The 461,373-nt window shown below is 49.9% G+C and carries 400 protein-coding genes, 6 tRNA genes, 4 rRNA genes, 1 pseudogene and 2 riboswitches (1 of these 413 cut by a window edge); of the genes and pseudogenes, 309 read left to right on the top strand and 102 right to left on the bottom strand.

The annotated features are described in order from the left end of the window. Nucleotides 1-38 precede the first annotated feature (38 nt). Nucleotides 39-1,526, top strand: coding sequence for a hypothetical protein (locus B2M23_RS02335; protein ID WP_038353187.1), 1,488 nt, complete (start codon nt 39-41; stop codon nt 1,524-1,526). A gap of 220 nt (nt 1,527-1,746) precedes the next feature. On the opposite strand, the gene B2M23_RS02330 is transcribed toward B2M23_RS02335, so the two are convergent. Both B2M23_RS02330 and B2M23_RS02325 read right to left on the bottom strand, forming a co-directional pair. Then, nucleotides 1,747-3,321 (bottom strand): putative ABC exporter domain-containing protein, encoded by a 1,575-nt coding sequence (locus B2M23_RS02330; protein WP_038353186.1) that lies wholly within the window; start codon nt 3,319-3,321, stop codon nt 1,747-1,749. A gap of 1 nt (nt 3,322) precedes the next feature. Further along, a complete protein-coding gene (locus B2M23_RS02325; protein ID WP_038353185.1) occupies nt 3,323-4,024 on the bottom strand; it encodes an ABC transporter ATP-binding protein in 702 nt (233 codons plus the stop codon). Nucleotides 4,025-4,182: 158 nt separating this feature from the next. On the opposite strand from B2M23_RS02325, the gene B2M23_RS02320 reads away from it, so the two are divergent. The 5 genes from B2M23_RS02320 (at nt 4,183) to eno (ending at nt 10,434) form a co-directional block, all read left to right on the top strand. Beyond that, complete coding sequence (locus tag B2M23_RS02320) at nt 4,183-4,923, top strand: alpha/beta hydrolase (protein ID WP_038353184.1); 741 nt, start codon at nt 4,183-4,185, stop codon at nt 4,921-4,923. Nucleotides 4,924-4,946: 23 nt separating this feature from the next. After that, nucleotides 4,947-7,100 carry an ATP-dependent helicase gene (locus tag B2M23_RS02315; protein ID WP_242945865.1) on the top strand — a complete coding sequence of 718 codons (2,154 nt, stop codon included), beginning with the start codon at nt 4,947-4,949 and terminating at the stop codon, nt 7,098-7,100. A gap of 328 nt (nt 7,101-7,428) precedes the next feature. After that, complete coding sequence (locus B2M23_RS02310; protein WP_038353182.1) at nt 7,429-8,664, top strand: phenylacetate--CoA ligase family protein; 1,236 nt, start codon at nt 7,429-7,431, stop codon at nt 8,662-8,664. A 126-nt stretch (nt 8,665-8,790) separates the two neighbouring features. Continuing rightward, the gene (locus tag B2M23_RS02305; protein WP_013382635.1) at nt 8,791-8,985 is read left to right on the top strand and encodes a DUF6440 family protein; all 195 of its coding nucleotides are present in this window, start codon (nt 8,791-8,793) and stop codon (nt 8,983-8,985) included. A gap of 153 nt (nt 8,986-9,138) precedes the next feature. Next, complete coding sequence (eno, locus tag B2M23_RS02300) at nt 9,139-10,434, top strand: phosphopyruvate hydratase (RefSeq protein WP_038353181.1); 1,296 nt, start codon at nt 9,139-9,141, stop codon at nt 10,432-10,434. 232 nt (nt 10,435-10,666) lie between these two features. Here the strand turns inward: eno and B2M23_RS02295 are convergent, their stop codons facing one another. After that, nucleotides 10,667-11,668, bottom strand: a complete 1,002-nt coding sequence (locus tag B2M23_RS02295; protein ID WP_038353180.1) for a zinc dependent phospholipase C family protein — start codon at nt 11,666-11,668, stop codon at nt 10,667-10,669. A gap of 166 nt (nt 11,669-11,834) precedes the next feature. Between B2M23_RS02295 and amrA the strand changes: the two genes are divergently transcribed. From amrA to B2M23_RS02255, 8 genes are all read left to right on the top strand, one after another. Then, entirely contained in the window at nt 11,835-13,301 is a 1,467-nt protein-coding gene (amrA, locus tag B2M23_RS02290; protein ID WP_038353179.1) for an AmmeMemoRadiSam system protein A, read from the top strand. Between the two features lie 18 nt (nt 13,302-13,319). Beyond that, nucleotides 13,320-14,831 (top strand): sensor histidine kinase, encoded by a 1,512-nt coding sequence (locus B2M23_RS02285; RefSeq protein ID WP_052237354.1) that lies wholly within the window; start codon nt 13,320-13,322, stop codon nt 14,829-14,831. A gap of 1 nt (nt 14,832) precedes the next feature. Continuing rightward, entirely contained in the window at nt 14,833-15,525 is a 693-nt protein-coding gene (locus B2M23_RS02280; RefSeq protein ID WP_038353178.1) for a response regulator transcription factor, read from the top strand. Between the two features lie 61 nt (nt 15,526-15,586). Beyond that, nucleotides 15,587-15,703: ribosomal RNA gene (gene rrf / locus B2M23_RS02275) — 5S ribosomal RNA — on the top strand. 423 nt (nt 15,704-16,126) lie between these two features. Further along, nucleotides 16,127-17,649: ribosomal RNA gene (locus B2M23_RS02270) — 16S ribosomal RNA — on the top strand. A 211-nt stretch (nt 17,650-17,860) separates the two neighbouring features. Beyond that, nucleotides 17,861-20,724, top strand: a 23S ribosomal RNA gene (locus B2M23_RS02265). 75 nt (nt 20,725-20,799) lie between these two features. After that, nucleotides 20,800-20,916 (top strand): 5S ribosomal RNA (gene rrf, locus B2M23_RS02260). The 16S, 23S and 5S rRNA genes sit together here, the layout of an rRNA operon. Nucleotides 20,917-21,021: 105 nt before the next feature. Continuing rightward, nucleotides 21,022-21,690, top strand: coding sequence for an MgtC/SapB family protein (locus B2M23_RS02255; protein WP_227209035.1), 669 nt, complete (start codon nt 21,022-21,024; stop codon nt 21,688-21,690). Between the two features lie 17 nt (nt 21,691-21,707). On the opposite strand, the gene B2M23_RS02250 is transcribed toward B2M23_RS02255, so the two are convergent. Continuing rightward, nucleotides 21,708-23,144 (bottom strand): sigma-54 interaction domain-containing protein, encoded by a 1,437-nt coding sequence (locus B2M23_RS02250; protein ID WP_038351122.1) that lies wholly within the window; start codon nt 23,142-23,144, stop codon nt 21,708-21,710. A 244-nt stretch (nt 23,145-23,388) separates the two neighbouring features. Between B2M23_RS02250 and B2M23_RS02245 the strand changes: the two genes are divergently transcribed. The 3 genes from B2M23_RS02245 to B2M23_RS02235 all read left to right on the top strand — a co-directional run bounded on the left by B2M23_RS02245 (nt 23,389) and on the right by B2M23_RS02235 (nt 27,036). Then, on the top strand, nt 23,389-24,843 hold the full coding sequence (locus B2M23_RS02245; protein ID WP_013382626.1) for a trimethylamine methyltransferase family protein: 1,455 nt from the start codon (nt 23,389-23,391) through the stop codon (nt 24,841-24,843). Nucleotides 24,844-25,032: 189 nt separating this feature from the next. Continuing rightward, complete coding sequence (locus tag B2M23_RS02240; protein ID WP_038351121.1) at nt 25,033-26,325, top strand: MFS transporter; 1,293 nt, start codon at nt 25,033-25,035, stop codon at nt 26,323-26,325. A gap of 297 nt (nt 26,326-26,622) precedes the next feature. Beyond that, nucleotides 26,623-27,036: a hypothetical protein gene (locus tag B2M23_RS02235; RefSeq protein WP_038351120.1), complete on the top strand. Its 414-nt coding sequence runs from the start codon at nt 26,623-26,625 to the stop codon at nt 27,034-27,036. Nucleotides 27,037-27,094: 58 nt separating this feature from the next. On the opposite strand, the gene B2M23_RS02230 is transcribed toward B2M23_RS02235, so the two are convergent. Together B2M23_RS02230 and B2M23_RS02225 are read right to left on the bottom strand one after the other, a co-directional pair. Beyond that, nucleotides 27,095-30,124, bottom strand: coding sequence for a heavy metal translocating P-type ATPase (locus B2M23_RS02230; RefSeq protein WP_038351119.1), 3,030 nt, complete (start codon nt 30,122-30,124; stop codon nt 27,095-27,097). Between the two features lie 112 nt (nt 30,125-30,236). Next, on the bottom strand, nt 30,237-31,211 hold the full coding sequence (locus B2M23_RS02225) for a M14 family metallopeptidase (RefSeq protein ID WP_038351118.1): 975 nt from the start codon (nt 31,209-31,211) through the stop codon (nt 30,237-30,239). 60 nt (nt 31,212-31,271) lie between these two features. On the opposite strand from B2M23_RS02225, the gene B2M23_RS21650 reads away from it, so the two are divergent. The 12 genes from B2M23_RS21650 (at nt 31,272) to B2M23_RS02175 (ending at nt 42,624) form a co-directional block, all read left to right on the top strand. Further along, on the top strand, nt 31,272-31,397 hold the full coding sequence (locus B2M23_RS21650) for a hypothetical protein (protein WP_013382621.1): 126 nt from the start codon (nt 31,272-31,274) through the stop codon (nt 31,395-31,397). A gap of 48 nt (nt 31,398-31,445) precedes the next feature. Next, nucleotides 31,446-31,625, top strand: a riboswitch (cobalamin riboswitch). 106 nt (nt 31,626-31,731) lie between these two features. Then, on the top strand, nt 31,732-32,700 hold the full coding sequence (nikB, locus tag B2M23_RS20870) for a nickel ABC transporter permease (protein WP_013382618.1): 969 nt from the start codon (nt 31,732-31,734) through the stop codon (nt 32,698-32,700). After that, complete coding sequence (gene nikC, locus B2M23_RS20865) at nt 32,701-33,519, top strand: nickel transporter permease (protein WP_013382617.1); 819 nt, start codon at nt 32,701-32,703, stop codon at nt 33,517-33,519. It begins immediately after the preceding gene. Nucleotides 33,520-33,841: 322 nt separating this feature from the next. Then, on the top strand, nt 33,842-35,410 hold the full coding sequence (locus B2M23_RS02215) for an ABC transporter substrate-binding protein (protein WP_038351117.1): 1,569 nt from the start codon (nt 33,842-33,844) through the stop codon (nt 35,408-35,410). Nucleotides 35,411-35,438: 28 nt separating this feature from the next. Beyond that, nucleotides 35,439-36,224, top strand: a complete 786-nt coding sequence (locus B2M23_RS02210; RefSeq protein WP_038351116.1) for an ABC transporter ATP-binding protein — start codon at nt 35,439-35,441, stop codon at nt 36,222-36,224. Beyond that, entirely contained in the window at nt 36,217-37,173 is a 957-nt protein-coding gene (locus tag B2M23_RS02205; RefSeq protein WP_038351115.1) for an ABC transporter ATP-binding protein, read from the top strand. Before B2M23_RS02210 ends, B2M23_RS02205 begins: the two co-directional genes overlap by 8 nt. A 14-nt stretch (nt 37,174-37,187) precedes the next feature. Next, on the top strand, nt 37,188-38,579 hold the full coding sequence (locus B2M23_RS02200) for an MATE family efflux transporter (protein ID WP_038351114.1): 1,392 nt from the start codon (nt 37,188-37,190) through the stop codon (nt 38,577-38,579). A 35-nt stretch (nt 38,580-38,614) separates the two neighbouring features. After that, nucleotides 38,615-38,776: riboswitch (cobalamin riboswitch) on the top strand. Nucleotides 38,777-39,181: 405 nt separating this feature from the next. Beyond that, the gene (locus B2M23_RS02195; RefSeq protein ID WP_038351113.1) at nt 39,182-39,901 is read left to right on the top strand and encodes a LytR/AlgR family response regulator transcription factor; all 720 of its coding nucleotides are present in this window, start codon (nt 39,182-39,184) and stop codon (nt 39,899-39,901) included. 35 nt (nt 39,902-39,936) lie between these two features. Continuing rightward, a complete protein-coding gene (locus B2M23_RS02190; RefSeq protein ID WP_038351112.1) occupies nt 39,937-41,229 on the top strand; it encodes a sensor histidine kinase in 1,293 nt (430 codons plus the stop codon). A 159-nt stretch (nt 41,230-41,388) separates the two neighbouring features. Next, the gene (locus B2M23_RS02185) at nt 41,389-41,538 is read left to right on the top strand and encodes a cyclic lactone autoinducer peptide (RefSeq protein WP_081571072.1); all 150 of its coding nucleotides are present in this window, start codon (nt 41,389-41,391) and stop codon (nt 41,536-41,538) included. Next, nucleotides 41,538-42,113 carry an accessory gene regulator ArgB-like protein gene (locus B2M23_RS02180; protein WP_038351111.1) on the top strand — a complete coding sequence of 192 codons (576 nt, stop codon included), beginning with the start codon at nt 41,538-41,540 and terminating at the stop codon, nt 42,111-42,113. The genes B2M23_RS02185 and B2M23_RS02180 overlap by 1 nt, the downstream gene beginning before the upstream one ends. Next, the gene (locus B2M23_RS02175) at nt 42,103-42,624 is read left to right on the top strand and encodes a hypothetical protein (RefSeq protein ID WP_038351110.1); all 522 of its coding nucleotides are present in this window, start codon (nt 42,103-42,105) and stop codon (nt 42,622-42,624) included. The genes B2M23_RS02180 and B2M23_RS02175 overlap by 11 nt, the downstream gene beginning before the upstream one ends. 36 nt (nt 42,625-42,660) lie before the next feature. Here the strand turns inward: B2M23_RS02175 and B2M23_RS02170 are convergent, their stop codons facing one another. Then, nucleotides 42,661-42,999 (bottom strand): helix-turn-helix domain-containing protein, encoded by a 339-nt coding sequence (locus B2M23_RS02170; protein ID WP_013382606.1) that lies wholly within the window; start codon nt 42,997-42,999, stop codon nt 42,661-42,663. Between the two features lie 378 nt (nt 43,000-43,377). On the opposite strand from B2M23_RS02170, the gene B2M23_RS02165 reads away from it, so the two are divergent. From B2M23_RS02165 to B2M23_RS02145, 5 genes are all read left to right on the top strand, one after another. Beyond that, the gene (locus tag B2M23_RS02165; protein ID WP_038351109.1) at nt 43,378-44,262 is read left to right on the top strand and encodes a LysR family transcriptional regulator; all 885 of its coding nucleotides are present in this window, start codon (nt 43,378-43,380) and stop codon (nt 44,260-44,262) included. A gap of 97 nt (nt 44,263-44,359) precedes the next feature. After that, nucleotides 44,360-45,328 (top strand): DMT family transporter, encoded by a 969-nt coding sequence (locus B2M23_RS02160; RefSeq protein ID WP_038351108.1) that lies wholly within the window; start codon nt 44,360-44,362, stop codon nt 45,326-45,328. Between the two features lie 189 nt (nt 45,329-45,517). Next, nucleotides 45,518-46,084, top strand: a complete 567-nt coding sequence (ahpC, locus tag B2M23_RS02155) for an alkyl hydroperoxide reductase subunit C (RefSeq protein ID WP_013382603.1) — start codon at nt 45,518-45,520, stop codon at nt 46,082-46,084. Nucleotides 46,085-46,100: 16 nt separating this feature from the next. After that, a complete protein-coding gene (locus tag B2M23_RS02150) occupies nt 46,101-47,762 on the top strand; it encodes an FAD-dependent oxidoreductase (RefSeq protein ID WP_038351107.1) in 1,662 nt (553 codons plus the stop codon). 329 nt (nt 47,763-48,091) lie between these two features. After that, on the top strand, nt 48,092-60,991 hold the full coding sequence (locus B2M23_RS02145) for a SpaA isopeptide-forming pilin-related protein (RefSeq protein WP_146209141.1): 12,900 nt from the start codon (nt 48,092-48,094) through the stop codon (nt 60,989-60,991). Between the two features lie 180 nt (nt 60,992-61,171). Here the strand turns inward: B2M23_RS02145 and B2M23_RS02140 are convergent, their stop codons facing one another. The 3 genes from B2M23_RS02140 to B2M23_RS02130 form a co-directional block, all read right to left on the bottom strand. Beyond that, nucleotides 61,172-61,546 (bottom strand): YegP family protein, encoded by a 375-nt coding sequence (locus B2M23_RS02140; RefSeq protein ID WP_038351105.1) that lies wholly within the window; start codon nt 61,544-61,546, stop codon nt 61,172-61,174. Between the two features lie 156 nt (nt 61,547-61,702). Continuing rightward, a complete protein-coding gene (locus tag B2M23_RS02135; protein ID WP_038351104.1) occupies nt 61,703-62,572 on the bottom strand; it encodes a DegV family protein in 870 nt (289 codons plus the stop codon). Between the two features lie 284 nt (nt 62,573-62,856). Then, the gene (locus B2M23_RS02130; RefSeq protein WP_038351103.1) at nt 62,857-64,845 is read right to left on the bottom strand and encodes a fructose-bisphosphatase class III; all 1,989 of its coding nucleotides are present in this window, start codon (nt 64,843-64,845) and stop codon (nt 62,857-62,859) included. A 249-nt stretch (nt 64,846-65,094) separates the two neighbouring features. Here B2M23_RS02130 and B2M23_RS02125 point away from each other — a divergent pair, with 249 nt between their 5' ends. The 15 genes from B2M23_RS02125 to B2M23_RS02050 all read left to right on the top strand — a co-directional run bounded on the left by B2M23_RS02125 (nt 65,095) and on the right by B2M23_RS02050 (nt 80,757). Continuing rightward, nucleotides 65,095-65,727: a cobalamin B12-binding domain-containing protein gene (locus B2M23_RS02125; protein ID WP_038351102.1), complete on the top strand. Its 633-nt coding sequence runs from the start codon at nt 65,095-65,097 to the stop codon at nt 65,725-65,727. A gap of 6 nt (nt 65,728-65,733) precedes the next feature. Beyond that, complete coding sequence (locus tag B2M23_RS02120) at nt 65,734-66,438, top strand: GntR family transcriptional regulator (RefSeq protein ID WP_038351101.1); 705 nt, start codon at nt 65,734-65,736, stop codon at nt 66,436-66,438. Nucleotides 66,439-66,458: 20 nt separating this feature from the next. Beyond that, a complete protein-coding gene (locus B2M23_RS02115) occupies nt 66,459-68,381 on the top strand; it encodes an EAL domain-containing protein (protein WP_038351100.1) in 1,923 nt (640 codons plus the stop codon). A 1-nt stretch (nt 68,382) separates the two neighbouring features. Next, complete coding sequence (locus B2M23_RS02110) at nt 68,383-69,882, top strand: sensor histidine kinase (protein ID WP_052237087.1); 1,500 nt, start codon at nt 68,383-68,385, stop codon at nt 69,880-69,882. Nucleotides 69,883-69,891: 9 nt separating this feature from the next. Further along, nucleotides 69,892-70,713 (top strand): response regulator, encoded by an 822-nt coding sequence (locus B2M23_RS02105; protein ID WP_038351099.1) that lies wholly within the window; start codon nt 69,892-69,894, stop codon nt 70,711-70,713. A gap of 386 nt (nt 70,714-71,099) precedes the next feature. Further along, complete coding sequence (locus B2M23_RS02100) at nt 71,100-71,663, top strand: hypothetical protein (RefSeq protein ID WP_038351098.1); 564 nt, start codon at nt 71,100-71,102, stop codon at nt 71,661-71,663. Between the two features lie 226 nt (nt 71,664-71,889). Then, nucleotides 71,890-72,498, top strand: coding sequence for a S24/S26 family peptidase (locus tag B2M23_RS02095; protein ID WP_146209140.1), 609 nt, complete (start codon nt 71,890-71,892; stop codon nt 72,496-72,498). 55 nt (nt 72,499-72,553) lie between these two features. Continuing rightward, the gene (locus B2M23_RS02090) at nt 72,554-73,036 is read left to right on the top strand and encodes a hypothetical protein (RefSeq protein WP_146209139.1); all 483 of its coding nucleotides are present in this window, start codon (nt 72,554-72,556) and stop codon (nt 73,034-73,036) included. A gap of 56 nt (nt 73,037-73,092) precedes the next feature. Further along, nucleotides 73,093-73,168 (top strand) — tRNA-Val (locus tag B2M23_RS02085). Between the two features lie 1,029 nt (nt 73,169-74,197). Further along, nucleotides 74,198-75,469, top strand: a complete 1,272-nt coding sequence (locus B2M23_RS02075) for a redoxin family protein (protein ID WP_038351095.1) — start codon at nt 74,198-74,200, stop codon at nt 75,467-75,469. Nucleotides 75,470-75,623: 154 nt separating this feature from the next. Continuing rightward, nucleotides 75,624-77,066, top strand: coding sequence for an alpha-amylase (locus tag B2M23_RS02070; protein ID WP_038351094.1), 1,443 nt, complete (start codon nt 75,624-75,626; stop codon nt 77,064-77,066). A 179-nt stretch (nt 77,067-77,245) separates the two neighbouring features. Further along, on the top strand, nt 77,246-78,055 hold the full coding sequence (locus tag B2M23_RS02065; RefSeq protein ID WP_038351093.1) for a ZIP family metal transporter: 810 nt from the start codon (nt 77,246-77,248) through the stop codon (nt 78,053-78,055). A 16-nt stretch (nt 78,056-78,071) separates the two neighbouring features. Beyond that, on the top strand, nt 78,072-78,899 hold the full coding sequence (locus B2M23_RS02060; RefSeq protein ID WP_038351092.1) for a deoxyribonuclease IV: 828 nt from the start codon (nt 78,072-78,074) through the stop codon (nt 78,897-78,899). 154 nt (nt 78,900-79,053) lie between these two features. After that, complete coding sequence (locus B2M23_RS02055; protein ID WP_013382571.1) at nt 79,054-80,004, top strand: cation diffusion facilitator family transporter; 951 nt, start codon at nt 79,054-79,056, stop codon at nt 80,002-80,004. A gap of 93 nt (nt 80,005-80,097) precedes the next feature. Then, the gene (locus B2M23_RS02050) at nt 80,098-80,757 is read left to right on the top strand and encodes an alpha/beta fold hydrolase (protein WP_013382570.1); all 660 of its coding nucleotides are present in this window, start codon (nt 80,098-80,100) and stop codon (nt 80,755-80,757) included. A gap of 25 nt (nt 80,758-80,782) precedes the next feature. Here the strand turns inward: B2M23_RS02050 and B2M23_RS02045 are convergent, their stop codons facing one another. Next, a complete protein-coding gene (locus B2M23_RS02045) occupies nt 80,783-81,295 on the bottom strand; it encodes an ECF transporter S component (RefSeq protein ID WP_038351091.1) in 513 nt (170 codons plus the stop codon). A 140-nt stretch (nt 81,296-81,435) separates the two neighbouring features. Between B2M23_RS02045 and B2M23_RS02040 the strand changes: the two genes are divergently transcribed. Beyond that, the gene (locus B2M23_RS02040) at nt 81,436-82,383 is read left to right on the top strand and encodes an ROK family protein (RefSeq protein WP_038351090.1); all 948 of its coding nucleotides are present in this window, start codon (nt 81,436-81,438) and stop codon (nt 82,381-82,383) included. Nucleotides 82,384-82,541: 158 nt separating this feature from the next. Then, nucleotides 82,542-82,706 carry a rubredoxin gene (gene rd / locus B2M23_RS02035; protein WP_013382567.1) on the top strand — a complete coding sequence of 55 codons (165 nt, stop codon included), beginning with the start codon at nt 82,542-82,544 and terminating at the stop codon, nt 82,704-82,706. 79 nt (nt 82,707-82,785) lie between these two features. Here the strand turns inward: rd and B2M23_RS02030 are convergent, their stop codons facing one another. Then, entirely contained in the window at nt 82,786-83,244 is a 459-nt protein-coding gene (locus B2M23_RS02030; protein WP_050814086.1) for a MerR family transcriptional regulator, read from the bottom strand. Between the two features lie 1,204 nt (nt 83,245-84,448). After that, on the bottom strand, nt 84,449-85,153 hold the full coding sequence (locus tag B2M23_RS02025; RefSeq protein ID WP_013382562.1) for a DUF554 domain-containing protein: 705 nt from the start codon (nt 85,151-85,153) through the stop codon (nt 84,449-84,451). A 150-nt stretch (nt 85,154-85,303) separates the two neighbouring features. On the opposite strand from B2M23_RS02025, the gene B2M23_RS02020 reads away from it, so the two are divergent. Genes B2M23_RS02020 through B2M23_RS02010 form a run of 4 tightly spaced genes read left to right on the top strand, consistent with a single transcriptional unit; the run spans nt 85,304 to nt 90,672 of the window. Then, complete coding sequence (locus B2M23_RS02020) at nt 85,304-86,851, top strand: Ppx/GppA phosphatase family protein (RefSeq protein WP_242945863.1); 1,548 nt, start codon at nt 85,304-85,306, stop codon at nt 86,849-86,851. Then, nucleotides 86,848-88,974 carry an RNA degradosome polyphosphate kinase gene (locus B2M23_RS02015; protein ID WP_038351088.1) on the top strand — a complete coding sequence of 709 codons (2,127 nt, stop codon included), beginning with the start codon at nt 86,848-86,850 and terminating at the stop codon, nt 88,972-88,974. Before B2M23_RS02020 ends, B2M23_RS02015 begins: the two co-directional genes overlap by 4 nt. Before the next feature lie 41 nt (nt 88,975-89,015). Further along, nucleotides 89,016-89,150, top strand: coding sequence for a hypothetical protein (locus B2M23_RS21645; RefSeq protein ID WP_278286444.1), 135 nt, complete (start codon nt 89,016-89,018; stop codon nt 89,148-89,150). Further along, nucleotides 89,143-90,672: a Ppx/GppA phosphatase family protein gene (locus tag B2M23_RS02010; protein WP_038351087.1), complete on the top strand. Its 1,530-nt coding sequence runs from the start codon at nt 89,143-89,145 to the stop codon at nt 90,670-90,672. The genes B2M23_RS21645 and B2M23_RS02010 overlap by 8 nt, the downstream gene beginning before the upstream one ends. Nucleotides 90,673-90,748: 76 nt before the next feature. Here the strand turns inward: B2M23_RS02010 and B2M23_RS02005 are convergent, their stop codons facing one another. From B2M23_RS02005 to B2M23_RS01995, 3 genes are all read right to left on the bottom strand, one after another. Further along, the gene (locus B2M23_RS02005; protein ID WP_038351086.1) at nt 90,749-91,066 is read right to left on the bottom strand and encodes a type II toxin-antitoxin system RelE/ParE family toxin; all 318 of its coding nucleotides are present in this window, start codon (nt 91,064-91,066) and stop codon (nt 90,749-90,751) included. Beyond that, entirely contained in the window at nt 91,056-91,322 is a 267-nt protein-coding gene (locus B2M23_RS02000; protein ID WP_038351085.1) for a type II toxin-antitoxin system Phd/YefM family antitoxin, read from the bottom strand. The genes B2M23_RS02005 and B2M23_RS02000 overlap by 11 nt, the downstream gene beginning before the upstream one ends. A 102-nt stretch (nt 91,323-91,424) precedes the next feature. Beyond that, on the bottom strand, nt 91,425-92,375 hold the full coding sequence (locus B2M23_RS01995; protein WP_038351084.1) for an alpha/beta fold hydrolase: 951 nt from the start codon (nt 92,373-92,375) through the stop codon (nt 91,425-91,427). Nucleotides 92,376-92,507: 132 nt separating this feature from the next. Here B2M23_RS01995 and B2M23_RS01990 point away from each other — a divergent pair, with 132 nt between their 5' ends. The 4 genes from B2M23_RS01990 to B2M23_RS01975 all read left to right on the top strand — a co-directional run bounded on the left by B2M23_RS01990 (nt 92,508) and on the right by B2M23_RS01975 (nt 96,131). Next, nucleotides 92,508-92,987: a YbhB/YbcL family Raf kinase inhibitor-like protein gene (locus B2M23_RS01990; protein ID WP_038351083.1), complete on the top strand. Its 480-nt coding sequence runs from the start codon at nt 92,508-92,510 to the stop codon at nt 92,985-92,987. Nucleotides 92,988-93,425: 438 nt separating this feature from the next. Continuing rightward, nucleotides 93,426-93,830 (top strand): hypothetical protein, encoded by a 405-nt coding sequence (locus B2M23_RS01985; RefSeq protein WP_038351082.1) that lies wholly within the window; start codon nt 93,426-93,428, stop codon nt 93,828-93,830. Nucleotides 93,831-93,959: 129 nt separating this feature from the next. Beyond that, nucleotides 93,960-94,907 (top strand): glycosyltransferase family 2 protein, encoded by a 948-nt coding sequence (locus B2M23_RS01980; RefSeq protein WP_038351081.1) that lies wholly within the window; start codon nt 93,960-93,962, stop codon nt 94,905-94,907. Between the two features lie 417 nt (nt 94,908-95,324). Then, nucleotides 95,325-96,131 (top strand): metallophosphoesterase, encoded by an 807-nt coding sequence (locus B2M23_RS01975; RefSeq protein WP_038351080.1) that lies wholly within the window; start codon nt 95,325-95,327, stop codon nt 96,129-96,131. A 48-nt stretch (nt 96,132-96,179) separates the two neighbouring features. On the opposite strand, the gene B2M23_RS21065 is transcribed toward B2M23_RS01975, so the two are convergent. Together B2M23_RS21065 and B2M23_RS01970 are read right to left on the bottom strand one after the other, a co-directional pair. Beyond that, nucleotides 96,180-96,341: a hypothetical protein gene (locus B2M23_RS21065; RefSeq protein ID WP_167617729.1), complete on the bottom strand. Its 162-nt coding sequence runs from the start codon at nt 96,339-96,341 to the stop codon at nt 96,180-96,182. 3 nt (nt 96,342-96,344) lie between these two features. Next, nucleotides 96,345-96,878, bottom strand: coding sequence for a ferredoxin domain-containing protein (locus B2M23_RS01970; RefSeq protein ID WP_038351079.1), 534 nt, complete (start codon nt 96,876-96,878; stop codon nt 96,345-96,347). Between the two features lie 145 nt (nt 96,879-97,023). On the opposite strand from B2M23_RS01970, the gene B2M23_RS01965 reads away from it, so the two are divergent. Then, nucleotides 97,024-97,635: a GyrI-like domain-containing protein gene (locus tag B2M23_RS01965; RefSeq protein WP_038351078.1), complete on the top strand. Its 612-nt coding sequence runs from the start codon at nt 97,024-97,026 to the stop codon at nt 97,633-97,635. 58 nt (nt 97,636-97,693) lie between these two features. On the opposite strand, the gene B2M23_RS01960 is transcribed toward B2M23_RS01965, so the two are convergent. The 4 genes from B2M23_RS01960 to B2M23_RS01945 all read right to left on the bottom strand — a co-directional run bounded on the left by B2M23_RS01960 (nt 97,694) and on the right by B2M23_RS01945 (nt 100,662). Beyond that, nucleotides 97,694-98,758, bottom strand: a complete 1,065-nt coding sequence (locus tag B2M23_RS01960) for a YkvI family membrane protein (RefSeq protein ID WP_038351077.1) — start codon at nt 98,756-98,758, stop codon at nt 97,694-97,696. 98 nt (nt 98,759-98,856) lie between these two features. Then, nucleotides 98,857-99,267: a DUF302 domain-containing protein gene (locus B2M23_RS01955; protein WP_038351076.1), complete on the bottom strand. Its 411-nt coding sequence runs from the start codon at nt 99,265-99,267 to the stop codon at nt 98,857-98,859. Nucleotides 99,268-99,425: 158 nt separating this feature from the next. Then, a complete protein-coding gene (locus B2M23_RS01950) occupies nt 99,426-100,190 on the bottom strand; it encodes a triose-phosphate isomerase (protein ID WP_227208995.1) in 765 nt (254 codons plus the stop codon). A gap of 22 nt (nt 100,191-100,212) precedes the next feature. Further along, nucleotides 100,213-100,662 (bottom strand): RpiB/LacA/LacB family sugar-phosphate isomerase, encoded by a 450-nt coding sequence (locus B2M23_RS01945; RefSeq protein WP_013382542.1) that lies wholly within the window; start codon nt 100,660-100,662, stop codon nt 100,213-100,215. 199 nt (nt 100,663-100,861) lie between these two features. On the opposite strand from B2M23_RS01945, the gene B2M23_RS01940 reads away from it, so the two are divergent. The 8 genes from B2M23_RS01940 (at nt 100,862) to B2M23_RS01905 (ending at nt 108,302) form a co-directional block, all read left to right on the top strand. Beyond that, nucleotides 100,862-102,877, top strand: a complete 2,016-nt coding sequence (locus tag B2M23_RS01940) for a sigma 54-interacting transcriptional regulator (RefSeq protein WP_038351074.1) — start codon at nt 100,862-100,864, stop codon at nt 102,875-102,877. A 126-nt stretch (nt 102,878-103,003) separates the two neighbouring features. Beyond that, nucleotides 103,004-103,402 carry a dihydroxyacetone kinase phosphoryl donor subunit DhaM gene (dhaM, locus tag B2M23_RS01935; protein ID WP_013382540.1) on the top strand — a complete coding sequence of 133 codons (399 nt, stop codon included), beginning with the start codon at nt 103,004-103,006 and terminating at the stop codon, nt 103,400-103,402. A gap of 54 nt (nt 103,403-103,456) precedes the next feature. Next, the gene (locus B2M23_RS01930) at nt 103,457-104,464 is read left to right on the top strand and encodes a dihydroxyacetone kinase subunit DhaK (protein ID WP_038351188.1); all 1,008 of its coding nucleotides are present in this window, start codon (nt 103,457-103,459) and stop codon (nt 104,462-104,464) included. Between the two features lie 161 nt (nt 104,465-104,625). Further along, the gene (gene dhaL, locus B2M23_RS01925; protein WP_038351073.1) at nt 104,626-105,273 is read left to right on the top strand and encodes a dihydroxyacetone kinase subunit DhaL; all 648 of its coding nucleotides are present in this window, start codon (nt 104,626-104,628) and stop codon (nt 105,271-105,273) included. 150 nt (nt 105,274-105,423) lie between these two features. After that, the gene (locus B2M23_RS01920) at nt 105,424-105,861 is read left to right on the top strand and encodes a hypothetical protein (RefSeq protein ID WP_038351072.1); all 438 of its coding nucleotides are present in this window, start codon (nt 105,424-105,426) and stop codon (nt 105,859-105,861) included. Between the two features lie 148 nt (nt 105,862-106,009). Beyond that, nucleotides 106,010-106,825, top strand: a complete 816-nt coding sequence (locus B2M23_RS01915; RefSeq protein WP_038351071.1) for an amino acid ABC transporter substrate-binding protein — start codon at nt 106,010-106,012, stop codon at nt 106,823-106,825. A 58-nt stretch (nt 106,826-106,883) separates the two neighbouring features. Then, entirely contained in the window at nt 106,884-107,540 is a 657-nt protein-coding gene (locus B2M23_RS01910; RefSeq protein ID WP_038351070.1) for an amino acid ABC transporter permease, read from the top strand. A 9-nt stretch (nt 107,541-107,549) separates the two neighbouring features. Beyond that, the gene (locus B2M23_RS01905) at nt 107,550-108,302 is read left to right on the top strand and encodes an amino acid ABC transporter ATP-binding protein (protein WP_038351069.1); all 753 of its coding nucleotides are present in this window, start codon (nt 107,550-107,552) and stop codon (nt 108,300-108,302) included. Between the two features lie 83 nt (nt 108,303-108,385). Here the strand turns inward: B2M23_RS01905 and B2M23_RS01900 are convergent, their stop codons facing one another. Beyond that, nucleotides 108,386-109,036 (bottom strand): TetR/AcrR family transcriptional regulator, encoded by a 651-nt coding sequence (locus B2M23_RS01900; protein ID WP_013382532.1) that lies wholly within the window; start codon nt 109,034-109,036, stop codon nt 108,386-108,388. A gap of 123 nt (nt 109,037-109,159) precedes the next feature. Continuing rightward, complete coding sequence (locus tag B2M23_RS01895) at nt 109,160-109,822, bottom strand: TetR/AcrR family transcriptional regulator (protein WP_052237085.1); 663 nt, start codon at nt 109,820-109,822, stop codon at nt 109,160-109,162. A 259-nt stretch (nt 109,823-110,081) separates the two neighbouring features. On the opposite strand from B2M23_RS01895, the gene B2M23_RS01890 reads away from it, so the two are divergent. From B2M23_RS01890 to B2M23_RS01870, 7 genes are all read left to right on the top strand, one after another. Continuing rightward, nucleotides 110,082-111,221: a uroporphyrinogen decarboxylase family protein gene (locus B2M23_RS01890; protein ID WP_038351068.1), complete on the top strand. Its 1,140-nt coding sequence runs from the start codon at nt 110,082-110,084 to the stop codon at nt 111,219-111,221. Between the two features lie 10 nt (nt 111,222-111,231). Beyond that, a complete protein-coding gene (locus B2M23_RS21060) occupies nt 111,232-111,381 on the top strand; it encodes a hypothetical protein (RefSeq protein ID WP_167617727.1) in 150 nt (49 codons plus the stop codon). Between the two features lie 256 nt (nt 111,382-111,637). Continuing rightward, on the top strand, nt 111,638-112,792 hold the full coding sequence (locus B2M23_RS01885; protein WP_038351067.1) for a uroporphyrinogen decarboxylase family protein: 1,155 nt from the start codon (nt 111,638-111,640) through the stop codon (nt 112,790-112,792). A gap of 21 nt (nt 112,793-112,813) precedes the next feature. Then, nucleotides 112,814-112,948, top strand: coding sequence for a hypothetical protein (locus B2M23_RS21640; RefSeq protein ID WP_013382527.1), 135 nt, complete (start codon nt 112,814-112,816; stop codon nt 112,946-112,948). A 76-nt stretch (nt 112,949-113,024) separates the two neighbouring features. Beyond that, nucleotides 113,025-114,446 carry an MFS transporter gene (locus B2M23_RS01880; RefSeq protein ID WP_038351066.1) on the top strand — a complete coding sequence of 474 codons (1,422 nt, stop codon included), beginning with the start codon at nt 113,025-113,027 and terminating at the stop codon, nt 114,444-114,446. Between the two features lie 84 nt (nt 114,447-114,530). Then, nucleotides 114,531-115,922 carry an SLC13 family permease gene (locus B2M23_RS01875; protein WP_038351065.1) on the top strand — a complete coding sequence of 464 codons (1,392 nt, stop codon included), beginning with the start codon at nt 114,531-114,533 and terminating at the stop codon, nt 115,920-115,922. A 324-nt stretch (nt 115,923-116,246) separates the two neighbouring features. Next, nucleotides 116,247-117,449, top strand: a complete 1,203-nt coding sequence (locus tag B2M23_RS01870) for an MFS transporter (protein WP_038351064.1) — start codon at nt 116,247-116,249, stop codon at nt 117,447-117,449. A gap of 38 nt (nt 117,450-117,487) precedes the next feature. Here the strand turns inward: B2M23_RS01870 and B2M23_RS01865 are convergent, their stop codons facing one another. After that, on the bottom strand, nt 117,488-118,135 hold the full coding sequence (locus B2M23_RS01865; protein ID WP_038351063.1) for a TetR/AcrR family transcriptional regulator: 648 nt from the start codon (nt 118,133-118,135) through the stop codon (nt 117,488-117,490). A 141-nt stretch (nt 118,136-118,276) separates the two neighbouring features. Between B2M23_RS01865 and B2M23_RS01860 the strand changes: the two genes are divergently transcribed. Then, a complete protein-coding gene (locus B2M23_RS01860; RefSeq protein ID WP_038351062.1) occupies nt 118,277-119,422 on the top strand; it encodes a uroporphyrinogen decarboxylase family protein in 1,146 nt (381 codons plus the stop codon). A 10-nt stretch (nt 119,423-119,432) separates the two neighbouring features. Further along, nucleotides 119,433-119,579: a hypothetical protein gene (locus B2M23_RS21055; protein WP_013382520.1), complete on the top strand. Its 147-nt coding sequence runs from the start codon at nt 119,433-119,435 to the stop codon at nt 119,577-119,579. 81 nt (nt 119,580-119,660) lie between these two features. On the opposite strand, the gene B2M23_RS01855 is transcribed toward B2M23_RS21055, so the two are convergent. Together B2M23_RS01855 and B2M23_RS01850 are read right to left on the bottom strand one after the other, a co-directional pair. After that, the gene (locus B2M23_RS01855) at nt 119,661-121,130 is read right to left on the bottom strand and encodes an NAD(P)/FAD-dependent oxidoreductase (RefSeq protein ID WP_038351061.1); all 1,470 of its coding nucleotides are present in this window, start codon (nt 121,128-121,130) and stop codon (nt 119,661-119,663) included. A gap of 103 nt (nt 121,131-121,233) precedes the next feature. Continuing rightward, nucleotides 121,234-122,271, bottom strand: coding sequence for an asparaginase (locus B2M23_RS01850; RefSeq protein ID WP_052237084.1), 1,038 nt, complete (start codon nt 122,269-122,271; stop codon nt 121,234-121,236). A gap of 178 nt (nt 122,272-122,449) precedes the next feature. Here B2M23_RS01850 and B2M23_RS01845 point away from each other — a divergent pair, with 178 nt between their 5' ends. From B2M23_RS01845 to B2M23_RS01820, 6 genes are all read left to right on the top strand, one after another. After that, nucleotides 122,450-124,069 carry a hydantoinase/oxoprolinase family protein gene (locus B2M23_RS01845; protein ID WP_038351060.1) on the top strand — a complete coding sequence of 540 codons (1,620 nt, stop codon included), beginning with the start codon at nt 122,450-122,452 and terminating at the stop codon, nt 124,067-124,069. Nucleotides 124,070-124,190: 121 nt separating this feature from the next. Then, nucleotides 124,191-124,267: transfer RNA gene (locus B2M23_RS01840), tRNA-Arg, on the top strand. A 141-nt stretch (nt 124,268-124,408) separates the two neighbouring features. Further along, nucleotides 124,409-125,341 carry a LysR family transcriptional regulator gene (locus tag B2M23_RS01835; RefSeq protein ID WP_038351059.1) on the top strand — a complete coding sequence of 311 codons (933 nt, stop codon included), beginning with the start codon at nt 124,409-124,411 and terminating at the stop codon, nt 125,339-125,341. 418 nt (nt 125,342-125,759) lie between these two features. Next, nucleotides 125,760-127,175 carry an MFS transporter gene (locus tag B2M23_RS01830; RefSeq protein WP_038351058.1) on the top strand — a complete coding sequence of 472 codons (1,416 nt, stop codon included), beginning with the start codon at nt 125,760-125,762 and terminating at the stop codon, nt 127,173-127,175. A gap of 32 nt (nt 127,176-127,207) precedes the next feature. After that, on the top strand, nt 127,208-128,608 hold the full coding sequence (locus B2M23_RS01825; protein WP_146209137.1) for a uroporphyrinogen decarboxylase/cobalamine-independent methonine synthase family protein: 1,401 nt from the start codon (nt 127,208-127,210) through the stop codon (nt 128,606-128,608). Nucleotides 128,609-128,728: 120 nt separating this feature from the next. After that, nucleotides 128,729-130,027 carry an MFS transporter gene (locus B2M23_RS01820; protein WP_038351057.1) on the top strand — a complete coding sequence of 433 codons (1,299 nt, stop codon included), beginning with the start codon at nt 128,729-128,731 and terminating at the stop codon, nt 130,025-130,027. 57 nt (nt 130,028-130,084) lie between these two features. Here B2M23_RS01820 and B2M23_RS01815 read toward each other — a convergent pair whose 3' ends face one another. The 5 genes from B2M23_RS01815 to B2M23_RS01800 all read right to left on the bottom strand — a co-directional run bounded on the left by B2M23_RS01815 (nt 130,085) and on the right by B2M23_RS01800 (nt 134,868). Continuing rightward, nucleotides 130,085-130,729, bottom strand: a complete 645-nt coding sequence (locus B2M23_RS01815) for a DUF3786 domain-containing protein (protein WP_038351056.1) — start codon at nt 130,727-130,729, stop codon at nt 130,085-130,087. A gap of 239 nt (nt 130,730-130,968) precedes the next feature. Further along, nucleotides 130,969-132,300: an APC family permease gene (locus B2M23_RS01810; protein ID WP_038351055.1), complete on the bottom strand. Its 1,332-nt coding sequence runs from the start codon at nt 132,298-132,300 to the stop codon at nt 130,969-130,971. 21 nt (nt 132,301-132,321) lie between these two features. Beyond that, nucleotides 132,322-133,494 (bottom strand): MFS transporter, encoded by a 1,173-nt coding sequence (locus B2M23_RS01805; protein ID WP_038351054.1) that lies wholly within the window; start codon nt 133,492-133,494, stop codon nt 132,322-132,324. Nucleotides 133,495-133,554: 60 nt separating this feature from the next. Then, nucleotides 133,555-133,698 (bottom strand): hypothetical protein, encoded by a 144-nt coding sequence (locus B2M23_RS21050; RefSeq protein WP_167617725.1) that lies wholly within the window; start codon nt 133,696-133,698, stop codon nt 133,555-133,557. A 12-nt stretch (nt 133,699-133,710) separates the two neighbouring features. After that, on the bottom strand, nt 133,711-134,868 hold the full coding sequence (locus B2M23_RS01800) for a uroporphyrinogen decarboxylase family protein (RefSeq protein WP_038351053.1): 1,158 nt from the start codon (nt 134,866-134,868) through the stop codon (nt 133,711-133,713). Nucleotides 134,869-135,078: 210 nt separating this feature from the next. Here B2M23_RS01800 and B2M23_RS01795 point away from each other — a divergent pair, with 210 nt between their 5' ends. The 18 genes from B2M23_RS01795 (at nt 135,079) to B2M23_RS01710 (ending at nt 149,554) form a co-directional block, all read left to right on the top strand. Then, on the top strand, nt 135,079-135,726 hold the full coding sequence (locus B2M23_RS01795) for a TetR/AcrR family transcriptional regulator (protein ID WP_052237082.1): 648 nt from the start codon (nt 135,079-135,081) through the stop codon (nt 135,724-135,726). A 205-nt stretch (nt 135,727-135,931) separates the two neighbouring features. Next, on the top strand, nt 135,932-136,813 hold the full coding sequence (locus B2M23_RS01790; RefSeq protein ID WP_146209136.1) for a class I SAM-dependent methyltransferase: 882 nt from the start codon (nt 135,932-135,934) through the stop codon (nt 136,811-136,813). Then, a complete protein-coding gene (locus B2M23_RS01785; protein ID WP_038351051.1) occupies nt 136,810-137,802 on the top strand; it encodes an ABC transporter permease in 993 nt (330 codons plus the stop codon). The genes B2M23_RS01790 and B2M23_RS01785 overlap by 4 nt, the downstream gene beginning before the upstream one ends. Next, complete coding sequence (locus tag B2M23_RS01780) at nt 137,792-138,643, top strand: ABC transporter permease (protein ID WP_038351050.1); 852 nt, start codon at nt 137,792-137,794, stop codon at nt 138,641-138,643. The genes B2M23_RS01785 and B2M23_RS01780 overlap by 11 nt, the downstream gene beginning before the upstream one ends. Beyond that, the gene (locus B2M23_RS01775; RefSeq protein ID WP_038351049.1) at nt 138,640-139,551 is read left to right on the top strand and encodes an ABC transporter ATP-binding protein; all 912 of its coding nucleotides are present in this window, start codon (nt 138,640-138,642) and stop codon (nt 139,549-139,551) included. Before B2M23_RS01780 ends, B2M23_RS01775 begins: the two co-directional genes overlap by 4 nt. After that, nucleotides 139,541-140,227, top strand: a complete 687-nt coding sequence (locus B2M23_RS01770) for an ABC transporter ATP-binding protein (protein WP_038351048.1) — start codon at nt 139,541-139,543, stop codon at nt 140,225-140,227. The genes B2M23_RS01775 and B2M23_RS01770 overlap by 11 nt, the downstream gene beginning before the upstream one ends. A 30-nt stretch (nt 140,228-140,257) precedes the next feature. Further along, nucleotides 140,258-141,901 (top strand): ABC transporter substrate-binding protein, encoded by a 1,644-nt coding sequence (locus tag B2M23_RS01765; protein WP_052237081.1) that lies wholly within the window; start codon nt 140,258-140,260, stop codon nt 141,899-141,901. Between the two features lie 449 nt (nt 141,902-142,350). After that, on the top strand, nt 142,351-142,689 hold the full coding sequence (locus tag B2M23_RS01760) for a helix-turn-helix domain-containing protein (protein WP_038351047.1): 339 nt from the start codon (nt 142,351-142,353) through the stop codon (nt 142,687-142,689). 607 nt (nt 142,690-143,296) lie between these two features. Then, a complete protein-coding gene (locus B2M23_RS01755; RefSeq protein ID WP_038351046.1) occupies nt 143,297-143,851 on the top strand; it encodes a hypothetical protein in 555 nt (184 codons plus the stop codon). Nucleotides 143,852-143,975: 124 nt separating this feature from the next. Beyond that, complete coding sequence (locus tag B2M23_RS01750; RefSeq protein ID WP_038351045.1) at nt 143,976-144,506, top strand: hypothetical protein; 531 nt, start codon at nt 143,976-143,978, stop codon at nt 144,504-144,506. Then, the gene (locus B2M23_RS01745; RefSeq protein WP_038351044.1) at nt 144,503-144,928 is read left to right on the top strand and encodes a hypothetical protein; all 426 of its coding nucleotides are present in this window, start codon (nt 144,503-144,505) and stop codon (nt 144,926-144,928) included. Before B2M23_RS01750 ends, B2M23_RS01745 begins: the two co-directional genes overlap by 4 nt. Beyond that, nucleotides 144,925-145,539, top strand: coding sequence for a hypothetical protein (locus tag B2M23_RS01740; RefSeq protein ID WP_038351043.1), 615 nt, complete (start codon nt 144,925-144,927; stop codon nt 145,537-145,539). Before B2M23_RS01745 ends, B2M23_RS01740 begins: the two co-directional genes overlap by 4 nt. After that, complete coding sequence (locus B2M23_RS01735) at nt 145,536-145,736, top strand: hypothetical protein (protein ID WP_038351042.1); 201 nt, start codon at nt 145,536-145,538, stop codon at nt 145,734-145,736. The genes B2M23_RS01740 and B2M23_RS01735 overlap by 4 nt, the downstream gene beginning before the upstream one ends. Nucleotides 145,737-145,744: 8 nt before the next feature. Further along, nucleotides 145,745-146,332, top strand: coding sequence for an RNA polymerase sigma factor (locus tag B2M23_RS01730; protein WP_038351041.1), 588 nt, complete (start codon nt 145,745-145,747; stop codon nt 146,330-146,332). 141 nt (nt 146,333-146,473) lie between these two features. Continuing rightward, complete coding sequence (locus B2M23_RS01725) at nt 146,474-146,698, top strand: DUF1659 domain-containing protein (protein WP_013379565.1); 225 nt, start codon at nt 146,474-146,476, stop codon at nt 146,696-146,698. Between the two features lie 49 nt (nt 146,699-146,747). Further along, nucleotides 146,748-146,978, top strand: coding sequence for a DUF2922 domain-containing protein (locus tag B2M23_RS01720; protein WP_038351040.1), 231 nt, complete (start codon nt 146,748-146,750; stop codon nt 146,976-146,978). Nucleotides 146,979-147,050: 72 nt separating this feature from the next. Continuing rightward, nucleotides 147,051-147,662, top strand: coding sequence for a YcbK family protein (locus B2M23_RS01715; protein ID WP_052237080.1), 612 nt, complete (start codon nt 147,051-147,053; stop codon nt 147,660-147,662). Nucleotides 147,663-147,769: 107 nt separating this feature from the next. Next, the gene (locus B2M23_RS01710; protein ID WP_110060260.1) at nt 147,770-149,554 is read left to right on the top strand and encodes a diguanylate cyclase domain-containing protein; all 1,785 of its coding nucleotides are present in this window, start codon (nt 147,770-147,772) and stop codon (nt 149,552-149,554) included. 112 nt (nt 149,555-149,666) lie between these two features. Here B2M23_RS01710 and B2M23_RS01705 read toward each other — a convergent pair whose 3' ends face one another. The 3 genes from B2M23_RS01705 to B2M23_RS01695 form a co-directional block, all read right to left on the bottom strand. Next, complete coding sequence (locus B2M23_RS01705) at nt 149,667-150,143, bottom strand: flavodoxin (RefSeq protein ID WP_013378765.1); 477 nt, start codon at nt 150,141-150,143, stop codon at nt 149,667-149,669. A 169-nt stretch (nt 150,144-150,312) separates the two neighbouring features. Continuing rightward, entirely contained in the window at nt 150,313-152,184 is a 1,872-nt protein-coding gene (locus B2M23_RS01700) for a PTS mannitol transporter subunit IICBA (protein WP_038351038.1), read from the bottom strand. A 74-nt stretch (nt 152,185-152,258) separates the two neighbouring features. Continuing rightward, the gene (locus B2M23_RS01695; RefSeq protein WP_038351037.1) at nt 152,259-153,530 is read right to left on the bottom strand and encodes a zinc-binding dehydrogenase; all 1,272 of its coding nucleotides are present in this window, start codon (nt 153,528-153,530) and stop codon (nt 152,259-152,261) included. A 188-nt stretch (nt 153,531-153,718) separates the two neighbouring features. Here B2M23_RS01695 and B2M23_RS01690 point away from each other — a divergent pair, with 188 nt between their 5' ends. Together B2M23_RS01690 and B2M23_RS01685 are read left to right on the top strand one after the other, a co-directional pair. Continuing rightward, complete coding sequence (locus B2M23_RS01690) at nt 153,719-154,486, top strand: DeoR/GlpR family DNA-binding transcription regulator (RefSeq protein WP_038351036.1); 768 nt, start codon at nt 153,719-153,721, stop codon at nt 154,484-154,486. A gap of 66 nt (nt 154,487-154,552) precedes the next feature. Next, complete coding sequence (locus B2M23_RS01685) at nt 154,553-154,915, top strand: hypothetical protein (protein ID WP_038351035.1); 363 nt, start codon at nt 154,553-154,555, stop codon at nt 154,913-154,915. Between the two features lie 141 nt (nt 154,916-155,056). Here the strand turns inward: B2M23_RS01685 and B2M23_RS21770 are convergent, their stop codons facing one another. From B2M23_RS21770 to B2M23_RS01675, 3 genes are all read right to left on the bottom strand, one after another. Then, nucleotides 155,057-155,419, bottom strand: coding sequence for a DUF2798 domain-containing protein (locus tag B2M23_RS21770; protein ID WP_227209221.1), 363 nt, complete (start codon nt 155,417-155,419; stop codon nt 155,057-155,059). Between the two features lie 135 nt (nt 155,420-155,554). Further along, complete coding sequence (locus tag B2M23_RS21635) at nt 155,555-155,677, bottom strand: hypothetical protein (protein ID WP_264474239.1); 123 nt, start codon at nt 155,675-155,677, stop codon at nt 155,555-155,557. 9 nt (nt 155,678-155,686) lie between these two features. Further along, nucleotides 155,687-156,853 (bottom strand): uroporphyrinogen decarboxylase family protein, encoded by a 1,167-nt coding sequence (locus tag B2M23_RS01675; protein ID WP_052237079.1) that lies wholly within the window; start codon nt 156,851-156,853, stop codon nt 155,687-155,689. 176 nt (nt 156,854-157,029) lie between these two features. Here B2M23_RS01675 and B2M23_RS01670 point away from each other — a divergent pair, with 176 nt between their 5' ends. The 18 genes from B2M23_RS01670 to B2M23_RS01585 all read left to right on the top strand — a co-directional run bounded on the left by B2M23_RS01670 (nt 157,030) and on the right by B2M23_RS01585 (nt 174,266). Continuing rightward, nucleotides 157,030-157,713, top strand: coding sequence for a TetR/AcrR family transcriptional regulator (locus B2M23_RS01670; protein WP_038351033.1), 684 nt, complete (start codon nt 157,030-157,032; stop codon nt 157,711-157,713). Between the two features lie 102 nt (nt 157,714-157,815). Next, nucleotides 157,816-158,601 carry an HAD-IIB family hydrolase gene (locus B2M23_RS01665; protein WP_038351032.1) on the top strand — a complete coding sequence of 262 codons (786 nt, stop codon included), beginning with the start codon at nt 157,816-157,818 and terminating at the stop codon, nt 158,599-158,601. 864 nt (nt 158,602-159,465) lie between these two features. Continuing rightward, complete coding sequence (locus tag B2M23_RS01660) at nt 159,466-160,395, top strand: transglutaminase-like domain-containing protein (protein ID WP_038351031.1); 930 nt, start codon at nt 159,466-159,468, stop codon at nt 160,393-160,395. Nucleotides 160,396-160,406: 11 nt separating this feature from the next. After that, nucleotides 160,407-161,459 carry a type II secretion system F family protein gene (locus tag B2M23_RS01655; protein ID WP_038351030.1) on the top strand — a complete coding sequence of 351 codons (1,053 nt, stop codon included), beginning with the start codon at nt 160,407-160,409 and terminating at the stop codon, nt 161,457-161,459. Between the two features lie 30 nt (nt 161,460-161,489). After that, nucleotides 161,490-161,795 carry a hypothetical protein gene (locus B2M23_RS01650; protein ID WP_038351029.1) on the top strand — a complete coding sequence of 102 codons (306 nt, stop codon included), beginning with the start codon at nt 161,490-161,492 and terminating at the stop codon, nt 161,793-161,795. A 14-nt stretch (nt 161,796-161,809) separates the two neighbouring features. Next, the gene (locus tag B2M23_RS01645; RefSeq protein ID WP_038351028.1) at nt 161,810-162,325 is read left to right on the top strand and encodes a DUF4860 domain-containing protein; all 516 of its coding nucleotides are present in this window, start codon (nt 161,810-161,812) and stop codon (nt 162,323-162,325) included. After that, nucleotides 162,322-162,759 carry a hypothetical protein gene (locus tag B2M23_RS01640; RefSeq protein WP_038351027.1) on the top strand — a complete coding sequence of 146 codons (438 nt, stop codon included), beginning with the start codon at nt 162,322-162,324 and terminating at the stop codon, nt 162,757-162,759. The genes B2M23_RS01645 and B2M23_RS01640 overlap by 4 nt, the downstream gene beginning before the upstream one ends. After that, entirely contained in the window at nt 162,759-163,202 is a 444-nt protein-coding gene (locus tag B2M23_RS01635) for a hypothetical protein (RefSeq protein WP_052237078.1), read from the top strand. The genes B2M23_RS01640 and B2M23_RS01635 overlap by 1 nt, the downstream gene beginning before the upstream one ends. Beyond that, nucleotides 163,203-164,270: a type IV pilus twitching motility protein PilT gene (locus tag B2M23_RS01630; protein ID WP_038351026.1), complete on the top strand. Its 1,068-nt coding sequence runs from the start codon at nt 163,203-163,205 to the stop codon at nt 164,268-164,270. A gap of 70 nt (nt 164,271-164,340) precedes the next feature. Continuing rightward, nucleotides 164,341-164,703, top strand: coding sequence for an ArsR/SmtB family transcription factor (locus B2M23_RS01625; RefSeq protein ID WP_038351025.1), 363 nt, complete (start codon nt 164,341-164,343; stop codon nt 164,701-164,703). Nucleotides 164,704-164,881: 178 nt separating this feature from the next. After that, a tRNA-Gln gene (locus B2M23_RS01620) sits at nt 164,882-164,956 on the top strand. Between the two features lie 290 nt (nt 164,957-165,246). Continuing rightward, nucleotides 165,247-166,062, top strand: coding sequence for an ATP-dependent sacrificial sulfur transferase LarE (larE, locus tag B2M23_RS01615; RefSeq protein WP_038351023.1), 816 nt, complete (start codon nt 165,247-165,249; stop codon nt 166,060-166,062). After that, a complete protein-coding gene (larB, locus tag B2M23_RS01610) occupies nt 166,059-166,811 on the top strand; it encodes a nickel pincer cofactor biosynthesis protein LarB (protein WP_038351022.1) in 753 nt (250 codons plus the stop codon). Before larE ends, larB begins: the two co-directional genes overlap by 4 nt. Before the next feature lie 8 nt (nt 166,812-166,819). Next, nucleotides 166,820-167,974: a nickel pincer cofactor biosynthesis protein LarC gene (gene larC / locus B2M23_RS01605; protein ID WP_038351021.1), complete on the top strand. Its 1,155-nt coding sequence runs from the start codon at nt 166,820-166,822 to the stop codon at nt 167,972-167,974. 145 nt (nt 167,975-168,119) lie between these two features. Beyond that, nucleotides 168,120-168,467: a phasin family protein gene (locus B2M23_RS01600; RefSeq protein ID WP_038351020.1), complete on the top strand. Its 348-nt coding sequence runs from the start codon at nt 168,120-168,122 to the stop codon at nt 168,465-168,467. Next, on the top strand, nt 168,433-170,094 hold the full coding sequence (locus B2M23_RS01595; protein ID WP_038351019.1) for an ABC1 kinase family protein: 1,662 nt from the start codon (nt 168,433-168,435) through the stop codon (nt 170,092-170,094). Before B2M23_RS01600 ends, B2M23_RS01595 begins: the two co-directional genes overlap by 35 nt. A gap of 154 nt (nt 170,095-170,248) precedes the next feature. Further along, nucleotides 170,249-171,259 (top strand): DUF3089 domain-containing protein, encoded by a 1,011-nt coding sequence (locus tag B2M23_RS01590; protein WP_038351018.1) that lies wholly within the window; start codon nt 170,249-170,251, stop codon nt 171,257-171,259. A gap of 247 nt (nt 171,260-171,506) precedes the next feature. Then, nucleotides 171,507-174,266: a DEAD/DEAH box helicase gene (locus B2M23_RS01585; RefSeq protein ID WP_038351017.1), complete on the top strand. Its 2,760-nt coding sequence runs from the start codon at nt 171,507-171,509 to the stop codon at nt 174,264-174,266. Nucleotides 174,267-174,326: 60 nt separating this feature from the next. Here B2M23_RS01585 and B2M23_RS01580 read toward each other — a convergent pair whose 3' ends face one another. Then, a complete protein-coding gene (locus B2M23_RS01580) occupies nt 174,327-174,809 on the bottom strand; it encodes a TspO/MBR family protein (RefSeq protein ID WP_038351016.1) in 483 nt (160 codons plus the stop codon). Nucleotides 174,810-174,993: 184 nt separating this feature from the next. Between B2M23_RS01580 and B2M23_RS01575 the strand changes: the two genes are divergently transcribed. The 23 genes from B2M23_RS01575 to B2M23_RS01470 all read left to right on the top strand — a co-directional run bounded on the left by B2M23_RS01575 (nt 174,994) and on the right by B2M23_RS01470 (nt 197,859). Continuing rightward, a complete protein-coding gene (locus B2M23_RS01575) occupies nt 174,994-175,464 on the top strand; it encodes an effector binding domain-containing protein (RefSeq protein WP_038351015.1) in 471 nt (156 codons plus the stop codon). A gap of 116 nt (nt 175,465-175,580) precedes the next feature. Further along, on the top strand, nt 175,581-176,681 hold the full coding sequence (locus B2M23_RS01570) for a hypothetical protein (RefSeq protein WP_038351014.1): 1,101 nt from the start codon (nt 175,581-175,583) through the stop codon (nt 176,679-176,681). Nucleotides 176,682-176,683: 2 nt separating this feature from the next. Further along, nucleotides 176,684-177,355 (top strand): hypothetical protein, encoded by a 672-nt coding sequence (locus B2M23_RS01565; RefSeq protein ID WP_038351013.1) that lies wholly within the window; start codon nt 176,684-176,686, stop codon nt 177,353-177,355. 27 nt (nt 177,356-177,382) lie between these two features. Then, nucleotides 177,383-177,967: a sugar O-acetyltransferase gene (locus B2M23_RS01560; protein ID WP_038351012.1), complete on the top strand. Its 585-nt coding sequence runs from the start codon at nt 177,383-177,385 to the stop codon at nt 177,965-177,967. Between the two features lie 114 nt (nt 177,968-178,081). Continuing rightward, the gene (locus tag B2M23_RS01555; RefSeq protein WP_038351011.1) at nt 178,082-178,294 is read left to right on the top strand and encodes a hypothetical protein; all 213 of its coding nucleotides are present in this window, start codon (nt 178,082-178,084) and stop codon (nt 178,292-178,294) included. Nucleotides 178,295-178,535: 241 nt separating this feature from the next. Continuing rightward, nucleotides 178,536-179,165 carry a recombinase family protein gene (locus tag B2M23_RS01550; protein WP_038351010.1) on the top strand — a complete coding sequence of 210 codons (630 nt, stop codon included), beginning with the start codon at nt 178,536-178,538 and terminating at the stop codon, nt 179,163-179,165. Nucleotides 179,166-179,353: 188 nt separating this feature from the next. After that, nucleotides 179,354-181,807: a helix-turn-helix transcriptional regulator gene (locus B2M23_RS01545; RefSeq protein WP_167617723.1), complete on the top strand. Its 2,454-nt coding sequence runs from the start codon at nt 179,354-179,356 to the stop codon at nt 181,805-181,807. A 95-nt stretch (nt 181,808-181,902) separates the two neighbouring features. Then, entirely contained in the window at nt 181,903-182,526 is a 624-nt protein-coding gene (locus tag B2M23_RS01540) for an HD-GYP domain-containing protein (RefSeq protein WP_052237077.1), read from the top strand. Nucleotides 182,527-182,637: 111 nt separating this feature from the next. Further along, entirely contained in the window at nt 182,638-183,402 is a 765-nt protein-coding gene (locus tag B2M23_RS01535; RefSeq protein ID WP_038351008.1) for a hypothetical protein, read from the top strand. A 30-nt stretch (nt 183,403-183,432) separates the two neighbouring features. Then, complete coding sequence (locus tag B2M23_RS01530) at nt 183,433-188,559, top strand: hypothetical protein (protein ID WP_038351007.1); 5,127 nt, start codon at nt 183,433-183,435, stop codon at nt 188,557-188,559. Between the two features lie 94 nt (nt 188,560-188,653). Continuing rightward, nucleotides 188,654-189,340 carry a hypothetical protein gene (locus B2M23_RS01525; protein WP_038351006.1) on the top strand — a complete coding sequence of 229 codons (687 nt, stop codon included), beginning with the start codon at nt 188,654-188,656 and terminating at the stop codon, nt 189,338-189,340. 44 nt (nt 189,341-189,384) lie between these two features. Continuing rightward, nucleotides 189,385-190,005 carry a hypothetical protein gene (locus tag B2M23_RS01520; RefSeq protein ID WP_038351005.1) on the top strand — a complete coding sequence of 207 codons (621 nt, stop codon included), beginning with the start codon at nt 189,385-189,387 and terminating at the stop codon, nt 190,003-190,005. A 31-nt stretch (nt 190,006-190,036) separates the two neighbouring features. Next, entirely contained in the window at nt 190,037-190,672 is a 636-nt protein-coding gene (locus B2M23_RS01515) for a hypothetical protein (RefSeq protein ID WP_038351004.1), read from the top strand. 30 nt (nt 190,673-190,702) lie between these two features. Next, nucleotides 190,703-191,371 (top strand): hypothetical protein, encoded by a 669-nt coding sequence (locus tag B2M23_RS01510; RefSeq protein WP_038351003.1) that lies wholly within the window; start codon nt 190,703-190,705, stop codon nt 191,369-191,371. Between the two features lie 39 nt (nt 191,372-191,410). Then, nucleotides 191,411-191,869 (top strand): hypothetical protein, encoded by a 459-nt coding sequence (locus B2M23_RS01505; protein ID WP_038351002.1) that lies wholly within the window; start codon nt 191,411-191,413, stop codon nt 191,867-191,869. Next, nucleotides 191,866-193,116, top strand: coding sequence for a dockerin type I domain-containing protein (locus tag B2M23_RS01500; protein ID WP_038351001.1), 1,251 nt, complete (start codon nt 191,866-191,868; stop codon nt 193,114-193,116). Before B2M23_RS01505 ends, B2M23_RS01500 begins: the two co-directional genes overlap by 4 nt. A gap of 19 nt (nt 193,117-193,135) precedes the next feature. After that, nucleotides 193,136-194,845, top strand: a complete 1,710-nt coding sequence (locus B2M23_RS01495; RefSeq protein WP_081571063.1) for an MBG domain-containing protein — start codon at nt 193,136-193,138, stop codon at nt 194,843-194,845. A 248-nt stretch (nt 194,846-195,093) separates the two neighbouring features. Further along, entirely contained in the window at nt 195,094-195,477 is a 384-nt protein-coding gene (locus B2M23_RS01490; protein WP_038351000.1) for a hypothetical protein, read from the top strand. Between the two features lie 41 nt (nt 195,478-195,518). Further along, a complete protein-coding gene (locus B2M23_RS21630; protein ID WP_278286443.1) occupies nt 195,519-195,653 on the top strand; it encodes a hypothetical protein in 135 nt (44 codons plus the stop codon). Nucleotides 195,654-195,839: 186 nt separating this feature from the next. Then, nucleotides 195,840-196,580: a phage antirepressor KilAC domain-containing protein gene (locus B2M23_RS01485; protein ID WP_052237076.1), complete on the top strand. Its 741-nt coding sequence runs from the start codon at nt 195,840-195,842 to the stop codon at nt 196,578-196,580. Beyond that, nucleotides 196,567-197,028 (top strand): hypothetical protein, encoded by a 462-nt coding sequence (locus B2M23_RS01480; RefSeq protein WP_038350999.1) that lies wholly within the window; start codon nt 196,567-196,569, stop codon nt 197,026-197,028. Before B2M23_RS01485 ends, B2M23_RS01480 begins: the two co-directional genes overlap by 14 nt. Nucleotides 197,029-197,086: 58 nt before the next feature. Next, nucleotides 197,087-197,284, top strand: a complete 198-nt coding sequence (locus B2M23_RS01475) for a hypothetical protein (protein ID WP_038350998.1) — start codon at nt 197,087-197,089, stop codon at nt 197,282-197,284. Further along, nucleotides 197,281-197,859, top strand: coding sequence for an RNA polymerase sigma factor (locus tag B2M23_RS01470; protein WP_038350997.1), 579 nt, complete (start codon nt 197,281-197,283; stop codon nt 197,857-197,859). Before B2M23_RS01475 ends, B2M23_RS01470 begins: the two co-directional genes overlap by 4 nt. 15 nt (nt 197,860-197,874) lie before the next feature. On the opposite strand, the gene B2M23_RS01465 is transcribed toward B2M23_RS01470, so the two are convergent. Beyond that, entirely contained in the window at nt 197,875-200,118 is a 2,244-nt protein-coding gene (locus B2M23_RS01465) for an ATP-binding cassette domain-containing protein (protein ID WP_038350996.1), read from the bottom strand. Between the two features lie 144 nt (nt 200,119-200,262). On the opposite strand from B2M23_RS01465, the gene B2M23_RS01460 reads away from it, so the two are divergent. From B2M23_RS01460 to B2M23_RS01430, 7 genes are all read left to right on the top strand, one after another. Beyond that, nucleotides 200,263-201,153 carry an AraC family transcriptional regulator gene (locus B2M23_RS01460; RefSeq protein WP_038351176.1) on the top strand — a complete coding sequence of 297 codons (891 nt, stop codon included), beginning with the start codon at nt 200,263-200,265 and terminating at the stop codon, nt 201,151-201,153. Nucleotides 201,154-201,273: 120 nt separating this feature from the next. Continuing rightward, entirely contained in the window at nt 201,274-201,501 is a 228-nt protein-coding gene (locus B2M23_RS01455; protein WP_038350995.1) for a DUF1659 domain-containing protein, read from the top strand. An 18-nt stretch (nt 201,502-201,519) separates the two neighbouring features. After that, nucleotides 201,520-201,750 (top strand): DUF2922 domain-containing protein, encoded by a 231-nt coding sequence (locus B2M23_RS01450; RefSeq protein WP_038350994.1) that lies wholly within the window; start codon nt 201,520-201,522, stop codon nt 201,748-201,750. A gap of 50 nt (nt 201,751-201,800) precedes the next feature. Further along, nucleotides 201,801-202,358, top strand: coding sequence for a YcbK family protein (locus B2M23_RS01445; RefSeq protein ID WP_052237074.1), 558 nt, complete (start codon nt 201,801-201,803; stop codon nt 202,356-202,358). A gap of 126 nt (nt 202,359-202,484) precedes the next feature. Beyond that, nucleotides 202,485-202,853 (top strand): GntR family transcriptional regulator, encoded by a 369-nt coding sequence (locus B2M23_RS01440; RefSeq protein WP_013378808.1) that lies wholly within the window; start codon nt 202,485-202,487, stop codon nt 202,851-202,853. After that, nucleotides 202,853-203,551, top strand: coding sequence for an ABC transporter ATP-binding protein (locus B2M23_RS01435; protein WP_038350993.1), 699 nt, complete (start codon nt 202,853-202,855; stop codon nt 203,549-203,551). The genes B2M23_RS01440 and B2M23_RS01435 overlap by 1 nt, the downstream gene beginning before the upstream one ends. Then, nucleotides 203,545-204,351, top strand: coding sequence for a hypothetical protein (locus tag B2M23_RS01430; protein WP_038350992.1), 807 nt, complete (start codon nt 203,545-203,547; stop codon nt 204,349-204,351). Before B2M23_RS01435 ends, B2M23_RS01430 begins: the two co-directional genes overlap by 7 nt. Nucleotides 204,352-204,419: 68 nt before the next feature. On the opposite strand, the gene B2M23_RS01425 is transcribed toward B2M23_RS01430, so the two are convergent. Then, the gene (locus B2M23_RS01425; RefSeq protein ID WP_081571062.1) at nt 204,420-206,012 is read right to left on the bottom strand and encodes a carboxylesterase/lipase family protein; all 1,593 of its coding nucleotides are present in this window, start codon (nt 206,010-206,012) and stop codon (nt 204,420-204,422) included. Between the two features lie 296 nt (nt 206,013-206,308). On the opposite strand from B2M23_RS01425, the gene B2M23_RS01420 reads away from it, so the two are divergent. Next, nucleotides 206,309-206,848, top strand: coding sequence for a DUF2284 domain-containing protein (locus B2M23_RS01420; protein ID WP_038350991.1), 540 nt, complete (start codon nt 206,309-206,311; stop codon nt 206,846-206,848). Nucleotides 206,849-207,219: 371 nt separating this feature from the next. Beyond that, a complete protein-coding gene (gene glmS / locus B2M23_RS01415) occupies nt 207,220-209,046 on the top strand; it encodes a glutamine--fructose-6-phosphate transaminase (isomerizing) (protein WP_038350990.1) in 1,827 nt (608 codons plus the stop codon). A gap of 74 nt (nt 209,047-209,120) precedes the next feature. On the opposite strand, the gene B2M23_RS01410 is transcribed toward glmS, so the two are convergent. Both B2M23_RS01410 and B2M23_RS01405 read right to left on the bottom strand, forming a co-directional pair. Continuing rightward, on the bottom strand, nt 209,121-210,512 hold the full coding sequence (locus tag B2M23_RS01410) for a hypothetical protein (protein WP_038350989.1): 1,392 nt from the start codon (nt 210,510-210,512) through the stop codon (nt 209,121-209,123). Nucleotides 210,513-210,606: 94 nt separating this feature from the next. Further along, the gene (locus B2M23_RS01405; protein ID WP_038350988.1) at nt 210,607-211,062 is read right to left on the bottom strand and encodes a DUF2798 domain-containing protein; all 456 of its coding nucleotides are present in this window, start codon (nt 211,060-211,062) and stop codon (nt 210,607-210,609) included. Between the two features lie 264 nt (nt 211,063-211,326). On the opposite strand from B2M23_RS01405, the gene B2M23_RS01400 reads away from it, so the two are divergent. From B2M23_RS01400 to B2M23_RS01390, 3 genes are all read left to right on the top strand, one after another. Continuing rightward, entirely contained in the window at nt 211,327-211,983 is a 657-nt protein-coding gene (locus B2M23_RS01400; protein WP_038350987.1) for an HAD family hydrolase, read from the top strand. Between the two features lie 179 nt (nt 211,984-212,162). Then, entirely contained in the window at nt 212,163-213,554 is a 1,392-nt protein-coding gene (locus B2M23_RS01395; protein WP_038350986.1) for a collagen binding domain-containing protein, read from the top strand. Then, nucleotides 213,452-217,030: a SpaA isopeptide-forming pilin-related protein gene (locus tag B2M23_RS01390; RefSeq protein WP_081571060.1), complete on the top strand. Its 3,579-nt coding sequence runs from the start codon at nt 213,452-213,454 to the stop codon at nt 217,028-217,030. Before B2M23_RS01395 ends, B2M23_RS01390 begins: the two co-directional genes overlap by 103 nt. A 35-nt stretch (nt 217,031-217,065) precedes the next feature. Here B2M23_RS01390 and B2M23_RS01385 read toward each other — a convergent pair whose 3' ends face one another. Further along, complete coding sequence (locus B2M23_RS01385) at nt 217,066-217,740, bottom strand: histidine phosphatase family protein (RefSeq protein ID WP_038350984.1); 675 nt, start codon at nt 217,738-217,740, stop codon at nt 217,066-217,068. A gap of 206 nt (nt 217,741-217,946) precedes the next feature. On the opposite strand from B2M23_RS01385, the gene B2M23_RS01380 reads away from it, so the two are divergent. After that, nucleotides 217,947-219,428, top strand: coding sequence for a UDP-N-acetylmuramoyl-L-alanyl-D-glutamate--2,6-diaminopimelate ligase (locus B2M23_RS01380; RefSeq protein ID WP_038351173.1), 1,482 nt, complete (start codon nt 217,947-217,949; stop codon nt 219,426-219,428). A 98-nt stretch (nt 219,429-219,526) separates the two neighbouring features. Then, complete coding sequence (locus B2M23_RS01375) at nt 219,527-220,330, top strand: hypothetical protein (RefSeq protein ID WP_038350983.1); 804 nt, start codon at nt 219,527-219,529, stop codon at nt 220,328-220,330. 32 nt (nt 220,331-220,362) lie between these two features. Here the strand turns inward: B2M23_RS01375 and B2M23_RS01370 are convergent, their stop codons facing one another. The 3 genes from B2M23_RS01370 to B2M23_RS01360 form a co-directional block, all read right to left on the bottom strand. Then, nucleotides 220,363-222,015 (bottom strand): GGDEF domain-containing protein, encoded by a 1,653-nt coding sequence (locus tag B2M23_RS01370; protein ID WP_038350982.1) that lies wholly within the window; start codon nt 222,013-222,015, stop codon nt 220,363-220,365. A 102-nt stretch (nt 222,016-222,117) separates the two neighbouring features. Continuing rightward, on the bottom strand, nt 222,118-224,547 hold the full coding sequence (locus tag B2M23_RS01365) for an HAD-IC family P-type ATPase (protein ID WP_038350981.1): 2,430 nt from the start codon (nt 224,545-224,547) through the stop codon (nt 222,118-222,120). Between the two features lie 339 nt (nt 224,548-224,886). Next, nucleotides 224,887-225,333, bottom strand: coding sequence for an RrF2 family transcriptional regulator (locus tag B2M23_RS01360; RefSeq protein ID WP_038350980.1), 447 nt, complete (start codon nt 225,331-225,333; stop codon nt 224,887-224,889). 148 nt (nt 225,334-225,481) lie between these two features. On the opposite strand from B2M23_RS01360, the gene B2M23_RS01355 reads away from it, so the two are divergent. The 3 genes from B2M23_RS01355 to B2M23_RS01345 all read left to right on the top strand — a co-directional run bounded on the left by B2M23_RS01355 (nt 225,482) and on the right by B2M23_RS01345 (nt 230,012). Continuing rightward, the gene (locus B2M23_RS01355; protein ID WP_038350979.1) at nt 225,482-228,802 is read left to right on the top strand and encodes an ABC transporter permease; all 3,321 of its coding nucleotides are present in this window, start codon (nt 225,482-225,484) and stop codon (nt 228,800-228,802) included. 78 nt (nt 228,803-228,880) lie between these two features. Then, nucleotides 228,881-229,327: a GNAT family N-acetyltransferase gene (locus B2M23_RS01350; protein WP_038350978.1), complete on the top strand. Its 447-nt coding sequence runs from the start codon at nt 228,881-228,883 to the stop codon at nt 229,325-229,327. 100 nt (nt 229,328-229,427) lie between these two features. Then, the gene (locus B2M23_RS01345) at nt 229,428-230,012 is read left to right on the top strand and encodes a GrpB family protein (protein ID WP_167617721.1); all 585 of its coding nucleotides are present in this window, start codon (nt 229,428-229,430) and stop codon (nt 230,010-230,012) included. Nucleotides 230,013-230,119: 107 nt separating this feature from the next. Here the strand turns inward: B2M23_RS01345 and B2M23_RS01340 are convergent, their stop codons facing one another. Then, nucleotides 230,120-230,560, bottom strand: coding sequence for a DUF2178 domain-containing protein (locus B2M23_RS01340; protein ID WP_038350976.1), 441 nt, complete (start codon nt 230,558-230,560; stop codon nt 230,120-230,122). Further along, the gene (locus B2M23_RS01335) at nt 230,547-230,774 is read right to left on the bottom strand and encodes a helix-turn-helix transcriptional regulator (RefSeq protein WP_038350975.1); all 228 of its coding nucleotides are present in this window, start codon (nt 230,772-230,774) and stop codon (nt 230,547-230,549) included. Before B2M23_RS01335 ends, B2M23_RS01340 begins: the two co-directional genes overlap by 14 nt. A gap of 133 nt (nt 230,775-230,907) precedes the next feature. Between B2M23_RS01335 and B2M23_RS01330 the strand changes: the two genes are divergently transcribed. Beyond that, nucleotides 230,908-231,660: an ABC transporter ATP-binding protein gene (locus tag B2M23_RS01330; protein WP_038350974.1), complete on the top strand. Its 753-nt coding sequence runs from the start codon at nt 230,908-230,910 to the stop codon at nt 231,658-231,660. Next, nucleotides 231,647-233,035 (top strand): ABC transporter permease family protein, encoded by a 1,389-nt coding sequence (locus B2M23_RS01325; protein ID WP_038350973.1) that lies wholly within the window; start codon nt 231,647-231,649, stop codon nt 233,033-233,035. Before B2M23_RS01330 ends, B2M23_RS01325 begins: the two co-directional genes overlap by 14 nt. A gap of 70 nt (nt 233,036-233,105) precedes the next feature. On the opposite strand, the gene B2M23_RS01320 is transcribed toward B2M23_RS01325, so the two are convergent. Continuing rightward, a complete protein-coding gene (locus B2M23_RS01320) occupies nt 233,106-233,378 on the bottom strand; it encodes a TfoX/Sxy family DNA transformation protein (RefSeq protein WP_052237072.1) in 273 nt (90 codons plus the stop codon). Nucleotides 233,379-233,455: 77 nt separating this feature from the next. Beyond that, nucleotides 233,456-234,346, bottom strand: a complete 891-nt coding sequence (locus B2M23_RS01315) for a DegV family protein (RefSeq protein ID WP_038350972.1) — start codon at nt 234,344-234,346, stop codon at nt 233,456-233,458. A 173-nt stretch (nt 234,347-234,519) separates the two neighbouring features. Between B2M23_RS01315 and B2M23_RS01310 the strand changes: the two genes are divergently transcribed. From B2M23_RS01310 to B2M23_RS01290, 5 genes are all read left to right on the top strand, one after another. Then, nucleotides 234,520-236,670 carry a Tex family protein gene (locus B2M23_RS01310; protein WP_038350971.1) on the top strand — a complete coding sequence of 717 codons (2,151 nt, stop codon included), beginning with the start codon at nt 234,520-234,522 and terminating at the stop codon, nt 236,668-236,670. 176 nt (nt 236,671-236,846) lie between these two features. Then, nucleotides 236,847-238,187, top strand: coding sequence for an MATE family efflux transporter (locus B2M23_RS01305; RefSeq protein WP_038350970.1), 1,341 nt, complete (start codon nt 236,847-236,849; stop codon nt 238,185-238,187). A gap of 86 nt (nt 238,188-238,273) precedes the next feature. Continuing rightward, nucleotides 238,274-238,747, top strand: a complete 474-nt coding sequence (locus tag B2M23_RS01300; RefSeq protein WP_038350969.1) for a CarD family transcriptional regulator — start codon at nt 238,274-238,276, stop codon at nt 238,745-238,747. A gap of 148 nt (nt 238,748-238,895) precedes the next feature. Next, nucleotides 238,896-240,002, top strand: a complete 1,107-nt coding sequence (locus tag B2M23_RS01295; protein WP_038350968.1) for a PIN/TRAM domain-containing protein — start codon at nt 238,896-238,898, stop codon at nt 240,000-240,002. A 173-nt stretch (nt 240,003-240,175) separates the two neighbouring features. Then, nucleotides 240,176-241,564 (top strand): RsmF rRNA methyltransferase first C-terminal domain-containing protein, encoded by a 1,389-nt coding sequence (locus tag B2M23_RS01290; RefSeq protein ID WP_038350967.1) that lies wholly within the window; start codon nt 240,176-240,178, stop codon nt 241,562-241,564. A 455-nt stretch (nt 241,565-242,019) separates the two neighbouring features. Here the strand turns inward: B2M23_RS01290 and B2M23_RS01285 are convergent, their stop codons facing one another. Further along, complete coding sequence (locus B2M23_RS01285; RefSeq protein ID WP_038350966.1) at nt 242,020-243,282, bottom strand: MFS transporter; 1,263 nt, start codon at nt 243,280-243,282, stop codon at nt 242,020-242,022. A gap of 248 nt (nt 243,283-243,530) precedes the next feature. Here B2M23_RS01285 and B2M23_RS01280 point away from each other — a divergent pair, with 248 nt between their 5' ends. Both B2M23_RS01280 and B2M23_RS01275 read left to right on the top strand, forming a co-directional pair. After that, the gene (locus tag B2M23_RS01280) at nt 243,531-243,824 is read left to right on the top strand and encodes an ArsR/SmtB family transcription factor (protein WP_013378860.1); all 294 of its coding nucleotides are present in this window, start codon (nt 243,531-243,533) and stop codon (nt 243,822-243,824) included. Further along, a complete protein-coding gene (locus B2M23_RS01275; protein WP_038350965.1) occupies nt 243,821-246,310 on the top strand; it encodes an FAD-dependent oxidoreductase in 2,490 nt (829 codons plus the stop codon). The genes B2M23_RS01280 and B2M23_RS01275 overlap by 4 nt, the downstream gene beginning before the upstream one ends. 72 nt (nt 246,311-246,382) lie before the next feature. On the opposite strand, the gene B2M23_RS01270 is transcribed toward B2M23_RS01275, so the two are convergent. The 6 genes from B2M23_RS01270 to B2M23_RS01245 form a co-directional block, all read right to left on the bottom strand. Then, nucleotides 246,383-246,832, bottom strand: coding sequence for a hypothetical protein (locus B2M23_RS01270; protein ID WP_052237071.1), 450 nt, complete (start codon nt 246,830-246,832; stop codon nt 246,383-246,385). After that, nucleotides 246,822-247,493 carry an ABC transporter ATP-binding protein gene (locus tag B2M23_RS01265; protein WP_052237070.1) on the bottom strand — a complete coding sequence of 224 codons (672 nt, stop codon included), beginning with the start codon at nt 247,491-247,493 and terminating at the stop codon, nt 246,822-246,824. Before B2M23_RS01265 ends, B2M23_RS01270 begins: the two co-directional genes overlap by 11 nt. 15 nt (nt 247,494-247,508) lie before the next feature. Next, nucleotides 247,509-248,978: an ABC transporter permease gene (locus B2M23_RS01260; protein WP_038350964.1), complete on the bottom strand. Its 1,470-nt coding sequence runs from the start codon at nt 248,976-248,978 to the stop codon at nt 247,509-247,511. A gap of 126 nt (nt 248,979-249,104) precedes the next feature. Then, a complete protein-coding gene (locus tag B2M23_RS21475; RefSeq protein ID WP_242945857.1) occupies nt 249,105-250,583 on the bottom strand; it encodes a sensor histidine kinase in 1,479 nt (492 codons plus the stop codon). Further along, nucleotides 250,580-251,239, bottom strand: coding sequence for a response regulator transcription factor (locus tag B2M23_RS01250; RefSeq protein WP_038350963.1), 660 nt, complete (start codon nt 251,237-251,239; stop codon nt 250,580-250,582). The genes B2M23_RS21475 and B2M23_RS01250 overlap by 4 nt, the downstream gene beginning before the upstream one ends. Before the next feature lie 344 nt (nt 251,240-251,583). Then, nucleotides 251,584-252,348: an exodeoxyribonuclease III gene (locus B2M23_RS01245; RefSeq protein ID WP_038350962.1), complete on the bottom strand. Its 765-nt coding sequence runs from the start codon at nt 252,346-252,348 to the stop codon at nt 251,584-251,586. 105 nt (nt 252,349-252,453) lie between these two features. On the opposite strand from B2M23_RS01245, the gene B2M23_RS01240 reads away from it, so the two are divergent. The 7 genes from B2M23_RS01240 to B2M23_RS01210 all read left to right on the top strand — a co-directional run bounded on the left by B2M23_RS01240 (nt 252,454) and on the right by B2M23_RS01210 (nt 260,196). Continuing rightward, complete coding sequence (locus B2M23_RS01240; RefSeq protein WP_038350961.1) at nt 252,454-253,953, top strand: FGGY-family carbohydrate kinase; 1,500 nt, start codon at nt 252,454-252,456, stop codon at nt 253,951-253,953. Between the two features lie 289 nt (nt 253,954-254,242). Then, complete coding sequence (locus B2M23_RS01235) at nt 254,243-255,184, top strand: sugar-binding transcriptional regulator (protein ID WP_038350960.1); 942 nt, start codon at nt 254,243-254,245, stop codon at nt 255,182-255,184. 108 nt (nt 255,185-255,292) lie between these two features. Then, nucleotides 255,293-256,825 (top strand): FGGY-family carbohydrate kinase, encoded by a 1,533-nt coding sequence (locus tag B2M23_RS01230; RefSeq protein WP_038350959.1) that lies wholly within the window; start codon nt 255,293-255,295, stop codon nt 256,823-256,825. 22 nt (nt 256,826-256,847) lie between these two features. After that, nucleotides 256,848-257,882 (top strand): 2-hydroxyacid dehydrogenase, encoded by a 1,035-nt coding sequence (locus tag B2M23_RS01225; protein ID WP_013378867.1) that lies wholly within the window; start codon nt 256,848-256,850, stop codon nt 257,880-257,882. A gap of 50 nt (nt 257,883-257,932) precedes the next feature. Next, the gene (locus B2M23_RS01220; RefSeq protein ID WP_038350958.1) at nt 257,933-258,595 is read left to right on the top strand and encodes an L-fuculose-phosphate aldolase; all 663 of its coding nucleotides are present in this window, start codon (nt 257,933-257,935) and stop codon (nt 258,593-258,595) included. Nucleotides 258,596-258,708: 113 nt separating this feature from the next. Then, nucleotides 258,709-259,362, top strand: a complete 654-nt coding sequence (locus B2M23_RS01215; RefSeq protein ID WP_038351168.1) for a class II aldolase/adducin family protein — start codon at nt 258,709-258,711, stop codon at nt 259,360-259,362. A 171-nt stretch (nt 259,363-259,533) separates the two neighbouring features. Beyond that, entirely contained in the window at nt 259,534-260,196 is a 663-nt protein-coding gene (locus B2M23_RS01210) for a class II aldolase/adducin family protein (protein ID WP_038350957.1), read from the top strand. Nucleotides 260,197-260,233: 37 nt separating this feature from the next. Here the strand turns inward: B2M23_RS01210 and B2M23_RS01205 are convergent, their stop codons facing one another. Beyond that, nucleotides 260,234-260,920 carry a CatB-related O-acetyltransferase gene (locus B2M23_RS01205; protein ID WP_038350956.1) on the bottom strand — a complete coding sequence of 229 codons (687 nt, stop codon included), beginning with the start codon at nt 260,918-260,920 and terminating at the stop codon, nt 260,234-260,236. 280 nt (nt 260,921-261,200) lie between these two features. Between B2M23_RS01205 and B2M23_RS01200 the strand changes: the two genes are divergently transcribed. Next, entirely contained in the window at nt 261,201-262,391 is a 1,191-nt protein-coding gene (locus B2M23_RS01200) for an MSCRAMM family protein (RefSeq protein WP_038350955.1), read from the top strand. Nucleotides 262,392-262,506: 115 nt separating this feature from the next. Here the strand turns inward: B2M23_RS01200 and B2M23_RS01195 are convergent, their stop codons facing one another. Beyond that, a complete protein-coding gene (locus B2M23_RS01195; RefSeq protein WP_038350954.1) occupies nt 262,507-264,405 on the bottom strand; it encodes an ABC-F family ATP-binding cassette domain-containing protein in 1,899 nt (632 codons plus the stop codon). Nucleotides 264,406-264,782: 377 nt separating this feature from the next. Here B2M23_RS01195 and B2M23_RS01190 point away from each other — a divergent pair, with 377 nt between their 5' ends. The 7 genes from B2M23_RS01190 (at nt 264,783) to B2M23_RS01160 (ending at nt 271,448) form a co-directional block, all read left to right on the top strand. Then, entirely contained in the window at nt 264,783-265,964 is a 1,182-nt protein-coding gene (locus tag B2M23_RS01190) for an acetyl-CoA C-acetyltransferase (RefSeq protein WP_038350953.1), read from the top strand. A gap of 27 nt (nt 265,965-265,991) precedes the next feature. Then, entirely contained in the window at nt 265,992-266,768 is a 777-nt protein-coding gene (locus tag B2M23_RS01185) for an enoyl-CoA hydratase-related protein (protein WP_038350952.1), read from the top strand. Nucleotides 266,769-266,895: 127 nt separating this feature from the next. Continuing rightward, complete coding sequence (locus B2M23_RS01180; protein ID WP_013378877.1) at nt 266,896-267,735, top strand: 3-hydroxyacyl-CoA dehydrogenase family protein; 840 nt, start codon at nt 266,896-266,898, stop codon at nt 267,733-267,735. Between the two features lie 33 nt (nt 267,736-267,768). Next, on the top strand, nt 267,769-268,908 hold the full coding sequence (locus tag B2M23_RS01175; RefSeq protein WP_013378878.1) for an acyl-CoA dehydrogenase: 1,140 nt from the start codon (nt 267,769-267,771) through the stop codon (nt 268,906-268,908). 24 nt (nt 268,909-268,932) lie between these two features. Next, nucleotides 268,933-269,715: an electron transfer flavoprotein subunit beta/FixA family protein gene (locus B2M23_RS01170; RefSeq protein WP_038350951.1), complete on the top strand. Its 783-nt coding sequence runs from the start codon at nt 268,933-268,935 to the stop codon at nt 269,713-269,715. A gap of 19 nt (nt 269,716-269,734) precedes the next feature. Then, nucleotides 269,735-270,745, top strand: a complete 1,011-nt coding sequence (locus B2M23_RS01165) for an electron transfer flavoprotein subunit alpha/FixB family protein (RefSeq protein ID WP_013378880.1) — start codon at nt 269,735-269,737, stop codon at nt 270,743-270,745. A 178-nt stretch (nt 270,746-270,923) separates the two neighbouring features. Further along, a complete protein-coding gene (locus tag B2M23_RS01160; protein ID WP_038350950.1) occupies nt 270,924-271,448 on the top strand; it encodes a gamma carbonic anhydrase family protein in 525 nt (174 codons plus the stop codon). Nucleotides 271,449-271,501: 53 nt separating this feature from the next. Here B2M23_RS01160 and B2M23_RS01155 read toward each other — a convergent pair whose 3' ends face one another. The 5 genes from B2M23_RS01155 to B2M23_RS01135 all read right to left on the bottom strand — a co-directional run bounded on the left by B2M23_RS01155 (nt 271,502) and on the right by B2M23_RS01135 (nt 274,704). Then, on the bottom strand, nt 271,502-271,813 hold the full coding sequence (locus B2M23_RS01155; protein WP_013378882.1) for a YbjQ family protein: 312 nt from the start codon (nt 271,811-271,813) through the stop codon (nt 271,502-271,504). Next, complete coding sequence (locus tag B2M23_RS01150) at nt 271,794-272,015, bottom strand: hypothetical protein (protein ID WP_038350949.1); 222 nt, start codon at nt 272,013-272,015, stop codon at nt 271,794-271,796. The genes B2M23_RS01155 and B2M23_RS01150 overlap by 20 nt, the downstream gene beginning before the upstream one ends. A gap of 63 nt (nt 272,016-272,078) precedes the next feature. Next, entirely contained in the window at nt 272,079-273,410 is a 1,332-nt protein-coding gene (locus B2M23_RS01145) for a hypothetical protein (RefSeq protein WP_038350948.1), read from the bottom strand. A 92-nt stretch (nt 273,411-273,502) separates the two neighbouring features. Continuing rightward, a complete protein-coding gene (locus tag B2M23_RS01140) occupies nt 273,503-273,991 on the bottom strand; it encodes an ECF transporter S component (RefSeq protein WP_038350947.1) in 489 nt (162 codons plus the stop codon). Nucleotides 273,992-274,104: 113 nt separating this feature from the next. Next, the gene (locus tag B2M23_RS01135; RefSeq protein WP_038350946.1) at nt 274,105-274,704 is read right to left on the bottom strand and encodes a hypothetical protein; all 600 of its coding nucleotides are present in this window, start codon (nt 274,702-274,704) and stop codon (nt 274,105-274,107) included. Between the two features lie 165 nt (nt 274,705-274,869). On the opposite strand from B2M23_RS01135, the gene B2M23_RS01130 reads away from it, so the two are divergent. The 14 genes from B2M23_RS01130 (at nt 274,870) to B2M23_RS01070 (ending at nt 288,304) form a co-directional block, all read left to right on the top strand. After that, nucleotides 274,870-275,067 carry a hypothetical protein gene (locus B2M23_RS01130; protein WP_038350945.1) on the top strand — a complete coding sequence of 66 codons (198 nt, stop codon included), beginning with the start codon at nt 274,870-274,872 and terminating at the stop codon, nt 275,065-275,067. Beyond that, a complete protein-coding gene (locus B2M23_RS01125; protein ID WP_038350944.1) occupies nt 275,064-275,315 on the top strand; it encodes a hypothetical protein in 252 nt (83 codons plus the stop codon). Before B2M23_RS01130 ends, B2M23_RS01125 begins: the two co-directional genes overlap by 4 nt. A gap of 250 nt (nt 275,316-275,565) precedes the next feature. After that, nucleotides 275,566-275,727: a hypothetical protein gene (locus tag B2M23_RS21045; RefSeq protein WP_167617719.1), complete on the top strand. Its 162-nt coding sequence runs from the start codon at nt 275,566-275,568 to the stop codon at nt 275,725-275,727. 16 nt (nt 275,728-275,743) lie between these two features. Then, nucleotides 275,744-275,926, top strand: a complete 183-nt coding sequence (locus B2M23_RS01120) for a hypothetical protein (RefSeq protein WP_038350943.1) — start codon at nt 275,744-275,746, stop codon at nt 275,924-275,926. A gap of 70 nt (nt 275,927-275,996) precedes the next feature. Beyond that, nucleotides 275,997-276,080, top strand: a tRNA-OTHER gene (locus tag B2M23_RS01115). Between the two features lie 277 nt (nt 276,081-276,357). Next, nucleotides 276,358-277,833, top strand: coding sequence for a hypothetical protein (locus tag B2M23_RS01105; protein ID WP_038350941.1), 1,476 nt, complete (start codon nt 276,358-276,360; stop codon nt 277,831-277,833). A 10-nt stretch (nt 277,834-277,843) separates the two neighbouring features. Beyond that, a complete protein-coding gene (locus B2M23_RS01100) occupies nt 277,844-278,101 on the top strand; it encodes a hypothetical protein (RefSeq protein WP_038350940.1) in 258 nt (85 codons plus the stop codon). Further along, a complete protein-coding gene (locus B2M23_RS01095) occupies nt 278,101-278,895 on the top strand; it encodes a zonular occludens toxin domain-containing protein (RefSeq protein WP_052237068.1) in 795 nt (264 codons plus the stop codon). Before B2M23_RS01100 ends, B2M23_RS01095 begins: the two co-directional genes overlap by 1 nt. A 173-nt stretch (nt 278,896-279,068) precedes the next feature. After that, entirely contained in the window at nt 279,069-279,362 is a 294-nt protein-coding gene (locus B2M23_RS20860; protein ID WP_146209103.1) for a hypothetical protein, read from the top strand. Nucleotides 279,363-279,523: 161 nt separating this feature from the next. After that, entirely contained in the window at nt 279,524-280,471 is a 948-nt protein-coding gene (locus tag B2M23_RS01090; RefSeq protein ID WP_038350939.1) for a replication protein, read from the top strand. Nucleotides 280,472-280,575: 104 nt separating this feature from the next. Next, complete coding sequence (locus B2M23_RS01085) at nt 280,576-281,613, top strand: IS30 family transposase (protein WP_052237067.1); 1,038 nt, start codon at nt 280,576-280,578, stop codon at nt 281,611-281,613. 410 nt (nt 281,614-282,023) lie between these two features. Beyond that, on the top strand, nt 282,024-285,143 hold the full coding sequence (gene ileS, locus B2M23_RS01080; protein ID WP_038350938.1) for an isoleucine--tRNA ligase: 3,120 nt from the start codon (nt 282,024-282,026) through the stop codon (nt 285,141-285,143). 267 nt (nt 285,144-285,410) lie between these two features. Continuing rightward, nucleotides 285,411-286,997, top strand: coding sequence for a helix-turn-helix transcriptional regulator (locus B2M23_RS01075; protein ID WP_038350937.1), 1,587 nt, complete (start codon nt 285,411-285,413; stop codon nt 286,995-286,997). Between the two features lie 14 nt (nt 286,998-287,011). After that, entirely contained in the window at nt 287,012-288,304 is a 1,293-nt protein-coding gene (locus B2M23_RS01070; RefSeq protein WP_038350936.1) for a DMT family transporter, read from the top strand. 42 nt (nt 288,305-288,346) lie between these two features. Here B2M23_RS01070 and B2M23_RS01065 read toward each other — a convergent pair whose 3' ends face one another. After that, nucleotides 288,347-289,615 (bottom strand): phosphotransferase, encoded by a 1,269-nt coding sequence (locus tag B2M23_RS01065; protein ID WP_052237066.1) that lies wholly within the window; start codon nt 289,613-289,615, stop codon nt 288,347-288,349. A 346-nt stretch (nt 289,616-289,961) separates the two neighbouring features. On the opposite strand from B2M23_RS01065, the pseudogene B2M23_RS01060 reads away from it, so the two are divergent. From B2M23_RS01060 to B2M23_RS00995, 14 genes and pseudogenes are all read left to right on the top strand, one after another. Then, nucleotides 289,962-291,401, top strand: a pseudogene (locus B2M23_RS01060) (trimethylamine methyltransferase family protein); the annotation flags it as partial. A gap of 25 nt (nt 291,402-291,426) precedes the next feature. Beyond that, nucleotides 291,427-292,431: a DMT family transporter gene (locus tag B2M23_RS01055; protein WP_038350934.1), complete on the top strand. Its 1,005-nt coding sequence runs from the start codon at nt 291,427-291,429 to the stop codon at nt 292,429-292,431. Between the two features lie 26 nt (nt 292,432-292,457). Beyond that, nucleotides 292,458-293,252: a methyltetrahydrofolate cobalamin methyltransferase gene (locus tag B2M23_RS01050; RefSeq protein ID WP_038350933.1), complete on the top strand. Its 795-nt coding sequence runs from the start codon at nt 292,458-292,460 to the stop codon at nt 293,250-293,252. Between the two features lie 53 nt (nt 293,253-293,305). After that, the gene (locus B2M23_RS01045; protein ID WP_038350932.1) at nt 293,306-293,944 is read left to right on the top strand and encodes a cobalamin B12-binding domain-containing protein; all 639 of its coding nucleotides are present in this window, start codon (nt 293,306-293,308) and stop codon (nt 293,942-293,944) included. Nucleotides 293,945-294,095: 151 nt separating this feature from the next. After that, nucleotides 294,096-295,058 (top strand): DMT family transporter, encoded by a 963-nt coding sequence (locus B2M23_RS01040; RefSeq protein ID WP_052237065.1) that lies wholly within the window; start codon nt 294,096-294,098, stop codon nt 295,056-295,058. Continuing rightward, nucleotides 295,059-295,511 (top strand): GNAT family N-acetyltransferase, encoded by a 453-nt coding sequence (locus B2M23_RS01035; RefSeq protein ID WP_038350931.1) that lies wholly within the window; start codon nt 295,059-295,061, stop codon nt 295,509-295,511. Between the two features lie 113 nt (nt 295,512-295,624). Then, on the top strand, nt 295,625-295,930 hold the full coding sequence (locus tag B2M23_RS01030) for a hypothetical protein (protein ID WP_038350930.1): 306 nt from the start codon (nt 295,625-295,627) through the stop codon (nt 295,928-295,930). An 87-nt stretch (nt 295,931-296,017) separates the two neighbouring features. After that, complete coding sequence (locus B2M23_RS01025) at nt 296,018-297,004, top strand: metal ABC transporter substrate-binding protein (protein WP_038350929.1); 987 nt, start codon at nt 296,018-296,020, stop codon at nt 297,002-297,004. A 1-nt stretch (nt 297,005) separates the two neighbouring features. Further along, a complete protein-coding gene (locus tag B2M23_RS01020; RefSeq protein WP_038350928.1) occupies nt 297,006-297,716 on the top strand; it encodes a metal ABC transporter ATP-binding protein in 711 nt (236 codons plus the stop codon). Next, entirely contained in the window at nt 297,709-298,536 is an 828-nt protein-coding gene (locus B2M23_RS01015) for a metal ABC transporter permease (protein WP_038350927.1), read from the top strand. The genes B2M23_RS01020 and B2M23_RS01015 overlap by 8 nt, the downstream gene beginning before the upstream one ends. Continuing rightward, on the top strand, nt 298,533-299,036 hold the full coding sequence (locus tag B2M23_RS01010) for a TIGR03943 family putative permease subunit (RefSeq protein WP_052237064.1): 504 nt from the start codon (nt 298,533-298,535) through the stop codon (nt 299,034-299,036). The genes B2M23_RS01015 and B2M23_RS01010 overlap by 4 nt, the downstream gene beginning before the upstream one ends. A gap of 259 nt (nt 299,037-299,295) precedes the next feature. Further along, complete coding sequence (gene amaP, locus B2M23_RS01005) at nt 299,296-299,850, top strand: alkaline shock response membrane anchor protein AmaP (protein WP_013378907.1); 555 nt, start codon at nt 299,296-299,298, stop codon at nt 299,848-299,850. A 15-nt stretch (nt 299,851-299,865) separates the two neighbouring features. After that, the gene (locus tag B2M23_RS21625; RefSeq protein WP_320055103.1) at nt 299,866-300,174 is read left to right on the top strand and encodes a DUF2273 domain-containing protein; all 309 of its coding nucleotides are present in this window, start codon (nt 299,866-299,868) and stop codon (nt 300,172-300,174) included. An 86-nt stretch (nt 300,175-300,260) separates the two neighbouring features. Continuing rightward, the gene (locus B2M23_RS00995) at nt 300,261-300,782 is read left to right on the top strand and encodes an Asp23/Gls24 family envelope stress response protein (protein WP_038350926.1); all 522 of its coding nucleotides are present in this window, start codon (nt 300,261-300,263) and stop codon (nt 300,780-300,782) included. A gap of 286 nt (nt 300,783-301,068) precedes the next feature. Here B2M23_RS00995 and B2M23_RS00990 read toward each other — a convergent pair whose 3' ends face one another. The 5 genes from B2M23_RS00990 to B2M23_RS00970 form a co-directional block, all read right to left on the bottom strand. After that, nucleotides 301,069-302,898: a putative bifunctional diguanylate cyclase/phosphodiesterase gene (locus B2M23_RS00990; protein ID WP_038350925.1), complete on the bottom strand. Its 1,830-nt coding sequence runs from the start codon at nt 302,896-302,898 to the stop codon at nt 301,069-301,071. Nucleotides 302,899-303,114: 216 nt separating this feature from the next. Beyond that, nucleotides 303,115-306,033: an EAL domain-containing protein gene (locus B2M23_RS00985; protein WP_052237063.1), complete on the bottom strand. Its 2,919-nt coding sequence runs from the start codon at nt 306,031-306,033 to the stop codon at nt 303,115-303,117. Nucleotides 306,034-306,153: 120 nt separating this feature from the next. Further along, complete coding sequence (pheA, locus tag B2M23_RS00980) at nt 306,154-307,056, bottom strand: prephenate dehydratase (RefSeq protein WP_038350924.1); 903 nt, start codon at nt 307,054-307,056, stop codon at nt 306,154-306,156. 13 nt (nt 307,057-307,069) lie between these two features. Next, nucleotides 307,070-307,978, bottom strand: coding sequence for a 3-deoxy-7-phosphoheptulonate synthase (aroF, locus tag B2M23_RS00975; protein ID WP_278286451.1), 909 nt, complete (start codon nt 307,976-307,978; stop codon nt 307,070-307,072). Between the two features lie 271 nt (nt 307,979-308,249). Further along, nucleotides 308,250-308,885, bottom strand: a complete 636-nt coding sequence (locus B2M23_RS00970; protein ID WP_038350923.1) for a lactate utilization protein — start codon at nt 308,883-308,885, stop codon at nt 308,250-308,252. A 198-nt stretch (nt 308,886-309,083) separates the two neighbouring features. Here B2M23_RS00970 and B2M23_RS00965 point away from each other — a divergent pair, with 198 nt between their 5' ends. The 8 genes from B2M23_RS00965 to B2M23_RS00930 all read left to right on the top strand — a co-directional run bounded on the left by B2M23_RS00965 (nt 309,084) and on the right by B2M23_RS00930 (nt 317,136). Then, nucleotides 309,084-310,406 (top strand): diguanylate cyclase domain-containing protein, encoded by a 1,323-nt coding sequence (locus B2M23_RS00965; protein ID WP_038350922.1) that lies wholly within the window; start codon nt 309,084-309,086, stop codon nt 310,404-310,406. A 111-nt stretch (nt 310,407-310,517) separates the two neighbouring features. After that, a complete protein-coding gene (locus B2M23_RS00960; protein WP_052237062.1) occupies nt 310,518-311,264 on the top strand; it encodes an HAD family hydrolase in 747 nt (248 codons plus the stop codon). A gap of 536 nt (nt 311,265-311,800) precedes the next feature. Then, a complete protein-coding gene (locus tag B2M23_RS00955) occupies nt 311,801-312,697 on the top strand; it encodes a dihydrodipicolinate synthase family protein (protein WP_038350921.1) in 897 nt (298 codons plus the stop codon). Between the two features lie 33 nt (nt 312,698-312,730). After that, nucleotides 312,731-313,390 (top strand): deoxyribose-phosphate aldolase, encoded by a 660-nt coding sequence (deoC, locus tag B2M23_RS00950; protein ID WP_038350920.1) that lies wholly within the window; start codon nt 312,731-312,733, stop codon nt 313,388-313,390. Nucleotides 313,391-313,423: 33 nt separating this feature from the next. Beyond that, nucleotides 313,424-314,230, top strand: a complete 807-nt coding sequence (locus B2M23_RS00945) for an SDR family NAD(P)-dependent oxidoreductase (protein ID WP_081571056.1) — start codon at nt 313,424-313,426, stop codon at nt 314,228-314,230. A 42-nt stretch (nt 314,231-314,272) separates the two neighbouring features. Then, a complete protein-coding gene (locus B2M23_RS00940; protein ID WP_038350919.1) occupies nt 314,273-315,817 on the top strand; it encodes an FGGY-family carbohydrate kinase in 1,545 nt (514 codons plus the stop codon). An 82-nt stretch (nt 315,818-315,899) separates the two neighbouring features. Beyond that, nucleotides 315,900-316,835, top strand: a complete 936-nt coding sequence (locus B2M23_RS00935; protein WP_052237060.1) for a damage-control phosphatase ARMT1 family protein — start codon at nt 315,900-315,902, stop codon at nt 316,833-316,835. Beyond that, nucleotides 316,795-317,136: a phenylpyruvate tautomerase MIF-related protein gene (locus B2M23_RS00930; RefSeq protein WP_038350918.1), complete on the top strand. Its 342-nt coding sequence runs from the start codon at nt 316,795-316,797 to the stop codon at nt 317,134-317,136. Before B2M23_RS00935 ends, B2M23_RS00930 begins: the two co-directional genes overlap by 41 nt. Before the next feature lie 573 nt (nt 317,137-317,709). On the opposite strand, the gene B2M23_RS00925 is transcribed toward B2M23_RS00930, so the two are convergent. Then, nucleotides 317,710-318,672 carry a sugar-binding transcriptional regulator gene (locus B2M23_RS00925; RefSeq protein ID WP_038350917.1) on the bottom strand — a complete coding sequence of 321 codons (963 nt, stop codon included), beginning with the start codon at nt 318,670-318,672 and terminating at the stop codon, nt 317,710-317,712. A gap of 454 nt (nt 318,673-319,126) precedes the next feature. Between B2M23_RS00925 and B2M23_RS00920 the strand changes: the two genes are divergently transcribed. Together B2M23_RS00920 and B2M23_RS00915 are read left to right on the top strand one after the other, a co-directional pair. Then, on the top strand, nt 319,127-319,399 hold the full coding sequence (locus B2M23_RS00920) for a Veg family protein (RefSeq protein WP_052237059.1): 273 nt from the start codon (nt 319,127-319,129) through the stop codon (nt 319,397-319,399). Nucleotides 319,400-319,630: 231 nt separating this feature from the next. Continuing rightward, nucleotides 319,631-320,866: an arginine deiminase gene (locus B2M23_RS00915; protein WP_038350916.1), complete on the top strand. Its 1,236-nt coding sequence runs from the start codon at nt 319,631-319,633 to the stop codon at nt 320,864-320,866. 16 nt (nt 320,867-320,882) lie between these two features. Here B2M23_RS00915 and B2M23_RS00910 read toward each other — a convergent pair whose 3' ends face one another. Then, the gene (locus B2M23_RS00910) at nt 320,883-321,392 is read right to left on the bottom strand and encodes a Uma2 family endonuclease (protein WP_038350915.1); all 510 of its coding nucleotides are present in this window, start codon (nt 321,390-321,392) and stop codon (nt 320,883-320,885) included. A 282-nt stretch (nt 321,393-321,674) separates the two neighbouring features. Here B2M23_RS00910 and B2M23_RS20855 point away from each other — a divergent pair, with 282 nt between their 5' ends. Further along, on the top strand, nt 321,675-323,147 hold the full coding sequence (locus tag B2M23_RS20855; protein ID WP_038350914.1) for an SH3 domain-containing protein: 1,473 nt from the start codon (nt 321,675-321,677) through the stop codon (nt 323,145-323,147). Nucleotides 323,148-323,349: 202 nt separating this feature from the next. Next, nucleotides 323,350-325,998 (top strand): hypothetical protein, encoded by a 2,649-nt coding sequence (locus tag B2M23_RS00900; protein ID WP_038350913.1) that lies wholly within the window; start codon nt 323,350-323,352, stop codon nt 325,996-325,998. Nucleotides 325,999-326,069: 71 nt separating this feature from the next. On the opposite strand, the gene B2M23_RS00895 is transcribed toward B2M23_RS00900, so the two are convergent. Continuing rightward, nucleotides 326,070-326,486 (bottom strand): hypothetical protein, encoded by a 417-nt coding sequence (locus tag B2M23_RS00895; RefSeq protein WP_038350912.1) that lies wholly within the window; start codon nt 326,484-326,486, stop codon nt 326,070-326,072. A gap of 226 nt (nt 326,487-326,712) precedes the next feature. On the opposite strand from B2M23_RS00895, the gene argF reads away from it, so the two are divergent. Further along, nucleotides 326,713-327,738: an ornithine carbamoyltransferase gene (argF, locus tag B2M23_RS00890; RefSeq protein ID WP_038350911.1), complete on the top strand. Its 1,026-nt coding sequence runs from the start codon at nt 326,713-326,715 to the stop codon at nt 327,736-327,738. Nucleotides 327,739-327,906: 168 nt separating this feature from the next. Beyond that, nucleotides 327,907-329,391 (top strand): phosphohexomutase domain-containing protein, encoded by a 1,485-nt coding sequence (locus B2M23_RS00885; protein ID WP_038350910.1) that lies wholly within the window; start codon nt 327,907-327,909, stop codon nt 329,389-329,391. 38 nt (nt 329,392-329,429) lie between these two features. On the opposite strand, the gene B2M23_RS00880 is transcribed toward B2M23_RS00885, so the two are convergent. From B2M23_RS00880 to B2M23_RS00855, 6 genes are all read right to left on the bottom strand, one after another. Beyond that, nucleotides 329,430-331,334 carry a sensor domain-containing diguanylate cyclase gene (locus tag B2M23_RS00880; RefSeq protein ID WP_038350909.1) on the bottom strand — a complete coding sequence of 635 codons (1,905 nt, stop codon included), beginning with the start codon at nt 331,332-331,334 and terminating at the stop codon, nt 329,430-329,432. Between the two features lie 56 nt (nt 331,335-331,390). Next, nucleotides 331,391-333,433, bottom strand: a complete 2,043-nt coding sequence (locus B2M23_RS00875) for a sensor domain-containing diguanylate cyclase (RefSeq protein WP_038350908.1) — start codon at nt 333,431-333,433, stop codon at nt 331,391-331,393. Between the two features lie 159 nt (nt 333,434-333,592). Beyond that, on the bottom strand, nt 333,593-335,983 hold the full coding sequence (locus tag B2M23_RS00870) for a response regulator (protein WP_038350907.1): 2,391 nt from the start codon (nt 335,981-335,983) through the stop codon (nt 333,593-333,595). After that, on the bottom strand, nt 335,964-337,205 hold the full coding sequence (locus tag B2M23_RS00865; protein ID WP_038350906.1) for a GGDEF domain-containing protein: 1,242 nt from the start codon (nt 337,203-337,205) through the stop codon (nt 335,964-335,966). Before B2M23_RS00865 ends, B2M23_RS00870 begins: the two co-directional genes overlap by 20 nt. Nucleotides 337,206-337,207: 2 nt before the next feature. Next, the gene (locus B2M23_RS00860) at nt 337,208-338,425 is read right to left on the bottom strand and encodes a GGDEF domain-containing protein (RefSeq protein WP_081571055.1); all 1,218 of its coding nucleotides are present in this window, start codon (nt 338,423-338,425) and stop codon (nt 337,208-337,210) included. A gap of 38 nt (nt 338,426-338,463) precedes the next feature. Then, nucleotides 338,464-340,236 carry a sensor domain-containing protein gene (locus B2M23_RS00855; RefSeq protein WP_052237057.1) on the bottom strand — a complete coding sequence of 591 codons (1,773 nt, stop codon included), beginning with the start codon at nt 340,234-340,236 and terminating at the stop codon, nt 338,464-338,466. A 196-nt stretch (nt 340,237-340,432) separates the two neighbouring features. Here B2M23_RS00855 and B2M23_RS00850 point away from each other — a divergent pair, with 196 nt between their 5' ends. The 10 genes from B2M23_RS00850 to B2M23_RS00810 all read left to right on the top strand — a co-directional run bounded on the left by B2M23_RS00850 (nt 340,433) and on the right by B2M23_RS00810 (nt 348,532). Beyond that, nucleotides 340,433-341,209 carry a hypothetical protein gene (locus tag B2M23_RS00850; RefSeq protein WP_038350904.1) on the top strand — a complete coding sequence of 259 codons (777 nt, stop codon included), beginning with the start codon at nt 340,433-340,435 and terminating at the stop codon, nt 341,207-341,209. A 105-nt stretch (nt 341,210-341,314) separates the two neighbouring features. Beyond that, nucleotides 341,315-341,788, top strand: coding sequence for a phage antirepressor KilAC domain-containing protein (locus B2M23_RS00845; protein WP_052237056.1), 474 nt, complete (start codon nt 341,315-341,317; stop codon nt 341,786-341,788). After that, on the top strand, nt 341,785-342,441 hold the full coding sequence (locus B2M23_RS00840) for a hypothetical protein (RefSeq protein WP_038350903.1): 657 nt from the start codon (nt 341,785-341,787) through the stop codon (nt 342,439-342,441). Before B2M23_RS00845 ends, B2M23_RS00840 begins: the two co-directional genes overlap by 4 nt. Further along, complete coding sequence (locus B2M23_RS21040; RefSeq protein WP_167617717.1) at nt 342,438-342,614, top strand: hypothetical protein; 177 nt, start codon at nt 342,438-342,440, stop codon at nt 342,612-342,614. Before B2M23_RS00840 ends, B2M23_RS21040 begins: the two co-directional genes overlap by 4 nt. 1 nt (nt 342,615) lies before the next feature. After that, nucleotides 342,616-342,876, top strand: a complete 261-nt coding sequence (locus B2M23_RS21035; RefSeq protein WP_038350902.1) for a helix-turn-helix transcriptional regulator — start codon at nt 342,616-342,618, stop codon at nt 342,874-342,876. Nucleotides 342,877-342,913: 37 nt separating this feature from the next. Then, nucleotides 342,914-343,150, top strand: a complete 237-nt coding sequence (locus B2M23_RS00830) for a DUF1659 domain-containing protein (protein WP_038350901.1) — start codon at nt 342,914-342,916, stop codon at nt 343,148-343,150. A 38-nt stretch (nt 343,151-343,188) separates the two neighbouring features. After that, complete coding sequence (locus tag B2M23_RS00825; RefSeq protein ID WP_038350900.1) at nt 343,189-343,410, top strand: DUF2922 domain-containing protein; 222 nt, start codon at nt 343,189-343,191, stop codon at nt 343,408-343,410. 23 nt (nt 343,411-343,433) lie between these two features. Beyond that, nucleotides 343,434-344,006, top strand: coding sequence for a YcbK family protein (locus tag B2M23_RS00820; RefSeq protein WP_052237055.1), 573 nt, complete (start codon nt 343,434-343,436; stop codon nt 344,004-344,006). 238 nt (nt 344,007-344,244) lie between these two features. Next, nucleotides 344,245-347,157, top strand: a complete 2,913-nt coding sequence (locus B2M23_RS00815; RefSeq protein WP_052237054.1) for an EAL domain-containing protein — start codon at nt 344,245-344,247, stop codon at nt 347,155-347,157. Next, nucleotides 347,150-348,532, top strand: coding sequence for a sensor domain-containing diguanylate cyclase (locus tag B2M23_RS00810; RefSeq protein WP_038350899.1), 1,383 nt, complete (start codon nt 347,150-347,152; stop codon nt 348,530-348,532). Before B2M23_RS00815 ends, B2M23_RS00810 begins: the two co-directional genes overlap by 8 nt. A 73-nt stretch (nt 348,533-348,605) precedes the next feature. On the opposite strand, the gene B2M23_RS00805 is transcribed toward B2M23_RS00810, so the two are convergent. Beyond that, on the bottom strand, nt 348,606-350,744 hold the full coding sequence (locus B2M23_RS00805) for a putative bifunctional diguanylate cyclase/phosphodiesterase (protein WP_038350898.1): 2,139 nt from the start codon (nt 350,742-350,744) through the stop codon (nt 348,606-348,608). A gap of 150 nt (nt 350,745-350,894) precedes the next feature. Between B2M23_RS00805 and B2M23_RS00800 the strand changes: the two genes are divergently transcribed. From B2M23_RS00800 to B2M23_RS00730, 15 genes are all read left to right on the top strand, one after another. Continuing rightward, complete coding sequence (locus B2M23_RS00800) at nt 350,895-352,478, top strand: sensor domain-containing diguanylate cyclase (protein WP_081571054.1); 1,584 nt, start codon at nt 350,895-350,897, stop codon at nt 352,476-352,478. Between the two features lie 71 nt (nt 352,479-352,549). Then, nucleotides 352,550-352,855, top strand: a complete 306-nt coding sequence (locus B2M23_RS00795) for a hypothetical protein (RefSeq protein WP_038350897.1) — start codon at nt 352,550-352,552, stop codon at nt 352,853-352,855. A 186-nt stretch (nt 352,856-353,041) separates the two neighbouring features. Continuing rightward, complete coding sequence (locus B2M23_RS00790) at nt 353,042-355,261, top strand: SpaA isopeptide-forming pilin-related protein (protein ID WP_038350896.1); 2,220 nt, start codon at nt 353,042-353,044, stop codon at nt 355,259-355,261. 256 nt (nt 355,262-355,517) lie between these two features. Then, nucleotides 355,518-356,183 carry a hypothetical protein gene (locus B2M23_RS00785; RefSeq protein ID WP_038350895.1) on the top strand — a complete coding sequence of 222 codons (666 nt, stop codon included), beginning with the start codon at nt 355,518-355,520 and terminating at the stop codon, nt 356,181-356,183. An 11-nt stretch (nt 356,184-356,194) separates the two neighbouring features. Continuing rightward, nucleotides 356,195-356,923, top strand: coding sequence for a hypothetical protein (locus B2M23_RS00780; RefSeq protein ID WP_038350894.1), 729 nt, complete (start codon nt 356,195-356,197; stop codon nt 356,921-356,923). Between the two features lie 2 nt (nt 356,924-356,925). After that, entirely contained in the window at nt 356,926-357,801 is an 876-nt protein-coding gene (locus B2M23_RS00775) for a MucBP domain-containing protein (RefSeq protein ID WP_038350893.1), read from the top strand. 214 nt (nt 357,802-358,015) lie between these two features. Then, nucleotides 358,016-359,212 carry an AfsR/SARP family transcriptional regulator gene (locus tag B2M23_RS00770; protein ID WP_038350892.1) on the top strand — a complete coding sequence of 399 codons (1,197 nt, stop codon included), beginning with the start codon at nt 358,016-358,018 and terminating at the stop codon, nt 359,210-359,212. A gap of 22 nt (nt 359,213-359,234) precedes the next feature. Then, nucleotides 359,235-359,657 (top strand): hypothetical protein, encoded by a 423-nt coding sequence (locus B2M23_RS00765; RefSeq protein WP_038350891.1) that lies wholly within the window; start codon nt 359,235-359,237, stop codon nt 359,655-359,657. Nucleotides 359,658-359,834: 177 nt separating this feature from the next. Beyond that, nucleotides 359,835-363,344, top strand: a complete 3,510-nt coding sequence (locus tag B2M23_RS00760) for a DUF7601 domain-containing protein (RefSeq protein WP_038350890.1) — start codon at nt 359,835-359,837, stop codon at nt 363,342-363,344. 14 nt (nt 363,345-363,358) lie between these two features. Then, entirely contained in the window at nt 363,359-363,973 is a 615-nt protein-coding gene (locus B2M23_RS00755) for a hypothetical protein (protein WP_038350889.1), read from the top strand. Between the two features lie 139 nt (nt 363,974-364,112). Next, nucleotides 364,113-364,685: a signal peptidase I gene (locus B2M23_RS00750; RefSeq protein ID WP_052237052.1), complete on the top strand. Its 573-nt coding sequence runs from the start codon at nt 364,113-364,115 to the stop codon at nt 364,683-364,685. Between the two features lie 142 nt (nt 364,686-364,827). Beyond that, nucleotides 364,828-365,529 carry a hypothetical protein gene (locus tag B2M23_RS00745; RefSeq protein ID WP_038350888.1) on the top strand — a complete coding sequence of 234 codons (702 nt, stop codon included), beginning with the start codon at nt 364,828-364,830 and terminating at the stop codon, nt 365,527-365,529. A gap of 125 nt (nt 365,530-365,654) precedes the next feature. Continuing rightward, complete coding sequence (locus tag B2M23_RS00740) at nt 365,655-366,467, top strand: hypothetical protein (RefSeq protein WP_038350887.1); 813 nt, start codon at nt 365,655-365,657, stop codon at nt 366,465-366,467. 45 nt (nt 366,468-366,512) lie between these two features. Beyond that, complete coding sequence (locus tag B2M23_RS00735; RefSeq protein ID WP_038350886.1) at nt 366,513-367,169, top strand: SipW-dependent-type signal peptide-containing protein; 657 nt, start codon at nt 366,513-366,515, stop codon at nt 367,167-367,169. Nucleotides 367,170-367,307: 138 nt separating this feature from the next. Then, the gene (locus tag B2M23_RS00730) at nt 367,308-367,511 is read left to right on the top strand and encodes a hypothetical protein (RefSeq protein WP_038350885.1); all 204 of its coding nucleotides are present in this window, start codon (nt 367,308-367,310) and stop codon (nt 367,509-367,511) included. Nucleotides 367,512-367,581: 70 nt separating this feature from the next. On the opposite strand, the gene B2M23_RS00725 is transcribed toward B2M23_RS00730, so the two are convergent. The 9 genes from B2M23_RS00725 to B2M23_RS00690 all read right to left on the bottom strand — a co-directional run bounded on the left by B2M23_RS00725 (nt 367,582) and on the right by B2M23_RS00690 (nt 374,561). After that, entirely contained in the window at nt 367,582-368,418 is an 837-nt protein-coding gene (locus B2M23_RS00725) for a DegV family protein (protein WP_038350884.1), read from the bottom strand. Nucleotides 368,419-368,504: 86 nt separating this feature from the next. Next, nucleotides 368,505-369,392 (bottom strand): DMT family transporter, encoded by an 888-nt coding sequence (locus tag B2M23_RS00720; protein WP_038350883.1) that lies wholly within the window; start codon nt 369,390-369,392, stop codon nt 368,505-368,507. Nucleotides 369,393-369,419: 27 nt separating this feature from the next. Then, the gene (locus B2M23_RS00715; RefSeq protein WP_038351149.1) at nt 369,420-370,340 is read right to left on the bottom strand and encodes a SufB/SufD family protein; all 921 of its coding nucleotides are present in this window, start codon (nt 370,338-370,340) and stop codon (nt 369,420-369,422) included. A gap of 16 nt (nt 370,341-370,356) precedes the next feature. Then, complete coding sequence (locus B2M23_RS00710) at nt 370,357-371,079, bottom strand: ABC transporter ATP-binding protein (protein ID WP_038350882.1); 723 nt, start codon at nt 371,077-371,079, stop codon at nt 370,357-370,359. Between the two features lie 3 nt (nt 371,080-371,082). Next, a complete protein-coding gene (locus tag B2M23_RS00705) occupies nt 371,083-371,778 on the bottom strand; it encodes an HAD family hydrolase (RefSeq protein ID WP_038350881.1) in 696 nt (231 codons plus the stop codon). Between the two features lie 67 nt (nt 371,779-371,845). Further along, on the bottom strand, nt 371,846-373,147 hold the full coding sequence (locus B2M23_RS00700; RefSeq protein ID WP_242945854.1) for a glutamate-5-semialdehyde dehydrogenase: 1,302 nt from the start codon (nt 373,145-373,147) through the stop codon (nt 371,846-371,848). A 174-nt stretch (nt 373,148-373,321) separates the two neighbouring features. Beyond that, the gene (gene rlmH, locus B2M23_RS00695; protein WP_038350880.1) at nt 373,322-373,801 is read right to left on the bottom strand and encodes a 23S rRNA (pseudouridine(1915)-N(3))-methyltransferase RlmH; all 480 of its coding nucleotides are present in this window, start codon (nt 373,799-373,801) and stop codon (nt 373,322-373,324) included. A gap of 18 nt (nt 373,802-373,819) precedes the next feature. Then, nucleotides 373,820-373,972, bottom strand: a complete 153-nt coding sequence (locus B2M23_RS21030) for a hypothetical protein (RefSeq protein WP_167617715.1) — start codon at nt 373,970-373,972, stop codon at nt 373,820-373,822. Then, the gene (locus tag B2M23_RS00690) at nt 373,962-374,561 is read right to left on the bottom strand and encodes a secondary thiamine-phosphate synthase enzyme YjbQ (RefSeq protein ID WP_052237051.1); all 600 of its coding nucleotides are present in this window, start codon (nt 374,559-374,561) and stop codon (nt 373,962-373,964) included. Before B2M23_RS00690 ends, B2M23_RS21030 begins: the two co-directional genes overlap by 11 nt. Nucleotides 374,562-374,668: 107 nt before the next feature. Between B2M23_RS00690 and B2M23_RS00685 the strand changes: the two genes are divergently transcribed. Further along, nucleotides 374,669-374,745 (top strand) — tRNA-Pro (locus B2M23_RS00685). Nucleotides 374,746-374,833: 88 nt separating this feature from the next. On the opposite strand, the gene B2M23_RS00680 is transcribed toward B2M23_RS00685, so the two are convergent. Further along, nucleotides 374,834-375,202: a tyrosine-type recombinase/integrase gene (locus tag B2M23_RS00680; RefSeq protein ID WP_052237050.1), complete on the bottom strand. Its 369-nt coding sequence runs from the start codon at nt 375,200-375,202 to the stop codon at nt 374,834-374,836. A gap of 440 nt (nt 375,203-375,642) precedes the next feature. On the opposite strand from B2M23_RS00680, the gene B2M23_RS00675 reads away from it, so the two are divergent. The 5 genes from B2M23_RS00675 (at nt 375,643) to B2M23_RS00655 (ending at nt 384,963) form a co-directional block, all read left to right on the top strand. Then, nucleotides 375,643-376,050 carry a hypothetical protein gene (locus B2M23_RS00675; RefSeq protein ID WP_038350879.1) on the top strand — a complete coding sequence of 136 codons (408 nt, stop codon included), beginning with the start codon at nt 375,643-375,645 and terminating at the stop codon, nt 376,048-376,050. Nucleotides 376,051-376,228: 178 nt separating this feature from the next. Next, nucleotides 376,229-376,480 carry a phage holin gene (locus B2M23_RS00670; RefSeq protein ID WP_038350878.1) on the top strand — a complete coding sequence of 84 codons (252 nt, stop codon included), beginning with the start codon at nt 376,229-376,231 and terminating at the stop codon, nt 376,478-376,480. After that, on the top strand, nt 376,480-377,214 hold the full coding sequence (locus B2M23_RS00665) for a peptidoglycan-binding protein (RefSeq protein WP_052237049.1): 735 nt from the start codon (nt 376,480-376,482) through the stop codon (nt 377,212-377,214). Before B2M23_RS00670 ends, B2M23_RS00665 begins: the two co-directional genes overlap by 1 nt. A gap of 168 nt (nt 377,215-377,382) precedes the next feature. Next, the gene (locus tag B2M23_RS00660; RefSeq protein WP_038350877.1) at nt 377,383-384,483 is read left to right on the top strand and encodes an RICIN domain-containing protein; all 7,101 of its coding nucleotides are present in this window, start codon (nt 377,383-377,385) and stop codon (nt 384,481-384,483) included. A 132-nt stretch (nt 384,484-384,615) separates the two neighbouring features. Then, nucleotides 384,616-384,963, top strand: a complete 348-nt coding sequence (locus B2M23_RS00655; protein WP_038350876.1) for a hypothetical protein — start codon at nt 384,616-384,618, stop codon at nt 384,961-384,963. A 27-nt stretch (nt 384,964-384,990) separates the two neighbouring features. Here B2M23_RS00655 and B2M23_RS00650 read toward each other — a convergent pair whose 3' ends face one another. The 3 genes from B2M23_RS00650 to trxB (B2M23_RS00640) form a co-directional block, all read right to left on the bottom strand. Further along, on the bottom strand, nt 384,991-385,410 hold the full coding sequence (locus B2M23_RS00650; protein ID WP_038350875.1) for a hypothetical protein: 420 nt from the start codon (nt 385,408-385,410) through the stop codon (nt 384,991-384,993). 1,144 nt (nt 385,411-386,554) lie between these two features. Further along, a complete protein-coding gene (locus B2M23_RS00645) occupies nt 386,555-387,241 on the bottom strand; it encodes an FGGY-family carbohydrate kinase (RefSeq protein WP_242945852.1) in 687 nt (228 codons plus the stop codon). A 1,027-nt stretch (nt 387,242-388,268) separates the two neighbouring features. Then, nucleotides 388,269-389,483 (bottom strand): thioredoxin-disulfide reductase, encoded by a 1,215-nt coding sequence (trxB, locus tag B2M23_RS00640; RefSeq protein ID WP_038350874.1) that lies wholly within the window; start codon nt 389,481-389,483, stop codon nt 388,269-388,271. A gap of 236 nt (nt 389,484-389,719) precedes the next feature. Here trxB (B2M23_RS00640) and trxB (B2M23_RS00635) point away from each other — a divergent pair, with 236 nt between their 5' ends. The 39 genes from trxB (B2M23_RS00635) to B2M23_RS00445 all read left to right on the top strand — a co-directional run bounded on the left by trxB (B2M23_RS00635) (nt 389,720) and on the right by B2M23_RS00445 (nt 434,932). Next, a complete protein-coding gene (gene trxB, locus B2M23_RS00635; protein WP_038350873.1) occupies nt 389,720-390,655 on the top strand; it encodes a thioredoxin-disulfide reductase in 936 nt (311 codons plus the stop codon). A 91-nt stretch (nt 390,656-390,746) separates the two neighbouring features. Further along, nucleotides 390,747-391,028: a GNAT family N-acetyltransferase gene (locus B2M23_RS00630; protein ID WP_201261611.1), complete on the top strand. Its 282-nt coding sequence runs from the start codon at nt 390,747-390,749 to the stop codon at nt 391,026-391,028. Nucleotides 391,029-391,191: 163 nt separating this feature from the next. Then, nucleotides 391,192-393,507 carry a bifunctional glutamate--cysteine ligase GshA/glutathione synthetase GshB gene (gene gshAB, locus B2M23_RS00625; protein WP_038350872.1) on the top strand — a complete coding sequence of 772 codons (2,316 nt, stop codon included), beginning with the start codon at nt 391,192-391,194 and terminating at the stop codon, nt 393,505-393,507. 41 nt (nt 393,508-393,548) lie between these two features. Next, nucleotides 393,549-394,289 (top strand): acyl-[acyl-carrier-protein] thioesterase, encoded by a 741-nt coding sequence (locus B2M23_RS00620; protein ID WP_038350871.1) that lies wholly within the window; start codon nt 393,549-393,551, stop codon nt 394,287-394,289. 2 nt (nt 394,290-394,291) lie between these two features. Then, a complete protein-coding gene (locus tag B2M23_RS00615) occupies nt 394,292-395,143 on the top strand; it encodes a patatin-like phospholipase family protein (RefSeq protein WP_038350870.1) in 852 nt (283 codons plus the stop codon). Between the two features lie 143 nt (nt 395,144-395,286). Then, complete coding sequence (gene glgB / locus B2M23_RS00610; RefSeq protein ID WP_038350869.1) at nt 395,287-397,164, top strand: 1,4-alpha-glucan branching protein GlgB; 1,878 nt, start codon at nt 395,287-395,289, stop codon at nt 397,162-397,164. A 174-nt stretch (nt 397,165-397,338) separates the two neighbouring features. After that, nucleotides 397,339-398,580, top strand: coding sequence for a GspE/PulE family protein (locus B2M23_RS00605; RefSeq protein WP_013378986.1), 1,242 nt, complete (start codon nt 397,339-397,341; stop codon nt 398,578-398,580). Next, on the top strand, nt 398,558-399,640 hold the full coding sequence (locus tag B2M23_RS00600; protein WP_167617713.1) for a type II secretion system F family protein: 1,083 nt from the start codon (nt 398,558-398,560) through the stop codon (nt 399,638-399,640). The genes B2M23_RS00605 and B2M23_RS00600 overlap by 23 nt, the downstream gene beginning before the upstream one ends. Before the next feature lie 14 nt (nt 399,641-399,654). After that, nucleotides 399,655-400,041: a competence type IV pilus major pilin ComGC gene (locus B2M23_RS21620; RefSeq protein WP_013378988.1), complete on the top strand. Its 387-nt coding sequence runs from the start codon at nt 399,655-399,657 to the stop codon at nt 400,039-400,041. Between the two features lie 8 nt (nt 400,042-400,049). Continuing rightward, on the top strand, nt 400,050-400,514 hold the full coding sequence (locus B2M23_RS00590) for a pilus assembly FimT family protein (RefSeq protein WP_038350867.1): 465 nt from the start codon (nt 400,050-400,052) through the stop codon (nt 400,512-400,514). Then, nucleotides 400,507-400,872 carry a PulJ/GspJ family protein gene (locus B2M23_RS00585; protein ID WP_038350866.1) on the top strand — a complete coding sequence of 122 codons (366 nt, stop codon included), beginning with the start codon at nt 400,507-400,509 and terminating at the stop codon, nt 400,870-400,872. The genes B2M23_RS00590 and B2M23_RS00585 overlap by 8 nt, the downstream gene beginning before the upstream one ends. Beyond that, complete coding sequence (locus tag B2M23_RS00580; protein WP_038350865.1) at nt 400,850-401,347, top strand: PulJ/GspJ family protein; 498 nt, start codon at nt 400,850-400,852, stop codon at nt 401,345-401,347. Before B2M23_RS00585 ends, B2M23_RS00580 begins: the two co-directional genes overlap by 23 nt. Beyond that, nucleotides 401,344-401,736 (top strand): hypothetical protein, encoded by a 393-nt coding sequence (locus B2M23_RS00575; protein WP_038350864.1) that lies wholly within the window; start codon nt 401,344-401,346, stop codon nt 401,734-401,736. Before B2M23_RS00580 ends, B2M23_RS00575 begins: the two co-directional genes overlap by 4 nt. Nucleotides 401,737-401,816: 80 nt before the next feature. Further along, the gene (gene aroD / locus B2M23_RS00570) at nt 401,817-402,533 is read left to right on the top strand and encodes a type I 3-dehydroquinate dehydratase (protein ID WP_038350863.1); all 717 of its coding nucleotides are present in this window, start codon (nt 401,817-401,819) and stop codon (nt 402,531-402,533) included. After that, nucleotides 402,523-403,047, top strand: a complete 525-nt coding sequence (locus B2M23_RS00565; RefSeq protein WP_146209102.1) for a shikimate kinase — start codon at nt 402,523-402,525, stop codon at nt 403,045-403,047. The genes aroD and B2M23_RS00565 overlap by 11 nt, the downstream gene beginning before the upstream one ends. Nucleotides 403,048-403,264: 217 nt before the next feature. Then, a tRNA-Leu gene (locus B2M23_RS00560) sits at nt 403,265-403,351 on the top strand. 155 nt (nt 403,352-403,506) lie between these two features. Then, entirely contained in the window at nt 403,507-404,919 is a 1,413-nt protein-coding gene (rpoN, locus tag B2M23_RS00555) for an RNA polymerase factor sigma-54 (RefSeq protein ID WP_038350861.1), read from the top strand. A 183-nt stretch (nt 404,920-405,102) separates the two neighbouring features. Next, nucleotides 405,103-406,191, top strand: a complete 1,089-nt coding sequence (locus B2M23_RS00550) for a sugar-binding transcriptional regulator (RefSeq protein WP_052237048.1) — start codon at nt 405,103-405,105, stop codon at nt 406,189-406,191. A gap of 28 nt (nt 406,192-406,219) precedes the next feature. Continuing rightward, complete coding sequence (gap, locus tag B2M23_RS00545) at nt 406,220-407,233, top strand: type I glyceraldehyde-3-phosphate dehydrogenase (RefSeq protein WP_038350860.1); 1,014 nt, start codon at nt 406,220-406,222, stop codon at nt 407,231-407,233. A gap of 106 nt (nt 407,234-407,339) precedes the next feature. Next, nucleotides 407,340-408,545, top strand: coding sequence for a phosphoglycerate kinase (locus B2M23_RS00540; RefSeq protein WP_201261610.1), 1,206 nt, complete (start codon nt 407,340-407,342; stop codon nt 408,543-408,545). Nucleotides 408,546-408,759: 214 nt separating this feature from the next. Further along, entirely contained in the window at nt 408,760-409,500 is a 741-nt protein-coding gene (gene tpiA / locus B2M23_RS00535; protein ID WP_038350858.1) for a triose-phosphate isomerase, read from the top strand. Between the two features lie 121 nt (nt 409,501-409,621). Further along, a complete protein-coding gene (gpmI, locus tag B2M23_RS00530) occupies nt 409,622-411,154 on the top strand; it encodes a 2,3-bisphosphoglycerate-independent phosphoglycerate mutase (protein WP_038350857.1) in 1,533 nt (510 codons plus the stop codon). A gap of 132 nt (nt 411,155-411,286) precedes the next feature. Beyond that, on the top strand, nt 411,287-411,517 hold the full coding sequence (secG, locus tag B2M23_RS00525; RefSeq protein ID WP_013379001.1) for a preprotein translocase subunit SecG: 231 nt from the start codon (nt 411,287-411,289) through the stop codon (nt 411,515-411,517). Between the two features lie 40 nt (nt 411,518-411,557). After that, nucleotides 411,558-413,528 (top strand): sodium-translocating pyrophosphatase, encoded by a 1,971-nt coding sequence (locus B2M23_RS00520; RefSeq protein WP_038350856.1) that lies wholly within the window; start codon nt 411,558-411,560, stop codon nt 413,526-413,528. 126 nt (nt 413,529-413,654) lie between these two features. Continuing rightward, nucleotides 413,655-415,049 carry a serine hydrolase domain-containing protein gene (locus B2M23_RS00515; RefSeq protein ID WP_038350855.1) on the top strand — a complete coding sequence of 465 codons (1,395 nt, stop codon included), beginning with the start codon at nt 413,655-413,657 and terminating at the stop codon, nt 415,047-415,049. Between the two features lie 396 nt (nt 415,050-415,445). Next, nucleotides 415,446-416,141 (top strand): response regulator transcription factor, encoded by a 696-nt coding sequence (locus tag B2M23_RS00510; protein ID WP_013379005.1) that lies wholly within the window; start codon nt 415,446-415,448, stop codon nt 416,139-416,141. Beyond that, the gene (locus B2M23_RS00505) at nt 416,107-418,410 is read left to right on the top strand and encodes an MFS domain-containing histidine kinase (protein WP_038350854.1); all 2,304 of its coding nucleotides are present in this window, start codon (nt 416,107-416,109) and stop codon (nt 418,408-418,410) included. The genes B2M23_RS00510 and B2M23_RS00505 overlap by 35 nt, the downstream gene beginning before the upstream one ends. A 149-nt stretch (nt 418,411-418,559) precedes the next feature. After that, nucleotides 418,560-419,882, top strand: a complete 1,323-nt coding sequence (locus B2M23_RS00500; RefSeq protein ID WP_038350853.1) for a D-serine ammonia-lyase — start codon at nt 418,560-418,562, stop codon at nt 419,880-419,882. 220 nt (nt 419,883-420,102) lie between these two features. Further along, entirely contained in the window at nt 420,103-421,359 is a 1,257-nt protein-coding gene (locus tag B2M23_RS00495; RefSeq protein WP_038350852.1) for a serine hydroxymethyltransferase, read from the top strand. Between the two features lie 113 nt (nt 421,360-421,472). Beyond that, nucleotides 421,473-422,942 carry an alanine/glycine:cation symporter family protein gene (locus B2M23_RS00490; RefSeq protein WP_052237047.1) on the top strand — a complete coding sequence of 490 codons (1,470 nt, stop codon included), beginning with the start codon at nt 421,473-421,475 and terminating at the stop codon, nt 422,940-422,942. A 72-nt stretch (nt 422,943-423,014) separates the two neighbouring features. Next, nucleotides 423,015-424,511, top strand: a complete 1,497-nt coding sequence (locus tag B2M23_RS00485; protein ID WP_038350851.1) for a histidine kinase — start codon at nt 423,015-423,017, stop codon at nt 424,509-424,511. Continuing rightward, the gene (locus B2M23_RS00480; protein WP_038350850.1) at nt 424,504-425,190 is read left to right on the top strand and encodes a response regulator transcription factor; all 687 of its coding nucleotides are present in this window, start codon (nt 424,504-424,506) and stop codon (nt 425,188-425,190) included. Before B2M23_RS00485 ends, B2M23_RS00480 begins: the two co-directional genes overlap by 8 nt. A gap of 145 nt (nt 425,191-425,335) precedes the next feature. Next, the gene (locus B2M23_RS00475; RefSeq protein ID WP_038350849.1) at nt 425,336-426,142 is read left to right on the top strand and encodes an alpha/beta hydrolase; all 807 of its coding nucleotides are present in this window, start codon (nt 425,336-425,338) and stop codon (nt 426,140-426,142) included. Between the two features lie 162 nt (nt 426,143-426,304). Further along, a complete protein-coding gene (locus B2M23_RS00470; RefSeq protein WP_052237046.1) occupies nt 426,305-429,457 on the top strand; it encodes an Ig-like domain-containing protein in 3,153 nt (1,050 codons plus the stop codon). A gap of 199 nt (nt 429,458-429,656) precedes the next feature. Next, nucleotides 429,657-430,940 carry a hypothetical protein gene (locus B2M23_RS00465; RefSeq protein ID WP_038350848.1) on the top strand — a complete coding sequence of 428 codons (1,284 nt, stop codon included), beginning with the start codon at nt 429,657-429,659 and terminating at the stop codon, nt 430,938-430,940. Between the two features lie 13 nt (nt 430,941-430,953). Next, nucleotides 430,954-431,451, top strand: a complete 498-nt coding sequence (locus tag B2M23_RS00460) for a hypothetical protein (RefSeq protein ID WP_038350847.1) — start codon at nt 430,954-430,956, stop codon at nt 431,449-431,451. Nucleotides 431,452-431,504: 53 nt separating this feature from the next. Then, nucleotides 431,505-432,434, top strand: a complete 930-nt coding sequence (locus B2M23_RS00455) for a polysaccharide deacetylase family protein (RefSeq protein ID WP_038350846.1) — start codon at nt 431,505-431,507, stop codon at nt 432,432-432,434. Nucleotides 432,435-432,452: 18 nt separating this feature from the next. Continuing rightward, nucleotides 432,453-434,327, top strand: coding sequence for a glycerophosphodiester phosphodiesterase (locus B2M23_RS00450; protein ID WP_052237045.1), 1,875 nt, complete (start codon nt 432,453-432,455; stop codon nt 434,325-434,327). 29 nt (nt 434,328-434,356) lie between these two features. After that, nucleotides 434,357-434,932 carry a hypothetical protein gene (locus B2M23_RS00445; RefSeq protein ID WP_146209101.1) on the top strand — a complete coding sequence of 192 codons (576 nt, stop codon included), beginning with the start codon at nt 434,357-434,359 and terminating at the stop codon, nt 434,930-434,932. Nucleotides 434,933-434,972: 40 nt separating this feature from the next. Here the strand turns inward: B2M23_RS00445 and B2M23_RS00440 are convergent, their stop codons facing one another. Next, complete coding sequence (locus B2M23_RS00440) at nt 434,973-435,809, bottom strand: response regulator (protein ID WP_038350844.1); 837 nt, start codon at nt 435,807-435,809, stop codon at nt 434,973-434,975. A gap of 867 nt (nt 435,810-436,676) precedes the next feature. Here B2M23_RS00440 and B2M23_RS00435 point away from each other — a divergent pair. Beyond that, nucleotides 436,677-437,921, top strand: a complete 1,245-nt coding sequence (locus tag B2M23_RS00435) for a bifunctional diguanylate cyclase/phosphodiesterase (RefSeq protein ID WP_052237044.1) — start codon at nt 436,677-436,679, stop codon at nt 437,919-437,921. A 122-nt stretch (nt 437,922-438,043) separates the two neighbouring features. After that, the gene (locus B2M23_RS00430) at nt 438,044-438,427 is read left to right on the top strand and encodes a PepSY domain-containing protein (protein WP_038350843.1); all 384 of its coding nucleotides are present in this window, start codon (nt 438,044-438,046) and stop codon (nt 438,425-438,427) included. Between the two features lie 105 nt (nt 438,428-438,532). On the opposite strand, the gene B2M23_RS00425 is transcribed toward B2M23_RS00430, so the two are convergent. Then, nucleotides 438,533-439,381, bottom strand: a complete 849-nt coding sequence (locus B2M23_RS00425; protein ID WP_278286442.1) for a LytR/AlgR family response regulator transcription factor — start codon at nt 439,379-439,381, stop codon at nt 438,533-438,535. 242 nt (nt 439,382-439,623) lie between these two features. Here B2M23_RS00425 and B2M23_RS00420 point away from each other — a divergent pair, with 242 nt between their 5' ends. The 3 genes from B2M23_RS00420 to B2M23_RS00410 all read left to right on the top strand — a co-directional run bounded on the left by B2M23_RS00420 (nt 439,624) and on the right by B2M23_RS00410 (nt 444,939). After that, nucleotides 439,624-441,366, top strand: coding sequence for a leucine-rich repeat domain-containing protein (locus B2M23_RS00420; RefSeq protein WP_038350842.1), 1,743 nt, complete (start codon nt 439,624-439,626; stop codon nt 441,364-441,366). A 347-nt stretch (nt 441,367-441,713) separates the two neighbouring features. Next, a complete protein-coding gene (locus B2M23_RS00415; protein WP_038350841.1) occupies nt 441,714-443,810 on the top strand; it encodes a hypothetical protein in 2,097 nt (698 codons plus the stop codon). A gap of 88 nt (nt 443,811-443,898) precedes the next feature. Then, a complete protein-coding gene (locus B2M23_RS00410) occupies nt 443,899-444,939 on the top strand; it encodes a DUF2804 domain-containing protein (RefSeq protein ID WP_038350840.1) in 1,041 nt (346 codons plus the stop codon). Nucleotides 444,940-444,985: 46 nt separating this feature from the next. Here the strand turns inward: B2M23_RS00410 and B2M23_RS00405 are convergent, their stop codons facing one another. The 4 genes from B2M23_RS00405 to B2M23_RS00390 form a co-directional block, all read right to left on the bottom strand. Further along, complete coding sequence (locus tag B2M23_RS00405) at nt 444,986-446,896, bottom strand: bifunctional metallophosphatase/5'-nucleotidase (RefSeq protein WP_038350839.1); 1,911 nt, start codon at nt 446,894-446,896, stop codon at nt 444,986-444,988. Nucleotides 446,897-447,076: 180 nt separating this feature from the next. Continuing rightward, complete coding sequence (locus B2M23_RS00400) at nt 447,077-448,981, bottom strand: DUF2207 domain-containing protein (RefSeq protein ID WP_038350838.1); 1,905 nt, start codon at nt 448,979-448,981, stop codon at nt 447,077-447,079. 96 nt (nt 448,982-449,077) lie between these two features. Continuing rightward, the gene (locus B2M23_RS00395; protein WP_038350837.1) at nt 449,078-449,632 is read right to left on the bottom strand and encodes a LemA family protein; all 555 of its coding nucleotides are present in this window, start codon (nt 449,630-449,632) and stop codon (nt 449,078-449,080) included. A gap of 72 nt (nt 449,633-449,704) precedes the next feature. Beyond that, on the bottom strand, nt 449,705-450,607 hold the full coding sequence (locus tag B2M23_RS00390; protein ID WP_172610821.1) for a PLP-dependent cysteine synthase family protein: 903 nt from the start codon (nt 450,605-450,607) through the stop codon (nt 449,705-449,707). A gap of 256 nt (nt 450,608-450,863) precedes the next feature. Between B2M23_RS00390 and B2M23_RS00385 the strand changes: the two genes are divergently transcribed. The 4 genes from B2M23_RS00385 to B2M23_RS00370 all read left to right on the top strand — a co-directional run bounded on the left by B2M23_RS00385 (nt 450,864) and on the right by B2M23_RS00370 (nt 455,475). Then, a complete protein-coding gene (locus B2M23_RS00385) occupies nt 450,864-451,526 on the top strand; it encodes an HAD family hydrolase (RefSeq protein WP_052237042.1) in 663 nt (220 codons plus the stop codon). A gap of 17 nt (nt 451,527-451,543) precedes the next feature. Next, a complete protein-coding gene (locus tag B2M23_RS00380) occupies nt 451,544-453,313 on the top strand; it encodes a hypothetical protein (RefSeq protein WP_052237041.1) in 1,770 nt (589 codons plus the stop codon). 104 nt (nt 453,314-453,417) lie between these two features. Further along, nucleotides 453,418-454,011 (top strand): rubrerythrin, encoded by a 594-nt coding sequence (gene rbr / locus B2M23_RS00375; protein ID WP_013379042.1) that lies wholly within the window; start codon nt 453,418-453,420, stop codon nt 454,009-454,011. Nucleotides 454,012-454,122: 111 nt separating this feature from the next. Beyond that, nucleotides 454,123-455,475 carry an HdeD family acid-resistance protein gene (locus B2M23_RS00370; RefSeq protein WP_038350836.1) on the top strand — a complete coding sequence of 451 codons (1,353 nt, stop codon included), beginning with the start codon at nt 454,123-454,125 and terminating at the stop codon, nt 455,473-455,475. Nucleotides 455,476-455,529: 54 nt separating this feature from the next. Here the strand turns inward: B2M23_RS00370 and B2M23_RS00365 are convergent, their stop codons facing one another. Continuing rightward, nucleotides 455,530-455,982: a hypothetical protein gene (locus B2M23_RS00365; RefSeq protein ID WP_052237040.1), complete on the bottom strand. Its 453-nt coding sequence runs from the start codon at nt 455,980-455,982 to the stop codon at nt 455,530-455,532. A 102-nt stretch (nt 455,983-456,084) separates the two neighbouring features. Beyond that, on the bottom strand, nt 456,085-457,521 hold the full coding sequence (locus B2M23_RS00360) for a hypothetical protein (RefSeq protein WP_038350835.1): 1,437 nt from the start codon (nt 457,519-457,521) through the stop codon (nt 456,085-456,087). 259 nt (nt 457,522-457,780) lie between these two features. Between B2M23_RS00360 and B2M23_RS00355 the strand changes: the two genes are divergently transcribed. The 3 genes in view from B2M23_RS00355 to B2M23_RS00345 are tightly spaced (at most 22 nt apart) and all read left to right on the top strand, a layout consistent with a single transcriptional unit that may run on beyond the window. Further along, nucleotides 457,781-459,118: a uroporphyrinogen decarboxylase/cobalamine-independent methonine synthase family protein gene (locus B2M23_RS00355; protein WP_038350834.1), complete on the top strand. Its 1,338-nt coding sequence runs from the start codon at nt 457,781-457,783 to the stop codon at nt 459,116-459,118. Between the two features lie 22 nt (nt 459,119-459,140). Then, nucleotides 459,141-460,517, top strand: coding sequence for an SLC13 family permease (locus B2M23_RS00350; RefSeq protein WP_038350833.1), 1,377 nt, complete (start codon nt 459,141-459,143; stop codon nt 460,515-460,517). 19 nt (nt 460,518-460,536) lie between these two features. After that, nucleotides 460,537-461,373, top strand: partial view of a uroporphyrinogen decarboxylase family protein gene (locus tag B2M23_RS00345; RefSeq protein WP_038350832.1) — the 5' portion only. It continues 489 nt past the right edge of the window; 837 of the gene's 1,326 nt are visible here — the first part of the coding sequence; it begins with the start codon at nt 460,537-460,539; the stop codon falls past the right edge of the window.

The raw sequence follows: 461,373 nt of genomic DNA, 5'->3' as shown, positions 1-461,373 counted from the left end.
ATAAGTAGATTATAATAATTATAAAAGGAGGAAGGGAAATGGCAAAGAAACCCGCCACGCCGCTGGCTTACTTGATGGATATGCTTTATATTCAGGGTTCGCAGCTGGCAAGAACTGTCCATGTTGACCGCACGATTATCAGCCGGTGGAAAAATGGACGCGTTGAGCTGGGGCCTAAATCACCTTATTTTGAAGAAATTATTCGTGCCATCGTAAAGGCCAATAAAGAACAAGGCTTGAATACGTTGGAACGGTTCTTTTCCTCGCTGGAACCGGAGATCGCTGTAGATACAGAACAGGATCTGGAAAGCTGCGTATCCCGGTGGCTGGTCGATAAAGAATTTGAAGCAAAGTACACAGATAAGGAAAGCGGAAACAGCCTGTACACCGCAACCTATAAAATTTATAAAGGCATCACGGGTAAAATGGACGCACTGGATGATATGTTTGACACACTAGCGTCACTGCCGAAGGGTGAAACCTTCTGGGGCTATGATGCAGACTCACGTATCTTTAAACAAAACAATAATGATACTCGGAAAATACAAAAGCGCTTTCTGGAGGCGGAAAAAAACAAGACAAAACTCATTACCATGATCTATTTAAATCGCTCACAGGAAGAAATTTATAATATGCTTGAGTACTGGCTGCCCATACTGCTTTCCACAAGTGCTAAAGCTTACTATACCTACGATGTAGAGCGCCCCTTCTATGACTATATTTTCAGTATTAAGGGTAAGCAGACACTTGTAGGAATAAACGGTACAAACGGCGAAACCTATTCCGCCATTTACACCGACCCCATGAGCCAGCGCCAGTTCGATAATTTTCTGGAAAGGCATCTGGATCGTTTTCAGCCGCTGACTAAGAGTCTGGGCAGCCGCGTGGTCTGTAATGACTTCACGCGGGAAAACATGGAAGGCTTTAATCGTAACGACACAGACCAATATGTTATCGCCACCTCCATGTCTTTCCTCTCCTCGGGAAAAAATATTATCGAAGGAATTTTAATGGACCTGTGTCTGAGCAGCGAGGAAGAGCACCGTCTCATCGACTATTATGATAATTGCCGGGTAGGACTCGGTCAGTTTTTATCAAAGGAAAAATATACCCGGATTATTTTAAGTCTCGATTATATTAAAAGCCTGGGACAGCGCCCGGTGATTGAAGTGCCTGTTTTTTCAGCATTGCTGAAACGTAAGGTAGAGGTCGCAGGGAAGCACGTTATTAAAGAGCTGGTCTCTTTTCTGAAATTTGTGAAAAGTGATCCCAAGGTAGAGATAGCCCTGAGGCCGCCAGCATCACCCGAGTTAATTGAAAACCTGAATATCTGGGTAAAGGATGGCGCAGCCGCCTACTTTCATTTTGATAATGATCTGTCCACCCGTATCGTGACAGAGGAATTCGCAGCGGTCAATACATTCTATGCGATGGTGGATAAATACTGGGAGCAGCTCCCCTATGACAGCAAAGATAAGGAATGGGTTTATGACCAGATCGGTAAAATCAGCGGGGAAAAACTTTGAGTGTCACATATGTGTCAACTTAGCAGTGTGAATATTTTGTCGGTGGGTTTAAAAACCAGAGCCACAGCGCTATAATAAAGAAGCCGAATGTATCAATGAGCTCTCCAAAGAACTACACAAATCAGGTAGTAGCACTGGATACCGAGCGCCACGGTGCCAGTGGCAATGTTCTCATTAATGCAAAAAAAGATGTGCTGAAAAGCACATCTTTTTTTGTGTTTTATTGAATATTCATTTCCATGGTGTGCAGCAGATTGCGGCAGAGAGCCAGGATGATCAGAGCGATCACCACATTGATTGCGCAGTCTGCAAACAGTCCGGCGGCCAGGTTTCCGGCAACGAGGCCGACAGCCACACCGGCGATGGCGCCTGGAATCAGCAGGACAACGAGGATCAGGTAATAGAGCATTACGACCAGCACCTTGCTCTGCATATTGCCGAGAATGCGCTCGATTAAAATATTGCCAGCAGACAAAAGGGCTGCCAGCCCCACACGGGCAGCGATGACCGCGATGATCTCGGCGGCGGGCGCGCCGAGAATCAATCCGCAGGGAATAAAGATAATCAAACCACTGACAAAGCTGTCCACCACAGATTCCAGGCTGGCAAAAACCAGTTTTTTAAACGGATTCTGGGGAATCATATAAATGTAAGGCAAAGTCAGCTCTTTGACCCAGCGTCCCATCGCCCCAGTCAGCACCTGAAGATAGCACAGCATGCCAAAGATCAACATCAGACTGACATGCTCCTTTGCCAGCAGGCTGGCGAGAATGGCTACCACGGTGCAGATGAGGGTGAATTGGTTTAAAAACAAATAACCCGAGCGGCGGTTTTCCAGCAGATGCTTGAAAAAGAAAACAGAAGCACCCTTTCCGCGGCCGATGCCGGTTTTTTTACGGCTGATTTTGGATGCATCCTTGGTGTCGCTGATGCGCCCATCTTTGGCGGCAGTTTTAGTGGTGTAGGTTTTTTCAGCCGACTGAAGCACATCTTCGTAATAGTCCGATTCGCTCCGGTAGATATACAGGATGATCAGGCCGATCAAAGCGATGAGCAGTACCAGAAAGACAAGGGCCTTCAGGAAGTTTCCGGCAATCAGACCCATGGTGAAGGCTTTTGTCCAGCCAAGGACAGGAATGTACTCCATCAGGCTGGAATCCGCTGCGCTGAGCAGAGCTTCATAGAAATTCTGGGTTTTAAAAAGTGTGGTCAAAAATAAGGCGGCCATCAGGAAGCCGAAACAATAGAGCACTGCCCTTACAACGCGGCGGCGGTTGTCATCACCCCGGGTATAGGAATAAATGGCAAGAGCCAGGATTTCACCGACTACCAGAAACAGGCAGTAGCCAACAAACAGGGCGATGAGCCCGGAGGTGCCGACGCCAAAGATCGTCCGAAGAGTAGCTCCCTGAAACAGGATAAAGAACCCCAGCAGCAGGGACATACCTACCTGCTTAGCCAGGCCGTAGGCCAGGATCTTTCTTGGAGAAACCGGCGCCAGAAAGAGCAGGTTGACATCTGCCATGCTGAAGAAGCTGCCCCCGGAGGAAAGTCCCTTTTGTATCTGTGTGACCAGCAGGAACAGAAACAGGCCGATAAGGATTGCACCCAGCAACGGGAGATTCTGGTTTTGCGCGAGAGGAATATCCCCTCCGGGTGTAAAGACGGTAGACACAAGGGCAAAGCCAAAAAACAGAACCACAAGAATGGTCACGACCAGATGGCTGGGATGGTTCTTCAGGTCAAGAAGCCGGTTTTTAAAGGTTGTTTTCCAAAGGTAAAAAATACTGGACATCCTAGGCCTCCCCTTCGGTAATGCTGAAGAAAAGCGCCTCCAGGGATTCGTCGGCTTCGGTGAGCTCCTCTGCCCTTCGGGTTGCTCGTATCTCTCCGTTCATCATGATATGGGCCACATCCCAATAATCCTCCACCGAGTCGATCATATGTGTGCTGATGAGAAGTGAAACACCCTGATTTCTGAGCTCAGAAAAAATCAGCTTCAGCTCTTTGATGGCATGGGGGTCAAGGCCCACCATGGGTTCGTCAAAGATGATGACCTTCGGTTCAAACAGCAGAGCACAGCAGATGCTGACCTTTTGCTGCATTCCCTTAGACAGCTCCTTGCCGAGCTTTTTGCGCTTATCGTCTAGCTCGAAGCGTTCGATAAGCGCGTCGGCTTTTGCTTTCCAGTCAGTGAGGCCATAGGCCCGGGCGATAAACTCCAGATGCTCCTCGATCGTCAGCATATCGTAAAGAGCGGGAAGCTCAGGAATATAGCCCAGCTGGCGCTTGGCGTCAAGAGAGCGGCAGGGCGCACCGTTAATTTCAATGGTACCCTCAAACCGGAGCAGCCCGCAGATGCATTTGATAATGGTTGATTTACCAGCGCCGTTTGGTCCCAGAAGTATAGCGATCTCACCATCTTTGACGGTAAAATTGAGGTCATTGTTGGCTTTGGTTTTTCCGTACTTTTTTGTAACGTTGTTTACTGTGATCATGGTTGTTTCCTTTCGGTTCCGGTTTGTCAGCGATTTGGATATCGGGTATAATAGAGAAACCAGAGAATTGATTTGACAAGAATTCTTGTCAAAAAGTATATCATTGACAAGAAAAGTTGTCAAGTTAAGAAATTTTAAAGTTGTAAGAAGGAAAGTATATGAAGCATAAAAAGTTAAAACAGACTCTTGTCGGCATCGCGGCAGCGCTGCTGTTTTTATTGCCGGCGGTCGGGATCGCGGTCAATGGCATGTCCTATCAGCCAGAAGCGGCAGCACAGCAGGCCTTGAGAGGAAACAGCCGTGTCGCGGTAAAAGAAGCCGGAACCATTGCCTTTGAACCAGAAAACCGAAAAGGAGAGACGGGCGTCATTTTTTATCCCGGTGCTTTTGTAGAGCCAGAGGCCTACGCGCCTTTGGCTCTGGAAATTGCGGAGCAGGGCTATCCGGTTTATATTGTCAGAATGCCCATGAATCTGGCAGTGCTCTCGCCTGAACGGGGAAGTGAGGTCATGGCACTGCATCCGGAAATTGAAAACTGGATAGTCGGCGGACATTCTCTGGGTGGTGCCATGGCGCCGAAGCTGGCCGAGGCGCAAACTGAAGTAAAGGGAATCTTTTTTCTGGCGGCCTACCCAGCAGATGATGGTATTAGGGATACAGAAGTCCAGGTGGTTTCGCTCTGGGGAAGTGATGACGGTGTCGCTGATTTGGATAAGGTGAAGGCAGCGGAAGCCGTTTATCCGGGAGCAGCGGTCATGACAGAGATCGAGGGCGGAAATCACGCGGGTTTTGGTGATTACGGCGCGCAGAAGGGAGATAACCCTGCGGACATTTCAAATACTGAGCAGATGCATCAGGCGGCAGAGGGGATTCTCGGATTGCTTGAGAAGATCAGTTAGCGATGGGAAGTTTGGATGTTTTTATGCAAAAGTACCGATTGCAGCTAAACGTCCAGCAGCGTGAGGCTGTTGGCAGGATTTCCGGAGCTACGCTGCTTCTGGCTGTGCCGGGAAGCGGGAAAACTACAGTGGTCATTTGCCGCATTGCTTATATGATCCGAGTGAAAGAGATACCTCCGGAATCCATTTTAACACTGACTTTCAGTAAAGCCGGAGCCCGTGATCTTAGCCGGCGTTATCTGAAAATTTTTGGGGAAAAGGGCGCTGAAGGCCTGCGGTTCAGTACCATACACAGCTTTACTCTGTCGGTTATCCGCAATTATGAACGGCTGTATCACCGCCGGGCCTTTCAGATCATCGAGAATACAGGAAGCATTATCAAGGAGCTTTTTCAGGAGCTCTTTAAGAGTTATCCGGCAGAAAATGATATTGCGGACATTGTATCGGCCATTACCTACTGTAAAAATATGCTGCTCTCTGAGGAAGAAATCGGGGAAATGAAAGTGGGCGATGTGGATTTTCCAAAGTTGTTTAAGGCCTATGAAGCGTATAAACGCAGGCATCACCTGATGGATTTTGATGATATGCTCAAATACGCCTGGCTTCTTTTAAAGAAAAACCCTGAGCTGCTGAAGGTTTTTACCGGCCAGTACAAGTACATCAATATCGATGAAGCCCAGGACACCTCGAAGATTCAGTATGAAATTATCCGGCTTCTTTCGGGAGAGGACGGCAATATCTTTATGGTGGGCGACGAGGACCAGAGTATCTATGGTTTTCGCGGGGCTTATCCTGACGGGCTGCTGAGCTTCAAGGAGACTTACCCTCACGGTGAGGTGCTGCTCATGGAAACGAACCACCGCAGCACTCAGGAGATCGTGAGTGCTGCCAACCGTTTTATAGGGCTTAACAAGGAACGCTATGTTAAAAATATGCGGACAGATAATGAAAAGGGTGTACCGGCAGTCCATGAATATGTCAAATCTGTGGAAGATCAGTACTGGTTTATTCTTAAATCGGTCAAAAACGAGGGTAAGGAAACCGCTGTGCTTTACCGAAATAACGAGTCGGTCATCCCGCTGGTAGATCTTTTTGAGCGGGAGGGAGTGCCCTATGCAGTCAAAGAGCATAATCCTCTTTTTTTCACACATTTTATCGTGCAGGACATCAGAAGTTTTGTAGCTCTCGCGGAAGATCCATCAGATTTTGAAACCTTTGAAAAAATATATTATAAAATGAACTGCAATATTTCAAGAAAAAACGTATTGGAAGCGAGGAAACTAAGAGAGCCCGGACAGGATGTTTTTGAGGCCTTGCTATCCCTTGGTGAAATTCCTGAATGGCTTGTGGAAAAGGTAAATCATATCCGGGCGGCATTTAAGCGGCTGGCCTCCATGAGCGCTCAGGAGGGGCTGGACTTTATCATCTGGAATATGGGCTACCGGGAACATCTGGATTACCGGGTTTCCTGCGGCTACCGGGAGGAGCAGTTGAACCAGAAGCTGGATATTCTAAAAACGCTGGCGGGCAGGGAGAGTACCATGGACGCCTTTTTGAAACGTCTGGACACACTGCAGGAGGCTCTGCGGGGCTCAGTTTTGCATCAAAAAGCAGATGTGACCTTTTCGACGATCCACTCCAGTAAGGGACTGGAATTTGAAAAGGTCTTTATCATTGACGCGGTGGAGGGCGAATTTCCATCGATGGCGGCCCTTGATGACAGCGAGGAGGGCCGCCGGCTTTTCTGCGAAGAGGTGCGCCTTTTTTATGTCGGCGTGACCCGCGCCAAGCGTGAGCTGGAGTTTATTTCGGTGGGGAAAAAGAACAGCCGTCATAACAGACGCCCGGTATCACAGTTTGTCCGCATTTTTCTGGGGGAAAAAGCCCCGGAGGCAGCGCGCAAAAAAATCACAGGCGGTGTGATCGGAGAAGGCTCCAAAGCCCAGGGGAAAGGCTTTGGCATTTTTGATGTGTCCATTGTCAGAAAGGCGGAGTTGAAGGAAGTGGACTGCTCTGCGTATGTCCCCGGTGTAGCAGTGACACATCAGGGCTTCGGCCAGGGCATTATTCTGGAGATTAAAAAGGATATGGCGACCATTGATTTTGAAAGGTGTGGCCGTAAAAAGCTAAATATAAAGGTCTGTGTCACCAATAAAATTATCCGATTGCAGGATTAAACTTGACAAGAAACAGGCCGAACGGTATACTGTAAACAAATGTAAAACCGTTGAAGATGGAGTAAAGCGTGTGACGTGTTAACAGAGAGCCGGGGGGCTGGAAGCCGGTAATAAACGAGCATGGCATAATGGGCATCTGAGGGTGTGATGAAAGAGTGATCGAGTATTTCACAACGTTTCGAGGGCGTTAACCGGAGAAGGTGTGTTGGCATCTTAGACAAAGTGCGCAGTTATGCGAAAAAAGGTGGTACCGTGGGTTATAACAGACTCATCCTTTATAAGATAAGGATGGGTCTTTTTTATTTGTAGAACGAGCAAGGAGATAAAGATGATCAGAGAACCGTTAGAAGAATTAAAAAGCTTAGTCGGCCGGCTGGAAGCCTCCAGCCCCTTTTACCAGAAAAAGTTTAAAGAATGCGGCGTAGAGGCAGGAGATATCAAAACCATGGAGGATTTCAGGAAGCTGCCCTTCAGTGACAAAGATGAGCTTAGAAAGGCGTATCCTCTGGGAATTCAGGCTGTGCCGGACGAAGAAGTGGTGCGTATTCATTCGTCCTCTGGCACCACCGGGCAGCCGGTCATTATTCCTTATACCAGAAAGGATGTAGAGGACTGGGCCATTATGTTTGAGCGCTGCTACCGTTACGCGGGCATGGACAATAAAGACCGTATCCAGATTACGCCGGGCTATGGCCTTTGGACGGCGGGGATTGGTTTTCAGGCAGGGGCAGAGCGGCTTGGGGCAATGGCCATTCCCATGGGGCCCGGGAATACCCAAAAGCAGCTGAAAATGCTGGTGGATATGCAGAGCACTGTGCTGGCCAGCACCTCATCATATGCTCTGGTGCTGGCAGAAGAGGTGGCTAAACAGGGCCTGCAGGATAAAATTAACCTGAAGCGGGGAATTATCGGCTCAGAACGCTGGGGCGATAAAATGCGTAAGCGCATTGTGGATGAGCTGGGGATTGAAATCTTTGATATTTACGGTCTGACCGAAATCTACGGACCGGGTATTTCCATCGACTGTCATCATCACTGCGGCATGCATTATTGGGATGATTACTTATTTATGGAAATCATCGACCCCGACACACTTGAACCGGTGGAGGAAGGCGCTTATGGGGAAATGGTGCTCACAACCCTGCATAAAGAAGGCGGGCCGCTGCTGCGCTACCGCACCCACGATATCACCCGTTTTATTCCAGGGCCATGCCCGTGCGGCTCAGAACACCCGAGACATGACCGCATTGTGGGAAGAACCGATGACATGGTAAAAGTAAAGGCCGTCAATATTTATCCAGGACAGATCGACGAGCTGCTAAAGGAAATCGACGGTGTCAGCTCAGAATATCAGGCCATCGTGGCAAATGAAAACGGCAAGGATGTCGTGCATCTGCGGTTTGAGGTGGAGCATGGTGTTGACAAGGAGGAGATCCAGAAGGAAGTCAATTATCAGTTCAAATCCAAAATCGGTATTACAGTAATCCCTGAAGCAGGATTCATCGGTTCACTGCCGCGTTCCGAAAAGAAATCCGTCAGAATCATTGATAATCGGTTTGAATAGGGTTTTCAGGTTTAAGTTTCGCTTAAACACCGGTTAATAACCAGTAAAATTTCAGAAAAATCTCGAAAAAGCAGAGAGACTCTGATATAATATTAAAAAATGTAAGGAGTGTGCAAAAAACTCAAGATGAAAAATAAAAAGAATAAGTCAAACCGTTTTAAGGTTATTTTACATGAAGTATCCGACGATGGCGCGGGAACGAAGATCATAGAAGATACAGAGACTGGTATTACTTATCTTTACTGTTATGGTGAAGGCGGCGCCGGATTAACCGTTCTGCTGGATGAAGAGGGCGAGCCGGCTGTGGCCCCTGAGAGATAACAGGACTATTTTAAATAGACAATCCTCCTGAATGGGCAGGAGGATTTTTTTATGCAAAAAGTTAGCTTTAAGTAACAAAATTAATGATAATCAAAGAAAAAGTGGGTATAATTAAAGATAGCGAAATAGGAAACCAATACAGGAGGAAAAAGAATGAGTACATATATTGAAGATATCATGGCACGCGAGGTGCTGGATTCAAGAGGAAATCCGACCATTGAGGTCGATGTTTATTTGGAAGACGGGTCCATGGGCAGAAGCATGGTGCCTTCCGGCGCATCGACTGGTGCCTTTGAAGCAGTAGAACTGCGGGATGGTGATGACAGCCGTTACATGGGAAAGGGTGTCTTGAAAGCAGTCGAAAATGTTAATTATATGGCGGAACACCTGGTAGGCATGGATGCTTTAGACCAGGTTGCGTTGGATGAAGCCATGATCGCCATTGACGGTACCCCTAATAAAGGAAAAATGGGTGCAAACGCCATTTTAGGAATCTCCATGGCTAACGCATATGCCGCGGCAGAATCTCTTGGACTGCCATTGTTCAGATATTTAGGCGGCATCAATGGTAAGACACTGCCAACCCCAATGATGAATATTTTAAACGGCGGTGAACACGCCGACAACAATGTGGATATTCAGGAATTTATGATTATGCCCGTAGGTGCAAAGAGCTTTTCCGAAGCGCTGCGCATGGGTTCGGAAATCTTCCATAATCTGAAAAAGGTGCTCCAGAAAAAGGGACTGGTAACCAGTGTCGGCGATGAAGGCGGATTTGCACCAAATCTTGAATCCAACGAGGAAGCCCTTGAAGCCATCATTGAAGGCATTCAGGCCGCCGGTTACTGTCCGGGCGATGATGTGCGTCTTGCAATGGACGTCGCGGCCTCAGAAATGTACAATAAGGAAAGCGGAAAATACATGCTTAAGGGTGAAGGCAAAGAGCTGACGACAGAAGAAATGATAGACTTCTATGAACGCCTGATCACAAAATATCCCATCATTTCCATCGAAGACGGTCTGGACGAAGAAGACTGGGAAGGCTGGAAGATCATGACGGAGCGCCTTGGTAAAAAAATACAGTTGGTTGGCGATGACCTCTTTGTCACAAACACAGAACGCCTGAAGAAAGGGATTGACCTTGGTGTTGCCAACTCTATTCTCATTAAGGTTAACCAGATTGGAACCTTGACCGAGACTCTGGACGCCATTGAGATGGCAAAACGTGCTGGCTATACCGCCATCGTTTCACACCGTTCCGGTGAAACCGAAGATGTTACTATTGCCGATCTGGTGGTCGCCATGAATGCAGGCCAGATTAAAACGGGTGCGCCGTCCCGTACAGACCGTGTGGCAAAATATAACCAGCTGCTCCGGATTGAAGAATATTTGGGACAGACAGCCATTTACGGCGGGATCAATTCCTTCTATAATTTGAAAAATGTTTAAGTTAGAATTAAGGGCAGGGGCGTATCATTAGCATTGTAAGAGAATCCCCCTCTCTTTTACAAGAACAATCGAATAGCGACAGAACAAGGCCGGGAATTACAGCAGTGTAATTCCCGGCCTTTTGTGGTCTTGCAGTAATTTACCCACATATTATCCACAATTTCCGCTGTGTTTGTGGATAATATGTGCACTGTTTCTTTTTTGATTATGCACAGATTGTGAATAACTTGAGCTAAAGCTGTGGGTGCTTTTCAAAAATAATATCAAAATATGTCATTTCCAAATCAGATCCGCAAGGGATAGCCCGGTCATAGCATTTATTTCCGTACATTTCGTGAACCTCAGAGACTGTGACATTATCATTGTCAAGAAAGTTATCCATCATGTTGATTTTATGCACGGTGTCGCTGACGGCCTGTTTGAAAAGCTGTGGATAACTATCCGTACAGGTTTCCCCAGTGCATGGGTGCTGCCAGGGCTCTTCTGGCACGTTTAGCACCAGGTATTCATTCGTATACAGCGGATAGAAAACGCGGGTCACCAGCCGCTCTTCCTGGATTAGCCTTTCAATAGGCTGAAGGAAATGCCTTTTCCGGTTGTTGGGGTCAGAGAAAAGTCTGGCTAGTTGGACGGTGTCTGCCAGGGCGTCTTTTATGCAGTCCCGTGGCGTGGTTTCACCGTAAATATATTTCATAATAAAGGTAAAAAACTGTTCCAGTGCGTTGAGGGTTCTTGGGCTGGGTGTAAAAAGCTTTTCGAGAGGAAAGAAGCATCCAAGCTTTTGGTATTCATATTGGTAATGGGCAACATCCAGAAGAACCTCGAAGTATTTGTGGTAATAAGAATAAATTCGGCTTCCGGGAGTAGTGCTGTCACAGTGGCCGGTTTTATAAAAAATATAAGGATGTGTGGCCACGTCCAGAGAATGATGACAGCTGAAACCGGCAAGGTAGCTCAGAATAATATCCCGGTCCCGCTCATTGGTAAAGGCGTACTTGAAACCATAGTAGAAAAAAGCATCGACTCTTTTCTTGTGGATAAGATTACCATAGCGGTGTAAAGGCCTGGCGCCCTTCCATGGCATGGGATGGTGGTAATAAAAGAAATCCGGGCCCTGAGTACCCAGACGATATGCGTCGTAATGGTTAAGGATAATAGTGTTCATGGTACTGTGCTCTGGAAGCGCATCCAGTGCCTCGCGTCCGCAGCAGTAATGGTTCAACATGTCTGACATAAAAGGTTTAACCTCCTTGTTGGTCATTTTAATAAAGTTATTTTACCATAAACAGCATTAAAATTCCTTGATAAAAATAAAGAGTTGTAGGGAAGTGGCGGGTTGGTTATAATGTTTTTATAAATAAAGAAAATTCACAGAATAACTATAGAAGGAGAACCATCATATGTATCTAAAAGGAATCGGAATCGCATCGCATCCGCCGTTGATTATACCTGAGGTTGGATGCGGCAGAGAACTGATGGCTGAAAAGAGCGTTCGGGGTATGCGTGATCTGGCGTTAAGGGTAGCAGAGATCAAACCAAAAGTGATCGTTTGTATTACCCCTCACGGAAATGTCTTCCAGGATGGCGTCAGTGTCATTTATGAAACCAGGCTTAAAGGGGATATGTCAGAGTACGGTGCGCCGGAAATCCGTCTGGAAAAGCGCTGTGATATGGGACTGCTGGAAGAAATGAACCGCCGTTTTGCTCAGTCAGACTGCCAAAGTATTTTTTTAAACCAGAAAACAGCCGAGGAATTCGATATCGAGCGGAAACTGGATCATGGGTGTATGGTTCCGCTTTATTATATCGAAAAGTATTATCAGGATTATAAGCTGGTTCACATTACCATTGGAGAGCTTAGTCTCATTGAGCTTTTTAGAACAGGGCGTGTTCTGCGTGAAGCTATCGAAGCCTATGGGAAAGATACCTTGATCTTGGCCAGCGCCGACTTGTCCCATTGTCTTAAAGATGAAGGACCTTACCAGTTCAATGCTATGGGGCCGGTATTTGATGAAAAGGTCATCCGGGGCATAGAGCGTAGAGATTATTATTCCATTTTAACCTTATCGCCTAAAATTTACGAGCCTGCCGGCCAATGTGGACTCCGCCCGATCGTTATGGCCCTTGGGGCAACCGACAGCATAAAAACCCATTCCAGTCTCTTTTCTTATGAAGGGCCTTTTGGCGTTGGTTATCTGAGCGCCTTCATTGATTTCGCACTCGAGGAAAAAGACCCGATTAACGAAAGCCTTATTACCCGGTACGAGCAGGACATGGTCAGGCAGCATGAGGAAAGGCTGAAGGCGGAAGATACTTATCTGGCGCTGGCACGTCTGACCATTGATACCTGGGTAGAGGAAGGACGCAAGTTTAGCTGGAAACAATATCTGGATGAGGCTAAAGATCAAAAAGCAAAATCGGTCCTGAAAAACCAGCAGGCCGGTGTCTTCGTTTCGATCTATAAAGCCGGTGAGTTGCGGGGATGTATGGGAACCTCCCAGGCAGTAACGGAAAATATCGCAGAAGAAATTGTGCGCAATGCCATCGAAGCCTGCGCCTATGATCCCCGTTTCCTGCCAGTCGAGCCCCAGGAGCTTTATCAACTGGAGATCTCCGTGGATATTTTAGGGAGGCCGGAATATATTGAGGATTTAAGTGAGCTGAATCCGTATCGGTACGGTATTATTGTGGAAAAGGGCGTAAACCGCGCTCTGCTGCTGCCGGCTTTGCCAGGCATTGACACAGCCGAGCAGCAGGTGGAGGTCGCCAAAGAAAAAGCAGGTATTATTGATACGGAAGATGATTTCGAACGGGTGGTAATTGAGCGGTTTGAAGTGGAACGCCACCAAACCGACATTGCATTCTAAAAATAAAGGAGGCAGAGCATGGGACTGAAAGACTGGTCCATACGAAAAAAGCTGATTCTTTCAAATATGATGATGATCGTCATTCCGGTTGTCTTAATTCTGGCCATTGTCGGCGGTACAGTGTTTGGCATTCTAATGATTATGCTTCCGGAAAACCAGGCCAATATGCTGTTCAAAGTAGACGGAACCGTTTCGACCTATCAGCTGCAGCTGGCTTTTGATTCCATGTGCGAGAAAATTTCCGGAAAGGATAAAGAAGACAAGAATGATCTGACCGCTCTGGCGAATGCGCTGGAAAAGCTCGGGGCGTCAATCGCTGTAACCGGGGGAGAGCTGTCTTATCTCACCGATGGTGTTACCGTCGATGAAATCGAGAAGGAGGCCAGGGAAATCGCAGGGACTGCAAATCTTGAAGATCAGCCGTTGTTTCTTCGGAATGATCGGGGACTCGTGTACCTTATGCCTGTTACCAATCAGACTGGCGAGAGAATACTTCTGCTTATTGTCAGCGGTGAGATGGATTTTGGAGAGAGCTCCTACGCGATCTGGGATAACTGGGATAATATCAAGCTTGCCATTAAGATCAGCGCGGCAGTGGTTGCTGGTATCGCGGTGGTCATTGTAGTGGTAACTGGACTGGTGTTGGCTGGGAAACTTTACAAAACGATGATTTATCCTATTAAGAGTATCCGAAAGGGTGCCCGGGAGATTCGGGACGGGGTGTTGGATCATCCTGTAGAAGTCTATAGTAAAGATGAGCTTGGCGAAGTGTGCGGCGATTTTGAAGAAATGCGGGTTCGGCTCAAAGAGTCTGTTGAGATGCAGCAGCGTTATGAAAGCTCCAGAAAAGAACTGATCGCTGGAATATCCCATGACCTGTCAACACCACTCACCTCCATTAAGGGATATGCCAGCGGCCTGCTTGATGGCGTAGCCAACACTCCAGAAAAACAAAAGCATTACCTGCGCACCATTTACGACACTGCCTGTGATATGGAAGGTTTGGTAGACAACCTGTTTCTGTTTTCCAAGCTGGATATGGGAAAAATGGATTTTCAGATGGAAAGTATCTCGGTGAAAGCATATCTTAAAGATTTTTGTGAGGAAGCGCGTTTAAAGGTACAGGGTTGTGCAGTGGAAATCCAGTTGGATAATCGACTGAAGGATGAAAGGTTTGTGATCATTGACCGGACACAGTTTGGGCGGGTACTCTGGAATTTGCTTGAAAACAGCCTTAAATACGCCGGAGAACAAAATGTACAAATGAAAATAATCTTGTCTGAAGAGGAGCAAAAAGTAGTGCTGCGCTTTGAAGATAACGGACCCGGCGTCGAGCAAGGAGCACTTGAAAAGATTTTTGATAGCTTTTACCGGACCGATCCTGCCAGAAGCAGTTTGAAAAAAGGCAGTGGATTAGGACTTTCTGTTGCCCGTGAGATTATCGAGAGCTTCGGCGGCGGCATCTATGCAGAAGCCTCGAAAATGGGGGGGCTGGCAGTAGTTATCGTACTGTCGATAGCGGAGGACTAAGATGAAAAAGATTCTGATTATAGAGGATGACCGTAAAATTGCAGAGTTAGAAAGAGACTACCTGGAAATCAATGATTTCCAGGTAACGCTTGCGGCCGATGGAGATACAGGACTCTCATTTGCAGTGAACGATAGCTTTGATCTGATTGTGCTGGATTTAATGCTGCCAGGTGTAGATGGCTTTACGATTTGCAGGAGAATCCGTGAAAAAAAGGAAACTCCGATTATAATGGTATCGGCCAAAAGAGATGATGTCGATAAAATACGAGGCCTTGGTTTAGGCGCAGATGACTATATGGTCAAGCCTTTCAGTCCTGCGGAACTGGTAGCACGTGTCAAGGCGCATATTGCCAGGTTTGAACGGCTGACCAGCCAGGAAAAAAGGGAACAGCACTATATAATAGAGATAAATGGGCTGCAAATTGATAAGGACGCCAGAAGGGTTTATCTCGGAGGAACGGAAATAGCCCTGGCTAATAAGGAATTTGACCTTCTTCTATTTATGGCAGAAAATCCTAATATTGTATTTAATAAAGAAACCCTGTTTGAAAGAGTATGGGGTCTGGATGCAGTGGGAGATACCACAACAGTTACTGTCCACGTAAACCGCCTTCGCGAAAAAATCGAAACTGACAATCGTGAACCGCGCTATATCGAGACCGTTTGGGGAGCAGGTTATCGGTTTAAAATATAAATTTAAAAAAGATTAAAAAAGTGCTTGACAAAACAGTGTCATAAAACTATAATAATAAAAGTCTCGTGATGATGGCAAAGGGGAAACACCTGTTTACATACCGAACACAGAAGTAAAGCCCTTTAGCGCTGAAAGTACTTGGTGGGCAACTGCCTGGGAGGATAGGACATCGCGGGGCTTTTTTATGCCTTTGATTTTCGCTGAAAATAAAAGATATAAAAAAGTTTAAAAAGTGCTTGACAGCAAGGACGGCGAGCGCTATAATAATTAAGCTGTCTTGAGAGAGCAGCAGCCACAACGCTTTTAAAGTTTCAGCAAAATGAAGTTTAAAAATAAATTTCAAAAAAAGCTTGACAGACAAAAACGTTTGATGGTATACTATAAAAGTTCTCTCGCGAGAAAAGTACTTGCGGGAAAACATATAATTCTCCAAAACAAAACATGTTTCGGAGAAGGGTCATAGAAAAGAGAATAGTACCATAAAACCTGAAATTCCGGCTGATGAGAATCAGCAAAGGATAAAAACGCAAGTGCGATGAACACTTCAAAAAATCATCAAATGAACCAGATCAAGAAGCCGAAAGGCTAAACGATAAAACTATTTATTGAGAGTTTGATCCTGGCTCAGGACGAACGCTGGCGGTATGCTTAACACATGCAAGTCGAACGAGAAAGTTTTGGTGGATCCTTCGGGTGACATTAGAACTGGAAAGTGGCGAACGGGTGAGTAACGCGTGGGTAACCTGCCCTATGGAAAGGAATAGCCTCGGGAAACTGGGAGTAAAGCCTTATATTATGGTTTTGTCGCATGGCAAGATCATGAAAACTCCGGTGCCATAGGATGGACCCGCGTCCCATTAGCTAGTTGGTGAGATAACAGCCCACCAAGGCGACGATGGGTAACCGGTCTGAGAGGGCGAACGGTCACACTGGAACTGAGACACGGTCCAGACTCCTACGGGAGGCAGCAGTGGGGAATATTGCGCAATGGGGGCAACCCTGACGCAGCAATACCGCGTGAGTGAAGAAGGTTTTCGGATCGTAAAGCTCTGTTATTGGGGAAGAAGAATGACGGTACCCAATGAGGAAGTCCCGGCTAACTACGTGCCAGCAGCCGCGGTAATACGTAGGGGACAAGCGTTGTCCGGAATGACTGGGCGTAAAGGGCGCGTAGGCGGTCTATTAAGTCTGATGTGAAAGGTACCGGCTCAACCGGTGAAGTGCATTGGAAACTGGTAGACTTGAGTATTGGAGAGGCAAGTGGAATTCCTAGTGTAGCGGTGAAATGCGTAGATATTAGGAGGAACACCAGTGGCGAAGGCGGCTTGCTGGACAAATACTGACGCTGAGGTGCGAAAGCGTGGGGAGCGAACAGGATTAGATACCCTGGTAGTCCACGCCGTAAACGATGAATGCTAGGTGTTGGGGAAACTCAGTGCCGCAGTTAACACAATAAGCATTCCGCCTGGGGAGTACGACCGCAAGGTTGAAACTCAAAGGAATTGACGGGGACCCGCACAAGCAGCGGAGCATGTGGTTTAATTCGAAGCAACGCGAAGAACCTTACCAGGTCTTGACATCCTCTGACGAGCCTAGAGATAGGAAGTTTCCTTCGGGAACAGAGAGACAGGTGGTGCATGGTTGTCGTCAGCTCGTGTCGTGAGATGTTGGGTTAAGTCCCGCAACGAGCGCAACCCCTGCCTTTAGTTGCCAGCATTAAGTTGGGCACTCTAGAGGGACTGCCGTAGACAATACGGAGGAAGGTGGGGACGACGTCAAATCATCATGCCCCTTATGACCTGGGCTACACACGTGCTACAATGGTCTGAACAGAGGGCCGCGAAGCCGCGAGGTGAAGCAAATCCCTTAAAACAGATCCCAGTTCGGATTGCAGGCTGCAACTCGCCTGCATGAAGTTGGAGTTGCTAGTAATCGCGGATCAGAATGCCGCGGTGAATGCGTTCCCGGGTCTTGTACACACCGCCCGTCACACCACGAGAGTTGGCAACACCCGAAGCCTGTGAGAGAACCGCAAGGACTCAGCAGTCGAAGGTGGGGCTAGTAATTGGGGTGAAGTCGTAACAAGGTAGCCGTATCGGAAGGTGCGGCTGGATCACCTCCTTTCTAGGGAACAGGAAGTCATGGTACTATTTTCTTTTGTATGACCCAAAGTCATACATTGGTCATTGAAAACAACATAAAGAAAAAAGAGTAAAGAGCAAATATTAAACAAAGTAAAAAACTTCTTAATAAATGCAATTTCAAAAACAACATTCTTTTGAGCTCAGAAAGAGAACAAAAGAAAAACAAAACGAAATGCGAAAGCATTCGTGGAGATCAAGAAACAAAGAGCACAGGGTGAATGCCTTGGCACTGGGAGCCGAAGAAGGACGCGACAAGCTGCGAAAAGCCACGTTTAGGAGCACATATCCGTTGAGACGTGGGTGTCCGAATGGGGAAACCCGGCGGTCAGAAGGGCCGTCACCGTTAAGTGAATCCATAGCTTAACGGAGGGAACCCGGGGAACTGAAACATCTTAGTACCCGGAGGAAAAGAAAGAAACATCGATTCCTTAAGTAGCGGCGAGCGAACGAGGAAGAGCCCAGAATCCATCAATCATTTCCGTTTAGCAGAAGGGCATGGGAAGGCCCCGCAAAGAGCGTAAGACGCGCGTATGCGAAAAGCCGAGATGAGGAGATTCGAGGAGTACCACGGGACACGTGAAACCCTGTGGGAAGATGGGGGGCCCACCCCCCAAGGCTAAATACTACCCAGTGACCGATAGCGGAAAGTACCGTGAGGGAAAGGTGAAAAGAACCCCGGGAGGGGAGTGAAATAGAAACTGAAACCCTGTGCTTACAAGCAGCTGGAGCGCAAGTGACAGTGTGCTTTTTGTAGAACGGGCCAACGAGTTACGGTATGTAGCGAGGTTAAGCACTTCAGGTGCGGAGCCGAAGCGAAAGCGAGTCTGAATAGGGCGCCTTAGTTGCATGCTGTAGACCCGAAACCGTGTGATCTATCCATGACCAGGGTGAAGCTTGGGTAAAACCAAGTGGAGGCCCGAACCAGTGTCTGTTGAAAAAGGCTTGGATGAGTTGTGGATAGGGGTGAAATTCCAATCGAACACGGAGATAGCTGGTTCTCCCCGAAATAGCTTTAGGGCTAGCGTTCTGTGATGAATGACGGAGGTAGAGCACTGAATTGGGTAGGGGGCGTCAAGCTTACCGAACCATATCAAACTCCGAATGCCGTGCATTTTAACAGGGCAGTCAGACAGTGGGAGATAAGTTTCATTGTCAAAAGGGAAACAGCCCAGACCATCCGCTAAGGTCCCCAAGTACTGATTAAGTGGGAAAGGATGTGTCACTGCACAAACAACCAGGATGTTGGCTTAGAAGCAGCCATACATTTAAAGAGTGCGTAATAGCTCACTGGTCGAGTGGTGGTGCGCCGAAAATGAACGGGGCTAAAATCAGGCACCGAAGCGATGGATTGTACCATAAGGTACAGTGGTAGGGGAGCAATCTCTTAGGGGCGAAGCCATTTCGTAAGGGATGGTGGACTTAAGAGAAGAGAGAATGTTGGCATGAGTAGCGAAAGTGAAGTGAGAATCTTCACCATCGAAAGCCCAAGGTTTCCTGAGGAAGGCTCGTCCGCTCAGGGTTAGTCGGGGCCTAAGCCGAGGTCAAAAGACGTAGGCGATGGACAACTGGTTGAAATTCCAGTACTACCTCAATGCGTTTGAGAAATGGAGTGACACAGAAGGATAAGCGAACCCGGCCGTTGGAAGAGCCGGGGCAAGCAGTGAGACTGCAGCGGGAGGCAAATCCCCCATTGCATAAGGTCAAGCTGTGATGCGGAACGAAAAATAAGTAGGGAAGTCGCCGATTTCACGCTGTCAAGAAAAGCTTCTATCGAGCAAAGAGGTACCCGTACCGTAAACCGACACAGGTAGGCGAGGAGAGAATCCTAAGATGAGCGGGAGAAGTGTTGTTAAGGAACTCGGCAAAATGACTCCGTAACTTCGGGAGAAGGAGTGCCCCTTCGGGGGCCGCAGAGAAGAGGCTCAAGCGACTGTTTAGCAAAAACACAGGTCTCTGCTAAATCGAAAGATGACGTATAGGGGCTGACGCCTGCCCGGTGCTGGAAGGTTAAGGGGAGTGCTTAGCGTAAGCGAAGGTGCGAACTTAAGCCCCAGTAAACGGCGGCCGTAACTATAACGGTCCTAAGGTAGCGAAATTCCTTGTCAGGTAAGTTCTGACCCGCACGAAAGGCGTAACGATTTGAGCGCTGTCTCGACAACACACCCGGTGAAATTGTAGTACTCGTGAAGATGCGAGTTACCCGCGACAGGACGGAAAGACCCCGTAGAGCTTTACTGTAGTCTGGCATTGAGTTTTGATATAACATGTACAGGATAGGTGGGAGGCAGAGAAGCATGCACGCCAGTGTGTGCCGAGCCATTGTTGGGATACCACTCTTGTTATATTGGAATTCTAACGCGTTGCCGTAATCCGGCAAGCGGACAGTGTCAGATGGGCAGTTTGACTGGGGCGGTCGCCTCCTAAAAAGTATCGGAGGCGCCCAAAGTTACCCTCAGGATGGTTGGAAACCATCTGTAAGAGTGCAAAGGCAGAAGGGTGATTGACTGCGAGAGAGACATCTCGAGCAGAGACGAAAGTCGGGCTTAGTGATCCGGTGGTTCCGAGTGGAAGGGCCATCGCTCAACGGATAAAAGCTACCTCGGGGATAACAGGCTTATCTCCCCCAAGAGTCCACATCGACGGGGAGGTTTGGCACCTCGATGTCGGCTCGTCTCATCCTGGGGCTGAAGCAGGTCCCAAGGGTTGGGCTGTTCGCCCATTAAAGAGGCACGCGAGCTGGGTTCAGAACGTCGTGAGACAGTTCGGTCCCTATCCGTCGTGGGCGTAAGATATTTGAAAGGAGCTGTTCCTAGTACGAGAGGACCGGAATGGACAAACCGCTGGTGCACCAGTTGTTCCGCCAGGAGCATCGCTGGGTAGCTAAGTTTGGAAGGGATAAGTGCTGAAGGCATCTAAGCACGAAGCCCCCCTTAAGATAAGATATCTCATTCGAAAGAAGTAAGGCCTCTGGAAGACGACCAGGTAGATAGGCTGGAGGTGGAAGTGCAGCAATGTATGGAGCTGACCAGTACTAATCGGCCGAGGTCTTGATCCCATCAAGACATTTTGAAAACTCTTTTCCTTTATGTTGTTTTGAGTGACCAAAAACTGAATAAAAACGCAAGATTGATCTCGTGATGATGGCGAAGGGGAAACACCTGTTTACATACCGAACACAGAAGTAAAGTCCTTCAGCGCTGAAAGTACTTGGTGGGCAACTGCCTGGGAGGATAGGACATCGCGGGGTCTTTTTTTTATTTCTGGCTTTCCAGACAAAAAAGTTCTATAATGTAACCAGACAAACTATTTTTTAGCAATACAATTGATCAAATACCATAAAAAGGAGATGATCATGATGCTGATATGGGAACTTGAATTATTTGCCCGGGTGGTTGTCGCGGGGATTTGCGGGGCGGCTATTGGTTATGAACGGCAAAACCGCCTGAAAGAGGCGGGGATAAGAACACATCTGATTGTAGCCCTGGGGGCAGCGTTGATGATGGTTGTTTCAAAATATGGTTTTTCGGATATTATCGGGCAGGATGGTATTGCGCTGGACCCTTCGCGAATTGCGGCTCAGATTGTCACTGGTGTTGGATTTTTGGGCGCGGGGATTATTTTTGTCCATAAACAGTCTGTCAGCGGGTTGACGACAGCAGCTGGAATTTGGGCGACCGCAGGCGTTGGCATGGCCATTGGCGCGGGGCTTTACCTTATCGGAGTGGCGTCGGCTTTACTGATCATTATTCTTCAGATTATCCTGCACAAGAATTTCCGCTGGCTCAATGTTTATGTGGGAGAGATGATCCATGTGCATCTGGTACCGAGTGAAGCGGCGCTGGAGCGTTTTAAGGAAAAAATCACTCAGGAATGTGTGGAGATTATCAATTTTAAAATCAAACGAAATGCGGAGGACTGTATTTCCATGGAGCTGTATGTAAAGCTGCCTGAAAATTATCCGGCGGCGCATCTGCTGGCTTTGTTTAAGGACGATCCGGATATTATTAGTATTGAATTATAGAAGAAAAAAGCAAAGAATCATTCTTTTGATTCTTTGCTTTTTTCTTTTTTGCTGCCTTTGTCCACATATTTGCTGACCAGGCGGTAGGCGGTTGCCTGGCTGAGACCCAAGGCTGAGGCCATCTCATTGACGTTGGAATAGCTTTTGTAATAGCTCTGGATAATTTCGCGCTTGTATTCCTCAACCATATCGTCAAAAATGACAGTCTTCTTTTTCGTCTGGTTTTTCTTGAGAAAATCAAGAATTTGCTCGGGCAGTTTATCGGTGCTGACAATATTTCCAATGCTCATAACAGCCATGTACTCCACGGCATTTTTGAGCTGGCGGACATTGCCGGGCCAGTCATATTGGATGAGGGCTTCGATGACCGGGCTTGCGAACATCTTGTCCTTGTCGTATTTTTTATTGTGCTTATCCAGATAATACTGGGCAATGGGCAGAATATCGCTGCGGCGGTCCCGGAGGGATGGGATGGTCTGGGTGATGCCGTTGATACGCCAGAACAGATCCTCACGGAATTTGTTTTTCTGGACGAGTTTCTGGAGATTTTTATTGGTAGCGGTAATGATACGGGTATCCACGGTTTTGATTTCCAGGCCGCCAACGGATGTAAACCGCTGGTTTTCGAGAAAGTCCAGGAGCTTTACCTGGATATTCGGCTGGAGCTCGCCGATTTCATCGAGAAACAGGGTACCGCCGTCTGCCAACTCCACCAAGCCTTTTTTACCCTTGGGGCTGGCGCCGGTAAAGGCGTAGGGGACATAACCGAAGAGCTCGCTCTCGATGAGATTATCCGGGATGGAGGCGCAGTTGATGGAGACAAAAGGTTTGTCGCTGCGCAGACTGGAATCGTGGATATATTTGGCAAAGAGGCTTTTTCCGACCCCGCTCTCACCGAGGAGGAGAACGGGAATATCCGATTTTGCGCCTTTTCGCAGCTTGTTGAGGGTGGCGTAAAGATTGTAGCTGCGGCCAACGATGTTGTTGCTTTCCTTGGTTTCCTCACTGCTGCTGTATTTTGCTTTTTCATTGGATTCGTTTTTTTCGCAGTCGAGGTCAAAGGAACTGATGGGTTTTTCCTTGAAGGAAGTAAAGACGACCATGACCAGGTTTTCGTTTTTATCATATATAGGGGTGGTGATGGTGATATGTGTCTCGTTGGTCATCAGATACCGCTGCCTGGCAAATACAGTCCGTTTATTTTCGATGGCGTAATCCACAGACGGCGGGGTCCATAGGCCGTTGAAGGAAGTAAAAAAATTAAGCTTACACATATCCTCCGATGACATGCCGTGGTACTGCAGGCTGGCCGGATTGGCGTAGATCACATAGCCTTCAGCATCAGTAACGGTAATTTCGGCAAAGCAGTGTTCTAAAATATCAATGTAGGTATCTTTTGACAGGGATCTCAGATATTCCTGAAAATATTCACTGTAGCGGTCAATTGAACTCATGGTGATTCCTCCTCAAGGAAATTTCTCCCCTTATTATAGCGAATCTTAGATAAAATTGCAAAATTATTAAATATAAGAAAAATAACGGGGTTTTCTCAAAATTGACAAAGAAAAGCTGGATAGAAATCGTAAATAATGGCGGAATTATGCTGAAAATGGAAAATTAAAAAGTTGGCACGGGTCTTGCATTAGTATAATGGCATAAGCTAGCTAAGAAAAAATTAAAAAAGTGAGGAGAAGGGTTATGTTAAAAGGCAATTTATTTACGACATTTTATTCAAAGGATGATATCGAACTGATTCACGAAAGTGTGCTGAGAGTATTCAACGAAGTAGGCGTTAAGTTTGAATATGAGGAAGCACTGGAACTTTTCAAAAAACACGGCGCACGGGTTGAAGGGGACCTGGTATTCATTCCGGAAGAATTACTCAATAAAGCACTGAGCACCATTCCAGAATCATTTGAAATCGTTGGACCAGAAAGCAAACTGGAAATCGGGATTGGCAAGGGTTTGGTGGTTGCACCGACCAACGGCTGCCCAAATTTGGAAGACTGGGACGGAAACTATCGCCAGACCAACGCAGACGACCTGGAAAACTTCTACAAAATCATTAACACCAGTGATGTTTACGGCATTTCCAGCCAGGTTGCCGCGGATATTCCAGGCTTTGAAAACTGCCCGACCGAATCTGCGCTGGCGCAGATGGCCATGATGGCGAAATACTCCAGAAAGCCCATGTACAATATCTTAGGGATCACCCCTCACAACTACAAACGCGGCAATGCCCGAGAAGGCGCCCGTGAATGTGTCCAGCTGATCAAGAAATACATGGATAACTTCGATGATTATGTCTGCTACTCCGGTATGTGCGTGCTGCCGCCGTTGACAGTAGGGACAGATGCGCTGGAACATTACTTCGCTTTCGCCGAAGAAAAACAGCCGATCACCATTACCACCTGCTCCATGACCAATATGACCGCGCCACCGTCACTGATGGGCTCCATCGTTGCCGACTTCGCCAACATGCTGGCCGTTGCGGTCATGATCCAGCTGATCGAACCGGGTTTACCGGTGATCTTAAGCCCGTTCTCATCCGTTTCCGATATGCGTGAAGTCCGTCTGATGACCGGCGCACCGGAATTCCTGATGATCATGTCCGGCCACATCGCCATGGGCGATTTCTACCGGATTCCGGTACGCTGCTCCGGCGCTCTGGCCGATGGCTTCACCTATGACTACCAGGCCGGCGTTGAAAGTACCCTGGGCGCATTGGCCGTCTCCCTGTCCAATGCCTGTATCCTGCCCCATGCTTCCGGCGACTTATCAAACTTTAACCTGTTAAGTTTCCCGAAATTCATGATGGACGAAGAAATGCTGCGCTACATGAAGCGTCTCCACGATGGTGTTGCCATTTCCGAAAAGAAAGCCAATGTTGAGCTGATCAAGAAGGTTGGGCCACGCGGCGTTTACCTGAAGGGCAGAACACCAAAGGACTACCGCGAAGAAACCTACCTCACCAGCCCAGTTTTCAACAGAGGCACCTGCAACGAAGAAGGCCGCGCAGCAACACCACCGATCCAGGAACGCGCTTACAAGGTATACAAAGAAAGAATCGAAAGCTTCGAATTACCGGATATGACCCAGGCTCAGAAGGACCTGCTGAACGAACACCTTCCGGAAAAATTCAAGATCAAATAAAACGGCATATCAAAGGATTCAGCGGATTGGCAAAGCAGGGGCTCTGCCAGTCCGTTTCTAAATCTATGGAATTGTAACCTGATGTAAAATCCGGCGGTTTTTGTGAAATAAACTAAGCCGGATTTGGTTTTATATGATTTTTATTCTGTAAAGGGGGCAGGCCCGGCCCTTTGGCCGTGTCAAGCAAAGATGAAAAAACAAGAGATTACCTACCAACAATTGTCCAAATTCAGGCGCGCGCTGCTCATCTTTTTATCCGGCGCCGGCAGCGGGATTATTTATGTTCCGATCTATTTGAAAAATGTATTCTACGAACCACTTTTGATGGGGCTTGACATCACCAACGCCCAGCTCGGCTTTTTGTCTGGGATGTATGGGATCATGGCGACGATTCTCTATATTCCCTGCGGCATTATCGCGGATAAGCTGAGGCTGAGAACCATGGCCGCCGGTGGTTTTATCAGCACGGCGGCAGTGGTCTACTGGTATGCGACGCTGCCGTCTTATCCGGTGTTGGTCTTAATTTTTGCCGTGCTGGCTGTGACCACCATCCTTATTTTCTGGGGATGCCGTTATAAATTACTGCGCTTTGCCGCGGCCGAAGCCGATTATCCGGCGGTTGTCGGTGTGAGCTACGCGCTGTACGGTCTTGGCGGCCTGGCCATCAACGCTGTGACCCTGGCTTTATTTAACGCAATGCCTGACTACCGCGTTGGTGTCAGCGCTTCGCTGATCTTTTTGGCAAGCGTTATCCTGGTTCTGGGGATCATCTCACTGTTTGCGATTCCGCATTTCAAAGGTGAGGTCACCAATGACCCCGACAAAAAGTTCAATATCAATGAATTCATTGAGGCACTCAAGCATCCGGGCGTCTGGCTGGCCAGCGGCACGCTGTTCTTTGTCATGATCGTCTATATGGGGATGAACTACACCACCCCGTACCTCACAGACGCCTTTTTAGCTCCGCTGACCTTAGTCAGCATTGTCGGGATGATCCGTTACTATGGGATTGCCATTATCTCTGCCCCGCTGCTGGGCGGGATTGCCAAAAAGGTTAATTCTCCCTCCAAAACCATTTTGGTGGTTATGGCAGCCAGCGCGGTCTGCTGCTTTGCTTACCTGATTTTACCCCAGACGGCAAGCTTTATGATGGTCGCCATTGTCATTACCCTGGTGCTGGGCTTCCTGGCCAACGGCGCTTACGGTGTTGCGTCCTCTGTCTTAACGGAAACCCATGTGCCAGCCCATATCTTTGGCGCGGCCTCCGGCCTTTTGTCCGTCATCGGATTCTTGCCAGAAAGCTTTATGCACCAGCTGTTCGGGAGCTTTATCGACAATTATGAGCTCAAGGGATACACCTATATTTTCATTTGTCTGACCGTCAGCGCGGTTATTGCCATCGGCGGCTGTGTCGCGACTCAGATTTACATGAAGAAAAAATACCCGAAGGAAGAAACACCTGCACCTGCCGTAGAAGAATAAACCCATCACGGGACCCGGTTTACCCATAAATCCGGCCTCCGTAAAGGCTCTTTGAAAGATAAGGGCCTTTAATATCTATTGACTGTAAAAGATACCCTTTATCTCTGAGAGGGTATCTTTTATTAATTTTAAAGGAATGATGAAGATAAGGAAGCTTTAACAATAATTAAGATTTTTAAAGGCGCTTGTAACAACAAAAATAAAGTGGTAAAATACTAAAAACAAGAAAATAGATAAATTGATAGATAAAATGAATCAAATGAAGCATCGGAGTATCTATTGGGAGGTGTAAAGCGAATGAGAGGCGCAAAAAACGATTTGGAGGAAGGCTTTTCCACGCGGGCAAAAACCTATTTCAGAAAAGGCGGCCTGTTTTCCAAGGATAAAACCTTTGACGGCGAGCTTAAATCTCTCAGACGGGTGGTCCGCAAAAATGCGGAGAACTCGGAGAGCAAAAAACATTATTCTTACCACACCTTTGTCATAAAAAAGGGCGGCAAGGAGATGACCTATGTTTTTAAGGGCCATCCGGAGATGGACTTTACCCAGTATTTTAAAAAAGGCGAGCTGGTACGTCACCATGCCGGCTATGAAATACCTGAAAAGTATGACAAAACAGAGGATGACGAGATCCTGTGTATTATCTGCGGCGAATTTTCACCGGTGGATAAAAACCAGTGCCCCTACTGCGGCGGTGTTTTGCTCAAATAAAAAGACAATAAAAATCCCGGTTTTCGGAGGACGAAAGCCGGGATTTTTTTAATGCTTTTTATTTTTTATATAAAATACGGATGGAATTGAGCACACAGAGAATGGCAACGCCGGTATCGGCAAAGACAGCCATCCACATATTGGCAAAGCCCAGCAGGCCCAGAACCATGACCAGCGCCTTGATGATCAGGGCAAAGACCACGTTCTGCCAGGCGATACGGCTGGTTTTGCGGCCGATCTCGATGGCCTGGGGAATGGCCTCGACGCTGGAATTCATGAACACAACGTCTGCCGCCTCGATGGCTGCGTCGGCCCCGCTGCCCATGGCCGCGCCGACATCCGCCCCGGCCAGTACCGGCGCGTCGTTGATGCCATCGCCGACAAACATGACGCCGCCCTGGGCTTTACGGATGGCCTGGAGCTCGCTCAGCTTGTCTTCGGGCAATAGTTTGGCGTGAACCTCATCGATGCCTGTGGCCTTTGCGACCGCTTCGGCGCTTTCCTGGGCGTCACCGGTCAGCATGGCGGTGCGGATGCCAAGACGCTTGATCTTGGCGATGGCGTCCACCGCGTCGGCCTTGATGGTGTCTGAGATGACCAGATAGCCGATGAATTTGCCGTCAAGGGCCAGGAGCACCTCGGTGCCGTAATGGTCGTTCTTATAGCCGTCCAGGTCAACATTCTGGGATTCCAGCAGTGAGCGGTTGCCGCAGAGCACCGTGCCATCCTTCAGCATGGCTTCGACGCCCTTGCCGGCAATTTCTCTGGCGGAGACGGGCCGTTCCACAGACAACCCCTGTTTCTCGGCGGCAGTTACAATGCTGTTGCCAATGGGGTGGGTAGAGGTGAGCTCACAGCTGGCCGCCAGGGCCAGAAGCCTGGCCTCATCCACGCCGTTTGTCGGGATCGCCTGCTGTACCACGAAGTTTCCTTCGGTGATGGTGCCGGTTTTATCCATAACCACAGCCGCGATGTTTTTGATCCCTTCGATGGAAACGCCGCCTTTAAACAGGATGCCCCGTTTGGAGCCGGCGCCAATGCCTGAGAAAAAGGCCAGGGGTACGCTGAGCACCAGTGCGCAGGGGCAGCTGATGACCAGGAAGGTGATGGCCGTGTAAATCCAGTAATACCAGTCGCCGGTCACAAGGGACGGCACCACGGCGGTCAGGATGGCCAGGCCGACCACAAAGGGGGTATAAATCCGTGAGAAACGGGTGATGAACCGGTCGATTTTTGGCTTGCTGGCCGCTGCGTTTTCCACAGAATCCAGAATACGGGTGACCATGGATTCTTCCAGAACCTTTTCGACCCGCATTTTCAAGAGGCCGGAGGTGTTGACACAGCCTGAGACTACCTCGTCGCCGTAGCCGGCCTTGACCGGGACCGGCTCGCCGGTCACTGGGGAGGTGTCGATCCGGCTCTCGCCCTCGACAATGACGCCGTCCAGGGGAATACGGTCGCCGGGGCGTACCAGCAGGATGTCGCCGATGGCCGCGTCCCCTGCGTCGATGACCCGCACCTCGTCGCCGACCAGCAGGTTGACGACTTCGGGACGCATGTCCACCGCATCCATGATCTGATTACGGCTCTTTTCAACCGCGCGATCTTCAAAGTATTCGCCGACACGGTAGAACAGCATGACGCCTACGGCTTCCGGGTAGTCCTGAATGGCGAAGGCCGCCAGTGTGGCCACACTCATCAGGAAGTTTTCGTCAAAAATCTGGCCTTTCATCAGGTTTTTGGCCGCTGTGAGGACAATACGGCCGCCGAGAACGATGTAGGCCAGCACGAAAACCGGAATATTGTAAACCGGCGGCAGGGTACGCTCCATGATCTCACCGATGACAAACAGCGCCGCGCCGATGATAATACCGATAAGGGTTTTGGTCTCCGCCGACATTTTTTTCTTGACAGCTTTCCCGGCAGCGGCCGGAGCCTTTGGAATCGCGGCTTTGGGACCGGTTTCCTTAGGGATAACCTGCACGTCCGATTCAATGGACTGGCAGATGTCACGGAACTGGGGGAGCAGGCTGTCCGGGTCTTTCCCAGTAACCTTCAGCTGCTTGGTGGCATAGGTGATGGTGGCGCTGGAGACACCGTCCAGGGCGTTGATTTTGGCCTCCATTTTGGCTGCGCAGTTGGCGCAGCCCAGGTTTTCAAGGGTATAAACCTTTGTGGCGCCTTTACCCACTGTCTTTTTGCGGGGAATGACCCTGACGTCTGGCTCGATGGCGGCGCAGATCTGCTGAATGTCTGGCAGCAGGGCTGCGGCGTTGTCCGCAGACAGGCGCAGCTGCTTAGTGGCGTAGGTGATGGTGGCATACTCGACGCCAGGCAGCTCTTTGATTTTGTGCTCCATCTTGGCCGCGCAGTTGGCACAGCCCAGATTCTCAAGAATGAAAACAGATTTTTCCACGTCCGCGTCCGGCATTTTGCAGGTGCAGTTGGCCAAGCTCTCGCCGCAGATATGGCAGTATTCCTCGCCGTGGCGGCAGAGCTCGCATTGGCAGTCCGCCGGATGGCCGGGAACGTGATAATGCGCATAGTGATCATGATGGTCATGGCCGCAGCCGCAATCTGCGCTGTGAAAGTGTTCCGCGTGATCATGATGATCGTGCCCGCAGCCGCAATCTGCGTCGTGGCGGTGTTCCGCGTGATCATGATGGTCATGGCCGCAGCCGCAATCTGCGCTGTGAGAGTGTTTCGCGTGATCATGATGGTCGTGCCCGCAGCCGCAATCTGCGTTGTGGTGGTGTTCCCCGTGATCATGATGGTCATGGCCGCAGCCGCAGTCTGCGCTGTGACGGTGTTCCGCGTGATCGTGAGGAGCATGCCCGGCGGCCGCGGGTGCTTTTTTCAGGGAACGGCGCTTCCGCTCGGTAATGAGAATATCGGGCTCGTAGGAAACCGCGATTTTCTGCATTTCCGGCAAAAGCCCGTCTGGATCTTCGGCAGTGAGGCGGAGCTGTTTGGTCGCGTAGACGATGTTGGCCTCGCTGACACCGGGCAGGGACGCGATTTTGCGCTCGATTTTTGAAGCGCAGTTGGCGCACCCCAGGTGCTCGAGTATATAAGTTTTTGTTGCCATGATGGCCTCCTCGGAAAGTTAGATTAAAATATGATGAATAAAACATATGAATCATTGTTCATATGTTAATATTAACTGTCCTGAGGCGGTTTGTCAAGGGGTAAAACAAAAATTAACGCACCATTCCTGCTGTTTCCGCAAATTTACCGTAGGTGATGAGCTCGCAAAAATCATCGGTCCAGAGGGTGGCGGACTGGTACAGGACAACGCCGTCGTATTCGGCGCAGTAGGTGTCGAGAACATGGCCGAAATAATCCTTGACCACGCCGAGGCGCTGACCTCTGGCGATAAGGTCGCCGGCTTTCACCTCAGGATACCAGAGGCCATGGCGTGCGGGCATGAGGTAGACCAGGTCGGTCAGGTCGACCGGGCGGTGACGCAGCTCGGGGGCGCCCTGCAGCAGACCCAGGTGTTTCAGGATATTAAGGACATCTTTTTTATCCGCGTCCACCTCTGCCTGGGTAAAACGGCCTGCGCAGCCGCGTTCCAGCAAAATGCTGGGAATGCCGAGCACGCCGGCGTAATTGTAGGCTCCGGTGGTGGCAGTGGATTTGACCATATAGGGCACATCGACGTGAAGGGCGGCCTGGCGCGCGGCCTCGGACACAGCGTTGTCCGCTGCGCCCACGTAATACACGTAGGGGGTCAGGTCTTCAAAAATTTCGCCGCAGTGCAGGTCGATGTAGAAATCAATCTGGGAATAGAGGCTGTACTCAAAAAAATGGGCGACGCGGTCGGCCAGGGTTCCTTCCCGGGTGCCGGGAAAAACGCGGTTGAGGTTTTTATTGTCCTGGGGAATGAGCGTGGGGTAGCGGGACTCAAAGCCCGGGACATTGACGGGGTGTATGAGAATAAGGCTTCCACTCAGGCTCGCGGGGTCCAGCTCGCCGGCCAGCTGGATGGCGGCCTCGATGCCGACGTATTCGCAGCTGTGGATGCCGCTGGTGACGAGGACGGTTTTTCCGCCGCCCGCGCCGTTGATCAGGGTGACGGGCACCTCAATTTCGGTATGGGGGATGGGCAGCATGCCCTGGACCTTCTCGCCGGGGGCGGCGGCCAGTGTACCGATTGACAGGTTTTTTTCCATTGCGGACTCCTTTCGTTTTTGAAATGATTTGATTTAAGCCGATTGCCTTGAGTATAAGGCATGATGAAAACCAATGTCAAGCAGAAAAAAATAAAAGTAAAAAACATACCGGGTGGGGGTATGCGTTTAAAATTATTGCTGAAATTTTTAAAAAAGACTGGACAAGTGCGTAAAAGTCCAGTATAATTTAAGCAATTTCACAGTTTACCACAGTGAAATCTTTGTTTAAAAAATTTAATCATGCCAGATACAAGTTCCCGATCGGGGATTAAAAGAGAAACCGGTGCGAATCCGGTACGATCCCGTCACTGTAATAGGGAGTTGTCCGCAAAATGTCACTGAGGCGCAGCCTTGGGAAGGCGTGGACATACAAAGAACTTAAGTCAGGAGACCTGCTTGTATTTTTGTTTTAAGTATTCTTACGGTAGATAGGAGGGCTTTATTTTCATGTCCTTTTCCTTTCATTCTCCGTTTCGGTTTTTTACCCGTATTGCCATTTTGACAGAGGAGGATTTTTTTCTTGAACACGAAACAGCTTGTTAACCGTTTGCTGCAAATCGTACTGGTGCTTTTTGGCATCAGCTTTCTGACCTTTTGCCTGACCTATTTATCGCCCGGCGACCCGGCGGAGCTGATGCTGGTGGAGGGCGGCACGGTGCCGTCTGAGGAGCTGCTGGCAGAAACCCGGGAGCAGATGGGCCTTAATGATCCATTTCTGGTGCAGTATGGAAATTGGCTTAAGGGGTTTGTGACCGGGGATATGGGAACATCCTATTCTTCAAAGGCTCCGGTGAGCGCGGTGCTGCTCGACTGCCTTGGCCCGACCCTGGAGCTGGCGGCCGCGTCGCTGATCCTCATGCTTGTGATCTCCATCCCCCTTGGAATTCTGGCAGCGGTTTATCAGAATAAATTTCCGGATTACCTGGTGCGGGGGCTTTCCTTTGCCGGTGTGTCCTTCCCGGGGTTCTGGATCGGTCTGGTGCTGCTGTACGTGTTTGGCCTTAAACTGAACTGGTTTCCCATTGCCACCTCGGGCACAGGCTTTATGAAGCTGGTGCTGCCGGCAGTCACACTGGCCATTGCCATGTCGGCCAAATATACAAGGCAGGTGCGCACCGCGGTGCTGGAGGAGCTCCGGCAGGACTACGTGGCCGGCGCCCGGGCCCGGGGCCTTAAGGAGTCGGCCATCCTGTGGCGGGAGGTGCTGCCAAACGCCATGCTGCCCCTGGTCACGCTGCTGGGCCTGTCGTTGGGCTCGCTGCTCGGCGGCACAGCGGTGGTGGAGATTATTTTTTCCTGGCCCGGCCTGGGCAAGATGGCAGTCAACGCCATTGCCACTCGGGATTACCCTCTGGTTCAGGGCTATGTAATCTGGATTGCTCTGATTTACATGGTCATTAACCTGCTGGTGGATTTCTCCTACGGCTATCTGGACCCCAGACTGCGGGAGCGGCACCGCGAGGCTAAAAGAAAGGTGGTGAAGGCGTAGATGAAGGCTTTTTTCAGGCAGAACAGGCTTTTTGCCATCTGCGGCATTCTGGCAGCGGCCATTGTGCTGACCGCAGTGTTTGCGCCGTGGATCGCGCCCCATGACCCCTATGAGGCTGTGATGCAGAACGCCCTCCGGGCACCGTCAGCCGAGTACCCCTGCGGAACAGACCAGCTGGGCCGCTGCGAGCTGTCCAGAATTATCTACGGGACACGGGCGTCTCTGGAAATGACGGTGACGCTGGTGGTCATTGTCTTTGCGGCCGGGACCCTTCTCGGTATGATCGCCGGTTATTTCGGCGGCGCGGCGGACGCGGTGATCATGCGGCTTTCGGATATGATGATCGCCTTCCCGGGCATGGTTTTAGCCATTGCCATTGCCGGGATGCTGGGCCCGAGCCTGTTTAACACGGTCATTGCCCTGGCTGTGGTGAGCTGGACAAAATACGCCAGGCTCAGCCGGAGCCTGGTGCTCAAGATCAAAAACAGCACGTATATCTCTGCGGCGGTGGTCACAGGGGCGAGGACTGGCCATATTCTGGGCGGTTATGTGGTGCCAAACATTATTCCGACAATGATCGTGACCGCGGCACTGGACGTGGGCACCATGATGCTTGAGCTGGCAGCGCTCTCTTTTCTAGGGCTGGGGGCACAGCCGCCCACGCCGGAATGGGGCTTGATGCTCAACGAGGGGAGGCAGTATTTGCAGACCGCGCCCTGGCTCATGCTGTTTCCGGGCATCGCCATCTTTATTGTGGTTTCAGTGTTTAACCTGATGGGCGACGGGCTTCGGGATATTCTGGATCCGCGGCAGGATTAGAGGGCGTAAAATATTCAACGTGTCAAAAAAACTTATCAGCAAGCGACAAAGCGTTAAAAAGAGGCCAGTTAAGGGAGAATGTAGAATTGAGAATGGAAAATTACAGGAACAAAATGCTGCGCATTTTGAGTAGAATAGCGGCCGCAGGCCGCTGTACGAATCGCTTTTTCGTTAGAAAAAGAGTTCATTCATTCTCCATTTTCCATTCTCAATTTTCCATTGAAAGAGCTTCTTACTTTAACTCTGCCGTTGCCTTTTAACTTTTTTGACAGTCTGATGTTGTTGTTAATTAAATTTTCATATGAATATGAAAGGAGATAAAATGAGTAAGTTTAAAAAATTAGTATTGACAGTGGCGATTCTGGCCATGACGGCCACGGGTTTATCCGGCTGCGGCGGCAGCGGGGGCGCTTCGGGGTCTTCGGAGCAGCTGAATATTGGAGTGACGAGCTTTGCGGATACGCTTGAGCCCACGGAGCAGTATTTCAGCTGGGTGGTCATGCGCTACGGCGTTGGCGAAACCTTGGTTAAATTCAACGATGAGATGGGCGCAGAGCCCTGGCTGGCGGAGAGCTGGGAGCTGGGCAGCGACAACCTGACCTGGACCTTCAAAATCCGTGACGGCGTCAAATTTTCAAACGGCACAGCCCTGACCGCTGACCTGGTCAAGGCGTCGCTGGAGAGAACCTTTGAGATGAGCAAGCGCGCCAGCTCGGACTTTTTCCAGTATGACGCCATGACCGCGGAGGGCTCAAACCTCATAATCAAGACCAAGAGCCCCACGCCGGGGCTGCCGGGCTGCCTGGCCGACCCGCTGTTTTTGATCGTGGACACCACCGTAGACACCAGCACCTTTGCCACCGACGGGCCAATCTGTACCGGGCCTTACGCGGTTAAGTCCTTTGACAAGGAAAAATGCGTGGTGGTAAAAAATGAAAATTACTGGGACGGCGAGGTGCCTTACAATGAAGTGAATATCCAGGTTATCGACGACGCCAACACCCGCGCCATGGCGCTGCAGTCTGGTGAGGTGGATATGGCAGTCAATATCAGCAGCAGTGACTTAGCTTTGTTTGAGGGCAGCGAGTCCTTTGACATCAACAGCATTGCGTCGCTGCGGACAGTGCTTTCCTTTATGAACCAGCGCGGGCCGCTGGCAGACGTGAAGGTGCGCCAGGCGGTCATCCGTGCGCTGGACCGCCAGACCTATGCGGATAACCTGCTCCACGGCACCTTTGAGGCCGGGAAGGCCCCGATCCCGCCGTCTCTGGATTACGGCTTTGACACCCTGAAGGACGAGAACGCCTACAATCTGGAAAGCGCTAAACAGCTGCTGGCTGAGGCAGGCTACGCGGACACCAACGGCGACGGCATTGTGGAAAAGGACGGCCAGAACCTGACCCTCCAGTATGTCATTTACGACAGCCGCGCCGAGCTGCCCATTCTGGCTACTGCCACCCAGGCGAACCTGAAGGAGATCGGCATTGACGTGAAGGTTGAAACCTATGAGTATACCACCCTGCTGGACATGCAGGAAAACGGCGAGTACGACCTGCTGATCTGGAATGTCATCACAGCCAACACCGGCGACCCGGAAAACTACCTGAAGGAATACTGGAAAACCCATACCGATGAAAACAAAAACGCCAACACAGCCGGCTACAGCAACCCTGAGGTCGACGCGGTCTTAGACCAGCTGTCCACTGAGTTTGACACCGCCAAACGGCGTGAGCTGGTCATCCGTGCCCAGCAGCTTATCATGAACGACGCGGCCAGCGTCTTCTACGCTTATCCGGAAACCAACATTATTTCCAGCAAGAAGATTACCGGCGTCGAGATGCTGCCAGCCGATTATTACTGGCTGACCAAGGAAATCAAGCCGGCGCAGTAGGCAGGCGCGCTAATGAGAGGAGAAAAAGATGCTGAAAATCCGGGATATGAGCGTACAGTACGGTGAAAAACCGCCGGCGGTGGCGCACTTTGACCTGCACATGAAAAAGCATGAGATCATCAGTGTTGTGGGGGAGAGCGGCAGCGGAAAAACCACGGTAATCCGCTCCATTCTCGGCCTGCTGCCGGGAAATGGGCGGGTCACCGGCGGCGAGATTCTTTTTGATGAGGAGCCCCTGCTCCAGAAAACGCCGGAGGACTGGCGGGACCTGCGGGGCAGCCGCATCGCCATGATTTTTCAGGACAGCGGAAGCACGCTCAACCCCATTCGCAAAATCGGCCGGCAATTTGTGAACTATATCCAGACCCACAAGGCTGTGACAAGGGACAGCGCCCGGGACCGCGCCGTGGAGATGCTGACACGCATGCGCCTGCCCGACGCGGGAAACATCATGGACAGCTACCCCTTTCAGCTGAGCGGCGGCATGCGGCAGCGGGTGGGCATTGCCATGGCCATGGCTTTTGAGCCCGATCTGCTGCTGGCCGATGAGCCCACCAGCGCTCTTGATGTGACCACCCAGGCCCAGATTGTGCGCCAGATGATGGCCCTCCGCCAGAACTTTGGCACAGGGATCATGATCGTCACACATAACCTGGGCGTGGCCGCGTATATGGCAGACCGGATCATTGTCATGCGGGCCGGCGAGATTGTGGAGAGCGGCACCCGGGAAGAGGTGATCCTTCATCCCAGACAGGAATACACAAAAGAACTGGTGGCAGCAGTGCCCGAGCTTGGAGGTGCGCGCTTTGTCTGAAAATCATGAAATCATCCTGGAAACCAGAGGGCTGACCAAACGCTTTCATACCTCAGACGGCCGGCCCCTTACAGCCTGCGACAGCATCAGCCTGGCGGCGCGGCGCGGGGAGACCCTTGGCATTGTGGGAGAAAGCGGCTGCGGAAAAAGTACCTTTGTAAAAATGCTGGTGCAGCTTGAAAAGCCCACTGCCGGTGCGATATACTTTAGAGGAAAAGATATTGCCGGGCTCTCGGGCGAGGAGGCCCGGCGGAAAAGACAGCATATCCAGATGGTCTTCCAGGACCCCGCTGCCTCCTTCAGCCCAAAAATGCGAGTGGGCGACATTATTACCGAGCCGCTTGTCAATTTTGGCCGGCTCCTCCGGAAACAGCGGTCGGAAAAGGCCAGGGAACTGCTTGAGATGGTAGAACTGGACGCTGATTTTATGCAGCGCTACCCCCACAGCATGAGCGGCGGACAGCTCCAGCGCGTGGGCATCGCCAGAGCGCTGGCCCTGAACCCCGAGGTGCTGGTCTGCGACGAGGCCACCTCGGCCCTGGACGTTTCCATCCAGAAGAAAATCGTGGCGCTGCTGACCCGGCTTCAGAAGGAAAAAAACATTGCCATGATCTTTATCTGCCACGACATGGCCCTGGTCCAGAGCCTGAGCCACCGGCTGGCTGTCATGTACCTGGGCAATATCGTGGAGACCGTGGGCGGCGGAGAGCTGTGTGAAACAGCCATGCACCCCTACACCCAGGCGCTTTTGGGGTCGGTGTTCTCGCTGCATATGGACTGCTGCAAGAAAATCGAAACCATCCCCGGCGATCCGCCGAGCCCGCTGGAGCTGCCTCCGGGCTGCCCCTTTGCCGGGCGGTGTGAGAAACGCATGCCCGTCTGCAAAGCCGAAAAGCCACGCCTGAAGGACGTGGCGCCAGGCCACCAGGTGGCCTGTCATCTCTATTAGTTAAGGAAAGCATTATGGAAGAAACCCGTGAAATCCCGTTAAAAGGCCAGATGACCGAGGGGAAGATTGGTCGGCAGCTGCTGCTGTTCGCCCTGCCCCTCATGTTCTCAAACCTCTGCCAGCAGCTGTACAACACCGTGGACGCTGTGATCGTCGGCCGTTTTGTGGGCGCAAATGCCCTGGCCGCCGTGGGCGCGAGCAGCCTGCTCATCACCTTTATGATCTATTTTTTCATCGGCCTGTCCATCGGGGCCAGCGTGCTGATTTCACAGTTTTTCGGCAGCCGGAAATACGACAAGGTGCAGGAGGCTGTGCACACCGCCGTGGCCCTGAGCCTGGCGGCCGGCCTTGCGCTCACTGTCCTGGGCCTGGCCTTTGCGCCGGCCATGCTGCGGATGATGAACATCCCCGAGGCCGGGCTTGCATACGCCGTGCCCTATATCCGCATCTATTTTCTGGGCATGATCCCCATGACTTTGTACAACATTGGCAGCGGGATTCTGCGTGCGGTTGGCGATTCCAAAACCCCGCTGGCCTGCCTGGTGGTCACCGTTGTGCTGAACATCGGCCTTGACCTGCTCTTTGTGGGGCCCCTTGGCATGGGCGTGGCCGGCGCTGCACTGGCCACGGTGTTTTCACAGATGGCCGCCGCTGTGCTGATTGTCATTATTCTGCTGAGGGCTGATCCCATCTACCGGCTCCGGCTGGCCAAAATCCGGTTTCACGCACAGGTGTTCAGGGATATCGTGCGTATTGGCCTGCCCGCCGGACTGCAGTCTGTGCTGGTCTGCTTCTCCAACGTAGTGGTCCAGTCCCAGATCAATACCTTTGGGCTGGAGGTCATGGCCGGGTTTACCGCCTATATGAAAATTGACGGATTTCTTTTTATGCCCATTGACGCCTTCTGCCTGGCAATTTCCAGCTTTGTAGGGCAGAACATGGGCGCTGGGCGCTGGGAGAGGGTGGTAAAGGGCAAAAACGTCTGCCTGCTTTTGTGCGTGGGCGTAACCATCGGCCTGGGCGCAGCCATTATCCTGAACGCCCGTCTGATTCTGGGCATGTTTACCTCGGACGAAACAGTGGTTTTAAACGGCATGCGCCAGCTTTACACCGTGGTGCCCCTTTATGGTATTTACGCCGCGGATCAGGTATTTGTGGGCGTGCTGCGGGGGGCCGGGGCCACGGTAATCCCTATGATCATCACGCTTTTGTGCATGTGCGGCCTGCGGCTGGGCTGGATTTTTACCACCCTGCGGTTTGTCCACGACGCGCGCATGATCTACATCAGCTATCCGCTGACCTGGATTGTGACAGGGGCGGTACTGGTGCTCTATTATTATAAAGGCAGCTGGCGGCCAGAGAAGGCAGGCTTTAATAATCGTAAATATTTAAAAAGAAGTTGTTGACAAAGCCGCTCAAAGGGCGTATGATGAAGTTAATTAAATATTGAATGATCCTATGTAGTGGGAAAAGGGTGAGAATCCCTTGCTGTAATCGCAGCTGTAATGCAAAATGCTTTCTGAAAAGCCACTGTCAACGATGATGGGAAGGCGGAAAGATGATATTGCTGAGCCAGAAGACCGACATAGTGATTGGTTCTTAAAAGACTCCGATTTAGAGTGCTTAAGAAACGAAACAAAAACCCTTACCATCCAGATTATACTGTGTTCGTTCATCCCTCTCTGAATCCGAGAGGGATTTTTTTATGGAATTTAAGGACGGTCACCTTATCATTCGTATTTAATTAAATCTCATAATGCCTGTTCCATCAGACAGGCGTCATTAAATCCTCTTTTCAGTCAGCGAGGCTGAAAAACCCCTCCCTTTTTTGAGAAGCTCCAAACGCCGGGGCTTCTTTTTTTGAAAAAAATCTTGAAATCTTCGTTTTTATAGAGTATTTTTATGGTATAAAATTATTAAGGGGAAATAATCTTCACGATGGCTTTGTATAGGGTGCGGGAAGAAAATATGGTATAATGAAAGAAATACTGGAAAGGCAGTGGATGGGATGATTAGAATTGGGATTTGTGACGACAATGCTTTGATTGCAGAAAAGCTGGAGGCGCTCATTATCAGATATGGTGAGGAACACAATATTGATGTGGAGACATACGTCTATCACGACGGCAGTGAAGTGCTTGAAGACCGTATCCAGTTTGATATCCTTTTTCTTGACGTGGAGATGCCGGAAACCGATGGGATTGATACGGCCAAGCAGATCCGCAAGTGGGACGCCCGGGTCAAGATTATCTTTATCACCAGCTACACTCACTACATGCGCAACGCCTTTGCTGTGCACGCGTTTGAATACCTGGTCAAGCCCTTTAACACGGCTAAGGTAAACATGGTGCTGACCGAGGTGTTTGATTTTATTGAAAAGGAAAACAAGAGCCATGACATCTCTCTGGTGATGGGCGGCGAGCTGAAGGTTTTTGCCAGCAATGACATTTATTATTTTGAGCGTGTGCGGCGGAAGATTAAAATGAGCACCACCCAGGGCGATTTTGAATTTAGCGGCGTTCTGAGTGAGATCATGGAAAAGGTTAAGGACTTTGACTTTGAATACTGCCACAAGAGCGTGATCGTGAACCTGTTTCACTGTAAGCGTATTGCGGGCGCCGACCTGTATCTGGACAATGGCGAAACCCTGCCCATCGCCCAGAAACGGGCCGTGGAATTTAAGGCGCGGCTGTTTGATTATATTGAGGAGAATTTTAAGCTGTTGTAGAGGATTGGCTAGGAGGATAAGTTTAGGGGAAGAGTATGGATAAGTGGATTTATATATTGGATATGGCTTTATCATATGGGATTACAGGATATATTATGTTTCGTTTTATGTCCGAAGTATATGATAGAAAATATAAAGAAAAATTTAATTATTTTATAAGCTTTTTATTATTTGTTATTATTGCAATAGGATTGAATATCTTAGGAATTCCTATACTTAAAATAACTTTTTTATTGTTATCATTATGCTTAGTTAGTTACTCACTTTTTATATTTGATAAGAAATGGATGCTAATATATGATTTTGTCTTTGCGCTTTATATAATCTTTTCAGATGTTATATCAGTCGTAATTGTTTCTTTAATAATGGATACTACGATAGAAGGTGTTGAGGAAAGTTTTAATTTTTTATTTCTTTCTGGAATCTGCAATCAAATAATTTTGTTATGTGGATTTTATATTTTTGTATCTATATTTAAAAAGAATGAATTAAATACACTTAAAATTGTACAAAATATCTTTTTAATGTTATTGGCAGTTTTTGAAATAAGTGTGCTATATTATTTTTATATAACAATACAACAAAGTTCATCTGGAATTGCTTTAGCATATATTTGTTTTGGATTTATTGGATTAGATATATATTTGGTATACCTATTCGAAGCCATATCAAAACGCTATCAATTGGAAAGAGATATGGACTTGAAAGAACAGCAGGTAATGATGCAAAATACTTATTATAAAAGTATTGAAGCACAATATGATTATTCGAGACGATTGATACATGATATGAAAAATCATATGCAAACTTTTGAAGAACTTTATGCTAATGACAATGGTGATATGGCTCATAGTTATGCTAGAACAATATATAGAAAGATGGATGAGTTGGGAAGCCGTTTTAAATGTAGTAATCGCTTTTTAACAATAATCATCAATAATAAATTAATAAAGTGTGATGAAAATAGTATAGATGTCATGTTAGAAGTTGAAGACATAGACATTGGATTTATGGATTTTTTTGACGTGACTACGATTTTTTCTAATTTATTGGATAACGCAATTGATGCATGTCTTGAACTTCCAATAGATAAACGACATATAAGCCTTAGAATATTCAAATTTAATGATTTTATAACAGTTGTTATTTGTAATAGCTATAATGGCAAAGTGAATAATAAAAATAATGAATTGAAAAGTACAAAACAGGGAGAACATATGGGTGTTGGTTTGAAAAATGTAAAGACAGCAATTGAAAAGTATAATGGAACTATTCAATATAAAATAGAAGAAGAGTTTAAGGTTAAAATTTTAATATCTGCGTCGTAAAAAGAGCGTGGAAATTCTTACTTGGGACATATTTAAAATATAAAAGACCATAGATTTATTTCTTGATACAATAAAGATGGTGATTTGGTTGCTTTGTACATATAATAGCATCTATCAGCTGATAAACTACATAATATAGAATGTTATGAGGTGTACTAAATGAAAAAAGATAGTTTCAAAAATAAAATCCTGAAAAATGTAGCGAAAGTCGCTCATCATGAAGCAGTCAAAGATGCTAACACAGCATGTTGGATGATCCATCATCAAGAAAAGGCTCCCGTAAATATTAAAAAACTCCGTAAATTCTAATGTTTGAAAAAGCTTCTGACGCATTAATCTATCAATTAAAAAGAAGAGAAATTGTGGTCGATGAAGATGTTGAAATATATCAGTTTGGAATCAGAGTTTTAATGCTCAAGGCAGTTCACTACGCTTCCATGCTTTTGGTGGGCCTGCTTCTCGGCATGCTGCCGGAGACCATAGTCTTTTTAATTGTTTATGCGGCCATCCGCGCCTATGCCGGCGGTTACCACGCCGATACACGCGGGGTCTGCTATCTGCTGTCATGGATCACAATACTTTCTGTTTTACTCATTGCCCGGTTCTGCCCGGCGGGGACGGTTGCGGTGGTTACCGCGGCGCTTACGCTGTCCGCTTTTCCGGTGATCTACAAATGGGCGCCGGTCGAAAACAGCGCAAAACCGCTGGACGACGCGGAGTGCACCCACTACCGGAAACGGGCGAGGAGAATACTGGTGGTTATCAGTGCCTGCGCGCTGCTTGCCGGACTGGCCTTTAACAGCCGGTTTGGTCTGGTCGCCGCGGAATGCCTGGGCCTTGAGGCGCTGATGATGCTGCTGGGGTTGTGGAAAAATGGGCGTTAAGCCAAGGTATACAAGAGAACAGCAGAATGTGATTCAGGAAGCGATGGAATGTGGTTTCGATGTGTCGCCGTATATTACGGAGGCCTTTACACCAGAGCAGATACGGGAAATTTTCTGGGGATTGATGACCGGTGTGGATGTGACCTTTTATAACGATCCTGAGTATTCAAACTGCCAGATGTGGCAAATACGGGAAGGGCTTACAGGAAAGGTAGATGTATCGATCTATGCGGACAAAAATCTGGATTGGAAAAAGATGTACCTGATCCGGATGGGTTTAGAGGAAGGGCTTGACGTATCGGAGTATGTGCGGCAGGGCATGGGGCCGGAGCAGATCCGGGCGATTTTGCAGGGATACCGTACCGATATTGATTATACGCTTTATGCGAAGCCCTGGTACACAGCTGGCGAAATGCGGGAAATCGGCTCAAAACTGATCCGGGAAGCGGTTCGGAGCAGAGCGGAGGAGACGCCGGGCGCTGGCAGTATGTTTAAGAGTGTAAAAAAATAACAGGTGCCCAACTGCAATTTGGACACCCGCATTTTTTTATTCTACTGGGTCATGGCTGAGTAAAAACAGAGTCAGAATTTCTTCTGCGTATTTTCCTTTTTCTGCTGGACAGCGTTCCAAAAGCTCCAGCAGTGCTGCGTACTTCGTCCCCATGTATTCTTTGGGGCCGTAGAGAATTGCGTCGGCGGACATTTTCAAAACGTCACAGAAACGATTCAGGCTTTTTAGAGAAAAGCCCTTAGTCCCCAGTTCTATATCGGCAAGGAAGGTTGGTGTGATACCGATTTTTCTTGCCAATTCATCACGGGACATGTTCAGAAATGTTCTTTGTTTACGAATACGAAGGCCAATCGCCTTATGATCTAGCTCTTGCATACAATTCCCCCTAAAAATAGTATTTACGCTTTTAGCTGTTGACTCTATACCATTGTGATATAAGCCGGCGGTTTATTTAAAAACCAGACACTTTTGCGCATTTTTTATAGGACCACAGTAGACTTCTTAATTATATCCGCTTTTACAGGTAATTTCAAGTCTCTGTAAGAAAACTGAAAGGAACCGGAAAAAAGTCCGGCATTCTCTCCCAAAGACAGGCGCAGGGGGATTTTTTTGTTTGTCTAAAATATTTTAAGTTGAAAAATTCTCGTACTTTTAGGCAAATTAATCGTGACAGAAAGTCGAAGAATGGGCAGGTTGCATAAAATTCAAAATGTGATATAATGAAACGGATTAACGGAAAAAGGACGTATTTTTATGAATGTAAATTTTGAACATTACAAGGTCTTTTATTACGTAGCGCGCCACGGCACCATTACACAGGCGGCCCAGGCGCTGTACATCTCGCAGCCGGCGGTGAGCAAATCGATCCACCTGCTGGAAAAGGAGCTGTCGTGCGAGCTTTTTCACCGGAATCAGAAGGGAATGACCCTGACGCCGGAGGGGGAAATGCTGTACGGCCATGTGGCAAAGGCCTATGAGCAGCTGGCCCTAGGCGAAAAGAAGCTCTGGGAAATGCTGAATCTGAATAATGGGGTGGTGCGCCTGGGCACTAGTGACATGATCGCCCGCTTTTTCCTGCTGCCTTATCTTGAAAAATTTCACAGCCTGTATCCGGATATCCGCATCAATATGCAGAGCGGCACCACGCCGGGCACACGCGTTGCCCTGAAAGAGGAGCGCATTGAGGTGGGAGTGGTATCCTCGCCAGTGGCGGCCTCAGACGATATTGAGATTCACCCGATCCGGGAGATCCAGGATGTTTTTGTGGCGGGGCTGGATTACGCGCCGCTTGCCGAAAAGGTGCTGAGCTTTGAGGAGATCATGGCGCACCCCATTATCTGTACGGAGCGCAACACGGCCAGCCGGCACTATTTGGACTCGTTTTTCCTCAAGCATAAGATACGGCTGGAGCCGGCCTTTGAACTGGGCACCATGGAGCTGATCATGCCTTACGCAGAAAGAAACCTGGGTATAGGCATCGCGGTGCGCGATGTAGCACAGGAGCGCCTGGAGCAGGGGAGCCTGATCGAGATCCGGGCTAAGATTGAGATGCCGAAGCGGCAGATCTGTGTGATCAAGCGGAAAAAAGGCGGTATCTCCAAGGCGGCAGAGGCTTTTCTGGATATTATTTTGCCATAACCAACGGTTATAAAGCACATAAGAATATTTCATTTTACTTATGGTAATGAGAGAGGTAAAATCGTTACTGTACGAAAAATGAAAGGAAGATTTGATTTTGAAAAAAGGCTATTTATATATTGTCATTGCGACGCTGTTTTTCAGTTCGATGGAGATCGCCCTCAAAAGTGTTTCAGGTCAGTTTAACGCTGTACAGATGAACCTGACCCGTTTTTTGATCGGCGGTCTTGTTTTAATTCCCTTTGCGCTCAGGACGCTTAAGAAGAAAAAGGAACATCTGGATAAAAAAAGCCTGCTGCATTTCGCGGGCCTGGGCTTTCTGGGGGTTGTGGTCAGCATGACCTTTTACCAGCTGGCGGTAGAAAACGCCAACGCCTCGGTGGTGGCGGTGCTGTTTTCCAGTAATCCGGTGTTTGTGCTGTTTTTCTCGGGCATTATCCTGCACGAGGTGATCAAGAAAAACCATGTGGCGGCCATTGTGCTTGAAATCATCGGAATCCTGGTAATTGTCAACCCTCTGCACACCGCCCTCAACATCGCAGGGGTGGTCATGGCGATTCTGGCCGCGGTGGCTTTTGCCCTGTACTCAGTTTTTTCCAAGAAGCAGTGTAACCGCTACGGCGGCGTGGTGGTGACCTGCGGGAGCTTTCTGTTCGCCAGCCTGGAAATGCTGCTGCTCATCGGCCTCAGCCATGTGGGCCCGGTGGCGGATATGCTGAGCGGCAGCGGTCTTGCCTTATTTGCCAATATTCCGCTGTTTACGGGTTATACGGCGTCTAATGTCCTCACGATGCTTTATATCTGTATCGGCGTGACTGGCGGTGGTTATGCCTTTTATTTCATGGCGATTGAGGAGACCTCGGCCAGTACGGCGTCGCTGGTGTTCTTCTTTAAACCGGTGCTGTCGCCCATCCTTGCAGTGCTGATCCTGCACGAAGCAGTGCCGATCAACATGGTGATCGGTGTGCTGCTGATTCTGGCGGGCTCTATCGCGAACCTGCTGCCGGCGTTTATACACAGGGAAGAAAAGCCTGTGTCCCTGAGTGCGGAGCAGGGCCGTTCTTAGCCTGTTTTATAAAATTTGATTGTTGAAGCCACAGAGAATCCCTTAAAATCTCTGTGGCTTTTTTTGTTAAAAATCTGCTTTTTAATTTAGAATTATTCTTGACAAGTCCATTTTATCGTGTTAAGATACACTCATCAAACAGTTAGAAATAACTAACAAAAATAAATATTATCGAAAAGAGGTATCAACATGAAAAATTTAATTGGCAAAGAATTGATCGATTTTGAAGTACAGGCATATCACGAAGGTGATTTTAAAACCGTCACAAAGGAAGATGTCCTGGGCAAATGGGGTGTGTTCTTCTTTTACCCGGCAGATTTTACCTTTGTGTGCCCGACAGAGTTGGCGGACGTAGCGGACAATTATGAGGAGTTCAAAAAAATCGGCTGTGAAATCTATTCGGTTTCAGAAGATACCCATTTTGTACATAAAGCCTGGGCGGACACCACCGACACCATCAAGGGCCTTCCGTACCCGATGTTAGGCGACCCGGCGGGCGTGCTGGCAAAATTCTTCGGTGTGCTGGTCAAGGAAGAAGGCCAGGCGCTGCGCGGTACCTTTGTGGTGGACCCGGACGGCGTTATCAAGGTTTACGAAATTCATGACATGGGCATCGGCCGTAACGCTGAGGAGCTTCTGCGCAAGGTACAGGCCGCTCAGTTTGTAAGAGAACACGGCGATCAGGTCTGCCCTGCGAAATGGAAACCAGGCGAAGACACACTGACACCAAGCTTAGACTTAGTCGGCAAGCTGTAAGAAGCAGGAGGGCGCCATGGATAAGATTTATGACTTGATTATTATCGGCGGCGGTTCCGCCGGACTCTCGGCTGGTATCTATGCTGCCCGGGCCATGCTCGATACGCTGATCATTGAGAAAAACCAGCCGGGCGGCCAGGCTGTGAATACCGCGGAGGTAGTTAACTATCCCGGTATCCGCCACACCACCGGCCCTAAGCTCATGGATGAAATGCACAAGCACGCCATGGATTTCGGCGCGGAATTTACTGTAGCTGAGATCGAGGGGGTGGACCTTGACGGGGAAGTAAAGGCACTGCATACCAGCCGCGGCACTTACAGAAGCCGCGCGGTCATCATCGCCACAGGCGCCTCCCCGCGCAAGATCGGCTTTGCCGGTGAGCAGGAATATACCGGACGCGGCATTGCCTACTGCGCGACCTGTGACGGCGAGTTTTTCAGCGGCCTTGACATCTTTGTGCTGGGCGGCGGCTTTGCCGCAGCCGAGGAGGCTGTGTTCCTGACCCGCTACGGCAGAAGCGTGACCATTGTGGTGCGCGAGGATGATTTTACCTGCGCCCAGATGGTGGCGGACAAGGTCCGGGAACATCCGGGCATTGAGGTGTGGTACAACACAGAGGTGAAAGAAGTTTCCGGCGACGATTTTCTGAAAAAGGTAGAATTTTTCAATAATAAGACCGGCGCTGCCTTTACCTATGAGAGCAAGGACGGCAAGCCTTTTGGCATGTTTGTGTTCGCGGGCTATGAGCCGGCCACCCAGATTTTTAAGGGCCGGGTGGACATCGACGCTGAGGGCTATATCCTCACAAATGACCGCATGGAAACCAATGTCCCCGGCGTTTACGCCGCGGGTGACCTGAGGCCAAAGGAGCTGCGCCAGATTGTCACGGCAGTGGCCGACGGCGCCATCGCGGCCACCGCGGCGGAAAAATACGTGGCGGCTGAGCGGGAACGCCTGGGCCTGGCAGCGCCTGAGCCGAAGGCAGCCAAAACTCCGGCAGAGCCGGAGACGGAAGCGCCACAGGGCGGCGAAGACGGCTTTATCCCGGCGGCCATGAAGGGCCAGCTCAAGGAAATCTTCAGCAAGCTCGAACGCACTGCGCGGGTGGTGACCATCATCGACCCGGCTGTGCCAAAGACCTTGGAAATGCAGGGTTTCTTAGAGGAAGTGGCAGCGCTTAACGACCATATCCAGGTGGAGGCCTATAGAAAAGGCGAGAAGCCTGAGCTGGAAGCCGCCATGCACCTCGACAACCTGCCGGTGGTAGCCCTGTTTGATCCAGAGGGACAGTATTCCGGCGTCAAATTTACCGGTATCCCCGGCGGCCATGAAATGAATTCCTTTGTTCTGGCGGTTTATAACTTCGCCGGACCGGGCCAGGCAGTGGACGAGGCCCTTGCCAAGCGGATTGCGGCCATCGACCATCCAGTTAATGCCCAGATCTGTATCTCCCTGTCCTGTCATTTCTGCCCCGATGTGGTGGCGGCCTGCCAACGCATCGCTCTACTGAACCCGAACATTCAGGCGGAAATGATCGACACGGCCCTTTTCCCAGAGCTGAAGGAAGAATACAAGCTCATGAGCGTACCTGCCATGATCCTCAATAAACGGGATGTGGTCTTCGGCGCAAAGAAAATGAGCGAGATTGTCGAAATTTTTGAAAAACTAAATCATTAAATCCTCCGTAAAAGGCGGCCTTCGGGCCGTCTTTTTTTATTGTAAAAAATTTTTGGCTCGACGGTTTTACACTGTTTGCCGCTGCCAGAAACCGGGGCTTGAGTGAAGCCACAGTGCACGAGCACATCCGTTGTATTTTGAGACAGTATGGTGGTGAATGGGAAAGCTGAAAGTATCTGAATTTTAAACGCGCAACTTCAGTAATAAAACAACAGAAATGGTAAAAAAAGTGAAAAGGAATTTCGAGTTTGATAGACTTATTATAAAGGTAATCAATAGTGGCGAATTGGCGCTTGCCACAAATATAAAGAAATAAAAAGGTAGGAAAAATGAGAGAGAAGAGTAAAAAAACCGTAAGGAGAAGACTTCTGTCCCTCCTTCTGGTTTTCTGCATGACATTCCAGATGATTTCGTACAGTCCGGGGAACGTGGTGCGGGCTGAAGGGGAGGAAGAACCCGTGGCCGCATCCGAAGGACCAAGCACAATAAAAGCGGCCCTGTTCAGCGGCGGCGTATCTGCCAACGCGGACAAGACAACCGGCAGTACCGATGCCGCCTTTAAATCGGCCATCATGCGGTTTATAGCAAAAGACTACGCGAAAGAAGAACCTGTCAGCTTTGCGTTCGATTTGAGGCTGGAGGACAGTTTTTTAGGCGATTGCTGGGGACAGCTTAAAGATCAAGATCTAATAGACGCTGAAGAAAAGCTTGAAACGGCCCAGTCCGCCAGTGGCGATGACGCTAAAAAGGAAGCGTATGCTGCTCTTAATGCTTTTTTGAAAGGTAATGGTGGCAGCGCAAAAGTCAACAGCGCTATTTTTTCCTATAACTTTGGAAATCAGTTTAAAGAAAACGGTGAAGTGTTTGGTGTCACGCATGAGGTTACAGGAACCGTCGCAGGTCTTGAAAACATGCCCATTGGCAGCTATGTCCTCACACGGGACGCAGACACAGGCGAAGTGAAGGTCACCTTCACCTTCGAGCCCTACCTTTGCGGGATGTCTAATGTAAAGGGTGGCTTTAATCTTGAGCTCAACCTGGCAGACAGCCTTTTTGACAATAGTGATACCGCACACGTAGGCTGGGATGGCGAAAAAAATGAGCTGGTCATTAAAGGGAATCTGGATAAAACAGAAACACCTGCCAGAGATAACCAAATCACAATGACCAAAATGGCCGTCAAAGCAGATGGTAGTGAAATTTCTAATACAGATGACCTGTACATTGATTATAAAATAAATATTGACGTAACAGGCGGTGAACCTATCAACGGGCTGACGCTGGAAGATCGTCTGCCCAAGGGATTGACTGTGGAAAGCGTCAAGTTGGATGGGAAAGCTTTGGCCCTTGCAGCCGATGGTGGATCAGGGGACTACACCGTCACCCCGGACGAAGCCACAGGACTCAACGTCCTGCACTATACCTTTCCGGAAACCCCTGCGAATGTTCGCAAGGCTGAGTTTGCGATCCGGGCCGCACTCACCAACGACTATTATGCCCAGTATCTGAATGACAACAAGATCAATACGACTTTTGCGAATAAAGCCAGCCTGAGAGGCCGCGATAATGCACTCCAGAAAGAATCTGGTGAAACTAACACCACCATGAATACCAGCTTTTTTACAAAAGAGGGAAAACAAAACGAGCTGAACGGGAATCTTTTTGATTGGATTATTACCGTTAACACCCATTTTTCCGAGTTTGTGGATGCCTGGATCGTGGATAAAATCGATAATACAGCACATAATTATATTGCAAGCGGAGACAACTGCGGCCTGATCTTTGAAGTCACGCGTGACGGAATAACAACAACAGAAACAATGGACATTAAGCAGGTAACGGATGATTCTGTCTTGAAAAACTATTCCTACGCCGATCTGACCAACGAGGCCCTGCGCAATGTGGACCAGGTGCTCAACAACCGTCTCAAGCAGCTTTCCGATAACAATACAAAGGCCATTTTATACACGAAAGACGGGGAAGATATCCTTATTTTCCCATTTGAAAAATTTACCAACGCTAAGGTGAAAATCTTTTATACAACACAGTTAAAAAACAACGCGAATGCCGATCTCAGCAACGAGGTTAAATTTCTGTTCAGACGATTGACCTACGGTGGCCCTGGCCCAGGCACCGACTTGGATTTTAACATCGATATCGGAAAAGAAGTCGGAAAAACCTACAGCCCAGTACAGAAGGAAGCCATCGGAGATATTAACTGGGACAGCCGTACCCAGGGCTGGCGTTTCAAAATCAACCATTACCAAGAAGAAATAGCAGACCTGACCATCACCGAAAGCATCGCGGACAGCGGTTTTACCGAGGAAGTCCTGGATACATATAAGCCTACCTATAATTATTATGAGGGCGGCGTAAAAAAGCAGGAAGGTAAGGAAGTACCAAAAGCACAATCTGGCGTGACACCTGCGCCAGCTGCACCCTATTACGAAATAAAAGGCGACAGTGTCGTTTTTCATTTCGGAAAAGTTGCGAAGAACCAATACTATGATCTCTACATCACCACCGATGTCACCAGCCAGCTGGCAGTCAGCAGTCCAAACCTCGCAGTTAAAAATACCGCGAAATATAACGTGGACGGTACGTCAGGTAGTGACGTTGAGGTTCCGGCAGAAAAAACCGTGGAAAATACCATGGTCAAGAAAGCATGTGTTGAGCCTTATTATGATCAAAACGGCGGCCAGACCAGCCTGCATTGGCAGGTAGAAGTCAATCCCCGCCATCTGCCCATCACAAACGGCAATCTTCTGGATATTCTGCCAGACGCCAATATGCACGGCGCGTTGACAGGGATCACACGCTATGCGTATCAAGATGGTAAAGAAACCGAGGGCAAAGCGACAAAGGGTTTAGACGGCACTTGGAGCTTTGGCGATACCAGCGGTATTACCATAACAGAAAGCGACGCGTCCAAAACAAAAACGGGCACATCTTACGGCACTCTCTCCAAAGATGAAATGACCTTTACTTTTGCGAATCAGGCTGAGGATACTGCCCGTTACGTTTTTAAGTATACTTCAGCTCCGGGTACATTGTCCGGCGATACAGCATTCCTGAACATGCTTTTATCTAAAAATGGTGAAAATATCGATGATGAGGGCATTAAGAATGAAGTCCGGCTCAGCGGGTATGTTGGTAAGCTCAACAGCAATAAAATAACAGATGACGGTACTCGTGAGTACGCCGCCGCCACTGCGCCAGCCATTGTCGGCAATACCGCTCTGGCTAAAAATGGGTCGTTCGATCCAGATAAAGGCACCATCACCTGGAACATCACCCTCAATGAAGGGCTGGTCGATATGACCGGTAAGCTGGTAGATGACCGGTTTGAAGACAATCAGCTGCTTCAGATGCTGATTGAAGATGAGCATAACCCAACGAAGTCGGTTAAGGTAACCGCGTATAGCAGCGTTCAAGATATGAACGCTGGGAAAAACGGCCAGGACGTGACAGCCGTGGATGACTTTACAGAATGCGACGATCTGGGCTTTATCTACAAAGTGCCCGACAAAGATACGGTTAAAAATAAAATCCTGGTCTTCACCTTTGAAACCTACATCACCGCTGACGCTGCGGCAGCCGACGTCTCTAACACTGTAAAGCTGAAAACCGATGATGACAGTAAAGTCATCGAGGAAGTAAACTCCGGCGCAGACGGTCTGGAAGACTATTTCATCGACGACTACGGCTCTGCCTGGCCAAACCCATACATCAAGGCCGCCAAAAAGAGCGTGAGCGAAAATAATAATGGCCAGCATCCCCTGAACCTGGCGGATGCGGAATTTACCCTGACGAAATATAAGCTTAATACGACGAGTAACAAATGGGAACAGGACGGTGATGCTAAAACACGCACCGGCCTGGCCACCGGCGTCAGCAGCTTTTTGAACCTGCAGCGCGGTGTGCTGTACAAGCTGGAAGAAACAAAAGCCCCGGCAGGCTACGGCATCGACGACACAGGTAAGACACACTACTTTATGTTTACTGAAAAATCAGGGCTTGCAGCCCTGTTCAGTGCCGGGATGACAACGGAAAATGCAACGTTAAGTGACGATACATCCGTTGATTATGATAAATTCACCACGATCCTCAACACCTATTCTTACGAATATACCGACACCCCAGCCGGAAAAATCCAGTTCCAGAAGCTGGGCGATGATGATAAGGGCCTTAATGACGTATCCTTCAGCCTGAAGCGCACCACCGACGGCCTGCTGAAACAAAAAGAAGCGGTTAAAAGCGCCAAGGTTAGTAGTGTAGACGGCGTCGTCACCTTTGATCAAGTTGACCCCGGCGAATATGACATTGTTGAAATGAAGGATAATATGCCAGGAGGCTATCCTATGACTCAGGGCGTGGTCATGAAGGTTAAGGTAGAGCCTGACAAAACTAAAGATAATGCGTGTAGTGTCACCTACTACAATATGCAGGGAAAAGACATCACCCCCACAGACAATACCTTGCCCACCGTTAAAAACACCCTGCTGCGGACAAACGTCAAATTCAGGAAAACCGACCAGAACGGCAACGCGCTGAAAGATGTTAAGTTTACACTGGCAAATAGTGGCAATGATGCCGCAGATAAGAATCAAACAGCGTTATATAAAGACTATCAAACCGACGCCAACGGCCAGATCAGCATCGACAACCTGTCCTGCGGGACTTACACCCTGACAGAAAATACGGGTAGTGTCACAAATATTAAAGATTCTGACAAAAAAGTAGTCATCACATTCATGGTTGAACGTGATAACGCCACCGGCGGCAGTAAAGTGGCCGTTGATAACAAAGATGCCCAAAACAGCGGCGGCAGCTACGATCTCGGCACCTACACCAACAATCTGAAATACGGCTACGTCAATCTGAATAAAAAGAGCCATGAAACAATACCGAGTACAACCGACCAGGCGTTAGCAGGCGCAGAGTTCGCTATCTATGAAAAAACAGACAATAATGAGCCAGCGGCAGGCGCGAAGCCATTACTGACTCTTAAAACAGATAAAAACGGCCAATTGCCACAGCCAACAGGTCAAGATGCAGCAGCCGGTCTGTACACCGACAAGGACGGCAAAACCAAGAAAGCCCTGATCTATGGGGACTACTGGATTAAAGAAGTGAAAACCGCCGACAGCCACGCTGTGGACGGGAAAGCCGTTGCGTTTGAAATTAACAGTTCAGGCGGCGCGGACGCAGCAGAAACTAATACCACCGCGTGGATCAGTAAAGCTGAAACAGGCGATCCCACAGTCGCCTATAGTGGAACAACTAATGACAGCAGTACTTATCTCAACAACCTCGTCCGCGGAGCGGTCAGTATTAAGAAAACCGGCGTGGGCACAGGCGCCAGTGGGCTTTCCAGCGCAGAGTTTGAGGTGAGAGACGGCAATACTTTAGTTGCAACTCTGAAACAAACGGGTAATGCTGGCGAATATAAATTAGCCAATACAAAAAATGGCGCATCGTCGACAGAGATCAACGCTAAAAAGACAATCATTGGTCTTGCTGCTCCGGTTGATTATCTAAAGGCTAACAATAGCGGAGCTTTAGAACTCCTGGCCGGCACCTACAAAATCTATGAAACCAAAGCGCCAAACGGCTACAATACCCCAGGGACAGGCACAGCAATAACCACCGTAACCATTGATACAGAAGGAAAAGTTAAATATAACGGTAATACTGATGTTCCAACCATCACAAACGTCCCGTTAACCGCCAGCCTCCAGATCAATAAAACCGACGATAAAGGTGATATGCTTGACGGCATTGCCTTTAAGCTGACATCAACAAGTCAAACGCTGAGAAATACATTTAATGAGCAGACGATAACAACCAATGGCGGTACAGCCGAATTTACAGGCCTGCATATCGGCGAATACACTCTGACCGAAACCTTACCCGCCAATTCCGGCTATAAAGCGCCGTCACCTGCCACGTATACCGTGAAGGTAGAGCAGCCGACACAAGGAGAAAATAAACTCAAAGTAACGGTAACGGAAAGCACAGGCACAACAGATGCAAATCGTACAGCGGGAATAAAAGATCAAACAGGCGAAATACGCAGTTTGGAAAGCACCGTGGATAACAACGGGACAGCCACTGTTAATATCTATAATACCCCTATCACCGGCCCCATCGAATTCACCAAAAAAGACAAAGACGGCAGAATTCTGAAGGGCATTAAGTTTGAATTGTGGCGTAAAATTAACGATGGTTACGACACAGCTAAAGTAGCTGAAGCGACTTCAGACCAAGATGGTAAAGTTACTTTTACCGACATCCCCTACGCCAACTATGAACTTCGCGAGGTAGGCGGCGCAGACGGCGTAAAAGTAAAGAATATTGCCGTTGACAAATCTAATTTGACGGTAACCGGCACAAGTCCCAACGAGTCCTTTGTCTATAATACGGACAATGACACGAACACGATTGATGTCATTAAAAATACCCTGAACCAAGCCAGCATCAAGCTGACCAAGCAGGATCAAAACGGCGCCCCCTTAGATGGTGTTGAATTTAACGTCCAACGTAAAGGGACAGCGGATGAAAACAGCAATACCAGCTTTGTCTTAAACCCATCCGGTACAGACTACACAGACTATAAAGACGGCGCTGGAAACTTCGTCACAGCGACAAGTGATGCTAACGGTATCCTGACCATAGCTGGTCTCGTCTATGGCGATTACCAGCTTGTGGAATCCAACACGGCCAATCTGGCAGACACGAGTAAAAATATACCCGTTACATTCAGCGTAGACAAAGATGGCGCAGTGACGAATGTAAAAGTATACGGCGAAGCTCGGGGTACCACAGGAACAAGCCCGTACAACATCGGCGAAGTCAGGAACACCTTAAGATACGGCTACGTCAACCTTCTGAAAAAGAACGACGAAGGCCGGGTATTGTCAGGCACGCAATTTGATATTTATAAGAAAAACGCGGGTGACAGTAGTGTTTTTGTCAAAACAGTGACAACAAACAGTGACGGCAAAATTGATCAGTCGGAATGCGGCACATCATTAATTTATGGTGACTATATCATCAAGGAAAAAGCGGTTGCCAGTGAACTGAGCAGCTATTATACCCTCGATACAACGGAATATGCTTTCACCATTGGTGACGCTACCGGACACCTGGGTACCGCCTGGATTTCCCTGGGAAGTAACGATGATAACGTCATTTACACAAAAGCTGACGCAGGTGAAACTGCACCCACCGACCTGAAACCCATCATCAACACCGCCAAACGCCAGCCCATTGCGTTGACAAAGACCGGCGTAGGTGGCGCAGCGCTGAGCGGCGCAGTCTTCGCGGTCTACGATGGTGAGACCCTTGTGGCAGAGCTGGAGCAAGATACAGGTGATACCTACGATACGTTAGTAACAAACAATCTGACTTTTGACGGCTCGGTTACAGAAAATAAAACCATCCAAGTCGGTGGAAAAGACATTACAATCCCATATATCAAATACAACAAACTGCTGGCAGGCACCTACACCATCAAAGAGGTGAAACAGCCGGACGGCTATGTACTGCCAGACAACGGGAAGAGTGTAGAGATCACAGTAGGCAACGGGGATACCGCAGCTACTGGAAATCTAACCAATGACCAAACCAGCTTCAGCGTAGAAAAACTCAGCAATGAAGTGGTTACAGGTGATTCAAAAGTACTATCCGGTGCAAGCCTGAAAATCTGTAAAGACAATAATGGTGAGCCAAGTGAAGATACTGGCTTTAGTAGCTGGATAAGCGGCGATACGCCTTACGCCGTAACCGGCCTTCCCGCCGGCACCTACTGGCTTTTGGAAACCGCAGCGCCAGATGGCTATCAGGTAGCTGCTCCCATTCAGTTTACTTTGTCCAATGACAATAAACTTTATTCTGGCGATAAGGCCGAGGGAACACAGCTTACAGACAACAAGCTCACCATGACTGACATTCGTGTCTACGGTCAGGCCAAGCTGACAAAAACGGTGACAGGTGCAACGGAAACATTATCCGGCGTGCCCTTCAAACTGTACAAACGTGCAGGGGTTACACCCAATCCGGAAACAGATAAGCTGATTGCCGAAAACCTGACAACCGGTGCTGACGGCGTCATTGACACCACCAAGCTTAGCAGTGTTACCAATGATGAAACTGAGAAAGCGTTAAGCGCAGGTCTCTGGACAGGCCATTACTACTTCTTAGAACAGACGAGCGACAGCCTGTATTTTGACACTGCAAAAAACTTGGTGGAATTTGAAATTAAACCAGAAAATCATTACACGGCAGAAAAGAACAACCCTGTATCGGTTGACATGTCCAACGACAAGTTCAAGACCGACATCCTTTTTACAAAATACGACACCACGGAAGTCAAAGGTATTGCAGGTGTAAGCTTTACCCTGAAACGCTCAAGCAGCCATGATGGCAATTATGACGAAACAGTGAATGCGGATATCAAAACAGGCGCCGATGGCACAGCAACCTTGTCGCTTGACAAAAAAGGCCAGTACAAACTGGAAGAAACAGTGACGCCTACAGGTTATGACAGCGCTACAAAATTTGTCGGCACCTTTGAAATCACTGACGATAATTATAATAAGCCTGTAGATCTCAATCAGAAAGCAAACTGGACAAGTGTAACGGATGAAAGCTTCACCGACGGCATTGGCATCGCCAACGACCGCCTCCCTGGCTCCATGACCATCACCAAGGTGGACGCGAGCAAAAATACAAAACTCAACGGCGCGGCCTTTACCCTGTATCAGGTGGCAGAAGATAAAAATGAAACAGCAGTTTTGAATGGCGTCACAGGAAACACATACACATACACTGCGGACAATCCAGATCCTGCTTCGGAAGAAACAAATGAGGAAGGCAAGCTCATCATCACCAGCCTGCCCTGGGGCAGTTATAAACTGGTAGAAACAACCCCGCCGGACGGCTATATCATCAGCAGCGAACCGCTTGAATTTGACATCAAAGCCGATCATCTGGAATACGGCGCAGTAGAAGAAGCCGCAACCATCGGAAACACCCAGAGCACCTTCACCCTCAATAAGGCAGACGCCACTGGCGATAAATTTGTCAATGGCGCAGCCTTCCAACTGACGGATGACAGCGACAATAACAAGGTTATCTGGGCAACACCAGATAATACAACGTCTGCCAGCACATGGTCAAACATCACCGGAAAGCTTGTCGCAGGCAAGACCTACACCCTCACCGAGACCAAAGCCCCGGCTGGCTATGAAAAAGCCGCCCCAGTTAAGATCAAGATGGACAACACGGGCGTTATCACGGTCACAGAAGGTGGAGATCACGCAAGTGTAACAAACAAATCAACCGTCACCGTAAAAGACCAGCCCATCGAAATCGGCCTTGAGAAAATTGACGCCGAAAGTAACGAGAAACTAGAAGGTGCGGTATTCAAAGTGACCGGAACCTTTGCCGATAAAGCGATAACTGAAATTGAAGACACACCAGCAAATCTCACAGAAACGCTGTCTGGACAGTTGATCGCCGGCGAAACCTACACCCTGACCGAAACCACCGCGCCCAAAGGCTATGAGCTGGCTGAACCCATCAACTTTATTGTGGATGACGCGGGCAAGATAGCCCTTAAAGACAGCCCGACTCACGCGGCGCTTGATAATAACAATGAAACCATCGTCCTGAAAAACGCGCAGAGTGAAATCTTCATCCAGAAGACCGACGCGGATGGCAAGGCCATTGGCGGCGGCGCGGAATTCAGCCTGACCGGCGCTTTCGCGGATGGAGAAACAGTAAAAACCATCAAGACAGAAGACAGTCAGCCTTACAGTCTCAAAGGCCTGCTGACAGCAGGACAGACCTACACACTCAGTGAAATCCGTGCGGCGGATGGCTACAAGCTGGAAACCCGCCCGGTAGAGATCACCATGTCCACCGCTGGAACCATCAGCGTGGCAGCGGGTACAGATAAATCACTGGCAGAAGTAACGATTGATGGCCTGACACTGAATTTTAAAGACCAGCCCATCACCCTGAGCTTACAGAAAACCGACGCCAACAATGAAAATAAACCGCTTAAAGGCGCGAAATTTGAGCTGACCGGTGATCTGGCAGACGGAAGCAAAACATACATCATTGATTTGACACAGAAAGACAGGCTGGGCATCTCCGCTCTGCTCATTGCCAGCACAGGCACAGAAAAGCATGAGTACACCTTGACCGAAACCACCGCGCCGGAAGGCTACCAGCTTCAGCAAACGCCGGTAAAATTCACAGTGGACAAGGACGGTAAGGTGACCATCACTAATATTGACGCAGTCAAAGGATTTGCGGCCTTGTCGGAAGACAAGCTGAGCCTGTCCTTTGCCAATACCCTGAAACAGGGTGACATCACCTTTACCAAATATGGTACTAATGATGAAAATGATTTGAACGCCAAGGCAAAGCTATCCGGCGCAGTCTTCGGACTGTATACGGATGCCGAGACTAAAATACCAGTCAAAGACGCCACAGACAAGGCAGTCACCGCGACCAGCGGGGAAGACGGCAACGTGACCTTCAAGGACATCTACGTGGGTACTTACTACATCAAGGAAAGCGCCGCTCCGGATGACTACACAGCAGACAGCACAATCTATCAGGCTGTGATTGACAACAAGGGAAATTGCGACGGGCTGCACACTGTTGCGGGAATCGAGGTATCGAATAATGCACTCAGCGAAATCACCAATCAAGCAGTTCGCGGAAAAATAAGCATTGCGAAAACCGATTCCTTTGACGGTAAAGCCATCGAGGGCATCGAATTTGCACTGACGAAAAAGGATAAAACCGGTAAAGACATCACGGTAAAAACCGGCAAGACCGATAAAGACGGCAAGCTGGTGTTCAGCAATCTGCTGATGGATACCGAATATCGTATTTATGAAACACAAACCCATAGCGGCTACGTTTTAAGCACAGTGGCACAAAATATCACGCTGAAAACAGATGAAACTGAAAAGGCCGTCGCCTTTACCAATGCCCCTACCGAGCTGAGCTTCAAGAAGGTTGACACCACCGGCGCAGGGCTGCCCGACGCAGAATTTACTCTGTACGACGGCGGTGCAGAAGTGGCAAAGGCCGTCTCTGACAAGGACGGTATGGTCACCTTCCTGTATCTGGAAAAGGGCAAGACCTATACCCTCAAAGAAACCAAACGTCCGGGAGACGATTATCTCTTAAGCACCACCGAATTTAAAGCCGTGGTGGATAAAGACGGAACCTGTACGTTAAAAAATAATGATGAGACCGTCACTGAAGTCGTGAACACCGACGCGGGTGTGATCACCCTGAACAAAACCGGTGAAGACAGCAAGCCGCTGGCAGGCACGACCTTTGAACTGAAGAACGATGCGGGCGAGGTCATCCAGACCCAGATCACTGGCGCTGACGGAAAACTGGTATTCGCCGATGTGCCCATGGGCAACTACACCGTCGTGGAAACCGCAGCCCCCGATCCTTACGCAGTATCGGAGGATGTGACCAAAGTCACCCTGAGTCGCGGCGCAAGCCAGAAGGTAAGCGTCAGCCGGGTGAATGCCCTGTCTCAGGTGGTCTTCCACAAGCGCGGCATCATCACCGAGGGCTGTGCGGGCGATCTGCAGCACGCGCCGCTTGAAGGCGCTGTCTACGGCCTGTACGAAGATCCCGAATGTGCAACAGAACCGGCATACACTGCCACCAGCGGCAATCCCGCCGATGGCTGCAAGGTCATCTTTACCGGCGTTGCACGGGGGACCTGGTATGTCAAGGAAATAACAGCACCACAGCATTACATGCTGGATACGACAGTCTACAAGGCCGTCGTGGACAGCAATGGACATTTTGACGGACTGGCCAACCTGGACGATACAAAGGTAGCGGATAACCACGTCGTGGACGCGGCTGTCACCACCGATATTGTCCTGAAAAAGGTCAATGAGCAGAAGCCAGATGAAGTGCTGCCGGGCTCCACCTACGGTTTATTCAAAAAAGCAGCCAAAGCGTCGCCAGCACAGGCACGATCTTTCAGCTTCTTCGGCACAGAAAGCGCTGCGGAAACAGAAGACGAGAGTGAATGGCAGCAAATCGCCGAGGCGACAACCGACCAGGACGGCTATCTCCGCTTTGAAGGCGTGCTCATGGGTGTGGAATACTCTATCCGCGAGCTTAAAGCCCCCGAAGGCAGCCATGTATCCGAAAAGCCTGTAAACATCAAATTTGGCGTCAATGAAGCGGGTAAGCCGGTCATTGAGAGCATTGACCTCGGACTGGCAGACCCAAGCGACCCCAACAGCCCGCCGACCGCAACCGTGGATCCTGAGACAGGCGAGATCGTCTGGCTTGAACCATCCATTGTGACAGAAATATCCAAGACAGATATGAACGCAAACCTGTTGGCAGGCGCCAGACTGCGCATTACCGTCAAGGACGGGAGCGGCGCATACGTACCGCTTACCCAGGCAGACGGACAGCCTGCCGAATGGGTATCCGGCGAACAGCCAGAGACCTTTGTCAAACTTATGAAAATAGGGGAAGACTACCGGCTCGAAGAGATCGAAGCGCCTTCAGGCTACAAGCTTGCAGCGCCCGTTGACTTTACTGTCAGGACACCAGAACAGGGTGTCGGCCCAGGGGAAAATCTTACAGAGCAGGTAGTTCTGAAAAATGAACTCACCGCTCTCTCCATCAGCAAAACCACCATCAACAGCACCGACGAACTGCCAGGCGCAGTCCTGACCGTCTACAAAGCCGCTGAGGATGGCAGCATTGCCCGGGACGAGGCCGGAAACGAAATCGTGGCTCAGACCATCACCGGCGAAAGCCTGAGATGGACCTCTGGCACCGAGATGAAAAAAATTGAGGGATTGCCGGCAGGCACCTATGTCCTGCGGGAAATCACCGCGCCCGACGGCTATGAGGTGGCAGAGGAAATCGCCTTTACCCTGATGCCCGACGGCACCGTAATGACAGGCGGCAAAGCCTGCGAGGGCAACATTGTCCGCATGCAGGATAAGCCAGCGGCCGAAACCGGAACACCTGGTGTACAAGACAAGCCACAGACAGCAGCACCCAATAATCCGGATGTAAACAGCGGCGCAGCCACCGGCATTGCCGGCTCAGTCAGCCCAGCTGCTTTCTGGGGTGTACTGGCACTGCTCAGTGTCGCGGCACTCCTGGTCTGCAGCATTGTCGTCTGGAGAAGAAAACGTTGGTAAGACAGCGAAGCAAACAAATAAAAACAAGGGAAGCAGTGTATGCCTCCCTTGTTTTTTTGAAAAATTCTGGAAAAAAGGTGCGAATACCTGTCCTCCGTCAGCTATCCGCAGAGGGCAGTAAAACGCCCCCCGGATACGCTTATCCAGGGAGCGTTTTATAAAATATATGAAAGGTAAGGATCAGGCTTCTTCAACGATGACTTCGGCCTCGGGGGCGTTGTGTCTGACGGACTCAATGCCCTTCAGGCAGCTGCCTTTTTCCTTGTAGGCGGCAGACACAGCGATGATCTCGCCGTTTGTGGCCTTGAGGTGGAAGCGGTATTTACCGCCCTTATCCAGGTACAGCTCAAACTTTGGATTTTTGGCAGGTGCAGGCTCTTTGGCGGTCTGGTCTTCCAGGTGCGCGGCCGCTGCGTTTTTACGGACCGACTCGGTGCCGTGCTTGCAGGTGCTCAGGCTGGAATACACCTCAGACGTCGCGATCACCTCGCCGTTCCTGGCTTTCAGATGAAAGGTATAACCGGATTTGACCGGCTTGATAACAAATTTTCCCATGACAAAAACCTCCCGGGCTCAATTTTAAAACGAAACAAATGTTTAATTTAAGTATACCACAGGAGTGGGAGAGGTGAGGAACGTTTTCAGTAGAAAGGGGACAGGTTTGGTAAAAAAGAAACCCGCCCGGCTGTGTCAGTGGGCGGGGGTAAAACCTTATCGTTCAGTTCCCAAAAAGAACAGCGCCACCGTCCCAGGGCCGGAGTGTGCGCCGATGACCGGGTCCACCCAGTTGATGACAATTTCCCTGGGGTGGTATTTTTCCTCGATTTTTTTGGCCACGTATTGGGCGTCCTCCAAACAGTCGCCGTGGGTAATAAAAATGGACTGCTCAGACGGGTTGATGGCCGTCTGGTCCAGCCGTTCCACCAAAGCGTCCAGAGAGCGCTTGCGGCCGCGCACCTTCGTCACAAAGATCAGGCGGCCTTCGTTGTCCATGTGCATGACAGGCTTGACGTTTAAGAGCGTGCCGAAAATAGCCACGGTGCCCGAGACACGCCCCCCGCGCTGCAGGAAGAACAGGTCGTCCACAGTAAACCAGTGGCAGAGGTGCAGGCGGTTTTCCAGAAGCCAGTCGTTGACCGCTTCAATGCTCTCGCCGGCCTCCCGCAGGTTTGCGGCGTGGTAAACGAGAAGCCCTTCGCCCAGAGAAGCGCCCAGAGTATCCACCGCGTAAATCTTGCGCTCAGGATATTTCTTTTTCAGCTCCTCCAAAGCCAGGTACCCGACCTGGTAGGTGCCGCTGAGAGCGGAGGAGAAACCGATGTACAGGACATCCTTGCCGTCCTGGAGCAGGCTTTCAAAAAGTTTGGTACAGGTATCACTGCTGATCTGAGAGGTGGTGATTTCCTCCTTGTTGCGCATCATGGTATAGAACTGGGCCAGATCCGTGATCTCCCCCTTGGTATAGCTGTAGTATTCTTTTCCTCCAACTAAAAAACGTAAGGACAGGATATGCAGACCGTAGCGGTCAATGATGTCCTCAGGCAGGTTACAGGAAGAATCCGTTACAATTTCAAAGCTCATGTTTTCCCCTCCGATTGTATTGAAGTATTAGTGATTAATAGTAGTTTTAGTTTATCATAAGGAAAGGGTTTTAGCAACAGTTGATAGTGGATAGTTGGGAGTTGATAGTTAAGGTTCGAATCTGCCGCTGGCAGATTCGATTGGATGCGGCCTTTGGTCGCGTTTTAATCGCTTGAGCCAAAGGCGAAAGCGTTCGATAACTATCCACTATCAACTATTAATTATCCACTAAAAAACGGCAGAGCCGGCCGTAACGCCGCGCTCTGCCAATTTGCACAAAATCTTTAATAGGACTTTTCCTTAATAATCCCTTTCCGGTAAGCCGAGATCAGCATTTCCAGGTCGTGGACCTGGGCCTGGATGCTCTTGCCGATGTCAGTGTCCTTGACGCGTTTGCGTTCCAGGGTAGTTTCCACCACCTGGCGGGTGGATTTGATATCCACGCCCTCGCGGATGGCCATATCGACCGATTCAAAAGGCCGGTGGCTGATGAGGGTGAGGCCGTAGGAGTTGTAGGTCAGGGTATAGCCCGCAATACCTGTGGTTTTCTGGTAGGCCTTTGCAAAGCCGCCGTCGATGACCAGCTGCTTGCCGTTGGCGCGGATAGGGCTTTCGCCCGAGCCGGCCTTTACAGGCACATGGCCGTTGATCAGGTGGCCTTCCACCGGGTCCACGCCGAACTCCTTGAGGATCATGACCGCAATGCTCTCATTGTCGTCGATCCTTGTGTAGAACGGGGTGTAGCGCTCCTTGTGCGGGGTTTTATCGTCGATGAAATACCGCTCAAAGGTCGCCATCTTATCTTTGCCGAAAAGCGGGGAATCCTTGTTGCACCACAGGTACCACAGGAAGTCCGCCTTGTTCGGGCATTCCTCAATGTCGCCGAAATAGGCCTCGCGGGCCATCTGGTCGTATTTATCCATGAGGGAGCGGCCGGAATAATATTTGTTGTTGATCTTCTTAACCTTAAAGGTGCCGTCCTCGTTCAGCAGCACGCAGGCGTGAAACAGCAGGTTATTGTTGTACACCAGGTACATGCTGCCCTTGGCGTACATGAAGCGGATGTGTTTCTGGAGCTTTTCGCTGTGGCGGAAGGTGTAGCACAGCTTATCCACCACGATCTGTTCCTCTTCGCTCAACTCCCAGGGTTTTTCATGGTCCAGGGTTGGGAAGTTGGTGTCGTTGAGCTCGTAGACCACGCCGTCCACCTCGATGGTCTTGTTATCCTCGCTGATATTGCGCAGCAGCAGGCGGTCGTCCATCTCATATTCGGGGTGGCGGGAGATCAGCTGGTCCTCCAGCTTAAACTGGATCATGCTGATGGCCTTGTGCATGCGGGTCATGAGCAGAATTTCTGCGTCAGTCTCGATGTCGTCCGGGCTCACCTTGGGGGTAAACTGCTGGCACGGGTCCTCGCGGTACACGCGGTTGGCAAAGGTGGCCAGAGGCAGCAGGTTGATGCCGTAGCCGGTTTCCAGAGCGTCCATGTTGGCGTAGCGCAGGGCAATACGCACCACATTGGCGATACAGGCCGCGCTGCCCGCGGCGGCGCCCATCCACAGAATATCGTGGTTACCCCACTGCATGTCCAGAGAATGGTGTTTCATGAGGGTGTCCATGACAACATCCGGCCCCGGGCCACGGTCAAAGATGTCCCCGATGATGTGCAGGTGGTCGGTGGTAAGGCGCTTGATGACCCCGGAAATCTCAATGATAAAGTGCTCGGCCCGGCCATATTCCACCAGGCTGGCGATAATCTGGTTATAGTATTCCTTTTTATTGAAGCGGTGCTCATCCTCCTGCAAAAGCTCCTCCATCACATAGGCGAAATCCTTGGGCAGGGCCTTGCGCACCTTGGAGCGGGTGTATTTAGAGGCGGCGGCCCGGCAGACCTTGACCAGGCGGTAAATGGTGAGCTCATACCAGTTGTCCAGGTAAGGTCCCTTCTTTTCCTTTTTAATGAGGTCCAGCTTTTCGCTGGGGTAATAGATGAGTGTGGTCAGCTCTTCAAGGTCTTCAAGGCTGACTGTACTGCCCAGCTCGTCCATGACCTTGCGGCGGATAGCGCCCGAGGCGTTCTGCATCACGTGGTTAAAGGCCTCATGCTCGCCGTGGATATCGGTCAGGAAATGCTCTGTGCTCTTAGGCAGGTTTAAAATTGCCGTCAGGTTCACCACCTCGCCCACTGCGGTGGTGATGTTTGGAAAGCTGCCGGACAGCAGCTCTAGATATTTTTTGTTTTTTTCAAGCTCGGCTTTTGTAAAGTTTTCCATAGAATGCTCCTTAAAATTCTCTATATTTTCACAATATTTCTGGGAACCTTTGCAATGTATATACCCATTATACGCCTTTTTCATTAAAATTCCAATAGAATAAAGAAGAATTCCTTGACAATTCTTTAACGAAAGGTTGACTAAAGAAAAACAAATAAATGCGGTAAATCCGGCGGTTAAACGATTGTCACAGACCAGTTTTTATGGTATGATTTTTACTAAAATAGATTGATTGTGGACGGAGTTATCATGGAGAAAAAATTAATCGAAGCGGTAGAAAATATTGACGAGCCCCTGGCCATCCGCCAGGTAAAATCCCTGCTCGCATCAGGGAGAAACCCGAAGGAAATATCCAATGACCTGAACTTTGCCCTCCAGCGCGTGGCTAACCGCTATGAAAAGGGCGAATACTACATCGCAGACCTCATCATGGCCGGCGAGCTGGTGTCCAGCCTGCTCAAAATATCGGGCATGGAGTCCGAGCGCTCAAGCCGGCAGGCCCCGGCGGGCAAAATTGTGGTGGGCACCGTGTTTGACGATATCCACGACGTGGGCAAAAACATTTTTGTCAGCATGCTGCACTCCGAGGGACTCGAGGTCATCGATTTAGGCACTGACGTCCCCACAGAGGAATTTATCCGGGCCATCAGGAAAGAAAAGCCCCAGATTCTGGGCATCAGCGGGATTTTGACCTCCGTGGTGGAAAATATCCGGGTGGTGGTGGACGCCATCACAGCGGCCGGCCTCCGGGATAATATCAAGATCATTCTGGGCGGCGCCATCGCGGGCAAGGAATACGCCAAATATGTGGGTGCCGACGCCTTTTCAAGCGACGCCATCGAGGGCGTCTCCATCTGCAAAAAATGGCTTACCCAGGAGTAAGAAACCATGCGTAAAATTTTATATCTCGATATCGTAAATGACATAAAAGGAAAAATCGAAAAGGGCGAGATGAAGCCCGGCGACATTCTGCCGTCGGAGCATGAGCTGTCGGAATTTTATGACGTCAGCCGCACCACCCTGCGCAAAAGCCTGGCGCTGCTTGTCAATGAAAATTATATTTACACCATTCCGGGCAAGGGTAACTTTGTCTGCGAGCCCACCTCCAACCATTACCAGTTTTATTTCGACGAGGTGGACAGTCTCAAGGGGCAGATCGACGAGGTCAAGCTCATCAAGGTGGGTGTTGTGTCGCCGGGGCGCCGGCTCATGCGTGAGCTCAAGGTCGGCTCTTTCGATAAGGTGATCCGTGTCCAGAAGGCCTTTTACATGGGCAAGGACGTGGTGCAGTACAGCAACATCTATCTGCCCTACCAGAAGGGAAACCCCATCGTGGAGGATGTCATCAATTTTGCCAATTTCCACGGCATCATGGAAAAGTCCAAGCTCCAGTTCCAGCTTAAGAAAAAGCTGCACATCGAGATCGTACAGCCTTCCCACGAGGTGCGGGGCTATCTCAAGATCCCAAGAGAGGAGAGCGTTTTTCTCATCTCTCAGTGCATCCTGTCCGTGGAGGACGGTATGCCCATCAGCTACAATGAATTTTATATCCGAAAGGACTATTTCGCAATCGACGCTGAAACGGTAATCTGAAAATTTAAGAGGTAAAAGAAATGACATGGCATTTGGAATTTGAAATCTATTCAGCGTTAATCATCGGGATCATCATGGTCTACTACTTCAGAGGGCCACGGGTTCCCACCTGGCAGAACCGCATCTACGGCGCGACCCTTGTCATTTCAATGGCCTTTATTCTTACCAACATTGTGGCCACCCTGCTGTTAGAGCACCTGACCCCCGCCAATTTCGGGCTGGCTGTTTTCTTCAACAACCTGTACCTGATTTTTTTGCCCAGTATGCCTATGATGGTGCTGCTCTATGTGATCTCCATCATTTACCAGGAGTTCTGGCACAAGAGAGCCCTGGTTATCCTGGCCTTTTCAATGTATTTCATTTACCTTGTGCTGGCGCTGTCCAACCCGCTGACGCATTTTTATTTCACACTGGATCTTGAAAACGGCTATGCCCGGGGCATCGGCAACCCCTTTACCCACATCAGCTCCATTTCCTATATCCTGTGCGCTGCGGTCATCGCCATCTATAACCGGAAGAAAATATCAAAGTCTGTCTTTGCTGCCCTCTGCGCCTTTATGGTGCTGTCACTGGCTGCCATCCTGCTCCAGTTTGTGTTTACAGGCTACATCCTCACCGGCGTGGCCTGCACCTGCTGTATCCTCCTGGTACACCTCTCCACCCAGAGCAACAGCATGGTCAGTGACGAGCTCACCGGAACCTTTAAACGGCAGGTTTTTCTGCAGATGATCGAGATGCACCTGAAGAACGGGAAAAAGGGGGATATCATTGCCCTTGCCCTGCGGGATTTCAAGTTCGCCAACGAGGTTTTCGGCGTCAAGACCTGTGACCGCCTGCTCAAGGAGGTCGCCGGATTCCTGAAGGGGCTGGCTCCTACGGGCCGGGTCTATCGTTTTGACGGCGATGTTTTCTGCATCGCAGATCCACACGGCGCAGAAAACACCGACAGGCTTATGAACCTCATCGTGGGCCGGTTTAAAAAGCCCTGGCATTTCCAGGGCATCGACTACAGCCTGAACTGCAGTCTGGGCGTGGTGCCAATGGGCAAAGGCGGCACCGAAACCGTGGACGAGATCGTGTCTGCCATCGACTTTGCCATCCAGGAGTCCAAGCACCGGGAAAATGGCGTGGTGCGCGGCGGCGAAATCTTCAACGAGAAATTCAGGCGCAAGAACCATATCCGCGCCATGCTCGCCTATGCCCTCGAAAAGGATGGCTTTGAGGTGCATTACCAGCCTATCTACTGCCTTGCCACGGACCGCTTCGCCACCTGTGAGGCGCTGGTGCGCATGCGCGACCCTGAGTTTGGCCTCATCCCGCCCGATGAGTTTATCCCCATGGCCGAGGAAAACGGTATGATTGTCTCCATCGGCCTCGTTGTGTTTGAAAAGGTCTGCCAGTTTATGACAGCCCATTCCTATACCGAAGGAGGATTTGAGACCATCGGCGTCAACCTCTCTGTAGTGCAGTGCATGCAGGAGAGCCTGGCAGCCGACCTCATCGCCATCATGGAGCATTACAAGCTGCCGCCCGAGCGCTTTAAGTTCGAGATCACCGAGACTGTGGCCGCGGCCTCCATGTCCACACTCCGGAGCACCATGCAACGGCTCATCGACTATGGCTGCGCCTTTGCCCTGGACGATTTCGGCATCGGCTACTCCGGCGTCACCAATATGCTCAACCTGCCCTTTAAGCTTATCAAGCTGGATAAGAGCCTGACCGACCGACTCACTGGCGAGCCAAGGACCAAGATAGCCGTAGAGGCCATCATCCACCTTATTCACCGTCTGAACATGCGCGTCATTGCCGAAGGCGTCGAGGTGGCCGAGGAGGTCGAGATCCTGCGGGAGCTGGGCTGCGACTATATCCAGGGCTATTATTTTTCACGGCCACTGCCCGAAACGGCATTCACAGCCCTTGTCAAAGAAGCGGCGGAGAGATAACATGTCAGCGAAACCCATCCCAAAACCAGCCGAAAAGACTGTTTACTTTGCCTGTCTGGCCGTCATGCTCATCTTTATCGTGGGCATGGGCCTGCATGGCCTGCTCACCGGCCAGGTCGAAAATGCCCGCACCCACAGCGAGCTCACCATGAATATCGGGGACGGCGGCGTGGAGAGCCTGCCTTCCGGTGTTTACATCACCTCTGTTTTTACCAATCTCAAGGACGACGTCAGCTATTCGCCCTTAAAGATTTTTTCCATTTCTGTTCTCAGCACAGCCGTGCTGGTATTCTGCCTGGTTTATCTGCTCGTGCTCATGATCAGCAGGGTTAAAAATTATTCAAACCTCATACTGGGGGCGGTGGTGTTCCTGATCGTTCGCATGTTCAGCGTGGACATGGCTGTCACCCTCGAGGCGCTGTTCGGTACACCCTTTAACATCACCCTGGCCACGATCTTTTACGGCTCCACCCTCAACGCCTGTATCCTGCTGTGCCTTACCGTAGAGGAACAGACAAGCGGCAGGATCCGGCTCAAGCCGGTGCTCATCCTGGCCGCCTATTACATCTTTGTGCTGTTCGCCATTGCCTTGGTGTCAAGGAGCAGCAGGACTTTGTACCTGGAGCAGCACATCCGCTTGGGGCTGTTTTACCCCCTGCTGTATATGTATGCACGGCTGTACCGCCTGGTAAAGGAGAAAATCCCGCATATCCGGCCAGCCCTCGTGGGCTATGCGTCTATTATCGTGGGCCTGTTCGCAGACACCATGTATCTGTCCGGCTGGTCCACGTCCGACATGTATATGCTGTATCCGGCCACCCTGTGCCTGCTGCTCATGTGTATGATCTACATCTATTACCAGCGGGTCATCGAGATCCGGCAGCAGGAGGCCATCCGCATCGCCAACCTGTACAAGGAGATGGAGCAGAAAAGCGCCGACATGATGGTCAGCCAGCTCCAGCCCCATTTTATGTTCAACACACTCCAGGCCATCCAGGTGCTGGCCCGGCGGGACACCAAACTGGCCGACAAGGTGATCTTCACCTTTTCCAACTATTTGCGCGCCAACCTCGACTTTGTCAAGATTAACCAGCCAGTCCCCTTCGACAAAGCCCTGGTGCCGGTCCAGTGCTACGTGGACATTGAAAAAATACGGTTTAAAAACCGCTTCGACGCCGTATACGACATCGAGGCCACCGATTTCAGCGTGCCGCCTCTGTGCATCCAGCCCCTGGTCGAAAACGCCGTCAAGCATGGCGTCTGCCGCAAGCCAGAGGGCGGCACGGTCACCCTGTCCACAAGAGAGCACCCCGGCCATTACGAGGTCATCATCACCGACGACGGCGTGGGCTTTGAGACGGAAAAGCTGTCGGAGAAAAAGGACGGCGGCATTTACAACGCCCGCTTCCAGCTCACACATATGCTGGACGCGGTGTTAACCATTGAAAGCGCGCCCGGCAAGGGCACTGTACAGCGTATAAAGATTCCCAAGAAAGAATAGGAGACGGACATGAAAGTGATCATCGTAGACGACGAGAGCTTTGCCATCGAAGCCTTAGAATACGTCCTGGAGGACATGGAAGGCGTGGAAGTGGCAGGCGCCTTCCAGAACGCCTCGGAGGCGCTGGATTTTGTGAGGGACCACAAGGTCGATCTGGCCTTTCTGGACATTGAGATGCCGGGCTTTACGGGCATCGAGCTGGCCGGCTACCTGAAAGAGGCGGCCGCGGATATTCAGACGGTTTTTGTGACAGGCTACAACAATTACGCCCAGCAGGCCTTTGACGTGGAGGCTGTGGGCTATATTCTCAAGCCCTTCTCGGCCGAGCGTGTTCAGGCTGTCATCGACAAGGTCGGCAAGACTGCGTCCCATAAGGCGGAGAACGAGGTGGTGTTCCGCACCTTTGGCCGGTTTGATATTTTTGTCAGAGGGGAGCTGCTCATCTTTAAGAGCCAGAAGGCCAAGGAGCTGGTGGCCCTGTGTGTGGACCACCGAGGCGGCGTGGTCACCATGGAGGAGGCCATCGACAAGCTGTGGGAGGACCGGCTCTTTGACGAAAAGACCAAAAAGCTCTACCGCAAGGCGGTCATGATCGCCACCCACACCTTTGAGGAGGCGGGCGCGCCGGGGATTTTCCAGACGCGGCGCGGCCTGTGCTATATCGAACGGGATAAAGTCTACTGCGACTACTACAAGCTGTTAGAAGGCGAAACCCTGCCAAAATCCCCCTTCACCGGCGAATACCTGTTTGAGTACTCCTGGGCAGAAGAACGCGTGCCCGAAATCTGGGAGATCCAGGAGATGGTGGAGAAACGGCGGGGGGAAGATTAGCGGTTTGCTTGTGGTTAGAGGGGGAGGTAGAGGAGAATTGGCGCTGTCCGCGGATTAAAAATGCCCTCTCTCATGCGCGAACGACAACCTGCGGAAGTCGTTCGCGAAATCGACCCGGGCATTGTTTTAATCCTCGGACAGCTCAGGCAGTTATTTGATCCCTCGCAAAATACAGCGCCGGTGTGACGGAACATCGCTGCGCTCGTTCCTGCGTTTCATTTTCAAGCGAGCACTGTTCCACTAATTTTCAATTATCCATTAATTTAAGGAGTAGCGGAAGTGTAGCGTTTCCAATTGTATAATAAACCCATCGTTAAGAATAAGTCATTGTCAAGAGGCAGCAATGATTAAAAATTTAGATGTATTTATACAGGAGGAATTTAGAGATGAAAAAGAAAGCTTCGTTATTGATAAGTGGGATTACCACAGTGGCAATGTTGGCTGTGGCTGTTGGGTCGTTTGCGGCTTGGGATACGTTGACAGGTACTACGGGTGCCTTAACAGTAAAAAACAGTGACCCTGTTGTTTTATCAGTAACTCCAGGAAAAACATCTGAAGATACCATAAGATTAGCAGCAGGACTTGTAGATTCAACCACGACGACAGCTAGCGATATTGTAGATTCTACACATAGAAGTAGTGAAGTGACAATAGGGGATTTTCAAGCAAAATTTACTAATAATGACCAAGTATCAATGAATGATTATAAAACGGTATTTGTACCGACCATTACATATGGAGACTCAGATACTGCTGCTACTGGTACGTATACAGTTACTTTAGAGGATACAGAGTCTTCATCAACGACTTATACTGCTAATAGTACTGATTTAGGTTTAGGAATTGCGGAAAAAAAATTTAACGTAAAAATTGCTGCGACTAACATTCCTGTGGCAGAACAAAACCAAAATTTAAAAGTAACTATTGAAGTAAAAGTACTAAAAAAGTGAGTTGGTCTGTTAGTTTAATAAAAAAGAATTTGTGAAAAGTGAAGCGGTGTATACGAATTGGTGTATTCACCGCTAGTTTTTATTTTTAAATTATAAATTAGAACTTTGGTAAAATTAAATGGAAACAAAAGATTTTAAAAATATAGGATGGAAACATCTTGTGAAAAGGTTTGGGGATTTTTTTTTAATATTATTTTTGGCTATAGCTTTATTTTATATAGTTTCTATGAAACTAAACCCCACCGATGCCCCAAGATTTTTCGGCTACAAACCCTATGTCATCCTGACCAACAGCATGGTCCCTACCTTGCCGGTCGGCTCGCTGGTCATCGACCACGCCATCGACGAGGATGACCCCATTCCGAAAAACACGCCCATCACCTTCAAAGCTGAGCTTCAAGGCAAGGAGGTCTTTGTCACGCACTATTTCCGTTACATTGACACCAGTGACGGCTATGACCGCTACATGACACAGGGGGAGGGCTACCAGGAAGGGCAGTATGACGAGTTTGAAATCCACCGGGAGGACATTGTCGGCACGTATGCTTTTCATATCCCGTACCTTGGCCGTATCGCCATGTTTCTCCAAAGTCCGGCGGCGCTCACCATGTTTTTGCTCTGGGGTTTTATCCTCATGCTGGAGCACATGGTCAAAAAATGGCTGTCGTACAAATATCCCGAGGATGAGGAGGATCTCATGAAACCCAAACAGCGGGTCAAGGCCAAGAATGTCAAGCCGCCGAAGGGACGCTATCTGCGGGGCGAAACCCCAAGACACCGTCCACCGTCTGCCCCGCCGCTTAAACGCCCTTCTATGGACGAAATAAAGGGCTAAAACACACATTCAGGCAGAAAAAGGGAAAAGATGTTACGATAAAACCAACAGAAAATTGAAAACGGGGATATTCCTGAAAAGTAAACCAGCGAAGCGCAGTTTGCGCCATCATTTTCCATCTTCCATTTTCAATTTTCCATTTGAAAAAAAGGTGGTGCTTCACATGACCAGAAAATGGAAAATCATAAACAGCTTGATCGCATGGCTGGTTTTCTTCAGCCTGGTTCAGCCTGCCTACGGCGCTTGGGATTCCCTGACCGCCGAAGTCACCTTCACCGCCCAGACCGGCGTCTGGAATATCGACCCCACCCCAACCCCGACAGCAGAACCCGCCGCCGCGTCCGTTGCCCCCCAGCCCGCGAGCTCCCCGGAAGCGCCTGCCGCCACCCAACAAGCGCCTATAGCCGCCCCAGATACTGCTGAACCCGAAGAGACCACCGTCACCCCACCCCCGGCGCCCACCCCGGAAACCCCAGCCGATCCCACCCCCGAATCCCCAGAAATACCAACCCCGCAGGAAAATTCCGAGACAGAGTAAAAAAAGACTTTACAAACCTTCGGGAATTCGTTATAATAGACAAGCATTCAAAAAGTGATCCCGTAGCTCAGCTGGAAGAGCGCTACCTTGACATGGTAGAGGTCGTTGGTTCAAGCCCAATCGGGATCACCATTAATTAAACGATTGACGGCTTTCGGCCGTTTTTTTATTGCTCTTTTCTAAGATTTTTTCTAATAAACATTTATTTGATCGCAGATTATCTTTCATCAAAACCGCACTCTTAATAAACTTGCCAGCGGGCAATAAGCAATGTAAGATTAAAACAGATCAACGAGAAGTAGTGAATCCGGTATTCCAGCCTAAAACCGCTCTGTCTTTATTATCCAGTCCGAAAACGAAACCGCTGATTTCAGCCAAACCCGTTGAAGCGATGGAAAAAAGAAGGCCGAAAAAAGCAGCTGCTTGAGACCATTATCTCTCATTGATTGATGTTCAAAACCATCCTTTCTTTTGTGCTTTAAAAGAAAGGATACCTGTGCTCCCCCTGGAATACAGACTGTGTATTTTTAAGAAAGCGCGCGCTTGAAAATATACTGGAACGCCTGTAAAGGGGAAAACAGAAGCCGGAGCTGCCGGATGAATACCAAGAGGGCCCATTGGGATTCAGCCAAAAGGCGGTAACGGACAAAAATTTAAAATAAAAGCCCTGCATGCCGGCGGCAGTATGGCCGTTTATTGAGCAGGCCCTGAAATTGAAGCTCAGGGCCTTTTTTTGGTGCTTTATAATTTCCTTTTGAGTGGGAGAAATATTATAATATATGATTATCATGGACTGAGCGAGTACAAAAAAGAATTCGACACCCTTATCACCCTTCAACAGCGTAAGTGTCAAATCTTCAAAAACCATGTTGCCAAATTTGTTTTTTAAACAAAATCAAGTTTAGTTTAAAAATGATAGATAAATTTAAAGTCTTCGAATATAATTTAAAAAATGAAATGAAATTTTTGAAGGTAAATAGTGTAAGAGAAAGTTTATACTAATAAGGCACAGTTATAAATTATTATTTTCCAAAACGATTTTCCTTAAACCCCTTGACAAATTCATCTGTAACATTTATGATTACAAAATAGAAACTGTAATGTTTAAAATTACACTTTGTGGGAAGATAAATAAAAACAGCATGGAAAAGAGGTTTTGATATGGGTTTTGCTTCGGGGGCCGGTGTTCCGGCCATTATGGTATTTTTACAGGGGATTCTCAGTTTTTTCTCGCCCTGTGTGCTGCCGCTGGTGCCTTTGTACATCGGCTATCTGGCGGGCGGAACAAAGACAGTGGACGCGGACGGGACAGTCCACTATAAAAAGCGGACGGTTCTCATCAACACGCTCTTTTTTGTCATTGGCATCAGCGCGACATTTTTTATTCTGGGCGTGGGCTTCACCGCGGCCGGGCAGTTTTTTACGGGCAACCGGATGCTGTTCGCGCGCATCGGCGGGGTCATCATCATTTTATTTGGGCTGGTTCAGCTGGGGGTTTTTAATTTTGACTTTTTAAACCGTGAGCACCGCCTGCCCTTTAATTTGGACAAGCTGGCCATGAATCCGCTGCTGGCTTTTGTGCTGGGCTTTACCTTCAGCTTTGCCTGGACGCCCTGCGTGGGGCCGGTTTTAGCCAGTGTGCTGCTCATGGCGTCGTCTTCGTCATCCTTCGCGTCGGGCTTTATCCTTATCGGGGTTTACACGCTGGGCTTTGTCCTGCCGTTTATGGCGGTGGGGTTATTTACCAGCACCCTGCTGGATTTTTTCAGGCGGCACCAGAAGGCGGTCCGCTACACGGTAAAGGCCGGGGGCGTGCTCATGATCATTATGGGGATCATGATGTTTACAGGATGGATGAACGGGATTACGGGCTACCTCTCTCGGGCTGGAGCCGGAAGCAGCGCACCGCAGCCAAGCCCGACGGCAACCACTGAGCCTGTGCCGTCGCCCACACCGGAAAACACGCCGGAGGAAAGCGCCAAAAAGACACTGGCTCCGGATTTCACGCTCACCGACCAGTATGGGGTGACGCATACGCTGTCGGAATACCGTGGAAAGACGGTTTTCCTCAATTTCTTTGCCACCTGGTGCGGCCCATGTCAGAAGGAAATGCCAGATATCGAGACGCTGTATAAAAAATACGGCGATAACTCCGGAGACCTGGTGGTGTTGAGCGTTGCCAATCCGCATACGGAGGAAGGGCCGAACAATAATGATATGTCGCCTGAAAAAATCGCGGAGTTCATGTCGGACAACGGTTTTACCTATCCTGCGCTCATGGACCGTACGGGCGCGGTGTTCCAGGCCTATGGCATCCGTTCTTTCCCGACAACCTTTATGATTGACAAAGATGGCTATGTGGAGGGCTATGTGCCGGGAATGCTGACGTCCAGCATGATGGAAAGCATTGTCAACCAGGCCATGGCACAATAAATGAAAAGCCTGTATCGGTTTAAAGATACAGGCTTTTTTAAGTCTGGGCGAAATAATATAGAGAAAATCGATATTTCTTATAACTTTGGGTACTTATTAAAGTGCGTAATGCTTTAATTAACGCTTATTCTAAAATAGAAAGAGTTGATTTTTTATGAATGGAACGATGATGCAGTATTTTGAATGGTACCTGCCTGAGGACCAGTCCCTTTGGCGGCAGGTGGCAGAGGATGCCAGTCATCTTAAAGCGCTTGGGATCACAGCGGTCTGGCTGCCTCCGGCCTACAAGGGCGCGGCAGGCAAAAGCGATGTGGGCTACGCGCCCTATGACCTTTATGATCTGGGTGAATTTGACCAGAAAAACAGTGTCGCCACAAAATACGGGACGGTCAGTGAATATTGCGAAGCCATCAGCGCCCTTCAGGATAACGGAATCGAGGTTTACGCGGATATTGTGCTGGATCACCGGCTGGGCGCGGACCGGACGGAAAATGTCTACGCCTGCAAGGAAAATGACGAAAATCGAAATGAACAGATTGAGCCCATCCGCCCCATTAAGGCCTGGACACAGTTTGACTTTCCGGGCCGGGGCGACACCTACTCGGATTTTAAATGGAACTGGACGCATTTTGCAGGGATCGACTGGGATGAGAAGAAAGAGGACAGCGCGGTTTTCCAGTTTCAGGGCAAGCGCTGGGCCAGTGACGTGGACCGCGAGAACGGCAATTTTGACTACCTGATGGGCGCGGACGTGGATTTAAATAACCGCGAGGTGGTTGAGGAATTGATCCGCTGGGGCAGATGGTACCTGGATAAAACCCGGGTCAACGGTTTTCGCATGGACGCGGTCAAGCACATTGATTTTAATTTTTTTAATGAGTGGCTGGACGCAGTCAGGCGTGACTGGGACCAGGAGCTGTTTGCCGTGGGCGAATACTGGTCTGGCGATCTGGAGGATCTCAAGCGCTATATGGAGACCACGGGCCGGACCATGTGCCTGTTTGACGTGCCGCTCCACTATCATTTTTTTGACGCCTCGAACAGCGGTGACGGCTATGATATGCGGCAGCTGTTAAGCAATACCCTGACAGCCCATGACCCCACACGGTCGGTCACCTTTGTGGATAACCACGACACGCAGCCCGGCCAGTCGCTGGAATCCTGGGTACAGCCCTGGTTTAAGCCGCTGGCCTACGCTTTTATTTTGCTGCGGGCCGACGGCTATCCCTGCGTTTTTTACGGCGATTATTATGGTATTCCCGCCCAGAACATCGAGCCCATGCAGGCGCTTTTGGACAAGCTGCTCTGTGCCCGGCGCGAATCGGCCTACGGCGCCCAGAGGGATTATTTTGACGATTTCCATATCATCGGATGGGTGCGCGAAGGTGACCCGGCAGAGCCGGAATCCGGTCTGGCAGTACTGATGACAAACGGAGACGGCGGCTCAAAGCAGATGTATATGGGACATCAGTTTGCCGGAAAGGATTTTTATGACATCACGGGCAATGTGGAGGGCACGGTCACTGTCAACGAAAACGGCGACGGCGTTTTTCACGTGGCGCCCGGTTCGGTATCGGTCTGGGCCAGGACAAGGTAAATTTAAAAAAAGCTGCACTGGCAGGCAACGCTGTTGTTGCCTGCCGGTTTTGTTTTTTTGCAGTGCTATTTAAAGCAAATGGGGTATAAATGATTAAAATGCTTTGAAATGGTGTGTGGGATGTGTTATGATTTAGTAAATTATAATGACTATAAACAATAGAAAGACAGGAGGAGAAAATGGAAATTTTAAACAATATCCCTCCGGTGGGCCAGGCTCTGGTCGCCGGGCTTTTCACCTGGGGCCTCACGGCTCTGGGCGCTGCGATGGTCTTTTTCTTTAAAGAGATTAACAAAAAGGTATTAAACGCCATGCTGGGCTTTGCCGCTGGCGTTATGATCGCGGCCAGCTTCTGGTCGCTTCTGGCGCCGTCCATCGAGATGGCAGAGGGCGGTCCGGTGCCGCCGTATGTGCCAGCTGTAGTCGGATTTTTGGGCGGCGGCGCGTTTTTATGGTGTGTGGATAAGCTTTTGCCGCATATCCATCAGGGAACAGGCCATGAGGAGGGGATTCATACCTCGTGGCAGCGCAGTGTGCTGCTGGTTCTGGCCATCACCTTCCACAATATCCCAGAAGGGCTGGCGGTCGGGGTCGCCTTTGGCGGACTGGCCACAGGCAATGAGTACATGACGCTGGCCGGCGCCATCTCGCTGGCTTTGGGGATCGGGCTTCAGAATTTTCCTGAAGGCGCGGCGGTCTCCATTCCGCTCCGGCGTGAAAACATGAGCCGGGTTAAATCTTTTATGTACGGCCAGGCTTCTGGGCTGGTAGAACCGATTTCGGCGGTCATCGGCGCGGCGGCGGTTGTCTTTATCAACCCGATTCTGCCTTACGCGCTGGCTTTTGCCGCCGGTGCCATGATCTATGTTGTGGCAGAAGAACTGATTCCAGAATCACAGCTCGGCCATAACGGCGAGGGCGATATCGCCACCATTGGTGTGATGGTCGGCTTTGCGGTCATGATGCTCATGGACGTAGCGCTGGGCTGAGAAAGGATGGACAAATATGATTAACATAGGACCACATATCTCCATTGCCAAGGGTTTTACCGCCGCCGGAAAGGACGCGGTATCCATTGGGGCAAATACCTTCCAGTTTTTTACCAGAAATCCAAGGGGCGGCAACGCCAAGGTCATTGATCCCAAGGATGCGGATGGTCTGCGTCAGATCATGGAGGACCATGATTTCGGGCCGCTGCTGGCCCACGCGCCCTATACGCTCAACATGGCGTCTGCCACAGAGGCGACTCGGGATTTCGCGGAGCGGGCGTTCCGTGAGGATCTGGAGCGGCTGGATCAGCTGCCCTGCCATCTTTACAATTTTCATCCCGGCAGCCATGTCGGCCAGGGACCGGAAAAAGGCATTGAGCTGATTTTGGATATTCTCAACCGCAATATGAAGCCAGACCAGAAAACCGTCGTACTCCTGGAAGCCATGTCGGGTAAAGGCAGTGAGGTCGGCCGGGATTTTGAACAGCTGCGTGCCATCATTGACGGCGTCCGGCTCAAGGATAAGATCGGCGTCTGTATTGACACCTGCCACATTTATTCAGCAGGGTACGATATCGTGAATGACCTGGACGGCGTCATCGCTGAGTTTGACCGGATCGTAGGGCTTCCTTACCTCAGAGCCATGCATCTGAACGACAGCCTGACGCCCTTTAACAGCCATAAAGACCGCCATGAAAAAATCGGCTTTGGCAGCATTGGAGTGGATACCTTTATCGCCATTGTGAAGCACCCGCTGCTCCGGGATAAGCCCTTTTTTCTCGAAACACCCCAGGAAAAGTTTGCCGATTATGCCAAAGAGGTTGAACTGCTCCAGAATGTATAGAGCTTTAAAAAAGACCTGAAGTACAAAACCCTGTATTTCAGGTCTTTTCTTGCCTTAAATTTAAAACACCCTTGACGCAGGTTTGTTTTTTATTTATACTGGAAGTGTGTAATATAGAATGAAGCTAGATTAGTTAAGGGGTATTAACTTTGTCATGCAAATGAAAGAAGGGTTATCTGTGAAAAATATTGAAGAAGTAGAGTACAGTGAGAGCAGCAATAAAAAGATCGCCATGCGTGTGTCCATCATATCCATTTTTGTCAATATCGCCCTGTCGGTTTTTAAGTTTATCGCCGGGGTTTTAGCTAATTCCGGGGCGATGATTTCCGATGCGGTGCATTCGGCGTCGGATGTGCTCAGCACCTTTGTGGTCATCATCGGGGTCAATATCTCAGGCCAGAAGGCCGACCACGAGCATCAGTACGGGCACGACCGGCTGGAGTGCGTGGCGGCCATTCTGCTGGCGGTCATCCTGTTTGCCACTGGCGTGGGGATCGGTTGGACCGGGATTGAAAAGATCATGGACGCCGAGAGTCATTCTCTGGAAATTCCAGGGATACTGGCGCTGGTAGCGGCTGTGGTCTCCATTGGAGTCAAGGAATGGATGTACTGGTTCACCCGCGCTGCGGCCAACAAGATCAATTCCAGCGCGCTGAAGGCTGACGCCTGGCACCACCGCTCCGACGCCCTGTCCTCCATCGGCAGCCTGATCGGGATCGCCGGCGCGCGCATGGGTCTGCCGATTCTGGACCCCATCGCGGCTGTGGTCATTGCGCTGCTGGTCATTAAGGCCGCCTATGACATCGGCAAGGACAGCATCAGCAAAATGCTGGACAGCTCCATCGATGAGAAAACCGAAAAGGAAATCCGTGAGCTGACCATGAAGCAGTCAGGCGTCAAGCGGATCGACGACCTCAAATCCCGGACCTTCGCGTCTAAATTTTATGTGGATCTGGAAATCGCTGTGGACGGTGAGATGAAGCTGGTCGAAGCCCACGCCATCGCCGAAAATGTGCACGACGTGCTGGAGGCCGCCTACCCGGCCCTTAAGCACTGCATGATCCATGTCAATCCCTACGGGCAGGAAAAAACAGAAGATGAATAGCAAAAGCGCCTGATTTCCTTAAAAAAGGAACAGGCGCTTTTCTTTTACCCTGGAATCGGATAAAATAGGGGATAAAATGACCGGAGGTAGAAAATGAAACAGCAAGTTGGGGCGATTGAGCTCTGTTATGAAAAAAAGGGAGAGGGGCAGCCCCTGATCCTGATCCACGGAAACGGCGAGGATCACACGATTTTTGACGCGATCATGGAGCCACTGAGCGCGGATTTCACGGTCTACGCCTTGGATTCCAGAGGCCACGGGGACAGCACGCCGGTGGATACCTTTGACTACAGCGAAATGGCTGAGGATGTCCGCGGCTTTATCAAAGCCCTGGGGCTTGAGCGGCCAGCGGTTTACGGCTTCAGCGACGGAGGGATCATCGGGCTGATGCTGGCATACAAATACCCGGAGCTGCTCTCTGCGCTGGTGGTCAGCGGCGCCAATACCACGCCGGACGGGCTGAAGGAAATCTGGCTGGACAAGTTCCGCCGGGCCTACGAACGCACCGGAAAAGACAGCATTAAAATGATGCTGGAGCAGCCCAATATTTCCAAGGCAGACCTGGCCAGTATCCGTATCCCGGTTCTGGTGACCGCCGGAAGCGACGACATGATCGAGGACGACCATACCCGTTATATCGCCGATTCCATTCCAGACAGCAGTCTTGAGATTTATGAGGGCGAAACCCACGAAAGCTATGTGGAGCACCACCCGAAAATGGCTGCGGTGATCCGAGACTTTCTGCTGAAATAAAAAATCCCCCGGTTGGGGGATTTTTTTATTCCTGTGTAAATTTGCCTTTCAGCGCTTTCTCAAAGGCCAGATACAGAAGCGCAGCGATGACCACGTTGACGGTGGAAGCGATGAGCAGCGGTACCAGCATGGGGATGACAAAGCCCATGACAGAGGGCGAAATACCCAGGATCACAGCCAGGACGCCGGACAAAAAGGTCATGACGACGCCATTGATCAGAATGGCGGTGACTGAAGCGACGACCAAGTTGGTTTTTTTGTTGATCCAGGCGTAGGCGTAGCAGGCGCCGGCCATACAGGCAGCTACCAGAATGTGCATTGGCAGGCCCATGGGGAAGCCGGACAGGGCAGCAGAGAAAAGGTGTCCTACCGCACCGATCAGCGCGCCGATGGGGCCGCCGAGCATCAGTGCGCCAAAATAGGCTGGCAGGGCGTCCAATGCGACGCTGCCAAATATTTTAACAAGGGAGCCTAAATAGGATAAGGCGATCAGCAGCGCGGTAAAAACAAGGGTTTTCGTATTCAATTGATTCTTCATGGAGTCCTCCGGTTGCATTAAGATAAATGAATTGCGAAAGTAATTATATCGCAGAAACCGCGGAATGTAAAGCATGATGAACTTAGGGGTATAAAATGTTATAATAAGATTGAAAATTAAGAACGGAGGAGCAGCAGAGCATGAATATCGGAATAGATGTCGGCGGTACCAATCTGGTCGCCGGGCTGATCGGAGACAGCGGCGAGATGTTTTTCAAGAAAAAACAGCTGACCAGGGCAAGGGAGGGCTATGAGGCTGTCCTTGGACGAATTGAAGACCTGGTGGAGCAGGTGATGGCGGAGATGAGAGGACAATCCCCTGAAAGCGTGGGTATTGGCGTGCCTGGCATCGTCTCAGCGGACGGGAAAACCGTGGTGTCCTGCCCGAACCTTTTCTGGGAAAATAAGCCTTTAAAACGCGATTTAGAAGGGAAAATTCACCGCCCGGTTTACCTTGCCAACGACGCCACTGTGGCCGGCATTGCGGAAAACCGTTTTGGCAGCAGCCAGGGCTGCCGGGATGCCGTTATGTTTACCCTGGGGACTGGCGTGGGCGGCAGTGTGATCGTGGGCGGCCGGGTCGTAAACGGCGTGCACGGCGTGGCCTCAGAGTTTGGGCACATGATCGTAGGCGACGGGCTTTACCGCTGCAACTGCGGTAAAATGGGCTGTCTGGAGACCTATTCCTCAGCTACGGCTGTGATCTGGCTGGCCAAAAAACGCATTGAGGAGGGTTGTGAAACGGAAATTCTGTCTATGGCCGGAAGCGATCCGGAGGCGGTCAACGCTGAGATGGTGATCAATGCGGCCAAAAACGGCGACGCGGTGGGCCTCGAATGCTTTAAGTCGATGGCAGACCATCTGGCCATTGCGATTTCAAACCTTGTAGACGTTCTGGACCCTGAGATCTGCGTTCTGGGCGGCGGAGTAGCCCATGCAGGCGCTTTTCTGCTGGAGGCGGTACAGAAGTCCACGGCGGAAAGGATCACCTATAAGAGCCTGGTGAAGCCTGAGATCGTTCTGGCGACGCTTGAGAATGACGCGGGCCTGGTGGGAGCGTCCTGCATTAAGGAATACCTGTACGATTAAGAAAACTTCCTGCATTTAAAGAAAGTGCTTGCAAAATCCTTTGTATTTTATTATGATAGGGTAAGTGAATTTAAAATTTTCCTTCTTATTAATATAATAATAGGTTAAGAATGTTAACGGATTGTTAAAGTAAGAGGGACCGTCAAGGAGGCACGATCATGCAGAAGTATGAATGTGAAATTTGTGAGTATGTCTATGATCCGGAGGAAGGTGATCCGGAAAACGGCGTTGCTCCGGGTACCCCGTTCGAAAATCTGCCGGATGGCTGGTTTTGTCCCACCTGTGGTGTGGATAAGGACGCGTTTAAACCTGTGGCAAAGTAGATACGAAGAATGCAGGAAAAGAAAAAGGGCTCTGTTTGGAGAGCCCGATAATCCAAATATCGATTACTAATTTTGCCGGTTATCCGGCATTTTTTATTTTTTTGGCTGCCGCAGGCTCAGGAGCTTCGGCCTTTTCCTCTTTATCGGTTTCGTTTTCGCGCTTCCGCGCCTCGTAGATGGCGCAGGCCTCGTCGTAAAACTGGATGCGGTGCTCAACCATCTCCAGGTTTTTTTCCAGCTCTTCGATCTTTTTAAGCAGGCGGACCCGGTGGTCGATAAAAATCTGCCGCCTTGTCTCAAGGGTGGAGGTGCCTTCCAAAAACAGATCAATGTATTCTTTTATTTCCTTCAGCGGCATGCCAGTATCCTTCAGACAGCAGATTGTCGACAGCCATTCCAGGTCGGCGTCGGTAAACTGGCGGATGCCGCTCTCGCTGCGCTCCACAAAGGGGAGCAGGCCTTCCTTGTCATAATAGCGGAGGGTATAGATGCTGAGTCCGGTCTTTTCAGATACTTCCTTGATCGTGTAGATGTTCATAGACGCCTCTCCTTTCCATAAAACAGCTGTTTTCTCTCTATAGGTATACCCCAAAAAGGAATCAAAGTCAATCATTTCCGGCAAAAAAAGCTAGAGTAGACTCTATTGTTTTCGTTTAAAAAAATGTCCTTTCGGAAATACAATCTGAATTCTTAAAAAATTCTTAGATAGAAAAGAATCATTCTAAATTAAAGTCTTGAAATATTGTTTGGGAATTAGAACATTGGAAAGCACTGTATTTAGGTAATGTAAACGACCTGTCAGGATTTGGTTAAATTCACCACAACTTGTGAGGGTTTCGCGGGAAATCTAAAATAAAAATAAAACCGCAAAAAGGTATTGACCTAGAGTATGCTCTAGGGTCTAGAATTATAACCAAGTTAAGGGAAACACCCAAGACAAACAGGAAAGAAGGTCATAACAATGATGTACTACAATCCAAGAAGAGCGGCACTGCTGGAACTTAAAAAAGTTGTAGAAGAATCAAAATGATCCGTATCTGGTAACTTGTTAGATTGATATAAAAAATAAAAATTGAAGAAAGAGGTAAAAACAATGATGTACTATAATCCAATGAAATCATTACTAGAAAAATTAGAACGCGGAGCAAAAGCTTCCAAGTAAATAGAATAAAAAATACAGTAAACAAAAAAGGAGGTAACGAAGATGATGTACTACAACCCAATCCGTAAATTATTAGAAAAAGCATCCAGATAATAAAGATAAACCGGCGAACGATTCGCTTTATATAAAATAAACTGACCAGGAAAGAGGTAAACACCATGATGTATTACAATCCAATCCGTAAATTATTAGAAGAAATTGAATTAGCAGAAAAATCCGCTAAATAATTGACAGACGGTTTAATAACGAAATCTTGAAAAGAAAAGGGAGGTACTTAAAATGATGTACTACAATCCATTAAGAAAATTATACTCAGAATTAGAAGAATCAGCTGAATAACAGCGGCTGTTCCTTCAAATGACATTAGGAGGTAAGCATAATGTTTGTATTTGGTAAAGAAAATAAACACAGTGTCGGCGCTCCCTGCGGGTTCTGCTGCGACACTGACAGAAAATAAAGTAGTTGTGAAAACTCAGGAGAAGTCCTTAAAGCGACTCCTCATCCCTCATATAAATATATCTAAAGAGCAAAGCGGACAGGCAATCCCCCTTATTTGACCTGTCCGTTTTGCTTTTTTATTTTATAAAGAAAATCCGAAGCAGCTCATGAGCCAGAGCAGCAAAATGGGTATAAAGATAGCAGGGATCAAATTGCCGAGACGGAGTGATTTGATCTCCAGCAGGTTGATGCCAATACCCATGATGAGCACGCCGCCGACAGCGTTCATCTCTGTGATCATCGGATCAGTTAAAAAGACCTTGATTGTGCCTGCGGCCAGCGTGATGGCGCCCTGATAAAGAAGCACGGGCACAGCGGCAAAGAGAACGCCGACACCCATCGTGGAAGCAAAGATAATGGCAAAAATGCCGTCCAGCAGCGCTTTGGTCACCAGAATGGTGTAGGTGCCGGAAATCCCGCCTTCAATGGCGCCCATGATCGCCATTGAACCTGTACAGTACAGAAGAGAAGCGGTGACAAAGCCCTGAGCAAAGCTGCTGTTCTCGCCGCCCTCAAATTTCCGTTCAAGACGTCCGCCAAGGCTGTTAAGGTGCCCCTCAATATTTAAAGCTTCGCCGATCACAGCCCCGAGAGCCAGTGAAATCAGAACGATGAGAAAATTCTGCGTCTGGACGCCCATGGAAATCCCCAGCATCATGATGCCAAGGCTGAGCCCGTGGGTGATGGTGGTGCTGATGCGTTCAGGCAGCCCCTTTCTGAAAATAAGTCCTAAAAAACCGCCCACTAAGATGGCGGCGACATTGATGATGGTACCGAGCACAGACATGCCCTCCTTTACGAGAATGCTTTAAAGCGTTTGTTCCATCAATTCTATCATAACCGGCGGAGCGAAAAAAGAAATTTTTTCAAAGATTTAACATTCGAAAAAGCTTCTTATGCTATAATATTAAATAAAAACGAAAGAGGTGAAACCTCCTTGATTAAACGATTTGCAGCGATTTATATCGGTTCCAGCAAATGTGAGCTGGTGGTAGGCCAGCGCGGCAAAGGAACCATTAATATCCTGGACCGTGCCGTCTATCCCATTGACTTTGGCGAGCAGAGCTTTGCCAGCGGGAAGATATCCTTCAGCTCGGTCTACGCCCTGTGCCGGATTATCGGCGAATATATTGAGATCGCCAGAGCTTCGGCTGTCGAAGAGATTGAAATCGTAGCCACCGCCGCGCTGCGCGAGGCAGAAAACCGGATTTATCTGCTGGAGCAGATAAGAACTTACACTGGCGGCTACCGGGTACACCTGCTGGAAAAGGAAGACGAGATTGAGCTGATCTACCGCTATATGCTGCTCAAATGCGAAGATTTCCTGACCGAGGAACGGGTGCAGGAGGAGACAATGCTCTGCTCCATTTCCAGCGGAAACATCGCCCTCGCTCTGATGAACGGCGGCTTCATCGACTATTACCAGACCCTTGAGATGGGGTATCTGAAGATCCGCGAGGTTCTGCGCGCCATCGAGGAGGAAACCGAAAACTTTGAAAACCTCCTCTCGGATTTTTTCGCCATCAATCTCCATACTGTGACAGATAATATCCACAAGCGGAAGATCGAAAATCTGGTGGTCACCTCCCACGACGCCGAGATCATTGCCTGTTTCTGCGGCATGGAAGCTGGGAGCGATTATTACCGGATCAGCCGGGAGCGCTTTGTGGAGCTGCACGAAAGCCTTAAAGGGCTGACCTCCGGACAGCTTCAGAGGAAATATCCCGAGCTTAACCTGTTTGAGGCGGAAACCATGCGGCACACTCTGATGTTTTATCTGAAGCTGCTGGACGATACCAAAATGGATGAAATCGTCCTGGTACAGCTTAACCTATGTGATGCGCTGTTGGATTTCAAGTTCAATCTGACCAAGGACCAGCGCCTGCGGGAATGGATTGAGGAGAGCAGCTACAGCTCGGCCCGGATGCTTGGAAAAAAATACCACGTGGATGGCAAGCACGCCGAGACCGTTGAAAAGCTGGCGCTCAAGCTTTTTGACTTCCTGAAAAAGCGTTACCAGCTGGATAAAAAAGAACGCCGTCTGCTCAGGCTCACCGCCCAGCTTCTGGACGTGGGGCGTTATGTGGGCGGACAGAACAGCAAGCCCATGAACCGTATGATCATTGAGAACGCGGATATTATCGGGGTGAGCGCAAAGGAACGCCTCATCATTGGGACAGTGGCGGACTGCGTCCGGACCATCCCCTTTGACGAATCCCTGCTGGACAAATCCATGACGGCTGAGGAACAGCTGGCTATTTCATGTCTCACCGCCATTTTGAAGCTGGCCACCGCTCTGGATAAAAGCCATAAGCAGAAGATCAGTAAAATACAGTGCCGGATCGAGGAGCGGGAATTCATTATCACCGCGGTTACAAGCAAAAACGTACAGCTGGAAAGCTATTTCTTTAATACCAGCAAGCTGGCCATGCGCAAGGTCTTTGGCCTGAAGCCAGTGTTAAAAATCAAGAGGGAAAAAATATGAAAGAAAATTTATACATTAACCGAGAAAGAAGCTGGCTCGATTTTAATTACCGGGTACTGGAGGAGGCCTATGACAAGACCAACATGATCATGGACCGGCTGAAATTTCTGGCGATCACAGCCTCCAACCTGGACGAGTTTTTTATGGTGCGTATCGCCGGTCTCATGGATCAGGTCAATGTCGGCTATAACAAGAAAGGCCTGGACGGCAAAACGCCCACCGAGCAGCTGGCAGAGATCAACACCATCACCCAGGAGATGATGAAAAGGCAGTACAACTGCCTGCTGAAATCCCTGGTGCCTGAGCTGAACCAGAATCATATCTTTTTTGTAGAGTATGACGAGCTGGAAGGCGAGGAACGGGAATATGTGGACGACTATTTTCTGGAAACCTGTTACCCGGTGCTCACGCCTCAGGCCATCGACAACAGCCGCCCCTTCCCGCTGGTCAAAAACAACCAGGTATACCTCTGCGTCCAGCTTCTGGACACCCAGGAGGACAAAAAGAAAAAGAAGAAGGAAAGCAAAGAGGATGAGGAATACATGGCGATTCTGGAAATTCCAAAGGTGCTGGACCGGATCATCGCCCTGCCGAGGACGGACCGTGAAGCGCCCTACCGCTATATCTTCATCGAGAATATTATTATCCACAACGCCGGACAGCTTTTTACCGGCTATGACGTCAAGCATGTCTCCGAGTTCCGTATCACCCGAAACGGTGACCTTGCCATTGACGAGGATGAGGCAGAGGATCTGCTGATCGAGATTGAAAAATCCATCCAGCAGCGCAAATGGGGCGCCTGTATCAAGCTGGAAATCACAAAAGCCATGAGCAAAAAAGCCAAGCGGAAGCTCATCGAGGAGCTGGAAATCTCAGAGGCAGATGTCTATGAGCTCAAGGGACAGCTGGACCTGACCTGCTTCATGAAATTCCAGGGACGGCCAGAGTTTGACGAGCTGCGCGAGCCCATCTACAAGCCGCTGCCGTCCAGAGATTTTTACGAGCAGGAGGATATCTTTGAGGTGATCCGCGAGAAGGACCGCCTCCTGCACCATCCATACCAGTCTTTTGACACCGTGGTCGATTTTGTGAGAAAGGCCGCCGCGGACCCGGATGTGCTGGCCATCAAACAGACCCTTTACCGCGTCAGCGGCGATTCGCCCATCATCGCTGCTCTCATCGAGGCCGCCCAGAACGGCAAGCAGGTCACTGTGCTGGTTGAGCTGAAGGCCCGTTTTGACGAAGCCAACAACATCGTCTGGGCGAAGAAGCTGGAGCGGGCGGGCTGCCATGTCATCTACGGCCTGGTGGGGCTGAAAATCCACTGCAAAATGATTCTGGTGGTGCGCAAGGAAGAGGATGGTATCCGCCGCTATGTGCATCTGGGTACCGGTAACTACAATGACGTGACCGCCCGGCTCTACACCGACATCGGGATGTTCACCGCCAAGGAGAGCTACGGCTCGGATGTTTCCACTCTGTTTAACGTGCTGTCTGGCTACAGCCATTACACCCTCTGGAAAAAGCTGGAGGTAGCGCCCACAACCATGCGTGAAGCCTTTAACCGTCACATTGACAGAGAGATCGAGAATGTGAAGCTGGGGGTGCGCGGCCGGATTATCGCCAAGATGAATTCGCTGATCGACGACCAGATCGTGGAAAAGCTGTACGAGGCCTCCCAGGCCGGTGTCGAGATACGCCTGATTGTCAGAGGTATGTGCTCCCTGATCCCTGGGATACGGGGTGTGAGTGAAAACATCACAGTCCACAGTATTGTGGGCACCTTTCTGGAACACAGCCGCATCTACTATTTTTATAATCAGGGCAAGGAGGAACTCTATCTTTCCAGCGCGGACTGGATGCAGCGGAATCTGAACCGCCGTATCGAGACCCTGTTTCCAGTGGAGGACCCAGATCTGAAGGCTGAGCTGAAGCACATACTGGACATCACGCTGCGCGATACCATCAAAACCCGTGTGATGACCGAAACCGGCGAGTATATCCGGGTTGACAAGCGGGGCAAGGAACTGTTAAGCTGTCAGCAGTACTTCTGTGAAGAGGCCGAACAGCAGTTTGAGGAAGCCCGGCTGAAGCAGCGGTTGAAGCAAGGCAGCGGTGATTGATAAGATTAAGATAAAGTGTTCAATAGAGAAAGGGGGAGTAAATGGAAAATGTAAAAGTGAAAATGGAAAATTCTGGTTCAAATTTGCTTTGCAAATTTGATTATAATCAAACCGGCTCAGTCGGTTTGAACCTTAATTTTCCATTTTGCATTTTCCATTTGAATAACTGTGGATAAAAGTATTGGAGTCATTGATATTGGCTCAAACAGTGTGCATCTGGTGGTGGGGGAATATCACAACAACGAATATTTTCACATTATTGACGATGTCAAGGTAAACGTGCGCCTGTGCGAGGGGCTGTCTGAAACCGGCTGCCTGCGGGAGGACCGCATGGCGCTGGGGGAACAGACCCTCATGATGTTTAAAAGCATGTGCGATACCTACAAGCTGGACAAGGTGATCGCCGTTGCCACAGCGGCAGTGCGGAAAGCGAAGAACGGGCCGATTTTTGTCGATCTTATCCGGAAAACCACTGGCATTGAGATTGAGATCATCCCCGGTGAGACGGAGGCCGCCATGGATTATTTAGGCGCCATCAACACCATCGACATCCGCGACGCGCTGCTCATGGATATCGGCGGCGGCAGCGTCGAGTTTGTCCTCATCCGTGACCGCAAAATGGCAGACGCGGTGAGCCTGCCCTTTGGTTCCATTGACCTGACGGAAAAATTTGGGCTGGAGGATGTGGCGACACCGGGCAAGCTTAAGAGCCTGCACGCCTTTTTAGAGGACGCCTTTTCCAAGGTCGATCTGTTTGAAAAGGCCAGAGGGCTGCCGGTGCTGGGCGTGGGCGGCACCATTCGGAACATCGGCCGTATCCATCGCCGGGTGGTCGACTATCCTCTGGAAATCGCCCATAATTACCGTATGTGCGAGGACGAGGTTGCCAGAATCTGCCATATGACCGCGAAGATGAACCTGGAGGAACGCAAAAACCTCAAGGGGCTGTCCAAGGGCCGGACCGATATTTTTGTGGGTGCCAGCCAGGCGGTTTATAAGGTCATGCAGACCATTTTCTCACCGGAGCTGATCATCTCAGACGCCGGTCTGCGGGATGGCCTGATTTTCAAGCATTTCGGCAATGGACCAGAGGATCTTGTCCATAACATTTTTGACAATTCTCTTGTCAACACCATGCTCAACTACGACGTCAACATTCCCCATGCTTACCACGTGTACGGGCTGTCCGTAAAGCTGTTTGAACAGCTTGCGCCGCTGCACGGCATCCAGGAGGATGTGTCCAGAATGATGAAAACCAGCGCCATGCTCCACGATGTGGGCATCAAAATCCAGTACAGCAACCACCACGAGCACAGCTTTTACCTGATTCTGAACTCCGGGCTTGAGGGGCTGCTGCAAAAGGAACTGCTCATGAGCGCTTTTATTGCCCTGAACCACCGGACCAACAAAAAGGTCAAGGTCGAGGCAGAATACATGACGCTGCTGTGCGAGGAGGATAAGCGCCTCATCGACAAGCTCAGCCTTTTCCTCCAGATCGCCGAGTATCTGGACCGTAGCATGGACGGCATCGTGAAGGACATTGACTGTAATATTAAGGACGATGTGGTTGAGATGATGGTGCTGACCACGACCCACTCCGTCTTTGCGGATATGATCATCAGCGAATGCGGCAAAAAATTCAAGCGTGTGCTGGGCCGCGGGCTCACCATTAAGAACAAGGTCATCGCGCCGGTGTAGGCTGGCTGTGATTCAGGATACAAAAAATGCCGGAAAGTCGGATGCTTTGACTTTTCGGCATTATTTGTATGGGGAGTCACAGATATTTAAAATAGTTCATGGACTTATGAAAAACCCGGGCGAGGTAGACTGTGTCTGTCGTATTATCGATCTGGTAAACAAGAACATAGGGATGCACCACGCGCTTGCGGTAGCCCTTTAATTTCAGAAAAGGGTCCTCCAGTTTTTTGAATCGTTCGGGCAGGGTGCTGAGGTTTAAAAAAGCTTCCTCGATTTTTTGCATCGTCCGCTTTGCGGCGACAGGATCCTGCTGGCTGTTTGCGAGATATTCGTAGATTTTATTTAAATCTTCTATGGCATGGGCTGTAATGGACAGCGTGTACTCACTGGCCATAATGGTATTTATCCCGAAGATGGTCAAAGACAGCGCCCGCATCCTCAACTCGGCCTTCGGCAATATCGGTCTCTGCTTCGGCCAGCTTCCGGTAAAGCTGTGCGATGGCCAAATCCCGCTCGTAGGTGTCCATGCTCATAATGACCATATCGCCATAACCGTTTTTGGTAATGTAGACCGGTTCTCCGGTTTCATGACAAAGTTTGGAAATTTCAGTTGTATTTCTCAGATCCCTGATGGGTCGGATTTCAGGCATAATTGCGACCTCCTTTGTAGTTGTGACATAATTATAGCATAGTTATGGACAAAAAACCTTTAGCAAGATATTAGGAGATTTTGTATGGGGAATCCGGTGAATTTATTTTTTGATAATCTCAGCTATGGCCTCTTTAAAGGCCTTGGGATCGTCGAACATGGGGGTGTGGCCGGCATTTTTGATCAGGAATTCTTTTTTGGCCGGGGCAGTGAGGCGCTTCAGGTATTTCTGTGCCTCGCTGGCCGGGGTGGTCATATCACGGTCGCCGGAGATGAAGTAGACGGGCACCTTGTAGTCATGGCTGTAGTCGTAGAGGGTGAAATTGCTCACAGAAACCAGCAGCGCAGCGTTGAGCTTATTGCTCTGGACCAGTCCGAGAATATCCGATGGCTTGAAAATAGGGCTTTTGAGCGCGGATTTAATGATGTCCCCGGTTTTGCCGTCCGGAAAGTATTTCTGCTTCAGGGCGCTGATCTTGGTCATTTTGCGGAGCATGACCTCATCAAAGGGACGCTCTGGGTATGGGCCGATATGGCGAAGCTTTTGGATGTCACGGCTGTTGCCAGAGCGGATCACCGCGCGCTTAAGCGTGTCGTAACCAGCCTGTTCGTTTTCGACCACGTCCACCAGCTGGCCCACGCCGATATAGGCTGCCACATTTTCAGGGTGCTCCAGAGCGTAGAGCGCGCCGAGCACTGTTCCCCAGGAATGCCCGAGGATAAAGAGCTTGTCTTTCTGATAACGCGCCTTCAGCACTTCAACGGTTTCGTGCAAATCGCTCATGAGGTTTTGAAGATCAGGAGCCGCGCCGGGGTTGCGCATAAAGGTTTTTCCGGTTCCGCGCTGGTCGTAGTGGACTACGGTGCACAGGTCAGAGAAAATTTCCTCCATCACGTAGGCGAAATAAGCCTCGGAGGAGCCAGGGCCGCCGTGGACAAAGAGCAGGACTGGCAGCTCGGGCGCGGCGGTATAGTGAAGGGTATACTCCTCAATGCCGCCGACAGCAATGTATTCTTCAGTGAAATTATCGGGTATGGGTGCTTTCTTTTTCATGATGGCCTCCTTTGGAATTATTATTAGTGTACCCCAGAAGGAGAAGAAAGAAAAGGTCATTCAGGTTTATAAAAGAAAATAAAAAGTAAAACAGCGTATAATGGGGTCAGCAAGATGATTGGAGGATTACTGATGGAAGCATTAAAATTGAGCAGCAGAGATTTTGAGGCAGGAGGATGGATTTCCAGGAAAAATTCGGCCAGAGGTGAAAATCGTTCTCCAGCCCTGACCCTGGAAGGAATCGCACCAGAGGCCAGGTCACTGGCCATCACGATGGACGACGCGTCCCACCCTTTATTTAAAAATTATAACCACTGGGTTATCTGGAACCTGCCTGTGCAGGCAGAAATTCCAGGCAGTATACCGCCAGGGAAGATCGTGGACAGCCTGGACGGTGCGGTGCAGGGCATGGCCTACGGCAGACATGCCTACAAAGGGCCGAAACCGCCGTTTAAAGCCGTTCATACCTATACCTTTACCGCCTATGTGCTGGACTGTGAGATCAGCCTGCCGCCAGAAAGCCATCGGGCAGAGCTGCTCGAGGTGATGGCAGGGCATGTGCTGCAGAGAGCAACCCTGTCGGGAAAATTCCAGAGCCGGCGCAAGGAGTAGACGAAGTTTGAAGGGCGATTTTGCCGGTTGCACAAAATTTAGGATTTTAAATAAAGAGATTGCGCAAAAGGCGAAAGCAGTTTATAATAAAGGGTAGAAAACTGAATAAAAAATGCGGCATCCGGAAAAGTGTTCGCACCACTAATCCGGCTTGCGCAAGGTGTAGACCCACCATACACAACGGCCTCAGGAGGCACGTACCGCATTACTTATTATAGATGATTTGGGTTCCAAAAACAAGGGATTCGTCCAACTATTTAAGTAGGCTTTTGTTTGTGTTAGCATTTTTAAGAAGAAGAATCTTTTTAGCTGTGTATGGGGATGTCTGCCCTGCACAGCTTTTTTATTTGGACTTTCTTATGACAGCGGGGAGGCAGGACTTTTCCGCTGTCTGCTTATTCACCGTAACGGAATAATAAGGATGGGAGGTGCAAGTAAATGAAAAAAGAACGCTCCCTGGGGTTTTCCCAGAAAGGGGAGAAATACTATGCCAAAGGAAGTTTTTTTGACGAGGATAAAACCTTTGACGGCAGGCTGCTGCGCGTTGAGCGCCGTGTGGCCCGCGATCCTGGTGTGCCAGACTCCAAACGGCTTTACAGCTTTCACACCTTTGTGATCCAAAAAGGCGCAAAAAACCGGACCTATGTCTTTAAAGGCGTGAAGGAGATTGATCTGACTGGCTACTTTAAGGAAGGAGACCGGGTACGGCACCATTACGGCCATGAGATTCCAGAAAAGTATGATAAATCCGGCGAGTCAGAGGTGGTCTGCATTGTGTGCGGTGAACAGGTCAGCTGCCGGCGGAGTATCTGTCCTTACTGCGGCAGTGTTCTGCTGAAATAAGGATGTACAATTAATACAGAAAAGTCTGAAATCTGGACTTTTCTGTATTTTTTGTATCAGAAATTAAAGATAATTGCTGGCTCATTCATGTTATAATGAATGAAAAGTAACCTGGAAAGGAAGAATGTCATGGGCTTAATCACCATTGTGGTTCCCTGTTATAATGAGGAAGCGGTGCTTCCAGCCTTTTATGAGGCTGTCTGTGAGGTGGCCGCATCCTTTAAGAAGTCCGAAGCCTTCGAGTTTCTGTTTGTGGACGACGGCTCCGCGGACAGCACCCTTGCCGTGATCCAGGGGTTTGCAAAACATGACCGTCGTGTGCGGTACCTGTCCTTCTCGCGTAATTTTGGTAAGGAGGCTGCCATCTACGCAGGCCTCAGGCACGCCAAAGGCGGGCTGGTTGCTCTGATGGACGCCGATCTGCAGGACCCGCCAGACTATCTGAAGCCAATGTATGACGCCATTACCGAGGAAGGCTATGACTGCGCGGCAGCCCGGCGGGTGAGCCGCAAAGGCGAGCCGAAGATCCGCTCCTTTCTGGCCAGACGGTTTTATGGGATCATGCGCCGGATATCCAATGCCGACATTGTGGACGGCGCCCGGGATTACCGGATGATGACCCGGCAGGTCGTCGAGGCGATCCTCAGCGTGACTGAGTACAACCGTTTCTCAAAGGGCATTTTTGGCTGGGTGGGCTTTAAGACCAAGTGGCTGGAGTACGAAAACATTAAACGCGCGGCCGGAGAGACCAAGTGGTCGGTCTGGAAGCTGTTCAAATACTCGATGGAGGGCATCACTGCTTTTTCCGTTGCGCCCCTGGCGCTGGCCTCCTTCAGCGGCATTGCCCTCTGCGGCGTGGCGGTTATCGCCATTTTATTTATCATCGTCCGTCAGCTGCTCTACGGCGGCTCTGCCTTTGGGTGGCCCTCCATGGCCTGTATCGTGATCTTTATCGGCGGCATTCAGCTGCTGTGCGTTGGGATTCTCGGCCAGTATCTGGCCAAAACCTACCTGGAGGTTAAGGAGCGCCCGGTTTATATTGTCAGAGAGGCGTCAGAGGAGGAAGCGCAGGTGTAAGGGCGCCGAAGCTCTGTCTTTTATCCAGACAGGCTGTCAAAAAACTTGAGAGACGAAGCCTTTTACCTAAGGAAGAAAAAAGTGTCCTGCGGTTACCATCCTCACATTGTTATGTGATTCACTAAAGTGGATGTTTTATCCCGCTGGTGTCCGGCTGTGCAGGCCGCTCGGCACGATTCCTGGCCGTTGTTTACAGCGCCTGGACCTTTTTTCTTATCTGGATAAAAGGTGCAGTCTCGGGCAGCGGCGCTTCTTTGACAGCACATCAGAGCCCTTCTTTTGAATAATTTAAGCATCATCCGTTACAATAAGCTTCACATCACATACAGAAAATGCCGAAAGGTCTTTCGATGGACTTTTCGGCATTGTTTGTACCTTACCTCTGAGAAATGATGACCTGAAAGGATTTGAGAACAGATGAAAAAAACAATCATGACCGCGTTTGGAGGACTCGGACTGCTGGCGGCTTACAGTATCCTTGTGGAACCGAACCGCCTGGCGGTTAAAAAATATGAGATGGGCGCCGGGCAGACAAGACTGCGGGTCGTCCAGCTCACGGATATTCATATCGGCCCTTTTTATCCCAGGCGCAAGGTTGCCCGCCTGGTGCGTAAGGTGAACCGGCTCTCGCCCGACGTGGTGGTCTTCACTGGAGACCTGTATGACCGCTTTATCCGTTACCGGCGTGAAGACGCAGCGGAGCCGCTGGCGGCGCTTGAAGCCCGCCTGGGAAAATTTGCGGTCTGGGGCAATCACGACTGCACCAAAATGGCAAGATGGTACGCGCCGGTTTTGGAGCGGGCAGGCTTTATACTGCTGGAAAACGAGGCGGTCATCCTTCCGGCTGGGAAAGGCAGGACCCTCGCCATTGGCGGCACCGATGATCTGCTCTATGGAGAACCGGATATAAAACAGACCGTTCGGGGGACAGCAGGCAGTGATTATCAGATCATTCTCATGCACGAGCCCGACGGCGCGGACCGCCTGCAGGGAACCGGTGTGGATCTGGTTCTCTCCGGCCACACCCACGGCGGGCAGATCCGCCTGCCGCTGCTACCCACTGTGACGACAGACCTCGGAAAGAAATATATCCGCGGATTTTACACCATCGACCCTGAGAACAGCACGGAGCTGTACGTTAACAAAGGCATCGGCTGTACCCAGATTCCAGCCCGCCTCGGCGCTGTGCCCGAGATTGCGGTCTTTGATATTAAAATGGCGTAGCCATGAAAAAAGGACAGCCCATCCGACGGATAAGCTGTCCCGCTGCTTTCATGGTTTTTGTTTAGCGCTTAAATAAAAGCTCAGTGCGACGCAGATAACCATGATAATGGTCGCGACGATCAAAGGTAATGTCGCTTTGAAATAAAGGCTTGCCAGCATGAGGAGCAGGCAAACCAGCTGCATTATACGAATAATGGCCGCTGCTTTCATGGCCTAGCCCCGGTCAAAATAAGGTGATTTTCCCTTGGCGGAAAGCGGAATCCCCAGCACCATGGTTGTTTTTTTATCTAAATATCCCAGAGAAATGGCCGCTTTACCCATAGAAAACATGATACGGTTGTCCACATGGGCCGCCGATGCCACGCCCACAGCAGAACCAAGGGCAATGCCAAGATCCATGGGATCAAAGGCGCAGAGCCCGTTTTTACGGGCACACTCGGCACAGTTCTGGTGGTTACAGTATTGGCAGGCCTCGTTCAGGCCCCGCTGGGAAATACAGGTGCCGACGAGTACCACGGCGGCGCTGTTTCGCACGTTTTCAGCGTCACGGATAAAAAACGCGAGATCCTGCTCACGGCCAAGGCGGTCCATTTCGGCGGCCAGCGCTTCTTTTTCCTCGCCGGTCAGGTAACAGGAATCAATGTGGTCAATGCCGCGGGCTTTTGGCGCTGTACGGGCAGCCACGCACATGCCCTGGGCAACGTGCAAAATACCGGATGTCTCAGCATCCTGAGAATGACAAATCATTTTAAAAGCCTCCTTCTTATGATAATGCTTTTTAAAATTATAGCACAAAGCCCTGCAGGAAACCAAAAATACATTAAAAAAGCTTGACCTTCCCCTGCGCGGGAGATGTTATTCTAAGGATAAGAAAAAACAGGAGGACACTCAGATGACTGTTTCTAAGATGGATTATAAAAAAGAATACAAGGATTTATACATGCCTGGAAAGAAGCCTGGCAGGATAACGGTGCCGGAGATTGCTTTTATAATGGTGGATGGCGCTGGTGCGCCAGAAAGCGCCTGTTATCAGAATGCGCTCAGCGCGCTGTACGCTCTCAGTTTTGGCATTAAGATGAAAAAAATGTCAGGCGATCTGCCAGAGGGTTATTTTGAATATGTTGTGCCGCCTTTGGAAGGCCTGTGGTGGGGTGTTTCGGACAATCGTGATGACTGGCAGTGGACGTCCATGATCCGCCAGCCGGAATTTGTAACGCCTGCGCTGTACGAAGCAGTGCTCTTGGAGAGCAGGGAGAAAAAGCCAGAGATAGATTTTGAGGGGGTCCGGTTCCAGACCTTTGACGAGGGAGAATGCGTCCAGATTATGCACGTAGGCCCTTATGCGGACGAGGGACGATCCTTTGATGAGCTGGCCGCCTTTATGGAAACCGAGGGCCTGTCCCGCCGCCCGGGCTGGGAGCAGAAGCACCATGAAATCTATCTCTCCGACCCACGCCGGGCAAAGCCAGAGCGCCTGAAAACCGTACTGCGCATCCCGGTATGATTTTATACACCTATAAAAAGCGGAAAAGCCAAAACGAGGCTCTTCCGCTTTTTATGTGTCAATGGTTTGTTTTTTCCTTTTTGCGCACTGACCAGTAATGAAATCCAACGCTCGCCAGCGCCAACAGGCCAAAGTACCCAAACAGGGGAAAAAGAGTGGCGATAAGATTTTTGAACCCGGCGATGCTCCCGAGCGTAGCGGCAGCCATGATGGCGATCAGCAGGCCCTTTCCATGAATTGGGCCGATTTTGCGCACCCGGGTGGACAAAGCGTAAAGGCAGGAAAGTCCAGAGCCAAACATGCCACAGAGCAGCAGCAGGGCGTAGAGGATGCCCAGAACCGGATGGATAGCTGAGGCAAGAGTGAGCATCGGCAGGCTGGAATCCTGAACCAGCGGTAAATGCAGGGCGATGGGAACCAGAACGCACATTGCAATGACGAACAGCAGGAGCGAACCCCAGAGTATTCCCCGGGTAATAGCGCGGTCTGATTCTACCGAGGGTGCAATGGGAGTGAGGACAGAAATTGCCACCAGCAGATTGTAGGAGACAAAGGTCAGGGCAGCGATGAGCCAGTTGCCAACCAGTGGGTTGCTTCCAGATACAGGCGATGTGGCAAGCGGCGAAAGGTCCAGGTTAAAAAAGGACATAAGACCGACCATAAGACCGACCGCTACCATAAAGGGCACCACAAAACCAAAGGCTGAGACCATGCCGCGGGCGCCAGTCGTACCGGCCGCGGCAAGCAGAAGCCCCATGAAAATGCTGCCCACAAAGGCTGGAAAGCCGCAGAGCTGTTCGAGGAGTGCACCGGCGCCGGCCACCACAACCATGACGACCGTAAACATGAAGAGCAGGGTAAAGCCGCCGAAGATCAGACGTAGAATCGGATGGTAGCCCCGGACCACCAGCTTTTCAAAATCCCGGATGCCGGTGCGGTGGGAAATACGCATGATCATACAGCCAAAGATGAAGAACACAAACACTGCCACAGCCATGCCCGCAATGCCATAGCCGCCAAACACGCCAAAAAACTGGTAGATTTCCTGTCCGGAGACAAAGCTTGCTCCCAGATAAATGCCGATAAAAGTCATCATGATCTGACGCGTGGTGATTTTCTTCATGACCGCTCTCCTTAAAGTGAATTACAAGGATTATATCACAAAAGCGCGCCATAAAAAACTATTGTTTGTATCGTTGTCTATCAGAGATTTTGTGCGGGCTAAGGCCTGCCTGCCGCCTGAACAAGGGATTCCATCAGGGCTTCCATTTTGGGGATTACCGGATGGTTCTCAAGGCCGTAGGCCTCAGCCATCTTTGCGGTTTTTGGAAAAGCCAGCCAGGTGCTTCCAGCTTCATCCTCCCAGACAGAGATGCGCAGCGGCAGATCAAGAGAAATACTCTGGTCAGCCTGCATGAGTCCAGTCCCTACCTGAGGGGAGCCAAAGACCAGCACCGTGGTTGGACGGAGATCAAGCCCAACCTGGCTTGCGTTGAGGGCGTGATCAAATTTGGCGAAAACAGGAATATTCTTTTCCTGGAGGAGGGCCTCCAGCCGCTTTACTGTTTCATCGACAGGAAGCTGGCCTGCGTAGAGATAGAGGCGGCTGCCGTCGTAATGCTGTGTTTTCATTTTGTGCTCCTTTACGGTTAATACCCGATACACACAGGTACCCGGTAAATTACTGGAATCTTATCAGTTGGCGTTTCGGCTGTCAAGGCTGACGTATTTCTTTAAGGATAAAGACAGATAAGCTTTTGGGCCAATAAAAAAAGCCCCGAAGGGCTTTTTTATGCTAAGGTTTCGTGTAAAGATTTCATGATGTCCTCGAAGGAGTCCGGCTGCCATGCGCTTCTGCCGATGAACAGGCCGTTGACGTTTTCGAAGGGCGCATACTGCCTGGCGTTGTCAATGTTGACACTGCCACCGAACAGCAGCGGAATTTCGCGCCCGGCTTCGCCGTAAAGCTCAACCGTGACGTCCCGCAAATGGTTGTGGATGTCGTTCACCAGCGGTGCTTCTGCGGGAATTCCATTCACGCCGATGGCCCAGACGGGTTCATAGGCGACCCAGAATTTGCCGATGGCTTCTGCGGGCACATCGTGCAGGGCAATCTTCAGCTGACGGGCCAGCACTTCCTTAGATACACCGTATTTTTTGTCCTGCATGCTGTCGCCGATGCAGACGAGCGGCGTAAAGCCGTGCTTTAAGGCTGCAAGGGTTTTGAGATTGACGGTGTAGTCTGTTTCGTTAAAGTACTGGCGGCGTTCGCTATGGCCAATTTCCAGGATGTCCACGCCGATTTCCTTTAGCTGGGTTGGAGAAATTTCTCCGGTAAACTGTCCGGCGTCCTCATAATGTACGTTTTGGGCGCCCAGTTTTAATGCGGATTTTTTAGAGTCGATGAGCTCACGGATTTTCCAAAGCTGGACATAGGGCGGAATGATGAAAAATTCGAATTCCGGATACTTTGAAATAATGTCCGTCAGCGCGTCCGTATAAGACAGCCCCTCAGCGGTTGTCTTATTCATTTTCCAGTTTGTTCCTAAAAACATTTTTTTCATGTTGGAACCTGGATTATTTCATGTAAGTTTTTTCGAGCTCGCGCATGCGTTCTACTTTCTTGGTAGAACCGCCGCCGGCAAATTCACTCTTCATGTAAGCGTCAACGATCATTTTGCCGAGTTCAACACCGATGCAGCGCGCACCCATGGTGATAATATTGGCATCGTTGGATTTTGCCAGGCGTTCTGCGGCAAAGGTATCGTGGCAGGTGCCAGCGAAAGCGCCTGGTACCTTGTTTGCCATCATGGCAACGCCAAGGCCGGTACCACAGATGATGATTCCTCTGTCATAGGTTTTGTCTGCTACCTTTTCAGCCAGATTAAAAGCAATGTCCGGGTAATCGCAGTCATGGTCAGCAGAATATTTTAAGTCAGTAATGTCGTAACCTTCGCTTTTTAAATGTTCGTAGATCGCATCCTTGAAATCAAAAGCAGCATCATCACAATCAATTGCAATTCTCATTTGTAAATCCTCCTGGAATTTTATTAGTTTCTTTAAGTCTATTATGCCATATTTTTAATTATTTGCATAGCGGAAATTAATTTCAGAACTAAATGCAAAGTTTTATTAAGGTTACAGGAATACGACAAAATAAACACTGGAAAAAAGCATAAAAACAGGATAGAATGAATGCAATTGAAAAAAGAAGGAGGGACGCAGCTTGCGAACACAAAAAACAGTGACCATCGGCTACGAGAAGGGAATCCATACCCGGGTGGCCGCGATGGTGGTTCAGAAGACAACAGAGCTTGAGGAGCGTTTTGGATGCCGTCTGTACATCAAGCGGGTGGACCACGCTCTGATCGTCCCCTGCAATTCTGTACTGCCGCTGGTGGGGATGAAGCTGAAGAAGGGCGAGCAGATTGAGCTTTTCGGCGACGGCACGCGGAGCGAACAGGCCGTATCGTCGCTGGCCGAGTTCATGGACGGCGCCGGTGTGGTGGATCAGGATGAGGTTGACAACATTATCCAGAAAAATACCCTGACCAGCGAAAAGATTTTTGAGAGCATCCACAATGGCCTCATTGTCATGGACGGCGCGGGGCGCATCACCATTTTTAACGCCGCTGCTGAGGCCATGACCGGCATCGACGCTGAGCAGGCCATCGGCCGTCTGGTGGACGACCTGATCCCTGGCTTCGGCGCAGTGGAACTGATTGCAACCGGCAAGGAAAAGCTGGGCGTGAAGGAAACCATCAACGGCAACTGGGTCATCAGTGACAAGAGCCCGGTGGTGGTGGAAAACAGTAACGTGGGCGCTGTGGCTGTGCTGCAGGACATCACACAGATCGAAGCATTGTCCTGGGAGCTGAGCAGCGTAAAAGAGCTGGAGGGAAAGCTCATCAGCATTCTGGAGGCTGTGTACGATGGCATCTGTCTGGTGGACAAGGATCACAGGATCACCTATGCCAACGATGCTTTCACCGGTATTTTGAAAAAGAGGGTGTCCGAGCTTACCGAACAGAGTATCGGTATTTTGTTTCCTGGGGAAAAAATCCCCAATGGTTTTTTTAACGGACAGAGCGGTACTGTCATCACCAATGCCGATGGACGGGAATTCATGCTGGATGTCCGCCCGATCGCGGTTGACGGTGCGGTGAGCGGCAACGCCATCGTGGCGCGCGAACTGACTGAGATCACCAAGCTGGCGGCCAAGGTGGAGGAGCTTTCTGCTAAAACGGTCATGCTCGAAAAGGAACTGGAAAAGCGGGAGGATATTGGCACCTCCTTTGAAAAGATCATTGGCAAGAGCGGTGTGCTTTTAGAAGCCCTGTCTCTGGCCTCCAAGGCGTCGAAAACCGACGCGACAGTGCTCATCCGGGGCGAGAGCGGTACCGGCAAGGAGCTGGTAGCCAAGGCCATTCACAATGCCAGCACCCGGAAGGATGGGGCCTTTGTGAGCATGAACTGCGCGGCTATCCCGGCCGACCTTCTGGAGGCCGAGCTTTTTGGCTATGAGAAGGGTGCCTTTACGGGAGCGGTGCGCATGAAACCGGGTAAATTTGAGCTGGCTGACGGCGGCACCATTTTCCTGGATGAGATTGGGGATATGGACCGCGCCATGCAGGCCAAGCTGCTGCGGGTGCTCCAGGAGCAGGAGGTTGAGCGGGTCGGTGGACTTGCGCCTGTCAAGATCAATGTGCGGGTCATCGCAGCCACCAACGCGCCCCTTGAGAAATTAATGGAAAATAACAGCTTCCGCAAAGATTTATATTACCGTTTGAACGTTATTTCGGTCATTTTACCGCCTTTGCGGCAAAGAAAAGGCGATATTCCCTTGCTTGTGGAAGCATTTATTGATAAAATATGTATGCGATACCAATTACCGCAAAAGCGCATAACAAAGCCCGCGCTTCAGTGCCTGGAGGACTATGTCTTTCCTGGAAATGTCCGTGAGCTGGAGAACATTATCGAGCGCGGGGTTACCCTGAGCGGCGGCGAGTGGATCGGCGTGGACGATCTGCCGTCCTACGTCCGAGCGATTGGGGAAAATATCCCCGGGTTTTCAGGCGTTTCGGACGAAAGTGGGGAAAAATTACCCACCTTTGCGGAAATGGAGCGGGATCTTATCGCTTCAGCCCTGTCTAAATATAAAAGTTTCAGAAAAGCCGGAGAGGCCCTTGGCCTTGACCACAAGACGGTTTCAGCCAAAGCTAAGAAATATGGGTTAACATAAAAACAAGCGCCGGTTTAAGTTTTGGCACGCATCTTGCGTTATATAATCAGCGTGCCCCTTTGGCAGCGTCCAGCGGGCACGAAAGAAGCTTCACGGCTAAGTGAATCAAATTTTAGGAGGATATTTATGGCAGGTACAGGTGTTGTAATCGTTTCTCACAGCGCAAAGCTGGCAGAAGGTTTGGCAGAAATTGTCGAAGAAATGAATGATGGTAGTGTAAAGGTAATCGCGGCAGGCGGTGCTGATGGCGGAAGAATCGGAACCAGCGCGATTAAGATTCAGGATGCCATCGAGTCCCTGGAGGACTGCAAGAACATTTTGATTTACGCCGATATGGGCAGCTCGATCATCAGTGCGGAAACCGCCATCGATATGCTCGATGATGACCTGCAGGAAAGAGTTCATATGGTGGACTGCCCCATCGTGGAGGGTGCTTTCGCCGGTGTGGTACAGGCGACCATCACCGACGACCCGGAAGAAATCATGAATGTGTCCAAATCAGCCAAAGAGCTGTGTAAATGTTAATAACGGGAGTCACCCGTTAAAATAAAGAATTTCAGGAGGAAATTTATCATGACAATGAAACGTTTGATCAACGATCCCTACGACGTAGTGGAAGAAATGGTGGAAGGATATGTCAAAGCGCATGACCGCTATGTAAAAATGTGTGACCTTGAAGAAGCACAGGGCCGTGTCGTTGTGACAAAAGATGCTGGAACAAAAGACAAAGTTGGTGTTGTTATTGGTGGTGGCTCCGGTCATGAACCGCTGTTCATCGGCTATGTCGGTGAAAACTTTGCAGATGGCGTTGTAATTGGTAATATCAATACTTCTCCTTCTCCGGACCCATGCTATGCGGCCGCTAAAGCAGTTGACAATGGCAAGGGCGTTATCTACTTATATGGTAACTACGCAGGCGACGTTATGAACTTTGACATGGGCGCAGAAAAAGCCGATGAAGAAGATGATATCCGTGTTGAAACCGTTCTGGTAACAGACGATGTTGTTTCCTCAGAAAATATCCCTGACCGTCGTGGTATTGCAGGTGACTTCTTCGTATTCAAGGCTGCCGGCGCAAAAGCTGCTATGGGCGCAGACCTGGATGCTGTTGTTGCTGCTGCTTCAAAATGTAATGATAACACCCGCAGCATGGGCGTTGCAATGTCTTCCGCTACCTTACCGTCTAAGGGCGGCCCAATCTTTGACATGGAAGACGGCGACATGGAAATCGGTATGGGTATCCACGGCGAACCTGGTGTCAGAAGAGGCAAGATCGAACCGGCTGACGCAGTTATCGACGAAATCATGGACCCAATCCTGAAAGACCTGCCATACGAAGCTGGCGATGAAGTTTATGTACTGGTTAACAGCTTAGGCGCAACTCCAGTTCTTGACTTACATATCTGCTACAGACGCGTTGCCCAGATCCTGGAAGAAAAAGGCATCAAGGTTCACAGAGCTTTAGTTGGTCCTTTCGCATGCTCCATGGATATGGCTGGTATGTCCGTTACTTTATGTAAACTGGATGACGAACTGAAAGAATTATTAGACTACCCATGTGACACACCTTACTTCACACAGGTATAAGCATCCGGCGTTAACGAATTAAGAGAGAATAAATTTTAACCGTGTCTCGGGCCCTTTGCAGGGTCCGGGATTCTTTACTTCACAAAGTACGTCCTGTCCTATGTCCCTATCGATAGGACAGGGCGCATTTGGTGAAATAAGAACAAAAAGGAGACCATAAAATGAGCGAATATGTTTTAGATAAACAGTATTTTGTAGATGTCGTAAAAGATCTGATCAAGCTGGCGGAGGACCGCAAGGAATACTTTACCGAGCTGGACTCTGCCATCGGCGACGGCGACCACGGTATGAACCTGTCCATTGGCTTCAGAGAAGTTGATAAAAACCTGGACGAATGGCAGAAGGAAAGCGTAAACGGCTTTTACAAAAAAGTCGGCACCGCACTGCTCGACAAGGTTGGCGGCTCCTCCGGACCGTTATACGGCAGCTTTTTCATGAAATTTGGCCTGCCGGTCAAGACAAAGGGTCCGGACGACGGTGTAACCTTTGACGAATTTATCGAAATGATGGAAACCGGCGTCAACATCATTAAAAAACGTGGTAAATCCACCACCGGTGAAAAAACAATGCTGGATACCTTAGTGCCAGCCGTTGAAACCTTAAAATCCGCCTATGAAGGCGGCGCAGCTCCGAAGGAAGCCATGGCGAAAGCAGTAGAAGCCGGCAAGGACGGCCTGGAATCTACCCGCAACATCGTTGCGACCAAAGGTAGAGCCATGCGTCTCGGCGAACGTGCCATCGGCCATCTGGACCCGGGTGCTGCATCCTCCGCAGAAATTCTGGAAGTATTCTACAACCACATGCCGTAAGAGAACGAAAAAGCAGACAGGTGCGCCGTGATACAGGCGCACCTGTTTTTTTATAACACTTTGAGGTGCAAGCAATGCCGATAAGCGGCCCAGACCGCCCTGCCCGCATTGTTTGCATCTTTAAAGATAAAAACACGGGAGGAACATTATATGAAAAATACGCTGGCAATCAGCTGCCGGAAATGCAGCTATGAAAAAGACTTTTATCTGGGGGTCGGGCTGCTCCATTCCGGGGCGCCGGATTTTGATTCGGAGTACGCTGTGCTGCCGAGGCTGCTCCGGGACCCGGAGGCGCTGGCCCGGATAAAACGTATGGTGACCGAGGAGGGCGGCACCCTCGTCACCGATTACCGCTATGGCGTTTACCATTGCCCGGCCTGCGGCGCTTTTCACAAGCGTTTTGCCTATGCGGTGGAAAAAGCCGATGGACAGAAAACCATGCCAGAATATATTTGTGAATGCGGTGAAACGCTTGATGCGGTTGATCCTGACACCATTGACCTGACGGCGTGTGTCTGCCCGGAGTGTGGGGAAAAACAGCTTTACGAGGCGGTTTCGGCCTTTTCGCCCCTGGACGGCGAGGATTGATTATGAGGAAAAGGCACTCTGAGGCTAATGGCCAATCAATAAGCGCAACAAATAAATAACAAAAAAATATGCATTTTGTAGTAGCATTTTACTGTAATGAAGTGTATAATACAGGTATATGAATACTGTCATTTTAAAGGAGAGAGAAATGAAAAAGAAAAGTATGATGACTTTACTGTTCGTTGCACTTCTGGCCCTGACGATGCTGTCAGGCTGCAGCAGCAGCGGCGGAAACGACAACCAGGCAGCAGGAAACAGTGCGAATGACGATGCGACCTTTGTGGTTGGTCTGGACGATTCCTTCCCGCCTATGGGCTTCCGTGATGACCAGAACAACATTGTCGGTTTTGATGTGGACTTAGCCACCGAAGCCGCCAAACGTATGGGCATGGAACCGAAAATGCAGGTAGTCAACTGGGATACCAAAGAGCTTGAGCTGGACAGCGGCAATATCGACGCCATCTGGAACGGCCTGTCCGTTACACCGGAGCGCGAGGAAGCCATGCTGATGACCAAGCCGTACCTGAAAAACGACCAGGTCATCGTGGTTAAAAAAGACTCCGGCATCGCTAAAAAGGCAGACCTTGAAGGCAAGAACGTCGGCCTCCAGAAGGGCTCCTCTGCCTATGACGCCTTTGAAGCGGACGACATCCACACCAAGGTTGCAGGCATGAACGAATACCCTGAAAATGTATCGGCCCTCCAGGATCTGGGCATTGGCCGTATCGACGCAGTCATTGTGGATTCTGTGGTCGCGCGCTACTACATCTCAAGTGAAAAAGCCGATTATGTCATCCTTGACGAAAGCCTGTCACCGGAAACCTACGCGGTTGCCGTCAAGAAAGGCAACACCGAATTACAGGGAAAAATTCAGAAAGCCATCGACGACATGGTCGCTGACGGCACTGCCGCTGAGATTTCCAAGAAATGGTTCGGCGAAGACATTTTCTATACAGGAAACTAAATAGTAATGGAGAATGGAAGTGCTTTCCATTCTCCATTTGATAATTACGGGAGATATTATGGATTCAACCTATTTTATGAATGTGCTTACGCCAATGCTCCAGGGGTGTCTGGTGACATTGGCTGTTTTTGCGGTAACGATCATTTCGTCCTTGCCGCTGGGATTTTTGTTTACCCTGATGTCCAGAAGCAGGATTATGGTGCTGCGGGGCTTTGCAGAAGTCTATATTTATATCCTCAGAGGGACGCCGCTGCTCTTGCAGCTGATGTTTGTCTATTTTGGCCTGCCGCTTTTGCCAGGCGTTGGCAAATTTCTGGTGTTTGACCGCTTTGCGGCCGCCTGTATCGCCTTTGGGCTCAACTACGCCGCCTATTTTGCCGAGATTTTCAGAGGCGGGCTCCTGGCCATCGACAAGGGTCAGTATGAGGCGTCTAAGGTGCTGGGGCTGACCAAGTTTGAGACCATGATCCGCGTGGTGATTCCGCAGATGATCAGGGTCTGCCTGCCCTCCATCAGCAATGAGACCATCACGCTGCTCAAGGATACAGCGCTGGTCACTACCATCGGTGTGGCGGAAATCATTCACTATGCCAAAACAGCGGTGAACCGGGACGCCAACCCCTTTGCCTTTGTGGTGGCAGCAGCGATTTATCTGGTCATCAATTTTGTGCTCACCTTTATCTTTAAAAAGCTGGAAAAGAAATATGAATTTTAGGAGACTGTCATGGAAGAAATCATCAATGTATCCAATTTGAACAAGAGCTTTGACATCAATCATGTGCTGAAGGGCATCTCCTTTCAGGTGAACCGGGGCGACGTTGTGGCTGTGATCGGCTCCTCTGGTTCTGGAAAATCGACACTTTTACGCTGCTTGATCGACCTTGAAAAGGCCGATAGCGGTACCATCACCATGGAGGGCAAAGACCTGATGAAGGATGGCGTCTACGCCTCACAGAACGAGATCCGGGCAATTATCATGAAAATGGGGATGGTGTTCCAGCATTTTAATCTCTTTCCGCACCTCACTGTCCGCCAGAATCTCGAGCTTGCCCCCAAGGTTGTCAAAAAGGAAAAGGGCGAGGCAATGGATGAGCGCTGTGAGAAGCACCTGGCCCAGGTCGGCCTGCTGGAAAAGATCGACGCCATGCCGTCCACCCTTTCCGGTGGTGAAAAACAGCGTGTGGCCATTGCTCGGGCGCTTATGATGAACCCGGATATTCTGCTCTTTGACGAGCCCACTTCTGCTCTGGACCCAGAGCTGACCGGTGAGGTTCTGAACGTTATGCAGCAGCTGGCCGAGGCACACATGACCATGATTGTCGTAACCCATGAAATGAGCTTTGCCAGAGAGGTTGCCAACAAGATTCTCTTTATGAACGATGGGATCATTTTGGAGGAGGGCGCGCCAGAGGACATCTTCGAGCACCCGAAAAATGACCGGACAAAGGAATTTTTAAGCAGTATCACACGCAAATAAGCCATAAAAAATACAGAAAAGTCCAAAACCACAATGCGTTTTGGACTTTTCTGTATTTTTTGGCCCCCGTTCAGGAAAGGCTGTTATTTTAAAAGCTGAACGTCTGAGAAATCATGACTTCTGTAAAAAACCAGAGACTGATAGCTGGTTTTATAGATGGCAGCCTCGGGAATGCCGATGCAGCGGGCGGTATTGGTCAGGAGAAAAATACCGAAATCCTCGATGGGCATTTTCAGGCGCTCCTCACAATAAGACAGCAGGCACTCACGGCGGGCACCGAAGTCGGCGGTCACAATAGCGTCAAACTCGATAGGGCGGATGCGCAGGCTGTAGTCTCTTATAAAATCATGGTAGATCTGGCTGATGTTTCCGTGGAGAGAGCTGAAAAGCGTATCGTTCTTAAAAACCTCATAGTAAAAATTCCGCGTGTGCGGGTCTGATAAAAGGTTGTGATAATAGATCATGGTCAGCCGGAAGTGGCTCTCAAAGGAATTCCACGGTTCATATTGTTTTTGGCGAATGGCTGCGTCAAGATTCGTAAAGTAGTCGTCAAACAGACGGCTCACAAAGGTGGCTTTGGTCGCAAAATGGTAGGTCATAGAGCCAAGCGTTGTACCGGAACGGTCCGCGATTTGTTGGATGGTGGTTGCGTCATAGCCCTGTTCGTAGAACAGCTCCTTGGCGCTTGCGAGAATACGCTCCTTCGTCATTTCGCCTTTTGTCATTTTTCGCATAAGTGGGCTCCTTTTAAAAAAGTTCTAACCCAAATTTTAACATGGATTTTAGGGGAGAACAAGGTATAAACCTGTTGAACCGGGCAGAATTTTGATGTGTCAATGTAAATATTAGCGCCGGCATCAGACCAGGAGTTTTATTTTTGAATGATCGTATTTTTGTTCAAATTTTTCGCCTCTTAAAAGGTAGGTCTGCATCTGGTCCTCGTCAATTTTAAAAAGCCGGCTCCGATAAAGGTAAAGGTGGGTGATGAGCCCCCAGACGGTGTGCCCGGGCTTGGGGTTTTCAATGAAATCCAGGACGATCTCGCGCCGCATGCCGAGGTCGGCCAGACTGAGGGTGTAGAGCTCAGCGTCGCTCAGGGTGTAGCCGCAGTCGTTGATGAACTGACGGTAGACATGACGGAAATTCTGGCCCAGAAAGGTCTGGATGGACTCCCGGCGGAGAGTATCGGCGTGGAAGCGCACGGTAGGCTCATCCTTGAAGACTGCGCCGTAGTACAGAAACGCGGTGTAGGCGTTCTTCTCAATGCTGTTGACGCCCTGGGACTGGGTATGGTTTTCCACAAAGGCGTAGGTCTGGAGGTGGAGCTCTGAGTAGACAGCCTTGATCAGATCTTCCTTTGTCTTAAAATAATAGGCAAAGGTGCCGGTACGGATTCCGGCCTGGGCACAGATGTCCTTGACCGACGCTTTCGCAAAGCCCTTGCTGTGAAAATCGGACCGTGCAATCTCAAGAATCCTGTTTTTAGTTTTTAACCCCTTGTCGGATACTGCTTTTGCCATGGGTCTCTCCTTGCTGCTGTTTTTAACAGTATAGCATAACTTTGTTCAGAAAAAAATTAAAAAACCCCAAAGACGTGATTTTAGCAGGGTTTTTGATGAAAAAATAACAGTAAAAATAAAAGGTTTTAATAAAAATGTTTGACAAACCTCGGAATAGGCTCTATAATGCAAATTATAAATCGGCTATTTTTAAAAAAGCCGAAAATGTTAAAGAGATTCTACGGTTATAAAATTTTTGTATTGGGAAAGGGGTAATCAAATGAATCAAAAACAGGAGCGGATTGAGAATATCCGTAAGGTTGTGGCGCTGGAAGCACCAGACTATGTGCCGATCGAGCATGTGGTCACGCCGGAGCTGGCCATCGAGTACGCAGGGTATTCCATGTTTGAGGGGCTTTGGGATACCAGCCTCATCATCGACGCTATGGGCAGAGCCATTCCGGCTTATGACGGTGACTTTATCCGCAGCACTTTTTACCGTTCACCGCGGTATTACAGCGCTCTGGAAGCCAAGTCCTTTGTGCAGAGCAAGGATGGCTATGTCCAGCACCCTGAGGTGCACGCCATGGAGGACACGGAATACGCAGCGCTGATCGCGAACCCGGCCGCTTTTCTGGCGGGCACATGCCTGCCGCGGCTCTATCAGGTCTTTGACAAGCCTGAGCCTTACCGCGGGATGGCACTGGCCAGAGGCATGATGACCTTTAACCGGACCTTCGGGCCGTTTAACGCAGCGGTGGGACAGATACTTGCAGATAACGGGCTGCCGCTCATCACTTCCGCATCGGCGGAGGCGCCCTTTGATTTCCTGGCCGATCTGCTCAGGAGCTTTACGGGCATTTCGAAGGATATCCGCCGCCATAAGAGCGAGGTAAAGGAAGCCTGCGAAGCCCTGCTGCCGCTGATGATTCAGAAGGCCTGTGTCGCGCCCCCCGCAGTGGACCAGATGGTCTTTATGCCGCTGCACATGCCGCCTTACCTCAGTGAAAAGGTCTTTAGCGAGCTGTGGTGGCCGACCTTTAAGAAAATGGTTGAAGCGCTGGTGGAAAGGGGCCATTATCTCTATATTTTCTTTGAGGGCGACTGGACCCGCTACTACGATTATCTGGAAGAGCTGCCTGCCGGGCGGATTCTGGGGCGTTTTGAGTACGCGGACCCCAGGATCATCAAGGAGCGCCTTGGTAAGATCATGAGCGTTACGGGCTTTTTCCCTGTGACGACCATTGCCCAGGGGACAAAAGAGGCCTGTATCGATAAGACCAAGGAGCTGATGGATATTCTGGCGCCGGGCGGCGGCTATGCCTTCGGCTTTGACAAGATCACCACATCGGTGCGGGATATTAACATGGAAAACATTACCGCGGTCAACGCTTATGTCCGTGAGCATGGAAAATACTAGGAGGTGCAGAATGGATACCAATGTAAAAACAGGGCTGTTCCCCTTTGAGGACGTAAAGGAAACCATGTCCCTTGACCCGGAAAGAGAAGCGCTGGTGCGCGAAATCTGGGAGGGTGATGAAGCGGCGTTCATGAATTTTGTCATCGGGCTGCTGCAATAGCTTAAGAAAAGAGAAAAGGCACTTTTTCTGAAAAGGGCTTTACTTAGCCTTTTTTTTCAGGAAAAGTGTTATTTTTTACTGTTAAAACAGTAAAAAATAAAATATTTAATAAAAAAATCCTTGACAAAAAATCTGAAAAGGTTTATCATTTCAGTAAACAAAAAGAAATTTACTGAAAAAACAGTAAGCAAAAAAGATTATACTAAAAAGTGCATTGATCCGGAGCGATGTACTGGTTTTAAGAGAGGGAATTAAAATGAGTGATGTAAAACAACTGCAAGAGGAAAGAACCCAGCTATTCAAAGATGTTTATGATGGCAAGCAGCCAAAGCGTGTGCCCATCGAATTGTCCATCACATGGGATGCGGCCATTCCGTATGCGGGCATGGATATGAAAACAGCCCAGTGGAATCCTGAAACCTTTGAGACTTTTTTCGACAAGGTCTGCGCGGAGTTCCCAACGGATAAAGCGCCCATTGCTCCCACGCTGCGCCCACCGGGATTTTACGAAATCTTAGGCGCGAAGGGCATTATCATGAGCAATACCGGCACCATGCAGCACCCTGAGGTCCACTGCCTGGAAGTAGAGGAATATGACGAATTCATCGCCGATCCTTACAAATGTATGGTTGAAAAGCTGATGCCGCGTCTGTTCGCAGCGCTGGACACAGAACCCATGCGCGCGTCGCTCAACTTTGCTAAGGGCTATAAGGCAAAATGCGACATCGATGCAGCCATGGGCGGCGTCGCGGTGGAAATGACCAACAAGTACGGGTTTGCCGCACTGCCGAAGGGCGGTATGACAGAAGCGCCGCTGGACTTCATGGCAGACTTTATCCGCTCCTTCACAGGGATCATCAAGGATATGCGAAGGAACAAGGAACAGGTTGTGGCAGCGGTTGAGGCCATTTTGCCGCACATGGAAAAAATCGGGATTGTGCCAGCCTCCTCACGCTACGCGAGAACCTTTATTCCGCTGCACATGGCACCGTTCATGAAGGAAAAGGACTTTGCCAAATTCTGGTGGCCGACCTTTGAGGCGCTGATGCAGTACCTGTCCGACCACGGCGCAGGCGTCAAGCTGTTTGTTGAGCAGGACTGGATGAAGAAGATTGATTATCTGGCTTCCCTCAAGGACCGCGTCGAAATGCAGTTTGAGTTCGGCGATCCAAAGCTTGCCAAGGAAAAGGTGGGCAAAGACCATATTATTTCTGGTTTCTTCCCGATTACCATGCTCCAGACCGCAACCGAAAAAGAATGTGTGGACAAGGCCAAAGAGCTCATCGACATTCTGGCGCCGGGCGGCGGCTTCATCTTCAACACAGACAAGAGCCTGTACTCACTGGCAGGGCCAATTGCCGACAACCTGAAAGCCGTAATCGAAACCGTCAGAACCTATGGGGTTTACTAAGAATTTAAAGGAGAGAAAATCATGAACAGCGAATACTACACAACCTGGGAAGAATATGTCAAGGAACGCCCTCAATTAGAGGAGATTGCGGAGGCTGAGGTCGTACAGTCCTACGAGGAAGCCATCTACCGCTTTGTGTTCCAGTTGTTTTTATAAAGTTCACTCACGGAAATGTTACGGAGCCGGATAAGGCCGGCTCCAGCTTCAAAACAGGGGAAAGAGGAGTAAAATTATGAAGCGTATTAACAGTAAGATTAAGAATTTCTTCGGCCTGGGGGACGCCGGATTTTCATTCATGACCACGGTCGAAACGTCATTCTTCCTCATTTTTTTAACAGACGTCGCGAACCTGCCATTGGCCTGGGCGGCCATTATTTCAACCTTGACCGGTGTCTGCGACACGGTTTCCGCCATTGTTGCCGGAGCCATCGTTGATAAATGCAACCTGAAGCACGGTAAATACCGTTCCTGGCTGCTCTACGGACCACCTTTTGTCATTGTCTTTTTCGCACTCCAGTTTACCAAGGTCGGGACGGATCTCACCGCCGCGATTGTCATTTGTTTAGGATTCATCATCAGTCATTTTATCTGGAATATCGCCTGGACCGCTAACCGTTCACTGGTTGGCGCCCTGACCGACGAACCGACCGAGCGCGCCCACTTATCTGGCCGTATATCAGCAGGCTCCAGTATTGGTAAACTGTTCGCATCGAAACTTGTTCCGCTCATGGCGGTTGCCTTCGCCGGTCTGTTTGGCGGCGGCGGCGCTGTCTGGGGTTATACCTGTACAGCCCTTGTTGGTGCGGCGCTGATGCTTGTTGGCTATTATGTGCACTATTTTATTACAAACGGCTACGACCTGCCAGAGCCAAAGGCAGAAAAGGGAACAGAGCTGGCAACAGTGGAAAAGGTATCGGTGCTGGATATGCTCAAGGGCGTGTTCGCTAACCCGCCTCTGGTAGCCACAGTGTTCTGTGACTTTATCCGTCTCATCGGCTACTATGCGCTCATGGCCTTTGTAGCTTACTATTCAAAAGTTATGTTCCCGGAAAGCTCAGCAGCTGTAACGGGTAATGTTCTGCTGGCCTTTAACCTCGGTACACTGGTCGGCTCCCTGCTCTCCAAGCACGCGGTCGCCAAATTCGGAACAAAGATGTCAACCATCATCGGTATGGCAGGCTGTGTTGTCTTTACGGCCATTGCCTACTTCTTCGCAGGCAGCCAGATTGCTGTGATTGTGCTGATCTTTGTGAGCCAGGTATTCTTTGGCGTGGCTTACGGACTCACCACCAGCCTTTACACCAACTGTGCCACTTACAGCGAGTACAAGACAGGTAAAAACACCAAAGGTTTTATCATGGGTCTGTGCTCATTCTCCATCAAGATGTCCATCGTGCTCAGAGGCCTGGTTATCACGACTGGTCTTGGCATTATCGGTTATTCTGCCGAAGCGGCCATTACGGACAGCCTGGTAGGCGGCGCGACCATCATGTGCTTTATCGTTCCAGCCATCTTTATCGCGGTTGCCATCATCCCGCTGCTGTTCTATAAGCTAGACGACAAGGAAGTCATGGAAATGGACGGCGAAATTGCCCTCCGCAAAAAAGCCGCCATTGAAAAGGCAGAATCAGACGACCAGGCAGCAGCAGAATAAGCCTTCATAGAAAAGTACATAGGAGCTCTCTTTTTTCGGGAGCTCTTTTTTTATACCATCAATAAAATAAGAATGAGGAATAAGATGAAAAAAAGACAGCTTTTGGGCTTGATAGTGAGTATTGCTCTTTTAGTGGCCGTTTTCGTTTTAAAGACGCCCCAGGGCCTGACGGATGAAGGCTTTACCACCATTGGTATCCTGCTGGCGTTCCTGATGCTTCTGGTGACAGAAGCCCTTCCCATTGGCGTTATCTGTATTCTCTGCCTTGCGCTGCTGCCCGCACTGGGTGCGGCAGACAGCCTGAAGACCGCGCTCAGCGGCTACACTACGCCGATTCTGTACTTTGTGCTGGTATCCTTTGGCATCTCGGAGGCGGTAGCCAAGGTACCGCTGTCCCGCCGCATACTCATCGGGCTCATGCGGATCTTTGGCAAAAACGTCAAGACGATCCTGCTCGCCATTATGATCTGCGCAGCGGCCATCTCCTCGCTGGTTTCCAATGTGCCTACCACCGCCATTTTCATGGGGATTGGGCTGGGCTTCCTGGAAATCTTTGAGTCGGAAGCAGACCGGAAGCGCACCGGAAAGGCCATCATGATCGCCATTCCAGTGTCCAGCATGATCGGCGGCATCATGACGCCTGCGGGCACCTCGCTGAATCTGCTGACCATGGATCTGTTAGACCAGCTGGCAGGCATGAACATTACCTTTGTGCAGTGGATGTTCGTAGGAATTCCCATTGCCGTTGTCCTCCTGCCCATCGCGTGGTTTGCTATCGTCAAGGCTTACAAGCCCGCAGAGGTCGGGCAGGAGAAAATACAGGCATACCTGGAGACCATCGCAGTGCCGGACAGGATCGAGAAAAAGGAAGCGCTGGTCATTATCATTACGCTGGGGATGCTGGTTTTCTGGATTGCGAGCTCCTGGCTCCCGTTTCTGGATGTGACCATCATCGCCCTGTTTGGCTTTGTCTGCTACTTTCTGCCAGGCGTTGAGGTGCTGACCTGGAAAGAATTTGTGAAGAGTGTGAGCTGGGAGGCTTTTTTCCTGGTGGGGACAGTGCTCTGCATTGCCAACTGCATTGTGGCCAACGGCGTGAGCGCCTGGTTTATCGACACCGTGCTGCCCGCCACCCTTAGCCTGCCGACCATAGGCGTGGTGTTTACAGTGAGCATCATTGTATTTCTGATGCTGCTGGTCATACCGGTGGCGCCGGCGCTCATTGCGGTCCTGGCGCCGGCGATGGTCAGCTTTGCGGGCACCACAGGCGTGAGCGCCATTATCCTGCTGGTGGCTATGGGGATCTGCGCGAGCAACTGCTACCTGTTCCCCCTGGATACGGTGCCGCTCATCACCTATTCCACCAAATACTACACCATGATGGACATGCCGAAATCCACAGCCTTTATCCAGCTGGCGCTGGCGGCGCTGGTGGCAATATGGGTGCCGCTGGCCGGCGGGCTCATGGGCTGGTAGCGCTGCTTCTGTCATTTTTAGAAGCCGAAATCCTTTGATTTCGGCTTCTTTTTGTTTTTTGAATTGAAAAAATAATATTATAAAAATAGAATGAATTATAAAATCTATAAAAATCAATAATGACCATTCTGCCATAAAAGAACTTAAAAATCCTTTGAAATAGCTAAAAAATGAAAAAAGATATGAAAATTTCAAAGATAAAAATTATAAAAGTTTTAAAAAATACAAAATTATGGTTGACAAATTAGTTGATAGCGAATACAATAATATTGTAAATTTCATGAGGTTTATAAAATTCGATTGTGAGAAAATTTGGAGGGGAAAATGGAAAAAGCAGCAAAAGAAAGCTCTGGTTTCCGTTGGTTTATGTTATTTATTTTGTTGGCCAGTTTTACCGTCACCTTTATGACACGGTTTATCTGGTCGCCGCTCATTCCTACCATGAGTAAGGAATTTGGTCTGTCGGCCACCGAGGCAGGGGCTTATATGTCGGCCTTTTACACCGGCTACCTGATCACACAGATTCCGGGCGGCATGCTGGCAGACCGCTTTGGCGTCAAGTTTGTCATGTCCATCTCGCTTTTGATCGGCGGCGTGGCCACCTTCTTCTTGTCTATGATGACAACCTATGAGATGGGCTTTGCCCTGAGGGTGGCGACCGGTCTTGGCGCGGGCTGTATCATGGCCTGCTGCGGAAAGATGATCAGTAAATATTTCAAACCAAACGAGAGAAGTATGGCTTTTGGTATTTTACTTGTCGGCCCCACAGCCGGATTACTCTTAAGCAATTATCTTGGACCAGTTCTGCTGAGCAGCATGGGCTGGCAGGGCGCTTTCAGAGTGATCGGCATTATCGCCATGATTATTGCCGTTTTAGTTTTTGTTCTGGTTAAAAGCGAAAAGGTGGATAAAAGCCAGATCGCAAAGGTCGGTTTTTTCTCGAGCCTGGGCGATGTTCTGAAAAATAAGGGCGTTGTGCTTGTGGGTCTGGCAGGTTTTGGCCTGATGTGGGTTTCTCTTGGCACCGCGACCTGGGCAAACGCCTATATGGGCTCTCTCGGGATCGAAAGCTCTGTGGCCGGGCAGGTCATGATGCTCTACAGCGCGGGCGGTATTATCGCTTCTGTGGTATCCGGCCTGATCGTTGACAAGTTCCATCTGGACCGCCGTAAATTTATCATGGGCTGCTACCTGGTGCTGATCGTGATGACCATTGTCTTTGGGCTGCAGACCAGCGTGGGCGCTCTGATGCTGACCGGCTTTTTGTTTGGCTTTTTCTCTTACACAGCCAACCCGCATCTCAACGCCATTGTCATTGACTATTCCGGCGCAGCCTTTTCGGCCACGGCCACAGGCTTTACCAATGTCATGTTCCAGCTGGCGTCTCTTATCGGGCCGCTGGTATTCGGCTTCATGTCGGACAGCACTGGCAGCTTCGCGTCAGTCTGGATCGCCATGGCGGCAGGCCCGCTTCTGGGGATTCTGGTTCTGCTGGCAGCCAAGAACGCCAGGAAGGCCGAGGAATAAAAAACAGCCCGGCTCCTGGGAGCGGGCTGTACCCTCCTTTATACAAGGAAGGGGATATCGTGATGACGGATGGTTTTAGCGGTGCTGATGCCCTTGTATAGGGTAGTGGTGACACTGTTCTGGTCGATGCCGAGCAGTCTGGGAAAAATACCATTAAGTAGAAAGACAACATCGTCCACGCTGTCGGGCTCAGGCTGTTCAAAGTAATTTAAGAAATACTCCCGGCGGGCGCCAAAATCAAGATAAACAAGGTTATCAAAGTCGTGATCTGAGATGATAATGTTAAAATCTTCAACAAAACGCCTGAAAATCTGCGAGGCAGTTTTATCAAGAATCCGGAAGTTTGAGGTTTTCTTGAGGTTTTCATAGTAAAACCGGCGGTTGTTTTCATTGTTTAGGATAATATCATAATACAGCCAGGCGTGAATGGCATGGCGCAGGATGGAATTGTCCAGACCGCTTTTCAGCTCTTCGGTGATGCGGAGACTGATCTGAGCAAAAAACTCAGAATAAATGTACTGAACAATCTTATCCTTGGTTTTGAAATAATAGGTAAAAAGACCGATGGGGACCTCGGCCGTGTCGGCAATCTCCTTGATCTTGGTCTTTTCATAGCCTTTATCATAAAATAACTGCTTGGCAGTTTGATAGATCATGTTACGGGTCTGAACCCCTTTTTCGTACATAAAGCGGCTCCTTTTCATAAGATTTTAATCAGAATATCACATTTTCCGGAAAAGGACAAGCTTTATGCCTGTGAATTAATTTAAATAAGATTACAATTTTGGAAAAAATTTATAATAATTTTAAACATTACGAGGTGTAAAATGAGTAAATATCAGGAAAGTTTGGAAAGATGCCAGAAGGCAGTCAATCTTGAACAACCAGACCGCATTCCGGTCATCTGTAAGGTCGATCCGACCTTTGCCATTGAGTACGCGGGCTTTGACATGAAAGAAGCCCTCTGGAATGTGGACCGCATCGCGGAGGCATATTCAAAGGTTTATGAGGACTTTTATTTTGACGGCGGCGGATACATGGGCCGTTTCCCGCTGTTCTACAAGGTTATGCAGTCTAAATCCTTTGTACCCAACGACAGCAACGGCTACGTGCAGCATCCAGAGGTATCCGGTCTCGAGGCAGAGGAATATGACGAGTACATCGCAGATCCCTATAAAACCATTGTCAACAAGGTTGTGCCGAGACTGTACCCGGCGCTGGCGGCAGAAGGCATGGAGGGCGGCCTGAACTGGGCGAGAGCCATCAACGCCAATAACCGTATCATGGGCAAAATTGTGGCAGGCAATAACCTGGTGGCTGAAAAATACGGGGTTCCAAACCTGCGGCGCGGTATCACCGAAGCGCCCTTTGACTTTGTGGCAGACCAGCTGCGCGGCTTCAGCGGCGCGTCCATGGATATCCGCCGGCATTCCGAGCAGATCCGCCAGGCGGCTGAGGTTTCAACACCGCTCATGGCTAAGCTTGCCCGTCTGAGCAACCCGACACCGGGCGGCAGCGCTTCCATTTTTATGCCGCTGCACATGCCTTCTTACATGCGCACAAAAGACTTTGAGAAGCTCTACTGGCCAAGCTTTAAAGCACTGATCGACGAGCTGGTGGGCGAAGGCTACACCATTCAGGTATTCTTTGAAAAGAACTGGACCCGCTATTACGAATTCCTTCAGGATCTGCCAAAGGGCGTTATCGGCTATTTTGAAGAGGATGACCTGGGCGTGGTCAAAGAAAAACTGGGCAAGAAAATGTGTATCATGGGCAATATGCCGCTCAGCATCCTGAGAACCGGTACTGTACAGCAGTGTGTCGATACCGCCAAGGAAATCATTGACAAGGCAGCGCCGAACGGCGGCTACCTCTTTACCACGGATAAATCCCTGCTCACCGTCAAGGACGTTAAGGCAGAAAACTTCCGCGCGGTCAACGAGTTTGTGCACGAATACGGCATTTACAAATAGGAGGAAAATCATGGAAATTAAATCAGAAGCAATTAAATCCTGGGAAGGCCAGGTGGAAAAGGGCATTGAAAAAGAAGAAAACACAGAGATCATGCAATCCTTCTGGGATGAAAATGAGGATTCTGTTTTTCAGTTTGTCATGAGTCTGATGGTTTAAGGGGTTATCAGCAAAAAACGGTACGGTCCAAAAGACCGTACCGTTTTTTGACTTATGATATCAGCTGCGCTTTACGCAGGTTTATTCGTCGTTCATGTGCGCTTCGATGTAAGCGACAATTTCGTTTTTACCGATGCGGTTGACGCCACTGTGCTCAATGTCAAAGCCCGGGTCGATTTCGTAGCCCAGCTCTTTTGACATGACCTCAGCGACACGCGGGCGGCAGAAGGTACCCTGGCACCAGCCCATACCTGCGCGGGTACGGCGTTTGATGCCATCAATGGTGGTGACAGGAATACCGCGGTGCATGGCGTCCAGAATGGTCGCCTCGGTGACCTGTTCGCAGCGGCAGACCATGCGCTCAGGATCGCCCAGCGGCAGATCTAAAAGCGGCAGGATTTCCTTCATCGGCGCCAGTTCCTTCTTGGTGATGATGGGATCGCGGTGCGGGTTGAAGCCGGGGTCTTCCTTTAGCGCAAGGCCAGCGTCCCTCAGAATCCCGGCAACCATCTGAGCGATGGCCGGTGAGGAGGTGATCCCCGGCGACTGGATGCCTGCAACGTTGATGAAATGCGGCACACGGCTTTCCTCGACGATAAAGTCATCGGTGGTGCTGACTGCCCGTACACCTGTGAAGCTGCGGATAAACTGCTTGATGTTCAGCTTGTCCGTGGTCAGCGTTGCTTCCTTGAAAATCTTCAGGAGGCGTTCGGCGTGAGTATCGCGGTCAACGCTCTCCTCATTGACCGCGTCCGGCCCGATGAGCAGGTTGCCGTGGTAGGTCGGAGTGACGAGAATGCCCTTGCCCATCTTGGTCGGCATCTGGAACAGCACCTGGTTGATGGCAGAGCCGGAGCCGCGCACCATGAGCAGATACTCGCCGGAGCGCGGGAGAATCTGGAAGTCGTTCAGGCCTACCATAGCGGCGATTTTGTCCGAGTACAGCCCGGCAGCGTTGACCACGTAGCGGGTGTCAAAAACCTGGTCGTCGCCGGCGATAACATCAAAGCCGGTTTTGGTCGGTTCGATGGCTTTTACCGGGGTTTCAAGGTAGAGCTCCACACCGTTGGCCACTGCGTTTTCGGCCAGAGCGATGGCCATTTCGTAGGGTGAGCAGACGCCAGCGCCCTTACAGTACAGCGCGTACTTAACCTCAGGGTTGACATTCGGTTCAATTTCCATAATGGCGTCGTGGTCCAGAATTTCGAGATCTGGAAGGCCGTTGAGACGTCCGTTTTCAAGCAGATCCTCCAAGCCCTTTTTCTGTTCCTCCTCAAAGGCAAGCACCAGCGAGCCGATGGGCGCAAAGCCAAAATTCAGCTCCTCATTCAGTTTTTCAAACTGCTTGCGGCCCTGGTAGCACACACGGCCCTTGAGCTTGGCGTGGGCTTCGGCGTAGCCGCCGTGGACAATGGCAGAGTTTGCCTTGGTGGAGCCCATAGACACATCGTTTTCCTTTTCAAGCAGGGCGATTTTGAGATCATAGCGGGAGAGCTCACGGGCAATGCTCGTTCCGATGATTCCAGCGCCGATTATTACAACATCGTACATTTATATTACCTCCTAGATTCGTTACCTTAATATATATCCTTATTTTATAACGAAAAACAGAAAAGATAAATGCAAATTTTTGCTAAATACGAATTATTTTAATTTACACAAACTCAAAGAACCGTTCAGTGCGTATATAGGCCACTGGATCGGTTTCTTTCTGGTTATAGGCAAAATAAAGCTTGGTGACCGCAGCCTCAAAGGAAATGTTTTCCAGCGGAATGCCGCCCTGCCCGATCAGGTCGTGGCCGGTGGCGTAGAGGTCGCCCTGGGCGTTTTTAAAAGAGATCAGGTAGTGGTCGACCGACGGATGGCTGGCGATGAAATCCGCCAGAGAAGCGCCGTCAGTGCCCTCAGCATTGCCAGTGGCTGAGTGGTAGAGGGCGTGGAGAACCGCAGCCGGCGGCGTGGTGCCCAGATCGATATAGCGGTAGTCCATACCCGGGTAAGCGCGCAGGGCCAGCACCTTCTCGGTGAACACGGGCGTGGCTGCCCAGCTGGTGTGGTGCGCGCGGTCCTTTAAGGCGTCGATGGATGGGCTAAGACGCGCGTTTCCGTGAGACAGACAGTGACGGTCATTGACAGCAAAGGGGCATCCGCCAAAGCTTAGAAAATTGTCGTTGATCCAGTCCGCCTCCAGAAGCCGCGTCCCCAGATGGATCTGCGTTTTGCCGTCTTTGTTCTCATAGACGGTAAAAATGCCCGGCAGGGCGGTGTTCAGGATAAAATCCACCGCGCCGCTGAAATTGGGCAGCGCGTTGCTCTCAGGATGGCCCAGGGGATGGTTTGAGCAGACCAGCACAATGGGAATGGGTGTGGTGCTAAAAAAGTAGCTTAAAGCCGCCGCCGTGTAGGGCAGGGTATCGGAGCCGTGTGTTACGATAATGCCTTTGTACCGGTCAAAATCGACGGTTTTCAGGGCGTCGATGATCTGGGACCAGTGGGCCGGCACCAGGTTTTCGCTCAGAATGGTAAATGGGCGGCTGACCTCGAAATCGACCAGCCGGGACGCACTTTTCAGGTAAGTCTGGATCAGGGCGTCGCCCTTTTCAGGGTCTACGTCAATGCAGCCGTCATGAATGGCGCTGCCGATGGTGCCGCCGGTTTGCAGCAGAAAAATATTTTGGATGGTGGGATACATAGGCACTCCTTGCTTTTCGTTTTGTTTTAGATCATTTTAACACAGAAAAGGACCAGAGGCCACTGGTAAAAGCAGACCCGGCTGCGTGGAAAGAACGCAAAACAGGAGAGACTTCCAGGCGAATATTTGTTATAATGGGTTCATCACAGACAGGTTTTAAGACAGGAAGGAAATTTCGATGCAGACAGTATTAGGAATTGATACCGGCGGAACATATACCGACGCCGTTTTACTGGAACAAAAAACAAAGAAAGTGCTGAAAAAAGCAAAATCACCGACCACCAGAGACAATCTGGCCGTTGGTATCGGTAAGAGTATCCGCGGCCTTGGCCTTAACCCGGCGGATACCATCGAAAAGGTAGTGCTGTCCACTACGCTGGCAACCAACGCCATCGTCGAGGGCGAAGGGCGCCCCACAGGCCTGATCATCATCGGCGAGCTGCCAAAGGGTGAGCTGCCCGACGCGCACAGGGCCCAGGTCCAGGGGAAGGTCAATATCAAGGGGAAAGAAGTCATTCCGCTGGATACAGCGCAGGTCATCGAAGCCTGCGCAGCCATCGCGCCCCAGGTGCAGGCCTTTGCCGTGTCCGGCATGATGAGCGTGCGCAACGCGAGCCAGGAGCTGGCAGTCAAGAATATCATCAAAAAGCAGTGCGCCCTGCCAGTGGTCTGCGGCCACGAGCTCAGCAGCCAGCTGGGCTTCCATGACCGGACAGTCACCACCGTCCTCAACGCCAGCCTGATCCCCATCCTCGAGGATTTTATCCGCGCGGTGGAGGTGACGCTGGCCGATCAGAGCATTGACGCGCCCGTGTATATGGTGAAAGGCGACGGCAATCTGGCCAGCCTTTCCTTTATACGGGAAAAGCCCATCGAGTCCATTCTGTCCGGCCCTGCAGCCAGCATTATCGGCGCGCTGAGCCTGGCAGGCTGCGGCGATGGCGTGGTTGTCGATATGGGCGGCACCACGACCGACAGCGGCATTGTTTTAGACAATACCCTGACCCTTGCGCCCATCGGCGCCCGTGTCGGCGACTGGCAGACACAGATCGACTCCGCCCAGATCAATACCTGCGGCCTGGGCGGCGATACGCAGATCATCGCAGTGGACGGGCACCCGGCCCTGACAGGACGGCGCGTCCTGCCAGCCAGCCGCGGCGGAAGCAATGGGCTGACCCCCACCGACCTGCTGCACTACACCGGAGATTTTGAGGGCTGGGACCGTGAGCTGGTCGTCGGCGCCGTAAACGCCCAGACCGATAAAGACCCCGACGCCTATGTTGACGAGGCCGCAGCGCAGATCCTGGAGACCATCAGGGCAGAGGTGCTGAGCCTGTACGAGGCGCATCCGGTCCCCATCATCGCCATCGGCGCGCCGGCCAAAACCTGGTATGAGAAAATTCAGGCAGAAACCGGGTATGTGGTCATTGTACCAGAGCATTATGAGGTCGCCAACGCTGTTGGCGCAGCCATGGCCGCTGTCGAGGAGCGCGTGACCGCGCTGGTGCGCCCCGACGAGGAGAACGACGGCTATGTGGCCCATGTGGCGGGCCAGTGCCGGAGCTTTCAGGATAAAGCCGAAGCCGTAGACTTTGTGAAGCAGGAGACCGAAGCCCGGGCCGCCGCCGCCGCAAAGGCACAGGGCGCCCCAGACATCAGCGTCCAGGTATTCTGTGATGACATCGTGGAAAAAATCGGCTGGCGTGAGCGCTATATCGAGACCCGCGTAAAGGCCGTCGCCAAGGCCACCACCCTCAAGCTGAAAATGCAGGAGGAAAAGGACGAAAGACGTCCGTAAGGATTTTAGCGGCAAAATACGCGCTGCTTGAAATTTTTTAAAACTTTTTTCAAAAAAGACTTGCAATCTTTTGGAAAGCTGTTATAATATGAAAGGTAAGCACGACAGGTGCTCACAATGCGTGCCACTAGCTCAGCTGGATAGAGCGTTCGGCTACGAACCGAAAGGTCGGGGGTTCGAATCCCTCGTGGCACGCCATATATAACGATGATTAGCCGCTTTGAGCGGCTTTTTTTATTGTGACAGCTTTGTAAATAATAGAACTTGCTATTTATAAAGGTTAAGGTTACACTAATGGTAATTATTGATGTTTTATAAAAAATGAAGGGAGGGTATTTTGTGCTGGGAACCGAGTTTGATAATATCACTATTTTTCAGTTAAGGCTTTGTCTGAGCATTCAGGAATATGGCAGCTTTACACGAGCGGCTGAGGCTTGCCATATTACACAGCCTACATTGAGTAAAAAAATATCTCAGTTAGAGGAACAATTAGGGCTGGATTTATTTGTTCGCGGAAAAAATACAACAATACGCCCAACACCGGCAGGTGAGGTGTTATTTAAAGAATGGCGAAGCATACTGAAGCATATGGAGCGATCATTACAATATGCCTATGAAATTCAGGAGAATGACAATCCTACAATTCTGTTCAGTTCTATACCGTCAATTGACACAAAAATCTACATTCAGCCTTTGGTAGAGGCTTATCTGGGAAAGCTGCCGAATAGAATATTTCGTTTTGAATTAATGAATATTTCGTTTCAGGCATCAGGACTCCTTGATGGAAGTATTGACATTGCGATGGTACCGATATTTCGTGAAAATTTATTTAAAAGTCCTCCTTTGGTCAGTAAAGTTATTTTAAACTGTAATTGGCTGGCAGGTATGCTTCCTTCAAATGTTCTCGCATCTAAGACATCGCTGACAATGCACGATCTTGCAAAACAGAATTTTATCTTACCTTCACCACATCTCTTTTCCGACTATTATTCAATGATCGAGGAGTGCTGCTTAAAGGCAGGTTTTACTCCGAATGTGACATTTACCACGCAAAATCATATGAGCTTACCAATGAATATAAGGACAAATAATGAAGTGTTTTTTGTTGAAAGCTATTCGCGGATTGTTGGCGACACTGGTTTTGTGTTTCGGGAAGTCACAGATATGAAAGGCGGGCTTTTGCTCTGCTGGAATGAAAATAATAAAAAGTCAATTGTAAAAGATTTTGTGAAATACGCCACTAATTACTTTAGTAAAATACGGTTTAAATAAAAATGTTTGTAAAATCTCTTTTTCCTACTGGAAAAGAGATTTTTTTTTGTAAATTACTAAACTGTACTTTTCGCTATGCCGATATCGAATAAATGATTCCATTTAGCACTTTGCCATTATCGTAAAAATAATATATCATACCAATATAAAGAAAAACATTATTTGGCCAAAATGTAATGAAAGGTAGTGGCTTTTTATAGAGGAGAGAAAAGTCTTTTAAATTTTAATAAAAATACCATTTTGATTTGTTTGAATAGTAATAATAATAAAAATATTTAAATATTTAAATAAATTAAAGCAATTAAAGCAAGAGCACCCACTTAGCTGTTGTTTGTATTAATACGCTAAAGATGATTTAAAAATAAAAGAAGGGGAAATTTACGATTTTAAAGGGAAAATTAGTATGGAGGAAAGGGAAATGACAGAAGAAAAGAAACAAGATAAGCGCGAATTGTCAATCTATCCGTTATCTGAATTAGGTGGCGGAGTATTTAAAGCCTATTTCACAACGTATATTTCAATGCTGATGACTTCGGTCTACCAGTTTCCAGTTGTTGTTGCTGGCATTTTGGAAACGATACAGTCGGCGATTCAATGGTTTGGGAGCCCGATTATGGGAACTGTATATGATCGGTTTTCATTTAAGAAAGGAAAGTTCTGGCCATGGTTTTTGATTGCCGGAGCTGGTACAGGAATTTTATATATCATTGTATTTGGTATGCCCGTTATATTTGAGGATCCTTCAAAGCTTGTCATTCCAGCCGCGATTTTTATTGCTTTAGCGGCCTTTATGTCTTCAGCTTTAAGTACATTAGGTCTTACCATTTATATGTATGTGGCAAAAACAGAAAAAACGCGTTCGTTTTTGGCAATGGTAGTGAAAATTTGCAGAGATGGTATGAAAATTGTGGTTGGATGGGTTTTCCCGGTAATGCTGACCTATTTCATTACATTTATGCCAGAAATGAATGCCTGGGCCATGATCGCTGTGATTTTGGCGGCTGTGGCCATTGTAATCTTTGTTATCGCTTCGGTTCTCACAAAAAATTCTGAAATCGAGCGCGAAGCACAGACAAAAACACTTCAAAGAAAGAAAAAGACACCGATCCTTAAAACATTCAAAGGAATCCTTACAAACCGTGCATTGCTGGTTACCTTCCTGGCGATGACATGCAGTAAAGTGTTTTTCTTTTTCCATATTACCGGCGCAGCCTACTTTTGGCGTTATTACATGAACAATTTTGAAATGCTATCCATTTTTAACGTTGCTTTCAGTTTAGCAGCTATTATTGGAGCTGCATTGATGCCGACGATTTTAAAGATCTTTAAGGACACAAAAAGAAGTTACGTGTTTACTATGTTTGTTCAGGCAGGTCTTTATGCTGTGAGCTTATTGATTGTGTCACCGGAAAATACAGTCGGAACCATTGCGATTTTATCCGCGGCAAGCTTCTTTAATGGGATTTCAGACGGTTTTATTTTGCCGCTGTTTGGACAGGCGACAGATTATAATGTCTGGAAAACCGGAAATAAAGATTATGGCCTGACCATGTCTACCTATTCAATCTCGATTCGTGCAGGAAATGTCGCTTCTATCACGATAAGAACAAGCTTACTTGCAGCAGCGGGATTTAACTCAAAGGCCCTGGCTGGTGGCGCAGCGGTTCCAGCAGCTGTACAGAGTGTCCTTTACAATTTGAATACATTGTTTCCGCTGATTCTTGCGTTAGTGATTGCACTGCTCGTATTATTTTTAAACCCAATAAATGACAAAAAAGCAGAACAGTACCGTAAGGAAATTAAAGAACGGGATATGCAGGAAGCAGCATCATAAAATTTAGAGAATTAAGAAGAGGAACAATAAAAATGGAAAAAGTCAATTCAATAAAAACAACAAATATCCTTGAAGATGCAAACGAAAATCAATGGCATGCTCAACAAAAACAACAAGTTTTCCGAGATGTTTATACCAATATAATACCTGAGAGAGTTCCTATAAATGTTTCATTAAACACAAATGTTGTGGCCGGATATGCTGGTGTTCCAGGAGGAGAAGCGTTGTGGAATCCGTCGATTCTCGAAGACGCCGCAATGGAGCTGGCCGACAGAATTCCGACAGATGTGTCGATCTTTGCCGGCGGGCATCTCGTCCCATCCTTTTATCAGGCAGCGGGATCAAAATGTATGAAAATCAGTTCAACCGGTCTGATGCAGCATCCAAACCATGTTGGAATGTTACCCGAAGATTATGACGCGTTCATTGAAAATGCTTATGACTGCATTATCGAAAGAATTTTGCCAAGAAATTATACTGGACTTGATTTTAAAAAGGAGCCAGTCAGAGCAATGTTTACGATCGCCCAGGGAATGGAGGCAAAAGCTCAAAATATGGCCAAAAACAAAGCTTTAGGTGAGAAGATCAGAAAAAAACATGGCGGATACGTTGTTCAACGTGCTGGATGTTATGCCGCAGCAGATATTTTGACCGATTGTCTGAGGAGTTTGTCGGGCATGGCAATGGATATTCGCCGCAGACCGGATAAGGTGGAGGCGGCAGTGAACAGTGTATACCCTTTAAACTACAAGGTGGGTCTGCCGTCAAAAATCACGGATGAAATGCACGTCTTTTTTCCGCTTCATTTGGCAACATATCTTAAAGAAAAAGATTTCAAACGTTTGTGGTGGCCTACTTTTTATCGTCAGGTGACGGACTATGCTTCCTTGGGTATCCATTCACACGCATTTTGTGAACATGACTGGATGCGCTATTTAGACTACCTTCAGGATCTTCCGACCAATACGGTTCTTCAATTTGAACATGCAGATCCACAGTTAATCAAAGATAAGCTCGGGAGAAAGCATATTCTCACAGGGGGATTCCCATTGAGCATTTTAAGGACAGCGACGAAGCAACAATGTATTGATAAAACAAAAGAGTTTTTAGATATTATGATGCCAGGAGGAAAATTCATCTTCCAGTTTGATAAAAACCCACTAACCTTTGGAGATATCTGCCTTGAGAATTTGGAAGCTGTTTGTCAAACTGTATATGAATACGGCCGTTATCCTAATGCTGGAGAAAAGGCAGGTCAGGACTTTAACCGCAATGACTACACGCACTCACCAGAGGCACCGTTTGAAAGCAAATACTACCGTACATGGGATGAGTATCTCAGGGAAAATCCACTGACACCGGAATGCGCTAAGGCTGAAGTGATGGCAGCAGAAGATATGATCGTAAAATTTATTTACTCCTTATGTCAGTAAATTAAGAAATGATTTTTAAATGAGGGGCTGAAAGGCTAGGCTGATCAGTCTCTCATATTCCATGCAGGTTTAAAAATTTGAAAGCCTTCTGGCGATTAAAGGATAATGAGGTTACAAAATATGAAAAAAAAGCTTGGAAAAAAATATATGTTATGGGGTATAGCAGATGTAGGAGAAGGCTTAGTTGCCTTCATCTCAGGAACCTATCTTTCTTTTTTTATGACAGATGTTGCCTTGATTCCGCTAAGCATTACGTCAGTCGCGATGTTTGTTATGAGTGCCAGTGATTTTATTCTTGCGTCCACAGCCGGGACTCTTATACTGATGCTTCCAGAGGGGCGTTGGGGAAGGCTTCGGTCTTATTTGCTGGTCTGTCCCGTTATCGCCGCGGTATTTTTTGTGATACACTTCATATCTTTTGGAAATAATATCATTATCACTGCTCTGGTTATTACAGCTGCCTACATACTGGCAAGGTGTATGTATAATTTGACGTTCGTTGCAAATCTCTCCTTGATTAACGTCATTGCGACAAATCAGACAGAAAAAAATCAGCTGAGCTCACAGCGCATGATCGGTTCAAATCTTGGGCGAATGCTGGCAAATACAGTTACCCCTGTTTTGATTACTCTGTTTGCAGTTCAATATTCCGAGCGGGCCCTGTACCCGATGATTATGGCTGGCGGAGGCGTTATATATATTCTTTTTAATTGGGTTCATTTTTGGCTTGCCGGGAAGCGGGAGAAGGCGGCAAATGATTATTCAGAACTTAAGCTAAGGGATGTATTTTCCGCCCTGGTGACAAATGCCCAGCTGTTTGTTATCGTTTTAATTGATCTGACCAGCAATGTCACCTCCATCGTGCTGCCTGCTTTAGCGGTATACTATTATAAATATGTATTTCAGCAACCTCAGCTAACCGCGCTTCATATGCTTTTAACAGGCGTTGCTGCTCTTGGAGGAGCAATGCTTGTTCGGATTGCGGGTTCAAAGATACAATCACCGAGAAAGATACTTTTGTTCGTTTATCCGATTATTGCGATTTTTATTTTCGGTACCCGGTTTTGTACATGGAGTCCTTTTTTATTTATGGGTGCCAATATCATTTTTCATGGCCTGACGGGAACCACACAGCCCTTTGAGTTAAGCCTTTATATGGACAATGTTACCTATATAAAAAACAATACCGGAAAAGATATGAACTCTCTGGTTATGGGGTTTTCAAATATGACAGTAAAAATTGCCAATATTATAAAAAGTCTACTGATTCCCATCACACTAATGTTATCCGGGTATGTAGCGGGGGAAGCAAACGAGGCCGTAAAATTGGCTATTATTAATGCCTATTCCATATTTCCAATGCTATTTCCATTACTAGGTTTTTTCTTGCTTCGCTTTTGTTATAAATTGACAAAATAAATAATTTTTGAAACCATGTATAATATTTTAGAAAAGGAGGGGCTTTCTAAAATATATTCATGTGTACAGCACGTGGTACGCAGTCTCCAATTCCCTCAAAATGAACTCACCTGCCACTACCGCGTCCTCGATGGTCAGGTAGTGGGACGCGCTTTTGCTTAGCAGTAGCTTACCCTCGGGTGGAAACTCATCGTCATCAAACCAGATCTTTAGCGCGATGGGGTAACAGGGAAGAAAAGGGAGAACTGCGCAGAGGTCTGCGTTTGACGGAACAAAGGCCGCGTCCAGTTTCTGGAGGGCGGCTTTCACCTGCTCAGGCCGCCTGCCTGTAAGAAAAGCGCGCAGGGCCTGGGCGGCAGTGTGGTCAAACTTAGTGCCGCGGATCAGGCCCTCCTGTTGGTCGGCAAAGGGAACAAAGGCGTCGGAAACCGGTGTTTCGTCCGCCAGATCCAAATAGTGGAGCAGGACAAGGTGAAACCACTCGTCGATGGTCCCCTTACATTCAAATTCGGGATAGGCGAGGGGATAGGTGCGGCCAAGGCTGGGGATCGTGAAAACCGCGTCCTTCGGAGCAAAGATAACGCCTGCTTTGCGGGCAAGGTCATCCGGCGGACGCTGTTCCAACCGCTTTTTTGCAGACTTGAGCATTTCATTAAAGGCCCGGTTATTCTGGGCTTGTTTTGGGTTTGATGGGTCGGCCATGTTGGGTTCCCCCTTTAAATTTTTATAAAATTGCCTTTCTATCAGGTTACTATTTATAGTAGCTTATTTCCCTGTAAAAATCAATCCGAAAAGTACTGGTGATATTTAAATAAAAAAATATAAATCTGTTGCTGTTTTAAGAAGTTTGTCTGCAAAGAGTAATGGCGATAATGAGCACAGCACAAAAAGTGCGCCACCGTTTCAGTTTAGATCAAACGGTGGCTTTTGCAGATGTCGTATTAACAGTTATTGTTTAAGCGGTCATTATGAGTATTATGCCTATTTAAATAGATGATTACAATAAGCACATAAACTCCGATAATTAGGTTTGACAATGGTGGATTTGATTGCAGTAAGTAGATGACTTGAGTTGCTAAAATAATGTAAGTCACAAAAAGCATGATTTTTCTTTTCCTGAGAGAATACTTTTTCTCAAATCCTGATTTTTTCCATTCTTCAGGATATTTTTCATCTATTTTTAAAATGCCTGCCATCGGAATAATCAAAGAAAAAATTGTTAAGCCAACCGCAATTTTTGATAAAATTGTTAAATCAATATCAAATAAAATTGGAATCAAGCCAAAGAGATAAAAGACTGTCATTAAAATGTAAGGAACATTATATTTGTTTTTTAAAGTAAATAATTTTGGGAACCAGCCATCCACACAGGGTTCGATCAGAGAATTTGAATACCATACGAAGCTTGAGTTTAGGGTAGTAACGAGTGCACCTAAAGCGCCTCCGACGATAAAAACAATTTTCAAAGCTGGTATCGGGAAGATTACTCCGGCCGATACAGAAAGCGGCATTCCTGCTGCTTTTTCTAAAGGAAGAACTCCAGAAGCGACAAAACCAATCAGCATATAGAGAAGGCAGACGCCAAGCGTTACAAAGACAACCACTTTAGGGATTGTTTTACTGGGATTTTTAATAGAAGGCGCAAAGTCAGTGATAATATAAGATCCACCGAGAGCAAAGAAAAGCAGGCTTACAGCTGTGTAAAAACCCTTGAAACCGCCAGTAAAAAAAGTACCGTCTCCAAAATCAATAGGTGCGGCTTTTGGAACACCAAAGATGACATAGGTTAATAAGCCAATCATTAAAAGAACAAATAGAATATTCTGTATTTTGGCCGCACACTTAATTCCAAATAAGTTTATGATAAAAAAGAGGCTTAAAACAGAGATACCTATAAATTTAAGCAATAGGGGATCGTTTAATGCTGGAATTAGCGAGGCAAGATATTGTGCAAAGGATATGCCAAAAATGGCAATGGTTATTCTGCCAGCAAAATAAATATAGGCAAAGAAGCCGCCAACTTTATTTCCGATTAACTCTTTTGAATAGGTGTAAGCAGCACTTGTCCTTGGTAGAACGCTGCTCAAAAGAACGAGGGGACGAACTGCAATCAAAAAGAGTATGGCAGTGACTAAAAAAGCGAGTGAGATACTTTTGCCAGTAAAGGCGATTCCGATTCCTGTTAGCGTGATAATTCCTGAACCGATTGTAAAACCTGCCGCTAATGTTAAGGTTTCAAAAAAGCTGATTTTGTTAATTTTGTCATCTGACATAGGGAGTTCCTTCTTTCAATGTCAGGCATTTACCTGATTAGATTTTTTTAGAAAAATCTGGATTATACACCCAGCAGCAGCAACAAAAGTTCCAATACCAAAAGCTAAAAACATAAAGCGTTGCGAAGGATTTCCTGATAAAATCCCGATCCACTGCTGAATATAGGCCGTAGCGAAGCACCCAAAATACATGGCAGCGGAAGCAATGCTAATTGCTTTTTGGCGAAGGACAGGTGGGATATTCTGTGAAATTGAAATGAACAGTGACGGAATCATCAAACCGTAACCAAAGCCAATAAGTGTGTTACTAAGCATGGCCAAGCCCATACTGTTCGCAAAAGAGAGAATAACAAAGCCGGCGCCCATTGTGATACATGAGAATAGAGGCGTGAATTTTTTGAATATTTTTTTAACATAAACAAGAACAAAACCAGCGACAAAACCAGCAAAAGTCAGCAATGCCATTGTTATACCAAGGAGGCTTGGATTGCCCCAGGGTTCTGAATTTACAAAAATAGCCATATTGGTAACTGTTACCAGGGATGCTGCTTGTGCAAGAAACATAAAAATACAGATGGAAAAAAGCGCTTTTGGCATTTTCGGAAGGTTTGCCTTGTTTGTTTCAGTCTTGTCCGGTGGAATATTTGGAACACCAATGATGACCAGGACTAGAATTACAAAAGCAACGCCAAACCCAAAGAAATTATATTTCCAGTTAATGAGTGCTAAACTTCCGCCAATAATACTGCCAATCATCGAGCCAATGTTAGCAAGGCCTTGTGACCATCCGAGAAGTTTTTCCCTTTTCTCTGCCTCATAAAGCTCTACAATCATGGATGTAGCTTGTGGTAAGATCAACCCGACACCCATGCCCATGATAACTCTGGATAAAATGATCATGTTAATATTAATAAAAAGTCCACCAGCCATTCCTGCACCGCCGTAAAGGAGCAAACCAATGATTACAACGTTTTTTTTAGATGTCTTTTTTGCAAGAAATCCAGAAACAAGACTAAAGATGGACACCGTGATGTACATATATGTCAGAACAAGGCGAATGGTTGACATTTCAGCTTCGGGAAATGCCCCTTTCATAACGCCTAACGCAGGGGCCAATAAAGATCCGCTTAAATATAAAAGCAAAGAAACAGACAATACGGAAGCGAGGTTAAAATTGTTTAATTCTTTTTTCATTTTTTTACTCCCTTTTTACATCTATATAAAATGATAGATGTCTTATAAATTAAAATCAGATTAAAAAGTATTTAGCATGATAAATAAAAACATTTCTTGATTAAGTGCATCCCATTCTTTTCCGATAATTTCATCATCTTCCTGTTGTGTTGTATGACTTTTTTTATAATCTTCCCAGCATTCAAAATAATTTGTAGGTATCATAATACGCTCCTTTTAGTAAATTCCATAATCTTGAATTAATTGATAAACTGCTTTCAAATTTTCAGGTTTAGCATCCTTTATGTTGGTGATTTGTTTATCAGTGGTAAAGATATAACCGCCGCCTGGGGCAAGAATATCAATGATCTCTTTTGCTTTATTTACACATGCTTCGGGCTCGCCCATTCCGAGTAATGTTAAGGGATAGAATCCAGATACGACCATAGTATCGCCGAGCATTTCCTTCGCCACTTTCGGGTTACCAAACTCAAAGATGCCAAAAATTTTGTTTTTGGGAAGCTCCTGGAGACAATGATAAAATCTTTCCCAATTCCCCTCGAATTGAATGACAAGGTTAAATCCCTTATCCGTTAAGTCTTCAACCAGCTTTTTAAAAGTTGGAAAATAAAAAGTCTCAAAATCTTTTGTTTTCAGGAAATGAGGAACCAATGTTGGCATAAAAATAAACGGAAAGCTTCGATCTGGCGAGCGGAAACTTAATTCACCAGTTGCGGTTAATAGTGGCAACAAGGCGTCGCAGGTTTCGAGAATGGCTTCCTTTTCACGCCGAAGGTCCTTAAAAAGACCAACTAAGCCACGAACCGAACTCCCGAGATAATCCAGAGGCGCTTTTGTAAGATTTGTATAAATTAGCGGGACACCAGCATTTTTACCAACCAGCATCTTTCCAGCGCCCAGCTTGCCCAAATAACTGGAATTGGCGGCATAAGCTTTAAGCATTGTATACATATTCATTGGGAAACCTTCATCCATTTTACCGAGTGAACGAGGTAAAACCTTTTCAGCGATAGTTTTAAACGGATCGTTAATCAAATCGGTCAGTTCATTACTTTCTAAAGTATAGATTTCCGGATGCTGCAAAAAACCTTCCTGACTTTGAACAAAATTTTTGGATTCCGTCATGCGATAGAACATGCCGCCTTTGGTATAAATATTGCCAACGCCATCACAAATGACCGTTTCAAGCATTTCGGAAGTACAGTTTAGCAGCAGCTCAGGATTATAGGTTGCTTCCTTTAAAGATTTTCCCTGAAATTGAACGGCGTAGAGAGCATCAAGCATGAGATAGGAAGCAACCCTTTTGACAGGGCGGTGATTTAGAGTATCTTTATACAGGTGCACTCTTTCATCAAATAATTCTTGTTTGTCCATATAGACCTCCTTTTGTTTTTACCGCGGTAAAAAATACGGTATTATTTTACCGCGGTAAAAACAGCTGCTAAAAAAATACAGATGTTATTTTACCGCGGTAAAATCTGTTAACTGAATTATACAGGGGTTTTACAAAAAAAGCAAGTATTATTTTTAATTTTGTGTTATAGTTACTACAGATTAATAGCTTTAGCAGTAAGGAGAAGATAGATGGATTCTAATTTACGGGACGAGATACTCCAGTGTTCAAAAAAATTATTTTACCAAAATGGCTACAATAACACATCAATTCGCCAGATCGCCAATGCTTTAAATATACATCATCCGAATATATACTATTATTTTAAGAGCAAGAAGGACATTGCCTTTGCTGTCTATGGAAATATTTACCAGGAATTAAGACAAAAGCTAACAAAGTGTATACCGATGAGAGATGTCTATTTTACAGGCACCTATTTGAGACTGCACTATAAAATATTTTACTGGAATAAAAAACTATTTACGATGTATTACGATTTTACAAAGGAAAATATCGTTCAGGAATATGTAAGACCCTATGCGATTCAAAATTATCATTTGTATTTAGAAGCTTTTGATCTGGAAATATCGGATAAAGAATTAGACACCTATTTTTCCATCGCTTCAGCGGTGGAGTTCCGCTTTGTTGAAGCGTTGATAAAAAATACAAATGCAATAAGCTTTGAAGAAGCGGTTGATCTTATTATAAAAACACCGCTGCTGTATATGGGGGTTCAGAAAGAAAAAATTGAAGATGTTCTGGTGCAATCTTTTATTAACGCGAATAAAGTTGATTTTGATGTTCTGGAAAAAATCGTGGATGAGTTTATCCCATGTTAAAGTGTTTTCTGTTTTAGGTGGCGGCGTAAAAACACAAAAAAAGCTTGTGAAAACCTTTTATCTCTGCTATACTATATCCTATAAACGTACAGAAAAATTTTAAAAGTGAATAAAAAATATTAAAGCTTGAAGGCTGTTGATTTGATTGTAATCATGGCTTTTGAGCTTTTTTTGTTGTGCGATAAAAAAGTAAAGGTAGAGTTTAGTGAATCGAAGAGAAGAATTTTGGGTGAAATGCTGGAGGGACGCAGCGGAAAAATCTCTGTACCGGGAAACCTTTCCGGAGGAGCGTAAATGCTGGGATGCCTCGGCGGACTATTATGATGCGGGTATGGGCAGCAGTAACGAGCGGGTAGAGGTCCTGCTCGGGTATTTAAAGCGTCAGGGCTTTTGGAATGGATCGAAAAAACAGATACTGGATATCGGCAGCGGGACAGGCGCTTTCGCGCTGCCCCTCGCGGCGTGTGGCGCGGCAGTGACGGCCTTGGACTGCTCGCCGGAGATGAACCGCATTATCTGCCAGAAAGCGCAGGAAAAAGGCGTTAATGTGAAGGTACAGACTGGTGATTTTAACCGGCTGCCGTTTGAAGCGCGGGCCTATGATCTGGTAATCGGCAGTATGAATCCGGGCCTTTATCATCCAGAACCCTTTTTAAAAATGCTGAGTCTCAGCAGGGATCTGGTGGTGTATGTTGGCATTTGTGACACGCCCGCCAAAAAGAAAGACAACGGGAGCTGTAAATCCTTAGACGAAATCTTGCTCGGACACACCCTGACCCACAGCGGCAGCAACCACGTGAAGTACCCCTGTCAGCTTTTAAAAGCGATGGGCTACAGGCCCGTTGTGCTGCCAGTACAATGCCAGTGGCGCTGTGCGGAGGAGGAAGCTCTGGCAGTAGACCGACTGATCCGCCATTATGAGACTGTGGAAGCAGGGATCACCGTTAAAAACTGGCGTGAGGCGATCCGTGATTATGTAAAAGACGCTTTACAGGAGGGATGTTTTATCAACGAGGGTAAAACCGTTATGGGCGTTTTAGTCTGCTCGCTAAAACAAGAAGAGACAGCGCTGGAGATGACCGTATGAGAAAAGTGCTTTATTATCTGCTCCGCGCCCTTGCGTTAATTCTGGTCGCAGTCAGCCTGAACTTTTTATTAGTCCATCTGATACCTGGAGATCCGCTGCTGCACATACTGGGGGAAGAAGAGTATTTTACACTCTATTACAATTACCCAGAGATTCTGGATAAAGTGAGAGCTCAGTACGCTTTGGATGGCTCTCTCTTTGAGCAGTATATCCGCTTCCTGTGGAATACCGTCACCCTCCAATTTGGAAAATCCTATATCAGCGGCCAGAATGTGGTTCAGGTGGTGTTGTTCCGATTGCGCTGGACCCTGGTTCTGTCGGTGACCGCTATTATCCTGTCCGCCTTTGTGGGCGGCGCCTTAGGCATTTTTGCAGGGTACCATAAAGGCGGACGGGCAGATTCAGCGCTGACCTTTGTTTTTCTGCTGTTCGAGACAATACCGGCCAACTGTCTGGCCCTCATCGTTCTGGTGATCTTTGCCTTTAATCTGCATTGGTTTCCCGTTGGCGGAATGGCTTCAGGCGGGTTGACAGGGTGGGCGAAATTTGCGGATACCCTCTACCATATGGTGCTTCCAGTCAGCGTGTTAGCCCTGTTTAAAACATCGACCAATTTTCTGATGATGAAAAGCTTTGTCTCGCAGATTCGGGATGAAGAGTACATCATCACCGCCGAGGCTAAGGGGCTGCCCCGGCACAAGGTGCTGTTCAGGCATGTGCTGCGCAACGTGGCCGTCCCCTATGTGACACTGCTGTGTATGCAGTTTGGCTATATGCTCTCAGGCTCAATGCTGATCGAAGTTGTTTTTTCATGGAAAGGCCTGGGAACCCTCATCTACGACGGCGTTATCCAGCATGACTATCCAACCGTTCAGCTGTGTTTCCTGCTCATTGCGGTCTGCGTCATCTTTTTTCAATTTATTGCAGACATTCTCGCGTGGAAATTTGATCCGAGAATAAAGGACGGTGCGGTCATTCATGAAGCTTAAAAAACAGGCCTTGAAAGAAGTGCACCTTTGTGTCTGGATCGGGACGGCGATTCTGGTTTTCTTTGTCTTTGTCGCTGTTTTTGCAGAACAGCTTATGCCCTATGGGATGGAAGCCCTCACAGCGCCCTTTCAGAGACCATCCTCAGAGCATCTGCTTGGAACGAATGATATCGGGCAGGATATTCTCAGCGAGCTCATTCTCGGCACCCGGACCACCCTGCTGACAGGAATCACCGCGGCAGCATGTATTATTATTATCGGCACAGGCATCGGTCTGGCAGGCGGTTATTTTGGCGGCCGGCTGGATCAGGCCTTGCAGTCCCTGACAGCCGTGGGGATGACCATCCCGCAGCTGCCCTTTGCCATCGTATTTGTAGCGTTTATGGAGCCGAGCATGTGGAACATTGTGATCGCGATCTGCGTGACCGCGTGGCCGACCACAGCCCGCCTTGTCCGGGCAAAGGTGCTGGAAGTCCGCCAGCTCCCCTTTGTCCGGGTCGAGGAGATGATGGGACAGAAATCCAGCGTCATTATGCTGCGGCACATTTTACCCAATATGAGTGACATTGTCCTGATGCGGGCAACCCTGGCAGTAGCGACCTCAATGGTAACCGAGGCGAGCCTGAGCTTTTTGGGGCTCGGTGTCTATAACCAGAAAAGCTGGGGCTCCATTTTATACTATGCCTTTCATAAAAATGGTGTCGTGGCGGGCTACACCTGGTGGTACGTGCCGCCAATCATCTGCATTAGCCTCTGCATCTTTGCCTTTGTGCTGATCGGCTATTATGGGCTGGGAACCAAGAGCCCTGGAAAACGTGAGGAATATCAGGTAATACAATGATTGAGATCAAAAATTTGACCATACAATTTAACAGACAGCCGCCGGTAGTGGAGGAGATGAGCCTTACCGTGCCAGAGGGAGGACGCACCATTATTCTGGGCGAATCCGGCAGCGGCAAAAGCGTGACGCTGGCGGCTATATTAGGCATTTTGCCAAGTGACGCTGCAGTTCGGGGAAGCATAAAAATCGGCGGCGCCGAGATGCTGGGCCTCAGAGAGCGTGAGCTGCGTAAAATAAGAGGAAAGGTCATCGGCTATATTCCGCAGGGAAGCGGAAACGGGATGAATCCGCTGATGACTGTTGGGGAACAGGTATCCGAACCCCTCGTTGAGCACAGCGGCCTCAAAAAAGGCGAAGCCCTTCAAAAGGCAAAAGCGTGGATGGAGAGGCTGGGCCTGACGCCAGCCGACAAACTGGCAAAGGCATACCCCCATACCCTGAGCGGCGGCATGCGCCAGCGCGCCCTCATGGCAATGGGCGCAGCAGGAGGCGCGAAAATCCTTTTGGCAGATGAGCCCACAAAGGGTCTGGATGAAAAAAGAATCGCAGAGGTAGAAAAGCTTTTGCTGGCGCTGGAGGATCGCACATTGCTGTGCGTCAGCCATGATATCCGTTTTGCCAGCAGGGTTGCAGATACCGTCTGTGTCATGTATGGCGGAAAAACCGTTGAGGTGGCGCCCGCCAAAACATTTTTTAAAGAGCCAAAGCATCCCTACAGCAAAATGCTGCTGGAAGCGCTGCCAGAAAACGGCCTGAATTGTCCGGGCGGCTATGCGCCCTCCATCAATAAACGCTTTGCCTGTACCTTTGCGCACCGGTGTCCACAGGCCAGCGGAAAATGCCTGGAAACGCCGGAGATGACCAGAGTAGAGCAGCATAATGTGAGGTGTCATCTCTATGGGGCTTAAAATTGACCGTGTATCACACCGCTATCCTCAGCAGGAGGATTTTGTCTTAAAAGATGTTTCAATCACATTGGAAGACAGCCAGATTGTGGGTCTTTTAGGAACAAGTGGAAGCGGAAAATCAACATTGGGACAGATCGCCGCCGGGCTGCTCCGCCCAGTGCAGGGGAAAGTGCTCTATAACAATGAGCCCTTTCAGGCCCTGCCCGCCAGGGAAAAAAAACGGAAGCGTATCCAGATGATTTTCCAGCACCCAGAAGTGTCCTTTAATCCCAGAATTTCACTGGATAAAAGCATGGAGGAAGTTTATAAGCTCTGCGGCAAAGCGTACAACACAGAAGCGCGGCGCGAAATGGCTGGGCAATTTGGTATTTATCCAGAGCAGCTGAAGCGGGTACCGGCACAGCTTTCAGGAGGTGAGCTCCAGCGCCTTGCCATTGCAAGAGCGCTTTTGCCAGAGCCCGACATCTTAATACTGGATGAGCCCACGTCCATGCTGGATGTGATTTCACAGGCGCAGGTCATGCGGATGCTGCTCGCGCTGCAGAAAAAAAGAAAGCTGTCCTATCTTTTTATTACCCATGACGTAGCCCTCTGCCGTTATGTGTCAGACAAGATTTATACCATTGAAGAGGGCGTCATTGTTGAAGACAAACAGCTCAATTCGGCTGTTGTTTAAAATAACCATTTACAAAGGAGTAAAAAAGAAATGAAAATTAAAAGAGTGATTGCGGCCTGTTTAGCAGCCGTGATGGTGGTGCTGCCTCTTTCGGGCTGTGGAAATGCCAGCGGGGAGCAGCAGGGGAACGGGTCAGGACACGTAGAGGTGCTGCGTATCGGGACAACCTACAAAAACGATGGCTACAGCGCCATGAACAGCGAGAGCGCCTATGGCCGCCTCAACTACCATTCCTTCTCACAGCTGAATTTATGGCGTTTTGATGAGGAAGGAAAGCTGACCGGAGACGGGTGTTTTTTCAAAAAATGGGAGATCAGCGATGATAACAGGCAGGTTACCCTCCATTTCGACCCCTTGGGAAGCCTAAAATGGCATGACGGCGAGCCAGTGACCATCGAAGATGTGCTGTTCACCTTCGACTACTACAAGCAGCAGAACATGACCTGGTTCCTAAAGATCACCTCCGTCGACCAGATCGACGATACCAGCATCCGCCTGAATTTTGACGAGGACGAAGCCTTTGCGTTCATGAACGAAGCAACCCTGTCCTACTACATTTTACCAAAACACATCTGGGAAAACGTCACAGAGTCCAAAAAGTATACAGAACCCAACGCCGCAGTCGGCTGCGGACCCTATAAATTCGTTTCAGCCGACGAGGACGCCCAGACATCCTACTATGAAGCAGTAAGCGACTATCCGTTGGGAGAGATCACCGTAGATAAAGTCGAGCTGAAGAGCTTTGACAACCAGTCCTCCCTGATCATGGCAATGCAGTCCGGAGAGATCGACGTCATGTACGGCTACTCATCCTCATTAGATACCACACTGCTGCCAACCATCGAAAGCGACCCCAATATAGACCCGGGAGAAAGCCTGAATTCCGCCACCTATCAGATTGTTTTTGGGTTCAACCAATACCCGACAAACGACCTCAATTTCAGAAAAGCCGTGCGCTGTGCCCTGGATTACGAGCTTCTTGCGCAGTCCATTGGCGGCGGACACGGACAGGTCGCCAATGAAGGCGCTGTATCTCCGGCGTGCCTGGGCTATGACAGCAGCCTTCCGGAAAACAAACGGGATCTCAAAAAAGCGGCCGAACTGCTGGACCAGGCAGGCTTTGTCGATAAAGATGGCGACGGCATGCGCGAGCTTCCAGACGGCAGCCCCATGAACGTAAAAATCGCCCTTCAGGGATCAACCGAAATCTATAAGCGTATCGCAGAGATGATCCAGACCAATCTGGCAGAAGCAGGAATACAGGTATCCGTTGACGAGCAGACCATTTCAAACCCCGACTATACCAAACAGCTGAGAACCAACAGCGCTTATGAAATCTATCTGGGCATGACCACCGTCGGCATTGCAAACTGGACAGGCATTGCCAGCTACATCGCCGATATTACCATGACCAGCAACCAGCATTTTGGAACCTACGCCGCTCCAGCCTATCTGGACGCCTATTCAGGAATGATGAAATCCAAAAACTACGACGAATACAGCGCAGCCTTCAAGGATATCCAGAAAATGAATTCCGAAGAAGCCCCAGGTATTGCCCTGGCCATCATGAAAACCTACTTCCCTTACCGCACCGATAAGATCACCGGCTGGGTAAACTACCCATCACGCGGAGTGATCAACGGCGAGACCTGGTATAAGGCCGTCGCAAAATAATACGCCAAGCCCGAAAAAAACTGCATTAGACCTTCCGGTTTAATGCAGTTTTTTCCTATAAGCACCAGCCCTCAAAAGAACCAGGTTGAAATAATATACCAATATAACATTGCAAAAAACACCATTAAGCGATATAATAGGTTTTAAGAAAAACAAAAAGCGGCATCCGGCGCCGTGCTACCAACACGGGCCGGCTTGCGTAGTGGTGAACGAGCACCATACACAACTCCCCAAAGGAAAGTACCGCATACTTATTATAGGCCATTTGTACCCAAATTACAAGGCCCACAGCGAGTATCGGCCATTGACTTTAAGAGATAAACTGTGTATGGATAAAGCCATACACAGTTTTTTGTTTTTCTGGAAGCTGTGACCCAGAAGAAGGCCGGACGCGCGCGGCCTTCTGTCACAGCGGATTCCAGAAAACAATAGATAGAGAGGGAAAACACATGCAGCCACTCGACTACAAGGCCATTGGCCTCAGAATCCGCAAACAGCGAACATTTCTAAACATGTCCCGCGACGAGCTGGCAAGAAAGGTCAGCATCACCCCCACCTTTCTTGCCGATATCGAGCTCGGGACAAAAGGCTTTTCCCTAAAGAGCCTGAACCGCTTCTGCGACGTATTAAAAATGTCCGCCGACGCCATACTTTTTGGCCCCAGAGAATACATGGGGACCAAATATTCAGCCATACTGGAGCTTTTAGAGCGCTGTCCGGCCCAAAAAGGAAAATACGCGGAAGAAATTCTGACACTGTTTTTACTCAGCCACGACCCGGTGGAGTAGAAAAATTCGTTGACAAACGGCATTGAGCAGAAGCGCTTAAGGCCGTTTTTATTTTGCGCATAAAAAAAGACCAGCCAACGCTGGACATTCAAGTATAATCTAACAGGTTTGTCTCAGATGGCTGCGATCTACAAAAAAGATAGGGGTAGTATCGTGCCCTGAGAAAAACGTTAGATATCAGATTACAGCTCAAGTATACCATACCAGTGCGCCATATGCAAAAATCCTTAAAGGAAGGTGTAAAAAATAAAGAAAAAAAGCGGGATGATTAAAGGATCATACCAGGGGTATAAATACTTCTGAACACACATACCTCTTACTTAGATTAAGCGAAATACCTAATCTCCCCCCAATACTTTTCCTTTCAAGCGCCTCCGGTTTCCTAAACCGGGGGCGTTTTTTTATGCCCGTCGAGCAGTTTCATATTTCTCCTTGTACTTTAGTAAGATATCGTCTATAATGAGAACAAGCACTAAAATTAAGCAGACATTATAATATTAAAAATGGAAAATGGGACAATGGCTGTCACCCATCAAAACCCTGAAGGCCGTATACGTACACGCGTATGCGGCCTTCAGGGTTTTTTGTTTAAGAAAGAGGCGCGAAAATGAAAATACCAAGAGACTGGATCGAACACCTTTCACTGCTCAAGAACATTCAGACCCACCCCGAGGATTATGAGCCTGTAAACACCGGCTATGAAGACAAGGAGGGGCGGGAGCTCATCGGCGAATATATTTTTCAGGGACAGGCGGCAATTACAACCTGTAAGCACTGCGGCGGCGCGCTCAGGCCCAAAAAGCTCAGAGCCATCCGCCGCAGAGGCCGGCTCCATATTGTTAACGGGCGTCCCAGACCTGTGGAGGTAGAGGGCGGAAAGCTGATCCTTCTGTGGCTGTGCAGCCGCCAGTGTGAGGCCTGCGAAAAAAACCAGCGGGTATTTCCGCCCAGCGTCCTGAGCTGGGTGCGCTGCGCCTTAACGGTGGTAGTGAGTGTGCTCGCGCATTTGTTTGAAAACGATGAGCTAATGCATACGGGCAGGCTGCGGCGAAAACAGAACCGGCCATGGGACACCCTGGACTTTTACGGCGAAAACAACACCGTCTACCGCTGGCGTAGGCGCCTTCGTCTGTGGTTTGAAGGAAAAATGCTCAAGGAATAGAAAAAAGTTATATTGTTAAAATAATAACCATCAATCGGAACTTTTTCGTTTTGTAAAAGTTGAAATATTATTGTATCCTGTTACCTGTAAGACAAAATCATTCCAATTTTACAGGAGGTTTACAATGAATCGTAAACAGACAACCCCAAAAACCGAAACGGACAAAAAAGCATTCAAGCCATGGTGTGGTTCGTGCGCCCTGAAACAGGAGGACCGTATTTTAGGCAGCTTCGAGACCCTGCCCGCCATTGACAAACGCATTGAGCTGTGCTTTCTGGAAAAGCAGCTGGACGCCCTGCGGCAGGACTATGAAAAAAAGGCCCGGATCTATCTGAGGGAGACAGAGCCGACGCCCCCGCCAGAGAACCGGCTGATGGAGGAGGAGCTGGAATGCAGTGTGGAGCACCTCGTCAAAAAGCTTCAGGCTCAGGGGCTGGACATCGGCCTGTACGAGTTTTATGCCTGGCTGCGGAAAAAGGGCTATATCCGTTACCAGAAAAACCGGAAGCTTACCCAGGTGCCGACCCAAAAAGCACTGGACGAAATCATCATGCTTGATGAGGACAGGATTAGGATCACGCTCTTTGGCCAGCTCCTGTTCGCCAAAATGCTCTTCGAGGAGCATGGCATGGATCCCAAGGCGGTGCGCCTGTGAGTCACGATATCCTGAACCTTGAAACCTGCTACTGCCATACCGCCTATATTTTTGGCAAAAGCCATGAGCCCCTGCGCGCCATGATCGTGGGCGGCCGCTCCCTGGCCTGGCATATGGAGGACCTGGCCGTCCTGCTGGGCCTGGACGATGAGGACGGCTTCCTCGATAAGCTGCGGAACAACCGGCGTGTGGGTGTATGGCGCCGCCATTTTCCCTCCAGAGACGACCCGATGCGGTTGGAGGTCATGGAGTTTGTGGACATCGGCGGCATGTGCGACCTGCTGCAGTACGCCCGCGACAGCGGAAAGCTCACCCCGGACGAGGCAAAGGACTGGCACTTTTTCCTGGACGGCTTGATGATCATGCAGCTGCGAAAAAGCCAGGGCTGCGGCACCGCGCACCTGCTCTTTTCAACCCGATGAACTACCTGACCGAGCTGCTGGCCTTTTACAAATGGCTGGAGACGCACCCCCTGAGCCCGCTGCTCCAGGCCTATTGGCACCTGCTCATGTACACCAATAACAAAGCCGCCATCCAGGCCGGTGATGGTCTGTGGTACTGGCCCATCCGGTTTAAGATTGCCAATGCCCGGGTGTGCGCCGCCCTGGCGCTTGAAAACCGCTTCCAGGTGGCGCGCGCAAGGGCGCACCTGGTACGTCACGGACGCCTGCACTATCACCCGCACGGTGGAAACAAAGCCGGTGAGTACGAACTCATTCCCTTTGACACGGAGCTTTCCACCCTGTGGATAACCCGCCCAGAGAGCGGCAAGCGCACACAGGTCTGGACGCAGCCCCGCACACAGAGCGCACGCACAGGCGCACCGTTAATAAATCCTGTAAATAATAAACATGCTTCTCGATTGTATTCTAATCAGGAGGATGCGCCGTTTATGCCCCAGTTCAATCTGCTGCCCCAGATCACCGAGGAAGAAAAAGCCGCCATCCGGGCACAGTACCCCGGAGACGACGTGGCTGCCTTTAACGCCATCTGGGCCGCGAGAGAAGAAAAACAGAAAGGAGAAAAAACATGAACCGATACGGGATTGGCCCCGGTGTGGTAAGACGGAGAAGAAGCTACCTGGTCGAGGCCGAGTGCCGGATGCAGGCCGGCTTTTACGCCCGCAGCGCCGAGGAGGCCGAGGATGCCTTTAACGAGCTCAGCGCCGCCGTCGAAGACCGGTTTCCCGGCCTTGTGCTTGAGATTACAGACGTCTATGAGGACGCATAGGAGGCTTATTGAAAGAAAAATACGCGTTGATCGACACCTGGGTCCAGGAAGCAAAAAACAATGACAAAGCAGCTAAAGAGCAGCTGATCAACACCTTTAAGCCCCTGATCCTGTCCGTTATACAAAAATACATCTACGACACAGACGCCTATGAGGACGCCCTGCAGGACGGCGCCCTGGTCGTGCTGGAGGCCGTACAGGCCTACGACCCGGATTTAGGCGTCGTCTTCCCCTTTTATCTGAAAAACCGCCTGTTCCATCATTTTGTCAATGCGGCCAAAGCCATCAAAAAACAACAGGAAAACGAGCGCGCCGTCACAGGCGGTGGGGAGGATGGGGAAAACAGCCTGGAACAATATCCAGATGCTGGGCCATCGCCAGAAAAAGAAATGGTCAGACAGGAAAAAAACGCAGTGCTTGAGCAGATGCTCGCAGAAATAAGAGCAGAAAGAGCAGACGTTATCCGGCTGCGCTACTTTGAGGAAAAAAGCCTGAATGAAATCGCCCAGATACTGGACATTAGTCCTTGCCTGGCCGGCGTACACGTGCATCGGGGAATAGAAGCCCTGAGAAAAAATAAGTACCGCCTGCAATAAGAATAATCTTTCAATAAAAACAACCAAAGCAGCAAATTTGGTTGTTTTTATTTTTTTTGAAATAACTGTAAAATTTCCACCCTTTTTTCCATTGTAAGAGTGTAAGGCAAAACGCCGAAACCAAAAACAGGAGGTAAGCACATGGCAATTGAAAAAACAGTGGAATCGGTAGGAATGAAGATTACCGTCAATCATGGCGAAGTGGGAGGAAAGATCGTCAAGTCCTCCAAGACCTACGGCGACGTTAAAGAGGGCGTGACCGACGACGCCTTTGTGGCCACCGCCAAAGCCATCACCGGCATGCAGGAGCCCATCCGGGAAAAGCAGGTGAAAGTGACGGCCGAAGAGATGATCGAAGTGGCTTAACAGGATTGGAACCCAGAGCACAAATTAAAAAACCAGGAGGAAACAAAACATGGCAGCAACAACCAGCAAAGATTTAACCATCACCTTTCAGCGCGCAGACGGGAAGGATCATAAAATCACCATCCCAGATTACAAGGACGGCATTACCGACGCCGAGATCAAAACCGGGGCCCAGGCCATCGTGGACCAGGGCGCCTTTGAGCCCGACGGTTTTGCCCTCGCCAAGGTCGTGGGCGCAGTGCGGGTAGACACCACCAAGACCGACGTGGCAGTGGAGTAAGAGAAGCGGTAGAAAAGGGCGAAAGCCCTTTTTTAAGTGGAAGCTTAACCGTTGATACAGAAAGGAGATTCCATGAAAAGTGTGCACAAAGGTATTTTTATCTTATTAATAGCCATGGTAGTCATTGTGACCAGTGGTGTGTTTTTTAAAAGTTTTCAGACAGGGTCAGAGGCGTCAGTTCCCCAGCCATCGCCCCCGGCACCTCAGCAGGAGCGCGCGCCAGAGACCAGCGTACCAGAACCAGAGCCACCATTACCGCCGGAGCCCGAACCCCCACCCGACGGGGCCGTCATCGACCACCCGCTGCCTGAGGACCCCATCCTCACCAACGGCCCCTGGGCCTCGGCCCACTTCCTCATGGACGAGTACGCCTGCGACTGCGCGGGCTACTGTGACGGCTGGCCCGCGGCCATGGACCCGGAGCTGCTGGAAAAGGTGGAGACGCTTCGGTGTTATTTTGACCAGCCCATCATCATCACCTCCGGTGTTCGCTGTGAAAGACGCAACGCTGAGGTGGGCGGCATCCCAAACTCCTGGCATCTGTCCGGCCACGCGGCCGATTTGTACTGCCCGGGGGTGCCTTATGACGAGGTGGCTCGGGCGGCCAGAGAACTGGGGCTTGGGGTCATCGAGTACCCGGACCAGCAGTTCGACCATGTAGAAATCTGGAGTCAGAAAGTATAATCATTCTTTAAAAAGGATGTCATGGATGACGCAATTATGATATAATATGATCATGGCCAGGCATAGCGTGACAGAAAACAATGGCTCTGCCGATAGATGGAGAGGAAATGAATACGAGAAATGAAGCATTGCTGGATAAAGTACCTGGCGCGGTACTCCAGTGTAAAAATAATGAGAGCTATGAGATCCTGGCGGTAAACCAGTGCTTTCTCGATATGTTTGGGTATTCCAGGGAGGCCCTCATGGAGAAAGTACAGAACCAGTTCGCAAAAATGCTCTGTGAGCATGAAAGATCCCCCTTTTATCAGGAACAGGAGGCCGCGCAGGATCTGATCGGAAAGATAAATTTTCAGTGCAGCGTGCGCTGCGGTGACGGCAGTTATAAATGGGTCACCGGCTGCAGCCACCTGTTCGTGGGAGAAGACGGCGAGGAGCAGATCTTCTGTGTCATGCTGGATAATGACGAGAACCGCCAGATGGTGGCAACCCTCCGGCAGAAGGCCGAGCAGGACGCCCTCACCGGGCTGTATAACCGCGAGGCCATCCAGCAGAAGATCAGCGCGTATCTGAGCCAGGAGCCTGGCAGCAGCGCGTTGTTTCTCATAGATACCGATAATTTTAAGCAGGTCAACGACAATATGGGGCATCTTTTCGGCGACGCGGTTCTGACAGAAATGGCCATTGGCATGAAAAAGCTGGTGCGCCAGTCCGATGTGGTGGGGCGCATCGGCGGGGATGAGTTCATCATTTTTTTAAAGGACCTCACGTCCCAGGGCGTGGCAGAGGAAAAGGCGCGGCAGCTTCTGGATACGTTCCAGCATTTATTCCAGAGCGAAAAAAGGCCCATCGAGGTAACCTGCAGCATCGGGGTGGCACTGTGCCCCCAGGACGGCCAGGACTTCCAGACTCTGTACCAGAATGCCGACCGGGCCCTGTACTGGGCCAAAAGCATTGGTAAAAACAACTACAAGCTCTTTGACCAGGAGACAATGACCAGCGTCGCCGGCACTGGCTATTCCACTCTGGGCTCCGCCATCGATTCTAACCGGGAAGCTGGCGCAGAGATGGACAACCTTGCCACCTACGTGTTCCAGATCCTTTACAATGCAAAGGATCTGGACAATGCCATTCAGACCACTCTGGAAATTGTCGGAAAGCGTTTTGACGTGAGCCGGGCCTATATCTTTGAGAACAGCGAGGACGGAAGATACTGCGACAATACCTATGAGTGGTGCAACGCCGGGATCGAGCCGCAGAAAGACTATTTACAGCATTACGCCTATGAGGATTTTGGCAATTACGCTGCCCTGTTTGAGGAAAACGCCCTTTTTTACTGCCGGGACATCTACTCGCTGGTGCCAGAGCAGGTCGCACTGTTCGAGGAGCAGGGCATCCGATCCACTTTGCAGTGCGCCATACAGGATAACGGCGCCTTTTCCGGTTTCGTCGGCTTTGACGAGTGCACCGGCACCCGGATGTGGACCAAGGAGGAAATCGGTATGCTGTCGCTGATTTCTCAGCTGCTGACCGTGTTCCTGCAGAAAAAGCGTGCGGCTGAACGCGACCGTCAGCTCGCCGTCCGGCTTAACACCATTCTCGACACGCAGGACGCCTATATCTGCGCCATCCAGAGGGATAATTACGAGCTGCTCTATATCAACCATAAAACCCGGGAGCTGGACCCAGGCGCGGTGCCTGGACAGGCCTGCTACGAGGCCTTTTTCCACAGAGACAGCCCCTGTGAGCGCTGCCCTCTCCGGGGAAATGTTGACGAGGTCTATAATCCCAGGTACCAGATGTGGACAAGGGTAAGGTGCTCGCCCATAAAATGGGGCGACCACGACGCGTATCTCCTGACCTGCTTTGACATTACAGAGTATAAAAAGATGTGAAAACAGCAAAGAACCCTGATGAAAAATCAGGGTTCTTTTTAGGATAACAAACTAAAAACAGAAAAGGGCTTGGAGCTTTATCAGTGCATGAGCCCAGCTACTCTCAACGGCATCACAGCCACTGCGCGGCCCAGGCGGCAAGCTCGCTGCCGGGCGTATTGGCCGCAAACCGTTTTCCGCTTTCGACTTTTGCGCCTGGGGCCAGAGCCTCCAGATTTTTGCCGGAGCTGCCAATGGGACTGCCGCCAGACGTAGCAAAGGGAACGACTGTCTTTCCTGAAAAATCATAGTCCTCCATGAACGTGTCGATAATGGAGGGCTCACGGTACCACCACACCGGAAATCCAACGAACACCACATCATACGCCCCCATATCTGCCACCCGTGAACGGATTGCCGGACGGCTGCTTCTGTCGTTCATCTCAACAGAGCTTCGGCTTTTGGCGTTCTGCCAGTTGAGGTCTGCGCTTGTGTAGGGCGTTTCCGGCTGGATCTCAAACAAATCCGCCTTGATTTCCTGCGCCAGTTTTTCGGCCACAGTCTTTGTCACACCGCTTGCGCTGAAATATGCAACGAATACTTTACTCATTTAAAAAATCCTCCTTGTATGTTTTGATTGACTTGTTTCTTATAATCGACTCAAGTTAATGATACAACTTGAAGTTAACTTTAAGTCAAGCGTTAATTAAAAATTTTTTCAAAGAGGTCTGTGAGGCTTCCTATTTCTGCGATTGGCTATCGCCATACAGGATGGCGCCTTACGCCTGGGTAAAAAATATCTGGAGCTCCTCTGGCGTTTTATCCATGAGCGCGTCAACGGCCTCCGGCGCCGCCAGCTTGGTGGCGATATTGGCTAAGATGTCCAGGTGGTCATCGCCCGCTCCTGCAATGCCGATCACGACCTTCACAGTGACGTCGCCCCAGGGAGTGCCGTCTGGGAAGAGCTGGACAGACAGGCCGGTTCGCTTGATTTTAGCCTTTGCCTCCTCAACGCCGTGGGGGATGGCGATACCGTTTCCGATATGGGTCGCGAAGGATTCCTCGCGCTTGATCATGGCCGGGATGTAGTCTGCGTCCACGCAGCCGCTGTCCACAAGCATCTGGCCGGCCCGGCGGATCACAGCCTCCTTGTCATCGGGGGCGCAGCCGGTCTGAATGCTGTTAAGGGGCAGGATTTCGGAGGCGTTATGGGCCGCTTTGGTCTCAGGACAGATGCTGGCCGCTTCGCGGTCGGCTGGGGTGTCAATCTGGGACAGGCGTGCGGCCAGCACATCGTACTCTGGCGCGTTCATGAAGTTGGTGATCAGCACAAGCTCTGCCTGAGGGGCACTGTGAGCGGCCCTTTCGCGCAGGTCCTGATGGGTCACGACAATCTGGGCGTGGGACGGAATATCGGAGACAGAGGCGTGCTCTACGCAGATGTCGTCTCGGCCGGCCGCATTCAGCTTCTTGCTGAGAACCGTGGCGCCCATGGCTGAGGAGCCCATACCCGCGTCACAGGCAAAAACGATGTGGCGGATGGCAGAAACGTCGGTATCCGGGCTCAGGACTGGGGCGGTCTCGCCCTTGGCGGCGGCTTTCATGGCGTCCTTTTTGGCGATGGCGTCCTCGAGGTTTTCGTCTTTGCCAAAGATTTTGAGCAGTGGCAGGGCAATGGCAAAGGAGACGACCGCTGCCACGGCCACACCGGCCAGCACGCCCAGGTAGCCGCCGCTTTTGGGAACCATGGCCATAATGGCGAGAATGGAACCCGGTGAGGCCGGGCCGACCAGGCCAGCGCCCAGCAGGTTAAAGGTAAAGACACCCGCAGCGCCGCCGCCCATGACCGCCAGAAGCAGGACGGGGTTCATGAGCACATAGGGAAAATAAATCTCGTGGATACCGCCAAAGAAATGGATGATAATGGCGCCCGGCGCCGTATCCCTGGCGCTGCCCTTCCCGGCGAGGCAGTAGGCCAGCAGAATACCAAGACCAGGACCCGGGTTGGATTCCATGAGAAAAAAGATGGATTTTCCGGCTTCCTGAACCTGCTGTAAACCGAGTGGGGTCAGAATACCGTGGTTGATGGCGTTGTTCAGGAACAGCACCTTGGCCGGTTCGATAAAGAGACTGGCAAGGGGCAGGATGCTGTGGTTCACAAAGAACTGGACGCCGGCAGCCATAGCGCCAGTGGCAGCCAGCATGGCCGGCGCAAAGACATAGTAGGACAGAATGGCGAGGATGCCGCCGAGAATGCCAACCGAGAAATTGTTGATCAGCATCTCAAACCCGGCCTTGATGTGCCCTTCGACCAGGGCGTCAAATTTTTTAATGACCCAGCCGGCAAAGGGCCCCATAATCATGGCGCCTAAAAACATCGGCACATCCGTGGCGACAACGACACCCATCGTGGCAATGGCAGCCATAACGCCGCCGCGGGAGCCGCCTGTGAGCTTACCGCCTGTGTAGGCAATGAGCAGCGGCAGCAGATACTGGCTCATGGGGTCCACCAGCTGTGCAAGCTGTTCGTTGGGCAGCCACCCGGTTTTGATAAAGAGGGCAGCGATCAGCCCCCAGGCGATAAAGGCGCCGATATTGGGCATAACCATGCTGCTTAAAAAACGGCCGAAAACCTGAACTTTCTCTTTCATGATACTTCTCCTTCAAAATTTACAAAATCATTTAAAAACGGTGTCGGCTCGGTGATGTCAGCGGCTCTGTGCGCTCAGGCTTCGGCGCAGATGCCGAAATGTCTGAAAAGGATGGCCTCAGCGTCGTCATTCCACAATCCGTTATGGGCGTCGCAGCAGTCTGCCAGCTTTTTAAACAGCGGATCTGTTTCCCCCAGTTTAGCAAAATCTTCAATGGCCGTCAAAGGCATATCAAACTGAGTGTAGGTGAGCTTTTTGCCGCCCGGAATTTTGGGCAGCCCCAGAGTCGCCTCCGCGATGCTGTCAATGCCGCCGATGTGGGTGACCATCACCGACGGGTCAATGACGCCTCTGGCGGCCAGAGCGTTGGCCTCGATGAGGTCATTGTTGTCGCCACCGGTGGTGCCCATGATGTGGCTGCTGGTGTAATGGACGTTGTACAGGTTAATATCGGCCATAAAGTCCTTGTTGGTGGGGCCAGCAAAGAAGTTCATGCAGCCGTCAAAGGCCAGCAGCCGGTCGCCCAGCTCAGCGACCTGACGGATCGGCGCGTACACAAAAACATCGTCGTAGCCGTGTCCCTCCGAGATGGCCATCAGGCCATCGTAAGCGTCCTCCAGAGCTGCGGTATTCACATAGACCAGCTCGATGCCCTTCTGCGCTGCGCTTTCCGGTGAGATCACCGCTCTGGCCCGTTCGATGCGGGCATCGTCGATGTCAGTCACCACAATGCGTTTTGGCTTGTTCTCAAAGTTGAGGCCGTATTCCACTGCGCCCAGCCCCATAGGCCCGCAGCCGCCCATGATGAGAATATTGCCGCCTGCCTTGGTGCCCATGGCATGGCTGTGGTCGCGCTTGTTGGTGTGGTAGTTTGAGTGGTACCCGCCGATAATGCAGCTCATGGGCTCGCCCAGAGACGCCTTGTAAAAGCTTTTTCCCTCATAGGGCATCAGGCAGCCCAGCTCCATGACCTCGTGCGGCATAATGCAGTAGGTGGTGGCGCCGCCGCACCATTCGTAGGAGTAGCCCGGAGAATCAAGCTTTCCCTTGTAGTTCAGGGCTGGCTGCTGCGCGAATTTCTGGCCCGGCTTAAACTGATCCTTCCATTTTTCACCAACCTTTACAATTACACCGGCAAACTCATGGCCGATGATGACCGGGTTAGTGTCCACGTTCTGCGGGCAGCGCTTATGGGCCTTGCCCTGGTCCACCAGCTTGTAGGTCGACATGCAGATGCTGTCGCTCATGACCTTAACCAGAATTTCATCCTCCCGGATCTCTGGCAATTCAAATTCCTCCAGCCGTAAATCATCTTTTCCGTAAAGACGGACTGCTTTCGCTTTCATGTTTATACCTCACTTCTTTAAAATCACAATAATTCGCTATAAAAATAAACTTATTTCACAACTTATCCAAAGTATAACATTGCGATTTATTGTTGTCAAGCGAAAAATCAAAATAAATCACATTTATTTAGTTGTGATTGGTTGGAAAAATGTGATAAAATAGTAAAAAAGAAAAGGGAGGCACACTTATGAGCAAATCACTGACAGCAGACCGGCGGAACCGCATTGCCCAGATTCTCATGAAGGAAGGCAGCATCAAGGTTGGGAACCTGTCCGAGCGCTTTGGCGTCTCTACCGAAACCATCCGAAAGGATATCATCTATCTGGAGGAGGAGGGCATTGCGACCAAGAGCCACGGCGGCGCCATCGCGAAAAGTGACTTTGTGGAGCGCCCGCTCAATGTTAAGGAATCCGAGCACGCTGACGCCAAGGCCGCCATCGCCACAGCCGCCATCCGGCTTATCCAGCCCGGGGCCGCTGTAATACTGGACACGGGAAGCACCACTGGCGCCATCGCCAGACAACTGCTCCTGAAGGAAGGGCTGACCATTTTCACCAACTCGGTGACCATTGCAGCCATGCTGGCAGAATCTGACAATGCGGTATACCTGTTTGGCGGTTTGGTGCGCAGCAGCAGTAAAGCCGCGGTTGGCGACTGGGCCACCAGCGCGCTGGCGGCCGTGCACGCCGACATTGCGTTTCTGGGCTCTGACGGCTTCAAGGGACTGGCAGGCCCGTCCACGCTGTCCTACGAGGAGGCCGAGTTCAAGAAAAAGGTCATCGCTGCCAGCACAGCCACCTACACGGTGTGTGACAGCAGCAAATGCCAGAGCGCCGGGCTGTTTGCCTACGCCGGCTGGAAGGACGTGACCGGGCTGATCATCGACCAGAACATACAGGAAAGCGCCGCGGAGGACATTTCCAGAGAGACAAAGCTGATCCTGGCAAAGAACTGACTCCGGCGGTCTGCATTTGATTTCAGAAGTCCCCAGCGGACATTCATAAAAAAGGCGGTATATTCGATGAACTATAAGATTATTTATTTTGAGGGCGAGGGCTTCACCTCGCTGGCAGATTTTAAAAAGGCCTGCATTCTCGACATTGACCGTGTGCCCACCATCATTGCCTATGACAAGGGGCAGCGGCTTGAGCTGCGGGATATCCGCAGCGTTGCCACAGAGGAGCTGAAGGATTTTGGTACCCTGCTCAAGATCACGACAGACCACCAGACCGTTTACGCGGCAGTGGTGATCGTCAGCTTTAAAGGCGGCCTGGCCGTGGCCCACAACGTCAAAACCGCCAACCTGAAGGTCCAGCTCGAAAAGCTGGCCGGCCTGGACGATTCGGTGGAGCGCTACGGGTATTATGAGGTCCGGAAGAAGTAAGGTGTAAAATTTTTAAAAAGAAGTAAGATGGTTTGTTAATCATAACTTAAACAAGTGAAATGTGCTTATACGCCTCTGACTGAGGGTTTTATGCCTGAACAGAGCAGGAGTTGCCTGCTCTGTTTTATCCTTTAAAGAAATTTAATGAAGACTTTTTTCGACAAGTCTGTTGACAAGAGGCGTAATCATTACAGACACAGTGTATACAGCGGTTAATGAAGTGGGGATGCTCTGGAGCCAGGATGCCATAAAATCTTTTGAAAAACCAAGATTTAAAGCGGTTAAGCAAAATGACAGAATGAGCACCAGAATTATTGTGACAGGAATATTTGAAATCAGAATAAAAATAAAACTGTTTGGTTTTATTTTTAGTTTTAGGGCCAGATCACAACCCCATTTAGCGATTGGTAAGATCGAAGAAACAATAAAACTAATTAAAAATGCTTCGATAAAAGTTATAAATATCGGTATCCATAAAAATGCGCCGGTGTTAATTCGGGTCATGATGATAGAAAGTGCCGCAGAAACTAATAAACAAAAATAGAAGCAGGTAATAGTCCCTCTGTGTTTTTGTGTGAACATCGAAAAATCCTTTTATTAAAGGCCCTGGCATATTTATATGTCAAGGCCTTTGAATTTTTAACGCATAAGCAGCTGTAAAATCATAGCTGTTATTAATCCGTCGGCCTGCGGCTCTGGCATTTGCTGTAGCAGCTCTTTCTTTAAAGTCTCAAACGTATCCATTAATTGATAATTTTCCATTTTTTCCTCCTAATATTTTCCGTTTTCGTGTACATACTGGCAGACAGCCTTTAAATTTTCAGGCTTTGCGTCTTCAAGAGAAAGAAGATTCATATCAGTGGAGAAGACATAGTTGCCACCGGGAGCGTATAAATCCAGACATTCTTTAGCTTTGTCAATGCATTCCTGTTCTGTGCCGAGACGCAGCAGGGACAGTGGCATTCCGCCCCAGATACAGAATTTATTTCCAATGGATGCTTTTATATGTTTGAGGTCTCCACCTTCAAACAAACCGATAATATCTGCATCTGGAAGTCCTTGAAGAATACTGAGATAAGGCGTCCAGTCATTTTCCATAAAGAAGAAAATACGATACCCGCGCTTGACGGCAACCTCTTCCACAAATTTGTACATAAATGGGAAATAAAATTTTTCAAAGTCTTTAGGTTTGAGGAAGGTGGGTAAGTGAAGCGGTGAGAAAACAACGCCGCGTTTGTCCGCGACGGGATAGGAACCGAGGGTCATCTCGAGTGCAGGCTCAAAAATTGCGTCGCAGGCTGCTAAAAATTCTTCGGGATGTCTGCGGAGATCCAATGAAACACCGACAAAATCTCGTAAAAAATCAAGAATCATGTCAGGTGTGAGGAAGCCAACACCTTTGGCGAGAACCGGAAGGCCAAGTTCATTTTCGATTCGACTGTCAACCTGTCCGTTGAACTGCAAAAATTCCATAAAATCGCCGAAGGCTTTGCGAAGGCGGTCTAAGTTTTTTTCTGGGTCCTCCTTTAAAATAGGGTATTTTCTGGGCGCAATGACGTTTGCGAAAAAGGCAAGTGGATTTTTTACAAGCTCAGGGTATTCAGACGGGTCCATTGTTGCACCCTCGCTGCCCTTTGTGACAAAGCCTTTATCGGTCAATGTATAGATGCCCTCGCCAAAGTTGGACATCATTTTCAGCGGAATCAGGTTGCCGTTTTCAAGAATGCCATCTAAATAGATCGTTTCATTGATTTTTTTATAGGCGTTGAATAGAGTGTTAGGATTTTTGACATAGGCGTCCTCAAGATTGGCTCCACCATAGAAAGCGGCCCAGGTTTCCATAATTGGCAGGACGGGGACACGGTCAGCTGTTCCCTTTTCGATGGTTTTATTCAGCCGATCCAGTTTTTCCAGATATACAGGATTTTGATTTTCCATTTTGATCTCCCTTATAAATTAAACTAGCAGACTGCAGATCTGCATTTATTGACACGTGTCGATTAATATAAAAACATTATAGAATATTTTTCGACGCATGTCAATAAAAATATTTTTGTTTGCAATTCACATGTGAATTCGTTAAGATTAAGAGAACAGATAGAGAGAGGTTAATTATGGCAAATAACGAAGCAGGAATTGCGACGAAACAGAAGATTATATACTACTCAAAGTTACTTTTTTATAAAAATGGGTTTAACAAAACAACACTGAAAAATATCTGCGAAGCAGCGGAGATCCCGAGAACGAATCTTTTTCACTATTTTAAGGATAAGACTGACATTGCGAGCTTTTTGACCAATGATATCAATAACCGTTTTTATGGATGCGTAAATCAGGAGATTGAGGCACGGCATTACGGTGGAGATTTGATTCAAAAGGGATGTACGTGTATTGCGGCTTTTTTTCTGTCCGTGATGTCTGATCCAAAGCTGAATCGTTTTTTTTCTGAGATTTACCTCAACCATACGGGGGTTATTCCTGGAAATGACTTTTATTTAAGTGTTTTCAGGACCCTGTATAAAGCGGCAAAAAAAAACCCGGAGACTTTGGAGTTTAAACTTTTTTATATTACAAATACTGCCTGCCAGGGAGAGTTTTTACGTCAGTTTATGTCAGGGGAACTAAATGCCCCAAGCACGGAATGCGTTTCTTATTTCTTAAACCAGCTGCTTATCGGACTGTCTGTGCCGGAAGAGGATAAATCGATTATTGCGGAGACCGCTATTCGCTTAAGTGGACAATTAAAAACTTCTTTTTTAGAAGTTTTTTGGACAGAGCCTGATTTGAAAATGGAATAAAAGTATGGTTGTTTAAAGGCATTGAGCCCTTAAAGACTCAATCCAGCCTTAGGATAAAATGTTATAATTAAAGAAAACAATCCAAACGAAAGAGGAAAAGACATGAAGGAAACCATTCGCGTCGCTTTTTTTGACATTGACGGCACGCTGGCCAGCCACAAGGTGGAGAGCAGCAATTTTCTGGACCGGGTGCCGGCCTCGGCGCGCCGGGCCCTGCACGCGCTCAGGGAGAACGGCATACAGCCCGTCATTGTGACTGGCCGTGAGCCCAGTGTGATCCGCCAATTTGTGGCGGATCTGGAGATGGACACCTACATTGCGGCCAACGGACTGAGCCTGACCCACGGCGGCGTGGAGGTCTGGCGGCAGCTCCTTGCGCCGGAGGTGGTCGCAGCGCTGCTGCGTGAGCTCAGGGAAGTCCGTGATGTGGGGGTTGTGCTGGAGAGCACTGCCGGCAACGTGCTGTGCTGGAATGAAAGCCCCTACGCAGTCGATTATGACGTGAGCATTGAGGGAGCCCTCGAACGGGCCTGCGAGTACGGTGTGTATCAGCTTGCCATCATCGGCGACGGGCTGAAGGGCCGTGTACGGACAGCGCAGGAGGGACTGAAAGCGCGGGTGGTAGCGCCGCTGGTGCTGGACATTCTCCCGGAGGCGGTGTCCAAAGCGTCTGCCATCGAGCGGATGCTCGGCCTGTTGGGATTTGACCGCTCACAGGCCATTGCCTTTGGCGATGAGGAGAATGATCTGGAGATGTTCGGCGCGGTGGACTACACAGTGGCGATGGGGAACGCCATCGACGCGCTGAAGCAGACCGCCACCTACGTGACCGACAGTGTGGACGAGGACGGTATCTACAACGCCTGTTGTCATTTCGGCCTGATCTAGTGTCAAAAAAAGGTAAAAGCCCTTTCGGGCTTTGGGTAGGAATCTCAAAGATACAGGCGGTTTGAGCAGAGGATTGCCTGTTTTTGAGATGAGCAAAATTGGCAATTAAATACGATGATTCCTGTTTCTTTGGAGAATAGATTCGGATGCCGTTATGGATAGAACATAGAGTTAGGCGTGGGCAGCAGATTGGGGAAATCACCTGCCCACGATCAAACAGAGGAGTACTGTTTCGGTTTATGAAAAAAACCATCCGAAAAAGGTAAAAAAACTTTATCAGGATATTTTCTTGATCGCATCATATTTAATTGGATTAATAGTATAATAATTGCCTGTATTTGTCAACGATAAAACTGTAATTGATTACGAATTTAAAACCAAAAAGCCTTTCTTTTTGTGTCCAAAACAGGCCAGACTTTGTTTGATAAATGTTTATCAAACTAAAATGGCGTCAGGGGTGTGTTTTTCGCTTGTAAAAATATAAAAAGGAATGCTGAACCGGCCCTCAATTTAAGGGAATCCCGGCGAAAAATAGAGGGTTTTTATGAATAATAAAGCTATTTTCAGACTTAAAAAGTTATCTTTAATCGCGCAATCAGAATAATAAGGCTATACTTATTGAACGATTTTAGAAAAAAGCGGTGCTTTTTGTTGCCTTTTTTACAAAGCAGCAAGGGCGGCCTGAAATGGAGTTTTGTAAAATAAGCAAAAAAACGGCATTAAAAACAAATTTTTTCCAGTTTATAGGCAATTTACTTTAAGAGTGTTTATTAATTCGTATAAAATGTGCTATAATGAAAGCAAAAAATAACTAAAAATACTTTATATCTGCGCGGTGGCGCGTGCCCGGCGCGGCGGAGAGGGATGGTGAGCCCCATAAAGAAAATTAAATATGTTCTGACTGTTTTTTTATGCCTTCTGATGGGTCTGGCCGGTGCGGGCTGCGGCGGTTCGGAGGCCTCGGGAAGCGGCACCTACACGCTGCCGGAGCTGGTGATTCCAGCCTATTCCGGCGCGGACACCTCGAGCTGTGATGTGGGCGGCTTTGACACCACCGGCGCGGACAGCGGCTATGTGATGGCGAGCTACACGGGGGACGTGCCGGCCAAGCTTCAGGTGGTCAAGGACGGCGTGAAATACAATTACGATATACCCGCCACAGGCGAGTACACGATTTTCCCGCTTCAGATGGGAAACGGTACCTATTCCATACGGCTGCTGGTGAGCGTGGGTGATAACCGCTACACGGCTGTGCTGGAGGAGGATGTGGACGCTTCGGTCGCAAGTGAGTTCGCGCCCTTTGTGGTGCCGAACCAGATTGTGGACTACAACGCGGGCAGTGCCTGTGTGGCCTTTGCCAGAGAGCAGGCTGCCGGCATGAGCTCGGACGCGGACGTGGTCAAGGCGGTCTACGCCTACATTAAGGACCATGTGACCTATGACGTCGCCAAGGCTCAGTCGCCGCCGGTGGGTTACATTCCCTCAGTGGACGACACTTTTTCAACCAATACGGGCATCTGCTTTGATTACGCGTCGCTGGCGGCAGCCATGCTGCGGTCCTGCGGCATCCCGACCAAGGTGGAGACGGGCTACATATCGCCTTCGGGCATCTACCATGCCTGGAACGAGGTCTACGTGAAGGACTCGGGCTGGATTGAAGTGGGCTTTAAGATTGACGCGAATACCTGGACGCTGCTGGACCTGACCTTTGCGGCAGGCTCCTCGAAAAGCGATCTGTCAGGTTTTATCGGCGACGGCAATGAGAATACCTATGAAACGCAATATACCTATTAGGGAGGTACAGAATGGGAAGAGTAAGTAAGAAGCAGGCCATGAGCTCTGCGGAGCTGTCCGCGCTGTTTACCAGCATGTCGATGGTGCTGGATTCGGGGGTCACTGTGAACGACTGCCTGTCAATGATGGTACAGGACGCGGAGGACAGCCGCTTTAAGCGTGTTCTGGAATCGGTCGAGAAAAATTTGCTGGAGGAATACTTCCTTTATAAAGCAATGGAAAAAACCGGCGGCTTTCCGGAATACGCACTGGGTATGATCGAGGTCGGCGAGACCTCCGGCCGCCTGGCAGAGGTGCTCGCCTCTCTGGGCGATTACTATCTGCAGGAGGACGGCATCAAGAAACAGGCCAAGAGCGCGGTTCTGAGCCCGCTTTTACTCATCGCCATGATGGCAGTAGTCGTGCTGTTTCTGGTGTACGCCATTATGCCGGTGTTCAAGGATGTGTTCCGCCAGCTGGGTGTGGACCTGAGCGGCGCCTCGGGCAACGCGCTGGCGTTCCAGGCTGGCAATGTCATTATGATTGTGGTGGGCGTTGTGCTTGTGCTGCTGTTAGGCTGTGTGCTGTTCTATGTGTTCAGCCCGGCGGGCAAGCGGTTCTTTAACGGACTGGCAGAGCGCTTTGTGGCCACGCGGGATATCTTTTACCGGCTGGACGCGGCCCGCTTCATGGGGGCGCTGTCGATCTTCATGACCAGCGGTATTGCCATGGAGCAGGCTCTGGGCCTGGCCAGGCAGACGGTGTCGAGCCAGGCCTTTGGCGAGAAGATCGACGCCTGCCGGGCTTCGGTGGAGCAGGGCGAGCCCTTTGAGGAAGCGGTGTTAAAAACCGGGCTGCTCAAGGGCGTTTACGCCAAGGTGCTCATGGGCGGCAGCAAAAGCGGTTCTCTGGACCGGGCGGCCGCGCACATTTCAAAAATTTATTTTGAGGAGGCCCAGGATAAGATCGACGGGCTGATCGCAGTCATCGAACCGGCGCTGGTCTCGCTTTTGTCCATTGCCATCGGCGCCATTCTGGTCGCAATTCTGCTGCCGCTCATCGGTATTATGTCTAATATCGGCTGATGGGCAGCGCTGTGAAAAGAGGGAATTTTAATGGAAACGAAAAAGAATAAAATACATTTTCTGCCCTCAGTCATCATCTTTGCGGTCATCGTGCTTCTGGTGTGGCTGCTGTTCAGCCGGGCGTCTGCCAGCATGGATACAGACGGCGGACAGACGCTGGAGACAGCCCTTGAAAACTCTGCGGTACTGTGCTATTCCCTGGAGGGCTTTTATCCGCCGAGCTTAGACTACCTGGCCAATAACTACGGCGTGGTGGTGGATCGGGAGCACTACATTGTCCACTATGATGTCTTTGCGTCCAATATGATGCCAGACATCCGCGTTGTGCCGAAATAGGAAAGGAGCGGGAAATGTTTCATAACAAACAAAACGAGAGCATGCTGTCAACCTTTGTCCTGCCTATTTCACTGGTCTGCCTTTTTGCTTTGTCGGCTCTGGTGCTCACCTTTCTCGGCTCTGGCAATTACAAGCATATCAAGGCCAACTACGACGATACCTCCGAGGCGACAGTGGCGGTCTCCTACCTGAGCACCAAGGTGCGCCAGAATAACCGGGAAAACGCCATTATAGTGGTTCATACAGCGGACGGCGACCGCCTGGAAATACTGGAGCACATCGGGGAAAAGGCGTACCGGACCGTCATCTACTGTCAGGACGGCGCCCTGTATGAGAGCACCTTTACAGACGGACAGCCAGGCGGCCTCGAAGCCAACGCCATGCGCGTCGCGGATCTGAACGCCCTGCGTGTGCGCGCGGAGGGAAGCAGGCTCCTGAATTTTGAGGTGACGGGCAAGGACGGCGCGGTATACACTTTTTCGCAGAGCGTGGTCGGAGCGGACAGCCAGGAAGCAGGTGATGCACAGTGAAACAGCGTTTCAGATCATCGGGCTTTTTTGTGGAGCTTATTATCACCATTGTCTTTTTTGCCATTGCCTGCTGTATCATTGTGCAGCTCTTTGCAAAGGCCGGACTCATGAGCAGCGAGGCGTTTGACAAGCGGGGCGCGGCAGCCCAGTGCCAGACGCTGTGCGAGACCATCAAGGGAACCGGCAGCCTGGACAGTGTGCTGGAGGACGGCTGCTATGAAAAATCCGGCAGCAGTGTCCGGATTTTCTACGACAGGGACTGGAAAATGACGACGAGGGACGCCGCGGTGTTCAGTGTCACTGTGAGCACGGAGGCTGTGGCCCAGACCGCGGGGAGTCTTGAGAAAATGCGTTTTGAAGCCCTCAAGGGCACAACGCCGCTCTACACCATGTCCGGCGCCCAGTATTTTGAAGAACCAGCGGAGGTGCAGTGATGCGTAAAAACAAGCAGGGCATGAGCGTGGGCGTCGTGTCGCTCATTATGATTTTTGTGGTCTTTCTGCTGGTGAGTCTGGCGGTCCTGAGCCTGACCACCGCGTCGGCCAACGCGCGCATGGCAGACAAATCCCTGTCCATGCAGAGCGCCTACTATGAAGCTGACGCCAGAGCCCAGGAAACCCTGGCCCAGGTAGACGGCGTGCTGAGGAGTGGCGGCGCAGACCCAGGCGCCCTCGAAGCTCTGGGGCGGGGCATCGTTTATGACCCGGAAACGGGTGTGATCGCTTTTGATACGGAGATCAGCAGCACCGCCACCCTGAAAAGCGAGCTGCGTGTCGAGGGAAACAGCGTGTCGGTGACCCGGTGGCAGACCGTAACGGACGGCGAGTGGCAGACGGACAGCGACACTAAGAATTTATGGAAGGGAGGGGCTTCGTAAATGGAATTACTGGATTATCTGGAAGAGTCGGTGGCCCGGAAGGCATCGGATGTTTTCATCATCACCAATTTTCCCTGCTCCTACCGCATCGACGGCAAGATCGTCAGGGGTGAGGGCGAGGTGTTCACACCCCAGGAGACCGAGCGCCTGATCCGTGAGATCTACGACCTGACCGGCGGCCGCTCCATTGAGAAATTTGAGGAAAACGGCGACGATGACTTCTCCTTTGCCCTGAAGGGCATCGGCCGTTTCAGAGCCAATGTGTACCGCCAGCGCGGGACGCTGGCAGCCGTGATCCGGGTGGTATCCTTTGGGCTGCCAGACCCGGCGTCGCTGTCGATTCCGCAGACAGTGCTTGAGCTCAGCAAGAAGAAAAACGGACTGGTGCTGGTGACCGGGCCTGCGGGCAGCGGAAAATCCACGACGCTGGCCTGCATCATCGATAAGATCAACCATGAGAAGAGCGGGCACATCGTGACAATGGAGGACCCCATCGAGTACATCCACCGCCACAACCAGTGCATTGTAACCCAGCGTGAAATCCCTCACGATTCCCAGAGCTATGTGACGGCCTTAAAGGCAGTGCTACGCCAGTCGCCGGACGTCATTCTCCTGGGTGAGCTCAGAGACCTTGAAACCATTGAGATCGCCATGACGGCAGCTGAGACTGGCCAGCTGGTCTTCTCGACCCTGCACACCACCGGCACCGCCAACACCATCGACCGGATCATTGACGTGTTTTCTGCGAACCAGCAGCACCAGATACGCACCCAGCTGTCCATGATTCTGCAGGCAGTGGTGTCCCAGCAGCTGGTGCCCACAGTGGACGGCAGCCTGACGCCGGCCTTTGAGATCATGCTGGTCACGCCGGCCATCCGCAATATGATAAGAGACGGCAAGGTGCACCAGATCGACTCGGCCATTTTCTCAGGCACCAAGGACGGCATGTGCACAATGGATACCAGCCTTCTGGAGCTGTACCGCCAGGGCCGTATCACCGAACAGACAGCCCTCATGTACAGCCAGAACCACGAATCGCTGGCCCAGAAGCTTAAGGCGGCCAAATAAAAAACTTTACTTTTCTGCCTGGGTTCGGTACAATATATATGAATGATCATTCATATGAAAGGAAGAATCCATGATTGATAAAAACGGCATTGAGCGCTGTGATTTTGCCCACGCGCATGAAGATATTGTAAGAAACGTCATGGACCGGATGCCCGACGAGGAGACCTTATACGACCTTGCGGAGCTGTTCAAGGTTTTTGGGGACTCCACGCGGGTCAAGATTCTCTGTGTCCTCTTTGAGGCTGAGATGTGTGTCTGTGACATCGCCGAGCTTCTGAGCATGAGCCAGTCCGCCATCTCCCACCAGCTCCGGGTGCTCAAGCAGTCCAAGCTGGTCAAGAACCGGCGGGAGGGAAAAACGATTTTCTATTCGCTGGCCGACGAGCACGTCCGCGCGATTTTTAACCAGGGAATGGAGCATATAATGGAATGAGGGTACGGTCTGGAACAGGCCGTACCTCTTTTTAATGGGGAAGCGTGGGGGGTATACCCGGCGTGCCGGCGGCCTTTTGCCTGGGTAAAATCTTTTTGAAAAAAATCGGAAATATTTTCTTGACAAATCCTGTAAAAAAAGCTAAAATAAGTATCGTGCTCAGAACGGAGTACACTGTAGGGGTGTCGCCAAGCGGTAAGGCAATGGACTCTGACTCCATCATTCGCAGGTTCGAATCCTGCCACCCTTGCCATTTTGTTTTATCGGATCAGCAATGCTGGTCTTTTTTCTTTTTTTGCACACCCGTGTCAACATTTGGCCGTGAGAAATATTGGAACAGGCTTTTCTTTTCGCGTGATCAGGCGTATAATATTGCCATTCTATGGAGACGGAAAGGCTGTGGCTCCAGACCAGCTGTTATCCGGCTCTGACTGGGGGTGAGCGAAAGAAATGGGCAGATGTAAGATCAGCTTAAAGCTGGTCTTTTTTTTATGGTCAGGAAAGCGTATAATAAGGGTATTATGAAAATCAGGAGAGAGAACAATGAACACTTTAAACAAAGCGCTGGCCGACAAGCTGGACAGCCTGAGGGATGTGATCCGGGGCTATGAGAAGCCGTGTATCGCCTTTTCCGGCGGCGTGGACAGCACTTTGCTGCTCCGGGTGGCTGTGGAAACACGGGGCGCGGCAGCGGTGCCCATGACGGTTAACGGCAGCATGATGCCGCGGTCTGAGTTCGGAGACGCTAAAGCGCTGGCCCAGAGCATGGGCGTCTCGCTGTGTGTGCTGGACGTGGACGTGTTTTCAGTGCCCGAATTCGTGGAAAACGGGCCAAAACGCTGCTATTACTGCAAAAAGAATATCTTTACCCAGATCAAGGGCCACGCCCAGGAGCTGGGCTGCGACGTTATTTTTGACGGCTCCAATCTGGACGACCTGGACGATTACCGTCCAGGCCTGCTGGCGCTGGAGGAAATGATGGTGGTGAGCCCTTTTATAAAGGCAGGACTCACCAAGCAGGATATCCGCGACCTGTCCGCCTTTTACGGGCTGTCTACAGCCGACAAGCCTGCCATGGCCTGCCTGGCGACCCGTATCCCGGGAGGCGAGCCGATCACGCGGAAAAAGCTGCTGATGGTGGAGCAGGGCGAGGAATGCCTGAAGGTGCTTGGCCTTCGCCAGTACCGGCTGCGCTATATCGGAAGCATGGCGAAGATCGAGTGCGCAGAGGAAGATTTTGAGCTGCTCATGGAAAGGCGGCAGGAGCTGGTGAGCAATCTGAAAGCCATTGGCTTCAAGACCGTTACCCTTGACCTTTCGGGGTACCAGTGCGGCAGTATGAATGAGGTGAAAAAATGAACGCAGAACAACTGAAAGCCCTGCTGACGCAGGTTAAAAACGACGATACGAGCGTCGAGGATGCTCTGGAGCAGCTCAAGGAGCTGCCCTACCACGACCTTGAGTACGCCAAGGTCGATTACCACAGGGAGCTGCGCAACGGTTTTCCTGAGGTTATCTACAGCCCGGGCAAGAGCCTTGACCAGATCCGCGGCATTGTGACGGATATGCTGGCCCGCACCACCGGCAATATTCTGGCCTCCCGCGCCAGCGAGGAAGTCTATGAGGTCATCCGCGAGCTGACGCCGGACGCGGTCTATTATAAAGAAGCCCGGTCAGTGGTGGTGAAGCGTGAGCCCTACCGCGTATCGGAGGGCACCATTGCGGTGGTGTCCGCAGGGACGTCGGATATTCCGGTGGCAGAGGAGGCCGCTGTGACGGCTGAAGTCATGGGAAACCAGGTGAAGCGCCTGTACGACGTGGGTGTGGCTGGGATACACCGGCTCCTTGACAACGTGGACGTCATCAACCATGCCCGGGTCATCATCGTGGTGGCCGGCATGGAGGGCGCTCTGGCCAGCGTGGTAGGCGGCCTGACCGATAAACCAGTGGTCGCAGTGCCCACCAGCATCGGCTACGGCGCCAATTTTGGCGGCGTTTCAGCCCTTCTGGGCATGCTGACCTCCTGTGCCGGAGGCATCGGTGTGGTCAATATCGACAACGGCTTTGGAGCGGCCTGTCTGGCTTCAAAAATCAATCAACTGCAGTAGGAGGGACCATGAAAGTATTATATTTTGACTGTTTTGCAGGCATCAGCGGCGATATGACGCTGGGCGCCTTTCTGGACATCGGCGCAGACCCCGCGCATCTGGAGCGCGAGCTGGCTAAGCTTGGCGTGCCGGGCTTTCATCTTGAGATCGAGAAAACCCAGAAGCGTGGCATCACCGGGACAAAGTGCCACGTGGTCATGGACCGCCATGAGCATGCCCACCGCCATTTTAGCGACATTGTCGGCATCATTGAGGGCAGCGGTCTGGACGAGGCGGTTAAGAAAACAGCCATCGCCATCTTCCGGCGTGTGGCCGAGGCCGAGGGCAAGGTCCACGGAGTGCCCATGGAGCAGGTGCACTTCCACGAGGTGGGCGCAGTGGATTCCATTGTCGATATTGTGGGCGCGGCCATCTGCTTCCACGACATTGCGCCTGACGTGGTGTACGGCTCGGCAGTGAACGCGGGGCAGGGCTTTGTGAAGTGCGCTCACGGCCTGCTGCCAGTGCCGGCGCCCGCCACAGCGGAGATCATCGGAAAAACCGATTTTCCCATCTACGCAAAGGGGGTGGACGGAGAGTCCGCCACGCCGACGGGTATGGCGATCCTCGCAGAGCTGGCCAGCTATTCGGCAGGCTTTCCGCAGATGGCAGTGGACACCATCGGCTATGGCTTTGGCGACCGTGAGTTTGAAATCCTGAATGGCCTGCGCCTTTTTGTGGGCCATACCGATTCGGAGGACTGCGGTATCCTGGTCATGGAGACCAACATTGACGATATGACCGGCGAGACAGCCGGCTATGTGCTGGAGGGCCTCTTTGAGCAGGGCGTGCGCGACGCTTTTTACACGCCCATTTATATGAAGAAAAACCGGCCGGCCGTCAAGCTGACCGTGATCTGCGACGCCGAAAAGGCAGAGACAATCACCCGCTATATCTTCGCCCAGACCAGCAGCATCGGCCTGCGCAAATATAAGGTCGACCGCGCGGTCATGAACCGGGAGATCGAGACTGTGGACACGCCCTTTGGCCCGGTCCGGGTCAAGGTGTGCACCTACGGCGGCATTGTCAAGCGCAGCCCGGAATATGAGGATCTGAAGCGCATTGCCGGTGAAACAGGAAAATCCTTTATGGAAATCGAGGCCGCTGTTTATAAATATCTCTAAAAGGGTAAAATTAAACTGAATTTAAAGAACTCTGTGTTATAATGAAAGTACAGCAAACGGCAGAAAAAGGCAGTGATTTATAAAGCGTATCGTGATTAAAAAACATTGTCTTTTTCAGGATTTCCAAATGTAAAGGAGAATTAAAATGGCAAGTTTTAACTTAGGCGAAGAGCTGAGAAAAGTACTGTTGGCGGGCGTAGGCGCAGTGGCGACCACTGCTGAAAAATCTCAGGAGCTCATCAACCAGCTGGTTGAAAAAGGCGAGCTGACTGTGGAACAGGGCAAGGTCATGAACGAAGAGCTGAAACGCAACATCCGGGACAAGGTCAAGGAAAACGTGACCGTTGTCGTCAAGGATGACGAGCCGTCTGTGGACAAGGTCGTTGAAACCATGGACAAAATGAGCCCGGAAGAATTACAGGCCATCAAGGATAAGCTGGCCCGAATGGAGCGTGAAGATGCAGAAGACGCAGAGGTCAAAGACGCAGAATAATCCATTAAACCATGAAAATGAACCCTCAGGCGCCCACGACACCAAGGAATACAACAGACAGCGCCTGAGGGAAATCATGGCGATATTGGCCAAATACGATATTGTCAAAGGCATTACACCTGTCAAGCTGCGGCTCATCATCGAGGATCTGGGCCCGACCTTTGTCAAGCTTGGACAGGTGCTTTCCATGCGCCAGGACATCCTTCCGGCTGAGTACTGTCATGAACTGACAAAGCTCAGAACCGAGGTGCGTCCCATGGATTTTGAAGAAGTGGTGACGGTCATCGAGGAGGAGTATGGAAAGCCCCTGAACGAGATCTTTACCTTTCTGGACCGGACGCCTCTGGGCTCGGCCTCCATCGCGCAGGTGCACCAGGCAGAGCTGAAGGATGGCAGCTCCGTGGTGGTCAAGGTGCAGCGCCCCGGCATCAAGGACACCATGGCGCGGGACATCGCGCTGCTGGAAAGGGCAGCCACACTGCTCAAGATCGCCGGAGGCACCGGGAACGCCATTGACTTTAAGATGGTGCTGGACGAGATGTGGTTCACAGCCCAGCAGGAAATGGATTTTTTGATCGAGGCCCATAACGCCGACGAGTTCTACGAGCTTAATAAGGACATCGTCTACGTGACCAGCCCCATCATCTACCATAAGCACACCACCTCCAAGGTGCTGGTGATGGAGTACATCGCCGGCGAGGAGATTGACCAGACCGACCGGCTCAAAGAGCTGGGCTACGACCTGGATGAGATTGCCCTCAAGCTTTCGGAAAACTATATCAAGCAGGTCATCGACGACGGTTTTTTCCACGCCGACCCGCACCCGGGCAATATCCGCATCCGTGACGGACAGATTGTCTGGATCGACCTGGGGATGATGGGAACCCTTTCCTCAAAGGACAAGGATCTGTTTAAGCAGGCTGTGGAGGCCATGGCCACTGGCGACGTGGACGGCATGAAGAACGTGGTGCTGTCCCTTGGCGTGCACACCGGACGAATCAACCACGCCAAGCTGTATTCAGACATTGACAACATGATGGACGAGTACGGCACCATGGATCTGGGTACCATGAACATCGGTACCATGATGGAGGATCTGCTCCAGCTGGCCAACAACCATCATATCGCCATGCCAAAGGGCGTAACCATGCTGGCCCGCGGCTCGCTGACCATCGAGGGTGTGCTGAGCATGCTGGCGCCGGAGACCAATGTGGTGCAGATCATGATCAACCATATGTCCGCCGAGCGCCTTGAGAACCTGGACCCTAAACGGGAAGCGCTGGAGCTGGGACGCGAGCTCTATGGCGCGGCCAAGAGCACCCTGAGCCTGCCCGGCCAGGCCCTGGATCTGCTGCGCATGACGGTCAAGGGACAAACAAAGATCAATCTTGAGATCACCGGCTCCGAGGAGCCGCTGAACACCATTGACCAGATGGTCAACAAGATTGTGAAGTGCATCATCGCCGCTGCGCTGCTTATCGGCTCCAGCTTTATCAGCACCACCAACATGGAGCCAAAGCTGCTGGGCATACCGGCTCTGGGCACCATTGGCTATATTGTGGCCCTGATTTTGGGCGCGAATCTGATTTACAGCATTCATAAAAAGAAAAAAGAGATTAATAAGTGAGGCAGGGCCTGTTTTTGACCCTGCCTCATTTTGGTTTAAGGAAATTTTCCTGCTTTTAGAAAAGAATCGAGTAAGGTTGTTTGGTGTGTGGCGTCATAGTATAATGAAAAAAGAGTATGAAATAAAAATCTGCTTTTAAACGAGAGGAGAACCCATGAAAACAAGACAGAATGTCAGAGGACTGCTGCTGGCAGCCCTTTTGCTGATGAGTATCCTGCTGCCTGGCTGTGTTGCCCGGCAGGCCGAAAATGAGGAAGCCCCGACGGATTACGCGGCGGCGGCGAACTGGCTGGCGATGCCTGAGACGCCGGATAAGCCTGTGGATGTCTTTTATCTGTACCCTACAGCATGGCATAAGGAAAACATGGACGAGCCCAACATCTGCGCTGTTGACAACGCCACCCTGCGCGAGACTGCGCCCAAAATGCTGAGACAGCAGGCCAGCGTTTTTGAGACGACGGCCAATGTCTACGCGCCCTATTATCGACAGGCCGACGCGGCTTACTGCCTGGGCCTGTCCCATGACGAGGAGTACGCCCTGCTGAACGGTGTGCCTAAGATGGATGTGTTCGCAGCCTTTGACTACTATCTTGAGCACGAAAACAACGGCCGTCCCTTTATCCTGGCCGGCCATTCTCAAGGCTCCAACATGCTGCTCTACCTGCTGGACGAGTACATGGAAACGCACCCCGAGGTATACGCGCGTATGGTGGCCGCCTACGTGATCGGTTATTCGGTCACTGAGGACTACCTGGCCCAGAATCCGCATCTCCGGTTTGCAGAGACGGCAGATGACACAGGTGTGATCATCTCCTACAATACAGAGGCGCCTGGTGTCACAGCGGACAACCCTGTGCTGCTGCCCGGCGCCCAGGTCATCAACCCCATCAGCTGGACCCGGGACGAGACACCCGCATCGACAGAACAGAGTCTCGGTTCTGCCAGCAGAGAGGACCCATCCGTCAAGAGCCCGACGCCTGCTGACGCCCGTATCGACAAGGCCCGCGGCGTCCTCGTCTGCGACAACCAGGACGCAGACGCCCTGGCCCCCGGAAACGATGTCTTTCCAAAAGGCGTTTACCACGGGTATGATTACGCTTTCTATTACTACAACCTCCGCGAGAACGCAGGGCAGCGGATAGAGGCTTATTTAGCCGGGCAGTAGAGGAGTGAGCGCCGTCGCAGACAGCGCCATTGATCGAACATCAAAATAAGGCAGAGCCTGAAGCAGACCCTGCCTTATTTTATTTTTTGGTCAGCTGTGACGGGCACAGGACCGAAGGATTTTGCCGCAAGGAGAACGTTAAATGTTTTAAAAAATAAATACGTTTACAAAACATGGAAAGTAAGTGTATAATCAATGCAGGTATACTATTTAAAAGATTAATAAAAACGATAGAAAGGATAGAATAATGGATTGTCAAAAATACTTGTTTATGGTTTGGAATAAAAAGGATGGAATATTTGTTGATAAAACAAGTGAAATAAAGCGTTACCAATATTCAAATGGATATTATAAAATATACTATGAGAATCCAGAAAAACCTTACAATTACCAATGTCAGCATATTCAGTTTTTTAAAGATCCAATCGTAATGAACGGGCAGGAACAACTTTTTTATCTTGATGATCGACCTGTGGAAGATGTTAAAACGGCGCTACAGTTTGGATCAAAATATCTCAAAATATTTCATAATAATGGTTATGTACAAACGGTTTCGACCAGCAGCGTTTTGGTAGAAAATAATGTATTAAACAAAAAAGATGCTCTTAATAGGCTGAATTATTTTAAAGCTCTGGCGAAAGAGATGGGAGAAAAAAAAGATAGTGATGAAGGGTTTCTGGAGCGGGAGTATAAAAAATTAAGATCCGTCAGCCCAAGAAGTGTCCTGGCCATGTATCTTGAACCTGAGAAATTTTGTGTTAACGAATCTGAAAAAAGAAATGCTTTTTTTCCGTTTAGTTTTAATATTAGCCAGAAGGAAGCTGCCGAAAAGGCATTGCAGGGACCAATCAGTGTTATTGAAGGTCCGCCAGGAACCGGAAAAACCCAAACGATTCTCAATATTATTGCAAATATTGTGATGGATGGAAAGAATGTTGCGGTAGTATCGAATAATAATTCAGCAACACATAATGTTCTGGAAAAATTAGATAAAGAGGGCGTTGGATTTATCGCCGCTTATCTTGGAAAAAAAGAAAATAAAAAACATTTTTTTGATACACAGACCGGGAAATACCCGAATATGCGCGGATGGAAAGCATTGGATTTTAACGAAAGGCTGAAGCTAAAGAATAATTTACTGGAAAGCCAGAGACAGCTAAATGAAAAGCTTGAAATAAAAAATCGGCTAGCAGAATTACGAGTAGATAGGGGTAACCTGCAGACCGAAAGAGATCATTTTAGAACCTATTATCAGGGGGCTGTTCCAGATATCATGCCTTATCGGTCGCTTTACAGCTTAAAATCGAAGGACATTTTAGCCATTTTAGCCAGCATTGAGAAGACAAAAAAAGACCGGAAAGAATATCCATTATGGATTAAGCTTAAGAATTTAGTGCGTTATGGTATTGTAAGCTTTGGTATTTATAAAGAAAATGATGATAAATTGGTTGCTTTTTTTAAGAATGAATTTTATAGCCGACGGTGGAATGAGCTTGAAACAGAGATTCGTGATCTGGAGAAAAAACTTAAGGATTTTGGTTTTGAGGCAGAGATGAAAAAATATAAGACACTATCGATGGATTTATTTAAAGCTGTTTTAGCCGATCGGTATGGTGGTAATTCTGAAAGGCCTAAATTCAAACCAGATATTCTCTGGAAAAATTGTGAGGCGCTTTTTAAAGAATATCCAGTTGTTTTAAGCACGACGCATGCACTTAGAATGTGTAAGGGTAAACAGTCGCTCTTTGATTATGTCATTATCGATGAATCTTCGCAGGTTGATCTTGTGACAGGCGTATTAGCACTGTCCTGCGGCAAAAAAGCCGTCATTGTAGGCGACCAGAAACAATTGCCAAATATTGTAACAAATGAAGTTCGGAAAAAGGCAGATTATATTTATAATAGTTATCGACCGCTGAGACAGTACAACTATACCGAAAACACTTTACTGTCTTCTGTTCTCAGCCTTTTTCAAAATTTGCCCCAGACTTTATTAAAAGAGCATTATCGCTGCCATCCCCAAATAATCGGTTTTTGCAATCGGGAATTTTATGACGATGAACTGATTATTATGACTGAAGATAACGGGCGAGAGAAACCGTTGGTTTCCTATCTGACTGCGGCGGGAAACCACAGCAGAGGTCATTATAATCAAAGACAAATTGATGTTATACGGCATGAAATAATGTCAGAGCCTCTTTTGAAAAAAACGTCGCTATCAGTGGGGATTATCGCCCCCTATAACAAACAGATCGATGCTGTCTCAAAAGAAATTCAACAGGAAAACGTTGAGATCGCAACCGTGCATAAATTCCAGGGACGCGAAAAAAACGTGATTATCTTAAGCACAGTGGATAATCAAATTGGCCGCTTTGTCGACGATCCTAATCTTATTAATGTAGCGGTATCCCGGGCTATCGATCAGCTGTTTTTAGTGATTTCTGAAAATGAGTTAAATTGGAATACCCAATGGGGAGATCTTATGCGGTATATTTCATATCAGAAAGGTAAAATAATAAATAGCAAAATCCATTCAGTTTTTGATCTGTTATATAAAGGTATGGAAGAGCAAAGGGAAAAATTATTGAAAAAGCATGGAAAGGTTGGAGATAGCCCGGCAGAAGATCTGATGAATGTTATCATTCAAGATGTGCTTAAAATGCCTGATTTTTCAAGAATTGACCGTGTTTTACATCCATCTCTTAATACGATTATTTGCAACACAGATTTATTGACGGAAGAAGAAGCGCGCTTTGTGAAAAATCCGTGGACACATCTTGATTTTCTTTTGTTTAGAAAAATTGATAAGTCCCCATTATTAGCCATTGAAGTCGATGGATATGCCTTTCATGCAAACAACCCGGAACAGTTGAAAAGAGATTATATGAAAGATCAGATTCTAAATAAATACGAACTTCCAATCATTCGATTTGGAACCAACCAGAGTAATGAAAAACGAAGATTAGTTGATAAACTGCATGAGCTTACAGATGTAGTCTCAGATTAAAAAGAAAAGTACTTGCAAATTAAATTTGATTTACAGGTGCTTTTCTTAAAATGCGCCGCCTCAGTTGATCACTGCAAAGGCGATGTTCAAATAGGTGGCGAACAGAATCCAGATGAGGTAGGGAACCATGAGGCCCGCGGCCAGATTGGAGATTTTTCTAAACCAGACGATGCAGGCAATGACCGCCGCGTCCAGAAGCAGGATGATGATGGCCGCCAGCCAGAAGGAGCTGCCGCCGAAAAAGAGAATACTCCACAGAAAGTTAAGAAGCAGCTGAATGACAAAGAGCCCCAGGGCTGAACGCTTAAGCTGGTCGTCTGTGTTGGTCCGTAGAACCAGAAAAATAGCAATGCCCATGAGCAGGTAGAGCACGATCCAGACCGGACCGAACACCGAGCCCGGCGGCGACAGGGGCGCCTTGTTGAGCATGGCGTATTTACCGGCAATGTCGCCGGCCAGAAGCGAAGAGCAGAAGCCGACCAGCTCCACCACCACTATGGCGAGGATCAGCTGGAGAATGGGCGTCAATTTATTTTTAGTCATGATATTACCTCCTTTAAGGCTTTTGTTTTAATCATATTTATCCAGAATCGGATCCGCGAAACAAAAACAACCTGTAAACAGCGCAGGTTATCATACCCATTTGCGCCCGGATGTGCTAAGATAGGCATAACAGAGCGAATGATTGAGGCAAACACAGAAACAAGAAAAGCCGGAGGGAGAGACTATGGCAGATAAAACCGTTGACCAAGTTGAAAAAACTGAACAGAGGCTGTACGGACTGTGGAAAAAATCCAACGACCGAACCGTCTCAAAGGACATAAAAGCCCTTTCCGAGGCGTACCGCGTGGCCGTGGCCCAGGTGGATACAGTACTGCCCTTCTTTGTGCTTTCACAAAACTACAACGCGCAGACCCGGGATTTCGAGCTGTTTATCGGCAGCGTGTATGAGCGGGACTGCCTGGAGACGCTCACTCTGCCAGCGGGCATCTATGCAAGAATGACAGTCCGCCCCTGGCTCAAGTGCCTGTGGGGCCCGGCCATCGGTGCGGCCAAGCGCTTTTTCTATACCCACTGGTTGCCCGGGAGCCCTTACGAAGCCATGAATATGGAGTATGAGTGCCACACAGAAAAAAGCCTTGGCAGGCATCCGGAAATTGAGCTGTTTTTTGCGGTTGAAAAGAAAGCGGTCCTGTAGAAAGCTGCCAAAAAGAAACGTAAAATGTTTTGCGAGGTTCATATCAATATTATCGCGAGAGAAGCCAGAAGGCAATATTTTGGAACTGAGAAAAGGAAAGCAAAAAGGAGATTAACATGTCAATCGCATATCAGGCAGCCTTTTGGCTGAGAAACATCTGTGACAGTGACCTGGAGGGCATTCAGCACGCCCTCGGGCCAGGAGAGGATATTCTGGCCGGGCTGCGTGGGTTTCGAATCTTTTTAGAAGGCCTGTACCAGGATTACACGTCCTTCGAGACCTCTGCGGCCGAGCGTTTGCCGACCAAAATAGGCATCATGGCTGACGATCTGGAAAATTACCATCATCTGACTGAAACACTGGACTGCCTGCACGCCGTGGCCCGGGCCGGTGTTCTGGAAACCCAGGAAGGTAAGCCCTGCCTGGCCGTTCAAAAGGGCGCGCTGAAAAAGCAGTTCAAAAAATCTGTGGCCTTTCCCTTAGAGATGCTGGAGAAGCACGGCTTCAGCTTTGAATACCGGAAGCAGGGGCGCGGGGCAGCCACCTACAGGCAGTGCACTGAGCTCAGGGCTGCCTTTCCAGACTGCCCTGGGCTGGTGGGCGCTGTAAAGTACTTTACAGAACGCCTGGGCGAGAAAAATGTCCGGGAAGACTACGCCAAAACAGACGTGCTCTTTTACACTGCGGACTATGACAGCGCGCTGTTAAACGCGGCGACAGGGAGAAAGGCTTTGTCGCCCGAAAGGCCTGGTATTATGCGTACCCTGGGCGCCCGGCAGGCCCTGTGGCCGCCAGTTCTGGACGCGCTGTGCGGGGAACTATCACTGGGAACAGACCTCTCTCTGAACCCCTATGTTTTTCCAAACTGGAACGTCAGATTTCTCAGGCAGAAGAAAACCGTCTGCACCTTTAGCATCGGAGTAGACACGCTGTCGGTGAGGCTGCCGCTGTCCTGCGGCCTGGCCCGCGAGCTGGTCCTGGACAGGGCAAGCCTGCCCCAGAGACTCCGGGATTGTGTTGAGAGCTTTGGCTGTGTCGGATGCGGAAAATGCGAGAATGAACGCAACATCGAGGTAGTAGACGGGATTCGGCTGTGTACACTGGGCTACAGCAATTTTGCCACAGAGGATTCAAGAATGATGGCTGTGACGCTTACCTCTGGTGAGGATCTGGCAGTCCTGCTGTCCCTGGTCCGCCGGGCTGCGGAGGAACGGTAATTGTGAAAAAAACGGTGCATAAGACAAAATATCTGTGGATAACTTTACTCTGCTTCGGAGCGTTTATGCTGGAGCTTCTCTCGATTTTCGGCATCGAAAGCGCGCTGCTCGGGGTGGATGTCGGGAATTACACCGCAGCCCAGCGGAGCATCCACAGCCTCATCACCGCGGGCCTGTGGGCTGTGTTCATGGCAGTGGTGGTTGGCTGGACACGCAGAAGCGACGGCTTTCCGGAGCATGTGGACAAATCGGCCAGAATTCCGGCCCGGGACTGGGCCTTTGCGCTGGTCTGTCTGGCCGGCTGTAAGGTCATGACCTTTATGGACTGGCATACCCTCAAGGTGATCGGTGAAGCCCAAAACAAGGACGCTTTCCAGTTTCTGGCACAGTATATCTACTACCTGCTGGAGGTGGGCCTGGTACTGCTGATCATCATTTACGGACAGAAAGCCGTCGAAACGCTTTTAAAAAGAAAAAGCGGGGTTCCCTTTGGCGGTATCCTGCTGGCCCTGACCTGGGGCGCCTTTCATTTTGTATCCCGGGGCGCAGGCCTCGAGCTCTGGAACGGCGTCTCCTGCATGATTTTTTCAATTCTGAGTGGCTTCATGTACTTGAAGGTCGGGCGCAGGCCGCTTTACAGCTATGTTTTAATCGCTGTGGGGTACCTGCTGTAGAGAATAGAGCGAAATGAGGTAAACCAAATGACTGAAAGAGAAAAAATGCTGGCGGGTGAGCTGTACGACTGCAGCGACCCGGAGCTGCTGGCGCAGTGGCACAAAGCCAAAGACCTGGTGCGTGCCTATAACCAGACAGCTTCAGAGAATCTGGATGAGAAGGACCGGATTCTGACAGCCCTGCTGGGAAGGCGTGGCGCAAACCTGTGGATAACACCACCGTTTTTTGTGGATTACGGTGTCAACATCTGCTTTGGCGAGAATTGCGAAGTCAACATGAACTGCACCTTTCTGGACGACAATAAAATCGTCATCGGGGACAATGCTCTCATCGCGCCCAATGTCCAGATCTACACGGCCTTTCACCCGACCAGCGCGGCGGACCGCTTCGGGCCACCCAGGGAGGACGGGAGCTTTTCTTTCTGCAAGACCCAGACCGCGCCGGTTATCATCGGCGATAATGTCTGGATCGGCGGCGGAGCCATTATCCTGCCCGGCGTCACCATTGGCGATAATGTGGTCATCGGTGCGGGCAGCGTGGTGACAAAGGATATTCCCTCAGATAAGGTTGCCCTCGGCAGCCCCTGCCGGGCTGTCCGGGAAAATACATGAGCCTTGAGCTGTTCAGTCTGAAGCTGCGGACAGAGCCGTTTTAATTGGTTGTACTTTTGCTGTACTCCCTGCGGTATCATAGAGGAAAGAATACCTGTGAAGGAGGAACAGAAAATGAAACGGCGGAAAACCATTAAGAAGAATTTCAGCCCGCTCCTGGCAGCGCTGCTGGTAACGCTCATGCTGGCAGTCATGATTTTAATGGTGGGCCTGATCGGCCGCTCCATAAAAGATCAGCTGCTGCGCTCAGGTAGTCTGTCCCAGGGGCAGATCGTCAGCCTCGCAGAGGAAAGGTGCTCGGGAGGCGGAAAGCATGATGTTTTATAAAAAGAATAATATTTCTGGAAACTTACGGCGCTGCCGAAGGGCAGCGATAACAAAAAGGGTCTGCTGAGACATTTAATGTTTCAGCAGACCTTTTTTATTAGAGGCTTTAAGAGCTATTTTTATCTTTAATTTAAGGTATCATTAACAGGGAAATTTAATTTTAAATGGAATATATTAAGAAAGAGGTTTGATATGGAAAAGGTAAAAAATAAAGGCGATTAGAACTGAAAGGAAACAACGCATGTATCGGTTAAAAAAGAAAGACAACACTCATAAAAAACAGGTATACGGCTATGCGCGTGTCTCTACCGTAGGGCAGAATTTAGACCGTCAGATAGATGAACTAAAGGAGAAAGAAATATTAACTAAAAATATATTTTGCGACAAGCAAAGTGGAAAAGACTTCGAGCGAAACGCCTATAAGCGCCTGGTGAGAAAATTGAAAAAAGGCGATCTTCTCATTATCAAAAGTCTGGACCGCCTGGGACGCAATTATGAGGAGATCATCGTGGAATGGCGGCGCATTACTAAGGAAATTGGCGCAGATATAAGGGTAATGGATATGCCATTACTGGATACCAGCCAGTACAAGGGGCTTATTGGCACCTTTATCAGCGATCTTGTATTACAGATATTATCCTTTGTGGCACAGCAGAATTTGGATTATATTCATCAAACGCAACAGGAGGGCATTGCCAAAGCGCGGGAAAAGGGTGTAAAATTTGGACGTCCTAAAATAAGCACCGAGCATAACTTTAAAGCAGTTTACAGCCGCTACTGCGAAAAGGAAGTATCGGCGCGTCAGGCAGCTGAAATGCTGGGGGTCAGTGTGCGGACTTTTTACCGCCGTGTTCGTGAAATGAGTGAATAGGATTGTGCCAAAAAGTATACTTTTTGGCACAAAGAAATTTTAATAAAAAAATGGAATATAAAGAATATTAGTTCGATTATAGCACGGCTATATTGGTTTTTCAAATATTATTTTAACGTTTTCTGACATGCCAAAAAGTATACTTTTTGACACGCCGTTTAAAACCATCATGAGAGAGGGTAATGGTTATGTTAGAAAACGCGTTTAAACCAAAGATGCTGGAGCGTCAGAAATTGAAAAAGCTTCTGCTGCGGAGCCGACAGAAGCCGCTGGTGTATTTGCACGGGCTTATGGGCTCAGGAAAGACCACCAGTGTAGAAATGTATTTAAAAAGGTCCGGCGGACTTCCGGCAGTCTGGTTTACCTGTCCCGATGAGGTCATGGATGAGCAGTGGGCCTGGGGACGGTTTGTACAGGCGCTGGAGCAAAAGCTGCCAGAGGTGGCTTCCGCCCTATCTGAGACGGGTATACCTCAGAGCAGCAGCGATGTGGGCAGGATCATGGATATCCTGACCCAACAGCTCAGCCAGGATATCCTGCTGGTCATTGATGATTACCATCTGGTGCAGAATTTACACCTGAAACGCCTGACGGCGATCATCGCAAAGGAGCAACCCCAAAATTTGCGGCTTATCCTGATCTCCCGAAATCCGCCGGAGCCAGTGTACTATGAGCTGGAGATCAAGGGCCGCTGCACCATCATCGGCCAGGAGAGCCTTAACTTTACAGCGAACGAGATACAAGCATTTTACAGGCAGAACGGCTTTGTGCTGGAGAACAGGTCCGTAGAAAAACTAGATGCCTATTGTGGCGGATGGACCGCTTCGGTCTATCTGTCCCTGCTCCAATACGCCGAAACCCATCGGCTGGACGCCATCGATAAGGCCGAAAAATTTGTATGGACAGCTATCTGCGAGAAGATGGGGCAGGCAGAGCAGAAGATACTGGTCCAGCTCTCCCAGCTCAACGCCTTTACACTGGAGCAGGCAGCTTTTGTCACAGGCACGCCAGAGGTCGTTGCTGTGGTGCAGCAGATGCTGCGCAAAAATTATTTTATCCACTACCATGCTCAGAGCAGAACCTACCAGCTGCACACTATTTTAAAAAATGTGGTAAATCAGCAGAATTTGCTCAGCCAGGAAGAGATTCAGGAGCTCAACCACCAGAATGGTGTGTGGTATCAACAGCAGGAAAAGCCTCTGGAGGCAATTAATGCTTACCGCAGAGCCAGAAACGATGACGCTATCCTGGAAATCATGGAGCAGAAAGGCGCTACTGAGCTGCTGGACCAGGCTCCGTCACTCATTATTGAGAGCTTTAAGGCAATACCTCCTTGGAAAAAGCTCAGCCATCCCCGGGCTTATCTGTCCTTTCTGTGTTCCTATCTGGTTGTAGTAGATGCAGAGAGAGCGCTGGAGCTTCTTGAGGAAGCAAAGGCTGTTTACCAGAAAAATCCTAACCTCCCCAATAAAAAACGCATCATGGGTGAGATTGCCCTTATCGAAAGCTATGCGGTATTCAATGATCTGGAAGAAATGTCGATACGCCACCGGCAGGCTTACGAGGCCTTTGAGGGAGGTGAATCCCAGATACAGTGCAGCCAGATGGATTTTACCTTTGGCTGCCCCAGTATCCTGTACTTATATCACAGCCGCTTTGGCGGTCTGCGGCAGGTATTGGACCGGCTGAGAAAGGATGGCTGGTATTATACCCATGTTTCCGGAGGGTGCGGCGCTGGACATGAGTATATCCTGGAGGCCGAGTATGCTATGGGGAAGGGGCAGTGGTGTGAAGCCCGGAACACCATCGAAAAGGCTGAGATTAAGGCAGAAGAAAAAAAGCAGAAAAGCATTCTTATCTCCGCTCTGTTTCAGCAGATGCGCCTTGAGCTGCATTTGGGCGACGAGAAAAAGATTCGCAGCTGCCGCAAAAAGCTGGAGGATGCCGCTGCCAACAGCGATATCCCCAGCCAGCGTCAGAGCGCAGAAATCGCTCTGGGCTTTGTGAGCGCTGTAATGGGACGCCTGGACGAAATTCCTGCATGGCTGAAAAAGGGCGATGCAGGCTATTACACGGCACCGCCTCAGGGCAAGGGCATTATCGCTATTGTCCACGGAATGGCAGAGATTCTGGAGAACAATCCCATCAAACTTGAGATTCACGCTGAGCTTCTGCTGGAGCATTCCAGGCGGTACCATTTTATCATTGGAGAGATTTACGCCCGCCTGTTCAAGGCCATTGCTGTCGAGAAACAGGGAAAAGACGGCGCTCCCATACTTGAGAGCCTGCTCTCGGACATGCAACTGGATGAATACTACTGTCCGGTGATAGAGCTATCGCCCCATATCCTTGCCATGCTCAGCCGACTGCAGCCTGACCAAACCATGCCTGTGTTGGAGGATTGCCGCTATTTTAACGATTTATATGAAAACTATCACGGCATTTGTGCCGCGGGCCTTACGGTTAGAGAAAAAGAAATACTAACCCTGCTGTGCAGAGGTTATGCACGTAAGCAGATCGGAACAGAGTTAAAAATTGGCCTGCCGACTGTCAAGACCCATATTCGCAATATTTATAATAAGCTTCAGGTATCCAAAAAGGCTGATGCCATCAAAAAGGCTGAGAAACTCAGTCTGATATAAATCATCCTTTTTGGTCGATGTCCGATACTTTAGAGAAGGTTATACTGTTAACAGAAAAAACAGTATAACTTTTTTTATTGGAGGAGAGGAAAAGCATGTTGGAAAAAAGGCTGAATGAAAGCTTTAATACATGCAGCAAAGCCGTCAGAAACCACTGCAGGCGCACCGGTGACCTTGTTCACGAGCTGCTGGCTGTGTTGGAGTGGCAGGAATTTGAGGAGATCTGGCGCTGGCGTGGAAAGCTGCCATTTTACTATCATGATATCGGCAAAGCCATGTGCAGCGAGAAGAATATAAAAGAACATCCGGAAAAGGGAGGCACTTTTTTCAGCGAATTGTACCGCCAGGCCAGAGAGGATGAGACAGATGAACAGAGCATTATCTTTTTTAGTATTGCCAGCGATGCCTGTCTCTATCACCACGAATGGCTGAACGGTTTTGGCTATCCTATGGGGCGAAAAAGCCAGGAAATTGCTCTGGTGGGCCGTCTCTGCGCCGTTGCTGACACCTGGGATAACCTAACCCACGAAACATCCGGCCGCCCGGCCCTTGCCGAGGCTGCGGCCAAAGAAATAATGGAGGAAAAACGCAATATCCAGTTTGATGACTATCTGGTTAAAGCGTTGTTCCAGATTAACGGTTTCACGACAGAGAAGGAGGAGGCTGACATCATCGTCTCCCCCATCACCAGAAAGCGTCATTTCTGGAGTCTGAAATAAAATGCTGAAAAGCATATCTTTTTTACCTTATTCTACCCGCGGCGGGCGCGCCAAAAAACCCGCTGCGGCTCTCTCTCTTGAGAGAAAGACTATTAAAGGAGAAGCATAAACGTGAGTACACAGTTAAAACAGGAAAGTAATTATGCTGGTCGGTACACCGATCCCAACACGGGCTACACCACCGGCTACTATACCTTAAAACAGATGAAAACCCTCTATCCTCAGGGCGGCTATAAAGTGGCCGGGGGTATTGGAAAAATAAAAACAGATAAATATAGCAAGAGTCACAGCCTTGAGGATGCGGCTGGCAACACTACCCCGGTTTACCGGGGAGACGCCTTTAACGGGTTTGTCAACGGTACGGTGGGCTATGCCCGCATTGCTGACGACGTGTTTGTGGCAGTGGTGGGCCGGCGCAGCCACAAAAAGCTGGTGTTGGCTGTGGTGGGTGTGCTGGCCCTGGCGGCAGCAGTGTACTGCGCGGTTAACTGGAATACCTGGTTCCCGCAAAAGCTGGACATTGACCCCAGCGCCGCGGCTGTGCCTACCCAAAACGTACCCCAGCGTGAAAACATTAACATTCCCGGCTATACGGTCATCACTGCCAATACCGACGGCAAAACCAAGTGGAACCTGGTGAACCCGGAGGGCAACCCCTGCTATTTTCAGGTGGTGGTGAAGAACAAGTCCAACAACCGGGTAATCTACGAATCCAAGCTCATGCCGCCGGGCAGTGAGATCAAAGATCCGGAGCTGAAACGCAGGCTGGACACTGGAACATACGACATCACCATTCAGTATAACACGTTTGAGATCGAGGGCGACCATGCCCCCATGAACAATGCCGTTACCGAGGCACAGCTCGTGGTTGAATAAAAATAAAAGCAGTACAGAGGAGGAACCGCCATGAATAGAAGAAGTCCAGTTTTAAAACGCATTGCCCCCATTCTGCTGGCGGTGGTTATGACATTGGGGACAGTGCAGCTGCCAGCCAAAGCTGAAGCGGCAGGAAGAAGCGAAACGAAGGCCGCGGTTTCTACCAATGATAAAACAGTGAAGCCGGCCCAAAACAACGATACCTGGCTGGATAATACGGCCTACTACGATACCGGCTGGTATAACGCCGGCGCGGCCGATTATCATATTTCAACGGCGGAGCAGCTGGCGGGGCTGTCAAAGCTTTCTTATGATGGAAACACCTTTAAAAATAAAAACATTTACATCGACCGGGATATTGACCTTTCAGCTCATTACTGGGTGCCCATCCGGTACCTGTCCGCATCGCTGTTTGACGGCCAGGGCAATGCTATTACAGGCCTCCGGCTGGATGACCGTCAGCTCGGAGAATATGAGACACAGCTGAATACATCACTTTGGCCTTTTTCAGAATACTTGGGTTCACTGGCTTTTATCAATGAGTACAATTCTATGTGGTGGCTGGAAGACAACAACACGACCTGGGATGGCACCACCTTCTCAACGGTCAGAAACCTGAACTTTATGGACGCCAGCTTTTATTCCAGCAAAAACGCGAACAATGCCATTCTCATCGGCTGCGGCACACATATAAAAATGGAGGGCTGCCGGATTAAAGATACAGAACTTTCGGTCGGAGGACACCCGAAGGAAAGTAGAGGAGAAAGTCTTTTTAATGTGACCGGCTTTATCGGAAAGGCTTCTCACTTTAATAATAAAGACGCTAAGATCATTGAAATGAGGGAATGCCATACGGATGGCATGTCCATTTATTTTCGGGATTTCGATGTCAATAGCTCGGGAATGGGGCAGTTCTCCACATCAATGATCTTTGGGTATTTAGGGGGCAGACCGGAATTGAAGCTGTCCATGGATATTTATAACTGCTCAGCCAAAAACGGTGGAATCTATTTTCAGGGCATCCGAATTGGGCTGGAGGATGGCACTGGGGATGGCAACTGTGTTTCCGGTTGTATCGCGGCCAATGAGGGGAATGGTTTCATCAACCTCTACGGCTGCGAGGCGGATGTGGATTTTATTATGGACAACTGTGTAAGAAATTCTCTCGCCTATTACTTAGGCGGTATCGGCGGAAAGGTCAACAACGTCAAGAACTCGATCCATAAAGGAAAGTTTGAAATCACCAATCTCACCGCAAACGGAGGTGGTGGTTTCATCGGCGGTGTGGTGGGGAAATCCACCGGTGATGTGACAAACACCGCGAACACCGGGGACGTCACTGTTGACAATTTACATAAACCGGACGGCACCAGCCTGCTGAGTGGGATGAACGTCGGTGGTTTCTGCGGCATGCTGGCTTCCAACTCAGGCTCGGGCCAGCCCTATACAGTTGAAAACTGTTACAACCTGGGCCGGGTGTCCTGTGAGACTCCGGATCCGGGGGACCACAAGGGTGGTTTTGTAGGAGTTGTGAACAACGATATCAGCGCGTTGATTTTCAAAAATTCTTTTGCTCTCAATTGTTACAAAGATGTTGGCAGCTATTCAAAAGAAATCGAGACAACGTATGAGCCAGCCATCACCCTGGCACAGATTGAGGAGAACGGGGCGGCTAAAACCGTGATCCAGACAGGGGACGACAACGCCGTTATCAAACAGGGCGATCCAGCCCAGTTTGCGCCTTTAAAGACAGCCGATACCTTGGGCGAAAACTTTGAGATTATTCTCCCGCATATTTCTACCTTTAAGAGCAGTAACGCGGATGCGGCCAAGCTGAACTATATCGTCAATCCGGATATGCCGTGGACGGGAGATCTTCAGGTCAAGACCTCAGGGCTGAAGGGCGGCGATACCCAGTTCAGCGCGAAGATGCAGGTAAAGCAGAACAAGCTGATCGATGGCAAGTTTCAAGGCGCGGTAGAGAGCTTTGAGGCGGATTTAACCTTAAATTTAAAAGTAGTAAATGTGGCTCTGGATAACCAGACCCGGACCAGTGCCATCAGCGGCGAAACAAACTATGAATTAAAAGCTGATTTACAGGCTTATGGCGACGGTGTGGCCCTGGACCAATATGATTATAGCTGGCAGTATTCTTCAAACGCCCAGGAAACTGCGCCGGCTGCCGGAGCAGCGGGGGATACGGCTGCGCAGATGGTAAACGGTCTGACAGAGACCAATACATGGAGTGCGGGAGAGGGATCAGGCAGTACGACCAGCACCCGGGCGGCGCCAAATCATAAATTTACGAAAGTGACCGACCCGGGCTGGTACCGGCTGAAAAGCGCCCAGACTACGGCCGATCAGACAAACAAAGGCTACGGGCCCTTTAATTTTTATTCGGAGTGGGTGTACCTTTCACTGGACGATTTAATGCTGATCCAGTCGGATAAATCTGGGCTTCTAGAGTTCAGCCAAAATGGTACGGCAGAGGAGCTTGCCTATTTTAATGGGAATAAAAACCTGTCCGCCATCATTGAAATTTCGCCAAGCTTTAAAGGCAGTATGGACTGGCAGTGGTATAAAAACAACACGCCGGTTGACGGGGCCGCAGGCACCTTAAAGACGGCGGATTTTCCAACGGATACCTATAAAAAAACACTGGAGTATGCTTTGGGTGAGAGCTACGCGGAGTCCTTGTCTGGCGAATATGATCTGAGGGTCAACAAGATTACCTATGACGACACGGGCATTGGAGAAGGCGGTGTACGCGATATCCGAAGCCCGAAGGTTAAGGTAAAAACCTATTCTGCAAGCTTTGGCAGCACCCAGCAGAGCGGTCCGGCTTATGGCAATACGGAATCAAAGCTGGAGATGACGGGGATCCGTCTCAGCAGTGATATGTACGATGCAGAAAATAATGTGCTGATGGCAGACGCTTATTGGATCAAAAATGGTGATTATGCGCAGATTGCTGTAGCAGACAACACAAGCACAGTACGCCACGCTACCTTGACGGATAACGGCGGCGGCACCTACACAGCCACGTCACAGTTTACACTGATGGACGGTATGCAGGGGGAGAACTACCAGCTGGTTATTTTTCCTTTAGGGCTCAACCGAAGCGCGGATAACACTCCAAGTATGCGTTTTATCAACAGCACACAGGACAAAGTGGCGCTCTATGGGATTACAGAGCTTGAGTATAAAACAAAAAATGAAGACAACCGTTATGTCAATACGAAATTAACACCGGAGGTTCCTTTTATGGATGCCGCAGAAGTAACGGGTAACAACCCCACAGGAAGCGTTACCTACAAAATGGCGCAGGGGAATAGTAAGTTTAAGGTTGACGCTGCCACTGGCGCGCTTTCCTGCACAGACCCGAGCGGGCTGACCGCGGGCCAGTACAGCTTGGTGATTGAAGTGACAGAGGCAGGCTTTAAGTCGGTTGACCCGGATACAGGCCAGGAAACAGGACCTCTGATTACAGGGGATAAGACCACTTATCAGAAAAATCTGACGATTGAGATTGTCGTTTCTCTGGAATATGATTTTTCGGATGCAGCGGCGGTCAATAAAGATTTGTATATTTATAAGGATGGCTTTATTTTCAGCGATTCATTCATCGATGAAAGCCTGGTTGTCAAAACAGAGGGTTACAATACGCTGGGAGGAAAGGCGCTTACGCTGAAATCCAGCGATCCGGCAAAACCTTCCGAACACCGGGTTATTGTGGTATCCGGCAACCATGTGGGCGCAACGGCCATCAATATTGATCAGCTGACCTTAAGCGGAAGTGATACGCCTGTGCGGGTAAACGGCGGGGCAACAGTAGAATTCATCCTTAAGGAAGGGAGTAATTCCAGTTTTTCCGGAAGCACAACGGGTCTTTTAAGTGAGGGCATCAGCACGATCTCAGGACAAGGCAGCCTGAACCTTATGGGGCAGAGCGGCGTGTCGGGAGGCGGCAGTCTGTCCCTTTCGGCTCAAGGGCTTCACGCCGTGGGCACCAACGGCCCGGGTATCGGCACCAAAACCATCAGTATTGACGGCGGAAAAGTGACGGCGGCTGGCGGAGGTACGGGCGCAGGCATCGGCGGTGTACCAGAAGGGTCGGTGACCATTGGCGGAACAGCCATGGTGGATGCTGCTGGAGCTGGCGGAGGCGCCGGGATCGGCGGCAGCAGCGGCCAGCTTGCCGGAGAGATCCGGATCAACAGCGGTAATGTGGCAGCTGCGGGCAGCAGCACCGCGGATGCCATTGGCAGCGGTGCGGGAGCCAGCGCAATGGCTCACAAGACAACCGTCATCAACGGCGGCTCTGTTCTGGCAAAGAGCGGAGCGGTCCGGAACCCAGTGTGTGACCAGGCCAAAAACGGCAGCGAATCCATTCCGCTGCATCGTGTGGTGCTGAAGGTGGGGGAAACGCCGGAGGCTTACAAAGGCCAGAGGATAACCGGTTCCACCATCTGGTATGGGGATACGGGAACCACAGCAGCTCCGGCAGTCAGCTGGACGGCTGAGGCTTCAGGACCGGATTTCCAGGTCGAAGGACAGGCGGGCGGCTTACTGAGTATGTATCTGCCCTATATGGCGAAATCGACGGTATCGGAGGACGCGTATTACGCCAGTGTTTCGGCGGAAGTTCCAGATGGCAGCATCTACAGGAGAAAACTGCGTGCCAATGCAGAGGACACCCTGACAGCAGCCCTGCTGTCAGATATGACCTATCACCTTGGGATTCCCGCTGAGATACAGGCAGGGACGCCTGAAAATCCGGTGATCATCGGACATGGGGTCAAGGCAGACTTTGACTTGTCGGTAGAAAGTAATATTCAGGAAGGCCGAACGGTGGAGGTCAGCCTTTCACCCGCAAAAGGATCGATGGGCGGCTGGGGTACCTTTATCATGAACAATACTGCGGCCAGCCATAATGGCTTTACACCGCAGTACCGGGTGCAGACTCCTGGCGGCGTCCAGCTCTATACCGAAGGGAGCTTCTGGACCTTCAGCGGTGATGATGCGGAAACAGACGGCAAACGGGTGAAGCAGGGTTCGGTTCTGCTATCGGGTTCCCAAACGCTGTATGCAGGCAGCTACACAGGCAATATGACCTGGCACGCTGTCTGGGATGATCCAGTGGTCGGCGGCGAGTAGGCCGCAGCAAGCGCAGTTGTATGGGGAAGTGTGCCATTGCCGGCGCCTTTCCCCGACAATATATTTTAATTTCTCACAGAAAGAGGTAGAAGAAATGACCATGAAGAGAAAGCTGGCCGCAGGCGCGGCAGCCCTCGCGGTAACGGCGATGTGCTTTGGCACAACGGCCTTTGCCGCAGAAACGAACACCATTTACAGTGACGGCACGGATAATTCGTCGGCTGTCACATCGGACAACTCGAATTCGACAGAAATTGAAGTCACCACGATCAAGGAGGGGGACGCTACCTGGTCGGTGGAAATTCCGAAAAAGCTGTCCTTCAGCAATGTGACAGCCACCTCCGCCACGGATTTCGTACAGGAGCTGCCCCTCAAGGCAACCATCCTGAATGTGAACACGAGCGATGAGGCTCTGGAAAACCAGATTGCCAACCTTGTGGTAAAGGTGGGCGACAGCTTTAAGCCGACTCTGGCACTGACCACCGATGCGACCAAAACCATTGCGGACGCTTATAAGGTGAAGGACCCGTCAAAAACCGACGTGACCGATGGTACCAACCCCATCGCGACCCTGACCCAGGCATCCGACAGCGCCACCGGTTCGGTTGAACTGGATAAAGCGAGCTTTAACGGAAAAGTCGCCGGTACCTACACGGGTAAACTGACCATGAAGATCACACCGACCCGCGTGACCGTGACTGATCCTGAACCCGATCCGACACCGTCACCGGAGCCAAGTCCAGAACCAACCACAAACCCGGACGAAACACCGGGTGCATAAGCATTTCTCAGCACAGGTTACTTTAAAAGAAAGAGGTAAAAAAAATGGCAATGAAAAAAAGAATGGCTGCCAGTATGGCCGCCATCATTGTAGCGGCGATGTGCTTTGGCAGTACGGCCCTCGCGGCAGATGAAAATAACACCCCGGTCAACGGGACGGGGACAGGAAACAGCGTGACCGATGAAAATACCGAGGTTAAGATGACTCTGGACACCACATCGGCCGACCCCACCTGGTCGGTGGACATCCCTCAGGAAATTTCCTTTAACAGCATCAGCGTCAACAGCCCGGATTCGGCCTTGGAAAAACCTTTAAAATACAGCTGCGCCATCAATAATGCGGTGACGGGTATCCAAGCTGAAGATGAAATTAAAAGCCTGACCGTCAAACTGGGAGATAACAAGATGTTTGACATGTACAAAGCGGACGAACCTACCACCAAGCTGACAGGTGTTTTTGGTGTGGTGGCCGAAGGCAGCACAGACGGCAATTTTGTGGAAGCAAAGAACAAGATTGTGACCATGACTCCGGATAAAATCGATGGTGAGGGAAAAATCAAGCTGGATAAAAGCGTATTATCAGCCAGCGGCGTTGCAAACGGCAGTTATAAGGGAAACCTGTCTGTGGTCATCACCCCTGAAAAGGTTGGCACGCCGGCTTCCTGAGCACTAAAAAAACAGAGAGGATATTAAGAAAATGGCGATGAAAAAAAGAATAGCTGCCAGTATGGCAGCGGTTTTAGTGACAGCGTTATGCTTTGGTTCCACTGCCCTGGCGGCAGACGCGGACAGTCCGGTAAACGGCAGCGGGAACACCGCCACACCGGACAGCCAGACCGAGGTGAAGCTGTCCTATAAGATGGAAGAGGGGGCGCCTACCTGGTCGGTGGATATCCCGCAGACCATTGCTTTCAGTGATATTTCAGTAAACAGCCCCCAGAGCGCTCTGGTCAAGGATTTGGCTTACAGCTCTGTGATCAACAACAATGTGGAGAATGCGACATCCAAGATCACCAAGCTTGAGATCAAGCTGCCGTCTGGCGATAGCGCCAACACCTTTACCATGTTTAACGCCGATGCGGCAGGAGTCCCTGCGAAGGTAGCGGGAGCCTACGGTGTTGTGGCTGCGGGCGCAGCTGCCGATAAAGATGGCCTGTTCACAACAGTGGCTGCTGGCGGCACCATCGTCACCATGACCGAGGATGTGGCCGACGGAACCGGTAAGGTACAGCTGGACAAGGCAAAACTTAAAGATTTTTCCGACGGCAATTACAAGGGAAAATTGACTGTTTCCATCACACCGACTACAGAAGAGGTATCACCAGCACCGTGACATTATAAAAGGAAAACGAGGTAAAGAAAAATGGCAATGAAGAAGAAAATCGCCGCGGGTTTAGCGGCACTCACCATGACGGCCTTATGCTTTGGCACTACTGCTTTTGCGGCGGCCGAGAGTTATCCCATCAACGGGAGCGGCAATGACACCACTGCGGGCGCGAATGACGTCATTACAGACGGCACCGAGGGCAAGAACCAGACCGAGCTGGAGCTTTCCTTCAAAGAAGTGACCCCGGGTGAAGCGACCTGGTCAGTGGATATCCCACAGAAAATCACCTTTGACCAGATCTCCGCCACCAGCGACCCCAGCAAGCTGGTGAAGGAGCTGTCCTACTCCTCCTATATCCACAACGGAACCGAAGCTGATGTGCAGGACGGGGAGAAATACTATACCATCGAAAACCTGGCGGTAAAATTAACCGACACCAACAAATTCACCATGACGAATGTTAAGGATCCAACCGTAAAAGTGGGCGCTGCCTACAAAGTGATGGACGCAGCGGATAAAGAACTTGTGTCGGGAGATACCATTGTTACTATGACAGAGGATGTTAAGAGCGCCGTCGGAAAGGTGAAACTGGACGACACAAAATGGGACAATTATTCGGCCCCGGGAAAATACAACAGTCAGCTGACAGTCACCATCTCACCGAAGGTAACAGAGAATACCAAGTCAGCGACCCCTGTGAGTTAACCGCCGACGCTATTTATTTTACAGAAAGCAGGTCCTGCAATGAAAAAAAACTTAATTACCGCCCTGGTACTGGGCCTGCTTCTTCTCACTGGGCCCGGTGTCTCAGCGGGTAAGCTCAACAACTTTTACCCCGAGGGCTCGGCTGAGATGGAAGTCGAGCTGATGCCCGGGTACATGCTGGAGGTACCTGCCGGGGTCGATATTCCCTATAATCAGGAGAATACCGATGTTGGGACAGTGTGCGTCTCCATGATGGTGCTGGAACCCGGAAAACAGCTGAAAATCAGGGGTGAGCTGGAAAATCTAAAGACAGAAAGCGGCCAGACTTTGCCCTGTACCATGGATTTTACGGACGTGGACGTGACAGACAACCGGGCTTACCCCATCAGGGTGCACATCGGCAAACAGGACTGGGCTGATGCGCCCGGAGGCACCTACCAGGCGAACATGACATTTTGGGTAGAGATGCAGGATGCTGGCTCAGGAGGGACGAAATGAAAAAATTAAAAACCCTATTGTCGTTAAGCCTCATTTTGTGCCTGCTGACCGCTCCTGCCTCAGCCGCTGCCGAAAAAGGCGGCAGCACCCCCATCACTGCCACCGTGCCGTCCAGCCACCAGGTATCGGTTTATTACAATCGGGGCGGGGGTGTGAAAAAAGACAATGCCGATGTAGATTCTGGGACGGTGATGGAAATCCCGCGCCATCAGGACGCCGTCTTTACGCTGGAACCCAAAACCGATTATAAAATTCTATCCGTGTCTTATCAGGGAAACGATGTGACCCATCAGGTAAAAAACAACCGTCTGAGCCTACCCAAAATCAGCGATGACGGGACCCTTCAGGTCAGTTATATCCCCTCAGACGTCTCCCTGGATGAGAACTACCGCTTTATGGTGAGAGGCCGGATCGTCCGAAACGGTGAGCCGCTGGCCAACACGGATATTGAACTGCACTCGGAGGTTCAGCAGACCCGGACCGACGATAACGGGCAGTTTGTTTTTAACAGCGTGCCCGAGGGAGCGCATGAGCTCTTTGCGATGGAAAATGGCCAGGTTATCGGCACGGCGGATTTCCGCATCGACCGCACCGGGAACCTCGACGGCATTGAGATGGATACCCTGCCAGACGGAACCATCCAGCTGGTGACAAATGTTCATATCAAAACCATCGAGCTGAACCTCGTCCTGCGAGAGGAAGACAGCAAGCTTGAGATCAAGAGCGCGGATACCCCAAAGGGGAACCTGATTTATAAAACCGTGGATAAAGACGGAGCCGCTTTATCGGTTGAGGACTGCGGTATCAAAGCAACCACGGACGGGCGGGAGCTGAAAGAAGGCGATACCGTCTATCCGGGAATGACGCTTGAGATTGCGGCGTCGGGGAATATTGCGGAGAAAGCGTATGTCCCTTATGCCACCGCGGTTTCCGAAAACAGGCCAGAGCTGGTTTCCAACCCCACAGCGGTTAAACGGGAGTACAAAACCCGTTATACCGTTACTGAGGAGGATCTGGCCGATGGACAATGCGCCATTGTGTCGAATTATGTGCTTCTGGGGGATGTAAACTTTGATAAAATAATTGACGCTCAGGACGCTGGAAAGCTAAAAAGGCTCATTCTTGAAACCGATGTAAGGACAGAGGTAGAAGCAGTCGCCATTAACGTCAATTTTGACGATCAGATCGATGCGCAGGACGCCGGGAAACTGAAACGGTATATTCTGGAAACAGATACTCAATTTTAAAGCAGATTAAGGAGGAAGAATGGAAAACAAATTTAAATTAAGACGCGCCGTCGTATGGCTGCTGTCATTATTGATGGTGGCGTATATCGGCCTGTCAGCCACGCCCTTGATGTCTAAAGCCCAAGCCGCGGCTGAGGACAAAGTCATTTTATCGATCGATAAAAGGCAGCCAGCGTCAAGGGGCCAGGAGATTCAGGTAGATATCAAGATGGACACCACTAAACAGCCGGCTTATGTAGCCCAGTTTTACATTGATTATGACAGCGAACGCCTGGAATTCATCAGCGGACGTCAGGATATGGAACTCTGGGAAGGCGGGATGGCCGCCATAAAAGGAACCAACGGACGGGTTAAAGGATATGTTAACTCGGCGAGCGGTGAGAATGAAATCATCAGTCAGCCGATTATGACCATGAAATTCAAGGTTAAGGATGAAGCGCCGGCTGGTGAAGCAGCGATGACTTTTTCCGTGGACACAGTGGCAAACAGCGCGGACAAAAAGGTTCCCTATGAATGCAGCAACGGCTCCGTCCTGGTGGTATCCCCCATCACCGGCGTTACCCTGGACAAGGATAAGCTGGCATTGACAGCGGGCGACAGCGATACCTTAACTGCCACCGTGAACCCGGTGGATACCACCGATGACAAAACCATCGCCTGGTCTGCGGGTAGTGACAAGATCGCCGCGGTGGACAATACCGGTAAGGTCACCGCAATCAGCGCGGGAACCACCGACATCACTGCCACCACCACCAATGGCAAAACCGCCAAATGCACAGTAACGGTAACTCCTATGGACACTACTGCAGCCCAGGCACCAACGGCCACTGGTATCACCTATGGCCAAAAGCTGGATGAAAGCACTCTGTCCGGCGGCAGTGTTAAAGGCGCAGACAATGCAGAGGTAAAAGGAACCTGGCAGTTTGAAAATCCGGACGAGCTCCTGAGCGCGGGCAGCCAGAAAGCGAAAGCAGTCTTTATTCCTGCCGAACCGGGTAAATACAGCCAGTGCGAAGCAGAAGCAAACATAGAGGTTGCACAGCTGAACATTACAGTAACACCGGCGGCTCTGGAAGAAGGCAAAATTTTAGGCAAAACTTATGGTGAAAAGGATAGTGAGCTCACCTACACGCTGTCGCCGGCTCTGGTGGGCAATGATAAAATGACCGGCGCTCTGGCCCGCGAGGCAGGTGAAGATGCCGGCACTTATCCGATTAATTTGGGTACCTTGAGCGCAGGGGACAACTATATGCTTACTCTGGCTGAGGGTGCGGTTTATACTGTTAACAAGGCTCTCCCGACCTTTGATCCTGTACCGCAGGTCAAAGACCCAGTGGACAAGGGAACGGCCCTGAAGGAGGTTAAGTATACTGAGGGCAAAGCGCTGGACATCAACGGCAAGGCTCTGAAGGGTACCTTTGAGTGGGTAGATTTGGATCTTAAGGTGGAAAAGAGCGGCAATTATAAAATGCGCTTTATACCTGACGATCCCAATTACGCCACCATGCTTTTAGATGTTACGGTCAAGGTAAAGGGTGACGACAGCAAGGTTCCGACGCCAGGAGCGCCCACACCGGAAAGCCCTCAGCCTAATGTGACTGGCGGCAACCCAAGCACAGGTATCTTTAACAATCCGGCAGTTCTGTATCCTATAGCTGCCATGATGCTGGCAGCCGTGAGCGGCTGCATGGTCCTGTATTTTAAACGGATAAAGGTTGGAAAACACTAATATCCATATAAAACTATTTTATTATAACGATAATCAAGTTCTTTATTAGCACACATTTAACACAGCCGGGGCATTGTCCCCGGCAAATTTTTTAGTGCTTAGAGAAAAAGTACGTATTAACACCTTAATGTTTGAATAGTCTGGAGCGTATGCTCCGGCGCTGCCGCAGGGCAGCGATACGAAAGAGTCTGCTAAAATCATTGCGATTTTAGCAGACTCTTTTTTTATAAGAAAAAGGAGTAAACGATATGCAAATAACACGTGAGGCAATGCACACCTATCTGGTAGACCGGGGGCTCATGGCCCTGGCGCCTGAATACGGCCCGGCGGGCGAAAACGGCTGCCGCCTGTACTTTAAGGACGGCGGGAGCTGCTGGCTGCACAAGACCACGGAGGCCTTCAAGGATAAAGCCTATGAATTCTACCACATCGACCGGGCTGCCCGAAAGGCGGATGACAGAGCGCTGCTGGGCGGCAGAGAAATGCTGCCGGTGTGGCTGCACGCCAAAATGATTCTGATGCCCTGCAAAATGCGGACCTCGGTTCTAATTGACAGTGATGGCTATTACGGCGATGTCAATCTTTTTTTCTCTACAGAGGGATTCGCTTTAAGGAGAAAAAGATATTACTGAAAGAAAATCTGGCCCTGTCCTACTGTATGGAACGGCGGGCCATGAAAAAGAAGCTCCTCCAGGCTGAGCGTATTCTGGATTATTACGATCCGGAATGGGAGATGCCCAGCCTGAAGGCGCTTTTTTTAGATATAAACGGGCGCGAAACAACTGGACTGGCGCAGGCATCTTTTTAAAACCTGCCCTTTGGCGCAACCAAGGGGTCAAACAGAACCTGAAATACACTCAAAAAAGGACTTTTATTCAACAAAATGCTGTGGACCTGCCTGAGACGGGAAAGCAGGGATTTTTGAAATCCGGTATCATAGGAGTTACTTAAGTGAGTGAAGCGCGCTTCGAATAATCTATTCGGAGGAAGAAGAATGCAAACAATGATACAGGAATTTGTCGATGAGCGGTTTGGCCGCGTGCGCGTGCTGGAGGAAGGAGACGGTACGATTTTGTTCTGCGGGGCCGATGTGGCAAGAGCCCTTGGTTACCGCAATACCCGCAGCGCCATCAAGCGCCATTGCCGGTACGGTGTGAAACGGACCGTACCCCACCCGCAGAACCAGAAGCGGATGCTGGACATGTTTTTCCTGCCCGAGGGCGATCTGTACCGCCTGATCATCGGAAGTAAGCTGCCATCGGCTGTGGCTTTTGAAAAGTGGGTCTTTGACGTGCTGCTGCCCGGTCTGCGGCGTACGGGCGGCTATACGATCAGCCGGCCGCAAATCTCGGCGCTGCTGTTTGAAAAGGAGGGCCAGCTGCAGGCCCTGACCGCCCAGCTGGCAGAGCGAAGGGATCTGGAGCTGTTTGCCAGCCAGCTGATGCGCGCGGATGGGGGTATCTCCATGCTGCGCATGGCGCGCCTGCTGCAGGACGCCGGCATCCGAACGGGGCGCACCCGTATGATGGCGTGGATGCGGCAGCAGGGCTACTTGTGCCGCTCGAAAAAGGAGGATAATATTCCTACCCAGCGGGGCATGGCCCTTGGCCTGTTCATGGTGGAGGAAAGCCTGTACGCCCCAAGGCCTGGTGTGGTGCTGCTGAACCAGGCCACCCGTGTCACGCCAAAAGGGCAGCAGCATTTTCTGAAGGTGTTCCCGCGTGAACTGGATTAAGGAGATCAAATATTTCTATGACTGGCTGGGGGATCACGCCCTCAGCCACGGCGCTCAGGCTCTGTGGTTTTACCTGATGTACCGCAACAACGCCTGCGCCCTGCCTACCACCTCAGGTGAGTGGCTGTGGCGCGTGGAGTTTACCGTGCGGGTCGAGCATCTGGAGCAGGCCCTGGGCTGCGATTACCGCTCCGTTATCCGGTACCGGAAGGAGCTGGCAGAAGCCGGCCTCCTGAAATACCAGAAGGCTGTCAAGGGCCGCCATCCGGGCATCTACACCATCATTCCCTTTGTGAAAAACCTGGGCTCCGTCACCCGTGAAAACCTGGGCGGCGGGCAGGTTCTGGTTTATGATTATGTGGGCGGCATGCACGACATCACTGGCGTTAAAAACAGCCAAAACAGAAAAATAGCGGCAGATGAAACGACAGCGTTGTCGTCCTTTTAATAATACTTATTAATAATATACATTTCTATATAAAGTAATTCCTGAGGAGGTAAACAATATGATTGGAACAGGCAGACCTTTGGTGCGCCGAAGGCGTGCATATCTGGTAAAGGCGGAATGCAATGTCCGTCTTGGCTTCTGGGCCAGGGACGAAGAGGACGCGGAGGATCAGTTTAACGAATACATGGACAGTGTACAGAGCCGCTATCCCGAGCTGGTGCTTGACATTAAGAGCATCCGGGAGGATGACGAATGAACCATTACAAAGTGCTGGAGGAGTGGATCATCCAGGCCAAGGCAGGCGACCAGGACGCCAAGATGCGCCTGCTTATGGCCTACCGGCCGCTGATCTTGTCCATGGTTAGCCGCTACGTCTACGACCGGGAAAGCTTTGAGGACGGTATCCAGGATGGCAGCCTGATTTTCCTGGAGGCGGTTAAGAGCTATGCGCCCGAATCCGGCGTCTATTTTCAGACCTATGCCAAAAAGCGGCTGTTCTATGCCTTTGTGCAAAAGGCCAAGCCGGACCGCCAGGTGTCCGCTCAGGCTGAGCTGTATCTGGAGGTTCCCACAGGGGAGGATACCACCCTCATGGACAGCCTGGCCGACCCCGGGCCAGAACCCGGGGCGCGTATCCTGCGGACAGAGGAGAGTGCCCGCCTGCGAGCAGCCCTGGAAACCCTGACCGATGCCCAGCGCCGCGTCATCGACGATTACTATGTGCGGGGCCTGGACTGGGCCGAGATCGCGTCCCGGGAGCAGGTGAAGCTGGGGACGGTGTGCAGCCGCATGGCCCGTGCCCTGAAGCGTCTGAGGGAGGCCTTTGGGTAAGGCAGCCTGTAGGGATCATTGGGCCATGCTGGCGCGCAGGCTGTCAGCGGTCAGGGTGCTGGCGCGGCAGAGCATCTCGGCGGGCGTGCCCTCAAATACGACCTCGCCGCCGTGTTTGCCGCCGTCTGGCCCGATATCGATCACCCAGTCGGCCTGCTTCACAATGTCCAGGTTGTGCTCGATGACAACTAAAGTGCCGCCCTTGTCCACGATGGTGTCAAAGAGGGACAGGAGCTTCTGGATGTCCGAGGGGTGCAGGCCTGTGGTGGGTTCATCCATGACAATGATGCCGCCCTTCTGCCCAAGCTTCTTTGCCAGCTTCAGCCGTTGGCGCTCCCCGCCCGACAGGGTGCCCAGGGGCTGGCCCAACGTGAGGTAGGACAGCCCCACCTGCTGCAGGCGTTTGAGAGGACGGATGATCTTAGGGGTGTCGAAGAATTCCAGAGCCTCGGCGGCCGTCATAGCCAGGAGCTCCACGATGTTCTTCCCGCGGAGGGTGCGGGACAGAGCCTCGGGGCTGTACCGGGCGCCGCCGCAGGCTTCGCACACAGTGACGACTGGGTCCATAAAGGCCAGCTCAGTGACGATGACGCCCCTGCCCGCGCACGCCGGGCAGGCGCCTGAGGAATTGAAGCTGAACAGCCCCCTGTCTGCGCCGGTCTCACAGGCCATCAGATTTCGGAGCGCGTCGAAAAAGCCCAGGTAGGAGGCGGGGGTGGATCGGTTTGTGGCGGTGATGGGTCCCTGATCGATGAGCGTCACGTCGTCTGCGTACTGTTTTGCAAAAACCTGAGTGATGAGGGTGCTCTTTCCAGAGCCCGCCACGCCTGTGACAGCAGTCATGACGCCAAGAGGAATATCTACGTCAATGTTTTTCAGATTGTGCAGGCAGGCACCGCGGATGGGCAGCACCCCTGCGGCCTGCCGGGGATTTGCTTTGATGGGCAGCGCCCGGCGCAGCGCGCGGCCAGTCAGGGTGTCGGACGTAAGCAGAGCGTCATAGCTGCCGGAAAAGACGATCTCCCCGCCCTGGCAGCCAGCCCGAGGCCCCACCTCCACCACATGGTCGGCGATGGCGATCACATCCCGGTCGTGCTCCACCACCAGCACCGTGTTGCCCTTGTTCCGGAGCTGCCGGAGCAGGGCGTTCATACGGTAAACATCCCGGGGGTGCAGGCCGATACTGGGCTCGTCGAAAATATAGGTCATGCCTGTCAATCGGCTGCCCATATACCGCACCAGCTTGAGCCGCTGTGCCTCGCCGCCGGACAATGAGGCGGACGCCCGGCCAAGGTGCAGATAAGGCAGGCCAATGTCAATCATCCGGTCCAGTCCGTCGAGCAGAGTCTGAACCACCAACGAGACTCTGGCATTGTCGATCCGGGCCAGCACAGCCCGGAGCTCAGTGAGCTCCATGGCACAGAGATCCGCTATGGAGTAACCGCCCACTTTGCAGGCCAGGGCTGTCGGATTCAGGCGCTTTCCGTGGCAGGCAGTGCACTCAGTCTCGGTGATGAGGTGCGCGGCCTTTTTCTGGGTGTGGCCGCTTTTGCCGCTGATGTCCCTGTTGAGGAGGGTACTGTTGTACTTGTGGTACAGGCCCGGAACCTTTGGATTTTCAGGCGCGCTTTGGCCGCTGCGGGAGCCATAGACCAGAAGATTGTACACCTCGGGCGGATAATCCCTCACAGGCAGATCCAGATCGAACAGGCCCGATTCGGCGTACTGCCGCCAGTACCAGGTGCCAGGCTTGTAAAGAGAATCCCGGACACAGCCCTCGTTCCAGGACTTGTCCGGGTCGATGAGTTCCGCAAGGTTAATGTCGGTTATTTTTCCGAGGCCCGAGCAGGTTTTGCACATGCCGTTGGGATCGTTGAAGGAAAAATAGGACGCTGTGCCCGCATAGGGCTCCCCGATCCGGGAGAATAGTATCCGGAGAGCCGCGTAAAGGTCGCTGATGGTTCCCACTGTGGACCGGGCGCTGCCGCCCAGTGGCGTCTGATCTACAATGACCGCGGGGGTCAGATGGTCGATGAGCTCGGCATGGGGCTTGGGGTGCTTGGGCAGCCGCGTCTGGACAAAGGCGGGAAAAGTGGCGTTTAACTGCCGCGCCGCCTCAGCCGCGATGGTGTCAAAGACAATGCTGGATTTGACCGAGCCTGAGACCCCTGCAAATACGGTGATCTTTTCCTTTGGAATCGTGAGAGAAATGTTTTTCAGGTTGTTTTCGGTCACTCCCTTAATGATAATGTCTGTCATGATGACCCTGCCTTTCCGGGGCGTTTGCCCACACAAGGCTATTATAACCGGAGCGCTGCGCCCATTCATGATCATTATTGCGAAACCGGAGGGCCCGCCGGCATGTCCTGTGGTATAATGGAGCCCAAAGAGGAGGGATGCCCTGTGGATTACCTTGCGCCGCTCACGCGGACTGCTGAATATATTGAGAAACATCTGAATGAAAAAATAACGCTGAAGGATCTGGCCAAGGTATCCGGTTATTCGGTTTACCATCTGATCCGTATTTTCGATGCTGCCATTGGCGAGACTATTGGCAGCTACATCAGGAAGCGCCGCCTGGCAGTGACGGCTGAGGCGCTGCTGAACACTGAAAAACGAGTGCTTGACATTGCCCTGGAAAGCGGCTTTGGCTCGTCCGAGGCTTTCAGCCGTTCCTTTAAATCCGTCTATGGACTCAGCCCCTATGCCTACCGGAAAAGGGGTGAGGCGCGGTACGTCGGTTTTGAGCGCCGGCTGGACAGGATTCAGCTGTGCCATCGGGCCTGCGGCATTACGCTTCAGCCGCGCTTTGTGACGCTGGGAGAAATCCATCTGGCCGGTATCCGGGGCAGGACGACGGCACCGGATACTGTATTGCCCAGGCTCTGGGACAGATGGGACTGTCTGCGTGCCGGGGTGCCATGCCTTGAGGACGGGCGGTCTTTTGGCGTGTGCGAGACTCCAGCGGAAGCAGCATGTCTTGAAGCGGACGGCAGCGTCCCTTATATTGAATTTGTGGGCGCGGAAACCAACCCATTCTTGGAGCTGCCTGAGGGCGTGCTCGCCAAGACCCTGCCCGGCGGACGGTACGCAGTGTTCACCCACACCGGCCCCGCTGCCACTCTGCCCCAGACCTATGACTATATCTGGGGCAGCTGGACCCTGACCACCGACGAGGTCCTGGATGATCGTGAGGATTTTGAGGTTTACGACAGCCGCTTCCTGGGCCCCGAGTGCCCAGATTCTCAGATCAATATCTATATTCCGGTGAGAAGCTGTGAAATGCGGAAGTGATAAACTTTTTAAAGGGCCGTGTGATACGGCTTTTTTTATTTTTTGAATTTTTTTTGGGACGAAGAACAAGGATACGGCCATTGTATAAGTGTAAGACAAAACGCCAAAGGAGGTTATGAGATGGCAATTCAGAAAAACGTGACAGCCGTGGACATGAAGACCGTGCTGAACTATGGGGAGCAGTCGGACGGCAGGATTATGAAAAAGACTAAGACCTATGGAGATGTCAAGACAGACGTCACCGACGAGGCTTTCATGAGCACCAGCAAGGCCATTGCGGCAATGCAGGAGCCCATCATGGAAAAGCGGCAAAAGGTCCAGACCGAAGAATTGACGGAAACCGTGTAAAGGAAAGGAGTGTAGAAAATGGCAGAAAAAACAAGCAGAGATTTGGTCATGAGCTTTGACCGAGCAGATGGAAAGAACCACAACATCACCATCCCGGATTACCGGGAGGATATTACCGATGCCGAGGTGAAAACCGGCGGGCAGGCCATTGTGACCGATGGAATCTTCGAGCCCGATGGCTTTGCCCTGACCGCCTGGACTGGCGCTGTAAAAGTGGTGACCACTAAAACCGACGTACCGGCAGAGTAATTCATTGAGTGGAAGGCCTGTCCTTCCCCTTCTTTTATAGAAAGGATATTATGAAGCAATTTAAAATAATCTTTATCGGCCTTCTCGCCGCCACTTTTGTGGTGACGAGCGTGCTTTTTATCGTGGGGGACGCAGGGGTGCCCCCGGTGGCGGCCCCCCCGGCGGCAACAGCGGCCCCGGAGATACCCGTGGAGGAGCCGGCCGCTATGCCGGAAGCGCCGATAAAGGCCCCGGAGGAAACGCCAGACCCTGTGATGCCAGAGTCTGAGCCGGTCATGGCCTCGGCCCATTTTGTCATGGAGGAGTACCGGTGCGATTGCGCGGGCGATTGTGACGGCTGGCCTGCGGACATGGACCCAGAGCTGCTGGCCATGATCGAGGAGCTGCGCTGTGCCTGCGGAAGCCCGGTCATCATCACCTCGGGCGTGCGGTGTTCGGCGCGCAACGAGGAGGTGGGCGGTGTTGCCTGGTCCTTCCATAAGCGGGGCCACGCGGCTGATCTCTACTGTCCGGGCATGCCCGTCGGACAGCTGGCCGCCCTGGCCCAGGGCGTGGGACTCAATATCCTGCCCTATTACAGCAGCGGCTATATCCATGTGGAAAACTGAGAGCGGTTCAGCCGCTCTTTTTTTATTTATGAAGAATTTCTTAAGGGTATTGACAATCCGTTTGGATATGTGTATTATTGTATTAAGTTCTTAGTACAACAATACAGTAATACAAAGGAGGACATTATGGAATGGATCATTGATTCCGACCGGCCGGTATACAAACAGCTCATCGAGCAGATAGAACTCCGGATCGTTTCCGGTCTTTTCGCTCCGGGCGATAAATTGCCATCGGTCAGAGAAATGGCGGCAGAGGCTTCAGTCAATCCGAACACCATGCAGAAAGCACTTTCGGAGCTGGAGCGGACAGGCCTTGTATATGCGCAGCGGACAAGCGGCAGATTCATAACGGAGGATAATAAAATGATACAGGAAACAAAGGAAAATTTAGCGATCAAGGAAATTGAAAACTTCCTCGAAAAAATGGAAAAGCTCGGATTTAAGAAAGAGGATATCATCACACTGATGGAACGTGAGGATAAGGAGGGAAAATAATGAACCCAATTTTAGAATGCATTGACCTGACAAAGAAATTCGGCACCAAGGAAGCCTTGTCCGAAGTGAACTGTCAGCTTCCAAGAGGCCGTATCATCGGGCTTTTAGGCCCCAACGGCAGCGGCAAGACCACACTCATCAAGACAGCGACCGGGCTGCTGACCCCCACGTCCGGACAACTCCTGGTGGCGGGCATGGCTCCCTCAGTCGAGACCAAGAAGATTGTGTCCTATCTGCCAGACCGCACCTATTTAAGCGACTGGATGACCGTTACCCAGCTCATCGCCTTCTTTGATGATTTCTACGATGATTTTAACAGCGTGAAGGCCTACAATATGATCAGCGACCTGGGTATCGACACCAAGGACCGCATCAAGACCATGTCCAAGGGGACCAAGGAAAAGGTCCAGCTGATCCTGGTCATGAGCCGCGACGCAGAGCTGTATCTCCTGGATGAGCCCATCGGCGGGGTCGACCCGGCCGCGCGGGATTACATCCTGGGAACCATCATTACCAATTATAACGAAAACGCGACCGTGGTCATCTCGACCCATCTGATCGCGGATATTGAAAAGGTGCTGGACGAGGTGGTGTTCATCAACCAGGGACGCATCGTCATGAATGCCAGCGTGGATGAAATCAGAGAAAAACAGCATAAATCCGTGGATGAGCTGTTTAGAGAGGTGTTCAAATGTTAGGAAAACTCATGAAATATGAAATCAAGGGAACGGCCCGCCTGCTGCTGCCCGTCTACGCGGCCCTGCTGGCCATGACCCTGATTAATAAAATATTCCTGTCTATCAACTCAGAGGCCACAGGCTTCATCATGACAACCGGCATCAGTATGGCGCTCTACGTTTGTATCATCATTGCTCTGGTAGTCATGACCTTTATTGTCATCATCCAGCGTTTTTATAAAAACCTGATGACCGACGAGGGCTATCTGATGTTTACACTCCCAGTGCCAACCTGGCAGCAGATTGTCTCCAAACTGGTCATTGCCCTGATGTGGACCTTTGTGTGTGGTATTGTCATTATGCTATCCATTATGATCCTGGCCATCGACGGCACCAGCCTGCAGTATATGGGCGAGTTTTTCCAGGAACTGGGGCGCGCCTTCAACTCACCAGAGGGCGGACAGGCGGTCTTGATTCTGATCGAGCTGTTTATTCTGATGATCGTTGGCGTTTGCTGCAATGTTCTTCAAGTGTATACCTCCATCTCAGTGGGACAGCTCTTCGGCAAGCATAAGATCATCGGCGCTTTTGTAACCTACATTGCCATCAACGTCATCCTGCAGATCATCTTTACAGTGATGACCGTCAGCGTTGCACTGACCTCAGATACCAGTATGCTCAACGCGTTCTTCAACAACATGAACCCTGTGACCGCAGTCAACTGGATGCTGAATATCGGAACCCTGGGTAACCTGGCACTGTCAGCGATCTACTTTGCAGTGACGAACTATATCCTGAAAAATAAACTCAACCTGGAATAATCCAGACTGAAATTTAAAACCCCCGGCACGGTCTGTTTCAGACCGTGCCGGGGGTTTTAGGTTCTTGCTCACTTACCGTACACGGTTTTTCTTAGGAAATCCAGATCGTCGGTCTGAGACATCTTGTTCGAGGACCATTGGTCGTCAATCACCATGACGCGCTTACTCTGGGAGGTGTACGGCTCCCAGACGACGCCGGATGCAAGGGCAGTGCCCTGGTTGGGATCGCCGGTTTTAATGAAGTTTACCCAGGCGGTGTGCATGTCGACGGCAGTTTGTTTTCCGGCCTTGTCGAGCTTCAGGCTGTCAAGCCCATTGCCGAATACAAGCGGTAGCTCGGAGGCATGGTAGGCTGCAGGGTTATCCGGGGTGCTGTAGTTAAATTCATAATAGTAAACCGGATGCCCGCTTTGGCTAAGGGTGTCGGCAAATGTGGTGGCACCCAGGCGGAAACCGGCCAGCGTCAGCAGCTGCCGCGCTCTATCAGAGGCTGTGTGTTCGGCGTCGACCGGCCAGCGTGCAAGGGCTTGCTCCGCAGCTTCAGACCCTAGAATACGGTAGGCGTAGGCGGCATAATCTCCGGCCTCCAGACCATCTGGAATAAAAATCAGACCTTCATCCTTGTTGCTTCCGACTAACAGGCGAACCGGGTTATAATCCCCGTTGGCCAGTGCCTTCTGGGGGTCGACGGGCAGCACCACGCCGTCGTTGACTGGCCAGAAGCTCAGGGCGTTGGGCAGAGTCATATCCATGTTAAATTGGGACATGGCGGTGAGGGTGCGGCCGTCGATCTGGCGCAGGCGATTAAGCCCCTCCAGACTATCATCCGCCCCAAAGCTATGGGCAAAAGCACCGGAGACAGCGGCAGACGCAGACGCGTCGCCTCCAGTGTAGGGCGAGACTGCCGAAGCGTCCAGAATACAGCCGCTCTCCATAATGGCCTGATTAAAAAGCCCTTTGGCCAGGGGGCTCATGATCAGGGCTGAAACGCTGAAGGAACCAGCCGATTCACCGCCGACGGTGATGTTTTCAGGATCACCGCCAAAGGCACTGATGTTTTCCTTCACCCATTTAAGAGCCTGTATCTGGTCCAGTGTGCCAAAGTTGCCTGTTGTGCCGTCCTCAGCTTTTGAAGCCTCAAGCCCCAGAAAACCAAGAGCGCCCAGCCGGTAATTGATGGTGACGCCCACCACGCCGTCTTTGGCAAAATTTGTACAGTCATACATGCTTTTTGCCCCAGAACCCTGGAAATAGGCGCCGCCGTGGATAAAAACATAAACCGGCTGTTTTTCGCCCTCCTGGGCGCTGGTCCATACGTTCAGGTTCAGACAGTCCTCATCTGGTGTGGGAATATCATCTGCAGTGGGCTGGAGTGCCGATGAGCCAAACTCAGTACAGTCCAGGGTGTCGCTCCAGGGCTCTGCTGGTTCGGGTGCTCGGAAGCGCAGGCCGCCCACCGGCGGTTTTGCATAGGGAATGCCCTTGTAAACAGACACGCCGTCCTGCTCCAATCCCTGGACACGGCCGAGGGTGGTCGTCGCATAGGCAGACTGAGCGTCCGTGTTCTTTTCGCCTGCAGGCGAGCAGCCAGTCACGGCTAAAAGCAGGAGCAAAGCCAATAAAAATGAAATCAGAAATGATCGTTTACTTTTTTTCATCATAATCCTCCCTATTATATTGTTATTTTATCTTTATTATAACGGTACAGAAAGCCGTATTCAATCGTTTCACCTGAAAGGCGGGTCTGACCGCATAAAAAGGACGAATTCTTAAGAATAAAAAAGAACGGTTGCCGCCTGACCCAGGCCGGTGCTCCCGTTTTAAAAATGGAGTACCATTAGCAATATGTTTCAGCCCTTTGTAGGGAAGGCCGTCCATTGTTTTGAATACGTTTAAGAAAAACGTGGTACAATAACAGAGAAAAATCAGAAATGAAGCGTAAAGGAAGAGGAAAATTATGAACGAAGCATTGCGAGCGATGGTAGAGGCCTGCGATTTTGAGGAAACCGTGGCCGTTGACCCCGGACAGATTCACATCACCCAGGACGTCAGGGATGCCTGCGCCAAAAATGACTGTGGCCATTACGGCCAGAATTATATGTGCCCGCCGGCCGTCGGCGATCTGGACCACTACCGTGAGGTAGTGAACAGCTACACAAACGGGCTGCTGTTTTCGCAGGTGTACCGGTTTAAAAACCGGCAGGATTACCGCCGAATGAACGAGATTATGGCCGAATTTGAAAAAACTGTGGAGAAGCTGCACCGCGCTATCCGAAAATCCGATATGGAAGGGACTGTCTTTTCAGCGGGATGCTGCACCATTTGTGCGGAATGCGGCATCCTGACCGACGAGCCCTGCCGTTTCCCCGACGAGGCCATGCCCTCGCTGGAGGCGTCTGGCATCGACGTGGTTCAGCTCACCAAAGATACCGGTCTGGTCTACAATAATGGGCCAAAAACCATGACCATCATCGGCCTTATTTTATACAACGAATAAAAACTTAAGAAAAGACAGCCCTGCACAGGCTGTCTTTTTTTGCGGTTTTACAATGCCCGGCAGGTCATGAAAACGTGAGCGGTTAGAAAAGGCGGCAGACGCACTTGTTTTTATTTGAAATTATGTTATAATATCCTCATTGTACGTTCATGTAAAGTAATTCTGTTATAAGGAGGACAAAGGCTCAAACCGCTTTGCATCAATGGAACAAAAGCGCCAGAACTCATACGTGAGCCCGTAATATTTGAGTTGACGAGGACAGGGAGTATCGAAAATTCGGCGGATGCCCTGGAAGGTGGCCTGTTAAAACAGCGGAGTGATCCGCTGCACAGAGCAGACACCAAAATCTACTTGAATGAGGTGCATTTATTATGTGTGGAATCGTTGGTTATATTGGCCTGAACCAGGCCCAGAAAGTATTGATTGATGGTCTCTCAAAGTTAGAGTACCGCGGCTATGACTCAGCTGGCATCGCAGTGCTGGACAAGGATAATGCGATCAAAGTCAAAAAACGTAAGGGCCGTCTGAAAAATTTAGAGGACGAGCTTGAAAAAGGAGCCCTGACGGGTACAGCAGGTATCGGCCATACCCGCTGGGCGACCCATGGCGAACCTTCTGATATCAACTCCCATCCCCATTGCAGCATCGACAACCGCATCGCGGTCGTCCACAATGGGATCATTGAAAACTACATCGAGCTTAAGGAAGAGCTGATCAAAAAGGGACACCTTTTCGTGTCCGATACCGACACCGAGGTCATTGCTCATCTGCTTAATTCCCTGTACACCGGGGACATGGTTGAAACTCTGCGCCTGGCCATTGACAAAATCAAAGGCTCTTACGCGCTGGGCATCCTCTGCAATGAGGAACCCGACCGCATTATCGCCGTTCGTAAGGACAGTCCACTGATCGTGGGCCTCGGCGAAGGCGAAAACTACATCGCCTCCGACATCCCTGCTATTCTGAAATATACCCGTAAGGTTTATCTGCTGGATAATGACGAGATCGCCATCCTCACCCGTGACAGCGTCACCGTGCTGGACGAATCCGGCCGTGAAGCCGGCAAGCAGATCTTTAACGTGGATTGGGACCCGGGCGACGCCGAAAAGGGCGGTTACGACCATTTTATGCTCAAGGAAATCCATGAACAGCCAAAGGCTATGGCCGATACCCTGACCGGACGCTGCTTCCCGGATAAAATCGTGCTGGACGACGTCAACCTTGATGCCGAAACCATGAAAAGTATCAACCGTATCCAGATTGTGGCCTGCGGAACCGCCTATCACGCTGGAATGGTTGGAAAATACCTGATTGAAAAATTTGCCCGAGTGGCCGTCGAAACTGAACCGGCCTCCGAGTACCGTTATAAAGACCCGCTGGTCGATGCGCACACCCTGCTCATCGTCATCAGCCAGTCCGGCGAAACCGCCGACACCTTAGCTGCTATCCGGCTGGCCAAGGAAAAGGGCGCCCGCGTCCTGGCCATCACCAACGTGGTAGGCAGCTCCATCGCCCGCGAGGCAGACGATGTGCTGTATACCAACGCCGGCCCCGAAATCGCTGTGGCTTCTACCAAAGCCTACGTGACCCAGGTTGGCTGTATGACCCTGCTGGCCCTGCATTTCGGCCTGTTAAACGGCCAGGTGGACAAAGCCACCATGAAGCGCGTCACCAGCGGCCTGAAGGATACCTCAGCCCTTATTGAAAAAGCCTTGGGTGACCACGACAAGATCAAGGAATATGCCTACGAGCACTTCAAGATTGACGATATGTATTTTATCGGGCGCGGACTGGACTACTACACCTGTCTGGAAGGCTCCCTGAAAGCCAAGGAAATTTCTTATATTCATTCCGATGCCTATGCGGCTGGTGAGCTGAAGCATGGCCCCATCGCACTGGTTGATGCGGGAACTGTCGTCATTGCGGTCTGCACCCAGGAGAACGTCTTTGATAAAATGCTCAATGCCATCAAGGAGGTAAAGGCTCGTGGCGCCAACGTCATGGCCATTGCCAAGGAAGGTCATGACGAGATTATCCCCGAAGTCGATCAGGTTTTCTTCATCCCAGAGATGGATGATGAGATCACCCCGATCCCAACAGTCGTTTATCTTCAGCTCCTGGCCTATTACCTGTCCGTTGCCAGAGGCTGCGACGTCGACAAGCCAAAGAACCTGGCAAAATCCGTCACCGTTGAATAGAAAAGAAATTGCGAAAATAAATAAAGAGGTACGGTCTGTTTCAGACCGTACCTCTTTGCTTGATAAAAGCTAGTTTATTTAGCGTAAGGAGATATTCCTTTGGAGTGAGCGTTAATAAGAGTATCTGCTTCCCGTTTTGTTTTGAGTTCGCCGTTTTTTATGATTTGTATAATTTCGTGCGCTTTAAAACTTTTTGGATAATAAACTAAACGAGAAAATTTTAAAAGATCTTCTAACTTAATTAAATAATATCCACTCTTTTGAAATTTATTATGATCTAATTTGATAATAAGTTCTTGATACATTGTATCCGCATAGTAAAGCTCTGCAAAATCTAAATGGGTTAAACTAAAAATTTCTATTATAATATCACTAACAAAAGTATTGGTCCAGTAAGCTAATTTTAGTATTTCCTCAAGAACTTCGTCTTCGTTACGATAAAGTGGCTTGTTGTGGTATACTTGTTCAGTGTGCAGAGATGTGAATTCTTTATACTTTATTGGGAAATGTATGTTCTTATTTCTTTTGCTTACAATATATAAAATTATTGTCCCCATGTTGGCTGAAGAAACATCTGTAATTTCTGCATGAAATGTCTTAAGTGCAGTGTTAAAGATTGGGATAAGCGTCTTTATATAATCAATATTTTTAATGTGGGGAAGTGATTGACGGGTGACACGTCCTTGTCGTTTGATTTGTTTCAAAAGATTATAGTCAGATTTCAAACTAAGATAATAGTCGCCATACGGAATAAAAGGATTAGATCTATTTTTGTTAACATACTGTTGAATATCCTTTTTTTTCTTTTCAAGTTCACACACTAGATTTTTAAGAGAGTTAAATGTCTTTAAAGACATTTTTTTGTCTTTAATGTATTTTGAACGGGTGTTTTTTATATCGTTATATAATTTATTATAATCTTTTTCTAAATTTTCAGGGATAAAAGTATCAAATGATTCTAAATATAGTCTTCCGTTATTTAAAATATCATTTAGTTGTGGTATATTGTTATTTAGTTGCAAAATTCTTTCAAGAATATCATTGTGCTTATTTTTATCATCAAGAAAAGTTTTAGGGGAGTCTAAAAATTGTTTGAGACACTCACTACCAATAAGGAGTTTTTTATTAGTGAAATTATTTTCGATGTAATATCCTTCCATTAATTGTGAATAGTGACACAATTGACAAACACCTAAATTATCTGGTGAAAAGCAAATAGGTTCACCCGAAACATAATGCCACTCTTTTCGTGCGATATTAAGAATATCAGATAGATCTCTATTGACAAAGTTTCTAAACTCTTGTGTATCTAAAGTTATCTTCCTTTCTTGATCTACAAAGGGCTTTAAAAAAGAGAAATTTTCAATAATAGTATCGATAATCTGACTGTTTCTAATTAAATTCCACTCTTTTTTAGAAATAGATTGTTTTTTCCGAAAAGACTTTTTTGATGGTATAGAGCACATGAATGTTCACCTCCAAATCGAATGTATGTTTTTCTCTATAAATATATTATACACATTTTTTAGGCGAAGTAAAGAGAAGTATCAAAAAATTTACCTAACGCCGGAACAATACCCCGAACACCCGACGGCACAAAGGGCCGGCTACAAAAATCTGAAGCGGGTAGGCCATGATAAAGTTTAGAAAAATGGTCTGGAGCCAGGCGCATAAAAGCCCAGAGGTGAACCCGCTGGCCTTGATGGTGCCGAACAGACTCATGAGCGGTACCATAGTGCAGACCGTAAAGGTCTGGATGCACAGAATGATAAAAATGGGGCGGTCGCCAGGCTGGACGATTTTAAAAGCAAAATATCTGGCAGTTTTTCCGGCAATCAGAAAAGCCAGCAGAAAACCGACCAGCCATTCAAAGGGAAAGGCGTACACCGCGTGGTGAAAGACGGCTCCGCTAAGCCCTCCGGTGTTCAGGGCGACGTTATAGACGCCCATGATAAAGATCATGACGCCAGAGGTCATGAGGGTAAAAACAAATTCTTCGTACTTTGTCTGTGGCATGATGTATCCTTCTTTCAAATTGAGATTAAAAACAAAAAAATGCCGTTTTACCGTCCGACACTGGTAAAACGACATTTTTTGTCAAAGCTATTTTATCAATTTTTAGATTTGAATGCAAGGACAAATTCCGGGCGGACAGGAGCTGGGAATAAAAACCTGCAACGGTTTAAAGGCTGGAAAAGCGCTCAGGTAATTGAATTGGCAGTGGGTTCACGTTATAATGTAGGAGTTTGGAAGGATATTTTACAATAGAAGGGAAAACGCATGACAGAAGCAATCATTTTTGATATGGACGGCCTGATGTTTGATACTGAGACCATATCCATTCCCAGCTGGGTAAAGGCAGGCGAAATTCTGGGTTACCCCATTACAGAAGCCATGATCTTTGAGCTGTTCGGTATGAATCCGGTGGCGGTGAATGCCTACTGGAAGGAGCACTTCGGGGACGATTTTGACTGCGGCGCAGCCATGAAGCTCCACCTCGATTATATGGAGGACTATGTGCGGGAAAACGGCGTGCCACTGAAGCCGGGGCTGATCACGCTGCTGGACTTTTTAAAAGAGCAGGGCTACCTGTTTACCATCGCCTCCTCCACACAGCGCCCGATGATCAAGATGTACCTGGAGCGCGCTGAGATCGGCCACTATTTCACCGACCAGATCGTGGGCGGTGACGAGATCACGAACGGCAAGCCCGCGCCAGATATTTATTTAAAGGCCGCCCGGAAGCTGGGGACAGCGCCGGAACGCTGTATGGTTTTTGAAGACTCTTTAGCCGGGATCGAGGCGGCCTGGCGGGCAGGTATGAAGCCGGTGATGGTACCAGATAAGGTACCGGCGGACAGTGTCACGGAAGAACGGCTGTACGCTAAGCTAAAAACCTTGGACGAGGGGATTGGGCTACTAAAAAAAGAAAGCTGAGAGTAGGGTGCGCGTTGCGCCTTGCCCTCAGCTTTTTTATGAATATTTTTCGATTTGAATGGTTTTTATTTAAGAATGCTTTAAGCGAAATAAAGACTTAAAACTTTCTGGGTATATATCACTCTAATTAATATGTGTTACATACAATAAGAGTAATAATCAATACAGGAAGGTTAATAATGAAAAAATTAGCAAGTATACTGATTTCACTAATCATGGTTTTACAGTTTTCGCTGCCTCAGGCGGTTATGGCTGAAGCTGCGGATACTGTCCATTCAGATCCGCAAGAGGCAACAGACGCTCAGCAGCCGGAAAAATCATCCAAAACACAGGCTGACGAGACAACATCAGATACAGCTGAGGAGCCCCAGACACCGGAGGCTCTGCCGTCGGCTCAGACGCCTGAAGACAAAGCGTCTAAAATTCCTGAAGCAGCAGAAGCACCGGTTCCTACAGCAGAACAGCCAGCAGCAGCCCCAACTCCAGCAACACCCACAGCAAAGGCGGAGACACCGAGGGATATCAAGGAAATTTTTAAGGAGCTGGGCTACTCAGATGAACAGAGCTCTATTCTGACCGGTGTACAGATCAAGTATTATGATAAGGACGGCAAGGAAGTTACAACGCCAACCGTGGACGATAAAGTAAGATTTGACATTGGCTTTGCCATTCCAGAGGATGTCCGGGATCAGATGCAGGGCGGCGACTATTACAGCTTTGAACTTCCCGAAAATATCATCATTGAAAATAACACCACCATCGATCTGATCGATGAAAATGGCGTGAAATACGGCCAGGCTCTGGTGGGTAAGGATGGGGTGGTCACCCTTACTTTTACCGATGAGGTTACCAAAAGCTCCGATATCAGTGGGAGTCTTAACTTCAGCGGGAGCTTTGACAAAAACAAAATCAACGGACCTGGGGACACCATCATTAAATTTCCGAACGAAGAGAATATTCCGGAGCAGGTGGTGACCATTAAGCCCAAAGCGCAGAGCGCCATTGAAAAAAATGGACAGTTTGACCGTGCAATGAACCCGGAAAAAATAACATGGAATGTGGATATCAACAAAAGTCTCGATAGTATCGGCGGCGTTGTCGTAAAAGATACGCTGCCGCCAGGCCTGAGCCTGGAAAGTGTCAAGGTTTATCCAGTAGCGGTGGACCTCGACGGCAATGTCACATCGGTCAATCCCACACCTGTCGATCCATCGGAGTACACAGTCGATGAAAACGGCAATGTCAGCTTTAAAAATCCCATTAATTCGGCTTACCGGATTGTATACGAAACCGCAATCAATGAAAGTGTAAAGCCCCAGAATGGCGGCACGGTTAAATTTACTAACAACGCGACCCTGAGCGCAGACGATCTGAAGGATATCACCACCAGTTCAACCGTTGATGCAAAATATGGAAAAATTCTTGAGAAAAAAAGCACGGGTTACGATGCGGCCAACCAGATATTCAGTTGGAAATTAAGTACAATTATAATGAAACCAAAATCCCCCAGAACCATGCAATGGTCACTGATAAGCTTGGAGACGGTATGGCCTATGTCGACGGCAGCCTAGTGCTAAACAAGATCGTCTTTAATGCGGACGGCAGTACGGCCACGGCAGGCATGCTGGTGGAAGGGCAGGACTACACGCTCGAAAAGACCGCCGATGGTTTTAAAGTCGTATTTTTAAACGATGTGGATTATGCTGTGCAAATGACCTACAAAACACAGGTGTCCGGCATTCTTGACGAAAACGGAACTTACAGCAACGACGTCGAAATCGGTACTGGTCAGACATCCGGCTCAAAGGGTTCGGCCAAGCAGCAGGGTGTTGTCAAGAAAATGGTGAAAGCCGATGAGGAAAATAAACGCATCAGCTGGTCCATCAATGTCAATAAAAACCAGTACACCATGCATAAATGGTCACTGACCGATACGCTGGGGATTGGGCTGACCCTGGATGAGAGCAGCGTTGTGGTCAAAACTCAGTCGGGTAAGACACTCGTAAGAGATACGGATTATACGTTGAGCTATGACAAAAACACGAACAAATTTGTTATCACACTGATTGGAAGCTATGACCCCACGAGCGACAGCCTTATAATAACATATCAGACGGATTATTATCCTTCCTATGACCTTTTCCCGGACCACAACATCATTTTTAATAATGATGCGGTATCTAACTGGACCGATGAGCAGGGCAACAGCCACAGCAGCAAGGACCATGCAGAGTATAAGCCAGATGAAAACGCTCAGTACAACGGCTTTAAATCTGGCAGCTACAATGCCGTCAATAAAAGAATCACCTGGAGTGTTGGCGTCAATTACAATAACTTTGAGGTAAACCCCACGGCTGAAATCAACGATCCCATCACCGGCAATCAGGTCTTTGTGCCTGGTTCGGTCAAGATTTACCGGTTTAACATCGACGCAAACGGAAAACCGGTAAAGGGCGCGGAGATCTCCGCAGAAGAGTATAAGCTTGTCACCATTATAGAACCGGCCCAGAACAATAACGTCCTGACCGTGCGTTTCCCAGACCAGGCCACTGGAAAAGCCATTGTCGAGTTTCAGACCAGCCTGGAGGGACAGGTGATCAAGGAGAGCGAAACCTATAAAAACACCGCGAACTTTACCAACGGAAAATATACGCACACCCTCACCGGGACAGTCTCCGTCAACAATGGCGGAAAGCTGGCAGTAAAATCTGGCAAGCAGGACGATGATGGCTATGTGCACTGGCACATTACAGTCAACCCAAGTCAATCCGATTTAGCGGATGTTGTGATTGTGGATAAGCCCTCGGATAATCAGCTGGTGGATATGGATTCACTAACCATCTACGGAACACAGGTCGATGAAAAGGGAAACCTTACACTCGATACCAACGTGGTGTTGACCGAGGGGGTCGACTACCATGCCGACTATGCCATCAATCCCGAAACCGGCAAATATGAGCTGACGGTCAGCATGCTGAACAATATCGACCGGGCCTATATTATGACCTACCGCACCAAGGTGTTGCTGGAAGAAGGCGGAAACAACAAGGTTTCAAATAATGTTACCATCAAAGGCAACAATGAACAGGTCATCGAGGGCAACGACGATGAAGAGCTGGCTGTCAATGTCAACGACAGTGGCGGAACAGTCATTGGAAAGAAGGGCAGTATCACACTGGAAAAGGACAGCAGCACCACCCATAAGGGCCTGGCAGGCGGCATCTTTCAGCTTTACGACAAAAACGGCGTTAAGCTGGGAAGTCCGGTAGTCAGCGATCAGAACGGCCGCATCCAGTTTACGGGGCTGGTGTACGGCAGTTATGTTCTTAAGGAAGTAGAGGCGCCAGAGGGACACACTGTATCCGACGAGCTGCTCAACGGAAAGACCATCACCGTCAATGCAGAAACCACGGCAGCTGACAATGTTGTCATTCTCGAAAATGACCCGACAAAAGTAACCCTGGTTAAGCAGGACGGAGCAGGAAACAATCTTGCCGGCGCGGTGTTCAGTCTTGAGATCAACCAGAACGGCACCTGGATGCCGGTTCGTCAGGATGAAGCGCTGGTATCCGGACAGGATGGCTCTCTGGTGATTGAAGGCCTGGCCGAAGGCGACTACCGTATTACCGAGACGAAAGCGCCGGAGGGCTATATTCTGAATCGTGTGCCGGTTCTTTTCACACTCAGCAAAAATGAGGATGGAAAAGTGCTGCCGCTTGTACTGAATCCGGTTCAAAATTATCAGGGCAGCATCGAGCTGACCAAGCAAAATGAAGCTGGAGAACCTCTGTCCGGTGCGAAATTTGAACTTCGAAAAACCGATGAGGAGAATAAACTCATCGCTGCAATCACGTCGGATAAGGATGGGAAAATTCATTACGGGGGATTAGCGCCGGGCAGCTACGAACTGGTTGAGGTTGAAGCCCTGGAAGGCTATATCCTCAACACCGAGCCCATCGCTTTCAATATTGAAACCAGTGCTGAAGGCAGGCCGCAGGTCTTAAATCTGGGCACATTCATCAATTATCAGGGAAGCATTTCTTTGATCAAAGAAAATGAAGCCGGCAGAAGTCTTGATGGGGTTCAGTTTGAACTCCGGAAGCTTGATGAGCAAAACAGGCTGATCACAACGCTTTTATCGGACAAAGACGGAAAAATTGTTTACAGCGGTCTGGCGCCAGGACAATACGAGCTGACAGAAATAAAGGCACAGGACGGTTATATTCTCAATACCGAACCCATCGCCTTTACCATTGATGCCAGCGCGGCAGGCAGGCCTGAAGTCCTGGAACTGGGACAGTTTGTGAACTATCAGGGCGGCATTGAACTCGTCAAAAAGGACGAAGCGGGCCGTGGACTGGAGGGCGCAAAATTCCGGATCATAAAGACCGATGAGCAGAATAAGGCAGTGGCTGACATTACCTCTGGAAAAGACGGAAAAGTCCAGTATGCGGGTCTCGCCCCAGGACACTACACCCTTTTGGAAATCGAAGCGCCTGAGGGCTACCTGGTCAATACACAGGGGATCTCGTTTGAAATTCCTGAAGTGGCCGAAGGAAAAGTGCAGACTTTGGATCTGGGTACCCTGACAGATTATACCGGACGGCTGGAAATCTTTAAAACTGATGAAAGTGGAAAGCCGCTGGCGGGAGCAGCCTTTAAGATTATCGACCAGGGCGGCAGCGTCATCAGAGATCAGCTGACAACCGATGAACAGGGATACATCCATGTGACGGGACTCGCGCCAGGACAGTATAAAGTCATTGAGACAAAAGCGCCTCAGGGTTATGAGATCGATACGACTCCGGCTGTCTTTGAAATTGCAGCAAAGGCTCAGGGTGAACCTCAGACTGTGCAGATTAAAGCAGTCAATAAAAAGGAACGTGTCCAGTACCATGTTAAGACACCCGCTGGCCGTGGCTCCAGCCCCTCAGGATTATCACCTAATACCGGACTGGATGGCAGCGGCACCGCAGGTGTATTCGCGGTGCTGGCAGTTCTCGTCGGAGCAGCTGCGTTTGTGATAAAAAGAAAAACAGACCGATAAGCAGTAAATAAAGAAAGCTGAAGGTAAAGAGCGCTTTACGCCCTACCCTCAGCTTTTTGTTTTTTTACCCGAAATTCGGGCGGCTGTTCACATTTCAGATCATCGCTCAAATGGCGGTCATCGTTAATGTACTCGATCTGGAGCCCACCCGAAGTGTCAAAGATAAACTTGCACACCGCGGTGTTGCGCAGGATTTCCTGCTGCATTTCCTCGAAAGGCAGGCCTTTTGCGTACCATAGAAAGGTTTGAATAGCAAAACCGTGGGAAATACAGGCGATGGTTTTACCGGTGTTTTCAGCCACAATGCGTGTGAGTGCGCTGGTAACCCGGTTGTAAACGTCGCGGGTACTCTCGCCTCCGGGCGCCTGAAAGTTGGGAAGATCGGTTTTGAAGGTTTCCATGAGTCCGGGGAACGCCTCGTCGATGACGGAAATCTTCTTGGCCTCCATGAGACCGCCGTCCACCTCCACGATCCCTGGCTCCACCAGAATTTGGAGATCCTTTTCGCCCCGGAGGCCTTCGGCGGTCTGGCGGGTGCGCTGCAGGGGTGTACAGTATAAAACATCGACGTCAATGTCTTTAAAGCGTTCGCCAAGTGCCTGGGCCTGTTTCAGGCCAAGATCGTTCAGGGGAAGGTCCAGAACGCCCTGAAAAATACCATTGGCGTTGGCGTCGGTGGTGCCGTGACGAATCAGATAAAGGGTTGTCAATTTTGTTCACCTCGTTGTTGTTTTGTCACTGTTTATTATAACATATCCGCGAAAAAAGGTCAGTGTAGGCAGTGTCAGAAAAAAGCGGAAATGTAACTTAAGTGTATTATTTTTGTATCAAAATGGCCTTTTTCTGGACAATTCCATAGAAGAACTGTATAATTAATAAGTTAATCGAAAAAGAGAACAAATTGATCGAGGTACCCATGAAACTAAATCGTATTTTGGAAGATCCGGAGATTGTAGAAGTACGGAATAACAATCCCGAGATCGATATTGAACATATTGCCTATAACTCCCAGAAGGTGATCCCGAACAGCATGTTTGTGGCCATCAAGGGACTGAAAACAGACGGACACAAATATATTGGCGACGCCATCATCCGGGGCGCAATTCTGGTAATCTATGAACACGATCTGGACGAATACCAGGATGGCATCATGTATGTCAAGGTAAAAAACGCCCGCCACATGCTGGGCACCATGTCCAGCCGTTTTTACGGCCATCCGTCTAGAGAGCTCTCCATTACCGGCGTGACCGGCACCAATGGAAAGACGACGATCACCCATATGCTCAAGAGCATTTTTCAAAAGGATGGACGCAAATGCGGCCTGATCGGCACCATCAATAACCAGATTGGGGATAAAATCATCGACAACGCCGGACGTACCACCCCAGATTCGCTGGAGGTACAGGAGATCATTTCGGAAATGGTGGAAGCTGGCTGTCAGAACCTGGTGATGGAGGTTTCCTCTCACGCGCTGGATCTTGACCGCGTCAACGGCGTGGCCTTTGACTACGGCATTTTCTCCAACCTGACCCAGGACCATCTGGATTATCACAAAACCTTTGAAAATTATTTTGAAGCCAAGGCCAAGCTGTTTACCTATACCTCCAAGGCCAACATCATCAACTGCGACGATGCGTGGGGTAAGAAGCTGTACGACCGTTTTGCAGAAAAGAAAGGCGTTGCCGTATACTCCTACGGGCTGAATCCGGAATGTGATTTTTATGCCAGAGATATGAAATACAGCATCGAGGGCACCCGCTACACGCTGGTGACCAAGGATGGCGAGGAAGAAATTTTCCTTTCCATCCCCGGCGAGGTCATGGTCTACAACAGTATGGCCGCCATTATCAACGCATTGCTGGAGGGGATTTCCATCGAAGTTATCAAGGAAGCCCTGGCTTCCATGAGCGGCGTAGAGGGCCGGATGGAGCGTCTGGATCTGGACACTGAATTTGACATCATCATCGATTATGCCCACTCACCGGACTCTCTGGAACGCCTGTTAAAATCTGTGAAGACCATGTACGACGGCAAGGTTTATCTGGTCTTTGGCTGTAACGGGGACCGCGATAAGGAAAAACGCCCCATCATGGGCCGGATCGCCGGCGAGTTTGCCGACCATATCATCGTGACCTCAGACAACCCGGCCAGTGAGGACCCACAGTCCATTATCGATACCGTGGCTGCAGCTGTGGCGGAAAAAACCGATGCCTACGAGACGGTGCTGCGTCGCTGGGACGCCATCTACTATGCCGCTACCCTGCCAAAAGCGGGCGATGTGTTGGTACTGGCCGGAAAGGGCCACGAAAAACAGGAGACCATGAAGGATGAAAACCTGTATTATAACGAATGGGAAACCGCTGAGGAAGCCGTGAGACGGCTGAAGGCTGGAAAATAGACGAAAAGCGCCGGAGCGGATGTCCCGGCGCTTTTTAATGGGTAGATGACTTTTTCAGATAAAGTGTTATACTGTTGTGAAAGTAAGGAGGAGTGAGGATGAAAGCTTATGTGACTGCGCTGATCGAAGACTATATCCGGGAATATGAGAAGACGAGTGAAACAAAGTGGGGGACGCCGCTGGTGGGCTTTGCCGACGCGGCGCACCCGATGCTCCCAGAGTTTCGGGTGGTAGCGGATAAAAACCATGTGATGCCGCGGGAGGTTTTGGAAGACGCCACTGTAGTTGTCTGCTATTTTCTGCCCTTCACGCAGGAAACGGCTAAGACCAACATCGGAGATGGGCACGCGTCGCCAGACTGGGCCAGAGCCTATGAGGATACCAACGCGCTGTTCACCAGGCTGAACGCCCATCTCATCGAGCAGCTGGAGGCCAGAGGATACCGGGCCGCTGTATCGCCGGAGGCCACAACCTTTGACCGGGAGGTGCTCATGAGCCGGTGGTCCCAGCGCCATATGGCCTGGCTTGCCGGAATGGGAACCTTTGGTCTTAACAACATGCTCATCACAGATGCGGGCTGCTGCGGGCGTTTCAGCACTGTGGTTACCAATCTGAATGTGACGCCGGGCGCGCCCCTTACAACGGAAAACTGTCTGTACAAGCGCGAGGGAAAGTGCGGAGTATGCGTACGCCACTGTTTTTCAGGAGCCCTGACCACAGTGGGCTATGACCGGAAAAAATGCTTTGGCGTCTGCTCGGAAAACGCCGCGGTCTACAACGACTTCGGCAATTCCTACGCGGCCGATGCTGAGGGCGTGATCCTGGATACAGGCAGCGAGGTCTGTGGCAAGTGCCTGGTGGGCGTGCCGTGTGCCTTTGGGAAGCCGTTCCGGGAAGCATAAAGAGGTGGGGTGCGTTTTGCACCCCACCTCTTTTAGATCTCGGATGAATGACTTCGGGCTTTGCAGGCGTACATGGCCTGGTCGGCCCGGCGGATGAGCTCGTCGAGATCCCCCGGCGTGTGGACTGGGCCGCAGCTGTAGCCGCGGGCGATGTCCAGTCTCGGTGTATGGGCCTTATTATAGTTGTAAATGGAGGCGTCAAAGACTTCAAGACAGTTTTTGAGAACCTCAGGAGCCAGATTTTCGGCAATAACGCAGAATTCGTCACCGCCGATCCGGTAGCAGGTGCCGCAGTCCTTAAAACTGGCGCAGATACAGCTGCCGCTGTCGATGATCAGGGTGTCGCCCACGCTGTGGCCCAGAGTATCGTTGGTGAGCTTCAGGTTGTTCAGGTCAAAAGAAACAATGGTCAGGCTCTCAATGGGCAGCGCGCTTCGGATGCACTCGAGATCCCGCTCGTAGGCGGTTCGGTTGGCCAGCTGGGTGGTGGAATCGGTGTAAGCCAGCTTTTTATAGATCTCGACATGGACAGCGTCCCGGAAAAGGTTGAGGCTGTCTTTTATGCTTGAGAGGCCGAGAATCGCGATAAATACCAGCAGACCGATTTTAAAGAAAAAGCTGTTGTCATTGTCCACGGGATTGTCATAAAAACGGACCAGGTCGATAATGCCCGCGGCACACAGCAGAAAAAAGGCAGCAAACAGTGTGTTGAAGCGTTTTTCATGGCATTTGACCCAGCTGTGCACAAGGCACCACAAGAACAGGAGGATCGCGCTGATGAGCAGAGCGTGCGTGATGATCAGGAGTTTGGGCAGGTACAGGACGCTGACTGTGGACACGCAGAGGTTGAGCAGAAAATTGGCCAGCATCAGCAGGGTGATGATATCATAAGCCTTGTGATACCGTTCGTGGCTGCTCAGCTTGATAAACTGAATGATGGGAACACCCATCAGTGTAAAGCTGTAAAAGGACAGGAGAACACCCGAAGTGCTGTTAAATGGAAGAAATTGCAAGAAATTGGAATCCGTCAGAATCCAGAGGGCGGCCAAAACCGAAAAGGTGCCAAGGCAGACAAAACGGTAGCGCCCGGTTTTTGGTCCGGCAAGCAAGCCCGAAACCGCCAGCAGAAGAACTCCAATGATAAGAATAATCAGCGACACGAGCAGGCTTCCAGTGTCATGATCAAGCTGGCCAAACAGCACAGCGGTGCGGCTGCCCAGGCTGATATTGCCCAGAGAGATATTAGGTGTGGTATAGAGTGACTCAAAGGCCAGGGTGACCGTTTTACCCTCGGAGCCACTGGGAATGGAAACCGTGTGAATAAGACTGCCAAAGGCACTGTCAGCCGGAAGGCTGTAAACCTCGATGCCGTCAATGAATACGGTCAGGGACTGGAAAGCTGTCGGAATCCCCAGAACAGCGTCCTCAGGAAGCGTGTCGGGAAGTGTGTTCGTCAGAGTAGCCCGAGTGTCGGGGAGCGATGTCGGCAGGTTAATGTCGGAACTGGTCAGGCCCTCTTCGGTAATGGTCCAGTGAGTGTCGAACGTTGTGGCCGGCCCAGCCTCAAATCGGTTATTGGCGTGGGGAAGCAGGTTTGACAGAAATAAAAGGACAGCAGTGCCTGTAACTAGCAAAATCAGGAACAGGGCAGGAATAAAGTGGAAATTCTTTTCCTTTATTGTCACAGATGCGTCTCCTTAATCATAAATAGTATAGTTATATTGTAACATACATTTTGAAAAAGAAAACAAAAAAAGGCGGGGCGCGTTTCTCACCCCACCGCAAAGCTACAGTCTGTCGGTTTCATGCAGGCTCAGAGGCTTCGGTGTTTTTAAGGTTTTATCTTTTGTCTGCCACAGCTTAAGCCGGCGCAGCAGAGCGGTCAGTGCGGTCATCAGCAGAGGCGACAGAACCGTAAAGGCGCCGAACACCACCCAGCTCTCCAGAGTGAGAGGGCTCAGGCTGAACAGGGAGCCAAACAGGAAGGCTGCTCCGAAAAAGGTGATGCCCATAGCGGCGATAAGGCCTGCCTTCGGCAGATTCAGCGGCTGGCAGAGGCGGAAGAGCACCAGCAGCCCGGTCACACCAACCAGAAGTGTGCAGATGGTGGAGATTTGATCCATGGATATCCCGAGAAGAGTGCCGGTAATCAGGACTGCCAGCAGGTTGAAGGCATTGACCAGACCGCCCGGCAGGGCGCTTGACAGCACATTTCTCAGAAAATGGCCGCGCACCTGCCGGTAATTGGGTTCAAAGGTTAAGGCAAAGGAGGGAATACCAATCATCAGGCCGCTGATCAGAGTGATGTGGATGGGCAGGAAGGGATAGGGAATGGCCGCAAACAGAAGGATCAGAGACAGGATAAAGGAAAAGATATTCTTGACCAGAAACAGGGCGGCCGAGCGCTCAATATTGTTGATGACCCGGCGGCCTTCCCTGACGATCTGGGGCATCACAGAAAAGTCCGAATCCAGCAGTACTATCTGGGATACATGCTGGGCTGCATCACTCCCTGCGGCCATGGCGATACTGCAATCCGCGTCCTTGAGGGCCAGGACGTCGTTGACACCGTCGCCGATCATGGCAACTGTATGGCCGTTTTCTTTTAGTCCGCGGATCAGCAGGCGCTTCTGCTCAGGCGTTACCCGGCCAAAAACGCTGTGGTTTTCAGCGGCTGCGGCCATATCTGTGTCTTCGTTAAGGGTGCTGGCATCGATAAAAGCGCTGGCGCCGTTTACCCCTGCGCGCCGGGCGATTTCGGAGACAGCTTCGGCGTTGTCGCCGGAGATCACTTTGATGGTTACACCCTGCTCCTTAAAATAGGCCAGGGTTTCCTGAACGTCGTCCCGCAGCTTATCCGAGAGAAGAATGAAGCCAAGGGGGGTCAGACAGCCGTTTTCGGGGGACTCGGCGTCCTCGGCTGTACCCTGGGCTAACAGGAGCACTCTTTTTCCAGAGGCCAGAATGGGCTTTAGCTGTGGGGTGTAGCGGGCATAGTCTTTGCCCAGAAGACGCTCGGGCGCGCCCAGAAAGCAGGCGGAGCCGTCACGCAGGATAAGAGCGTTCCATTTGCGCTCAGAGGAAAATGCAATCTCTTCCTTTACAGAAAGGGAGGGAGCGCTCTGTTGAAAATGGCTCTTAAGGGCTCTGGCCGTAGCGTTTTCCGAGGCGGATGCCCGTAAAAAGGCAGCCATCTGTCCTTCAAGGGCCTCGTTTGTGAGGCCGGAGAGAGGAATGGTGCCTGTGACTTCCATGACTCCCTCAGTCAGGGTGCCGGTCTTATCCAGGCACAAAGTATCCACCCGGGCCAGGTTCTCAATGCAGGACAGCTCATGCACCAGGGTTCTGCGGCGCGCCAGGTTGATGACACTGACAGCCAGGGCGATGTTGACCAGCAGGTACAGTCCCTCTGGAATCATGCCCACCATGGCGGCCACTGTGGAGCTGACCGCATAGGGAACACCTGTATTCAGGAGGGCGCTCTGTTTAAAAAACATGATGAGCCCAAGAGGGATAATACCAATACCGATGAACTTTAACAGCCGGTCCAGATCGCGCATCATTTCGGAGCGATGTTTTTTACGGCGTTTGGCCTCATGGGTAATACTGGCCGCGTAGGAGTCGTTTCCTACTTTGTCCAGGCGGGCGGAGCAGCTTCCAGAGACGATGAAACTTCCAGAGAGCAGATGGTCGCCCGGGCGCTTTGTAATGATGTCAGCCTCACCGGTCAGCAGAGCTTCGTTGACCTCCACAGTACCCTCGCATAAGATGGCGTCGGCACAGATGGAGCTGCCGGGTGTAAAGCGCACAATGTCGTCCAGCACCAGCTCGTCAGTGGGCAGGGTCTGAACCGTACCGTCCCGAACCACATGGGCATTCTGCCCAGAGAGCAGGGAGATTTTGTCCAGGGTCCGCTTAACCTTGAGCTCCTGGATAATTCCGATGAGCACGTTGACGATAACAATGCCGAGAAACAGCATATCGGTGTAGGCCCTTACCATAAAGAGGCAGAACGCCAGTCCAAAGAATAGAAAGTTGAAAAAGGTAAAGATATTGTCCCGGATAATCTGTCCTTCGGTTTTGGAGAGCTGCTCCTTTGTCAGGTTATGCCAGCCTGCTCTCATGCGGTGATGGGCCTGCTCGCTGGTCAGCCCCAGCGCGGGGTCAGGTGTCAGGCGAGTGACGGGCTGCCGTCCGGCAGCGGAATGCTTTTTCATAGCTGTTTCCTGTCCTTTCGTTTTGCTGTGGTTTTATTCTATCAGCAAAATCTTACTGCCGGGTCGTCAAAATTCTTACTATTTTTTTAAGATTATTGTTCTGAGGGGCAGAGAAAAGTCTTAAAGAGGGCTTAATTTACACAGTTTTCACACAGCGTTCATATTATCATCACATTTCCAGGGTATTATACTCATATAACAAAGCACGACAGCAGCGGACAATCCCTCGCCATGATGTGGTGGGTTAACATATACTTTTTCATTTCTTTTCCTTATTTTTTACAAAGCAAAAGCTGCCGTCCATGGGGTAATGGCCATGGACGGCAGCTTTTGTCCGTTTCAGATAAAAAACATGAAGTGATTGTTTCCCTTGTACCGGCCGGCTTCTGCAACCAGCTCGTCCAGTGTTATTTTTTCAAGGTGCTCCTGCACCGCCCGGTCCAGCGGGGTGAATACACATTTCTGCATGGCGTGCTCAATGGCAGGTGAAGCCTCTTCTACACTGGTTTCAGTGCTTTCAAAAAGAATCTGCTCCAGCGCGGTCAGAATTTCGTGGGCATTGATCTGGTCCGGTTTCCTTGTCAACCGATAGCCGCCCTGGGCGCCTTTGACGGAATTGACCAGCCCGGCACGCTTCAGCAGGGAAAAAACCTGTTCAAGATATATTTTAGAGAGCCCCAGCTTTTCCGCAATCACGATGACCGGAACGTAGTCCCCCTCAAAATCTCCCTGGGCAATGGCGATCATGGCCGCCAGGCCATAGCGCCCCTTTGCGGATATACGCATCGCGATACCTCCAATTCATAGTAAGTTAATATGTTTAATTCGATTATATCCCGAAATGGCGGACGCGTCAAGTTAATCGCTTAAATTATGGTTAAACATTTCAGATTAATGTGTTAGAATAAAACCAGTATGAGAAAATGAGGGAAGTATGAAAGCATTAAGAAAAGACACAGTGCGGGAAATACGGAAGTCCCTGAGCCGTTTTTTGTCCATCGTGGCAATCATTGCTCTGGGAATCTGTTTTTTTGGGGGCGTCAAGAGCACCAGCCCCAGCATGAAATATACGGCCAACCAGTATTTTGAAGCGCAGAAGCTGGCAGATATCCATCTGGTATCGACCTATGGCTTTACCGACGACGATGTGGCCGCGTTAAAAAAGGTGGAGGGCGTGGCAGCAGTGATGCCGACTTACTCAACGGATGTGATCGTGGAAAACGGCGAAAAGCGCCCGGTGTTCAAGGTGCTGGCTGTACCGGCCGAAGATGGCCTGAATCAGCCGCTGCTGTTAGAGGGCCGCATGCCAGAAAAGGATAATGAATGCGTGATCGAGATGCCGGACACCACTGGCCCTCACACAGGCCGGAACGCTTACAGCATCGGCAGCACCATCAAGATGTCGCCCGAGGTGGGCGATAAAAAGCTGGAGGACACCCTGTCCCAGAGCGAGTACACAGTGGTGGGCTATATCCGTTCGCCACAGTACATCTCCATTGAACGCGGGTCCACATCGGTGGGCAGCGGAGATATTTCTTTTTATATGATGGTAAAGCCCGAGGTCTTTAAGTCAGAGCGTTATACCGACGCCTATGTCTATTCCACTGCCAGCGCGGACGGTGTCTCAGCCTACAGCACCGAGTACAAGGACGCCGTCTCAGAGTTGGAAAAACGTCTGGAAACCGTGGGGCAAGAACGCCTTCAGGTCAACTACGACGATATTATGACCACTGGCACTCAGGAGATCGACAAGGCGAAACGGGAGCTTCTGGACGCCCAGACCACCTTTGACGACGAGATCGCAAAGGCCGAGCAGCAGCTGCGGGACGCCGAACAGCAGATCGCAGACGGCGAGGCTGAGCTGGCCGAGGGACAGAGAAGCTATGACGAGATGGTGGCCTCCACCACAAAGACCCTGAATGAGAAGCAGGACGAGCTGCAAAATGCAGAAAGCCAGTGGAACACCGGACAGCAGCAGTATGCGGATGGACAGAGCCAGTATGAGCAGAATAAGGCCGCCTTTGATGCCGGAAAGCCTGACGCCGAGAAGCAGATTGCTGAGAAAAAAGGCGAGCTGGATCAGCTTGGGGGTATGATCGACAGCATCAAGAGCCAGATCGCAGTCATCGAAGCCATTCCGGAAGAAAAGCGGACAGAAGAACAGAAGCAGACGCTGATCCAGTTAAAGGCCCAGCTGCAAAATCTTCAGCCGGTTTATGACCAGGGGATAAAGGCCCTGAACGCGGCCATACAGCAGTTAAGGGACGCCGAGAACCAGCTGGCAGCGGCAAAAGCCCAGCTGGATCAGTCAAAGGCCGAGTTGGACAGCGCAGCGGTTCAGATTGAGCAGGGAAAGACCGCCATTACCCAGGGCTGGCAGCAGCTTGAGCAGGGAAAGGCTCAGGCAGAGCAGCAGCTCGCAGAGGGACGACAGAAACTGGACGACGCCAGACGCCAGCTGGCTGAGGGACGCACCGAGCTGGAAACAAAACGCGCCGAGGGCCAGCAGAAGCTGGATGACGCCCGGCAGAAAATTGCGGACAGCGAAAAGGAACTGAAAGACGTAGACTTTGGCAAATGGTACGTGTTTAACCGTGACGATAACCCAGGCTACAGCGGCTACGGTGAGGACGCCAACCGCATCGACAATGTGGCCGGCATTTTCCCGGTGTTCTTCCTGCTGGTGGCTGCGCTGGTGGCCTTTACGACCATGACCCGCATGGTTGAGGAACAGCGCATGGAAATCGGAACGCTGAAAGCCCTGGGCTACAGTCCTGCCAGCATCGCGTCCAAGTTTGTGATTTACGCGGCCCTGGCGGCTGTGGTGGGCTGCGCCATCGGTGTGGTCAGCGGTATTAATACGCTGCCAAGGCTGATCGTAGGCGCTTACAGCCTGCTGTACCAGGTGCCGGAACTGTCGCTTTCAGTGCCCTGGGGCGCTATCATCATCAGCTGTATTATTACCCTCCTATGCACTGTGGGGGCCGCAATCCTCATCTGCTCTGTGGAGCTGAGGGAAGATCCCTCCGAGCTGATGCGGCCAAAGGCGCCGAAAATCGGCAAGCGCATCTTCCTGGAAAAAATTCCGTTTATCTGGAAGCGCATGGGCTTTATCTCCAAGGTAACCGCCCGGAATATTCTGCGCTACAAGGCCCGCTTCTTCATGACTGTTATCGGGATCTCTGGCTGTACTGCCTTGATCCTGGCAGGCTTTGGTCTGCAGGACTCTATTTTCTCCATCATTCCTAAACAGTTTGAGGAGATATCCGTTTACGATGGCATGATGGCCTTTAAAAATGAGGATACCCTGGAGGCAAAGGCGCCTCTGGAATCTGAACTGAGGAACGACGCCCAGGTTGAGGACGCCATGTTGGCCAAACAGCTGAAGATGAGTGTCGCGCTGGCGGACGGTGATCATTCCAAGGACGCTTACCTCTATGTGCCAGAAACACCCGGCGATATGAACCGCTTCATCGATCTGCGCCACCGGAAGGAGCCGGATCAAAAGCTGACCCTTGACGACAGCGGCGCCATCATTACCGAAAAGCTCGCAAATGACCTGGGCATTAAGGTGGGTGACACTATTCGGCTGTACTCAGACGATAAAGAATTTAAGATAAAAGTCGCAGACATTACAGAAAATTATATTGAAAACTATGTGTATGTATCGCCAAAGGCCTATGAGGCCGCTTCGGGCGAGCCGGTCAAATACAATATTGCCTATTTTAACCTGAAGGATACCGGCACAGACGCCGAAAACGCCTTTGGGGAAAAATGGCTGGATAACAGCGACGTGGTGTCTGTGAGCTTTACAGGCAGTATTGTCAAATCCTCCACGGACAGCCTGAGCAGCCTGAATATGGTGGTGCTGGTCATGCTGGTAGCCGCCGGAGCCCTTGCCTTCGTGGTGCTTTACAACCTGACCAACATCAATGTGTCGGAGCGGGTGCGTGAGATCGCAACGATCCGCGTTCTGGGCTTCTATGACCGGGAGACAAACAACTATATTTTCAGGGAAAACATTATCCTCTCCTTTATCGGGATGCTCATCGGTCTGGGACTGGGCGTGATCTTAAACAACTTTATCATCACCACTGTCGAGACAGACATCGTCATGTTTGGCCGGGGAATCGACCCCAGCAGCTATGTCTTTGCCTGCCTGTTCACCATGGCCTTTACCCTGATTGTCAATCTCTTTATGGCGCCGGTGATCAAAAAAGTGGACATGGTCGAGTCGCTCAAGAGTATTGAATAGCGTTTGATGGGAACCCTTCAATAAAATAATGATATCGTGTTATACAGAAGTAAGGATAAGTAAAATGGCGGAGGCAAAATGATTATAAAAACCATTGAAAACAGCGAAAAAGTGAATTTTATGGAGCTTCTGCTCCTTGCCGATGAAGATTGGAAGATGATCGAGAAATACTTATATCGTGGCGAACTATTTGCCTTATATGATGACGGCTTAAAAAGCGTCTGCGTCGTTACGCAGGAAAGCGACTGTATCTGTGAACTGAAAAATATAGCTACTTATGAAAAATGGCACGGTGAGGGGTATGGAAGCAAACTTCTGAATCACATATTTTCGTATTATAAAGATAAGTATGCAACAATGCTTGTGGGAACTGGCGATGTCCCCTGGATCTTGCAGTTTTATCAGAAAAGTGGTTTTAAGGTATCCCACAGAATCAGGAACTTTTTTACAGACAACTACGACCACCCGATGTTTGAGGACGGTGTTCAGCTGGTTGATATGGTTTATTTAAAGAAAGACTTATAAATGAATACTGGTTCCTGAGACAGCAGCCAAGGCCGGAAGGAATCGGAAAAGCCAAAGAAATAGACGGCTTTAACTGAGAATGCAGAATGGAGAATTTCTGGTGAAAGCAGATTTAACAGAATTATCATTGGAGGAGTTGTGGACATTGTTTCCCATCATTTTGAAGGAGCATAATCCAAATTATAAAGACTGGTACGAAGAAGAAAAGCAGCGGATTATCAGACATGTAGAACCAGAAAAAATTGTCCGTATCAGCCACATTGGCAGTACGGCTGTTGAGGGGCTGACTGCAAAACCGACTGTTGATATCTTGCTGGAAATTGACGGAGCCTGCGGTGTTTCTGAGGTCACAGAGGTGTTTGAAAACCTTGGCTGGGGACTGATGTCACGGGAGGACGATCCGGTAAAGCTGTCGTTTAACAAGGGCTACACGCCGCAGGGGTTCGCCGACAGGGTTTACCATCTCCATGTGAGATATTTTGGAAATTGGTCTGAGCTGTATTTCAGGGATTTTCTGATAGCACATCCCGATGTGGCAAGGGAATACGAGCGCCTGAAGCTGAAGCTCTGGAAGCAGTACGAACACGACCGGGATGGATATACAGAAGCTAAAACAGATTTTGTCAGGCGGTATTCGGATATGGCGAAAATAGAATTTAGCAACAGATATTTGCCAGAGCGTTGAGCAGGGGCACTGCCTCTTTGTATATTTGGTATATATTCCTAGACGTTGTCTTTTGGCGGGCAGTCTATTGGAGGTGGGGTGCGTTTCATATCCTGCCTCTTTTTTATTTAGTGCTGTCTGTAGTAAAGCCAGAAAGACAGGAAAATCACGAGGATGACAATCAGAATGCCCCCGAGGGTAAAGAACAGGGTCGGGCTGAAAAAAGAGCAGACAATGCCGCCAAAACCCAGGAGGGCAAGGGTCAGGCAGAGGGTGCTGCGGCAGGTTCTCAGCTGAATGGACTGGTTGCGTTCATCCTTCTCAGCAATTTCGAGGGCTTCGAGCTGATCGGAGGTCTTAAGGGCGCGGGCATACCGCAGGATTCGGAAAATACAGACCGCCTCAATGCCTGCGAACAGACCAATGCTTTTTGAAAGGACAGAGGTGTCGGGCGGGCCTCCGGACGAAAGGCTGTACAGGATACCGGCAATGGCGGCCAGTGCGCCGAAAACAGCGATGAGCACACTGAGCTTTAAGCGGCGGACGATGGTTTTTTTAAAGGGATTCATGGCTTTTTTCTTCCTCCTCAATTTCTGAAAAATCAAAGACCTCCTCAATGGTCAGGCCAAAGTATTTTGAGATTTTGTACGCGAGAACCAGTGAGGCCGTGTATTTTTCATTCTCGATGGAGGTGATGGTCAGCCGGGTGACCCGGACGGCCCTTGCCAGCTCTGCCTGGGAAATATGCCTTTGTTTTCTCAATTCGCGGATACGTGTTTTCATTCCGAAGCTCCTGCTTTTTTTCTAATCATAATATAAAAACAGGAAAACGACAAGTATCAACGCAGAATAGTATAGCACACTATACAAATATTGTATAGTGTGCTATACTATTTTCGGAAAGAGAGGGATGAGAATGGCATTTATTAAAATAAAACAGGTGAGCAAAAGCTTTGGGAGTGTGCGGGCTTTGAACCAGCTGGCACTCAACGTCCCGCAGGGATCGATCTGTGCGCTTCTGGGACACAACGGCGCGGGAAAAACCACCACACTTCGTCTGATCCTGGGGCTGCTGTCACCGGACAGCGGAGAGATCGCGGTCGGCGGCCTGAACCCGGCGGCAAATGGTGATGCTGTCCGCCGGATCTGCGGTGTGTTGTCTGAGGACACAGGCCTGTACGAGCCCCTGAGCGTCTATGATAACCTGAGCTATTTTGCGAGGCTTTACGGCATGAAGCGCCGGGACTACGACACGCGGATTGACACATTGCTCGCGCGTTTTGATATTCTGGATAAGAAAAATCAGGCAGTCAAGGGATTTTCTACAGGGATGAAGAAAAAGGTGGCGCTGATCCGCGCCTTGCTGCACCGCCCTCGGCTGCTGCTTTTAGATGAGCCCACAAACGGGCTGGACCCGGTGAGCATCGAGCATCTGCGCGCCATGCTCAAGGAGCTGGCTGAGGAAAACGGCGCCACCATTGTCCTGACCACCCACAACCTGAGTGAGGTAGAACGGATGGCAGACCAGATTGCCATCCTGCGCCACGGCAGGAACATTTTTACAGACACCCTGGACGCCCTGAGACAGGAAACCGGTGACGATGGATTTGATCTGGAAAAGCTGTATATGAAAATTGAAGGGCAGGCGGCCAGATATGGACGGGATTAGAACAGTCTGCGCCCAGCAGTGGCGTCTGGCCCTTAAGGACAGCGGCACCCTGGTTTTTTATGCCTGCGGAGCCCTTGCCATCGGCGGCCTGCTGCCTCTCTGGCCTGCCGCCGGCCCCTTTGTGCTGAACGCAATGGTGCTGTACCCGCTGTTTCTGCTGGGACAGTGGGCTTCTGAGGCATTTGCGGCTGAAAAGGAAACACGAACCCTTGAGAGCCTTCTGTCCACAAGTGTGGGAAAGAAGCAGCTGATGTTTGGAAAGGGGGCCTTCTGTCTCGGGGCTGCGTGCGCTTGCTTTTGCCTGAGCTTACTGCCGCTGCTTATTTTAAAGGCTGTGGCGGGTGCTCTGCCTGACGTCAGCGGGGGGATGCTGCTCGCTGTGTCCGGACTTTTTATCCTGGGCGCAGTGTGTCTGACCCTGACCGGGCTGTACGCTTCGGCGGTCTCCGCAGATGTCCAGGAGGCCGGGAGCCGTGGTCAGCGGTTTTTTATCCCCATTGGCTTTTGCCTGGTGGTGCTGTTGACACTGGTGTCCCAGAGGCAGGCTGAGGCAGCGGTACTGCTGAGCGCTGTATTTCTGGTGCTGGCGGCCCTGATCGCTGGCTGGGTACTCTGGCGGCTGAAACGGCTGGACCGGGGCGGTCTTTTAGCAGATGGCAGCAAAAAAACTGTGGCGGGGAGTGGATACCAGCGGGATACCCGAAGCCAGAGCCTGATGGTTCTGGGCCATGAATGGCGGTATTTTAAGGCGCTGGGGCGTTTTAAGTTCAGCCTGCTGATGTTCACGCTGGCGCCCGCCATTTTTATGGCGCTCTGGGACTACTTCTTTGGCGGGGTCAACCTCTATGCGGCTCTGGCAGTACTGAGCCTCGGAACGGCCCGGATCACGGTGAATCTGACGGCCTACACCATTGGCGGCGAACGGGCCTACAAAACCTTTGAGTCCCTGTTGTCCACGCCCATTGGCACAGGCGCCCTGTTTTTGGGAAAAGGGCTGCTGGCCCTTCTGTTTTCACTGATCATCAGCATCCTGGCGGTGCTGCTGGTGCTTGTGGTTTCTGTATTTATCGGCGGAACAGCTCTGTTTTCGCCGGATCAGTGGCTGCTTTTGGCGGCGGGGCTGTTGTTCAGCCTTCTGATGATCTACGTCACAGGGCTTTCGACCATGCTGATGAAAAAGCCGCGGCAGGGGCTGTACATGGCGGTGTTGCTGAGCTTTCTGGCTGCTGCTCCGGCCCTGGCGGTCTGGCTGCTGCCCGGGAGCCGGCTGCTCTGGGCTTTGGCCAGCCTGATTTTGCTGCTGGCAGCGGATCTGCTGCTGGCCGTGTTTATCCACAGAAGGATCAGCCGGGAGCAGCTGATGCGGTGTATTTAAAAAGAGGTGGGGTGCAGAATGCACCCCACCTCTTTTGGGATATAGGCGGTCAGCCAGAAAGGAAATGTCCTTATTTTAATTCATCGCTGAAGCTTTTTAAATCACGCTTGACTTCATCGGGCAGCTGGTTGTATTCGATACGGTCAATGGCGCCCTGAAGCGTGTACAAGTGTACCAGGCAGACGTTTGAAAAACGCGTCTTCAAGCGTAAAAACGCTTCTTTACTCCCAAGCTGCGACAGCTCCTCGGCAGAGCAGATACCAACAGCCATGAGCTTCTTTTCAATTTCTTTTCCGATGTTTCGCATAGAAGTCAGTTCGGCCACAAAATCACAACCTTTCATTCCTTGCACTGGTACGGGTCTGTGGTACCAGTGGAGCAGAAAACAGCGCTGGCTGGCGTGTGTTTCCAGAGGGTTTGTTACGGGTAGACGCGCACGTAATTGTCCGGCAGGGCGTCGAAAAACATGATGCCCAGGCAGTCAACACCAATATGGACCGTTAAGGCGCCGCCCGCGCCGGCTTCCGGGATCAGGAAGTTTTTGGTGCCGAATTCTTTGGTCATGTATTTTTTGACCTTTTCCTGGAGCTCAGGCGCGGTGCTGTTGATCATGCCCACGATCTGGTCCTTATCGGCCATACGCTCGTCGACGGAGGCCATCATTTTCTTCAGGGCCTTTTTCTGACCGCGGACCTTGTCGAAGGCCAGGATCTGCCCGTCTTTAAAGTAAAGAATCGGAACGATTTTGAGCATCTCACCGATGAGGGCCACATTCTTGCTGATACGGCCGCCCTGGGCCAGCCAGCGGATATCACCCACCATGAAAAATATCTGAATATGTTCGGACAGAAAGCGCATGCTCTCGACGATTTCCTCGTGGGGCTTATGCAGCTTGTCAAGCTTGAGTCCCTGGTGCAGGATCATCATCATGCCGGTGGTGGCGCATTTGGAGTCCACAATGCTGATTTTGCGCCCCGGGTATTTTTCCAGAAGCTCGGAGGCGATGAGGCTGGCAGTCTGGTAGGTTCCGGAGAGTCCGGAGGACAGGGCCAGATAGATGACGTCGTCGCCGTTTTTTAAATGCTTTTCAAAGGTTTCCTGGTAGGCGAGGGCCTGGACCTGTGAAGTTTTCGGAAAGCTGGATGGATTGTTTTTAACAAAATTGATGACCATTTCCGGGGTAATATCAATACCGTCGTAATAGGTTTTATCATCAAGGGTGACCGGAATCGGCAGGGATTCAAACTCATAACGGCGCAGAATCTCTTCACTGATGTCACACATTGAATCCACAATAAACTTATTTCCCATGGTACCCCTCCTTTTTCAAATTTCTTCTACCATTTTAACACGGCGCGCCGCCTTTGACAATTGGGGGGATTCAGGCTTAAAGGCATCTTAAATAAAAGGTTTCCTTGCGGCTGACGGCTTATAATGGTAAAATGAACCGATGAGAAATTGTAATTTACAGAGGAGTCAATAACGTGGAATATTTAATTGATAAACTGGCACAGGAATTTAATATACGGCCAAAGCAGGTGCAGGACACCGTGGAGCTCATAGACGCGGGCAACACCATCCCCTTTATCGCCCGTTACCGCAAGGAGGTTACCGGCAATCTGAGCGATGTTCTGCTGCGTGATCTGGACGCCCGCCTGACTTACCTCAGAAAGCTGCAGAAGCGCAAGGAAGAGATCGCGGGCAGCATCGAGGAACAGGGTAAGCTGACACATGAGCTTGCGGCCGCCATCGACAAGGCTGCCACGCTGCAGGAGGCTGAGGATCTCTACCTGCCCTACAAGCAGAAGAAGAAAACCCGGGCTTCGATGGCCAAGGAAAAGGGCCTGGAGCCCCTGGCCAATAAGGTCTATTTACAGCTCGATACCGAGGCGGATCTGGCTGAGGATGCCAAAAACTACATCAATCCTGAGAAGGGCGTGGAAACCGCCGAGGACGCCTTACAGGGGGCCATGGACATCATTGCTGAAACCATCTCGGACAACGCGGATTACCGCAAGAAAATCCGCCGTATGGTGACCGAAAAGGGCGCGGTCAAGTCCACGGTCACCAAGGCCTTTGCCGAGGAAAAAACAGAGTTTGAAAATTATTACGACTATGGCGAGCCGGTTAAGAAGATCGCCAACCACCGTGTGCTGGCCCTCAACCGGGGCGAAAAACGCAAGGTGCTGGCCGTGAAGATTGTGGACCCGGCAGAGGACATCCTGGCTTACCTGAAGAAATCCATCCTCCGGGATAAGGCCAGCGGCTACCTGGTGAGCGCCATTGAGGACAGCTACAAGCGACTGATTTTTCCGTCGATCGAGCGTGAGATCCGTACCGAGCTCAAGGAAAAGGCTGAGGAATCTGCCATTAAGATGTTTGCCCTCAACCTTAAAAAGCTGCTGCTTCAGCCGCCCTTTAAGGATAAGACCACCATGGGTTTTGACCCGGCCTTCCGTACCGGGTGTAAGATCGCGGTTCTGGACCCCATGGGCAAGCTTCTGGATACCGCTACGGTTTACCCGACGGAGCCGAAAAATGAGGTGGCAAAATCCGAAAAAATTCTGCTGGGCATGATCGAAAAATACAAGGTGGACATCATCTCCATCGGAAACGGCACGGCCTCCCGGGAATCCGAGCAGTTTGTGGCCGAGATGCTTAAGAAAACCGACCGCCCGGTGCAGTACATTGTGGTCAATGAGGCGGGCGCCTCGGTATACTCGGCCTCTGAGCTGGGCGCTGAGGAGTACCCGGACATCAACGTTTCCCTGAGGGGGGCCATCTCCATTGCGGGCCGCCTGCAGGACCCTTTGTCTGATCTGGTGAAGATCGATCCCAAACATATCGGAGTGGGCCAGTACCAGCACGACGTTAACCAGAAGGAGCTTGAAAAGGTTCTGGACGATACGGTGGAGGACGCGGTCAACAATGTCGGCGTCAACATTAACCGGGCATCTGTGTCCCTCTTAAAGCATGTGGCAGGCGTCAACAAAACCATTGCCAAAAACATCATTGACTACCGTGAACAGAACGGTAAATTCGGGAGCCGCAAGGAGATCAAAAAGGTCAAGGGCCTGGGCGCAAAGGCCTTTGAACAGTGCGCGGGCTTCCTGCGGATTGACGACGGGGACAATATCCTGGACAACACCGGCGTCCATCCCGAATCCTACAAGGCGGTCCAGAACCTGCTGAAAAGCATGGGATTGACCACTGCGGACCTGGAGGCCGATAAGCTGGCCGACACGGTCACCCGGCTCAACGCTCTGGACGTAAAGGCCACAGCGTCCATGTTGGAAATCGGCGAGCCGACGCTGCGGGATATTATCAAGGAGCTGAAAAAGCCGGGACGTGACCCCCGTGACGCTGCGCCAAAGCCGCACCTTAAATCCGATGTTCTGAGCATTGAGGACCTGAAGCCAGACATGGAGCTGGTAGGCACAGTGCGCAACGTCATCGACTTTGGCGCTTTTGTGGATATTGGGGTGCATCAGGACGGGCTGGTCCACATCTCACAGATCAGTGACCGCTATATCTCCCATCCCACCGATGTTCTATCCGTCGGCGACGTGGTCACCGTCAAGGTGCTGTCTGTGGATGTGGAACGCAAACGTATCGGGCTCTCCATGCTCATTTAACAAAGCTTTAAGAAAGACTTGCCACATACGCGGGAATGTGGTAAATTATACTGAATTAAAAATTAAACGCTTGGTGCACCTGTCGCCGGACAGGGGCCCGATGTAAAGCGCTGATTTCTCACGCCATAGGCCATGGGGTGTGAGGAACCAGCGCTTTTATTTTTTAGGAGGAAAACATGGAAAAAACAGAAATGATTACAGGCAGCCTGCCAAAAGTCTTTGGACACTATGTGTCGCTCAATGTCCTCAGTATGATTGGGCTGTCCTGCTACATTCTGGCAGATACGGTGTTTGTGGCGGGCGGTGTGGGCAACAGCGGTCTGGCGGCCCTGAACCTTGTGCTGCCGGCCTACAGTTTTATCAACGGTGCGGGCCTCATGCTTGGAATGGGCGGGGCGACCCGGTACGCGGTTCTGAGAGGTGAGGGGCGGGATGCGGCGGCGGATGGCGTCTTTACCATGACCCTGGCGATGGGGGCAGCCCTGGGCTGCCTGCTGACATTAATTGGCATTTTCTTTACGCCAGCCCTGGCCGGACTGCTGGGGGCAGAGGGCGAGACCCTTTCGCTCTCAGTCCGCTACCTGAGGACGATCCTGCTCTTTTCCTGCGCCTTCATCATCAACAACATTCTGGTCTGCTTTATCCGCAATGATGGAAGCCCTCAGTTGTCCATGGCCGCCATGTTGGCAGGAAGCTTCAGTAATATCGTGCTGGATTATATCTTCATTTTTCCAATGGGACTGGGAATGTTTGGGGCGGCGCTGGCTACAGGGCTGGCTCCTGTATTCAGCATGCTGGTGCTGTCCCTGCATTTTATACGGCGGCGGAACCACTTCCGGCTGACAGCCTGCACACCGCAGACAAGGATTGTGCGGGAGATCCTGACAACAGGGCTGCCCTCCTTTGTCACGGAGTTCTCATCTGGAGTGATCATCCTGCTGTTTAACTATACCATCCTGCGGTTGTCCGGCACCACCGGGGTGGCCGCCTACGGGGTGATCTCCAACATTGCCCTGATCGCAGTGGCGGTCTTTACCGGGATCGCCCAGGGCATACAGCCTATTATCAGCGTTAACTACGGCGCAGGGAGGACCGGGCGTGTGTGGCGGACCTACGCGGCGGCGCTTCTGCTGGGCACAGTTCTGGCGCTGTTGTTTCTGGCGCTGGGGCTTCTGGAAGCGGACGGTATCGTGGGCATATTTAACCGGGAAGGAAACGCAGAGATGGCACAGATTGCCTCGTCAGGCATCCACTTATATTTTCTGGCTTTTCTGTTTATGGGCGTCAATATTGTGACCACCTCACTCTTTGCCTCCATCAACCGCCCAGGGCCGTCCTTCACAGTTTCCATTCTCCGGGGGCTGGCTGCTGTGGTTGTCTTTTTGCTCATTCTGCCGCCTGCTCTGGGCATGGATGGTGTATGGCTGACCATTCCGGCCGCGGAGATGACCACACTTTTCGTTTCAGGTATCTTTTTATATCGCGCAAAAGGGTTAGAAAGTGAAAAAATTCATTGACAAAGCATTAAATTTCTTATAAAATATTACATTTGTGTTTTTTTTATGGTATAATGAAACCAGCAATTATGATTGAGGTGTATATAATGTACGAAATCGGCGATAAAATTGTATATCCAATGCATGGTGCAGGTGTGGTCAAAGACATCGAGGAAAAAGAAATTTTTGACACCACCCAGATGTACTATTTAATGGAAATTGTATCTGAAGGAATGGAAATCCTGATTCCTGTAGACAAAGCGGACGAGGTTGGTGTACGTGATATAGTAACATCCGATGTCATTGAAAAAATGCTCGACAGCCTTGAGGGGCCGAGTGACCAGATGAACGGCAACTGGAGCAAGCGGTACCAGGATAATATGGATATTCTGAAAAGCGGCGATATTTTTGACGTTGCCAAGGTCGTAAAAAACCTGACGCTGCTGGACCGGAAAAAAGGACTTTCAACCGGAGAGAAAAAGATGCTTACCTCCGCCAGAAACTTTCTCATCAGTGAGATGGTGCTGGTACAGGGCAGAAGCAAAGAGGAATCGCTTCAGGTAATCGAAGAAAAAATTTAACGCGATTTGGGCGTGTAAGGCGATGATTAAAAAAAGAGTTGTCATTTATGACAGCTCTTTCTTTATATGATGCTTTTGCTTTAACAGATTTTTAAGGCTAATCGTGCTATAATAAAAATATTATGAATGGAAAGGAGGTGAACATGAAATGCTGCAAAAATTTTTAAGAGTGTGTTTTTCGATTTTGGGCATTCTGCTGGGGAGCGCCCTGGCGCAGATGGTGATCGTTAATGAGTGGATTCAGGCGACCCTGCGCATCCAATTTACACCGGAAATCGAGCTGGGAACTTATATTGTTATTATGGTTTTATGTGGACTTATCTTTTTTATTTTCTTCCCTCTGATACTAAAGGGGATCAAAAATCTTACCAAAATGGTGGAAGCCAGTATGGAAGATGTCCGGCTCGTCGACATTGCTCTGGGGGTTGGCGGTCTGGTAATCGGCCTGATCATCGCGATGCTGATCAGCTTCGCCTTTTATCAGATCCCGTTTCCGTGGGTCAGCAGCCTTCTGACCGCAGTGATCTATATCGTCCTGGGTTACCTGGGCTTTACGCTGCCGGTTAAGAAAAGAGACGATATTGTGGCTGCCATTCAGGCAGGCAAAAAAGAACGCGACGGCAGTGCCTCCACCCGAAAGATCTCAAAGAAAAAGAACAATGCCTCGGCCAAGGTGCTGGATACCAGCGTGGTCATTGACGGACGTATCTACGATATCTGCAAGGTCGGGTTTATGGAGGGGCCGCTCATCGTCCCGGTCTTTGTCCTGAACGAACTTCAGCTCATCGCAGATTCCTCGGATGATCTCAAGCGCAACCGCGGACGGAGAGGCCTGGATATCATCAATAAGATGCAGAATGATCTGGACGTTCCGGTACAGATATCGGAGGAGGACTACGACGATATTCAGGAGGTCGATGCCAAACTGGTGCGGATGGCCAAGGAAACCAAATGCAAGATCCTGACCAATGACTACAACCTGAACAAGGTGGCAACGGTCCAGGGCGCCGAGGTTTTAAACATCAACGAGCTGGCCAACGCCGTGAAGCCCGTAGTGCTGCCCGGTGAGGAGATGAAGGTGCTGCTGGTAAAAGCCGGCAAGGAAAATGGTCAGGCCGTTGCCTATCTGGACGACGGCACCATGATCGTTGTGGAAAACGGCAGGAAGTACATCGGCGATAACATCACGGTGATCGTTACCAGTATCCTGCAGACCGCCGCAGGACGGATGATCTTTGCAAAGCCGAAGAAGTGATTCAGCGGCGGCGGGTTTGCCCCGTGCTTTCAGAAAACGAAAGTGTCGGGCCTGCATAACAGAAGTTATGAATGGAAAATTAAGAATGGAAAATGGAGAATGAAGGAACAAATTTGCTTTGCGGATTTGCACCTGAATTTTCCATTTTCAATTTATTACAATGGAGATGAAACATGCAGATACCAGAGGCCTTTAAAGAAAAAATGCGGAGACTTTTAAGCGATGAGGATTATGAAAAGCTCATGGCTTCCTATAATGGGACAGTGAACAAGGGTATCCGGACCAATACTCTGAAGTGTACCCTGGAGGAGATGGCCCAGAACACGCCCTTTGAGCTGGAGCCTGTGGACTGGTGCCCGACGGGATACTATATTGACAGTGATGTCCGCCCCGGGAAAAATCCCGCCTACTACGCGGGACTGTACTATGTACAGGAGCCCACAGCCATGACCTCGGCCGAGGTGCTCGCGCCGGAGCCGGGGGACTGGGTGCTTGACCTCTGTGCCGCACCGGGAGGAAAATCGACCCAGCTGGCCTGTAAGCTTGAAGGGCAGGGGGTGCTGGTTGCCAATGAACTGGTCAACAACCGGGCCGAGATCCTCGCCAGCAACGTAGAGCGTATGGGGGTACCCAATGCGCTGCTGTTTAACGAGTTTCCGGAACGTCTGGCGGCGCGGTTTCACGAACGCTTTGATAAAATTCTGGTGGACGCTCCCTGCTCGGGTGAGGGCATGTTCAGAAAGGACAACGGCGCCGCTGAGGAATGGAACCCGGAACGGGTGCTGCACTGCGCGAAACGCCAGCTTAAGATTCTGGAGAGCGTGGACAAGCTGCTGAAGCCCGGAGGTGTCATGGTCTACTCGACCTGTACCTTTTCGCCCGAAGAAAACGAACAGGTCATTGAAGATTTCCTGGGAAATAACCGCTATGAGCTGATGGACATTGATCTCAGGGGACTTGACGACCGCGGGCGGCCAGAGTGGTCGGAAAAAGGGACGCCAGCGCTCACAAAAACCCTCCATGTCATGCCTTTCCACGTCCGGGGTGAGGGGCATTTTATCGCCAAACTCCGGAAAACAGCGGCGTGTCCTCCGGAGGAAGAGCCTCCCAAGCTCAAGGGGAAATCCCGGCTGAAGCCCGCTGGACGCAGAGACCTGGGCGATTATGAGGCCTTTGCCGGAGAATACCTGAACCGGCGGTTCGACAACCTGCATCTGCAGGGGGATCAGCTTTACAGCCTGCCCGAGGGCATCACCCTGAGGGACATTGAGGGCCTGAAGGTACTGCGTCCCGGCATTCACCTGGGCACACTCAAGAAGAACCGCTTTGAACCGTCCCATACCCTTGCCATGGTGCTGAAGCCTGAGGACTTTAAAATCGTTTATACCGTGAAAGATGATGAGGAAGCCTACACCTATCTCAAGGGCGAACCCATCACCGGGGCAGACCTTAAGGGCTGGGTGCTGGTCTGTTTTGAAAAATGGCCCCTGGGTTTTGGAAAAGCCAGCCAGGGCATGATCAAAAACCACTTCCCCAAGGGGCTGCGCATTCGGAAAAAATAAAAGGGTCTTTAGAAAGGCATGCTCAAAAGACTCAAAACCCTAAAAATCTGTGGTTTTGAGCTTTTTGAGCATGCCTTTCTGAAACTAAATATGTTCGTATAACCTTTAAAATAAATATGTAAACGGTTAAATATATATAAATAATATAGAGCAGACGGACAAAGAAGTGGCCTAACCCAAGACTGGACCTTTTATCCAGATAAACAAAAAGGTCCAGTCGCTGTGGTAAATGGTCCGGAATCGTGCCGCATTACCTGCACAGCCGGACACTGGTAAGCGCAAGCATCCACCCTTTAGAGAAGAATCTATCGGTGTAAGGATAGTGCCCGCAATTTTCGATTCTCCATTTTTTATTATTCTATAGAATCCATGCTCAAAAGACTCAAAACGCCATTTATCGGTGGTTTTGAGTCTTTTGAGCATGGGGACAAAGAAAAATAAAATTTGAACGCGGCTCAAAGCCCCGCATGTGTCCCCTCGGTTTTTTCACGATTGATCCTTCTCACCGCCAGTACAAACAGCACAAAGCCGATGACAAACAGGAAGGAGATGGAGATAATGCCATAGCGGGAGTGGCCGGTGAGCTGGGTGACAACGCTGACGAGCAGCGTGCCGGTAAAGGCCGCGCCCTTGCCGAAAATGTCGTAAAAACCAAAGTACTCGGCGGATTTTTCTTTGGGGATGATCTTGGCAAAGTAAGACCGGGACAGGGCCTGGATGCCGCCCTGGAAGATGGCGACACAGACCGCCAGAAACCAGAATTCCCACGCCTTATCCAGCTGGATGGCAAAGAGGGCGATGAAAAAATAGCCGATGATCCCAACGTAAATCAGCTTTTCGGTTTTGACTCTTTTCGACAGCCAGCCAAACAGGAGCGCGAAAGGGAAAGCGACAATCTGGGTGAGCAGCAGCGCCATCAACAGGTCGTTATCGCCCACACCCACGTCCTTGCCGTAGGAGGTCGCCATCTCGATGATGGTGTAGACACCGTCGATGTAGAAGAAAAACGCTACCAGGAACAGCACAATGTTTTTATCCTGACGGATATTTTTAATGGTGTGCCCCAGGCGCACAAAGCCTTCCTTAACCGGGTTGGATACATGTCCCACAGAAAATTTCTGCTGATAGCCTCTGAGCAGCGGCACGGTCATGAGCACCCACCATACTGCGGTGATGACAAAGGAAATGGACGTTGCCAGCTGGGTGCTGATGCCGATGCTGCCGGCAAAGAGTACCAGGAGCATACAGGCTGCGAAGGGAATACAGCTGCCGATGTAGCCAAAGGCGTAGCCCACGCTGGAGACCTCATCCATGCGGTCATCGGTGGTGACGTCAGTGAGCATGGAATCGCAGAAAATAAGGCTGCCGTTATAGCCGATTTTGGCGACCACAAACATGACGAGAAATAAAAGCCACCCCATGGGAATCCCCAGGGCGACGCAGCCCACAGCCCCCACGCCCAGTGAGAGTAGGAACAGGCGCTTCCGGTAGCCGCTGGTGTCTCCGATGGTGCCGAGAATAGGTCCCAGTATTGCCACGATCAGGGTGGAAATGGAGGTGGCGTACCCAAAGTAGGCGGTGGAGTCGGCCATAGACACCCCGGCGCTCGAGGCAATATTTTTAAAGTAAATGGGAATGATGGTTGAAACCAGCATAATAAAAGCCGAATTCCCCACATCGTACAAAATCCAGGACTTTTCGATTTTAGAAAATTTCATAAGAATCCCCTTTTTAGTGTTCTTTGTTTTATTATAATGAATAATATTAAAAAAAGCTATCTTTTTAAGTTAAAAGTATGTTTGATTTGCCGACAAAGCGGTAAAGTCCGAGACGGAGCCTTTTTTCCCTGGGTAAAAGGTCCTGTCTCTTAAGCTTTATTTTTTGGAAAAACGCCATTGACAATATTAGAAAAACATAATATAATAATATTATAAAATTAGAATATACGAATAAAGGAAGTCGATTAATGGATAGGAAAAGGCAGCAGGAAAACGAGCAGGCCGCCGGGATTTTAAAGGCACTGGCCCACCCGGTGCGGCTTTGTATGGTGCGGGGGCTCATGGAGAGAGGGCGGAACAACGTCTCCTACATGGAGTCCTGTCTGGATGTGTCCCAGTCGGGGATCTCCCAGCATTTGTCCAAGCTCAAGGCAGCCGGGATCGTGCGGGGAACCCGTGAGGGAAATGAAATTTACTACGAGCTCTGTAATGAACAGGTTAAAGAAATTGTAGAAGTTCTATTCAAGGAGGAACAACAATGAAAAAAATTCTGATTGTCGGTGGTGTAGCCGGCGGCGCAACCGCTGCGGCACGTTTGAGACGCTTGAGCGAAGAGGACGAAATCATTCTCTTTGAACGCGATGAGTATATTTCCTTTGCAAACTGCGGGCTGCCCTACTATATCGGGGATGTGATCAAGGACCGCAGCAAGCTGCTGGTGCAGACCGTGGCCGGAATGTCCAAGCGGTTTAACCTGGATATCCGCAATTTCAGCGAGGTGGTCGCCGTTGACCGCGCGGGCAGCACGGTAAAAGTTAAAAACACTAAAACCGGCGAGACCTATACCGAAACCTTTGACCATCTGATCCTGTCACCGGGCGCCAAACCCATTGCTCCGCCGATTCCGGGTCTGGCCGAGGCGGACAGCATTTTCACACTGCGCAACGTGGCCGATACTGACAAGATCAAGGCTGAGGTGACCGAGCGAAGCCCCAAACGCGCTGTGGTTGTCGGCGGTGGTTTTATCGGCATCGAAATGGTCGAAAACCTGAGGGATCTGGGCATCAACGTGACCCTGGTCGAAAAGCTGAACCAGGTGTTAAAGCCCCTTGACTACGAAATGGCACAGATCATTCATCAGGAGCTGAACGCCCACGGCGTTAATGTGATCTTAGGTGATGGCGTCGACCATTTTGAGGACGCAGGCAAAAAGGTTGTGCTGGAAAGCGGCATGAAGCTGGACGCCGACATGGTCATCCTGGCCATTGGTGTGGCGCCGGAAAACAAGCTGGCAAAGGACGCCGGCTTAAAGCTGGGGCCAAGAGGGCACATTGTCACCACCGAAACCTATGAAGTCATGGACGGCGCGAGCGGCGAAGTCATTAAAAACATTTACGCCATTGGAGACGCCATTGAGGTCCGCGATTTTGTAGACGGCTCCCAGACCGCTGTACCGCTTGCGTGGCCGGCAAATCGTCAGGGCCGCACCGTGGCGGACCATATCAACGGTATTCCGTTTAAAAATCACGGCATTCAGGGAACCTCTGTGGCCAAAGTCTTTAACAAGGTTTTTGCCACAACCGGCAACAACGTTGGCCAGCTACGGGCAAAGGGACTGCCATTCCAGCAGATTCACGCCCATCGCGGCAATCACGCGGGCTACTATCCGGAATCCACGAATATTGCGCTGAAGCTCATTTATGATCCCAAGACACTAAAGGTTCTGGGCGCTCAGGCGGTGGGCCAGGAGGGGACTGAAAAGCGCATTGACGTCATTGCCTCTGTGATGAAAATGGGCGGCACCATCTACGATTTGCAGGATATGGAGCTGTCCTACGCGCCGCCGTTTTCAGCCGCCAAAGATCCGGTCAATATTTTAGGCTACATTGCCCAGAACATTGATGAGGGCGTCTATAAAACCGTCGAGTGGGACGAAATTGATGACATTATCGCAGGCGGCGGGTATTTGCTGGATGTTCGTACACCGGTTGAATTTGGGGCAGGCCATGTGGAAGGTTCCCACAATCTGGAGCTGGACACCCTGAGAGACCATATCGACGAGATTCCAGTGGATAAGGACGAGCCCCTGTATATTACCTGCCAGGTGGGCCTGAGAGGATACCTGGCCATCCGGATTTTGGAGGATCACGGCTTCACCAACCTTTACAACCTGGCTGGTGGCTACAATACCTATAAAACCGGCCATTACAAGCTGGCAGAACCGAACTTTGACGTGGAGAGCTCCCAGCCGGGGGAGCCAAAAGCCCCCGAGGGGGCGAAAGCAGACGTAAACCCTGTTAAGACAGTGGATGTGACCGGGCTCCAGTGCCCTGGCCCGCTGATGGCAACCTACAAGGCTGTGAGTGAGGTAAAGGAGGGCGAGCTGGTACAGACCATTGCCACCGATTTTGGCTTTGTGCAGGATGTGGAGTGCTGGTGTAAAACCAATGGACACACTCTGATTTCACAGGAAACCAATGGAAACAAATACATTGCCACCATCCGAAAGGGCGGCGGCGCCTCTGCCTGCGGACTGGCTGCGGCAGCGCCGGCAGTTCAGAAAAACGCCACCATGGTCGTGTTTGACGGTGAGCTGGACAAGGCTATCGCGGCCATGATCATCGCCCAGGGCGCAGCAGCCCAGGGCAAGGATGTAACCCTGTTTTTTACCTTCTGGGGCCTGAACGTACTGCGTAAACCGAAGGCGCCGAAGGTGAAGAAAAACCGGATTGAAAAAATGTTCGGCCTGATGATGCCAAAGGGTGCCAGGCGGCTGCCCTTATCAAAGATGAATATGCTGGGAATTGGGCCTGCCATGATCAAGAGCATCATGAAAAAGAAAAATGTGGACGACATCGAAACCATGATCCACAAGGCTCAGGACGCCGGGGTACGCTTTATTGCCTGTACCATGAGCATGGAGCTCATGGGGATTAAGAAGGAAGAACTCATTGACGGTATCGAATACGCGGGCGTCGGCACCTACATCGCCAGCAATGAAAATGCCGGGACAACCTTATTTATTTAACATCACCACATACAAAAAGCCACTGCGGATTTTGCGGTGGCTTTTTGAGTTGGAGAGAACGGGCCTTTTGCTTTAATTAAAAGGTTTTGCCTCTTTGGGGGGATCTTCTTCAAAGTCTTCCAGGGTATCGTCATAGGGCGCCGCCTCTGCTTTGGGGGCTTCGGCCTGGAGCGCGACAGGATCGCTGGAAGCGATGGGGGAGGGGGCGTCCTGCTCCATGGGGGAAGTGATGATCTCGACGCGGTTGGTTCTTCTGGTGAACAGCTCTTTTGGGAAGTCAGGGTCAAGCAGGACGGCGATACCGGCAAAGATAGCGGAAAAGATAAGGTACTGGATGGAATTGGTCATATAGTAGCTGAAGATATTATAAAGGTTTCCCCTGGCGACAAGCTGTCCGGTGGACAGTAGAGTGAGGATATACTGGTGCGTGTGAAACAGGGAGACAACCGTGTAGAAAAACAGAAGCAGGGACAGGATATAAAAGGCCAGGGCGGTGGCGGACGGTTTGTTTTTAAAGCGCATGGGGGACCTCCTTAAGGGTGCTTGGGCGGCGTTTCAGGGTGACCGCGGTTTTATTTTTGATTTTGAACACAATGTCGGCTTCCTTTGCCACAGCGTTGGAATGCGTGACAATGATCACGCATTTACCAGATTCATGGGCGCTGTGTTTCAGGATGGCGGTAATATCCCGGGCGGTGTCCCGGTCCAGATTGCCGGTGGGCTCGTCAGCCAGGATAATGGGGGCCGAGGAGGCCAGGGCTCTCGCGATGGCGACCCGCTGCTGCTGGCCGCCGGAGAGCTTGAGGACATTGCGCCGGACTTCCTCGCTGGTGAGGCCCAGACGTGTGAGCAGCGCGTCGGGTCTGCCCTTGGCGGAGAGACGCACATTTTCAGCAGCGTTCATGTAGTCAATGAGGTTGTAATTTTGAAAAATCAGGGAAATGTTCCGCTTTCGATGCTTTTCGAGACCGAACTTTTCCACAGGTTTTCCGTTAAAAAGAATTTGTCCCTCGGACGGGATGTCCAGTCCGCCGGCCAGGGAGAGAAGGGTGGTCTTACCGGAGCCGGAGGGCCCCAGGATCGCGTACATTTTTCCAGTTTCCATGGTCAGGTTAACGTCCTCCAGAACAGGCTCCTGGTGGTTGTAGGCGTAGGTAATGTGCTGCATTTCTAATATTTTCATCATAACTCCTTTCGGTTAACTCATTTTTGAGAGAATTTCCTTTGGCTTCAGCCGAAGGATGGAGATGGAGGCAAAGCCGACGGACAGGATCACAATGACTGCGCCCACAGCGTACACCTGAAGCAGAAGGGGCGCGTTAAGGGATACGTCGATCTTGTCGATGGGGGCAGCCTCTGGGGTGAAAAGATCATTGCTTGCTGTATTGCTGCTGAAGCTGGTGTCTGAGCTGTTTCCGGACGGCGTTTCGGCTGCGGACTCCCGGGCGATGAGATAATCTGCGGTGGCCTGTGACAGCACCGGGCCAACGGCGGTGGCCAGCATAAAGGCGATGACCGCCAGACTCAGAGCCTCCACCACATACTGTCCGACAATGTTCAGCTTGCTCTTGCCCAGTGACAGCAGGATACCGGATTCGTGAATCCGCGTTCTGGTCCAGAGGGTCAGAATCAGGGAGAGGATCACCAGGCTGACAATGGCCACGATGATCAGAACCAGGGTCACCAGCCGGCTGATGTTTTCCACGGAACCAGCCATTTTCTGATACAGGGCGTCATCGGCGGAGAGTTTGAGGTTGTCGGCTTCCAGATTGGGGAGGTCAGCCCTGGCCTTTTCGATGAGGTTCTCGATATTTTTAGGGTCCTTTGCGTAAAAATCGGCCTTGGTGTAGGATGGTGCTTTACCGGCGGGCAGGCCGATTCCAGCGGTGAGGTCTGCGCTGCCGAAAATAGTGTTTTCCTGCATGGTCATGGCCATGGGCAGCGCCTGCTCTCTGGGTGCCTGGGCCTCGGTGTAAAAGCCGACAATTTCGGCTTCAAAGACCTGGTCCGGGTCGATGCTGGAGTCTTTGCGCAGGACGGCGTCGGCGGATTTGAGCCTGATTTTGTCCCCGACCTTCAGGTTGTTTTTCTCAGCCAGCTTCTGGTGCAGGATCACGGCGTTTATGTCCTCCTTTGTGACGTGGCGGCCTTCGGTCAGCTTCATGGCGCCGCTGGAAAAGGCAGCGTTTTTCTCACTGCTGGTGTCCCCCAGGAAGTTGAGCATGTTGTCAAAGGTTTCGTTGAGGGCATTCAGGTCAATGGGGGTACCGTCCTGGTTGGTGACCATACCGCCCGCATTGGGGCTTTCCTCTTTTTTTTCGGGCTTGACATTTTCAAAACCATCGGGAAGGATATAGCGGTTGGCAGCGAGGTTATAATCCTTGACGCCGTCGGCAGCCGCTATTTTTTCCGCGGCCTCCTTGGTGACCAGATCACTATCAAAGGATTTACTTTCCGGGCTGCCGGCTATGAGTTTGTCGATGTCGGCCTCCAGCGAGAATTTGCCGCCCAGTCTTTCACGAGCCGTTGTTTCGGCCTGGATGGCCGCGTTTCGTACCGCCAGTCCGGCCAGCACAAAATTGGCCATGATAAAGAGAATGAGCAGGAGCAGAATGCTTTTACTCCGCTTTCGGGTAATGAATAAGAATGCGCGTTTGAATAGGTTCATGGGTTTCCTCCTGTTTTCTTGATTGATTTAAGTATAACGGGAGATTGTGTGGCGAGAATAGAGGTTTTGTGGAGTTTGTGTGAAGCCGGAAATAAAAAAAGCCCTGGCGGACGGCCAGGGCGGAAATTATGGGAAGTTAATTGTAAAACGCATGCCCTCCGGGCTTTCCATGGGCTCGAAGGTGTAGGGCAGGCCGCAGCCGGACAGGATACGGTCGGTGATGTACAGGCCCAGGCCGTTGCCGCCGGTGTCATGGCTGTGGGAAAACTCGGGCCGGTAAAAGGCCTCCTTGAGATGGGGCAGCTGTTCGCTGCCAATGGGCGCGCACGCGTTCTCAACGATGAGGCTTCGCTTCTCGAAGTAAACCCGGACATTTTTGCCCGAGGTGGTATAGTTGACTGCGTTGGACAGCACATTGGACAGGGCCTTTTCCAGAAGCGGGACGGGTACCTGTGCGTTAAAGCCTGCGCTGCCGTCAATGGTGAGGCGGACGCCGCGGGCCCGGGCAATGAGCCTGTAGGGCGCAGCTACCTGGTCGACCAGGGCAGCGAGGTCAGTTACTGTGGGGGCCTGGTTTTCCATTAACATGTCGAGACGGGTAGCGTCCAGGACCTCTCGGATGAGCACAGACAGCTCGTCGATCTGGTCTTTGCAGACCTGAAGGTAGGTGTCGCGGTCACGGTAGCGCCCCACATTGCAGATCATGCCTTCCAGCATACCGCTCACAGCAGTGACGGGTGTTTTCAGCTCGTGGGAGGCGGTGCGCATGAAATCGACCTTGGACTGCTCCGCAGCGCTGACCTTGGCGATCTCGTTCTCCAACTCCTGAATGCTGTTCAGCAGGGAGGTGTAGAGACTGTTCATGTTTTCAGACAGGGTACCGATTTCGTCACCGGTGCTGACAGTACAGCGGGCGTCCGGGTCTAGGGTCGCCATTCTGGCGGTAACGGCGGAAAGCTCCTTGATAGGGCGGGTGAGGGCCCGGGAGTAGACCAGGGCAAAGACTGCGGCGATGGCCAGACAGATCAGGAGCGCCACGGGCAAAAGCATGAGGATAATGCTTGATGCCTCACCGATGGGCTGCAAGGTAGCGGTAACACTGAGCTGGTAAAGACTGCCGTCGGTGGATTGGACTGTGCGCTGGGTGGAGATGGCCTCGGAGGCGCTGCCGTTTGGGATAAAAATATTCTGGTCTGGGACGGCAGAGACGATGTCTTCAGGTGAGACGGAATAGAGGCCTGTTGTGTTTTGAAGATCGGTCTGGGTCTCAGGTATACTTTGGGGTGCAGTATCGGGGACAGACTCCTCGGTGCTGCGGGTGCTGTAGGTGATGCCGTTGGAATAGACAATGCCATTGCCGGACAAAGTGGCAGAGGCGTTGTTTTTACCGACAAATGCGCTGATCAGAGCGTTGAAGTCCGCAGGGGAGGCTTTTTCCAGGTCTGCGGCCAGGTTATCGGTGGCATGGAGGATGTTTTTTTCCTTTACCCGGGTGTAGACACCGGGGAGCAGGAAGTAGAGAAGGGCGTAGGCCACCAGTGTGATGACCAGCATCAGGCTAAGGGTAAAGAGGAAGGTTTTAGGGAACAGCTTAAGTTTTTTCATTCTGGCACCTCAAATTTATAGCCCAGCCCTCGAACCGTGACAATGCAGTCCACCCCCAGCTTTTTCCGGATATTTTTAATGTGGGTGTCGATTTTCCGGTCTGAGGAAATATAGTCGATGCCCCAGACGCCGTCCAGAATCTGCTCGCGGGATAAGGCCCGTCCCCGATGGTCGATCAAAAATTTGATCAGCTCCAGCTCCTTGATGGACAGGTCGATGGGGCCTTTGGCGTTGTGGGCGCTGTAGCCTTCGAAATCGAGGGTGACGTCCCCGAGCGTCATGCAGTCCGCACCGGCTCCGGCACGGCGCAGCAGCGCCTTTATTCGTTTTACCAGGAGGATGGGAGAAAAGGGCTTGGTCATATAGTCATCCGCCAGACGGTCGAAGCTCATGACCTGGGTGTGTTCATCCTCGACGGCGGTGAGCATGAGCACTGGGACGTCGCTGGTCTGCCGGATGGTTTTGAGCAGGGTGAGGCCGTCGATGCCGGGCAGCATAATGTCCAGAAGCACCAGATCAAAGGGCTGAGACTCAAAGGCTGCAAGCGCTCTGTTGCCGTCAAGGGCCGTCTTTACCTCGTAGCCCGCGTCCTCAAGGAAATCAGAGATAACCTCGCTGGTATTTTTATCGTCTTCAACCACAAGTATTTTTGTCATAAGGATTCTCCCATTTAAGATTTGATGGTTTATTATAACACAGAAAAATTAAAGGCAAAGTAAAAACACCTATGGCTTTTGAGATGAGCGAAGGCGTTTTTATTTAGGATTAAGAAAAGTTTGCTTTTGCGGTATAATGACATACTGCACTGTCCAGAAAAAACCACAGGCTGAAAAGAAAGGAGCACATCCACAGACATGTGGCAGATGGATCGTTCCAGATAACGATTTGTCTGTAATACTATTATAGCATGGAACTAAATAAATTATTTTTATTATGAAGATGGATTATTTAAAAAAGATATTAAAAAACCGGCACAGTGCGGGTGTGCCGGGGCAGGTTTTTAAGCTTTAATTTCAATGGAAACCGGACAGTGATCAGAACCGGTAACCTCTGTGTGAATGGCCGCGTCTTTGACCATGTCGATGGCGTTGTCGGACACGAAGAAGTAGTCAATGCGCCAACCGGCGTTGTTGGCCCGGGCGTTAAAACGGTAGGACCACCAGGAGTACTCGACGGTATCCGGGTGCAGATGGCGGTAGGTATCCACATAGCCGTTTTCAAAGAAATGGTCGAGCCACTCACGCTCCATGGGCAGGAAGCCAGAGCGTTTAGCGTTGGATTTGGGGTTTTTCAGATCCATCTCGGTGTGCGCGGTATTGACGTCACCGCAGATAATAACCTTTTTACCCTGGGCTACCAAGGCATTGACGTCCTTTAAGAAGCAGTCATAAAAATCCATTTTGAACTGGAGTCGTTCATCGTCCTTCTGACCGTTGGGGAAGTAAATATTAAAGAGGGTGAACTCTGGGTATTCCATGATAATGGTGCGGCCCTCGTGGTTGAAGCGGTCTTCAGACAGACCAGTGGTGATCGAGAGGGGTTCTTTTTTATAGTAGACGGCAGTACCACTGTAGCCCTTGCGTTCGGCGGCGTGGAAAAAGCTGAGGTAGCCGGGAATACTCTTGATGTCCTCGCTGATCTGGTCCTCTGAGGCTTTGACCTCCTGAAGGCATAAGATATCAGGCTGAGCGGCTTCGACCCAATCGGTAAAGCCCTTTTGTGCCACCGCGCGGATGCCGTTGACGTTCCAGGAATATAATTTCATATCAATGCTCCTTTATCGATTTTTTATTGTTTTTTTGGTATAATATGATTTATTATAACACAGAATCATGAGCACTGAGCCAAGAAATGTACGGGAGATGAAAAAATGAACTATATCATCGGGATTGACGGCGGAACCACCAAAATAAAGGCAGTCCTTTTCGACACAACAGGCCACGAGATCGAGACAGTGGCGGCCCCCAGTGATATTCTGGAGGACGGTGTGCGCAAAGAACTGGACATGAATTTTTTCTGGGAAAAGACAGCGGCCTGCGTGCGCCTGCTGATGGAGAAGGGGCCTGCGGCGCCTGAGGATATACTGGCTGTCGGCGTGACAGGACAGGGCGAGGGATTATGGGCTCTGGATAAAAACAACCGGCCGGTGGGCCGCGCTATTTTGTGGAATGACGGACGCGCCCACGAGGAAAACTGGGCTGTCAATGAGAAGACTCCCGGGATCGGCAAGCTGGTACACCGGAACCTGGGCACGCCGGCCGGGGCCGGGAGCGCCCTTCTTCTGCTGCGGTGGACTAAGGATAACCGTCCAGATGTGTACCGCAAGATTCAGACCGTGTTCTTCGCAAAGGACTGGTTGCGCTACTGTATGACAGGTAAAATCGCCACCGACCCCACCGACGGAGGCGCCGCCTATTTGAAGCTTATTGACGGCGCGCCAGCGGTACAGGCTCTGACCGTGCTCAGTCTGTCTGAGGCGGAAAGAGCCATTCCAGAGGTACTGCCTTCCGATGCTGTTGCCGGTGCGCTGACAGCGGTGTCTGCGGAAAAAATGGGCCTGCGGGCTGGAATCCCAGTGGTTACCGGGGCCATGGACGTGGTGGCTTCAGCGGTGGGAACTGGCGCGGTGGGCGTGGGTGACGCCGCGGTGGTGCTGGGCACCACCTGCGCCGTGGAGCAGGTACTGCGTCTCCGCGACTGTGATGTGACACGCTGCCGCAGGCACTACCTGCACCATGTGCAGGCGGATCTGGCCATTGATTTGTCCTCCACCATCAACGGCATGGAAAATGTGGAGTGGATGATGCGTGAGATTGCCAGGAGCGGCAATTACCGGGTGGTGGAGGGACTCATCGAGGATACCCGTCCGGGCAGCGGCGGGGTTGTTTACCACCCTTACCTGTCCTTGGCCGGTGAGCGGGCTCCTTTCCAGCACCGGGATGCCAGCGCCAGTTTTTTTGGGGTGAACTCAGGAACCACCAAGGGCGACCTCATGCGAGCGGTGTATGAGGGGCTGGCCTACTCGGTCCGTGACTGCCTGGAGGGCGGCGGCTGCCGGGGACGCTTGCTGCTGTCCGGCGGCGGTGCGGGAAGTGAGACACTGTCTCAGATGATCGCCGATGTGACCGGGCAATCTGTGGTGGTGACCAGGGGTACAGAGTTCGGTGCTCTGGGTGCTGCCATGACCGCCGGAGTCGCCATTGGCCTTTTCGACAGCGTGGAGGAGGCTGCCGCTAAATGCTGCCGGCTTAAAAAGATTTACAAACCCCGCCAAAATGCGATGTACGAAAAGTGCTATACCTTCTACCGTGAGCTCAGAGCCGCCTTCAGGCCGTTGTGGGTGCGTCGGGCAGAGATTTTTGAGAAATAAAAGTAAATTTAATAAAGAAAAGCAATTTTTATGAATAAAAAGTCTGATGTGCGTTTTTGTGCATTGGGCTTTTTATTTTGCGCTATTTGGGGCTAAAAAGATAAAATCAGAACTATTATCTTAAATAATTAAATGAGAAAATGTAATATTGCTTGACAAATGTAAGAAAACGGTGTAAATTATAGTCACGAAATACATTTGTAAAATAAAAATACAAATGTAACGCAATTGAAAAATAGGTGGACATATGTAATAATGAAAAAAAATGGACACTTATTTGGAGGTTGCCATGGAAGATAAAAATCTGTATATCAAGATCGCGCACTGGTACTATACCTTAGGTATGACGCAGGATGAGATCGCGAAGCGGCTTTCTTTTACAAGACAGCGTGTGAACCGGATCATCAGCTCCCTGAGGGATATGGGCATTGTTACCATAAAGGTTAACGGCTATGCTCAGGGAAATGTGGCGTATGAAGGAGCGATCGAGGAGCATTTTGGTTTAAAAAGAGTAATCATTGCGGAATCGTATGATGGTGAGAGCAACTATATGCCATCGCTTGCAAACACGGCCTCCCAGTATCTGGAGGATTACCTCCAGCCTGGCATGAGCATCGGGGTATCCTGGGGAGAGACGCTTGCGGCGACCATTTCAAACCTTTCTTTTAAAAGGCGGAGTGAGTGCACGGTAGTGCAGATGGTCGGAGCGCAGAACATTGACATGGATATGTTAAAGTCGGATGAAATCGCCCGGTCGCTGGCGGACAAGCTGGACAGCGTGTGTTATATTCTCTATGCGCCAGTTGTTGTCGATCACGCGGAGACAAAGAGAATGCTGATGGAAGAGCGGACCATTCAAAAGTCCTATGAGCTTATGAGGCGCTGTGACGTGGCGCTCTTTGGGATTGGGCAGGTGAGCCGTGAATCCACCATGTGTAAGCGTGGTCTGCTGAAGGTCGAGGATATTGACCGGCTGAGGCAGGACGGCTTTATCGGGGATGTCTGTGTGAACCCGGTAACCATTGATGGCCGCTGGCAGGATTGTTTTATCCGTGACCGCGTTATCAGCGCGAACATGGAGATTTTGAAAAACATTCCGAATGTTGTGGCCATTGCCGGCGGGGAGGATAAAACGGAAGCCATTATCGGCTGTCTGGCCTCCGGAGTCATCGACACACTCATCACCACCGATACGACAGCAGAACGCATTGTGAGAACTCTTGGTTTATAGGACTGGTTTGAACCACCTGGTGGTTTAAATAGATAGGACAGCGGCTATATTGTGACAGCAAGGGGGACGCCGCTGTCTGAAAAAAACTATGATTCTCGGAGGGAAAACATGAAGTATATTATCGGCATTGATGCGGGGACATCGAATGTGAAGGCAGTTTTGTTTGATGTGGACGGCAATGAAATTTTAGTCGAAGCTTTGGAAAATGAGCCCATTTATATCGGCGATACGGACGTGGAGCAGAACATGAACATTTTGTGGGAAAAGGTTGCCCTTTGTATCAAGATGATCATGGAAAACGGGCCGGCAAAGGCAGACGATATTCTGGGCATCGGCGTCACCGGCCAGGGCGAGGGTATCTGGCTCATGGATGAAAACGGTGAACCCGTACAGGATGCGATTCTGTGGTGTGACGGCCGCGCCGCCGATGAAGTCGCCAAGGTGACAGAGGATGATCCAAAGCTCGGCGAAATGATTTTCAAAACAACCGGGACGCCGCCGCTGACAGGAACACAGCTGATGCTGCTGAAGTGGATGAAAAACAACCGCAAGGAAGTACTGGACAGAGCAAAAACCATGTTCTTCTGTAAGGATTGGGTGCGCTATAAGCTGACCGGTGCTATCAATGGCGATATGAGTGACACAGGAACCTCGTTAATGGACGCAGAAAAGGGCGAAGTGGCAGTGGATCTGTTAAAAGCACTGGATTTAGGCGAATATGTGGATCTGATCGCTCCGGTGGTCATCTCCAATAAAATTGTCGGCAACGTGATTGACCGCGTCGCTAAAGATCTGGGCCTTAACCCGGGGACACCGGTCGTGGCAGGCGCCATTGACGTTGTCGCCGCTGCGGTGGGGATTGGAGCCGTAGAAGACAAGGATATCTGCGTTATTTTAGGCACTACCTGCGCCAATGAAATCTTCATGAAAAAGGAAGACTGCGAATTTGGCAAAGAGGGAACCCGCCTTGAAAAGCACGCGGTGGGCGATCTGTTTGTCAATCTGATGCCAACAATGAACGGAACACCGAACATCGACTGGGTGCTCAACGAAATTGCTTTGACTAAGGATTTTTCTAAGGTCGATATCATGATCAAGGACGTTCCGGCCGGCAGCGGCGGCGTGATTTACCATCCCTACATCAGTGCAGCGGGTGAACGTGCTCCGTTTTATCACCCGCACGCCAAAGCGAACTTCTTTGGTATCAGCGCGAACACCAAGCGTGCAGATTTAGTTCATGCGGTTTACGAAGGTATTACCCTTTCCATTAAAGACTGCCTGCAGGGCGCGGATAGAAACAGCAAAATTTTTATTGCCGGCGGGGGAGCCAAGAGCTCGATCTGGGCGCAGATGATCTCAGACGTCACTGGTATGGAAGTTGTTGTTTCAGCCGGAAACGAATTCGGCGCCAAGGGGGTTGCCATGATGGTAGGTCTCGCGGTGGGCGAATATGAGAGCTATACCGACGCGGCCCGCAGAACCTGTAAATCTGAACGCATTTACCGTCCGAGACCAGACCAGAACGCGATTTACGAAGATATTTACACACTGTATAAAGGCATCCGTATCGCCTGCGAGAGCCTGTGGACAGCCCGTGCCGATGTCATGAAAACCATCAGTAAACGTACCCGAGAAAACTAGAGACAGAAAGAAGGATAACACAATGAAAATTTTTTTTACTGCAGAATATGATGAAGAACAGTTAAAGCCATTATACGAAATGGGTGAAGTGGTAAAAGATGGCTGGGCCATCGGCCTGCCCAAAATGCAGGAGGAGGAGCTCATGGAAAAATCCGCTGACGCGGACATCATTATCACAAGCTACGACGATATTACCCGGGCAGTCATTGAAAATGCTCCAAACCTAAAGCTTATCGCCTGTACCCGCGCCACCCCAGTTAACGTTGATATGGCCGCAGCAAAAGAACGTGGTATCCCCGTTATCTATACACCGGGACGTAATTCCGATACGACGGCAGAGATGACTGTAGGCCTTATGCTCTCCATCGCCAGAAAGATCCCGATGGCCTACAAGGCTTTAAAGGAAGGTAAATTTACTGCAGACCCGAATGCCCAGAAGGTAACCAAGGAAGGCCTGAAGGTCGATATGGTCTGGGATATGGAACCCGGCTCACCCTATATGGTCTTTAAGGGGACTCAGCTCCATGGTAAGACGCTTGGGATTGTGGGCTATGGCAGCATTGGCCGCCGTGTGGGCAAAATCGCCCGTGCCTTTGGCATGGAACTGTTGATTTATGACCCGTTCCTTTGTCCCATCGACTTGGAGGAAGTCGGCGTTAAAAAAGCGGAAAAACTGGAAGACCTGATGAAAAACGCTGATTTTATTACATGCCATATGAAGATCACCCCGGAAACTACGGGCATTATCAGCCGTGAAATGATTGCTCTTATGAAACCGACCGCTTATTTTATCAACAGCTCCAGAGGTGCGATTCTTGACGAGGAAGCCCTGATCGACGCGCTCCGGGAAAAGCGGATCGCTGGCGCGGCTTTCGACGTTTACGCTAAAGAGCCTATTGCGAGCAACCATCCATATATCACCGAGCTCGATAATGTGGTCATCACACCGCATATTGCCGGCGCCACGGACGACGTTCTCGTGAACCATACCAAACAGATCGTCGCCGATGTGAAACGCTTTGCAGAAGGCCGCAGAATGCTGTATGAATACCGTTAGAGTTCAACCGATAAACCTGAAAAAATAATATAATAAAGAGGAGATTAAACATGTTACTGCAAAAAGAAAGAGAAGACGTTGTTAAATATTGCCAGATGCTCATCACCCACGGATTAACAAAGGGAACCGGCGGAAATATCAGTATTTTAAACCGGGAAGAGGGTTTGTTTGCCATCAGCCCAAGCGGCATCGATTATTTTGAAACCGAGCCCGAAGACATTGTTGTCATGAACCTGAAAGGTGAGATTGTGGATAGTAACCGTAAGCCCTCCAGCGAACACGAGCTCCACCGCATTTTCTATACCGACCGTGACGATATTGACGCAGTGGTACACACACACTCTGTTTACAGCACCGTCCTGGCAACTCTGAGAGAAGGCCTGCCGGCTTCCAGCTATCTGGTTGCATTCTCCGGCTACGATGTCCGTTGCGCCGAGTACGCCTCCTACGGCTCAATGGAACTGGCTAAAAACACCTTTGAAGCCATGAAAGAACGCAACGCCGCCTTTATGGCCAACCACGGCCTCATCGCCGGAGGCAGCGATATCCTCAACGCCTTTAACATTGTGGAACAGATCGAACAGTGTGCGGAAGTCTATGTCAAAGCCAGATCTATCGGCACACCAGTGCTTTTGGACCACGACGAAATGACCCGCATGATCGATAGCTTCAATAACTCCTACGGCCAGCGTAAAGCCAAAAAGGATTTATAAGAACCAACCCGCGACGATTTTCTTAAATGAGTAAACCCCATCAAAACCCGGAGGCAGCAGATCGGCCCCCGGGTTTTTCCATTTTGGAAGTTGGGAAAGAAAGGAAAAATGACATGAAGTATATGAAAACAAGGCAGGCCATCATCGACGCCTGTCTGTGGCTTCAGGATACCGGTATGGTCATCGGTACATGGGGCAATGTAAGCGTGCGTCTGGACGCAGAAACCATCATGGTGACCCCGAGCAGGGTCGATTATCAGGATCTGACCCCTGGGGATATGGTGATCGTGGATATGGCGGGAAACAAGGTGGAGGGCGAACACAGCCCCACCTCTGAGATGCACGTGCACCGGCTCATTTATGCGGCCCGGTCCGATGTGGGCGCAGTGGTTCACTGTCACCCGGTTTACGCCTCAGCCATGTGCGCGGCTGAACACGGCATTCCGGTTATCTTTGAGGAAATGAGCCAGATGATCGGCGGGGAGATCCCCATCACGGCCGAGTATGTGAACGCCGGACAGCATGTTCGTCTGGGAGAGGTAACCGCTGAGGCGCTGGGCGATAAAAACGCTGTCCTGATCCGCAATCACGCCCCAGTCTGTGTGGGTCGCGATCTTGGAGAAGCCCTGACCTGCTCACTGGTAACCGAGAAAGCCGCTAAGTGTTATCTGGCCCTCAAGGGCGGTGTGGAGGTCACGACCATCCCTGAGGATATGGTCAAGGCCGAGCGCCACAGGTTTCTTTACAGCTACGGTCACGAGCAGTAAGCAGCGTGCCCCAAGCCTTAAGAACCTTAAAAGCTAAGTTGATAAATTCTCCCTGAAAGAGTATAATAACATTTAAACAAACCTTACCCGGAGACGCAAACCTGTCTTCGGGTTTTCCTGAATCTGGAATGAAAAGGTTGTCTTACTTTTAATGTGTGAAAGGAGAATGTTATGGAATACGCAAAAGAGAGAAAAGCCATTGTGGATGCCTGCCGCTGGCTGGAGGCCAACGAGATGGTCATTGGCACCTGGGGCAATGTGAGCGCGCGCCTGGATGAGGGAAAGCTGATGGTGACCCCAAGCCGGGTGGCTTTTACCGATATTTACCCTGAGGACCTGGTGGTGGTAAACACTGAAGGCTGCAAGGTCGAGGGTGTATGGTACCCGAGCTCCGAGGTTCATATTCACCGTTTAATCTACGCCAGACGCGGGGACGTCAATGCCATTATCCAGTGCTATCCGACCTACGCCTCAGCCATGTGCGCCTCCCAGCAGGGGATTCCTCCGATTTTCGAGGAAATGAGTCAGCTCATTGGCGGTGGTATTCCGGTAACACCCGAATACATTAATGCCGGACAGCACCAGAAGCTGGCCGAGGCCGTCATTGAAACCATTGGACAGAAGAACGCCATCCTGATCCGGAACCATGCGCCCATGTGCTTTGGCCGCGATATGACCGAGGCGCTCACCTGCTGTAAAGTTACGGAGAAGGCCGCCAAATCCTACCTGGCCCTCAAGGGAGGTGTGGATGTGGCTGTAATCCCCGACGAAATGGTCGAAGCAGAACGTGAGCGCTACCTGAACAGGTATGGGCATGAGGGATGCGAGGTGTAAAATAAAAAAGGACTGGTACCAGTCCTTTTTTTGCGTCCTATTTCAGCCGTTCGATGACCTTGCGGGCCGTGTCGCCCAGCCATTTCGCCTCAAGAGCAGCGTCAATATGGCCGTCGATGAGCTGGGGCAGGAAATCGCGGATCTCCTCGTCGGGGAGATCCCACCATTTCAGTGCCATGAGCTTCGTGATGGTGGCGTCGTCAAAACGCTTTCGGATAAAGCGGGCCGGGTCACCGCCGACTACCGTGTAGGGCGGGACGTCCTTTGTCACCACACTGCGGGTGCCGATGATGGCGCCGTCGCCGATGTGCACGCCGGGCATGATCACACTCTCGTACCCAAACCACACATCGTTGCCGACAATGGTCGGCCCCTTGAGGGTGGAAACCTTGCCGCCGAAGCTCTCGTCCAGATCCCAGTGGTCGTTTGCAATGGGAAAAGGATAATTGGCCATGGAAGTAAAACTATGGTTAGCGATAGGACAGAGGAAAGTAGTCCCCATGGCCAGCGAACAGTATTTCCCAATGATAATGGTGTCTTTGTGAAACTGCGGGTAATGGTACAGAATGTTGTTCTTGACAAAATCCCGGGGGTCGTTCCGTTCATCGTGATAGTAAGTGTGCTCCCCGACCTGGATATCCGGATCGTCGATGACATTTTTCAGATAAACCACAGAAGTGTTATCATCGGTTAAATAAATTCGTTGATCATTGTCCTTGCGCATTTTTTTGCTCCTGTAAATTTAAAATATATTACGATATCATTATATCAAAAACCCAAAGCTTTGGATAGGATCTACCCAATTTTTCCTGACAGAGAGCAAGAAATAACAATTGCCTTTCCCCTAAGCTTACAAGAAAGAATTATAAAAAGATATAATAAAAAAGCAGGGGGCTGTTAAGATGTGGAAAAAGCCTTTTTATGGGTAAGTAATACATAAGATATTTTAATGTATTGCAGAAATTTTGAAACTTTACCCATTATATGTATAGAAAGGAAGCAGCATGAAAAAATTAACGGGCACTCTGACGGTCCTTCTAATGGCCATATTATTTTCATTTTCACCCGTTTGGGCAGCCCAGGGGGCAGACACAAAGCCAACGCCTACTGCGCCTTCGATGGCAGATACCACAAAGCCGGCAGACAAGCCGGAGTATGCTGATAAAGACAGCGGTAAGACTGAAAATAAAGCGGAGGGGGACAGCGCTGTGGCTGTGGAAAGGGCAGCGGTTTTGAAGTCAGGAAACTACTATACCTTTAAGCTGCCGGAAAGCGTCATCATTATAGAGAAACTGTCACTGCCTATGACCGATAAGGATGGCAAGCTTTATGGCACCGCTTATGTGGGCACCGATGGCGTGGTCATCATCGCCCTGACCGAGGATGCGGCCGGTGATGCCGCAGTGACGGATCGGCTGGAGGCGGCGGGCGCCGAGCCAGCTGTTGTCCAGACCCTTGGGAGCCAGACAGGCCCCCAGGGCAGTGTTGTTTTCCGAAAGCAGGATGAAAACGGCAACGGCCTGGAAGGTGCCCGGTTCGAACTGATGAAAACGGATGAAAACAATCGGACAGTGGCCGCAGTTACATCCGGAGCGGATGGAAGTGTCCGCTGTGACGGTCTTGCACCCGGAACCTACAGGGTGGTCGAGACCCAGGCCCCGAGCGGCTTTCTGCGAAACCGCATAACCCTGGATTTTACCATCTCCGATTCAGCCCAGACTCAGGCTGTAATGGTGGATGCGGGCGTACATACAGGCTACCAGGGACGTCTGTCGATCTTGAAAATGGACGAGGAACGGGACCCACTTCCCGGGGCCAGTTTTAAAATCCTGGACGCCAACGGATATACCCTTCAGAAGGATCTGGTCACCGATTCAGACGGACGGATCTGGGTTAGCAACCTGGCGCCTGGGCGCTACCAGGTTATGGAGACTGAAGCGCCTGCGGGTTATCATCTGGACGCCACTCCGGTGAGCTTTGAGGTGTCTGCTGAGGCGGAGGGCGAACCCGCCGCCATGGAGGTCAAGGCAGTCAATGTCCGGCGTTCGTCTAAGCTCAGGTACTCTACCGGTACGACGTCCCCCAATGCAGACACAGGCGTGGACAGTATGGACTTCCTTGGCCTTGGGTTTGTCGTCATCGCAGCGGTCATTTCCGCGGGAGTGATGGTTTACCAGAAAACAAAGCGCAAATAAAACGTAAAAACCCGCTGGCATGAGATGGTGCCGGCGGGTTTTTTGTGAGTAAAATTCAAGCTTTCTTCCTATTTATATTAAGGGCTAAATTATTAAGGGCTAAATTAGCGCTTAATCAGATTCGGTTTTTCTTTGACTGACGAACAATGTCTTCGAGGTATTCCTTGCGCTCCATCTTCTCGAGAAGTGAATCCTCCAGGGCTTCCTTTTCCTCAGTCAGGGCCTGGAGGCGAGTGTAGTCGGTGGTGATGCCGGCCATCTCGGTATCGATGGCCTCCAGGCGGGCCTCCATCTGCGCCATGTCTGCGTCGATGCGGTCATACTCCTGCTGTTCGCGGTAGTTCAGCTTCACGGCCTTTTGCCGGGGCTTTTCAGTTTTCTGTTCGCTGGGTTTACTGGTGGCGTTGTCCGAATCCCGGTCTGCGTGCTTTTGCATGTAGTCGGTGAAATTGCCGGTCTGCACCAGAATCTCACCACCGCCGGTAAAGGAGAAGATGGTATCGCACACCCGGTCCAGGAAGTAGCGGTCATGGGAAACAGTGAGCACACTGCCCTGAAAATCGTCCAGGTAGTTTTCCAGGATTTTGAGGGTATCGATGTCCAGGTCGTTGGTGGGCTCGTCCAGCAGCAGCACATTGGGGGCGGACATGAGGATACGGAGCAGATACAGACGCCTGCGCTCACCGCCGGACAGCTCGGAGATCCGCACCCACTGGGCGTACCGGTCAAAGAGGAACAGCTCCATCATCTGAGCCGCGGTGACGACCTCGCCCCGGGCGTTCTCAACGGTTTCGGCGCCCTCGCGGATGTACTCGATGGCCCGCAGGTTTAAATCCATATCCTCGGATTCCTGTGAAAAATAACCGATTTTAACCGTATTTCCGATGATGATGGACCCGCTGTCTGGCCGGATTTTTCCAGCGATCAGATTCAGCAGCGTGGATTTTCCCCGACCGTTTTTCCCAATGATGCCAATACGTTCATCGGGACCGAAAATATAGCTGAAGTCTCTGACTACGCACTGATTTTTAAAGGATTTGGACACATGGTCGAGATCCACCACCATTTTGCCCAGACGGGTAAATCCGACGTTGATCTGGAGGATATCCTCGTTTAGGTCGGCAGCGCTGTTTTTAATGTCCTCAAAGCGCTGAATCCTTGCCTTTTGCTTGGTTGTCCGGGCGCGGGCGCCCCGCCTGATCCACGCCAGCTCACGCCGGTACAGATTCTGGCGTTTCTGTTCCATGATGCTCTCAAACTCCTTTCGGGCGGCCTTTTTCTCGACAAACTCGGAGTAATTGCCAGCGTACTCGTACAGAGCGCCGCCGTCCAGCTCGATGGTTTTGTTTACGACCCGGTCCAGGAAATAGCGGTCATGGGTAACCATTAAGAGAGCGCCCTTGCGGTTTTCCAGATACTTTTCAAGCCAGGTAATGGTCTCGTTGTCCAAGTGGTTGGTAGGTTCATCAAGAATCAGGAGGTCGCAGGGGGTCAGGAGCACAGAGGCCATGGCCACCCGTTTGCGCTGTCCACCGGACAGGGTGCCGATGGTTTTGTCAAAATCTCGGATACCCAGCTGGGTCAGGATGGTTTCAACCTGGGATTTCAGATTCCAAAGGCCGCCTGCGTCAATGGTATCGGTCAGAGACATCAAGTGTTTCTGGAGTTTTTCGTCTTCGGGATAGCGCGCCAGGAGGTCCAGGGTGCTCTCGTAGTCCCGCAGGGTGTTCATCTCCGGGGTATCAGCCCGAAAAACCTGTGCCAGGACGGTAACATTTGGGTCGAGTTCAGGGGTTTGCGCCAGGTATTCGATGCGTTTGCTGCCATAGACGCGGATTTCTCCTGCGTCGGGAGTATCCTGCCCGGCCACAATGCGCAGCAGAGAGGATTTTCCGGTGCCGTTAACACCGATGACACCGATTTTGTCACTGTCCTCGATGCTGAAGTTGATTTCTTCAAAAAGGGTCTTGACACCGTAGGTTTTTTTAAGGTTTATGATGGATAATAGGTTCATGATTTTATTTTCTTTCTTTTAGCTTTTAGCAGTTTGCTTAAGGGCTATTTTAACACAGATTGCTCCAAGAAAAAAGAAATCTAAGAATAAGGCTAATTTAAAGCTTTATTGAGTAGTATAAATATACAATAAAACACCGCTTATATATGGTTTGAGCGATTATAGAGGGTCAATATACCTGTATATACATATTTCACAAAAAAAGACCGTTTAATAACAGAATTTTCCTGTAATCTATTGCAAATTCGCCAAATATGTGGTAGTATTGTTATATATTTAACAGATACTCCTTTTGTTCTATAAATGGACAGTTGGAGTATAAGATAAATGATTCAAATATTCACATGGAAATGTGAGAATTAATGGAGGAAATTTAAGTGGCAAAAGAAGTAGTATTAGCTGGTGCTGTACGTACAGCGATTGGTAGTTTTGGCGGTTCTTTAGCAAATGTTCCGGTAGTTGATCTTGGAACAATCGTTATTAAAGAAGCTTTAAACCGTGCTGGCGTTAAACCGGAAGACGTTGATGAAGTGTTAATGGGTTGTGTATTACAGGCAGCTCAGGGACAGAGTGTTGCTCGTCAGTCTGCTGTAAACGCTGGTATTCCTGTTGAGGTTCCTGCTTTAACCCTTAACAATTTATGTGGTTCTGGTCTCAAATGTATCAATCTTGCAGCTGCCATGATCCAGGCTGGAGAAGCAGATATTATTGTTGCTGGTGGTATGGAAAGCATGTCTGGCGCTGCTTACGCTGTTCCTAAGGGACGCTACGGCTACAGAATGGGCGATGGCCAGTTCATCGATACCATGATCAAAGACGGTTTAACCGATGCCTTCAATCACTATCACATGGGTATCACCGCTGAAAATGTAGCAGAACAATATGATGTAACTCGCGAAGATCAGGATGATTTCGCCGCTAAGAGCCAGCAGAAATGTGAAGCCGCTCAGGCAGCTGGCCGTTTCGACGATGAAATCGTACCGGTTCCGGTTAAAGTTAAAAAAGAAATGGTTGAATTCAAAGTTGATGAATTCCCAAGAAAAGGCGTAACTGTTGAAGGTATCAGCAAAATGCGTCCGGCTTTCAAAAAAGACGGTACCGTAACCGCTGCAAATGCTTCTGGTATCAATGACGGAGCAGCTGCCATCGTTGTTATGTCTGCTGAAAAAGCAAAAGAATTAGGCGTTAAGCCAATGGCTAAATTTGTTGTCGGCGCTTCCGCCGGTGTTGATCCATCCATCATGGGTGTTGGACCAATCTTCTCAAGCCGTAAAGCTTTAGAAAAAGCTGGTTTAACCATTGACGATATGGATTTAGTTGAAGCGAACGAAGCCTTCGCAGCTCAGTCCTGTGCTGTAGGCAAAACTTTAAATATTCCTGAAGATAAATTAAATGTAAACGGCGGCGCGATTGCCTTGGGTCATCCAGTTGGTGCTTCTGGTTGCCGTATCATGGTAACTTTACTGCACGAAATGCAGAAACGCGGCGCTAAAAAAGGTCTTGCGACCTTATGCGTAGGCGGCGGCATGGGTGTGTCCACCATCGTAGAAATGGATTAATTTTTCTAAGGAGAGAAGGTAATTACAATGGGTTTTGTTAAATATGAACCACAAGGTGCAGTTGCTGTTATCACCATCGACCGTGAAAAGGCTTTAAATGCTTTAAACAGTGAAGTACTTGAAGATCTGGATAAAGTCATCGATGGTGTTGACTTAGATAACATCCGCTGCCTGATTATTACAGGTGCCGGTCAGAAGTCTTTTGTTGCCGGTGCGGACATCGGTGAAATGAGCAGCCTGACTCAGGCTGAAGGCGAAGCTTTTGGTAAAAAAGGAAACGCTGTTTTCAGAAAGATCGAGACTTTACCAATTCCGGTTATCGCTGCAGTTAACGGTTTTGCACTAGGCGGCGGCTGCGAATTATCCATGTCCTGTGATATTCGTCTGGCTTCTGAAAATGCAACCTTTGGCCAGCCTGAAGTTGGCCTTGGTATCACTGCTGGTTTCGGCGGAACTCAGCGTCTTGCACGTTTGATCCCAACCGGCAAAGCAAAAGAAATGCTCTATGCCTGCACCAATATCAAAGCAGCTGACGCTTTGAGCTGGGGCCTGGTTAATGCTGTCTACCCGGCAGACGAATTAATGCCTGCTGCACTGAAATTAGCTGGTAAAATTGCTAACAACGCTCCAATTGCTGTCCGCAACACTAAAAAAGCCATCAATGATGGACTTGAAATGGGTATGGACGACGCAATTGCCTTTGAAGCAAAACAGTTTGGCGGATGTTTTGAATCCGCTGACCAAAAAGAAGGTATGGCTGCCTTCCTGGAAAAACGTAAACACGAACCTTTCCAGAACAAATAAATATGATTTTCAACTCAAGGGTATTTTTGTATAAAAATACCCTTGAGTTTGGGCTTTTCGCCTGTATATACAAATCTGTATATACAAGAATACAAAAAAGTTTTTAATTTATCTAGGAGGACTTAAAATGAAAGTTGGCGTTATTGGTGCCGGTACAATGGGATCAGGTATTGCTCAGGTTTTCGCTTCTACCGATGGTTATGAAGTAGTACTTTGCGATATCAAACAGGAATTTGCCGATGGTGGTAAAGCTAAAATCGAAAAAGCATTAGCAAAACAGGTTGCTAAGGGCCGTATCGATCAGGCTAAAATGGATGCAACCTTAGCAAAAATCACAACAGGCTTAAGAGATGCTGTTGCGGATTGCGATCTGGTTGTTGAAGCTGTTTTAGAACAGATGGAAATGAAACATGAATTATTCCAGGCATTACAGGGAATCTGTAAACCAGAATGTATTTTCGCTTCCAACACTTCTTCTTTATCTTTAACAGAAATGTCTCAGGGCGTTGACCGTCCAGTGATTGGTATGCATTTCTTTAATCCGGTTCCGGCTATGAAACTGGTTGAAGTTATTGCTGGTTACCATACTTCTCAGGAAACCGTTGATACCATCAAAAAGATTGCGACAGATATCGGCAAAACACCGGTACAGGTTAACGAAGCTGCAGGTTTTGTTGTAAACAGAATCTTAGTTCCAATGATCAACGAAGGTATCGAAGTTTATGCTGCTGGTACTGCTTCCGCTGCGGATATCGACACCGCTATGAAATTAGGCGCAAATCACCCAATGGGACCATTGGCTTTAGGTGACTTAATTGGTCTGGACGTTGTTCTGGCAATTATGGAAGTATTACAGGCAGAAACTGGCTCTGACAAATACGCTCCGTCTCCACTGCTTCGCAAAATGGTACGCGCAGGCGTTTTAGGTATGAAAACAGGAAAAGGATTCTTTGATTACACAAAATAAGCTTGTGTGACAAATATATTTAGGAGGAACAGTATGGACTTCAATCTGAGTAAGGAACATCAAATGTTGCGCACACTCTACAGAGAGTTTGCAGAAAATGAAGCAAAACCAATCGCGCAGGAAGTTGACGAAGAAGAACGCTTCCCGCAGGAAACCGTTGATAAAATGGTCAAAAATGGCTTTATGGGTATTCCATTTGCCAAAGAAGTCGGTGGACAGGGCTGTGATACATTAGCTTATATTTTAGCTGTTGAAGAATTATCCCGTGTCTGCGGTACTACAGGCGTTATCCTTTCCGCACACACTTCACTGGGAACAGACCCAATCCGTAAATTCGGTACACCGGAACAAAAAGAAAAATACTTACCGCGTTTAGCAAGCGGTGAATTATTAGGCGCTTTCGGTTTAACTGAACCAGGCGCTGGTACTGATGCTTCCGGACAGCAGACAAAGGCTGTTTTAGAAGGCGACCACTATGTATTAAACGGTACGAAAATCTTCATTACCAACGGTGGTAAAGCAGATGTTTATATCATCTTCGCAATGACAGATAAGAGCAAAGGCACCAAGGGTATCTCTGCATTCATCGTAGAAAAAGATTATCCAGGCTTCTCAATCGGTACAAAAGAAAAGAAAATGGGTATCCGTGGTTCTTCCACAACCGAATTAATTTTCGAAGACTGCATCGTTCCAAAAGAAAATCTTCTCGGTAAAGAAGGTAAAGGCTTTGGAATCGCGATGCAGACTCTGGATGGCGGACGTATCGGTATTGCCGCTCAGGCTTTAGGTCTGGCTCAGGGTGCTTTCGACGAAACGGTTGCTTACGTTAAAGAAAGAAAACAGTTTGGCCGTTCTATCGCCAAATTCCAGAATACACAGTTCAAATTAGCCGATATGTACGCACGTATCGAAGCTGCCCGTAACCTGGTTTACAAAGCAGCTATTGCTAAAGATACTCAGAAAGTATTCTCTGTAGAAGCAGCAACTGCTAAACTTTTCGCAGCTGAAACCGCTATGGCTGTTACCACAGAATGTGTACAGTTACTTGGTGGTTATGGTTACACCAGAGACTATCCAGTTGAACGTATGATGCGTGATGCTAAGATTACCGAAATTTATGAAGGAACAAGCGAGGTACAACGTATGGTTATATCTGGCAACGTTCTGAAATAGGAAGTTCAAAAGGAGGAAATTTAGGTGAATATTGTAGTTTGTGTAAAACAAGTTCCTGATACAAATGAAGTTAAACTTGATCCAGTAACAGGTACATTAATTAGAGATGGCGTTCCAAGTATTATGAACCCAGATGATAAAGCTGGTCTGGAAGCTGCATTAGAGCTGAAAGACGCTAACGGTGCGCACATTACCGTTGTTTCCATGGGGCCACCACAGGCAGACGACGTTCTTCGTGAAGCACTCGCTATGGGCGCTGATGAAGCGATTTTAGTAACCGACAGAGCTTTCGGCGGCGCCGATACCTGGGCTACTTCTACAACCATCGCAGCTGCGGTTAAAATGTTAGACTATGACCTGATCATCACTGGCCGTCAGGCAATTGATGGCGATACCGCTCAGGTTGGTCCTCAGATCGCTGAACATCTGAACATTCCAAATATCAGCTATGCTGAAGACATCAAAGTGGAAGGCGACGCTGTTATCGTAAAACGTCAGTACGAAGACAGATACCATACCATTAAAGTACAGATGCCCTGCTTAGTTACCGCTTTAGGCGAAATGAATACACCGCGTTATATGACTCCAGGTGGCGTTTTTGACGCTTACAGAACAGATGAAGTAAAAGTCTGGACACTGGAAAACATCGAAGTTGATAAAACCAACATCGGTTTAAAGGGTTCTCCGACACGCGTATTCAAGTCCTTCCCGAAAGCATTAAAAGCTGCCGGAACTGTTGTTCAATTAGATCCACAGGAATCTGCTGATTTCTTACTGGAAAAATTGAAAGAAAAATTCATTATTTAATGGAAAGTGGTGAACATAGATGAGTTTACAAGATTATAAAGGTGTTTTCGTCTTTGTACAGCAGGTAGATAATGTTATTACTCCTGTTTCTTTCGAACTGATTGGTAAAGGTAAAGAATTAGCCAATGATTTAGATACAGAAGTAACTGCTGTTGTTTTAGGTTCTAAAATCGACGCTATGGGTAAAGAATTAGCCCGTCATGGCGCTGACAGAGTGATCATGGTCGATGATCCTGCTTTAGAAGTATATACAACCGAACCGTATGTACATGCATTTACTGAAATTATTAACAAATATAAGCCAGAAGTTGTTCTGTTTGGTGCGACTGCTATTGGCCGTGATATGGCTCCTCGTGTATCTGCACGTGTCCATACTGGCTTAACCGCTGACTGTACAAAACTGGAAATCAACCCAGAAGACAAGGGCTTAATGATGACCCGTCCGGCTTTCGGCGGCAACATCATGGCAACCATCCTGTGCCCGGATCACCGTCCACAGATGTCAACTGTACGTCCTGGCGTTATGCAGAAACTTCCGACAAACGACGCAGCAGAATGCGAAGTGATTAAAGAAGAAGTTGCAGGCTTAAGTGACCATATGAACGTCGAAGTGATGGAAATTGTTAAAACCGTTGCCGAAAAAATGGATATCCAGGATGCTAAAATCCTTGTATCTGGCGGCCGTGGTATGGCATCTCCAGAAAACTTCAAGCTGCTCGAAGACCTGGCAGACGCTTTAGGCGGAACCATTTCTTCTTCAAGAGCCTGTGTGGACGCTGGCTGGGTTGAAAAAGACCGTCAGGTTGGTCAGACCGGTAAAACCGTTCGTCCGAACCTGTACATTGCCTGCGGTATTTCCGGCGCAATCCAGCATTTAGCTGGTATGGAAGAATCTGATGTCATCATCGCAATCAACAAAGACGAAACTGCTCCAATCTTCAATGTAGCAGACTTCGGCGTTGTTGGTGATGTCTTTAAAATCTTACCACTGTTTACAGAAGCAGTTAAGAAAGAAATGGCAACCAGATAGTTTGAAGTTCCTATGAAGTTAAAAGTCCGAGGCTTGGAAAAGCTTCGGGCTTTTTTATTTGGATATATCTGCATTTTTTTGCGCAGTCGGTAGAAGTTTTTGTGGGAGCATATACAAACGCAGTGTAAGGGTGTAAGATAAAGGTTAAATAGAAACGTTACTTACGATGGAGGATTCGATGTCAGGAAAAAATATTTTTATTGCGAAGAGTGCCGATGTACTGGGCAAGGTCCGGATCGGCGATTACAGCAGCATCTGGTACCAGGCGGTATTGAGAGGGGATATGGACAGCATTACCATTGGTGAACGCAGCAACGTACAGGATGGTTCCGTGGTGCACGTGGCGCCAGGCGGCTACTGTGTAAAGATCGGCGACGGCGTGACTATTGGACATAACTGTACCATCCACGGCTGCACCATTGAAAACAATGTCTTGGTCGGCATGGGATCCACGATTTTAAACGGCGCGGTCATCGGTGAAAATACCATCATCGGTGCAGGCTCGCTCATTACCCAGAACAAGGTTATACCTCCAGGGTCTCTGGTGGTCGGCAGCCCGGGAAAGGTCGTCCGTTCCCTTACCGACGCCGAGATCGAAAGCATCCGTGCCAATGCAGGTGAGTACATGGAATGTATGCGCCTGGAACCTGGTAAAAGCTATTATGAAAACAGTGATGGCATTATTGTTGTCAGACCACTCTAAGGTGCTCAGCGCACTAAAAAAGCACTCAGATCATGATTCTGAGTGCTTTATTTTTATACAAATTTAACCGCTGTTCCGTAGGCAATCACCTCGGCAGCTCCCTGCATGATGGCAGAGGAGGCGTAACGGATATTGACCACCGCGTCGGCGCCCAGGCCTTCGGCCTCCTGCACCATCCGCTTGGTAGCCAGTGCCCGCGCGTCGTTCATCATTTCGTTGTAGGCCTTGAGCTCGCCGCCCACAATGGTTTTAAACCCTTGGCTGATGTCGCGTCCAATGTTTTTGGACTGAATGGTCGAGCCTTTGACCAGACCGAGCATTTCAAATTCCTTACCGCTGATATAATCAGTATTTACTAAGATCATCCTCTTCTCCACTCCTTATCTCATCAATTCTCTGGATCAAAACATGGAGGGAAACGCCGGCCAGCGCCAGTGGAAGGATACTGCACAGGATCTTAACCATCAGGGGGATATCAATCAGAAAACAGACGATGATAAAGCCCACAAAATATAAAATCAACAGCAGTCCAATGACCAAAGGGGCAATGATTTTCTTTACCTTCATAAACAGGCCGCTCCCTTCCTAAGCTTCTTCCATTATATCGGATAACCGGTCTCAGGACAAGAGTTAGTCGTCATAATCCCCGAAGATATTGCGTTTCCGGCGGTTTTTGAGCTTGAAGAGAACAAAGACGCCGCCGCCGATCAGCACGATCACAATGGGAACCGCGATAAACAGCGGGTTAATGCCCTTATCCGTCGTCTTTAACAGGACCAGATAATCCCCAGGAGCGCTCACATTAAAGGTTGCGACCTTGGTATCGTTGTGGTAGGTAGTGACCACCGGATCGACGCTGTCACTTCCGCTGTTGTATTTGCTGGCAGTGAACTGAGACTCGGACTGAAGCTTTGAGGCCTGATCGTCGGTCAGGGCAATGCTGATTTCCAGAGGCTTTTCAAAGGTGGAAAGCGCGGACAAGGCCCCTGTGGATTTTAAGGTTGAGACCTCCAGCGTGAAAGGGGTGGTCACAGGCGTCAGCTTGGTTTCTGACAGCTTGTAGCTGCTGTTTGAGAGGCTAGGGCCTTTTTTAAGCCCGAGGACCAGTTTGTCGCCGTCCGCCAGTTTGTTCAGGTCATCACTTTTTAAAATGGACGGGGAAACCGTAATGGAATCCTTGTTGATCGGAACATTTAAAGTGATCTTAGCCGCCTGCATGTTTTTGAGCGCTGGTGCTGGCACATGGATATTGACATCGGGGTCCGTAAGTCCTTTGGTCTCAATGGCGGGAGCCTTTAAAACCAGTTTGGTGAGCGCAGAGGAACCTGCCTGCTGTTTTTCGGTCAGTTTGGCGGCGCCGGCGGCGATGGCCGCGTTCAGCGCGTCGTTGTTAAATGTGGCCGTCACCGCGTTCTGGCTGGTCGCTGTCGTATAGGCGTTTGACGGCAGGTTGACGTCAATGGTGGTTTCCTTGACGGTAAGCGTGATGGGGTAATCGCCCTCCACCTTCTGAACCTCCTGCACCTGTTCCTCCACAGTAGTCTCTACCGTTGTGGATTCTGTGGGCACATAGTCGTTGCTGTCATCGTAGGAATTACGGTAGGACGGGGTGTAGTCATTATTGTCGTAGCCGTCGTAGTAGCCGTCATCGCCGCTACTGTCATCTCCCGGATCCGTCGATGGCAGGTCGGGATTCTCTGGCTGTGTAGGGGGCTCTGGCTGGCTTGGTGTCTCTGGTTCGGATGGCTGTTCTGGTTCTGTCGGTGTTTCTGGTTCCGTGGGCTGTTCCGGTTCGGTTGGCGTTTCTGGTTCCGTCGGGGTTTGGGAATCGCCGTCCCCCGGGTCATGGGTGCTGGTCATAACAGAAACGGAACCGGCTGTGTAAACAGAGGCGCAGGCTGTCTGCGCTGTAAAATTAAAGATCAGAGCAAATGTCAAAATTGCTGTCATTAGTTTTTTCATTTTTCTCTCCATTACATAAAAAATCGTCCCAATTAAAAAATCGAATTGTGATCTTCATTATATCACAATTCGATTAAAAATAGTAAATTCTTTTAAGATTCGATGCGGAACTGAGCCAGCGGCCGAAACAACAGCATGGAGATCACAATGCCCACAATGGCCTGTAAGGCGTTGAAAGGAATATTGACCAGCGGGGAGACAAAACTGCCATATAGAATAATTTCGGACACATAGTAGATCAGGGTCATGATCACTCCGGCGATTACCATCACCGCGATTTCCTTCTGGCGCCCCGGGTTACCGCGCAGAAAATACCCCGTCAGGTAAGCCATCACGCCCTTTGCGAGCATGGTAGGAATGATATAAGCCCCAAAGCCCGCGAAGTAATCCGCCGCACCTGCGCCGATGGCAGCCGCAATGGTGCCGTAAACAGGGCCAAGAATAAAGCCGCACAGAAAGACCGCCGCGTCACCCAGATGGATATAGCCATTGGGAATCGGGATTTTTACGACCGAGATCATGATAAAGGTAACGGCCATCAACAGCGCCGTATAGCATACTTTTTTGGTTGTGATGTTCACTTTTTAAACCTCCGAAAATCAAACGTTGCACCCATTATAGCACACGGACAGGGAATGAAAAGGACCAAAAAAGACCAAAATCGTGTGGATTCTGGTCCCTATGGGTGCGGTTGCTAACTAACCTTTTCGATAAAAATGCTCACGCTGCTGGCGTAGTCAAGGCCGGTGCGCTGCGGATTGTTAGGACTGATGGTTACACTGATGTCGCAGCCGTCCACGCTGCCTGTAATAGTGGTAGAGGCATCGCTGTCGGCAGCGTTAAAGTTTTCGGCAGAAGCCATGAGGTCTGAATAAAACTGCGCCAGCTCAGCCGTGTCGGCAGTAGAGCCGTAAACCGCTGTCCAGCCGGGGTTCCCGTTGTTCGTGGTAATATCGTGGGAGTCCCCGACACCGCTCACCTTGTAAAGCGGCAGGAGATTGCTGGGGTAAGACTGAGCCAGCTGTCCGTCCTCATTGTCATAGAGATCGGCCTGGTTGGCGTCAATGACTGCCTGCATTTCCGGCGGGGTCTGTAAGCTTCCGCTGGTTGCTGAGTTATCGACTGTGGGCTGTGGGGTTGCCGACGGGGTATTGTCCGCGACAGAGGGCGCGCTGGTCGGAGTGGTTTTGGCAGCGTCCTTTGACCCGTTAAACATGGGAACAAAAAACATAATGCCCACGACGATGACAATCACTGCTAAAACGCCGAGAAGTACCTTTTTTTTCGTGTTCATGTTGAGTCACCTTCATTCATCTTTCTAAAATACTATTAATGATTCCGTATAGTCCATTATAAACGATTTTCTTTAAAATATAAACCATTTTCTTTAGAAATTAAAGAATCCTGAGTTGTAAAATAAAACGCATAGAACAAATGAACTTTTAAAGGGGGATTTCGTATGACACATGAGCAACGCTCCGAACTGATGGAGCTTGCAACAAAAGCTTTTCGTTTTAATTATTGTCTTGGTTATTCAGATGGTGCAAAGCATCCTTATGAGTTTATGTCTGAATTTGAAAATCAAGACCCGGAATTTGATTTTATTAATTTTCTGTATAATGCATTTGAAAAAGAAGAAAAGGAGAAAAACGTATGACAGAATATGCAATTGTAGGAGTAAAAATGGTAGATTTTGAGGACAAACAGGGAAAACCGATCAAAGGCGCATCCCTTTACATTGTCTCAAAAGACAAGAGTGTAATCGGCATGAAAGCCCAGAAAATCTGGTTGAATGAAGACATTTGTGACATGCTTGATTTCGATCTGACAAAATCCGTTAACCAGAAACTGCATGTATTTTTCAATGAATACGGCAAAGTTGCCGACATTCAATTGATCGCATAACATGGCCGCGGATATTATGATTCAGTACGAGCTTGTGATCTCCGGCTTATTGTTCGGCGGTATCCTTGCTCTGATCGTGGCCATTGAATGGAGTAAAATACATTGAATGCAGAATTATTTATCTTTTTTATCCAAGGGATGGGCCTAGGCTTTACCTTTGGAATTGGTGTCTGGTTGTTCGCTTTTGCGCTCCGTGCTCCACTGGTAGCGTTCAAGAAAGCAATAAGTTAAAGAGAAAGGAGAACCGCTTATGTCAAGTGAAACCCTTGCTGGCATTCAGGGCATTTTTACCACTGCGGCCACCCAGATGGGCGGCATGATGGTACCTGTCTTAACCGCTGGTGTCGCAATCGCCATCGGCATTCTGGCTTTTTCCATTGGTAAAAAGCTGCTCAAAAAATCTGTATCTTAAGGAAAGGAGTTAACATATGCCTGTTGCTTTAGAAGTTGAAGCCCCATCCATGATTGACAGCATCGGTGCCATTTTCACCGGCGCGGCCAGTCAGATGGGCGGTATGATGGTACCGGTCTTAACTGCCGGTGTCGCTGTTGCCATTGGTATTCTGGCTTTTACCATTGGTAAGAAGCTGCTGAAAAAGTCTGTAAACTAGGAATGATCTTTAATCCCTCAGCCTGTCGGCCTTCCTCTTAGGTTGGCTGTCAGGCTTTCTTATTACACATGGGAAGGTAGCTTAAGTGGTAAAGTCTGGCGCGCGCATAACAAGATTCACTCAGGGTTTGCCGGTTCGAATCCGGCCCTTCCCGTTTAGGTTAGCTGATTAGAGTTTAATCCAGAATAAACCACATAACGATTAAAATTCCCATTCCTAAAAAGAAATGAACGTTATCAAAAATTTTATTATTTTTTCGTATTTCAAAATATGAATGACAAAACTTTAGTTTGAATATATTCTTTCTATCGAATATATAAAGAACTTCTTCTAACAAAAATAATATTATGATTATCAAACATACTATATTAATTGGCTTCATTTTCACTACTCCTTTTTGTTTATATTATCACGTTTTTGAGAGGTAATCAATGATGAAAATTAATCAAAATGTAATATTGAAGGCTCTAACCTTTCTTTTGTGTTTTTATATTGCTATTATGCCCATATTTCAATATAAAACAGTTAAAGCGAGCGCTTTTGACAAGGCAAGATCTTTTACCTATATTGTTGTCGATATTCTTGTAGGTTTGAAAACTGTCGGCTTCATCTCCGACACGACCCTAACCCCCGAAAATCTGGAAAACATCTACAATAAAGCCGATGCCTACCTGCACGAAAACTTTGGCACCGAACTGGAATACGCCGAAGCCCTCCGCCAGGTCGATCAGCTCGGCCTTGACATCGCCTCCGGTCAAATCTTTGTCCCCGGCAATTACAGCGGTAAGCTCTGGTATTCGTTTTTGAATGCGGTAAAGGATGTGGTATGGCCGTATGCCAACGACACAATACAGGAGGAAGGTTTTAATTATTTAGGAAGTTGGGATATTTATAGTTATTATGTCTATTTAGAACCCGACTATGTGAAAAATTATAAAACGTATTATCAGATGCCTTTTTTTCCTTTAGCTGGTTGGGTTCTGTTTAATGATGGTTCTGGATATTATTATCCAGGTATGTACAATAGTGGTAAGCCTGCTGGACAAAAGAATTCTGCTGGTTACTATCTTAGAATTTATGATAATACTGGAAAACTGGTTGATTCTTTTTATACCGCTTTAAGTTATGGTTCTTATGGTAGTTGTCAATTTAGAAATAGCAGTGATTATCGCGACAATGATGCTGATCATTTAGGCTTATTAAAAAAATTTTTAGGCCTAACCGCATCTACAAGCAATTCACAATTTGTAAATATTAAAAATAAAACCGCCAACAAAGTAAAACTCCCAACCCGCCTGCCCCAATCCGTCATCAACAACATAAATAATTATTATAACGGAGACACCGAGAACTTAATCATCGCTCCCACCGCCGACGAGCTCCCCACGCTCCCGGATAACTACAACCCCAACACCGATAACCCGCCCGATCTCCCCGGATACGAGGACGTCACCCCCGATCAGCCCGGCACCACCGACCCACAGCCAACCCCAACACCGACACCAGAGCCCACGCCCACACCGCCCGAATACGATGGCTCAAGCTGGATTAAACCCATCGGCGATTTTTTCGCAGGCCTGCTCTCCTTCCTGAAGGATGCCCTGATACCGACCCAGACCGTGGACGTGACCCCACTGCAGAACATGGGTGCCGATGTCTCCGGCAAGTTCCCCTTCTCCCTGCCCGGTGATATTGGAAAGCTCTTTGGCGTGCTCAACGCCGAGCCCATCCGACCCCATTTTGAAATGGACTTCGACTTATCAAAAGTCGGGATTCCCGGCGAACCCATCCACTGGGACTTGAATGTTGAGCAATGGGACAATGGCGCAGCCGTGGTCAAGACCGCTCTATACATCGCCTTTCTGATCGGTCTGGTCTTCATTACAAAGCAGTTTATGCAGAATTGAGGTTTTAAAGATGATTGCAGATTTCTTCATCATGATTATCAATTTCTTTATCTGGCTGATCGCCTCCGTGGTCACCCTGATTACTGCCATCCTGCCCGAAGACCCGTTTCAGACCTTTGATCTGTCCCTTCCTGTGGAGATTGTCGGCTATATGAACTGGTGCTTCCCGTTCTCCCTGATCGTTGAAACCCTTGCTGTCTGGGGCGTGGCTATGATCGCCTGGTTTGGCATCTCAATTTTATTACGTATCTTTAAGGTGGTGGAATAATGATTAAATGTTATACCGGCGTCCCCGGCGCCGGAAAGTCCTTACACTCCATGCGCTTGATTGTCGCTTACCTTCGGGCCGGAAAAAACGTGATCGCTAACTTTCCGGTGAAGATTAATGACATCAAAAAAAACACCGGACACTTTTTCTACGTGCCCAACAAAGATTTAAGCGTGCCCTATCTGCGCACCTTCTGTAAGATGCTCCACGAAGAGGACCAGGAGAACCAGACCCTGCTAATGATTGATGAAGCTTCCGTAAAATTCAACTGCCGGAACTTCAACGACAAAGACCGCATGCCTTTTCTGGAATTCTTCCCACAGCATCGCAAGTACGGCTTTGAGATCGTGCTGATCTCCCAGAACATGCGCCAGATTGACCGCCAGATAAGAGATCTGATCGAAATTGAAGTGATTCACCGGAAGTTAAACAACTTCTCCCTGTGGGCCATCCTGCCCTTTCCACTGTTCGTGGCCATCGAGCGCAACAACGCCATTAAAGCCAAGAACGACCATGAGTTTTTTCTGTATTCCAAGAAAGTAGGTAACCTGTATGATACGTTTTATGACTTTACTGAACCGGACCGCATCCGTGATATTGAGTTGGTTAAAAGTGCTGTTCTAGCTTCCGAAATCCCACTTCACACGGACGATAGGCCCACCCTGCGTGAGCGCCTGCACGGTACGGGGAAGGGGACGCGAAAGCGGGGCCCCGCCCCGGGCCGCGCGGATGCCCCACAGGCCGACCTTACCGCCAATGTGAACGCCCTTTTCGAGGACGACGAGGACGATTAAAAAACATTAAACCAGGAACGTTTTAAAAATCCAAACGCCGTCAGGCGTAACCACCGTTCGCGGAAAAACCGGACAAGGGCAACCTTCGATGTCTGCGGGCTGTTATTTTTGCGCCCAGAATCCGAACCGGACTGCGCGCCCTAATTACCAAAACGAGAAAGTGAGGTTTGAAAATGAACGCTGTTGAACTTTATAATGATCTGTTTCCCTTAGGTTTACTCCTTTGTATTTTTAGTCTGCTATTTGGTTTTTTTTGGATTTTATCCGTTGTGGTTGATTGTGAATCTTTGGGTTTTAAAGTGATGTTTACAACGCTTATTATTACGGGTACTGTCATATTGATTATTTCTGGCATAATGCAATATACGAATGAAGATGTAAAAGCTCACTTGCAGGAAAGAAATAAGGTAACCTGTGAATGCTCCTGCTGTCATTGTAACGGTGTCCCAGGAACGTCAAAAAAATAACAATTGGCCGCGGGTGTGCTAAGGTTAGTATTACCCTTAGCACACTTCTGTGACCTGTGACAAACAACCATCAAACGGCCAGCTTTAGCCGTTTCTAAAAAGTCGCAACCTTTGTGACAAGTGTGACATGTGCCAAAAGCATGTGACAAAAGGGGGAAATTATGAAAGATACACGCACACGCAAGTGGCAGATTACCATCAACAATCCACTGGAGAAAGGCTTTAGCCATGATTATATCAAAGCTCAGCTTGAGAAGTTCAAGTCCTGCGTCTACTGGTGCATGAGTGACGAAGTCGGCGAACAGGAAACCTTTCACACACACATTTACATGGCCTGCTCCAACGCCGTCCGTTTCTCCACGGTCAAAAATCGTTTTGAGGGTGCTCACTTTGAGATGGCCCAGGGCACCAGCCAGCAGAACCGGGACTATGTTTTCAAGGAAGGCAAATGGGCCCATACCTCAAAAGAAGAAACCAACATCAAGGAAAGCCATGAGGAGTGGGGCGAGTTACCCATCGAAAGGCAGGGCCAGCGAAACGACATGGCCGATCTCTATGACATGATCAAACAGGGTTACAGCGATTTTGAGATCATGGAAGAAAGCCCAGCTTTTCTCATGAACATCGACAAGATCGAAAAAGCCCGGCAGATCATCACCAGCGAAAAATACAAGAATACCTTCCGGGAACTGGAGGTTACCTACATCTACGGTAAGACCGGCTCCGGTAAAACCCGCTCCGTCATGGAAAAATACGGCTATCCCAACGTGTTTCGGATTACCGATTACCAGCACCCTTTTGACAACTACCACAGTCAGGACGTGGTAATCTTTGAAGAGTTCCGAAGCAGTTTAAAGATACAGGACATGCTCAACTACCTGGACGGCTACCCGCTGGAACTGCCTTGCCGGTACGCCAATAAATACGCCTGCTACACCAAGGTCTACATTATCACGAATATTCCCTTTGAGGAACAGTACGACAACATCCAGCACGTTAGCCCGGAGACCTTCAACGCCTTTAAACGCCGGATTCACAAAATCCTGCATTACAAGGACAAGAACAAAATCGAAAAAGAAGATTACTTTGACCAGATGAGCTTGTTATAAAAAGTCAGTCTTTTAAAATGAGCCTTTACCGGCTCGGATCAGCGCCGCAGCCATGACAGTTTTGTGATAAAATATTGTTTTATACGTTATAGGGGGTAACGATCATGGGACAGCATTTGACAGAACGTGAACGGTATAAGATTGAAGCATGGTTAGAAGAAAAAGTAAGCAAAGCAGAAATTGCAAGAAAGCTGGGTAAGTCATACTCGGCCATCTGTCGCGAAATACAGCGCGGTTCCGTTTTACAGACCGTAAAGATTACAGGTATACCAGAAGAAAAATATTTTTACAAAGCAGATTATGCCGAAATTAAGCACCTTGAAGCCTGCGAAAATAAAGGCCGCAGACGTATCTTTGAAAAAGCTTCCGAAACAAAAGACATTTTAATTCGTCTGCTTAAAAAAGGTTATTCTCCAGAGGTTGCGGCCTATCTTATAAAACGGGATTACCATATTCACATCTGCTATAAAACCATCTATAACGCAGTAAAAAATAAGGATTTAGAAACTTTAAAAATGTCGGATTTACCCTACCATAAAAAGAAGAAAACCGCTTATCAGCCACAGTCAAAGAAAGTTATCCTTAATCGCCGTTCCATTGACGAACGTCCAGTAAGCGTGAATAACCGGGAAGAATTTGGTCATTGGGAGATGGACTGTGTCCTATCCGGCCAATGTAACGCCATGCCCGCCGCATTGCTGGTGGTTACTGAACGTTTAACGCGCTATTCCTATGTGTATAAAATGCCGGATAAGAAGCAGGAAAGCGTCAAGGCTTGCCTGGATGATCTGGAACAGACCTATGGTCAGGCTTTCCCGCTTATTTTCAAATCCATTACAATGGACAATGGTTCAGAATTTATTAATCAGGCGTTCATTGAAAACTCTGCGCAGAATGAAGATTTTAAGCGGACTGTGGCTTACTACTGTCACGCTTATTCCGCTTTTGAACGGGGGAGTAATGAAAACTATAATCGTTTTATCCGTCGTTTTATTCCAAAGGGAGCAAACATTAAAAAAATAAGTAAAGGTGCTATTCAAGAGATCGTGGATTTTATTAATAATTACCCCCGGAAAATGTTTGGATTTCAAAGCTTTAGCTATTGTCTTAAGAACGCGCTTTCGGATTTAAAATTAATTTGAGTTTTTTCGCGTTTTGACTTGCAACTCAGCAGAAATTAAAGAATACACTTGATTTTCTTCAGAAAATTAGGTAAAATAGACTTCATGTATGAATCGACCAAATGCAATGACGAGGACGCTGTGATCACACGTTTTCCAGAGAGGCAACCCCAGTGCTGAAAGGCTGCCAGAACAACGATCATGGAAATCACCTTTGAGCAGGGTTTCTGAGCCAGCCGGTTAGGAAACCACGGGAAACCGTTATCTTTATTGAGTGGGCAGGCTCCCTTACAGGGGCGCAGTCTGTCAATCTGGGTGGTACCGCGGAGTTTAGCGCTTCGTCCCTGCGTGTTGCAGGGGCGGAGCTTTTTTAATGCTCAATAATCCTGCGAAATAACAATCAAAATAACATAACCAAATAAGGAGGCACTATGGCTGTATTTAAAAATTTATCCAATGAATGTGTCAGTGAAACTGAAAATAAAATCGCCAGCCGCTGGGAAGAGATGGATATCTTAGACAGAACCATCAAAAACCGGGACGACGCAGAAAATTTTGTATTTTATGAGGGGCCGCCGACGGCCAATGGAAAACCGGGGATCCATCATGTGATCGCCCGTACCTTAAAAGACTCTGTCTGTAAATATCAGACCATGAAGGGATACCGGGTACTGCGTAAGGCCGGCTGGGATACCCACGGCCTGCCGGTTGAGATTGAGGTCGAAAAGCAGCTGGGTATCAGCAGCAAGCCAGAAATCGAGGCCTATGGCATCGCCGAGTTCAATAAGAAATGTAAGGATTCTGTCTTCAGCTATGAAAAACAATGGCGCGAAATGAGCAAGCGCATGGGCTATTTCATCGACCTGGAAAATCCCTACATCACCCTGGATAACAACTATATCGAATCCGTCTGGTGGATTTTGAATAAATTCTTCAACGAGGGCTTTATCTATGAGGGCCATAAAATCCTGCCCTACTGCCCGCGCTGTGGTACCGGTCTGGCATCTCACGAGGTCGCTCAGGGCTACCAAGAGATCAAGACCAATACTGTTGTCGCTGCGTTCAAGCGCGCCGACGCGGACGAGTACTTCCTGGTCTGGACCACCACCCCGTGGACACTGGCCGCAAATGTCGCGCTGGCTGTTAATCCGGAAGCAGACTACATTAAGGCAAAAAGCAAGGGCGAAGTCTATATCTGCGCCAAGGTGCTCGCGCCGAAGCTGCTGGGCGACGACTATGAGATCATTGAGGAAATGAAGGGTAAGGCGCTTGAAAATATTCCCTATGAACGCCTTATGGATTTTGTGCCCGTATCTCCGAATAAAAAGGCTTTCTTTGTCACCTGTGCCGATTATGTCACCACCGAGGATGGTACCGGCGTGGTCCATATCGCCCCGGCCTTTGGTGAGGATGACTACCAGGTCGGACGCAAGTACAACCTGCCTGTTCTCCAGCCGGTAGGCGAGGACGGCAAATATACCGAAACCCCATGGAAGGGCCGCTTTGTCATGGAAGACGGCCTGGACATTGAGATCATCACCTGGTTAAAAGAAAACGGCAAGCTGTTCAAAAAAGAAAAGGTACTTCACAACTACCCACACTGCTGGCGCTGTAAGACACCGCTCTTATACTACGCGAAACCAAGCTGGTACATCGAAATGACCAAGATTAAGGACCGTCTCATCGAAAACAACGACGGTGTGGACTGGTATCCCGAATTTGTGGGCGAAAAACGCTTTGGCAACTGGCTGGAAAACCTCAACGACTGGGCGATCTCAAGAAGCCGTTACTGGGGAACGCCGCTGCCTATCTGGCGCTGTGACGATGAAAACTGCGGCGAGCTGGCATCTGTCGGCTCCAGAGCCGAGCTGGCCGAGAGAGCCATTGAGGACATCAGTGAGGACATCGAGCTTCACCGCCCCTACGTGGACGACGTCCACCTGAGATGTCCGAAGTGTGGAAAGCCCATGACCCGGGTCAAGGACGTCATTGACTGCTGGTTTGACTCCGGCTCCATGCCCTTTGCCCAATACCACTACCCCTTTGAAAACAAAGAGCTTTGGGAAAGCCAGTATCCGGCTGATTTCATCTGTGAAGGCATCGACCAGACCCGTGGATGGTTTTATTCACTGCTGGCCATTTCATCCTTTGTGACTGGAAAATCGCCTTATAAAAAGGTCCTCGTCAACGATTTGATCCTCGACGCGGAGGGACAGAAGATGTCTAAATCCAGAGGCAACACCGTTGATCCCTTTGAGCTCTTTGACAAATACGGCGCCGACGCTCTCCGCTGGTACCTGCTTTATGTATCTCCAGCCTGGACGCCGACCCGTTTCGATGTGGAGGGCTTAAAGGAAGTACAGAGTAAATTCTTTAACACCCTGAAGAATACCTATAACTTCTTCACCCTGTACGCCAACACAGACGGCATCGACCCGAGAACCTTCTTTGTGGATTATCATAAACGCCCGGAAATCGACCGCTGGATTCTGTCCAAGTACAACCGTCTGGTGCAGGAAGTCCGCGGCGAAATGGAAATCTACGACCTGACCAAGGCCGTCCGCAAGATCCAGAATTTTGTCAATGAGGATCTGTCCAACTGGTATATCCGCCGCAACCGCCGCCGTTTCTGGGGCAGTGAGCTGACAGAGGACAAAAAAGCGGTGTTCAACACCACCTTCGAGGTTTTGGAAGGTCTGGCAAGACTCGTTGCGCCGTTCGCGCCCTATACCAGCGAAGAAATCTACACCAAGCTGACCGATGCCGAATCCGTCCATCTGGCGGATTACCCGGCTGTGAACGAAGATCTGATCGACGAGGCTGTGGAAGAACCCATGGACCTTGTACGCGATCTGGTAAGTCTTGGCCGGAGCGCCCGTGAGGAAGCGCAGATCAAGGTGCGTCAGCCGCTGTCAGAGATCATCATCGACGGCAAGTACAAGGATATCCTGGGCGATCTGACCAAGCTGATGGAGGAAGAGCTGAACATCAAAAAAGTCGACTTTGAGGAAAATCTGGGCGACTTTATGAACTATACCTTAAAACCAAACTTCAAGGTAGCAGGCCCAATTCTCGGCAAAAACGTCAAGCTGCTGGGTAAAGCCCTGGCTGGCGTCAACCCTGCCGAAGTTGTGGCGAAACTGGATGCCGGGGAAGTCTACCCTGTGGAAATCGACGGCGAAACCATCGAGCTGACCAAGGACTTTGTGGATGTCCGTATTGCGGCCAAGGAAGGCTTTAATGTACAGACCGCCAATAATAAGTTTATCATCCTCGACACCACCCTGAACGAGGACCTCATCAATGAGGGGTATGCCCGCGAGTGTGTGTCCCGCATCCAGCAGCTGCGTAAAAGCAGTGGCTTCGAGGTCAACGACCATATCGACATCACCTACCAGGCCGACGCAGAAGTCTGCGCTGCCATCGAGGCCTTTGCCGATTTCATCAAAAAAGAAACCCTGGCGGAGTCCATCACCAAGGGAGAAGGCAGCCTGGAAGCCTGCGCCCTCAACGGGCATGAAGCAGCCTTCGGGGTTGAGAAAGTTAAATAAGCATTTAAGCCAAAGCAGCCGGAACACCGATTGGAAGGTGTTCCGGCTATATTTTTATAAAAATAAAAATATATTCTTAAAAAATATATTTTTACAAAAGAATGAAAAAGCGGATAATACTGCGGCTTGAGCGGTGAAGCGTGAATAAAAATAGAAGAAAAGAAGAATTATCTTTAACTTTTAGCGAATATGATAACATTTACTTTTCGTAAATAGAGTGCTATAATATTAAATTAAATACAGACCTGTTTGAGGGGAGACAAACACTTGGATGTTAAGAAAAAACATGCTGAAAATTCTGGATGGGACTGGTTTTTAAAAACCTCTGTAGTTTGGATTTTAGTCATCCTTTTTTTTGCTTTCCTGGCATACCGCACGGTCAGTGCGATGTTGCCCGGAGATATACAGGGGGCATTTACCGATATTTTGTTAAAGATCACGGTTCTAGCCATTGTCATCGGCCTTTTTCTCAATTTTTTTATTTTACAGAACTATTACATTGCTATTTCACGCATCATTGGAATACTGGATGAAAACAGCAGCAGCCCCGTGGACGATTATTATACGACCCAGAATCCCGCGGGTCATATTTTCCAGACCTTTGACCAGTTTTATAAAGAGTATGACACCTATAAGAGTAAGGTCGAGCAGCAGAAGGACATCTTGTTTGAAAACTTTCTGATCCGTATGCTGAAGGGGCATATTCAAAACGAAGCCATCTACTACCAGCTCATGGAGGAATATGATTTTGATATCCGCAGCCATGAATTTGTGCTGGTGCTCTTTGACGTGGTCTCCGACGAGAACCAGATTGAGGACGAAAAGCTAAACTATATCTATGCCTTTATCCGGGAAAATTTTTCTTCTTATATGAAGCGTATTTACCAGTGCTATGGCACCGAAATTGACGGCCGTATCGCCTGCTTTATCTTATCCGATGTGGCGTCACTGGACACCGCTGTCTCCTCCATCGAGATTGAGCGTATGGTTAAGCTTATGAGGGACAATATCTGGCATGAGTTCAATTATGATCTCTGGGTCTGCGTCAGCGGCGTCCACCGGGGAATCCCCGGATGCAAGACCGCCTATTTTCAAACAGTGGAAACTTTGCAGAAGGCCCGCCTGACGGGAAGTGACACACACATTCTCTTTTACACAGACTACGCGGCCGGACAGCCCTATAAGGGCAACGAACAGTTGTGGTTTAAATATGAGCATCATTTTATCAATGCCATCAATGCCGGGGACTACGAGGAGGCCTCGAAAATTTTCAATAAGCTTCTAAAAAATGATTACATCACAGGAGCTTCATCGCTTAACCTGGCGCGCTTCCGGCTGTTCGGGCTGCTGAATTCCATGATCAACGCATTGGGGGAGGTCCGCCTGTCCCTGGACGTTGAATTTTTTGATCAGCTGGATGCCCAGCGGCTTTTGCTGGAATGTAAATCCCTGCCCGAGCTGGAGGCTGTATCTCAGGAGATTTTTGAAAAGATCAACCAATATTCCGCGGGAGATCCGGTATCGGCCGCAGACAGCAAGATGCAGCGTGTGAGCGCATACCTTAAAAGCCATTATCAGGACTGTAACCTGAACGCTGTGGCTGTGGCTGAGGAATTTAACATGAACCCCTCCTATTTTTCCAGAAGCTTTAAAAAAGCCATGGGTACCCGGTTCAGCGATTATCTGTCAAGGCTGAGGATACAGGAGGCATGCCGCCTTTTGCGGGAGTCGGACCAGACCATCACAGATATTGCCGAGCAGGTAGGGTACAACAACGCACTGACCCTGACCCGGACTTTTAAAAAGATTGAGGGCACAACGCCCGGGCAGTATAGACAGAGCAATCATATTTAAAAAGGAACGCGATTATGAAAAATGATAACCTCATTGGCTATAAACAAAATATCATCCGGTGTAATCTGGGCTTCCGCTACGCCCTGATCTGCGGCACCTGCTGGGGGATGGCCTACATCCTCATTACCTCGGTGATGAAAATGCACCAGAGTGACAGCTACTCCCTGACAATGCTGCCCACAGTGCTGGCCACGGCAACCACTTTTATGGTGACGGCCATCAACCTGGTGTGGATCGGGTCGCAGCATAAGTTTAAGGAATTTCTGCGGTGCCTGCATGCTCCAGCGGTTCTGAGTAAGGTAGCCTTGGCGGCGCTGGCAGGTGGGATCGCGGCCTTCTGCACTTACATTCTCGCCTTGTCCGACACGGTTTTTTCGACCATTGCGGTGCTGTTTTATCCTGTGCTCACAGCTGCCATCGCGCGCAAATGGTACAAAGAGATTATCAGCTGGCAGTGTGCCCTGGGAATTCTTGTTATTCTGGCATGCTCCAGCCTGATCTACCTGCCCAACCTCTTCGCTGAAAACAGCAATTCACTTATGCTGTCTCTGTTTGGGATTGCGGCCGGTATTGGCTGGGGAGTAGAGGCAGCCATTGTTGGAAAGCTCTGTGAGACCTCAGACTCGGATGTATGCCTGGGAATACGCTTCTGTTTTGAGAGCCTGCTATGGCTGATGGTGTGTCTGGTCCTGTTGTTTACGGGCTCGCCGGTCCTCGCAGCCTTTAAGGCCAGTTTCCAGATTCAGAGCGCGTGGATGATCCTGGGGATCGGGATTTTTCTGGCAGTGAACTATATTCACTGGTACAGGAGTATTGTATTTATCGGGGCCTGCAGGGGGCCGGCGGTCAGTAACCTTTCCGGTTTTATTCTGCTGGTGCTCAGTATGGCCTTTTTTATGGACATACCGGACTGGTACACGATTCTGGCGGCCTCGGGCTCCTTGATCGGGGTGGTCATCGTCTATATGGATTGTGCCAATTCGGACGGCCTGCCGCTGCTGCGCCAGAAAAACACGGTCAGCTTTCCGGTAAAAAAAGAGAAAGCCGGGAAGCGCCCGCCGGCTAAAATTGCCATCCTGGAGAAGCTGGAGGATGCTCAGAAGCTGTGGGACTACGAAATCGCAGATTATATTGAGGCCTATGAAAAAAATTATACCGCCGAGTACAGGGAGCTGGTGAGGGAATGGACGGTGGAAATGCGTGCCATGGGCCTGATCGAAATCGTCCAGGAAACCATCGACAGCGGCGAGCATTTTCAGCGCGGAAAACGTCTCTGCCAGTATCGGCTGGTAAAAGCAGAAGAATAGAAAAAGCCTGCCGCAGGGTATCCCGCGGCGGGCTTTTATTTTTTAGTCGAAGGCTTTTCTGAAAGCTGCCTCGTTGGCCTCAAGCCATTTCAGGCAGGCCACAAAGTGCTGGGTGTAGAAAAGGTACTCATAGGGGTCCAGTGTGGAGTCGTAAACACAGGCAGAGCTGCACCAGCCCAAATCGTAGAGGGCGCCCTGTACGGTGACCTCGTAGAGATACTTTTTCTCAATGTCTGTCAGGGGCTCAATACCGCCGGCTTTATGGAGCTCTTCGTCGTAAGTTTTTACGAACAGGGACGCGCGGTCCAGATTGATGATGCCGTTGGTGTCGGAGAGCCAGGAGGAGAAGCAGTAGTGGATAGCCAGACCCAGCTCGAACAGACGGGAGTCGATTTTTGCCATATCGTAGTCAAAGCTGCCGCAGACCTCGCCGTTGTCCAGGTATTTAAAGTTGCCGGGATGGAAGTCGCAGTGGCAGACGTTGGAAACCATGGTGTCATAGTCCACGTCTGGAATCACAGAGCGTTCGCACATTTTAGCAAAGTAGTCATAGTTGGCGTCATAGTATTCGGTATAGACATTTTCAAAGCCTGCTTCGGCGTAGCTTTTGCGGTATTCCTTCAGAGTTTTTGGGAATTTCCGGATGATTTCATTCACTGTGATGTCCTCATTGTCCATGATGTTGTCTCCGTGGCGTCCCTCGGGGTCAAAGCCGCGGGTTGAGTTGTGGAATTCGGCCAGTGATTTTGCCGCTGAGATAACGGTAAGGTCGGCCACTCCGGCGTTGGCCCAATTGGGAATCCAGTCGTAGTGCGCTTTCCCGCCCACAAAGTTAAAGACAGCAAAATAGCTTTTAGTCTCGCCCTCGGTGGTGGTTTCCGTTACCTCGTGATAGGTTTTGCCGTCCTTGGCCGGGATGGGGACCGCACCGTAGCTGAACCCGTTTTCCTTGGCGTACTTCAGCATGCTGTGCTCAAAGAGCAGGGATTCCAGTTCCTTCCCGTTTTTGTATTTCCGGACAAACCAGGTTTGTTTTTTACCGTTCTTTTCAGTATAGATCCCAAAGGATGTGTTGATGTATCCGCCAAAGATCTGATACACGTCCAGAAGTGTTCCGATATCATAATAATTTTCCACAAGGTCCCTCAGTTGTGTGTACAGATAGGACTCACGCGTTTTTGCCAGAACGTTATCCAGATATTCCTGCATGCCGGAGGCGGCGTTAAAGATGTTTAACAGCGCCTGGGCGTTTGCAGGGGGATAGTTCTTCATAATCTCGGTCTGCATTTCAATAAATTTTCCGTCTACCATTTTTTATTCCCCTTTTTATCTTTATTGGACAGCCCATGTACAGGGCTCCCCTGATCTGTTTTCAGGATAGCACAGTTTTTTTGAAATCGAAATCAGCAGTTTTTGATATTACGATCGCCCAGAGCAGAATGTCAAAATTTGATTTCACCGGAAATATTTGAAGGTTTTTGGCCAGTGTGCCATCTTTTTTAACCAGTGACCATAAAAAATTGAAGGGTGCATCAAAATTTGATTTTTAAGAAATGTGCATGCGGATGTCAGAACCTGCGCGTTGTCAGCGGGGGAAAAACGGGCTATGATAGAGCCATGAAACGAACGGGCCGTTCAGAAAAGCAAAAATTTAGGAGGAGTAATAAACATGATGAATTCAAAAATTGAAGTGCTGAGTCCAGAAGCAATGGACCGGGTACACGAAGCCAGCATGGAGATTCTGGCGAAAAAAGGGGTCATTTTTGAAAGCGAAAAGGCACGCGTTCTGTTAAAAAAGGCCGGCTGTAAAGTAGAGGGTGAAATTGTTTTCTTTCCGAGGGCTCTGGTCGAGGCTTCTGTTAAACAGTGTCCCTCCACTTTTAAGCTTCAGGCCATGGACGATGCCAAAAGCGTCAACTGTGGAGCGCAGCTATCCGTCCACCCGGCAGGGGGAGAGGTTTTCGTTTCAGATATGAAGAAAGGACGGCGAGCGCCTCTCTTAAAGGACTTTGCCAATATGCAGAAGGTTTACCAGGCCTGTGAGAACATTCCCATTGCCGGCTACCAGCCCATGAGCCCGAGCGATGTACCCCAGCGTTATAAAGGAATGTACATGACCTATGAATCCTTTAAGCACTGTGACAAACCGCTTCTGGCGCCTATGGAGCTGGACTCCATCGCCGAAAAGGAAGAAAACCTCCGGCTGTACGAGGTGGCCTTTGGGAAAGAAGGTTTTTGCAAAGATCACTATGTGACCTGGCATGCAGTCTGTCCGAACTCACCGCTGTACTATTCCGAGTTTGCCTGTGAGGGCATTGAGGTCTACGCTGCCTGGAACCAACCGGTATCCATTGTATCGGCCCCCATGTCCGGCATCACCTCGCCGGTATTTCTGTATTCGACGGTGGCTCTCCAGAACGCCGAGCAATTGGCCGGTCTGGTATATGCCCAGCTGATCAAGCCCGGTGTTCCGGTTATCCTGTCCGCGTCCCTGACCTACGGCAACCTCAAATACGCTTCATGGGAATGTGCAGCGCCGGATACAGCCCTCATGCTCATCGCCGCTACACAGATGTACAAGGATTACTATCACCTGCCGGCAAGGGCACAGACTGGTGTCACCAGCTCCAAGGCCATTGATTATCAGGCGGGCATGGAAACCATGCAGAGCTTTATCCTCACCGCGCTGGCGGGCGTTACTCTAACCAGTCAGTCTGTGGGCACCCTGGAAAACCTGATGTGTACCTCCTTTGAAAAAACCGTTCTCGACGATGAACTCATCGGCCGCGTGCAGCATATATTAAAGGGGATGGAAACCACCGAGGAAACCCTGGCCCTGGATGAAATTTACGAAGCGGATTTCCGCGGCGATTTCATGACCAATGACAGTACGCTGGACTACTGCCATGATGATTGGCAGCCGACCGTCTCTGACTGGGAAAGCTATGAACAATGGGAAAAGAACGGGAGCCCAGACCTCATCGAGCAGGCCGGCAAACGCGTTCAGAAGATTTTGGATGAAGCGCCGGAAATGGTCGCCGACCCAGCGGTAGAGGCGGAAATGAAAAAATATATGAAGATGGTGGAAGCGCGCTAAGAGCAGCCCCCAAGAGAGGTAAATTATGTCAGCGAACAAGAAAAAGGGAATCCTGTTTGGGGTGGCCTCCGGGCTGTCCTGGGGATTTTATACCGTGCTCCTGTACAATGTTTTAAACCTGTACGCAGGCAGCACCGGGACCGTTGATAACTTCCAGGGCTGGATTCTCATCATTACCACCGCGCTGGTCATCGGTCTCTGCGACAGTGTTTTCGGACTGATCTTTGAGTGCTGCTACCTGATAAAAATCGGTGAGTTCAAGGATTACCTGAAGATACTATTCAGCAAAAGCTCCTTCGGCATTATTCCGGCGGCTTTGTTTTCTGGGCTGCTGGGCGCGATTCCTTACTCTATCGCCAGCAGTTACTCCACATCGGTGGCAGGCACTATTTCTGCCGCGTTTCCGGCCATCGGGGCCATTGTGGCAGCCATCTGGTTTAAGGAAAAACTGACAAAGCTGAAGTTTCTCGGCATTATTCTGTGTATTGTGGGGACCGGCGTTATGTACGGGCTTTCCGGCGCGGGTGTTCCGATCTTTGTATACGGAATCGCTTTTATCTGTGCGGTCGGTTACGCCATGGAAGGCTGCTTCGGTTATAACATGATGCGCGGAGACGTGTCCTCGACGGTATCGACAACCCTGAGAAGAACCTTCCTCCTGCTGTTATACCTGATTTTAATCATCATTATTTCAATCGCCACCAATAACTTTGGCTATGTGCTCAGCCTGATTCAGTCCTTTGACATGAACATGGCGATCCCGGCCTTTGCAGGTTTGGGCGGCGTCAAAATTGCAGTGTGGATCATTCTGTTCATTGGTTCCTGTCTGGGCGGGGTATCCTACATCACCTGGTACTACAGCATGGAATACAGCGGCGTTGCAACCGCTCAGGTGCTCAATATCACCTATGGTATCTGGATCGTCATTATCCTGATGTTCCCGCCGTTTTTGGAAATGCCGGGACTCGGCACGATTCTGGGCGCGTTGGTGCTCTTTGGCGGTGCGGCTTTAGTCAGTAAGGAAAGTTAGATTTTAGAAAAGAGAAAGGAAAACGGATGATTATAATAGGAGAAAAAATTAATGGTTCCATTCCCGCAGTGGGAGAAGCCATCAAAAACCGTGACGGAGAGGAAATCAGGCGCCGGGCCAGGATACAGTCCGAGGCCAATGCCACCTTTATCGACTGCTGCACCTCAGTGGCGGAAGAAAAAGAAGGCGAAACACTGAAATGGATGATCGACCTGATTCAGGAGACAACCGACGTCCCTGTCTGTGTGGACAGCCCAAGCCCCCGGGCCTGCGTCGAAGGCATGAAATACTGCAAAAAGCCGGGACTCATCAACTCTGTATCCATGGAAGGGGATAAAATCGACACGATCTTCCCCGTCATCGCGGACACTGGGTGGGAATGTGTGGCGCTGCTCTGCGACGATCGTGGGATTCCAGACACGACGCTGCGTCGTATGGAGGTCTTTCACAATATTATGGAAAAGGCCGAGGCGTACAACATTGCCCCCTCCAGGCTGCACATTGACCCGCTGGTGGTCACGCTCTCCACTAGCGAGGACGCCCTGACCATGTTCGCACAGTGCTGCCGCCAGATCAAGGCGGAGTATCCGGAAATCCATATCACCAGCGGCCTCAGCAATATTTCCTTTGGGCTGCCGGGAAGAAAGTACGTGAACCAGGCCTTTATGGTGCTGGCCATGGAGGCCGGCATGGACAGCGCCATCGTGGACCCGACCAACCGGGATATGATGGCCATGATCTACGCTGCCGACGCTCTGCTCGAAAATGACGAGTACTGCCTGGAATATATTGATGCCTTTAGAGAGGGCATCATCGGATAAAACAGTCATAAGCATTCAGATAAATTGAATAACAAAAAAAGGGAGAATAAAAAATGAACGAAAATATTCAGAACGTATCAGAAGCCATTGCAAAAGGAAAAAGAAAGCTGATTCAGGGGATTGTGCAGGAAGCCTTAGATGCCGGCTGTGATCCCATGGAAATCCTGAACACCGGGATGATCGGAGCCATGGACGCAATCGGCGAACGCTTTAAGACTGGTGAGGTCTATGTGCCCGAAATGCTCGTTGCCGCCAAGGCCATGAAGCTTGGGGTAGAGGTCTTAAAGCCTCATCTGGCCAGCGGTGACGCTGCCAGCGGGGGAAAGGTTCTGATCTGCACCGTCCACGGCGATTTGCATGACATCGGCAAAAACCTTGTGTCCATGATGATCGAGAGCGCAGGTTTTGAAGTGACGGACCTTGGCGTGGATGTGCCAAAGGAAAAAATTATCAAGACCCTTCAGGACAACCCGGATACCAAGGTGGTGGCGCTGTCTGCCCTCCTGACCACCACCATGCCTTCGCTTGAAGAAACCGTGGCGGCCATCCGCGAAGACAACAGCGTCAGCCATGTTAAAATTTTAATCGGCGGCGCCCCCATTACCGCCGATTTCGGCGAAGCCATCGGGGCTGACGCCTACGCTTCCGACGCCGCGTCCGCGGTGACCTCTGTCAAAGAGCTGACCGCCTAAACAAAATGTGTTTAATCATAATCCTTTCATAAGCCAGAAAGCCCCGCGATTTTCCAATCTGAATCGCGGGTGCTTTCTTTTTGCGCGCGGGAAATGTATAATAAAAGCAGAGGGCTGAAAAGCCAATGATAAGAATCGAGGACCCATTATTTTGGAAAACAACGAGGCAATCAAGAAAACGACCTTTTTTAAAAAGAAATCAAACACCATTCTCACAGCCATCCTCTGCACCTTTCTGTGGGGGAGCGCTTTCCCGGTGCTCAAGATCGGGTACCAGTGGTTCCAGATCCCATCGGGGGATATCTGGTCTAAGATGGTGTTCGCCGGGCTGCGCTTTTTTCTCGCGGGTTTTGTGGTGCTGGCGCTCAACCGGCTTTTTAACCGGGGAGACCGGGTGCGCTGGCATCCCGAATATGGCCGGTGGATCGTGGCGCTGGCCCTTTTGGGCACCACGGTGCAGTATTTCTTCTTCTATATCGGGGTGGGAAACACCACCGGGGTCAAGGGCAGTATCGCCGCGACGGCTGGCACCTTTCTGGTTGTGCTGCTGGCGCCATTATTTTTCAAGCGTGACCGCCTGAACCGCAACAAGGTGCTTGGAATGGTTCTTGGTTTTACCGGAATTATGCTGACCGCCATTAGCGGCGGTACCGAGGGGCTTAATTTTAATTTCACCCTTACGGGCGAGGGATTTCTTCTCATTGCCGGACTGGGGGACGCCGGGGGTGTTCTGGTGGCCAAATACCTGTCGGACAAGATCAATCCCTTCCACTTTTCCTTTTACCAGATGGTTCTGGGCGCGCTGGTGCTGCTGGGGCTGGGTGTGGGGTTCGGCCTGGCCGGGGGCGGCCTGCACCTGGTCTTTACCCTTAAGGGTGTGCTGCTGCTGATCTACGCCGCCATTATTTCCGGCGTGGCCTTTTCTTTGTGGAACGTGCTGCTCCGCTATAATGAGGCCAGCGCTATCACGTCCTTTAAGTTCCTGATTCCGGTGTTCGGCAGCCTGCTGTCCATCCTGCTGTTGCCCGGAGAAGCTTTTACCGGCTTCATTCTGCTGGGGCTGCTGGCCGCGTCGCTGGGCATCTATCTGGTCAACCGGAAGGTGGGGAAATAAATGGAAATTACCTATCGGAAGTTGGGTTCCGGCGATATGGATACCTTTATCAAAATGCGGATTCAGCAGCTTCAGGAAGATGGCGCGGAGCCTGTGCTGGATTTATCTTCAGAGCTGCGCAGTTATTATACCAGGCATTTGGAAGACCAGACCTTTTCGGCCTGGCTGGCGGTGGATGAGGAGGCCATTGTAGGAACCTGCGGATTGTCGGTGGTTGAAAAGCCGCCCTATTACGCTAACCCCACCGGGAGAATCGGCCTGCTGTCCAGTGTGTATACCCTGAAGAGCCACCGTAGGAGGGGAATTGCCCGCGGGCTGCTGGAGCACATCATGGACGAGGCCAACAGCGCTGGCTGCGGCGCAGTTCAGATCACTGCGTCAGATATGGGCACGCTGCTGTATGCTGATTACGGCTTTAAACGGAACGAAAACTTCATGCAGTTTGTCCTTTGAGAGCAGGGGGACAATACCCATTAATAAAATTTGACAAGACTTACAAAATCCGATATACTTGAATTCAATTCACAGAATTTTTATACTGGAACACCGGGCAAGGAGGGAACAGGATGACGATAAAGTCTGAAAAGAAACGTGCTTTGACACTTTTACTGGCGGCTTTTTTTGTCGTGTTCTTTTTCCTCAGCACCGCCTTCATGACAGAGGAAGCCCACCACGATTGTGTGGGCGACGGATGCCCGATCTGTATGCAGATGTCTGCGCTCCAGAACTTTTTCAAGCAGCTGGATACCGGCGCGGCCCTGACGGCTGCGGTGCTGGTGCTGCATCTTATTTTCCGCTGTATGTTCCCCAGATGGGACAGCTTCTTTTTAGTCACTTCGCCGGTTCGGCTGAAGGTGCGGATGAACAACTGAAAAAACCTCAAGGGAGTAGTTCTGCTTATAAAAGCAGCACATCCCTGTTTCTTTATACTCAAAATCAGAGAAAATGGAGGTTTTTTTATGATAAAACAACGCTTAGCATGGTTTTTAACCATTATTTTATTAGCAGGCATGCTGATGCTGGGAGCCGCAGGCTGCCAGAAAACCAGTGAACAAACGGATGGAAACGCCGTTATCAAGGTGGTTGCCACAAATTTTCCACCCTATGATTTCGCAAGGCAGGTGGGCGGCGACAAGGTCGAAGTCACGATGCTGGTGCCCCCGGGAGCCGAGAGCCATTCCTATGAGCCCACCCCCCAGGATATCATCAAGATTCAGAACTGCGATGTGTTTATCTATGGCGGAGGGGACTCCGACGCCTGGATCGACAGTATCCTGGATGCCATTGACGCGCCCAACATGAAGAAGATCGCCATGATGGACTGTGTACAGCCTGTGGTGGAGGAAACAGTGGCCGGCATGGAGGATGAACATGACCTTGACCAGAAGAGCAGCGAAGCCGAGTCGTCCGAAGCGCCGGAGTATGACGAGCACGTTTGGCTGGATCCACAGAACGCTGTGAAAATTGTCGAAAAAATTGACAGCACTCTGGACGAAATCGACCCGGACAACAAACAGACCTATGACCAGAACACTAAAATCTATACTGGCAAGCTCAACACCCTTGACGGGCGTTTTAAGGATATGGCAGCCGGCTCGGTCCGAAAAACCATTGTGGTGGGCGACCGCTTCCCCTTCCGATATCTGACAGACGCCTACGGCCTCAGCTACTACGCTGCCTTTCCTGGCTGCTCCACCGAGACTGAGCCCAGTGCGGCCACGGTGGCCTTCCTGATCGACGAGGTGAAAAAGGAGAGCATTCCTGTGGTTTTTCACACCGAGCTCTCAAATGAACGGATGGCCGATTCCATTGCCGAGAGCACCGGCGCGGTAAAACGGCAGCTGAACGCCTGCCATAACGTGACGCAGCAGGATTTTGACAGCGGCAAGACCTATCTGGACTACATGAACGAAAATGTGGACGTTCTGCGGGAGGCATTGTACTAAAATGGCACTGTTTACCTGTAAGGACGTTGCCTTTGCCTACGACGGGGTGACCGCTGTGGAAGGGCTGAATTTTGAGATCAATGCCGGGGACTATCTCGGGATTGTGGGAGAGAACGGTGCGGGAAAAAGCACCCTGATCGCCGGACTGCTGGGGCTGAAAAGCCCTGGCTCTGGCCAGATTATCATGGGGGACGGCCTCAGGAAAAACGAAATTGGATACCTGCCGCAGAAAAGCCCCATCCAGCGCGATTTTCCTGCCAGTGTGTACGAGGTGGTGCTCTCCGGGCGGCTGAACCGCCAGGGGTTCCGCCCTTTTTATAAAAAAGCCGATAAAAAAGCCGTAGAGGTTAACCTGAAGCGGCTGGGCATTGAGGACCTGAAAAAGCGCTGCTTCCGGGAGCTGTCCGGCGGCCAGCAGCAGCGGGTTCTGTTGGCCCGGGCCCTCTGCGCCACCAACAAGATTCTGCTGCTGGATGAACCGGCCGCGGGCCTCGACCCTGTGGCCACACGGCGGCTTTATGAGCTGGTAAAGGCTGTGAACAAAAAGCTGGACATCTCGGTGGTTATGGTGTCCCACGACATCGAAAGTGTGATGCGCTACAACAGCCATGTGCTGCACCTGGGCGGCCGCCAGCTGTTTTACGGCACGGTGGAGGAATACCGGAGCAGCCCGGTAGGGCGCCATTTTCTGGGAGGTGGGGACCATGATTGACCTGATCCGTGAAATGCTGTCCTATCCCTTTCTGGTGCGTTCGATGGTGGTGGGGATACTGGTATCCCTCTGCGCGGCGCTGCTGGGGGTCAGTCTGGTGCTCAAGCGGTATTCCATGATCGGCGACGGTTTATCCCACGTGGGCTTCGCGGCTCTGGCCATCGCTATGGCCTTTAATCTGGCGCCTCTGTCAGTGGCCATCCCGGTGGTGGTGGTTTCCGCCTTTTTCCTGCTCCGCATCAGCGAAAACAGCAAGATCAAGGGTGACGCGGCCATCGCGCTTCTGTCTACCAGCGCCCTGGCAGTCGGGGTGGTGGTCATCTCCCTGACAACAGGCATGAACACTGATGTGTGCAACTATCTCTTTGGCAGTATTTTAGCCATGAGCGTGAGCGATGTACGGCTCAGCATTATCCTGTCCGTTGTGGTGCTGGTGCTCTTTGTCATTTTTTACAACAAGATCTTCGCCATTACCTTTGACGAAAACTTCGCCAGGGCCACCGGCGTAAAGACTGAGTTGTACAACATGCTGGTCGCAATCCTGACCGCGGTCACCATCGTGCTGGGGATGCGCATGATGGGAACCCTGCTGATCACCAGCCTGATCATCTTCCCGGCCCTTTACTCCATGCGGCTTTGCAAAACCTTCCGGTCGGTCCTGGTCTGCGCGTCGGTGATGTCGCTCGTGTGCTTTCTTATCGGTCTGGGGTTCTCCTATGTCCGTGCCACCCCCACGGGCGCCAGCATCGTCATTGTGCACATTGTGGTGTTTGGTATCTTCTGTCTCATTGATTTTGTGAAAGGAAAGGTAATCCGATGAAAAGAAAAATGTTAACCGTGCTGCTGCTGGCCGCGGTTCTGCTGATCTCCGGCTGCTCGGCGCAGGATGGGGGCAGCGGTGACAGCCCGTCAGTCTCCGCGCAGTCCTCAGGCGGCTCGGCCAGGGGGGCGCAGGAGATCCCTGTGGATGTGGACATCACTGAGAAGATGTTTGTGGCCCAGATCAATGATATTTACCTGAATCATCAGAACTATCTGGGTAAAACCATCCGTCTGGAGGGAATGTTCAAGAGTACGGCCAACCTGTCGACCGGAGACAGCTACCGGTTTGTGTACCGCAACGGCCCGGGCTGCTGCGGTACCGACACCATGCCGGGCTTCGAGGTAAAGGGAGACGGAAACTATCCCGAGGACAACGCCTGGGTGCGGGCCACCGGCGTGCTGGAGGAATACGAGGAGGACGGCAAGCCCTACTTCCAGCTGAGGCTCAAGGAGCTGGTAGTGCTGGACAAGCGCGGCCAGGAAACGGTATCGCAATAAATAGGTTTGAAAAAAGACTATTAGGAGAAAAGGGCACAATGCCTGTTCAAGGGAGCAGGTATTGTGCCCTTTTTCCTTGTTAGAAAATAAAACAATGAGGTGATCTTTTCTCGACTGATTGTTTAAGGAAAAATTAATATTAGTGAAATAAATGGTTAAGAACCAAATTTGAGGGGTACAATTATGTACAACAAACAGTAAACAATAGAACATTTATTGAAAGAGAATGGTAATTGATTACTCAGAAAGGAGAAAAACAATGAATAAACTTGAACGTATCCTGTTATTTATTGTATCGCTGCTAGGATTGGCAACTGCCTTCGTAATGTTTGCATTGCTGTTTCCGGTACCCTATGTATCCGACACACTGGCAGCCTACCTGGTCTTTGAAAACTGGCTGGGATACTATTTAATTGGATTCAGCGTTGTACTCATGATTGCATTCCTGGTGTTATTCTTCATTTCAATACTGGCGCCGGCTTCTTCACATTACCTGACCATCAATAAGGCAAAGGGAAAGATCAAAATTTCCAAAGAAGCCATTGAGTCCACTGCGCGTTACGCGGTGTCGGACCTGATTGGCAACAATGCCATTGACGTTAAGGCCAAACTGAACAAGCGCTCCCATGAGCCAAAGATTCAGGCTGATGTCTATGTGGATGACGCGGACGACATCACCGGGCTTGCAAATAATATTCAACAGAACATTTATCAGACTGTTGGCAGCACCATCAACCAGCCGGTAAAATCGGTTAAGGTTAAGGTGCATGAGATGGATGCCCGAAGCAAGGGAGCCCACAGACAGGTGCTCTAATAAGGAGGGACACACATGAATAATCAAACGCAGAACCAAATGCAGAAAAGCATGAACGTCCGTCAGCAGGCAGCGCCTCAGGCTGTGGAACAGCAGCCGAAGGAAAGCCGGCTCAGCCGGTTTTATACCTGGGCAAAGCCCTATTCGGGCAGGATTATCTGGATTCTTGCGGGAATCATCACCGCCGTTCTGTTTTTGACCATCGGGTTTTGGCGTACCATCCTGATTGTCATTTTAGCACTGATCGGGTATGCCATCGGTGTATATAAAGATAACCCCATGCGTTTTATGCGCTGGCTGAACATTCTCAAACGGTTCAGCTGATAAAGATGCCAATAATCGTCCTGAATTGAGGGCGGTTGATATAGATTAAAATAAAAATTATAAATGAATGAAAGGTGGTTTTAATTATGGCAGCAGAAGCAACAATGCACACAATGAACAATAATCAGCAAAAGGGAGGTAACGCTCAGCAGCAGCAAAACATGCAGCAGAAAACCTCATTAACCTATGACGATAAAGTCGTCAAGAAAATCGCAGGCCTGGTCGCCCAGGAGGTTCCAGGTATTTTGGCGATGAGCGGCGGCTTGATCAGTAATATCACTGAAAAGATTACCGACAATGAAAATATCACCAAGGGGATCGGCGCAGAAGTCGGCAAAAAACAGGTAGCCCTGGATTTAGACGTCATCTGTGAATACAACCGCAATATCCCTCAGATTTTCAAGGATACGATTGATAAAGTCACCAAAACCGTTAAGGATATGACAGGCTTAGATGTCATCGAAATTAATATGCACGTGGACGATGTTATGACTAAAAAAGAATATGAAGAACAGCAGAATAACAACAACAGCAACTCACGCGTCGATAACGATGATAACAGCAACGGCGGCTTCATGGGAATGGGCGGCGGCAGCCGCGTTCAGTAACCCCTTAGATAAAAAACACCCGGATCTCAACGGTCCGGGTGTCAGTCTGTCAAAGAAGTGCCGAGGTTCAAGACTGCGCCTTTTATCCAGATAAGAAAAAGGCCCAAGCGCTATGAGTAACGGCCAGAAATTGTGCCGGGCAACCGATACAGCCGGACACTGGCGAGTTAAAGCATCAACTTTAGTGAAGCAGATACCAGTGTGAGGGCAGTACCCGCAGGACGCTTTTTATTCCTTAGGTAAAAGGCTTCGTCTCTCAGGTCTTTGACACGCAAAGACCCGGATTTTAAGAATCCGGGTCTTTTTGTGTTGGCAGCAAATTGTATTTTTCCTGGAACGCCGCAAGGGGAATGGGCTTTGAAAAATAATAGCCCTGGCCCACAGTGCAGTGGATGGTTTTTAAAAACTCGGCGTGCTCCAGGGTTTCAACGCCCTCACAGACTACCACCATGTTCAGGGAGTAGGCCATCTCAACAACGGATTTGATGATGGCGTAGGCCTTCTCAACACGGATGCTCTCCTGTAAAAAGATCCGATCGATTTTTAAGACGTCAATGGGCAGCTCGCGCAGCAGGTTCAGGGAGGAATACCCTGAGCCAAAGTCATCCATGGAAATGCTGAACCCATAGCTCCTCAGCTGGGACAGGATCTGCTCAACCATATTGGCGTCAAAAATAAAGACATTTTCCGTAATTTCGATCTCAAGGTACTCTGGCGGGACTTCGTAACGGCGCGCCATCTGTACAAAGCGTTTGATGAAATCATTCTGGAAGAGGGTAACTCTGGAGATATTGACCGACAGCACCACAGTGCGCTCAGGCGAAATTTTAAGCGACTGTTTCAGTATCCGGCAGGTGGCTTCCAGCACATAGAAGTCCAGCTCCACGATAAACCCGTTCTTCTCAAACAGGGGGATAAACTCGTCCGGCGGCAGAAAACCAAAGGGCTCCGAATTCCAGCGGACAAGAACCTCGGCGCCGGTAACTTTGGACTGCTCAAGGTTGACCTTAGACTGCAGATAGATGTGAAATTCCTTTTCGGAAAGGCCCTGGCGCATCCAGCGGGTCATTTTGTTTTCATTGTTAATCTTATCCAGCAGGTGCTGATCATAATAGGCAACAGTACGCTGGCTGCTTCGGCCTTCCTTCAGGGCGGCGCTGGCCTTGCTGAGGCAGGATGCAATGGACTCGTCCGGGTCGGGAATGGTGTAGACACCGTAGCTGCACGTTAAAATATCTGAGAGGTTTAAATCTCGCTCACTTTCGATGGATTCCAATATCGAGGTCTGAAGATCCTCGAGGACATGTTCGCGCTTTTTAAGCAGAATGGCAAAATGGTCAGCGTGCAAATGAGCGCAGATTTCACTGCTGTTGCAGAACCGCTTCAGTGTCGAGGAAAAAGACAGCAGCAGCTTGTCGCCGGCGTTGTAGCCGTAGGAGTCATTGACAAATTTAAAGTTATTCAGGTTGAGGTACACCATCAGGTAGGAACCGGGGGATGTGGCCTTCAATTTGTCCGCAGCGTTGATCTCAAAGGAGGCCTGATTGGGGAGAGCGGTCAGTGGATCGGTATAGAATACCCGCTCCAGCTCTTGCTGGCTCCGGCGCTCCAGGGTATACATGATCAGCGACACAGCGAGAATCATGACAACACTGAGAATAATGCTGTTCCGCAGCTCGTTTTCCGCCCGGTACTGGGCTGCGTAAACGGTTTTGTTGGCCAAATCAAAGTGCTGCTCGCTCAGATCGAGAAAATGCTCACGCAGCACCGCCGTAGGAGAACCCCTCAGCTTGGGAATTTCCGCCTTGATCTCGCCCCATTTGGTTTTGACCGATTCCAGGTTATCCCGGTAGGCGGCAGAGTCGCGGGAAATGTAAAGGTGCTTGTTTTCGGTGGCTTCAAGTTTGCGGATCAGTTCGTCCAGGTAGGCGATCAGCTCATCGTTGGGCTCTCCGTTCAGCTCCAGCTTGGCGGACCGCTGGGTACCGCCGCGGATAATGCCGGCGTCGTTGATGATGTTGGCGTAGCCCTGCATCTGGATGAGCGAAAACAACAAAAAACCCATGACAAAGATGCAGATTAAGATAAAAATATAAGTATTCCTCTGTTTGCGCATAAGCTCCAGCGTTTTCGGAACCGTGACGAAAAACGCATCTACCCCTTTGCCAGCGTTGATTATGTATTCAATACGATTCTAAAATATATAAGATCATTATACCTCAAGCTGTTATCCATTTCAAGAAGTTATGCTTGATCAATTTATATTTAATGATATTTTATCCGAAATCTAATAAACCTCCCGGATTACAGCCGGGAGGTTTATTGGATTACTCTATGTGTTTATGGCTTCAAAGGGCGGTTTGAGAAGCATCTGCTCAAAAGCCTCCAGCGGAATGGGCTTTGAATAGTAAAAGCCCTGGGCGTAGATGCAGTCGAGTCGGATCAGGATATTGGCCTGCTGTCTTGTTTCCACGCCCTCGCACACAATGCGCATGCCAAGATCGTGTGCCAGGTTAACGATGTTGGCAATCACGGTCTGCTCACGCTCATCGAGCATGCCGCGCTGCACAAAGCTCCGGTCCAGCTTGAGGACACGGGCGGTCATCTGCTCCAGCTGTCCCAGCGAGGAGTATCCCGACCCGAAATCGTCGATGGCGGTCATAAAGCCCTTTTCTCTCAGGGAGGCAATCTGGGCGGCTACCTGTTTGGGGTGCATCACGATGATGCTCTCTGTGATTTCAAGTTCCAGGAGTTCATGGGGGACGCCGTAGTGGTCTGCCAGGGTAGTGACCCGGTGGGTGAAGTCCATGTGGTCGAAATGGATGCTGGAAAAATTACAGGACACCGGATGTACCGGCAGGCCGCGGTCCATCCAGCTTCGGAGCGTGTGGCAGACAGCTTCGTAAATATACCAGTCGATTTCGACAATGCTGCCGTTTTCCTCAAAGACAGGGATAAAGACACCGGGGGCTAAAAGGCCGCGTTCCGGGTGGTCCCACCGTACCAGCGCCTCACTGCCAATGATCTCACCAGTGATCATGTTGACCTTGGGCTGGAAATAAGGCACAAACTCATGCGCGCTGAGGGCGGCGGGCAGCCGGTCGGTGAGCTCCTTGCGCAGCAGTGTGTTCTGCCGCATCTGGCGGTCATACAGCACAATGGCGCTTTTGGAGGTATTTTTCGCGCTCCGGCGCGCGTAATTTGCCAGGTCAAGCATGAGCTGGACGTCCTGTTTTTCGGCCTTGTCTACAAGGTAGACGCCAAAGGCGGTGAGCACCGGCGCCGGAAAGCCCGTGCGTTGTATCCAGCTGTCAGTGGCCTTTTGAATGTCTGTAATCCGGGTGCACAGCGTCTCCCAGTCCCTGTATTTTAACAGCAGGACAAAATTGTCGGAGGAGACGCGGGCGCAGTACTCGCCCTCCTGCACACTTTCCTGAATAATCTGAGCATAGGCCCGCAGCAGCTGGTCGCCCGCGGTAAAGCCATAGCGGTCGTTGATGGTTTTGAACTGGTTGATATCACTGTAGATAAGGGCATAGCCGCCCTCGGGCACTGATTTCAGCAGACTGCCGCACTCGGCGAGGAACTTGTCCAAGTTGTCGAGCCCGGTGAGGGTATCCCGGTAAAGGAGGTTCTGTATCTGCTGGTTGCTCTTAGATTTACTGCGCAGGTTATAGACCAGCAGCAGGATGATCAGCCCTAAAACAGCCACGGTAATGGCGATCACGGTCACGGCGTTCTCGGTGAGAAACTCGCGGACCGTCATGGCCTTTGGCTGGATACTGTTTTCCATGACAATGGCGTCGATATTTTCTTCAGAGGTGTACTGGATACATTTGTCGAGGATGGAGAAAAGCCTTGGGTCGGCAGAGTTTGAGACGCCGATGGACAGCTCGATGGTATAATTGCTCAAGGTGGTGCTGCTCAGCGCTGCGTAGGACGCGTCGGACAGCAGGTAATCGGCAACCTGGGAGTTGGCGAACACGGCATTCACCTTGTTTTCCATCAGGGCTTTCAGGCATGCTTCGGTATTGCTGTAATTGTAGACATCTGCGTCGGGGTAATCACTGATGATGGCCTCTGCCGCGCCGTAATCCTGGGGCATGGCGATCTTGTCCAGGGGCGCCGATGTGTTTTTACGGATGAGAACAGTGGGAGAGCGCAGGTAGTAGCGGGTGGTGCTCAGGTTATTGCGGGATTCCCAGAGGTAGTCGCCCGCCACGCTGCAGATGACATCTGCCCGGCCGTTTTTGACCTTCTCAAGTCCGAGGGAGTAGACCTCCGGGCTGAACTGGAAGCGCAGTCCGCTGTTTTCTGCGATCTGGCTGAAGAGGTCTGCCGCGATGCCGGCAAACCCGCCGTTGTCCGGGCTGGTGTAGGAAAAGGGAGGAGCCATATAATCGTATACGGCGGATACGATTTTTTTACTCGCGATGTATTCCAGCTCAGATTTGGTAAAAACAGGTTTTTGGGCGTTGGTGACGGAAAAATACTTGTTGTAAAGATTCATGGTGTAGTTGGGGTCACGCAAAAGGATGGTGCTCATGGCGCTGTTGACCGCTTCCGCTACGTCGGGGCGGCTTTTGGAGATGGCGATGTAAAGCGGCGCCGGCGCGAACTGGGCGACGCTGCGGAAGGTGCTGTTGCGGCCCAGATGGGTGATGGCAACGCCGTCCAGAGTGCCGTCATCCAGAGCGTTTAGAAGATCCTGGGTTTCGGAGTAGGGAAGCACTGTGAGTGCGATGTTGTTTTCGGTGCAGTAACTTTTGAAGTTTTCCCCATCAACGCTGTCCTTGATGATCCCGACCTTCATGCCCTGAAAGGCAGAGAAATCCTCGTAGCTGTAGCGCGTATCATCGACCCGGACATTGAGGGTGGTGTAGATATTGCACATGGGCTGCTCGGAAAATAAACACTCCTGCTCCCGCTCAGCGTTCTTATAGACGGCGGGAAGAATGTCGATCTGCCCTTCCTTTAAAAGCTGGTAGGTGTTGTCCCAGCTGGTGCAGTCGACAACATCATAGCGGAGATCGCTAAATTTTGAGATTTCCTGTAAAAATTCAAAGTCATAGCCGATGCATTCGCCCGCGGCGTTCAGGTACATGTAGTCGCCGTCCTCGTAATAGCCGACCCGGACCGTTGAGGTGTCCTCTTTGGCATAGGCTGGAACACATAAAAACAAACCGCACAGGCATATTACAGCCAGTGCGGAGATGAACAGATACCGATACTCCACCGCGCTTTTTTTCATCTGCTTGACCTCGTTGGATTCAGTGCCGCCACATCGGGCTTTCGTCCGGTGAGAGCGGCTACTATACTAACTTAATTTTAGTACATTTTTGAAAAATAGTCCATAAAAATATCAAAAAAACTAATTATCTTTATAGATTCCGAGGAAATGGAAGCCCTCTGTTTTAGAAATTACTTCTTCCATGACCGCATCGAGGGGAGTTCCGTCAATGTTGCCGATAAAGTCGATGAAAAACAGGTATTCCCAGTTGTGGTCGCGGATGGGGCGTGATTCGATTTTGCACAGGTTCAGGGCATTGGAGTCAAAGACCGAAAGTGCCTGAAACAGGGAGCCTGCCACGTGCGGCAGATGAAAGGCGATGCTGATCTTATTGCAGTCCGGGCAGAGCTCCATGCGGCTCGCTACGATCACAAAGCGGGTGACATTGGTCTCAGACAGGTTAATGTCCTCTGCCAGGATACTGAGGCCGTGGATGGCAGCGGCCCGGCGGCTGGCAATGGCAGCAAAAGCCGGGTTGGCGCTCTTTGCAACGTGCTCGGCGGCCACGGCGGTATTGTAGTAGGTCAGGCACTTCCAGTCCGGGTAGCCGGCGAGAAACTCGCCGGACTGCTCAAAGCCCTGGGCGTGGGAGTACACCTCGCGGATATCTGAAAGACGGCTGCCGGGCACCCCCAGCAGGCAGTGCTCAATCTTGACCTTGGTCTCCCCGACAATATAGCAGTTGTACTTGGCTAAAAGGTCGTAAACCGCGGCGATGGAGCCAGTGGTGCTGTTCTCAATGGGCAGGACGCCGTAGTCTGCCCCCTGGCGCGTGATGCTTTTGAAGACATCCTCGGATAAACGGTGGGATACGCGGCGGCAGTCCTCGCCGAAAAAGTCGATGGCGGCCTGCTCGGTGTAGGACCCCAGAGTGCCAAAGTAGGCCACTGTGGGGTTTTCGACCGGCGTGCGGGTGTTTGCCATGGCGGACTGGTAGCCGCGGAAACTTTTTTGCTGTTCGGGCGTGAGTGATAAGGGAGTCATAGCGATTTCCGGATCAAGCGCCGAGCTTTTTGCCCATGAGCTCAGACATTGGTTTGATCTTGTCATTCATCAGGGTGTCGAACTGGTCTGGCGTTAAGGACTGAGGACCGTCGCACAGGGCGTTGGCCGGATCGTTGTGGACTTCGATGATGAGGCCGTCAGCGCCGGCGGCCAGGGCAGCCAGAGACATGGGCTCGACCAGCTCGGCTTTGCCGCAGCCGTGGCTCGGGTCTACAATTACAGGCAGATGGGTCAGCTTTTTAAGCACTGGGACAGCTGAGATGTCCAAGGTGTTGCGGGTGGCTGTCTCAAAGGTACGGATACCGCGTTCACAAAGAATGATGTTGTCATTGCCGCCGGCCATGATGTATTCCGCGCTCATCAGGAGCTCCTCGATGGTGTTGGCAAGCCCGCGTTTTAAGAGGATGGGCTTTTTGCTGCGGCCCAGGGCTTTGAGTAAATCAAAGTTCTGCATATTGCGGGCGCCCACCTGGAGGATATCCACATCCGCGAAAAGGTCCAGCAGCGCGATGTTCATGATCTCGGACACGATGGGAAGCCCGGTTTCACGTTTAGCTTCCAGCATCAGTTCGATGCCGTCTGCCGCCATACCCTGGAATGCGTAAGGGGAGGTTCTGGGCTTGAAGGCCCCCCCGCGCAGGACAGTGGCCCCAGCGGCCTTTACGCGATTAGCCACCTCGGTGATCTGTTCCTTGCTCTCGACGGAGCAGGGGCCGGAGAAAACGTGGAAGTTGCCTTCGCCGAAGTGAATATCACCGATATTGATGATGGTGTCCTCAGCCTTGTATTTACGGTTGGCCTTTTTGTAGGGTTCCTTGATTTTCATTAATGCTTCCATTTCGGGATCGTTGAAGGGTGTCATTTGTTTTTCCTCGTTTCTTTTATTTTGGTGGTTGAAAATCGAAAAAGGGTCTGCCCCTGTTACCAGAGACAGACCCTTGATTGATCATATTATCGTACAATCCGATCAGGCTATTCGCTCGTGGCAACTAAATTTTGGACACCAAAAGAAGCTAAAGCTAAAAAAGCTAAAGCTGCTAAAAAAGGTATTCATTTTTTTAACATTGTTTAAAGATGTTAAAATTGCCATGAGATTACTCCTGTTTACAAATTGATTGGGTTAATTGTACGCTACCCGAAAAAAATTGTCAAGTTTATTTTTTGGTGCAATTTTAATAACCACACGCCTCGCCGATCAAAATAACCTTGATGCGCCCCGGAATCGGGTTGTTCCGGGTGATGACGATATTGCTGCAGATGCAGTCCGCGCTGTGGCAGTCACCGCAGATACCAGTGCTCAGGCAGGGGGTCTGGCGGTTCAGACGCACGCAGTTGATGGGGGCGGCCTCGTTGCGGGCTCGGTCAATGGCGCTTTCAAGGCTGCCGGCGACTTTGTTCATGCCTGCCAGCACAATGACCTGGTCCGGCCCGTAGGCCAGGAGGGCGATCCGGTTGCCGAAGCCGTCGATGTTGACAAGCTCGCCGTCGCGGCTGATGGCGTTGGCGCTCATGAGAAAGGTATGGGCCATCATGCCTTTGGCGATGGCCTCGCGCTTTTCGTCCGGTGTGGTGGCAATGCTGCGGTCGATGTAGTTGTAAACCCCCTGTTTGACCGCGTCCACCAGGCCGATTTCCTCGATGGTCATGCAGCCGCCGTGGGTCACCGACGCCCCGTCAGGGATGAGGGAGAGCGCCAAAATCAGCGCTTCTTTTTTGGACGCGCAGTAATGGGCTTCAAAATGGCGCTTTTCCATTTTGGCGATCAGCGTTTTAGCCAGTGCCGCGTAGTGATCGGTACGAAATGACATAATGATACCTCCAGTTGTTAAAAAAGTATATTTACATATATTATACCCTGTATTTTGCGCAAAGACCAGTAAAAATCAGGATATATTTGTGAGGTAAAGGTTAGATGGGCTTGAAAGTGCGGCCAAAACCGCAGAATTGTAAAGGAAATCATTGCATTCTGCAAGGTGAAATGATACCATATTATAAAAGGTGACATTATGAAAAAGAGAATTTCACGCAGGTTTTTAGCTGTACCGATGGTGTTTATCCTGTCTCTGATCATATCTGCCGGTGTCGTTGTGGACACCAGCAGACGGCAGCGGAATAAAAACATCGAGCACGGTACGTATATTATGGAGAGCGAGGCCAACAAGATCCAGTACTCCATTGATTCCCGTCTGCTGAAGCTGGAAATACTGGAGATGATCATTGTCGATAATGATGAGGGCATCCGGAATTTTGAGAAGATCGCGAAACGCCTGTACGAGGATGACCCGACGATCCGCAGCATCCAGCTGGCCCCGGGCGGCAACGTTACAGAGGTTTACCCGGTGGCGGGGAATGAGGAAGCCTACGGCGACCTGTTTTCTGACCCGGACCGGAGAGAAGAGGCCGAGTACGCCAGAGATACCGGAAACATGACCATGGCCGGCCCCTTTGAGCTTTATCAGGGTGGTATGGGCGTGGTGGTAAGGCGGCCGATCTACCTCGAGGATACTGCCGGCGGTAAAAGCTTCTGGGGCTTTGCCATCGCGGTGATGGATGTGCCGGAAATCTTTGACAAGGCAAACCTTGAAGGGATGTCTGGGGAGGGCTATGTTTACCAGATTGCCCGGACGCAGGAAGATGGAGAAACCCAGATTATCGCAGAGAGTGGTGAGGGGCTGCCCGGGGATGCCATCTATGTGGATATCGAGGTGCCCGGGAGTGTGTGGACGCTTGGTATGGCGCCCAGAGAGGGCTGGCTGCCCCAGCGCGGATGTCTTGAAAAAATACTGACTGCGCTGCTGATCGACCTGCTGGTCACGATGATTGCCTATTATTTCATCACTGTTGACCGGCAGAAAAAAGAGCTCAGCCGGATCGCCAACACCGATGCGCTCACAGGGCTTTACAACGAACGCTTTCTCAGCGGCGAGTTAAAAAAACGGATCGCTGCCGCAGAGCCCTTCTGTCTTTTTTTCCTGGACCTGAACCGGTTTAAGGCCGTCAACGATACCTATGGGCACGATGTCGGCGATAAGGTGCTTGTTGGGGTGGCCTGGCGCATACAGAGCTGCCTGGACGCCGGGGATTACGCCTTCCGTATCGGCGGCGATGAGTTTTCAGCCGTCATTGCCGGAGAGCATCCAAAGGAATTTTATGAGGCGCTTCTGGTTCGAATAAAGGAAACGGTCGAGCAGCCCCTGGAGGCAGGGGCGCAGACCCTGCGGCCCGAGATCAGCTGCGGATACTCAAGATACCCGCATGACCAGCAGGATATTGATGAGCTGGCTAAAGAGGCGGACCGGAGAATGTATGAACAGAAGCGCGGGCGGTAACATACATCCGGGCTTTTCCAAAATCAAAGGATACTCAGGCGAATTTGTGATATAATGAATAGACCGAAATACCGACATCTGCATCGGGACAAAAAATGGAGGCGAATTACCATGACAACTGCGAAAGAACTGTTCAAACCCCGCTACAGCGGAATTATCTTTGATTTAGACGGTACCCTGATCAACTCCCTGGAGGATCTTGTCGATGCCTGCAACCAGGTAATGCTGCACTACGGGCTGGAGCTGAAAAGCTACCAGGAGGGCAAAAAGCTCATCGGCCGGGGCTTAAAAAACCTGATCAAACGCGCCGTGACCCCTGAAATGGCAAAGGACGAAGCCTTGGTAGACGAAGCTGTGGCGCTGATGAAGGCTGAGTACGCCAAACGCTACACCCGCAAAACCGTGGCCTATGACGGCATTGTGGATTTACTGCGCTACCTGCATGTGCACAAGATTCCCTTCGCTGTGTGTACCAACAAGCCCGACAGCGCAGCCAAGACCATCGTGGACGCCCTGTTTGATATTAACGAGTTTGTGGATGTGGTAGGGCAGAACGACAATAAGCCCAGAAAGCCAGACCCCACCCAGACCCTGGAGGTCGCGGCTAAAATGGGCGTGGCCCCCGGGGACTGCATCTATATGGGCGACAGCTCTGTGGACTACGAGACGGCTAAAAACGCCGGTATGCTCCCGGTCCTCTGCACCTGGGGCTTCACCGACCCGGAAAAGCTCATGCAGTATGACGATGCCATCTGGATTAAGAATCCCCTGCGCGCCATCGACGCCCTGAAATACGGCGACCAGATGTATGAGATTTTTAATGAAAAGAAGCAGGACGAGCTCAAGGAAGAAGAATAGAACGAAGGACAGGAACCCGCTGCGGCGGGTTCTTTTTTTGATGTCCGGAGAAAAGTGAGGAGCCTTAAAAGTGCGGGAAAGGAAGTGTGCCACAGGATGAAATATGGTATAATACAGTAATGTAAAGGCTGATTTGTGATAAAAATGAAATTTTGCTCAATGTTATTTTCGAATAGAGGCTTTAAAAACAAATCAAAAAGATAAGATCATTAAAGCAAAGCGATTTCCAGGTCGAAAGTGAACATATTTTCAAAAATAGTTATTATATAATATTTTTTCAAAATAATTCTAAAAACTACATATAGATATAAAGGTGCCCTTAAACATCTATATATTGATAAAAAAAGCATAAAACACCGTTTTAGACAATTAAAACAAAGGTAAAAGAAGCACTGGACAGGTTTTCAGCTATTGCTTTTTGAAATGGAACGCTATATAATGGGGTTGAACAAATGATTGAAAAACTTATAATTCAAAATTATGTTCAATTCATATTTCCGAGCGCTCAGAGAAATTTCAGTAAGGAGTAAAAGCATATGGCAGATAACGTGTCTTTTAAAGGTGTAATGACCGAACTGATCACGCCATTTACAGAAGACGGACGGGTGGATTACCCTCTGTTAAAGGGTGAAGTGGCGTATCAGCTTCAAAATGGCATAAAAGCGCTGTTTACCAATGGGATCGCCAGTGAATCCCTGTCACTCACGGCAGAGGAGCTGGTTGAGACTACTAAGACAGTCGTGGAGGCAGCCGGGGGCCGGGCGCTGGTAATGGGGAATATTGCCTGCCAGACCCTTCCGGAGGCCATGCAGGTTTTAAGGGGCTATGAGGCAGCCGGCGTGGACGCGGTCTGTATCCAGCAGCCCTGTGTTTACAGCATTCCCCAGGAGGAGCTGGTGGCTTACTTTGACGCCATTGCTTCCGCCACAGCCCTTCCGGCAGGCATCTATAACGCGCCGCAGACAGGGAATACGCTGTCGCCGGCGTCGGTGGATGCCATCTTCAGGCATAATGACAATATGCAGTTCTACAAGGAGAGCACCATCGACTTTGTGCACATTCAGAACACCATGCGCCTCATCGGGCCGGACCGCCCCATGGCGTTTTTAAACGGCAGCGACGCGACGACCTTTTCGGTCATGCAGCTCGGCGGGGCCGGCGTGGTATCGCTGATATCCACGGTCTTTCCAGGGGCTGTTCTGAAGCTGGTAAACGCCATGGAGGCTGGGGACCTTGCAGGTGGGCGAGCGGCGCAGAATGAAATTCTGCTCATCCGGGAAGCCCTGAAGACCGGGCCATTTGTGGCAGGCTACAAATACGCCGCCGGGTTGATGGGTGTGCCTCTGGGGTATATGCGCAGGCCGCTGGCTGAGCTGAGTGAGGACGAAAAAGAAAAGATAAAGACAAGCCTGGAAAAGCTTCAGCTGGTCTGAGTGACTGATTAGAATAACGAAACGAGGTTTAGTATGGATAAAAAACAATTAGCCGGTATGATGGACCACACCCTGCTCAAGGCTGTGGCCACACCGGAGCAGATCGCGAAAATTTGTGAGGAAGCCAGGGAAATCGGCGCGGCATCGGTATGCGTCAACCCTTGCAATGTCGGACAGGCGGCGGCGCTGCTGAAGGGCTCTGAGGTTAAGGTATGCACGGTTATCGGGTTCCCGCTGGGCGCCAACACCCCGGCCGTCAAAGCCTTTGAGACAAAGGACGCCATCGCGGGCGGCGCCCAGGAGGTGGACATGGTCATCAATGTCGGCGCGCTGAAGGCAGGCGACCCGGATACCGTATACAGAGATATTAAAGCTGTTGTGGACGCCGCGGACGGCACCCTGGTCAAGGTGATCATTGAGACCTGTTACCTGACCGACGCGGAAAAAATCACCGCCTGTCAGATGGCCGCGAAGGCGGGGGCCGACTTTGTCAAGACCTCCACAGGCTTTGGCACCGGCGGCGCCAACCCGCACGACGTAGCGCTGATGAAGGCCAGTATTCCAGACACCATGCAGGTAAAAGCATCTGGGGGGATGCATGTATGGGCGGATGCCAAGGCCAATATTGAAGCCGGCGCCGACCGTCTGGGCGTGTCGGCCAGCCTGGCGATACTTGACAGCTTTGATGAATAGCATGATTTAAGGGGATCATCTGAGAGGAGATATATGATGAATTGTCAAAAGAATACAATGTCCGAAAAACCTGTCATCGCCGTCACCGGCGGCGGCCAGGGGATAGGACGGGCCATTTTGCTCTACTTTACCGAACGCGGCTATAATGCCGCGGTGCTGGATATGAACCTGGAAACAGCCGCTGCTGTGGCTGAGGAATGTAAGGCCAGGGGTGCTGATGCCATCGCGGTCGAGTGCAATGTCACAGACTCCGCGAGCGTCAACGCCGCCTACGAACAGATTGGCGGTTATTTCGGCGGGCGTCTGGACGTCCAGGTCAACAACGCCGGCGTCTTCCGCAGAGAGCGCGTTGAGGACGCAACCGACGACGTGACCGACCTGCTCATCGACGTGAACCTGCGGGGACCGGTTTACACCAGCCGGGCAGCCATTAAAATCATGAAGGAACAGGGGCACGGAAGCATCATCAACGCCCACTCCATCCTGGGGCAGTTCCCGGATTTTGGGCTTGGGGTCTACAGCGCCACCAAGGCCGGGCTCTTTGCCCTGACCCGCGTGCTGGCCGCGGAGTGCGCGCCCTACGGTATCCGCGTGAACGGCTACGCGCCGTCCGTCACCGATACCCCGATGGTGCACCACATCATCGAGGAGCGTCCTGAGGCCAAGCTGGACCAGATCCCCATGCGCGAATTCGGCACGCCGGATCAGATCGCCAAGATCTGCTGGTTCTTCGCGTCGGACCTCTGTGAGTACACCACCGGGATCAATGTGCCCTGTGACGGCGGCACCTGGGATGTTCAGAGGCCCTTCATGGCCTGGAAGGCCGCCGGAAAGCTTTAAGCGGATTGTGATTTTACAGGAGAGAGATAGGAGAGTAATACGATGAAAACTGGTTATATCATTGGAATTGATTCGGGGACATCTATGGTAAAGGCCGCTTTGTTTGATATGCAGGGGAATGAAATCTGCGTCGCCTCACGGTCGACCCCTGTGGAGGAGCCGCATTTTGGCTGGTCAGAATTCGACATGGACGTGGACTGGAAAGAGGTTGCCGGCGTTATCAGCGACCTCATGGGAAAATGCGGTGTGGACAAGAAGGAAGTGCTGGCCATCGGTCTCGGCGGAAAGGGCGTGGGGGTCTGTTTCCTGGATAAGGACAACCGCCCGGCCCGCAAGGGGATTCTCTGGAACGACGCGCGGTGCGCCGGCATGACCAGGGAATGGATCGAGAGCGGAAAGATGGAGCAGATTTTCGGCGCGACCGCCAACTGGCTGATGACCGGCGATGTGGGTATCCTGCTTCCCTGGATGAAGGAGCATGAGCCTGAGGTGCTGGAACGGACAGCCCACTTCTGCCTGAACACCAACTGGATGTGCTACAACCTGACTGGCGAATTTGGCTCCAACGCCACCGATTTTTATTCACAGATCGACGAAACCCGCACCTACAGCGACAGGGTCATGGAGATTGAGGGAATCCTCGACCTGAAGGACAAATTCCTGCCCTTGCAGGAGCCCTGGGAAATCTGCGGGCACGTTACGGAGCAGGCCGCGAGGCAGACCGGGCTGGCGGCCGGGACACCTGTGGCTTCCATCGGCTGGGATGTTGTCTGCTGCAGTGCCGGCGTCGGCGCGGTGGACGACGGACAGGCCAACATTATCCTGGGAACCTCTGGCGTCATCATGCTGACCATGCCCAAGTTCGCCCACTCACCCATGCTGGGCTGCCAGACCATTCACAACATACCGGGCAAATGGCAGCAGCTCATCGCGCCGCTGACCGGCACACCGAACAGCGACTGGTTTGTGAACAACTTTACCTGCGCGGATAAGCTGCAGGCCGAAAAGGAGGGCCGCAGTGTCTACGCCCTCTTTGACGAGGTGATTGACAAGGTGAACCCGGGCTGTGACGGTACCATCTACCATCCTTATATGAACGCGGCGGGAGAACGCGCGCCCTTTACCAACACCAACGCCCGGGGCAACTTCTTCGGCCTGAACCTTCACAGCGACCGCCACGTCATGCAGCGCGCTGTGTACGAGGGCATGGCCTTTGCCAACAAGCACTGCCTGGACGCCTACACCTACCCGGTAAGCGATATCCGCCTGTCCGGCGGCGGCTCTAAGAGCCCGGTGTGGTGCCAGATCTTCGCGGACATCTGCAACGCGCCCATCAGCCTGCCCGGCGGCACCGAGTTCGGCGCCAAGGGCGTGGCCTGGAACGCGGCTCTGGCGGCTGGCTATTTCGGCAGCTGGCAGGAAGCCTCCGAGGCCTTCTGCAAGGTGGAACGTGTCTACGAGCCCATCGCGAAGAATGTGAGTATCTACGCCGACCTGTACGAGGTCTACAAGGCCATCCCCTACGCGCTGTTCCCGGCCTGGGAAGCGCGGACCGAGTTCCTCAAAAAACATGGCTTCCAGGGATAGCCCCGCGCCCGTAGCCCTCTATTGCTTATAAACCAAAACCGGCTTTTTCCAAAGCCGGTTTTTTACTCAGAAAGGAGCACCCATGCATTTTTTATGTCTGGCACGCTGTCAGCTCGGTTTTCTGCTGCGCCAGTTCGAACTGTTCAAGCTGCCCGTGGAAAAACAGAACGAAATTTTGAGAAAGGAGATTGGCCTGGTGAGCCGGCAGAGCATCCACATCCATGCCGGGGTTTCCGGTTCCCAGATGTTCCGCCTGTTCTGCGACGCTCTGGGCGACCCTGATCCTCTGAGGGCAGTGCGGAAAAAGCAGAATGGGCAGATGCTGCGCCTGCTTCCCGAAATCCGGCGGGCAGTGGAGCAGAAGGATGACCCGCTGCTGTATGCCCTCAGGGCCGCGGCCAGCGGCAATATTATTGATGTGTCCTTTGCCGACGAGTTTGACGTGGCCGGAGCCCTTGAAAAGAGCATGGAGGAGCCCTTTGCCATCGACGACTACGCGCCGTTCAGGGAGCGCCTGCTGACCGCGGGCACGCTGACGCTGGTCACCGACAACGCCGGGGAGATCGTTCTGGACCGCCTGCTGCTCGAGGTGCTCGGCCAATGGCGCCAGGCGCGCGGTCTGCCGCCTCTGACGGTGAGCGTGATGGTCAAGGGCGGCCCTATCTATAACGACGCCCTGGAGGAGGACGCGCGGATGGCAGGGCTTGACCGGGAGGGGGAGATCCTGGACACCGGGACCGACTGTATTGGCCTGCACCCCCGGTATATGTCCCGGGAAGCCCTGGAAAACCTCCGGAAAGCGGATATGATCATCCTCAAGGGACTGGCCAATTACGAGAGCGATTTTGGCGGCGAGAAATTCCCCGAAAAGGTGTTTTACCTGTTCCGCTCCAAGTGCGAGGTCCTGTCCGACGCGCTGGGAATCGCCCTCGGCAGCAGTGTGCTGATGGCGCACAGCAGAGAGGAGGAGAAAGAGAATGCCTTACATACAGATCAGCCTTTCAAAGAAACTAACTGATGAGGAAAAGCGCGCCCTGGCCGCCGGGGTCGCGGCCCTGGTGCCCATGCTGCCCGGTAAGCCCGGAGACCGGGCCATTGTGCAGATCGACGACGGCTGCAGCCTTTACCGCGGCGGCGAGCCGGCAGCCTGCGCTTTCATGGAGACACGCCTTTACGGCAAAACGCCTGAGCCGTACCTGAGGGCCTACACCGAAAAGCTTTTTGAGCTTTTTGAGGAGCAGCTGGGCTATGGCGGCAACCAGATCTACTTCAATATTTTGGAGCTGGACCACTGGGGCTCAAAGGGGAGCCTGCGGTGAGCGTGCATTAAAAAAGAACTGTCCTGAACGGACAGTTCTCAGACTGTTAAAGCAGAGGCGCGGCCCGAGACTGCGCCTTTTATCCAGATAAGAGAAAAAGGTCCAGGCGCCGCGGTAAACGGCCAGGAATCGAGCCCCTTTGTCGGAAACATCGGACACTAGCGAGATAAAGTATTGACATTAATGAAGGAGATATAGGTGTGGGGGCAATACCCGCAGAACGCTTTTCTCTTTCTTAGGTAAAAGGCTTCGTCTCTTAAGCTTTTAACACGCTAAAAGAACTGTCCTGAACGGGCAGTTCTCAGACTGTTAAAGCAGAGGCGCGGCCCGAGACTGCGCCTTTTATCCAGATAAGAGAAAAAGATCCAGGCGCCGCGGTAAACGGCCGGGAATCGAGCCCCTTTGTCGGAAACATCGGACACTAGCGAGATAAAGTATTGACATTAATGAAGGAGATATAGGTGTGGGGGCAATACCCGCAGAACGCTTTTCTCTTTCTTAGGTAAAAGGCTTCGTCTCTTAAGCTTTTAACACGCTAAAAGAACTGTCCTGAACGGACAGTTCTTTTTCTGTTTACAGCACGCCCTCCCGTTTTGCCAGGTCAATGACCCGCTCGGCGGTCAGGGAGTCGGTGACCAGGACGTCGATCCAGCCAGCCTTAAGGGCGTAGTAAACTGCCCTGGCTTTCTGGCTGCCGACGATGCATGCCAGCACACACTCGGCGTTTTTAATGGCGTCCAGTGAGACACCGACGGTGCGCTTATCCAGCTCAGGATCGCAGATATTGCCGTTTTTATCAAAGAAACGGCTGCAGATACTGCCTACGGCCCCCACTTCCTTCAGGCGGGCGATATTCTCGTCGTTCAGGTATCCGGCCTGGTAGAGGCAGGAATCCTCATCCGGGGTCGCGATGTTGACAAAGAGCTTGTTGCAGTCCTCCACCCGCTCCAGCAGGCTGCGGACCTTGGCGTCGTGCAGGAGGATATCGAGGATGATCGGGCTTTCCACCAGCGCCGGGCAGGGCAGGCAGAAAGCGCTCTCCGCGCCGAGTTTCTGGGAAAGGTTGCTGATGATCTCATGGGCAAAGCTGCGGCAGTTGGCGTTGTCAACCGCGCCGGAGAGCTGAACCAGGGAACAGTCCGGCAGGGAAAAGGCCGGAAATTCCTTGGAGAGCTCAAAGAGCGTCCAGCCCCAGTTCACGCCGATATGGTCGCCGGGGTCCAGGAAGGCCTTAAGATACTGCGCGCCCAGGCGGGCAGTCAGCTGGATGGCCAGCTCCACATCGTCCTCCGGCACTGAGGCCACACGGGCTCCCTTGAGGTGGAAGGCGGTCAGGAGCTGCTGCTCCATCTCGCTGATATCGTCGATGGCGTCGTCGATGAAAATCTTGACGATGCCGCGTTCCCGCGCTTCCGCCAGCTTTCTCGACACCTTGGGACGGGAAATGCTGAACTGGGTGGCGATTTCGGACTGGGTCCGTCCCTCTTCATAATATAGCTTGGCAATTGCCTGTAATAAACGCTGGTCTGTGTTCATTGTCCTTATCTCCAATGCATTTTTTCAAAGTGATCGTCTGTTTAATCCTTAGACGATGAACAAAAATGTCCTTTAACCTCTATTATAGATTAAAAGGCTTGTTTTTACAAGCAAAACAGGGGCGAAAATGAAATTTTGTTCAAAAATTTTAAAAACCGTCATATGGTTTGAACGGTAAAACAGTTGTATCTTTTAATAAACAAGGTGAAAAAGAAGCATAAAAAGATTTGCGTTAAAAAAAACGGTTTAAGGCTTGGCGGATTTCTATATCCGGTTATTCTGTAAAACCATTACACAACATATAGAAGCGAATGTAAACGAGAAACATTTTGAAAATAAAAAGTGCATTTACATATTGACAATGATAATTAAGACTGCTATAATTATACTTTACTTTTTGGAAGAATCATGTTATAATGACTAAGATGTAAATCCACATAACGAGGTGAAGTTCATGCAGCAGAAACAAAAAGCGACAATTATGGACGTCAAGCGTGAGGTTGAAAACTATCGTGGAAAAAGAGTAAAACTGGAAGCCCATAAGAGCAAGAAAAAGCTCTATCAAAAAGAAGGCGTTATTGAAGGGACTTACCCAAGCATCTTTACCGTCAGCGTAAAGGAAGATAAACGGCCGACTCAGAGATTATCCTTCTCATATTCCGATGTCCTCACAAAAAGCGTTAAAATCGCATTAGTAGACGAAGTCGAAGGTGCTTTCAGCTACTAAGAATCCCACTGACATTTTGATTAAACCCGCATAAGCTCAGACGAAGGGGAAGAATCGCGTATTCTTCTTTTTTGATGCCAAATTTTGGCGGTTGAAAGCCCACAGACGGCGCCCTCGCAGGCGGATGTTAAATTTTAGACATCCATCTGCGAGGGCGCCGTTTTATTTGTTCTTCTTTTAAGACAAAGAGGGTATAATATAAGAATTGTACAAAGATTGGAGAACAAGTGAATGGAAGAAAAGCTACTGAATATACAGTCGGAGATCGGAAAGCTTAACGCAGTCCTGCTGCACCGGCCGGGCAAGGAGCTTGAGCGCATTGTACCCAACGTGCTCAAGGAGGTCCTCTTTGAGGATATCCCCTGGCTCAGGCGCATGCAGGAGGAGCACGACGCCTTTGCGAGGGTGCTCACCGGGCGCGGCATCCAGGTGTATTACGTGGAGCAGCTGCTGACCGATATTCTGGCAGACGCAGAGGTGCGCGAAAACCTGGTGCACGACGTCATCGACCAGAACCCGTCCTCGGGCAACTACATTGATGGATTTTTGCAGGAATATCTGCTTTCCATGGAGGACTGCAAGCTGGCGGAATCGCTGATCGCCGGCGTGCTTCAGAAGGAGCTGGACCATGTGGAACGGGAGCGGGTGCTCTCGGATTATATCAACGAATCCGAGCCCTATGCCTTTTACATGAACCCGCTGCCGAACCTGTATTTTATGCGTGACCCGGCGGTCACCATCGGCGACGGCATGAGCATCAGTTCCATGGCCACCGAGGTGCGCAAGCGGGAAAGCCTGTACATGCACTACATTTATAAAAATCATCCGTTGTTCGCCTCCTGCGGGGGGAAAACCTACTATGAATATGACAAGTTCTTCTCGGTGGAGGGCGGGGATATCCTGATCCTCAGCCCGACTGTGGTGGCGGTGGGGTGCAGCGAGCGGACTCAGGTGCAGGGCGTCGAGGAGCTGGCAAAGCGGCTGTTCGAGGATAACCCGGCCCTGGAGGGCGTGCTGGCCGTCAAGATTCCCAAGGACAGGGCTTTCATGCACCTGGACACGGTCTTTACCATGGTGGATTACGATAAATTTACCGTGTACCCGGGCATTCTGGACCACGTGGAAACCGTGATGATCCGCCGGGGCAGCAAGGGGCATATGCGCTACGAACACATCGACAGCCTGCACGACGCCCTGAGACGCGCCCTGAACCTCACCAGCATAAAGCTCATTGAGAGCGGCGGCGGCAATCCGGTGGCCGCGGCCAGAGAGCAGTGGAACGACAGTACCAATACCCTGGCCATCGCACCGGGGGTCATCGTGGCCTACGGGCGGAACGAGCGCTCCAACGAGGTGCTGGCCGAAAATGGCATTGACGTCATCAGCATTGAAGCCTCCGAGCTGGTGCGCGGCCGCGGAGGCCCGCGGTGTATGACCATGCCCCTTAACCGTGACCCGCTGAAATAAAAAAAGCGCCCTTGTTTTACGGCGTTTTTGGGAAAATATCGCTCAGCGGGATTTTAAGGTCCTCAAAAATACCGGAGGCCAGCGTTTCCTCAAGGGTGTACTCGCTGACCTCCCTTTTCCAGAAGGTATGGACAATGATGGTTTTTGACTTTGGGCTGACAATCCAGTATTCCTGCACACCTGCCAGCTGATATTTGTTGAGCTTGGTGAAAAGGTCGGTGCGCATGGAGCCTGGGCTCAGAATTTCCACCGCGATGTCCGGCGCGCCCTCATAGCGCTGATCCGAAAATTTTTCCGGATCACAGAGAACACTGATGTCCGGCACAAAGATGTCTTTGTTCAGACGAACCTCCAGCTCAGAAAAGGGGCGGCAGGTTTTGCCTTTGAAAAAAGGTGCGAGGGCGACGGAAAGATTAAACAGAATGCTTTGATGAAGGACTCCGGGACGCGGGGCCATCAGCACCATATCGTCAATCAATTCGTAGAGATGATGCTCATCCATGGGCAGTGCGTCAAATTCCTCCAGGGTAACCTTTGAGAAATGTTCGTTTTCTTATAATAGCGCCATGAGGGACACTCCTTTCGTGTGTTGTTGGCTTAATCATAGCACGCGGGAGGTCCCGGGTCAAATGATTGGGGGAGAGCATAATCCTTTCCTTAACGGTAATAAACAACAAAAATAAGTAAAAACCGCTGATATTGCGCTCAGCGGTTTTTTTCTTGGCTGAAAGCGGTAGCCGTAAATCTAATTCTATTATATAATAGGGTCAGGTATGGAAGGAGGATCGCATAAAAGGAGAGATAAGAAGTGAAAAAAACAAAAATCCTCGGGATTTTATTAAGTGTACTTTTAGCGGTATCCTTTACGGCCTGCGCGAAAACGGATAATGCCCCGCAGGGGGCTTCGAGCACAGGCAGTGTGGACGGCGTGCTGAAAAGCTACGCGTCCGGAACCCTGGTGATGACACGGGGCGATAACAGCGAGCTGACCTTTGACCTTTCAAAGGCGACCGTCAGCTGTAAGAATATGCTGTCCGGTGACAAGCTCACCATCTTATACGACGGCACCATCGAGGGCACCGACACCAGCGGCGTCACTGTGACGGAGATCAAGGACAACGGCTCCGCCGCGCCGAAGGAACAGACCATGGTGGGAACCGTCAGGAACCTGACCCAGCACTCCCTCACCCTCAAGGAGCCAGACGGCACCGAGTACAGCTTTAACACCGCGGGGGCCAGACAGGCGTACAAGAACGGCATCGAAAACGGCAACTGGGTTCAGGTAAAATACGTGGGCGAGATCAATGGCACCGACGCCACGGGCGTCAAGGTCCTTGAAATTGTGGACAATGACGAGAACATTAAAAAGGCCCAGGAGCCTGCCAAGGTCGAGATTAAGGCCGCGGACGAAAAGGTATGGGCCACCGACACCGTACACGTGCGGGAGTCCTACACCACGGATTCCAACGTGCTGGGCGATCTGGCGCCCGGCAATGAGATCACCCGTACCGGCGTTTGCGACAACGGCTGGTCCAGAGTGAACTACAACGGAAAGGACGCTTTTGTCTATTCCCAGTATTTAACGACCACACAGCCTGAGAGCCCAAGTGCGCCAGCGCCGGCCAAGCCGCAGCCAAGCCCGTCACAGCCCGCGCAGCCAAGCGCCCAGCCGACGCCAAAGCCGACCCCGGCACCCACCCCGGCACCAGCACCTGACCCGACGCCGGCACCCACGCCAGAACCGACGACAGCACCGACGCCGGAACCGACACCTGAGCCCACACCTGCTCCGGCTCCAGACCCAACGCCAGAGCCGACACCCGAACCTACACCCGAGCCTGAGGTCAAGACCCTCACCGGCTACGTGGTGAGCTACGCGGACGGCGAGCTTGTCGTTTTCGCCAACGGCGCCGATTATCCGCTGAACGTGACCGACGCCCAGCACAGTTATGTAAGCGGCATCCTGACCGGCAATGAAGTGACTGTCACCTACACCGGCGACCTCCAGGCCTATGAAAGCGTGGTGGTGCTGAGCGTGAGCGATTCAGAGCTGAATGCCGGCGACCGGTCTGTGATCACAGGTGTGATCGCGTCAGCCTCCATAAACACCCTGGATCTGACCACAGACGACAACACCGAGATCATGTTTGAGACCATGAACGCAGAGGTCAACAGCCAGAACTACCAGGTGGGGGCCCGCGTCAGCGTGACCCTGGACCTGTCCCAGAGCGTGGACACCTCCAACATTTTCCACGCCTTAAAGGTGGACGACGCGCAATAGCAGGCACAGGCGGACGTATGGAGCCGTCCGCCTGACCCATAAAAAGCCCGGCCCGCACCCGGGTTTTTTTTAATGGGAGGAGAGAGAACCACCGCTTAAATTCTTGAAGGAATCTTGAACTTTTATTTCCTGAAAACGTGTTAAGATAGAATAGAAGTATATTCTATATATCTATCTTTAGGAGAAATATTGGAGGTAAAAAATGTCAAAGAAATTGAGAACACGCCTGGCGTCAGCCCTGTCAGCGGTGATCATCCCCGTGACGCTGGTCTGCTCGAGTGTGCCGGCCCTGGCGGCAGGGACTGCCGGGAACCCTGTGGCGGATACCGCTGCCGCCGAGAGCAGCGAAAGCGCTGATAAAGCACTCGAAGCGTCAGAGAGCAGCCTTGAGCTGCCCGAAATCACCAGGGCGCTGGAGGAAATGGACGAAGCCCCAGCGGCTGAAGCGCCCGCAGAGGAGAAAACCCCGGCGGCAGAAAATAAGACTGATGAGGCCCCTGCGGCGGGAACGCCTGTGTGCGCCGTGACAACCGGTGTCCAGAGCCGCCAGGCAGGCGCGGACGTCACCTACGCTACCCTTAAGGAGGCCTTCGATTCCATAGAAGAGGGACAGACCGCGACCATTACCTTAACCGGGAACGCGGTGGTGGAGGATACCATTGTGGTTCACGGCAACGTGACACTGACAGCCAACGGCGATTATACCGTGAGCTTAAGTGAAGACACATCATCGAGATCGTTCTTTACCCTTTATGATGAAAATCAGCTGACCGTTGACGGCGCGGGCCATAGCATCACCCTGACAGTGGCGGAAGAGGTCGGTGGCATCATCAATGTCTGGAATGACAGCGTCTTAAGCCTGAAAGCGGGCACTACACTGGAGAACTGCAGTATTAACGCGAAAAACAACGCTGCGCTGAACATCATAGGCGCGGCAGTCACCGGAACATCAGACGGGGAGAATCCGGCGCTCGTGGGCGTTTCGGACAGCGCGGCCCTGAAAGCCACGGGCGCGGCCCTGCCAATCGTTGGTATCTTAAATGAGTGCGCCGCTTCTTTTGACGGCTGTGAGGTATATGGCATTGGGAACGAGGAGAGCCCAAACGTGAAGGTACAGGGCTCGACGGTCGGCGTGATTCAAAACGGGGGCTCAGAGCTGCTGATCAGCGACTCGTCGGTCGATAACCTGTTAAACGTCATGTTTGCCGCCCAGTTCACCCTGTCCGGCAAAACCGATATTGCGTACATCATGCTCGCGAAGAAACCCATCATACTGGCTGAGGATTTCAGCAGCAGCGTGGTCAGCAGGGTTTATACGGCCTATCCGCTGATATTTACAAACCCGGCCGTGCTGGCCGAGGCGGAATCGGGCGCGCTGAGCGAGGCGGCAGACGGCAGTTTTTGTTATCAGTTAGAGGGTAGTATGGACGCTCAAACCTACGCGCCCTATCTGAAGAACGGCAGGCTGGAAACCGCCAAAGTGTTTGAAACATACGTGTCGGTTAATCTCGAGCATAACAGCTACCCTTACACTGGCAGAGACCCGCAGGCCGAGGGCGGCCTCGGCAAGGTCACCATCACGGTGACGGACGAGGAGGGCAGGGAGATCACGCCGGCCGAAGGCAAGCTGACCACCACTTACACCCATTATCTGGACGTGCTTGAGACGCCGCCGACCCAGCTGGGGGATTACACGCTCAACGTGAGTTACGCCGGCGAGGAAAACCGCGCTGACCAGACCCTCACCCTTGGCAGCTCAGGCACAGCGTCCTTCATCATCGGAAGAGCTGAGTTGAAAGGTGATTTCGCGGACTTCCCGTCTGAGATTTCCGTCTCCCAGGGCAGTGTGCGCGCGGACTTCAGGCCCGCGGAGGGCATCGACGCGGCTCTGCTCAAACTAAACTACACTTGGACCCTCACCGACGAAGACGGGGCAGCCACCACCGTTCCGGGCGACACCCTGGAGCTGACCAAGGCGGATATCGGCAAAACCGCGCAGGTCTCTGTCGAGGATACCAGCGGTTTCTATTATGGCGAAATTACCAGCAGCCCCTTCACCGTTGGCAGGGTAGCCACCGGCGTCCGGATTGACGGGCTGAGCTATGATTCGGATTCCAATTACTTCGAGTCAAACGACGCCCTGCAGGCCCTGCTGACAAAGGATAATGCCGTCATCGTGACTTATCTGGACCCGGAAGGCCATAAGAATATCGCATATGACAAGGACGAAATCAGCCTGAAATACGACAGCGTTGATGACGGTATGCTTTTAGACAGAGCGCCCACCGAGCCGGGAACCTACAGCCTGAATGTCGCTTTCACACCGAATGACGCCCATCAGGCTCAGGATCTTCAGGCCACCAGCGTCTCTTACACCTACACCCTGATGATGCCCACCACCACAGAGATCAACGCGTCAGCCCTCAAGGGCAGCTACGACGTGTCCGATATCCAGAGCCTGGAAAAAGACCTGAAAAAGGCCACCACCGTCAGGGACAAGGACGGTAAGGCCATCAAGCTGGACCAAAACAGCGGCCTGCTGAGCTTTGAAGCCTACACCGACGCAGAGGGCAAAAACATCGCCCAGACCCCGGCGGCGGGTACTTACTACGTGCGCGCGTTCTATAACCGGGACGGCCAGGAAAAAGCCCATATCGCGAGCAGCAGCGAGCTGGTAAAAATCACCCTGACCCAGAAGGCAGGACCGGACAGCGGCACCACCGCGGATACCACCACCGGCACCACCCCGGGCAACCCGGCAACCGGGACGCCCTACAGCGCGGGCTTGTCACTGGTACTGCTGGCAGCGCTGGCAGGCGGCTCCGTACTGGTTCTTAAAAAACGCAGCTAGGCAATAAAAACAACAAAAACCCACTGTGGCGTGAGCCGCAGCGGGTTTTTTTAATACAGGAGAAAAACAGCCTATGCCATTGGCAGGGAGTCCCTGTTCAGCTTTGCGCCGTAGATGTATAAGCCTGGAACCACCAGACCGAGCAGCGCGTAGAGAATACCGGAAAAGGTGAAGCCCGCTCCGGCCATGTTGACAATGGCGGCGAGGATAGAAATAATTAAGACAACAATACCGATTTTAAAGCATCCGTCCGCTTTGCTTGATTTATTACAGCCCTTGATCCCCATCACGCCGGCGACCAGCTGGATAATGGAGGCGATCACATAGACGACCACGATGGCTGTTACAGGGATGGCGCCGCTGCCGGTGCCCTGGTCCACAAGGGCAACCCCGAGCAGCAGTGTGAGCAGCCCATAGCATAAAACGCCGAGGATGCCGCCGATCAGCAGCAGAATACCGGTTACCTTCAGATAAGTTTTACCTTTCATTGTTTACTCCCTTAATAAAGTATTTCGAGTGTTTACACACTTATGTTTGATTATAAATCACCATTAATAGCTAAACAAGCTTTTTACCGATAACGTCTTTTTTTTACCGCAATCACAGCGGATCAATCTGAAAGCCCGCACAACTGCAAACGATAAAGCATTGCTTAAACGCGGTGGTTAGGGTAAAATAAAGTCAAATAATGACGATAAATGAGGAGGAATTCCGATGGGGATTGATTTAAAAGGCCGTAGCTTCCTGACATTAAAGGATTTTACGCCAGAAGAAATAAACTTTATGTTAGACTATGCCGCTGCGCTGAAGAAAAAGAAAAAAGAAGGCCGTCCGGGCAGGCTGCTTGCCGGCAAAAACATCGTGCTGCTGTTTGAAAAAACATCCACCCGCACACGCTGTGCCTTTGAGGTCGCGGGCTTTGACGAGGGCGCCTGCGTGACCTTCCTGACCAACAGCCAGATGGGTAAAAAAGAGTCCATCGAGGACACCGCCAAGGTGCTGGGCCGCTTTTACGACGGTATCGAGTTCCGCGGCTTTAAGCAGGAAACCGTGGAAGCGCTGGCGGAATTCTCCGGCGTGCCGGTATGGAACGGCCTGACCGACACCTACCACCCCACCCAGATTTTAGCCGATATGCTGACCATCCAGGAAAACTTCGGCGAGCTGGCAGGACGCCGCCTGGTCTATGTGGGCGACGCCCGCAACAATATGGGCAACTCCCTGATGATCGGCTGCGCCAAGCTGGGCATGCACTTTGTGGCAGTGGCGCCCAAGGTGCTGTTCCCGGAAGAGGGTCTGGTCGAAGAAATGCGCGCCATCTGTGAGGAAACCGGCGGCAGCATCACCCTGACCGACGACATTAAGGCGGGCGTGAAGGGCGCGGACGCCATCTACACCGATGTGTGGGTTTCCATGGGCGAGGAGGACCAGATGGCAGAGCGCATCAAGCTGCTGGCGCCTTATCAGGTCAACACCGAAATGATGGAAGCCACCGGCAACCCGGACGTGATCTTCCTCCACTGCCTGCCGTCCTTCCACGACCTGAACACCGATGTGGCAAAGGACGTTCACGAACGCTTTGGCCTGACCGAGCAGGAGGTGACCGACGAGGTCTTCAGAAGCCCGGCCTCCAAGGTCTTTGACGAAGCCGAAAACCGCATGCACACCATCAAGGCGGTCATGTGCGCCACCCTGGCCACCAACCAGGTCGATGCAGACGGAAAACCAATCGTGGACTGATCAGATTAGTTAATAGTGGATAGTGGATAGTTATTGAACAAAAAGCCAGAGGCATTTTGAATTTAAATCAAATCCGCGTTGCGGATTTGTTCTTAAACGATCAATTATCAACTATCAACTCGAGTGTCTAAAGCGAACAATTTTTATCCTATATTACCGGAGGGAACTATGGAAATACAAAACATCACCAAGCTTCAAAACGGCTCAGATATCCGCGGGATTGCCATGGAAGGGGTCGAGGGCGAGCGCATTAACCTGACACAGGACATGGCCATGAAGATCGCCTACTCTTTCAGCAAATGGCTGAAGGCGAAAACCGGAAAGGACAGCCTGAGCGTGGCTGTGGGCCGCGACAGCCGGCTGACCGGGCCGAACCTGGCGCAGGCCGTCTGCCTGGGGCTGGTATCGGACGGAGGACATGTGTATGACTGCGGCATTGCCACCACGCCAGCCATGTTCATGACCACCCTGGACCCGGAGATGGACTGCGACGGCGCGGTCATGATCACCGCCAGCCACCTGCCTTTTAACCGCAACGGCATCAAGCTGTTTACCAAGGACGGCGGCCTGAACAAGGAGGACATCGCAGCGATCCTCGAGCAGGCGGAAACCATCGTCACCGATTTTAAAATCGGCGGCAAGCGTGAGGACACCGCCTTTATTCCCAGGTACGCGGCCAACATCGTCGCCATGATCCGCGAGGCCACCGGGGAGGAAACACCCCTCAAGGGCGCGCACATCATCGTGGACGCGGGCAACGGCGCGGGCGGCTTCTTTGCCGAGGGCGTGCTGGCCCCGCTGGGCGCCGACACTGAGGGCAGCCAGTTTCTGGACCCGGACGGCCACTTCCCGAACCACATCCCCAATCCGGAGGACCCGGACGCCATCAACGCCATCCGTCAGGCAGTGATTGACAGCAAGGCCGATATGGGTATCATCTTTGACACTGACGTGGACCGCTCTGCTGTCATCGACGAAAAGGGCGACGCCATCAACCGCAACGGCTTCATCGCCTTTATTGCCAGCATGCTGCTGGAAAAATACCCGGGCACCACCATCGTGACCGACTCCGTCACCTCCACAGGCCTGACCGAGTACATCGAGGGTCTCGGCGGGCACCACCACCGCTTTAAGCGCGGCTACAAGAACGTCATCAATGAGGCGGTCCGTCTGAACGCCCACGGCGTGGAGACCCACCTGGCCATGGAAACCAGCGGCCACGGGGCCATCAGGGAAAACTACTTCCTGGACGACGGCGCTTACCTGGTTACCATGGCGCTCATCAAGTTCGCCCAGCTGCACCGCGAGGGCAAGCCGCTCTCAGTGTTCCTGAAGGATCTCAAGGAGCCCGCAGAGGCCAGAGAGTACCGCTTTAAGATCACGGCAGAGGACTTTAAGGACTACGGCCAGGAGGTGCTGGACGGCTTCCGTAAATTCGCGGAGGAACAGCCAGGCTGGACCATTGTGGAGCCCAACTTTGAGGGCATCCGAGTGGACTGCGGCGAGGACGCTGGCAACGGCTGGTGCCTGATGCGCATGTCCCTCCACGACCCCATTATCCCGCTAAACATTGAGTCTGACGAGGTGGGCGGCTGTGAGAAGATCAAGGCAGCCATCGACGTTTTCCTGAAGGATTACGCAGAGCTTAAATAGTAAAATAGAAATAGAAAAAGGGCCTCTCGGCCCTTTTTTTATTGGTAAATCTTAAAGCTGTTCTTCCCCTGGGCTTTCACGTCGTACAGGGCGCTGTCGGCTTTTTGGTACAGGGCGGCAAAGTCGCTGCCGTCCTGGGGCGCCAGTGAGACACCCACGCTGGCGGAAATATGGCAGCTGTCCGCGGTGCCGCCGTACTGGATACACAGGGTGGCCACGAGGCTTTCGGCCTTTTCCCGGGCGTATTCGGCTGAGGGCACCGGGACAAAGGCGGCGAACTCATCACCGCCGATGCGGCCCACAATATCGTCCTCCCGGAACTGGGCCTTCAGCACTGTGGCGAACCGGGCGATGACCAGGTCGCCCATGGCGTGGCCGTGGGTATCGTTGACCTCCTTAAAGTCATCAATGTCCAGAATAAAGAAGGCATAGGTATTCTCCGGTGATTCCGCCAGAAGCCGGTCGGTCAGCTCCTGGGTGGCAACCTTATGGTAGAGGCCGGTGAGGGAATCCCGGCTCATTTTTTCAGCCATGTATTTTTCACGCTGCTTTTCATCGTCGATGTTCTGGCGGTACACAAACATGCGCACCGACTGGTCTTCTTCCCAGAAGAAGAGGCGCGCCGTAATGCGCATCCAGTAATAGCTCTCGCCGCCGTCCTTGGTGATCATAAACTCGTAGCGCAGGTTCTCAATGTCCATATCATAGGCCGTGAGGACCTGGGCGGGGCCGAAGGTGAACAGGTAGCCCTCGCGGTATTCAGCCTTGATCTGCTTCTCGGCGATGATTTCCAGGGCTTCGTCGTAGGCGGCGGTGTCCTCGGGTACGCCCAGGCTCTCAAAATACTGGTGTGTGGCCTCGCTGGCGGCCCGGTTGTGGGTGATGTCGATCTCGTAAATATTTTCGTAGATTTTCTGCGTCTCTTCTTTGAAGATGGCGCTGTGCTTTTTCTCGCGCTCCAGGGTCAGCCCCACGATCTGAGCGTTGTAGCGCCTTATGATCCGGGTGGTAATGATGAGCACCGTAGCGGTGACAAGGGCGATGACCAGGAGGCCGATACAGAGCTGGACGATGGTCCTGTTGCGCCAGGCGGTGGTGTCGTTGTCGATTATAAGGTACCATTTAAGATTAGGTACATAGCGGGCCACCGCGTAGCCCTCGTGGCCGTCCGCGTGGTACCAGAAGGCGTTCTCGGCGTTCGGTGAGGGGAAGGCCTGGTCCTCAAAGACCGCGCAGCCGTCAATGTCGAAAAGGCTGGCGGGCTCGAAGCCAGTCTGGTCGGTGGAGATCTGGATGGTGCCGTCTGCGCCAATCAGGTAGGCCTTGATGCCGAACTGGTTCTCGTAATCCCGGAAGATGCCCTGGAGGGAATCCACCTTGAAGCCGACGCCTACCACGCCCAGCACTGACCCGTCGTCTCCCTTGATCTTACAGTTGATAAACACTGTCACCTCGTTCTGGGCAGCCTCGTCATTGTCGATGTTGAGACCGGTGTCTTCCCGGCCGTTCAGGAAGGAATAGTACCAGTCGTTTTCGGGGTTGCCGGGGGCCAGAGTGCGGTCGACGCCGTTAAAGTGGTAATAGCGGCTGGTCTGGCTGGAGACCAGAAAGACGGAATCGTAGCTGTACTTTTGCTTGTAGGCGTACAGGTAGTCCCGCATGGTCTGGACAAAGGCGGCCTCGTCACCCCTTTCGGCCTCCTCGGTCAGGAATTCCTTGAGCAGGTGGTCGTTGGCCATGGTCAGGGAGATGTTGATGGGTTTGGTGAAAATGGCGTCGATCTGGTAGTAAATGCCCTCGGAGGTAAGGGCGGAGATGTGCTCCACATCCTTTTTAAAGATCCCGTTGTTGGAGTGGTAGCTGACATAGGAGGCCACCGCGAAGCCCAGAATAATAATGGCGCAGATAAAGCAGTTTGTCTTGAGTAAAGCATCTTTTTTCATAAACGACCTCCTGTCAATTATTTTCGTGCAAATAGAATGAGCCGCTAAAAAGCAGCTCATTCATAAAAGATCATGGTATCCCGGCCTGCACGCTTGGCTTTGTAAAGGGCGCGGTCGGCCTTGTCGTACAGCTCCTGAAAGCTTTTGCCGTGGACAGGGAAAAGGGCGACGCCGATGCTGATGGTGAGCGGGAGCTCGGTCAGGCTAAGGCTTCTCAGTCGGTTCCTGAGCACGTTCAGCCGCGTTCCGATTGTGGCTGTGTCGGAAAGGCCGCGCATAAAGATCATGAACTCGTCGCCGCCCAGGCGGCCGGAGAAATCATTGTTGCGCAGGCTGTCCTTCAGGGCGCTGGCAACCTCCTGGAGAACGGTGTCGCCAAAGCGGTGGCCGTAGGTGTCGTTGAGCTCCTTGAAATGGTCGATGTCCAGAATGATGAGGGCATGGCGGGTGGCAGTGCCCCGGCGCAGCACACGGCCAAGACGCTTGACCAGGGCGGCCCGGTTGTAAAGCCCGGTGAGGGGGTCGGTCTGAGAGAGTCGGCGCAGCTCCAGGGACCGCCGCTTCTCGCTGTCCACGTCCTGGATGAGCACAAAAAGCCGCACAACGCCCACAAAGGGGTCGTCCACCATCTGAGCCTCAGCCCGCGCCCAGAAAATGCCGCCCGCCTTGTTGTAGCGGCGGTAATCAAGGGAGAGCTCGTCATTGCCCGCGCGGTGCTTTTCCAGCAGGTGGTCACGGTTAAAGAAACGGACGAACTTCTTGCGGTCCTCGGGCACGGTGTACAGGTCGGCGGTAAACTGGGCCAGTGAGAGGAGGCTGTGGGTATAACCTGTGGGAATATCCCCCTTGGTCTGTCCCTCATATTTTTCAAGGACATCGGCGGTCAGGTTGAACTCGTAGTAAGCGACACAGTTCTCGCGCTTCTGCTCATAGGTCCTGGCCCAACGCTCGTAAGCCACCTCGCGCTCATGCAGGTCGGTGCTGTCAAAGTAGGTGAGGATGGCGGTGATGGGGCTGCCGTCAGTGTCATAGACCAGTGAGTAATCCGCGTTGAACCAGGAGTAGGCATTCTTTGTGGTGGTGCGCAGCTTGACGGAGGTGTGGCCCTCGGGCTTGCCATCCAGTATATCCTTAAAAAAACGGGCGTAATCCGCGGCGCTCTCCTGAGCTACGATGCCGCTCTCGATGGCGCCGTCGGGGACGTTGTTGGTGCTCTCGGGCAGGCCCAGCAGACGGGCGGCCTCGCCGGTGCGGGTCAGGGTTTTTGTCCGCAGGTCGTACCGGCCGATAAATTTGTCGGAGTGGCGCAGGGCGATCCGGTTCTCCTCCTCGCTGATGCGCAGGGCCTCCTCGGCAGTCTTGCGGTCTGTGATGTCAAAGACCGCGCCGAACAGAGTGTCCTCCTCGGGGTTGTACTGGCAGCGGACCAGCACCCAGATGGCTTTGCGGTCAATGGTTATGCAGTGGTTTTCCAGCTCAAAGGCGTAAATGCCCGTGTCGATGTAGCGGCCGATCCTCTGGCGGAGCTGAGGATACTCATTTGGCATGACAATGCGCCGGCAGTTCGTAAAGCCCGCGGCCTCGGCGCTCTCCCGGGTGTAACCGTAGGTCTGGTAGAAAAAACTGTTGGCGTACAGCAGGGTCAGATCCTCATCAGTCAGGGTTTTGAACACGCCGCAGGGCACCAGGTCGGCATAGCTGCTGCTCCGGCTGCGCTTCAGGTAATTCAGATCCGCGAAGTGGCAGAGGATGACAGGCGGCCCGGTTTCGGGCGCTGAAACCCGCTGGCAGGAGGCGCAGACCCAAATGGGGCTGTCCTGCGCGCCGGACAGCTTCATGCCCACGCGCTCGGTTTTTCCAGGGGGCAAGGCCCGGAGAAAGGACTGAAAGGCTGGAAGATCTCCCTTCTCCATATAGGGCGCGAAGGAGCAGGGGAGTGCGTCCTCGCCCAGAAAGGCCATGAGGCTGGGGTTCAGGTAGAGCGGCGTCAGCGCTTCGTCGGCCTGGAAACAAGCGATGCCGTCGGAGAGAAACTCAGGCATTTCGGATGGCCTTTCGGCCGTAAAAAAATAGAGCGAATGTGTGGTTTGTGCTGCCATGAGTGATTCTCCTTTAAAATTGATTATTTTATCTATTTTATCATTTTTCGGCTAGAAAAACAATGCAGGTCGTTATAGCAAAAAGTAATGACTTGACAAAATTGGTAAAATAAAAGCCGGATAAAGGTATAAAACACCTAGTTTTAGGCGACCTCCCCTTTATAGCTGGCGCTCCAGCTCCCGCAGCATGAGCTGGAGGTCCAGCGGCTTGGCGAGGTGGCCGTCCATGCCGGCCTCCCGGGCTTTCTCGATGTCGGCCGCGAAAGCGTCAGCAGTCATGGCCATGATGGGCACACGGCGGGCGTCTTTTCTGGGCAGCGCCCGGATTCTGCGGGTGGCCTCGTAGCCGTTCATGACCGGCATCTGCACGTCCATGAGGATCAGGTCATAGTAGCCGGGAGAGGAGAGGGCAAATTTCTCACAGCCCTCGGCGCCGTTGGCGGCGCAGTCTACCGCGGCGCCGGCCTGGGATAAGAGCTCGGCGGCGATCTCCTGGTTGAGCGGATTATCCTCCACCAGCAGGAACCGTCTGCCGCCAAAGTCGTACCGGGGTGTTTCCCCGGCGCGGCGGTCGTTCTGGCGTTCGCCGTGGACTAGGCGCTTGAGGGTGTGGCAGAGCGTGGATTTGAACAGGGGCTTTGAGACAAAGTCGTTGGCCCCGGCGCCCAGGGCCTCTTTTCGGATGTCGGCCCAGTCGTAGGAGGAGGCGATGAGAATGGGGAGCGCTTCCCCAAGCCGGGCGCGGATCTGGCGGGTGACCTCCAGGCCGTCGGCGCCAGGCATCTTCCAGTCCAGGATCAGGACGTCAAAATCCTGCCCGTCCTCATGGGCCGCGATGACCCGCTGTACGGTGTCCTCACCGTTTTCGGCGCACTCGGCCCTCAGCCCAAGGGCGTCCAGAGTCTGGACAGCGTACTCGCACATGAGCGCGTCGTCGTCGGCGATGAGCACCCGCAGGGGCGGCAGATCGGGGTAGCAGGGCGGGGTTTCCTCAATGCGCAGGGACAAATACACCACAAAGGTGCTGCCCTTGCCCTCTGTGCTGCGGACGGTGATGCTGCCGCCCATCATGTCCACAATCCTTTTGGTGATGGCCATGCCCAGGCCGCTGCCCTCAGTTTTATCCACCCGTCCGTCATGCTCGCGGGCAAAGGAATCGAAGATGTGGGCCATGAAATCTGCGGACATGCCCATGCCAGTGTCGGAGAAGGTGAAGCGGAACTGGCCCCAGCCGGCTTTGGCGGCGGGGAATTCCTCCAGGGTCAGGGTGATGCTGCCGCCCTCGGGCGTAAACTTGACGGCGTTGGACAGGATGTTGATAAAGACCTGCTTGAGGCGCAGCGGGTCTGAGCTCAGGTGCTCGTGCTCCACGCCAAAGGTGCGGATGAACAGGTGCTGGTGCCTTTCCTCGGCGGAGGGCTGGATGATGGCCACGACGTTTTCCATAAAGCCGGGCAGGGAGAAGGCGCTGTTGTTCAGGGCCATGCTGCCGCTCTCGATGGCGGTCATGTCGAGCACGTCGTTGATGAGCCCGAGCAGGTGCTGGCTGGAGAGGGAAATTTTATCCAGGCAGTTTTCCACGCGCCCGGGGTCATCCAGATGCACTCTCGCGATCTCAGTCATGCCCACGATGGCGTTCATGGGCGTGCGGATATCGTGGCTCATGCTGGACAGAAATTCGGATTTGGCCCGGCTGGCCTGCTTGGCGGCGTCCAGAGCCTCCTTGAGCGCTGCGGCCTGGGCCTCAAGCTGGCTCTGCATTTCCCGCAGCTCGGTCACGTCGGTGATGTCGATGAAGATGGCGAGATAGATGGGCTCCTGGTTCTTCCAGTCCACGCAGGTGGCGTTCAGCTGGAGTTTTGCCCTGCGCCCGTCGGCGCCCTGGACGGTGAGGCCCAGGCTGAAGGGCTGCCCGGATAAGATCTTTTCCCGGCTGCTGTCGATGGCCTGCCGGTTCAGGCTGTAGTTCTGCTTAAAGAGCGGGTTCTGCCGTCCCTCCCAGCAGCCGTCGCCGAAGAAGTCGGTGTAGCGCGCGTTGGCCTCCAGCAGGGTGGGCTTAAAGTCCCTGCCGATGTGGTACTTGGCCGCAAAGCCGGGCAGGGCGTTGTAGGTGATGGTCTGGGTTTTCTGCATGAGCACCAGGTCGTTGATGTCGGTCATGACCGTGTAAGAGACCTGGTAGCCCCCGATGTACTCGTCGGCAAAGGTGGCCACCATGCGCACCCAGACGTGCTCTCCGCCTTTTTTGGGCATGTGGGAAATATGGGTGTAGCCGCCTCTGTTGTTCGTGACAGCGTCCACGACCACCTCGGTGAGCCTTGCGAGCTCCTCGGGGTCTTCGGCGTAGTAGGTGTCGCACAGGTTGTGGTAGCGGGCCTCGTAGGCCTCCTTGTCCCAGCCGATGAGCTCGTAGTAGAACTCATTGGCCCAGACCAGGGTAAAGTGCTCGTCCAGCAGATGCTTGCTGACGCTCACCTTCAGCAGACTCATGAGGGTATTGTACTCGTAGCCTGTGATGCCGTTGGTTTGTCTATGGTCGTCGTATTCCATTTTGGTTCCTTTCAGTGGTTTCTTTGTGCAGGTACATGCGGGCGTCGGCGGTACGGATGAGCGCGCCGGGGGTTTCGGCCTCGCCGCTCTGTGCCAGGCCGTAGCTTACGGACATGTCAAAGGGGTGGCCGGGCATGTGGCTGCGGGCCCGGAGGCCGCGGTTTACCTGGCGCAGGCGGTCGCTGGCGATGGCGGGCAGCAGCCCGGGAAAAAGGATGAGAAACTCGTCGCCGCCGTAGCGGTAGAGCTGGTCTTTGTCTGTCCGGCAGGCGCGCCGCAGGGTCTGCGCCGCGGTGAGCAGGTAGAGGTCGCCCATCTCATGCCCCAGGGTGTCGTTCACCCGCTTCAGGTCGTTGAGATCTGCGAAGCAGAGACAAAAGGGCATGCCCTCCCTTAGCAGCGCCTCCAGGGACGCTTCGGCCATCTGCCGGTTCAGGCATCCGGTGAGCGCATCGGTGGAGGCGATGCGGCTCAGCGCCAGCTCCTCCTCCTTTTTCTGGCGCAGCTCGGCGAGCACCTCACGGTTGAGAGCCCGGTAGTGATTCAGGCGGCTGATGCGGGCCGCGTAGCGCACGCCCAGGCCAAGGCCCAGCAGGGAAAAGACGCAGGATTTGACGCCCCAGAGCTTGAGCACCAGAAAATTGCCGGGCTCGGAGTAGATGAGCAGGTTGAGCACCAGGTACAGGTAGATGGCCAGGCTCAGCTCAATCAGAAAATATTTGCGGGTCTTATCCTGGAAGATGACCCGGGGGTTGTCGATGTGGGCCTCCCAGCGCCGTCCAAGATGGAAATACAGCCCGGCGGCCAGAAAGCCCAGGCCCACGGGATAGCGCTTGAGGTTGCCTGCGGCCTGGGTATCATTGCTGAAGCTGGTGAGCGGCAGGTCAAAGATGGCGGCCAGCAGGCAGCGGAACAGGATGTTTAAGGCCAGGCCGATGATCATGGAGATCAGGGCCAGAACAAAGCTGTCGCTCAGCGGACAGCGGAAAAAGCAGAGGATCTCAATGAGCAGCAGCACAAAGATGAGCAGCCAGTTGACCACCAAGTGAAGCTGCATGAAGGAGCAGACCATAAACAGCGCGTAGTTCATAAAGAATGAGAGGACAATGTACGGCTTTTTTATGGGCTTCATGAGCACAGACTCCGCGTAGCGGAAAAACTGCCAGTTCTGATAAAAGTAGATCAGGGCAATGAGGATGAGGGACAGCAGGTTGATGGGCATGGTCAGGTCGCCTCCTTTGCGCGTCGGTTCTGTTTATCGGCGTACATGGCCTGGTCGGCGGTGTGGATCAGCGCCTCGATGCTTTTGTCCGCGCCCTTCAGCGCCCCGTCCACCCCAAAGCTGAAGGAGAGGGGCCAGTCTGGGCGGGACTGGGCGGCCAGGCGGGCGCGTGCCTTTGACAGGATCGTGTGCGCGGCCGGGGCGCTGGTGTCTGGAAACAGCACCATGAATTCGTCGCCGCCCACCCGGGCGAGGATATCCTCGCTCCGCAGGCTCTGGGCCAGGGCTTGGACGAAATCCTGCAGGTAGCGGTCGCCAGCCAGGTGGCCGTAGGCGTCGTTGATGCCCTTCAGGCCGTCCAGGTCAATATAGGCCAGGGCAAAGGGGCTGCCCTGGCCGAGGAGCCGCGCCAGGTAGTCCTCGGCGTAAAGCCGGCTGTGGGCGCCGGTCAGGGCATCGCGGTAGGCGCTGTCCCGCAGGGCCTCAGTGCGCCGGATCTGCCGGGAACGGCTGCTCTCCAGCAGGGCGTACTCGGTTTCCAGGTGGGCCTCCTCCCGGATAATGCTCAGCTGGTGAATAAACAGGCCCACCATGAGCAGCAGCAGGGCGTTGCTCCCGATTAAAAACAGGGAGACCAGAAGTGCCGGCAGGTCGAACAGACAGGCGGCGCTGTCGAGCAGGACAAAGGTAACGGAAAGCGCGGTGAACTGGACAAACAGCCTGGCCTCCTCGGATCGGAAGTCGGTCTTAAGCTCGAGCATATGCTGGGAAAAGCGGCTCAGAAACAGGTCCATACCGCCGTTCAGGACCAGCAGGAGGATCAGGCTGACAGGCCGCAGAAGCGGGTCACTCAGCACAGAGGGCACGCTGCCGCCCTGGCAGAGCGCCAGCACGCCGAGGGTGATCAGGTAGATGGCGGCGATGAGCAGGAAGTTCAGGTTTACGGCGGACCAGTTCCGCTGCCCGGGTTCTGGAAAGTGCAGCAGCTCGCAGGCCTTGAGGCCATAGAGCAGCAGCAGGAACAGGGGCAGCGGAATGCCGAAAACGGCCATGATAAGCAGCAGGCAGCCAAGGCACAGCCCAAAGACCAGCCACCAGTAACGGCTGTGGACTGTGCCCTGCTTCAGCGCGCACAGCAGGCTGCTGTTGGACAGGACGTAAAAAACAGTCAGCAGGATGATCAGCGTGAGCGTTAGGGGGATCAGGTTGGTCGTCATCATCGCACTCCTTTACGGTATGGGCTTAAGCTCAAAACAGTCTAATGGCCTGCCGGGCCGCAGGCCCTGCCAAAGGCCAGGGCCTCAAAATCCGGGATGGGCACCGGACGTGAGAACACATAGCCCTGGATCATGTCGCACCGGGCTTCCTTCAGGAACGCCGCCTGGGCCTCGGTTTCCACACCCTCGGCCACAGTGGTCATGGAGAGCTTTTCCGCCAGGTCGATGACGGAGGTTATCACATCGCGCTCCCTTGGGTTGTCGGCGTTCTCCGAGGTAAAAAAGGCGCGGTCCAGCTTGAGGGTGTCCATCCGCAGGTCCTTGAGCAGGTTCAGGGAGGAGTAGCCGCTGCCGAAATCGTCCATGGAGCAGCGGTAGCCCCGTCTGTGGATCTGGTCGATGACCTGGAAGAGCATGTCGGGGTTTTTAAAGACCAGCGTCTCGGTGAGCTCAATCTCCAAAAGCTCTGGCGGCACACCGTTTTCGTCACAGATGGCCTTGTAGGTATCAAGAAAATTGGAGTGGACCAGGTGCGCCCTGGACATGTTGACCGAGATGGGTACCGGCGTCAGCCCGGCGTCCAACCATCTCCGCAGCAGCATACAGACCTGCTCGAACACGTACAGGTCCACATCAATGATAAAGCGGTTTTTCTCAAAGAAGGGGATAAACTCGTCGGGTGGGATGAGGCCGTGCTCAGGGTCCTGCCAGCGCACCAGAGCCTCGGCTCCGGCGATGGTGTTGTCCTTTAGGGACAGCTTGGGCTGGAGGTAGACTACGAACTCGCCGGCGTTCAGGGCGTCCTGCATCCGGTTTTCCATTTCCTTTTCCCGCATGAGCTTCAGGCGGTCCAGGTCTGAGTAAAACCGGCAGGCGAACAGGCGGCTGTCACCAGTGTCCTTGATGCTCTTCAGAGCTACGTTGGCCCGGTCCAGCAGCTGGGTGAGCGGCAGGTTTGGGTCCAGCACCGGGCAGACGCCAAAGACGAAGGACAGGAAATACTTGCGCTCTATGCCGTAGTTAAAGCGGTTGATGTCCCGGGACATTACCTCCAGGCGGTTGACGAGCATGGGTTTGTCGGCATTGTGCAGCAGCAGGCAGAAGTTGTCCGCCGCCACCCGGGTCACAAATTCGCCCTCCTGCAGGTGGTGTTCAAGCACCTCGTACACATGGCGCAGGGTCTTATCACCCATTTCTATACCAAAAAGGTCATTGATGAGCTTGAATTTGCGGATATCCATCGAGACCAGCACATAGGCCCCCGGCGCGCCCTCAAGAATGGCGCCGCCGGCGTCCAGGTCAAACTTGGAGCGGTTGGGGCCCTTGGTCAGCGGGTCCACAAAGGCCAGCTCCAGCAGCTTCTGGTTGCTGCGCTGGAGCGCCTGCTCCTGCTCAATGTAGTCCGTCATGTCGGTCATGACCGTGTAGGCCACAGGGTAACCATTGATGGTCTCGTCGGTAAAGACGCTCACCAGCTTCACCCACATGAGGCGGCCGTTTTTGTGGTGCATACGGGCCAGCGTCTCATAGCTGGTATAGCCAGCGCTCACCGCCTCATTTACCGCGTTCACAATGGATTCCCAGTCCTCAGGGTTGTCCTTGAAGTAGCGGCTGCACTGGTTGTGGTACAGAGCCTCATACTCATCCTTTGGATAGCCGATGAGTTCATAGTAATAGGGGTTTGCCTCAACCACGGTATAATGTTCATCCATCAGATGACGGCTCACACTCACCCGCAGGACGCTCATGAGCATGTTGTACTCACTGTCGGGCGCAATGTCGTAATGCCTGATGGGTTGTTTGTTTTCTGACATTTCGGTTTCCTTCTTTAATCATTTTATATTTTGATGCTTACAATTAGTCCTATTTTACCACCGTTTTCAGGTGAAAGCAATAAGGAAATGGTATGTGACCAAGCTTAAATAATAAAAAATAACTCTCAAAAATTGATTTTTATTATAATTACGTTTACAATGGTTATGAGAGGAGTGAGAAATCATAGCTAAATTCGTGAATCACTATCATCAGGAGATTATTGTAACTGCCGGAGAGGGCATCAACGACGCCATGCCCCGGGTCATCGGACCCGCCAACAGATGGCGGCTGTTTGCCTACTGGCTGGTACAGGGGTCCATGCCCCAGGTCATCCACTGCACGCCCGAGGAGCCGCTGCGCTGTGAAAACCGCGTGGTCTACAAAACCACCAAGAAGCAGACAAGGCCCAGGACCCAGGTCTGCGGCGCAGAGCTTGCCTACAACTGCACCGTGCTGCGCGGCCCCACCGAGGTGGACGGCGTGCCCACCTTTTTCATGGTCGAGGTGCACAGCTGCCCGGACTGCGCCAAACGAAGACAGGCCGACCCCGGTTTCCCTGGCCAGGTGAGCCACCGGATACTGATCGCCGATATGGTCAAGAACAGCTCGAACCTGTCAGGCGTTTTTGAGGACATCCTGCTGGAGGAGATCGTGCCCGGCCGGCCTGTGGCTTTCCCCTTCAGCGAGGAGCACGCCCGCCGGATAAAAACACAGTTTGAGGCCCTCATCACCCTGGCCAGAGCGCTTGTGGGCGCGCTGTACGCGCCAGTGCCAGAGCCCCTGTACCGCGTGCCGGAGTACGCGCGGCGCGACCGCAGAGACAGCGGCAGAGAGCGCCGGGCCCAGAGCGTGGCCTACGCCCAGGCCTTTACCGCCGGGCGCCCGGGCGCGCCGCTCACGAGGGGCTGGTACAGCCGCCTCCTCCAGTTTTTCGCAGATGTCAATGGGGATACAGCCGCCGTCCCCCGATAAAAAAGCGCGGTTTTCAACGGATTGTTCCTGTTTTCAGCTTCCAGGCTCAGGTACCCTGTAGATACACCCAAGCGGTGAATCTAAAATCTGCAAGGAGGCAATAATATGCAGAAGAAATCAACTCCAGAAATGCTGGAAACGTTCTTTACAGGGGGCTTGTTTGCGACGCCCGAAAACGAGGAAACCGAGCTGATGGAGGCCATATCCTGCAAGCTCATCGAGTTTGCCTGTATCCTGGGCACCGTGGCTGTGGACGCCCGTTTTGCCAGAGAGGCCATGGGCACCAGCGAAGTCTTTCCGGTCAGCGAGATCGCCGCTGACTACGGCTGCAGCGCCCAGGCCTTTAACAAGCTGCTCCGCGACCAGGGTATCCAGTACAAGCGGGGCAGACGCTGGTACCTGTACGACCGCTACCAGGGCCACGGCTACACCGCCACCCGGCTCACCGCCAGGGACACCGGCGGGCGCGTGCGGACGTTCAGCAGTATGCAGTGGACGGTTCGGGGGCGGTGCTTCCTGTACAACTTTCTGCGGGAGCAGGGCATCCATCCCACCGCCCAGAAAGGGGAGCAGCCATGAACTACCTCACCGAGCACCTGAGCTTTTACGCCTGGCTGAAGAAAAACCCCAGAGGCACCCCGTTCCAGAGCTTCTGGAACTACCTGCTCACCCGCAACAACGCCGCGGCCATAAGGGGCGAGGACGGTGTGATGTACTGGCCCGTCTGGTTTGAGGTGGACAACAGCGACCTGCGCCGGATACTGGACGAACAGGACGCCAAACGCATCTGGGAACACCGCCGCAGACTCATCGCCGCAGGGCTCATCGAATACACACCCGGTTCCGGCGGCAAAAGCGGCGGCTACGCCCTCGTCCCCTTCGACAGGGCCCAGACACGCCTGCAGGTCATTCCCCAGGGCGGCGGCGAAGCCGTTACCGTCTGGAACCCACCGGGAAACAGCAGCCGGACAGCGGGCGGAGCGCCCCTGGAAGGCCCGGCGGAACAGTACGCAGTTTCTTCTGATCTTAATTCTTTAAATACTAAATATATAAATATTAAAGAGCCTTACCGGTACGAAGGGGAGCCGCCCGTGCCTTACTTCAACCAGCTGCCCATGCTCACCAGCGAGGAGATGGAGCACCTGAGCGCCATCCACAAAGACGACGCTGCCCTCGTCGAGGCCATCTGGGCCATGAAGGAGCAGAAAAAGCAGGAGGAGGAGAGCCGATGAGACATGCGCGTGAGAGCGGTTATGACCGCTACCGCTGCCGGGCCCACCTGGTGGTTCTGGAGACAGTGTACGCCAGAAGCCCCGAGGAGGCCGAACGCATCTTCGAGGCCCGGCTGGACGCACTGGAGGACGGCGACCCCGCCCTGCACGTCGAGGGCATGTGGGTGGACTGACATGGGCAAGCGTACCGCCAGATGGGCAAAGGCCCACCGCGCCCGCCTGGCCCTCACCCAGCCCCAGCTGGCCGAAGCGGCGGACATCAGCCTGAGCACCGTAACCCGGCTGGAACGGGGCGACCCGGTAAGGGACTATGTGCTCGAGGCGCTGGAGAATCTGTTTGCGGACGAGCGGCCCAGTGAGGATGGTCAGAAACCTCAGTCCGCTGGTCAGAATCATCACTTCCAGCTGACCATATACCAGGACCTCCTGAGGTGATAAACTGAGAGCATCACAACGAAAGGAGGACCGCCAAATGGCATACCAACAGGAAAAAATCGGCCATGACATGAAGATCATCTTCAACTACGGCGAGGTGGACGGCAGTATCAAGAAAAAGAGCAAGACCTACTCCGGGCTCAACCTGGACATGGCCGTCGCCACCACCGAAGCCATCACCCGCACCGGCAAAGCCATCGGAAAGCTCTGCACGCCCATCGTCAACGACATCCAGAACTACATGGGCTACAGCAACATCGAAGTTTCTGTGTAGCGCAGTACCGCAAAATCTGAAAGAAAGGAGAAATAACCATGGAGACAACCACGACCACCAAAGCCCTGGACCTGGAGTTTGAGCTGGAAAACGGCAAGAGCTTCACCATCACCTGCCCCGACTATCTGGACGACCTGACCCAGGAGCAGATCGAGACCCAGGCCGCCGGGGCCTTTGCCCCAGACGGCTTCAATCTCACAAAACTCAAGTGCTTTGAGTACATTGACAAGACCACCCGGAAAACCGAAATCGAAGCGTAAAGCATTCAGAAAGGCAGAAAGCAATGAAAACCATTCGAAAAAGAACCGCCCTGCTGATCCTGGCTGCCCTGACAGCCGCCGGCATCCTCTACTTTGCCCATGAGCTAAACTGGGCGCCCGCCCGGCAGAACCCGCCGCCCGCACAGTCCGGGGCGCCTCAGCCCGAGCCGGCCACGCCTGAGGCGCCGCCCGGAGACCCAGACCCGGAAAACCCCGATCCGCCCGGCCAGCCCGAGAGCGGCACCCTCGAAGCGCAGCCCGTCATGGTGAGCGAACACTTCGCCCGGGACGAGTACCGCTGCGACTGTGCAGGCAGCTGTGACGGCTTCCCGGCCGAGCCCCAGCCCGAGCTTGTAAGCCGCGTCGAGGCCCTGCGCCAGGCCGTGGGCGCGCCCATCATCATCACCTCCGGCGTCCGCTGTGAAAAACGCAACGAGGAGGTGGGCGGCGTGGCCTGGTCCTTCCACAAGCGGGGCGCCGCCGCCGACCTGTACAGCCCCGGCGTTCCCGTCGGCACCCTGGCCGCTCTGGCAAAGGACTGCGGCCTCAACATCCTGCCCTACTACAGCAGCGGGTATGTGCATGTGGAGATATAAGAAGAACGCCGCCGGAGGCCGCCTGCCCCCAGGCGGCTTTTTTATTGCGTATGACCGCCGTATGACCGTGAGGGCGCATAATTAAGCAAAATAATCATGTAGGAACATTTACCTGCCAGACATTGAGCATATGCGCAGGTAAATTTTTTACACATTTTTACTTAATCAGGTATATAATAGATATTACATGTTTTATGATAAAGCTGGCGGACGCTAGAATGACTGGAGGTTTTTTTTTATGCAAAATTTATTTGAGAACATGGACATGGACGCTGAAGTGCTCTATGGCCTGTTGTCGTCAATCTGCAATGACTATCTCTATATATGGGATACGTGCAGTGACCGCTTTCAGGTATCGCCCAACACCGCTTCCGACTTTTGCTTCGAAGAAAACAGCATGGCCCATTATTGCGCGGCAATGCTCAGGCGGATACACCCCCGCGACCAGGAGCGTTTCAGGAAACGCCTCGCCGAACTCTGGCAGTCCGACGAGACAGCCTTCACCCTCAACTACCAGATGCTGGACGCCACCGGAGCCTACATCTGGGTGAACAACCGTGGCCGGGTGCGGCGCAACCCCCACACAGGTCAGCCAGCAGTCATACTCGGGGCGATGAAAAGCCTGGAGGAATGTGAGTACGTAGACTATGTAACCGGCCTTCTGCACCACCGGTTCTGCCAGGAAAAATTCCAGGGCATTCTGGACGATGACCCGGATATTCATTTCAAGCTGCTGCTTTTGGGCATCGACGAGTTCAATAAGATCAATACCCTGAACAGCAGGACCTTTGGGGATAAGGTACTTAAAACCACTGCCCAGGAAATTTTAAAGCGTCTGCCGGGCGAGGTAAACCTCTACCGCTACGAGGGCGACCAGTTCATGGTGGCCGGCGCTGGCGCGTCCCGGGAGGAAATGTTAAGCATCTATGAGCGCATCCAGCAGTACGCGCGGGGAGCGCACCGGGTCGATAACCAGCCCTACCGCTTTGGTGTGTCTGCCGGGCTGGTCTCCTATCCTGAGGACGGGGACAGCTGGGCCGATCTGGAAAAAAAGGCCGCGGTCGCCCTCAAAAGAGCCAAGCACAACGGAAAAAACCAGTGCGTCGAGTTTAAGCAGGGCATGCTCAGAGAACAGATCGACCGGCAGTTCCTGACCAACTGCATGGCGGAGAGCGTGGAAAATGATTTCCAGGGGTTCCGCCTGGTATTCCAGCCCCTGTGCGACGTCAGCGAGCTGGCGGTCATTGGCGCCGAGGCCCTGCTAAGGTACCGGATGCCCGACGGGCGGGAGATATCCCCTGTAGATTTTATCCCTCAGCTTGAGAGCAGCCGCCTGATCCTAAAGGTCGGGCTCTGGGTGCTGGAGCAGGCCGCCGAGGCCTGCCGGGCCTGGGTGAAGTGGGTCCCCGACTTTGCGATGAACGTCAATGTCTCCTACATTCAGCTCAGGGAGCCTGATTTCTGCAGAGAGGCCGAGGCCGTTCTGCGCCGCCAGGGCCTGGCGCCCGGAAACCTGGTGCTGGAGCTGACCGAGAGCTACTTTATGAAAGAGGACGCCAACGTAAAGGCAGCGCTGAGCCGTCTCCGGGCCAAACGTATCCAGCTGGCCATGGACGACTTTGGCACAGGCTACTCCTCGCTGGAGCGCCTGGCCGACCTGGATGTAGACATTGTCAAGGTCGACCGCTTCTTTGTGAAGGCCCTGCACACCAGCCAGCACAACCGCGATTTCATCGAATCCGTTATCCGCCTCTGCCACAACCGCCGGAAAAAGGTGTGTGTAGAGGGGGTGGAGACCCGGGAGGAATGGGAGAGCGTCCGCCTCATGAACGCGGACTGTATCCAGGGCTTTTACATCTCACGGCCTGTGGAAAAGGATTTTTTCTTCAGCCATTACGTGGCCGTCAGCTTTGACGGGAAAAACCTGGCAGGCGCCATCGACCGGGAAAGGCTCCAGGATCACCTTGTCAACGACCGGGAGCTTTTGTTCGCCATGATGAACGCCACACCTCTGTCCCTGATGATCTGGAACCGTCAGTTTGAGATCCTGGCCTGCAACGAGGAGGCTGTCCGCCTCTTTGGGGCAGACAACAGGACCCGGCTGATCGAGGATTTCGACAGCTATTCGCCGCCAAGGCAGCCAAACGGCCAGGAGAGCAGGACAAAAGTGCGCGACAGGATCTTCGAGGCCTTTCTAAACGGGAAGACCCAGTTTAAGTGGATGCACCTGGACCGCCACGGGCACCAGTTTCCGGTCGAGGTCACCTGTGTGCGGATACCCTACCAGAACGACCATGTGGTGGCCAGCTACGCCAGAGACCTCCGGTCAGAACTCGAGGTCGAGCAGAGCAACAAGAAGTTCCGAAAACGGCTGCTGGCGCTGCTGGACGCCACACCCCTCTGCCTCAACCTGTGGAACAAAAAGTTTGAGAACGTCATGTGTAATGAAGAGGCTCTGAAGCTTTTCGAGCTTGAGGATGAGCGGGAATACCTTGCCCATTTTTATGCCCTCTCACCAGAGCGCCAGCCCGACGGGCAGTTTAGCGAGGCGAAGGCCGAAGCTAAAATCACAGAGGCCATGCAGAGAGGGCGGACCCGTTTCCGGTGGCTGCACTGCAAGCAGGACGGTACCCCCATCCCTGCCGAGGTAACCCTGGTGCGCATCGACCACCTCGACGACGACGGCAGCGCCATGGTCGCCGGATATACCCGGGACCTGAGGGAGCAGATCGAGGCAGAGAAGATGCAGCGTGTCCTGAACGCCCGTGTGCGCGCCGTCATGGACGCCACCCCGCTCTCCTGTATCCTGTGGAATGTGAGGGAGGAAATCCTGGACTGCAACCAGATGGCAGTGGAGATGTTCTGTGCCGGCAGCGTCGACGACGTGCTGCGCGGGTTCGACAGTTACCAGCCTTTGTACCAGCCCGACGGGACACCCAGTTTGGAGAAGAAAGAAACCTATTTCAGAGAGGTAAAAGAAAAGGGCTATTGTGCCTTTGAATGGCTGTATGAGAACAGGCAGCACGAAAAAATCCCCTGTGAGGTAACCCTGGTGCGGGCCGCCATGAAAGAGGACGAGGATATTATCATTGCGTACAGCCGAGATTTGAGAACGCCGGGAGAGAGGAAAAAGGACACAGCAGATGAGTGAAACCATGAATATCGCGCTGGCAGAGGTGCTGGCAGGAAACCGGGTGGAGACAGAAAACATCCTACAGGCGCTGGAGATGATCCGGGGCAGTATCGGTTTTGACGGCGGGTCCGTGTACCAGATCGAGCTCTCCGGACGTTTCTATCTGGCGGAAAAACAGCAGTCCGCAGAAGCGACGGCGGACCGCTGCGGCGCGCCGCCCAAATTTAAGACAGAAAGCGCGGCGTGGCTCGCCCAGCAGGCCGTGGTCAGCGTTGGGCGCAGCGGGCATAACGCGCGCCGGGAGACAGAGCTGCTCGATCTTTTCGGGGCGGACGCCCTGGTCGCGGCCCCGGTGACCGATGAGAACGGGGAGCTCCATGAGCTGGTCGTCTTTTTTGACCGGAACGCGGAGAAGCTGCCGCCAGAGACCGCGGTCAGGCTCCCGCTGCTGCTCATGACCAGGTACCTGTCCTCCCGGGTCTACCAGAGTAAACTCTGGCGGGCCCGGCGCTCTCTCGAGAGCGTCCTGGACAATACAGGCATCGACATCTACGTCAATGATTTTAACACGCACGATATTTTGTATGTGAACAAGTCAATGGCGGCGCCCTATGGGGGAAAGGAGCAGTTCCTGGGCAAAAAGTGCTGGCAGATACTCTTTCCGGGGCAGAACGGCCCCTGCGATTTCTGCCCCCAGGAAAAAATTGCCGATGAGGACGGCAATCCCACCAGAGTCTACACCTGGGATTACCAGCGCCCCTTTGACGGCGCGTGGTTCCGGGTGTTCAGCGCGGCCTTCCAGTGGGAGGACGGCCGGATGGCCCATGTGGTCAGCAGCGCGGACATTACCGATAACAAGCAGAAGGAGGCGCTCATACAGTACATGGCCAACTATGACGCCCTCACCGACCTGCCCAACCGCCGGATGCTCCTGAGCGAGGGTGAGGCGCGGATCAGCCAGGCGCGGCCGCAGGAGAAGCTCTACCTGATGTTTTTTGACATTGACGGGTTTAAGGCCATCAACGACGCCTACGGGCACGACGCTGGCGACGCGTTTCTGGTGCAGCTGAGCCGGTTCTTTACGGAAATCCCGCTGCTGCAGGAGGCCATCTACCGCAACGGCGGGGACGAGTTTGTCGCCCTGATCGCCGGGGAGGCCATCACAAAGGAGAATATCCGAAACCTGTCCAACTTCATTCACCTGCGCTTTAATAAGCCCTGGGTTTTGACCGAGGGGCAGGCATTCTGCAACACCAGCATCGGCGTGGCGTGCTACCCCGAGGACGGAGAGAGCGTCGAGGAGCTTCTCCATATCGCGGATTTAGCCATGTACCAGGCAAAGAAATCCGGTCCGGGGCATGTCTGCTTTGGCAGTGAGCTCAAAACGAAGTGAAAAATAAATGGAAAATGAAAAGCCCGGGCAGGGCGCCTCTGTTGAAAAGGCGCCCAGTCCGGGCTCATTTTGTTCAGTGCGGGTACATGGGTGCCCTGAGCGTCTTTTTCGTGCGGTAATAGGTGTTAAACACCTTTTCGGTGAGAGGCTTGGAGAAAAAATAGCCCTGCCCCAGCAGGCAGTGGTATTTGAGCAGCAGCGCGTACTGCTCCTCCGATTCGATGCCCTCGGCCAGAGAGATGATGTTGCCGAAATCCTTGCAGATCAGGATGACATTCTTGACCAGGGCCTGCTTTTTCTTGTTGTCGGTCAGGTCCTGGAGCATGGATTTGTCGATTTTGAGCTCTGTGAAATCCAGCTCGCCCAGGATAGAGAGGTTAGAATAGGCGGTGCCAAAATCATCCAGAGAGATGGAGAACCCGGCCGCGTGGAAGGTGTTGATCAGCGCGTTCAGCGCCGCGTTCTCAAGCTTGCTGATGCTCTCCGTGATCTCGACGGTGATGTCCTCCGGGGAGACGCTGTACCGGGCGCACACGTCCTGGAGGGTTTTCACGATGTTGGTTTCCATCAGCGTGACCCGGGAAAAGTTGACAGAGCCGCGCAGCTTGTCGCCCCGGTCGTGCCACTTTTTAAGCTGAGCGCAGAGCACCTCAAAGACGTACAGGTCAATGTGCCGGATGATCCCCTCGCTCTCGTACCGTGGGATAAAATGGTCAGGCGTGATGAGCTTGCCGCCTGGTCCCTTTTTGCGGATCAGGGCCTCGACGCCCACAATCTTTCCAGTGGCCAGCTCCACCTGGGGCTGGTAGACCACTGCGAACTGGTGGTTTCGGATGGCCTGGAGCAGATGGGTGGCCTGGCCGGTGCGGCTGGCACGCCCCTCCCGCAGGATCGCGTCGTAGTATTTTTGCTTTTCGGAGTACATGAGCTCATCGGCCAGGATAATCTCGTTCTCGATGTTGTATTCCCCCTGTTTCCAGAGCGAGCCGATGGAGACGTCCACGTTCTTGTCCTGGGCAAAGGATTCCTTGACGTCCGCGACCCTTTGCTCGAAATCGGCCTGGCCGCAGTCGATGCTCAGGGCGATAAACTCATCGCCGCCGATGCGGAAAGCGCAGTCCGGGAAAAAACGCTTTAAAATCAGCGCGGACTGGGTGATGATGTAGTCCCCGTACTGGTGGCCGTAGCTGTCGTTGGCGGCCTTGAGGCCGTTGATGTCAATGTAGACAATGCCCAGGGAGCCGGGTGGCGAGAGCTTCAGCTCGTCTAAGAACTTCTGGTAGTAGTTGCGGTTGTTAAGCCCGGTCAGGAGATCCCGGTAGCTGGCGTACTCCAGGTCGAGGAACAGCCGCCGCTTCTTGAGCTCATCAATGACAAAGGTGGAGACTGAGCGCAGCAGCGTCCAGTCCCGGGTGTTGGCAGACGGGTTGTCAACGCCCAGGAAGCCGGTGATCTGCCCGTCCTGAACAAAGGGCGCCGCCGCCACCGACTGGATTCCCTGCTGGTTCAGAATGTTGTACTCGGGGGAATCCTGTGCGTAGTCCTTACGCACAGAGTTGATGTAGAAAAAGCCACGGTTCTCAAACTTGGCGTCCCAGTCCTTCAGCAGCTCCAGGGGAAGCTTCTGAAGGTTATCCTTCTCGGAGGAAATATGGCGCTGGCACCACTCATAGGTGTTGTTGGCGCAGCCCTGCTCAAAGTCGTACTCCACGATATAAGCCCGGTCGGCCGCGTAGAAATCGCCCACCGTCTCCAAAAACCGGTCGATGGCCACGTCGGCGTCGTTCTCGTAGGCCAGAAGCTCGATGCACTTGACCAGCATCTCCTCCATGGTCAGCTGGTTGAGGATGCTGTCGATCTTCGCCTTGTTCTTTGAGATGTCCTGGATGACCTCCAGGCGGTAGGACCGGCCGTCAATGTCGATGAGGCTGTCCTCAATGCTCGCCCAGCATTTCAGGTGCTGGTTGTAGAACTCCCATTTATAGGGCTCGCCCGGGCGGAGCTTGCGGTTAGTGCAGAAGGCGCACGGCGCGTCCAGGTCCTGTATCAGCTCATAGCATTTTTGATTCAGGTACTCCTCATGCGTGGTAAGCCCGCATAGCTCCATGGCAGCAGGGCTGAGAAACTTCAATTCGTAGCTGTCCATATCCGCTACGTAGGCGATCGTTTTCCTGGAACACATAATCAGCCATGCGAAATCCTTTTTATTCATAGCAAAATCCTCTCTATCCAAAGGCTTTTATTTTTTAGAGTATTATACTTTTAAAAATGGAGTCTGTCTATGAAAAAATTTAATGCTGCCTTTTTTTATTGCGTATGACCGCCGTATGACCAGAGGTACTTATAATAAGAACAAACTGGAATGGTGTACCCATTTTCACATTCAACACCAAAGCAAAGCGTTACAAAAGGGCAGCGGGGCGCGCGGCAGGCTTCCGGCATTGTAACTTCTTTGGGAAAGGACAGGCCCATGAAAGAGCTCCATCGAAAATCGCTTTACCATTACGCAACCGCCCTTTTCGTGTTCCTATGCTATCTTGGCATCTGCATTGCCGTGTTTTTCTACGGCATCCAGAAAGCTGTGGAGGATACCACGCGGGTTCAGCTGGCCGACAATGTCACCAGTCAATGCAACCACCTGAAAGACGTCATGGACCTGGAGTTTGAAAACCTGGAGGGCCTGGCCGATTATCTGGGAAGACAGGACAACCCTGTTACAGCCGAAAACGGCGACCTGCTGAGGGCCATGGTCAGTGAGAGCTCCTTTATGCGCATGACCTATGGGACAAAGGAAGGCGCCGCCTACGCCAGCGACGGAGCCGAGGTACAGGATATGAGCGGGCAGGCCTTTTTCCAGGCCGCCATCGGAGGCCGCCGCGTGGTCAGCGACCCCATCGAGAGCCAGATGGACGGCACTGACCTCATCGTGCTGGCTGTGCCGGTCTATGACAGCCGCGGCAGCGTTAACGGCGTGCTGGCCGGAAGCTTTGACGTCAGCCGCCTCAGCGAGATCTTCTTCGGCGACCTGTACGGCGGCACCGGCTATGTCTATATCATCAACAGCGCGGGCGAGTCCATCATGATGGATAAAAAGCACGGGGAGGACCGGAGGGGCCAGACCTTTTTCGAGTTTTACAGCGACGTCACCTTTGAGAAGGGCAGCTCCCTCGCGCAGGTGCAGGCCGACCTGGCAGACGGCACCGGCGCGGTCTACCGGGTCAGCCGGGACGGAGAAACCCGCTATCTCACCTATGAGCCCATTGGCTACAATAACTGGTTTATCTGCTATGCAGTGCCTGAGGAGAACGCTCAGCAGCCCTATGCCTTTATCCGGGATTATGAGATCGTGCTCTCCCTCTTTGTGGTGGCCGGGCTCATCATCCTGCTGGCAGTGCTCCAGTACACCAACGTGCGGGACCGCAAGCTGCTTGAGGTTAAGGCCCAGACCGACGCCATGACCGGCCTGCTGAACGCAGTCAGCACCCGCGAGAATGTGGACGTCTGGCTCCAGGGCGACGAGCACCGGGGCATGCAGGCCCTTATCATGCTGGACGTGGACCGGTTCAAGGACGTCAACGATACCTACGGCCACGCCGTGGGCGACGAGGCCCTGCGCCAGTCCGCGGCGCTGCTGAGGCGGCATTTCCGCGGCAGCGATATCGTGGGCCGTGTGGGCGGCGATGAGTTCATCGTCTTTATGAAAAACATTCCCGGCGACGCCATTGTGTCGTCCCAGCTTGAAAAGCTCTGCCAGACCTTCCACGCCATCCGCATCGCGGAGGCCCATGACCTGCGGCTTACCTGCAGCGCTGGAGCGGCTTTGGCCCCGGCGGACGGCAGCGATTTTGACACCCTATATAAAAAGGCCGACCTGGCCCTGTACAGCATCAAGCGCGGCACCCGCGACGGCTTCGCCATCTACCAGGACGGTGAGACCGGTGTGTGACACCGGTGTGACTGCTGCGGGCTATAATATTGTAAAATATTACACGGTAAAATGAGGGGAGGCGGGGGAATATGACCAGACATCGGATAACGGCTGTTCTTTTCAGCGCCCTGCTGCTCCTTATCCTGTGCGGGCCTGTCGTCCGGGCGGCGACACAGGCTGTGGAAAACCCTTTCTGCGCCGCCCAGAGCACCGGCCAGGAGGCAGAGAACGGCCAGAGGGCTGCCGAGGTGGTGAGGGAGAGCCCGACCCCGCTGGCCCAGCCCATCAACGGCAAGAACGGCCCATCGCCGCTCATCCTGTGCGGCATTGCTGCCATTGTGGTGGCTGTGGTAGTCGCGGCAGTCATCCTGAGGAAAGCCCGTAAATTTGAATAACCGGCATTAAAAAACAGGCAGGCAGCCTGTTTTTTTGTGCTTAAAGCTCCAAACAGTTTATTGTTATAGCGAAAAACGCTATGTCACACTCGTGTCAATTTTTGCCCGTGAATCTTATAAAGCAGAATTGTATTATCAATGAGTCTTATATAGAATATTAGCATAACAAATGAGGAGCGAGCAATCATGAAAAAAAGTATTGGATCTACAGCCAGAAAATTTACAGCCCTTGTTTTTGTCCTGTTTTTTGCCTTTGGAGCAATGCCGGCAGCTTTCGCTGAGAGCGATGACCAAAGAGATTTAACCAATGTTCTTACCGGGTTAGACGTCGATATGAGCCTGAAGAAAACAAACGGCACCACGGTGCCCATCATTGTCGATAACGAAAAAGACGACAGTTTTAATGAAACCCTGGTTTCAGGCAGCACCATTCTTTTCGGCATTACCTGGACCCTGGAGGAAAAAGATTTTTACGGACAGGTAAAGGAGGGCGACTATTTTACCATTGACCTTCCCGCCGATTATTTCACCTTCCGGGACACCACCCTGAATACCCCGCTGACCTACAACGGCGAAACCCTGGGGCACTGGGGCGTCCAGAACAATAAAATCCATTTTACCCTGACCGATACCGGCGCCCAGAAGCGCTACATCAAGGGTCATTTCAACGCGAGCGGCACCCTCAAGGCCACCGAGGCCGGCGATGCCGTCATCGAAGTGGGCGGCGTCACCCTGCCCCCGGTTCCGGTAAAGCCGGCCGATCCCTCCACCCCGGACCCGGGCGAGGACTATCCCGCTGAAGATTTAATCCCCTCACCCCAAAAGCCGCTTTCCAAAACCGGCTCCACTTATACGGGCTCTGAGACCATCACCTGGAACCTCGCGGTCAACTTCGACAATCTGCTCACTGCCGCCGTACACACCAGTCCTGCCATCACCCCGCTGAAAAACGCCGTGATTGAGGATACCCTGGAAAAGGACCAGACCATCAAGTCCGTCAATATCCAGAGCCTGCTGTACCGGCCCAGAAACGCAGACGGAGCGCTCAGTACCCAGTGGGCGGCCTCCATCAACGTCATCTCACAGTTCACAGCGCTGAATCAGACAGCCGGCGAAAGCCTGGACGCCTTTAAAGAAAGGGTCATAAACTACGGCTCACCCGCCTACGGCATCAGCGCCGATCAAAAATACCTGATCATCAGCCTGGGCGACGTGCCTGGAAACGGCGTGAAGCTCGCCGCTGATGACACCGCTCTGCGCGCCAAGATCAAGTCGTCCAACAGCAAGCTCACCGACGCCGAGCTCGACACCATGGTCAGATCCTGGGGAACGGGCGGCATCGCCGGGGGAGAAGCTGTGGGTTACTATGTCACCATCCAGTCCGAAACTGGACGCGCTTATGAACAATACAGCAACACCGCCACCCTCACCACCACAGACAGCAGCCCCATCACGTCCAGCAAGTCTGTCATATTGGAGGACCTGGACGGCGGCATCGAGGCCGGAGAACCCCACAGTGTGCGCCTTGAAAAGCAAAGCGCCGAGGATGGGACGCCTCTTGAAAACGCCGCGTTCCAGCTGGAAATCCAGCGAGACGGCGTGTTTGTGCCCTACGTGCCCACTGACGGCGGCGAGTCGGTCCGCACCACTGGCGCGGACGGCATGCTGGAATTTAAAAAGCTGGGCTCCGGCACCTACCGATTTGTGGAAACGGCCGCGGCCCCGGGCTATGACAAGGACAGCGTGACCTACAGCCCCGAAACCTTTACCATCAGCACTGAGGATACCCAGGGCGTTGTGGTCACCGCCACCAACCTGCCCCTGACGGATAAACCGCCTGTGGAGCCAGTCGAGCTCACCGGCAGTGTCAGCCTGAAAAAGGTCGACCAGGCCGATCCGCAGAAAACCCTTGAAAACGCCGCATTCAGGCTCTATGAACGCCAGCCGGACGGTACGGTGTTCTATTATAAGGATGCCAACAACGGTCTGCCCCTCTGGAGCGCCGACCCCGCCGAGGCTCAAACCTTCACCACCGACGCCCAGGGCATGATCACGGTGGATCACCTGCTGCTGGGAACCTACTATTTCGAGGAGGTCACCCCGCCGGAGGGCTACCGCCTGAGTACCACCGCCCTGGCCTTCACTCTGGATGAAGACAATATTGAGACGGGCAAGAGCGTCATCTTTGAAAACACAAAGAGCGAAACCCCGCCGCCAGATCCAGAGACCCCAAAGACCCCGGCAACACCGGAACCTCAGAAGCCTGCCGCCGGTAAAACAGCTGTGGGGAGCGCCGCAGGCGCCAACCCCAAGACCGGCATCGCAGACATCAGCGCCGCTGTCACCCTGCTGCTTATCCTGGCAGGCGGCAGCGCGGGCATCATCGGATTGAAAAAGAGAAGATAAGAAAATGAAAGCCCCGGGACCGCTCCCGGGGCTTTTTGCGCCTTTGAGCCGGGTTCACTGCATTGTACCGGTAAAAAGACCTGATTTTAAAATTGTAAAGATGTCCAAAATGTGGTAACATAATAAAAAGTAAAGTTTCAGTTTGTTCGGTAATGTGTGACTGCTGTGTGACAAATTCCGCGTATAATCATGGTAAAGATCGCAGAATATCGAGGTGAAAACCCTTTAAATCAATTGATATAAGGAGCGGAATCCAATGAAAAAGAAAAGAAATATCCTGATCGTCATTGCCATTATCGCCATTGTGGCGGCAATCGGCAGCACGATGGCGGCTTTTGTGGCCTCGACCACCACCACCAAGGACGTGTCCGCCGCAGAGCTGGGCATTAAAATCGTGCAGAACGGAGACGCCGCCAAAGACGTTAAAAGCCTGGATGCAGCGGGGGACAGCAAGGCAGGCTACCAGTACGCCGGTATGCCCGGCGATACGGTGCAGGAGCATGTCGCCGTCAAGAGCGACGCGAACAGCAAAGACAGCTATATCCGTGTCACCATCAACCGCAGCTGGATGGACAAAGACGGAAAGAAAGACTTCACACTTTCCCCAAAAGAGATCGGCATTTTAAGAGACAATGACAGCTGGCTGGTCGCCGAAGACCCGGAAGACCCAGAGGTCATCTATTGTTACTATACAAAGAAGGTCGGAGGAGATACCCAGACCGAAAGCGTGATGGACAGCTTCACCATTTTAAAAGATAAAGTAACTGAGAACAGCAACGCCTACGCAGGCTACAGCGCCAACATCACCTTTGAGGCCGACGCCGTACAGGCAGAGGCCGGAGCGAAAGCCATGCTGGCCGAATGGGGCATCATCGCAGAGCTCGACGCAGAAGGCAACCTGACAGACTATACCGAACAGTAGGAGGAAAAGTCATGAAAAAGAAATGTATCACCCTTATAATCACCCTGGCACTCCTGCTGGCTACCGGGCTGACAGCCTCCGCCGCTGAGACCATTACCTTTAAGGGGCAGGCCGAAAAGTTTGTCACCGATGTGAGCGGCGACGCCGAGAGCTTTGACAATATGCTTCCCGGTGAAAAGCGCACCATCAGCCTCACCCTCAAAAACGAGGACAGCAGCGAAATGAGGTTTTACATGAGTGCTGAAATCCTGGACAACATCGCCAGCAAAACCGCCGATTCCCAGGCTGTGTATGATTTTGTCATCAGCAAAAACGGCCAGCCCTTTTTTACCACCATCATCGGCGGCGGGACTGCCAAAAACACCTCAGCCGGTGAAAAGTACTTAGATGAGAGCAACAACATTCTGTTAGATACCCTCGCCCAGGGACAGAGCGATGTGATTGACATCAGCCTGGAGCTGGAGGGAAACTCCACAGGCAACAGCTACATGAAGCAGACTGGCGAGATCCAGCTTGTCTTTACCGCGTCCACCGTCGATCCCGCAGCGCCGGGCGGCAGTAACAGCGGCGGAAACGTGATCGAACGCCTGGTTCAGAGCATTACAAACCCCGGCGCCGCCGGCCCGAACACCGGCCTTAACGGCGTCAGCCCATACCTGATCGTGGCGTGTGTCTGCGTCCTTATCGCTGTTGTGGCCATCGTCATACTCATGGTTTCCAGAAAGAAAAAGGAGAAATAATCATGAACGTCCTTAAAAGAAAAATGAACCGGATACTGGCCGCCATCATTACCAGCGCCATGGCGTTTATGATGATGGGAATCGCCCTTCCCGCCGCGGCTCACGCCGAGGAAACAAAAGACTATAATATCGAATTTAAAGCCGGAGCCGAAGGCAGCATTGCCGGAGACACCAGCTATACACAGCCTGTCACCTATGGTGGTAAGCTGGACGCAGAGAGCGTTGCCGCCATGGTACAGCCAAACACAGGCTACTACTTTACCGACTGGAACAAAACCGTTGAGACCACCGTCACCGGCAAAGCCACCTATGTGGCCCAGTACGCCAAAATCATTGAGGAAGCCAGCTACCGCGTGCGCTACCTCGACACCTACGGCAACGAGCTGGCCACCCAGAAGGTCGTAGCCGCCAGCAAGGGCGGTACCGTGGTCGAATACGCCCGTCAGATCGATGGCTATATTCCGGACGCCGAAGGCAAAAGCACAACCATCGCCGCCGAAGGCACCGAGATCGACTTTGTCTATACTCCCGCCGATAACCCCGCCTTTGAAACCCGGCCCGGCGTTGTGCCTGTCACCGGGCAGCCCGGCGATACCGGCACAGCCGCCACACTGCCAGGCGGTACCACCACCCCCGGCGGAGGCGGTACGAATCCCCCCGGCGATAACCCTCCCGGAGAAAACATCGAGGGGCGCGATACCCCGTTAGGCCAGCCTGATGAAGAAACCATCGACCCCAACGAAACCCCATTGGCCAACGCGGCCAAGCAGGTGGGCGGCATGGCCAACCTCATCATGATTGGTGTCGGCGCGGTCGCTCTGCTCGCGATCCTGATCACCGCCATCATCGTCTACAGGAAAAAGAAAGCCAGACAATAAAGATTTTTTATAGTTTTGCCACCGAATGATCGCAAGGTGTGCTCGCTGAGAGCGCACCTTTATTCTGTTTAAAGGCCGGATTTCTTAAGGAAAATTAACCATTTTCATAAAAAATCAACCGTTTAGATAAAAATTAAAAGTTTGGATTTACAAAGAAAATATAAACGCTTATAATAATATTATAAATACAAATATAATAGGAGGGACGAAAGTAGTGGAAGAGCAAAATACCACACTGAGAGCCCAGATGTTTTCAGGTTTCAGCATCTCAGACGATAGCGCGAGCCTGGATGAAGAGAGCATCCGTTCAGAGATGATGACCAAGCTGTTCATCTATATCCTGTGCCACCGCCAGAAAGAACTGACGGTACAGGAGCTAGCAGAAGCCCTCTGGGAAGAAGAAGAGAGCGACAACCCCGCAGGCGCGCTCAAAAACCTCATGTACCGTCTGCGCAGCCTCATCAAGAAAACCTGGGGCAGAAACGATTTTATCCTGACAGGCCGCAGCGCCTATATCTGGAATCAGGAAATCAGCGTAAGCCTGGACATCGAAGTTTTTGAAGAAAAAATAAAAGAAGCTGAGGAAGAGAAAGACCCGGGCAGAAAGATCGACAGCTACAAAGAAGCCATCAACCTGTACCGCGGCGAGCTGCTGCCCAAATTTGCAAGCGAATACTGGGTTGCCTCCCTGGCTACCTACTATCATACCGCCTACCTGAGCGCCGTCAAGAAGACCGCGGCCCTGTTAGAGGAGCAGGGACGCTTCAGCGAAATGGCGGGCTGCGTGAGCAAGGCTATCCAGATTGATAACCTGGATGAGAACCTGCACTGCTGTTTTATAAGAGCCCTTATGGGACAGGACAATTACAAGCAGGCCACCGAGCATTACCAGAAAGCCGAAAAAACCCTTTACGACTATCTTGGGGTTACCCCCTCCGAGGAACTCCGGGGGCTGTACGAAACCATTATTAAGAAAACGCACCGTCACGAAAGAGACATCGTGGACGTCCAAAATGAGCTGATGGAAGAGAGTAACACCGGCGCCTTTGTATGCGAATATGGCGCATTTAAGCGGATTTACTGCCTCCAGGCCAGACAGGGCGCCAGGATGGGGATCTCGGTTTTTTTATTATTAACGACCCTTTCAGCCGACGAGGGCATCGCCGAAAACAAAAAAATAGAGGTTCTCAGAGACGCCATGGTTCATTTGGAGGATGTGCTGCGCACATCCCTGCGCTCAGGCGACCCGGTGGCCCAGTACAGCAGCTCCCAGTATGTGGCCCTGCTGCCCACCTGCCAGTACGAGACAGCCCAGATCGTCGCAGGGCGCATCGAGAAAGCTTTTTGGAGCAATTATAAAAACCGGCAGCTTCAGCTGAGGTTCGACCTCGACGAATTGCATTATGATTAACAAACAAAATACGGAGAGAGAAATGAAACCACAGAGCATCCCATCCACCAGCCTGCGCCTCTGCATCGACCGTTTTGACGAAGACGATATGGCCGGAAGGATCATGGGCGTCGCGCTGGAAAACGAGATTTCCTTCACCAGCGTCAGAAGCTTTGTCGCCAGCGTCGATAAAGCCTACGACACCATCGGCCAGCCTCAGGCAGGGCAGATCAGCAGAACCTTTGGAAAACAGGCGGTAAAGCCCAGGCCTTACGTAGCTGTCCCCAAACGCTACCACGAGCCCGGCGAGATAAAAAGCGCGGCCGGCAGCCTTAAAACCTTTGACCTCATCATGCAGAGCAGACACCATGCCGAATGGCAGGGCATCCTGAAGGATACCACGGGTAAAACTTTGGGAGCCTTTAAAAGCGTTCTGGAATGCATCCAGCTTATGACCGAATATTAAAGCCACGCTTTGCCAGGCGTGGCTTTTTTCACAGTCACAGTAAACCTAAGAAAACAGTGACCTGTGACCATTGTGTGACAAATCGCTGGTATAGTTAAGGTATCATTAAAAAGAACCGAAAAAAGCCAGCAATCCGCCGGTAAAAATAGAGAAAAAGGCATGAAGGGAGAACCAATCATGAAAAGCGTCAAAAGATTATCCAGATATACATCCATATTACTGAGCATGCTGCTCATGCTTTCAGCCATGAGCCCGGGCCTCACCGCCCTGGCGCAGGAAAAAGCCAACGCCGCCCCCGCCGTACTCACCTATGAGGACGACAGCATCACAGCAGAGCTGAAGGCCACCGAAGGCACCAGCCTGCCCGCAGGCGCGGCGCTCACCGTAAAAGCGCTCAATAAAGACAGCCAGGATGAAGCCGAAAAAGCCCTTTATGCCGAAACTGAAGCGGGATTAAAAGCTAAAGCCAGCGAACAGGGAACAACTGTAGACGGCTTTACTGCTTACAGTGTAAAACTACAGAATAAAGAAGGAAAAGATATGACACCCGCGCAGGGAGAGTATACACTGAAAGTCACTTATAAAGAGGCAACTGCTCCCGAAGCTTTTTTAAATAGTGAAAGCGCAGAAAAGGGCGTTACTCTTTACCAGAAAACCGAGGGTAAAGATGAGCAGAATAATACCATCTACACCATGGAAGTAACCGGGGAAGAGGACACAAAGATTACCGCTGACGCTAACGGAAAAGTACAGGCGGTTGAAAGTATGATAACGACTTTGCAGCCGATTGCGCTGGCGTGGCAGAGTGTGACCCAGGCAGAGACTGGAAACGTAACAGCGGAAGTCAGTGAACCAGAGGCCCTAAGCAGCGATCCGTCGGAGAGAAACACCAATGAAACAGGGGGAGCTGGTCAGACATTAAAAGATAATCAGGTACGATTTAAATTTCATGTAAATAATAAAAACTGGAGTGAACAAGACCAATATTTCAGTAACTGGATTGTCAATATTGTAGATGAAAAGGGTGACCCTATTACGGTACAAGAGCTTAAGACGATTTCTGTAAATTTGGATATGCCTAATGTTTCTATAGTGGATGTTGCTGCTAATATAAAATTAGAAGGTTACCAATTTAAGAAAGCTTCAGCTAAAGGTTATTCAGACTTTCAGAAGCAAGACTATGAGAATATTATTGATGTAGAGCGGAATTTTACAAATTTAATAGTATGGCAAAGCAATACGGAACCTTATCAGTATCAATATGTGGAGAATAACAATAAGTTTGGTAGAGATCGTATAAATAGAGACGGTGATACATATAATAATCATGCAACAATCACTTTTGTTTATACTAAAGTAACTCCATTAACAGAAGTAGAAACCGTCGACAGCCAGCAATTGGGTGTCGACATACAAATGTTTGACTATTCAACCCCAACACCAGAAGATACTTGGGCCGCTTATGGAGATGGGAGTTTAAAACAGGGCCGGTTGAAAAAAGAATTAAATGACGATGGAATCCCAGTTGGCGCAATGGGTTCGATGAAGGAAAAACCCTTAACTGAAAGTTTTAGTACAACAAGTAGTAATTACCAAGGAAAGGCCAATCATTTGTTCAGGAAGGATATTTATGATAATCCTGATACTAAAGGCACATTTTACTACAGTAGTTTTGAGAATTATGCTTACTGGAAAGAATCAACTGCTAAGATTGATAGAGAAACGCCATATGATTTTACTGTTTATGACCAAATAGGAACGCCGAGTAATGAGAATGCTTATTTTTATAAAAGAGGTAATTTTATGCCTTATAATAAAATTGAAGCCGGTAAATTTTCCAGTAACAGTAATTATTATGATGAAGATGGGAAAAAACTTGACGAGGAATCCTTACGTTATGGAGAAAAGCTCTATAAAACTCAGTGGTCGGGAGCGCCAGAAGCACAGAATGGAAATGACTATTGGTTTGGAATGGTGATGTCCTCCAGCTTTACTCAACTAGAAGGTGGACGGTACAATGGTCAGGATATGATCTATGAATTTAACGGCGATGATGATATGTGGGTTTTTGTCGACGGTGTGTTAGTCTTAGATTTGGGTGGAATCCATGACGCCCATTCAGGTTCTATTAATTTTGCAACAGGTGAGGTTCAAGTTAAGGATAGTAGAAATGTAAACGGTAGTGCTGTAGAAATATTTCATGAGCCTACAAATATAAAAGAACAGTTCAAGAATACTGAAAAAGGAAAAAGTATGTCTGAAGAAGACTGGGATGGAAATACTTTTTCAGATTATAGCAACCATGAAATTAAGATTTTTTATATGGAACGTGGCGGCGGTGCTTCTAACTGTAAAATGAAATTCAATCTCCCAGTTATGCCTAAAGACAGCATTACGGTAAGGAAAGAAGTTACTAATATTAATGAAGGCTCTTATAGCGATGTGAATTTTAATTTTAGACTATTTTTACAAGATAATGATGCAACAGTGGCTGACGAAGATACCATTGAAAAGGACGGGATTTTCTATAGTTTAGCTAAGAACAAAACATACACGATGGATGGAGAGACTTTAAATACAGGAGAAGATGGTAAATTCACGTTACATCATGGTCAGCAGGCAGTTTTTGAAGAAGTTGCAGATCGAAAAACAAACTATATTCTTCAGGAAATCAGCGTCGATCAAGATCGCTATGATGAATTTAGAGTTAATGGGCAGGCAGTACAAGATGGTAATATTCTTCCCTCTGAGACTGAAAAAGGCAAGTTTATTGTACAGACCGATCCCTTATCAATCGATAAAAACGCCTTTGTTACTTTTAAAAATCATTGTGATGCTGAAAACCTTCATGATTTAGACATTACAAAAGAAATGACTGAAGGTCAAGAAAGTAATGAAACTTTTCAAATTCAGGTTAAAATTGGTGGTCAACCATATAGTGGTAAATATAAAGTAAACGGAGTGGATGCAGGTAAGCTATGCGAAAATGGAATCCTTGAAATAAAAGCGGGACAGACTATTAAAATAGAAAATATTGCTGCGGACACATCCTTCGAAGTAATAGAAAACTATGATAAGGATAATTATGAAAATCCTCAGTATACAATCAGTGAGGCGATAGTGGATTCTACAACAGATAAAGCAGCAGGAAAAATTGAATTCAAAAAAAATGCTAAAGTAGAGGTTACCAACACCAAAAAACTTGGCAGTCTCAAAATCACGAAGACCATCACGGATGACAGCAAGGTTGACTACATGGACGGCGACCCGATCTTTACTTTTAAGATTACAGGCCCAAACAATATTGATGGTCAAGAGCCCCAGGTATTTTACCGGACACTGAGACTAAGTGAAGATGTGGGCAAAACAGCATCCATAACCATTGATAATTTACCAATTGGTGAGTATACGGTTGAAGAACTTAATACCATGCGCTACACATGCACATCGGATAATCCGCAGACAGACACAGTCCAGCAAAATAACACCGAGGAAACAAAAAATACACTTCCAACAGAATTTAGCTTTACCAACAAGTTAACCAACGAAGACTATTTCTCCCACACCGACGTGGTGGAAAACAGCTTTAAGATCGGTGAAGATGGAACCGTCACAGTAGAAAAACATAAAGTCCCTGAAGGACAGGTTCCAGACGGCACAACGCCCGTTCAGCCATCCAATGAATAAGGAGGTGCACAAAAATGTTAAACAACATCTTGAAAAATAGAAAACTGAAATATGGTTTAGTGTCTCTCCTGGCAGTGGTATTAATTGGCGGCGCGGTGACTCTGGCCTATTTAAGCAAAAGCACCGAGGCGGCGACCAACAATTTTGCCCCGGGTGAAGTGACCACGGAAATCGAAGAAAATCCTGAAGTAGTGGGCAGCACCATTAAAAAAGATCCGGCCGTTAAAAATATCGGCCCCAGCGCCTGTATTGTCCGGATGCGGGTGACCATCTCGCCGAGCAGCATCGCAGAACGTGTTAATAATGGAGAAGAAAACCAGATTAAAATTAATTACAATACAAACGTGTGGACATATAATGGGGCAGATGGTTTTTGGTATTACCAAAGTATTTTACCATTTACAGAACCAAACACTTCAACGCCCCCTTTATTTACAACAATTACGGGTATCACTGATCAAGACGGAAAGCCCCTTAAGGATTTTGAAGATTTCCAGATCACCCTTTATCAGGAAGCCGTACAGACCGAAGCGACCATTGATGGGAAGCCTGTCAAAGCAACAGATGCGACAGGGAACTATAATTCTGAGAACGCCATGAAGATATGGGCAGAATTTGACAAAAAATAAACATTTTGTGGTAAAAAAGCTGTCACACAAACCCGTGTGGCAGTTTCTTTTTAGGATCTCGTGTGACCATGATATGACTGTTTTTTGTTAAAGTAGCCTTAAGAATTCAGAATGATGCATAACGAAGGAGTGTACACCAATGAAAAAAATCTATCACATATTTACAAGCTTGATATTAGTCATACTGGTCGCTTTGGCAGCCATCCTCTTTCTGCCAAAGCTGCTGGGCATGACACCCCTTGCAGTACTCAGCGGCAGTATGGAGCCTACGTACCATGTCGGCAGCCTTATCTATGTGAAGGACGCCGATCCGCAGGATGTGCAGATCGGAGATCCCATCACCTTTAAAATCAGCGATGACACCATGGTTACCCATAGAGTGGTTGCCATTGATACCGAAGCCCAGACCTTCCAGACCAAGGGCGACGCCAACGACAATGTGGATGGCGGAGCAGTGGCTTACGAAAATCTGGTGGGCAAGCCGGTCTTTACCATTCCCTATATGGGCTATTTAGCCGTTTACGCTAACACCACCACGGGAATGATCGTTATGGTTACCGTCATACTGGTGATCCTGATCCTTACCTTCCTGCCAGATTTTCTGATGAAGGGTGACGACGAGGAAGAAAAAGAAGCGAAAAAAGACCCCAGGAGTGAGAAAACAGCGGAAAGTAAAAAGAAAGAGACACAAAAAAGAAAGAAGAAGGAATAGTGATTAAACAGGGCTTGCAAAAAGCTCTGTTTTTTTATTTAAAAAGAATTGATGTGACCGTTCTGTGACTATACTCTGTCATAATAAATACATAATCAATTAGAAATCAATCCATATTGCATATAGAAAGGAAGTGGAGAGCATGAAGAAAAAAAGAGCAGGACTGGTATTGACAAGCTTACTAATCATAGCAGTCATCGCCGTTGGTTTGACATTAGCCCTTTTATCGACAAGCACAGGCACAAAGACAAATGCTTTTTCTTCCAATAAAAATATTGATATCCAGTTAAGAGAAGATCAGTGGGATGGTTACACCTTTGATAATAAAGAAGGTGACAGCACCACTGGTGAAGAAGCGATTGAAGGACGTGAAACTGATATGACACTCGGTGTCAATCAGGCGAAAGCCTATCTTCCCGGACAGGTTATCCCCAAGAACCCAACCGTTAAAAACAATAATGAAAAAGGGAATGGCGTGAAAACAAACGTTGCGCTGAAGGTTAGCTACTATTTATATAATGCGCAGAACGAAGAAATTCAGGTAACTTACGAGGCGTTTAAGGACGGGCTGTTAACGGAAGATGGGATTGAATTTGATGAAAAATGGGATAACATTTCAATAGAAAATTCATTGACTCAGATTTTCCTTTATAATAAAACATTAGATTTGAATGAAGAAACCACCGCGCTTTTCAGCGCAGTCCCTTTAAGTAAAAACATCGAAGCCAATGAAAAAGGCGAACTGCCAAAATTCAATATCAAAGTACAGGCATACGCCATCCAGGCAGACGTGGATGGTATGAATATTGCTGCTGAAATGGTTAAATTTATCAACGCAAATTAAGGCAATAACCTTTTGACTGTGACCATCGTGTGACAACCATAGATTATAATATAGTTATAATAAAACGGTATTTAAATAAAAAGATTTATCGAAAAATGTTGAAATTTAGAACGGAGGAAGAAAAAATGGATAAGAAGAAAAAAAGATTGGCAAAAGGTCTCATCGCTGCTGCGTTAGTAGGCGTCATTGCAGTTGGATCAACGTTAGCGTATCTAAGCGCGAACACCGGACAGAAGACGAATAAGTTTACGGGCGCAAATATTGGTGGCGTAACGAAAGAAGATTTTGAGAAAGAAAAAGCAGAGAGCTATGAACCAGGCCAGCTGATTCATAAGGCGCCAACCATCACCATCGATGCAAATAGTGCGGACGCTAAAGTAGCAATGTCCGTAGACTATTACGGTGATAATGTTAAAACCGAGGAAAAAAACGGTGTTGTTACGGTTACAAATGCCGGTGAAGCTATAAAAATGTCTCAAGAAAATTTTAAAAGATACGCAACTGTTGAAGGCTGGGAGACAGGAGTGGCTAGTGGACAATGGACACTAATTGCTACTTCTAAGAACGGCAGCGAGTTATATATGTACAATGATATTATCAATACTGCAGAAGGAGAAGTTGCTACTCAGCCATTATTCACAGACACCCGGGTTAATGCAGGTTTAAGAACTGTCACAGAAACCGAACTGACAAACAAAACCGTTTATGATAAAGATGGTAATGTTCTTACGAAAGATCAGGTAAGCAGTTCAATTGTAAATAGTTACTATGAAGATGGACTTGGCAATATCTTGGTACTTGACAAACTACCAACCTTTGTCATTGATGTCAATGGTTTTGCCGTGCAGACAGATCATATAGATGCAAAAGCTGAGTTAATTAATCTTGCAAATGTTGGCAGAACTGCTAAAGATGATAAATTTGTGGCTGTCGTGTAAGCTCAGGAATAAAAAAATATAGAACCAGTTTAGAGGAGAAAATGGATGACTAAAAAGAAAAAAGGCGCGATCCTTATATCGGCATTGGCCCTTATCGCAGTAATCGTCATTGGCGGTACGTTGGCTTATTTCACAGATACCGACGATGCTCAGAATGTGTTTACCCTCGGCAATGTACAGGGGGATTTAACCGAAACCACTACCCCGGGGACTGACGATACAACAAAACATCCCATCAAAGGCGGTACACCAACGGACGACGGTATCAAATACGATCATATCGTACCGGGCGACTGGCTGAGCAAGGAACCACGTGTCAGCTTGACGGGAACATCAGAAGATGCCTATGTTCGTGTGAAATTGGAAGTTGTCAATGAAGATGGTAAACTAACCGCTGATCAGAAGTTACAGCTATTATCAGCCGAATGCTTGAATTATGGTTCGGACTGGGTTGTGGGTACAGATGGTTATGTCTATTATCAGACCATATTAACAAGAGATGCTAATAAAACCTCTCAGACAACACCTGTTTTTACACTTGTTAAAATCCCGGAAACCTGGGGGAATAAGACAGCAGATGTTAAATTCAGCATCAAGATTACCGCCGATTTAATCCAGTCAGATAATTTTACACCAGGACATAATGCCGCAGGACAGATTGACAGCTGGGGTAATGTGACAATTGAAGATTATAATAATTAATTAAGTATCAAAAAGCGGTCATAACAGACCGTTTTTTTGATAGGAACAATTCAAACGTGTTATCGCCATGTGACCAGACCCTGCTAGAATAAAGTTATGAGGATAGTGTAGAAATCATATTGAAGGATGTGGAAAAGAATGGAAAAAGTAGTCAATACCAACAACCAGACTTTTATCTTAGAGATTAAAAGCACACGAAACAACACCTGGCAGGGCACCATTCTATGGGTGCAGACGCAGCAGAAGGTCGCATTCCGCAGTGCGCTTGAAGCCATTAAAATCCTGGATTCCGCCCTGACGGATGAGGGTGCGGATGAAACGCCAAAGCTTCAGATCGTTTAAGGCAGTACCGATAAAAAGAACCCCGACTGTACCTTTATTAAGAAGGTATAGTCGGGGTTTTTTCGTCCTGTCAATAAGCCACAATCACGCCGCCGTTGTCGGCGTAGACAGTGCTCAGTCCGCCAGCTTCAAAGATAACCACATCCTTGAAGTTGCATTTTTCCTCAATGGCTTTTTTGAGGTTTTCGGCGGTTTCCTGGGCATGCACATGGGCGATGGCCAGGATTTTTTCGCTGGCGTCTGACACCTCGTCGGCGATAATTTCCACCAGGCGGGAGAAGGCCTTCTTCTTACCGCGGACCTTTTCCTTCAGGGCGATCTCGCCCTCGCCGTTGTCGGTCATGATGGGCACAACCTTCAGCACCTTGCCCAAAAGAGCCATTGTGCTGCTGATACGGCCGTTTTTAGCCAGGTTATCGAGCGAATTGAGTATAAACATGGTGCGCATATTTGTGATAAAATCCATGAGTTTAGACACGATTTCGTTCGCAGGCAGGCTCTCTTCCAGAAAGGACTGGAGCTTCATGAAAAGCAGGTCCTCCCCGGCGGCGGCGCTTTCGGAATCCAGTACATGCACCTGGCAGTCCGGATATTTTTCCTGGGCCATAACAGCCGCCATGACAGCGCTGTTATAAGAGCCGCTGAGCTTGGATGAGATGGTGATAATATAGTTAACACGCTCCGGATCAATGGCGTCCAGGTATTCCTGGGGTGATGGGCAGGCGGTGGATACTTTGTTCTTGCTGAGCTTCATTTTATCCACCAGCAGCATGGTTGATAAGTCCTGATCCACCAGCTCTTCGTCATCAATTCTGAGCTTAAAGGGTATTCGTTCAAGTGGCAGATCTGCGGTAAAGATTTCCGGATTAAAATCCAGGCAGCTGTCCACAATAATTTTGTTTTCCATAGCACTCCTCGAAAAGTTTAGTAATCTCTACATTAATTATATTACCCAAATCTTTATTTTGCAATAAGAAAAACAGTCATCCGTGCTTATTTCAAGGATAACGGCGCTTTTTCTTTTTTAAACTCCAGCTTTGACAAAAGCACAGCGGCAAAGACCAGGCCGCAGCCCAGCGCCATGCGCGGCCCAAAGGGGTCATGCAGGAAAATAACGGAGACGATCAGGCCGAAGACAGACTCCAGTGAGATGAGCAGCGAGGCGTGGGTGGAGGTGGTGTACTGCTGGGCGATGTTCTGGATGAGAAAGGCCAGGGCCGTATTAAAGAGCACCAGATAGATAATGCCAAAGGCGCTGGAGGCGCTGACGCCATCAAGGGGCGGCGCGAAAACAAGCGCGGCAAAAAGCGATAAAATGCCCGCTGTCAGCATCTGGACCACCGTAAAGGACATCACATCCGTTTCCTTGACAAACAGCCCTAAAAAGACGATCTGGAAGGAATAGACCACTGCGAAGGCCAGGGTCAGGGCGTCGCCAAGATTCATGCTGAAATCGGGTTTCAGGCTGATGACTGCCACGCCCACAAAGGTGAGTAATGCCGCGGCCACATCCAGCGCCCGGGGCTTTGTCCGGGTCATCATCCAGGAGACAAAGGGGACCAGCACCACATAGGATGGAATGAGGAAGGCCTGGTTGGAGGCTGTGGTATGGTCGAGGCCGATGGTCTGGAAGACCATGCCCGCAAACATAAAGCTGCCGACCACCATGCCCATGAGCACCGTGCGCTTATCAAGCCGTCTGACACGCTTTAAAAAAAGGATCAGGAGTAAAACGCCTGATCCTAAAAACCGAAAGGTCATGACCCAGAGTGGTGTGATGGTCACAAGCGCCGCCTTTGACGCGATAAAGCCCACGCCCCAGATAAGGGCGACGAGTATGAGCGCAAGGTCGGCGTATAAGGTTTTATTTTTAATATTCATTGGCCGTTTCAGGAAGCAGGGAAGCCCTTACTTCAAAAATCCCTCAATGATGTGCTGTTCGGCCTCATGCTCGGTCAGACCGAGGGTGCGGAGCTTGATGATCTGGTCACCGGCAATTTTGCCGATGGCAGCTTCATGGATCAGTTCGGCCTCAAGGTCATTGGCGGTAATTTCCGGAATCGCGGAGACAACGCCTTCGTCCATGATGATAGCGTCACATTCGGAGTGGCCCGCGCATTGGTTGTTGCCATTGATCTTGGACAGGAAAAGCTGGCGGGAGCGGTCACGGGCGACGGAACGGGAGCTCAGGGTACAGCTGGAGCCTGCGCCGTCCATATCCACCTCAAAGGCGGTTTCGGCGTATTGGTCACCGTGTGTCATGAGCTTCTCCTTGATGACAAGCTTGGCGCCTTCGCCCAGCTTGGCCGCGGACTTACGCTTGGTGGAGTCCACGCCCTTAATCTGGGTGGTGTTCATTTCCATGTAGCTGTCGGTTTCCTGCTCGATGTAGGTTTCCGGGTTGATGACCCGCTTGCCGGTGCCCTCACCAACGCCGATGTGTTTTTCGATGTACAGCACCTTTGAGCCCGGCTTCAGGAAGAAGCGGTGGATGCCGTTGTGCTCGGAGCCGTCACAACCGTCGGTGGATACGCCGCAGCCTGCCACGATGGTCACGTCTGCGTCCTCGCCGATATAGAAATCATTGTAAACCAGGTCGTGCACACCGCTGCAAGTCACCAAAGCCGGGATAAAAACCTTGTCGTTTTTAGTGCCTGGCTGCACGATGATGTCAATGCCGGAGCCGTCCTCCTTGCTCACAATCTGGATATTATCCGTAGAGTTACGACCGGCGCACTGGCTGTCCTCGCGGATATTAAAAGCAACGCCCTCAGGCTTGCCGTCAATGTCGGCAACGTCCTTCAGCAGCTCTCTTGCTACGTCATTCATTGGTATTTCGTTCATATTATTCCTCCATTCTAGGACAGAAATCTACTTTGTCTGTACCGCTTAAAAGTCTTGGTAAAATGTCTTCTCTGGCCCCCTGGCTGATGATCTTGCCGTTTGCCAGCACAATGATTTCATCGGCGATGTTCAGGATACGCTCCTGATGGGAGATGATCATGATGGCGCCGCCCCTTTTTTCATACATTTTCTGGAAAACAGAGATCAGGTTTTTAAAGCTCCAGAGGTCAATACCGGCTTCCGGCTCGTCGAAGATGGACAGCTTGGTGCCGCGGGCAAGGATGGTCGCGATTTCGATACGCTTGATCTCCCCGCCGGACAGGCTGTCGTTGAGCTCACGGTCGATATAGTCTCTGGCACAGAGGCCGACTTCGGATAAATACTGGCAGGCTTCCACCTGGTTAAGCGGCGAGCCGGCAGCCAGCGAGATAAGATCATGGACGGTAATTCCCTTGAAGCGGACAGGCTGCTGGAAAGCAAAGCTGATGCCCAGCTTGGCGCGTTCAGTGATGTCAAGGTCTGTAATGTCCTGGCCGTCGAACAGGATCTGTCCCGCCGTCGGGGTGAGAATACCGGAGATAATCCGGGCAAGGGTGGATTTTCCCCCGCCGTTGGGGCCGGTAATGACAACGAATTTACCAGAGTCAATCTTGAGACTGACATCCTTGAGGATGCCCTTTTTTTCATCCTCCACTTCAAAGCAGATATTTTTTAATTCTAGCATTTATTACTCCTTCACTGGCCGCTCTAATAGCGAACGGTCAAACTCATGATAATTTGAAATCACCGCGTTCACGCCAGGTACCTGCATGAAATAATCATGACGCTCCGGCGCCGCGATGGCAATGATATGGCCGATACCGGCCGCATGGGCAGACTGGATACCGGAAAGGCCGTCTTCCACCACAATGCACGCCTCAGGACAGACACCGAGCTTTTCAGCCGCCAGACGGTAAATATCCGGGGAGGGCTTTCCCGGAAAAGTGTGGTTATCAAAAACGGTGGCGTCAAAATCGAACCATCTGCCAAGGGCAAAGGTCTTAAAAAAGAACGCCATGTTGGCAAGCTCTGAGCTGCTGGCAATGGTGTGAGGGATCTGCGAGGCGCAGATCCAGTCAAGAAGCTCCGGGGCGCCGCTTACCAGATGGAGGTTTTCAGTATCCTCCAGGCAAAGCTCCCGGTAAAGCGCTTCTTTATAATCACCAAAGGCGGTGATCTCCTCTGCTGTCAGCTCCCGGTCCTTTAAAATGGCCGGAATGATGGTGGCGTTGGTCTGACCGTAAAAGCCGTGCATTTCCTCAGGCGTAATGTGCCGCCCGCACTGCTCCAGCGTAAAACGGTCAAAAGCCGCGTCGTGCTTGTCCGAGTCGAAAAACAATGTGCCGTTGAAGTCAAAAATGATGGCCTTAAATGTCTTTTGCATGTGTAACCTTTCTGCTTACTGTTATTATATTAAATGATTCTTAAAATAGAATTATAATTTTTTATATTTACAGAGGACAGTCCTGGTTCAGGGACTTGTGGGTAAAGCTGCGTTTTCCGTCCGAGAAATCACCTACAATATCACCGTGTCCGATGAGCTTGTATTTATAGCTCAGCAGGCCGTCTAAGCCCACTGGGCCTCTGGCGTGCAGCTTGGAGGTGCTGATTCCCACCTCAGCACCGAAGCCGTAGCGGAAACCGTCGGCAAAGCGGCTGGAGCAGTTTACGTAGACGCCTGCGGAATCGACCAGGGTCGTGAATTTCTTCGCGTGGGCCTCATCCTCAGTTACGATGACATCGGTGTGGCCGGAGCCGTAGGTGTTGATATGGTCAATGGCTTCCTCCAGGCTGTCGACAACCTTAATGGAAAGGATATAGTCCAGGTATTCGGTGGACCAGTCGTCCTCGGTGGCAGCCTCGACGTCGATCACGGCGCGCACCCGGTCATCGCCCTTCAGATGAACTTGCTTCTGGTCCATTCCGGCCTTCAGTTTGGGTAAAAAGTCGCTGGCGATGTCCTTGTGCACCAGCAGGGTTTCGATGGTGTTGCAGGCCGAAACGTACTGGGTTTTGGCGTCCACCGCGATGTTCACAGCCTTGCCTGAATCGGCGGAGGCGTCTACATAGGCGTGGCAGATCCCGTCGGAGTGGCCCATGACTGGAATATTGGAGTGATCCATGATGTATTTCACAAAGCTGTTGGAGCCGCGTGGAATAATAAGGTCAATATAATCGTCCAGGGCCAGCATGGCATTGACGTCCTCTCGGCTTTCAAGATTCTGAATCCAGCCGTCCGGAATGCCCACAGAGGCAGAGGCTTCCGAAATGACCTTGCACAGCAGGCGGTTCGTCTCCAGCGCTTCACGTCCGCCTTTTAAGAGCACCGCGTTACCGCTTTTCAGGCACAGGGTGGAGATCTGGACAAAAGCGTCGGGACGGGATTCAAAGATGATGCCAACAACACCGATGGGGCAGGTTATCTTGTAGAGCTCCAGGCCGGTGTCCAGCTCGGTAGCCATGCGGGTAGCGCCCAGCGGGTCTTCAAGCAGGGTCAGGCTGTGAATGCCGTCGATCACGTCGTCAATTTTATGGTCGTCAAATGTCAGGCGGCCCAGCAGCGGCGCCGCCAGGTTTTCGGATGCGCTGCGCTCGTAATCTTTCTGGTTGGCGGCGATCAGTGCTGCGCGGTTTTTTTCCAGCGCGTCGGCAATGGCCGTAAGGGCCGCGCTGCGCGTCTGTGTATCTGTGGCGGATAGCTGAATGCTCGCCTTTTTAGCTGTTTTTCCTCGTTCTAACATAGTGGTGGTCATGGTTAACTCCCTTCTTGAATCAATGGAGAATTGTCTCCATTAAGGATCACAGATTCCACGGAAATCTTATCATCCTTATCGGATAATTTCCGCGTCATCTGCGTTCGCTTCGTTATCGGGCAACCGCTAACGCTCCATTGCCCTGCCGATTTTTTTCAAAAATCGGATTCAGCTTCATTTATGATAGGTTTCATTTTTTATAATCTTAAACGCCCGGTAAACCTGTTCCAGCAGCATGACGCGGAAGAGCTGGTGGGGGAAGGTCATCTTTGAAAAGGACAAATCCCAGTGGGCGCGGGCCTCGATCTCCGGCGCCAGTCCCAGGGAGCCGCCGATAATAAAGGTCAGGTTGCTCTTGCCCTGGAGTCCGTAATGCTCAATCTTTTTCGCGAAATCCGGTGAGGTCAGCTGCCTGCCGGTGATCTTAAGCGCGGCGATGATTTCATTGTCCTTTAGATGCCGGGCGATCCGTTCGCCCTCCAGCGCCACTGCCCTGGCCTTTTCGGCGTCGCTGAAGCGCTCTTCAATTTTTTCGTCCTTTACCTCGATGATGGACAGCCTGCAGTAGGCTCCCAGCCGCTTGCTGTACTCATCAATGGCCATCCTCAGGTATTTCTCCTTGATTTTGCCCACTGTAATGATTTTAATATTCATCCTTATATAACAGGCTCCTTAAAAGCTGTACATGGTCAGCAGACTGACAATGATGATGATCACCAGGATCAGGGCGCCGATCCGGTAGCTGTTTTTAATGTTGCTCTGGTGGCTCTGCTTCGTCTGCTTCTGCTTTGTTTTTTTCGTGGGATTATTTTTATTATTCGCCATCCTCCTGCTCACTTTCTGCTGCGGCTCTGGCAGCTTCTTCCTCTTTTTGCTTGCGGATACGCTCGGCATACTCTGCCCGCATCTCCGCGATGATCCGGTCCTGTTCCTCTTTTTCGGCCTGTTCCTTTGCCAGGTCGGCAGCGTATAGGTCCTCCAGCACCTGCGGGAGTCTGGGTTCTTCGCCCTCGGCCAGTGTGGTGCCCATGTGGGAGAGATAAATCCGACGGTCTGTGGAGGGGCCGTTGAACTCAACCATATAGATGCTCTGGTGCAGGCCCAGGATCAGCTCGCCGCTTTCCACCATCACCTGCTCCGACATCCCCACAAGGGAGGCCTTGACATTGGAGGTGGTCCAGCCTGTAAACTGCATGCCGTTATACTTGGGCAGGAACCGGTTGATTTTATTCAGAAAATCCTTGTCAATATTGAAGTCATCATTGATGGTAATGGTCACCGCGCAGGTGCGTTCGGGAATCTGGATGTGGACAAACCCGTCTTTCAGACGCACCTCACGGATGTATTCCCGCACCTGTTCCGTGATATCTGCTAAACCTTCCGGGGCAGATACGCCCGCTTCAATTATTTTCATGCTTTTCTCCTAAATTTTTTAAAATTTTTAAAAAATATGCTTGCAAAATATCTATGACTATATTACAATAACTGTTGTTGGTTTGCAAATCAAAAATATAAAAATATCGGGGTGTGGCTCAGTTTGGTAGAGCGCATGGTTCGGGACCATGAGGCCGGAGGTTCAAATCCTCTCACTCCGACCATTTTGTTAGTGTTTTAGCCCTTTTGAGGGCTTTTATTTTTTTCTAAAATGACGGCGTACACCAGTTGTACACCAGTTAGAAATCTGGCTCAAAGGTCTGTTTCATAAAAGAGATCAATTTTTGAGGCCGTTCTTTTTTTCTGTCGCTCAAGAACATGGGTATAAATGTTAAGCGTTGTGGAAACATCAGAATGCCCTAACAACTCTTGAACGACCTTTGCAGGTTCGCCCAGTTCAAACAGGCGCGTCGCGTAAGTATGCCTTAAGTCATGAAAGGTCTTATCCACTTTTCCGTCGACGTTCAAGATGCCGCATTCTTTATAGACAGCTTTGACTTCTTTGAGAACATTTTGCCGCTCAAGATGAGTTCCGATACCCGTACAAAAAACGAGGGTATCATTATCTTGTGTTATGTTATATTTAGCAAGCTGTATTTTTTGCCTTTCTTTATGAGCCATTAAAAGTTCTTCAGTACGCTTTGGTAAAGAGATAATGCGTGTTGAATAATAAACATGCATGAATACTAACATTGTCAAACGGGTAAATATGTACCGCCATATAGTTCTGCATCTGTTGAACTCTATTTTATATGTAGCAATAAATGCAGTTTCATCGTACGGGCTGTGCTAGTTTAAAATTTCTAATATTTTTATTTTGGCACTTTCGTTTAATTCGAATGTCAATTCTAATTACATCCTTTAAGCAAAGATCAAATTCTTTAACATACAATTTATAAGAATATATATTTTAAAGTTAAAAATAAAGTATCTAAATTAGGGTAAATATTTGTCAATACTAAAGATTCCATTGACTTTCACTTTCGAAAGGCGTATGATTGTTTCGTGAAAAGAACGTACGTTTTAATACAAAAGAACGTTTATTCGAAAGGTGAGAGGATATGAAAGCATTGGAAAAAGATGATAATGTAATTAGCCTAAATGCTGAATTGACAATTATCCGTGAAGAAATTAAACGTTTAGAACGACTTAAAGAACAATTAACGCAGTTATCTGAAAAAACACCATATACAGAGGTAGGGAAAAAACGTTCTGTTTTATGTCGCTTAAGAGGGATTGATCAGGAACTGGAAGAGCTACTACGTCAGGAACGGCTTCTCGATAAAAGCTTACATGTGATTTTGGAAGCTATTCCAAAATTAAAAAACATTCAGAAAAAGGTTTTTTATATGCAGCGTTATACTGGAAAAACTTTGATGCAGATCGCTGAAGAACTAGAATATGATTATGGGTATATCCGTCACATCGCGGCAAAGGCCAATCAAACGATGAAGCAATCAACTAAATAATTCAATCCTCCCACTTTCCCCAAAGAGCCAATTGGCTCTTTTTAATTTTAAAGAAAATAAAGCACAAACTAAGCACAGCGTTTTAATGAGAATGCTGCTATAATAAGTTTATCGAAAAGAGCTGAACAGATCGCGGTTGAAATTAAGCATTCGATAAAGAAAGAAGGTGGTCTCAAAAGTGAATTTTAAAATTCGATTACGGAACAAAGCTTTCTGGATCGCCTGTATTGGTTTGATAGTGCTGGTTTTGCAGTATATTCAGGGATTTATTGCTGTAGACTTCAATGTCCCATTAATTGAAAAAATTTTGAATGCAGCTGTTATCTGTGCTGTCACCATGGGAATCATTGTCGATCCAACTACGCCTAAAATAGGTGACTCAGAACAAGTACTAAAAAAGAAAAAAGAGGGGAAAGGAGGTGAAAAATAATGGAAATGGTTTTAACACAAGTACAAGAAGCTTTAAAACTTTGTAATTATGCGCCTGGTACTGTTGATGGACAGGATGGGCCAGAAACCCAAGCGGCTGTCCGACGTGCGCAAGAAGGGTATGGTATCGAAGCTGATGGTATTGCGGGTCCAGTGACCACAGAGCATCTCTCTGAACAGGTGCGCGGTATTCAGGCACAACTCAATGCAAAAGGATATGGCTGCCCGGTGGATGGTCTTCCAGGTCCTTTGACCGATGCAGCCGTTAAGGCGTTGCAGGTCGATTTTGGACTCGTTGCTGACGGCATCGTAGGCTATAACACCGAAGCGGCCTTATTTGGCTATGCTACAGCCGATCCGGCGCCGGCTTTTGATCCGAATGAACAGGTAACTGAGCATTTCAATATGCAGGAATTTATCTGTGAATGTGGCGGCAAGTATTGCGACGGCTTTCCGGTTCCGATGAACCGGACACTTATTGAAAAGCTGGAGTGCGTTCGGAAAGAACTAGGGATTCCTCTGGTTGTTACTTCTGGCGTAAGGTGTGACATCCTTAATGAAGAAGTAGGTGGTGTCCCGGATTCATACCATAAATTGGGGCGGGCGGCGGATATTGCCGTCTATGCCGCCAATGGCTACACGGTCGATGAGGTGGCAGACGCTGGAGAAAGGTATGGACTAAAAACCATCCGTTATTATGACAAAAGTTTTGTGCATTTTCAATGGAATGATTAACAACACACAAACTACACACAGACAAAGAAGAAAAACTCGGCTAAAATAGAATTACAAAAAAGTGCCCGACGCTGCATAAGGCTAAAAACTAAAGCAGAGGACCGGTCCTTCTTTAACTGGCAAGTGCACATTGCTAGTTAAATTCATAAGAAAGAAGGAAAATATACAATGAAAAAATTAAATGAAAGATTAATCCCTTTTAGTTCAGAGGATTTATCAAAACAGAATAGACCTTTGAATAAAGAATACGAAATACCGGCGTATAATCCGGAAGTTGAAATACCGATTACAGGTGAAATTCTAGAAAAACGAAATGCTCATTGCAAAAGCTTTCGCAGAAAAGATGGCAGCATGATCGCGACTGTTTACAAAGATCCTGTACATTTTGAAAAAAATGGAGTTTGGAAAGAATTCGACAATACCTTAATATCAGATGTTTCAGAAAATTTAGGAGAAGTATATGTAAACACAGAATCTAATGTTCATGTGAAATTCGCTAAAAAAGCGAAAAAAAATAAAATGGTTCAAATTGAAAAGGATGATTTCGTTTTGTCCTGGGGCATTAAAGAGGCCGCCGAAAGGTCAGCAAAAACAAGAATGGCTTCAGATGAAGAGTCTGTTTCATTCGTTATTCAACACAATCCTGTCAGTGTTAAAACTGCCCGTAAAGCGCTTGTTTCCAAGGCACTGGACACGCAAAAAGATATTGCTGAATACAACAATGAAAAAACGACAATTCGTAAGGCGATCAGCAAAGGATATTACCCAAATGTATGGCCAAACGTTGATATTCAGTATGTCTTACAGGGCGATAAGATAAAAGAAAATATTATTATCAAAGAAAAAGCAGCTTCTGACACAGTATTGTGCTTTCAAATCAAACATAACGGACTGAGTGCGTTAAAATGCGAAAATGGAACAATCGATTTTATCGAACGTGGACCTGAGAAAAAAGTTGTTTTTACATATCCCTTACCGTTTATGATTGATGGAAAAGGTCGGATTTCAACGGATGTGTCTTACCAATTGGCAACAGTTAGTGATAATTCAAGTGTTTTAACGATTATTCCAAATGAAAGCTGGCTACTGTCCGATGAACGCGTTTATCCAGTCATCATTGATCCAGTAACTGAGACCCAGAAAACTCAAAATGACATTGACGATACCTTTGTTTGTACAAAACTCCCTAACTCTGGACAATTATCAGCTTATGGTTCTTTCAATGTAGGCAGAAATTATGCAGAAGGAACCTGTCGCGCATTGATTAAGTTCAAACAGTTACCCAAGTTAGATCCAGGTGATATTATTTATAATGCTGTTTTAAGGGTATGGCAGTATGAATTTTCAGCCATTGGAGAACAATCTTTCAAGATTGTTGCCTATGAACCCACAGGAGCATGGTCGCCGGATACAACCTGGAACACCATGCCAGGGACTGACTATGTCACTTTAGATTTTCAGGACGTTAGCACAGTAACTGTTGGTAATACAACAACTTATACACCAAAAGACTTTAATATAACGCGTTTGGTAAGAAAGTGGTATGATACCGGCATTAATAACGGCATTATGCTTCGTGGATATGAAGATTTAAGTAGAGATGCTGTGGCAAGGTTCTTTACCAGCAATTTTGACTTTGGGGTTGCAGGAATGCCTGGCGGTGTGGAACAGTATCCAACTGGGTTCTTTGTCTATAAAAATGCGACAGGATTAGAAAATTACTGGAGCTACCACGAACAGGAACTTGGACGTGCCGGCAAAGGACATGTTAATGATTTTAATGGAAATTTAGTATATGAACATTTAGATGCACAGACTTCAGGAGGTCGTGCCCCGGTAATGATCAAACATTTCTACAACCTCTCAGAATCGAATAATGCATCAAGGTTCGGCTATGGATGGCGTATTAATGGAATGCAGCGTATCGACAGTACAGGGATTACAGACAGTCCATATGTTTATACCGACGAAGATGGAACAAAACACTATATTACAAAAGAAAATAAAGACGAAGATGGTATGTCCCTCGAGTATAAATCCATCGACGAAGGAGAACTCAAACATCAGTTAACTTGTAAAGACAAGACGATTATGAAATTTGACGTTTGGGGATACTTAAGGCGTGTTATTGATCCAAATGGTAACACAATTGCTTATAATTATGGACCGAACAGTGCTGGGAATTTCCTTGGCAATGTCCATGATGGGGCTGATAAAGTTATCGAGTTTCGTTACAATGCGGATATGAGTCGATTGGAAGCAATTGTTGATGTTTTTGGACGAAACACCAGTTATGCTTACGATGGCAGTGGTAATCTCGTCAAAATTACATATCCAGATGGGACTTTTACACAGTTTACCTACGAAGGACATAAACTAAAGAAAGTGACAGCGCCGTCTGGCTATTCAATTGAATACAGCTATTCAAGTGATATGCAGGTCCCGCGAGTGTCTAAAGTAGCTGAATTTAATGGAAGTGAAACTGGACAATCTATTGCCATTACATACAAAAATGGGAATCGAACAACCTTTGAAAGTTGTGGTAAGGACGGCAAACTTGATACGAAAGCGGACAACCTTTACACAACCTATCAGTTTGATAATCTTGGGAGACCGTTAAATGTTATCGATGATGACGGGAATGCGGCGGCTTATGCTTACTATTCTTCAAATATGAATAATAACAAATTAAATACGAGTGGTAAAACACAGGCAACAGCCCATAATCTCATTCAGAATCCATGCTTTGAAAATGTTTCAGACTCCTGGCATTTCTATGCTTTAGTGAGTGGACTAAGCTATGGTGTTGATCGAGTAAGTGATTGTGGATTTATGGATAAGCGTTCCATCAAAGTAACAAAGTCCACGGCAAATTCAATGGCTGGAGCAGCACAGGATGTCGATATTTTATCGAAGTATGTATCCTTTACGCTATCTGCTTATGTAAAAACACAAAATATTATTGAAGGTAGTGGTTCGAATGCTGGAGCAGTTTTAATGGTGGTAAAAATTAATGATGATGGTACAAATAAAATCATAAAAACTTCTAAACCAGTGGTCGGTACGACCGACTCAAATATTAATGATGGATGGGTGCGTATTCAGACAGATTTTGTCGCAGATACTACAACGGGAACTAAATTCAAAATTATGGGCGGCGTTAACAATGCGACTGGGACCGCTTGGTTTGACGGATTCCAGATCGATAAAGGTGTTCGAATTGCGAACAAACTTAATTTAATTAACAATCCGAGCTTTGAACTTGCCGGCGATTCTGATATGTCACCTAAATATTGGGGTGGAGGAGAAACATCAGATAAAGACGGAAGAATCAAGTACTCAAACAACCCAGATACGTCAAACCCTTCAAATAAAGATGGTGCATATTGTCTAAGAATTGGCGGTGAGTTTGGAAGAAGAAAATCATTCTCCCAAGCCATTAATGTGTCCGGTGAGCAAGGAGATGTTTTTCACTTAAGCTGTCGCGTGAGTGCTAATCCAATCCCTGGAAAAGAGTTCCGAATTTCAGCAGCTGTACTTTATGAATCAGGAGATCCTAAATGGACTAATTTTGATTTTACACCATATTCTACAGAATGGCAGTATGTTGGAGGTGTCGTTTCTACTGATGACGGGATACCTGGAAGTACAAGAAAATACACAGCGATTCATATCTATATTTTCTTTGCGGATACCAATAACTATGCATTCTTTGACAGTGTCCAATTAATTAAAGATAATGGTCAAAGTTATGTATATGATTCGAATGGTGAATTGGTATCATCTAAAAACGCATCGAAGGCATCGCATTTTACGTATGACGGCAATGCAAATATTACACGGATGGTGAATCCAGATGGTTCTGCTTTCGAATATGCGAATGACAGTAAAAACAATTTAAAATTAGCTCGAAATGCCCAAGGCGTTGTCACTCGTTTCAAACATGATGCGGTAGGTAACCCGATTGAATCAAAAATGGAACATACACGGAATTCAGGCTCGGTTGTCCCGGGAAGAGTATATTTTATCCGTCAGAAAACATCTGGAAAATATTTGGATGTGAGTGGAGGCACAGATACGAATAATACCAACGTATGGCAGTATACTTATAATGGCTCTGTAAGCCAGAAATGGAAAGTTATCGATGGCAAAGAAGGATACATTATGCTTCAGCCATTGTGCAGCAGTACCCGAGTTTTGGATATCACCAATGCCCAGGATGCAGATGGAGCCAATGCGGCAATCTATGATCGGAATAATTCAAATGCACAGCGATTTAAACTAAAAGTTGTTTCAGATGGTAGCTATCAAATTGCAGCAAAATGTACGAACGATAAACGTGTTTTAACTAATCAGGGTGGGCATATGGAATCCGGTACAAATATTGACATTCGAGGTATCGTGGATGAGCATCCTGACCAGAGTTGGTATTTTGAACCGGCAGATTTGGATTTACCGCTATCAGATGCGCCTACTGTGAATAAAAGTTATTTTATTAGAATACGCCATGACGGACAGTATTGGGATGTAAATAATATTGGAACAGATAATGGCACCTTGGTGGTCCAGAGCCATTTAAATGGCGGTGACAATCAGCGATTCCGTTTGGAGGCTGTACCGAATGAAGCTGGATATTTCTATATCCATCCACTGCATATTGAAAGTAAAGTTCTTCAAATTGGGGCAGACAATAAGATGTCCTTGGCTGACAAAACAAATGATGATCGCAAAAAATTTAAATTCACACTAAATAGTAATGGAACCTATCGTGTGAATATGAAAGCTGATAATGGTGGATTAAATACGCTCGGTGTAGCAGGTGGTTCGTATGCTATTGGTACGAATTTGGATGTATTTAATGATCAAGGTGCAGAAACCCAACAGTTTTTAATGGAAGAAATTTCAGATGTAGTTCGTTCTAAAGTGACATATACCGATGATCAAAGTCAGGTAAAAACGATGACTGATCCTAATGGAAACACCGTTACTTACAATTACGATGCAAAGAATCAGTATTTTACCTCTGTCGCAGAGACAGGAGGAAAATTAACTGAACGTTTCTATAATACGGAGAGTCAGAATTTAGAAAGAGTACGCACAAAAATTGACGAAAAAACGTTTGATGAAGTCCAATTTGCTTACGATAAAGATACGTTGACAAAAATTACACATAACGGCTTTGATTATACGTTTGAGTATGACGGACTAGGGAATATGACAAAAGTCAATCTTGGCGGACAGATGTATCTTGTTAATGCTTATGAAAAAGGTGTTGGAAATCTGTCAAGGACCTACTATGCTAACTTTCAAGATGTCTTGAATTTTACAGATAAGTATCAACGTGTTATTTGGCAGAGTAATACTCCGGGTCGCTGCATCTTTAACGCTTTCTATGATTCTATGGGGAACCTTGTTAAAGATGAAGATGGAAATACAGGTCGTTTATACGAATATGAATACGATATAACAGGACGTCTAATTGAGATAAAACGTTCGGGTCCAACCATTAAAAATCAACGTTTGGCATTGTCTTATGATAAATACAATCGTGTGAATTATCTGGTAAATAAAGTCGATGATAGAGTATTTAAGACTCAGTATGTCTTTGGCAATCCGGAATTAAAGCAGCTGCCAGACCTTATCTCTGAAATCAAAGTAAATGATATTAGCAAAGTAAGTTACTCATACGATGATCTTGCACGAGGGTTAAAAAGGACATTAAAAACAGCAACACCTTTTGTGACAACATATCAGATGAAGGAAAGCGACGGAGCCGGATTAACGACAAGTAAAGTGAAAAGCGTGACAAATGGTGCTTCGACTTTAAGTTACACCTATGATGTTGCAGGGAATATTTTAACAGTTTCAGAAAATGGTGTGTTGAAGATAACTTATACCTATGATTTAAGAAATCAGTTGAAAGAAGAAACCAACCATTATATTGGTAAAAACATTTCGTATCAATACGATGTTGGAGGAAATCTGTTGAAGAAGACCAGTTCTCCACTATCAGACCCGACAGCAAGTACATTTATTAATTACGAATATGATACGGTATGGAAGGACAAATTAGTCAAATATAATGGACAGGCGATTACATACGATGCAAACGGTAATCCACTGACTTATTATAATGGAATGACATTGCATTGGGACAAAGGGCGTGAGCTTGGTTCTGTCACTATAGGAGGAAAGACAACATCTTATCAGTATATGACAGATGGCTCCCGCATTGAAAAAAGTACAGATGGGGTTACCACACATTTTTATTTGAATGGTCAGAATATTGTGACTCAAATGACAGATTCAGGAGATCGTTTGGATTTCTATTATGACGAAACAAGCCGACTCTTTGGTTTTAATTATAATAATAGTGATTATTACTATGTGCGCAATGTTCAAAATGATATTATCAGTATTGTTGACGCTAGTGGCAACATCGTGGTAAACTATTTATATGACTCATGGGGAAAACTGATTAGCATGACGGGCAGTCTCAAAGATACCATAGGCGTAAAAAATCCTTTCCGGTATCGTGGTTATTACTATGATAATGAAACAGGGTTCTACTACTTGCAGAGTCGTTATTATGATCCTGAAGTTGGTCGCTTTATTAATCCTGATATAATTATGGGTGTAAATGATAGAGACCCGCTAGCCTATAACCTTTTTGTGTACTGTGGCAATAATCCCGTTAATCGTGAAGATCCAAGTGGACGTTGGTGGAAACAATTCACTAATTGGGTTGGTGAAAAAGTTCATCAAGCGCAACAGTGGATTGGAGGTATTATTCAAAGCGTTCAAAACTTTTTTCAACCAATCAGGAATCCGCAGCCACACTATACTGGTAGTAGTACAGGTAATTATACTAGACCAGATATTGGGAACGATCCGCTTTTTATGAGTACTTTTGTTTATTCATTAGATGAATCTTGGGATGTAGCAAAGTCAATAAAGAATTCGTCTGCTCCGGTGATTCGAAATTACAGTATTGCTTCAGCAACAAAAGTTGGAGTGTATGGCGCATTTTTCTTTGGAAATGACATATATCAAAACTATGAGACATATGGGAATACAAATAATAAGACTTTCAATATTACAGTAGCCAATGCTATTGATGTTGGAGTTCTTGCGTTAGGAACATTAGGTACTGCTTTTGCAGCTTCGTTTGGTCTTCCGGTTGTTGCACTTGGCATTACAGCAATTGGACTCGGGTGGGCGTTGAGCCTTGCTGGGCAAGGAATAGAGGACATGGTGATGAAAGATTGAGAATTAGTATGTTCTAAAATACCAATGGATGTGTATTGATAACCATTAGTAATAATTTAATGGTGAATAGAAAGACTGGAGTATTATAAAGATAACTTCAGTCTTTCATAATTAATTGAGGAGGATAAAGTGATGTCGATTCTGTTGACTACAGGTTTGATAATAATGACGATCGCTGCAATTATAGCTTTAAAAAAGGATAAAAATCAAAAACTAACAGTAATTCACCGACGTATTATATATGGGGGGCTCGCGGCGTCATGGTTCATGGCATGTGTGTCCTTTTTTCCATCAATGTTTGCGTTCAATGCTAAATTAATCGTTGGGTTCGGCGGAATATTTCTTTTTGTTTTGATGTGTATTACTTTTACGCCGCGGTTAGAAAAAGGTAACCCACTTAGAACAATGCTGTTTGGAACTATCTTGCTTATTGTGGCACTCGTTATTTTAGTGGCAGTGCTATACTATATGGATATTTAGCACAAAAGTAGCCATTACATAATAAAATTACTGGAATAATAAGATGTTTATAATTCTTCTTTCAAAATTAGGTGCTAAACTTCTGTGTCCAATAAAATGATTGTCTTTAAAATCCAAAACAACATATTCATAGGACTCTTCATTGTAATTCGTATTTTGATTTTCTGACCTTTTACTATCTGCTAATGCCCAGGCATATGAAATCACTTTAGCATCAGGGTTTGTGCTTTTGATCATTTTACCATCCCCAATAATCACAGCAATTTCTTGATAAGTCATACCGGCACTAAATGCTGCTGGTTGCTCGAAACTTATTTGATTTAGGTTTATTTCTTTGTCTATCCATACTTTTAAAGAAATTGAAACATCAATCATAATAATCAAGGAAATAACAATAAATCCTATAATTTTTGATCTATGGTTATTTCCTTTAATAATAAAATTCATATCCTTACCTTTCTATTTCAAATAAACACTGGAAATTTTTTTGCATGGCTAGTATAACACAAGATATGGTGTACTGCTTATTCCTTTAAAGAAGTGATTTATAAATAAGATATAATAAGTTTTTAAAAATGCGGCAAAATAGCATTTATTAAATTAAATCATCATAATTGATCGATAAAAGGTAAAAAACATTTTATGTTTATACTACGTGGTATCCATAATATTTCGAGCGGTGCATTGTTTATAAAGTTTAAATAATCACATTCTTAGATTATTGTGCTTATATGATAAGGCCACTGTTTAACGATTTAAGTTGTAAAACAAAGTCTTGAGTTTTCGAAGATTGTTGAAATATATCAATAAAGAATATTATGTTTGTGAAATACTAAAGAGATTCCAAGGCGTAAAGAAAGTTGTTGCATATATAGTTTTTTAATGTAAAGGAGAAATAAAAAGCATATTTATTAACAAAGTGAATGCTCGAAGACACTAGTAATCTGCTTTTTTGAGCATTCATTTTTGTTAGAAAATCTATTTTACAGGGTTAGGCCATCCTTGAAAATACTATTTTGCACACCAGTTTTTCCCAATAATCAATCGTGAAAAATTTTGCATAGTAATCACTGTAGCTCGCTATACAACTGGGGTTGGGCTTTTTCTTCTTTTGCTTTGTGCAGTTTGGATAGAATGCCTTGCTTGGAAGACGAAGGTTTATTCCTATAAAAGTATGGAAATTAATAGAAAAAATTGTTGATTTACTTTTGTTGATTGAGTATCTGCTGCTCGGAAGGAACGATACGCTGCAGATATAGAAAAACCAGATTAAATGTGTAAAGTAATGTTCATATACAATGAAAAATTGAGAAGAAATATAAAAATGTCTTAAAAATAGCAGGGTGTACTTAGGTTGAAATCCAAGATTTATTAAATCGCTGTTTTGAAGCCTGCTTAGATAAGGAATAATGGAGCAAATTTTATTATTTAGCATAGTGTTGCTCTAAAACTACAAAAAATCTATTTTTTAACAATTTAGAATACAAAAAATCATGCTGTTAAACCCAGAGTAATTAAAAAGAGGGTACCCCTCAAGTCATTTCATGAAATTTGGGATACCCTTGATAGAGGGGTCATACTTATAAAATATTTATTCTTGTGCAATTACTTCAAAAAGATCCATACAATCCTCCTGCATTTCTTTGTAAACATCGTAACCTTTATCATAAATTGCTTGATTGTTCTGATTCGGTTCATAACGTGCAATCACTTTCACCATGCTGTCAGCAGCTGCCTCTACACTGTCAAATATTCCGATCGCCTTACCAGCTAAAATTGCAGCGCCAAGGCATGCTGCTTCTTTACTGTTTGTGATGCAAATAGGTTTCTGAAGAATATCGGCTTTAATCTGGTTCCATACTGAACTTTTGGAACCGCCGCCAAAAGCGCGAATTTCTTCCACCTCAATTCCCATTGCAGAGAGCGCTTCTATATTTCTGCGGACAAGATAACCTAAAGATTCCATGATTGCCCGAATAAAGTGTCCTTTTTTATGTATCATTGTAAGGCCAAAGAAAATTCCCGTTGCGTGTGGATTTACATCCGGCGCTAGAGAACCGCTTAAATGCGGCAGAAAGCTTAGTCCTTCTGCGCCTGGAGGTGTTTGAGCTGCCTGCTTTGTCATCAGATCATAACTGTCTTCTTCAAGCATTTTTGCACAGGCCATTTCAAGTTGACAGAAATCATCACGATACCAACGCAGACAGATTCCACCTGAAGTAACATAGCCTAACACACGGGTGGGAGAGGTTTTAATCTTTCCTTCTTTATTGTTCAAAGTAATCCGGACAGAAAGTTTTGCCTTAGATACAGGAGATTTATTTCTATAAAAGGTTTTTAATTGACAAAAAAATTATTGTTTTACTTTTGTTGATTGAGGACTCGATGTTTATGGGAGCCGATCCTCTACTGTTATAGCATATTTTAAAATTTATTTTATTTTTTCTTGTATCACATGATCTTGGGGAGAAAGTATTTTGTTTTTTCCAATTAGATGGATTCCGTACAGGGAAAAATTGACTTTTGTGAAAATGTAAAAAAGAAGCTATAGTCGGAAAGCATTCTAAATAGAAAAAACTAGAATTATGAGGCCAAGGCAAATCATCATTTATTACGTCAAAAAACGTGGATTTTCATTTAAAATTTTTGAAGAAAGGCTAGGAAATTAGACAAGATTTGTTGACCTCTTACACTAAAAAGGATACGATGTAATGTAGATGTACGTAAAAATTAAATGCTCAAAAAATTCGGTTAAGCTACTTGATTTTTGAGCATTTAACTTTGTAGAAAGATTTATTTTTTATTATTAAGAACCTTTGAAAATACCATTTTGTACACCAGTTTTTTCCCAGTAAATTTGTGTTTTAGATTTTTTTGAAGCCTTTTATTATAGCGGGTAAAGGCTCAGAACCCGCATGAATACTACATTATTACACAAGAGAGTATGTAAAAAAACGCTCTTAGTATGCCCATGAGGCCGGAGGTTCAAATCCTCTCACTCCGACCATTTAAAGCAGATGATCAGTCATAGGGATATGGCTGTTTTTTATTTTTTGAAGAAGCTGTAAAATGAGAGTGAGAGGTTTGAACCTTAAGAAGGCCTGAGGCGTTGAAAAAACGATCGTGGATCGTTTTTAGCCGAATGTGTGAGGAGCTGTGGGACGAACACGGCGTTGCGAAGCAGCGCAATCCTCGAACGAAGACCATTTAAAGCAGACGATCAGTCATAGGGATATGGCTGTTTTTTTATTTTTTGAGCCCTGACAGAAAACAGCCTCTGCTAAAAAGCAGAGGCCGTCAAGCCGTCAGGCCAGGGTGTCTTTATATTCGGGATGTTTGTCGTATTCGACCTTTGCAAAGGGACATCTGGGAATCAGCTTCCAGTGGTTCTGGCGCGCGGCTTCAACGGTTTGCCGCACCAGCTCCTTCGCAATGCCCAAGCCGTTGTAGCTGTTGTCAACGCCCACATGGGTGATGATAAAGGTATTGTCCGTGGTGGGCTCTAGGTTCAGCTCACCAACCTCGTAATTCTCCGGTGTCTGGACAAAGAAGCGGTTGGGCTCGCTTTTGTAGCGCAGGCTTTTAGCCTTATGGTTTCGGCCGCACAGCTGCACAAAGTAGTCCTCAATCAATTTTGAGGCAACGGCTCCGTCAGATGCCGCGGTAATGATCTGGCGCAGCGGCTTGGTGCGCACATCGCCAACTGCGTAGACGCCCTCCACATTTGTCTGGGTGGTTTCATCGGCGATGATATAGCCTGCTTCGTCGATGTCCACAATACCCTCGAACAAGTCGGTGTTGGGCCGCCGGCCGATGGCGATAAACAGGCCGTCGCAGTCCAGCTGGGAAACAGCGCCGGTCTCAGTATTTTCAAGCTTGATACCGGTTAGAACATCATCGTAGATGGGTTCAACCACCTGGCTGTTCCATATAAATTCAATGTTTTCGGTCTCGTCCAGCGGCGCCAGGTAGGTTTTGGTAGCGTTCAGCCGGTTGCGGCGGTGGATGAGGTAAACTTTTTTGCAGATTTTGGACAGGTACAGGGCATCGGCCACCGCAGAGTTGCCGCCGCCCACCACAGCGACCACCTTATTTTTGAAGAACAGACCGTCACAGGTAGCGCAATAAGCGACGCCGCGTCCCCGTAGCTCCTCCTCATGAGGAAGGTTCAGGCTTCTCGGGGCAGCGCCGGTGGCGATGATCAGGGCTTTGCATTCATATTCGGCGCTGCTTGTCCTAATGCGCTTTGGCTGGCCAGTGGCCTCAATGCGGATGACCTCGCCGTATTCAGAGATTGCGCCAAAGCGTTCGGCGCCCAGCTTCATGCGTTCGCTCAGCTCATGACCGTCAATCCCCTCATTAAATCCGGGATAGTTATCGACCTGGCTGGTGGTGGCCATCTGGCCGCCTGGCCACATCTTTTCTAAAATCATGGTTTTCAGGTTTGCACGGGCGCAGTACAGCGCTGCTGTATAGCCTGCAGGCCCGCCGCCCAGTACAATAACATCAAACTTTTTCATTTATATTGCCCCCTAGCAAAGTGGTCTTTTTTGGCCACGAGATTAAAACGAATACATCTGGCGATTTAAACACCACTGATTATTTCTTTCTATTGTATCATACATACCCTCTGGGTGCAAAAACAAATCATTCTGGATACACTATTGACTTTTTCGCCTTAAGCTGATAAAATAAAAGCATAATATGTAATTTTTTAAGTTACAGAAAATGTAACTTCCCAAAAAGGAGATAAATAATGGAAAATAATAAATTCGACGTGATCATATTAGGCGGAGGCCCGGGAGGGTACACAGCGGCATTGTACTGTGCACGGGCAGGTCTTTCCGCAATGGTACTTGAAAAGATGTGGCCGGGAGGACAGATGGCCACCACCAGCCGGGTCGACAATTATCCGGGCTTTGAGGAGGGGGTAGACGGCATCGAGCTCAGCGGAAAGATGCAGCAGAGTGCCGAACGCTTCGGGGTGGTAACAGAGATCGGCGAGGTGTTATCCATTGATCTTAAAAGCCAGCCTAAGATAATCCGGACTGGCAAGGGGGATCTGGAAGCCAAAGCTGTCATTTTGGCCACGGGCGCGGCGCCCAGAACCCTTGGTATTCCAGAAGAAGATGAGCTTCGCGGCAGAGGGATGGCTTATTGCGCTACCTGTGACGGTATGTTCTACCGCAACCGGACGGTGGTTGTGGTGGGCGGCGGCAACTCCGCGGTGGCGGATGCTTTGTTTTTAGCTAAAATCTGTAAAAAGGTTTATATTGTGCACCGAAGAGATACTCTCAGGGCGTCAAAAACGTATATGAAGACTTTGGAAAAAACTGAAAACATCGAATTTGTCTGGGATTCAAAAGTGGTCGAAGTGCTCCATGATGACCTGGTAACCGGCGTAAAAGTCGAAAATGTTAAAACCGGTGAGGTAACCGAACTGGCCTGCGAAGGCGTATTTGTGGCAGTCGGCCGGACACCAAACACAGACATATTTAAGGACATTCTGGACCTTGACGGGCAGGGCTACCTGATCGCGGATGAGACGACAAAAACCAATATCCCCGGTGTCTTTGCGGTCGGTGACGTGCGCACTAAGCCGCTTCGCCAGATTGTTACTGCCACGGCTGACGGCGCGGTGGCGTCTAAATATGCTGAGGAATACCTGGCAGAGCTCTGTGCCGATGAATAAACAGCCTGCTTGACGGGCATCAGCAGCGGTGTTTTATCAAACGCTCTGAGGGTATATAATCTTCAACTGAATTGTGAAAGAAGGTTATAATATGATTGAATATAAAAATGGTGACAACCGCATTTATGCTGTGACAGACGATGGAACAGAGGTTGGAGAAATTGAATTTGTGCCGACCGGAGAGAGCATGTTTATTATCTCACATACAGAAGTGGCAGAAGACATGGGCGGCCTGGGCATTGGAAAGGTGCTGGTCGAAAAGGCGGTACAAAAGGCGAGGGATGAAGACAAAAAAATCATTCCGCTCTGCCCCTTTGCGCGGGCGGAGTTTGACAAATACCCGGAATACCGTGAGTTAGAAGCCAACGCATAGAAAACACCATCCCGGTTTGATCTTTATTAAACCGGGATTTCTTTGTTTGATTTAAGCTTTTTTCAGATTTAAAACTTAACAGAAGTTGGATTCGTCTTCAATATGCATTCAGGTTGATTTATGGTATAATAACCAATAAAATTTGAATAATCAAGGTGTAAAAATGAACTTAGATATTTTAAAAAATACATTTACAAGCAACGAGCTGCTGACCGGTGATTTTGGTCTGGAACGGGAAGGCCTGCGGGTTACAGAGGAAGGAAAGCTCGCCATGACACCGCACCCGGCCATTTTTGGCAACAAGCTGAAAAACCCGTACATTACAACCGATTTTTCAGAAAGCCAGGTGGAGGTCGTTACACCAGCCTATGACACAGTGCCCAAGACCTACGCGGTGCTTGAGGGGCTTTGCGATATTGTCAACAATGAAATCGGGGACGAGTATTTTTGGCCTCAGTCCATGCCCTGCGATATTCCAGAAGATCAGGACATCCCCATTGCCGTATATGAAGGTGAAAAGGACGCTGAGGCGGCCATGGCCTACCGGAAAGGACTGATCGAGCGTTATGGCGGAAAAAAACAGTTGATTTCCGGCATTCATTTTAATTTTTCTTTTACTGAACGCTTTATTGATAAGCTGCACGACGCAGTTGCGCCGGAGAAGCCGCGTAAGGATTTCAAGGATGGCGTATACCTTAAGCTGGTCCGAAATTACCTGCGCTACCGGTGGCTGGTTATCTACCTTTTGGGCTGTAGCTCGGCCTTGCATCAAAGTTATGTACCCGAATGTGTCAGGCAGATGGAGGCTGTGGGCGATGACGCCTATGTGTTAAAAACGGGTACTTCCTTTAGAAATTCAGTCTATGGCTATAAAAATAAAATATTTCTCTTTCCAAGCTACCGTACGGTTAAAGAATACACTGAGGATGTTCAAAGCTTTGTGGATAAAGGATTGATCTCGGCTCCAAAAGAGCTTTACGCTCAGATACGCATGAAAGCAAAGGGCGTGGACAATATTCTGGAATCGCTGGAAGAGGACGGCATTAAGTATCTTGAAATCCGGACGGTCGACCTGAATGTCTTTGATAAATGCGGCATTGCCGAAAAGGATCTGGTGTTTCTTCATCAGTTTATGCTTTACTTGCTGGTTGAGGAAGAATCAGACGATGCAGACTGGCAGAAGGAAGGCCTTGAAAATGAAGAGAAGGTCGCAGCCTTTGGCCTGGACCCTGACCTCATGATCCGACAGAACGGCAGAGAGGTCTCCATGAAACGCTGGGCCCTTGAGATCCTCGAAAAAATGCAGAAGATGGACATTGAGCTGGAGCTCGGAAACAGCGGTGTACTGAAGGTGATGACCGACCGTGTCATCCACCCTGAGCATACCTACGCTTACCGGATGGCCGAAATGGTAAAAAAGGAAGGCTATCTAAACGGGATGATGCGTCTGGCTGAGGCTTATAAAAAAGAAAGCCATGACACCCGCTATCTTTTAAAGGGCTTTGACAATTATGAACTTTCCACCCAGATTCTCATCAAAGAAGCCATCACCCGGGGGGTTCCGGTTGAAGAAATCGACCCCCAGGATAACTTTATCGGCCTTGGCAAGGGGGATAAAAAAACCTATGTCAAGCAGGCGACAAAGACAGAGCTGGACAATTATATCACAGTCCTTGTTATGGAAAATAAGGTGGTTACCAAGAAAATTATGGCACAGCGGGGTATCCCGGTACCAGCCGGAGAGGAATTCTCAAGCTATGATGAAGCGGCTCGGCGCATTGGCCCCTATGTTGGGAAAAAGGTCGTCATCAAGCCCAAATCCACAAATTATGGACTGGGAATCTGTATTTTTGATCAGGGAGGCAACGAGAAGGACCTTCTTGAGGCGGTTGAAATTGCCTTTGAATACGACAAGACCGTCATCATCGAGGAGTTCATTCCAGGACAGGAGTACCGGTTCCTGGTAATCGGCGGGGAAGTGGTCGCTGTTCTCAAGCGTGTTCCGGCCAATGTGACGGGCGACGGCGTCCATACCATCACCCAGCTGGTCGATGAAAAAAACAGGCACCCCTTCAGAGGTTACGGCTACACCGCGCCCCTTAAAAAGATTGAGCTGGACGAACAGACCGAGCTTTATCTCAAACAGCAGGAGCTGAAATTCGGCGATGTGCTGCCCGATGGAAAAACTGTCTATCTGCGGGGCAACTCGAACATCAGCACCGGCGGCGACAGCATTGACATGACTGACGAAATGCCGGACTTCTTTAAACGCATTGCAGTGGAGGCGGCAGCATCAGTGAAGGCTGTTTTCTGCGGCGTGGATATCATCATTGAAGACTACCGGGACGAAAAATCACCCTTTGGCATCATTGAACTGAATTTTAATCCGAGTACGGATATGCACGCTTACCCTTACCAGGGAACTGAACGGCGTACTGGTGAGTTTATCCTGCGCGCGCTTGGACTCATTGAAAATTAAATCATTCGGCTATTTTTTATAAGGATAAGGAGACAACAGAAGTGGGAATTATTTACGAGAAAAAGCAGAAAATCAACGGCTACGAGTGCACTTATAACTATCAGCTGCAGCCGACAGCCGCGCTGAACTATTTTCAACAGACCAGCCAGGAGCAGAGCGAGCAGCTCGGCGTGGGGCCGGAGGTTCTGGATGAAATGGGGCTGGCCTGGTTTCTGGTAAAATATAAGCTGCAGTTTCATGAATACCCGAAGTTTAACGACGAGGTCATGGTCGAGACCGAGGCCATCGCCTTTGATAAATTCGCCGCACACCGCCGTTTTGCCATCAAATCGCTGGACGGCAGGATGATGGTGGAGGGCGATACGGAATGGATGCTGCAAAACCGCAGGGAAAACCGTCTGGAGCGGCTGAGTAATGTGCCGGAGCTGGACGTTTATGAGAGCAGCCATGAAAATCATTTTAAGCTCAGGCGGGTTGCAAAGGTGGATGAATGGACCGAGTCCAAAAACTTCCAGGTCCGCTACCTGGACATTGATTTTAACAGCCATGTCAACTATGTCAAATACCTGGCGTGGGCGCTGGAGACGCTGCCCCTGGAAAAGGTAAAGGCAGGCGAAATGGAGACCGCGAAAATTATCTACAAAAACCAGGGCTTCTACGGTGACATGATCACCGTGAAATCTGCTGAGATCGATGTAAACACCTATCGGATGGACATCGAAAACCAGGAGGGAACCCTCCTCTGCCAGATCGAAATGACCATGAGGATAAGGGAGGACTGAGCATGAGGTTTGAGAAAACAGCGCTGGTGCTGGAGGGAGGCGGCTTCAGAGGCATTTACTCCTCTGGCGTGTTGGATTATTTTATGGAGAAGTCACTGGAATTCCCGTACATTATCGGTGTTTCCATGGGGGCTATCAACGGCGCTAACTATATTTCTGAGCAGCCTGGCCGCAGTTTCGCCATCGCAGAAACCTTTATGCCGGACAAACGGTATATGGGGATGGGAAACCTGCTGAAGGAAGGTAATTTTTTCAGCCGCAGCTTTGCCTATAACGAGCTGCCAAGACGCTATAATATTTTTGATATGAAGACCTACTACAGCTCCGACATTACCTTTTACCTGACCGCCACCGACTGTGAAACCGGCGAGGCCCGCTATTTTGAGAAGATGGAGGGCGATGTGGCAGAGCTCATTGCCGCGTCTACCTCGCTGCCGTTCATGAGCCAGATGGTGGAAATCGACGGGAAGCCCTACATGGACGGGGGAATCGCGGATTCTGTCCCTGTCAGGCGGGCGCTTTCAGACGGCAATGAGAAGGCCGTTCTGGTATTGACCCGCGAAAAGGGCTACCGGAAGGAGCCCTATGGACACGAACGGATGGTACGCTCCTATTACCGGAAACACCCGGCCTTTGCTGAGGGCATTTTAACCCGCCACCTGTTTTACAATGAAACCATGGATTTGATTGATGCGCTGGAGGCCGAAGGTAAAATTTACGTGCTGCGCCCAGAGAGCCCCATCGAGACAAAGGTGATCGACCGAAACCCTGAGGGAGTCCAGAAAAGCTATAAAACTGGCTATGACCAGGTAAAGGCAGAGTGGGATGCGCTCACAGCCTATCTGGAAAAATAAGAAGAAGCAGATTGAATCCTGTAAAAGGCAGCGCCAGAACACACTCTGGCGCTGCCTTTTTTGACACTTCGGGCGTTTTGACGGTAGACGGGCGGCTGTTTTTCCCATATAATTGTAAGTAATTAACAGGGGAGGACAGCATCATGGAAATGCATGATTTTTATATTGGAGAGGCCTTTGACGCCTACGATTATTTTGGAGCGCACCGGTTTGAAAAGAACGGACATGAAGGCTTTGTTTTCAGAGTATACGCGCCGGGGGCAGAGGCAGTGACGCTGATCGGGGAGTTTAACGGCTGGCAGGACACACCCATGGAGCCTTTTGGCACCGGAGGGGTCTATGAATGCTTTGTAGAAAACGCCGGAGCCGGCATGCTCTATAAATACCGGATTCACCAAATGGACGGGCGTGTAGTGGACCGGGCAGACCCCTATGGTTACGCCATGGAGATGAGACCAAATTCCGCGTCAGTTTTAGTGGACTTGGAGTATACTTTTAAGGATGCGTCGTGGCTTCAAAAAAGGGCGGAACGTCCGCATTATAACGAGCCGATGAGCATTTATGAAATGCACTTTGGCTCCTGGCGGCGCAGGGCAGAGGAGGGCCCGGCGGGCTGGTACAGCTATGAGGAGGTGTGCGGGCAGCTTCTTGAATATGTACAGAAGCATGGCTTTACCCATGTGGAATTTCTGCCGCTGACAGAGTACCCCGCCGACGAGTCATGGGGGTATCAGGTATCGGGCTTTTACAGCGCGACCTCCCGCTATGGCGGGCCGGCAGAGCTTCAGTATCTCATTGATACCTTCCACCAGGCGGGAATCGGTGTGATCCTGGATTTTGTTCCGGTGCATTTTGCCATGAACGATTATGCCCTGACCCAATTTGACGGGTCAGCCCTGTACGAGTATCCTGATGCGGATACAGGCTGCAGCGAATGGGGCTCCTATAATTTTAATTTTTACCGGGGAGAGGTGCGGAGCTTTCTTCAGTCGGCGGCAGCCTTCTGGATCGAGAAATATCATTTTGACGGCCTGAGGATGGATGCCATCAGCAATGCCCTGTACTGGCAGGGGGACGCCGCCCGCGGTGTCAATGAGGGGGCAGTTGAGTTTATTCAGGTTATGAATGAGGGATTGGCAGAGCGCTATCCCGGTGTGCTGCGCATGGCGGAGGATTCCACCAATTTCTTAAAGGTGACAGCGCCGGTGAAATATGACGGGCTGGGCTTTGACTACAAGTGGGACATGGGGTGGATGAACGATACCCTGGATTTTATGAAGATTCATCCGGACGACCGCAAGGACCACATGGGCAAACTGGTGTTTTCCATGCATTATTTTTACAATGAGCTTTATATGCTGCCCTTTTCTCACGATGAGGTGGTGCATGGGAAGGGAACCATTCTGGATAAAATGAACGGCAGCTATGAGGAAAAGTTTGAGCAGGCACGCCTGCTGTATCTCTATATGTTTACCCATCCCGGCAAAAAGCTGAACTTTATGGGGAACGAGCTGGGGCATTTCAGAGAGTGGGACGAGGCCCGCGAGCTGGACTGGGACCTGCTTAATTACCCTGTTCATCAGGAATTTTTTGACTATTTTTCGGCCTTAAACCAGTTTTACAGGAGGTGCCCGGCACTCTATGAAAATGACTACCACAGCGGGTGCTTTTCTTTTATTTCAGTTAAAACAAAAGGAACAGCTGTGCTGGCTTACCGGCGCGCCGCAGGTGCACAGGAGCTTCTGACAGTACTCAATTTTGCCGCAAAGCCCATTGAGAAGCTGGTCCTTGAGTTGGCCGATCACGTAAAAATTAAAGAAATTTTCAGCACTGGTAATAATAGTAAAAGAAATGCCTATGAGTTAAAAACACAAAAGGCGGGATGGATGGCAAAACCACATCACACTGAAAAAGTAAAAAAGACAAAAAGTGAAGATGTAAAGCCAGCAGCAGAGCATTCATATCCGTTGAAAATGGCACTGGAAGGCTTTGAGGGAATCGTATTTGAGATTATAAAATAGAAAACAGCCAACAGGAGAAATAATCACTTCTGTTGGCTGCTTTTTTAACCTGATAAAATAATAAACTATTATGTAATATAATAAAATCGTTGACAAAAAATAGAATGTCCTGTATGATGAGATATAAGCAGTCAAATAATTGAGAAATGATTATATTTTAACAAGAGGGCCGATGTGAAATACAGATTTTGGAGTGTGGAAAAGAAAGCAGTCTCTGAGCAGGGACAGGATGAGCCTCAGGACAATCGCTTTGTAAAGCTTGTCAACAGCATTATCCGCTTTGCGGTACAGAAAAAAGCCTCGGATATCCATTTTGAGGTGCTCAACCCGGAAAAAATGCGGGTGCGTATCCGTATCGACGGCGAGCTGATCACAACCATGGAGGTTGCCAAAAAGGATTATCTTGGTATGATCAGCCGGATAAAGATTCTATCCGGGCTCGATATTTCAGAGAAACGAAGGCCGCAGGACGGTAGCTTCTGTTTCGAGACAGAGGGCAGGAAGATCGACCTGCGTGTGTCGGTGGTACCGACTGTTTACAGCGAGAAAGTGGTGCTTCGGATTCTGGACGCCCAGACCTTCTTGATTTCAGTGAGAGACCTTGGACTTTCGTTTGAAAATGAGCAGAGAGTAAGGGGAATGCTCAATCAGGCCAACGGACTGCTGCTGGTGACCGGTCCGACGGGGTGCGGAAAGACGACGACGCTGTACAGTCTTCTGAAGGAGAAAAATACACAGGCGCTCAACATTATCACGATTGAGGACCCGGTCGAATTTCACCTGGAGGGCATTAATCAGATACCAGTGAATGAGCGGATTGGCCTTGGGTTCGGCGAAGGGCTGCGGGCTGTTTTGAGGCAGGACCCCAACGTTATCATGGTCGGTGAAATCCGGGATGAGGAGACTGCGGCCACCGCTGTGCGCGCGGCCATTACCGGGCATCTGGTGTTGTCGACCCTGCACACCAACGACGCATTGTCAACCGTTACCCGCCTGTTGGATATGGGCGCAGCAGACTATCTGCTGTCCACAGCGCTGCGGGGCATTATCGCCCAGAGGCTTTTAAGAAAGCTGTGCCCGCACTGCCGAAAAGCCTATAAAACAACCGAAACGGAGCGTGGACTCTTTGCCTTTGAAAAAGAGCAGGTGCTGTACCGCGCGGCCGGCTGTGAAAAATGCCGGCACACCGGCTATCTGGGGAGAAAGGGGGTTTTTGAAGTGCTGTGTCTTAACCAGAACCTGAGAGAGGCCATTCATTCCGGCGCTTCCTATGAGCAGTTCCTTGGTCTTGCACGTGGCAGCGGGCTGGTTCAGTTTTCAGAGCTTGTCCGAAATGAAATTTTAAACGGTGTCACCGATGTGACAGAAGGGCTGAGGGTAATGAGTTATGGAAATGATGAAACCAGCATGGCTTAGAGCAGTGGCGTTTAAATCAAGGCGTGTAAGGACGCTTGGGCTATTCTGCAGACAGATGGCCATTACGCTTTCAGCAGGAGTTTCGATTATCGACGCTCTGGAGCTGTCCGGAAGGGAGCATAAAAACAGCGGCTTCGGAGAAGCAGTCCTGCAGGTTAAGATTTTGGTGAAGCATGGGAATAGTTTCTCAGAAGCGCTACGTTCATTTCCAAAGGTTTTTCCGGAGCTCATGGTCCAGATGGTGCGTTCGGGTGAAATGAGTGGCTGTATGGATCTGGTCATGGAAAATCTTGGGATTTACTATGAAGGGCAGGCTGACCTGAGGAGCAGAATCGCTCAGGCTTTCTTCTATCCGTCGCTGGTGATGGTGGTGGCTGTAGGGGTGGTGATGTACCTTATGGCAGGCGTTCTGCCAGTCTTTGTGGAAATATTTGAAAGTATGGAGGCAGAGCTTCCGCTGACCACCGAAATCCTCATGGGTGTCAGCACAGCGCTGATCTCCAGCGGTGGCTGGATACTGCTGGCGGTTTTACTGCTGCTGGCAGCGGGCCAGGCGGCGGTCAGACAAGAGGTCGGCGCGCTGGCAAGGGATCGCCTTTTGTTGCGGCTTCCGTGGGCCGGGCAGTTCATGCAGCTGATGGAAGGCGTGCGCTTTGCGGATGCCATGGCCATTATGGTAAGCAGCGGTATTGATATGATCAGCGCGCTGGAAATCGCCGGTAAAATTTTGGGAAACCGTGTCATGCGCCATAAAATAGGCGCTGTGCGGGAGGCCGTAAGGCGTGGGGAGGCTTTGTCCGACAGCCTGGCAGATGCAGGACTCTTTGACCGGCGCTTTGTCCAGATGATCCGTATCGGCGAGAGTTCGGGAACCATGGAGCAGGTGCTTATAAAGGTTTCAGTCTATTATAACGACGAGATCAATCGGAAAATCAAGAAAATGACGGCACTGCTGGAACCGGTGGTACTGCTTGTGGTTGGCGGTCTGGTATTCTTTATCATGGCGTCGGTCATGCAGCCGGTATTTGAAATTTATTCGGGTTATTCCGAGTTGGTATGAGTAAAGGGGAAAGAATGAAAAAACTAAAGAAACAGATTGTGGAAAAATACGGCTTCACCCTCATTGAGCTGATCATTGTGCTGGCGATATTAGGAATGCTGGCAGCGCTGGCGATTCCGCAGTTTTCCAAGGTGTTGGATAATTCGGGTATAAAGACAGACCAGGCAAACTTATCGATTGTCCAGACTGCTCTGGAGGTTTATAAGGCGGATAATAATGGCAGCTTACCAACGTTGACAGAAGGAGAGGGCGACACTTTTGACAAGCTTGTCAGCGCGCTGAAAACAGCCGGATACCTGAAAACAGACAAAATCGAAGAACAGTCCGGCGGCAGCTTTACCTATGAAAACGGTGAGGTCGGATTTACACCAAAATCGACAGAGCCTTCTCCGGGTAGCTGACAGGAAAAATGGCCCATCAAGGAGGACACACCCTGATCGAGCTGATCATCACCCTGTCCATTCTGGGCTTTGCCCTGGCGGTGACCGCAGGGTTGGGGTATTCGGTGACAGAGGGAAACGCGAAGCGGGCTGCCGGGGCAGAATATGAGCAGGTGCTCGACGCGGTTTTAAAAAGCCGCGATGCAGCTGTGATGTCCGGCGATAAATACGGCACAATGGTAAAGCTCTATAAAAATCATGTAGACATTATTGAGTTTGATCCGGACAGGCGGGAAATGGTGGTTACACAGTCTGTACAGCTCAGGCAGTGCCGGATTACCTGGAACCTGGTCCAGAACGAGATTGTTTTCAGCGGGGCGGGCGTGGTTAACCGCGGCGGTACAGTTACCTTTTACCGCAACGACCAGGCGGAGAAATACCTGATTATACAGCCGGTCACAGGGAGGATTTATTTAAGTGATAAAAATGTCTGATACACGCGGCTTCAGCCTGATTGAGGCAGTGGTAGCCATTGCAGTACTGGGTGTGGGAATTGTGTCTGTTTTTACCATTTACCACACAGTGATCATTGGGCAAAAGGTTTCAGAGGAGATATTGGAGCAGAGCCTTAATATCAACGGAATTGTAAACGAAATACGCACCGGAATCCCTGCCGGAAGGACAGAACAGGCCTTTGAGCAGGAAATCGCAGCCATTGTCACAAAGCATCCGGGCTGGCAGGTTGAAGTGCGTCCCGCCACCTGTCCTTCAGGGCTTTATGAGTTACAGCTGAGCTATGAGGCGGCCGGCAGAAAGAAAAAGGTTTTTTATGCGAAAGTGGTTTACCCGTAGAAGGGAGGGCTATACGCTGGTCGAAGTGCTGACCGGGCTCTTTATCACGTCGATGGTGCTGGTGCTGCTTGTGACCTCTCTTCAATTCGGAGGGGAGATAGCTGGAAAAATCACAGGTAAAATGATCCGCGGCCAGGAGAGCAGACGGGCCTGTCTGTTTTTGCAGAAGCAGCTCTCAAAATCCAGGGAGATTTTTGTAAAGGATGGCCGGGTGTATCTACAGGATATGGAAAATCTGGATTATTATAATTTTTATACCATTGAGGCGTCCGGAACGGTTTACCGGAATAAGGTGGACAAAGTAAAGCTGGAACCCATCAAGACTGGCGGAAAAAGCCAGCTAATCCACAATGCTGTCCATTTTGAGCTTAAGCTCGAGGAAAAAAACGCAGTACGGCTGGTCATAGAATTTATAAAGGAAGAACCGGCAGTGGATGTCCGGTTTTATTATCCGAATGAGGTGTTGTTGAGATGAATCATAAAGGCTACGCGCTACCCCTTGTACTTATCGTTCTGGCACTGTTGTTTACGGTGGCAGCGGCGCTGTTGGGGCAGATCCGGAACCAGCTGGACGCCAATCAGGAATACCGTGATTACCAGATCTGTATTCTGGTGGTGGAAAATGCCTTTGCCGAAGCGGAGGCCGAACTCAATGCGGATTTTGACTATAGAGGGACAGGCGACTGGAGGAACGAGGATAACGGCGGACGCTACAATATTGAGGTGGCCCCGGTATCAGGGCAGGAACGGTCGGTGAGGGTGACCGCCCAGGTCAAGGCCTATAAAAAGGTCTTTCGGGGAAAAGGAACCATCGACGAAAATACCCGAAAGCTCAGCGGTATGAGCTATTATATGGAGAAATAGGGCTGGATACACTGCGCAAAATCATCTATAATAGAAGTAACACGTATCCGTGAATCTAAAATGATTTAGAGGGAAGTAAAATGTTAAGTAAAAACCAGTTTGTTACCTGTATTCCGTTAGTATCGGATAATGAAGAGGACCTGTACCGCGAGATTGACGAGGCACTGGCCCAAAAGCCAGATTATCTGGAATGGCGCCGGGATTATTTTCTGGAAGACGATTATGAGCAGGAGCGGAGGATTTTAAGAAGAATCCGAAACCTGGGTGTAAGCCTTATTTATACCTTCCGCGATGTGAAGGAGGGCGGATTCCGGCATGTTTTAAATGAGGATCGCTGGAAGCACATTGCCAATGCGGCCAAGTCCAACGCGGTTACCTATATTGACGTTGAGCTTAACAGCAGCGAGGAATATTTTGAAGCGGTTAAGCAGGTGGTGAAATCCGCGCAGAATAAGCTGATGGTTTCCTACCATGATTTTGACAAAACCGGCTCCTACGATGAAATCATTTCTATTCTTGACAAAATGGAAGAAAAAGGAGCCGATGCCTTTAAACTGGCCCTATACGCAAGGGATAAAGCCGATTTTAAGACCGCTTCAGCGGCCGGGGGCACCTACAGCCTGAAAACAGACAAGCCCATGATTATGATCTCCATGGGTGAGGAGGGGCGCCTGTCCAGAATTCTGCCAGAGGTGATGGGGGGGTGCCTGACCTTTGCCTCAGGTGTCAAGGCTACCGCGCCGGGACAGGTTACACTGGAAGACATCTTAAAATTGCGGGAGACCCTTGGCATATAATATGAAAAAGAAGAACATTGCACTGATCGGTTATATGGGAACGGGCAAGACCACCATTGGTAAACGTCTGTCCAGGAGACTGGGCCTGTCCTTTGTGGATACTGACGCCTATATTGAAAAGCAGCAGGGGAAAAGCATTTCCCGGATATTTGAGCAGGAGGGAGAGCCAGCCTTCAGAAGGATGGAGGAGACAGTGCTGGAGGCTCTGGTGGAAGAAGAGAACCTCTTAATTTCGACCGGTGGCGGGATTGTCTTGAGTGAACAGAACCGGAAGCTGCTAAAAGAGCGAACTTTCCTGGTAACCCTGACCGCTTCGCCGGGAGCGATCTACAGCCGGGTGCGGGGAAATACGGACCGTCCGCTGCTTCAGGAGGCAGATCCCTACCAGAAGATTGTGGATATGCTGGAAGTCCGGAAGCCCCACTATGAGATCGGCGACATCATTATCCCAACGGATGAATTATCAGAGAAAATTTGTATTGAACGGATTGTAGAGGCATATCAAAAAAGTTGAAATTTATTTTGATTTTTGTTTGAATTTTAATTTAGAGTATGCTATTATATTAAGCGTACTCGCTGTGCGGGTATTCTTTATAATAGCATGCTTTATAAGCCGAAGTGATGGAATTGGCATAAGCAGTGAACCCAAATCTGTGATTTGGTGTGAATCGCTTAGTCGGGGACATTGCAGAGGCTGTTATTGAAGATAAAATTCAACTTTTATTTTATAAGCCGAAGTGATGGAATTGGCAGACGTGCTGGACTCAAAATCCAGTGGTAGCAATACCGTGCGGGTTCGACCCCCGCCTTCGGCACCACTTTGTCTATGACTTACAGATCTGTGATTTTTTGCGGGTCTGTTTTTTTATGGCCTGCCTTTACTGTGTTTCGGAATGGCCCGTAAGGTGCTGTAAGAACGATTGCACTTTTTTACCTGAGATGATATACTTTGAAGGAGAAGAGGGGATAAAGAATGAATATTAAGGTTGATTTAAATTTAAAACAGACACAAAAATTAGTAATGACAACCGAAATGAAGCAGGCGATTGAGATATTGCAGCTGACTTCCATGGAGCTAAACAACCTTATTGATAAGGAGCTTCTGGAAAACCCCATGCTGGAATTTAACGACAGTCCGATGGAGTCCATGGAGGTTGTCAAAGATGATGCAGCTAAGAAAGAGGAAAGCAAGGACCAGATTGAGTGGGACGATTATTTCCAGAATATGCAGTCCACAGAATTCAGAAATACGCCGTCATCCACCTATGATCCCGATGATGAGTTTAATTTTGAGAAGTTTTCCTATTATGAAACCACACTCAACGAGTATCTGCTGCTCCAGTTTCATGTACTTTCTGAAGATTTGACAGAAACAGAGAACCTGATCGGGGAATATCTGATCGACTGCATTGACGACAACGGTTATCTGCTCATTGATATGGACTATATCTGCGATATCCTGGGCGTAACGCAGGATGTGGTCGAAAAGCTCATCGGAATCATACAACAATTTGATCCCGCCGGGGTCGGCGCAAGGGACATCAAGGAATGTCTGTTGATCCAGCTGCGGCAGGAGGGATATGACGATGAAGAATATGAAAATCTTGTCAACAATTACCTGACCGATCTGGCCGAAAACCAGTTCAAGCGGGTCAGTCAGGAAACAGGCATTTCCACCTCGGAACTGGCGGAGTTCAAAGAGCTGATAAAGACGCTGGAACCCAAGCCAGGACGCCAGTTCACCAATTTTGACGGTGTAAAGTACATTATTCCAGACGGTAGCATTGAGTGGATTGACAACGAGCTGGTGGTCCAGATCAATGATATTTCAGCCCCGCGGCTTCAGATCAACTCCTTTTACCAGGGAATGCTGAAGACACGAAATGAAAATGAAGATACCAAGAAATATATTGAGAAAAAGCTGGATTCAGCAGCCTTTCTCATTAAAAGCATTGAACAGCGCCGGGATACGATTCGCAAGGTCATCGAAGCCATTGCCCACTACCAGGAAAATTTCTTCAGGGAAGGAGTAGAGGATCTTAAGCCGCTGACGCTCAAAGCCATTGCGGACATGATCGAAGTGCACGAATCCACGGTCAGCCGTGCCATTCGCGGGAAATATGTTCAGACGCCAAAGGGGACCTTCTCGCTGAAGTTCTTTTTTAAACGGGGATTCTCCCAGGGGGCGGACGATGTATCATCAGAGGCTATCAAGCAGAAAATACAGGCCTTTGTGGACGCTGAGGATAAGCGTAAGCCGCTGAGCGACCAGAAAATCGTTGAGATGCTCAAAGAGCAGGGGGTTGATGTGGCCCGCAGGACCATTGCCAAATACCGGGAAGCACTTAACATACTTCCATCTTCGAAGCGCAAGCAATTTCGATAAAGTCATCATAAACCGGTTGTAGAGGATACAGCCGGTTTTTTTATGTTTAGCATTTAATAATGAAAAAAAGAATGTTTTATGGGCTAAATTAAGGATTTTTCAAGGGCTTTCATTTTAATTTTTTTTTAACTTGAAATATCTTCAGAATTGGTATATAATAAATTTGTCCCAGCGGGAACAAAAATGAACAGACGAGTTCAGAGACGGAATGGAAGTGAAGAGTTGTCAAGCGAAAACATAAAAATCAGCAAAGAGTTAGTTGACCTGCAGCGTTTGGTTGTGCCGGAAATCGGCTCACTGATTGAGATGCGCTACAACATTCTGTCAACAATCAAAAGCGAAGAACCGATTGGGAGACGAAATCTTGCTTTTGTCCTCGATATGAGTGAACGCCAGGTGCGGAATGAAATTGATTTTCTCCAGGCCCAGAAGCTTGTCCAGGTAGAACGCCAGGGCGTTGTCCTGACAGAGCTTGGCCGCAAGATTATCATTCAGCTTAAGCGCATGCTTTACACCTATAATGGTCTTGAGCAGCTTGAGCGCGAGCTGGAGGAAAAGCTGCATCTGAAAAAAGCTATTGTTTCCCCGGGCGACATGGATATGAACTATCAGGTTCTGAAATTTATGGGCCGTTCAGGCGCCCGCTATGTGTTGTCCATCATGAAATACAAGGACATCCTGGCACTGACTGGCGGCGCCAGCACAGCAGCCATCGCAGAGCAGATGAAGGAAGCCTTTTACCCGGATGTCTATGTGATTCCGGCAAGGGGAGGGATTGGCAAAAGCCACTCGACCCAGGCGAACAACGTCGTTGCTGAAATGGGGCTTAAGCTCCATGCGAATTATGAGCTGCTGCATTTACCCGATAACATCGACAACCGCCTTTTGGAAGCCCTGAAGGATTACCCGGAGATTAAACGGGTATTTAATAAAATGGATGATATTGATATTTTTGTCTTTGGCATTGGCCGGGCAGATGTTTTGGCGGACTGGCGGAATATGAAGGAAAGCGAAAAACAGGCTCTGCTTGACAAGGGTGCTGTGGGCGAAGCTTTCGGACATTATTTCGATATTGACGGAAACGTGGTTTCCCCGTCCAGTACCATCGGGATCAGCATTGAAAATTATAACCGTATCCAGCATGTGATTGCGATATCGGGCGGCGAGAGCAAAGCCGACGCCATTATAGGGGTCAGCCGTGTTAAGCCGAATATGGTGTTAATAACGGATGAAAGCGCTGCTAAAGAGATCATCCGTAAGTTAAATAAATAAGTATTATATTTTTAAGGAGGCAGATAAAATGTCTGTAAAAGTTGCAATTAATGGTTTTGGTAGAATTGGTCGTCTGGCATTCAGACAGATGTTTGGTGCTGAAGGTTATGAAGTAGTAGCTATCAACGACTTAACAAGCCCAAGAATGTTAGCTCATTTATTAAAATATGACTCAGCTCAGGGTACCTATGCTTTAGCTGATAAGGTAGAAGCTAAGGAAGATTCTATCGTTGTTGATGGTAAAGAAATCAAAATCTATGCAGAAGCAGATCCTGCAAAATTACCATGGGGCGAATTAGACGTAGACGTTGTTCTGGAATGTACTGGTTTCTTCGCTTCTAAAGATAAAGCAATGGCTCACGTAAATGCAGGTGCTAAAAAAGTTGTTATCTCCGCTCCGGCAGGCAACGATCTTCCAACCGTTGTATTTGGTGTTAATGAAGATGTTTTAACAGCTGATGATAAAGTTATCTCCGCAGCTTCCTGTACAACAAACTGCTTAGCCCCAATGGCTGATACCTTAAATAAATTAGCTAAGATCAGAAAAGGCTACATGACCACTGTTCATGCTTACACCGGTGACCAGATGACTTTGGACGGACCTCAGAGAAAAGGCGATTTAAGAAGAGCTCGTGCTGCAGCTGTTAATATCGTTCCAAACTCTACTGGTGCTGCTAAAGCAATCGGCTTGGTTATCCCGGAATTAAAGGGTGTTTTAGACGGCGGCGCACAGCGTGTTCCAGTTCCAACAGGTTCTTTAACCCAGTTAGTTGCTGTTGTTGAAGGTACTGTAACAGCTGAACAGGTTAACGAAGCAATGAAAAAAGCTGCTGACCAGTCTTTCGGTTATACAGAAGATGAGTTGGTATCTTCTGATATCATCGGTATTTCCTATGGTTCTTTATTCGATGCGACTCAGACCACTGTTATGGACATGGGTAACAACGAAACCTTAGTAAAAGTTGTTTCCTGGTATGACAATGAAAACTCTTACACAAGTCAGATGGTAAGAACAATCAAATACTTCTCTGAACTTGCTTAATTAGATTTATTTATAAAAACTACATAATAACAAGTACTAAATCTGCCCCTACCGGTAGATTTTAAAACGGGGGGTCACGCGACCCCCTTTTTTAATGAAATTTGAAATGAGGTTGAGGAAACTTATGAAAAAAACAGTAAAAGATATCGATTTAAAAGGCAAAAAGGTATTGATGCGCGCGGACTTCAATGTTCCGCTTAATGAAGACGGCGTTATCACAGATGATACCAGAATCCAGGCAGCTCTGCCAACCATTAAGTATATTTTGGATCAGGGAGCTTCTCTTATCTTGATGTCTCATCTTGGACGTCCAAAGAACGAACCTGACCCGAAGTTCTCTTTACTGCCAGTTGCGAAAAGATTATCTGAAGTGCTGGGGACCGAAGTGGTGTTTAACGATGACGGCGAGGTTGTTGGCCAGGTAACCAAGGATGCAGCGGCAGCGCTTAAACCGGGTCAGATTCTGCTGTTACAGAATACCCGTTTCAGACCGGAAGAAAAGAAAAACGAACCATCCTTTGCCAAAGAGCTGGCAAGCCTGGGTGACGTTTTTGTTGAAGACGCTTTTGGCTCCAGCCACCGCGCACATGCTTCCACAGCCGGTGTTGCAGATTACCTGCCAGCCGTTTCAGGCTTCCTGATTCAGAAAGAGCTGGATTTTATCGGCGGTGCTTTAGAAGATCCTAAGAGACCTTTTGTTGCGATTTTGGGCGGCTCTAAGGTTTCGGACAAAATCGGCGTCATCAACAATCTGCTTGAAAAGGTGGATTCCTTAATCGTCGGCGGCGGTATGGCCTTTACGTTCTTAAAAGCACAGGGCTACGAAATCGGTTCTTCTTTATTAGAAGAAGACAAGATCGATCTCGCAAAGGAATTACTGGCAAAGGCTGAAGCAAAGGGTGTCAAGCTGTTATTACCAATCGACGTGGTTGTAGCGCCTGAATTCAAGGCAGATGCTCCGGCTACCAACGTAAAGGTTGACGCGATTCCGTCAGATCAGATGGGGCTGGATATCGGTGTTGAAACTCAGAAGCTTTTTGCAGACACCATTAAGGACGCTAAAACCGTTATCTGGAACGGACCAATGGGTGTTTTTGAATTCCCTGAATTTGCAAAAGGAACCGTTGCGGTTGCCAAAGCGATGGCTGAATCGGACGCAGTGACCATCATTGGCGGCGGGGATTCTGCAGCGGCTGTGAAACAGCTTGGATTTGAAGACGGCATGAGCCATATTTCTACTGGAGGCGGCGCTTCCTTAGAATTTATGGAAGGAAAAGTATTACCAGGTATCGACGTTTTAGAAAACAAGTAATGCTGAATCCGGTTTTGTAAAAAAACGGACAGCGAATAGGAAACGAGCGGCAGCGAGTGAATGGGCGCACGAAGCGAACGTCTTGCTTGAAAAGCCCTTCCGTAAGGAAGATCAGGGGCTTTTCAAATAAAGACGATGGGGTCATTGGTTGACTATACAAAAAACAAACTGCCGTTTTTTATAACCATAATATACAAATAAAGAGGAGATTATTATGTCAAGAAGACCAATCATTGCCGGCAACTGGAAAATGAACAAAGATATTAATGAAGCTGCCGCCTTAATAAATGAATTAAAACCTTTAGTAGAAGGCGCAGAGGCAGAGGTTGTTTTCTGTCCGCCCTATGTTGACTTAGTGGAAGCCGTTAGACTGACTGAAGGCACCAATATTGGTATCGGCGCTCAGAATATGCATTACGAAACAAGCGGCGCGTTCACTGGCGAAATCGCTGGCGAAATGTTGACAGCCATCGGCGTGAAATATGCGGTTATCGGTCACTCCGAACGCCGTGAATACTACAACGAAACAGATGAAGCTGTTAATAAAAAAGCCATCAAGGCTCTTGAACTGGGCTTAACTCCAATCGTGTGCTGCGGTGAAACCCTTGAAGAACGTGAAAGCGGAAAAGCAGAAGCAAAGGTCGTTGGACAGATCAAGGAAGGCTGTAAAAATATTGATGATATTTCCAAAGTCGTCATTGCCTATGAACCAATCTGGGCCATTGGAACCGGAAAAACCGCTTCAAAGGAAGAAGCAGACGAAGCCTGCGGCTGGGTGCGCAAGACCATTGAAGAAATGTACGGTAAAGACCCAGCTGAAGCTGTCCGTGTACAGTACGGCGGAAGTGTGAAGCCTGCCAATGTCGCTGAACTGATGGCCATGCCAAACATCGACGGCGCTCTGGTTGGCGGCGCCAGCTTGACGGCTGATTTTGCTAAGATCGTTAAATTTTAACAAAGGCCATTGATAAAGGCCGGGAATTTGTGATTGATAACGGGAGACGAGGAGAAAGACAACAGCTCCGAGCTCCCGTTATTGCTTTGAATTGAGCGATACAAAGAAAGGATTGATATTTATGAGAGGAAATTTAACTGCGTTAATTATCCTGGATGGATACGGTTATACCCCCATTGCGGAGGGCAACGCTGTACTTGAAGCGCCGTCTCCAAACCTGGATGCTTTTTATGAAAAATACCCCCACACCCATATTGTAGCCAGCGGCTTAGGCGTTGGGCTGCCCGAGGGACAGATGGGTAACTCTGAGGTTGGCCACCTGAATCTGGGAGCAGGCCGTGTCGTTTATCAGGAGCTGACACGCATTACGAAATCTATTGAGGACGGGGATTTCTTTGAAAATCCGGTCTTTATGGATGGCATTAAAAACGTCAAGGAAAACGGCACAGCCCTTCATGTGATGGGCCTGGCGTCTGACGGGGGCGTTCACAGCCACTTAAAACATCTGTATGGTTTGCTGGAGCTGGCTAAGAAGGAAGGCGTTGAGAAGGTCTATGTTCATTGCTTTATGGATGGCCGCGATACTGCACCGACCAGCGGACTTGGTTTTATCAGGGAACTGGAAGCAAAGATGGCGGAGATCGGCGTGGGCGAAATCGCAACGGTTGAAGGCCGCTATTATGCCATGGACCGTGACAACCGCTGGGAACGGGTTGAAAAAGCCTACAATGCCATTGCTTTGGGCAAAGGCAACGTTGCAGACTCAGCCGTAGAAGCCATGGAGCTGAGCTACAAGGAAGACGTTAATGACGAATTTGTTATCCCAACCGTCATTAAGCCGGAAGTGGATAAGCGTATCCAGGCTAATGATACCATTATTTTCTTCAATTTCCGTCCGGACCGTGCCCGTGAGCTGTCACGGACATTTATCGAACCGGATTTTGCTGAATTTAACCGTGAACGCGGCTATATTCCTGTACATTATATCTCTATGACTCAGTACGATGCCAGCTTTGAAGGGGTTGAAATTGCTTTTAAACCGGAAACAGTCACCAATACCCTGGGCGAATACCTGAGCGCTAATGGTGTGCCGCAGCTGCGTATTGCCGAAACAGAAAAATACGCCCATGTCACCTATTTCTTTAACGGCGGCCTTGAAAAACAGTATGAAGGTGAGGACCGTATTCTGGTACCGTCGCCAAAGGTGGCAACCTATGATTTACAGCCGGAAATGAGCGCTTATGAGGTAACTGAAAAGGTCCTGGAAGCCATTGATTCGGATAAATACAAGGTCATTATCCTCAACTATGCCAATACCGATATGGTTGGACATACCGGTGTGATGGAAGCAGCTGAAAAAGCAGTCATGACCGTGGATGAATGCTCTAAAAAGGTGATCGACGCCATTTTAGCCAAGGGCGGCAATGTGATCCTGACCGCTGACCACGGCAATGCGGAAAAGATGATCGACTATGATACCAAGAAGCCATGGACGGCCCACACCACGAATCCGGTGGAATGTGTGATCGCCGGCGCGGGTGAGATTGAGCTGAGAGACGACGGACGTCTGGCGGACATCTCACCGACGATTTTGGATCTGCTGGACATGGACGTTCCCGCGGAAATGACCGGGACATCACTTATTAAGAAATAAGAAAAATTTGCGGTTGAAAACCGATTACATGCAAAAAAAGCCCTGAAATTCCTTTTCAGGGCCTATTTTATTATTGAAAAAATCTTAAGGTTATGATAAGATTTATCTTACGATTAAAACGGAGGTGATACAATGAAAACATTCTTAATCGTTCTTTTAGTGATTGCAAGTTTTGCACTGATTATCAGCATTCTGCTGTCACCGGCAAAGGTTGCAGGTATGGGTGGCGCGATTGAAGGCGGCGCTGAAACATTATTCGGCCGTAAGAAAGCCAGAGGTCTTGAAGCCATTCTTGAAAAGATCACGATTGGTTCCGCTATTGTATTTATGTTATCTGCTTTCATTTATTCACTTTTAGCTTAATCGAAAAATCTGAAAATTTCACGAAGGGGGAATTTGCAAAATGGAATTATGGATCGCTCCTGTTATTGGGGTAATCGCATTGTTAGTTGCAGTTTTCTATACTGCCCGTGTCAATAAAGTCGCTGAAGGCACAGACCGTATGAAGGAAATCGCTTCTTACATTCATGAAGGCGCCATGGCTTTCCTGACCAGAGAGTACAAAATGATGGCCGTCTTTATTGTTATTTTATTTATTATCTTGTGTGTGACACCTGGCCTCGGATGGCAGACAGCTGTTTGCTTCTTAATCGGTGCACTTTTCTCAGTTCTGGCTGGTTTCTTTGGCATGAACGTTGCTACCAAAGCAAACGTAAGAACTGCGAATGCCGCTAAAGAAGAAGGCATGAACAAGGCCCTGAGCACAGCTTTTTCAGGCGGTGCCGTTATGGGTATGTGCGTTGTAGGCTTAGGCTTAATCGGTGTTAGCGTACTTTACATTATTTTTCAGGATACAGCCATTGTAACTGGCTTTGGTCTGGGTGCTTCCTCTATGGCTTTATTCGGCCGTGTTGGCGGTGGTATCTATACAAAAGCTGCTGACGTTGGAGCTGACCTTGTTGGTAAGGTAGAAGCCGGTATCCCTGAAGATGACCCGAGAAACCCTGCAGTTATCGCCGATAATGTTGGTGACAACGTTGGTGACGTTGCCGGTATGGGTTCTGACCTGTTTGAATCTTATGTTGGTTCTTTAATCTCAGCAATGACCCTGGGTGTTGTTGTTACCCAGAGCGTTGTCGGTATTTTATTCCCATTATTATTAGCCGCTATCGGTATCATCGCTTCAATCATCGGTACTTTCTTCGTACGCGGCAAAGAAGGCGGAAGCCCGCAGAAATCCTTAAATATGGGTACTTATGTATCTGGTGTTCTGGTCATCATCGCTTCCTACTTCCTGTCTACCTATATGTTAGGCAGCTTCTATCCATTCATTGCAATTATCTCTGGTTTAATCGTTGGTATTGCCATCGGCCAGCTGACTGAATACTATACCTCTGAAAAATACAAACCAGTACAGCATATTGCTCAGCAGTCTGAAACAGGTTCCGCAACCACTGTTATCTCCGGTCTGGCTGTTGGTATGAAATCCACAGCTCTGCCATTGATCGCGATCGCGATTGCGATCTTCCTGGCTTACTGGGCTGCTGGCCTGTTCGGTATTGCCTTAGCTGCTGTTGGTATGTTATCCACCTGTGGTATGACCATCGCCGTTGACGCTTATGGCCCTATCGCTGATAATGCCGGCGGGATTGCAGAAATGTCTGAACTTCCTGAAGAAGTCCGCAGCATTACGGACCAGCTGGATGCTGTTGGTAACACCACTGCTGCCATCGGTAAAGGCTTCGCTATTGGTTCTGCAGCGCTGACCGCTCTTGGTCTGTTCGCGTCCTATGCTGAAACAGTTGGATTAAGCCAGATCAGCTTACTGGACCCAATGGTTATCATCGGTTTATTACTCGGCGCAATGCTGCCATTCTTATTCTCCGCTTTAACCATGGAAGCTGTAGGCGATGCTGCCAATGACATGATTGAAGAAGTTCGCCGTCAGTTCAAAGAAGATTCCGGTATTATGGCTGGTACCAGCAAACCGGACTATGCAAAATGTGTTGATATTTCAACTGCTGCTGCTTTGAAGAAAATGATTGCTCCAGGCCTGCTGGCCATTGTTGCTCCGCTTTTAATGGGTATCCTGTTAGGTGCAGAAGCGCTTGGTGGTTTATTGGCTGGTGCTCTGGCTTCTGGTGTCCTCATGGCAATTATGATGTCAAACGCCGGTGGTGCATGGGATAATGCTAAAAAATACATCGAATCTGGTGTACATGGCGGCAAAGGCTCAGAAGCACATAAAGCTGCTGTTGTTGGGGATACCGTTGGTGACCCATTCAAAGATACTTCCGGACCATCCATCAATATTTTAATCAAATTAATGACTATCGTTGCATTGGTATTCGCGCCAATCTTCATGGGTCTTTAAGAAGAAAACATATCCCGCGGTGCCGTCCTTCGGCACTGCGGGATTTTTTTATTTATGGCTTTATTTATTGACAGATAAGCTGTATACTATGGAAAGACAAAAGCCTTAAAGGAGAAAAGAACGAAGATGACAGAACAAGAGAAATTTGAAACCAGTGTGGAAAAATGCATGGAAGACCACAAGGCTGTGGGGATGGCTGTAGCCATTGTGGACGCACAGGGCGTAACAAAATATGAGCACTTTTTCGGGAAACGGGATCAGGAAACCGGAAAGAGCATTGATGATAAAACGATTTTTGGCCTCGCGTCCCTGACAAAATCCTTTACCTGCCTGGCCATTTTAAAAATGCAGGAGGATGGCATTCTGAGCATTGAGGACCCGGTGAGCGACTATATTCCGGAATTTAAGGGAATGAACCAGGGAAAACCGGTTTTGATCAAGCATCTCATGTTTCACAGCGGCGGGTATTTTCCTCAGTCACGCATTGTAGTGGACACAGTGGCGGCAGAGCTGGGGCTGGATGAAGCTGTCGTGGGTGACCTGGCATACAATGCAGAGCTGGCTCAGGAAGGATGCCGTCAGGTGGCAGGAAGGCTGGATGCCCAGGAAGAATTTATCGGCTGGCCGGGCGAATATTTCAGCTACTGCAATGACGGCTATGGACTGCTGTCCGATATTATTTACCATCATGGTGGCTCCGCCTCCTACGCGGATTATCTGCTTGAGCATATTTTGAAGCCTCTGGGAATGGAACGGAGCTTCTGCGATTTTGTGCGTCCGCTGAAGGATGAAAATCATGCGGCGCTTTACGCAGTTATCGCAGGTGAGCTGACAAAGGTCAAGGATTATCATGACAACGCCTTTGTATTAAACGGCGGTGGCGCCATGAAATCCACCTTAAAAGATTTGAAGAAATACGTTGCCATGTATCTGAATGACGGGACAGGCCTTAACGGAACGGTCATTGCAAAGCCAGAGACCATCGCAGCCATGACGACAAAGCACCAGATGGATTCCTATGTGACAGATTATGGCTACGGGCTTGATATCAAGGAGCTGAATGGCTTACAGGTTGCTGGACATGGAGGAAGCCTGCCTGGCGTTTCCTCACATCTGCTGTGGTGCCGTGAAAAAGGACTGGGCGTTATTGTGCTTTGCAATACTGAGGATGTGCCAGTCAGCGGCGTGGCGGAAGCAGCCCTGAGCATGGGCATGGGCTTCAAGGCTGAAAGACGCCGCCATCATTATGAAAACAAGCCCTGGGATGCCGAAACCCTCAGAGCAGCCTGCGGCGTTTACGCTTCTGATGAAGGCACAAAGGTGGAGCTTTTTATAGACGAAACGGGAGAAGTATTGCTGAAAAACGGTGATAAGGCCTCTGCAGTTACGATGATCGAACCCGGACATGGCATGATCGCAGGCACCTATGGCGATACCTTTATTCAGATGATCGCGGATGAACGCCGAGACGTTTTCGGAATGCGTTATGGCTCCAGGATTTTGCCGAGAGCCAAAGCCTGAATGGGAATCCGTCAAAGCCGCAGTCGTGTCAAGTTTCCAGCGTGATTTTTTTATCCGGCACTGGTTTTTTTGACGAAATGCGCTATACTGAAAGTGTGTATCCGGTATGCGGGTATATTTCCTTTCTTTAATGGTGGCAGAAGGGAGGTGTCCCTTCTGCCCAATTAAAACTAAGGACCTTCTAACCCATCTAAGAACACCCCCTCTGGTAATTCAGGGGGGTGTTCTTTTTTGATTGGAAGCAGCGTGCTGTTTTCAGGAATCCAGTTGAGACAGCGGGTTCGGGTCTTTTTTCAGCACTTCATAAATTCTTAATAAAATGGGCACTTTCTTTGTAAGAATGTTATGGTATTATAATACCATCAGATCGATACTGAAGGACAGAAGGAGTAAGAAATGAACATATTAATATGTGATGACGAGCGGGAAATCGTCGACGCTTTGGAGCTTTACCTGAAAAATGAGGGGTATGATATTTTTAAGGCATATTCTGGAAAAGAAGCGCTGGAAATTGTCTCTGAAAATACCATTCATCTTATACTGATGGACATCATGATGCCCGAAATGGACGGGATTCACGCAACCCTGAAAATCCGTGAGACCGCGAATATTCCGATTATTTTCCTGTCGGCAAAGGCCGAGGACAACGATAAAATCATGGGACTGACCGTTGGTGGAGACGATTATATCACAAAGCCCTTTAATCCGCTGGAGGTGATCGCCCGGGTGAAGTCCCAGCTGCGGCGCTACACAACCCTTGGCAGCTATGTGAAACGGACAGATGTGTACAAAACAGGCGGTCTGGAGTTGGACGACGCCTATAAAAAAGTGACAGTTGACGGGGAAGAGGTTAAGCTGACCCCGGTGGAGTATAAAATTTTGAAATTTTTGATGCGGGAAATGGGAAAGGTTTTTTCCATCGAGCAGATTTATGAAAATGTCTGGGAGGAGCCTTCGTACAATGCGGACAACACCGTTGCCGTCCATGTGCGGCGCATTCGCGAAAAGATTGAAATCAATCCGAAGGAGCCCAAATACTTAAAGGTGGTGTGGGGAATTGGATACAAAGTCGAAAAATACCCTCCGCAATAGCGGAGTGATCGTGATAAAAAGTGAGCATCTGCTCCGCAATACAGGCGTAAAGCTCATTGCGTTTATCCTGGCGGTGCTGCTATTGAGTACAGGCATCTTTGTGCTGGAGCAGACAGCCACAACCAAGATGGAGGGCTTTGGCATTTCAGAAACCTGGGATGAGCAGGATTATCTGAAGAGCAGCTCACTGCGCTCAGAGGTCTACAGTGTCTACCATGACCTGTTTGCCCTGGCTGATACCTACCGCTCCGAGGAATATATCCGAAGCGGGGCCCTTCTTGATGAGGACGCTGCCATTGAGGAGTACAAGCTTTCGCTGCTTTCAGAAGACCGGAGCCGTTTCGGGCTGTGGGAGGAAGAGCTCGGCGATGTCAGCAGCTATTACTACAGCGAACGTTCCGATAGCACTGTGCCCAAAACAGTCATTGATGTCATTAACTCCGATGCTTTTATGGAAAGACACGGCAAGGAAATCGAGAAGTATCGGGAGGATCAGATACAGAAGCAGCTCCAGAACTATGCAAACACATTGAACAGTCTGGAAAATGCTCAGAAAAACTTTGGCCTGGAGTGGTACATTGAGCGGGACGGGCAGAAAAAGACCAGCGGCGAGGGTGTAACGCCTGAGGCCCTCATGCAGTCCAAAGTCTATCTCGAAAATAACAAGGGGAAGATCAACGCTTCCCAGGAAGTAAGGAATTATGACTACGGCGGAAACAGCAATACCGATAACCGTATTATCCTTGCCTTTGACGACCAGAAGGTCAATGAAATGGCTGAAATATACAGCCAGGATCGTGCAGACGCCGTATTGGCCGTTCAGGTTTTCTTCGTCTGCGGATTGTTATCATTGATCTGTCTGGTGGTGGCCTGTATTGGTGCCGGACGCCGCGAGACAGACAACGACATTCATCTGTTGGCCATTGACCGTATGTATTGGGACCTGCATTTGATTATCCTGTCATGGATTGAGGGGATGCTCGTTGCGGCAGGGATGGCCTGCATTATGTACAGACTGCCTGCCTACATGTCCGCGATCCTGCTGATCCTTGCAGTAGCCCTTGCCTACAACTATGTGCTGAGCATTGTGCGTGTTGTCAAGGCACACCGCTTTATGGACCGGTTTGGCACGGTTGTGCTGTGTAAAAAGTGCGGACGCCTGATCAAACGCTTCTGCCGGCGTATCCGGGACTTTTACCGGAACGTGATCAAAGGCCGTTCACTGGTGATGCTGCTGTGCGCCGCCATTATCATCTGTGCGATCGTGGGAATGCTCATTGTGGCACTGCCGCCAATCGGTATCATCCTGCTGGGCGTGGTTTTGTGGTTTGGCGCAAAACGGGCAAAATCTCTGGATCAGACCATCAAGGGCGTGGAGCGTATTTATGAGGGCGATACAGACTATAAGATTGAGGTTGAAGGACATGGGCCGGTGGAGGAAATGGCAAAAAACATCAATAATATTAACGAAGGCTTATCGACAGCGGTCAGAGACGCGGTGGAAAAGGAGCTGAAAAGTGAACGGCTGAAAACGGAGCTGATCACCAATGTTTCTCATGATATCCGTACCCCGCTGACATCCATCATCACCTATATCGACTTGCTGAAAAAGGAAGACATCGACGAGGAATCCAGGGAGCGCTACATTGGGGTACTGGAACAGAAGGCTGCGCGTCTGAAGGCGCTGACCGACGACCTTTTTGAAGCGGCCAAGGCCTCGACAGGCAATATGGAGGTGCATTGGGATACCGTAAACGTGGAAGCGCTGGTAAACCAGGGGATGGGCGAGCTTGAGGACAAGATCGAGGATTCCGGTCTTCAGTTCATTGTCAGCCGCCCTCAGGAAAAGGTGATGGTACGCGCAGATGGCCGCCTGCTCTGGCGGGTTATTGAAAATCTGCTGTCCAATGTGCTCAAATACGCGCTGCCCGGCTCCCGGGTCTATATGACCATTGACCGAGATATGTTTACAGACCGTGGGGTTTTCATCATTAAGAATATTTCAGCCGATCCGCTGAATATTCCGGCTGAGGAGCTGCTGGAGCGCTTTAAACGCGGTGACGATACCCGTCACAGCGAGGGAAGCGGACTGGGGCTTGCCATTGCCAAGGACCTGACCGAGCTGCAGAACGGCCAGTTCGACCTGACCATCGATGGCGACCTGTTCAAGGCGACCGTTTATCTGGAGCTGGTGCCAGATGACGAGCCGGCAAAAGCGGTGATGGCAGAAGAAACCAGCGAAACAGAAGCTGAAGAAAAGAACGAATAGACAAAGCAAAAGCCAGGGGCTGGATTTACAGAGCCCTGGCTTTTCATTTTTTGTCAAGATTGGTATAAAATTTGACAGAATATAGAATGGAATTTTTTCTGGAAAACGGTATACTTTAAAGTAACAATGAGATCATGGAGGAATCAAAAATGGACGTGAATCAGTTATACGAGGATTATCCCCTGACCCGGCGTATGCAGCGGGGCGAGGAGGTTATCTGGTTTAATCCAGACTCGGATGAGACCGAGGAACTGCCCTTTACGCAGGAGAACACAGACGATGCGGAGGCAAGACTGCGGCGATTTGCACCTTATATCGAAGCCAGCTTTCCCGAAACCAAAGAAGCCGGCGGCATTATAGAATCACCGTTAAAGAAAGCGCCGGATATGCAGGCCGCCCTTGAAAAGCGGTATGGCCAAGCGATCCCCGGAAAACTGCTGATCAAGTGCGACAGCCATCTGCCTGTCTCAGGCTCTATCAAAGCCCGGGGCGGCATTTACGAGGTGCTGAAGCTGGCAGAAACCATTGCTGTTGAGAGAGGGATACTGAGTTATGGGGATAATTATGCCATATTGGCCGAAAAACGCTTTAAAGACCTGTTTTCCGGTTACAGGGTAGCTGTTGGCTCCACGGGCAATCTGGGGCTGAGCATTGGCATTATCAGCGCAAAGCTGGGCTTTGACGTCACAGTGCATATGTCGGCAGATGCCAGACAGTGGAAAAAGGACATGCTGCGGTCAAAGGGGGTACATGTCATCGAGTACCCTGAGGATTATCAGAAAGCTGTGGCCGAGGGGAGAAGACAGGCAGAGGGTGACCCCACCTGCCACTTTGTGGATGACGAGGGCTCAGCTGACCTGTTTCTGGGATATTCCACAGCGGCGGCGCGCCTGAAAAAACAGTTCGACGCGCTGAAAATTGTCATAGACGCGGAGCATCCCCTGTTTGTGTACCTGCCCTGCGGCGTAGGCGGCGGTCCTGGCGGTGTAACCTTTGGTCTTAAAACCGTCTTTGGCGAAAATGCCCACTGTTTTTTTGCAGAGCCAACCCATGCGCCCTGTATGCTCCTGGGGATGATGACCGGACTGAACGATGGTATCAGTGTTTCAGATATTGGATTGGATGGCAAAACCGCCGCTGACGGTCTGGCAGTCAGCCGTCCCTCCCGTCTGGTTGGGCGGGTGATGAGAACCTTAATCGACGGCGCGTTTACCATAGAGGATGAGGAAATGTATCGGCTGCTGGGGCTGGTCATGGACACAGAGCGCCTGACCATTGAGCCCTCAGGCTGCGCAGGTTTCCCGGGGCCGTCCCATGTGCTGCGCGACGCCGCTTACCTTGAGAAAAAAGGCTTGACAGAGGAGCGGCTGAAAAATGCGGTGCACCTGGTCTGGGCTACCGGCGGCAATATGGTGCCTGAGGAAGAAATGGAGGCCTACTACCAAAAAGGCTGCCAGCTGATACAAGAATAGTGAAGGAATATAAAAAGGCTGTTTCTCTGAGTTTAACAGAGGAGCAGCCTTTTTTACTGCGACGGACAGGGGCGAATAGTCAAAATCCGTAAATGATCCGTCAAGAACAAGAATATACCCTTTCGTAAAATCCTGATAAAATAAAACCATCCAATACAGAGAAATATGGGAAGTCGACAATCCCCGAAAAAATGTTTAAAATAAGAAAGAGGTTCATAAAATGTTAAAAACCACTCAAAAAACCGACCCTGCCGTATACGAGATTGTTGCCGCTGAGCTGAAACGCCAGGAGGGCAATATTGAGATGATTGCTTCTGAAAGCACTGCTCCCACCGAGGTGCTGGAGCTCAGCGGTTCTGTTTTTACCAATAAAACAGAGGAAGGCTATCCGGGCGCCCGCTTTCAGGCTGGCTCTGAGGAGGCCGATAAAATTGAAAACCTGGCGCGCGACCGTGCAAAAGCTCTCTTTGGCGCAGATCATGTCAACGTACAGTCCTACTCTGGCTCCACAGCAAACTACTGTGTTTACTCTGCCATCCTGGCACCTGGCGACCGGGTGCTGAGCATGCGTCTCGACCAGGGCGGGCACCTGACCCACGGCTCTCCGGTAAACTTCCTGAGAAAAGTTTACGAATACGACTTTTACGGTGTTGACCCGGAAACTGAGCAGATTGATTACGACGCTCTGGAAAAGAAAGCCATGGAATACAAGCCAAAACTCATCATCGGCGGCGCAAGCTCCTATCCACGTCTGATCGACTATGAAAGAATGGCGGAAATCGCGAAAAAATGCGGTGCTTATCTGATGATTGATATGGCGCACATTGCCGGCCTGGTTGCAGCCAAGGTGATCCCAAGCCCGATCCCCTACGCAGATTTTGTTTCGTCCTCCACGACCAAAACCTTCTGCGGTCCACGCTCCGGCATGGTTTTCTGTAAGGCTGAACACGCTAAGCTTTTGGACAAGGGCACCTTCCCGGGAACCATTGGCTCAATCCATCTGGCGACCATTGCCGCAAAAGCCTGGTCCTTTGGCTACGCGTCCACCCCGGAGTTTAAGGCGGTCATGGAACAGATTGTCAAGAACGCGAAGTGCCTGGCAGAAGCCCTTCAGAATTACGGTTTCCGCATCATCAGCGGCGGCACAGACAACCATATTGTGATGGTGGATTTAAGACCTAAAAACCTGACCGGTAAAGCCTTTGAGGAGGCACTGGAATACGTGGGTATTACCGTCAATAAAAATGTGATCCCCTTTGACAAAGAAAGCCCAATGGTGACCAGCGGGGTGCGTATCGGTCTTACCTCCACCACTCAGCGAGGGCTTAAAGAAAAAGAAATTACACAGATCGCCGGTATCATGAACGAGGTAGCAGCCAATGTGGATAACAAGGCAAAGCTGGACGAGCTCAAAGCCCAGGCCGCAGCCCTGATCTCAGAATTTCCGCTGTATCCGGAAGGATATTTCGAAGACTGAGCCTGCCGCATACAGAGAGAGGTTTGAGGCCTTTTAACAGGCTTCAGGGTAAGGTTAACAGCTGATATCAAGGTGATCGGCTGTCAGCCGCTTATATCATGGGAGGGTAACTTTTGGAAACTTTTAATAATATGATCAATGCTGTCAGCAGTGTGGTATGGAGCACACCGTTGGTGGTGCTGTGCCTGATAGCGGGACTTGTTTTTTCAGTATGGCTGGGCTTTCCTCAAATTCGTCATTTTAAGGATATGGTCGGCCTGATTGTCCACCAGGAGAAGGGCAGCAAAGACGGAATCACACCATTCCAGGCCTTTGCGACAACGGTCGGCTCCCGCGTGGGCATGGGCTCTGTGGCCGGCGTGGCGACAGGTATTTATTTCGGAGGTCCCGGCGCATTATTGTGGATGTGGATACTGGGCCTTCTGGGCGCGGCTACGGCGCTCATCGAAACGACACTGGCCCAGGCCTATAAACGGCGGGTGAATGATGAATACATCGGCGGCCCGGCCTTATATATTGAGCGCGGCTTCAAAAATAAATGGATTTCGAGTAAGTACGCCAAGGTTTTTGCTGTAGCGACGATTCTGGGGCCGGGTATCCTGATGCCAGGGCTTCATTCCAACTCACTGGCGAGTACCTTTGAGCGCTCCTTTGGGCTGCCGATGATCTTCGGCGGTATTCTGCTCTGCGTGTTTCTGGGGATTGTAACCTTCGGCGGTGTCAAGCGTATCGGTAAGTTTGCGGAAAAGGCGGCGCCGGCCATGTGCCTGGTCTACATGCTGATGGCCATTGGTATCGTCGTGATCTACTACCAGAACATCCCCTCAACCATTGCGCTGGTCTTCAAATCTGCCTTTGGGGCAGATGCGGTCTTTGGCGGTATTGTGGGCTCAGCTATTGCCTGGGGTGTTAAGCGCGGCGTTTACTCCACCGAGGCAGGACAGGGCTCCGGCGCCATTGTGGCTTCTGCTGCGGAAACCTCACACCCAGTGAAGCAGGGGCTGGTGCAGGCGCTGTCCGTTTATATTGTATCCTTTATTGTCTGTACCTCCACAGCCATTATTCTTTTGCTGAGTATGTCCTACAATGTGGCAGGCCCGGACGGCAGCATGCTGGTAGAATACCTGCCCGGCAGCCAGTACGGCGTTGGATGGACACAGGATATTCTTGAGGCGACTTACGGCGGTCTCATCGGCGGAAAGCTCTTTGCAGTGATCATCAGCCTCTTCATCTTCACCAGTCTTATCGGCTACTCCTATCAGGCTGAGAGCAATGTGAACTATCTGTTCCACGGAAAGAAAATGGCAGTGCAAGTATTCAGAGCGATCTTTATCCTCTCTACCTTCTCGGGCGTTATCGTCAGCGCAGATGCAATCTGGACCATGGGCGATACTGGCGCAGGTATCATGACCTGGCTCAATATTGTGGCTATCCTGCTGCTATCCAGGCAGGCAGTCCGTATGGTCAAGGACTATCAGCGGCAGAGACGCGAGGGGCTGGACCCGGTATTCCATCCTGCGGATTTCGGCATTGATGACCCAGATCATATCTGGGATAAGTATGCAAAGAAAAAACAGCGATGATCCGCTGCAAAAACTTCCAGGCCGCTGTTCTGGAAGTTTTTGTGATATAATGAAAAAAACAGGGGTGGCGATATGAAAATACAGGAGACAGAATGGGGTTATGTGGAGTGGCAGCATATCCATGAGGAGAACAATCCAAGGCAGTCCATGAATATTGGGCGGACAGTAATCCTGCCTGGAAAGCACCAGGTCGAGCATGTGCATTATGGGCAGGAGCAGCTGGTCTATATTTTGAGCGGCGAGGGGATTTATGTGATTGATGGGGAGCGGAAACGCTGCTCTCAGGGGGCTATGCTGTATATGGAAGCAGGCAGTACCCATGAGACTATCAATGATACAGACGAACCCATCTGTGAGCTGCTGGTGTCGAACCCTGTCAGCGGGGCCCGAGAGATCAGTATGCGGGAGATGAAGGGCATGGACAGCAGCGGGAAGAACGCTCTGTACGCAGCAGTGGAGAGCCTGAGAGGGCCGCTTATTGAGCCCTTGAACCTGCCACTGACCATCTTTGATTCGGATTGGCAGGTGGTGCTCCAGACCCCCCATTTTCCGGCGTTCTGCAAAAAACACTGCGACCCCGAAAAGCATCCGGAAACCTGTGCCTGTATGGAAAGCTGTACCTTTTCCGAAGATACCGCCTGTATAGAGACAGTCTGCCCCATGAATCTGAGAATCTACAGCGTACCCATTATCCATGAGGATATGTGTATCGGTGTGGTGCGCGGCGGTTTTATTCTGCTGACCGGCTCCAGAATGGAGGAGCACGAAGGCCTGTATGATATGCCGGAGAGCGCAGCCCTCAGCATCAAGAAGCTGCTGGGTGAGATCGCCAACAACATTGTTAATTACTGTGTGTTCGACGATGCCCGGAGGGAGCTGGAAACCAAGGAAAACGCCATTATAAGCTCCCGAAAACACGGAGCCATGCTCGAGCAGAATCTACAGATCGCCCAGGACACGGTCACCAATCTAAAAATCAACCATCATTTTCTGTTCAATACCCTGAACTGCATGGCCTCCATGGCTTTGCAGGATGGCTCAGAACGGCTTTACTCAGGGATCATTGATCTGGCAGACCTGTTTCGGTATACCATGAAAACAGACTGCCGCTTTGTGGCCTTTGAGAGGGAGCTGGCGTATCTCAACAATTATCTGAACCTTCAGAAGCTCAGGTACCGCAAAGGGCTCAGCCTGACCTATGACCTGAATGATGCCCTCATGGGGGTGGCCGTCCCCTTTAATTTTCTCCAGCCCATTGCGGAAAACGCCTTTATTCACGGATTTGGGAGAAATGTCAAAGAGCGCCGCCTGGTCCTGCGGGCTTGGGTGGAGGATGGACGGGCCCATATCATTATCAGCAACAACGGCGCAGTCATGAACCCCATTACCCTGAACCGCGTGAACCGAAGCCTGACAAGCGGAAGCGGCCACGGTTTGTCACTGATTTACAGCAAGCTGGCCGCAGCCTTTGGAAAGGATTTTACCATGACGCTGCTCTCCGGAAAAGAAGAAACCAGTGTGGCTGTCAATATACCGGCCCGGGCAGTAAAGGAGGAACCTCATGATTAAAGCCATTATTGTCGATGACGAACCAGCTGTGTCCGAAATTCTCACATTTTTTATAAAGAAGAACGAGCTGCCCATTGATATTGTGGGCACTGCTGAAGATGGCCGCGAGGCAATGGCCTTAATTGAGAAAGAAAAGCCGCGGCTGGTATTCCTCGATATTCAGATGCCCATCATGAACGGGTTTGAGGTGATGGAGGAAAGCGACAGTGAGACTGATTTTATTATCATCACAGCTTTCGAGTCCTTCAGCTATGCCCAGCAGGCGCTGCGGCTCGGGGCAAAGGATATTCTGCTCAAGCCTATCCAGTACGAGCAGTTCATGGAAGCGCTGAACCGGGCCATCGGCTGGCAGTTTACAGGAAGTGCCACAGTCAATGGTGTTTTGGAGTATATTCACAGCCACTACGCTGAGAAAATTGACCTGACCACCCTGGCGGATATTTCTTATTCAACGCCCAGCCAGATCGCCAGGCTTTTTAAAAAGTATATGGATAGCACTGTCATGACCTATGTCCATAAAGTGCGGATCGAGAAAGCTATGGGACTCTTGGAGAGCGGTGAGGCCAGCGTCAAGGAGGCGGCCCTGATGACAGGGTATGAAAGCCTTAATAATTTTTATAAATATTTCAAACAGCATATCGGCATGACGCCGGCAGCCTTTTGTGAAAAGAAACGTTAAAAAGATCGGTGCAATTTTGCGCCGATCTTTTTTGTAGGCCCTGTGGAATTCCTTAAAGACAAATTTGAAAGTGTTGACATTGAGGCAATTTCCCCTTACAATAAAACTAAATGCAAACGTCACTCAGTCCTAAAGGAGGAATATCATGAGAAAAGAATTAACCGTTGCGTCCTTTGACGGCATGGAGCTGGTAATGACCGTGGATACCCCAGAGGTATGCAAGGCGGTCGTGGTCTTCGTACACGGTCTCTGCGAGCATCAGGGCCGGTACGACTACATCACCGGCAAATTTACTGCCCGTGATTTTAAGGTGTATCGTTTTGACCACAGAGGCCACGGAAAATCGTCCGGGGACCGCTATTTCTACACAAATAAGGATGAAATCATCGATGACACCAACTTTATTGTTGAGCTGGCCAAAGAAGAAAATCCAGGGCTGCCAGTCTATGTCATCGGGCACAGCATGGGCGGCTTCGCGGCGGCGGCATTCGGTACCAGGTATCCGGATGTGGTGGACGGCATCGTGCTGTCCGGCGGGCTGACCCGTGACAACACCGGACTCATCATCAATGTGGATATGGGGCTTGACCCGAAGACAGAATTCCCCAACGAGCTTGGCGACGGCGTGTGCAGCGACCCGGCCGTGGTAGAGGCTTATGGGAAGGACCCTTTAAACGGCAAATTTTTTACTGCCGGTCTCTGCCAGAGCATCGCTGAGGGCCTGCGATGGCTCATGGACAACAAAACCTTCAGCTATCCGGTGCTTTTGCTGCACGGCGAGAAGGATGCCCTGGTGTCACCGAAGGATACAAAGGATTTCCTTGCGGATATTCCCTCTGAGGACAAGCAGATGAAAATCTATGGCAATGCCTGCCATGAAATTTTTAACGAGTATATCCGAGACGAGGTCATCGAGGACGCTCTGTCATGGATTGAATACCGTCTGGGATAAGAATGGATAGCGAATCCCGCGGTGCCGCGAAATACGACGCCGCGGATTTTTATTTGCTCCAAAATTGAGTAAAGCCGGGTTTTGTTGTTCTTTTGTTGTACTCTGGGGTGTAAGATAGGGTAAGAAATGATATAAAGATACAAAAAGAAGGGAGCAATCAAAATGAGAAGGATTCATATTTTGCTTACCACCATTCTCACATTCCTGCTGCTCACAGCAGGCGGCAGTGTTATGGCAAAGGCGGAGGAAGCCGCCGAACCATCTGCCGCCCCGGCCGGAAAAGGCTTTGTGGTCGAGGGAAGCCAGGAGGGTTATACCTACGAGAAAGGCACATTGTGCTTTATTAAGGGAGGCAGCTATACTGTCAGCATGGCGCCGGATACACCGGTGACCACGGATGTGATTATGGTTAAGGGCGATGGAAACTTTGCGCTTACCCTGAACAGTGTGCAGATTGCCACAGACAGCGAGGGACAGCAGGGAATGCCCCTATATGTGCAGCAGGGTAACCTCAGCCTCACGCTGGCAGGGAGCAGCAATCTGAAATCAGAGAAGACCTCAGCCCTGTTCATCGGTGATGAGGGCGGCGGTACCAACGCGTCTAAGCTGACTGTGGACGGCGACGGTACACTTACGCTGCGCTCAGGCAGCAGCTTTGCCCTTGAAAATTTAGGGCTGGGCGGAACTTTTATGGAGGGCGGCCAGATTCACGCCTCCAATGCCATTGTGGATGATCAGAGTATAAAGGCTGTAGCCCTGCAGGCCGGCGCTGAAGAGGTGTACGCCATCAGCGCACACTTTGCGGAAAAGCTGACAATGAACGGTGGAAGCCTCACAGCGGAGGTAGATAACGGTGATACACCGATTTATGCCGGAGCAGTTTATTGTTATAATGGCCTGGAGGTCAACGGCGGCACCCTTTTGGGTAAGGCGCCCGGCGCTGGTATTTCCACCGGGGACGGCGAAGGAAAGGGCGGTACCTGTGTGATCAACGGCGGTACGGTTATCGGCGACGCGGTTGAAAAGGGCGCGTCCTATGGGACTTCAGGAATTTCTGTTATTGGAAACATCACCATTAACCGAGGCAGCGTAACAGCTAAAAATGGCTATGTCGGGCTGGACGCTACCAATACACTGGCCATCAACGGTGGACAGGTCGTGGCCTCAGGTTCTCAAGTCGGGATTCACGGCGGGGCATATGCCAAGGATAAGGAAAAAGACAACGTGACCATCGCCGGAGGAACCGTCCACGCCCAGGGGGCTAAATATGATATTTACGGCGGCGATTTTGGCGATGAGCCAGTTCCCACACGAGTTTATCTGAAGGGCGGCAGCATCTTTACCGGGAGCAATAAAATCCAACCAGAACCCATCAGCTATATTGACGAGGATGACGATATCGAGGTCAAGGCAGAGCTGGTAACCATGAACGGTTTGCCGGCGGACAGCAGTGTGTCCCTCTTTTTCAACGCCGGTTTCTTTGGTGAGGATGAGGCAGCGCCGGAAAACGGCGCTTATGGTATTCGCGATATGAATACTAACGACAAGGGGCAGCTGTGCGTTTATGTTTCACTGGTTGAACAAAATCCCTTTGGTGTCACGTTAAACGAAACGGATTATGATGGTCTGGCAATCAAAGGAAGCAACGGCTATGAAGCCAAAATGGAAGAATCGGTTCCGGAAATGGCGGTTACCTCTGAAAACGGCCACACACCCTTTTACTTTAAGAACCACTACATTCTGGCGCCCGGAAACAGCACTGCATCCATGAAAGCAGGGAAGAGCGAAACCGATGAAACCATCGTTATCGGTAAGACATATGTGACGCCGCCGGATGACAACACTGCGGAATACTGCCGATTGACCCTTGATAATATCAAAATTCATTCTGAACAAAGTGGTATCCGGGTTAACAATCATAATACTGAGCTTATCACCAGGGGCGACAACAGCATTGTTTCGGAAAACGAATCCGCTGTATTTGCGAGCTTCTATTCAGACAGCGGCGATATCGACACACTGGCCTTTGGCGGCAGCGGAAGCCTGAGCTGTGATGTGTCACCGGATAAGCTCTATGGAGCCATCGTAAGTATGCGAAATATTGTGATTAACAGCGGTACCATCGCAGCGCACAGCACAGCCAGCACGGCTATTTTTTCCGAATCGCAAAATCCTGATGACAGTGTTACCGTCAACGGTGGTAATGTGAATGTGAAGGGGGCGTTTGGACTGTACGGAAACAATATTAACATCAACGACGGTAAGGTGACCGGAATAGACGAGGGTGATACAGAAACCCTTGTTATCGGCAGCAAGGGTGATATAGCCCTGAGCGGCGGCAGTGTTGATGTGAAAAGCGGCAGCTATGCAGTCGGCGCAGAGGGAAAGATTACCATCAGCGGCGGTGCACACCACCTGCTGGCGGAAAACGACAATAACCAGTATGTATACGGACTGTACGCCAATGGCGGCATCCATGTGAGCGGGGGTACCACATGGGTATCTGGAAATACTAATGACATTCTGGCAGAAGCAACCGGTCAGGGACAGACGCTGCCGTCAGCTGGTAAGGCAGCGGGAAGAGCAGCCGCAGGAGAACCGGTCATCACAGTGGATGGCGGCAGCTTGAACGCAGTGCACAATACCGTTTCGCCCGAACCAGTGGACACTGCCGGGGTACGGGCCTATAAGACCACACTGACCGTGGGTACCGCAGCCAATGCAGGCAGTCTGGAGGGCAAGGTAGGCGAAAAGACACTGAACCTCAAGGACGCAGTGACCGATGAGGCTGCTAACCTGTACCTGTATCTTCCGGAGCCGGAAGGGCAGAAAGCAGTGGTTGCGACCACTGCGGCATCTTATAGCGGTATCGTCAGAGAGATGGAGGCTCAAAACAGGCTGCGAACCTTCGGAGCAGTGCTGGTTTCGGATAAACCCGAGCCAGTGGTGCATGTGACAGGCGTCAGGCTTGATAAGACCAGCGCAGAGCTGATTCAGGGAAAGAGCCTGACTTTGACAGCTGCCATCGAGCCAGCCAATGCCACCAATAAAAAGGTGAGCTGGAAATCCTCAGATTCTAAAATCGCCGAGGTAGACAGTCAGGGTAAGGTTACAGGCGTAGCCGCCGGAAAGGCCACCATTACCGTCGCCACTGAGGATGGAGGGAAAACTGCCAGTGCGGTTATCACAGTGAAAAAGGCTGGCGGGGACGGCCCGCATACGGGGATTCTATCCGAGCAGGCCTCTATACCAGCAGCCCTGATTCTGCTGGCTGGTTTTACAGCACTCACGGCTGTGTCAGCCCGAAGAAGATAGGTGGATGAATTTGGATTTGTGAGTTATAATTCTGAGGTACTGTAGGAGGTACCATTAATTTGAAAGAAAGTTAGAAGGACAGGGGCTCCGAGAGCATTGGTTGGGGATCTTTTGTGGAACTTCATCGTGTATAATCCTTTTAGAAATAAAATTTTAATTAAAGTGGAATATTCAATTTATTCCAGAAAAGGAGAGGAAAATGAAGTGCTCAATTTTAAGACAGCGAGGTTTAAAATGTCTGCTGGCAGTATTTTTTACAATGTTTATGCTCTGGGGGAGTGGACCTGTTTTTGCCGAGAGCAATGAGCCCATGCCCAGTGTGCTGCCGCCGCAGTCGACCTATATTAATCTGAAGGCCTCCGGTGCGGTGGTGAATTACAGTGCGAGCCCGGAAACACTGGACAAAATGGTTTACGACAGCCTGGCCATCAATGTCATGGATGAGAAAAGCCAGAAAATCAACAGCAGCCGGGAGGACATCGTGCTCAGCTATAACCGGAGCCCGGGTAATCAAAAAGTGACAGTAACCTATAAAGGAAATGAGAAATATGCCGAAAGTGAAGCGACCGCCATGATCAAGATTAACAGTCTGGAGGGCACGAGTGTTCTTCTGGTGGGAAGTGTGCCCTCGGTCAAGTTGTTTGCAGACAAGGCAGGCATGGACAGTGCGATCATCAAAGCGCTGGAGGTGCGGGTGGTGAACAGCCACGGAGAAAATATCAAGTACAGTACAGACGAGCTGGATCTCAGCTATAACCGCGATGCAGGCACACAGCTGGTTACGGTGAAGTACAAGGGAAATGCCGAGTATGCAGCGTCGGCGGCCGAGGCGAAGGTTGCCGTGGAAAACCCGCAGAAGGTTACCATTACTCTGTCCAGAGAAACGCCGAAGGTTGCCTATCACGATGATAAGGCAGGCATGGATAAGGCCATAGCCGATGCACTCAAGATCACCATCACCGACAGCGCTAAAAAGAATGTCAGTTTTACGCTGAGTGAGCTGCAGCTCAGCTATAACCACACAGCGGGAAAACAGGACGTTACTGTGAAATATCAGGGTAACAGCGGTTACCAGCCCGCCACGGCCACAGCCAATGTCAAGATTATTGATGCTGCTCCCTGCGCGGTAGTGCTCACTCAGAATCCGCACAGTGTGCCCTATGATAAGAACAGCGCGAAGCTGGACACCGCTGTGCTGGAAAGCCTGAAACTGAGCCTGGTGGACCATAACAATCAGCCCATCAAGTATAAAAACGATGAGCTTAAACTTGACTACAATCATGCTGAGGGAGATCAGACAGTAAAGGTGAGCTTTACCGGCAGCGACGATTACCAGCCCTGCACAGCAGAGGCCACGGTGCACATCGGGCCGTCGGTTCAGACCATTTATACCTGGGTAGGTATTGGAGCAGGAATTATCGTGCTGGCCATCGCCGCCGTTGTGATTGTGGTGATTGTCCGGCGCAGAAAAAAGTATTTATAAAGGAGGAAGCAAAATGAAACATAAAGCAGTTGTATTTTTAAGCGTTCTGGTATTTGCAGCACTGTTGGTTACCGCCTGCTCAAATACTGGACAGAAGAAGGAAGAAATTCCGAATCCCATGGTACGTTATGATACGATAGATCAGATTGAGAAGAAAGTCGGGTATTCTCCAGCGATTCTGCCGGCTTACTCAGGCTTTGAGTTAAAGGAAATGTATATTATCGGTGATGAGGTGGTGGATCTGAGATACCAGAAAACCGGCGGAGCAGAAGCGACAGTCCGCAGCCAGAAGAATGCCGAGGGTGACATCAGTGGTTATCAACAGCTGAGCTACAGCCCGGAAATCTATAACGATATTACCTATAATATTGCTGAAAATGCCGACGATAAGGCTATTATTGCGTACTTTACGAAAGGAGACATGACCTACTCCATGTCCGCGATCGGACTGGATAAGGATACCTTTAAGAGCGAATTTGCTGCAGTGATCGACGCAGTCAATAATCAATAGATCAATAGATAGAGGCCATAAGAGGCCAAGACAGCCAGGAAAGGACAGATAAGATGGGAAAAGGACGTTATTACAGAAGTAAAAGAAGGATCCATTTAAAGCCGCGGTTTTTTATCGTTTTGGCAGCAGTAGTGCTGGCATGTGTGGCGGTGTCTTCTGTAGTGATCGGAAGACATAATGCTGAAAAAGCAGCAGCAGCCCAGTCTGAGCTCACCAATAAAATGGCTGGGCTCAGCAGCGGTTTTCAGGCGCCGTCCGCGGCCGGTGTGCTGCAGATGGCCGCAAATGATCAGAAAAAGGCCGGAGGGCCAAAGGTAGACGCTGAGCTGAGAGCCAAAATGGATGAAGTCAAGGCCAAGCTGGCAGCGGATGACACTGCGGATCTGAAAGTAGTTTTTTTCAGCTTTGACGATGGTCCCAGCGAACACACCGGGGAGATTCTGGATCTGCTTAAAAAGTACAATATCAAGGCCACCTTCTTTACAAACGGCCGAGAGGGAAAGGTTATGGAGGAAGCCTACCAGCGCATTGTGAAGGAAGGGCATACGCTGGCCAACCACACATGGAGCCATCAGTATAGCCTCTACAACAGCCCAGATGCCTTTTACGCCGATGTGGAAAAACTGGATGCTTATCAGAAACAAGTGACCGGCCTCAAGCACACCTCCCACCTGTTCCGTTTTCCGGGTGGTTCTGCAAATGCCAATACTACCTGCACCCAGGGAATCGTGAACCGGGGCTACAACTATGTGGACTGGAACGTGGTATGCGGAGATGGCACCAGCAACAGCCTGAGTGTGGATCAGCTGACACAGAATTTTATCGATGGTGTTCATGGACACAATGTTTCAACAGTGCTTTGCCATGCCGAGCAGAAAGAAAATACCCGCAAGGCATTGGAAAAAACCTTTAAAACCCTGCTAAAAGAAGGCTACACTTTTTTACCCATGGAGTATGACATGGAACTGCCACGACAACTGTAGGAGAAGGGAGAAAAGAAAATGAAACCCTGGAAGACTGGCAGGGGCGCCTTTATCAGAGAAACTCTGGCGCTCCTGCGTTTTAATTTTTGGACACTGGCGGTGTTTGAGCTGGTTTATAAACTAGGTGGTACTTTTGTGGTGCTGCCTCTGCTAAACTTTGGACTGCGCAGGCTCCTGGCCTTTGAAGGCTTTCCTGTTATTTCGGGAGACAGTGTGGCAGCAGCGCTTAAAAATCCACTGGTACTTCTGTCCGTTTTTATTTTGCTGCTGTTGCTGGCTTTTTACTGTCTTTTTGAAATCGCGGTGCTGGTTCTGTGCTTCCACGAGAGCAGAAACCGCCGAAAAGTACAGATGATTCCCTTGGTGGCCGCCGGCTTCCGGCAGGCTGTCCGCATTTTTAACCCCAGAAACTATCTGGTCATTTTGTTTTTTGTGCTTATTATGCCTGTGCTTCACATTGGTATTTCATCTGATCTGATCACAGAGCTTTCGGTGCCAGGCTTCATCTTGGAGTATATCAAAGGAAGCCCTGCTCTTTACGCGGCCTACATTGGCCTGGGCGTTATCCTGCTGCTGGTCATGGCGCTGACCCTGTTCGCGTTTAACGTCTTTGCCGTAGAGGGCAAAAATTTTATACCGGCCTGTCGGAAAAGCATCCGCCTTCTAAAAGGGTGTTTTTTCAGAACAGCAGGGAGTTTTTTACTCTGGACGCTTTTGCTGCTGCTGGTCTTTGCCTGTATCGTATTGTTTCTCGGAGCCTTGTCCCTGTTTTCAGGAACAGTCATTGGCACAGTAACCGGGCGGCTCGCAGGCGGTGGTGGTCCGTCGCTGGGATTGATGATTCTCATCGGGGTTCTGGCTGTCTCGGTTTCGTCCTTTAACATTATTCAAACCTGTCTGGGAACTATGATGAATTATGCTTTTATATCACGGTTTTATGAAACCTACCAAGAAGAAAAGGGAGAAGAAAATGCGTTGGTGTGCAGCGTGCCCGAAACAGCTTTTCCCTTTTTAACGAAGCGACAGCTTATGGTACTGGCTTTGGTGATGGTACTGGCCGCTGTGAGTGTTAAAACAGGACGCATTGTGACCGCCTTTGATGCCGATGATTTTGATACTTTGCTGCACGGCGCACAGGTCAGCGGACACAGGGGAAATTCCTCCGATACGCCGGAGAACTCGCGGGCAGCGCTTGAAAAAGCTATTGAGCTGGGAGCGGATTATGTGGAGATCGACGTGGCTGAAACCAGAGATGGTGTGCTGGTGGTATCCCATGACAATAACCTGAAGCGGACCACAGGCAGGAATGTCTATATTTGGCAGTCCACTTACGAGGAGATCAAAAATCTGGACATTGGCAGCTTTTTTTCCCCGGAATATAAAGATGAGCGGCTTATGACCCTGGATGAAGCCATAGAGGTGTGCGAGGGCAGAATCCGTATGAACATTGAGCTTAAGCCTACGCCCTATGACCAGGGCTTTGCTCAGAAGGCTGTGGACAGCATCACCCAACACCAATTTGAGAGCCAGTGCTATCTGGCATCCTTAAACTACGGAATCCTTGAGGAGATAAAGGGTATGACAACAGAGATCAAGACCCTATACATTACACCCATTGCCTACGGAGACATAGAAAATTTAAACGTAGATGCCCTCAGCATTGAGGAAACCTTTATCAATAAAGCTCTGGTGGAGCGCGTCCATCAAAAAAACAAGGATGTGCACGCCTGGACCGTCAATGATGCGGACAGCATGCAGAGGATGATCGACTGCGGTGTGGATAACATTATCACCGATGATGTGCGTACTGCTATGAGAGTAACTGATGAAAACCACCCTACCCGGGAGGAAATGCTGAACAATACTGTACAGCAGGTCATTTTCGGGCTGTAAAATGAAAAACGGCTGTGAGAGGTAAGCCAATGAGAAGACATTACATTATGAGAAAAATACCCGTATTGTTAGCAGTATTAATGTTCTTATGGGGTGTTCCTGCTGTATGGGCGGCGGATATGGATAACCCGGTAGAGACGTCCATCCGGATCAGTGTAAGTCCTGGGACAGCAGAATTGGGACAGGCACTTTTTTTGAACGCGGAAATCCGCACTCAGTCTCTGGCAGTGATAGAGAGCGGCCGGGTAGATTTTTACTTGATCGACGATGACAGCGGCACCGAAAGGCTTGTGGGGGTAGCCGCAGTGCAGGAGAGTGTAGCAAAAACGGGTTTAAAACCGGAAAACAGCATTTATCCTGCTAAGGCCGGGACTTATACCCTTATCGCCCGGTACCGGGCCGCAGAAGGTGGCTATGCGGGTTCTGAGACAAGGATCGTCTTGAGCCTGACCGATTCCAACACAGGGCCGGCAGGGCTGATTACCGGCGCAGCTCTGGCAGATGAGGGGGCGGTCCTGTTAGCCGCAGGAGCGCTTTTGGTGCTTGTGCTTTTGATGATCCTATGGTATTGGTTCATACGCCAGGACAAGTTAGACACTCATTAAAAAATCCCGGGGCGTCGTTTTTCGACTCCTGCGGGATTTTTTAGTTTTGTTTGATTTTTTCATGGTTGCTCCTCTCGTTTAGAAAAGCAGTGGTAAGCTCTGCCCAGCTGTAGTTACTCATATATTCCCCATGAAATGTGTTAATGGCGTCAATATCTCCCTTTAGAAAACGGTAATAATCGCAGTCCACTTTTTGGGTATCTAATGCCAGATAGTTCCATTTTTTAATGAGGATATCCTCTGCGCCAACACTTTCGAGGGCGCGTCTCAGACTTGAGATAACATTTTGAGCGTGTTTTTTATTTCCAGTAGAGCCAGAGGAGTCCTCGAACAGAACCGCGCAGATGTTGGAAAGTGTAACCCCATTGCCCTGCCTGTCCACCAGATATGCTAAAAGTTCCTTGGCACGGCTGCGTGAAAAACTCAGAGGTTTTTGATCGACAAAAACGTCAAACGTGCCAAAAGTATGAACCTGTACTCGTTTTAGAGGCCATTTAACCTTTTGGGGAAGGTCCAGATGGTCGAGTTCCTCCTGAATCAGCGCTTTGCTTACAGGCTTCAGTATATAGCCCTTGGCATGAAGCCGATAAGCGTCGTAGGCATAATCGGAGTAACCAGTCACAAAAATAATACGGACATCTGGAAATATTTTTTTCAGCCTGACGGCAACCTCCAACCCAGATAGGGTTGACATGACAACATCGAGAAAGGCGAAATCCAAAGGTTTGTCCGATTCCTCGTGCAGATTTCCGGCGAATTCAAGTGCGCCCTCAGGCGTTATAAAACCATGAACTTCGGCATCGGGCAAAGCCTCCCTTAGAGAAAAAATCAAGTTTTCGAGTGCTAGTTTCTCATCGTCAATTGCTAATACATGCATAAAATTCACCCTCTATCAATATGATAGTATTATTTTACAGGATGAAGAACAACAAAAGCGCACCAAAAGTACAACAGAAGAGAGAAAAGTTCAGCATGTTTAGTTCTCTTTGATGTTTAAAATTTTTTTAAGGAAAATTTGCTGTTTGTGGCGCTTTTGTGGAACTTGCCTTGCTATAATTAGAGTGATCAGAAGAAGCTGATTCACTAAAGGTACAGGAACATAAAGGCCGCCTTTGTGGTATCAGTTTTATGGCTGCTGCTGCCAATCGATAAAGCCCTGAAACGACCTCATCCATACTCAAGAGCTTTACGCATATACTGCCTCCGGGAAATATGGGCCGGGAGGCTGGGCATCATCCTGCCCGTCATTTCTTCTATCCTCAAAGTAAAAAGAAATAAGGATAGCAGCAGCCAGCTGATTACAATGAAATAATGGCTTCCGCGACACATGCCAGCCAGGCAGTAGGTGCTACAGGATTTTGCTTGCAGGCCTACAAGGAGTACTATATCGCTGAAATGGGGGGAATCGGCGCAAAATTGCTTCGATTTTTGCAGGTGTTTCGCTTATGTTGACCAGTAAGGAAAACGCAGAAAGAATACCTTATTGAGCAGAACGGCTTAGCCCGTGGAGCATGAGGCAGGCAGTAATGCCCTCCGAGTCTTTATTGACGGAAATTTTTTGAAATGTCTTATTTAAATAATCTGTGGAAAACAGTGTATTTTTTTATTGGCCTTTCTGTACCGCTGTTAGGCACATTGTGCATCAGCCAAAAGGTTATGAACAAACAATAACATAGAACATTTTTATATAAGATGCAGCGGCAAAAGGTTGCTGTGTATCGACATTTTCTGGGAGGTACTGGAAATGACGCTGGAAGATCAACTGACCTATCTGGAAAGCCACGATGCCCTCACCGGCCTTTATAACTGGCAAAAATATCAAAAAACGTTGAAAGTATTGGAAAAAAAGATGCCAAAGTCTGTTGGATTTGTCTATCTTGACATTAATGGACTTCAAAGTATTAACCGGAATTTCGGATACGACTATGGCGATATTATATTAAAAAAAATTGCAGGAATTTTACAGAAATGTTTTAAAAAAGCAGGAATATACAGGATTGGCGGAGATGAATTTTTGGCTATGGTTATCGACCAGAACCGAAACGCGTTTCAAAAAATGGTCAGCGCAGCCAGACAGACCTTTGCCATAGAAATGAAAGGGATTGTCTCTATAGGGTGCAGTTTTGAGGACTGTGATATTGATATTCTGAAGTTGACACAGCATGCCAGTGAACAAAAATATGTGGATAAGCAAGCATATTTCAGGCAGTTGGCTGCTGGTGTCCAAAGCCGGAATACCGATATGCTGAAATGGCTGTTGGAGGAGCTTGAAAACCGGAAGTTTGAAATGTACCTGCAACCAAAGGGGAGGGTTGAAACGCTGGAAGTGGTTGGAGCAGAAGCATTGGTGCGGTATATAAACCCGGAAGGAGAAGTCGTTCAGCCTGGAAAATTTATTCCCATGTTGGAGCAGGAGGGAATTATTAAATATATTGACCTTTTTATTTTTGAGGAGGTCTGTGGGCTGTTGGATCGGTGGCAGCGCCAGAAGCGAAAACCGCTGCCGATTTCCCTTAATTTTTCAAGACTAACTTTAATGGATCAGGAATTGTTGGTGCAGATGCAGAAAATTAGCAATGGGTATAGTTTTCCGAAGCGCTATATTACGATTGAGGTGACCGAGAGTGTTGGGGAAATGGAGCTGTTCGATATGGTGCAGCCCATAAAGGAAATGGGTTTTGGCGTTTCTTTGGACGATTTTGGAACCAGCTACAGCAGTATTATCATGCTTGTCCAGATGGATTACAATGCTATCAAGCTGGACCGCAGCCTCGTACTGACATTGATTTATAACCGGAAAAGCCGTATTGTAGCTCAACATATTATCGAAACCTGCCGGGAACTGGGAAGCATTAGCATTGCTGAAGGCGTTGAGAACTTCGAGCAGCTAAACATTCTGAAAAAACTGGGGTGCGACTGGATCCAGGGCTATCTGCTTAGCGAGCCGGTTCCAGTAGAAGAGTTTGAAAAATATGAAAGAAAAGAATAGAGGTAAGTTTTATTATAAAAAAAGCTTAAATTTTTTCTCGAATCATATAATCCCACGATTTGAGGAACATTTGAGGATCTGAGCGTGTTATAATAAAGAAAAAAATGAAGGGAGCAAAGAAAATGAAAAAACTGACAATGATTGCATTGATGCTGGGAATGTCACTGATGATTTTATCCGGCTGCGGAGGCTCACCATCGAGCAACGCCGCACCAACTCCAACAGCGGCTCCCACAGCAACCGCAGCGCCAAGCTCTACATCTACGGCCACACCAACAGCAGGCAGCGGAACAGCCGCGATCTCTGGAGATCAGGCGAAGGCTACTGCGCTGCAGCACGCCGGATTAGCAGAGTCGAGTGTGTGGGGATTAAAAGTTGAACAGGGTACCGAAAACGGGCGCAATGTTTATGAAGTAGATTTCAAATATGATGGAAAAGATTATGATTATGACATTGACGCCATGACCGGTGAAATTGTTAAATATGATATTGATATTGATGATTGACAGAGGATTTCAGCCCGTACCGTACGGTACGGGCTTTTTGTAATTTGTCATTGTATCAGAGATGAAAGAGACCGGTAAGGTTTTGTACGGACCTTTTTCTAAATTTTAAGCATTGCTTTTTTTATCGTTCAGAAAGCCGACTGTAAATTCCGCCCAGGTATAGTTGCTCATATATTCACCATAAAAATTGTTGACTGCAGCGATATCGCCCTCCAGAAAGCGATAATAATCACAATCGACCTTCTCGATATCGAGAGCAAGATAGTTCCATTTTTTAATCAGAATATTGCTGACACCAGCTTTTTCAAGACCTTGCTTGAGACTTGAGATAAAGTTTTGAGCATATTTTTTATTGGCTCGCTTTCCGGATTGGTCTTCAAATAAAACCGTGCAGATGTCTGCGAGAGAAACGCCGCTGCCTCTGCGATCCACCAGATAGGCCAGAAGCTCCTTAGCACGTGTCCGGGAAAAGACCAGCGGCTTTTGATCCACAAAGATGTCAAAGGTGCCGAAGGTTCTGATGTAAACACGCTTTTCCGGCTCCGGATCGATGGGCATTTCAAAGCTAGGAAGTTTTTTTAGATTTGCAAGATCTTCCTTTATGAGCTCGGCAGAGACAGGTTTTAAAATATAACCCTTGGCGTGAAGCCGATAGGCATCGTAGGCATAATTGGTAAAGCCAGTGACGAAAAAAATACAAACCTCCGGACAGATTTTTTTTAATTTGGCTGCCAGTTCAATACCAGTCATTTCAGGCATTTCTACATCCAGAAAAGCAAAATCAAGAGATATCTTATTTTCAGAGCAAAGTCTTTCGGCATAATCAAGTGCTTCCTGAGATTTTTGAAAACCACAAATTTCGGCTTGTGGGAAAACCTGTTCCAATGCATTCATGAGGCTTTTTAGAGCTAGCCGTTCATCATCAGTTGCTAATATGTGTATAGTGATCACCATCCTTTGGATGAACTGATTTAGATTATAGCATATTTTTAATTAAAAATATGTCCCTTTAGGTAATTCTTAAAGAAAGTATTTAGGCGGGAATGTTCTTTGAAACCATATATCATAGAAATTTTGCTGATCTGAAAAATTGAAAAGAATACAGGGAATTGTGGCACTTTTGTTGTACTCAGTATATTATACTAATTTTGAAATAAATATTGGAGATCACATTAAATCAAGGAGAAATGAAACAAATGGTCAAACAAAAAAGATTAATCTCCCGGCTGTTGTCAATGTTTTTGGTGTTCTTACTGTTGTGTGCGATAATACCGGCAGGGGCATCTGCCCAGGAAAATGGGAAAGAAGAAAAGCAGATGTGGGAAGTACCGGAAGAAACGGCGCCTGTTTCTGAAAAGTTAGACACGCCACTAGAAGGTGAGCAGTCAAATGTTCAAGAAATTGGTGAACCGTCATTAAAACAGGAAAATACCATTTTTCCGACGGATATGCGGACCGATGAAAATGGCGAAGCTGAATTGACGCTTCCCATTGAGAAACCAGAAAAGAGTGCTCTAACAAGTATTGCCGACGAAGATTACGAATATGATACTGAAAATCATAAGCTTACAGTGTATACGAATGAAGGCACCAACAAGTGGAGAAGTGAAGTTCCCGATATAAAAGGAGCTGTAATTACGTTGGAAATTATGAAAGGTGTTACTGCGATCGAAGACGAAGCCTTTTTTGGATGTACCAGCCTAAACGAGGTGTTGATTGCAGATACTGTTGAAAATATTGGGCCTAAAGGTTTTGCCTATTGTACTAGCCTGAAGCAGATTAGTATTCCATCCAGTGTAAAGGAAATTGGAAAACTGGCTTTTTCTGTTTGCAATAGTCTGGCAGAGATTTATTTATCTGAAGGTCTTGAGTACATAGGAGAACGGGCGTTTTTAGGATGTCCTATGGAAAATATCGTCCTGCCCGAAGGCATAAAGATAATAAAAGACAGGGCTTTTGTAGACTGTAAGAATCTGAAATCAATCACCATTCCAGAAGGTGTTAATTTCATTGATGGAGGAATCTTTGCAGGTTGCCTGAGTCTGGAGACCGTTAATTTACCCGAAACGGCTACGCAAATCGCTGGAGGAGCATTTTATAAATGTATAAGTCTGAAAACAATTAATATTCCAGAAAATATCATGAGTCTTGGAATGGGAACTTTTGCAGGGTGTGCTAGTCTTGAAACGATAAATATTCCCCTAAAGGTGACAGTATTGGATGAGTCCGTTTTTCAAGATTGCGCCAGCCTGGAATCGATTGAAATTCCAAAAGATGTCGTAAAGATCGCGGAATCCGCTTTTGAAGGTTGTACTCGTCTTTCGTCAATCACAATGAAACCAATGACACCCCCTGACATTGATGAATATATTTTTGAAAACCTGCCGGAAAACTATAAAATTTTTGTGCCAGCTGGTACGGTTGAGATTTATAAAACATCCCAGGGCTGGTCGGAATATAAAGATCATATCTGCGAAAAAGTCCAATTTAAGGATCTGAAAGCCAACGGAGAATCCGAAAAAGAAACAACCACCGAGCTGACTCTGGTTTTTGACCAAGATATTAAGGGTCTGACTCTGGATGATATTACACTGAAAGGCGGCGCAAAAGTAAAACTGATCCAGGATAAGGAGTCTGGTGTTTACAAGCTCAAAATCAAGGATATTAGCGTCAAAAATAATGAAGAGGTCAATGTTAAGGTTCAAAAAGACGGATATTGCATCAACCCTAATGATAAAGATGTGGGCGTATATGTAAAAAAAACATCCTCTGATGACCCAAAACCATCAGACGACTCGAAATCCGATTCTGGTAAAAAAAGCGGCAAAAATGTTAAAACTGGTATTGTCGATACGAAAGCAGGCGCTTACTGCGCAGTGTTTATACTGAGTATTGCTGGGATTGCGGCATTAGGCTTTAAGCGAAAAATAAATCTATAAACCAAAGGATAGCGGCCGTGGTGTCAACTTAAATGAGAGAGGGATTTTTCAGAAGTTAAAAGATTCGTGGTGCATAATTAAGCCGATTATAAAAAGAGGTGACAGGTTATATGGATTGGATAGAGCATAGCGAAACCATTGTGGAGCCTCTGCCAAGAGGAAAGTACGGATTAGGCTGCTGATCGGGAAGAGGGAGCTACGGTGTCACGGACCCAAAAATCCGGTTGTCCTACACGACAGAGAAGAATAAGCGCTGTATCTACTGCCATTTCTATGGTCGAAACATAGACTTTGTGCACAGCTATTCAGTGAGTGAACCGCTGTAAAAGCGGTTGAAAGGAGTGTATATGAAAACACAGAAAATTCAGATAGGAATCACATTTATGATGGTTCTGTCCTTATCGTTTTTTATGGGAATGTGGGCGCCTCACAGCGCCCGGGCCGAGGAAAGCCGATTGTACGTGGGGGGGATCAATGCCAATGAGACACCCTCAGGAGAGGGCTGGAGCTATGACAAGGCTGCCAATGTCCTCACCTTGAGTGGCGCTAACCTTACAGTAACCGGGGATGACAGTATCGTAGCCGTCATTCTGTCCGATAAAGCGCTTACCGTTAAACTGAATGGGGAAAACAGACTGGTTCCTGATACAGACGATAAAAAAGCTATCTACTGCGGCGGAGCGCTCAGCCTCACTGGAGAGGGAAACCTCACGGCTCAGGCAGATACCACCAGGGAGAACGCACTAATCATAGACACAGGCTCCCTGGTCATGAACGGGACTGGAGCACTGACTCTTATGCCAGGCGTATCTGCAGATTCTCCCAATGAATCTTATGGGTTGCTATGCCATAACGGTTATTCGCAGCACAGCGGACAGGTGACCATCGGAAGTGAGGAAAAACGGGCCGGTGTCGGCCTGACCGTCACAGATGGCAGTTGCACCGTGGACGGAGGAAGTTTGAGCGTGTACGGAAACAACCAGAGCGTCACTGTCGGCGGCGATCTGACTATTGACGACGCTGCCGTTTACCTTGACCGGGCAAATCCCCACGAGCCGCCAGAGGCCGGCGGCGATGCGGTGCTTATCGAGCAGATCAATGGAATGCGCGGCGCCGCCCATCCCGATAAAAGGCTGCAGGGGATCCCTCTGGTTAACAGCACCCATGCCGAAGGCGTGATCAATATTGTCAATAACGCGGATGTTATAGTCAGAGCTTCCAACCCGGTAGAAAAGGACAATGAGGAGGCTAGCTGCTACCTGGTGGGCCTTCAGTCGCCGGCTTTAAACCTGAGCGATGCCAGCCTGAAGCTGGATGTCAGCGGATGCCGGATAGGTGTGGGGCTTATGGCTTCAGGTTATATGGCGCAAAAGCCCCAGGCGGACTGCCATATCGACAAAGGAGCCAGTCTTGATATTAAGGTAAAAACAGGCCTGGTGGCCCAGGGGATCAATACCTTTTATTCCAGTATTGGGAAGACAGGGGCAGCAGGCGTGAGTATTGACGCTCAGGCAGAGTGCCTTCAGCCGTTTATGGACGTCGCCGGAATGCTGGTATTGCGAAGTCCGTTTTATAATGAGCTGGTGACAGGCCTCACCGTTGAAAATAAGAGCCGACTGGACATCGGGGCTGGAGCATTGATCAATACGGATATTCCTGAGCCGGATGAAAATGATGACCTGCAGGCCAGCACAGCATTGTATATAGCAGGCAGCGCAGCCTTTTCCAGCGCAAGCCAACTCGATCTAAACAGCCACGTCCGGGTGGGGAGTGATTTCAGCATTGACCCGAAAGCCAGACTTAATGCAGACGGACTGTTTACCGCTGGCGAAGAGGAGCGGCCCGAGTTTGGTGCGGTTACCATTGGGGACAGCTGCATCGTCAATGCCAAAGCCGTCAGCGTGGATAAATCCCGTGCGCCAAAGGCTTATGCGAGCAGCATATACGCCAACGGAACCCTGAACATCGGTGATGCCACTGTCAACGCCACAGCCGATGACCTGAGAATTTACAGCTACTATGATATCAACATAAGCCCATTGAGTGGAGACAGCCGTGTCCAGGCTGCAAGCACTGGCGAAGGCGGCATTGCTTTGCTGGCCTTTGAAAACAGTACTTTGAATATTGGAAAGGGAAACGCAGTCACCACCCCGGCCGGAGGCGTTGTCGGACGTATCACCGAACCCTGGGCTGGCAGCACCATTCTGCCCAAGGGACAGACCATAGCCGCGGCAGCAGTGGTCGTCGAAAAAACAGAAACTCCGGAGCCCACCCCCACCGTGAAGCCTACGCCCACAGCAGGTCCCGCACCTACTCCACACAATAACAACATCAACACCGGCCTGCAGAGTGCAGGAAATGGTCTGTGCTGGGCCGCAGGACTGATCGTCGCGGCGGCTGTCATCATCGGTGTGGTGGTTTATGTAAGAAAAAGACGAGAATAGAGAGCGGGATTAGCTCCATGGCAATAAAACCAGGATTTAAGCTTCGTGGTGTATAATTGAGTCGATTACAAGAAAAGAGGTGACAGGCATGGGGACACAGCATGAAGTGACAAGGAAACAGCCCTTGCTAAACGCAAATGGGCGGATAGAAGAACCGGGCTGGGCAAAGCAGCTGGTGTGGGACTACAACCGTGACTGCATTGCGGCGCCCTGGTACAGGCGCAAGGAATGGGATTACTATCTGGTAGGCGACGGGCAGACTGGTGTGGCCTTCACCCTCTCCGATCTGGGCTACGCGGGCATGGCGAGCGTATCTTTCCTGAATTATAGGGATTGGACAGAGCATACCGAAACCATTGTGGAGCCGCTGCCAAGAGGGAAATACGGGTTAGGCTGTTGTTCGGACAGAGGGAGCTGTGGTGTCACGCACCCCAAAATCCGGTTGTCCTACACAGCGGAAAAAAATAAGCGCCGTATCTACTGCTATTTCCCTGAATTTTGGGAGGGAAAGGCATTGGAGGCGGATATTGTGCTCTACGAGCCGAATATGGATACCATGTGCATTGCGACGCCCTGGGCAGAAAAGCCAACGGCCTTTTACTATAATCAGAAGATCAACTGTATGCCCGCCTGCGGCTGGGTAAAGCTCGGAGATGAAAAACACCGTTTTACACCGGACAGCGCCATGGGTGTGCTGGACTGGGGAAGAGGTGTCTGGACCTATGACAATACCTGGTACTGGGGAACTGGCAGTGGATGGCATGATGGCGAGTCCTTTGGCTTTAACCTGGGCTACGGCTTTTCGGACCGCAGCAGTGCCAGCGAGAACATGGTATTTTACCGTAACCGTGCCCACAAGCTGGACGAGGTCACCTTTATGATTCCCAGAGACGAGTCGGGCGGCTATGCTTTTATGGAGCCCTGGTATCTGACCTCAAATGACGGCCGTTTCGTGGGAAGTTTTATTCCCAGAATGGATCGTCAGGCTAACATCAACCTGCTGGCCGTCAGAAGCGTGCAGCACCAGGTGTTTGGCTTCTTCAGCGGAAAAGTGGTGCTGAATGGCGGAGAAATTCTGGAGATAAAGGATTTCCTGTGTGCTGTTGAGGTGATTCACAATATGTATTAAGAATAAAAACACCATGAAGGAAGCGATCCTTCATGGTGTTTTTATGTCAGACTCTGTGTTTTCTGATGTGATGGCGGCGTATGAGGAGAATAATGATGACGATCAGCACAATCAGCCCCGCGATGATGCTGTAAACTGCCAGGGCAATGGGGGAGGGATTGCCAAAGAAAGTGACCAATGAGTTATCCACTGGCGTCTTGACCTCCCGGGCAATGTTGTAGCTGGCAGGAATGGTCCGCAGCCCGCTCTCGCCCACCGGGAAGGAGTGGATGTAATCGGACAGGGCGATCCACTCCTTGGCCTCTGCGCCAGTTGGTGTGTGAATAATCAGCGTGTTGGTGTCTGAGACTGGATTGCCGTCCTTATCCCTGGGCGCCAGCGTGATGATACCATGCGACATCTTGGTCATGAGCCCGGTCATATTGGCAAGATACTGGCTGGTGGTTACGCGGTACAGCCGGTCTTCATCCAAGGGGGTCCAGGTGCCGTCGGGGTTTTGGGTTTCCACCCCTGTCACCTTATCCAGCGGGAGACGGCTGTCATTGTAGGTGTAGCGCAGGCCGGAAAAGGAGAACTGAACCTCCTGCATCATGGGATACATGGAGACGTCGATCTGGCACAATGTTTTAAGTTCTGAGCCGTAAAGATAAAAGTCCACCAGCGAATAGCCCACACTCCCGTCAGAGCCTGAGCCCAGCGAGAGGATATTATAGATGCCTGATTCACTCAGATTTCCTTTATAGATGGTATCCCGGACAAGGCCGGCGTTGACAAGGGAAATATCTGCGTCCACACCGTTCTGGGCAGCGCCGTAGCGGTAGGCATCGGTGATAATATCGCCGAGGTCGGAGTTGCCAAAGCGCCCAAGCAGATCATCCACAGTGGCGAAATTGTGGTCGGAGACGGCCGCGGTGGCGTCAAAGCTCTTGCCGAGCGGTGTTAAAAATTCCTGCTGAACAACATCTTTGTAGGTGTTGATGGACGCTGCGATGTCCGGATCCATGGTCACGTCCCGGCTGTTTTCAATCAGCTGGTAGCTGTCCACCTTCACGGTGTTGTCAGCTTCAAGTTTCAGGTCCAGAAGCCCCAGCCGCTCGCCGCGCCAGCCACAGCCCACAATGGTGGTGCGGCCCTCGGTAATGGGCGTATCCAGCGTGGTGTGCGTGTGCCCGCTGACAATGACGTCGATATCCGGCACAGCTTTTGCAAGCTGCTGGTCTTCAGACTTTTCAATATCCGGATTGGTGCCGCCGTGGGACAGGCAGATAATGACATCTGCGTTCTGTGCTTTCAGGCTGTCCACACAGGCCTTGGCAGTCTCGGTGGTGTCATCAAAGCTCAAAGGGGCATAATTGACCGTGTAATCCTGGGCAACCTGGCTGAGCATGCCAAAGACCCCGATTTTCAGGCCGCCGCGCTCAATGATTTTTGTGGCGCTGCTGCCATAGGCATCAAAGGCAGCTTTGATCTCCTCTGATTTGGGATCATCGCCAAAGACCATGTTTGAGTTGAGCATGGCCGGCCGGTTCTGCGCCCTGGAGGCTGACCGCAGCGCGGCGGCGAGCCCATCAGCGCCATAGTCAAATTCATGGTTCCCGATGGTGGTGGCGTCAAAGCCCATCTCGCCCATCAAGCATAAATCCGGAGCGTGGGTTTTAAAAATACTGTTGAACAAAGTGCCCATGGAAAAATCGCCCGCATCCAGCACAACGGTGCTGTCGGTGCGGTTTTCCTTAATCAGGGTCGCCAGCCGGGCGTAGCCGCCCATGGTGGTGCGGCCATCGGCTCCATCCGCCACGTCGTAGGGCAGGATATAGGAGTGGAGGTCATGGGTAAAGAGCACCCGGAGCTCCCGCTCATCTCCATTTTCTGTTCCGGCCGCCAGCGCGGCGGGTGCCAGCCAAAACAGGCAGAAAGCCAGAAGCAGAAAAACTGTGGCCATACGTTTGATTTTCATCGTAAAATCCCCCTTATTATGGATTGCTTCCCCTTTGTTGGTGTCTTTATTATACACCTTTATTGACATCAAAAGAGCAACAGGAAGCTGGAAATTTTCCCAAATTAAGAAAGCCCCCGTGAAACTGCGCAAACGCAATGACACGGGGGTTTTTAACCTTTGGGGAGCGGAGAGACTTTCTTACCAGCTTCCGCCGCCGCCACCACCACCACCGCCACCGGAGAAGCCGCCGCCGCCAGTAAAACCGCCGCCACCGAAGCCGCCGGAACCGGAGTTCGGTGGAACGGTAATGTTGGTTGAGATAGCGTTCATGCTGTGCATGAGGGCATTGGTGAAATAAATCGTATTGAACATGCTGTAGGAATCATAGGTTCTGTACCAATGTGGCGGTTCGATGGCCAGGCTTTCAAATCGTTTGGCCCATTTGTCCGTGACGCCCAGCACATAGGCATAGGGGAGCACATCAAAGAAATAGTTGGGGTTTTCGTCCACTAAGGTTTTGATGCGGTCCAGCTCTGCGGTCTGGATAAAGTTTTTAAAGCCAAGGGTCTCGCCGAGCCACTTGTTGCCCTGTGGTGTCCGCTTGGTGGCAAAGGCACCCAGGAACGCCGTGATAACAGATACCACCACTGGCACTAGCGGCATCAGAATCGTGCCGAAGGTGACTGTGCCTGTGGCCAGCACAATGACCAGAAGGGTAGCGGAGATCAGGGTGCCTGCGATCACACGTCCGGTAAAGGAGCCTGTGGTCATGCCCTGCCGGGTTTCGATGGTGTGGGTCAGGAAGCTGAGCCCCGCAAAGGGAAGAATCCCGAACAGACAGCCCATGATCAGCACCATGAACACATCAAAGTAGCCCTCGGTCCGATAGCCGGTAACACAGCCGAAAATGAACAGAGGAAGGAAGCAGGCCAGGTGAATAAAGGCCTGTGCTGTCTTGGAGCCAGGAGTGAACAGCTTGTTCTGGGGTTCTGCGAAAAAGCCGCTGACCTCCGCTTTGGCAACCTGCATATCCTCGTAAAAGGTATCCTCCAGATCCTTCATGCTGGAGACAGTGCGTCCGCCCGGAAAAAGGGCGCGCATAACCGTGCGTTCAAAATTCAGAGCGTCAGCCGGGAGTTCCTGAACCTTCTCAAATTTAAAGTTCTTTTTGCTAGTTTGCTCAATGGTCAGATAACCCTTATCTGCCAGATACATGATCATAGACAGGATTTCCTCATTGCCAGTTTTGCCGTCAATGATGGTTCCAACCTGGGCTGGTGTGAGCTTATCCGGCGCGTAGAACATGACGGGTTCCAGTGGCTTATGGTCACGGCCAAAACGGAACCACAGGACAACTGCGAGCGCCAGGCACAGGCCGGAGACAATATAGACGATGGGATTCCATTCGTTACCGGTACGCGCACCCACAAAATACCCCTGAGGCAGGCGGATATTGAGCGTAACGCCCTCATTGGCCTGCAGTGGACGATTAAGGGTGCCGTGAATGGTATTGCCATCAACGGTGTAGGTTACTGCGTTAGTATCAGTACTGCCATAGCCACCCACAATGAACTCAAGGTTTGAGGGGTCGAATTCCTTGGGCATATTAATAATAAAGTTTGCACTGTCAATGGTAGTATCCCATTTTGCAGGAATGATATTGAAGTAAACATCGTCAAACTGGCTGATATGGTCATCACCAGGGTCCCAGGTATAAGAAATATCATAGGTCTGGTTACCGTCAACATATTCGTCTTCATCGCCGATTTTAATGACTTTGCTGCCGTTTTCGGAATCGGTGTCAAAGTTGTAGCCTGGAACCTTGATGTCAGAGACTCGGGCGTTGTAAGATGTCTCAGTCGGTTTGCCGTCAATATCACGATAATAACTTCCGCTGTAGGGAATATAGCGGTAAAGCCCGTGCCGTGGCTGGCTGAAGGTAACGTTGATTTTCTCGTTGACATTGTAGGCATGGTTTTCCTGTACGTTCATGGTCACATCATAGCTGTCTATGGTAAAGTATTCCCTAGCCAGGCCGGCTCCTGGGAACACAAGCGCCAGCAACAGCAGAAGCGCCGCCAGTACAGGCAGTTTCTTTTTCATGGGTGCACCTCCTTAAAAGAATGTAAAAAGGAGAATGGAGAATTAAAGCTTTTGTTCTTTTAATTCTCAATTCTCCAAGCTTAATGGTCCGTTGATTTAAAATTGTACTTTGACGTTTTCGCGCTCTTCCTGAGAAGACACTTCAAAATAAGGTTTCTTTTCAAAATGGAACATTCCTGCAATGATGCTGCTCGGGAACATTTCAATTTTGTTGTTCAGGTTTTTCACAGAAGCGTTGTAGTATTTCCGTGAATTGGCAATGTCTTCTTCAATGGTCTGAAGCTGACGCTGCAGATCCATGAAGTTGGTGTTGGCCTTGAGATCCGGATAGGATTCAGCAACGGCGAACAGACTTTTCAAGGTGCCAGTCAGTGCGTTTTCGTTTTTCAGCTTTTCATCGATGGATGAAGCAGTCATGGCTGCGTTGCGGGCCGCGGTTACTTTTTCCAGTGTCTGGGATTCATGGCTTGCATAGCCCTTGACGGTTTCCACCAGATTGGGGATCAGGTCGTACCGTTTTTTCATATACACGTCCATGGTGGAAAATGCTTCCTCCGCCTGGTTTTTTGTTTTGACAAGGCCATTGTAGCTGCCCATTACAACAAGGGCAAGAATGACGATAATGGCAATGATTATAATGATTGCGATCATTGTAAACCTCCTGCGTTTAGTTTCTTATTATTATACCACATTTCGGCTGAGCCTAAAAGAAAATCAGACGGCTCACAGCTTAAATAAATCCGTACTTAAGTATTTTTCTCCCCTGTCTGGGAAGATGACGACAATCAGCCCCGAATCCAGAGTTTTTGCGACCTCGCAGGCCGCATACATGGCCGCGCCGCTGCTCATGCCCACGAAGATGCCCTCCTTCATCACAATCTGTCTGGCGTAATCAAAGGCGATCTCAGACTCTACCATGATGTGGGTGTCGATTTTATCCGGGTCATAAATGGCGGGAACAATGGCCTCCTCCATATTTTTAAGCCCCTGGATGTAATGGCCCTTTACCGGGTGGGCCTCCACGATCTGAACATCCGGGTTATGGCTTTTAAGGCCCATGCCGATGCCCATGATGGTGCCTGAGGTCCCGAGCGATGAAACCATATGAGTGACCTTTCCGTCGGTCTGTTCCCAGATTTCTTCGGCGGTGGTGGTGTAGTGTGCCAGCTTGTTGTATTCGTTGCTGAACTGGTTCGGGTTAAAATATTTGTCCGGATTTTCCGCGAGCAGCTCCCGTACCCGGCAGATCGCGCCGTCAGTACCCTTGTCCGGAGCGGTCAGGGTGACCTTGGCGCCAAAAGCCTGAATCATCTTGCGCCGCTCGATGGAAACAGCCTCGCTCATCACGATTTCCACATCATAGCCCTTGACAGCGCCGATCATGGCCAGGCCGATACCGGTGTTTCCAGAGGTGGGTTCGATGATGGTTTTATCCTTTGTCAGCGTGCCTTCCTCTTCGGCCTGTTCGATCATCTTGAGAGCGATTCGGTCCTTGATGCTGCCTGTGGGGTTGAACCCCTCTACCTTGGCGATGATTTCTACCCCAGGGTTTGGGCTTAAGTGGTTGAGGCGCACCATGGGGGTGCGTCCGATGGTCTCTAAAATATTGTCGTGAATCTGCTGCATGTTGTGCTTCCTTTCTGTATCTTTGTCCTTTATATATAAAATGGTGAAAATGGATTCATTCCTGCATAACATTATAGTACAAAAAGCAATGGACTGCACGGGTAATTTGAGAAAAAACAAAGCTGAAAACCTTTTGCAGCCAAGAAAAGCTTTTATTTGAGAGACATTTGTATTATAATGAGAGACAGTCATACTGAGAAGAGGTATCCCGATGGGATTATTTTCATCCCAATGGGACGATTGAAGGAGGGTGTTCATGAAGTATCATTGCGTATTGTTTGACCTGGACGGCACATTGCTGAATTCCAAGGAGGGAGTCTGGCGTTCCTTTGAGTACGCGCTGGAGAAGCTGGGGTATCCCGATCCCAAAATTGAGGACATCGAGCCCCTCATCGGCCCGCCCATTGAGCAGGTCTTTACGAAATATTACGGTTACAGCGAGGAAGACGGCTGGCGGGGACACGATTTTTACCAAGAGGAATACGTGACCCATGGACGTATGTATAAGGACCCTTTCTTTGACGGAGCCGCCGAAACGGTGAAGGCGCTGCGGAGTTTAGGTTGTACAGTTGGCATTTGCACCAATAAGGGGGAACCTACAGCCCGGCAGATCGTGGGAAAATCCGAGGTCAACATTGATGAAGATCATGTATACGGTCCTGATACAGCTGGCACACGGACCAATAAGATCGAGATCATCAACGCCTTTTTAGAGGATTACAGTTATCATACGCCTGAGAAAAAAGCCGATGTGCTTATGGTGGGAGACCGTTACTATGATATTGAGGGCGCCCACGCCTGCGGGATTGACGCGGCGGGCGTGGCCTTTGGCAACGGTACCCGCGAAGAGCTGCTGAACGCCGGCGCCATCGCTGTGGTGGACCATATGATGGAGCTGGTTGAGATAGTAAAAGGATAGAAGAAAGGAAGTTATTTATGGAAAATATGAATGTACATCGCAGCATTGTGATCAATGGCGATTTGAAGTTTACGAATGTCAGTCGGGTTTTGCAGTCTAAAACCTTTGGAAAAATGATCACCACCTTTGTAAATGAGCTTGAAATCCGGCATTCAAGAAAATTGAAGGCAGTTATCCCCTTCCGTGATGAAAACAAATCCTTTGATTTGGAAAAATTCCGGGATTTTGTGACCCTGCTCAACATGAAGCCTCTGAAAGACGTTATGCGCAGCGATTATTTTGATATCCAGTACGGCGTGGACGAGTACACCGCCATCATGCTGGATTTTCTCGAAGGCTTTTACAACTACTGGCGTAATATCCAGCGTTTTATGGTTAAGAACGAAACCTACAACCCGGATGACGGCGCAAAACGTTCCAAGGCTCACTCGCTGGCCTCCAACAACGATTCTTTAAAAAAGCTGGTGCTGGATTTATACCGTAACATCCTGTATAACGTTACCGGCAAGAGTCTCAGTATTTACCGCCAGCTGCCCTCGGGCGCCCAGGTGTCTTTTCTGGTCGACCACTTTGACTTTCCAAATGACATCAAAAGTAAAAACGACTCGCTGTACCGTGTGCCCTATGTATGGGAAGCCATTTTCGAGCCGCCGGTTATTTTCTACACCCAGTCCAGCAAGCGTAACGGGGTGTTCCCCATCAAGAAGGACAAAAAGATTCTGGAACGCTTTTACATGGATTCCGAATCCTGGTATGCCATCCCGGTGAAGGCGGGACGTCTGCTGATCATCGCGTACTGCCATAAAGATTTTCTGGAGCTGGGCGCTGGCCTGTTCAATCTTTTCGAACTGGCAACACCAGAGGAATTTTTGCACAAGAAGCCAGACGGTGCGGTTTTCTTCGGCCTGGACAAGAGCCTTTTTGAAGAAGACGAGATGCGCGGCTTTGTGGTTAAGGAGGACGGCGTATACTACGGCATGCTGCCAAACGACCCGGAAATTGACTACTTTGGATACATGAAGAAAATGATTCTGACCCTGCACAACATTATCCAGATTAAAAACTTCTGGCTGCCCATTCACGGCGCTTTCGCCAAAATCCGTCTGGCCGGTGAAAAACCAGTAAACATCATGCTGGTCGGGGACAGCGGCGCCGGCAAGTCCGAAACCCTGGAGGCCATTCACAAGCTGCCCAAAGAGCTGGGCTGCGACGTGGATATCCTTATTGACGATATGGGCTCCTTACATTTTAACAAGGAAGACGAGCTCATGGCTGTGGGGACAGAAATCGGGGCGTTTGTCCGTCTGGATGACCTTCAGCCAGGCTACGCCTACAGCACCATGGACCGCTCGATTTTCATGAACCCTAACATCGTCAACGCTCGGGTGATCGTACCTCAGATGACCTATGAAGAAATTTCGGCTTCCACTCCAGTCGATTATATTTTCTACATTAATAATTATGAGAAAATTGACGATGCACACGCGCCTATCGAAATGTTTGACGACCTGGATACCGCTCTGGCAGTATTCTCAGAGGGCAAGCGTATGGCTAAGGGAACCACCGGCGAAGTGGGCATCACAACCACCTATTTCGCGAACCCCTTCGGCGCGGTACAGTTAAAAAGCGAACACGAAAAGATCGCGGAAAACTACTTCAAACGTATGAAGGAAAAGGGCATTAAGATTGGCGTTATCCGTACACAGCTTGGAATCCCGGGCTTTGAACAGGACGGTCCTTTTGTCGCCGCCGAATCCCTGGTAGATTTTATTAAGCATATTAAGTAAAAATAAAATTATTCTAAATTAGCCGGTGAAATAATTTGAAATTTCCTTGAGATCGCGTTATAATAAAGAAACCAACAATATTAAAATCAAGGAGGAATTTACCAATGGGAAGATTAAAAGGTACGGAAACCCTGTCAAATTTGATGAAGGCATTTGCAGGTGAAAGCCAGGCGCGTAACCGCTATACATTTTTTGCTTCAAAGGCTAAAAAAGAAGGGTATGTACAGATTCAGGAAATTTTCCTGGAAACTGCAGCAAATGAAAAAGAACATGCTGAAGTTTTCTATAAATATATGGCTGCTGAATTAGAAGGCGGCGAAGCCATGATGCTGAATGTCAATGCCGACTATCCGGTGGCATTAGGCGATACTAAAAGCAATCTGTTAAACGCAGCTGCTGGCGAAAAGGAAGAATGGGCAGACTTATACCCAGCTTTCGCAGCAACCGCTAAAAAAGAAGGCTTTGATGATATTGCAGAATCCTTTACTCAGATCTGTGTGGCTGAAAAAGCGCATGAAACCCGCTATAAGAAATTAGCTGCCAACATTGAACAGGGCAAAGTATTCAAACGCTTTGGTGATGTCAGATGGAAATGTGGCAACTGCGGCTATATCTATGAAGGCAACGATGCACCTCAGGTATGTCCTGCCTGCAAGCATGACCGCTCTTACTTCCAGCTGTTTGTTGAAACCTACTAAAGTTAATAACAAGACCCGTGGTGCCGTAAAATACGGCACCACGGGTTTTTTAGTTGCGTGAACTTTCAAAAGGCGTTAAAATGGAGGTAATACGGAAAAAGGGGAAAAGTAATGGAAAAAACGGTTGCTCAAAAGCTCATCGGCCTGCTGGCCGGCTTGCTTGTAATAGGGGCTGGGATATTTTTAATCCTGAGGCCAAAGACCTCGCTCACCGATCTGGTGGTGCTCATCGCTGTGGTTCTGCTGATCATTGCATTCATGAATTTGGTGGCAGTGCTCTATAAGAAGAAAATAAAGGGACAGGGCGAGGTGCTGGAAGCTATAGTCAACCTTGGCTTTGCCATTGCGTTCTTTATCTTTCGCTTTAAGGTGGTGCGCTGGATTCCTGACATTTTTGCCGGGTGGATTATTCTGAACTCTATCATTCGTTTTGTGTCTGCGGTTACTTATTTTAAAGACGGCGCGCCAAACTATGGCGCCTATTTTGTGAACGGAGTGATCACACTGGTGGCAGGGGTTCTCATGCTGGTTAATAACCGTCTCAATGCCATTGGGTTTGGGCTGGTGGCAGGCATTTATGTGCTTTGGTATGGCTTTACCATGATTTTTGACACCTTTAACGAAGAATCGACCCAGCAGAAAATGTCGGCCACGGCTAAGAAGATGCAGAGAAAGCTGCGCTTTGCCATTCCGTCTGTTATCGGTGGACTTTTGCCCAGGCGGCTGCTCAAAGAGTATGACGCCAAGGTAGCTTCCGAAGACGCCAACGCCTATCTCCATGAACAAAATGTGTCCATCCCCGAAAAGGCAGCGGGACTCGCGCCCTTTAACGTGGAAATACTGGTGCACCTGTCCAAAAAATTCATGGAGTCCTTCGGCCATGTGGATCTGATCCTGGGGGATGAAGCCGTGGCCTACGGCAATTTTGACAGCCACAGCTACCGTCTGTTTGGGGTGATCAGTGACGGGGTGCTGTTTAAATGCAACCGGGAACGCTATCTTAAGCAGTCCGTCTATCATGATGATAAGGTGCTCATTGCCTTTAAGGTGGCCTTTGAGAAGGAGGAGCTTCTCCAGATAAAAAAGAATTTTGACATCATGCGGGAAAATATGGCGGAATGGTACTGCGATACCCAGCTCATGGAGCAGGGACTTCTGCCTGAAAAGGACTATAGCGACATCGCTGACCAGATCTATAAAGGAAACGATGCGACCTTTTATAAATTTAAAAAAGGAACCCTGAAAACCTACTTTGCTGTGGATACTAACTGTGTCAAGGTAGCGGATTCTCTGTTTGAGAACACCAATTTTGACAAGCCGGTCATCCCTGGAATCGTAACACCCGGGGCCTATTATCAGTTTTTGATGCGTGAGCTTGAAAAGCCCGGTACTAAAGTCTATGAGCGGCACATTTACTCAAAGGAAACGCTAATCTATAATAAAGAACTTGAACCCGGAAAATAAAAAAGCATGGCGCCGTATAATGGGGCGCCATGCTTTTTTAATGCGTTGGCTGGTTTACTGGCAATGACGTCCGCCGCCGCGTCCGTTCCCGCCGTGATGGCCGCTGCCGTCACGGGGTCCGTTGCCGCTGCCATTTTGACAGCCTGTGCCGACAGGATTGCCAGTGACATCGCAGATTCCATCGCCGTCGCTGTCACCGTAGGCATGATGGCCTGCTGTGGATGGTACAGCTGTATCCGGCGTTCCAGTGCTGTCAGCAGGAACCTGGGTTGTCTCCACTGCTGGAGCAGCGGTGCAGTTGCCATTGCCAGAGCAGTTGCCAGAACCGACAGGATTGCCGGTGACATCACAGAGGCCATCGCCGTCCGTATCACATACAGCTGCGGTGTGCTGCGCGCCGTACTCCTGCATAAAACGCCCGCCGTTTCCGGCTGCCAGCGCTGTGGTGCCTGTGAGCAGCACCACCCCAACCACAAAGCCAGCGATTACTTTTTTGTTCATTTTCATTTGGAACACTCCTTATTTTTTTCTTGTCTTTATTATAGAATGTGATTATGGCAAAATTGTGACAAAAATAAAATAAATTTGTTATTGTATTTTCGCGGATTTTTATTCCCTTGAAAGCTCGAAAACAGCTTTTAATTTATTGATAATCCAATCCTTGTTTTTTTGAATTGAGGGGATATTTGTCCAAAATTCATCATAGTATTGGAACAATATAAACACAGCGGTAGAATCTTCTGAGATAAGGGCGTGGAAACGTCCTGAAAATGCTTCATATTTATAGCCGAGGGCATAGCGGTTATCTTTAATCAGAAATATGGGGCTTGCTCCTTCTGTTTTGGGTAATTCCTGAAGAAGAGCAATTTCAAATTCAGAAGATTTGCCAACAAGATGCATAAGATCGCTAATTTGTTTAAGAAAAATTTTGAGTAAGTCCTGAGCCTCTGGTTCGGGGCTTTTTTGTATGATTTTTACAAAATTTTCAATATCTTTTATACAGTAAATATGCCTGACCGGCCCTTGCTTTAATGCAGATTCCCAGATGTGGAGGGTATCCTGAGCGTTAAGCGTATACCTCAAAAGACTTTTAACATCGGTATTAAATGGAAATGGCAGGGGAGAAATATAGTATAAACAGCCCTCAATACAGACCTTGCTTTTTAAAAAGTTAATGATGTCTTCGTAGTGATCAAGGTAGTATTGTGTGTAAATGGGGATGCTTTTCGATTTAAGATCATTATAGAATTGTTGATAATAACGGATCGTTCGAATATCTGAATGATATTCGGCATAACGCTGTATGGTAAACCTCTCATTGAACTGGCAAATTAATGCAGCCTTATCTTTTATAATGAGCATGTCTGATAAAAAATTAGGGACTAACTGCAAGGGAATATAACAGGTGTCAACCTTATGGTTTAAGTTTAAGCTGATATCCCGCAAAAAAAGATTTTTTAAAGCCGTATACTTTGCATTAAAAGTATGAATAATTTGAAGGTGATGTCGATTGATGACTTCATATAATAATTTTTTTCTTTTCTTTAAAAAGCTGGAATCCTCCTGCCGCCATGAGTTTTCTTCGCAGTCAAAAATCAGAAACTCTTGATTTGGAGGTAAATTTTTCAGGGTTTCCAGCATTCTTAAGACGGCTTTTTCACGGCCACTATCGTAGTGGTAAACAGAAATTTGGGTGGTATAGCTGTTAGAGTCCAGAGTGATCTTTGAATCGTCAAGCTGGTCTGGAACCTCTGTAAGCCATTTTTTTAAGAGATGTGGAAGGACATTCTCATCAGCTTTATCGATCTGTTCATAATCGTCCGATAAAAGTGTTTTTATAGTATGAAAATTATTCTCCTGGTCAAGACTAAGATAGTACTGGCATATTAAGTCTGCATAATCTGATTTGGGGTTAATAAGACGTTTGTGATTGCGCCATTTACTGACAAGAGAATCGTTAACATGAAGAACCTCCGCAAGATCTTTTATACGCGTACGGAAGCATTCCATCAATAAAAACAAATGCGAAGGCGGATTGTTATTCATATAAAGACCATACCACTTCGGAGGTTAATTATAAGTGGCCTTTCAGATTATATATTTACTTTTTATTATATCTGCTGTCAATTTTTTTGTCAAATTCCTCAATTGACAAGTGTGTGTAAACCATTGCTTTTGTCCTCTGCGCCAAGTATAATTCAGAAAAAGAATGAAATTTCATAGAAAACCCGGGATAAAAAGATTTTAACGCACGGTATATCGTAATTGGTTATTTTATTCATAAAATCAAAAGGAGTGGTAAAAAATGACGATAAATTCCAAAACAGAACTTTTTAAAAGTATTTATGAGGGGCGCATTCCAGAAAGGATCCCAATTTCAGCCAAGCTGCCCTTTGAGGCCTGCATTGATTACGCAGGTTTGTCAATGGTAAAAGCACAATGGACATTCGAAGAGGCAGAGGATGCTTATGATATTCTCTGCAGAAAGATTCATACGGACGCCATGCCCGTTGGCGGGGAGGAAAAGAATCCAGCTGTTTTTAAAATATTGGATTCACAGGGATACCAGGTGACATCCTCTGGAAGTATTCAGCATTCGGATTGTGTCACGCTGTTTTCTGAAGAATATGATCGCTTTATTGAAAATCCAATGGATTTTTTTATGGAAAAGGTTTTGCCGCGCATGTTTAAAGGGCTCGACTGTGATGCGGCTCAGCGTTCATTTATTTTGGCGAAAGCTTCGACTGCCTTTAATGAGAGAGCCGTACAGGTTGGACAGCTGACTCAGAAACTGGGAAAGAAGTATGGCTTTTTCACACCGCCCGCGGGTTCTTCAGCAGTAGTTCGGGCCCCTTTTGATTTACTCGGTGATTTTTTAAGAGGTTTTAAAGGCATCTCATCAGATTTAAGGAGGATGCCTGAAAAAATCGGAATGGCATGTGACGCACTGCTGCCATTTCAGATTTTCAGAGGGCTGCCGCAAAATGTATCGGTTCTGGGGTCTACCTTTATTCCATTGCATTTTGCAGGATATATCCGGCCAAAAGATTTTGAGAATATTTATTGGCCATCTCTTAAGAAGTTTATTGAATATTTGTACTGTCATGGGCAGGTTTGCCAGTTGTTCTGCGAGAATGACTGGATGCGTTATTTGGATTATCTTTATGAACTGCCTCCAGGAACGCGGTTTATATTTGAATATGGGGATGCGCAGAAAATTAAAGATACATTGGGGAAAAAACATATTATCAGCGGTTTATATCCCCTGACATATCTGAAAACCGCAACAAAACAGAAGTGCATTGATAAAGCCAAGGAGTATATTGATATTCTGGCTCCAGGGGGAAACTACATATTCAGTTTCGATAAAAATCCTTTGAGCCTGAACAGTATTAACCTTGAAAACTATATTGCCGTCATTGACTATGTAGCCGAAAACACATGGTATACAAATGCAGGAGAGCTCGCCATTGACAGGAAAAGATATGGAACTGTAACCTGCCCGGCCATTCCTGAGTTAAAAACCAAATATCTTGAAAATAATTTTTCCGAAAGGGATACCACCGACATAGATGAGGTGATGAGCCGACAGTTGAGAAAATATGATACAGTCCTGATGAATATGCTCTTAAGGAGCTTGTAATCTCAAAAATAAGGAGAATATAATGAAAAGTAAATTACAGGTAAATGCAAAAGTGGTCAAATGGGCTATCATTATTTTGATACCTGTTATTATCCTATTAATACCAGTTAACGATGTTTTCACATGGCAGATAAGGCTTTTTAGTGCGGCAACATTTTGTACAATTTTGATGTTTGCTTTTGAAGTACTTCCAAATTTGATTCCGGCCATGATACTTCCAGTATTTTATATTCTGGCCAATTTAGCGCCGGCTAATGTGGTTTTTTCACCGTGGTTTGGTACCATTCCCTGGATGTTTATCGGTGGATTTCTGTTTGCGAATATTTTGATTCGTATTGGGCTGTTAAAGCGTGTTGCTTATTGGATCATTGAAAAAACAGGTAAATCCTATTACGGTTTGCTGATTGGTATTATGCTTTCCGGTTTAGCAATAAACTTATTGGCGCCAGGTAAAGCGATTTTACCCCTTGCAGGTTTAACCTTTGGTATTTGTAAAGCTCTTAACCTGGGGAAATCAAAAGAATCAGCCGGCATTATGATGGCAGGCTTTTTCTCAGCTTATATTCCATTACAGTTTATTTACAATCCATCTTTTGCGGTTATTCCGAATATGGCGGCTTCTATTACCAATCCATCCATTTCCTTCCTGGATTATTTTATTCACAATATTCCATTTGTCCTCTGGATTCCGATTGTTGTGTTTACGATTGGCCGGTTTTGTAAGCCAAAGGATACAGTTTACCAGATGGAGTTTGTATCTGAAGAGCTGAAAGCAATGGGGAAAATGACCAGAGATGAAAAGAAGGGCGTTGTTATCAGTCTCTGCTTACTGGTTTATATGCTGACCTCAGGCTTACATAATCTGGACATTTCGTGGGGATTTTTACTGGCGGGCTGTATTATGTATCTTCCAGGATTTAACGTAGGCACTAAAGAAGATATTCAAAAAATTGATTTTTCCATGATTTTCTTTACAGCCACCTGTCTGAGTATTGGTGCGGTTGCTAATGCCATGGGATTTGGCAAGATCATTGCGGATTTAGTTTTGCCGATGATGTCTGGTACTAACATTTTTGTTATGATAGCAGTTATCTGGATTATCTGTGTTATTTCTAATTTTGCACTAACACCAATGGCCATATATGCTACTTTTACCCTTGCCTTTACTCAAATTGGTATGACGCTTGGGATTAACCCGTTTGCGGTGTTTTATACCATTCAGGCGGCAGGTGCGGAAGTCATTTTCCCCTATGAATGGGCGCTTCCACTCTTCTATGTGTCCTTTGGCTTAATCGCCACAAAAGATTTCATGAAAATATGCGGCATTAAAATGGCAATGTCAATGGTGTTTATGATGGTGGTCGTTGTACCATACTGGCTGTTAATCGGCCTGGTTTAAAAAATAAGAGAGGTAAAAAATGAAAACAGATGCAATCCAAAAAAATTTTACGGATGTTTATGATGGCGTTATTCCAAAACGTGTTCCGATAGGTGCGGTTTTACCTTTGGAATTTTGTATTCAATACGGAGGACTGGATCTTGGAAAAACGCAGTGGACGCTTGATGGTGTTTATGAAGCCACAGACAGGCTTTGCGGTGAGCTGCCATTAGAGTCTGCTCCGTTGGGAACGCCACGTTACCCTGCTTATCTTACGCTTTTGGGCGCTAAAACATATGTTATGGGTGACAGTGGCTTTATGCAGCATCCCGAGGTGATGGGTATGGAACCAGAGGATTATGATGATTTTATAAAAAATCCGCGGGATTTTATTATTGAAACTGTTTTTCCAAAGCTTTTTACAAACTGGGGAAAGGACAGTGTAAGCAGGGCTCTTTCCTTTGCCGAGGCATTGCTGGCTCATAATGATTACCAGAACAAACATGCTGCAATTGTAAAAAAACTGAGAGAAAAATATACTTTTTATACACCGCCGATTGGCTCGCTTGGGGGCGTTACAGCGCCTTTTGATTATCTTGCTGATTTCTTACGCGGTTTTACAGGAATCACAAAAGATATTAAACGCTGTCCCGAAAAGATCGCTGAAGCCTGCGATGCAGTACTGCCGTTTCTGTTTGAAAAAGGTCTTCCGGCCAATCCACATAAATACGGTCAAACCTTTATGCCGCTTCACATGGCGACATATCTGAGGAACAAAGAATTTGATAAGTTTTACTGGCCATCCTTTCACAGACTTGTTGAGGCGCTTCATGATGCTGGACAACCCTGCTATATCTTTTGCGAAGCAGACTGGACA

It is taken from the genome of Eubacterium limosum (assembly GCF_000807675.2).
GTDB classification, from domain to species: Bacteria; Bacillota; Clostridia; order Eubacteriales; family Eubacteriaceae; genus Eubacterium; species Eubacterium limosum.
This window is presented reverse-complemented; position numbering and strand designations above follow the sequence as displayed.

What these genes read in the sequence shown, in the direction of transcription:
- B2M23_RS02335 (WP_038353187.1), top strand. Translation starts at nt 39, where the DNA reads ATGGCAAAGAAACCCGCCACGCCGCTGGCTTACTTGATGGATATGCTT.
- B2M23_RS02330 (WP_038353186.1), bottom strand. Translation starts at nt 3,321, where the DNA reads ATGTCCAGTATTTTTTACCTTTGGAAAACAACCTTTAAAAACCGGCTT.
- B2M23_RS02325 (WP_038353185.1), bottom strand. Translation starts at nt 4,024, where the DNA reads ATGATCACAGTAAACAACGTTACAAAAAAGTACGGAAAAACCAAAGCC.
- B2M23_RS02320 (WP_038353184.1), top strand. Translation starts at nt 4,183, where the DNA reads ATGAAGCATAAAAAGTTAAAACAGACTCTTGTCGGCATCGCGGCAGCG.
- B2M23_RS02315 (WP_242945865.1), top strand. Translation starts at nt 4,947, where the DNA reads ATGCAAAAGTACCGATTGCAGCTAAACGTCCAGCAGCGTGAGGCTGTT.
- B2M23_RS02310 (WP_038353182.1), top strand. Translation starts at nt 7,429, where the DNA reads ATGATCAGAGAACCGTTAGAAGAATTAAAAAGCTTAGTCGGCCGGCTG.
- B2M23_RS02305 (WP_013382635.1), top strand. Translation starts at nt 8,791, where the DNA reads ATGAAAAATAAAAAGAATAAGTCAAACCGTTTTAAGGTTATTTTACAT.
- eno (WP_038353181.1), top strand. Translation starts at nt 9,139, where the DNA reads ATGAGTACATATATTGAAGATATCATGGCACGCGAGGTGCTGGATTCA.
- B2M23_RS02295 (WP_038353180.1), bottom strand. Translation starts at nt 11,668, where the DNA reads ATGTCAGACATGTTGAACCATTACTGCTGCGGACGCGAGGCACTGGAT.
- amrA (WP_038353179.1), top strand. Translation starts at nt 11,835, where the DNA reads ATGTATCTAAAAGGAATCGGAATCGCATCGCATCCGCCGTTGATTATA.
- B2M23_RS02285 (WP_052237354.1), top strand. Translation starts at nt 13,320, where the DNA reads ATGGGACTGAAAGACTGGTCCATACGAAAAAAGCTGATTCTTTCAAAT.
- B2M23_RS02280 (WP_038353178.1), top strand. Translation starts at nt 14,833, where the DNA reads ATGAAAAAGATTCTGATTATAGAGGATGACCGTAAAATTGCAGAGTTA.
- B2M23_RS02255 (WP_227209035.1), top strand. Translation starts at nt 21,022, where the DNA reads ATGATGCTGATATGGGAACTTGAATTATTTGCCCGGGTGGTTGTCGCG.
- B2M23_RS02250 (WP_038351122.1), bottom strand. Translation starts at nt 23,144, where the DNA reads ATGAGTTCAATTGACCGCTACAGTGAATATTTTCAGGAATATCTGAGA.
- B2M23_RS02245 (WP_013382626.1), top strand. Translation starts at nt 23,389, where the DNA reads ATGTTAAAAGGCAATTTATTTACGACATTTTATTCAAAGGATGATATC.
- B2M23_RS02240 (WP_038351121.1), top strand. Translation starts at nt 25,033, where the DNA reads ATGAAAAAACAAGAGATTACCTACCAACAATTGTCCAAATTCAGGCGC.
- B2M23_RS02235 (WP_038351120.1), top strand. Translation starts at nt 26,623, where the DNA reads ATGAGAGGCGCAAAAAACGATTTGGAGGAAGGCTTTTCCACGCGGGCA.
- B2M23_RS02230 (WP_038351119.1), bottom strand. Translation starts at nt 30,124, where the DNA reads ATGGCAACAAAAACTTATATACTCGAGCACCTGGGGTGCGCCAACTGC.
- B2M23_RS02225 (WP_038351118.1), bottom strand. Translation starts at nt 31,211, where the DNA reads ATGGAAAAAAACCTGTCAATCGGTACACTGGCCGCCGCCCCCGGCGAG.
- B2M23_RS21650 (WP_013382621.1), top strand. Translation starts at nt 31,272, where the DNA reads ATGATGAAAACCAATGTCAAGCAGAAAAAAATAAAAGTAAAAAACATA.
- nikC (WP_013382617.1), top strand. Translation starts at nt 32,701, where the DNA reads ATGAAGGCTTTTTTCAGGCAGAACAGGCTTTTTGCCATCTGCGGCATT.
- B2M23_RS02215 (WP_038351117.1), top strand. Translation starts at nt 33,842, where the DNA reads ATGAGTAAGTTTAAAAAATTAGTATTGACAGTGGCGATTCTGGCCATG.
- B2M23_RS02210 (WP_038351116.1), top strand. Translation starts at nt 35,439, where the DNA reads ATGCTGAAAATCCGGGATATGAGCGTACAGTACGGTGAAAAACCGCCG.
- B2M23_RS02200 (WP_038351114.1), top strand. Translation starts at nt 37,188, where the DNA reads ATGGAAGAAACCCGTGAAATCCCGTTAAAAGGCCAGATGACCGAGGGG.
- B2M23_RS02195 (WP_038351113.1), top strand. Translation starts at nt 39,182, where the DNA reads ATGATTAGAATTGGGATTTGTGACGACAATGCTTTGATTGCAGAAAAG.
- B2M23_RS02190 (WP_038351112.1), top strand. Translation starts at nt 39,937, where the DNA reads ATGGATAAGTGGATTTATATATTGGATATGGCTTTATCATATGGGATT.
- B2M23_RS02185 (WP_081571072.1), top strand. Translation starts at nt 41,389, where the DNA reads ATGAAAAAAGATAGTTTCAAAAATAAAATCCTGAAAAATGTAGCGAAA.
- B2M23_RS02180 (WP_038351111.1), top strand. Translation starts at nt 41,538, where the DNA reads ATGTTTGAAAAAGCTTCTGACGCATTAATCTATCAATTAAAAAGAAGA.
- B2M23_RS02175 (WP_038351110.1), top strand. Translation starts at nt 42,103, where the DNA reads ATGGGCGTTAAGCCAAGGTATACAAGAGAACAGCAGAATGTGATTCAG.
- B2M23_RS02170 (WP_013382606.1), bottom strand. Translation starts at nt 42,999, where the DNA reads ATGCAAGAGCTAGATCATAAGGCGATTGGCCTTCGTATTCGTAAACAA.
- B2M23_RS02165 (WP_038351109.1), top strand. Translation starts at nt 43,378, where the DNA reads ATGAATGTAAATTTTGAACATTACAAGGTCTTTTATTACGTAGCGCGC.
- ahpC (WP_013382603.1), top strand. Translation starts at nt 45,518, where the DNA reads ATGAAAAATTTAATTGGCAAAGAATTGATCGATTTTGAAGTACAGGCA.
- B2M23_RS02150 (WP_038351107.1), top strand. Translation starts at nt 46,101, where the DNA reads ATGGATAAGATTTATGACTTGATTATTATCGGCGGCGGTTCCGCCGGA.
- B2M23_RS02145 (WP_146209141.1), top strand. Translation starts at nt 48,092, where the DNA reads ATGAGAGAGAAGAGTAAAAAAACCGTAAGGAGAAGACTTCTGTCCCTC.
- B2M23_RS02140 (WP_038351105.1), bottom strand. Translation starts at nt 61,546, where the DNA reads ATGGGAAAATTTGTTATCAAGCCGGTCAAATCCGGTTATACCTTTCAT.
- B2M23_RS02135 (WP_038351104.1), bottom strand. Translation starts at nt 62,572, where the DNA reads ATGAGCTTTGAAATTGTAACGGATTCTTCCTGTAACCTGCCTGAGGAC.
- B2M23_RS02130 (WP_038351103.1), bottom strand. Translation starts at nt 64,845, where the DNA reads ATGGAAAACTTTACAAAAGCCGAGCTTGAAAAAAACAAAAAATATCTA.
- B2M23_RS02125 (WP_038351102.1), top strand. Translation starts at nt 65,095, where the DNA reads ATGGAGAAAAAATTAATCGAAGCGGTAGAAAATATTGACGAGCCCCTG.
- B2M23_RS02120 (WP_038351101.1), top strand. Translation starts at nt 65,734, where the DNA reads ATGCGTAAAATTTTATATCTCGATATCGTAAATGACATAAAAGGAAAA.
- B2M23_RS02115 (WP_038351100.1), top strand. Translation starts at nt 66,459, where the DNA reads ATGACATGGCATTTGGAATTTGAAATCTATTCAGCGTTAATCATCGGG.
- B2M23_RS02110 (WP_052237087.1), top strand. Translation starts at nt 68,383, where the DNA reads ATGTCAGCGAAACCCATCCCAAAACCAGCCGAAAAGACTGTTTACTTT.
- B2M23_RS02105 (WP_038351099.1), top strand. Translation starts at nt 69,892, where the DNA reads ATGAAAGTGATCATCGTAGACGACGAGAGCTTTGCCATCGAAGCCTTA.
- B2M23_RS02100 (WP_038351098.1), top strand. Translation starts at nt 71,100, where the DNA reads ATGAAAAAGAAAGCTTCGTTATTGATAAGTGGGATTACCACAGTGGCA.
- B2M23_RS02095 (WP_146209140.1), top strand. Translation starts at nt 71,890, where the DNA reads ATGAAACTAAACCCCACCGATGCCCCAAGATTTTTCGGCTACAAACCC.
- B2M23_RS02075 (WP_038351095.1), top strand. Translation starts at nt 74,198, where the DNA reads ATGGGTTTTGCTTCGGGGGCCGGTGTTCCGGCCATTATGGTATTTTTA.
- B2M23_RS02070 (WP_038351094.1), top strand. Translation starts at nt 75,624, where the DNA reads ATGAATGGAACGATGATGCAGTATTTTGAATGGTACCTGCCTGAGGAC.
- B2M23_RS02065 (WP_038351093.1), top strand. Translation starts at nt 77,246, where the DNA reads ATGGAAATTTTAAACAATATCCCTCCGGTGGGCCAGGCTCTGGTCGCC.
- B2M23_RS02060 (WP_038351092.1), top strand. Translation starts at nt 78,072, where the DNA reads ATGATTAACATAGGACCACATATCTCCATTGCCAAGGGTTTTACCGCC.
- B2M23_RS02055 (WP_013382571.1), top strand. Translation starts at nt 79,054, where the DNA reads ATGCAAATGAAAGAAGGGTTATCTGTGAAAAATATTGAAGAAGTAGAG.
- B2M23_RS02050 (WP_013382570.1), top strand. Translation starts at nt 80,098, where the DNA reads ATGAAACAGCAAGTTGGGGCGATTGAGCTCTGTTATGAAAAAAAGGGA.
- B2M23_RS02045 (WP_038351091.1), bottom strand. Translation starts at nt 81,295, where the DNA reads ATGAAGAATCAATTGAATACGAAAACCCTTGTTTTTACCGCGCTGCTG.
- B2M23_RS02040 (WP_038351090.1), top strand. Translation starts at nt 81,436, where the DNA reads ATGAATATCGGAATAGATGTCGGCGGTACCAATCTGGTCGCCGGGCTG.
- rd (WP_013382567.1), top strand. Translation starts at nt 82,542, where the DNA reads ATGCAGAAGTATGAATGTGAAATTTGTGAGTATGTCTATGATCCGGAG.
- B2M23_RS02030 (WP_050814086.1), bottom strand. Translation starts at nt 83,244, where the DNA reads ATGAACATCTACACGATCAAGGAAGTATCTGAAAAGACCGGACTCAGC.
- B2M23_RS02025 (WP_013382562.1), bottom strand. Translation starts at nt 85,153, where the DNA reads ATGTCTGTGCTCGGTACCATCATCAATGTCGCCGCCATCTTAGTGGGC.
- B2M23_RS02015 (WP_038351088.1), top strand. Translation starts at nt 86,848, where the DNA reads ATGAAAGAAAATTTATACATTAACCGAGAAAGAAGCTGGCTCGATTTT.
- B2M23_RS21645 (WP_278286444.1), top strand. Translation starts at nt 89,016, where the DNA reads ATGGAAAATGTAAAAGTGAAAATGGAAAATTCTGGTTCAAATTTGCTT.
- B2M23_RS02005 (WP_038351086.1), bottom strand. Translation starts at nt 91,066, where the DNA reads ATGGCCAGTGAGTACACGCTGTCCATTACAGCCCATGCCATAGAAGAT.
- B2M23_RS02000 (WP_038351085.1), bottom strand. Translation starts at nt 91,322, where the DNA reads ATGCCTGAAATCCGACCCATCAGGGATCTGAGAAATACAACTGAAATT.
- B2M23_RS01995 (WP_038351084.1), bottom strand. Translation starts at nt 92,375, where the DNA reads ATGAAAAAGAAAGCACCCATACCCGATAATTTCACTGAAGAATACATT.
- B2M23_RS01990 (WP_038351083.1), top strand. Translation starts at nt 92,508, where the DNA reads ATGGAAGCATTAAAATTGAGCAGCAGAGATTTTGAGGCAGGAGGATGG.
- B2M23_RS01985 (WP_038351082.1), top strand. Translation starts at nt 93,426, where the DNA reads ATGAAAAAAGAACGCTCCCTGGGGTTTTCCCAGAAAGGGGAGAAATAC.
- B2M23_RS01980 (WP_038351081.1), top strand. Translation starts at nt 93,960, where the DNA reads ATGGGCTTAATCACCATTGTGGTTCCCTGTTATAATGAGGAAGCGGTG.
- B2M23_RS01975 (WP_038351080.1), top strand. Translation starts at nt 95,325, where the DNA reads ATGAAAAAAACAATCATGACCGCGTTTGGAGGACTCGGACTGCTGGCG.
- B2M23_RS21065 (WP_167617729.1), bottom strand. Translation starts at nt 96,341, where the DNA reads ATGAAAGCAGCGGCCATTATTCGTATAATGCAGCTGGTTTGCCTGCTC.
- B2M23_RS01970 (WP_038351079.1), bottom strand. Translation starts at nt 96,878, where the DNA reads ATGATTTGTCATTCTCAGGATGCTGAGACATCCGGTATTTTGCACGTT.
- B2M23_RS01965 (WP_038351078.1), top strand. Translation starts at nt 97,024, where the DNA reads ATGACTGTTTCTAAGATGGATTATAAAAAAGAATACAAGGATTTATAC.
- B2M23_RS01960 (WP_038351077.1), bottom strand. Translation starts at nt 98,758, where the DNA reads ATGAAGAAAATCACCACGCGTCAGATCATGATGACTTTTATCGGCATT.
- B2M23_RS01955 (WP_038351076.1), bottom strand. Translation starts at nt 99,267, where the DNA reads ATGAAAACACAGCATTACGACGGCAGCCGCCTCTATCTCTACGCAGGC.
- B2M23_RS01950 (WP_227208995.1), bottom strand. Translation starts at nt 100,190, where the DNA reads ATGTTTTTAGGAACAAACTGGAAAATGAATAAGACAACCGCTGAGGGG.
- B2M23_RS01945 (WP_013382542.1), bottom strand. Translation starts at nt 100,662, where the DNA reads ATGAGAATTGCAATTGATTGTGATGATGCTGCTTTTGATTTCAAGGAT.
- dhaM (WP_013382540.1), top strand. Translation starts at nt 103,004, where the DNA reads ATGGCAGGTACAGGTGTTGTAATCGTTTCTCACAGCGCAAAGCTGGCA.
- B2M23_RS01930 (WP_038351188.1), top strand. Translation starts at nt 103,457, where the DNA reads ATGAAACGTTTGATCAACGATCCCTACGACGTAGTGGAAGAAATGGTG.
- dhaL (WP_038351073.1), top strand. Translation starts at nt 104,626, where the DNA reads ATGAGCGAATATGTTTTAGATAAACAGTATTTTGTAGATGTCGTAAAA.
- B2M23_RS01920 (WP_038351072.1), top strand. Translation starts at nt 105,424, where the DNA reads ATGAAAAATACGCTGGCAATCAGCTGCCGGAAATGCAGCTATGAAAAA.
- B2M23_RS01915 (WP_038351071.1), top strand. Translation starts at nt 106,010, where the DNA reads ATGAAAAAGAAAAGTATGATGACTTTACTGTTCGTTGCACTTCTGGCC.
- B2M23_RS01910 (WP_038351070.1), top strand. Translation starts at nt 106,884, where the DNA reads ATGGATTCAACCTATTTTATGAATGTGCTTACGCCAATGCTCCAGGGG.
- B2M23_RS01905 (WP_038351069.1), top strand. Translation starts at nt 107,550, where the DNA reads ATGGAAGAAATCATCAATGTATCCAATTTGAACAAGAGCTTTGACATC.
- B2M23_RS01900 (WP_013382532.1), bottom strand. Translation starts at nt 109,036, where the DNA reads ATGCGAAAAATGACAAAAGGCGAAATGACGAAGGAGCGTATTCTCGCA.
- B2M23_RS01895 (WP_052237085.1), bottom strand. Translation starts at nt 109,822, where the DNA reads ATGGCAAAAGCAGTATCCGACAAGGGGTTAAAAACTAAAAACAGGATT.
- B2M23_RS01890 (WP_038351068.1), top strand. Translation starts at nt 110,082, where the DNA reads ATGAATCAAAAACAGGAGCGGATTGAGAATATCCGTAAGGTTGTGGCG.
- B2M23_RS21060 (WP_167617727.1), top strand. Translation starts at nt 111,232, where the DNA reads ATGGATACCAATGTAAAAACAGGGCTGTTCCCCTTTGAGGACGTAAAG.
- B2M23_RS01885 (WP_038351067.1), top strand. Translation starts at nt 111,638, where the DNA reads ATGAGTGATGTAAAACAACTGCAAGAGGAAAGAACCCAGCTATTCAAA.
- B2M23_RS21640 (WP_013382527.1), top strand. Translation starts at nt 112,814, where the DNA reads ATGAACAGCGAATACTACACAACCTGGGAAGAATATGTCAAGGAACGC.
- B2M23_RS01880 (WP_038351066.1), top strand. Translation starts at nt 113,025, where the DNA reads ATGAAGCGTATTAACAGTAAGATTAAGAATTTCTTCGGCCTGGGGGAC.
- B2M23_RS01875 (WP_038351065.1), top strand. Translation starts at nt 114,531, where the DNA reads ATGAAAAAAAGACAGCTTTTGGGCTTGATAGTGAGTATTGCTCTTTTA.
- B2M23_RS01870 (WP_038351064.1), top strand. Translation starts at nt 116,247, where the DNA reads ATGGAAAAAGCAGCAAAAGAAAGCTCTGGTTTCCGTTGGTTTATGTTA.
- B2M23_RS01865 (WP_038351063.1), bottom strand. Translation starts at nt 118,135, where the DNA reads ATGTACGAAAAAGGGGTTCAGACCCGTAACATGATCTATCAAACTGCC.
- B2M23_RS01860 (WP_038351062.1), top strand. Translation starts at nt 118,277, where the DNA reads ATGAGTAAATATCAGGAAAGTTTGGAAAGATGCCAGAAGGCAGTCAAT.
- B2M23_RS21055 (WP_013382520.1), top strand. Translation starts at nt 119,433, where the DNA reads ATGGAAATTAAATCAGAAGCAATTAAATCCTGGGAAGGCCAGGTGGAA.
- B2M23_RS01855 (WP_038351061.1), bottom strand. Translation starts at nt 121,130, where the DNA reads ATGTACGATGTTGTAATAATCGGCGCTGGAATCATCGGAACGAGCATT.
- B2M23_RS01850 (WP_052237084.1), bottom strand. Translation starts at nt 122,271, where the DNA reads ATGTATCCCACCATCCAAAATATTTTTCTGCTGCAAACCGGCGGCACC.
- B2M23_RS01845 (WP_038351060.1), top strand. Translation starts at nt 122,450, where the DNA reads ATGCAGACAGTATTAGGAATTGATACCGGCGGAACATATACCGACGCC.
- B2M23_RS01830 (WP_038351058.1), top strand. Translation starts at nt 125,760, where the DNA reads ATGACAGAAGAAAAGAAACAAGATAAGCGCGAATTGTCAATCTATCCG.
- B2M23_RS01825 (WP_146209137.1), top strand. Translation starts at nt 127,208, where the DNA reads ATGGAAAAAGTCAATTCAATAAAAACAACAAATATCCTTGAAGATGCA.
- B2M23_RS01820 (WP_038351057.1), top strand. Translation starts at nt 128,729, where the DNA reads ATGAAAAAAAAGCTTGGAAAAAAATATATGTTATGGGGTATAGCAGAT.
- B2M23_RS01815 (WP_038351056.1), bottom strand. Translation starts at nt 130,729, where the DNA reads ATGGCCGACCCATCAAACCCAAAACAAGCCCAGAATAACCGGGCCTTT.
- B2M23_RS01810 (WP_038351055.1), bottom strand. Translation starts at nt 132,300, where the DNA reads ATGTCAGATGACAAAATTAACAAAATCAGCTTTTTTGAAACCTTAACA.
- B2M23_RS01805 (WP_038351054.1), bottom strand. Translation starts at nt 133,494, where the DNA reads ATGAAAAAAGAATTAAACAATTTTAACCTCGCTTCCGTATTGTCTGTT.
- B2M23_RS21050 (WP_167617725.1), bottom strand. Translation starts at nt 133,698, where the DNA reads ATGATACCTACAAATTATTTTGAATGCTGGGAAGATTATAAAAAAAGT.
- B2M23_RS01800 (WP_038351053.1), bottom strand. Translation starts at nt 134,868, where the DNA reads ATGGACAAACAAGAATTATTTGATGAAAGAGTGCACCTGTATAAAGAT.
- B2M23_RS01795 (WP_052237082.1), top strand. Translation starts at nt 135,079, where the DNA reads ATGGATTCTAATTTACGGGACGAGATACTCCAGTGTTCAAAAAAATTA.
- B2M23_RS01785 (WP_038351051.1), top strand. Translation starts at nt 136,810, where the DNA reads ATGAGAAAAGTGCTTTATTATCTGCTCCGCGCCCTTGCGTTAATTCTG.
- B2M23_RS01780 (WP_038351050.1), top strand. Translation starts at nt 137,792, where the DNA reads ATGAAGCTTAAAAAACAGGCCTTGAAAGAAGTGCACCTTTGTGTCTGG.
- B2M23_RS01775 (WP_038351049.1), top strand. Translation starts at nt 138,640, where the DNA reads ATGATTGAGATCAAAAATTTGACCATACAATTTAACAGACAGCCGCCG.
- B2M23_RS01770 (WP_038351048.1), top strand. Translation starts at nt 139,541, where the DNA reads ATGGGGCTTAAAATTGACCGTGTATCACACCGCTATCCTCAGCAGGAG.
- B2M23_RS01765 (WP_052237081.1), top strand. Translation starts at nt 140,258, where the DNA reads ATGAAAATTAAAAGAGTGATTGCGGCCTGTTTAGCAGCCGTGATGGTG.
- B2M23_RS01760 (WP_038351047.1), top strand. Translation starts at nt 142,351, where the DNA reads ATGCAGCCACTCGACTACAAGGCCATTGGCCTCAGAATCCGCAAACAG.
- B2M23_RS01755 (WP_038351046.1), top strand. Translation starts at nt 143,297, where the DNA reads ATGAAAATACCAAGAGACTGGATCGAACACCTTTCACTGCTCAAGAAC.
- B2M23_RS01750 (WP_038351045.1), top strand. Translation starts at nt 143,976, where the DNA reads ATGAATCGTAAACAGACAACCCCAAAAACCGAAACGGACAAAAAAGCA.
- B2M23_RS01740 (WP_038351043.1), top strand. Translation starts at nt 144,925, where the DNA reads ATGAACTACCTGACCGAGCTGCTGGCCTTTTACAAATGGCTGGAGACG.
- B2M23_RS01735 (WP_038351042.1), top strand. Translation starts at nt 145,536, where the DNA reads ATGAACCGATACGGGATTGGCCCCGGTGTGGTAAGACGGAGAAGAAGC.
- B2M23_RS01725 (WP_013379565.1), top strand. Translation starts at nt 146,474, where the DNA reads ATGGCAATTGAAAAAACAGTGGAATCGGTAGGAATGAAGATTACCGTC.
- B2M23_RS01720 (WP_038351040.1), top strand. Translation starts at nt 146,748, where the DNA reads ATGGCAGCAACAACCAGCAAAGATTTAACCATCACCTTTCAGCGCGCA.
- B2M23_RS01715 (WP_052237080.1), top strand. Translation starts at nt 147,051, where the DNA reads ATGAAAAGTGTGCACAAAGGTATTTTTATCTTATTAATAGCCATGGTA.
- B2M23_RS01710 (WP_110060260.1), top strand. Translation starts at nt 147,770, where the DNA reads ATGAATACGAGAAATGAAGCATTGCTGGATAAAGTACCTGGCGCGGTA.
- B2M23_RS01705 (WP_013378765.1), bottom strand. Translation starts at nt 150,143, where the DNA reads ATGAGTAAAGTATTCGTTGCATATTTCAGCGCAAGCGGTGTGACAAAG.
- B2M23_RS01700 (WP_038351038.1), bottom strand. Translation starts at nt 152,184, where the DNA reads ATGAAAGAGAAAGTTCAGGTTTTCGGCCGTTTTTTAAGCAGCATGGTT.
- B2M23_RS01695 (WP_038351037.1), bottom strand. Translation starts at nt 153,530, where the DNA reads ATGAAAGCGAAAGCAGTCCGTCTTTACGGAAAAGATGATTTACGGCTG.
- B2M23_RS01690 (WP_038351036.1), top strand. Translation starts at nt 153,719, where the DNA reads ATGAGCAAATCACTGACAGCAGACCGGCGGAACCGCATTGCCCAGATT.
- B2M23_RS01685 (WP_038351035.1), top strand. Translation starts at nt 154,553, where the DNA reads ATGAACTATAAGATTATTTATTTTGAGGGCGAGGGCTTCACCTCGCTG.
- B2M23_RS21770 (WP_227209221.1), bottom strand. Translation starts at nt 155,419, where the DNA reads ATGACCCGAATTAACACCGGCGCATTTTTATGGATACCGATATTTATA.
- B2M23_RS21635 (WP_264474239.1), bottom strand. Translation starts at nt 155,677, where the DNA reads ATGGAAAATTATCAATTAATGGATACGTTTGAGACTTTAAAGAAAGAG.
- B2M23_RS01675 (WP_052237079.1), bottom strand. Translation starts at nt 156,853, where the DNA reads ATGGAAAATCAAAATCCTGTATATCTGGAAAAACTGGATCGGCTGAAT.
- B2M23_RS01670 (WP_038351033.1), top strand. Translation starts at nt 157,030, where the DNA reads ATGGCAAATAACGAAGCAGGAATTGCGACGAAACAGAAGATTATATAC.
- B2M23_RS01665 (WP_038351032.1), top strand. Translation starts at nt 157,816, where the DNA reads ATGAAGGAAACCATTCGCGTCGCTTTTTTTGACATTGACGGCACGCTG.
- B2M23_RS01660 (WP_038351031.1), top strand. Translation starts at nt 159,466, where the DNA reads ATGGTGAGCCCCATAAAGAAAATTAAATATGTTCTGACTGTTTTTTTA.
- B2M23_RS01655 (WP_038351030.1), top strand. Translation starts at nt 160,407, where the DNA reads ATGGGAAGAGTAAGTAAGAAGCAGGCCATGAGCTCTGCGGAGCTGTCC.
- B2M23_RS01650 (WP_038351029.1), top strand. Translation starts at nt 161,490, where the DNA reads ATGGAAACGAAAAAGAATAAAATACATTTTCTGCCCTCAGTCATCATC.
- B2M23_RS01645 (WP_038351028.1), top strand. Translation starts at nt 161,810, where the DNA reads ATGTTTCATAACAAACAAAACGAGAGCATGCTGTCAACCTTTGTCCTG.
- B2M23_RS01635 (WP_052237078.1), top strand. Translation starts at nt 162,759, where the DNA reads ATGCGTAAAAACAAGCAGGGCATGAGCGTGGGCGTCGTGTCGCTCATT.
- B2M23_RS01630 (WP_038351026.1), top strand. Translation starts at nt 163,203, where the DNA reads ATGGAATTACTGGATTATCTGGAAGAGTCGGTGGCCCGGAAGGCATCG.
- B2M23_RS01625 (WP_038351025.1), top strand. Translation starts at nt 164,341, where the DNA reads ATGATTGATAAAAACGGCATTGAGCGCTGTGATTTTGCCCACGCGCAT.
- larE (WP_038351023.1), top strand. Translation starts at nt 165,247, where the DNA reads ATGAACACTTTAAACAAAGCGCTGGCCGACAAGCTGGACAGCCTGAGG.
- larB (WP_038351022.1), top strand. Translation starts at nt 166,059, where the DNA reads ATGAACGCAGAACAACTGAAAGCCCTGCTGACGCAGGTTAAAAACGAC.
- larC (WP_038351021.1), top strand. Translation starts at nt 166,820, where the DNA reads ATGAAAGTATTATATTTTGACTGTTTTGCAGGCATCAGCGGCGATATG.
- B2M23_RS01600 (WP_038351020.1), top strand. Translation starts at nt 168,120, where the DNA reads ATGGCAAGTTTTAACTTAGGCGAAGAGCTGAGAAAAGTACTGTTGGCG.
- B2M23_RS01595 (WP_038351019.1), top strand. Translation starts at nt 168,433, where the DNA reads ATGCAGAAGACGCAGAGGTCAAAGACGCAGAATAATCCATTAAACCAT.
- B2M23_RS01590 (WP_038351018.1), top strand. Translation starts at nt 170,249, where the DNA reads ATGAAAACAAGACAGAATGTCAGAGGACTGCTGCTGGCAGCCCTTTTG.
- B2M23_RS01585 (WP_038351017.1), top strand. Translation starts at nt 171,507, where the DNA reads ATGGATTGTCAAAAATACTTGTTTATGGTTTGGAATAAAAAGGATGGA.
- B2M23_RS01580 (WP_038351016.1), bottom strand. Translation starts at nt 174,809, where the DNA reads ATGACTAAAAATAAATTGACGCCCATTCTCCAGCTGATCCTCGCCATA.
- B2M23_RS01575 (WP_038351015.1), top strand. Translation starts at nt 174,994, where the DNA reads ATGGCAGATAAAACCGTTGACCAAGTTGAAAAAACTGAACAGAGGCTG.
- B2M23_RS01570 (WP_038351014.1), top strand. Translation starts at nt 175,581, where the DNA reads ATGTCAATCGCATATCAGGCAGCCTTTTGGCTGAGAAACATCTGTGAC.
- B2M23_RS01560 (WP_038351012.1), top strand. Translation starts at nt 177,383, where the DNA reads ATGACTGAAAGAGAAAAAATGCTGGCGGGTGAGCTGTACGACTGCAGC.
- B2M23_RS01555 (WP_038351011.1), top strand. Translation starts at nt 178,082, where the DNA reads ATGAAACGGCGGAAAACCATTAAGAAGAATTTCAGCCCGCTCCTGGCA.
- B2M23_RS01550 (WP_038351010.1), top strand. Translation starts at nt 178,536, where the DNA reads ATGTATCGGTTAAAAAAGAAAGACAACACTCATAAAAAACAGGTATAC.
- B2M23_RS01545 (WP_167617723.1), top strand. Translation starts at nt 179,354, where the DNA reads ATGTTAGAAAACGCGTTTAAACCAAAGATGCTGGAGCGTCAGAAATTG.
- B2M23_RS01540 (WP_052237077.1), top strand. Translation starts at nt 181,903, where the DNA reads ATGTTGGAAAAAAGGCTGAATGAAAGCTTTAATACATGCAGCAAAGCC.
- B2M23_RS01530 (WP_038351007.1), top strand. Translation starts at nt 183,433, where the DNA reads ATGAATAGAAGAAGTCCAGTTTTAAAACGCATTGCCCCCATTCTGCTG.
- B2M23_RS01525 (WP_038351006.1), top strand. Translation starts at nt 188,654, where the DNA reads ATGACCATGAAGAGAAAGCTGGCCGCAGGCGCGGCAGCCCTCGCGGTA.
- B2M23_RS01520 (WP_038351005.1), top strand. Translation starts at nt 189,385, where the DNA reads ATGGCAATGAAAAAAAGAATGGCTGCCAGTATGGCCGCCATCATTGTA.
- B2M23_RS01515 (WP_038351004.1), top strand. Translation starts at nt 190,037, where the DNA reads ATGGCGATGAAAAAAAGAATAGCTGCCAGTATGGCAGCGGTTTTAGTG.
- B2M23_RS01510 (WP_038351003.1), top strand. Translation starts at nt 190,703, where the DNA reads ATGGCAATGAAGAAGAAAATCGCCGCGGGTTTAGCGGCACTCACCATG.
- B2M23_RS01505 (WP_038351002.1), top strand. Translation starts at nt 191,411, where the DNA reads ATGAAAAAAAACTTAATTACCGCCCTGGTACTGGGCCTGCTTCTTCTC.
- B2M23_RS01500 (WP_038351001.1), top strand. Translation starts at nt 191,866, where the DNA reads ATGAAAAAATTAAAAACCCTATTGTCGTTAAGCCTCATTTTGTGCCTG.
- B2M23_RS01495 (WP_081571063.1), top strand. Translation starts at nt 193,136, where the DNA reads ATGGAAAACAAATTTAAATTAAGACGCGCCGTCGTATGGCTGCTGTCA.
- B2M23_RS01490 (WP_038351000.1), top strand. Translation starts at nt 195,094, where the DNA reads ATGCAAATAACACGTGAGGCAATGCACACCTATCTGGTAGACCGGGGG.
- B2M23_RS21630 (WP_278286443.1), top strand. Translation starts at nt 195,519, where the DNA reads ATGAAAAAGAAGCTCCTCCAGGCTGAGCGTATTCTGGATTATTACGAT.
- B2M23_RS01485 (WP_052237076.1), top strand. Translation starts at nt 195,840, where the DNA reads ATGCAAACAATGATACAGGAATTTGTCGATGAGCGGTTTGGCCGCGTG.
- B2M23_RS01475 (WP_038350998.1), top strand. Translation starts at nt 197,087, where the DNA reads ATGATTGGAACAGGCAGACCTTTGGTGCGCCGAAGGCGTGCATATCTG.
- B2M23_RS01470 (WP_038350997.1), top strand. Translation starts at nt 197,281, where the DNA reads ATGAACCATTACAAAGTGCTGGAGGAGTGGATCATCCAGGCCAAGGCA.
- B2M23_RS01465 (WP_038350996.1), bottom strand. Translation starts at nt 200,118, where the DNA reads ATGACAGACATTATCATTAAGGGAGTGACCGAAAACAACCTGAAAAAC.
- B2M23_RS01455 (WP_038350995.1), top strand. Translation starts at nt 201,274, where the DNA reads ATGGCAATTCAGAAAAACGTGACAGCCGTGGACATGAAGACCGTGCTG.
- B2M23_RS01450 (WP_038350994.1), top strand. Translation starts at nt 201,520, where the DNA reads ATGGCAGAAAAAACAAGCAGAGATTTGGTCATGAGCTTTGACCGAGCA.
- B2M23_RS01445 (WP_052237074.1), top strand. Translation starts at nt 201,801, where the DNA reads ATGAAGCAATTTAAAATAATCTTTATCGGCCTTCTCGCCGCCACTTTT.
- B2M23_RS01440 (WP_013378808.1), top strand. Translation starts at nt 202,485, where the DNA reads ATGGAATGGATCATTGATTCCGACCGGCCGGTATACAAACAGCTCATC.
- B2M23_RS01435 (WP_038350993.1), top strand. Translation starts at nt 202,853, where the DNA reads ATGAACCCAATTTTAGAATGCATTGACCTGACAAAGAAATTCGGCACC.
- B2M23_RS01430 (WP_038350992.1), top strand. Translation starts at nt 203,545, where the DNA reads ATGTTAGGAAAACTCATGAAATATGAAATCAAGGGAACGGCCCGCCTG.
- B2M23_RS01425 (WP_081571062.1), bottom strand. Translation starts at nt 206,012, where the DNA reads ATGATGAAAAAAAGTAAACGATCATTTCTGATTTCATTTTTATTGGCT.
- B2M23_RS01420 (WP_038350991.1), top strand. Translation starts at nt 206,309, where the DNA reads ATGAACGAAGCATTGCGAGCGATGGTAGAGGCCTGCGATTTTGAGGAA.
- glmS (WP_038350990.1), top strand. Translation starts at nt 207,220, where the DNA reads ATGTGTGGAATCGTTGGTTATATTGGCCTGAACCAGGCCCAGAAAGTA.
- B2M23_RS01410 (WP_038350989.1), bottom strand. Translation starts at nt 210,512, where the DNA reads ATGTGCTCTATACCATCAAAAAAGTCTTTTCGGAAAAAACAATCTATT.
- B2M23_RS01405 (WP_038350988.1), bottom strand. Translation starts at nt 211,062, where the DNA reads ATGCCACAGACAAAGTACGAAGAATTTGTTTTTACCCTCATGACCTCT.
- B2M23_RS01400 (WP_038350987.1), top strand. Translation starts at nt 211,327, where the DNA reads ATGACAGAAGCAATCATTTTTGATATGGACGGCCTGATGTTTGATACT.
- B2M23_RS01395 (WP_038350986.1), top strand. Translation starts at nt 212,163, where the DNA reads ATGAAAAAATTAGCAAGTATACTGATTTCACTAATCATGGTTTTACAG.
- B2M23_RS01380 (WP_038351173.1), top strand. Translation starts at nt 217,947, where the DNA reads ATGAAACTAAATCGTATTTTGGAAGATCCGGAGATTGTAGAAGTACGG.
- B2M23_RS01375 (WP_038350983.1), top strand. Translation starts at nt 219,527, where the DNA reads ATGAAAGCTTATGTGACTGCGCTGATCGAAGACTATATCCGGGAATAT.
- B2M23_RS01365 (WP_038350981.1), bottom strand. Translation starts at nt 224,547, where the DNA reads ATGAAAAAGCATTCCGCTGCCGGACGGCAGCCCGTCACTCGCCTGACA.
- B2M23_RS01360 (WP_038350980.1), bottom strand. Translation starts at nt 225,333, where the DNA reads ATGCGTATATCCGCAAAGGGGCGCTATGGCCTGGCGGCCATGATCGCC.
- B2M23_RS01355 (WP_038350979.1), top strand. Translation starts at nt 225,482, where the DNA reads ATGAAAGCATTAAGAAAAGACACAGTGCGGGAAATACGGAAGTCCCTG.
- B2M23_RS01350 (WP_038350978.1), top strand. Translation starts at nt 228,881, where the DNA reads ATGATTATAAAAACCATTGAAAACAGCGAAAAAGTGAATTTTATGGAG.
- B2M23_RS01340 (WP_038350976.1), bottom strand. Translation starts at nt 230,560, where the DNA reads ATGAATCCCTTTAAAAAAACCATCGTCCGCCGCTTAAAGCTCAGTGTG.
- B2M23_RS01335 (WP_038350975.1), bottom strand. Translation starts at nt 230,774, where the DNA reads ATGAAAACACGTATCCGCGAATTGAGAAAACAAAGGCATATTTCCCAG.
- B2M23_RS01330 (WP_038350974.1), top strand. Translation starts at nt 230,908, where the DNA reads ATGGCATTTATTAAAATAAAACAGGTGAGCAAAAGCTTTGGGAGTGTG.
- B2M23_RS01325 (WP_038350973.1), top strand. Translation starts at nt 231,647, where the DNA reads ATGGACGGGATTAGAACAGTCTGCGCCCAGCAGTGGCGTCTGGCCCTT.
- B2M23_RS01320 (WP_052237072.1), bottom strand. Translation starts at nt 233,378, where the DNA reads ATGAAAGGTTGTGATTTTGTGGCCGAACTGACTTCTATGCGAAACATC.
- B2M23_RS01315 (WP_038350972.1), bottom strand. Translation starts at nt 234,346, where the DNA reads ATGGGAAATAAGTTTATTGTGGATTCAATGTGTGACATCAGTGAAGAG.
- B2M23_RS01305 (WP_038350970.1), top strand. Translation starts at nt 236,847, where the DNA reads ATGGAAAAAACAGAAATGATTACAGGCAGCCTGCCAAAAGTCTTTGGA.
- B2M23_RS01300 (WP_038350969.1), top strand. Translation starts at nt 238,274, where the DNA reads ATGTACGAAATCGGCGATAAAATTGTATATCCAATGCATGGTGCAGGT.
- B2M23_RS01295 (WP_038350968.1), top strand. Translation starts at nt 238,896, where the DNA reads ATGCTGCAAAAATTTTTAAGAGTGTGTTTTTCGATTTTGGGCATTCTG.
- B2M23_RS01290 (WP_038350967.1), top strand. Translation starts at nt 240,176, where the DNA reads ATGCAGATACCAGAGGCCTTTAAAGAAAAAATGCGGAGACTTTTAAGC.
- B2M23_RS01285 (WP_038350966.1), bottom strand. Translation starts at nt 243,282, where the DNA reads ATGAAATTTTCTAAAATCGAAAAGTCCTGGATTTTGTACGATGTGGGG.
- B2M23_RS01280 (WP_013378860.1), top strand. Translation starts at nt 243,531, where the DNA reads ATGGATAGGAAAAGGCAGCAGGAAAACGAGCAGGCCGCCGGGATTTTA.
- B2M23_RS01275 (WP_038350965.1), top strand. Translation starts at nt 243,821, where the DNA reads ATGAAAAAAATTCTGATTGTCGGTGGTGTAGCCGGCGGCGCAACCGCT.
- B2M23_RS01270 (WP_052237071.1), bottom strand. Translation starts at nt 246,832, where the DNA reads ATGCGCTTTAAAAACAAACCGTCCGCCACCGCCCTGGCCTTTTATATC.
- B2M23_RS01265 (WP_052237070.1), bottom strand. Translation starts at nt 247,493, where the DNA reads ATGAAAATATTAGAAATGCAGCACATTACCTACGCCTACAACCACCAG.
- B2M23_RS01260 (WP_038350964.1), bottom strand. Translation starts at nt 248,978, where the DNA reads ATGAACCTATTCAAACGCGCATTCTTATTCATTACCCGAAAGCGGAGT.
- B2M23_RS21475 (WP_242945857.1), bottom strand. Translation starts at nt 250,583, where the DNA reads ATGAAAAAACTTAAGCTGTTCCCTAAAACCTTCCTCTTTACCCTTAGC.
- B2M23_RS01250 (WP_038350963.1), bottom strand. Translation starts at nt 251,239, where the DNA reads ATGACAAAAATACTTGTGGTTGAAGACGATAAAAATACCAGCGAGGTT.
- B2M23_RS01245 (WP_038350962.1), bottom strand. Translation starts at nt 252,348, where the DNA reads ATGAAATTATATTCCTGGAACGTCAACGGCATCCGCGCGGTGGCACAA.
- B2M23_RS01240 (WP_038350961.1), top strand. Translation starts at nt 252,454, where the DNA reads ATGAACTATATCATCGGGATTGACGGCGGAACCACCAAAATAAAGGCA.
- B2M23_RS01235 (WP_038350960.1), top strand. Translation starts at nt 254,243, where the DNA reads ATGGAAGATAAAAATCTGTATATCAAGATCGCGCACTGGTACTATACC.
- B2M23_RS01230 (WP_038350959.1), top strand. Translation starts at nt 255,293, where the DNA reads ATGAAGTATATTATCGGCATTGATGCGGGGACATCGAATGTGAAGGCA.
- B2M23_RS01225 (WP_013378867.1), top strand. Translation starts at nt 256,848, where the DNA reads ATGAAAATTTTTTTTACTGCAGAATATGATGAAGAACAGTTAAAGCCA.
- B2M23_RS01220 (WP_038350958.1), top strand. Translation starts at nt 257,933, where the DNA reads ATGTTACTGCAAAAAGAAAGAGAAGACGTTGTTAAATATTGCCAGATG.
- B2M23_RS01215 (WP_038351168.1), top strand. Translation starts at nt 258,709, where the DNA reads ATGAAGTATATGAAAACAAGGCAGGCCATCATCGACGCCTGTCTGTGG.
- B2M23_RS01210 (WP_038350957.1), top strand. Translation starts at nt 259,534, where the DNA reads ATGGAATACGCAAAAGAGAGAAAAGCCATTGTGGATGCCTGCCGCTGG.
- B2M23_RS01205 (WP_038350956.1), bottom strand. Translation starts at nt 260,920, where the DNA reads ATGCGCAAGGACAATGATCAACGAATTTATTTAACCGATGATAACACT.
- B2M23_RS01200 (WP_038350955.1), top strand. Translation starts at nt 261,201, where the DNA reads ATGAAAAAATTAACGGGCACTCTGACGGTCCTTCTAATGGCCATATTA.
- B2M23_RS01195 (WP_038350954.1), bottom strand. Translation starts at nt 264,405, where the DNA reads ATGAACCTATTATCCATCATAAACCTTAAAAAAACCTACGGTGTCAAG.
- B2M23_RS01185 (WP_038350952.1), top strand. Translation starts at nt 265,992, where the DNA reads ATGGGTTTTGTTAAATATGAACCACAAGGTGCAGTTGCTGTTATCACC.
- B2M23_RS01180 (WP_013378877.1), top strand. Translation starts at nt 266,896, where the DNA reads ATGAAAGTTGGCGTTATTGGTGCCGGTACAATGGGATCAGGTATTGCT.
- B2M23_RS01175 (WP_013378878.1), top strand. Translation starts at nt 267,769, where the DNA reads ATGGACTTCAATCTGAGTAAGGAACATCAAATGTTGCGCACACTCTAC.
- B2M23_RS01165 (WP_013378880.1), top strand. Translation starts at nt 269,735, where the DNA reads ATGAGTTTACAAGATTATAAAGGTGTTTTCGTCTTTGTACAGCAGGTA.
- B2M23_RS01160 (WP_038350950.1), top strand. Translation starts at nt 270,924, where the DNA reads ATGTCAGGAAAAAATATTTTTATTGCGAAGAGTGCCGATGTACTGGGC.
- B2M23_RS01155 (WP_013378882.1), bottom strand. Translation starts at nt 271,813, where the DNA reads ATGATCTTAGTAAATACTGATTATATCAGCGGTAAGGAATTTGAAATG.
- B2M23_RS01150 (WP_038350949.1), bottom strand. Translation starts at nt 272,015, where the DNA reads ATGAAGGTAAAGAAAATCATTGCCCCTTTGGTCATTGGACTGCTGTTG.
- B2M23_RS01145 (WP_038350948.1), bottom strand. Translation starts at nt 273,410, where the DNA reads ATGAAAAAACTAATGACAGCAATTTTGACATTTGCTCTGATCTTTAAT.
- B2M23_RS01135 (WP_038350946.1), bottom strand. Translation starts at nt 274,704, where the DNA reads ATGAACACGAAAAAAAAGGTACTTCTCGGCGTTTTAGCAGTGATTGTC.
- B2M23_RS01130 (WP_038350945.1), top strand. Translation starts at nt 274,870, where the DNA reads ATGACACATGAGCAACGCTCCGAACTGATGGAGCTTGCAACAAAAGCT.
- B2M23_RS01125 (WP_038350944.1), top strand. Translation starts at nt 275,064, where the DNA reads ATGACAGAATATGCAATTGTAGGAGTAAAAATGGTAGATTTTGAGGAC.
- B2M23_RS21045 (WP_167617719.1), top strand. Translation starts at nt 275,566, where the DNA reads ATGTCAAGTGAAACCCTTGCTGGCATTCAGGGCATTTTTACCACTGCG.
- B2M23_RS01120 (WP_038350943.1), top strand. Translation starts at nt 275,744, where the DNA reads ATGCCTGTTGCTTTAGAAGTTGAAGCCCCATCCATGATTGACAGCATC.
- B2M23_RS01105 (WP_038350941.1), top strand. Translation starts at nt 276,358, where the DNA reads ATGATGAAAATTAATCAAAATGTAATATTGAAGGCTCTAACCTTTCTT.
- B2M23_RS01100 (WP_038350940.1), top strand. Translation starts at nt 277,844, where the DNA reads ATGATTGCAGATTTCTTCATCATGATTATCAATTTCTTTATCTGGCTG.
- B2M23_RS01095 (WP_052237068.1), top strand. Translation starts at nt 278,101, where the DNA reads ATGATTAAATGTTATACCGGCGTCCCCGGCGCCGGAAAGTCCTTACAC.
- B2M23_RS20860 (WP_146209103.1), top strand. Translation starts at nt 279,069, where the DNA reads ATGAACGCTGTTGAACTTTATAATGATCTGTTTCCCTTAGGTTTACTC.
- B2M23_RS01090 (WP_038350939.1), top strand. Translation starts at nt 279,524, where the DNA reads ATGAAAGATACACGCACACGCAAGTGGCAGATTACCATCAACAATCCA.
- B2M23_RS01085 (WP_052237067.1), top strand. Translation starts at nt 280,576, where the DNA reads ATGGGACAGCATTTGACAGAACGTGAACGGTATAAGATTGAAGCATGG.
- ileS (WP_038350938.1), top strand. Translation starts at nt 282,024, where the DNA reads ATGGCTGTATTTAAAAATTTATCCAATGAATGTGTCAGTGAAACTGAA.
- B2M23_RS01070 (WP_038350936.1), top strand. Translation starts at nt 287,012, where the DNA reads ATGAAAAATGATAACCTCATTGGCTATAAACAAAATATCATCCGGTGT.
- B2M23_RS01065 (WP_052237066.1), bottom strand. Translation starts at nt 289,615, where the DNA reads ATGGTAGACGGAAAATTTATTGAAATGCAGACCGAGATTATGAAGAAC.
- B2M23_RS01055 (WP_038350934.1), top strand. Translation starts at nt 291,427, where the DNA reads ATGTCAGCGAACAAGAAAAAGGGAATCCTGTTTGGGGTGGCCTCCGGG.
- B2M23_RS01050 (WP_038350933.1), top strand. Translation starts at nt 292,458, where the DNA reads ATGATTATAATAGGAGAAAAAATTAATGGTTCCATTCCCGCAGTGGGA.
- B2M23_RS01045 (WP_038350932.1), top strand. Translation starts at nt 293,306, where the DNA reads ATGAACGAAAATATTCAGAACGTATCAGAAGCCATTGCAAAAGGAAAA.
- B2M23_RS01035 (WP_038350931.1), top strand. Translation starts at nt 295,059, where the DNA reads ATGGAAATTACCTATCGGAAGTTGGGTTCCGGCGATATGGATACCTTT.
- B2M23_RS01030 (WP_038350930.1), top strand. Translation starts at nt 295,625, where the DNA reads ATGACGATAAAGTCTGAAAAGAAACGTGCTTTGACACTTTTACTGGCG.
- B2M23_RS01025 (WP_038350929.1), top strand. Translation starts at nt 296,018, where the DNA reads ATGATAAAACAACGCTTAGCATGGTTTTTAACCATTATTTTATTAGCA.
- B2M23_RS01020 (WP_038350928.1), top strand. Translation starts at nt 297,006, where the DNA reads ATGGCACTGTTTACCTGTAAGGACGTTGCCTTTGCCTACGACGGGGTG.
- B2M23_RS01015 (WP_038350927.1), top strand. Translation starts at nt 297,709, where the DNA reads ATGATTGACCTGATCCGTGAAATGCTGTCCTATCCCTTTCTGGTGCGT.
- B2M23_RS01010 (WP_052237064.1), top strand. Translation starts at nt 298,533, where the DNA reads ATGAAAAGAAAAATGTTAACCGTGCTGCTGCTGGCCGCGGTTCTGCTG.
- amaP (WP_013378907.1), top strand. Translation starts at nt 299,296, where the DNA reads ATGAATAAACTTGAACGTATCCTGTTATTTATTGTATCGCTGCTAGGA.
- B2M23_RS21625 (WP_320055103.1), top strand. Translation starts at nt 299,866, where the DNA reads ATGAATAATCAAACGCAGAACCAAATGCAGAAAAGCATGAACGTCCGT.
- B2M23_RS00995 (WP_038350926.1), top strand. Translation starts at nt 300,261, where the DNA reads ATGGCAGCAGAAGCAACAATGCACACAATGAACAATAATCAGCAAAAG.
- B2M23_RS00990 (WP_038350925.1), bottom strand. Translation starts at nt 302,898, where the DNA reads ATGCGCAAACAGAGGAATACTTATATTTTTATCTTAATCTGCATCTTT.
- B2M23_RS00985 (WP_052237063.1), bottom strand. Translation starts at nt 306,033, where the DNA reads ATGAAAAAAAGCGCGGTGGAGTATCGGTATCTGTTCATCTCCGCACTG.
- pheA (WP_038350924.1), bottom strand. Translation starts at nt 307,056, where the DNA reads ATGACTCCCTTATCACTCACGCCCGAACAGCAAAAAAGTTTCCGCGGC.
- B2M23_RS00970 (WP_038350923.1), bottom strand. Translation starts at nt 308,885, where the DNA reads ATGTCATTTCGTACCGATCACTACGCGGCACTGGCTAAAACGCTGATC.
- B2M23_RS00965 (WP_038350922.1), top strand. Translation starts at nt 309,084, where the DNA reads ATGAAAAAGAGAATTTCACGCAGGTTTTTAGCTGTACCGATGGTGTTT.
- B2M23_RS00960 (WP_052237062.1), top strand. Translation starts at nt 310,518, where the DNA reads ATGACAACTGCGAAAGAACTGTTCAAACCCCGCTACAGCGGAATTATC.
- B2M23_RS00955 (WP_038350921.1), top strand. Translation starts at nt 311,801, where the DNA reads ATGGCAGATAACGTGTCTTTTAAAGGTGTAATGACCGAACTGATCACG.
- deoC (WP_038350920.1), top strand. Translation starts at nt 312,731, where the DNA reads ATGGATAAAAAACAATTAGCCGGTATGATGGACCACACCCTGCTCAAG.
- B2M23_RS00945 (WP_081571056.1), top strand. Translation starts at nt 313,424, where the DNA reads ATGATGAATTGTCAAAAGAATACAATGTCCGAAAAACCTGTCATCGCC.
- B2M23_RS00940 (WP_038350919.1), top strand. Translation starts at nt 314,273, where the DNA reads ATGAAAACTGGTTATATCATTGGAATTGATTCGGGGACATCTATGGTA.
- B2M23_RS00935 (WP_052237060.1), top strand. Translation starts at nt 315,900, where the DNA reads ATGCATTTTTTATGTCTGGCACGCTGTCAGCTCGGTTTTCTGCTGCGC.
- B2M23_RS00930 (WP_038350918.1), top strand. Translation starts at nt 316,795, where the DNA reads ATGCCTTACATACAGATCAGCCTTTCAAAGAAACTAACTGATGAGGAA.
- B2M23_RS00925 (WP_038350917.1), bottom strand. Translation starts at nt 318,672, where the DNA reads ATGAACACAGACCAGCGTTTATTACAGGCAATTGCCAAGCTATATTAT.
- B2M23_RS00920 (WP_052237059.1), top strand. Translation starts at nt 319,127, where the DNA reads ATGCAGCAGAAACAAAAAGCGACAATTATGGACGTCAAGCGTGAGGTT.
- B2M23_RS00915 (WP_038350916.1), top strand. Translation starts at nt 319,631, where the DNA reads ATGGAAGAAAAGCTACTGAATATACAGTCGGAGATCGGAAAGCTTAAC.
- B2M23_RS00900 (WP_038350913.1), top strand. Translation starts at nt 323,350, where the DNA reads ATGTCAAAGAAATTGAGAACACGCCTGGCGTCAGCCCTGTCAGCGGTG.
- B2M23_RS00895 (WP_038350912.1), bottom strand. Translation starts at nt 326,486, where the DNA reads ATGAAAGGTAAAACTTATCTGAAGGTAACCGGTATTCTGCTGCTGATC.
- argF (WP_038350911.1), top strand. Translation starts at nt 326,713, where the DNA reads ATGGGGATTGATTTAAAAGGCCGTAGCTTCCTGACATTAAAGGATTTT.
- B2M23_RS00885 (WP_038350910.1), top strand. Translation starts at nt 327,907, where the DNA reads ATGGAAATACAAAACATCACCAAGCTTCAAAACGGCTCAGATATCCGC.
- B2M23_RS00880 (WP_038350909.1), bottom strand. Translation starts at nt 331,334, where the DNA reads ATGAAAAAAGATGCTTTACTCAAGACAAACTGCTTTATCTGCGCCATT.
- B2M23_RS00875 (WP_038350908.1), bottom strand. Translation starts at nt 333,433, where the DNA reads ATGGCAGCACAAACCACACATTCGCTCTATTTTTTTACGGCCGAAAGG.
- B2M23_RS00870 (WP_038350907.1), bottom strand. Translation starts at nt 335,983, where the DNA reads ATGGAATACGACGACCATAGACAAACCAACGGCATCACAGGCTACGAG.
- B2M23_RS00865 (WP_038350906.1), bottom strand. Translation starts at nt 337,205, where the DNA reads ATGCCCATCAACCTGCTGTCCCTCATCCTCATTGCCCTGATCTACTTT.
- B2M23_RS00860 (WP_081571055.1), bottom strand. Translation starts at nt 338,425, where the DNA reads ATGATGACGACCAACCTGATCCCCCTAACGCTCACGCTGATCATCCTG.
- B2M23_RS00855 (WP_052237057.1), bottom strand. Translation starts at nt 340,236, where the DNA reads ATGTCAGAAAACAAACAACCCATCAGGCATTACGACATTGCGCCCGAC.
- B2M23_RS00845 (WP_052237056.1), top strand. Translation starts at nt 341,315, where the DNA reads ATGCAGAAGAAATCAACTCCAGAAATGCTGGAAACGTTCTTTACAGGG.
- B2M23_RS00840 (WP_038350903.1), top strand. Translation starts at nt 341,785, where the DNA reads ATGAACTACCTCACCGAGCACCTGAGCTTTTACGCCTGGCTGAAGAAA.
- B2M23_RS21040 (WP_167617717.1), top strand. Translation starts at nt 342,438, where the DNA reads ATGAGACATGCGCGTGAGAGCGGTTATGACCGCTACCGCTGCCGGGCC.
- B2M23_RS21035 (WP_038350902.1), top strand. Translation starts at nt 342,616, where the DNA reads ATGGGCAAGCGTACCGCCAGATGGGCAAAGGCCCACCGCGCCCGCCTG.
- B2M23_RS00830 (WP_038350901.1), top strand. Translation starts at nt 342,914, where the DNA reads ATGGCATACCAACAGGAAAAAATCGGCCATGACATGAAGATCATCTTC.
- B2M23_RS00825 (WP_038350900.1), top strand. Translation starts at nt 343,189, where the DNA reads ATGGAGACAACCACGACCACCAAAGCCCTGGACCTGGAGTTTGAGCTG.
- B2M23_RS00820 (WP_052237055.1), top strand. Translation starts at nt 343,434, where the DNA reads ATGAAAACCATTCGAAAAAGAACCGCCCTGCTGATCCTGGCTGCCCTG.
- B2M23_RS00815 (WP_052237054.1), top strand. Translation starts at nt 344,245, where the DNA reads ATGCAAAATTTATTTGAGAACATGGACATGGACGCTGAAGTGCTCTAT.
- B2M23_RS00810 (WP_038350899.1), top strand. Translation starts at nt 347,150, where the DNA reads ATGAGTGAAACCATGAATATCGCGCTGGCAGAGGTGCTGGCAGGAAAC.
- B2M23_RS00805 (WP_038350898.1), bottom strand. Translation starts at nt 350,744, where the DNA reads ATGAATAAAAAGGATTTCGCATGGCTGATTATGTGTTCCAGGAAAACG.
- B2M23_RS00800 (WP_081571054.1), top strand. Translation starts at nt 350,895, where the DNA reads ATGGTGTACCCATTTTCACATTCAACACCAAAGCAAAGCGTTACAAAA.
- B2M23_RS00795 (WP_038350897.1), top strand. Translation starts at nt 352,550, where the DNA reads ATGACCAGACATCGGATAACGGCTGTTCTTTTCAGCGCCCTGCTGCTC.
- B2M23_RS00790 (WP_038350896.1), top strand. Translation starts at nt 353,042, where the DNA reads ATGAAAAAAAGTATTGGATCTACAGCCAGAAAATTTACAGCCCTTGTT.
- B2M23_RS00785 (WP_038350895.1), top strand. Translation starts at nt 355,518, where the DNA reads ATGAAAAAGAAAAGAAATATCCTGATCGTCATTGCCATTATCGCCATT.
- B2M23_RS00780 (WP_038350894.1), top strand. Translation starts at nt 356,195, where the DNA reads ATGAAAAAGAAATGTATCACCCTTATAATCACCCTGGCACTCCTGCTG.
- B2M23_RS00775 (WP_038350893.1), top strand. Translation starts at nt 356,926, where the DNA reads ATGAACGTCCTTAAAAGAAAAATGAACCGGATACTGGCCGCCATCATT.
- B2M23_RS00765 (WP_038350891.1), top strand. Translation starts at nt 359,235, where the DNA reads ATGAAACCACAGAGCATCCCATCCACCAGCCTGCGCCTCTGCATCGAC.
- B2M23_RS00760 (WP_038350890.1), top strand. Translation starts at nt 359,835, where the DNA reads ATGAAAAGCGTCAAAAGATTATCCAGATATACATCCATATTACTGAGC.
- B2M23_RS00755 (WP_038350889.1), top strand. Translation starts at nt 363,359, where the DNA reads ATGTTAAACAACATCTTGAAAAATAGAAAACTGAAATATGGTTTAGTG.
- B2M23_RS00750 (WP_052237052.1), top strand. Translation starts at nt 364,113, where the DNA reads ATGAAAAAAATCTATCACATATTTACAAGCTTGATATTAGTCATACTG.
- B2M23_RS00745 (WP_038350888.1), top strand. Translation starts at nt 364,828, where the DNA reads ATGAAGAAAAAAAGAGCAGGACTGGTATTGACAAGCTTACTAATCATA.
- B2M23_RS00740 (WP_038350887.1), top strand. Translation starts at nt 365,655, where the DNA reads ATGGATAAGAAGAAAAAAAGATTGGCAAAAGGTCTCATCGCTGCTGCG.
- B2M23_RS00735 (WP_038350886.1), top strand. Translation starts at nt 366,513, where the DNA reads ATGACTAAAAAGAAAAAAGGCGCGATCCTTATATCGGCATTGGCCCTT.
- B2M23_RS00730 (WP_038350885.1), top strand. Translation starts at nt 367,308, where the DNA reads ATGGAAAAAGTAGTCAATACCAACAACCAGACTTTTATCTTAGAGATT.
- B2M23_RS00725 (WP_038350884.1), bottom strand. Translation starts at nt 368,418, where the DNA reads ATGGAAAACAAAATTATTGTGGACAGCTGCCTGGATTTTAATCCGGAA.
- B2M23_RS00720 (WP_038350883.1), bottom strand. Translation starts at nt 369,392, where the DNA reads ATGAATATTAAAAATAAAACCTTATACGCCGACCTTGCGCTCATACTC.
- B2M23_RS00715 (WP_038351149.1), bottom strand. Translation starts at nt 370,340, where the DNA reads ATGAATGACGTAGCAAGAGAGCTGCTGAAGGACGTTGCCGACATTGAC.
- B2M23_RS00710 (WP_038350882.1), bottom strand. Translation starts at nt 371,079, where the DNA reads ATGCTAGAATTAAAAAATATCTGCTTTGAAGTGGAGGATGAAAAAAAG.
- B2M23_RS00705 (WP_038350881.1), bottom strand. Translation starts at nt 371,778, where the DNA reads ATGCAAAAGACATTTAAGGCCATCATTTTTGACTTCAACGGCACATTG.
- B2M23_RS00700 (WP_242945854.1), bottom strand. Translation starts at nt 373,147, where the DNA reads ATGACCACCACTATGTTAGAACGAGGAAAAACAGCTAAAAAGGCGAGC.
- rlmH (WP_038350880.1), bottom strand. Translation starts at nt 373,801, where the DNA reads ATGAATATTAAAATCATTACAGTGGGCAAAATCAAGGAGAAATACCTG.
- B2M23_RS21030 (WP_167617715.1), bottom strand. Translation starts at nt 373,972, where the DNA reads ATGGCGAATAATAAAAATAATCCCACGAAAAAAACAAAGCAGAAGCAG.
- B2M23_RS00690 (WP_052237051.1), bottom strand. Translation starts at nt 374,561, where the DNA reads ATGAAAATAATTGAAGCGGGCGTATCTGCCCCGGAAGGTTTAGCAGAT.
- B2M23_RS00680 (WP_052237050.1), bottom strand. Translation starts at nt 375,202, where the DNA reads ATGGCTCATAAAGAAAGGCAAAAAATACAGCTTGCTAAATATAACATA.
- B2M23_RS00675 (WP_038350879.1), top strand. Translation starts at nt 375,643, where the DNA reads ATGAAAGCATTGGAAAAAGATGATAATGTAATTAGCCTAAATGCTGAA.
- B2M23_RS00665 (WP_052237049.1), top strand. Translation starts at nt 376,480, where the DNA reads ATGGAAATGGTTTTAACACAAGTACAAGAAGCTTTAAAACTTTGTAAT.
- B2M23_RS00660 (WP_038350877.1), top strand. Translation starts at nt 377,383, where the DNA reads ATGAAAAAATTAAATGAAAGATTAATCCCTTTTAGTTCAGAGGATTTA.
- B2M23_RS00655 (WP_038350876.1), top strand. Translation starts at nt 384,616, where the DNA reads ATGTCGATTCTGTTGACTACAGGTTTGATAATAATGACGATCGCTGCA.
- B2M23_RS00650 (WP_038350875.1), bottom strand. Translation starts at nt 385,410, where the DNA reads ATGAATTTTATTATTAAAGGAAATAACCATAGATCAAAAATTATAGGA.
- trxB (WP_038350874.1), bottom strand. Translation starts at nt 389,483, where the DNA reads ATGAAAAAGTTTGATGTTATTGTACTGGGCGGCGGGCCTGCAGGCTAT.
- trxB (WP_038350873.1), top strand. Translation starts at nt 389,720, where the DNA reads ATGGAAAATAATAAATTCGACGTGATCATATTAGGCGGAGGCCCGGGA.
- B2M23_RS00630 (WP_201261611.1), top strand. Translation starts at nt 390,747, where the DNA reads ATGATTGAATATAAAAATGGTGACAACCGCATTTATGCTGTGACAGAC.
- gshAB (WP_038350872.1), top strand. Translation starts at nt 391,192, where the DNA reads ATGAACTTAGATATTTTAAAAAATACATTTACAAGCAACGAGCTGCTG.
- B2M23_RS00615 (WP_038350870.1), top strand. Translation starts at nt 394,292, where the DNA reads ATGAGGTTTGAGAAAACAGCGCTGGTGCTGGAGGGAGGCGGCTTCAGA.
- glgB (WP_038350869.1), top strand. Translation starts at nt 395,287, where the DNA reads ATGGAAATGCATGATTTTTATATTGGAGAGGCCTTTGACGCCTACGAT.
- B2M23_RS00600 (WP_167617713.1), top strand. Translation starts at nt 398,558, where the DNA reads ATGATGAAACCAGCATGGCTTAGAGCAGTGGCGTTTAAATCAAGGCGT.
- B2M23_RS21620 (WP_013378988.1), top strand. Translation starts at nt 399,655, where the DNA reads ATGAAAAAACTAAAGAAACAGATTGTGGAAAAATACGGCTTCACCCTC.
- B2M23_RS00590 (WP_038350867.1), top strand. Translation starts at nt 400,050, where the DNA reads ATGGCCCATCAAGGAGGACACACCCTGATCGAGCTGATCATCACCCTG.
- B2M23_RS00585 (WP_038350866.1), top strand. Translation starts at nt 400,507, where the DNA reads ATGTCTGATACACGCGGCTTCAGCCTGATTGAGGCAGTGGTAGCCATT.
- B2M23_RS00580 (WP_038350865.1), top strand. Translation starts at nt 400,850, where the DNA reads ATGCGAAAGTGGTTTACCCGTAGAAGGGAGGGCTATACGCTGGTCGAA.
- B2M23_RS00575 (WP_038350864.1), top strand. Translation starts at nt 401,344, where the DNA reads ATGAATCATAAAGGCTACGCGCTACCCCTTGTACTTATCGTTCTGGCA.
- aroD (WP_038350863.1), top strand. Translation starts at nt 401,817, where the DNA reads ATGTTAAGTAAAAACCAGTTTGTTACCTGTATTCCGTTAGTATCGGAT.
- rpoN (WP_038350861.1), top strand. Translation starts at nt 403,507, where the DNA reads ATGAATATTAAGGTTGATTTAAATTTAAAACAGACACAAAAATTAGTA.
- B2M23_RS00550 (WP_052237048.1), top strand. Translation starts at nt 405,103, where the DNA reads ATGAACAGACGAGTTCAGAGACGGAATGGAAGTGAAGAGTTGTCAAGC.
- gap (WP_038350860.1), top strand. Translation starts at nt 406,220, where the DNA reads ATGTCTGTAAAAGTTGCAATTAATGGTTTTGGTAGAATTGGTCGTCTG.
- B2M23_RS00540 (WP_201261610.1), top strand. Translation starts at nt 407,340, where the DNA reads ATGAGGTTGAGGAAACTTATGAAAAAAACAGTAAAAGATATCGATTTA.
- tpiA (WP_038350858.1), top strand. Translation starts at nt 408,760, where the DNA reads ATGTCAAGAAGACCAATCATTGCCGGCAACTGGAAAATGAACAAAGAT.
- gpmI (WP_038350857.1), top strand. Translation starts at nt 409,622, where the DNA reads ATGAGAGGAAATTTAACTGCGTTAATTATCCTGGATGGATACGGTTAT.
- secG (WP_013379001.1), top strand. Translation starts at nt 411,287, where the DNA reads ATGAAAACATTCTTAATCGTTCTTTTAGTGATTGCAAGTTTTGCACTG.
- B2M23_RS00520 (WP_038350856.1), top strand. Translation starts at nt 411,558, where the DNA reads ATGGAATTATGGATCGCTCCTGTTATTGGGGTAATCGCATTGTTAGTT.
- B2M23_RS00515 (WP_038350855.1), top strand. Translation starts at nt 413,655, where the DNA reads ATGACAGAACAAGAGAAATTTGAAACCAGTGTGGAAAAATGCATGGAA.
- B2M23_RS00510 (WP_013379005.1), top strand. Translation starts at nt 415,446, where the DNA reads ATGAACATATTAATATGTGATGACGAGCGGGAAATCGTCGACGCTTTG.
- B2M23_RS00500 (WP_038350853.1), top strand. Translation starts at nt 418,560, where the DNA reads ATGGACGTGAATCAGTTATACGAGGATTATCCCCTGACCCGGCGTATG.
- B2M23_RS00495 (WP_038350852.1), top strand. Translation starts at nt 420,103, where the DNA reads ATGTTAAAAACCACTCAAAAAACCGACCCTGCCGTATACGAGATTGTT.
- B2M23_RS00485 (WP_038350851.1), top strand. Translation starts at nt 423,015, where the DNA reads ATGAAAATACAGGAGACAGAATGGGGTTATGTGGAGTGGCAGCATATC.
- B2M23_RS00480 (WP_038350850.1), top strand. Translation starts at nt 424,504, where the DNA reads ATGATTAAAGCCATTATTGTCGATGACGAACCAGCTGTGTCCGAAATT.
- B2M23_RS00475 (WP_038350849.1), top strand. Translation starts at nt 425,336, where the DNA reads ATGAGAAAAGAATTAACCGTTGCGTCCTTTGACGGCATGGAGCTGGTA.
- B2M23_RS00470 (WP_052237046.1), top strand. Translation starts at nt 426,305, where the DNA reads ATGAGAAGGATTCATATTTTGCTTACCACCATTCTCACATTCCTGCTG.
- B2M23_RS00465 (WP_038350848.1), top strand. Translation starts at nt 429,657, where the DNA reads ATGAAGTGCTCAATTTTAAGACAGCGAGGTTTAAAATGTCTGCTGGCA.
- B2M23_RS00460 (WP_038350847.1), top strand. Translation starts at nt 430,954, where the DNA reads ATGAAACATAAAGCAGTTGTATTTTTAAGCGTTCTGGTATTTGCAGCA.
- B2M23_RS00455 (WP_038350846.1), top strand. Translation starts at nt 431,505, where the DNA reads ATGGGAAAAGGACGTTATTACAGAAGTAAAAGAAGGATCCATTTAAAG.
- B2M23_RS00450 (WP_052237045.1), top strand. Translation starts at nt 432,453, where the DNA reads ATGAAACCCTGGAAGACTGGCAGGGGCGCCTTTATCAGAGAAACTCTG.
- B2M23_RS00445 (WP_146209101.1), top strand. Translation starts at nt 434,357, where the DNA reads ATGAGAAGACATTACATTATGAGAAAAATACCCGTATTGTTAGCAGTA.
- B2M23_RS00440 (WP_038350844.1), bottom strand. Translation starts at nt 435,809, where the DNA reads ATGCATGTATTAGCAATTGACGATGAGAAACTAGCACTCGAAAACTTG.
- B2M23_RS00435 (WP_052237044.1), top strand. Translation starts at nt 436,677, where the DNA reads ATGACGCTGGAAGATCAACTGACCTATCTGGAAAGCCACGATGCCCTC.
- B2M23_RS00430 (WP_038350843.1), top strand. Translation starts at nt 438,044, where the DNA reads ATGAAAAAACTGACAATGATTGCATTGATGCTGGGAATGTCACTGATG.
- B2M23_RS00425 (WP_278286442.1), bottom strand. Translation starts at nt 439,381, where the DNA reads ATGGTGATCACTATACACATATTAGCAACTGATGATGAACGGCTAGCT.
- B2M23_RS00420 (WP_038350842.1), top strand. Translation starts at nt 439,624, where the DNA reads ATGGTCAAACAAAAAAGATTAATCTCCCGGCTGTTGTCAATGTTTTTG.
- B2M23_RS00415 (WP_038350841.1), top strand. Translation starts at nt 441,714, where the DNA reads ATGAAAACACAGAAAATTCAGATAGGAATCACATTTATGATGGTTCTG.
- B2M23_RS00410 (WP_038350840.1), top strand. Translation starts at nt 443,899, where the DNA reads ATGGGGACACAGCATGAAGTGACAAGGAAACAGCCCTTGCTAAACGCA.
- B2M23_RS00405 (WP_038350839.1), bottom strand. Translation starts at nt 446,896, where the DNA reads ATGAAAATCAAACGTATGGCCACAGTTTTTCTGCTTCTGGCTTTCTGC.
- B2M23_RS00400 (WP_038350838.1), bottom strand. Translation starts at nt 448,981, where the DNA reads ATGAAAAAGAAACTGCCTGTACTGGCGGCGCTTCTGCTGTTGCTGGCG.
- B2M23_RS00395 (WP_038350837.1), bottom strand. Translation starts at nt 449,632, where the DNA reads ATGATCGCAATCATTATAATCATTGCCATTATCGTCATTCTTGCCCTT.
- B2M23_RS00390 (WP_172610821.1), bottom strand. Translation starts at nt 450,607, where the DNA reads ATGCAGCAGATTCACGACAATATTTTAGAGACCATCGGACGCACCCCC.
- B2M23_RS00385 (WP_052237042.1), top strand. Translation starts at nt 450,864, where the DNA reads ATGAAGTATCATTGCGTATTGTTTGACCTGGACGGCACATTGCTGAAT.
- B2M23_RS00380 (WP_052237041.1), top strand. Translation starts at nt 451,544, where the DNA reads ATGGAAAATATGAATGTACATCGCAGCATTGTGATCAATGGCGATTTG.
- rbr (WP_013379042.1), top strand. Translation starts at nt 453,418, where the DNA reads ATGGGAAGATTAAAAGGTACGGAAACCCTGTCAAATTTGATGAAGGCA.
- B2M23_RS00370 (WP_038350836.1), top strand. Translation starts at nt 454,123, where the DNA reads ATGGAAAAAACGGTTGCTCAAAAGCTCATCGGCCTGCTGGCCGGCTTG.
- B2M23_RS00365 (WP_052237040.1), bottom strand. Translation starts at nt 455,982, where the DNA reads ATGAAAATGAACAAAAAAGTAATCGCTGGCTTTGTGGTTGGGGTGGTG.
- B2M23_RS00360 (WP_038350835.1), bottom strand. Translation starts at nt 457,521, where the DNA reads ATGAATAACAATCCGCCTTCGCATTTGTTTTTATTGATGGAATGCTTC.
- B2M23_RS00355 (WP_038350834.1), top strand. Translation starts at nt 457,781, where the DNA reads ATGACGATAAATTCCAAAACAGAACTTTTTAAAAGTATTTATGAGGGG.
- B2M23_RS00350 (WP_038350833.1), top strand. Translation starts at nt 459,141, where the DNA reads ATGAAAAGTAAATTACAGGTAAATGCAAAAGTGGTCAAATGGGCTATC.